This is a genomic window from Marinobacter sp. BW6 (assembly GCF_008107725.1).
Lineage (GTDB): Bacteria > Pseudomonadota > Gammaproteobacteria > Pseudomonadales > Oleiphilaceae > Marinobacter.
Genome location: NZ_VIRN01000068.1, coordinates 1 through 353,199 on the forward strand (window position 1 = coordinate 1; position 353,199 = coordinate 353,199).

Here is a 353,199-nt window from a genome sequence, read left to right on the forward strand (position 1 = left end):
GTTGATCAGTCCGTGCAGACCTATAACACAAGACGGCCACATCTGGCCCTCAAATACAAAACGCCCGATGCGGTGCACCGGGCGTTTCGATAGAAGTAGGTGTAAACCTATTTCAGGACTAGACACTTAAGAGGCTAGTGATCAGTCACCGCTCCAGTTGGCTTTCGGGTCCGGTGTCATCCGCAAATAGGATTTCACGGCCTTGTAGCCTTTGGGGAAGCGCTGCTTGATTTCTTCCTCGTCTTGCAGGGACGGAACGATGACCACGTCGCCACCACGCTCCCAGTTGCCCGGAGTTGCGACCTTGTGTTCATCGGTCAGCTGCAGCGAATCGATCACCCGCAGCACTTCGTTAAAGTTACGACCGGTGCTAGCCGGGTAGGTGATCATCAGCCGTACTTTCTTGTTCGGATCAATCACGAACAAGGAACGCACGGTAAGGCTGCTGTCGGCGTTAGGGTGAATCATGTCGTACAGCTCGGATACCTTCCGGTCGTGATCTGCAATGATCGGGAAGTTTACCGAGCAACCCTGGGTTTCGTTGATGTCCTTGATCCACTCCTTGTGGGAGTCGACCGGGTCGACACTCAGGGCAATGGCTTTTACGCCACGCTTGGCGAACTCATCCTTCAGCTTGGCGGTCAGGCCCAGCTCTGTGGTACAGACCGGGGTGAAATCCGCCGGGTGTGAAAACAATACCCCCCAGCTGTCACCCAGCCAGTCGTAAAACGAAATTTTCCCTTCACTGGACTCCTGCTCAAAATCGGGTGCGGTATCTCCGAGACGTAAAGTCATGTGTACTCTCCTTCGATCATGGTAGTGACAATTTCGTTTGTTATCCCGGCCCGAAAACTGCCGGATTTTGTTCTGAGTGTATATCACAAATCTTGGTGCCAGAGGAGGCAATTACAAGGGGCTCAAACCCCCAATGCCTTCTCTTTCTCAAAGTGCTCCCGGGTAAGCTTGAACACAACCGGGCTGAGCATCAGCAGGGCAATCAGGTTTGGTAGCGCCATCATGGCATTCAGGGTGTCTGCCACCAGCCAGACGAAACCCAGGTTCAGGGTTGCACCCACCGGGATGGCCAGAATCCATGCAACGCGGTACGGCACTATGGCCTTTACGCCGAACAGGAACTCGACGCAGCGTTCCCCATAGAATGACCAGCCGAGGATGGTTGTGAATGCAAATACTGCCAGGGCAATAGCTACAAGATAGTTGCCAACGCCGGGTAGCGCCTCCTGAAACGCCATTGAAGTCAGTGCGGCGCCGGATTCACCAGAGGTCCAGGTTCCGGAGGTGATAATCACCAGGCCGGTGATGGTGCAGATAATAATGGTATCAATGAAGGTGCCGAGCATGGCCACCATGCCCTGATTGATCGGGTTCCGGGTTTGCGCTGCGGCATGGGCAATGGGCGCGGAGCCCAGGCCAGCTTCATTGGAAAAGATGCCCCTAGCCACCCCGAAGCGGATCGCGGCCCAGACTGCCGCACCGGCAAATCCACCCTCGGCGGCGATGGGGCTGAAAGCATGCTGGATCACCAGGGAAAAGGCGGCGGGAATGTCGGCGGCGTTAATGGCCAGTACCACAAGCCCGGCGACCAGGTAGGAAACCGCCATCAACGGCACCAGGGCACTGGCAACATGGCCAATCCTGCGGATGCCACCAATCAGGACCATGCCTACCAGAACCATGAGAACCAGGCCGGTCAGCCAGTGTGGCAACCCGAAGTTGGTCTCCATGACATCGGCCACCGAGTTGGCCTGCACGGTGTTGCCGATGCCAAAACCGGCAATGGCGGCAAAAACGGCAAACAGGACGCCAAGCCAGGCCCATTTGCGGCCAAGCCCGTTGCGGATGTAGTACATAGGGCCGCCAACATGAGCGCCTCGCTCGTCCACTTCCCGGTAACGCACTGCCAGCACTGCCTCGGAATACTTGGTAGCCATCCCCACCAGGGCCGTCAGCCACATCCAGAACAGCGCACCGGGGCCCCCCAGGAACACAGCAGTGGCAACCCCGGCGATGTTGCCGGTGCCAACGGTGGCTGAGAGCGCTGTCATCAATGCCTGGAACGGCGGGATTTCACCCTCGGATTCGGCACCGGCGGCGGTGCGGCCTTTCCACATCAGCCGGAAGCCGGCGCCCAGCTTCAGCACCGGCATCAGCTTCAGGCCCAGGCTAAGGAACAGCCCGACCCCCAGTATCAGAACCAGCATGGGTGGGCCCCAGACCAGTCCGTTTATCTGCCCAACGAATTCAGAAATAGCTTCCATGGGATCTCCCTCTGTATGCCATGGATTGGTTTGGATTTTTGACCCGGGTTGGGTATAACCGGCTGAGTTTAGTCAGATATTTTTCCATGTAAACCGATGGCCCGGGAAAAGTGGTGGATTCGGATGTGATTGCCTATGCTCATATCAATAGCGATCACACACCAGGGGGAGGAATTCTGCCCATGCGTTCACTGAAAGTTTCAGATGTCATGTGGAACCACATCGAGCCGATCCGTTGTGGCACGCAGCTCACCAAAGTGGTGAAGACGCTGCTCCACAACCACGTGACCGGCCTGCCGGTTGTTGATGACCAACGTCATGTAATCGGTTTTATCTCCGAGCAGGACTGCATCCATGCCCTGCTGGTCAGCGGCTATCACCGCGAGGGCGACCCGCTCGTTGACGATGTTATGTTCCGGAAACCGGTGACGATTTCGGCAGAGATGTCTGTCGTGGATCTCGCTCAGAACCTCGGTGCGGGCAAGCCAAAGGTGTACCCTGTTGTGGATCACGGCAAACTGATTGGTATTGTCACGCGTACTGCTATCCTGGCCGAGCTGGCACGCACCGGGTTTGGTCTTGAGCCGCCAAAGCACGCCAGTGCCGAATACTGAAACACACTTTTCCCAAAACTGAGGACACTATGGAACTCCTATCCACGAACGTCTGTTTCGAAGGCGAGCACCGCCGTTACCGGCATACCTCCGCTACCCTCGAATGCGACATGGAGTTTGCGGTGTATCTGCCGCCCGTGGCTGTGGGCTCCAGGCCGGGTAAAGTGCCGGTCCTCTACTGGCTGTCAGGGCTGACCTGCACCGACCAGAATTTCATGCAGAAAGCCGGCGCCCTGAAGCGCGCTTCGCAACTGGGTATGGCGATTGTCTGTCCGGACACCAGCCCCCGTGGGGTGAACCTGCCGGGCGAGGACGACAGCTACGACTTTGGCTCCGGAGCCGGTTTCTACATCAACGCTACCGAGCAACCCTGGGCACCCCATTACCGGATGTATGACTATGTCGTGAAGGAATTGCCGCAGTTGATTGAAAACGAATTGCCGGCCACGGACAAACGTTCAATCAGCGGTCACTCCATGGGTGGCCATGGTGCCTTGATCTGCGCCCTTAAAAACCCTGGCCGCTATGCCTCGGTATCGGCGTTCGCGCCCATCGCGAACCCCACTGAATGTCCCTGGGGCCAGAAAGCTTTCACGGGGTACCTCGGAGACAACCCCCGCAGTTGGGAAGAATGGGATGCCACTCTGCTGATTCCGACCGCTCGGGAGCGCTTGCCTCTATTGGTGGATCAGGGCACGGCCGACGAGTTTCTGGACAGCCAGCTCAACCCGGATGCTCTGGCAGATGCCTGTGAGAAGTTCCACCATCACATCGATCTGCGCATGCATCGGGGCTATGACCACAGCTATTTTTTCATTGCCTCGTTCATTGATGATCACCTGGATCATCACGCCAAGGCGCTGGGTCTATGAGGGTGTGACGACGGTGGTCAGGAGCGGAAGCCCCAGACCAGACTGAAGTCCATGGAGGGCATGATTTCAGGCTCTTCGAGAGACTGAATACCGAAATCTGGCTCGCTGGTGTCCCGCTCGAAAGTGCCGGTGTAGCGATTGCCCCGGGGGCCGAAGATGGCTTTCACGAAGGGCCCCCGGGCCCGGACTGGCCGGCGGGTAACTACTCCCACTTCGTTGTTTTCAAGGCGTACCAGAATGCCGGGTGGGTGCTCGCCCAGCACCTGCAGCAGGGCCTTTGGGATCGCCGGTCGGAACTTGCCATCGGCCAGGTTGGCAATCAGCTTCCGGGCGTCGGTCACATTCATGCGCTGCCGGTAGGCGCGCTTGGTGATCATGGCGATGTAACGCTCTGCCAGCGCCAGAATTTCCGCTTCCGGCCGTATTTCGGTGCCACTCAGGCCCCTTGGATAGCCGCTGCCGTCAGCTTGTTCATGGTGCTGGGCAATGATGGTCAGTAGCAGCTTGTTGTCGATGCCTGCCGCCTTGAGTGCCTGAATGCTGCGTTGGGGGTGTTTGCGAATCACCCCCCGTTGCTCATCGTTCAGCACCGTATTGGACGCATTGAGTTTGTCGGCGATGGGCACGAGAGCAAGGTTCGCCGTAAGGGCGGCTGTAGTGAGTACAGAGACTCTTTGCTCTTCCAGGCCGAACTTCTTGCCGATGAACTGACAAAGGATGGCGTAAAACAGAATCTGCTCGTATATCACTGGCCCGATCGAGTAGAGGTGAACCAGTGCCAGGGTGGCGTCGGGTGATTCTGCACATGTGCGTTCGATCATTCGGGCGAGGCCGAGCAAGCGTTTGTTAGCCGAGGGATCAGAATCGGTAATAGCTTTCAGGGTTGCTTCGAGGGAGTGAAGCAGATCCGGGTAATCGGCAAATGGGTTGCGATCTCGTGTATCCTCGAAAACCTCCTCCTGAGGCCGCTCGATCTTGCGAGGCTTGAATCTTCCGCGCTCGAACAGTTGTTCCAACTGGGAATCCGTCTGAATGACATAGCCCTGGCGCAGAAGCACATTGCCGTCAGCATCATAGACGTTCCAGGGCAGGGGCCGGCCGATTGTCAGGGCGCCGGGTGCGATTCGGACGAGTTCGGTCAAAACAAAGCTTCCTGAATACTGCTTATCGAGGCGACAGTCTACCTCTGAATCCGGATTCAACTCCAGTTGAAGCAGCGGTTTACGTGATCGCTTTCATCAAGTCTGCATGGCCGCGTGATATTGAAACGCCTGCTGAATCTGCTCACGAATCTGCTTGTCGTCCCAGGGCTTGGTCAGGAACTTATAGATTGCCCCTTCGTTGATGGCATCGGTTACAGACTTCAGGTCGGTATAGCCGGAGAGAACAATCCTGACCGTTTCCGGATGGATGGCCTTAACCTGACTGAAAAACTCGGTTCCAGACATCTCGGGCATTCGCTGGTCCGAAATGATGACCTGGACGTCGTTTTCGGCAAGTAGTCTGAAGGCTTCGCTGATACTGGTAGTCGAAAGTATCCGATAGCCATCCCGCCGGAAAACTCTTTTAAGCGCTTTGAGTATGTTTTCCTCATCGTCCAGCAGAAGCAGCGTTTTCTGGTTTGTCAGTTCGGCACTATGGACGTTGGCTGTCCCGGCTCCATGGGTATTCATGTAAGTTTTAAGGTCTGCAAAAGGCATCGGCCTGGCGAATACGAAGCCCTGTAGTAGATCACACTGATGCTTTCTCAGGAAGACGGCATGGCCCTCCGTTTCAACACCTTCTGCAACCACTTCCAGCCCGAGATGATGCGCCATGGAGATAACGCCCTGGGTAATGGCGGCATCACTTCGACTCTGGATAACATCCTTTATAAACGACTGGTCAATCTTGATCTTGTTGGCAGGCATCAGTTTGATATAGCTGAGGCTGGAGAAGCCTGTGCCGAAATCATCAATGGCGATGCGCACGCCCAGCTCTCGTAACTCGTTCAATGTCTGGATTACCCGGTCTGTATCGTACAGTACTGACGACTCGACCACCTCAAGCTCCAGGGCTTCCGGAGACAGGCCTGAGCGGGTGAGGGCTTCCTGGACGGTTTCACGGAATCCCTCTTTACGAATCTGTATTGGGGAAACATTTACCGCTACTTTGCAATCCCTGAAGCCAGCAGACTGGAGTTCAACCATGTCACGGCAGGCTTTGTACAAAACCTGTTTGCCAAGGGCAACGATCTGGCCGGTTTCCTCTGCCAGTGGTATGAAGTCCCCCGGTGATACCAGGCCCCGGGTTGAGTGCTCCCAGCGCACGAGGGCCTCGACCGAGCGGGCATGACCGGTTCGGGAATCGACAATCGGCTGGTAATAAACGCTCAGGTTGTCGTTTTCGATGGCATCCTGGAGTTCATTTCTCAGTTTTACCCGGTAGCTCGCGGACGTGTTCAGTTCTTCAGAAAACCACTGATAAGTGTTTCGCCCGAGCTGTTTGGCGCTGTACATGGCAAGGTCAGCCTGCTGTATCAGCTCCATTGGGTTTGCGATACCGCCGTCCGTGACGGATATGCCGATACTGGCAGTCAGATGCAGGTTTTCATCGCCGAGTTGGTAAGGCTGGGAAAGCTCCATAATGGCATTTTCAACCACCAGAATAATATCGTTGGTGTGGGCCAGGTCAGGCAATACCACAACGAACTCGTCGCCGCTCATCCGAGCGATAGTGTCGCCTGAGCGCACCATAGCCTCAAGCCGGCGGGCTACTTCCACAAGTATCTGATCACCGACACGGTGGCCAAGGGAGTCATTCAAAAGCTTGAAGCCGTCCAGATCAATGAACAGAAGGCCGACTGTCCTTCTGTAACGATGAGCGAACTGGCAGGCTTGAGTCAGACGGTCCTCCAGCAGGGCCCGATTGGGCAAGCGGGTAAGCACGTCGTGGCTGGTATTGTATGCAAGCTCGCTTTCAACGGATTTACGCTCTGAAATATCGTTCTGTATGCCGACAAAATGGGTAATCCGGCCTTCCTGGTTTCTGATCGGGGACAGATACAGGTCATTCCAGAAGGGCGTCCCGTCCTTGCGGTAATTGCGTAAAACCGCCGATACATCCTTGCCCTGTCTGAGTGCGGCCCTGATTTCGGCCAGTGGTTGCGCATTGTCGGGATCGGATTCATCACCCTGCAGGAAACGACAGTTCTGGCCCAACGCTTCTTCTTTGGAGTACCCGGTGACACGCTCAAAGGTCGGATTGACGTATACCAACGGCAAATCCGGAGCATGAGCGTCGCAGATAACAATGCCGTTGGAGCTCGACTCGATGCATCGTTGCATCAGCCGAAGCTTGCGGTTGCCTGCAATCTGGGCGGTCATGTCTGTCAACATCTGGAGAATGAGGTTGTGATGGTTGATCACAATCTCTTCGGACACGACTTCAACAAACAGGTCCTCGCCGTTCCGGTTCCGATGATGCTCGAGTTTTCCGTCCTGCCTGAGGATCAATCCCTCTGTGGAGACATCGGCGTCGTTCTCAGATTCTCTGAGAACGCTCCAGTGACTGCCTTCGAGCTCCTCCGCTGAGTATCCGTACAGGAGTTGAGCTGCTTGGTTAACAGACTGTATGGCACCGCTTTCTGGGTCAATAAGACACATGGGCGCCGGATTGTTCTCGAACAGCAGCCTGTAGTGTGCCTCGCTGCTGGCCAGGTGTTCGTTGGCCATGGCCCGATCGATGGCGTAGCGGATGCTTCGAATCAGTGTATGACTGTCGATGTCGCCCTTGGTGAGGTAGTCCGCCGCCCCAAGTTCTACCGCCCGGGCATCGAGCTCAGCATCGCCCTGGCCGGTCAGTAGAATGAAGGGCGTGGTGATGCCTTCTTCCCGGGCCTGCTTGATCAAGTCCAGACCTGAATCCGGCCCCAGTCTGAGGTCGATCAGCGCGACATCAATTTTAAGTGTGTGAAGCGCTTCCAAACCGGTGCTGAAACTGTCCTGCCAGTTTAATTCTGTGGTTACCGGACTGGCTTCACTGAGCAAGTCGCGGGTAATCAGATAGTCGTCTTCATCATCCTCGATGAGCAGAATTCGCAGGGTCGGGTCGCTGTTACTCATAATCATCCGGTTTTAATGTTTGCCCGCGTTTCTCGAAAAATACGGCTGTAAAGACTCGACAGCGTCCAATAGCTTGGTGTAGCTGGAGGGTTTGACAAGGTAATCGTTGGCCCCGTTCGCAAGACAGAACTGTTTGTCCTCATCGCTTTCCGAGGTGGTCATGACAACCGTCGGGATTTGCTTAAACAACGCGTTATTTCGCAATTCAATGAGCGATTCCCGGCCATCCTTGAGCGGCATGTTCAGGTCAAGCAGGAGCATATCCGGCAGCACCGAAGGCGATAGGTTTTCCGCGTCTGAGAGACTTTTCCCGATAAAAGCCATGAGCTCCTCACCATCCTGGACAAAATGCAGCCTGCAGTTCGGACATCTTTCCTCAAAAGCTTCGCGAATCAACATGCGATCGTCCGGATCGTCTTCGGCGATAAGAACCAGGGGGGTCGCTTGTATGTTATCCATGGTTGGCCCCTTCTACCGTTTCGTGACGCCCGAAACGGATGCGGAAAGTGGTTCCCTCGCCGGGAACACTCTGGACTAGGACACTGGCACCGTGCCGATCAAGAATTTTTTTCACAATGGCCATGCCAATCCCGGTTCCGCTGTAGGCGTCACGCTTGTGCAGGCGCTGGAACGGATGGAAGATTTTCTCCGCGTACTTCTCATCGAAGCCTATGCCGTTATCGGAAACCACCAGTGTCCAGCAATCCTGCCCGATTGCCTCAGGGTAGATCATTATTTCAGGCACTTTGCCGGGTTCATGAAATTTAATGGAGTTACTGATCAGGTTCTGGAATACCTGCCTCAACTGGGTGGCATCCCCGAAAATGGAAGGTAGCGGTGAGACCTGGATACTCGCCTGTTCCGCCGAAATGGCGGTTTCCATGTCCTGCAGCACGCCTCTCAGTATTGCCTCGGTATCGCAGGTTTCGAAAGGCTTGGCGCGGGTTGTTATCCGGGAATAGGACAGCAGATCCATGATCAGCGATTGCATACGCGCTGCTGCAGATTGCATACGTTCAAGGTAGTCCCGCTCGTCCGGACCCAGCTTGTCGGATTTCACCAGAAGCCGGTCAGAAAAGGCCCTTATCTTTCTGAGAGGCTCTTGAAGGTCGTGAGAAGCTACGAATGCGAAATCCTGGAGCTCCCGGTTGCTCCGTTCCAGTTCTTTGAGCGTTTCTTCAAGCTTCCACTGGGCCTCCTTTCGTTCGCGAATGCTTCGATAATATACTGCAAGCCCTTCCTCGGACGGGTAAGCGCTGATTTCAAGCCAGTTATCCAGGGGGGCATAGTAACCTTCGAAAGAGACTGACTCGCCGGTCTCCATGGCACGGGTATACATCTCGTCGAACTCGGTGCCGATAGCCGCCGGGAAAATTTCCCAAAGGCTATGGCCCAGCAATTCCTCGCGTGGTTTGTGGATGAGTTCCTCGGAGCGACGGTTCACATAGGTGAATCGCCAATCCCTGTCGACGGTGAAAAAAGCATCGGTAATGCTCTCGAAGATGGTTGCCTGTCTTTCAGCGTAGCGTCTGATCTGGTCCATGGCCTGGCGTGAGGCTGTAATGTCCTGGAAGCCGCCTTGCAATCGCACGACCTCTCCTTTCTCGTTCTTGACGGCATGGCCAATGACACGCCCCCAGCGGAGCCGCCCACTGGCGGTGAGGAACTGCACCTCCTCGTCAAACGGGATGCCGGTTCTGGAACAAAGGTCGATCGCCGCGGAGAGGGTTTCCCGGGAATCGTCGGTGTAGAAGCTTAAGCCTGTCTCCAGATCCGGTTCCTCACCTGGCGGGACCTCGAATATGTCGAACATGACCGGCGTCCAGGTGATTTTCCCGGGTGGGATCTCAACGGTCCATCCGCCAATCATGGCGGTTTTTTCGGCGATGCTGAGCAGGGCCTCGCTTCTTCTGAGTCGCTCCTGGGTTTCCAGTGATTCGGTGATATCTCGGGCGACGACGTAGATCAGATCGTCGCCACTGAGAATGGCATTGATCTGCAGCCAGTGTTCGCTATGGGCGGTGTCGATAGCCCGGATGAACAGGTTGTGAACATCCTCTCCTTCGGTCAGGGACTGGACGGCTTCATTCACTTTCTGGTGGTCATCTGTGTGAACAATGTCCAGATAGGAGGTGCCAAGCAACTGTTCCCGGGTATAGCCGAGGGTTTGCACGAAGGTGTTATTCATCTCGAAGAAATGGCTGTTCAGGTCGACAATACAGAACATGTCTGGTGACAGTGAAAAGAACTGGTCACGCTCCCGGCTGAGCGTCTCGGCGACCAACTCGTCACTGATATCCCGGCCAACGCAGAACAGTGCGTTATCCTCCTTTGACCATTCGGCAGTCCAGGAAACGGTAACCGTATGGCCGTCCCTGTGACGGAGCCGGGTTCGGAATCCTGAAGCCCTGTTGCTCTGGCCTGAGGCGAGTTTCCTGACTTCCTCAACGGTTGAATCCCTGTCTTCGGGGAGAAGCAGCAGATCGTAGTGTTGGCCTTTAAGGTCTCCCGGAGCGTAGCCGAGCACGGCCTCACTGGCCGGGCTGACCGTCAGGAAGTTGCCTGCAGGGCTGATGGAACAAAGCAAATCCCGGGAAAACTCCATAATTTTTTCATTGGTCTGGCGAAGACTACGTTCCTCCTCCAGGTGGTAGTTGAGCGTGTCGTTAAGTTCAGTCAGCACGACGGATCGACGTTCGGATTCCCGCCAGAACAGGTGTATCAGCATCACGAGAAAACTCATGCCCAAACCGCCGAACAGGATTAGCGGGGGCAGGTAGAGTTCGTCCGTTGGTAATGAACCCCGGCCTATGTAGGCATCAATCCGCCAGACGTTGTCATGATGGGCCTCCACAACAGCTGAGGCGAGGTGTAGTTGCTCAGATTTTGGAATGTTTGGAGAGGTGTCATAAACCAGTTGTTCCTCATAGAACACCGCCAGATTAAGAGTGGTGTTTTGCTGCTGGGTAAGCCCCCGGTAAACGTGATGCAGGTCGACAACCGCAACAACGGGCCAGGGATTACCCGGCATAGGGGCTCCCGAGACGGAGATCACTGCATGTGCCCTGCCTTTTCTGTCGGGCATGGGCCAGCTCAGGTGAGGCGCCTTGGATTCGACCACATGCTCAAACCATTTCCTCGTTCCATTCTGGCCAAGAAAAGTATCCAGCCAGGTGCGATAATCAAGGGTTCGGGACGCCACGCGAATGAAGTTCAGGTCCCGGTCCAGCAGAGCAATCAGCCGAATCTCGGGGAAGTCCCTCAGATAGCTGCTTACTTCCTGCTGCCAGAACTGTTCCGACGGCGCCCCGTCAAGAATTTCCCACCGTTCAGCAAGCCGTCTTACCAGCGCGAGTTTTACATGGAAGGCGGACGCGGTGGCAGCGGCCAGTTGGCTGACCTGAGTTTGCGCCCGTTCCTTGAGATTCTCGCTGTATTGCAACCTCATGGTGTGCCAGGTAACCGTCGTTATCAGAATGCCGAAGATGCCTACCAGGATGAGTCCCCTGGAATAGACCGGGATTTCCCGGTGGTATATCCGGTAAAGGAAAGGCAGGGTCAGGCCAACAAGCACGAGCAGGGGACTGACCACCAGAGTGGACTCGGCAATGGTGCCGACGCCGGCAGCTGCCATTGACGGGTACCAGCGGGACAGGAGTGAAATGAAGCCGATGGCAAGCACAATGGGGGCTGAAACCAGCCCGACTTTCCATCCCCTGGGGACATGGATGGCCCCCAGGGCGCTCAGAAAAACAAGCCCGATCGCGATCAGTAGTAGTGGGCTGATCTTCATGAATCGGAGGCCGGGTCCGAAAGGCAGTGCCGGCAGTACGCTGAAGGTGATAGTGGCCAGCAGGCCCAGAACACCGAAGGCGGTAGCTAGTCTGGGCAACTGGAAAAGCAGCGTTAGCAGCGTGGCACTGATAATGATGGCAAGAACCCCTCCTCCCGGATGCAGAGAGATTCTCCCGGGGGTGTCCGAGCCCCCCACGAAAAAGTCCCAGAGAATCACGCCACCCACCGAAGCCAGCGAGATTGCCAGTGCCAGTGCAAGGCAAAACCAGAAAATTTCCCGACTGCGATTACTAACCATTCAACACCTGTGGCCCCAGGAGTCGTAGCACTTCGTCCGGCGTTGTCAGACCGGCCCGCAGTTTCTCCAGTGCATCATCGAGAAGTACCTTCATGCCCTGCTCCCTGGCGATGGTCTCGATCTGCATGGCGCTCGCGCCTTCGGTAATCGCAATCCTCAGGTCCTCGTTCATGGTCAGGACCTCGTGAATCGCTACCCGTCCTTTATAGCCCTTATGACACTTGTTGCAGCCTTCGCCACGATAGAACACCAGCTCTGCGCTCTGAAACTCGGGACCCAGTTGAGCGAGAACCTCAGACGGTGGCGGGGTTTCTTTCCGGCAGTGAGTGCAAATTTTGCGAACCAGCCGCTGGGCAATAATCGCCTCCAGGGCGGAAGCCAGTACAAAGGGTTTCAGGCCCAGATCAAGCAGGCGGGCCACGGTTGCCGCAGCCGAACTCGTGTGTAGGGTCGAGTAAACCAGATGGCCGGTCATGGCGGCATGGAAAGCCACATCGGCGGTTTCCTCATCCCGGATCTCACCCAGCAGGATGACATCGGGATCCTGTCGGAGAATCGCCCGTAGCACGCTGGCGAAGTTCAGGCCGATCCTCTCTTTTACCGGAACCTGGCCGGCCATATCGACGTGAAATTCCACGGGGTCCTCAATGGTGACGTAGTTACGTTCCGGCGAGGCGTTGTGTTGCAGCAGGGCATACAGCGTTGTGGTCTTGCCGCTGCCGGTGGGTCCCGTAGCGAGGATGATGCCCTGGGGCTTGGCGATCACGTGCATGAGCCGTTTCAGGTTGTGCTCCGAGAGGCCGAGATCCTCCAGAGACTGGGCGGAGGACTGACGCTCCAGTACCCGCATCACGACCTTTTCGCCGTTAATGGTCGGCAGGGTGGAGATCCGCAGATCCACAATACGCATCGGTGTCTTGACCGTGATTCGTCCATCCTGGGGCTTGCGGCGTTCGGTAATATCCAGTTCCGCCATGACCTTGATCCGGGAGACAACGGACATCAGCAGATTGGTGGGGATGTGTATTTTGTCCTGCAGCACCCCATCAATCCGATAGCGCACGACCAGCGATTTGGTGCGGGGGTGTACGTGGATATCGCTGGCGCCAAGCCTCAGAGCCTCCAGAATGATGGCGTTGACCAGCCGGATGGCGGGTGGTTCCTCGGAGCTACCCAGCAGCTGTTCAAGGGATTCCTGGTCTGCATCCTCGTCGAGAACAATCTCGATACCTTCGTACGGATCATCGGTACCAACCCGGGTGGTTATGTCATCCAGCTCGGTCGCTTCTCCAAACACCTCCGCCAGCTTTGCCTGCATCTGTGAGGTTTCGCAGAGCAGAGGGTGGATGGTGTAGCCGGTCATGAAACCGAGCTCGTCAATCAGGTTGATGTCCATGGGATCAACCATGGCAAGTCGAAGACGCTGCCCACTGGTGCGTAACGGCAAGACCAGCTGACGTGTGCAGATCTTCTGGGGCACCAGTGATAGCAAGCTCGGATCGGGCTGGAACTCCCGCAGGTCGATTTCCTCGAATAACATTTCGTCCCGCAAGAGTTCGAAAACTTTCCGGAAGTCCACCCATTCGTGCTTGAGCAACTGCCGGACCACCGGCGTTTTCTGGCTCTGCATTTCCCGATGCAGTTGCTGAATCTGTTGCGGGTTCAGCCAACCCTTCTTGTGCAGCAGGATGGCCAGCTGGCTACGGTTGGTAGCGGTCAGCTTGCTGATGGTCTCCAGGTCCCGGCTCTGTTTTTTGGTTTGCTGTTCCAGTGCGCGAGTGCGCTGAATCAGCTCATACTGTTCCAGTGCCAGGGCGATGGTTAGCCGGATGTCATCGTCATTCCACGGTTTCAGGATGAACCGGTAAACCGCCCCGTCCTTGATGGAGCCCATCACGGCGTCTGTGTTGGCATGGCCGGTCAGCATGATGCGAATGGTTTGGGGCCAGCGTTCCCGGACCTCCCGAAGCAGTTCACTACCATTCATTCCGGGCATCATGAAATCGGTCATGATCAGTTCTGCTGGCTGTTTTTCCATAATACGCAAGGCTTCTTCGCCATTGCGGGCGAAAAGAAGTTCGTAATTCTCACGCTGGAAGACGCGGCGCAGTGAGGCCAGGATGTTGGGCTCGTCATCCACCAGCAGGAGTCTGTATGGGGCCTTTTTGGCCTCCGGGGCGTTATGGTGGAGGTTTTCAGATTCCTCGCTCTGAAAAAGCGATGCGTAACGTTTTGCCATTTAAGGTTCCTGGCCACCGTGCATGGGCAGAGTCAGTGTTACTCGTGTGCCGGTACCGGGGCGGCTTTCGATTTCCAGGTTGCCCTGGTGGGCCCGAACGGTATCGCGAGCCACTGTCAGCCCAAGACCGGTGCCGGAACCCACCGGTCGCGTGGTGAAGAAGGCATCAAAAATGCGGGCTTGATCCGCCTCCGCAATCCCGCAACCGTTATCCTGAATGATGACTTGAATGCGGGCACCGTCAATGCGCGATTGAACCAGAATACGGCCGTTGGCCGGGTCCCGGTCTGAATCCCTGAGGGCCTGGGCGGCGTTGTCCAGCAGGTTGAAAAAGGTCTGGGATAGCCGGGAAGGGTGTCCCGTTACCGGAGGCAGTTCGTCGAGGCGTTCGGTGATTTTCAGGTTGTGATGGTATTCCGTTTGCACCAGGTGAACGGCACTTTGCAGCAACTCATTGATGTTGCATATAGAATAGTCAGCCTGGTCTATGCTTGAAAAGGTTTTCAGATCCGAAACAATGCCGGCCACCCGAGTGGTGCCGTCCATGGATTCGGTGAGCAGATCCTCGAAGTCGTCGAGCAACTCCTGATTGGTTGGCGAGGCCGGAACCATCTCGCGGAGGTCTTCGAGGTAATCCCGCGCCACCCTCAGATTACTGCTGATAAATCCGATCGGGTTGTTGATCTCATGGGCTACGCCCGCCGCCAGCTGACCGACCGATCGCAGCCGCGCGCTTTCGTAAAGCTCCTGCTGGCTTTTTTGTATGACCCTGACCTGCTCGTCCACTTTGTCTTGAAGCTGCTCCGACAGCTCCCGGTATCGGGCTTCCGAGGCTTTCAATGCCTCGTTCTGACGCTGCAGTTCCGCGTAGCTGGCTTCGGTGGTGTCATGATGAAGGTTGGCCGCCAATCGGTACTTGGCGACGAACATCATGATAAATCCGATCAGGTTTGCCGCGGCCTGCCGTTCCTCCCTCGATCCGCCGGTTAGCCAGCCGATGGTCTCCAGGTTGAACTCCACCGGAACGGAGCCTTCCGATCTCTGCGCACTTAGACGGACGGGTTCAGTGCACAGGTCGCTCAGCAGCCGATCGAGACGCTCTTTTTGCTCTGGACTGAGCAAATCTTCAAGGGCCGGATCGTCTTCAAAGGTGCGCATAGCGTTCCCCGTGGCTGGCACTGAGGCCTTCAATAAACGTTTGTCGGTTGATGCCGTGCTGCCGCTCCAGATGGTATTCACCATTAATGATCGTATACAGACGGTCCAGCAGCAGCTTGAACGTATCGATAACACCTTTGCCCTGAAGCGCCGAGGCCATGATCAGCGGTGCCCATGGGGTTGAGGCCCAACGCGTCTGCAGGTCCTGTTCGTCCGCCACTCCGGGTATATCCCGCTTGTTGAACTGAACCACCATGGGCAGGGTGTCAATATCCAGCCCGACCTTTTCCAGGTTTTCCTCCAGGTTTCCGAAAGCGGTTGCGTTGTTATCCTGTTGGGAGAGCTGTGAATCAGCAACGAACACAACGCCATCCGCCCTTGAAAGCACGGCCTTTCGGGTGCTGTCGTGCTGTACCTGTCCCGGCACGGTATAGAGTTTCAGGCGCAGGTCCAGCCCCGAATCGCCACGCAGCCCGATAGGCAACATGTCGAAAAACAAGGTGCGGTCGTCACGGGTTTCGAGCACCATCAGCTCTCCCTTGCGCTGCGGATTCAGCAGGGAATGGAGTTGCATCAGGTTAGTGGTCTTGCCGCTGAGCGCTGGTCCGTAAAACACCACCTTGAGCGTCAGCTTGTTGTCGTCCGCATCGAAATCAGGCATGGGCGATATCGTTATCCGTCATGGTCACCGATCAGAACCGAGCCGTCTGTATCACGGTGTACCCGCGTTATGCCGGGGTTCTCGGTTTCCAGTCTCAATAGTTCCTCCTCCCTTGCACGGAGCATCGCCTTCTGGGTATCCACTTCCTCGCGCAACTGACGGTTCTCCAGTTTCAACCGGTACAGGTCGATTGCCGACTGAATGGATGCCACCACCTCGTAATCATCCCAGGGCTTGGACAGGAAACGGTAAACTTCCGCCTGATTGATGGCCTTTATCATCGAGCTTCGATCGCCGTGGGCACTCAGAACCAGCCGCATGGCATCGGGCTGCCGTTGCTTGGCAAACTGCAGGTAAGTCACGCCGTCTGCGGTGGGCATCTGGTAGTCCGAAACAATCACGGCATAATCGTGTTCGAGCAGACCGCCCAGGGCGGATTCCACCGTGTTGTAGGTGTGCACTTCCCAGCCCTGGGGCTTTAGCAGCCGGCGCAGGGCGCTCAGAATGTTGGGCTCGTCGTCCACGAGCTGGATCTTGGTCATGGGGTGGTCTCCGTATCTTCTTCCGGACGATGCACATACAAAGTGTAGCGGTGGCCGTCCGGTTCGCCTTTCTCAAAGGTCGCAAGCTTGTCGATCAGAATGGATGTCAGCACCTTGCCTTCATTCAACAGCAACATACCTGAGGCTGCGTAAAGGTTTCGCGCCAGCACCATTCCCGGCTTCAATCGCAGTGTGTCCAGCACCAGAACGTTCGGGTCTTCGTGCTCAATGTCCGGGGCAAACTCGATCACCATTTCCAGAAACTGATTGGCCACTTCTGGATCGTAGAGCCGGTCGCGGTAGCGCTTGATCAGTTTGATGGCGTTATCCCTTGGCACCCGGCGCTCAAGGATCAGCCCGTACTGAAGTTCGATGAAATCGACTGCCAGACGGAGAATTCGTGACCCGAGCGGAATATCCTTTCCTTCCAGACGGTCCGGCACGCCATAACCATTCCACTTTTCCTGGTGGTGGCGAATGATTTTGGCGGCGTCCCGCAGAGGTTCCAGGGCCATCAGTAGCTGCTCACCGGCCACCGGATACTTCATGTATTCCAATCGCTGGTCTTTGCTGAGCAGGTCCGATGGCGCCGTGAACAGCTCATCTGGCCAGCTGAGCTTGCCCAGGTTGTAGAGGGCCGCTGCCATGGCGAGGTTCCGGCTCAATTCTTCATCGAGCTTGTGGTGCTCGGCAAAGGCCTTGACCAGGGCAATAACTTTGGCGTTGGGCTGGCGGTTGGCGGGCAGGCGTTTATCGATCAGGGAAGAGAAGACTTCCGTGGTTGTTACATAGCTCTGGCGAAGTTCCTGGTAGGCCAGATCCAACATGTCGGCGGTTTCTTTGAGCTCCGCGGTGCGGTCGCGAACCTTTTCCTCAAGGGTGCCATTAAGCTCCTTAAGCTCACGGTTCTGTTTGCGCGTCAGTTTCTCCAGAGCCAGTCGCCGACGCTCGGACTGCTGGAATGCCAGAGCCTGGCGAAGAATCAACCGAAGCTCGTCGTCATCCCAGGGTTTGCTGATGTAGCGGTATATCTGGCCTTCATTGATAGCTGAAACGGTCGAATTGATGTCAGCGTATCCGGTTAACAGAATCCGTATGCACCAGGGGAACCGCTTTCTGATGTTGGCCAACAGGGTCGGGCCGTCCATCCCCGGCATCCGAGCGTCGGAAATCACCAGATCAAAGCGCTGGTCTTCCATCAGCGTTAATGCTTCGTCACCCGACGCGGCGGTGACAAGCTCGTAGGGCTCCTTGCGCAGCACCCGTTTCAGACTGCGAAGAATATTATCCTCATCGTCAACCAGCAGCAGTTTCGCACTGGTCGTTCGGGATTCGCTGGCCTCATTGGACCGGATGGCCGATTCGTTCATGATCATTCGGCTTCAGGCGTCAGTGGTTGGTTGATCGGGAGAGTGATTCGGAAACAGGTACCCTCACCGGGGCGGCTGTCCACGTCGATGAGGCCGTTGTGCTTTTCAATGATATTGAACGACAGTGAAAGACCCAGGCCAGTGCCCTTGCCAATAGGCTTGGTTGTGAAAAATGGCTCGAAAATACGGTTCAGGTTTTCCTCGGAAATGCCTTGACCCGTGTCCTCGATTTCTATGATGACATTGTCCCCGCTCGCCCGGGTGCGGATATGGATCTGCCCGAAATCTTCGATGGCGTGGGCGGCGTTGACCAGCAGATTCATGATCACCTGATTGATTTGGGAGATGATGCATTCCACGTTCGGAAGATCATCAAAATCACGCACCACCTCCGCCTTGTATTTCAATTCGTTGTTAACCACATTAAGAGTGGTTTCAATGCCCTTGTGAATGTCTGCCGGCTTGAAGTCCTCTTCCTCAATGTAGGAAAAATCTTTCATCGCGGCGATGATGGTTTTTACTCGCTCAATTCCTTCTCTGGACTCCGAAATTAGGTCTTTCAGATCTTCCCGAAGATAGTCGTAATCCAGGTTCTTTTTGATCAGTTGCAGGTCGTCCAGTGATTCGGCTGAATCCACCGCATTCGTCAACCGGAAGAGGTCAGTCAGGTAGCCTTCAAGGGTCTGAAGGTTGGAATAGACGTAGCCCACCGGATTGTTGATTTCATGCGCGACTCCAGCAGCCAATTGTCCAATGGCCGCGAGCTTCTCGGACTGCATCAACTGCCTTTTGGCCTCTTCCAGTCGTTTGTTCAGTAGTGCTGGATCAGCTTGCTGATGGGACAGGCTGGTCATCGTTAAGACTCGCTCTGGAAAATTTGGTTGGTTAGCTGCAAGTGTGCTCCCGGGCATCTGCTGAGTGCATCATCAATCATATAAGATGCATTTGAAACGCTTGCTTTGTAATTCATGGTTTCAAATTCCATGGTTATTGTAATTTGCGTAGACAATCAGCCAGTCCAGTCCCCAAAATTCGGTTTTTATATAAATTGGCTAGCTCTTCAAGCGTGTTTCTTGTGATTTCCATCAGGCTTTTAGAGTCACTTTTTCGAGCAAATCTGTTCAGTGCAACCGGGTTCTATGTCTATTTCAAATACACTACGTGCCGGTTAATGTGATTTTTGTCGAACTGACCACCGGTCTGCTATAGGGATGCGTCCCTATAGGTCGGTTTGGGGCTGATATTTAAGATACTAAGACGGATGGAATTTGAGAGCGAAAATGCCTTAGTCGGTTTTTACCAGGGTGGTCCAATTCACGATAAGCTCAGCAACGGATGCCGTTCCCATTTTGTCCATGACCCGGGAGCGGTGAATGTCGACGGTTTTTTTGCTCAGGCCCAGCTGTTTGGCAATCTCGGCGCTGGATAAGTTTGAAAGAAGCAGGTTAAATACGTCATATTCTCTTCTCGAGAGGCTCGACATCCTCGCTGTGAAGTCATCAGTCAATGCCCTCTTTGCAAAAATACGTCGCGCATTCTGAGTCATCTTGTGCACGGCTTCGAGCAACCTGGCGTTATCGAATGGCTTCTCGATGACGTCAACGACACCGGCCTTGGTCAGGAACACCGCTGACCTTATCGAGGCATGCGCCGTAACAACAAGGACCACAAGATTCATATTCTCTTGAAGAATGTGCGAAACCAGCAGTTCCCCTCCCATGCCTGGCATTTTGAGATCCAGTATCAAGCAGGCAGGGCTTCCATCGTATTCGTGCAGAAATTCAGAGGCTGAATGGTGCAGGTGTGTCTGGTAACCGGCCCTGCCGAGCAGCCGGCGGATACTTCGTAGGATGTTTGGCTCGTCATCAACTATGTGGATGGCAAATTCGTCGTTGAGGCGACGCGCTTCTTCGGTGAGATTGGGCAACATTGGATCCTGTATCATTGCGTTTTGAGCAAATTATGATCGCTTTGTAGGGCAACAACAATGATGCCTATCCCTCGTTTCGTTTCACTTCAAATTATTGTTTTGATGGTTATTGTGCTGAACACTTAGTGTGGGTTTACGGGAACGGTCTTTTCGGAAATGAACGTTCTATGGGAGCCACCCCTGAACCAGCTTTTGGGATAAAATTGTAAAGAAAAGTGTTTTTTAGCGACCGTTCAAAAGTCTTCCGCTATTCTTGAACTCAGAATCACATCTTTGTCGGACCAGAACGATAAATGCTCCATCGCCTTAAGACCGATTTCAGGTTGTCGATCATTACTTTGTTGGGTGCCAGCGCGATATTGGGTATTACGCCTTTCGCTGCGATGCGCTTTATGCAGGGTAATGCGCTTGCGGGTTTTGTCGACACGGCTATTCTTATTGGCATTCTTATCACGCTCATTTACGCGTGGGCCAGTGGGGATACCCGAAGAAGCGGTCTGGTGCTTGCGATTATTGCTTGCAGCGGCGCGGTAACGGTTGGTGCCGTGGTGGGCGAACCCGGGCTTTTCTGGCTCTATCCCTGTCTTGTAACTACTTTCTTCCTCGCCAATCCCCGTATCGCGGTGTTTTTGAACGTCGCTTCCGTCGTAGCCCTGATGGTTCATGGCGGTGCCTTCCGCTCTGACGTCCAGATGTGGTCGTTTGCCTCAACTGCCTTTGTGGTCAGTGCCTGCGCCTATGTATTTGCCCACAGGAATCACGATCAGCGGGAACGTCTGGAACACCTGGCAACGATTGATCCGCTCACCGGCATCAAGAACCGGCGTTCAATGGATCAGGAACTGGATCTGGCCGCAGCCAATGCCGAGCGCACCGGGCTGCCCTATGCCCTGGTTTTGCTGGACATCGATCATTTCAAGAAGATCAACGACGAGCATGGCCATGGTGTCGGCGATGATGTGCTTACAGATCTGGTTGCCCTGCTGAAACAGAACACGCGCAAGTCAGACCAGCTGTTCCGGTATGGCGGTGAAGAATTTGTATTGCTTCTTCCGGGCGTGGATGGCATTGGCCTCAAGGCGGTGATGAATAACCTGCAGCAGGTTATGCGCAAATACATGAAACACCCGGGCGGTTCGGTCACGGCCTCGTTTGGCGTGGCGCTGCTCCGCCATGGCGAGAGTGTTGATGGCTGGCTGGCCCGGGCCGATGCTGCGCTTTACGAAGCCAAGGAAACCGGGCGGGACCGAATCGTCTTCGCGGATCCTCAAGGGGCGCCGCAACCAGCGGTAGGAACCGCCTGACCGCCGTTTGGGGCATAGCGGAACAGTCTCCATCCCAACAGAATGCTGGCAGATGCCAGCCCGCCAGTCAGGCCTACCCAGAAGCCGGCGGCTCCCATGGCCGGCACCAGCCAGTCCGTGAAGGTCAGCAGATACCCCAGGGGCAGACCCACACCCCAGAAGGAAAACAGCATGATGAACATCGGAATGCGGGTGTCTTTATAGCCCCGCAACGCGCTGATGCAGGTTACCTGGATAACATCGGCAATCTGGAATAGAGCCGCGAATATAAGGAGCCTGATGGTGACCGACTGAACCTCGGTATCACTGGTGTAGAGAGCCGCGATCTCCCGGGAGAAGACGAACAGCAATATGGCAAAGACCAGCGCCGTAGCCGCGGCGAGAATCAGCGAGCTGCGGGAAATCAGCCTTGCGGTGGCTGGCGCCCGGGCGCCCATCAGGAAGCTGACCCGCAGCGTCAGCGCCATGCCGATACTCAATGGCAGCATGAACAGTAAAGAAACCACGTTCAGGGCAATCTGGTGGCCGGCGACCACCACCGGGCCAAGCGGCGCCAGAAACAGGGCGATCACCGAGAACAGGCTGGCCTCAACGAAGATGGTAAAGCCGATAGGCACGCCGATGCCCAGGATGTAGCGAATGCCTGCCGGATCCGGCTTCACCCAATCGGAGATCAGGTGGAACTGACGGTAAACACGGCTGCGATTCAGGTACACCAGCAATGCCATCGCCGCAACGCCGTTGGAAATGGACGTTGCCCAGCCACAGCCAACCCCGCCCATCGCCGGCAGACCCAGCTTGCCGTAGATGAAGATGTAGTTCATGGGCAGGTTGATCAGTGTGCTGACAACAGAGAACACCATGATCACGCGGGTGTGCCCGAGGCCATCAGTCAGGCCCCTGAGCGCTGTGAGTAGAAGTAGGGCCGGTACGCCCCAGGCAAAGGCGTCCAGATAGCCTTGGGTAATGCGCGCGGTGTTGGCTTCCAGGTTCAGAAGCGCCAGGACTGGGTGCACATGGGTAAGCAGCAGGATCATGACGACGGCCCCGGCGGCGGCAAGATACAGGCCCTGCCAGGTGGCAGGCATGATTTTCCCAACCTCCCGGGCACCGTTGTAACCGGAAATAATGGGTTGCAGAGCACCCAGCATGCCCATGAAGAACAGGAACAGGGGCATCCACAGGCTGCTGCCAATACCCACTGCCGCCAGATCCTCAGCACTGGCGTGACCGGCCATGATGGTATCGATCACGCCGTTGGCCATCTGGGCGACCTGGGCGATCAGGATCGGCCCGCCCAGAATGGCGAGGGTTCGCCACTCGGTGAGCGTTCTGGCGACCAGCGGCTGTCGGGGTTCCGGAAGTGGCTGGTGGATTTCATCCATAGGGTGCTATCCCGTGTTTCTGCACTGCAAGTTTCTCCCAAAACCGTTAAAGTACGCGCCTTGATCACAACAGATGGCAGTGGCGATGGGACTTCTGGTTTTTGTAACGGTTCTGTGGGCGTTTTCATTCAGTCTGATCGGCGAATTTCTGGCCGGCCAGGTGGACAGCGATTTTGCGGTGCTCAGCCGTGTTCTGCTCGGTGCTCTGGTGTTTCTGCCGTTCACCCGCTGGCGTGGCGTGCCATCCGGACAGAAACTGGGCATCCTGGTAACCGGCATGTTGCAGTTCGGTATTACCTATCTATGTCTTTACCGGTCCTTCAGCTACCTGACCGTCCCGGAAGTACTGCTGTTCACGATTTTCACCCCGCTGTATGTGACCCTGCTGGATGACGCCCTGTTTCGCCGGTTCTCCCCGGTGGCGCTTCTGGCCGCAGCCATCGCAACGGTCGGGGCGGGTATCATACGCTACGACGGGCTCAGTGAGGACTTCATCACCGGCTTTCTGTTGCTGCAGGTCGCGAACTTTACCTTTGCGGCCGGTCAGGTGGGTTACAAGCATGTGATGCAGCATTACTCGACCGGCATGCCGGGCTACCGCACCTTCGGCTATTTCTTCTTGGGTGCCCTGATCATTGCCCTGCCATCCTTCATGATTTTCGGCAACGCCGACAAACTGCCGACCACACCGGTGCAGTGGGGCATTCTGGCGTGGCTGGGGCTTGCTGCCTCTGGCCTGGGTCTGTTCCTGTGGAATCGCGGTGCCTGTGTGGTTGATGCCGGCACCCTTGCCATCATGAACAATGCACTGGTGCCTGCGGGCCTGATTGTGAACCTGCTAATCTGGAACCGTGATGCCGATCTGCTCAGGCTGGCGATCGGGGGCGGCGTGATCGCGTTCTCGCTCTGGGTAAACGCACGCTTCCATCCCCGGGCCCGGCTGGCGGTTTCGACATAAGTATCTGCACGCACTAAGGTTCCGGAAACCCCTGCCGTTACACTCCCATACGCAGAGTAACCTTTGATGAATATCAATGATGTTCATCAGAGGCTACCCTCGTGCGCCTGTTTTTATTCCCGTGGTCAGCTCCGAGTCAGAAGGTCTGTTTATGCGTAAGAATCTCCCGGTCACCCAGCGTGAAATCAAAATGCATAAAGGCGGGCGTTTGATTACCACCACGGATATGAAAGGGGTGATCACTTACTGTAACGAAGAGTTTGTGGAAATCAGCGGCTTTTCCCGGGAAGAACTGGTTGGACAGGCCCACAACATTATCCGCCATCCGGACATGCCCCAGGCCGTGTTCAAGGATATGTGGGATTACCTGAAGGCCGGGAAGGCCTGGATGGGTGTGGTCAAGAACCGCGCGAAGAGCGGCGACCATTACTGGGTAAGCGCCTACGTCACACCGATTCGTGAGAACGGCCAGATGGTGGGCTACGAATCGGTGCGGGTCGAGCCAACCCGCGAGCAGATTGCCCGGGCTGAGCGGCTTTATGGCAAGATTTCTGCCGGCAAAATGACCTCATCTTTCAGTAACCGAGCGTTGTCGATGCTTCGTTCCGGCTGGCCGTTCCTGGTCTCTCTGGTGTTGAGTCTGGGGGCTCTTCAACTCAACCAGCCCTGGCTGGCGACGGGCTTGATTGTGATCGGTCACGCCTTGGGGTTCGGCCTGGTGTTCAGTTCCCTGGCGGCCCGCTTGCGCAGGCTGCTGGATCTGCGACCCGATGCCTTCCGCGATCCCATCGTTGCCCGTACCTACAGTGATGAGCGAGGACTGTTCTCGCAGCTGTCGCTGTTGCTGGTGAGTGAAGAGGCCCGGGTTCGCACCGCTCTGGCGCGGATTGATGACCAGGCGGAACTGCTCTATGAGCAGGCACGAGCTTCCCACGGTTATATCAGTGATGGTGCATCGGCCATTGCCCGACAACGGGCGGAAACGGACCAGACGGCCTCGGCCATCAATGAAATGACCGCCTCGATTCAGGAGGTGGCCGAGTCGGTTACCAGCAATGCCCGGGAAGCCGAGGAAGCCAATCGTCTGGCTGGTGTTGGCAGCGACCGGAGCGCTGAAGCGCTGGTGGCTATTGAGGCGCTGGTAACCCGGGTAAACGGGATTGGCGCAACGATCAGCAAGCTGGGTGAGTCCACCAACAGTATTGGCGAAGCAGCCAACCTGATTTCCGAGATTGCCGAGCAGACCAACTTGCTGGCTCTGAACGCGGCCATTGAGGCGGCGCGCGCGGGTGAACAGGGTCGTGGTTTTGCGGTTGTAGCGGATGAAGTGCGATCTCTTGCCCGTCGGACGCGGGATTCCACCGTGCGGATTCAGAACGTCATCGACGATTTTCGGCAGCAGGTGGACTCGGCGGTTCAGGCAACCCGGGACGGCGAGGCCGTGGCCGGCCAGGGTCTTGAAAAGGTGCGGGGAGCCGAAAATTCCCTGCGGGACATCGTGACATCGATCCAGACCATTTCCGACAGCTTTATCAGCATGTCGGCGGCCTTTGAGGAGCAGGGACAGGTATCCGACGAGATCAATCGTCAGATTACCAACATTGCCGAGCTGGCGGACCACAGCGACGCCCAGGCGGACTCTGCCAAGCAGAGCAGTGACCGGCTCAGCGCCATGTCCCGTGGCCTGAAAGACCTGATCGCCAGGTTTATCAGCAAAAACGGCTAGTTAGCTTTCCCTTACTTTTCCCCCCACCGGATCAACCCGGCTCGGGAGGGCGCCAGCACTGGCATCGACGCGTCAGTGCTGGCAGAATCCCGCCCCAATTGCCCCGGCAACGCCGTGGCTATCCCTTTTTAAGACATTCCTCAGCCAAAAGCACAGGAACACAACATGACTCAGTCCAACTCGGTTTCGGGCAACGGTTCAGGGGCCGCCCGTGGTCTCTGGTCTTCCCGGTTGGCGTTTATTCTGGCGGCAACCGGTTCGGCCGTCGGTCTCGGTAATATCTGGAAGTTCCCCTACGTTACCGGCGAGAACGGTGGTGGCGCCTTCGTGCTGGTTTACCTGCTGTGTATCGCAGTGATCGGTATTCCCATCATGATGGCGGAAGTGTTTATCGGGCGGAATGGTCGCCATAACCCGATTACCAGCATGCGTCTGGTAGCGGAGCGCAATCTCAGCGCCCCGGGCTGGCGGATATCTGCGATCATCGGGATGATCGCGGCGTTCGTGATCCTCTCGTTCTATTCGGTGATTGGTGGCTGGGCGGCGTCCTACGTAGGACATGCCGCCATGGGTGACTTTACCGGCGGCACCGCAGATTCCATCGGCGAGCTGTTTGGCAGCCTGCTGGCCAGCCCCGGTCAGCTGCTGCTCTGGCACACCCTCTTTATGGCGCTTGTGATCCTGGTGGTTTCCCAGGGACTGAAAGGCGGTCTGGAGCGGGCGGTCACCATCCTGATGCCGGCCCTGTTCATCCTGCTGTTGTTGGCGGTTGGCTATGCCACCACGACGGGCCATTTTGGTGAGGCCGTCAGCTTCCTGTTCACGCCGGATTTTGGGGCTTTGACCATCAACGGGGTTCTGATTGCCCTTGGCCACGCCTTCTTCACCCTTAGCCTGGGCATGGCCATCATGATGGCCTACGGTTCCTATCTGGGCCGGGATGTTTCCATTGGCCGCACGGCGGTCAGCGTTGCAATCATGGATACCGTTGTCGCGCTCCTGGCCGGCCTCGCCATCTTCCCGGTGGTCTTTGCCAATGGCCTGGAAGCCGGTGCCGGCCCCGGGCTGATTTTCCAGACCTTGCCGCTGGCCTTTGGCAATATGCCCATGGGCGGACTGTTTGGCACCCTGTTCTTTATCCTGCTGTTGTTCGCCGCCTGGACTTCCGGTATTTCCCTGCTGGAGCCGGTGGTTGAGTGGGTTGAGGAAAAGACCAGCCTGGCCCGCACAGGCAGCGCCATTCTGGTGGGTGTGTTGTGCTGGGGACTGGGTATTGCCTCGATTCTATCGCTCAACGTCTGGGCAGATGTTGCGCCGCTTGCCATGTTCGAGCGGTTTGAAGGCAAGACCATCTTTGACCTGCTGGACTTCTTTACCGCCAACGTGCTGCTGCCACTCTCCGGTCTGCTGACGGCGGTGTTTGTCGGCTGGTTCGTCGCCAGGGAGTCGCTGAAAACCGATCTGGCCCTTCAGGGTGGTGCTTTCACCCTGTGGTACAACCTGATCCGGTTTGTCACACCCATCGCGGTTGCCATCGTGTTTGTTTACAACCTGATGTCGTGATGATTGCCTGAGCGGCCTGATGGCCGTTGTGCAAATAAAAAGCCCGGCGGGTTAGACCGCCGGGCTTTTGTTTTCCCGGTACCCGGAATGTCAGTAGTTTCCCGCTTCCCTCAGGGCTTCAACGTGGGGGCGCACCGCTTCCACATCAGCGGGCGGCGCATTGCTGGCAGTCTCCATCGCCCCCATGGCGCTTTGCATCATCGCCCGCATCTGCGCTTTTTGCTCGGCTGTCATGTGTGGGCTGTTCTCTATTTCTGCCATGGCCGCGTTCATCTCCTGACGGGCGGCGGGATTCTGTTGCTCCATCTCAATGGCCATCCAGGCCTGGATGATGCGGTCGCCAGTCGAAGCCCACTCTTCAAGGTTGCTGAAACCGTGATCCTGAACCAGATCCTCAAGTTGGCCATAGGCCTGATGACCTTCCAGTTCGCTTAGTGAGTCGGAAAGCATGCTGGAAAAGTCAGGCATTGAGCCATCGTTTGGTGAGTCCATTTCATCACCAAGATCCTCAAACTCAGAACCCAGTCGCTCTGCGGCCTTCAGGCTATCGATAAACGACGAGATGGTTTGATCTGACAAGCTCTGGGCCTGGGTGCCCGCGGAGAACAATGCGAGCAGGGTAAGCAGTGTGATAATTAAAGGTGTACGGATGCAAGCAGGTAATTGGCCGGACATAGTCTCTCTCCTTGTGTTGGCGCCCCGGACTCCTTGTGCCGGGGGCTCTAAGAGATTAGCGCTTACCTGCATTGGCTGGCAACTTTGGCTTTGTTACCTGGTTCAGAAGAAAAGATCCGGCAGCCAGGTGGCAATTTCCGGGAAGATCATGATCAGGATGATGCCGATGATCTCCACAATCACGAAGGGAATGATCGACTTGTAGATATCCTTCATGGTGATCGACGGCGGCACGATGCCCTTCAGGTAGAACAGGTTGAAGCCGAAGGGTGGCGTCATGTAGCCGATTTCCATATTGATCACGAACAGGATGCCGAACCAGATCGGATCGAAACCCAGGGATTCCACGATCGGCATGAACACCGGCAGGGTGATCAGCATGATGCCCACCGGGTCGAGCACCATGGCCAGCAGGAACACGATCACCATCATGGCGATGATGATGCCCCAGGGGCCGCCGGGCACCATGTTCATCAGGCCCTCGATCAGCTCCTGGGCACCCATGCTCTGGTACGCAGCGCTGAACGCGTGGGCGGCGAACAGGATCCACATGATCATGCCGGTGAGCTTGAAGGTGCGGATGGCGGCTTCTTTCAGAATGCTCCATTTGAACTGCCTGTAAACAGCCGCCGAGATCAGGGCACCGAGAACGCCCATGGCAGCGGCTTCGGTCGGGGTGGTAATGCCGCCGATAATGGAGCCCAGCACCATCACGACAACACCGATCGGAAGCAGAACCGCCCGCAATGCCCTGAACTTCTCCGGCCAGGTGCCACGCTCTTCTTTCGGCAGCGCGGGTGCCAGTTCCGGTTGCAGGTGGCAGCGCACGATAATGTAGATGGCGGTCAGTACCATCAGCAGGATTCCGGGCATGATGCCGGCGGCGAACATCTTGCCGACGGAAACACCGGTGATCAGCGCGTAGAGGATCATCAGAATGCTAGGCGGAATCAGGATGCCCCAGCCACCGCCGGTGTTGATCACGCCCAGGGCCATGCTCTTGTCATAGCCCCGCTCAAGCATGGACGGCAGGGCGATGGTGCCCATGGCCACCACCGCCGCACCGCTAATACCCACCATGGCGGCAAACACCGCACAGATACCAAGGGTGCCCAGGGCAAGGCCACCTCGCAGGCCGCCGCACCAAAGGTGCATCATCCGGTAGAGGTCCTTGGCCACACCGGTGCGCTCCAGAATCATGGCCATGAACACGAACAGAGGAATGGCGACCAAGGTAAAGCTTTCCATGGTGCCCCAGATCTGAGAGGCCACCATGTAGAAGGAATCAAAGCCCCAGGTGAAATACAGGAACACCACAGAGACACCGCCGAGCACGAACGCCAGTGGCAGGCCCAGCAGCAGGAAAAACAGCAGGGCGCCGAAAAACAGGAGAGTCAGGGCTTCGATGCTCACAGCTGATCTCCTTCAGATTCGGTTTCTTGGGGGGTGTAGTAATCAAGATTGAAGGCCACGGCGATGTCTTCGAGCAGCTTCACCAGGCCTTGCAGTACCAGCAGCCCGGTGCCGATTGGAATGGCCAGCTTCACCGGCCATATTGGGGGATTCCAGGCCGAATAGGAGGTCTCCCAACTCGACATGGACTCCTGGGCCATGTCGATGCCGAACCACAACAGGGCGAGCGTGAAAATGAAGAAAACGAGGGAAGTCACGATATCCAGTGCCGCCCGTTTCCTGGGTTTAAGGTGAGAGTGCAGCAGATCCACGTTGACATGGCCCCTATGGGCCATGATGTAACCGCCCGACATGACTGCATAAATACCAAACAGCATTTGGGTCAGTTCATTGGTCCAGACCGTGGGGGAATTGAACAGATAGCGGAACCCGACCTCAAGCAGCAGGAACGCGAACATCGCGAAAATCAGAAGGGCCACCCACCGGCCGATAAAATCATTGAGACGGGTAACCCCTCTCATGAATGCGGCGATCATCACACTCACGGCAATCTCCCAAGGGATGCTGGTTTGGTTCCGGGACAGAAAGGCCGGGGTCAAGAACCCCGGCCTTGGTCAGATCAATGGCTGATCAGAGGTAGCCGAGGTCGGCCAGGTAGCCTTTCAGCATCTCAAGCGCCTTCTTGGCATTCTCGCTGCGCTTGCCTTCTTCATCCCACATGGACTGGGCGGTGGCTACCAGCTTGTCCTGAACCTCGTCGGGGAGGACATTGAGTTGCACGCCCTGCTCTTCGATAGCCTTGGCCAGAGTGATGCGCTCCTTGTACTGGTACTCGTTAGTCCGGATCCAGAACTGCTCATTGAGGGCGTCCTTGACGATGTCCTGCATGTCTTCCGGCAGCTTATCAAGGGCTTTCTGGCTGACAATGATGACGTCGGTGCCGGCAATGTTCAGGGCAGGCTGCACGTGGTACTTGGCAACTTCATAAAGGCCCATGCTGTAAGCGCCCTGGGCAGCACCCCAGTGGGCACCGTCGACAATGCCGGAATCCAGCGCAGAGTAGAGTTCGCTGCCCGGAATGTAGGAAGCAGCCGCGCCGGCCTCAGTCAGGAAAGTTTGCAGGGCGCCGGAGGAACGGATCTTCAGGCTGGTGAAGTCGTCCCAGCTTTCGATCGGCTCTTTTACGACCATTTCGGTCGGGTAAACCTTGTCTGTGGCCCAGTAGACACCGTGCTCTGCAGCTTCGTCACGGAGCATCTGTTCGAAACCCATGTTCTGGTGGAAGTAGGCGGCTTCCCAGACGTTGCGGAAGGCAAACGGCAGACCTGAGGCGATACCCGCCAGAGAAACCTTGTCCTGGGCATAAGACGGGGAGATCGTGCCCATCTCCAGGATGCCGCGGCTCACGGCGTTGAATGTATCCTTGGCCTTGAACAGGGCGCCGGCCTCGTAAAGTTGCAGCTTAAGACGGCCATCAGTGCGCTCTTCCAGAACGCGTTTGATGCGGCCAAGGCTGTCTGTGTAGGAGCTGCTGGAGCCGGGCCAATGGGACTGGACCTTCCAGGTGAAACTGTCCTGGGCAGCGGCGGGCGCTGCGGAAAGTGCAGCGGTAATACCGAGGGTAAGGGCTGACGCATACACCGTCAGAGTCTTGCGAGCAGTAGCAAAGAGTTTCATGAGTGTGCCTCGTTCATTGTTGTAGTGGCTTTGCTTTTTGTTTCACTGTGCAGAACTCATAACTGCAGGGTGAATTTTATTCTCTGAATCTATCACAACATCGTGGCTTTGCAACAGGTTGTTTGCCGTTCCGGTTTCGAATCAGGCCTACGGCAAGCGTAGACCATTGAACGTGTTTCCGTCGGCCCTTTGAAATAGCCATTCCAGAGCCCGAAAGCGGCTCAGTGGATTCCTCGTTTCGCTTCTACCTGAGAGAAGTTCTGCCTGCTACTCATTGTCCTTTTCATTTTTCTGCATTCTTGATCAATAGAGTTTTACTAGATGAAACCAGCTTTCAAATATATTGACTCAAAACCGTAAGGCGTGACAAATTACGAAGACAACAGGATCACAAATACAACACATGGCCCTCCTGGCCAGCCTGGAATGAGTATTCGATGAGTGAGGAAAACCGCCACATTGCAGATGGGCAGGATCTGCCCGGCTTCCACAGCCTGCTTGGCTACCGGCAGGCGTTCTGGGAAGAAAACGAAGCAGTCATCGAACTTGAGCTCCGGCCAGGTCATCTGAATCTTGGCGGTGTCATCCATGGCGGCGTACTGACTTCTCTGCTGGACATTGCCATGGCTCAAGCGGGCACTTACTGCCCGTATCCGGGCAGGATGCGCAAAGCCATTACCCTGTCGCTTACCACCACGTTTACTGGCCAATGCTCCGAAGGTGTGATCCGGGTAACCGGACGTAAGCGCGCGGGGGGAAGCCGGATCTTCAATAGCACCGGCGAGGTACATGACGATCAGGGCAACCTTCTGGCGATTGGGGAGGCCACGTTCCGGATTCGCTCCGGCAGTGAGAAGCCGGAGGGCGTGCCGGTCTGACGGCCGAAATCTGCACAGGTGATTGCCGGGGGCTGTGGCAGTCACTACCGAAAACAACAAGAGGAAACGGCAATGTTCGAGCTGTCTGACAGGGCGAAACAGCTGCAGTCTGAGTTAAACGACTTCATGGCTGCCCACATTTATCCGAACGAAGAGAAGCATCATCGGCAGATCGAAGACGCGGAAGATCGCTGGGCGCCGGTGCCCATTATTGAGGAACTGAAGCAGAAGGCCAGAGCCGCCGGGCTCTGGAACCTGTTCCTGCCTGACAGCACATTCGGCGCGGGGCTCAGCAACTTCGAATACGCTCATCTTTGCGAAATCATGGGTCGTTCCGCCATGGCGCCGGAAGTGTTCAACTGCTCGGCGCCGGATACCGGTAATATGGAAACCATCGCCCGCTACGGCAATGCGGAACAGCAGGAGCAATGGCTCAAGCCGCTTCTGGATGGTGAGATCCGCTCCTGCTTCTCCATGACCGAGCCGGACGTGGCCTCATCCGACGCCACCAACATCGCCTGCGAGATTCGCCGGGAGGGTGATGAGTACGTGGTTAACGGTCGCAAGTGGTGGTCCTCCGGCGCCATGACCCGGAATTCGAAAATCGCCATTGTCATGGGCAAGACCGATCCAAATGCCGAGAAACACAAGCAGCAGTCCATGATCCTGGTCCCCCTGGATGCGCCTGGTGTGAAGATGATCCGCCCGCTGCATGTGTTCGGCTACGACCATGCCCCCCACGGCCACGCCGAAATCCACTACGACAACGTGCGGGTACCGGCCAGCAATATGCTGCTGGGTGAAGGCCGAGGTTTCGAGATCGCCCAGGGTCGATTGGGGCCAGGCCGAATTCACCATTGCATGCGCACTATCGGTGTGGCCGAACGGGCACTGGAACTCATGTGCAAGCGCGCCAACGCCCGGGAGGCCTTTGGCCGGAAGCTGTCGGAGTTCGACTCTATCCGCAAGGACATCGCCCGTAGCCGTATGGAGATCGAGCAGGCCCGCCTGATGACCCTGAAAGCCGCGTACATGATGGACACCGTCGGCAACAAGGTGGCCCGTCAGGAAATCGCCATGATCAAGGTCATTGCACCGAACATGGCCTTGAAGGTGATTGATCGGGCCATCCAGGTGCACGGCGGTGCGGGTGTTTCCCAGGACACCTTCCTGGCCGAAGCATGGGCCAAGGTGCGGACGCTGCGCCTGGCGGACGGGCCAGATGAGGTGCACATGGATTCGATCGCCAAGATGGAGCTTCGGCAGTATCGCTGAATCCAGAACCACTGAGCCTGCCCACGAGGATCTGACGATGAAGAATTCACTGTTTGATATGACCGGCAAAGTCGCGGTGATTACCGGCTCCACCAAAGGCATCGGCCGCTCGATCGCCGAAGAAATGGCCAGGTGTGGCGCGAAAGTCGTGATCTCCAGCCGCAAGGCCGACGCCTGTGAACTGGTTGCCGGCGAACTGAGGGCGCAGGGTTTCGAGGCTATGGCCATCGCCTGCCATGTGGGCAGAAAAGAAGACCTGCAGAATCTTGTCGACAAGACCAACGAAGCCTGGGGCAGCATCGACGTGCTGGTGTGCAACGCTGCCACCAACCCGGTCTATGGAACCACGGCGGAGATGACCGACGACGCCTGGGACAAGATCATGGACACCAACGTTAAAAGCACCTTCTGGCTCACCAACATGGTGCTACCCCAGATGGCAGAAAAAGGCGAGGGTGCTGTGGTGCTGCTCTCCAGCATTGCCGGCCTTCGAGGCAACACGGTGATCGGCACCTACGGTGTATCCAAAGCCGCCGAAGCCGCCCTGGCCCGAAACCTGGCCGTTGAATGGGGCCCCAAAGGCATCCGGATCAACAGCATCGCGCCAGGCCTGATCAAAACCGACTTCGCCAGAGCACTCTGGGAAGACCCGGTGCGGGCGAAACAGGCGGAAGACAGAACCCCGCTGCGCAGAATTGGTGATCCGGTGGATATCGCCGGTTTGGCCGTGTTTCTGTCCACGAAAGCCAGCGCCTACATAACCGGCCAAGTCATCGTCGCCGACGGCGGCGAAACCATCAGTTAACGAAACACCTGCCGATGCCCCAGAAATGAAGGCTACTGAAATATGACAACAAGCCCCGAACTGGTAGACGTCCTCCCAGCCCACAAGTTCGACGAAAACCGACTCCTGGAATGGCTTCAGAAAGCCCTTCCGGAGTTTGGCAACCGCCTGGAGGTAAAACAGTTTCAGGGTGGACAGTCCAACCCCACGTTCCTGCTGGAAACCGACAGCGGGCGCTACGTGCTGCGCAAGAAGCCCCCCGGAAAGACTCTGCCCTCAGCCCATATGGTAGAGCGTGAATACAAGGTCATGCGGGCCCTGTCTGAACACACGAGTGTACCGGTGCCGAATGTCCGGGCATTGTGGGAGGACGCCACCGTAATCGGTACGCCCTTTTACGTGATGGATTTTCTGGAGGGGCGGATCATCACCCACTCGGCGCTGCGGGACCTTGATCGCGAGAACCGCCTGCCGGCCTACCATTCGGCCATCGATACTCTGGCAGCGCTGCATTCCGTGGACGTGAACGCCGTTGGCCTGGGCGACTATGGACGGCCGGAAGGCTACGTGGCGCGCCAGGTCGCGCGCTGGAGCAAACAGTACCTGGCCTCAAAAACCGATGACCTGCCGGCCATGGACAAACTGATGGCCTGGTTACCGGAGCATCTGCCAGCGAGGGATGAAACCGCGATTGCCCACGGTGACTACCGCTTCGGCAACCTGATGCTGGCGCCGGACCGACCGGAGGTGATCGCCATTCTGGATTGGGAACTGTCCACTCTGGGTCATCCCCTGGCAGACCTGGCCTATTTTTGTCTGCCCTTCTACCTGCCCGCCGATATGGAGGGTATGCGCGGATTACAGGGTGAAAACCTAGAGGCGTTGGGTCTTCCCGACGAACAGGCCATTATCCGCCGCTACTGCGACAGAACGGGTCGGAAAGGCATTGAAGACTGGCATGTGTTCCTGGCGTTCTCGTTGTTCCGCCTCGCGGCCATCCTGCAGGGCGTCTACAAGCGGGCCCTGGATGGCAATGCCGCGAACGCCAATGCCCTGGAAGTCGGCAAGCGGGCTAGCCTGCTGGCGGAGACCGGCTGGAAGATTGCCTGCGAAGGTGCGAATTCCTGAGTTATCAGATTCACCGTGGAGAATAACAAGATGTTTGATCGTCACTACAAGGTCTGGCCGAAAGAGCTGCCGAAGACCATGACCCTGCCGAAAACCAGTGTCTATACCAACCTGGAAATCTCGGCACGGCGCTACCCGGACCACACTGCCATTATCTTCTACGACGCGCCCATTACCTACCGGCGCCTCAATGAAGAGGTGGAAACGATGGCGGGCTACCTGCAGGCACAAGGCGTGAAGAAGGGCGATCGGGTGCTGCTGTATATGCAGAATTCACCCCAGTACGTGATCTCCTATTACGCCATCCTGCGGGCCGATGCGGTGGTGATTCCGGTTAATCCGATGAACCGGTCAGCGGAGCTGGAGCATTTCATTGCCGATACCTGCGCCTCGGTTTGCCTGGCCGGCCAGGAACTGGCGGGCTTTATTGCACCCATGATGGGCGACAGCAATCTTGAACAGGTGGTGGTGGCCTCTTACAGCACCTACATCGATCCCGAGACGGATCTGGATCTTCCCGCTGAAGTGGCGGCACCGGTCTGGTCACAGGAAATGCCGGGGGTGGTCACCTGGGAGGCGGCCATGGCGGCCGGACATAAACCAACACCTCACACGGCCACCCCGGACGACCTGGCGGTAATTCCATACAGTTCAGGCACCACCGGTGCACCGAAGGGCTGCATGCACACCCATCGGTCGGTGATGGCCACGGCCATCCACCGGATATTCTGGAACCTGACCACGCCAGACAGCGTGCAGCTCTCGACACTGCCGTTCTTCCATGTAACCGGCATGACCGGTTCCATGAATGGCCCCATTGCGGCAGGCGCAGCCTCAGTGATCATGACTCGCTGGGATCGGACCACCGCCTCAAGACTGATTGAGCGCTACAAAGTCACTGGCTGGACCAATATCGTCACCATGGCGGTGGATTTCCTCTCCAACCCCGATATTGGCAAGTACGACCTGAGCAGCCTCAACATGATTGGCGGCGGCGGTGCGACCATGCCCTCTGCCGTGGCTGAAAAGCTCAAGCGGATGACCGGGCTGGACTACATCGAGGGCTACGGCCTTTCGGAAACCATGGCGGCCACTCACATCAATCCCAATGGCCATCCCAAATCCCAGTGCCTGGGCATCCCGGTGTTCGATGTGGACAGCCGGATCATTGATGTCGATACGCTGGAGGAGAAAGGTCCGGGCGAGACCGGGGAAATTGTTTCCTGCGGGCCCCAGGTTACCCAGGGGTACTGGAATCGACCGGCGGAAACCGAAGCGGCGTTTGTGGAAATCGACGGCAAACGATTCTTCCGGACCGGGGATCTGGGCTATTACGACGAAGACGGCTATTTCTTCATGGTCGATCGGGTCAAACGGATGATCAACGCCTCGGGCTACAAGGTCTGGCCGTCAGAAGTCGAGGGACTGATGTACCGACACCCGGCGATACACGAGGTCTGTATTATCTCTGCTCCGGACCCCAAGCGGGGTGAGACGGTCAAGGCCTGTATTGTTCTGACACCGGAGGCTGAGGGCCAGACCACGGTCGAAGACATCATCGCCTGGTGCAAGGAAAATATGGCTACCTACAAGGTGCCGACCATTGTTGAGTTCGTGGACCAGCTGCCGAAGTCGCCTACTGGCAAACTGATGTGGCGAGCGCTGCAGGAAGAGGAGTGGAAGAAAGCAAAACCGACGGGCTGAGGGGCCATGAAGCACCGGCCCCGTCTGATCGGGGCCGGTGACTTGATCAGCAGGCTAGCTTGCCTGCAACAGCGATGCGTAATGCTCCAGATGGAAGTCATCATCGCCGAGCTGATGATTGATCATCACGAGACGCTTGGCGTAGTGGGCAAAGTTGTATTCCCAGGTCATCCCGATACCGCCGTGGGACTGGATACCCTGCTCGGAAATGAACTGGCCACTGCGGCCGATGACATTCTTGGCGGCAGCCAGAATTCGCCGGCGCTCGTCGCTCTGGGGCTCGTCGGCAACGCTCGCCGCCAGGATGGCCATGGACCGGGCCTGTTCGAGCTCAGACATCATGTCCACCATCCGGTGCTGTAGCACCTGGAACTTGCCGATGGGCACGCCGAACTGCTTGCGCTGCTTCAGGTATTCCAGAGTCAGGTCACAGGCCACCTCCATGGCGCCCACGGCTTCACCACACAGTGCGGAAATGGCGCGCCCGGTCTGGTACTCGATGACGTCTGCAGCCTTTCCTTCCTCGCCGAGCAGGGCGTCGGGGCCCAGTTTGACGTTGTTCAGAAACAGGTCGCAGCCTTTGGAGCCGTCGATGGTCGGGTAGGTCCGGCGCTCCAGGCCTTCGTCGTCCGAGCTGACCAGGAACAGGCTGATGCCATCGGCATCGCGGCTGTCGCCAGAGGTCCGGGCGGACACCACCAGAACATCGGCGCAATGGCCGCCAATTACGACCGCCTTGCGGCCGTTTAGGGTATAGCCGTCACCGGTTTTCTCGGCCCGGGTCTCTACATCGTTCAGGTTATAGAAGCTCTGGGGCTCCTGAAGCCCAACAGCCGCCCGCACCTCTCCGCTGGCGATACCGCCCAGCCACTGTTCCTGCTGTTCGCTGTTGCCGGCCTGACTGATCAGCCCACCACCCAGAACAACGGATTGCAGGTAGGGCTCAATGCACAGGCCACGACCCAGTTCGGTCATCACGCTCTGCACCTCAACGCCGCTGCCGCCAAAACCACCCAGTTCTTCCGGGAAGGGCACGGCGGTGAGGCCCAGCTCACCCAGCTGTTTCCAGAAATCGGCGCTGAAACCCAGCTCCGATTCGCTGTATTCCAGGCGTTTCTCAAAACTGTATTCACCGCGCACCAGGCGGGCCACGGTGTCCTGCAGCATCTGCTGCTCTTCGTTCAGTCGGAAATCCATGGTCGCCTCCTTAAAGCCCGAGAATCATTTTCGACACGATGTTTTTCTGGATCTCGTTGGATCCGCCGAAAATCGACAGCTTGCGGTTATTGAAGTACTGGGGAGTCACCGGTGCGGCGTTCTCGTCAGAAAGGAAGTCGCCGTCGTAATCCAGGTCCATTTCCTCTTCCACAAAGGGAATGGCATAGGGACCAATGGCCCGGCGAGCCAGGTCGTTGATGGTCTGGCGGATCTCGGTGCCCCGGACTTTCAGCATGGAGCTTTCCGCTCCCGGCATGCCGCCGCCTTCCACGGACGCGATAATGCGCAGGTTGCTGATTGCCGCAGCCATCAGGTCAATTTCAACCTGGGCGATACGCTGGCTGAACGAGGCATCCTCAATCAGCGGGCGACCGTTCTTGATCCGGCGGGTTGCCAGTTCCTTCAGATGCTGCAATGCGGCCTTGGAAATGCCTATGCCGGCCAGACCGGTGCGTTCGTAGGTCAGCAGGTACTTGGCGTAGGTCCAGCCCTTGTCTTCCTCGCCCACGAGGTTCTCAACCGGGACTTTCACATCCTCGAAGAACACTTCGTTGACCTCATGCTCGCCATCCAGGGTGATGATGGGGCGCACGGTAATGCCCGGTGTGTCCATGTCGATCAGCAGGAAGGAAATGCCCTCCTGGGCTTTCACTTCGGTATTGGTGCGCACCAGGCAGAAAATCATGTTGGCGTGCTGGCCCAGGGTGGTCCAGGTTTTCTGGCCATTCACGATGTAATGGTCGCCGTCACGAACCGCCCGGGTCTTTAGAGAGGCCAGGTCGGAACCGGCACCGGGCTCGGAGTAGCCCTGGCACCACCAGTCCTCGCCGCTGACAATGCGTGGCAGGTATCTCTGCTTCTGCTCTTCGGTGCCAAACTTGATGATGACCGGCGCCACCATGTTCACGCCGAACGGAACGGAGCGCGGTGCTCCGTAGCGGGAGGACTCTTCATCCCAGATGTGCTTCTGAACCGGGGTCCAGTTCACACCGCCATATTCTTCCGGCCAGTGAGTGGCGTACCAGCCCTGTTCACTGAGGATTTTCTGCCAGCGCTGGTGGTCCTCTTTGGACAGCCGGCGGAACCCTTTCACCTTGGCGGCGATATCCGCCGGCAACTTCTCATCCAGGAACGCGCGGACTTCGTCACGGAAGGCGAGTTCCTCGGCGGTGTAGTTCAAGTTCATGGGAAAACCTCGTTCGCGTTGATCTGAAAGTCAGCTGAAAGCCGGAATACCGGTCTGGCCCCGCCCCAGAATCAGGGCGTGGACATCGTGCGTACCCTCATAGGTGTTCACGGCTTCCAGGTTCATCACGTGGCGGATTACGTGGTACTCGTCGGAAATGCCGTTACCGCCATGCATGTCCCGGGCAACCCGGGCGATGTCCAGGGCTTTGCCGCAGTTATTGCGCTTGAGCAACGAAATGGCATCCGGCGTCACGGTGCCGGCATCCATCATGCGGCCCAGTTGCAAAGCGGCCTGCAGGCCAATGGTGATCTCGGTCTGCATGTCCACCAGCTTTTTCTGGATCAGCTGGTTGGCAGCCAACGGCTTGCCGAACTGCTTGCGCTCGAGGGTGTAGTTGCGGGCCGCGTGCCAGCAGAATTCAGCGGCGCCCAGTGAGCCCCAGCTAATGCCGAAGCGGGCCTTGTTGAGGCAACTGAAGGGACCTTTCAGGCCTTCCACCTCAAGGTGGTTCTCTTCCGGAACGAAAACCTCATCCATGAAGATGGAGCCGGTTTCCGATGCCCTTAGAGAGAACTTGCCGTCAATCTTCGGGGTGTCCAGGCCTTTGGCCCCTTCACGCTCGATAACGAAGCCGTTCACCTTGCCATCCAGTTTGGCCCAGACCACACAGACGTCGGCAATGGGGGAGTTGGTGATCCAGGTTTTGGAACCGCTCAGCAGATAGCCGCCGTCGACCTTTTTCGCGCGGGTTTCCATGCCGCCGGGATCAGAACCGTGGTTGGGTTCGGTCAGGCCGAAGCAGCCAACGTATTCACCGGAGGCCAGCTTTGGCAGGATGCGCTTTTTCATCGCTTCCTTGCCATAGGAGTAGATTGGGTACATAACCAGGGAAGACTGAACGCTGAGGGCCGAGCGGTAGGCCGAATCCACTCGTTCCACTTCCCGGGCGATAAGCCCGTAGCAGACATGGTTCAGCCCGGGGCCACCGTATTCCTCTGGCAGAGTTGCGCCCAGCATGCCGAGTTCGCCCATCTGGTTGAAGATGGTGCGATCGAACTTTTCGTGCCGGTTGGCCTCAGTGATGCCGGGCATCAATTGCTCATCACAGAAGCTGCGGATGCTGTCACGGACCTGACGCTCGGTTTCGTCCAGTTGGGCATCGAAACCCAGCAGATCATTCCAGGGTGCGGAAGCCATTTTATGTTCTCCTGAAAGCGAATATCGGAAGCCCGGTTATAGGGCTGCCGGACCAATCTGTGCTATCTTTGTGTTACTGATGTTTCATTAAGCGAAACACAGTTTTGTAATTCGTTGTTGAAAGACTAATCCGGGTGTTGTGGAAATGCAAGCAGTGTTCAAACCTGACCAGGTGCCCCTATCGTGAGCGCTATGCTGCAGTGGCTGGTCTCTCTGGCGGTGGTGACAGAGCTGGTGGCTATCTGCCTCGGGCACCGCGAACTGAGTGCCCTGGCGGGCGTGATGTTTGTCTGCGCCTTTCTGGCGGGAGCCGGACGCCTGCAGGTTTATGCCAGGATGCTGTTGGTCATTGCCCTGATTGTTCTGGCGGGCCTCGCCTGGCGTGGGTCTCTGGATGCCGGGCAGCTGCTTAAGGCAGCGTCTGACGCGGCCTTCTATTCCGCGTTTCTGGGTAGCCTGGGCATGATGCAGTGCCTGGTGCGCCGGTTCGAAGTGTTGCGCCGGATTCACGACGTGCTGCTGGGCGGCAAGCCAATCCTGCTCTACCCCAAGTACGCCCTGGTGAGTTGCGGCGTAGCGACGGTTCTGAGTTTCGGGATGATGAATTTGTTGTGCGGAACGCTTTCGGAAACCCTGCGCGAGCGCGGAATCACCGGTGACTCCCGCCTGCAGTGGTTGCGCAGCGTCCTGATAAGCGCCCTGAGAGGGTTTGCCCTGGTGCCTCTGGTTGCGCCAACCAGCGTCGCTGTCGCCATTCTTACCCGCGAACTCCCCCAGTTGAGCTGGTCGCAGCTGCTGCCATTCGGGCTGGTTGCGGCGCTTCTGATGGTGCTGATTGGCTGGGTGCTGGAACAGCGCCGGTTCCGCAGGGTCAGCAGTGAGCGCATCGCCGTCGAAGGCTGGCTCCCGGGCACGGGACGTCTTCTGTTTCTTATTCTCCTGGTATTCACGGTGATGGCGGGGCTGGTAGCGACGACCGGATTCAAGGTGTCGGTGGCGGCCATGCTGTCCGTGCCCACCGTAACGCTGATTTACATGTTCTGGCAGGAGCGGGGGTTGATGCCGGTTCTGCGGGAAGGCGCCGGCCAGATATGGACCATGCAGAATGAAATGGCCATTTTCGCCGCTTCTGCGATCCTCGGTGTGGCCCTGTCCGCGGTTATTCCAGCCGATGCGCTGGCGGGTCTGGTCGCCACCGGCAGTGGTGTTTTCCTTGTCGCGGTCGTGGGCATGCTGATGATGCCCATGTTCTCCATGATCGGGGTCATTCCCATCACGGTACTGAGTGTTCAGGCCGGATTACTGCCCCAACTGGTGGCCGAGGGAATGGACTTGCTGCCCGTTGCCGTGGCTCTGGTGATTGGCTTTTCCCTGGCCATGATGCTGTCGCCCTTCGGCCCCTCTGTCATGCTGTTGTCGCGGTTCGGGCAGATACCCCGTTGGGTCGTGGCGTTTCGATGGAATGGCCTGTTTGCGCTGATAGCACTGCCAGTACTGCTGGTTCTGACGGCGCTGGTGGCCTGGCTTGCACCGGCACTGGGCTGACCGGTGCTGCAGTCTTTTGGCGGTCAGTAGCCCCGGTCGGTATCCACGACCCCGGAAATTGCGCGACCGGCGGCATGATCTCGGATCTTGCCTGTGATCTGCTCAATGGTGGCATCCCGCAGGGTCCGGGCCGAGATGTGTGGGGTGATGGTGATCTCCTTCCGTTCCCAGAAGGGATGCCCCTCGGGCAAGGGCTCCTTGCGGAACACGTCGAGCGAGGCACGCAGCAGTTTGCCCTCGTCCAGCGCCCGGAGCAGGTCATCCTCCACCAGATGCTCACCCCGGCCAACGTTGATTAGCACGGCACCCGGCTGGAGCTGGCTCAGCATCTCATAGTTGATGATATCCCGGGTTTCGCTGGTCAGCGGCAGCGTGTTGACCAGCACCCGGGTGGATTTCAGAAAGTCGCCGAGCTGACCTTGGCCGGCGTAGGTGCTGACACCTTCCACGCTGTGCTCCCCACGGGCCCAGCCACTGACCTGATAATCCAGATCGGCCAGTGTGCGGGCAACCCGTTTGCCAATATGGCCCAGCCCCATGACACCCACCGGCCATTCGCTGCGCTTGATCGGGCGATGGATCTTCCAGATGCCCTGTCTCTGCTGCTCCCGGTAGGTTTCCATCTCGCGGCTGGCTTCCAGCAGCTGGTGCAGCACGTACTCCGCCATTTGCACCGACATTCCGGCATCTTCCAGGCGCACGACTGTTAGCTCTTCCGGCAGGTTGGCAACCCTGAGCAGGCCGTCAATACCGGCCCCCAGGTTGAACACCGCTTGCAGATGCTTTTCCCGCTCGAACAGCGCTTCGGGTGGTTGCCACACGATGGCGTAATCCGCATCAACGGCGGGCCCTTCCGGATCCCAAACGAAAATCTCTGCATCCGGTAGGCGCTCCTGGATAGGCACTGTCCAGCGTTCCGGTTTCGGGTCGCCTGCCACAAAAAGTATCTTCATTTTGCCTCCCGGGGGTCGCCACAGAGTTCGTTGGCTGTTAAGTTGTTTTGCAATGCAGAATAAGATATCGGATAACTTGATTAAAGCCGGCACCAGATACCGCCATGCGATTTCGGATTTGAAACATAAGTAATAAGTGTTTCATATTTGGTACGAATTTTGAAAAGACTTTCTGGTACTTGATTTCTGCAGCGATTAAAATGATGAATCCTTGATTATTCACCATATTAATACACCGGTTACCGGAGCGGGCGACGCGGTTGGAGGGCGTCCCATTATGGCAGGAAAGAAGCAGATTTCACCGGAACTGACAGTGGCATCCAGTGACGGTGAGCCCGTGAAGCCGGAAAAGGACCGCAAGTTTGTCGAGGCCCTGTCCCGCGGCCTGGACGTGCTCCGCGCCTTCAGCCAGGGTCCTGTCATCCTCGGCAACCAGGACATCGCCCGCATTACCGGACTGCCCAAGCCGACAGTATCGCGGATGACCTACACCCTCACCAAGCTGGGATACCTTAGCTACAACACCCAGCTGGAGAAGTACCAGCTCAGTTCCGGCGTGCTGGCACTGGGTTATGCCTACGTATCCAACCTCAAGGTACGCCAGCTGGCCAAACCCTACATGGACGAGTTCGCCCGCCAGACCAACATGTCGGTCGGCCTGACTTGCCGGGACCGGTTGCACATGATCTACGTGGAAAACCGGCTGCCACCGGAAGCGTCCCTGTTGCGCATGGATATCGGCCTGAAACTGCCCATGGCGACCACCTCCGCCGGACGCGCCTACTATTGCGCCATCAGCGACAAGGCCCGCCAGGTCATTGATGACGCCATGTCCGCCAAATACGGTGACGACTGGCCCGAGAAAAAGGCCGGCCTGGACCAGGCCATGAAGGATTACAAGGAACACGGATTCTGCCTGTCCGTTGGCGAGTGGGACAGGAACATTAACTCCGCCGGCGTGCCCATCCACCTGCAGGACGGCACTATTATGGCTCTGACCTGTGCTGCGCCTTCCTATTTGGTGCCCGCCGAAAAACTCCGAGGCTCCATTGCCCACCAGTTGGCGATGCTGGCGGGGGATATCGAATCGTTGGGGGTTTAGGCTTAACTACCAAAGCTGGGAGAACCTTTCTCGCAGCTTCCGATCAGAAAAACCGCAGCCTGACCCCTGCGGTTTTTTTGTGCCTGTAGTTTAATGGGTGGTTGAAACCGTCACGGAACTTGTATTAAATCGTACGCATGTTTCGCTAGTTAAAACCATATTTCAGAAAGAAAGCGAGGAGAAATTATGTCTGAGGTCGTTAGCTATAACCGGGTAGGCAACATCGGCGTTATTACCGTGAACTACCCGCCGGTAAACGCCCTCGGCCAGGCTGTTCGTTCCGGTCTGCTCGCAGCCCTGGAGCAGGGCCAGAAGGATGCCGAGGCCAGGGCGCTCCTGCTCGTTTGTGAAGGGCGCACCTTTATCGCCGGTGCCGACATCCGGGAGTTCGGCAAGCCCATGCAGGAGCCAACCCTGCCGACACTGGTGAACACCTTTGAAAACAGTGATAAGCCACTGGTTGCCGCGATCCATGGCACGGCCCTGGGCGGTGGTCTGGAAACCGCACTGAGCTGCCACTACCGGGTTGCGGTCAGCAGCGCCAAGGTCGGTCTGCCGGAAGTGAAACTGGGCCTTCTGCCCGGTGCCGGGGGCACTCAGCGTCTGCCGCGCCTGACCGGCGCCCAGAAAGCGCTGGAAATGATCACCACCGGTGAGTTCGTCGGTGCCAAAGATGCCCTGGCCCTTGGCATTCTCGATGCCGTGGAAGAAGGCGACGATATCCGCGCGGTGGGCATGGCCTATGCGCAGAAAGTGGTCGACGAAGGCAAGCCGGTGCGCCGTGTTCGCGATATCACCGACAAGATTGAGGCGGACAAGGGCAGCGATGTCTTTAACCAGTTCCGTGAAGAACTGAAGAAACGGGCCCGGGGCCTGTTCTCCCCGTTCAAGTGTGTCGATGCCGTGGAAGCGGCCTTCAACCTGCCTTTCGATGAGGGCATGAAACGTGAGCGCGAACTGTTCATGGAATGCATGGAATCGCCCCAGCGCGCCGGACTGATTCATTCTTTCTTCGGCGAGCGTGAGGTCTCCAAGGTCAAAGGGCTGCCGAAAGATACGCCGGTTCGTGATGTGAGGAGTGTCGGCATCATTGGCGCGGGCACCATGGGCGGTGGTATCGCCATGAACTTCGTTAACGTGGGGATTCCGGTCACCATGGTCGAGGTCAAGCAGGAAGCCCTGGACAAGGGCCTGGCGATCATCCGCCGCAACTACGAGAACTCCGCGAAGAAAGGCAAGCTGACCCAGGAGCAGGTGGAACAGCGGATGTCGCTGATCACTCCGAGCCTGACCTATGACGATTTCCGGGATGCTGATCTGGTGATCGAGGCGGTATTCGAGAATATGGCGATCAAAAAAGAAATCTTCGCCAAGCTTGATGAGGTCTGCAAGCCGGGTGCGATTCTGGCGTCAAATACTTCCACCCTTGATATCGACGAAATTGCGTCTGCCACCAAGCGCCCGGAAGACGTGGTGGGTATGCACTTCTTCAGCCCGGCTAACGTGATGAAGCTGCTGGAGAACGTGCGGGGCAGCAAGACCTCCGACGAAGTGAAAGCCACCGTGATGGCGGTCGCCAAGAAGATCAAGAAAGTCGGTGTCATGGTGGGCAACTGCTATGGCTTTGTCGGTAACCGGATGCTCCACAAGCGCGGCACCGAAGCCATGTCGCTTGTAGACGAGGGCGCCACCCCGCAGCAGGTCGACAAGGTGCTGACCGATCTCGGCTTCCCCATGGGGCAGTTTGCGATGTCCGATCTGGCCGGAATCGATGTGGGGTATCGCATCCGCGAAGAGCGTCGCAAGTCCGGTGAGGATATTCCCGCAAGCTGGATGGACAAGCTCGCCGAACAGGGCCGCCTTGGTCAGAAGACCCAGACGGGTGTATACAAGTATGAGGAAGGCAGCCGCAAACCGATTCCGGATCCGGAAGTGGAGCAGCTGATCGAGCAGTTCCGCAAGGAACAGGGGATTACGCCCCGGGAGATTACTGACCAGGAAATCCTCGAACGTTGCGTGTACGTGATGATCAACGAGGGCGCGAAGATCCTGGAGGAAGGCATTGCCGATCGTCCGCTGGATATCGACATTGTCTGGATCTACGGCTATGGCTTCCCGGCCTATCGCGGCGGCCCCATGTTCTGGGCCGATCAGGAAGGTCTGGACACGATTCTTTCAGCGGTGAAGAAGTATCAGAGCACCGTTGGTGGTGAGCAGTGGGAGCCGTCGGCTTTGCTTGAGAAGCTGGTTGCTGAAGGCCGTAAATTCGCTGACTTGTAACATCTGACATAGGGGCTGGTCTGGGAGCGGGGTATCTTTTCCGCCCCACGACCGAATCAGTAAGTACTTTGGACCTGTAGGTCGGATTAGGCGAAGCCGTAATCCGACAACCAGAGGTAAACGGTCAATTCGATGTCGGGTTACGGCTTTGCCTAACCCGACCTACATGTTTCGAAAAATGAGGACATTGTTATGTCTGATGCAGTCATCGTTTCAACCGCTCGCACCGGCCTTGCGAAGTCTTACCGGGGCTCTTTGAACAATACCCACAGTGTGGATATGGCAGGTCACGTCATCAAGCATGCTGTTGAGCGTGCGGGCATTGATCCGTCTATTGTTGAGGACGTGATCATGGGCGCGGCCTACCAGGAGGGCGCCCAGGGTCGGAATATTGCCCGTCTGGCGGCTATCCGCGCGGGGCTTCCGGTAACCACCGCCGGGTTTTCCATCAACCGGTTCTGCAGCTCGGGTCTGCAGTCCATCGCCTTGGCTGCCCAGCGGGTTGTTTCCGAGAAGGTGCCGGCGATGGTGGCCGGTGGTGTTGAGTCTATTTCTCTGGTGCAGAACGAGAAGATCAACAGCTTTCACGCCACCAACGAGTGGCTGATGAAGCACAAGCCTGAACTGTATCTTTCGATGATCGAGACGGCGGATGTCGTGGCCAAGCGCTACAACGTCAGCCGTGAGGCCCAGGATGAGTATTCCCTGATTTCCCAGCAGCGTACTGCAGCGGCTCAGCAGGCGGGCAAGTTTGACGATGAGATTGTGCCGTTCGACGCCACCATGCTTGTGAAGGACAAGGAAACCGGTGAGGTCAGTGAAAAGCAGGTGACCCTGACCGGTGACGAATGTAACCGCCCGAACACCACCCTCGAGGGTCTGGCTGGTCTGGAGCCGGTGCGTGGGCCGGGCCAGTTCATTACCGCAGGCAATGCCAGCCAGCTGTCGGACGGTGCCTCCGTGTGCACGGTGATGAACAGCACCTATGCCGAGAAGCACAACATCGAACCTATGGGGGTTTTCCGTGGCTTCGCCGTGGCGGGTTGTGAGCCAGATGAGATGGGCATCGGTCCGGTGTTTGCGATTCCTCGCCTGCTTGAGCGCAACGGCCTGACCATGGACGACATTGATCTGTGGGAGCTGAACGAAGCCTTCGCGTCCCAGGTGATTTACTGCCGTGACCGCCTCGGCATTCCCATGGAGAAGCTGAACGTAAACGGTGGCTCCATTTCCATCGGTCACCCCTTTGGTGTGACCGGCGCCCGCCAAACAGGCCACGCCCTGATCGAGGGCAAGCGCCGGGGCGCGAAATACGTGGTGATTACCATGTGTATCGGTGGCGGCCAGGGCGCTGCGGGCCTGTTTGAAGTGTTGTGAAGTCGGCATGAACCCGGGGGCAGACGAATGCGTTTTTCTGCCCCCTACTTAATCGACAGGGGGAAACATGGACAGACAAGCCAAAGCAGTCGTCTGCCGGGAATGGGGTCAGCCCGTTCAGGTGGAAACCATCACGGTGGAAGGCCCCAAGCGGGGTGAAATTACCATCAAGATCGCGGCCTGCGGCGTTTGCCACAGCGATCTCTCCGCCACCACGGGCAAGATTCCCTATCCGCCTCCCCTGGTCCTGGGACACGAAGCCGCCGGGGTTGTGGTGGAAGTCGGTGAAGGTGTAACGGCCTTCAAGGAAGGCGACCATGTGGTGAGCACCTTCATATCCATGTGCGGCAAATGCAGCCAGTGTGTCCGTGGCCGACCGGTTCTCTGCGAGAACGCCCGCAAGGCCATGTTTAACCTGCCGGATGGCACTGTGAGAACCAAGGGTGCCGACGGCGAGCCCCTGAACGTTTTTGGTGCCTGCGGTGTGATGGCCGAGTTTGCCACCATGCATGTGGATAACTGCGTCAAGGTGGATGAAGCCGTGCCGATGCAGAACGCAGCTCTGGTTGGCTGCGCCGTGATGACCGGTGTGGGCGCCGTGTTCAACACCGCCAAGCTGGAGCCCGGCTCTCGCGCCGCCGTGTTTGGTATCGGCGGAGTCGGCCTCAACGCCATTCAGGGCTGTGTCACCGCCGGCGCCGAGATGATCGTAGCGGTGGACAGCAATCTGAAGAAGCTGGAGATGGCGAAAGAATTCGGCGCCACCCACACCGTGAATATCAACGAAGTGGAAGACGCGGCCAAAGCCGTGAAGAAGCTGACCGGCGGTGTCGACTACGCCTTCGAATGCGTAGGCGCCGGGCCAGTTGTCGAACAGGCTTATAAGAGCCTGGGCCGCGGTGGTACCGCAGTCGTGGTGGGTGTGGCGGATCCGAAGGACAAGACCTCGCTGACCACACTGACCTTGCCAGCGGATGAGCGAACGCTTAAAGGCAGCTGGCTGGGTTCCGCCCGGCCGCAGCACGATTTCCCCAGAATCCTGGGTCTTTACAAGGCTGGTAAACTCAAGCTGGATGAACTGGTTACCCGGACCTACCCCATAGAAGAGGCCGCACAGGCTTTCGATGATATGGTGGCAGGCAAGAACGCCCGTGGCGTTATCGTATTTGAATGAAGGGGGAAGCATGAACGAGCTGAACAGGAACTACATCAACGGCCAATGGGTTAGCTGGGCTGGTGACATGATCGACGTTCACGAAGCTGGCACCGGTGACGTTATTGCCCGGGTGCCCGCCTCCGGCGCGGATGAGATGGAACAGGCAATTGCCGCCGCCGCCGCCGCTTTTGAAAGCTGGTCAGAAAGCACTCTGGAAGAGCGGATCAAGGTGCTGGAACAGCTGCATGCGGGGCTGAAAGAGCGGGGCCCGGAAATCGCCGAGACCGTCTGCCGGGAAGTGGGCATGCCCATCAAACTGGCCACGCCGATCCAGGCCGGTATGCCGGCTGCGGTGACCAAGAGCTATCTGAAGCTGTTGCCGGACTTCGAGTTTACCGAGCAGTCCGGAAACTCCGAGGTGCAATACGCCCCAGTGGGTGTGGTTGGCTGTATTACCCCCTGGAACTACCCGCTGCATCAGGTGATCCTGAAAATCGTCCCGGCGATTGCGGCCGGTTGCACCGTGGTACTCAAGCCCTCGGAAATTGCGCCCCAGACAGCGTTTATCCTTGCCGAGATCCTGGATGATACTGATCTGCCCAAGGGCGTGTTCAATATGGTTTGTGGCCTTGGCCAGACTGTCGGCGACACCCTGATCAAGCATCCGGATGTGCGCATGGTGTCGTTCACCGGTTCTACCCGCACCGGCAACCTGATTGCCCATGCGGCCGCGGATGATTTCAAACGCATCGCCCTGGAGATGGGTGGTAAATCTGCCTCCGTCATCCTTCCGGACGCCGACCTGGCTGCGGCCGTCAAAGGCACGATTAACAACTGCCTTCTGAACTCAGGCCAGACCTGCACGGCACTCACGCGCATGCTTGTTCCCGCAGACAAGCACGACGAGGCCTGCGAACTGGCTGCCGCGGCTGTGGCAAAAATGACCCCCGGCAACCCGCTGGAAGAAACCACCCGTCTTGGCCCGCTCTCGTCTGCCCAGCAGCGTGACAAGGTCATCGACTACATCAAACTGGGTATCGAGGAAGGTGCCAAGCTTATTGCTGGTGGCCCGGAAGCACCCGAGGGTTGCGACAAGGGTTACTTCGTCAAGGCCACCGTTTTCGGCAACGTCAAGCCGGACAGCCGTATTGCCCAGGAAGAAATCTTCGGGCCGGTTCTTTGCGTGATCCCATACAACGACGAAGCCGAGGCCGTGAAAATCGCCAATGGCACCCAGTACGGTCTTTCTGGTGCCGTCTGGTCCGGCGACGATGCCAAGGCGAAGAAAATTGCCGGCAAGCTGCGCACCGGTCAGGTATTCGTCAACGGTGGTGCGTTCAACCCGATGGCGCCGTTCGGCGGTTTTGGCCACTCCGGTATCGGCCGTGAGTTCGGCAAATGGGGAATGGAGGAGTTTCTGGAAGTGCGTTCGTTGCAGTTGTAACGGCTGGGGCCTGGTGTCGGGTTACGCCTTTGGCTAACCCGACCTACTGTGATGTTGAGCATGCAATATGTAGGTCGGATTAGGCGAAGCCGTAATCCGACAGATGCCCGAATGTCAGGTCGGTCACGGGGCGGGGCCTAAAACACCCCAATGCGGGACCAGCCCTCAGGCCTTCCCTCCAAGAAGAATCCGAACCGCCGTGCAGGCATCCTCCAATTCTGCCTCCCTTGGCTCCCGCCCGGCAATAATGTCGCTGTACAGGCAGGACTCTGCCAGTCGGATCATGAAGTAAGACAGGCTGAAGATGTTCATTGGTGGCTTGATATGCCCGGCCGCAACCTGGTCTTTCAGCATCCGCGTGTTGGTTTCCACCGTGCGGGTGTGAAGAATCGATTGCGACGAGGTGAGGATTTTCAGGGCGTATTCCGGATCCTGGTTGATGAACCGCCGCAGCGGCTCGAAGTGCAGGATGGCGGAGTTGGTGCGTCGGTACACACCGACGATATAGTCCACGCCCACGCCGGGGGTGTCCGCCATGGCCTGACGCCAAAGGGGTTCATACAGGGCCCAGAGAATCTCCCCGATCAGCAGATCCTTGTTGCCCACCCAGCGAAACAGGGTTGCCCGGCCAATTCCGAGTTCATCAGCCAGGGGCGCCAGGTGAATGCGCTCACCCTTGAGCCACATGCGACGCGCTCGTTTGAAGGCGTCGGCGGGTGTTGCCCTGGTTACGGTTTTGTCTGCCACTTAAACCTCGTGCCGGAATTTGGATTCATTTTAACGGCTAAACCCAGGGGCCGCTATGTGTGCAGGTTTAGTCGGCCTGTGATGGTTTTGTGAACTTTTAGGCATACACTCTTTAACTGTCCGTGACTCTCCCGTAAACGCCACCGTGCAGTCTTGTTGTGAGGCTGGAGCCGATACCAGCTTTTAACAACCTACGGAGAGATCACCATGAAAAACCTGAGCCGAATGTTTGCGATTGCCATGCTGGGAACGCTGGCAACTTTCGCCATAGCTGACGATATGAAGTCATCGAGCGGTGGCATGAAGGACGACGCCATGATGAAAGATGACATGGCCGATAAGGGTATGTCGGATCACGGTATGGAAAAGGATGACATGCCCAAAGACATGGGGCACGGTATGAAAGAAGATGGTATGGCGCAGGATGCCATGAAAAACGATGGCATGGACGACATGAAGAAGGACGGGATGTCGATGAAAGACAGCGCCATGGACGACAAGGACAAGATGTAGCCAGATCTGAACGGAGCCCTGTACGCATGACGCGAACGGTACTGATTATCGAAGACAACCCCGGCATTGGTGAGCTGGTGCGCATGCAGGTGTCGGATCTGGGTATGAAGGCTGTTCTGTTGGACCGGGGTGATACCGGTCTGGAGCGGTTCCGTGAGGGTGGCATCGATCTGGTCATTCTGGATCTGATGCTGCCCGGTCTTGATGGTCTGGCGGTGTGCCGGGAGATACGGTCCTGCCCGGGCTATGTGCCGGTTCTGATGCTGACGGCGAAGAGCACAGAGCTTGATCGGGTTCTGGGCCTGGAAATGGGGGCGGACGACTACCTGACGAAACCGTTCAGCGTGGCGGAGCTCGCGGCCCGCATCAAGGCCCTTTTCCGGCGAGTGGACGCCCTCTCTCAACGTGCGCCCGCGAGCGAGGAAGCTGATGAGATCGAGGTGGACGGGCTGCGAATTGATCCGGTTCGCCGGCGGGTATTCGTCAACGATCGCGAGGTGGATCTCACCGCCCGTGAGTTTGATCTGCTCTGGCACTTTGCCTCCCATCGGGGCCGGGTGTTCAGCCGGGCGCAGTTGCTCGATTCGGTGTGGGGCTACAACCATGAGGGTTATGAGCATACCGTGAACACCCACATCAACCGCCTGCGAAACAAGATTGAAGCGGACCCGGCCGACCCAAGATACGTTCAGACGGTCTGGGGTGTTGGCTATCGGTTCATGGATTAATCATGGCTCTGTCTGTCTTCCGAACCCTCTATGCCCGGCTGGCGATCGGTCTGTTCCTGCTGCTGCTCGTGGTGGGTGGGCTCTTTACCTTTTTAAGTCTGGCTTCGGTGAGGGAATACTCGGCCGCGGTCAACCAGCAACTGAACCGGGATCTTGCCCGCAACCTGGTGTCTGACCGCAACCTGGTAACCGACGGCAAACTCAACCGCGACGCCCTGAAACAGCTCTTTGAGCTGTACATGACGATCAATCCCAGCATTGAAATCTACCTTCTGGATACGGACGGGAACATCCTGTCGTACTCTGCGGACCCGAACAAGATCAAGCGCAACCGGGTGTCCCTGGAGCCGATCAGTACCTTGCTCGAAAACCCCGAAGCCTATCCGCTACCCGGCGATGACCCGCGCAGCCATGACCGGCGGAAAGTTTTCTCGGTAACGCCGGTGCCCTCAGCGGACGAACCAACGGGCTACCTGTACGTGGTTCTGCGTGGCGAGGAATACGATCTGGCAGAGAGCATGGTACACAGTAACCGGCTTTTGCAGATGGGAGCAGGCGCACTGGCGGTGAGCCTGTTTGTCGGTCTGCTGGCGGGGCTGGTGTTTTTCCGATTATTGACGCGGCGGCTGTCACGGCTGACCGAGCGGGTGGAATCCTTCGAGCGCGGAATGTCCCCGGAGACGACAGCGGGGATTGCCGGTAAAGGTGATGATATCGACTACCTGGCTGCCCGGTTTGATCAGATGGCGCAGCGGATTGTTGCCCAGCTGGATCTTCTGAAACACAAGGATGCCCAACGCCGCCAACTGGTAGCCCAGGTCTCCCACGATCTGAGAACACCCCTGGCCTCCATTCAGGGATACATTGAAGCGTTGCGCCTGAAACAGGACACGCTTGGTGCCGAGGAGCGCGCACGGTTTCTGGATGTGGCGCTCGCCGAGAGTCACCGGCTCGGTCGCCTGGTGGAAGAACTGTTTGAGCTGGCGGCACTGGATGCCCGGGAAAAGCAGCCGAAGGCGGAACCGTTTGTCGTCGCAGAACTGCTGCACGATGTGGTACAGAAGCACCAGCCCGAGGCCGAGCGCTCTGGCGTTGCCCTGTCGATTGTCTCTGTGGCTCCGGTCAGGGTGCTGGCGGACATCGCCATGACCGAGCGAGTGCTGGACAACCTGATCAGCAACGCCATTAGCCATTCCCCAACCGCTACGGAGGTAACGCTGAGTGTTGCCCATCGGGAAGGCGGTGCCGAGATTACCGTGGCGGATGCCGGCCCCGGTATTCACGATAAGGACCTGGAACACGTCTTTGAACCCTTCTATCAAGCCGCAGACGCTTCTCGCCCCGGGCATGTAGGGCTTGGCCTGGCCATTGCCCAGAGAATGGTCTCGCTACAACAGGGACAACTCTCTGTCCGCAATGCCAACGGTGCCATTTTCACTGTCTGGCTTCCTCTGGCCGGCGATAGTTCGGCGTCGGGTGGCAAAAAATCCACAGCGTTATGAATTCGTAATACCTGGTGAACGTTTTCGTGAATCCGCGACGCTACGCTGTTGCTATGGAATCACGTGAAGGAGAAGTCTGATGAAACGCAAGATTTTAGGTCTATTTTCCGCATTGGCACTGGTCTCTGCAGCGGGTCTGTTTACGGCTCATGCGGCAGAGAAACAGGAACGCGAAAACAGTCAGTTCGCACCAGACAACCCGGACCTGGCGGTGGCCACCTTCGCCGGTGGCTGTTTCTGGTGTGTCGAGGCCGGGTACGAGAAGCGGGTGCCGGGCGTGGTGGAAGTCGTCTCGGGCTATTCTGGTGGGAAAGAGGCAAGCCCCTCCTATAAGCAGGTTGCCTCGGGGCAGACTGGCCATACCGAAGCGGTACAGGTCTATTACGACCCGAACGAAATGACATACGAGGGCTTGTTGCAGGCGCTCTGGCGGATGATGGATCCGACCGATAATCAGGGTCAGTTTGTGGATCGTGGCCAGCAGTATCGGCCGGCTATTTTCTACCATAACGCTGAGCAGAAGCGCCTGGCCGAAGCGGCCGTGGCAGAGTTGGAGGCTTCCGGAGTCTACGAGAAACCTGTGGTGATCGAAATCGTGCCATTTGAGAAATTCTACCCGGCCGAGGAATATCATCAGGATTACTACGACAAGAACCCGGTGCGCTACAACTTCTACACCTTCAACTCTGGCCGCTATCAGTTTATCGAGAAGGTGTATGGTGAAGATTACGAGCTCGATTACACCCGGTTTCAGGAGAATGCCTCGGTGGATGCCAGTGACGACCTGGTGGGCAATGAGAGCGCCAGCACAGAGCCAGGTCAGATGGGCAGTGGCTTTAATCCCGGAAGCTTTGAAAAGCCGGATCAGGATGTCCTCAAACAGCGCCTGACCAACATGCAGTACGAGGTGACCCAGGAAGATGGTACTGAGCCGGCATACAACAACAAGTACTGGGATAACAAGAAGCCCGGCCTTTACGTCGATATCGTCTCGGGCGAGCCGCTGTTTTCCTCACGAGACAAGTACAAATCCGGCACCGGCTGGCCCAGCTTCACCCGGCCCATCACGTCAGACGCCGTAGTGGAGCATGAGGACAACTCGTTCTTCATGAACCGGACGGAAATCCGCAGTGTCCACGCGGACTCCCATCTTGGCCATGTATTCAACGATGGTCCCGCGCCGACCGGCCTGCGCTACTGCATGAACTCCGCGGCGATGGACTTTATCCCCCTTGAAGACATGGAGGCGGCAGGTTATGGCAAGTGGATCGAGGAGGTGAAACCGTAGCCCGACATCAGAATCACAGCCAGAGATCCGCTACTCGGGTCTCTCGGCTAAAATGATGTAACACCTGCGCCTGAAGAAGTTCGGCAGTGGCAACGGCATCAATCAGAGCGTTATGGGCCGCGTAGTGGGGAAGTCCATAGCGCAGCCGACTGTCGGCCAGGCGAATGGAAACGGGCTTTTTTCCCATCAGTTTTTGCCATCGCGATGGGTTTCGATCCGGATGAAGGTGGGCTTCAATAGCCATGGTGTCGATGACGGGAAACCGGATGCCCTCCCCCAGGCGCCATTGCAGGGCGACGTCGAAGAACGTCCTTTCAATATTGCGGTAGTGGACGACAGGAACCCGGCCGTTCAGGCAGGCAAACAAATCCTTCAGGATATCTTTCATATCCGGCGCGTTGTCGATGTCGCTGTGGGTAATGCCGTGGATAGTAATGGAGGTTTGGTGCAGAGGGAGTTTCGGGCGCACGATCCAGTGTCGGGCTTTGCCCAGCTCGATGCCGTCCAGGGTGAAGGGCACCAGACCAATACTGACAATGGAATGCCGGGTTGCATCAAGCCCGGTGGTCTCGAAATCCAGCGCGACCAGGGGAACCTCAGACAAAGGCGTGTCCGGAGACACGCACCCGCTCTCGTAAAAGGCTCTCAGAATCGGGGACTTGCTTTGCTCAGCCAGAGCTCCAAACTGCTCGGGCCACGGCAGGCTGGTTACAGGGTTCTCGGCCGTCTCTTCATTAGACATTACGGGCCACCCCGGCGTTGTACCGGAATTTCAAAAACTTCTGGGCACCGCTGACCACCTGAAATGCGTCCTTGAGGTGGCTGCGCTCAAACGGCGAGAGATCCTCGGGCCGAACATTGTTGTCCGGCTGCCGATCAGCCTCAATGGCCAGCGCCTGGTGCCGAATACGGACGATGGAGATGAACTCCAGAGCATCCCTGAGATTGCCCAGATCGTCGTCCAGCAGGAGCTTGGTGTTGCCAATGGCTTTCAGCCGTTCAAACGAGTTCTGTGCACGGGAGCCGCAGGCCAGGGCGTGAACCCGAATCAGATCCGACAGGGGCGCCGTTCCCCGACGTTTCAGGTTGAAGGTCTTCTGGTGCTTGCCATCTTCTTCCAACACGAATGTTCGGAAGAAGCCAATCGGGGGAGTGCGGTTCAGGGCATTGCGGGCCAGCATTGCCAGGAACCGCTGGCTGTTGCTGGCCTTGTCGGCCACCAGTGTCTTCAGCTGTTCGGCAAATTCGGTCTCCCCGTAGATGCCGTCCAGGTCAAAGAAAATATTGCTGTTTAACAGGGCTTCAGCTTTCGGATTATCAATCCAGTCGGTGAAGTAATCCTTCCAGACCCGCAATGGCTGCCGCCATTTTTTGTTGGTGGCCATGATGTCGCCGGTGCAATAGGTGTAACCGCAATCAGCGAGCCCATCGCTGACAAATTTTGCCAGCGCCATAAAATACTCATCGTGCTCTTCCGGCACGAAACTGTCGTCCAGGATCATGGCGTTGTCCTGGTCGGTAACCACCAGCTGCTCGTCGCGCGCCATGGAGCCAAGCGCCATAAAGCAGTAGGGAACGGGGGGCGGGCCCAGTTTCTCTTCACCCAATTCCAGCAGGCGCTGGGTAAAGCTGCGCCCGATGCCGGCCATGGCACTGCCGATCATATGGGAGTTGGCATCCTCGTTAACCATACGAACGAAGCTGTCGCGCACATCCTCGCTGATTTTCTTCAGGCCTTTGACATCATGCTGATGGTAAATGTTGCTGACCAGGTACAGGCTGCTCTGGCTCTCGTATTTCACGATGTCGGACAGTGCGATTACGCCCCGAACTTCATCCCGATCCATCACCGGAAGATGATGCACGTTGTTGTGCAGCATTGTGAGCATGGCCTCGAATATGAACATACTCGAGCGGATGGAAATCGGGTTTTTCGACATGATGTCGCTGATGGGGGTTTCCGATGCCAAGGCCTCGCTGAGAGCACGGGTGCGCAGATCCCGATCAGTAATGATGCCCTTGAGCAAGGGCTTATCGCCTTCCTCGTCCATCAACAACAGGGCAGAGACGCCCTGTTCGGTCATTATCCGGGCGGCTTCCTGGAGACGAACGGTACAGGGCGCCGAAACAGGCTCGCGGGAAATCAGCCGGGTGACCTTGGACGTCATCAGCTGGTTGGATTTTTCCCGTCTGGATAACGCGGATCTCAGGCGGCTTCGGTCTTCCACCTCGACGAAATCTGCAAAGCCATCGTCGTTTTCCCAGAGGTACTGAAAAGTTTCGTAAGGGATCTTGTAGAGTAAAGAGTCTTCCAGGGCCTTGGCTGGGAAGCGCACCTTCCTGTTCATCAGCAGGCCGAACTGGCCAAAAACTTCACCTTCGCTGATCCGGTTATACAGTTCTCCCGATCGTCGATAGATCTCGACAGCGCCGCTGCGAACATAAAAAAGCCAGCTACTGGGGTCGCCGAACTCCAGGATTTGGCTTCCGGCCTTGAAATACACAACCTCGATGTCGCCAACCACTCGGTCGAGCATCTCCTCGGCCATCTCGTCAAACGGCGGGTATTGTGCCAGGTGATTGCGGATGTCGATGAGCTCGGCCTGCATAAAACTCCCTGTTCTGGCGAAGAAAAATGATTGTTAGCCATGGAATATAGCAGTGGCAGAGGCCTGCGGCCATGTCGACCTTTGATGGATTTCATTGACCACTTACCCCGGTGTTGCTAGCCTTGCCACACTTTTTTCAGGTGTCCGTCGCAAAGCGCGACGGGTGAAACGGGAAATCGGTGAGCCTGGTTACGCCAGCGCAAGTCCGATGCTGCCCCCGCAACGGTAAGCAGGACAACGGCAATCTGTGCGCCACTGTGTCGCCACGACATGGGAAGGTGATTGCCCGGGAACCTCAGGTTCCGCCTGCCAGCCCGGAGACCGGCCTGGAAAAACACCCGATGTTGCGGTGGGCGACCTGGGTGGGTGATATGCCGGTTCCGCTTTCCTGACACCAGTCTACCGCCTGCCCCCATTCCCTGTTCCGCAACAAAACCCAGATTCCCGTGCGGGTGCGCGCGGAGTGCGGAGCAAGCTTCATGTTCAGAATTCAAAGCCCTGTTGTACTGGCCGGCGTTGCCATGGCCGCCCTGCCTCTGGCCGTTTCGGCCCAGTCTGCCTCAGAGAACGACGCCCTGGATCCGATCGTGGTTACCGCGACACTGGGGCCGAAGACGGTTGGTGAGAGTCTGTCTTCGGTTACGGTAATCGAGAAGGAGGATATCGATCGGCAACAGCCCGCGGAATTCCGCGACCTGCTGCGCGCGCAGCCGGGAATCAACGTGGTGTCGGACGGCAGTTACGGCAAAACCACCAGCGTATTCCTGCGTGGCGCGGGAAGCTCAGGTACAGTGCTTCTTCTCGATGGTATCCGACTGCGCTCTGCCTCTGCGGGCATCCCGCCCTGGCAGTTTTTGCCTCCGGAATTGATGGAGCGGGTTGAACTGGTTCGGGGCGCGAAGAGCTCCCTCTACGGTGCCGATGCGGTCGGTGGTGTCATCCAGGCGTTCACGCTGGAGCCTGAGGCCGGGCGCCAGGGTTGGGGCGAACTAAAGGGTGGCTCCCATGAAACCCGTGAGGTGACTGCCGGATTAGCTGGCCGGGAGGGCCGTTCCTCGTTCCTGGCCAGTGGCGTCTATTCGGACACCGATGGCACCAATCTGAGAGATGGCGGTGAAGACAAGGGTTTTCAAAACACCGGTGGCCTGGCGAAGCTGAGCCACAGTTTTGACCAGGGCGGCGGCGCAGGGCTGACGGTGTTCCAGTCTGAAGGCAACACCGAGTTTGAAGGCGGTGATACCGATTTCCTGATCCGTGCCATGGGTCTGCATCTGGAGGCTGTTGCCAGTGACTACTGGCGCACGCGGATCCAGTTCTCGGAAGCCCGCGACGAACAGGATACCTTTGGAGCCAATCCCAGCACTTTCGACACACTGTCTCGTTCCGCTCGCTGGGAAAACACCCTGACCGCCGGTGTTCATGAGCTGGTTCTGGGTACCGAGGTCATGATTGATGAAGTGGACGGCACCAGCGATTTCACGGAAGACAGCAGGACCAACAGTGCGGTCTTTGGCCAGGGTCGTCTGAACTTTGATGCTACCGATCTGATGTTCAGTCTGCGTCTTGATGACAACGAGGCATACGGCAAAGAGGAGACTGGCGGCGTGGCCTTCGGTCACCAGCTGGATCGCGCCCATCGTTTTCGTCTCAGCTATGCCACGTCATTCCGGGCGCCAACCTTTAATGATCTCTATCTGACAGTACCCTTCTACACTGGCAATCCCGACCTCGATGCGGAAGAGGGGCAGATGGTCGAGGCGGGCTTCTCGGGACGATATGACGTCTGGTTCTGGGACATTGCGCTCTATCATAACGATGTGAAAGACCTGATTACCTACGTCTCTGACCCGGTGACGTTTGAGGGCACCATGGAAAACGTTGAGACGGCCAGAATTCGTGGCGTTGAGGTTTCTTCCGGTATTGAGACTGCTGACTGGAACCTGTCGGCAGCGGTAACCTACGCGGATACCGAGAACCGCGATACCGGCGCACGTTTACCGCGCCGCGCGGAAAAGAATGTGCGTTTGGATGTTGATCGCCTGTTTTCTCAGTGGTCTGTGGGAGCCAGCTTTATCGCCGAGAGTGACCGCTATAACGATGCCGCGAATACCAGTCTGCTGCCAGGCTATGGCACTGTGGACTTGAGGGCTGCCTGGACCTTTCAGCCTGGCTGGTCGGCCTCGTTCAAGGTGGATAACGTATTGGACCGTCGCTATGCCACCAGCATCGGATATGACAGTGCGACCTTCGCGCCTTTCGACTATCTGGCCGCCGGCCGCACCTTCATGGCCTCGGTGCGCTATGATTTCCAGCAGTAAATTCACCGATCTGAGAGGCTCCCGCCGTCCATGAGGCACCTCGGGTTCGCTGTGCTGTGTGTACTGTCTCTGCTTGCGCCCTCGTTGGCGCAGGCACAGGGACCCTGTGCACACGACGCGTTGAACCAGAAGGTATGCGTGGCTGATCCCGCCCAACGTGTTGTCTCCCTGTCACCCGGCGCTACGGAGCTGCTGTTCTCCGCAGGCGCCAGTGCCAAGGTAGTGGCGGTGAGCGCCTGGAGCGACTATCCGGCAGAGGCTGCGGATTTGCCGCAAGTGGGCGACAGCAATCGCCTGGATCTGGAAGCCATTGTTTCGCTGGCACCGGACCTGGTGGTGGCCTGGGTGGATGGCAATTCCCGTAGCCAACTGGAACGGCTGTCAGACCTTGGCATTCCCGTTTTCTGGCTTGCTCCGCGGACGTTTGACGACATTGCCATGGCGGTGTCGGATCTGGCGTTGCTGACGGGGTCACCGGATCTCGGCAATGAACGGGCCGAAGCGTTTCGTGCAGAAATGGCCACGCTGAAAGCTCAGTATGCCGATGCCAGACCGGTTAAGGTGTTCTACCAGATATGGGACCAGCCGTTAATGACCGTGAACCGGGAAGAGCTGATCAGCAAGGCCATAACCCTGTGCGGCGGCGTGAATGTGTTCGGCGAGCTGCCGCGGCTGGTGCCCCGGATCAGTCGGGAGGCGGTTCTGGAAGCCAACCCCGAAGCCATTATTACTGCCGGATCGTCGGATGACAGGCAGTGGCTGGAAGCCTGGCGTGAGTTTCCGAGCCTGGCAGCGATAGCCGCCGGCAACCTCTTCCTCGAACCGCCTGACCTGCTGGCGCGCCCTACGCTTCGCATGGCAGACGGCGCCAGACACCTGTGCCAGACCCTGGAGCAGGCCCGTGCCAATCTCTAGCCCTTACAAACCACTCCTGATGCTGCTGATCGCAGGGTTTCTGGCGGCTCTGCTCTCCGTCAGTATTGGCAGCACGGCCATCGGTTTTGAAGACACTCTGCGGGTGATAACCGGCAGTGGCACTGATCTGCAGCAAACGCTGATTCTGGAGCTCCGGCTGCCCCGCACCCTGAGCGCGTTCGCGACCGGTGGTTTGCTGGCCGTGGCCGGGGCTTTGATGCAGGTTCTGTTGCGAAACCCTCTGGCTGATCCTTATGTGTTGGGGCTCTCTGGTGGCGCGGCAGTGGGCGCGTTACTGGCCATGCTGGCCGGCGCTGCCGGTTTTCTGGTATCCGGCTCCGCCTTTGCCGGCGCCATGCTGGCCACCCTGATGGTGTTTGGTCTGGCCCACGGCAGCGGCAGTTGGACCCCATCGCGGCTGTTACTCACCGGTGTGGTAGTCGCCGCCGGCTGGGGCGCCATCATTACCCTGATCCTTTCGATGACCCCGGCCAGCCGGTTGCCGGGTATGTTGTACTGGCTGATGGGCGATCTTTCCCACGCGGCCACTCCGTGGCCGGGAATGATCATTCTTGTGCTGGTATGCCTGATGGTGTTTCCGCTGGGCCGGGCCCTGAACGTGCTGGCACGGGGCTCCCTGCAGGCGGCGGCCTTGGGCGTGTCGGTGCGGCCGCTGGAATGGTCGATCTACCTGATGGCCAGCCTGCTGACCGCAACCGCCGTCACCATGGCCGGTTCGGTTGGCTTTGTTGGCCTGGTGGTGCCGCACATGTTGAGGTTGGTGCTGGGTAACGACCAGCGGCTGATTCTGCCGGCCTGCGCATTGGCTGGCGGCACGCTGCTGGTGCTGGCGGACACCCTGGCGCGGGTGGTCATCGCACCGGAACAGTTGCCGGTTGGCGTGATCACCGCGCTGATCGGCGTCCCGACCTTCCTGTATCTGCTGTATAGGAGCCGATGATGACACGCCTGACCACCGAAGCGCTGATCATCGACATTCCGGGGCGCGCCTCCGGCGTACCCCTGAATCTGGCCATCGAACCGGGACAGGTCTGGGGTGTACTTGGCCCTAACGGCGTCGGCAAAACCACCTTGTTGCATACCCTGGCGGGATTGCGGGAGCCCAGAAGCGGACAAATGCTGCTCAACGGAACTCCACTGGTGGATATTCGCCGCAAAACCGTCTCGCAACGGATGGGGCTCGTATTTCAGGACCGGCAGGATGGTTTCCCGGCGACCGTGCTGGAAACCGCCCTGATCGGCCGCCATCCCTGGTTGTCACCCTGGCAGATGGAGAGTGGTGAGGATCTCGCCATTGCGGAACGGGCTCTGGAAACGCTGGATGTGATCCACCTGAAAGATCGCCTGGTGAACACACTATCCGGCGGCGAACGCCAGCGGGTAGCCATTGCCACCCTGATGACCCAAAGCCCGGAAATCTGGCTTCTGGACGAGCCGACCAATCACCTAGATTTACAGCACCAGACCGCCGTTATGAAGCTGCTGCGCCAGCAGGCGGCCTGCGACCGGGCTGTCTTCATGTGCCTCCACGACCTGAACCTGGCCGCCCGATGGTGCGACCAGATCCTCCTGCTGTACCCCGACGGCCAGGCCTGCTGGGGCCCGGCCCGCGACATGCTGGTGACCTCAGCACTCGAAAGCCTTTTTGGCCAGCGCCTGCTGTCGGCCGAACTGGATGGTTTTCCGGTGTTTGTGCCGGGCTAACCATGCAGCAGACTCGGCGGCACCCATAGCAACGCCTTTTAGTTTTGTATGCTTCTGTTGTCTCGCAGTTTTTTGGTTCGCCAGCTGGAAGTTATTCACTCTATGGGGCCTTTTGCCCGTGCCCTCATGCCTCTTTTTGCGCCTGAATGGTCAAGACTGGCATGGTGAATTCAACAGCTCCGCTATCGGTCACGAAGCTGCGGAACGCCACTTCAGCCTCGCTGGCCAGTCTTTCAAACTGCGCATCATTTAGTAGGCCCCCGAGGGTAAAAACACAGGCGCGTTCAGTCGAGATCATGTCGCCGATGGTGTCGAATCTCACTGTGCCCAGCTGTTGTTTGATTCGGGCATCGGGGATACCCGCCTGCTGTGAAAGTTCGCACAGTTGGTCCGGGTTACCGGCACTGAACGGGGCTCTGAAATGCTCGGCGATGTCGGTACCAAACAAGCTGTTCAATACCTCGGCAAACACCGCATAGCCCGGCGAACGGTGCACTCCATCGCATACGGCAACCAGGAGTGTTCCTCCCGGCTTGAGCACGCGCCACATTTCTGCCAGCCCTTTTGCGCGGGCGTCAAAAAACATCAGGGCAAACTGGCTCACAACGGTGTCAAAGCTGGCATCGGCAAACGGCAGCTTTTCGGCCGGAGCCTGGCGCCAGGCTATTCTCGGGCGCTGTTGCCGGGCCACTGTTAGCATTTCCGGGTTGATATCCACCCCAGTGACGCATTCATCACCAACGATATCAGCGGCGGCTGAAGCCAACACGCCGGTGCCGCAGCCTACATCAAGCACGGCTGTGCTTCTGCGCAGGTTGGCCTGTACCGCCAGTCTTGGGCCCCATTGGCCAAATAATGCAGGTACAAACTGTTGGTGATAGATTGAAGCAGGGCTTGGAGGGTTGATTTCCACGTTGCTTAGTGAGGACATGACAGTCTCCTTTTTCCATCTTCGGATCTCAATGGTGATCCGCTTCCCTTACATCAGATGCTAGGGAATACCATGAAAAGGAACCATAACCCGTCGTCCGATTCACTTGCCCAAACGTCCGGGACGGCAGAGGTTGTGGATGCGCTCATCTCCAATGTGCTTGAGAACATCCGCCTGCAGGGAGCCGTGTTTTTTGCCTGGCAACCCAGCTGGCCTTTTGCTACCGGGGTCCCCAGCGAGTGCCATTTTCGGGATCTGATTCTGCCGTCGTCTGATCAGGTGATCTCATACCATATCGTGGTGGAAGGGCCCTGCTGGGCGACGGTGGAGGGTGAAAAGCCGGTCAGGCTGGAAGGTGGCGACATTCTTCTGGTGCCGCACGGCGATGCCTACGCCATTTCGGATCAACCCCGGGGGCCTTCTGACCAGGATATAGAACCCGCCCAGCAGTTTTTTGCGATGATGGCGGCCGGTGAGTTGCCCCTGGTGATCCAAGACGGCGGTGGCGGGCCCGGACAAAGCCAACTGGTCTGCGGCTTTCTGGGCTGCGATCGTCATCCCTGGAATCCACTGCTTGAAGGATTGCCCCGCTTCATCGTGCTTTCACGCTCGGCCCTGCATGGCCCGATCAATGATCTGATTGATATTGTGCTCCGGGAATGCGGCCACCCCGGGGCCGGCAGCCGATCCATGATGCGGCGGCTGGGAGAGTTGTTATTCATTGAAGTCATCCGGCAGTTTTTGCAACACCAGGGCCTGGCCAACAACCCCTGGATGCGGGGGCTTGCGGACCCACTGGTAGGAAAAAGCCTGTCGTTGCTCCATGGCCGAATCGCGGAAACCTGGACACTTGAAAAACTGGCCAGCGAAGTGAATTGTTCCCGGTCCGTTCTCGCCGAGCGATTTAGCCGGGTAATTGGGGTGCCGCCCATGAAGTATCTGAGCCAATGGCGATTGCAGGTGGCGGCCCGCCTGTTGCGGGGCCGGCAGGATAAAATATTGTCGATTGCCCTGAGTGTGGGCTACGAGTCAGAGACGTCTTTCAGTCGCGCCTTCAAGCGCTCCCTGGGAACGAGCCCCAGCGCGTTCCGCCGGTCTGTTACCAGTGATGGAGGGCATTTAGCGGAAAATATAAACTTCAACGAATAATTACAGGGATAAAGTAATGAGCTCACCAACAATAATTACATTAGTCGGTTTCATAGCATGGAGTATGTTTTTGCTCGTGCTTATGGAGTCTATTCGATCGAAGATGGTCCTTGCCGGGGAGGTAGCTCCGAACGGGTTTAACCCCGAGAACTCCAATCTATCACCGTTTATGCAAAGGTTGACTCGCGCATATGCCAACTGCATCGAAGGGCTTCCGATATTTGGTGGTCTCATGGCTGCGGCAGTTGTTACTTCAAATGCCCATGTGACCGATCAGCTAGCCTATGTTTTCCTGGGTGCGAGATTAGTTCAGTCGTTAATTCACCTTGCATCATTAAGTCCGGTTGCAGTCACAATGCGGTTCAGTGCCTTTGCTGTGCAAATGGGTATTGGTGTGTATTGGTGCTACAAATTGCTAGCGGTGTTGGTTTCATGACCATGCAGATTAACCCGTCAAAGCTCGGGGAAAAGGTCTGAGGGCTTCGCCCTCTGACCCTACCCCTAGAATTGTTTTGGCTATTATTTAGTAGGCGCCCTCGCTGTATATCAACTCATAGCTGTGGCTGTAGATCTCTAAGATGTTACCAAACGGGTCTTCCATATAAATCATGCGGTAGGGCTTCTCGCCCGGGTAATAGTATCGCGGTTTCTCCATACGCTTTTTACCACCAGCTGCCACAATTCGTTCTGCCAGTTCCTCGACGTTAGGGTCTTGAACGCAGAAGTGAAAAACGCCGGTTTTCCAATACTCGAAATTGTCATCCGGGTTGGTCTGGTTTTTAAATTGAAAAAGCTCCACGCCAATTCGATCGCCCGTGGATAAGTGAGCGATACGAAAGCTTCCCCATCCAGCACCGAATACATCTGTGCACATCTCTCCGATGGCGCTATCGTCCTCTTCGATCTCGGTTGGTTCCATAATCAAATACCAACCCATGACCTCTGTGTAGAACTTCACGGCTTGCTCAAGGTCTGGCACGGATATGCCGATGTGTGAAAAATTTCTTGGATACACGTTGCTCATTGCCTGTCCTCCATTAGTAAAACTGAGAACAGGTTACATGCCGTCATATATTAGGTAAAATTATCATAATTTCTTTAAAAGATTACGTTTTGTAATGATAAATACGTCCTGGTTACGCACCTTCTGCACACTGGTTGAAGTTGGTCATTTCACCCGCACGGCTGAACGCCTCCACATGACACAGTCGGGCGTGAGTCAACATGTGCGCAAGCTTGAGGAGCAGCTTGGTGCGGAGTTACTTGTTAGACAGGGGAAACAATTCTCGCTCTCGGGTGCCGGCGAGAGGCTGTATACCGAGGCTCAGGGCATCCTGTTGGGGTTGTCGAATCTTGAACAGAAAGTTGCAGAGGATCCGCCTTTTGAAGGAAGTGTGCGGATCATGTCTCCGGGAAGTGTCGGGCTGAAGCTTTATCCGCAATTATTGGCGCTACAGAGCAAGCACCCGAAGCTGATTATCGATTACCGGTTTGCGCCAAATCCGGATGTGGAAAACGCGATTGTAGAGTCGACTGTTGATCTCGGATTCATGACGTCAAAGCCTACCCTGGCCGACGTGAGTTGTAGGCCAGTCGCGCAAGAATCGCTGCTGTTGGTAACACCTGCCTCCATCGAAGAACCTGATTGGGGCACTCTGATGGCCCTGGGGTTCATCGACCACCCTGATGGAAGTCATCACGCAAGCTTGCTTCTTGGTGCCAATTACCCCGAGTTTCAGCACAGTAACCTGTTTCCCAGAAAGGGGTTCTCAAACCAGATCGGTTTGATTCTAGAGCCGGTCAGCATGGGTTTGGGTTTTACCGTTTTACCTGCACACGCAGTTGAAGCCTTTGAGAAGCCGGAGCACATCAAAGTTCATCGTCTCGCTAACCCCGTCAGCGAAACGCTATATCTTTGCGCTCCTCGGCATCGGGCACTTCAGAAGAGAATGAAAACGGTAATAGCTGAAGCCAAGCGATGGCTTTAGTCTGACCCGGAATTTAACAAGTCGCGTCATTAGGGCGCTGTTTCATGGGCGGCTTTATCGTCGCCACCGTTACTGGTTAACTAGTTACTCCAATCACCAAGAAGGCCATTACCATGACCATTGAGCGTATTTCCACCAACAGCCGAATGAGCAAGATCGTAAAACACAACGGCACCGTTTACCTTTGCGGTCAGGTTGCCAAGGACCGTAACGGCGACATTCATACCCAGGTAACCGGGATGCTGGAGAAAGTGGACGAGCTGCTCGAGACCGCCGGTTCAAGCCGCGACAGAATACTGTCGGCAACGATCTACCTGGCGGATATGGCTGATTTCAAGGCTCTGAACGAGGTGTGGGACAACTGGGTGCCCGAAGGTGGGGCGCCGGCCAGGGCCTGCGTTCAGGCTCAGATGGCGTCTCCGGAGTTGCTGGTGGAAATCTCGGTGATCGCCGCTACTTCCTGAGGGCCGTCGGGAAGATCTGGCGATTCGGCGGGCTGCGCAGTCGTCCGTTTATTTCTGGTATGGACAGGAGCACACCATGGCGTCACCACTCGTAACCACCGACTGGCTGCAGGAAAACCTCGATAACGAACGGTTGGTTCTGATCGACGCGAGTATGGCCACGGTTATTGGTAAGGAGCCGATCGTTTACGACCAGCCGGTGTGGATACCGGGGAGTTACCAGATCGATCTGGAGGGAACGCTCTGCGATACCGAATCCTCCCAGCTCCATGCGTTTCCCACCGAGGAACAGTTCACGCAGGAAATTCGCAGGCTGGGCATAACGCCTGACAGCCTGGTGGTGCTTTACGACAACCAGGGAATCTACTCAGCCCCCCGGGCCTGGTGGATTCTGCGGTCGATGGGTCTTGAACGGGTTTTCGTGCTGGATGGTGGCCTGCCGCAGTGGTTAGCGGAGGGGCGTGAAACGGTTTCGGCTCCGGTTCAGGGCGCGACTGCCGTCGGCAGCATGGCGGGCCGTCTGGAGGGCGAACGGGTCCGGGATTCCGCCTTCGTTTTACAGCATCTGGACGACGAGCAAGTTAGGGTGATTGATGCGAGGTCCCGGGCGCGGTTCCTGGCTCAGGCCCCGGAGCCTCGTCCGGGTGTGCGTGGTGGCCATATCCCGAACTCTCTCAACCTTCCGTTTACCGAGGTACTGGACGGTTACCGGTTCAAGCCGGCCAGTGATCTGGAGGCAACGTTCAAACGGCTCGCTCCGAACCTTCAAACCGGAAACGGGCAGAAACTGGTGTTTTCCTGCGGTTCCGGCATCACCGCCTGCATCATTCTGCTGGCTGCCGAGCTGGCCGGGTATGACCAGCTGTCTCTCTACGATGGTTCCTGGGCGGACTGGGGCAGCGACGAATCGCTGCCGGTGGCTTGAGCCCGAGGGGTTTGTGTATTCCGGGCTGTCAGGCCATGCGCTTCATGATCCGGTCTCCAAGCAGGTACTGATGCGCCAGGGCAGCCGCCACGTGTACGCCAATCATTACCCACAACACGTTGGCCAGTATTTCGTGGACGTCTTCGCCGCTCTCTTCCAGCCACTCCACTTCCGGGCCGTAGCCAAAGACTGTCCAGCCGAAAAAGGTAACAGGATCGCCCTCGCCGAGAGACGTCGCCAGCCCTGACAGCGGCATCAGAATCATCAGGGCGTAAAGCGCGATGTGTCCCAGTTTCGCCATGGTGGCCCAATGCGCCGGTGGTGACAGACGCGAGCGGTTCAACCCTCGCCAGAGGCCGCGAAAGATCACCAGGCCAAAAATGCTCAGTCCCAGGCTCTGGTGCCAGGCCATAAGGGAGGCATCCGAGAAGGTGTGTTCCAGACCTTCAAACCAGACTTCGCTGGCGAGCATTACCAGCAGCAGAATTGCCATTATCCAGTGCACAGCCCGGGAAACGGCACCATAGCGGTTGTCAGCGTCCATCAATGTCATCGCGATTCTCCTTGATCAAATGGTGGCGGGGGACCTGAACAGACCCCCGCGCTGGCTGCTGGCAATCAGTCCCGGCGGCCGCCGCGAACCGGGGCACCGTACTGGTTGAATTCCTGCTTCCGGATCAGGTTCTGCTCGGCATCCCGCAGCTGTACCCGGTAGGTGCCATCCGGGGTTTCGTCAACGGACACCTTCACGCCCGGGCCAAAGCGCCTGAGTGCCTGGCCATAGGCCATGATGCGCATCTCATCGGTGCTGTACTGCTTGAGGCTGGCGTCCATGTGCTTGCCGTCACGGCGATTCTCATAGCGATCCTCGTAGCGATCGTCGTCCCAGTAATCGTCATCGGCTGATACCAGCAGGGGCGTGGCGCTGAGCAAAGCGGCGACGGAGAGGGCTGCAATGGTGGTGGTTTTTTTCATGGTTGAACTCCTTGGTTGGTAAAACCCATGACGGAATGTCATTGTCGGTCGGGAGTTATTCCACCAAGGAAACGTCGCAGAATTGTCTCGGTGACACGCCAAGTTTGTCGCAACTTGTCGCAAGGCCCGGAATTACGACGGTTTTTGACAAGATCGTGCCCAAGCGGGAAGTCGACTCCCCTATAATCAGGGCAGATGGTAATTCAACGGAGTAACGAGTGAGCGACTCTCCCACAATCCTGGTGGTCGATGACCACCGAGACATCCGCGATCTGGTCGGCCGCTATTTGCAGGAGCATGGCCTGCGCGTGCTGCTGGCGGATGGCGGCGATGCCTTGAAGCGCCAGTTGCGACAGCACTCTGTCGACCTGGTTGTTCTGGACATCATGATGCCTGGCGATGATGGCCTCACGCTCTGCCGTTACCTTCGTGAACACACCGAGTTGCCCGTTATTCTGCTGACAGCCATGAGCGAGGAAACCGATCGCATTGTCGGCCTCGAAATGGGCGCCGACGACTACCTCACCAAACCCTTTAACCCCCGGGAGTTGTTGGCCCGCATAAAAGCAGTTCTGCGCCGGACCACAGCGCTGCCTCCGCAACGCAGCCCCATGGCCGGCCAGTCCCTGACGTTCGAGGGCTGGACGCTGGACGTCGACCGCCATCAACTCATCGATCCGGAAGGTGTCGAGGTGTCGTTGAGTACCGCCGAGTACAAGCTGCTGCTCGCCTTCCTGGAGCACGCCGGCCGGGTGTTGTCCCGTGATCAGCTGATGGACCTGACCCTCGGCAGAGAGGCGGATGCCTTCGATCGAAGCATTGATAATCATGTCAGCCGCCTGCGCCGCAAGATCGATCCTGATGCCCGCAGCCCCAGGCTGATAAAGACGATCTGGGGCGGTGGCTACCAGTGGATTGCTGCGGTCGAAGGGGCTGAACAATGAGACTGTGGCCACGGCGCGCCGGTGGGCAGCTGGCGCTGTTGCTGATTCTGGTGCTGCTGGTGGCCCAGATTATCACCATCGTTATTCTGGCTGGCGAGCGTCAGGGTGCGTTGCGCAGTGCCAGTCTGGAACACGTTCTCCAGCGGGTGGCTGATGGCTACACCCTGGCCGATACCACGGACCCGGAACTGCAGGAGCGTATCCTGCGGGCACTTTCCAGCCCGACCCTGCGGCTTTCCATCGATTCTGCGCCCTATCTGACCGAAGATCGGGCCTCCGGCATGACGCGCCGGCTGGCCGAGGAACTGGGTCTGTCCGTAGAGCAGGTTCGAACGGCCATGGAGGCTGACGAAGACGACTGCCTGCCAGATAGCGATGATCATCGGGACCGTGAGCGACACGACGATGAGGATGATGAGCATCACGAGGATGAAGAGCACCGTGACGATGATGACCATCACGATGACCGGCACGAATGCCCTCCGGTTCTGGGTGTCTCCCTGGCTTTGTCTTCCGGTCAATGGTTCAACGCCCGGGCCCGGCCACCAGCGCCATCCTGGCTGTGGTTGAAGGCGACGCTCACCAGCGTTGGGATTACCGCTGTGCTGCTCACACTGACCTTGTTGCTGGCGGTCCGTCGAATCCTGCAGCCAATGAACGAGTTGAGTCTGGCAGCTCATGCTTTCGGGCGGGGAGAGAAAGTCCGGGTTCCTGAAAAGGGGCCGGAGGATGTTCGTGAGGTTACCCGCGCCTTCAACCAGATGCAGGACCAGGTTGGTCGGGCACAGGAAGACCGGGCAAGGCTGCTGGCGGCCCTGGCTCATGACCTCAGGACACCCATCACCTCCATGCGGCTGCGGGTGGAAATGCTGCCGGAAGGCGAGGACAGGGATCGTCTTCTCGATTCCCTCAGGGAGATGCAGCACCTGGCCGAAGCCACCCTCGATTTCATACGGGGCACCACCACCGAGCAGCACCGTCGTTATGATCTGGCGACCCTGCTGGACAGCCTTTGTGGTGATCTCCAGGAAATGGGGCTGGCGGTACATTGTGATGACAGTCCGAGATGTGTGCTCCAGGGGCAGCCCGAAGCCGTCAAACGTGCCCTGCGTAATCTGATTGAGAACGCGGTTAATTATGGCGAGCAGGCGGAAGTAACACTGGCAACCACAGACACAGAAGCGGTTGTCACGATTGTTGACCAGGGTCCGGGTATTCCCGAGGCGGAACGCGAACGGGTTTTCGAGCCCTTCTACCGGCTCGAACAGTCCCGTAGTCGTGAAACGGGTGGCGCAGGCCTGGGCCTGGCTATCGCCCGCACGCTGATTCGGGGTATGGGTGGCGACGTCCGGCTGGGTGCAGGCCTGGGAGGTCAGGGCCTGCAGGTTTCGGTGACCCTGCCCAAAACCAGGTAGGGCCTGTCAGAACAGCACTTCGGCACGGGCAAATCCCAGGGCGTCGAGTGCCTCGACGGTCGCATCCAGGTTTGCGTAGCTGCAGACATGATCGTCGTCGGAAATCAGGAAAAAGGTTTTTCCTTCAATATCTTTAAAAAGTATGACCCATTCGTGCGCATTAGAGGGGGATCGTACGATTTTCACGGAATCAACGCGGTTTTCTTCCCGACGGGCTCTAATTTCACGCTCTTTCATCGTTTATTCTTCTCTTAATGCCTTGCCAGCTTAATCTTGCCAACTGCCGGGCTCAGGCGTGGTAAACCACCTGCCCTTGTCTGGTGGTGTGCAGCTGGGGTTCATTTGTTCATCAGTCAACAAAAGGTAGTTGTCCCGGTGGGCTGTACCCAAGTGAACAGCACCTTCTTGGGTGAAACAGGATAACTCAATCTGATCGGCGACGAGGAGATAGCTGTTGGCGGTTTCGTTCATCCACAGCCAGGCATTCCGGTTTTCCTGTTCCCGACCCGTGAAGAAGCTGAAATGGGTAAAATCGCGCTTTGAAAACAGCAGGAACTGTTCCCGGAAATCAATCATGCCAAGCTGACCCCCGGGCGGAATATGCTGCTCTGCGGCGGACAGAACGTTGCGAGGGGTTCGAAGCGGCTCAAGAATTCGATAGCCCCAGGTGCCCAGCAGCAGCCAGGTGATCATCATGGCCAGGAACAGACGCCCCAGCGCACGGGAGCGCCAGAACCCGAACAGACTGATCAGCCAGGCCAGCCCTATGACGAAGACAAATGTCCCCGCCTCATGCAGTTTGGCCGGATCGGTGCTGTAGTCGGCCACTTTTTCAACCAGCCTGGGGTGGTCGTTCCAGGCCAGGATGCCAACCACCATCAACGCGATACCGAGCAGGAACTGCAAACCTGTCAGGAGCGGCGGAAACCAGCCGGCCGGCTTCTGGCTGCTGAGCAGCGGGGCGAGAATCAGGGCCAGCATGGGCAATGCTGGCAAAAGGTAAACACCGCGCTTGCCGGGGCTGAGGCTGAAAAACACGATGACCAGGGCAATCCAGCCCAGAAGCACCGGAATAATCGGGCGGTACCGGGCGGTTTCAGACAGGGGCCGGATCAAGGCCAGCAGCAATAGTGGAAGAGGAAACCAGAGCGAGGGGATTACGCTGGTGAGGTAATAGTACCAGGGCTGGATATGGCCCCATGAGTCGGCATAGCGCTCGCCGGTCTGCTTGAACAGGATATTGTTCCGGTAGGCCAGGGCTTCTTCGGTGCCGAGATTGTTCACGTATAGCACCATGGGAATCAGCCAGGCGGCAACCACTGCCAGCATGGCCAGCGGGCCTAGTGCGCAGCGCCATGTGAGCGCGCCACGGAACAGTGCGCGATCGCGAAGCTTCATGAGCACAATCGGAATGAGCATCAGCGCCGGGAGGAAGCCGACCCCTTTGGTGATGATTCCGAGCCCCATAAACGCCCAGCCGACAAAGTACCAGCCCCAGGCGGGCCCGGTGAAAAAGTGCCGGATCAGGCCGTAGCAGGCAACCGCAATCCAGCAGGCGACCATGGCATCGATCTGGGCTTTCTGGGCCTGGATCACGAACTGTGGTGCAAGCAGCAGCAACATGACCGCAATGGCACCGGTACGCTGATTCCACAGTCGGGTGCCCAGATCAAAGACGAGTCCCAGTGTCAGCAAACTGCAAAGCGCATTGGGCAGCAGGAATGCAATCTTCAGGTTGCCAGTCAGCCAGTAGAAGAAGGCAATACTCCACATAAACACCGGTGGCTTGTCCGGGTAGAACTCGCCACCCCGCATAGGGATCAACCACTGACCGGAGGCGACCATTTCGCGGGCCACTTCCGCGAACCGCGGTTCGTCGGCAGGCCAGGGGGAACGCAATCCGATCCCGGTAAAAATCACGACCGCGGCAAAGGTCAGCAGTAACAGCAGGAGTTGATTGCGGGACAGGTTGAACACGGTGTCCGGCAGGTGGTGAACGAAGGGTGATGCAGGCATGGTTCGGTCTCAGAGAGAGTCGGAAACGGAATCGGCCAGCGTCCTGGCCCTCTGGTTGTGATAGAGAAAGGCACCAATCAGCGAGGCGAGAATGAAAAAGCCGATGCTTACGGCAAGCTGATAGGCGTTGGCATTGCCGATACCGGCACCGGCCAGGGCAAACACCAGCATCTGGGGCAGGTAGCCCAGGGTGCTGCCGAACAGGAATGGAGAGAAGCGGATCCCGGAGCAGCCTGCGACAAGGTTGGTCACCAGGTTACTGCCCACTGGCAGCAAGCGGACCATGAGGACTTTCAACAGCGTCTGCTCCCGGAACAGGCGATCAAACTGCTGCATCCGGCGGCTGAACCGCCGGCTCAACGGGGTACGCAGCAGCCAGCGGGCGGTCAGGAAGCAGCCGGTGGCGCCAATGGCGGCCGCCAGGGTCGACAGCAGCGTTCCGTTGAGCCCACCAAGGGCAAAGCCCAGCACGAAGGCGAGCAACTGGCGTGGAGCACCAAGGCCGGTAAACAATGCACCGGCGAGGGTAATCACCACCAATCCGCCGAAACCATGGCTGTGAAGGTAGTTTGCCACCTCGGTCTGGTTGGCAATGAAGTCGAGCCAGCCATTATGGATGGTCAGATAGCCAACCAGAACCAGCGCGGCGAAGGCCAGCCAGCGGGAACCGTTGATCATCTCAGTAGCGCTCCGCCACTGACGCCTTTGGATCGGCCTGACCAGCACTGCTGATAACAGGAACCCGGGTGCGGTGCAGCAACCAGAGCACGCCGAGCAGGTCCAGGATGCCGGCCCAGGTCCGGTTCCAGGCGTTGTATTTGGAAATGCCGGCGATGCGTGGGCGGTGGTTTACCTCCACAATCGCGATGTCACCGCCGATTCCTCGTACCAGCGCCGGGATGAAACGGTGTCCGTGGTCGAACCAGGGCAGTTTGAGAAAGGTTTCCCGGGGAAACAGCTTCAGGCCGCAGCCGGTATCGGGCACGCCATCATGCAGCAGCGCATCCCGCACGCGATTGGCCAGACGTGACTGGAAGCGTTTCCAGGTGGTGTCCTTGCGATTCTTGCGATAGCCGGCAATACAGAAATCCGGGTTCCGCATGGTATTGGTTTTCTGCAGCATGGCGGGAATGTCGGCCGGGTCGTTCTGACCATCGCCATCCATGGTAACGATCAGCCTGCTCCGGGCCTGGCGGATACCCGATGCAAGGGCACCGCTCTGGCCGATGCTGCGTTCGTGGCGAATGGTCAACAACCGGCCGCCGAGGGCCCGTGCTGTACGCACCGCGGTATCCAGCGTCTTGTCGGTGCTGCCATCATCCACCAGCACCACCTCAAAACCGTGGTAGTCCCGCATTACCCCGTAAGCCTCGGTCAGCAGGGTGGCGATGTTGGCTTCTTCATCCTTGGCCGGGATAACCAGCGACAGCGTTCTTTCCTGACCCATGTAACGACATCCTCGAAAACGGAATATCCACAGGGCCGTCTGACGGCCCTGTTCAATTGGGTCGGAGTATCCTCCCGAAACCTTAAAACAACCTTAAACCTGCCTGCGTCCGGAAGTCGCACGGGCCGGCAGCCAGATACTGACGCACAGGCCCGAGTTACCATCCGATCGGTCCCCAAGGGTAAGCTGCCCACCATGGAGTTCCGCGATGCGCCGGGCGATCGCAAGTCCGAGACCGGCGCCGCCGCCGAGGCGCTGATCCAGGCGGACAAAACGGCTCAAAGCCCGCTCGCGCGCCTCGGCGGGTATGCCCGGGCCCTGGTCGCACACGGTGATGAGGTATCCCTCGCCGGAAGGCGTCAGATGCGTCTCGATGATTGTGTGCTCGGGGCTGTACTGGATGGCGTTCGCCAGCAGGGAGCGCATGAGGGTGTTGATCAGGGCGCTGTGGCAGGAGACCAGGGCCTGACCGGCATCGTCCTGCAGCACGGGGTCGATGTCCTTTTTCAGGGCCAGCGGTGCCACATCGGCAATGCTCTGCTCCACGATGGCAGACAGGTTGTGGTATTCCGGGGTGAAATCGGCACCGGAGTCGACGCGGTTGAGCAGCAGCATCTGCTCAACCAGGTGCACCATGCGGTCCACGGACTGGATCAGGTCGCCGTACTGCTCCGGGTCGTTCTCGTAGACTTTTTCCAGGTTCAGCCGCAGGGCCGTCAACGGTGTCCGTAGCTCATGGGCGGCATCGGCAGAGAAACGGCGTTCCCGTTCCAGAGCCTGGTTAAGACGCCTGAGCAGGCCATTCACCGCCTGCACCAGACCGGCGACTTCCTTGGGCGCTTGCCGGTCATCCAGAGGGTGAATGTTTTCCGGGGCCATGTTACGGATTGGGCGCTCCAGCTTCCTCAGTGGCTGGAAGCCCACCTGAATGGACACGAGCACCGCCAGAGCGAGCACGGGAAGAACGAGCAGGAAAGGCAGTACGTTGCCGAGAGCGATTTCCTGGCTGAGTTCGTCCCTGACATCCTCACGCTGGGCTGTGCGGATCCAGAAGCCGGTTGCCGGATCTTCAAGGGTAAAGGTTCGCCATTGATATCCGGCCACTTCCTGCCAGCCGAAGCCACGCTCCAGGCCCTGCGAATCGTTGGCACGCAGGGTATCCAGAATCGGCTCCCGGTTTGGCGACCAGACCTCAAAGGCAAGCTTCCGTTCGTATTTGTGGCCCGCGCCATCGGGCAGGATTTCATTTTCCTCCTCGTCTCCCTGGTAGACGCTGTCTGGCAGTTGGAGGGTCTTTTCCAGGGTGTGGGTGATCTGTTCCATCGATTGTGTGGAAGAGAGATGCTCCACCAGGCCCTGGACGATGCGGGTGCTCTGGGCCAGCTCTGCATCGAAAAGCTCCTCCAGTTGATGGTCGCTGACGTAGAATCCCCACCCGGCGGCAATCAGGGTGATGAAGAACACCGTGCTGGTGATCAGAAGTATCAGTTTCCGGGTCAGGCTCATTCCGGCGAAACCTCCGCAGCGGCCTTGCTGTCCAGCATGTAGCCAACGCCACGGACGGTGCGGATGGTCTGTTTGCCAACGCGCCGGCGCAGATGATGGACATGTACCTCAAGGGCATTGCTTTCTGCGCCCTGCTCCCAGCCATACAGCTGTTCTTCCAGCCGACGGCGTGTCGCAACCTGGTCCGGGTGGCGCATCAGGTAGTGCAGAATCTGGAATTCGCTGCGTGGCAGGGTTGCGGTTTCATTGCTGACCTGAAGCTGACCCGAGTCAGGGTCCAGGGTCAGCTTGCCCACTTGCAGGCCGCCGGTTCGGACACCGGCGCCGCGGCGGGTGACGGCACGTATCCGGGCTTTCAGTTCTGCCATTGCAAACGGTTTGGTGAGATAGTCGTCTGCTCCTGCATTCAGTCCCTGAAGCTTCTCATTCAGATCATCGCGGGCGGTGAGAATGATGACCGGCGTGTCGATACCTTCATTACGGACTTTCTTGACGATATCGAGACCGTCCACCCGCGGCAGGGTCAGGTCCAGAATTGCCAGATCGAAACTGTTATTGAGGAGCGCGTTGAGGGCCTGTTGGCCGTCATCCAGCCAGTCAACGGTATTCTGCTCGTCGCGCAGCATGCCGAGCATGGTGTTGGCCAATAGATGATCGTCTTCAATCAGCAATATTCGCATGTAGCAGGAATCCGGTTGGTTTTCAGCTTAGCGGGTGATCGTTGGATGCATTGTAATCGATACCGCTGGTTTTGCTTTGCCCATGAGAGCTGTTTGCCGTCTCTCCAGAGGAGGGTTCCAGCAGGAAGAGGCGAAAGCGTCGGTTCTCTTTGATAGGTCTGGTGACGCCCTCAAGGCGCTTAAGCATCGCTGCGTTGCCTTTCTCTACTGCCAGCGCCATGGGTTTCGGCAGGTTGCCCGATTCAAGCCGATCGATAACAACGTCCTGCTCAATGGCATGGGCCTCGCCACGACTGTAGAAGCGTGCCGAGAAGGGAGCCTTGCCCAGGTAAAACAGATTGTCTGCGCTCATGCCGGGGAGTTGATCGACTTTGGCCACCAGATTCCGCTCGGTTTTCAGATGCTCCGGATTCACGGTAAGCCAGCCTGCGGCGGCGATCCCCATCAACGGGATCGTCAGAACGGCAGCCAGGCTCGAGGCCGTCATTGGGCGGGTAAGTTCCTTCGGCCAGAGGCTCGAAACCAGCACGGCAAGAAACGGCAAACCCGGAAGTACATAGGTCCAGAGAATGTTGCCGGACAGGGTGAAAAAGATGGCCGGGCTCAGTGCAGACGCCAGCACCAGCCCGCCCAAGCCTTTTTCAAGAGGCTGCCACTGATGTTGTGCCGGTTGGTGGCGCCAGCGGCTTACTCCAAAGACAACAATCGCGATCAGGCCCCAGGGGAAACTGGCGGCCACCAGGTACAGCCAGATGGTGCCCCGGGTAAACTCGTGTGCGTTGCCATACAGGTCACCCTGCCAGCTGCTGACCAGGAATCGTTTGATGTGCTCTCCCACGATGAAGTAATCGAGAAAACCGGGTGTCTTGAGCTCGGCGAGGACATACCAGGGGGCGGCAATTGCCATCATCAAAAGTGAACCGCGGAGCCAGGGCAGGCGCTGCCACAGGTCCTGCCAGCCTCGGGTAGTCGCAACCCAGAGAAAAACCGGCAGACCGGTGATCACCAGAATCAGCGGGCCCTTGGCGAGCAGGCCGGTGGCAAGCCCGATGAAGAACAGCCAGCCCCACACCATCGGGCCGCCCTGAAGACGAACCAAAAGACTGGTCAGCACCAGCGTTGAACCAAGGGCAAGGAACGAATCGGTCATCACCGTGCCGGCCGTCAGAAAACCCAGGGCCGTTGTGGCGTAGATCAGGGCCGCCCAGAGACCGGCCAACGTCGCCGCTTCGCTGTTGCGTTCAGGGTGCAGGTAACGACGCAGGGTGAAGACAAGGTAGACGATAACGGCATTGGCCAGCCAGGAGGGCAGTCTGCCCGCGAATTCAGACACCCCCAGTAATTTGAACGACAGTGCCTGCGCCCAGAAAGACAGTGGTGGCTTGCCCCAGAACGGTACTCCGTAGTCGAACCAGGGGGTTATCCAGTCGCCGGTCTCCGCCATTATCCGGGCAATCTCTGCATAGCGTGGTTCCGTGGTGTCTGCCAGCGGCAGTATCGCCGCCAGTCCAAGCCGGGCGGCCAGCACGGCAAACAATAGCCACAGCAGGGTGTTAATGTTTCTGGTCATTTCCGGCTACTCGCAGTTGGGTTAGAAGCGGCTGGGCAATATCGTCGCTGTCTTCGGCAACAATAAAGACCGGGCGCTGTTTGGTCTCCATATAGATGCGGCCGACATACTCACCCAGCAGGCCAACACACAGCAGCTGGACCCCGGAGAGGAACGTGATCACGGCAATCATGGAGGCGTAACCCGGTGTGGATATGCCGAAAGCCAGTGCCCGGATAACTTCCCAGGTGCCGAAAAGGCCCCCGACGCCAGCCGCAAGCAGACCGAGGATCAGGGCAATACGCAGGGGACGCGTGGAGAAAGAGGTGATTCCCTCCATCGCCAGGTGTATTAGTTTCAAATAATTCCACTTGGTTTTGCCTGCCAGGCGTGGGTCACGATCAAATTCGAGAGTCACCGTTGGCATCCCGACCCAGGCGAACATGCCTTTCAGGTAGCGGTTGCGCTCGGGTAAACGGTTGAGGGCATCAACGGTGCGCCGGCTCATCAGTCGGAAATCTCCGGTGTCGACTGGTATCGAGGCATCACTGATGTGGTTGATCAGGCGATAGAAAATGCTGGCAGTGGTGCGCTTCAGCCAGCTTTCACCGGCCCGGGATCGCCGCTTCATCAGCACGACGTCTGCGCCCTTTTGCCATGCCCTGACCATTCTCGGGATCAACTCCGGCGGATCCTGAAGATCGGCGTCCATCAGTACCACGGCATCGCCGCGTGCATTCTCGAGGCCCGCGGTAACGGCAGCTTCTTTACCAAAGTTCCGGGAGAGCTCAAGGACTCTGATTCCGGAGTAACGGTCCCTGGCCCGAAGCAGCTGGGCAACAGAGTTATCCCGGCTGCCATCATCCACGAACAACAGCTCCACCTGGCCCGGCAGTTGTCGGCACGCCAGATCCAGCCGTTTCAGCAGAGTGGGAATGACATCGGCCTCGTTATGAACCGGGATAATGATGCTCAGCACCGGGTTACTGAACGTTGATTGTCTGTTCTTCATGGAACACAAACCTCTGTGCGAAGAGATAGTTGGCAAAGGCAACCAGACCGGTCGTGATAATTTGGGAGAGGGCAACGTTGCCCCCCGCAACCATAAGCAATGAAAAACCCATCAGATTAAGGGCCCAGCCCAATGCAGCCGCAGTGAAATATCGCGGGAATGCGATTCTGTGGGGCAGGTCGGAGCAAAACGCGTAGCGATGCTGGGCAAAGTAATTTGCCAGCAGGCCAGCAGTGGCGCCTGCACCGGTTGAGAGAACGGCGTTCAGGCCAGCTCTGATCAAGACCAGCATGGTCAACCAATGGAGCAGTGTGGCGATGCCACCGGAAAGCAGGAATCGTGGCAATCTGCCCCAGTCAGCCGACCGCAATAACGGGAATCTCATACAGCCTCACTTCAGAACCCCGGTGTTATCAGAACAATCCGGATAATGGCCGCACCTTACGCGGGCATTCTTAAGCAAGCCTTAACCGTTCCCTCTGAAAAACCTTAAGTCGGCCTTAAGGTTTCTCCTGGCCCTCCTTAAGGCTGGTTTAAGACTTGGCTCCTAATCTGGTAGCCGTGATCAAAGCGCCCACAGGGAGCGAAACTGGAGAGCCCATATGACAGACCCGCTGATGATGTCCACATGTTGTCCTCCGGATTCCGGGGAGGTGGTTCCGGTCATCCGTTGTGCCGGTCGCTGGTTTAACAAGATCCGTCCTGAGACGGCAATGGCCGATACGGTTGCGGATTTTATTCGTCGCCGTTTCCTGCATGCATACGGCGCCGAGCCTTCTCTGCGCATACCGGCGCTCCTGGCCCTGACTACGGCTCAGGGCAGCCTTCTGGCAGCGGTGGGTGTTCGGAACGCCGCGCTGGAGAAGCTGTTTCTGGAGGACTACTTGTCGGTGCCGGTGGAATCGGTGATGCCGGTTGCGGGTGTCGAGCGTCACCGGATTGCGGAAATCGCACACCTGGCCGGCGTTGAAGCCGGCGTTAGCCGCTTTCTGTTTGCCTCCCTGTCGGTGTGGCTGGATGGGGCCGGCTATGACTGGGTTGTCTGTACCGGCACGGATCAGCTCCGCAACAGTTTTCATCGCCTGGGTATTGCCACCGAGGTTCTGGCCATGGCTGACCCTTCCCGGTTGCCCGATGGCGGCGCCGGCTGGGGACGCTACTACGATCATCATCCGGTGGTGATGGCCATTCGTGTCGCCGACGGCATGTCGGCCCTCCGGAGCGCGGGTCTGCTCAGGCTGGTTCAGTCCGTTGAGGCCGAAGCCCCTGAGGGAGAAGCGATGGCAGGAGGCTCCTATGGCCACATTGCCTGAACTCCTGGCGCGCCAGGCGAGCAGCCATCCTTCCCGTACGGCTCTTCAGGGACCAGAGTCTGCTTTCAGCTATGCGCAGATGATGCAGGCGGCAAGCGCCCTGGCCGACCAGCTGACTCGGCTGGGTGTCCGCCGGGTTGGTTTGTGCGGAGACAATTCCGCGGCCTGGATTCTTGCGGATCTGGCCTGTTTGATGGCCGATGTGGTGTGTGTGCCCGTGCCTGTGTTTTTCTCACGGTCCCAGACGGAACACCTGACTGAGCGGGCAGGCCTGGATTGTCTGCTGGCAGCGGCCTCAACCGACGGCGGTGAGCACATTGGCCATGGCCTCTGGTTAAAGCATCTGCCGGTATCTGCTGCAGAAGTGTCGATGCCGGAACAGACCGCGAAAATCACCTTCACTTCTGGCAGCACCGGCAACCCCAAGGGCGTTTGCCTGTCGGTGGCGCAGATGACGGCCACCACGTTGGCATTGAAGGAGCGGCTGGAGGGCGTCGAGCTTGAACGGCACCTCTGCATCCTGCCGCTGGCAACACTGCTGGAGAACATTGCCGGGGTCTATTTGCCCTTGCTTATGGGCAGTACGGTGATGGTTGCCCCCTTACACAATCTGGGCATGACCGGCAGCAGTGGTCTCGATATCGGGCGACTGGTGCAGGGCATCAATGAACACCAGCCGCAATCTCTGATTCTTGTGCCGGAATTGGCCATGGCTCTGGTGGCTGCGGTCGAACAGCAACATTTGAAGAGTGATTCCTTTCGGTTTCTGGCCGTTGGCGGCGGCCGCGTTTCCTCCGACCTTATCGCCCGGGGCCGCGTTGCCGGCCTGCCGTTGTACGAGGGCTATGGCCTTTCCGAGTGCAGTTCGGTGGTTGCACTGAACGTACCCGGCGCCGAACGCGAAGGGTCGGTCGGAAAACCACTTTCCCATGTTCGGGTTCGGGTGGACGAGCGTGGCCACATTCTGGTGGGTGGTAACACCCACCTTGGCTATCTTGGCTATCCCGGCGATGGACCGGCAGGCGATGAGTGGCTGGATACCGGTGACCTGGGTGCCCGGGATTCGGAGGGTTTCCTGTCAGTGAATGGCCGGGCCAAGAACCTCCTGATTACCAGCTTTGGTCGCAACATCAGCCCGGAGTGGCTGGAGAGTGAACTGATTCAGGCGCTCGGTGCGAGCCAGGCGGTGGTGTTTGGCGATAGTGATCCCCGCCCCTCGGCCCTGCTGGTTGTCCAGGATGGCCGCTCACCTGACGCGTTGCGCGCACAGCTTTCGTCATTGAATGAAAGCTTGCCGGACTATGCCCGGCTTTCGGGGGTGTATATCCGCCGCCAGCCATTGAGCCAGGCCGGAGGCTACGTAACCGCAAATGGGCGGCCTGTGCGCCAGCAGATTCAGGCTGACCTGCCGACGTTGCTCGCAGGCGCCTTCCCGATTTTCATGAATCTTTCCGTTTCGAATTCCGATTTTTCAAACCCGCCTGGAGGATCTTTCATGGCATTTTTCGACCGACTGCAGTCCGAGACTGCTCAAGCCCGCGCCCACGTTACCGGCGCGCCTGTGATTGAGGCCATCCGTGAGGGCCGTTTCGATCTGACCGGCTACACCTGGTTCCTGACCCAGGCTTTCCATCACGTGAAACACACAGTTCCCCTGATGATGGCCTGTGGTGGCCGCTTGCCAGAGCGTCTGGAATTCGTTCGTAAGGCGCTGGTTGAGTACATCGAAGAGGAGTACGGACACCACGAATGGATTCTCAACGATCTGGAAGCCTGCGGGGAAGACAAAGAAGCCATTCGCCATGGCGACCCGGATATCTCGATCGAACTGATGGTCGCCTTCCTTTATGACCGGATTAATCGAGGCAACCCGGCGGCGTTTTTCGGCATGGTCCAGGTCCTTGAAGGCACATCCATTGAACTGGCGACTCCCCTTGGAGAGGCGATCCAGACGCGGCTCGGTCTGCCGGATGAGGCCTTCAGTTACCTGTACTCCCATGGCGCTCTGGATCAGGAGCATTTCGAATTCTTCCGCAACCTGATGAACGAGATCACCGACTCAGACGACCAGCAGGCAATCATTGAGGCCGCACGTATGGTCTATCGGCTCTATGGCGACATGTTGCACAGCATTCCCCTGCCGGAAAGCAGCAAGGAGCGGCGCCATGAGGCTGCATGACCGGATGTTCCTGCTGCTGGGCGGCACCGGCGGTATCGGTAAGGCGTTGGTGGAACCCCTCGTAAGGGCGGGTGCCCGTGTGATTGTCGCCTCAAGGCACCCGGAAAAGCTGGAGCATCGGGAGGGCGTGTCGCCCGTGCATCTGGACCTGGCTGCGCCGGATCTTGATCAGCAACTGGTGCGTCTCAACGATGCTTATCCGGACATCGACGGGGTCATTCACTGTGCCGGCCAGAACCGGTTTGCCAGCCTCGGCAATATGGCTGTGAGTGAACTGGATGCCCAAATCGCCGTCAATCTCCGTTCTGCCATGCTGGTGGCCCGGCATTTTGCACCACGGTTTGAGAAAGCCGGCCAGGGTGCCCTGGTTTTCGTGGGCTCCACCTTTGGCAGCATCGGTTTCCCCGGGTACACCGCCTATTGCGCCAGCAAGTTTGGCCTGCGCGGCTTCACCGAGGCGCTGCGCCGGGAACTGGCGGATACCGCCGTTCAGGTGGTCTACGTGGCCCCTCGTGCTACCGCCACGGCCATGAATCCGGAATCGGTAAACGAGCTGAACCGGGCACTCGGCAATACCATGGACGCGCCGGAAGCCGTGGCGTCGCAGATCCTTGCGGCCATGGAAAACGACGATCGCCGGCGTTTCCTGGGCTGGCCAGAGAAGCTGTTTGTGGTGATCAACGGCATCCTGCCGAGAATTGTCGATAAGGCGATGCTGAAGCAATTGCCGGTCATCCGGCGGTTTCTGAAATCGGGAGTATTGTCATGAAACGAGTACTATTGATGATTCTGTGCCTCGTCGCTCAGCCCCTCTGGGCGGCGGCCCTGGAGACCGACCTGGTAGATATCCAGCATCGCTGGGCCGAAATCCAGTATCAGATGCCGGAGGATGAGAAAGAGAAAGCCTTTGAGGGTCTGGCCAGCGAGGCAGAACAGTTCGTCACCCATTATCCGGGCCGGGCAGAGCCGCTGATCTGGCAGGGTATTGTGCTGAGCACCTACGCCGGTGCCAAGGGCGGTCTGGGAGCATTGGGGTTGGTCAAGGATGCCCGGAAATCACTGGAGGCGGCATTGGAGATCGATGCCAATGCTCTGGATGGCTCGGCCTACACGTCGCTGGGCAGCCTCTATTACCAGGTCCCCGGCTGGCCATTGGGCTTCGGCGATGACGACAAGGCCCGGCAATATCTGCAGAAGGCACTGGCCATCAATCCCGATGGCATGGATGCCAACTTTTTCTTCGGCGACTTTTTGCTGGATCAGGGCGAACCGGAAAGGGCACGTACCTACCTCCAGAAAGCGCTGGAAGCGCCCGGCAGGCCAGGACGGACCATCGCAGACACCGGTCGACGGGATGAAGCCAGGAGTCGTCTGGACTCACTCTGATCCACCGTTTCCAGAAGGGGGCTTGTTTCCTGTCGGCGTGAACTACACTCTGTTATGAACAGGTGTGAATCGTCCGTCGGGAGGACGTTGTGTCCAAGGGGTCAAGGTCCGGTAATGGGCAGCAAACTGCTCTGTCTGCCCACTTTTTTCAGAAGCTGGCCTCAGGTGTTTCAGGAGTCCTGTTCATCTATTGGCTGAGCGCGGACGGAGAGTCCCATCGCTGCCCCTTCATAAGCGAGCAAGTGCTGGCGCTCTTTGGCATCAATCCCCCGGATCTGAATGAGAACGCGGATCCGATTTTTTCCATGATCCACCCTGCCGACGCCGAGGCCGTCATGGCGAGTATCCGTGCTTCTGCGGATACTCTGGGTCCGTGGCGCTACAGGGCGCGGCTCAGGCTACAGAATGGTGATTACGAGTGGTTCGAAGTTAACGCGGAGCCGGAACGCCAGTCTGATGGCAGCACCTACTGGTACGGCCAGTTCCACAACATCCAGCATTACAAGAACCTGGAGCAGAGCCTGCGGGAGAGCGAGGCTGAGTTCTCCTTCCAGGCCGGTTTCCAGCGTTTGATTGCCCGCCTTTCCACCGAATTCATCAACCTTGGCTTTGGCACCATTGATCAATGCATCGATGAACTGCTGAGATCCATCGGACTGTTTTTCCAGGTAGACCGTGCTTATCTGTATGGCTTCTCCGAAGGCTACGCCGTGATGACCAATACTCATGAGTGGTGCAGGGGCGGTGTGCCCGCCCTGATCGAGAGCCAACAGCAGGTGTCGATTGAAGATTTTCACTGGTGGCAGGAACAAATCGAGGGCATGGTCAGTGGCAGTCGGGTGGTGTTCATTGAAGATGTTGACCGGCTGCCTCGTGAGGCTGCACCCGAGCGGGCGCTGCTTCAGGAACAGGGGGTGTCTTCCATGTTCTGCGTGCCTATCCGGGTACGCGGACGGGTGACGGGATTTTTTGGCGTCGACTCTTTGCGCCAAAGAACCTGGCGTCTGGATCAGGCCGATCTGTTGATTATTGTCTCCGGACTTCTTTCGGGTGCCCTCGAGCGCAACCGCCTGGAGGAAGAACTGCTGAACCAGTCGATTCGCGATCCACTGACCGGTCTGCACAATCGCCGTTATCTGATGCCAAGGCTGGATGAGATGCTGGGCCGGAGTAATCGTCGTGGGGAACGTTTCGCGCTCGCTATGTTCGACATTGATCACTTCAAGAAGATTAACGATTCCATCGGACACCTCGGGGGCGATTATGTTCTGCAGCGCTTTGCTGACATCCTCGTTCGCCAGACCCGCTCCATGGACGTTGTTGTCCGTTTCGGAGGCGAAGAGTTTATTGTTGTGTTCAGTGCCGTGGAGCACGGCGATGTGCGTCAGCTTGTGCAGCGAATTCTGGAGTCGGTGCATGACGAGGCGTTTGTTTTTGATGACGGGAAGATATCGGTCACGGTCAGCGCCGGTGTCGCCGGCATCGAGGAGTTTGTTGACCGCCCCGCATCCCCGGATGCCCTCATTGCCGGGGCGGATCACCGACTTTATCTGGCCAAGCAGGCAGGGCGGGACTGTCTTGTTGATGTATCAGGAACATTGCGCATATAAAAAAAGATCATTTCACCTCATATTACCAAATAGTATATCCTTAGATTAAAATTGATATTTGGATCATTCAGAGGTGACCGGCATGAGTAACCCGATCGTTCAGCATTTTTTTGATGAACCCACAAACACGTTCAGCTACGTGGTGCGTGACCCGGACAGCCAGGCCTGCGCCATCCTCGATTCGGTCCTGGATTTTGATTACGCTGCGGGAACCACTGATGTCCGCTCTGCCGATGAGATTATCGAGTACATCCGCAGCAACGACCTGAAGGTCGAGTGGATCCTCGAAACCCACGTACACGCGGATCACCTTTCTGCGGCGCCATATCTGCATGAGCAATTGGGAGGAAAGACCGGAATTGGTGCTCACATCCGCGATGTTCAGGAAATTTTTGGCAAGGCGTTCAACGCCGGCACCGAATTCCAGCGCGACGGCAGCCAGTTCGATCAGCTGTTCAGGGAGGGCGACACTTTCGCCATTGGTGGCCTTGAAGGGCGTGTATTGCATACCCCCGGCCATACTCCTGCCTGCCTGACCTATGTGGTTGGCGACGCCGCCTTCGTTGGTGACACGCTGTTTATGCCGGACTTTGGCACCGCTCGCTGTGATTTCCCGGGTGGCGATGCCCGCATCCTGTACCAGTCCATCCAGAAGGTGCTTTCGCTGCCTGCGGAAACCCGGATCTTACTGTGCCACGATTACAAGGCGCCTGGCCGTGATGAATATCAGCATATGACAACGGTGGCAGAGCAGCGGGAAGCGAACATTCATGTCCATGAAGGCGTTTCCGAGGAAGAGTTCGTGAAAATGCGGACCGAACGGGATGCGACCCTGGATATGCCGCGGCTGATTCTGCCGTCGGTCCAGGTCAATATGCGGGCAGGTCATATGCCCCCGGCCGAAGACAACGGTCAGGTGTACCTGAAAGTGCCGGTTAATCTGTTCTGAGATTCCCGATGAATCTTAAACGCTATCTGCCCATCCTTCAGTGGGCGCCACAATACGGCCGGGGTCAGGCCACCAGCGATCTGGTGGCGGCGGTCATCGTTACCGTCATGCTCATTCCCCAGTCACTGGCCTATGCCCTGTTGGCCGGGTTGCCTGCCCAGGTCGGTCTGTACGCCAGTATTTTGCCCCTGGTGATCTACGCGGTGTTCGGTACCAGCCGGACTCTGTCTGTGGGGCCGGTCGCTGTAGCCTCGCTGATGACAGCCGCGGCCCTGGCGCCACTGGCGGAGGCTGGCACCCCTGAGTATGTGGCCGGTGCTGTTCTGTTGGCGGTTATGTCAGGCCTCATGCTCACACTGATGGGTGTGCTCAGGCTGGGTTTCCTGGCCAACTTTCTCAGCCATCCGGTTATTTCGGGCTTCATCACAGCTTCCGGCATTGTCATTGCCGCGAGCCAGCTCAAACATATTTTCGGGATCGAGGCCTCCGGCCATAACCTGCTGGAAATTGGCCAGTCACTGTTGGCGTCGATCGGCGATACCAACCTGGCGACACTGGGCGTTGGTGCCGGGGCCCTGATTTTCCTTCTGCTCGCCCGAAAACGTCTGAAGCCGCTTCTTATGGGTATGGGCCTGGCCCCGAGAATGGCGGATATTCTGACCAAAACCGCGCCGATTCTGGCGGTTCTGTTGACCACCCTGGTGGCCTGGAAGTTCCAGCTTGATGGCCAGGGTGTGCGTCTGGTTGGAGATGTGCCCCGGGGACTGCCTGATTTCACCATGCCGAGCCTGGACATGGGCTTGTGGCAGCAGCTGGCGGTCAGCGCTTTGCTGATCAGTGTTGTGGGTTTCGTGGAGTCGGTGTCCGTAGGCCAGACGTTGGCCGCCAAGCGGCGCCAGCGTATCGATCCGGACCAGGAGCTGATTGGTCTGGGAACCGCCAATCTGGGCGCGGGCTTTTCCGGCGGTATGCCGGTTACCGGTGGCTTTTCCCGTTCTGTCGTCAACTTCGACGCCGGTGCCGAGACCCCGGCCGCCGGCGCCTATGCGGCGGTTGGTATCGCTATGGCAACGCTGTTTCTGACGCCTGCAATAGCGTATCTGCCGCAGGCAACACTCGCAGCAACCATTATTGTGGCAGTAGCCACTCTGATCGATCTCCCGGCCCTGGGCCGCACCTGGCGCTATTCACGTACCGACTTCGGGGCCATGCTCGCGACCATCGTGCTGACCCTGGTACACAGTGTCGAGGCGGGCATTATCGCCGGGGTGGCGCTTTCCATCGGTCTGTTCCTGTATCGCACCAGCCGCCCCCACAGTGCGGTGGTCGGCCGGGTGCCAGGTACCGAGCACTTTCGCAACGTGCTTCGCCACGATGTGGAACTTTGCCCGAAGGTGACCTTCCTGCGTGTGGACGAGAGCCTTTACTTCGCTAATGCCCGGTTCCTCGAGGAAACGGTCATGGACCTGATCATTCGGGAGCCGGAGTTAAAAGACCTTGTGCTGGTGTGTCCGGCGGTGAACCTTGTGGATGCCTCGGCTCTTGAAAGTCTGGAGGCGATCAACGAGCGTATGAAGGATGCAGGGGTCAGGTTGCATCTGGCGGAAGTGAAAGGCCCGGTCATGGATAAGTTGAAGGGGACAGAGCTGCTTTCCCATCTGGGTGGCGAGGTTTTCCTGAGTACCTTTGAGGCCTGGCAGCGCCTGACCGACCTTGGCAAACTCGAGAAACAGGTCGCCTGATTAATCTGGGCTTGCTTGCACCGGGGGTGGGGCGGGCCATTAAGATGTCATTCCCGACCCCGTTGCTGCGGTACGTTCACTATGGGCATGACTGAAAACCTGCTATCCACCAGTCAGTGGATCATTACGCTCCTGCTCTTTCTGGTGATTCTTGTCCGTGCACTGCGCTCAATCGATTGGCAGGCGTTTCGCAAGGACAACGCGCTCCAGCACTCGTTTTTCGGTGCCGCCGTGGTTCTGGGTTTTGTCTGGCAGCTACGGGCGGGCATTTCTCCGGGCCTGGCCATCCACATTTTCGGTATTACGGTAATAACCCTGATGTTGGGGTGGGCGCTGGCGGTGTTGGCAGGCCTGCTGGCGCTGGTGATCACGGTGATCACCGGCCGCGAGCCACTGATGATGTTCGCCGCCAACGGGCTGATCACGGTGATGGTGCCGGCCATTGTCAGCCACGGCATCATGCTCTGGGAGCGCCGACGGGATTTCCGGAACTTCTTCGCCTATATCTTCTTCTGCGGGTTCTTTGGCGCGGGCATTTCCGTGGCGGCCGCCGGTGTTGTCATGTGCCTGATGCTATGGACCAGCGGCGTCTATACGTTCGACGAGCTGGTGCATGAATACATCCGCTACCTGCCGTTATTCATGATTCCGGAGGGATTTGTGAACGGCACCTTCGTAACCGGACTCATGGTGTTTCATCCGGACCGGCTGACGACACTGGATCAGAGAAGGTACCGATAGAGCTGATCCGGCTCAGATGCCCTCGCCACTGGCAACGGCCGGATTGAGCATGTCACCGGACGTTCCGGATCGGGCTTTTGCCTGCCAGTTCTTTGCCCAGCCCAGCACTTCGGTTGCTGGCATCGGACGGGCGATGCCGTAACCCTGCACGAAATTGCAGCCCATCTGCCGCAGTGCCCGGGCATGCTCCATGGTTTCCACACCCTCGGCCAGCACCGGGTGCGAGAACCGCTGGGCCAGGAAGATCACACTCTCCACGATGGCGTGGTCGCTGGCATCCTCGAGCATATTGCGAACAAAACTCTGGTCGATCTTGATGATGTCGACCGGGAGGGTGCGCAGGTAAGTCAGCGATGAAAAGCCGGTGCCGAAATCGTCCAGCGCCACCTGCAGGCCCAGGCTCTGGCAACGCGCCAGAACATTGCTGGCCCGGTGGGTATCCTCAAGGGCTGTTGATTCCAGAACCTCCAGGGTGATCTGCCCCGGCGAAACGTCCGGATGGCTGTGCAGATAGCTTTCCAGATAATCCGCAAAGCTGCGGTCCATCAGGTGCGGGGCGCTGATGTTGATGCTGACCGCCAGATCCTCTCCGGCTTCCTTCCAGGCGTTCATCTGGTAAATCGCTTCTTTCAGTACCCACTGGCCCAGCGGCACCTCCAGGTGGCTGTTCTCGACAATGGGCAGGAACTCGCCGGGCGAGACCAGCCCCTTCTGCGGGTGATTCCACCGGATTAGCGCCTCGAAGCCGATAATCTCGCTATCGGTAACCCGTACCTGGGGCTGGAAAAACAGTTCAAACTCTTCGTTTTCGAGGGCTCGGCTGATTTCCATCAACTGGTTGCGCCGGTTCCGGCGATGCTCGTCCAGGCCGGGATCGAAAAAGTGGCACTGGTTGCGGCCTTTTTCTTTGGCGGAATACATGGCCTGATCGGCATGGCGAATCAGCCCTTCGGCGTCAGCCCCGTCTTCCGGGTAGCGGGTAATACCCAGGCTTGCGGTCAGGGTGACATTTTGGTCACCCACGGATACTGGCTCGCCTACGGTAGCCAGTACACGCTGGTAAACCGCCTCGTGGTCATCATCACCCTGCAGCAGGAGCACGAATTCGTCGCCACCAATCCGGGCCACGGTATCGCCGCTGCGAAGTGCGCGGGTCAGCCGTTCCGCCAGGGTTCGCAGGGTCTGGTCGCCTGATACATGCCCCCACCTGTCGTTAATGGCCTTGAACCCGTCCAGGTCGAGATAGCACACCGACACGCTGCGATGCTGCCGGTCGGCGTGATTCCGGGCGGTGCGCAGTCGCTCTTCCAGCAACTGGCGGTTGGGCAGGCCGGTCAGGTCGTCGTAGTTGGCGGCCCGGTCCAGTTCTTTGGCGTGGTTCTTGAGCGCGGTAATATCGGAGAAGGCTGCCACATGGTAATGCTGCCCGGGTTCCTCCAGGTGCACGCGGCTGATCGAGAGCAGTTCCACGTACTCTTCACCGTTTTTCCGGCGGTTCCAGATCTCGCCCCGCCAGTGGTCGGTTTTCTCGATGGTCCGCCACATGGAACGGTAGTATTCCCCGGAGTGACGGCCCGAGCTGAGGATGGCCGGGTTCAGACCCAGCACTTCCTGGCGGTTGTAGCCGGTAATCCGCGAAAATGCTGGATTTACATCCAGGATCCGGTTGGACTGATCGGTAATCAGAATGGCCTCGTGGCTGCGGTCGAACACGCTGGCCGCTATGCGCAGGCCTCGCTCGCTGTTTTTCCGGTCCGAGATGTTGTTCTGAATGGCGATAAAGCCGGGCGCAGGGCCCTTTTCGGTGCCGATTGGAACGCAATAGGTATGCACCCAGTAGGGCTCACCGGCTTTGGTGTAATGAAGAATATCCTCTTCAATAACTTCAGCCCGGTGCAGCTTCTGGTTAATGCGCTTGATGGTTTCGGGATCAGTGTCCGGCCCGTAGAGCACTTCTTTTGGAAGGCATCCGCGCACCTCCTCAAGCTGATACCCCGTGTGTTCCTCAAAGCTGGGGTTTACCCATTCGATGCGGCCGGCATCGTCCAGCATCACCAGAAAATTGGGCGTAACCGCCGCAATCATGGCCAGGCGATGAGGATCAATGTCTGAGGGGGGTGTAATCGTCGTGGAGGATCTGGGCATGAGAGTCAGTAATTCGAGTTTCCGGTCTGTAAATTAATGAACTCTCCTCCGTGTGAGACTTCTGCGACTATATCAGCGGGACCGGGGTTCATGGCCGTCCGTAATTGTCGCGACGGCCTGGAATCTGTCGGGCTTTCCAGGCATTTGAGATCGGGGCTGATGGCGGAGCATGCTACCGGAATACCCTCGAAAAAACATGGGTAAATGGTAGAACCTGATTGATGGGTGTCAGTTTTTTGCCAGTTCGCCGGCGTCTGTTAGCGCCAGCGCGAGTGTTTCTGGAGCTTCCGTTGCAGGGTACGGCGATGCATGTTCAGGGCCCGGGCGGTGGCAGAGACGTTGCCTTCATTCTCGTTGAGAACCCGCTGGATGTGCTCCCACTCCATCTCCTCGACGGACGGCGGCTCAGCCCGGAGATCCGGCGGGGCATCAATCGGCTCGAACCCGGCCAGTAGCTGACTGACGGTCACCGGTTTGCAGAGGTAGTTCACAGCCCCCCGGCGCATGGCTTCGACCGCTGTGGCGATACTTCCGTAGCCGGTGAGTACCAATACTTCCAGGTCCGGACGCATGTCCAGTAACTCCGGCAGCAATTGCAGGCCGCTCTCGCCGGCCAGATTCAGATCCAGCACGCATCGGTGAACGTGTCCTTCCGACAGGGCCGCTTTCGCCTCCTGTTGCCCGTGGGCAAGCCGGGCTTCAATGCCCTGACGACTGAGTGAACGCTGAAGCACCTGCAGAAAGGCGTCATCGTCATCAATAAGCAGCCAGGCCCGCTGTTCGCTCATGCTTGGTCTCCCATTAGGCTGTTGGTCTCCGCCGTGATCGGCAGATCAATGATGATGGTGGTGCCCTCCGAGCTGCCCCGGGCTTTCAGTGTGCCGCCAAGGCGTTGGATGGTGGCGTTGGACAGGAACAGCCCAACGCCGAGACCATTTTCCGAACTGACCACCTGGTCGCCAAGCGTACCCTCGGGGGTGGATTCCAGACCATCACCATGGTCTTCCACAACCAATTCCATCCGGCCTTCGCCACCCTCTCGGGCAGCAACAGCCACCCAGGAAGGACTGGCGGTGACCGCGTTGGCCAGAACATTCAGCACAGCCTGATCCAGGGTGGCATCCACGGCCAGGGGGCAGTCCGGTACCGGCTTCTGCCATTCAATGGCGGCAGCCGGCCAGAGCAGGGTGGCGGATTCCCTGAGTCGTGCGACCCAGTCCCGGGCGGTCAAGATTTCCAGTTGTGCGGTTTTTGCCTGTATCGCTGCAGTGGAGAGTTGTTGAAGGTGGCCACTGCAAAGGCCCAGTTGCGTTTCCATCAGTGCAAGGTCGTCTGCCATGGGATCGCCGCCGGAGAGCGCAGATTTCATTTCCTCCACCAGCAGGGTCATGGTGTTCAGCGGCGTGCCCAGGCGATGGGCTACAGCGGCTGCGGAAAGCCCCAGGGCGATGATTTGTTCATCCCGCAGCCGGGTCTCCCGTATCTGGGCAAGCTGCGATTGTTGCTGGCGCAGACGACGGGCCAGGGCGCCGACAACCAGGAGGAGGATGGCGGCGGTTGTGGCGAAGGTGACCCACATGCCGACAAGGTGCAGCTGGGCCAGATTGGCGCTGTGATGCTCATGGGTTACCGGGGTATGCCAGATCACCAGGGAGGTATAGACCGCCACTCCGGCAACGGTTACGGCAATGCTCTGGCCCAGCGGTACCAGCACAATGGCCACGGCAATGGGCAGCAGCAACAGGGAAACCAGGGGGTTGGTATAGCCACCGGTCAGATAAAGCCAGGCTCCGATCATGAGCAGGTCGACAATCAGCACCAGGCTGACGACCTGTGTCGAGCGAGGCGGTCGCCGGGTAAACCAGAGCCAGGCCAGGGTCGCCAGAACGCCGTACGCCAGTGGCAGGATGACCGATTCCGCGCGATGGGCCAGGGTCACCATGGTTTCCGCCACGGCGATCGAAATCAGCTGCAGCGCAACAATTGTCAAACGCATGCCCAGCAGATAGCGGGCAGTCTGTTGAAATCCGGTCTGTGAGTGGGTCAACCATTCCATAACGCGCATTCTAGCGGTTTTTTCGTTCTGGATACTCGGTAATACCTCCGAGGGGATGCGGCATTTGGTCTCAGGCGCAGGCGCCCGCCGATCTTTATGATTGGCGCCAGATATCAGAGCTGGTCAGGATAAGGTTGTATGGCGACAGTAGTTGGAGTGCGCTTCATTGGATTTTTCGCTGCGGGATTGGCTTCGCTTCCTGCCGGAGTGCTGGCACAGGAGAGTTCTCAGGAGCTGACTGTGATTCGTGTGACCGAGGGGCAGAGCGTTGAAGAAGCCTCCGCCAAGCTGGCGTCAGAGCCGGTTGAACGATTGGCCGCTGACCCGTCGGTCTCGCTCTCCCGGATGGGCGGTCGGGGACTGGAGCCGGTGATACGGGGACAGAGCCAGGAACGGGTGGATGTCCTTCTGGACGGTATTCGCGTAGAGGGAGCATGCCCGAATCGCATGGACCCGCCCACCAGTCGTCTGAGCTCAGCCCTGGCTCCCTTGCTGGAAGTGCGTACCAGCAACCAGACTCTGCGTTGGGGCCCGATTGCCGGTGGCCAGGTGGTCGCCACCACCGCGGCGCCGGTTTTCAATGATTCAGGCACCACGGGCCACCTCACGGTTGGCGGCGCTGACAACGGCAATGGCAAGCTGATCAATGGCAGTGCCGCCGTCGGCAGCGAGACTGCGTGGCTCCGGCTGGCGGGGGGATATGACGAGGCGGATGACTACGAGGATGGCGACGGTAACGAGGTCCGCAGCGCCTACAAGAACTCCGAGGCTCGCCTGGATGCAGCGTGGAAGGCGGATAACGGATTCTATATCAAGGGGCTGGTAAGCCGGCAGGAAGAGCGGGACGTGAAATACGCCGGCTCCGGCATGGATGCACCGAAAACCGATACCGACATCATGCGCCTGGAACTGGGTTCGCCGGTGGCTAACGGAAACTGGAACCTGCTGGCCTGGCAGGCCGACGTTGATCACATCATGGATAACTTCAGTCTTCGCGAATCCATGATGAAAATGCTGACGGATTCCGAGACCGAAACCCGGGGACTTCGACTGACCCTGGACCAGAGTCCGGATGGCAGAACCGACTGGGCCATTGGTGCCGATGTTGAGACCAATAACTGGCACGCCGAACGGTTTGGCGGAGCGAATCTTGATGTCCTTACTTCCGTACTCTGGCCCGACGTGGATCGCGACCGTTTTGGCCTTTTCGCTGAACGCTTCTACCGGGTAACGCCCGAGTTAAAGCTCGGCGGTGGTGTGCGCTACGACCGCGTAGAAATGTCCGCTGCGGCAGCCGACAAGGTGTTTGGCAGTGGCATGATGGCCATGTCGGCTGCAGATGCCTACCAGACAATCTATGGCACCACCAATACCGATGTTGCCGATGATAATTTCAGTGGCTTTGTCAGCAGCGACTGGCGGTTCTCCCCGATCCAGTCGCTGGTGGTTACAGCCAGCCACAGTGTCCGAAGCCCCAGTGTGACTGAGCGTTACATTGCCAGCTGGAACAACATGGACCCCGCAAGGCGCTGGGTGGGCAATCCTGCTCTGGACCCGGAGACGCACCGCAAGCTGGAACTGGCGATGCCCGGCCAGAACAATGGCTGGCACTGGCGTCCGGCTATATGGGTGGATCAGGTGGATGATTTCGTGCTGCGCACCCGGAACGCGGATCAGGTCAGCGTCTACCGCAATATCGATGCGCGGCTGATGGGCGTTGAAGGGCAGCTTGGATGGAGCAACGGCACCTGGAGCACCAATAGCAGCCTGGCCTCGGTGCGGGGTGAGAACCGGGACGAGAATAAGCCCTTGCCGCAAATTCCCCCGGTGCAGTTTATTCAGACCCTTGGCTGGCAGCATATGGGGCATGCCCTGGAACTGGAGTGGGTGCTGGCCCGCCGCCAGGACCGCGTGGATCTGGAATCCGGCCAGGATCCTGGCACTTCACCGGGCTATGGTGTGCTGAACCTGTCCGGGAGCCACCCGCTCGCAGACTATCTGAGCGTTAGCTGGGCAGTGGATAACCTGTTCGATAATACCTGGGCGCCCCACGTTAGCCGGGCCAATACTGATCCATTCAACCCCGAAGCCGTAAGAGTTAATGAGCCTGGCCGGACGCTGCGTGCCGCACTGACAGCCAGGTGGTAAGACCTTGCATGGCGGTTACCCGCTTCTCATAGCCGGCGGGTGACATTCTTGCCCCGAGTGGAACCAACTCCTCCACCCGGGGCTTTTTTATGGCTGATTAAAAATTGCTCTATCTCAACTTCTGATCCCACTTCATGAACTATGCTCTAGCCATGCAGATCTGAGCCAGTGGTGCGCAACCACTGAGGAAGTGTTCAGCCCCTGAGGTTCCCGGAAAGAACCTGTCTGCACCATGCGATTCAGGAAAGGAGACGCATCGTGACTGAAGACGAAAAACTGCCAGAAAATCCCGAAACCGACCTTGCTTCCCGATTCCCTACTGCCTACACCATTCTCTTTGGCCTGATTATTCTGGTGGCCGCGCTGACCTGGATTATCCCGGCCGGGCAGTATGAGCGCGCCATGAATGAAGAGGTTGGTCGGGAAGTGGCGGTTCCGGGCACATACCAGACCGTCGATCCGAACCCGCAGGGCTTCGTTGATGTGATGTTGGCACCGACAGCCGGGTTCTATGATCCGGACAGTTATGTCGCCAATGCCATCGATGTTGCGCTATTCGTATTGTTTCTGGGTGGTTTTCTGGGCGTGATGAATGCCACGGGCGCCATAGATACCGGTATCCGCAGCGCGATGCGGCATCTGAAAGGCCACGAGATCTGGATGATACCGATACTGATGGTGCTCTTCGCGATCGGCGGCACGACCTACGGTATGGCAGAGGAGACCCTGGCCTTTTACGCCATTCTGATCCCCGTGATACTTGCTGCCGGATACGACGCTGTGACGGGCGTTGCCATCATTTTGATCGGCGCCGGCATTGGCGTGCTGGGTTCCACGATTAACCCCTTTGCCACGGTAATTGCAGCCAATGCGGCGGGTATCCCTTTCACTGACGGTATCGTGCTGCGTTTTGTTCTGTTGATCGGCGGCCTGTTGATCTGTATCGGCTACGTGATGCGCTATGCCCGCCGGGTAAAAACCGATCCGTCGAGATCGGTGGTCGCCAAGCAATGGGCGGCGCACAAGAAGCTGTTTCTGCAGGGCGATGATCAGGAGATTCACAGCGCCACCCTGACGACAACCCAGATTATTGCCCTGATTATCTTTGCCCTGACCTTTGCCGTGATGATCTGGGGTGTGTCATCCCAGGGCTGGTGGATGGCCCGGATGGGCTCCCTGTTCTTTGGTGCAGCCATTGTCATTGGCATCATTGCACGGCTGGGAGAAAAGAAACTCACCGGCAGTTTTGTCGATGGAGCACGGGATCTTCTGGGCGTTGCCCTGGTGGTCGGCCTTGCTCGCGGCATTGTGGTGATCATGGAACAGGGCATGATCGCCGATACCATCCTGCACAGCGCCGAAACCTCGCTGGGTGGCCTGCCGGAACTGGCTTTTATCAACCTGATGTTCTGGATCGAGGTGGGCATGAGTTTCTTCGTGCCGTCGTCCTCCGGCCTGGCCGTCCTGTCCATGCCGATCCTCGCGCCGCTGGCGGATTTTGCCAACGTAGGGCGGGATCTGGTGGTGACTGCCTACCAGTCTGCCAACGGTCTGGTGAACCTGATCAATCCCACCTTTGCGGTCGTGGTTGGCGGGCTTGCCATCGGGCGGGTGTCCTACGATCGGTGGCTCGCATTTATCTGGCCTCTGCTGCTTATTCTGACCGTGTTTATCACAGTGGTCATCAGCGTCGGCACACTCTTGTGAATCCCGCTGTGAATTTGCGACAAAAGGAGTCTTGTCATGTCTGAACAAACACTTGGCGTGCACTCAGAAACCGGGACCCTGCGCCAGGTCATCATCTGCCGGCCGGGGCTGGCTCACCGTCGGTTGACGCCGTCCAACTGCGATGCCCTGTTGTTCGATGATGTCTTCTGGGTGAAGCAGGCCCAGAAAGATCATGACGTGTTTGCCAGCGTGATGCGTGGTCGGGGCGTGGAGGTTCTGGACGTCAACGAGTTGCTGGCGGAAACGCTGGCGATTCCTGAGGGCCGGGCCTGGATTCTCGACCACCGGATCAACTGGAACCACATCGGCGTGGGCATGGTGTCGGATCTGCGGGCCTGGATGGATGAGTTGCCCGAGAAGGCACTCGCCGAATTTCTGATCGGCGGCCTGGAGGTGGCCGATCTGCCATTCGATCCGGTCGGCCTGTTCGGCAACCATCTGGGGCGTTTCGGGTTCGTATTGCCGCCGCTGCCCAACTTCCTGTTCACCCGGGACAACAGCGCCTGGGTGTATGGCGGGGTCACCCTGAACCCCATGTACTGGGCTGCCCGTAAGCCGGAAACCCTGCTGATGGCTGCCATCTACAGATTCCACCCAAAATTTGCCGGCAAGGTGAACGTGCACTGGGGCGATCCTCTGGAAGACCACGGCCTGGCCACCCTGGAGGGTGGGGATATCATGCCGCTGGGGAACAGAACGGTTCTGGTGGGCATGGGCGAGCGATCCTCTCCCCAGGCGATCGGGCAACTATCAAAAGCTCTCTTTGATGGCGGGATGGTGGATCGGGTGATTGCCTGCCAGCTGCCCAAAACCCGGTCGGCCATGCACCTGGATACGGTGTTTACCTTCTGTGGCGGCAACGTGGTCACCGCCTTCAAGGAAGTGGCCGATGCCGTTATCTGCTACGACCTGCGCCCCGGTGAGGGCGCCAAAACACTGGCCTTCAGTCAGGATTCCCGACACCTGTTTGAGGTGGTTGCGGAGATTCTCGGCTATCCGGCCCTGGAGGTCGTGGCAACGGGGGGCGACACGCCGGAAGAGCGTGAGCGGGAACAGTGGAACGACGGCAACAACGTGCTGGCCCTGAGCCCCGGTGTGGTTGTCGGTTACGACCGTAATGACGATACCAATGCGGCGCTGGCCGCTGCGGGCATCGAGGTTCTGGCAATACCCGGTGCCGAGCTGGGCCGTGGCCGGGGCGGCGGTCGGTGCATGAGTTGCCCGACCATCCGGGATGCTATCTGACAGCCAGGGAGATACGTTATGGCATTCAATCTCAAGAACCGGCACTTTCTGACCCTCCGGGATTTTACCCCCAGGGAAATTGCCTTTTTGTTGAAGCTGTCCGCAGACCTGAAGACGGCCAAGTACGCTGGCACCGAAGTGCCCAAGCTCGAAGGCAAGGACATCGCACTGATCTTCGAGAAGAATTCGACGCGAACCCGGGTCGGGTTCGAAGTCGCCGCCTTCGACCAGGGGGCGCGAGTAACCTACCTGGGGCCGACCGGAACCCATATCGGCCACAAGGAATCGGTGAAAGATACGGCGCGGGTCCTCGGCCGGGTCTACGATGCCATCGAGTACCGGGGGTTTGGACAATCCGTTGTGGAAGAACTGGCCCAGTACGCAGGCGTCCCGGTCTACAACGGGCTCACCAACGAGTTTCATCCCACTCAGATACTGGCGGATTTCCTGACCATGCAGGAGCATGTGGAAAAGCCGCTGCGGGATGTGGCCTACGTGTTCATCGGCGATGCCGCCAACAACATGGGCGACAGCCTGCTGATCGGCGGCGCCAAGATGGGTATGGACGTGCGTTTGTGCGCACCGAAAGCCTGCTGGCCCGATCAGACCGTGCAGGACGAGGCCCGGGCGCTGGCGGCTGAAACCGGCGCTCGTATCACCATTACCGATGATGTTGATAGTGCCGTTGCCGGTGTCGATTTCGTCTATACCGATGTCTGGGTGTCGATGGGCGAGCCAAAGGAAAAATGGGCCGAACGCATCAAACTGCTGATGCCTTACCAGGTGAACGCAGCCCTGATGGCAAAAACCGGCAATCCCCGGGCTCGATTTATGCACTGTCTGCCAGCCTTTCACAACACCGAGACCGTGGTGGGGAAGGAGATTCAGGAGACCTATGGCATTGACGCCATGGAGGTGACGGAAGAAGTGTTTGAGAGCCCTGCGTCCATCGTTTTTGATCAGGCCGAGAACCGCATGCACACCATCAAGGCCGTCCTCGTGGCGACGCTGGGAGGCTGACATGCTGGTTGTAGCAGCTTTGGGTGGCAACGCCCTTCTGAAACGCGGGGAGCCGCTTACTGCAGAGGTCCAGCGCAACAACGTGCAAATTGCGGCCCGATCGCTGGCCGCGGTTGTCCGGGCCGGCCACGATCTGGTGGTCACCCATGGGAATGGGCCACAGGTCGGGCTGCTGGCTTTACAGGGCGCCTCCTACAAACCGGATGAGGCCTACCCGCTGGATGTCCTGGGAGCGGAAACGGAGGGCATGATCGGCTACATGATCGAACAGGAGCTGGAGAACGCCCTGGAACATGACCGGCCGGTCGCAACCCTGCTGACTCAGGTCGTGGTGGATCCCAAAGACCCGGCTTTTGAAAAGCCGACCAAGTTTGTAGGGCCGGTCTATGACCGTGAAGAGGCCGAGCGCCGGGCAGCCGGTGCAGGCTGGAGCATTGCGCCGGACGGTGACAAATGGCGCCGGGTGGTGCCGTCGCCGAAACCTCTGGAAATACCGGACATGCGCGTACTGAAGTTACTGCTCGATCGGGGCGTGGTCGTGGTGTGTGCCGGCGGTGGCGGAATACCGGTGCTGCGTCGGGACGATGGCAGCATGGTCGGCATTGAGGCGGTCATCGACAAGGACGCCGCCAGTGCGTTGCTGGCCAGCCAACTCGGAGCGGACGCGTTGCTCCTGTTAACCGATGTGGATGCTGTTTACCGGGATTTCGGAACCGACCAGTCGACGGCGCTCTCGGAACTGACAGTGTCAGAGGCGCGGGCGCTGGATATGCCTGCCGGCTCCATGGGCCCGAAACTGCAGGCCGCCTGCGATTTTGCCCAGGCTGGCGGGATCAGCGGCATTGGCCGGCTGCAGGACGCCGTGGCCATACTGGAAGGATCGGCGGGCACTCGCGTGTCTGCCGGGTAACGGCCCTGCTATGAGCCAGAACGAGCCCCGGGACGCTCCCAAGGATGATGGCACAGGGACTGTCGTAGCCATTCGTGGCGGCGTGGTGAGTGTGCGGTTTCCGGAGCCGGTGCCCCACATTCGCGAGCTGCTGTTCGCCGGCAAGATTGCTCTTGAGGTGGCCGCCCTGGAGGACAGAGGCGTGGTCCGATGTATAGCACTGGCTCCGGTGAAAGGGCTGGGGTTGGGCACGCTGGTCCGGGCAACCGGATCATCAATTACTGTACCGGTGGGTGATACCACTCTGGGCCGAATGCTGAACGTATTTGGGGCGCCCGTGGATAACCAGCCTGCGCCGGCTACCAGTGAGCGCCGCGCTATCCATCAGCTCCCGCCCCTGCTGGAAGATCGTGTGGTTCGTAGCCAGATCCTGGAAACCGGCATCAAGGCCATTGATCTGTTATCGCCCATCGAGCGGGGTGGAAAAACCGGTCTGTTTGGCGGTGCCGGTGTCGGCAAGACGGTGCTGATTACCGAACTGATCAACAACACCGTGCAGCAGCACAAGGGCGTCAGCCTGTTTTGCGGTATTGGCGAGCGCTCCCGGGAAGCGGAAGAGCTCTATCGGGAAATGGGTGAGGCCGGCGTGCTCGAAAACACGGTCATGCTGTTCGGGCAGATGAATGAAGTTCCCGGGGTCCGGTTCCTGATCGGCAAGACGGCGCTGACCATGGCGGAGTATTTCCGCGACGAACAGCGTCGGGATGTGTTGTTGCTGATCGACAATATTTTCCGCTTTGTCCAGGCCGGTTCGGAAGTCTCCGGATTGCTGGGGCGTATGCCCTCCCGGGTGGGCTATCAGCCGACACTGGCCACTGAACTGGCCGAGCTGGAGGAGCGAATCACTTCGACCCGCAGTGCCGCCATTACCTCGGTTCAGGCGGTTTATGTGCCTGCCGACGACTTCACCGATCCCGCCGCTGCCCATATTTTTTCCCACCTTTCCGGTTCGGTGGTGCTGTCACGGAAGCGGGCGAGCGAAGGTCTGTATCCGGCCATTGATCCCCTGGCGTCCTCATCGGTCATGCTCACACCATCGGTGGTCGGGCAGAGGCATTACGACATTGCCCGGGCGGTTCGCAGAACCCTGGCCGAATACGAGGAGCTACGCGACATCATCGCCATGCTCGGCATTGAAGAGCTCTCGGCGGGTGATCGAACCACCGTGGCCCGTGCCCGCAGGCTGGAACGCTTCCTGACCCAGCCGTTTTTTACCACCGCAGCCTTTACCGGTGCCGAGGGCAAGCGTGTGACCATCGCCGAGACGCTCAATGGTTGTGAGGCGATTCTTGAGCAGACTGAATTCGATCAGAATGAGAGTGAGTACTACATGATTGGCGCATTGCCAGAGGCGGTCGCATGACGCTCGCTGAGGAAATGGACGTCTTTCTCCGGCTCCCGACCCGGATGCTCTTCCAGGGCAAGGCCCGCAAGCTGTTCGCCGTTGCCGAAAACGGAGCTTTCGGGATGCTGCCCAATCACATCGATTTTGTCACCTCGCTGGTGCCGTCGGTGCTGATTCTGACTCTGGAAGATGGCCGTGAGCAGATCTTCGGTATCGACGAGGGCATCCTCGTGAAACAAGGGTACAAAGTGGACATTGCGATCCGCCGCGGTGCTCCGGGCAAGGATCTGGATACCCTGCAGGAGAGTGTCCGCAAGAACTTTATTGAGGTGGACGAAGACGAACGAGTGGCACGGTCCGCCTTGTCCAGGCTGGAGGCTGGCATGGTGCGCCGGTTTGCAGACCTGCAGCGGCCCAAACCATGAATCCACAGCGTGGCACGCCGGAAGACGACATTGGGCGTCGGGCCCGGCGCCTGAAAAAGGCCCGGGACAATCCGGGTGTCAGCCCGCTGCGTGGTCTGGGTGCCTTCGGGATGATTGGCTGGTCCATTGCAGTGCCGACCGTTGGTGGTGCCTTTCTCGGGCTCTGGCTGGAGCGCACCGTGCCGCAGGATTTCCCCTGGGTGCTCGCCCTGATTCTGGGGGGCGTGACTCTGGGTGGCTTCATTGCCTGGGCGTGGATTGGTAGGGAAAGCAAGGAAGAGGAGGAGCAGGACCATGATGATCATTGACTGGCCGGACATGCTTTGGGGCTTTGGTGTCGGCGTGGCTGTGAGCATTCTCTATTTCGCGGGTCTGGCAGCGAGTGTACGTTTTGCTCTGGACTCTTCCAGACCATCCGCGGTACTTCTGCCCAGTGCCGTGGTGCGCATCGGATTGCTGCTGGCGGTGGGTTGGCTGGTGACAGGGGGCGCGACCCTGATTTGGGCTTTCGCGGGCTACGGGGCGGCGTTTTTTCTGGTGCGCTACCTGGCGATGTTACTGGCACGAATACCGCACCCGGAGGAAGTCTGATGGAGCTGACGCCCGATGAAACAACGCTATTCACGGTCTGGGGCCTGGATATCAGTGAGACAGTGGGCTTCACCTGGGGCGTCATGATCCTGCTGACCCTCACTTCCATCCTTGTTACCCGAAACTTACGTCCGGATGTGCCACCGAACCGCTGGCGCACCACCCTGGAAGTGATTGTGACGGCGATCCAGAGCCAGATCGAGGAAATCTCGCCGCGAGCCTCTCGCCATGTGCTCTATTTTTCCGGAACGCTGTTCCTGTTTATTGCATTTTCGAACCTCTTGCTGGTTGTGCCAGGATTCACGCCGCCGACGGCCTCGCTTTCCACCACGGCGGCTCTGGCTCTATCGGTCCTGATCGCCGTGCCCCTGTTCGGTATTACCCGACAGGGCATCGGCGGTTATCTGAAAACCTACGTGCAGCCCTCTGTGGTGATGCTGCCGTTCAATATCATCAGCGAATTCTCGCGCGGTATATCCCTGGCCATCCGACTGTATGGCAACGTCATGAGTGGTGCGGTGATCGCAGGCATCCTGTTGGGCGTTGCGCCGTTCTTTTTTCCTGTGGTCATGGATGTCCTCGGATTGCTCACAGGTCTGATTCAGGCCTACATATTCGCCATCCTGGCGACGGTTTACATCTCATCGGCGACAGCCACCGCTGGAAAGCCTTTGCCCAAGGAGAAAGACAAATGAGTGACTTTGCTCTGATTGCTGCGGTCTCTATTCTGACCGCTGGCCTGTCCGTGGCTTTTGGTGCAATCGGCCCGGCGCTCGGGGAGGGCCGGGCTGCCGCCGCGGCGCTTGCTGCCATTGCCCAGCAGCCGGATTCCGCCTCTACCTTGTCGCGGACCCTGTTCGTCAGCCTGGCCATGATCGAGTCCACGGCCATCTACTGTTTTGTCGTGGCGATGATTGTCCTGTTTGCCAATCCGTTCTGGGATCAGGCGCTGCAGGCCGCTCAGTCGGCGGCAGGTTGAATCATGTCCGTTGACTGGATCACGGTGCTTGCCCAGATCGGTAATTTTCTGGTGCTGGTCTGGCTGCTCAAGCGTTTTCTGTACAAGCCCATCCTGAATGGAATCGATGCCCGTGAGTCCGAGATCGCAGCACGAATGGGGGAAGCTGAGATAGCGCAGAAGCAGGCCTCAGTAGCTGAAGCTGCGTTTCTGGAGCAGAAGCGGGCATTGCTGGTCGACAACTCCGAACAGGTGGAGCGTTTTCGTCAGCAGACGGAAAAAGAGAAAGACACTTTGCTCGCCGTCACGCGGGAGAGCCTGGAACGGGAAAAACAGGAATGGCAGGCACATCTGAATTCAGAGCGGGACCGATTTATCAGTGAGTTGCAGCTGGCCAGCGCCGAAACACTTTACCAACTGGTGCGGCGGGCCCTGCGTGATCTGGCGGATGAGGACCTCGAGGAGCGTATTGGGCTGCATGTGATCGGAAAGCTGAAGTCCATGAAGCCGGAGCTGGTCTCCGCCGCTGGCAACGCGGAACAGGCTGTTGCGACCACTCATAAGCCGCTCCCGGACAGAACACAGGAAAAGATTCGAACGGCGTTGGCAGGCCTGGCCCCGGACCTCGAGTTGGGTTTCACGACGGATCCCGGTCAGGCTCCGGGGCTGATCCTGCGTGTTGGCAGCGTTCAGGTGGCCTGGACGGTCGACAGTTATACCGATGAGCTGACCGGAATGTTATCCGAACGCTTGGCGTCGGGTGGGACCGGATGGATGCAAAATCATGGCTGAGAAACCGTCCTTTACTCCGGCCAGGAACTTTTTGGGTGCCTTACTGGACGGCCCGACGCCTGCCCCTGCGCTGACCGAAGTGGGCACGGTTGCCGAGGTTGGTGACGGTATTGCTGTTGTCTCTGGCCTTGCCCGGGCCCTTGCTGACGAGTTGCTGGTGTTCGCTTCGGGCGTCCGGGGTGTGGTGCTGGATCTGGAGCCGGATCGACTGGGCGTGATTTTGCTCGGGCCTTCTGATCGGGTCACCTCGGGAGAGGATGTCTGGCGAACCCATAAAGTATTCAGTGTACCGGTGGGCACGAGCCTTATCGGCCGCATACTTGATGCCACCGGAAGCCCGCGTGACGGCAAGGGAGCTGTAGTGTCGACCGCTGAGCGACCGGTGGAGGCGAGCGCGCCCGGCATACTGAGCCGGGCTCCGGTGAACCGACCGCTGGCCACCGGTATCAAGGTCATTGATGGTGCGGTCCCGATCGGTCTGGGCCAGAGGGAGCTCATCATTGGGGACCGACAGACCGGAAAAACGTCCATTGCTATCGATACGATTCTCAACCAGGCCCGCTCAGACGTACTGAGCATTTACTGTGCAATCGGCCAGCGCGGAGACGCGGTTGCCCGAGTTATTGAAACCCTGCGGAAAGCCGGCCGGCTGGCGAGCGCCATTGTTGTTGCGGCCGGGGATGAGGACGCGCCCGGGCTGGCCTATGTCGCACCCTATGCAGCGATGACGATGGCGGAATACTTTTCCGACCAGGGGCGGGATGTACTGGTGATTTTCGACGATCTTACCCACCATGCCCGCTCCTATAGGGAACTGTCTCTGCTACTGCGCCGCCCGCCCGGCCGGGAAGCTTTCCCCGGGGATATCTTCTATGTGCATGCCAGATTGCTGGAGCGAGCCGGTCAATTCACCGCAGACGCCGGGGGTGGTTCCATTACCGCACTGCCCGTTGTCGAAACGCAGGCTGAGAATCTGTCCGCCTACATTCCGACAAATCTAATCTCCATAACCGATGGGCAGATCTACCTCTCGCCGAGGCTGGTGAGGAAAAACCAGTTTCCTGCGGTGGATATCGGGCTATCGGTATCGCGGGTCGGGGGAAAGGCCCAGCACCGCGCCTTTCGGGAAGTGGCTGGCAATCTGCGTGTCACCCTGTCCCAGTTCGAGGAGCTGGAGGATTTTGCCCGATTCGGAACCCGGCTGGACGACAACACCAAGGCCCGCTTGAACCGCGGGGCTGCAGTGCGCACTGCGCTGCGACAGCCCGAGCGGGATCCAATGCCAGCCGTCGAGCAGCTTCTGGTATTGATGGCGGCCCTGGAAGGGCTGCTTGATGGCCTGCCGGAGAAAGGCGTTGCCGAGGTCATGGTCAGGATGCGGAACAGTATTGGCGACTCTCTGAAAGATGTCGCCGAGAGCATCCGGCAGAATCGTTCGCTGGAGGAAGAGGAAAAGAGAAGCCTTTTGATGGTGGCCCAGGTTGCACTGGGAATGCCGGGAGACGATCGTCATGGCCCAGACACTTGAAACCCTGTCCAGACGGACCGAAACCCTGAGCAGTATTCGCAGCATTGTTCACACCATGAAAACCATGTCTGCGATTAACGCCGTGCCCTACGAGCACGCTGCCCGGTCCATTGAGTCCTATCATCAGACAGTGCTGAGAGGCATTCGGGCGTTCGTTGCCAAAACCGGGCCTATTTCGGTACCGGCAGTTACCCAGGCCGAGCGGCTGTTAGTGGTGTTCGGTTCTGATCATGGTCTGTGTGGCAACTACAACGAGGTGCTTGCTGAAAGCGCACGGTCAGAAGCATTGACGATGGGCGGCCATGCCCGGGTACTGTGTGTGGGTGCCCGCATGAGTGATGCCCTGACCGATCAGGGGGTCAGGCCGGAGTCTACCTTTCTGCCGCCGGCGTCGGCTGATGGTATCGGGCGTCTGGCGAGCGACATCGTGACGCGACTGGACGAAATCGGAGGCGGCGATGTGCATAACAGGATCGCCGTTACCCTTGTGTTCACCCGACGGGCCGAAAAGGGGCAGCGTGAATCGGAAGTGAGCCAAATGCTGCCGCTGGCCTCCACGTTGCTTTCTGATCCCGCGAAGTCTGGATGGCAATCCCGCTCCCTACCTGACTATACGATGCAGCCAACACCCCTGCTCGCAGCGCTGCTGCGCAACCATATTTTCGCCAGTGTTTTTCGCGCTTCGGCGGAAGCGATGGTTACTGAGAACGCGGCAAGGCTGGCATTGATGCAGCAGGCAGAGCAGGCGGTTGATGATCGGCTGGAGGAGGTTGGCGGCCAGTTCCGTCTGGTGCGTCAGGATGAAATAACCAACGAGCTTATGGACATTATTATCGGATTTGAGGCTCTGAAAAAGAAACCTTCCTCCCATTTTGCCAGCGCCTGAACTGTTCCCGGAGCTTATTTTTGATAACCTTGTGTTCTTACCTCATAACCATAATCGGAGATGCCCGATGGAACGGATAGCCGCTGCGTGCATTGTCGTGGTCTTGATGATGCAGGCCTCCATTGCGCTGGGCCAGAGCAGTGGCCCGGAGTTGGTGGCAGCCATTGCCGAGCGCAGCGAGTTGCACGAGACCGTGCACCTCGATGGCGTCATCGAAGCCGTGCAGCAGAGCACCGTCTCTGCGCAGACCAGTGGCACCGTCCAGAACCTGCCCTACGATGTTGACGATTCCGTTGCCGCCGGCGACCTGATTGTCCAGCTGGAGGATAGTGAACAGCGGTCCCGTCTGCGCCAGGCCGAGGCCGGGCTAGAGGAGGCCGAGGCGGCACTGGCGGATGCAAGCCAGCGCTTTGAGCGTATCGAAGCGGTACACGAGCGGGGCCTGGTGTCCCGGCAAGAATTCGACCAGGCCCGCAACAACCTTGCTGCCGCCCGTGCCCGGGTCGAGCGCGCCCGGGCTTCGGTTTCCGAAGCGCAGGAGCAGCTCTCCTACACCCGTGTGCTGGCACCTTATGGTGGCATTCTCACCGAACGTCATGTCGAAGTTGGGGAATCGGTCAATCCCGGCCAGCCGCTACTCAGTGGCTTGTCCCTGGAGCAACTTCGGGTTGTGGTTGATCTTCCCCAGAAATATGCCGATCTGGCCCGCACGGAGCGCCAGGCTCAGGTCACGCTGGCCGATGGCCGGGTGCTGGAAACCGGTGAGATGACCTTCTACCCCTATGCAGATCCGCAAACTCACACCTTCCGCCTGCGGATGCGGCTGAGTGAACCCAATGGTTCCCTGTTTCCCGGCATGCTGGTGAAAGTCAGTGTGCCGGTTGCCAGCCGCAAGGCCCTGTGGGTTCCGGCCAGCAGCCTGATTCAACGCAGCGAGCTCCGGGCGGTATTTGTGCTCGATGATCAGGATCAGCCCAGGCTGAGGCAGGTTCGCACCGGGGTGCGGGACAATGGCCGTCTGGAGATTCTTGCGGGCCTGAGCGAGGGCGAGCGGGTAGTCACAAACCCGTCGTCGCTGGTGGGCAGCGAGCGCCTGAATCCGCTTGAAAGAACGGGCGAGGAGTCGAATCCGTGAGCCGTGATTTGCCGCCTGTTGGCCTTTCTGGCGCTATTGCCCGGGTTTTCCAGGACAACCACCTGACACCGCTGCTGGCCATTTTGGCGATCATTCTTGGCGTACTCGCCGTGGTGGTCACGCCCAAAGAGGAAGAGCCCCAGATCGATGTCACCATGGCCGATATCATGGTGGCGTTTCCCGGCGCCAGCACCCGGGAGGTGGAAAGCGCGATCGCCACGCCTGCTGAACAGGTGATGAGCGAGATCAAGGGCGTGGAGCACGTCTATTCCGTGTCCCGCCAGGGCCAGGCGGTCATCACGGTGCAGTTCGAGGTGGGCATTCCGCGGCAGGAAGCCCTGGTCAGGCTCTACAATCAGGTGTATTCCAACCAGGACTGGTTGCCGCCCAACCTGGGCGCGACCCAGCCGGTGGTCAAGCCCAAGGGTATCGATGATGTCCCGGTGATGACACTCACCCTCTACGATCCCGTCAACGGGCATACGGGGGAGGAACTGACCCGCCTGGCGCACATGCTGGAAGTTGCCCTGAAACGGGTTCCCGGCACCCGGGACGTTTATACCACCGGCGGGATTCCGGATCGCGTGGATATCCGGTTCGATCCGGCGTTGCTGTCCGGCTTCAATCTCACCATCGACGACATCCGGAACGCCCTGGCGGCGGCCAACACGAGCAGCCAGGAGGCACGGATTACCCGGGACAATCTGTCGATACCGGTTCAGGCCGGAACGTTGCTGGAAACCGTGGAGGATGTCCGGCGCCTTGTTGTGGGCATGCACAATGGTGCCGCGGTGTACCTGCAGGACGTGGCAGAGGTCGGCAGGGGTGGCACCGTCGCGGACCAGAGTGTGATGACCGGATTCGGACCGGCCCGGGAAGCCGGCGTGGCTGGTCAGCCTGGCGAGGTTTACCCGGCGGTTACCCTGGCCATTGCCAAGAAGCCGGGCGAGAACGCCATTAATATCACCACGGCCATTGAAGACCGCCTGGACCAGCTGCGAAACCGGGCCCTGCCGGAATCCGTGGAAGTGCTGGTGACCCGGGACTATGGCGTAACCGCCTCCCAGAAAGCCCGCAAACTGATTACCGATCTGATCTCCGCCACTTTGTGCGTTGTGCTGCTGGTGCTGGCGGCCATGGGCTGGCGCCAGGCCCTGATCGTCGGCGTTGCGGTTCTGATTACCCTGCTGCTGACGCTGGTATTTTCATGGGCCTGGGGTTTCACCCTGAACCGGGTGTCCCTGTTCGCGCTGATTTTCTCCATCGGCATCCTGGTGGACGACGGCATCGTCATCACCGAGAACATCAATCGCCGGATCCAGAACTCCCGTCGGGCGGTGAAGGACATCATCCCGGTAGCCGTGGATGAGGTTGGCACGCCCACCATCATGGCCAGTCTCACCATTATGGCGGCGCTGATTCCGATGGCGTTTGTCAGCGGCCTGATGGGACCGTATATGAGTCCGATTCCGATCAATGCCTCAGCCGGTATGGTGTTGTCCCAGGTTGTGGCCTTTGTGGTGGCGCCCTGGCTGGCCTTCAGGCTTCTAAAACACAAAAAGGGGGAACAGGCCGCCGAGGCCGAGGAGGCGTCCAGCTCCGCGGATGGTGTCAGTCCTTTGTCCCTGCGAATTTTCCGGACCGTGCTTGGGCCATTTCTGGGCGATCATCCCTGGCGTCGCCGTTTGCTGGCACTGGGGGTGGTGGGTCTGACACTCGCGGCTTCGTCATTGCCGGTGTTCCAGGCGGTGATCCTGAAGATGCTGCCGTTCGACAACAAGTCGGAATTGCAGGTTGTGGTCGATATGCCCGAGCGCACCCCCATGGAGCAGACCCAGCGGGTGTTGTTGGACATGGGCAGCTACCTGGAAACAGTGGACGAAGTGGCCAGCTGGCAAACCTACGCCGGCACCGCCTCGCCCATCAATTTCAACGGCCTGGTGCGGCAGTATTACCTGCGTGGCGATCCCTACCATGGCGATATCCAGATCAATCTCATGGATGAGGAGAATCGTGACCGGTCGTCCCATGTGATTGCCCAATCTCTCCGGGATCCGCTGACCGACATTGGTGACCGGTACGGAGCCAGCGTGAAGATTGTCGAGGTGCCGCCTGGACCGCCGGTACTCTCACCCGTGGTGGCCGAGATCTACGCGGTGGGTGAAATCCGCCGGGCAGAGCTGGCACGGCAAGTGGCCGAAGGCATGACCAGAGTCGACGGCCTGGTGGATATCGACACCACCCTGGAGGCACCCACACGGCAGTGGGAAGTCGTCGTGGATCGGGACCGTGCGGCACGGCTTGGTGTTTCCCAGGCCCAGGTCGTTGGTGCCCTGCAGACGGCGCTTGGCGGAACCGGAGTCAGCTTCCTGCACGATGATCATGCCAAATACCCGGTTCCGATCCGGGTGATTCTGGGCGAAGGCGACAAGGCCCAGCCATCGGTGCTGTTATCGCTGAAGGTGCGCAGCCGCAGTGGCACGCTGGTTCCCCTGGCAAGCATTGCGGACGTTCGCGAAGCCGACTGGATGGGGGCGATCTACCACAAGGATCTGCTACCAGTGACCTACGTGACGGCAGATATGGCGGGGGATATCGATTCGCCACTGTACGGCATGTTTGCCATGGTGGAACTTCTGGAGCAACAGGAGGGGGCGCCGGAGCAGTATTTCATTGATCAGCCCCCCTTGCCGGAAAAGGGCACCCTGAAATGGGACGGCGAATGGCAGATCACTTACGAAACCTTCCGGGATATGGGCGCCGCATACAGCGTGGGGGTGTTCATGATTTTTGTTCTGCTGGTGGCCCAGTTCCGCTCCTACATCCTGCCGCTGGTGATCATGGCGCCCATCCCGCTGACCCTGATCGGCATCATGCCTGGCCATGCGCTGCTGGGTCGCGAGTTCACGGCCACCAGCATGATCGGCATGATTGCCCTGGCCGGCATCATTGTGCGCAACTCGATCCTGCTCGTGGTATTTATCCAACAGCTGATCGAGGAGGGTGTCGAGCTTGATGAAGCGGTGGTTCTGGCCGGCGCGGTGCGGATCAAGCCGATTGCCCTGACGGCTATTTCGGCGATGGTGGGTGCTTACTTCATCCTGAACGATCCGATCTTTAACGGTCTGGCCATATCGCTGGTGTTTGGCCTGGCCATGTCGACACTCCTGACCGTTCTGGTTGTGCCTTTGCTTTATTACACGCTGGCGCGCTGCAAGTGGGTGTGAAAACAGAGGATTACGCCTGGCAGGGAGCCAGAGCGCTGTCGGATCTGATGATCCGGTTACGCCCCGAATCCTTGGCGTGATAGAGGTACTGGTCGGCCCGGCCGATCAGGCTGCGCAGATCGGCGCCGTCCGGCCCAAACTGGGCGATGCCGCCGCTGATGGTTAGCCGGATGGATTGGTCCTGGTAGGGCACAGGGTTGGCTTCAATGGCATGGCGGATCTTGTCAGCTACCCGGTATGCCTGGTCTGCAGTAGTGTTGGTAAGCAGCACCGAGAATTCCTCGCCACCCAGCCGGGTTGCGAGGTCGGTCGCTCTCAGTGAAGCGCGCAGGGTACTGGCAACGTGCCTGAGAGCAAGGTCGCCGGCCTCATGCCCGTGCTGGTCATTGACCTGTTTGAAGTGGTCGAGGTCCAGCACGACCATAGAAAGCGGGGTTCCGTTGCGGAGGCTACGTTTGCGCTCCTGTTCGAAAACGTCGCTCAGGCGTGCACGGTTGGCAAGGCCGGTGAGGGCATCGGTCTGGGCCATTTTCAAGAGACGGGATTCGGATTGTTCCCGGGTGATCTCATAAATGTGCGAGAAGGCGAGAATGGTCAGTGCCATCAGCCCCATATTGGCAATCGGCAGGGGCTGCATCATTTCCGGCGCATCGTGATATTTGAAAAAGAAAATCACGGCTGCCGTGCCCATGAACACGGCAGATATCAGCAGGCCCAGGCGCCGGCCCGTCAGGAGGTGGGAAAGGATGGGAATCAACAGGACCCAGGCGAAGACGGTTGTGGTTGCCAGGGGTGATATGAGTGCGAACATCATGGTGATGCAGAAAGGCAGGATAAAGGCGAGGATCCAGCGTTCCAGGTGCCGTGTGTTGCCGATCGCCCACAAAATAAAAACCGAATAGCACGCCATGCCAAGCTCGGCAAAGGCCAGGGGGTAGTTCTGTCTCTGGACATTGAGGGTAAAAAACAGCAGGCCGCTGATGGCGGTAAAGATCAGCAACGTCTTCAGTACCGCTTTCCGGTAAGGACGGGCAAGGTGCTTCTGTGATTCCCTATAACTTTCCATGGGGCGGGTCTGGGTATCCGGAGCGCTGGGGCGATATGTACAAAGATAGTGCACATGCCGCAAGATCCGGGTATTAGATCAGAATTCGTGCGAAGTAGCCGTCGATTTTCGACTAAAGTCTAGCGGGTGGGCCAGTAGCGCTGCATTTCCACGAACAGGAAGGAGGCACTCCAGGTGATCAGAACCAGCCCGGACAGTGCTTCTATGCCGGTGAGGAAACGCAGGATTCCAAAGGGTTCGACATCTCCATAGCCGACGGTGGTAAATGTGGTGAAGGAGAAGTAGACGCAGTCCAGGATGCTGCCGCTGAAATTGCCGCCCAGTTCGCCCCAGCCTTCGGCATGGTGCATAACATAAAAAGCACCGGCAAAGATCCAGACTTGCAGGGTGTGGGCTGCGAGGACGCCGAATACGGCGGCAATCAGCCGGAAGCGATGACTCTGCCGCATTTTTGACAGGAGTCCGCTCAAATTAATAAGCACTTCGTGGTGGATCAGTACCACGACGGCAACGATCAACCCGTTAATCAGCGTTGCGTTGAGGAGATTGACATGATGTTCTACTGCCAAGATGGATGCTCTCCGTTGCCATGAATGGACGATGCGCCGCGTAAAATTGACGCAGGGCTCAGGCTTGTCCGATCCGAAAACGAGCCTTGATTGTATAGTAGTCTGAACCTAACAGCCCGAAGGGCTTTTTTTACCTTAGCTGGCCAGCAAGTAATGTCCAAACGACTTATTCCCGTATTGATCCTCGCCGTCGGTATCGCCGGCTTCATGATTCTCAAAATGACCCGCCCGGAGCCGGCAGAAGTCAGTGCCACCGAGCGGAGTTGGCGTGTTCAGGTTCAGCAGATTGAGCCGGGCATCCACACGCCGGTTTTGCCCCTGTACGGAGAGGTTCTTGCGCCTGAGCAGCTGACCGTAACCGCTACCCTGGCCGGTCGTATCGGTGCCAGGCCGGTGATGGAAGGGCAGCGTGTCAGTGAGGGAGAGCTTCTGGTGGCTCTGGATGAGGCTGATATCCAACCCGCCCTGGCTCAGGCCGAGGCTCAGGTAAATGATCTGAAAGCCCAGATTCGATCGGAGCAGGTGCGCTACCGGAATGACCAGGCAGCGCTGGCCAGCGAGCAGGCGATTCTCGAGAACGCCCGCCGACAGCTGGAGCGTACCCGATCGCTGTTGAACCGCAACCTTGCCTCCCGAGAGGCACTCGAAGCGGCTACGGATGCCGCTGCCAGAGCGGAGCTGACAGTGAATACCCGGCAGCGCGCGATTGAAGAACATCCGGCTCGGCTGCAGAGCCTGGAAGCGAAACTGGCTCAGGCGGAGGCAAATCTGATCAGCACGCGACGGGATGCCGACCGGGCCCGTATGGTTGCGCCTTTCGACGGCATGGTGACAGACATCCGGGTTGCCGAGGGAGACCAGGTCAGCCGTAACGAATCGCTGCTGTCGCTGTATCCCCTGGATGGTCTTGAACTCAGAGCCAGGGTTCCGGAGATGTTCCGTGCCGAGCTTCTGGATGCGCTGGCGCGCGGGGAAACCCTGACGGCCACCAGCGAGGGTGATCAGCATCGGTTCCGGCTCACCCGTTTCGCCGGCACCAGCGATGCCTCCGGTACCGAGGCCATTCTTGAGCTCGAAGGCGAGGCCAGGGGAATACGGCCCGGGGGCCTCTTGCCCGTGACCCTGGAGCGGGCGGCTCGCAGCAATACCGTGTCGATTCCGTTCAGCGCCCTCTATGGTGCCGACAGTGTTTACCTGATGTCGTCCGACGGCCGGATGGAGCGCGCCCGAATCGAGCGCATTGGCGAGGCCAGAGGCAGCAATGGTGAGCGTCGTCTTCTGGTATCTGGCGAAGCCCTGGTGTCTGGCGCGCAACTGATCACCACGCACCTGCCCAATGCGGTGACCGGCCTGAAGGTGGACGCCGCTGATTCCGGAGCAGCGGAGCAATGAGGCGGAAGAAGGGCGTCATCGGTTTTTTTGTCCACCACCGGGTAGCTGCCAATCTGGTGATGCTGGTCATGCTGCTGGGTGGCGTGCTGGCCCTGACCCGGATGAACATCCAGTTTTTCCCCACCTTTGCCCTGGATGTGGTCAGTGTCCGGGTGGTCTGGAGCGGTGCTTCCGCCGAAGATGTCGAACAGGGCATCACTAACCCACTGGAACAGCGATTACGCAGCGTGGACGGTCTGAAAAAAATGACCTCCACATCGGCCCAGAGTGTGTCTTCAATAACCCTTGAATTCGAGGAAGGCACCAATCCGATTCAGGCCCTGGACGACGTGCGCCAGCAGGTGGATGAATTCACCAATTTCCCCGCCGAGGCGGAAGAACCCCAGGTAACCCGCATTGAACGCTACGAGCCTGTCGCCCGCTTGTTGATGTTTGGCGATGTTGATCGAAGCGAACTGCGGCAGATGGCCTACCGGTTTGAAGATGAATTGCTCCAGCGCGGCATTGACCGCGTGTCGATCCGCGGCCTGCCGGAGCAGCAGATCAGCATTGATGTGCCGGTGGAACGGCTCGAGACATTGGGACTATCACTGGAACAGATTGCCGAACGGGTGGCAGCCATTTCCCGCGACCTGCCCGCCGGCATGATGGCGCAGCAGGACGCCACCCGGGAACTGAGGGCCGTGGAGCAGCGCCGAAGCCCCCAGGAGTTTGAAAACATTCCGGTGCTCAGTGGTGAACGGATCCAGCTTAACCTGGGCGATGTGGCGATCATCCGGCAGGAGGCCCGCGAGAGTCAGGTAACGCTGGAAAAGGACGGCAAGCCGGCGGTTGAGCTGCAGCTGCAGCGATCGGAAAACGGCAATTCGCTGGAAGCGGCCAAGGTGCTGGAAAACTGGTTGGCGGACACCCGGCCGGTGCTGCCACCGACGGTGGAGCTGGAGGTATATGACGAGACCTGGCAGCTGCTGGATGATCGTATTTCTCTCCTGGTGAAGAACGGCCTGGGTGGTCTGGTACTGGTGGTGTGCCTGCTGTACCTGTTTTTGCCGGGCCGGGTCGCCATGTGGGTGGCAATCGGCATTCCGACAGCGTTTCTGGCGGCCATGGCCGTGCTCTGGCTGATCGGTGGCTCCATCAACATGATTTCCCTGTTTGCGCTGATCATGGCACTGGGGGTGATTGTCGACGATGCCATTGTGGTGGGCGAGGATGCCGATGCCCATGCCCGGATGGGGGAGGAGTCAATTTATGCCTCGGAAGGTGCAGCCAAGCGCATGGTCTGGCCGGTGTTGGCCTCTTCTCTAACCACCGTTGCGGCCTTTATGCCCCTGCTGGTGGTGGGTGGTGTCATCGGCAATATCCTGGGCGATATTCCACTGGTGATGATCTGCGTTCTGGTTGCTTCCCTACTTGAGTGTTTCATTGTACTGCCGGCGCATCTGCGCCATGCCTTTGTGCCACGCCGAAAGAAAAAAGCGGAGGCGCCGGAGCCCAAAAAACCGGGCCCGGTGGAACGTTTCCGGCAGGGCTTCGAGCAACGTTTCGACCGGTTCCGGGAAGGCAGGTTCCGGCGTTTTTCCCGGTACAGTCTGCAGCACCGGGGCGCCACGGTAGCCAGCGCATTGACCCTGGCCATCGTTACCGTTGGTTTGCTGGCCGGTGGCCGTCTCGGTTTCAACTTTTTCCCGACCCCGGAGCCCTCTGTCTTCTATGCCAACGCCAGTTTTGTGGCCGGCACCGATCGGGGCACGGTGGATGGTTTCCTGACGCAGATGCAGCGAACGCTCAATGAGACCGAAGAGGCCCTCGGCGGGGACTTTATCCTCCACGCCGTGACCACCCGGGGTGCAACCCAGGGTGCCGAGGGCAGCTCGCGAAGTGGTGACGAACTGGGCTCAATGATGATCGAGCTGGTTCCGTCCGACCGTCGCTCGGTGCGCAATCCGCAATTCATTACCGAGTGGCGTAGTCGGCTGGAGACGCCGGCCGGGCTCGACAATCTGACGATTTCCGAGCGCCAGGCCGGGCCGCCGGGTCGGGATGTAAATGTGCGGCTGACCGGTGAGGACGCCGAACGACTCAAACAGGCCGCCGATGAACTCGGACAGGCGCTGTCGACGCTGCCCGGTGTGCTCGATGTGGAAGACGACATGCCGTGGGGCCGTGAGCAGCTGATTTACCAGGTCAGTGCGTACGGTGAGGCGCTGGGACTGACCACCTCGGATCTCGGGCGCCAGCTTAGGGCGGCCTTTGACGGCCGGATTGCCCAGATCTATCAGGATGGCCGTGATGAAGTGGAGGTTCGCGTCCAGTTGCCTCAGGATCAGCGGGAGCGACTGTCGACGCTTTCCCGTATCACAGTTCGGATCCCTGACGGACGGTTCGTTCCGCTGACCCAGGTTATGAACCTGGATCACCGCCAGGGCTTTCAGGCCTTGCGGCACGCGGAAGGACGACTGGCCGTGGAGGTTACTTCCGGGCTGAACACCCGGGTTAGCACCACGGACCAGATTCTGACCAGTCTCGAGGCAGAAGCCCTGCCGGAGATTGCCAGTCGCTACAACGTGCGTTACAGCTTCGAGGGCCGTGCCGCCGATCAGCGGGAAACTCTGGGTGACATGCAAACCGGCCTGGTTATCGGTCTGGCGCTCATGTACGTGGTGCTGGCCTGGGTCTTTGCCTCCTGGAGCCTGCCACTGATCGTCATGGCCATTATTCCCTTTGCCCTGGTGGGCGCGCTGTTGGGTCACTGGCTGATGGGGCTGCAGCTGACGATCCTCTCCCTGTTTGGCCTGTTCGGTCTGTCCGGTATTGTGGTCAATAACGCCATTATCCTCGTAGCCTTCTATAACCAGCAGCGGAAAAAAGGGCTGGGCATCACCGACGCGCTCAACGAAGCCGCGGTGCAGCGGGTTCGGGCGGTGATGCTGACATCACTGACAACCATCGGCGGTCTGTTGCCCCTGTTGTTCGAGACCTCCCTGCAGGCCCAGTTCCTGATTCCCATGGCCACCTCCATCGCGTTTGGCCTGGGGCTTTCGACCTTGCTGGTGCTGCTGGTGATTCCGGCCTTGCTGTCATGGCTGGAGCAGTTCCGGGAATGGCGCGCACGGCGGCATGGCGACATGGCAGAGCCGATCGGGGCGCCCGACTGACAGGAAAACCATGGTGGATTCTTTGCTATCGGCCCGAGGCCTGAACAAGCAGTTTCGCAGCGGCGATGAACCGGTGCCGGTGCTTACCGATCTTTCGTTGCAACTGGAGGCGGGTGAATCGCTGGCGCTGACAGGCCGTTCGGGCTCTGGTAAAAGCACCCTGTTGAACATCCTGTGCGGCCTGGAAAAGCCCGACTCAGGCACTGTTCAGGTGCTCGGAGAGACATTTGATACCCGGTCAACGGAGGCCGGAAGCAAGGCTGACGCGCGCTGGGGCGACCTTCGCCGACAGCAGATCGGTGTGGTTTTCCAGGAAGCCAATCTGATGCCTGCTCTGTCGCTGCTGGACAATGTGCGTTTTCGGGCAAAGCTTGCCGGTCAACCCGAGGATGATTGCCGGGACTGGCTGGAGCGCCTGGGCATTGGCGAGCTTGCCGACCGCTTTCCGGATCAGGTGTCCGGCGGGCAGCGCCAGCGTGCGTCTCTCGCCATGGTCTTTGCCATGAAGCCGGCCCTGATTCTTGCCGACGAACCGACCGGCAGTCTGGACCGGCATACCGCCGAGGCAGTGATCGGGCAGTTATTCGAGTTGCAGGCGCGGCACGGTTGCGGCCTCATCCTCGCCACCCACGATCCCGAACTGGCCACCCGCTGCAGCCAGCACCTGGATCTTGGCCATCTGCCGGAAACCTGAGCCCGCGATGACTCTTCCGGGCGCCCTGTTCAGCCATTACCGTCGACACCCGCTTCAGTTGCTGGCCCTGGCTGCCATGATTGTGCTGGCCACCATGCTCTGGACGGGCGTCCACCAGCTCACCAGCCAGGCCCGGGCCAGTCTTGATCAGAGCGAATCGGCCGTGGCCGAGCGCCAGCAGGTAGAGCGCCAAGACGGCAAACGGGTGGCCGTGGAAGACTTTGTCGAACTTCGCCGAGCAGGACTCTGCGTGATGCCATGGCTGGAGGTGTCTTCGTCGGGGGGTGGACGCGTGGTCGGTGTCGACCCGCTGGCGGCAGGATGCTTTCAGGATTCTGCCGGGGAAGAAGCGCCCTGGGGCGGTGAACTCGATGGCAGGCCTTTTGTGGATATCAGTGAAGCGGCAGAATTGGCCCGCGAGCGACGAGGCGAGTTGTCCTTGCTGGTATCGGATGATCACAGCGCCGGGGATCTGCCGCCCCCCTACAAGCTGGTACCGTTCAGGGTAGGCCCGGATACCGGTGAGCTTGGCGACAGTTTCCTGCTGAATCTGGACGCCCTCGGTGTGCTGGTTCTGCTGATTACCGCCCTGCTGGTGCGCAGCGTGTATCTGCTGGGTATGGCCCAGCGCCGGGACAGTTTTGCACTGCTGAATCGGTTTGGTGTCCCTCAAGGTAGAATCAATCGTTTGCTAGTGGTTGAAATCATGCTGCTGGCCCTGGTGTGTGTTGTGCCCGGAATCTGGCTCGGCCGCTGGCTGGCCACCGGTTTGGGCAGTGGCTTTGGGCGTGCGCTTGAAGGGTTGTTTGATCAGCCGTTGTACGCGGGCCGGGGCGGCAGTTGGCTGATGCCGTTTGCCACCATGCTCGCAGTGGTTCTGGCGGCTTGCCTGGCAGATTTCCTCCGGCCAATGGCCCGGGGGCTTGTGGGAGGCAACCGCCGATACGGCGGCCTGGTGTTGTTGGTGCTGATGGCAGGCCTTGCTTTATCGGTTTGGGTCACAGATCTGCTCTGGCTTTTCATTGCCGTGGCCATGGTGTTCGTGGCTGCGGGACTTCTCGCGCCCAGGTTGATTGCCTCGCTTGCAGACTGGCGGTCCGGCCACGACACGGATCTGCAGGCACGTTGGCGCCATCGGGAGCTTGCCGTGCTGGCTCGCCGCCTGGCCTTGCCATTGGTAGCCCTGCAGTTCGCCATGGCGATGGTTCTGGCGGTGCAGGCACTGGTGACGACTTTTGAGAGCACCTTTGACCGGTGGCTGGCGCAGAGACTGGAAGCGGACTATTACGTTGAAGTCCCGGAATCAGCAGATGCGGCCCTGGCACTCGACTGGCTCGCTGAACAGCCGGGGCTCTCTGCTTCCGGGCTGTGGCACCGGGTCATTCGCGGTCGGGCAACTCTGCCGGGCGGCGAGGATGAGGAAGAAACCAGGGTAGACGTCTTTGCCATAGGTCCCGTTGGCCCACTGGTGACAGGTTGGGAGTTGTTTGAATCAGCGCCGCAGCCCTGGCAGCGACTGCAACAGGGCCAGGGCGTGATGGTGAATGAACAGCTGGCGCGCCGGCAGGATATAGCGGTCGGACAGACATTGACGGTACTTTTCGGAAGTCAGTCCTTCGAACTTCCGGTACTGGCCATTTACCCGGACTACGGCCGTCCAGCCGGCGAGATCCTGATTCATCCGTCGGTTCTTCCAGCGGAGTTCGAAACCGGCTTCCAGAGCCTGTCAGTTTCGCCGGGCAATCTCTCCATTGAGGCAGTGACCGATGGATTAAAAGGGGTATGGCAGGTCGAGGCGTTGACGGTCCGGGACAACCGGGCGATTGAAGAGCTCGCCTCTGCCATTTTCGACCAGACCTTTCTGCTGACTCGGGCCATGACCACCCTGACCCTGATACTGGCGGCTATCGCCCTTCTGATGATGGGCTGGGTCTTCTTCTCGACCCGTGCCTGGTATTTCCGGCTGCTTGTGGTGTGGGGGCTGTCACGAAGGCAGGCCTCGGCTCAGCTGGTCCGGTTGTCAGTGTCGTTGACCGGTGCCATTGCCCTGCTGGCCCTGCCATTGGGTGTCTGGCTGACCTGGGTGCTGGTGCATCGGATCAATCCCATCGCGTTTGGCTGGTCCCTGCCCATGGCCGTCTATCCGGGGTTCTGGCTGGAGCTTGGTGTGCTCAGCGTGCTGATCGGTCTCAGCATCGCCTTACTGATGAGCCGCCAGTTGAAATCGCCGACGGTTGCACCCGTAAACGCCAATGCCCTGGCAGGAGGTGAGCGATGAGGCGCTGGATCTTCATCTGGTTCGCCGTGGTTCTGGCCGGCTGTTCGGAGCCACAGCAAGAGTCAGGCTTTGCCGGACTGGCCGGCATCGCGGATAACGAATCCGGTGTGCCCTTTCTGCAGCCCGGGCCGGGAGACCGGCTGACATTTCCCGAGGATTATGGCCCCCACCCGCAGCACCGGATCGAATGGTGGTACCTGACCGCCAATTTGAAGACGGAGGATGGCGAGCCCCTTGGCCTGCAATGGACCCAGTTCCGCCAGGCAATCAAGCCGAGGCCGGCAGACGCTGAGCCCCCGGACGCAAACAACTGGCCCCTGGAAGCGGCCTGGATGGCACATGCCGCAGTAAGCTTTGATACCCGGCACTACTTCGCAGAGAAGCTGGCCCGGGGCGCCGTTGGCCACGCAGGAGCCCGGGCAGAGCCGATCGCCGTGTGGCTGGACGACTGGGAGCTTGAGACTGAACCCGGGCATGGTTCATGGCGGCTGCAGGTCGCGGCGGATGGCTGGTCCTACGATTTGACCCTGAACATCACCGGAAAGCCCGTAGCTCACGGCGATCAGGGTTTCAGCGCCAAATCCGCCGATGGCGAGGGTTCCATGTATTTCAGTCTGGTGGACCTTCAGATCGACGGCACGGTCACCCTGGTTGATCAGACGTTGGAAGTCAGTGGGAAGGGTTGGTTTGACCGGGAGTGGAGCAGCCAGTTTCTGAAATCCGGCCAGCAGGGCTGGGACTGGTTTGCGCTGCATCTGGATTCGGGCGACAAACTGATGGCTTTCCAGCTCAGGGAAGAAGACGGTGGCTTTCGTGCCGGAACCTGGATTCCTGCTGATGGTGAGCCGACCGTCCTTGGCGCCGATCAGGTTAGCCTTACGCCATTGACCGAGAGCGACGGTTATCCCCGTGCCTGGCAACTGTCGGTGCCGGACTTCGGGGTGAATCTGGAGATAGCTGCGCCGGCAGGGGATTACCGGAATACGGGGCTCTACCCGTACTGGGAGAGCCCGGTTTCGGTATCCGGCAGCCATGGCGGCGTGGGCTACATGGAACTGACCGGATATGCTGAGTGAACCTCGGGGTAACCGGGTGTCACTCGACGGCGGTAGCACCAATCCGGTGAATGCTCAGGTCGGCCCCGTTGAACTCTTCTTCTTCGGTCAGGCGCAGGCCCGAGATGGCGTTGATTGCGCCATAGACAATCAGGCCGCCAATAAAGGCCACGACAACGCCGGCAACCGAGCCGACGATCTGCGACATCAGGCTGACGCCGCCCAGGCCGCCGAGCGCTTCCTGGCCGAAGATGCCACAGGCAATCGCACCCCAGACACCACAGACACCATGCAGCGGCCAGACACCCAGCACGTCGTCCAGTCGTTCAATCTTGGCCTGGGCCCATTCGAACAGGTACACAAAGATGGCGCCGGCCACAGCACCGGTCACCAGGGCGCCAACCGGATGCATCAGGTCAGAGCCGGCACAGACAGCCACGAGGCCCGCCAACGGGCCGTTGTGGATAAAGCCGGGGTCTTTGCGGCCAAGCAGCATGGAGACCAGAATGCCGCCGACCATCGCCATCAGGCTGTTCACGGCGACCAGGCCGCTGATGCCATCCAGGGTCTGGGCCGACATGACGTTGAAGCCGAACCAGCCAACGGTCAGAATCCATGCGCCCAGGGCGAGGAAGGGGATGTTGGAGGGGGCAAAGGCCACCACCTTGCCGTTGCGGTAGCGCCCATTGCGTGCACCCAGAACGAGTACCGCCGCCAAAGCGATCCAGCCGCCCACCGCGTGCACTACAACGGAGCCGGCAAAGTCGTGGAAAGATGCACCAAACTGGTTCTCCAGCCAGCTCTGGAAACCATAGTTGCCGTTCCAGATAAGCCCCTCAAAGAAGGGGTAGATAAAGGCGACAATCAGGCCAGAGGCAATCAGCATCGGATAGAACTTTGCCCGTTCGGCGATACCGCCGGACACGATGGCGGGAATGGCCGCGGCGAAAGTCATCAGGAAGAAAAACTTCACCAGATCATAGCCGTTGGCAGCAGTGAGCTCGGCGGCACCGCTCATGAAATGACTACCGTAGGCAATGTAATAGCCGATAAAGAAGTAGGCCACGGCGGAGATGCCGAAGTCGGTCATGATCTTCACCAGGGCATTGACCTGGTTCTTGTGGCGGACCGTGCCCACTTCCAGGAAGGCAAAGCCGGCATGCATGGCCAGCACCATAATGGCGCCGATGAGGATGAACAGCGTGTTGGCGCTTTCAGTCAGGGTGTGTACTGCACTCGTGATGTCCACGGGTTTTCGCTCCTGATGTTGTGTGTACGGCCTCTATTGGGCCGTTTAACATTGGGTTGTGCATTGATGAGGTGCAGCTGAAGCAAGAGCTGTTCCAAAACAATGCATATCGAGCGATGAGAGACAGTTAAGGAATTGCAGGAAGGCGTCAGAGAGCGGTTTTAGCTCTGGCGCGCACTATGGTTGTGCGTTTTAGGGTTGTGTGCACCAAAATTGAGTTCGGTTACCAGCTGATTTCGTTTGATGTCGAACTGTCGGATTCGATACCGAGGATTGATTCTGCATCGTCCGATTCGGACTGAATCAGCTCCCGGAGTCGCACTTCCTGTTCCTGCATAGGGCCGGAAAGATCGATAATGATTTCCACGCGCCGGTTCTTGGCGCGGTTCTCTGCTGAGGTGTTGGCGACTCTGGGCTCGGTATCCGCCAGACCGGTGACGGACAGGCGGGTCGGTTCGACCTGGTCCCTGGCTACCAGGACGTTGGCCACGGCGGCAGACCGGGCAGCCGAGAGATCCCAGTTGCTGTAGAAACGATCGGTTCGGATGGGTACGTTGTCGGTGTGCCCCTCGATGGTCAGATCACCGGGGATGCCTTCAATAACCTCCGCCATGTCCAGCAGCAGGCCTTCAAACTCCCAGGTCAGCTGGGCCGAACCGGAGGGGAAGGAACCTTTTTCTTCCACTCGGATCACTATTCGCCGCTGATCTTCACTTACATTGATGCGCCCATCGGCGATTGCAGGTTCCAGAACCTGGAGGATCTGGTCCATGGTTTCCTGCAGCTGTTCCTCCATCGCGGCTTCAACGGCCATGTCGGTGGGACTTTTCAGGGTCTGGAGTTCCGGGTCTTCTTCCGTCGTGGTCTGTTTGACTTCGTTGACCACGGTGGGCTCCGGCGGGGCGGGCGAAAACTTGTCAAAAATGGGGCTGGTACCCTTGGGGATTTCCAGGGCGGGCACGTCCCGCTGAACGCCGAAGGCCTTGGAGAGTTCACCGGCGATTTGCTTGAACTTCTGGGCGTCGATTTCCGAGAAGGACAGCAACAGTACGAAGAAGCACATCAGCAGGGACATCAGATCGGCGAAGGTAACAACCCACGCCGGAATCCCCGGTTTTTCCTCTTCAGGCAATTCGTCCATTGTCAGGCGCCTTCAGCTGCAGCCGCTTTCTCACGTTCCTTGGGGGGCAGGTAGCTAGACAGCATCTGCTCGATGATGCGTGGGTTGGTGCCCTCCTGGATGGCGACCAGGGCATCAATGTACAGCGACTGCATGCGCGCTTCCTCGGTCATTCGCAGAGAGAGCTTGTCGGCAATCGGGGTGGCAATCATGGTGGCGATCATGGCGCCGTAAAGTGTGGTCAGCAGGGCGACCGCCATAGCAGGGCCGATGGATTTCGGGTCTTCCATGTTCGACAACATCTGAACCAGACCAATCAGCGTGCCGATCATGCCCATCGCCGGCGCGACATCCGCCATGGCCGTGAAGACTTTGGCGCCGGAGCGGTTGTGGTCAAGCGTCATCAACCGCTCCTTGTTAAGAAGCTCTTTGATGGTCTTGCCATCTTGTCCATCCACCAGCATCTGTATGCCCTGCGCCAGAAACGGGCTGCTGATCTCTCTGTCTTCCAGGCCGAGAACACCCTCTTTACGGGCAACGTTGGCAATATCCACCAGTTCTTCGATGCTGGCCTGGGTTTCCGGCAGTTTGAACTTGAAGGCGCGGGCGGCCGCTTTGAAGGCGCCGAGGAACTGGGCAACACTGAATTTGGCCAGCACCACAAACATGGTGCCGCCAACAACGATCAACAGTGAGGCGGGGTTGATAAAGACAGCTGGCGAAACACCAAGAATAACGGCAGACGCAATGAGTAGAATAGCGCCTGCAAGACCGATGAGAGTGGCTAAATCCACGGTAACTCCAGATTTGATTCAGGTGTTGCAACAGCAGGGGCGGGAGAATACCGTCAGTTCAGAAATTAATCAATTGGCACTGGCCCGGTTGTCAGGTTCTTCCTGTTGTTCTTTCCACGCAGCGTAGCGAAGCAAGTCGGATTCTACCAGTTTAAGGCATAGCGCGACGACGCCGGCATCGTCGATAAGACCGAAGCCGAATATCAGGTCCGGTATGACATCCAGCGGGTTTAGAACGTACAAGAGCGCACCGGCCACCGCAGCGATGGTTTTCCAGGGTACGCTGCGATAATTGCCATGCCAATAATCGCGGATCATTGAAAACATCAGCTTGATGTCAGAACTGAAACGCGCCAGTTTGCCGCTGTCTTTCACTTTATCTTCAATACTTCGCTGGCGGTCCAGCAGTGTCTCCAGATCCGCCCGATGAACCTTGCTGGCCTCGGCGTCCAGCTGTTTCCGGGCGTCTTTCTGGTTGAACATTGCCATCGAGAAGGTTCCTCACTTGCTTGATGTCTGAGTGCTCATGATGGCGTAGCTTCGCCGTCAATGCCAATGACGAGGCGTTTATCGGTGCTTGTACTGGGTCGGGCAATAGCCACGGTTTACACCTTCAGGCCGTAGCTGGCGATGTTTAGTATTGCGTCCGGTTACCCGTTTGCGCCAGAGCCGGAAGCTGCCGGGTTTGAGCTCATGACGCATCAGGCGAATGACGTCCTTCTCCGGTAATCCGTAAAGCTCCTCAATGGCCTCGAAAGGCGTACGATCTTCCCAGGCCATTTCAATGATGCGGGAGAGATCTGCGGGGTCAAATTGCGCGGACATAGGCTACCCTCGGTTTCGATCAGCTTTGCGAACACTACGTCCGAACCGACCGCTCGTCTCACCCTGCCCGATTTATCGATAGTGCTTGTGCAGCCGGGTCGGGATCTGGGCCATCTGTTTGTCCACCAGAGTCTCCATTGCTCTCGAAATTGGCTGGGTATCGAGCTCTGGCTCGACCACGCTTAGCAGATAGGCAACGGCCTCTGCAGTGGCCAGCTGATGTTCCCCCGGTGCCTTGCGAATGGCGTAGGCTGACGCGGGAGGGTTGGCGAAATGGAAGCGGGGCAGAGCCGCCAGTGCCGGGTTTTGGTGGAGGATCCGGGCGGCCTTACGCCAGGTGCCGTCCAGAACGATCCAGTGATGGATGTGGCTGAGGTCTGAGGATTCGAGGGTGTCGCTGCCGGGTCCCGGAAACAGCAGCGCGGAATTCCGGGTATCGGTTTGGGGATAGAATCCGGCCTGACGGAGATCCTCCGGCGTCTCGCCGCGGAACAGGTCCAGTCTGGTAAGACACTGGGCCAGTATGCGGACGGTGCCCTTGGCGTGGCCAACCTCAGTTGGATGCTGGAGCACTGACACACCGGTGCGGTTGGGAACCAGGGCGCAGGCCTCGCAGGCACAGATATTCAGGTGCACGCCGCACTTGGAACAAATCGGTCTGCGCAACCCCTGTCACCCCACGAAAATACGTTTCGCCAACCCGGCGCCGCGCCAGCCCTGAATGGCGAGGGTGCTGACCAGTCCACCGATCATGGCACCCACCACACCGCAGGTGAGGATGTCCTGGCCGGTGAGATACAGTCCTGGAATGTCGGTTTTCGGTTTCAGCCAGTCCTGTTCAAATCGCTCGGGATTGTGGTTCAGCCCGTAGAGCTCACCCCGGCCATAGCGGCAGAACCAGGCCGTGGAGAGCGGCGTGGAGGTTTCGACGTAATCCACTTTACCCCGGAGCTGGGGCAGCTTCTCGTACATCACTTCCAGCAACTGATCGGTGATTTTCTGCTTCAGGGCTTCGTAGTCGTCGCCCCGCTTGCCCCAGATGGTGTCCTGCCAGGGCTCGAACATCTCCCAGGTGGTAGGGGCAACAATTTCGATGGTGGAGGTGCCCGGCCAGCGGTTCTGGTAATCCGGATCCTTGGCGGCCGGAAAAGAAATATACACTACCGGAAACTCCGTGTGCTCAGGGTCATCCAGGAACTGTTGTACGTTGCCGTCGTGATCGGCGCTGGGATAGATCCAGAAATTGGTCCGCGGCAGCCCGAGTTCCTCCGGTGTTCCCTTCAGGCCGATGTAAAGACCGATGTGGGGCATGGAGGGAACAATGTGCCGGCGTTTGCTCTTATAGCCGACCTTTTCAGCGGCCTCGGCTGGCAGCAGCTTTTCAAAGGTGTTGATGACGCCGGCGTTGCTGATTACCAGCGGTGCCCGGATTTCCTCGCCATCGGCCATGCGTACCCCGGTTGCCTTGCCTTTCTCAACCAGAATGTCGGTCACGTCGGCGTAGGTGAATACCTCTCCGCCGGGTTTCTGAATGACCGGGATAATGGTTTTCGCGATCTCCGAAGCGCCGCCAACAGGATAGAAGCCGCCATAGAGGTAATGTTTGGCGATCAGCGCATGGACCATAAAACTGGATTGTTTCGGGGTAACCCCGCAATCGCCCCATTGGCCGGTGATGGCACCGATCAGTTCCTGATTGTCGGTCAGCTCGTTGAGTACTTCCCAGGTGGTCTTGTTGAAGCAGTCGGGCAAGGCGACATCAAGCCCCTTGTTGATGACCGGGCTCAGGAGGCCGGGCGTGAGCTTCGAGAGCGTGTACCACTGCATACCATCGGCCACTTTGCCGAGCAGTTTTACATACTGGTCGATGGCGTCCTGCTCATCGGGAAAGGCCTGGAGCAGGGAGTGGCGTAGACCTTCCTTGCCGGCACGCAGGTTCACCACATTGTCGCCCAGGAAGAACCGGTCGTAGTTCTCATCCATGGGGGCCCATTCCAGCTTGCCGTCGGTGATGTAATCGAACAGCCTGCGGCCCAGCGTGTGGGATGAGCCCATATCGCCGATGTAGTGGACACCCACGTCCCACTCGTAACCGTTGCGGGCGTAGCTGTGGGTATAGCCTCCGGCGGTGTAATGCTGTTCAAGCACCAGCACTTTTTTGCCGGCCTTGGCCAGACAGGCCGCGGTGGTCAGGCCGCCAATGCCGGAACCGATTACGATGGCATCGTAGGGGCCTTTCAGACGGTTAGCCCGATATCGGGTACCGATCCGGATTGTGCTCGGTTTGAGCTTTTTAGACGAAGGAGTGTTCACAGCCTCGCTTGTCACCACCATGCTTTGCCCCACATTTCCGGATTGGCCCAGTTCTCTGGATTGTTCCAGGCCCGCTTGTGATTGTAAGTATCCAGATTGTAGGTATACAGCGTGAGTGCGCCGTTATCATTTTCCAATTCGGCATGGCGGCGGAAGCCGAGTCCGATAAAATCAGTAAAGGCCCAGTCCGGGGTTTCGCCAACCAGAACGGCAATCTGGTGGGTGCCGTAGTTTCTCAACTGGCCCAGCAGAAGGGCGCCTTCGTCATGGGGAAGATGCTCCAGGGTTCCGGTAACCAGCGCCAGATCTGCGACACGATCCAGGTGCAGCCTGGCGTTGGGATCGGTTGTGTCCAGAGTACGCAACTCCACACCCTTCTGGTGTTTCTGCCAGATCTGCGACACCTCCGTGGCCAGATTGCCGCAGCTCAGCAGGGTGGCAGGCGAACTGGTGTCGATGATTCGGGCCAGGATTTCCCGGGCTGTGCTGCTGTTTCTGTTGTCCGTTATATCCGTCATGGCTATTTGCCTTTTACTACAGGGGCCAGTCTGCCGCATCCACTGTGTGTAAACCTACGGGCTGTTCCGCGTCTCCGCCCCAGCGGTCGATAAAGGTGCCGGTGGGATCGTACTGTTGCGTCTGCTTCTCGAGGTTGAATTGCCGCAGGCCTCTGGGGTCTGCCCCTACGCCAGCCAGGTATTGCCAGTTGCCGTAGTTGCTTCCTACATCATAGTCGATCAACTGCTCCTCAAACCATGCCGCTCCATACCGCCAGTCCAGGCCCAGTTCATTGATGAAGCAGCTTGCCACCAGTTGCCGGGCCCGGTTGCTCACGTAACCGGTTTCCCTCAGCTGATTCATGGCCGCATTCACGATCGGATATTCAGTGTTGCCTTGGCGCCATGCCATGAAGCGGTGGCCGTAAAACGTGGCGTGTCGACGCTTGCGCTGAACGCCATCCCGGCGGAAAAGGTTGGCGCCATGTCTGAGAGCGTACCAGTAGAAATACTCGCGCCAGAGCAGTTCAAACCAGAGCCAATAGGTAGATTCGTTTTTAGTCTCGCTGTCTTCATATTCGGTGATGGTTTCCGCCACTTCCCGAACGGACAGACAACCGTTGGCCAGCCAGGGCGAGAACTTGGAGGAGGCATCCCAGCTGTCCAGGGCGTTACGGGTCTCTTTATAGCGGTCGATGCTGTGATTGTCGTAGAGGAATTCCTGTAACCGCTCGAGTCCTGCCGATTCTCCGCCCATGAACTGCAAGGGGTGCACAGGCTCTGGTATTGGTGGACAGTCGCCCCGGTTGTCTTCCGGGAAGCCCGGCGGTGGGGGCAGGGCCGTCAGCGTACGAATCCTCAAACGTTCGGAACAGCGTTCTCCGGTTTTCTCCACCTGCTTTCGGAACTGGGAAAAAGTATCCGGCAAATCGTCGAGGACCATGGGCAAGGAGCCTTCGGTAAACAGGCTCAGTGTCTCGAATTGCTGGAACAGAGTCTTGGGCAGTTTGTCCTTGATGGTTCGCCATTGGCTGGCTTCCTGAGTGCCCGGAAGACGGGAGCGAACGATGCGCTCAATGTGATGGGCGTGCGCAAGTTCCGGGATCACCGTTTCCGGCTCGCCATAGGCAATGTGCAGACGCTGTCCCAGTGACCGAAGGCTTCGCTCCAGCGTCATCAGGCTCTGCCAGAGAAAACGCCAGCGATGATCACCCATGGCCTTGCTCTGCAGGGGGCCGGGTGCAAACCAGCGCGGATCCACCACGTAGACGCACAGCAGCATGTCGGACTTCGACGCGGCCAATAACGCGGCGTTGTCGTGCAGGCGAAGGTCCCGGGTAAACCAGTAAAGCGTATGCAACGTAAGAGCTCCTCAACCTATTGATTCTGCTTTTTAGATACGCTCCAGATCCAGAAAAGATTTGGGAGCCTCTGATAAGCAACATGGCCATCGCCAAGTCGGCTAGAATGAGTCAAACAGTCACGGCTGAGAGGTCGTAATCAAATACCAGCGCCATAGCAATCAAGGAGCCGAAAGTGATCAAATCCCGTGCCGCGGTGGCCTTTGAAGCCAACAAACCGCTCGAAATCGTTGAAGTCGACGTTGCACCACCCCAGGAGGGTGAAGTTCTGGTTCGCATCGTCGCCACCGGCGTTTGCCATACCGATGCCTATACACTCTCAGGCGCCGATCCTGAGGGTCTGTTCCCGACCATTCTGGGCCACGAAGGCGGTGGCATTGTGGAAGCGGTTGGTCCCGGCGTGAAAAACCTGGAAGTGGGCGACCATGTCATTCCGTTGTATACCGCTGAGTGCGGTGAGTGCAAGTTTTGCACCTCTGGCAAAACCAACCTCTGTGGTGCGGTGCGTGCTACCCAGGGTAAGGGTGTGATGCCCGATGGTACCTCGCGTTTCTCCTACAACGGCCAGCCGCTTTATCACTACATGGGCTGCTCCACGTTCTCCGAATACACGGTGCTGCCGGAAATCTCCCTGGCCAAGATCCCCAAGGAAGCACCCCTGGACAAGGTTTGCCTGCTTGGATGCGGCGTCACCACCGGTATCGGCGCGGTACTGAACACTGCCAAGGTTGAGGAAGGCGCCACTGTGGCCATCTTCGGTCTGGGTGGCATCGGCCTGGCGGCGATTATCGGAGCCAAGATGGCCAAAGCGGGCCGGATTATCGGCGTCGACATCAATCCGGGCAAATTCGACATCGCCAAACAGCTGGGTGCCACCGATGTGGTGAATCCCAACGACTATGACAAGCCGATTCAGGAAGTGATTGTCGACATGACCGATGGTGGCGCCGACTACACCTTCGAATGCGTGGGTAATGTGAAGCTGATGCGTGCGGCATTGGAGTCCTGTCACAAAGGCTGGGGTGAATCCACGATCATTGGTGTTGCCGGCGCCGGCGAGGAAATCAGCACCCGTCCGTTCCAGTTGGTGACCGGCCGGGTCTGGCGTGGTTCAGCCTTTGGCGGTGTTAAAGGTCGTACCGAGCTGCCGGGCTATGTGGAAAAAGCCGAAAAGGGCGAGATTCCGCTGGATGTCTTCATTACCCATGAAATGCCGTTGGAAGACATCAACAAGGCGTTTGATTTGATGCATGAGGGTAAGAGTATTCGGACAGTGATTCATTTCTGACCGATATACGGATAGGGGTGGCAGGCCACCTGCCACCCCTCCCATCAGCGATCGGTAAGTTTTAATTCAATTCGCCGGTTTCTCTGCAGCGCCTCCGGTGAGGTGCCCTCTGCCACTGGGAAAAACTCGCCAAACCCGGCAGCTGCCATGCGCCGTTCCGGTACACCCTGGGCGGCGAGATAGCGAACGACTGCAACTGCCCGGGCGGTGGACAGCTCCCAGTTGGACGGGAATCTCTCGGTATTGATGGGCAGGACGTCAGTGTGGCCATCAATCCTCAGGATCCAGTCGACGTCTTCGGGAATCTTTGCGGATACATCCAGCAGCAGCTCGGCGAGCTTGTCCAGTTCCTCTTGACCCTCCTTGCCCAGTTCCGCTGAGGCTGACGCAAACAGCAGTTCAGATGGCAGCAAGAAGCGGTCGCCGACAATCCGGACGTTCTCGTTACCTGCAAGAATATCCCGCAGTCGGGCGAAGAATTCAGACTGGTACTGCTGAAGCTGGTTGACCCTTTCGGCCAGCAGGGTGTTCAACCGTCGGCTGACCTGTTCCAGTTCCTGTTCCTTGTCGGCGGTCATCTCCTCCTGGAGTTCCAGCGCCGAGGCAATCTGGCGGAGCTGCTCCCGCAGTGACGCAATCTGGTTGGACAGCCTGAGGATCATCGCCTGCTGGCTGGCCGATATCTCGTCTTTATCATCAATTGACTCCTCCATGCTGGCCAGCCGCTCTGACTGAGCATCGGCCATGGCCGTTTGCTGCATCAGCTGTTCACGGGTGGACTCAAGCTGACCGACCAGGCTGTTGTTCCGGTCCTGAACGCTGGTCAACTGATTTTCCAGAGCCTCGCTTCTATTCTCTTCCAGGCCCAGCAGCTCCGAGATTTCGTTCAACTGGGCATTCAGGCGGGCAAGCTGGGTATCCCGATCGGACAGGGTCTGGGAGAGATAGAGCTGGCTGACGACATACACCAGCAGCATGAATATCACCAGCATCAACAGTGCCGAAAGGGCATCCACATACCCTGGCCAGACGTTGGTGGTGCTTCGGCTTCGGCGCCTGGAACCGATCATGACAGGTCTTTCTCGTCGTCAATTCGGTCTACGAGGTTGGTCACACCGGTCAGCCACTCCTCAAGGCCGTCGTAGAAACGGTTCTGGGCGTGGCCGGCCTGAATGTCCAGGAAACCGAGAATCAGCGAGCCACCAAGGCCAAGTAGCGAGGAACTGAACGCCGTGCCCATGCCTTCCAGGGGCGTAAGCAGACCTTCCTGAAGCTCCGCGAACACTTTGCCGAAGTCTTCCTGACTCATGTCCAGGCCAGTGATGACCTGGCCGACCGAGTTGATGGTGCCCAACAGGCCCCAGAAAGTACCCAGCAGGCCGAGGAAGACCAGCAGGCTGATGAAATACCGGGTGATTTCCCGCTGTTCATCCATCCGGGAGTGAATGCCATCGAGCACGGTTCTCAGGGACAGGGTGGATAGCGTGAACCGGTCCTTTGTGGCGTCCTCGCCGAGCTGTCTTGCCAGCGGCTTCAACAATTTGGGTTCCTGAACCACGGAAAGTCCGGCATGACCGGTTCTGAACTGGGCGATCCACTTCAATTCCGGAAACAGCACGAAAACTTGCCGGTAAGTGAGGGCAATGCCGATGATCAGAACCCCGAGAATCAGCAGATTGAAAACCCAGTTCGCCATAAAGGCCGAGATCAGGGGCTTGTGGATCAGGGCACCGACAATAACGACCACGCCGAGAAACAGCGTCATCCAGAAAAGGGTGTGTTTGGGGTTGCTCATAGCGTTGGCCAGCTTTTTTGAGATATTCCTCAAAACGTTAGCACAGATATGAGAAGCTGTTGGGATCGGTAAAGGAAGTTTAATCGGAGAATTTCATGGCTGATGCGTCGCCGTTTCGTTTCCGTTTTCGCGTTCGCTACGGTGAATGCGATGCTCAGGGGGTGGTCTTCAATGCCCGTTATGCGGATTTCGTTGATATTTCAATGAACGAATACATCCGCACGCTGTTTGGCGATTACCAGCATCTGCTCGATCAGGACCTGGATATCCAGGTGGTCAGTCTCACCGTGAACTGGAAAGCACCGGCAAAGTTCGATGATGTGTTGGAGGCCCGTATCCACGCCGGCCGTATTGGCAACACCTCGTTCACACTGCATCTGGAGTTCTTCCGGTACGGGGATGGGGCGTTTATCGCCGATGCCGACGTTACCTACGTGCTCATTCAGCCTTCAGTGTTGGGGAAGGTGACGATACCGGATCATATTCGTGAATTGCTGGAAAAAGGTGCACCCGGGGAATTGATCAGTCATGCGGGCGAGCCTGCGTAAAAGTGAGGGCAGATGAAAATTCCATCTGCCCACGGGTCTATATCACTCTGTTGCTAACGGATCAGGCTTCTTGCAGTGCCTGCACGACGGCCTTCGCAGCACCCTCGGAAGATGCCGGGTTCTGCCCGGTAATCAGTTTGCCGTCCACCACGATGTGCGGTGCCCAGTCGTCGCCGCGGGTGTAGGTGGCGGTGTTTCCCTTAAGCATATCTTCCAGCAGGAAAGGCACCACACCGGTGAGACCTACCGCTTCTTCCTCGCTGTTGGTGAAGCCTGTGACTTCGCGGCCGCCAACGATGTTCTGGCCCGGTTTCACTTCCACGTTCTTGAACACGGCGGGTGCATGGCAGACTGCACCAATCACCTTGTCCTGCTCGTATGCCGTCTTGATCAGGGCAATGGACTTGTCGTCGTTGACCAGATCCCAAAGCGGACCGTGACCACCCGGATAGAAAATCGCGTCGTACTCATTCATGTCCACATCGCCCAGCTTTTTGGTGCTGGCAAGGGATTCCTTGGCGTGGGCATCCTGCTGGAAGCGACGGGTGGTTTCAGTAAGTGCCTCTTCCGCCTCGCTGTTGGGGTCCACGGGCGGCTGGCCGCCTTTCGGAGAGGCAATTGTGATATCTGCACCGGCATCCCGGAAAACATAGTAGGGCGCGGTGAACTCTTCGAGCCAGAAGCCGGTCTTATGGCCGGTGTCGCCCATCTGGTCATGGGAGGTGAGAACCATCAGAATCTTCATGGTGTCCGTCCTTTTTCGTTGACGAATGAATGGCACTTTTTACCTGGTTTCGTTAATGACTTTTTAACGGGTTTGATTAACGACTTCTTGACTGGTCTGGTAACTGACCTTGTGCCTGGGGTGGCTGAATTCAACCGTCATTACGTATATCCGACCATTCCGGATCTTGAACCGTCTATACTGGAGACAGATGACCAGACTGTATAACAACCTGAAAAGCTCACAGGCAAGGACGACAGGAATGCGAGTGTTTACCGCCGCCCTTCTGATGGCGTTGGTGTTTCCGGTATCGGCTCAGCAGGGCACAGAAACCGTGGAAGCGCTGACCGTCATCGTGGGTGCCAACCATGCGCCACCGTACCGAATCATTCAGGGTAGCGAGCGAACCGGCCTCTACGTGGATATCTTCGAGGAAATTGTTGATCGGCTGGGCTGGAAAGTTCATTACCGTGAGGCGCCTTTCCGGCGGGTCCTCAGGATGATTCAGCAGGGTGAAGTGGATGTGATGCTTGGCCCTCTTGAGACCGAGGAGCGGGCCGAGCTGATGGAGTTTGTGGCGCCTGCATTTCCACCGGAGCGGCGATTGTTCTTTTATTTGAATAAAGAACACAGCATTGAGCGCTACGACGATCTTTATGGCAGGGCCATCGGCGTGCTGGAAGGGGCCTCGTATTTTTCCCGTTTTGATAATGATGAGAAACTGCTCAAAGAGTCTGCGCCCCGTTATGAAAACCTGATGCTAATGATGCAGAAGGGCCGCGTAGACGTTGTCATTGCGCCAGAACTCGTCGGTTTGTACACGGTTGAGAAACTGGGGCTGGATGTTGAGGTTTCACCATTCTTTGTGCCCGGAGAGCGCTCCTACATCGCCGTTGCGAAAAACTCGCCTGTGCTGAAGTACGCGGACGATATCCGGGCGGCACTGAAAGTGATTGAAATGGAAGGAATACACGAGGACCTGGTATTGGAATACATGGGGCGAGCCGCCGAATGATTCCCGAGCCGTCCGATCTCTGGTTTTTACCGCTGGGTGGCACCGGCGAAATTGGCATGAACCTCAATCTCTACGGTCATGACGGCGCCTGGCTGATGGTGGATTGCGGGGTCACGTTTCCGAAGCCTGGCCGCATTGCTGCTGATGGCACCGTGCATCATCGGGGGGAACCGCCGGTTCAAATGGCAGATCCGGCCTTCATTGCAGACCGCCGCGACCGGCTGGCGGGCCTGGTTATTACCCATGCTCATGAAGATCACGTCGGGGCTGTGCCTTATCTCTGGCCACTTCTTCAATGCCCGATATATACCAGCCGGTTCACCGCAGAAATTCTGCGTCGCAAGCTGGCAGAGTTCGACCTGTTGCATCGGGTTCCAATCATCGAAGTGGAGACCGGCCAGAGCAAACAGATAGGACCGTTCAGTGTGCAATGGCTGGCGCTGACTCACTCCATTCCGGATCCGAATGCTCTGATGATCCGCACCGCGGCAGGTAATGTCTTCCACAGCGGTGATTGGAAACTGGATGAGCAGCCGCTGGTGGGCCATGGTTATTCGGCGAAAACCTTTACCGACCTGGCAGACGAAGGCGTGCAAGCCATGGTTTGCGATTCCACCAATGCCACCGTGTCGGGTCATTCAGTGTCTGAGGGTGCACTGCGTGCCGGATTGCTGCAAGCCATCCATTCCGCTGAGGGGCGCGTGGTAGTGACCTGCTTTGGCAGCAATATTGCCCGGTTGCACACACTGGCCTCAATTTCCAGGGAAACCGGCCGTTATATAGGGCTTATGGGTCGCTCTCTGATCAACATGAGCGGCGCAGCCAAGGCTGCCGGGCTCTGGGATTCGGCAGATCAACTGATCAATTCCTCGCACCTGGGCTACCTGCCGCGGGATGAAGTCCTGGCGGTGGCCACCGGCAGCCAGGGAGAACCCAGGACGGCACTGCGCAGGCTGGCGGCAGGGACTCACCCGGACTTCGAGCTGGAAGCCGGCGACACCGTGATCTTCAGCGCCCGTGCCATTCCCGGCAACGAGGAAACCATCGACGCATTGGTGAAAAGGCTGAAAGAAATGGGGGTCAGGGTAATCACCGCCGAGGATGCCGATTTGCCGATTCATGCTTCAGGTCATCCCGCGCAGGAAGAATTGGAGTTGATGTACAAATGGGTCAGGCCTTCCATTGCCATTCCGGTGCATGGTGAGGCTGAACACATGGAAACGCACGCTGACATAGCCAAAGCAACTGGTGTACCCCGAGCCATGGTGGGCCGAAACGGCGATCTTTTCATGATCCGGCCAGTGCCGGGAATACGTCGCCAGGTTGTTGAAACCGGCCGCTTGGGCTGGCACAAAGAAGGTCTTGTCAGAGTTGAATAAATTATGTTCGTCTGTCGCCGGTAAGTTACTTGTCTTTTTGGTGGCCGTTCCGTTTCTGATGCCTGCCTACGCCTTGCAGGATCCTCCGTGCAATACACTCACCGTCAGTGGTAATCCGGAATATCCCCCTCTGCTCTTCCGTGATGAAAAACGCCCGGGGTATCTGATTGGCGCGGTGCCTGCTCTGCTCAAGGAAATTACGGAGCCATTGGGCGTGAATGTGGAGGTGATAGACATCGGCTCCTGGGCTCGGGTCCAGCGCATGGCGCGCCAGGGTGATCTCGACATGGTGGCGGGTGCGTTCATCACTTCGGATCGCATTGGCTATATGGATTATCTACTGCCCCCGATTACGCACCTGCCGACCGCTGTCTGGGTACTCAAGGAGCGGGAGTTTGCCTACCGACACTGGCCGGACCTGGTGGGCAAGCGTGGCAGTACATTGATCAACAACAGCTTTGGCCAGAATTTCGACAGGTATGCGGAACAGAACCTCAGAATCGAGGGCGTAAGGTCGATTGAACAATCCTTCCAGATGGCGCTGGTTGACCGGGTGGATTATGTTCTCTACGAAGTTTTGCAGGGGGAGGTGAAACTTGAGTCTTTGGGCATTGCCGATCAATTCGTCCCCCTCCCGACCCCGGTGAGTCGTGAGGGTCTTTTTTTTACCTTTTCCAAGGCCGCGCCGTGTAACTCCTACGAACTTCGGGAGCGACTTGCCGACCGCCTCTATGAGTTTGTGAATTCGGGCCGGGTAGATGAGTTAATCCGGCGGTACAAAGCCCTTTACACGGGAGCAGGTTAAGCGGAGGTCTTTGTCGTGTGGGCGTGAACTTTAATGACGCGCTCGTCGTACACTGTTCAAGACACTCCGAGCAGGTGAAAAAAATAAACAGGAAATATTGCTGGGAAGGAGTCCGTAGCAATGGTGAAGGCAGTTACCCTGGATCAACGTGAGTTTGTTTACAGGTTGTCCCTTAGCCTGGCCAGATCGAAGATTGACGAGCTGGATGGCAGTATCCACGGCCTTATTGCTGAGCTTGGAGACAGGCTCGGGGCAGATCGGGCCTACCTGATCATGTTCGAAGAAGCCTCTCAGACCATTTCCATAACGCATGAAGCCTGCAGAAAAGGAGCCCCGCCCCAGCAAGAGGCAATCCAGAACGTCCCTATGGCCCGTTTCCCATGGCTCATGGATCAGCTTCAGATCCTCTCGATTCTGGTTATACCCGAAGTCGAGGAGCTTCCTTCTGATGCGGAAGAAGAAAAACTGGAGTTTCGCCGGGAGAGTATCCGAAGTCTGGTTCTTGTCGGTTTGAAGCTGGAAGGTCAAGTCAGCGGAATCCTGGGTTTTGATTTCCTTGACCAATCTTGCGTGTTGGATCGAGAGACAGAAGAATTCCTGCTGCAGGTTGGCGAGGTTCTGGGAGCTTCGGTGCACCGCCAGATCCTGGCCAGTCGTAACGTGCGGTTTGAGAACAGCCTTTACCGCTATTCAGACCAGTTCCCTGGCGTTATTTTCCAGTTCAGGATGTATCCCGACGGGCAGACAACGTTTCCTTTCATCAGCAACAGAGTCGAAGATATGTTCGGACTGGCGGCTGATGTGCTCAGTAAAGACGCCAGGCCTTTACTTGATCTTATTGAGGATACAGACAAGGCATCCTTTTTCAAGAAAGTCGATGAGTCTCGGCGACGCATGACGCCGTTTGAAACCGACTTTCGGGCCCGCAAATGCGATGGAGCCAGAGCGTGGATTGAAGCCAGATCGGTGCCCGCTCGATTGGCCGATGAGAGCATGACATGGCACGGCTATTTTTTCGATGTGACGGATCGCAAACAATCGGAATCTGAGATCGAGAAGCTGGCGTTCTATGACCCCCTGACCGGCTTGCCGAACCGCCGTTTGCTCAGAGACAGGCTGGCGCAAGCGCTTACTGGCAGTACCCGGGACCACGATCATGGTGCCCTGGTGTTTATCGATCTGGATCACTTCAAGAACATCAATGACTCAGCGGGTCACCTGACCGGCGATGAGTTGCTGATTCAAGTAGGGGAAAGGCTTCGACAGACGGTCCGCGCATGGGATACCGTCGCCAGGCTGGGGGGCGACGAGTTTGTTCTCATTCTGAAGGGATTTCCGACCGACACTGCCAATGCGGCTGCCAGAGTGGAAAAGGTCTGCGAAAAAGTCCGCGATGCCCTGAATGAACCTTATGATCTCAATGGCATTGAATACGCGGGTACACCCAGCATTGGCGTCACCCTTTTCTATGACCACACCACCACGCTTGAAGAACTATTGAGCCAGGCTGACATGGCCATGTTTCGAGCGAAGGAAGATGGTCGTAACTGCATCCGTTTTTATGACTCCATGATGCAGAAAAAGGTGTCTGAGCGGCTGGCCATGGAGTCCGACCTTCGGTCGGCGATACGCAAGGATCAGTTGGCGGTCCACTACCAGGTTCTGGTTGACGAGAAGGGTAACCCGGTGGGAGCCGAGGCTTTGCTTCGGTGGCAATGCCCGGGCCGTGGCATGGTGTCACCTGCCGAATTCATTCCGTTGGCGGAGGAGACCGGACTCATTGAGTCGATTGGCTATTGGGTGCTGGAGAAAGTTCTCTCCCGGATCGCCAGCTGGAAAAATCGAGGCGATGCCTTGTCAGAGCTTCAGGTCTCGGTAAACGTCAGTGCAAGACAGTTCCACCTGCCGTCGTTCTGCTCCACGGTGATGGCACTGCTGAGAAAAACCGGGGCATCCCCGAGAAACCTGAAGGTGGAAATTACCGAAAGCGCGCTTGCCTACGACCTTGAGCTGGTTGAAGAAACCTTGCGGACCCTGAGAAGCATGGGTATCCGGATCTCGCTAGACGATTTTGGCACCGGCTATTCATCCCTGGGTTACCTGAAGAGGTTGTCTCTGGATGAACTGAAAATTGATCAGGGGTTTGTGCGGGATATCCTGGATGATCCCAATGACGCTGCCATCGCCGAAACTATCCTGGCCCTTGCCTCCGCCCTCAAATTATCAGCAGTGGCGGAAGGTGTGGAAACGAAGGGTCAGCTGGAACGTCTCGTAAGCATGGGGTGCACCCGTTTCCAAGGCTACTATTTCAGCCGGCCGCTGCCAGCGCTGGAGTTTGAAAAGTTGATTGAAAAAGCCAGCGGTGAACGAAAGAGAAGGGCTTGGTAGTTCGTTTCCTATCTGTATAAACTGGTGGCTTGCTTCTTTTTTCATTTCAAACAACATCGAGAGCAGTTCCCTATGGCAATCTGGACCAGCACCCCGAACCTTGAACACCTTGCCAAAGCCAGCGAAAACACGGCGGTCAGCTATATGGGCATCGAGTACCTTGAGATTGGTGACGACTATGTCAGAGGCCGCATGCCAGTCGATGAGCGCACGGTACAGCCTTTTGGCATTCTGCATGGAGGCGCATCCGTTCTGCTGGCGGAAACCCTGGGTAGCATGGCAGCCAACTGCTGCCTGAAAGACCCCGAAACGGTGGCCGTTGGGCTTGATATCAACGCCAATCATATCCGGCCGATTACCAAGGGTTGGGTGTATGGCACCGCAAAACCCATCCACATTGGTGGTGCGACTCAGGTCTGGGAAATTCGGCTGGAGAACGAAGAAGGTAAGACCACCTGCATTTCCCGGTTGACCATGGCTGTGACAAAACGGCCCGGGTGAGTGAATCCGGTCAGGATTCAGGGCTGTTGGAGGAAGTGTTTGATGCGGTTACGATCAGCCCCTGATCCACAAACTCCTGAAGTACGATGTCGTAGGTTCCGTCCGGGACCTCTCGGGCAATGCGATAGATATTACCCGCGCCGTCTTCAGGGCTGACCTTCAGGTCGATCGTCCGATAAGGAGTCATCAGGCTTTTATCGGCCTCTCTGACCAGTAGAACGCAGGGTTTCAGTTTGTGCTCCGGCCGGCTTTCCACAACAATGCCGACCTGTCCATTGACCATTTCAACGATGGAGCCCGGCGGGTATACCCCGATCATCTGGATAAAAGCGCCCGCCAGTTCCTCATCGAACTGCGTGCCGCGGTGCTTGTGGATGATCTCCAGCGCCTGCATAGACGCTCGTCCTTTGTCGTAGATCCGGTTACTGGTGATGGCGTCGTAGGTATCCACCAGCCCGATGATCTTGGCGAAGTAGGGGATCTGTTGGGCTTGAAGGCCCCGGGGATAGCCTGAGCCATCCATCCGTTCATGGTGGCTGAACGCTACATCCACGGCGGTGTTCAGGGAATTGCTTGTTCCCATGAGGATCGAGCGACCGTGGGTGGTGTGGTGACGCATCACGTCGAATTCTTTTGGTGTCAGCGCGCCCGGCTTGTTGAGAATCTCATCGGGAATCCGGGTCTTGCCGACATCATGGAGCAAGCCACACAGGGCCAGATTGCGGATTTCTCCTTCGAGCAAGCCCAGATGCTTGCCAAAGGCCGCCGCCAGAATGGATACGTTGATACAGTGCTCTGCGGTGTACTCATCCTGGTGCTTGATCTTTGTGAGCAACAACAGCGCGTTTTCATTGCGCAGGACACTTTCTACGCAGTGGTTCACCACTGTGCGGGCATTGTTCAGGTCCAGCGTGCGGCCCACCCTCAGTCCAGACATGATGGACTTGGCGGTCTTCTGCGCTTCCTCGAAGCGTATGATCGCCGTTCCCATCTCCTGGGCGGCGTCGATCTTGTTGATGTACCTGACGCGCTTGCGGGCCGGTACAGGTCGATGGGTATTCTGTACGGGTTCGGTGACCTGTTTTTTGCGGAAAAGCCCCATCAGGCCTGAAGATTTCCGACCGTTGCCGTTCTTCCCGTACTCTGGGATCGGTGCCCCATCGATACGCCCTTCAATGAAGACGAACTCGCACTGTTCCCTTAGCGCATCGATCTCTGCCTGATCTCGAATAACAAACCCCTGAATCAGGAAATCCGTATCTTCCCAGGGGCGGTCCAGGCGGATGACGTGCATGCCGATGGCTAGTTCTGACACGTCGACCTGGCTTTCAACAATTTCCTGATGCGGTGCACTCATACACTGATCCTGAATCCCTGGAACGCTATTTTGAGGCAAAAAACCTCTGACAGGATGGACCGGATTGCAAAATCTGGTCAAATAATGTTCATTCAATAGGTTGGCGGCCGGTTTCGACGGTGTTGTGTTCCCGGGCTCGGCGTCGCTCAGAGGGGCTCTTCCAATGACTGACCATCGTTCCTTTCATCTCTGGTGGCTTGCACTGGCTGCGGCTCTTATCCCGCTGTTAACCATCCATGTCACGTTTACAGTTTCGGTGCTGGAAGGGCATGTCGAGCTATGCAACCCCTACTGGGACAGCTGCACCAGCATCAGCCGGACTGGTCGTCACGGCACCTCCTACTTTATTTTCAAAGGTACCATGCTGCCGGCGGCTCTGCTGGGCATTCTGTTCTGGTGGCTTAACGGTCGGTGGCTGCGCCAGCTCGGGGTTCATTCCAGCGGTGTTGCCTGGGTCCCCTGGCTGGGCCTGGTGGCCAGTGTCTCGCTGGCGGCCTATGCCCTGGCTCTGGGCCATGCCGGTGACGGTTTCAATCTGATTCGCCGTATTGGCGTGGTTCTGTATTTTTCACTCACCTTCATCTGTGAGCTGCTGGTCAGTTCCGGATTGCGCAGCCATCCATTGTGGAAGCACACGGGCATGAGACTGCTGAATCTTTGCCAGCTGATTCTTGCCATCGGGATTCTTTCAGTGGTGCTGAATGGTGTGGCGCCGGAGTTTTACAGCCGCAAGGACGATGCATTCGAGTGGCTTCTGGCGTTCCTGATCAATGCTCACGCGCTCTGGCTGGCTTTGCTGTGGAAGAAAAACCGGTTCCGCGTGCGACTCTGGGCCGATTCCTAGAGTGAGAGCAGCCCGCGAATCAGGGCCGCTGTTCCGGCGATGGCCGCGATACCGAGAATCACCGGGCGAAGCCCTTCGAAGGGCATACGGTGGACCAGCTTGCCTGACAGCCAGAAGCCCAGGAATACTCCCGGGAAAGTAACTGCGAACAGAAAAAGCTCTCGGGTTCCCAGGTAGCCAGAGGCGAGCAGGCCTGACAGGCTCAGCACGCTGGCAGCCAGGAAGAAGGCAGACATGTTGGCCCTGACCAACGGCCCCTTTTCATTCTGGTAAATCAGCGCAATTGGCGGTCCACCCACGGCGGTAATCGTGCCCATATAGGTGGAAGCGGCTCCGGCCAGCACGCTGTTCCGTGCATTGAGTGCCGGTTTGAGACCGCCAACACTGAGCGCTACGCCGGCAAGGATAAGAATGCCGAAGGTCAGTTCGAAGCCTTTGGTCGAGATTACCAGCAACGTCAGTGCTGCCAGGACTGCTCCGGCAACGCCGCCACCGATGGCAAAGCGCACTTCCCTGACCTGCAATGCGCCGCGATTGCGGATTAGCATAAAGACAGTGAGGAGGGTGGCATTCAGAATCAGGGGGCCGGGCACTAACACCGGGCTGATCAGAAACAGCAACGGCGCGGCCAGTGTGCCAATGCCATAGCCGGCCACGCCTTGCAGACAGGCTCCGGCAAGAATGGCAAGGTTGGCCAGAAGAATCTGTAACAGCGATACATCCGTCAAAGGGAATCACCAAAAGTCGGTAGAGAAGGCCGGAGCAACACCGGTTTGATATTGATACACTGCCGGTCAACGAGCATAGTCGAAAAGATTGTCCCGCGATGACTCAACAGCCTGAAAATCGAAGCTGTCCTTGTGGCAGCAATAAATCCTACCCTGAGTGCTGCCAGCCGTTCCATCAGGGTGAACCGGCGCCATCTCCTGAGACGCTGATGCGGTCCCGTTACGCGGCGTTCGTTCTAAATCTTCCGGACTACCTGCGAGCCACCTGGCATCAGAGCACGCGGCCGGAGACGCTCACTCTGGCAGACTCGCCAAACTGGACCTCTCTGCAGATCCTCAACTCTCGTGCGTCAGGCGATAGCGGTACCGTCCATTTTCGGGCGGTCTACCGCCTGGGTAAGGGTTGGGGATTTCTCGAAGAAAACTCCGATTTCGTTCGGGAGGAGGGTTGTTGGTATTACCTTCGGGGCGATACCAGCGAGGGCCAGTGGAAGCCCGGTCGTAACGACCCTTGCCCCTGTGGCAGCGGCAGAAAGTACAAGGCCTGCTGCCTGTAGATTGCCATTACTCGAACGATGGCAGTTCCGGCTTGGCCACCGGTTTGTTCGCTTCCTGCCAGGCATCAAATCCACCGGCGATGGACTGAACATGCATGTAGCCCATTTCCTTCAGGGCTTTGGCACTCAATGCGGCTCTCCCGGATGTCTTGCAGTAACACACGATGTTCATATCGCGGCTCTCAAACGCCGGATCATTGGTAAACTTGAACTCCAGCAGACCACGGGAAATGTTTACGGCCCCCGGTATATGACCGGCCCGGTATTCATCCGCATCACGCACATCCAGCAGCAAATCCGCGTTCTTGATCGCATCGTCCGACTGATCAAGGGGCACTTCCTGAATTTCTTTCTTGGCGGCTTCTACGAGGTCATGGGCAGTTTTCATGGGTGAGCTCCTGAAACTGATGGAATAAGGCACGATCTCAGGATAAGGGATGGGGCTGCCGCTCGTCACCCGTCACCCGCGATATGTGAATCTGTTGTGGGAGATTCCCGAAACCTTGGGCTTTGTTAGGGAGGTAATTATTTGCCTGCTTGGAATGCAAAACTCTGTAAAAACTCCCTCGTTACCACCTCCCGATGTTCTTCCTCCCGTGTAGTATCCCGCACGCAAGTAAAAATTAGTCACCAATACAAGGAAAAACAGGATGTTGAAGGCAGGAAAAGCGTTATTTTTGGTGTTTCTAGGCAGCTCCATCTTTGCCTATGCCGGCACGGCCGCTGCACAGGGAGGTTATGCAGGGATCTCAGCGGGACAGGTTGAGGTGAGCGATTTTTGCGATGACGTGATTATTGAGTGCGATGACTCAGCCCTCACAGGTCGTATTTACGCCGGGGGGTTCTTCGACAAGTATCTTGCGTTCGAAGGTGGTTATCGCTTCGTAGACGATACAACGATTGAGGACAATACCGGTTCGATCAACGTCGGCTACCATATGTTCGACGGATCTCTCCTCGTATTCACACCTGAGCTGGGCCCGGTTCGGTTGTTCGCCAAGTTGGGTGCACAGTTCTGGCGTCAGGATCTCAGTGTTTCGATCAATGGCCTTGGAAGTGCCAGTGAAGAAGAAAGCGGCGTTTCTTTGCGCACTGGAGCAGGCGCTACGATTGATATCACCGACTCTTTCGGGCTTCGTCTGGAGTGGGACTACCTGCAGGATATCGGTGACGACAGTTCAGGCATCCAAAACCTTAAATCTGATGTGCACGTTTTCTCTGCAGGCCCCGAGTTCCGGTTCTAGACTGGGTGGCATGAAACAACCCATCACCGGCTACCACAAGGACGAAGAGAACCACTGGGTTGCCCAGTTAGCGTGTGGGCACAATCAGCATGTGCGCCACACGCCTCCATGGGTCAATCGCCCATGGGTAGTGACGGAAGAGGGGCGGGAATCGATGCTTGGGTTTGAGCTTGATTGCCGGAAATGTGAGGAAGGTGCCCCGCCGGATGACCGACCCTGAGCTATAATGTGGTTAAAATCTGATCACATTTTTGGCAAAGGAGTCTGCCATGGTGAAGCGCCTCGTTGTGTGTGCTGACGGTACATGGAATCGTCCCGAAGAAGACTTGCAGAAAGATGTTCCCACTAATGTTCTGAGGGTCGCCAGGGCCATTCGTCCCATCGCGGCTGATGGCCGGCCCCAGCATGTGTTTTATGACTGGGGTATTGGCTCCTACCATAATGCGGTGGTCGGCGGCGTGACCGGACAAGGAATCCACAAGAACATCATGGATGCCTACCGCTATATTGTTCAGAACTTCACACCTAATACCGACATCTACCTGTTTGGTTTTAGCCGTGGCGCCTACACCGTGCGCTCACTGTGTGGGTTGATCAACAACTGCGGGATTCTCAAACGGCCCGATGCCCGGCTGATCCAGCAGGCATTTGACCACTACAAGAAAACCGGTGCCGCCTGGGCGCCCTCAGGCTCAAAATCGCTGGAGTTCCGTAGGGAGCACAGTCAGGAGTCCCGGCAGATCCGGTTTGTGGGAGCCTGGGATACAGTAGGCTCACTGGGTGTGCCTTTTTCGCTGATGGGGCTGTTTGATCGCAAGGATGAGTTCTACGATACCAAGCTTGGCAGTAATGTTCGTATTGCCCGCCATGCCCTGGCCATAGACGAACGTCGGGAAGATTTCGAGCCTACCTTGTGGGAGCCGAGGGCAGGGCTTGATCTGGAACAGGTGTGGTTTGCCGGTTCCCATAGTGATATTGGCGGTGGTTATCCGGCGGACGATCAGGGGCTGCTCGCGTCGGATATCGCACTTGACTGGATGGTGGGCCAGGCCAGGGACGCCGGGCTTGATCTGGAAGAGCACCTGCCAGCGGGGATCAGTTTGAGTGCGCGGGCCAAGCTGCACAACTCACGCCGACATATTTTCCGGTTCTCGAAACCGCTGGTCCGAACTCTGAAACCGAAAAACATCAAAACAACGATTCACGCCTCTGTGGCAGAGCGCTGGCGTCTTGATGCCGACTACCGCCCACCCAATCTGGAACACATTGGTTTTACCGGCTAGGCCGCCTTGTTATTGCCAATGGCACAGGCGTACTTCCGCTCATACCGGTTGTCTGCCCATTTCCCGTAGATACGCGAGGCGATCTGGAAGATCCCGGGCCACAGCAGGGGTTTGAATAGAAAGCCATAGGGAGTGTGGGACCAGGCGCGAACGTTCGCGGGCAAGCCGATGACCCACTCGCCAGTCCAGGTCATCAGGTGCAGGCGTCGGAGCAGGGCTTCATGGCTTGGCAGGGTGGTGCTGCCGTCACGCTGTTCGTGAATGTCTGCAAAGATCAGATTGCCACGCTGGAGTTTGCGCAAGGTGCGGATCTCCTTGGTGCACAGTGGGCATTGTCCGTCGTAAAACAGGGTGTCATAACGGGGCTCCATTGAGTCCTCCAAGGGTCAAAATCTGTTTCCGGGCGTCCGCTTTGCGCTCTTCCAGGGTTCCCAGGATGCCGTCGAGGGCGGCGGGTAGAACCTCCGGAGCTGCCCTGCGGAACTGGTCAAGCAGCTCGATCTGAACATGAAGATCCTGGAAGCGGCCATACAGCTTCTGGCGTGCTTTCAGCGTTTTCAGCACAGGCTTCCAGGTTTTCGAGTCCAGCTCCATCAGGTAGCGGATTCGTTTGAGTTGCTTGCGAAGCCGATGAATATCCTCATCCGGGGAGGTGTGCATCAGCTCGGCGGTCAGTTTGTTGAACTCCTTGATACGACGTCCCACTGCCTTTCGGATGTCTTTTGCCCTCAGCGTTCCGGCCAACTTGTGGAATTTCCGGGATTCGATGAGATTGAGCCAGTGCTCCATGCTGTCGTGATAACGCTTGCTCTGCAGGCGCTTTACCAGTTTTTTGTGGCGGTTGGCGGCTTCCCGCTCGAACCAGATCTGCAGGGCTGCCCGGATTTCCGAGTTGTCGCCACACAGTCCGGGTAGGTCCTGGAGAAACACGTGCAAATCACGTAACGGTCCTGTCGCCCGGGCATGCCGTTTCAGGGTTTGAACCGCCTTTGCCAGTGCCTTGTCACCGGTGACTTCCTGGACCGATTCAGCAATGGCCCGACTGCGGCGAATGGCAATCCGATACTGGTGAAGGAATTCGTCATCGAGGCCAAGGATCACGCCCCGCTCAAGCTGCCTTAGGCGATCCAGTTGATGGCTAAGGGCCTTGGGAATATCCTTTGCCGGATCGTCACCCCCGGTTCGGGCTTTCTTTTTCAGCTTCCGTTCAAAATGGGCGTAACTGTAATCCTGCGGCGTCAGCAGAGCCACGAGTTTTCCTTTGCTGTGACCTAGCTGGCGCCAGTGTTTCACATCAAACCGGATGTGAATGAAACTGGCGGTGGGTAACTGTACCGGTGGTTGTTTCAGTAGGCGTTGGGCCAGTTCCAGCAAGGCGGGATTGTGTCCTATAACCATGATCCGGGAACCGTCACCCTGTTGTTCCAGCCAGGCAAGCAGGCGTCGATAGTCAAAGGTATATAGCTCACTTCGGGTGTGGCGGCGTTCGGGAGCAAAAGTGTCGGGAAGGATGCCCTCAAGTGTGGTCAGGGCACGTGTCGCGTCGCTGCTGTATATCTCGCCCTCGAAGGCACCGGCCCATGTCAGGGCATGGCCCAAGGGCGCCAGTTGGCTTTCGCCCCGGGCGTTGAGCGGGCGCTCTCGATCACAGAGTGATTCATCAGCCCAGCTGGATTTGGCATGGCGTACCAGAAACAGATGCTTCATTGGCCTACCTTCGTAGTGGTTCTTTAGTCTAAAGCCTGCTCAAGACATTTACGTTACTGCCGTTACTCTACTTGTCTGAAAACGTTGGCGGAAGATCAGTCTGGATATGGAGCGGCAGGCGGACGAAGCGTCTGCTGGCATCTTTATTAACAAACTGGAACAGATCACCTCGCGTGGTCTGTGGATAATTCTCACCAACAAACATTCCGGGGGAGTTCGGTAGGATGAATGTACTGAGTCGATTGAAAATAAGAACGCGCCTACTCGTGGCCGTAATGGTGCCGGTTCTTCTTACGGCGGCGACTCTCGCCTGGATTACTGCCAGTCAGATTCAGGCCAATGGTGAAGCCGAGCTCAAGCGCCTGGAGAGCAGTCTTCTGGAAGCGCGGAAGGCGGGCCTCCAAAACCTGATTGATGCGGCTAAAGCCGTGGTTCTGGAGGCCAAGAATGACCCGTCGATGAGTGAGGAAGAAGCCAAGGAGGCGGCGGCTGCACGTCTGCGTTCAATCCGGTTCGACAAATCCAATTACGTATTCGCTTACACCCGGGACGTGTACAACGTGGCCTATGCCCCGGATCCCTCCAAAGAGGGGCCTACCAATAACCCGACTCTGAAGCGCCTGGTGGGCGATCTTTTTGCTGCTGCTGAAGAAGGTGGCTTTTACGGTTACGACTGGATGAACCCGGCTTCCGGCAACGAAGAGCCCAAGATGTCCTATTCCACCATCATTCCCGACTGGGACTGGATGATCGGTGCCGGTGTCTACATCACTGATATCGACCGGCAAGTGGCGGCTGCCCGTGAGAAGATTGAAGCCGGTATGGCTGAAACCCTGGGCTTCATCCTGTTGGTGACGGTCGTTGTTGTCGTGATTGCCCTGGTGATCGGTATCTTCGTTGGTCGTAGCGTCACCCGACCGTTGAAGAGCGTCAGCAACATGATGCAGGAAATTGCCGACGGCGAAGGCGATCTGCGCCAGCGCCTGCCGGACGAAGGCAATGACGAGCTGGCCGAGCTCGGCCGGCGCTTCAACGCCTTCGTGATCAAGATCCAGGACACTATGCGTGAAGTTGGCGCGACTACGGATCAGGTGGCTTCCGCAGCCGAGGAGCTGAGCCGGGTTGCCAATGAAACCAGAGCCTCGGTCCAGGAGCAGGGTTCCGAGACCGATCAGATTGCCTCTGCAATTAATGAAATGGCCGCGACCATCCAGCAGATTTCCGGCAACGCCAATGAGGTTGAAAGTGCGGCTTCGGACGCTGACCGCATGGCCCGAGAGGGTGGCGAAACCATCAGTAGCGCCCAGGGCGCGGTGAATCAGCTTTCCGAGGAAATCCAGGATACCGCGAAGAGTATTGATGCCCTCGCCGAGAAATCCGACGATATCCAGCAGGTACTGGATGTCATTCATGCGGTGACGGAGCAGACCAATCTGCTGGCCCTGAATGCCGCCATCGAGGCCGCCCGGGCCGGTGAGCATGGCCGTGGCTTCTCCGTGGTTGCCGATGAGGTGCGCCAGTTGGCCAAGCGCAGCGCCGAATCCGCCGACCAGATCCGGGAAATGATCGATGGCTTCGTGACGGAATCGAAGGCGTCGGTTGAGCGGATGAACAAGTCCCGCAAACGTTCAGGCGAAACTGTGGAAAGAATTAATCACGCCACTGATGCCTTGAAAACCATCGAGACTTCGGTGGGTCAGATTCACGATCAGGTTACCCAGATCGCGACCGCCGCCGAGCAGCAGAGCCAGGTCGCGGAAGAGATCAATCAGAACGTGGTTCGGATTGTCGATGCTGCCCAGCGCAGTGATACCGGCGTAACCCAGACCAACGAAGCCAGCCATGAACTGGCGCGGCTGGGTGAAAGCCTTCGGGATCTGGTCGGTCAGTTCAAGGTCTGATACCGGACCATGGTGTTCTGCCGATTGGCGGAACACCATGAGGAAGTTATGATGGTTGCGCGACAGAAATACCTGTTTTCATACCAACAATAATGGAAGCCAACACAATGACAATCCGGAAAACACTGCTTGCGGCCGTTGCCGCTGCAGCCGCTACATTCAGCGCCTCCTCGGTTGCCGAGGAGAACTTCACACTGCGCCTCGCGCAAACTTGGGGCCCTAACTCTCCCGTTCTTGGAGAGACCGTTCAGCATATGGCGGATATGGCAGAGACCATGTCCGATGGCCGTTTGCAGATTCGCATTGATCCGTCCAACAAGCATAAGGCGCCCTTCGGCATCTTTGATCTGGTGCGCAACGGCCAGTACGACATGGGTCACACCGCGTCCTATTACTACAAGGGCACCATCCCCAATGCGATGTACTTCACGACCATCCCGTTTGGCCTGATCGCACCTGAAATGTACGCCTGGTTCTACCACGGCGAAGGCATGGAACTGATGCAGAAGGTGTATGAGCCTTACGGCATGCTGTCCTTCCCGGGTGGAAATACCGGTAACCAGATGGGTGGCTGGTTCCGCAAGGAAATTAACTCCCTTGAGGATCTTCAGGGCCTGAAGATGCGTACGCCCGGGTTTGCCGGCGAGGTCATGTCCGAGCTTGGTGTTGCGGTGACCAACCTGCCGCCGGGCGAGCTGTATACCGCTCTTGAGCGTGGCACCGTGGATGCCGTTGAATGGGTCGGACCTGCCCTGGACTTCCAGATGGGTTTCCACCAGATCGCCAAGTATTACTATTCGGGTTGGCAGGAGCCAGGAGCGGAAGTTCAGTTCCTGATCAACAAGAAGACCTGGGAAGAGTTGCCAAAGGATCTTCAGGAGATTCTGCGGGTCGCCATGCGCACCGCAGCCTATGACATGTACATCCAGAGCACTCACCAGAGTGGTGTGGCCTGGGACCGCATGAAGGAAGACTATCCGGATGTCACCCACAAGGTGTTTCCGCCGGAAGTGATCGATGCCCTGCGCAGCACCACCAACCGGTTGCTGGCCGAGGCCGCAGAAAAGGATCCGCTCGCCAGGGAAATCATCGAGTCCCAGCGTGATTACCTCAAGCAGGTGCGTCAGTGGACCAACATTTCAGACAAGGCCTACCTGAACAGTGTGTCTGAAGACTGAAGCCTGACAATACCTTCCAGTCTCTTGAAGGCTTGAAGGTGACGTCAGACGGAGGGGCGCCGGGGGCTGTATTACCCCGGCGCCCCTTTTTGTTTGCGTCGGTTTCTGGAAAAATAGGCCGCTCATTCTTTGGGCAGCGCCGATGAAACAGACACTGCTATCCCTGAGCAATCTCTCCAAGCAATTCAGTGGCAAAACGGTGCTCGATGGTCTGGATCTTGAAATCTACGACGGCGAGTTCATTACCCTTCTGGGGCCCTCGGGTTGCGGTAAAACCACCCTGCTGCGCCTGATGGCTGGTTTCGAGCACCCGGACGACGGCACCATTACCCTGGCGGGAGAAGATCTCACCCACACCGCCCCGGAAAACCGCCCGTTAAATACCGTGTTCCAGCATTACGCGCTGTTTCCCCATATGTCGGTGTTCGACAACGTGGCCTATGGCCTGAAAATGGAGAAACGTCCGAAAGACGAGATTCGCCAGCGCGTCGATGAAGCGCTGGCCATGGTCCAGTTGCAGGATTTTGCCCGTCGTAAGCCCCATCAGTTGTCCGGCGGCCAGCAGCAGCGGGTTGCCATTGCCCGGGCGGTGGTCAAACGGCCGCGGCTGCTACTGCTGGATGAACCGCTTTCGGCCCTCGACTACAAGCTGCGCCGTACCATGCAGGTGGAGCTGAAGCGCCTGCAACGGGAGCTTGGCATCACCTTTGTCTTCGTGACCCATGATCAGGAAGAGGCGCTATCGATGTCGGATCGGGTGGTGGTGCTCAAGGATGGCCTGGTTCAGCAACTGGGAACGCCTCGGGAAGTCTACGAGCGACCGGCCAATCTCTTCACGGCCCGGTTTGTAGGCGAGACCAACTTTTTTCCGGGCACGGTGGATTCGGTTCAGGACGGTTCCATCACGGTGGATGTCTTCGGCCTCAAGCGAACACTGCGTCGTCCGGATTTTCCGGTGCAGGCTGAGCAATCCCTGCATGTCCTGCTGCGACCGGAAGATATCCGGGTTCTCGAACCTGACGACGAGAACGGCGTTGCAGGCAAGATTGTCGAGCGCAATTACAAGGGCAGCACGCTGGATTCGGTAATCCATCTCGCCGACGGCACTGAAGTTCTGGCCAGCGAATTCTTTGATGAGGATGACCCGGCGTTTGATTACCGGCTTGGAGAGCCGGTAAAGGTCAGCTGGGTTGATGGCTGGGAATGGCTGCTTCCCGAGGAAGCTGGCCAGAGGAACGAAGAGGAAATGCCGGCCGATGCATAGCGTTATGCAGCAGCCGTTCAAAACCGCTGTCCTGATTCTGGTCTGGGGCTGGCTCCTGTTCCTGGTGCTGGCGCCGAATCTGCTGGTGGTAGGCGCCAGTGTCATGACCCGGGACCCGGTCTCGTTCCTGTCTCTGCCCCTGAATCTGGATGCCTATCGCCAGCTGTTTGACCCGCTGTATCTGGAGGTTTTCCTGCACTCCCTGTACATGGCGGCGATGACCACGCTGGTGTGCCTGCTGATTGGCTATCCGTTTGCCTGGGCGCTCTCCAAGGTTGGTAAACAGAGACAGCTGATACTGATCTTCCTGCTGATCGTGCCTTTCTGGACCAACTCACTGGTGCGCACCTACGCCCTGAAGCTGATCCTGGCGACCAACGGTCTGCTGAACAGCGCCCTGATGTCGATAGGACTGATCGATGAGCCGCTGCAGTTGCTCTATACCGAGGGCGCGGTGATCATTGGTCTGGTGTATCTGCTGCTGCCGTTCATGATCCTGCCGCTGTATTCGGTGTTTGAGGATCTGAAGCAGGAATTGCTGCTGGCGTCCCACGACCTGGGTGCGGGTCGGTTTTCCACCTTTGTCCATGTGATTGTCCCGCTCACCCTGCCGGGGGTTCTGGCCGGTGTGATGCTGGTCTTACTGCCAGCCATGGGCCTGTTCTTCGTTCCGGATATCCTGGGTGGTTCGAGAAACCTGCTGGTAGGCAACGTGATCAAGAACCAGTTCCTCGATGCCCGCAACTGGCCTTTCGGGGCCGCCGCCAGCATCGTGCTTACCGTGACCATGGCGTTTCTCATGTTTGCGCACCGGTTGAGTAAACGGCGAATCGGTGAGGAGGGCGCGTGATGACACGGTGGCTGCCCCGAACCTATCTCACGCTGGTCTATCTCCTGCTCTATGTCCCCATCGTGGTGCTGGTGGTGTTCTCGTTCAACGACTCCCGCACCGGCTATGCCTGGGGTGGTCTCAGTTTGCGCTGGTACGAGTCGCTGTTTAACAACCGGGCCATGGTCAATGCCATGTGGAATTCCCTCTGGCTGGCGCTGTCTGCGGCCACCGTGTCCACGGTGATAGGTGCCCTGACCGCCCTGGCCCTGCACCGATACCGGTTCCGGGGCAAGAAGCTGCTGAACGGCATGCTGTTTGTGGTGATGATGTCGCCGGAGATTGTCCTGGCTATCTCTCTGCTGGCCCTGTTCCTGCTGGTAGGGCTGCAGCTGGGTTACGTTTCCCTATTATTGGCCCATGTGACCTTCTGTCTGCCGTTCGTGGTGATCACGGTGATGGCCCGGTTGAGCGGTTTCGATGAGAGCTTGCCGGAAGCTGCACGGGACCTTGGCGCTTCTGATTTCACCATGACCCGGACCGTGCTGATCCCAGTGATCATGCCGGCGCTACTGGCAGGCTGGCTGCTAGGGTTTACACTGTCTCTCGATGATGTCGTGGTCAGCACTTTTGTGAGTGGCCCGAGCTATGAAATTCTGCCTCTGCGCATCTACTCCATGGTGCGTGTGGGCCTGAAACCCGAGGTGAATGCCCTGGGCACACTGTTGCTGGTGTTTTCACTGATTATGCTGATGTTGTCTCAATGGATTCTGATAAGGAGCAAACGATGAAGAAACTGGCGCTGGCCGGCATGCTGGCAGTTGGATTAACGGGGTGTAGTTCCGAGGAGCCCCAGGTTCTCAACCTCTATAACTGGTCCGAATACATGCCTCAGGAAGTGCTTGACCGCTTCACCGAGGAAACCGGCATTCAGGTGGTCTACACCACCTACGACAGTAACGAGGCCATGTATGCCCGTTTGAAACTGCTGGATGACAGTGCGGCTTATGACCTCGCCGTGCCGTCGACGTACTACGTCAGCAAGATGCGCCAGGAAGACCTGCTGCTGCCGATCGATCGCAGCAAGATTGAGGGCTTTGATAACCTGGATCCGGAGCTGGTGAACCTGGATATCGATCCGGAGAACAAATTCTCCGTGCCCTATCTCTGGGGCACCACGGGTCTGGCCGTGGATACCGCAGATATTGAAGGCGAGCCGGTCACCGCCTGGGAAGACCTCTGGGAAGACCGCTTCGATGGTAGGGTGATGCTCACCAACGACATGCGGGAAGTCTTCCACGTTGGCCTGCGGGTACTGGGGTACTCCGGCAACAGCACCAATCCGGATGAAATTGAGGCGGCCTATGAAAAGCTCTCCGAGCTCATGCCTTCGGTTCGCACCTTCAACTCCGATGCGCCCCGCATGCCATACCTGGAAGGTGAGACCGATGTCGGCATGATCTGGAACGGCGAGGCCGTGATGGGCAAGGACACCATGGAGTCGCTCGAGTACGTCTATCCCGAAGAGGGCATCATTGCCTGGCTCGACAGCTTTGTGATTCCGAAGAACGCCAAGAATCCTGAAGCGGCCCACCAGTTCATCAGTTTCGTACTGCAGCCTGAAATCTCCGCGCTGATCAGCGAGGAGATCGGTTATGCCACACCGAACCTGGCGTCGCGGGACCTGCTGCCGGACGAAGTCGCCAATAACCGGGCAAGCTATCCGAACGCCACCGACATGATCAATGCCGAGTTCCAGACCGACATCGGTGACGATGCCCTGCAGGTCTATGCCAAATACTGGGAAATGTTGAAGTCCGGGCGTTAAGCAGGCCGATACGTTATGGAACCACAAAAAAACGGAGGCTTCGGCCTCCGTTTTTTTGTATCGGGTTTCACAAAACTGCAATACATGGTCTATAACTTCCTGATAACAAATGGTTAGCAAACTTCTGAACTTGCCATAAGTAAGGACACGTTATGATCATGCCCTCTCGTTCGACACGGAACCGTGCTTTTTTGCTGTCTGCAGCCCTGACTACCGTAAGTTTCTCCGGCAGTGCCTCGGCCGAAGAGCTGCGCCTGATAACCTGGGGCGGCTACGCTCCGGATGATGTGGTCGCCCAGTTTGAGGAGGAGACTGGCATTGATGTGAAAGTGACCCTCTCCAACAACGAAGACATGATTTCCAAGCTTCGTGCGACGGGTGGGGCGGGGTTTGATTTGGCCCAACCGAGCCAGGACCGCATTGTCGGCGTCCAGCGCCAGTTCAACATTTACAAGCCCATCGATTTCAGCCGGGTGAATACCGATCAGTTGCAGCCGTCGATGGTCAAGGCTACTCAGGATTCCACTGAGCTGGATGGCAAGTTTTATGGGGTGCCTTCGGTTTGGGGTACCAGTGGTTTGATCGTCCACAGCTCTGTGGCGGATACCGTTACCGATTACACCGATCTGTGTGACTCCGGTGTTGAGGGCCAGGTCAGCTACCGGCTCAAACGACCCACACTGATCGGTTTTGCCTTTGCCATGGGGATGGACCCGTTTTCGGCCTATGCCGATCGCGATGAATACGAAGCGATCATGACAAAGGTTGAGGACAAGCTGATTGACTGCAAGAGCAATGTCAAAACCTACTGGACCGGTGGCGATCAGTTGCTGGCTCTGCTGCGTACCGGTGAAGTGAAAGCGGCCATGGCCTGGGATGCCGGCGGCTGGAAGCTCAATGCCGAAAACCCGGAAATCCGGTTTGTTGCCCCCGAATCCGGCGCCCTGGGCTGGATTGATACCTTCGCGATTCCTCGCCGCAGCGAGAACGAAGAAGCCGCCTACAAGTGGATCAATTTCGTGATGCAGCCGAAAATTGCAGCCCGTATCACCAACGCCTCGGGCAACTTTACCGCTTCAAAAGGTGCGGATGAGTTTGTGAAGGCCGACCTTCGGGACGCATATCGCGAAAGCTTCGACGAAACCGCCATCAACAATATCAAGTGGTATCCGCCGGTGCCCCCGGGGCTGGAAACCATGGAAGGTCAGGTGCTGGATCGCGTTCAGGCCGCGAACTGATCCACATGGGCATGGATTCGGACCTGTTCTGTGAGGGACTGGTCCGCCGATTTGGCAGCAATGCCGCGGTGGATCATGTTTCCCTGGACGTGCCTGCGGGCACGTTTTTCTCCATTCTTGGCCCCTCCGGTTGTGGCAAGACCACCCTGTTGCGACTCCTGGCCGGATTCGACAAACCCGATGAAGGTGATATTCACATCCGTGGCCAGCGCATGAACGATGTGCCGCCGAACCGTCGGCCGGTCAACATGGTGTTCCAGCATCTGGCCCTGTTCCCCACCATGTCGGTGGGCGACAACATCGGCTATGGGCTCAAGCGCCGGAAAATGCCACTGGCAGAGCGGCGAAAGCGCATTGCCCGGGTGCTGGAGCAGGTAGGCCTGCCCGATCTTGAGCACCGCAACCCACAGGAGCTGTCTGGTGGCCAGCGACAGCGGGTTGCGCTGGCGCGCTGCCTGGTACTGGAGCCCACGCTCCTGCTGCTGGACGAACCCCTCGGCGCCCTCGACCTGAAACTCCGTGAGCAGATGAAGGTGGAGCTCAAACACCTCCAGAAGCAGTTCGGCACCACCTTCGTGTACATCACACACGACCAGTCGGAGGCCATGGTGATGTCGGACCAGGTGGCCGTTATGCGGGACGGCCGATTTGATCAGGTAGCCCCTCCGGAAGAGCTTTACCGGGAGCCGGCCACACCATTCGTAGCCGGGTTCGTCGGCGATAACAATCGCCTGTCCGGAGAGCTGGTGTCTGTGCGGGATAATCTGGCCGAACTCCGTCTGGATGATGGTGTCCTGGTCCAGGGCAGAGTGGCATCGGATAACCTTCAGGCCGGCCATCGTGCCGAACTGTATATCCGACCCGAATCCCTGGTGCTCTCGGGAGATGCGCTCAGTGCCGGCTACTCGTCGATGCAGGCGAAAGTGCGTACCACCTTGTTCGATGGCGCCAACAGCCGGGTCGAGGCTGAGACGTGTGGGCAGCCGGTGTATGCTCGCTTGCCTCAGGATGGCTCGGCACCAAGGCTGTCTGCCGATAGCTCAATCCGGCTGGCCTGGAATCCGGCCCTGGCCAGGGTCTTTGGAGCAGACAGTCTGTGAAGCCCTCGGTCAGTCGCTTATCCCTCTGGTTACTGCTCACACCGTTCCTGCTTTGGATAATCTTGCTGGTGCTGTTGCCTCATCTTCAGATGCTCCGGGTGTCGTTCCAGGTCCGTGAAAGCTGGGACACCATTGCCTGGGGAGTCGAGCAGTACCAGAATTTCTTTACCGAGTCCTATTACTGGCGGACTTTTGTGCGTACCGGGGTGATGTCACTGTTCACCACCTTTCTGACCCTGATAATCGCCTTCCCCATTGCCTGGTACATTGCCCGTCTTGCCCGGGGGCGCTCCAAGGGTATCCTGTTCCTGGCCTGTCTGATTCCGTTCTGGGCCAGTGAGTTGGTGCGTACGTACGGCTGGATGATTCTGTTGCGGGAAAGTGGCCTGTTCAGTTCCTGGCTGCAAGCACTGGGCTGGGTGGATGGCCCGGTGGAAATGCTCTACAACGATGTCGCAGTGATTATCGGGCTGGTCTATAACGGCCTTCTGTTCATGGTGGTGCCGCTGGTAACAACCCTCGATGGCATGGATGAGAACCTGGTGGAAGCCGGCTACGATCTCGGCGGCGGTCACGGCACCGTGTTGCGCGAAATCGTTGTGCCCTGGGCTATGCCCGGCATTGTTTCCGGTTGCATCGTTGTGTTTATGCTCACCCTTGGCAGCTATCTGACCCCGGTACTCATGGGCGGAAAGGACAGCGCCTGGTTTACCGAGCAGATCTTCACCCAGTTCATCACCCGCTTTAACTGGGAGCAGGGTGCCGCGCTTGGTGTTCTTCTGCTGGTGCTGTCGTCGGTCATCGTCTGGCTCGGGTTGAAGATCTCCGGTCAATCATTGCGCAAGGTGATGGGGTGAGGCCATGATTCGTTCGGTTCCCCGGTCCCGTTTGTTTGATAGCCTCTACCTGGCTTATCTGGTGGCATTTTTCGTGTACCTGGCCTTGCCCCTGCTGGTTACAGCCGTGTTTGCTTTCAACGATGCGCCTTTCCCGTCGCTGCCATGGCAAGGCTTTACTCTGGACTGGTATTTCGCGGATGGCAGTGAAGGCCGCATCGGGCTCTTCCACGATGATGGACTGCTTACGGCCCTTTGGGTCAGCGCCAAGATTGCTTTCTGGGTGACTCTGGTGAGCGTCACGCTTGGATGTGTTAACGCCGTTTTGTTTGAGCGGGTGCAGTTCAGGGGCAAGGAGTTCCTGTACCTGCTTATGCTGCTGCCGTTGGTGATTCCCGGTGTCATTCTGGGGGTGTCCATATTGGTGTTTTACAGCGGTATGGCTAATGATATTTCGGCGGCCTGGGGAATTGAGCTGGATCTGTTCAGGCCCGGTATGACCCTGGTGGTGATGGGGCAGGTGACCTTCATCGCGACTCTGAGCACGCTGGTGATCGCCGCCCGCCTGCGCAAGTTTGATCCCCAGTTGGAGGAAGCCGCCCTGAATCTGGGCGCCACGCCACTGGTGGCCTGGTTTACCGTGACTCTGCCCTGGCTATTGCCGTCTATTTTCGGAGCTGCCGCCATGGCGTTCCTGATGTCATTTGAAAACTTCAATACCACCGTTATGCTGACAGGTAGCGATACGCCGTTGACGGTGGCGCTATTCAACCGTCTTCGCGAAGGGTCGACGCCCGTGCTCAATGCGGTGGCACTGCTGTTGATGGTGGGTTCTGCTCTGTTGGCGTTGCTGGTGATGGGGCGTTCTTCACGCTGACAGGATCCGCCGCACCCACGGGGAGCGAGCGAGGACCCAACAGGCAGCCGTCAGGAGGTCTCATGAAGTTCATTTTCGAAGTGCATATCCGGGAGGGACACACCGCCGAGGAATACGCGGATGCCTGGGTAAGAGCAAGCGAAATCATCCAGCAGGCGCCCGGGGCCCGGGGTACCGAGCTGCACCGAAAGATTGGCGACCCCAATACCTTGATTGCAATCGCCTCCTGGGAGAGCAAGGAGCAGCGGGACGCCATGGAAGGACAGCACAATCCCGAGGTGGCTGAGATCATTCGCAGTGCTGCGCCGTTTGTCGACATCAAACCCATTGGTGAGTTTGCAGACCCTGAATGGGTGGTGGAGCCGCAATGACATCAGCTCTCTGGATTTCGCAGGGACTGGGCTATAATCAGGGCTGATCGTTACAAGACGCAGGTTTGCCCTCCTGATGACACCGATTAGCCTGCTACGCCTGATTACCGCGCTGTTCCTGGCCCTCTTGATGCCCGTTTTGGCCCATGCAGCATCGCAGCCGGTCACTCAGGATTGGGAATACCGCTGGGGTGACTCACCTTTCACTGAAGATGGTATTCCGGAGTGGGTGTTGCAGGATGCGCCCGAAAAATGGAATAGCATTGGTTTCCCTTCCAATCCACCCGGTCGTGAAGGACGTGAAAACGTCTGGTTCCGGGTCACCCTGCCAACCGGCGAGTGGCAGGAGCCCGTCCTCTACATCTTCAGTGTCGATCTGATTGTACAGGTCTGGGTTGAGGGTGAAAAAATCTACCAATATGGCGAGTTTGATGAACAGGGCCGAGGCAGGTTTGAAGGCTGGCCCTGGCATGAAATTGTCCTGCCCGAAAACTATGAAGGCAAGCCGGTGTATTTCCGGATCTTCTCAAACTACACGGATATCGGTCTGTGGGGTGAGGTCTCCATCATGGACCACCCGGACCTGGTGTTGTACATACTCAAGAATTCTCTGGAAGCCCTGGTGATCGCAGGCTTTGCCACGTTGATCGCCTTGCTGGCCATCATTTTCGCGCTGCTGCAGACAGAAAAGAAAACCTTTGCAAGTATCTCCCTGTTCACCCTCGCTTCCGCCCTCATGCTGGTCTCCGAAAGCCAGGCCAGTCTGCTGATCGCCTACCAGCCCCTGATGTGGGATTACCTGGCCGCTGGTTCCTATTACATGCTGCCGGTGGCCATGGCCCTGCTGCTTGAGCAATGGCTGACCAACCATCGCCCCTGGGTGATCAACCTGATCTGGAAGGTTCATCTTTTGTACTTTGTGGGGGCAATGCTCGGTCCTATGGCGGGTATGTTTGACCTCTCGTCGACATTCCCGCCATTCGATGCGCTGTTTCTTGCTTCTCTGGTTATCATATTTGCCGTGGTCCTGCGTCGTATCCGACGGATGCTGCGGGAACAACAGATCCTGCTCCTGGCATTCGGCTTTTTCTGTGCGCTGCTGATTGTGGATATGGCGGTCGCTCACGGGGTTTTGCCCTGGGTGCGGGTTCCGGTCAGTTGGGGCATGCTCCTGTTCTCACTGGCCGTGGTAGTTATCTCACTGTGGCACTATGCGGGAACCCAGGAGGCGCTCAAGCGGCTGAACGTGTCATTGGAAGAAAAGGTTGCCGAACGTACTGCCAAAGCAGAGGCTCTGGCCCGCCGTGAGCAGGCCCGGGTGCGGATGTTAACGTTTGAAAACGAGAAGAACCGGATCCTGGGGGACGTGATTGCCGAACTCCAGGACTGTCTGGGCCTGAAGCAGGCGTTCGGTCTGCTTGTTCGCGCGTTCCCATCCATATGCAGCCCGCTGAAAGGCGCCTTTTATCAACGAGGCTCTGGCGACCGATACGATCGGGTGGCTGTCTGGGGGCTCAGTCGCCCGGTTCCCCTGCCAGTTCTGCTGGACGCCCGCAAAGGTCTCCCGAAACCTTCAAAGCTGCCGGAACTGAGGCAGTGGGAGGGTCCTGAAGCCGTGGATACTGCAATCGAAAGCGCCACCCTGTGCTTCTGGTTGAACGTGGAGTCGGCCAGTGCGGGCAACGTCACCGAGGGTGTTCTCCTGCTGGAAGGGGATGGCGTTTTCGGAAAAGCAGAGAGTGAGTATGGTTCGGCCCGACTGTTTGCGGCGCTGGACCAGGCGATTCAGAGAATCAGTATCACGCTTTCCAGTATTGCCCTGCGGGAAGAGTTACAGAAATTTTCCTACGAGGATGCACTCACTGGCCTGAAAAACCGTCGCTACTTTGATGAGCTTTTCGAACATGAAAGCGCGGTCGCGCAGCGCAACGAACTACCGCTATCCCTGCTGATCGTCGATATCGATCATTTCAAGCAGTTCAACGATACCCACGGGCATGAAGCCGGGGACGATGCCCTGAAGGTAGTCGCGGGTATTCTGCAAAAGCAGTTTCGGGAGAGTGACGTCGTATGCCGGTATGGCGGTGAGGAATTTGTTGTGGTCATGCCGGGGGCGACATCCGAAGCTGCCAGAGACAAAGCGAACCAGATTTGTGAGGCAGTCCGGGAGGTGTCAATCGTCCATCGGGAGAGGGATATTGGGGGACTGACGGTCTCGGTGGGTGTTGCCAACTGGCCAGCCAGTGGCGAGAAGCCGCTACAGATTCTGACCCTGGCCGACAAGGCGCTTTATAGCGCCAAGGAAGCCGGCCGCAATCGGGTCGAAATCTCTGGTTAAGCGGTCACACGACCAACACCGGACATTCTGCGTGAGACGCTACCCGGTGTGAAACACTGCCCAGAAACAGGCCGTCCTTGTCACTGTGTGTGCCCTTCGTGCCGATCACAATCAGATCTGCGCTCTTTTCTTTGGCAAACTCCACGATGACCTTTGACGGTTTGCCTGCTTTCACGAAACCCCGGACGTTTTTGCCACCACGGTCCGCCGCAAGTTGTTTTGCGTGATTCACCACATCCTTGGCATATTCCGAAAGCACTTTATCGGGGATGTCCATTTCTGCAGGCCGTCCGATCGACAGAGATGCCTCAAACAGGCTGTGATGCTTGTAGACGCAAAGCAGGTAGATTTCGGCATCCGTCAGTTCTTGGAGCTCAATGGCCTTGCTCAAGGCATCGAAAGAGGTCATTGAACCGTCTACTGCCACCAGAATCCGTTTGAACATGTCGCTCTCCTTTGTGTTCACCCTTCAGGGTGGTCAGATCACCTGAAGGCCAGGTCGCGCAGGAACAAGGCAATTTGCGGGAACGCAATCAGTAGTCCGGCAGCGGCTATCAGCATGAACACGAACGGTGGCGTGCCGCGAATAACCTCCAGATAAGGGCGCTTGAATATCGCGATGGCGGTGAAAATGTCACAGCCAAACGGTGGCGTTGCAGAGCCGATGGCTACCTGCAAGGTGATCAGAACACCGACCAGTACCGGGTCGATGCCTGAGGCCGCGATGGCTGGTGCGAAGATAGGCGTCAGCACCAGAATCACCACGATCGGGTCAACGAACATGCAGGCAATGAAGAAGGCGATACAGATGGTAATCATCACGCCAACCGGGCCCATGTCACTGATTCCGACCGAATCCAGGATGGCCTGGGGAATCTGGGCAAAGGAAATGATCCAGGAGAAGCCTGTGCCCACCGCCACCAGGATGAACACGACCGCGGTGATCAGACCGGTAGACTTGGCGATCCGATAGATGTCCGGAAGCTTGAGTGACCGGAATACCACAAATTCCAACAGGAAGGCGTAGAGAACACAGACAGCCGCGGCTTCGGTGGGGCTGAAGATGCCGCCATAGATACCACCGACGATAATGACCGGGAAAAACAGGGGCCACAATGCCTCGCGCATGGCTATGCCGCGTTGGCGCCAGGTGGATTTTTCTTCGGTGGGCAGCTTGTTGATGTGCGCGTAGATCAGGCAATAGATAGAGAACATCAACAGAATCATCAAGCCTGGTCCAATGCCGGCAATGAACAGCTCAGCAATGGATGTCTCGGAGATAACCCCGTAAATAATGAAACCGATACTGGGCGGGATCAAAAAGGCAATGTCACTGGAGTTAATAATCAGCGCGAGTGAAAAAGAATCCGAATAACCGGCTTTGAGCAGTTTTGGCCGAAGGGGCGAGCCAACGGCAACCACTGTTGCCTGGGTAGAGCCGGAAACCGCACCGAACAGGGTGCAGGAGGTGGCGGTACTGATTGCCAGGCCGCCTTTTACGTGGCCAATGAACGCCATGACCATGTTAATCAGCCGGTCCGCGGATTGACCGCGCGTCATGATATCCGCCGCCAGGATAAACATTGGGACTGCAATCAGTGAGGCAGGCCGGATACCGCCCATCATCTGCTGGACGAAAGTACCCATCTGGCTGAAGCCATCAAACATCATTACAAAGCCGACCACCGCACCTGTGATCAGTGGAACCATCATCGGGAAGCCCAGCAGCAGCAACCCGATCATGATCAACATCATTATAGTTGCCATGATTTCCTATCCTTTCTTAACGTCAGCTGCAGGGTTCATACTTCCGATTCTGTGTCTGCATAGCCGTCGACTACCCCAGTGGATAGGTATACATCCTTGCTGGTGAAGTTTTTGATGGCTGTAAGAAGATACTGAATACCCGTGATGGCAAAACCGACAGGGACCCAGATGTAAATCCACCAGATCTCAAAGCCCAGGGCGGGCAGAATACGCCCACGGCTGTACAGGGTTTCGATGTAGCCAAAAGAGTGATAGCAGAGGAAGAACATCACCAGAGAGGTGAACAGTGCGATGACGATCATCAAAACCTTGCGGCCCTTGACTGGCAATGCATCGTAGATTGCGGACATCCGAATGTGCCTGCCGTGGCGGGCTGCGTAGCCGATGCCGGCAAAGGTAATCAGAATAATCAGTATCCGGTTGATCTCACCTGAGAAAAAAAGGCCTTCGCCGAACACATACCGCGCAATCACGTTCACGCAGGTGTTGATTGCCATGAGGATTACGCCAACCGCCAGCATGAAGGCCTCGGTCTTGGCAATGACTTCATCGATGGTTCCCAGAAATCCGGGCAGGCCGGACTCGTAGGTGCCGGTGTCGTCTTCAAGATCCGGGGAATTCTCGGACATGGGGTCTGCTCCAGAGCATGTCGCTCCCGGCCGGTAGGAAGTCCCCGGCGGGGCGGGGTTAGCATAGCCTCCCGCCGGCAGGAGCCGGCGGGAGTAGTTCCTTCAGTTTCAGTTGTTCTGAACTTCTTCCAGGTCTGCTTTGAACTGGTTCAGCAGTTCCTTGCCGCTCTCGCCGGTCATCTCGATGAACTTCTCTTCCACCTGAGGCGCGCGGGCCTTGAAGGCTTCGATCTGTTCGTCGTTCAGGCGGGTAACGGTAACTTCGTCGCTGGCCTTCTGGATCTTGGCAAGCGCTTCGTCGGCCAGACCGTCGATGTGCACGATGATCTCTTCAAAGGCAAAGTCAGCGGCGTCCTGAACCAGCTTCTTGTCGGCGTCAGACAGGCCTTCGTAGAAATCCTGGTTCGCCATCATGGCAGTGGTGAACCAGCCGTGCTTGGTGAAGACCAGGTTCGGGGACACTTCATACAGACCACCGGACTCGATCCAGAAGATCGGGTTTTCCTGACCCTGAATCATGTTAGTCTGAAGGGCACCGTACACTTCACCCCAGGGCAGCGGGGTCGGGGTTGCACCAAAGGCTGAGTAGGTCTCAGACAGAAGCGGGTTGGTCATGACCCGGATCTTCTTGTTGTTGAAGTCCTCTGGCTTGGTGACCTTCTCGTCGACGGTCACGACCATTTCTCCCTCCGGGTACATTTTGAGCAGTTCGAGGCCTTTTTCCGCGTAGAGCTCCGGGAAGTCCTCGTTAATGGCATCACTGGTCCGGAAGAATTCGATGACCGTGTCCATGTCGGTGGGCATCAGATAAGGAATAAAGAAGATCTGGGCTTCGGGAATCAGGGAGCCGGTAAAGCCGGGAGACTGGTTAACGAAATTCAGGATACCAGCCTGGGTTTGCTCCATGATGTCGTCGGACTCACCCAGCTCGCCAAAGCGATAAACCTGCAGGGTGTGGTCGGAATTATCCTCGATGTATTCCTTGAACTTGTATGCAAATACATCCTGGACGTCGCCTTCGTATTCTTCGTGTGCATAGCGCCAGTTCGCGGCGTTTACAGAGTTCGCCATTGTCATTGCAGCGAACGCGAACGCTGAAATTCCGGCCAGTTTCTTGAACTTGCTCATGCTGCTCATCGGGTTTTCTCCGTTCGTTTTTTTACCGTAATGTATTGTTACATTAATAAAGACTGGCAAAACAAAGTGGTTTTCGCAAGAAAATGGCCAAAACAATCCTTTTGGTGGAGATGGTTTTCCCCGTTCTGCAAGTTCATGAAATCACGGTCGATTCATATCTGAAAGGCAGGTTTGGATAAAATCGCTGAACTCACTGACAACGCGCTCAACACTTTTTTCCAACCGGTGACCGTCAGGAAGCACCAATATCGGAAGCCCCTGTTTACGTGCCAGATCCAGCACCGGTGCAACCGGAACAACGTCGTCATCCCAGCCGTGAATAATCTGTTTGTGGCGTGCCTGGATGGTTGGACTGGATTGGGGATACCTCTCCATGGCCAGCGCTGGCGCCAGAAGAAAACAGCCGAGAACGGGCGTTTCCGAGCTGGTCTGGGCACACACCCAGCCGCCCATGCTGGAACCGGCCAGAATGGTATGTTCCGGGTTGGCGCCGCATTGCGCCATCGCCTCGCGCATCTGCTCCAGGCGGGTGGCGGGGTCCTTGCTGCTTCGGTGGTCGACGGCATGGGCCTTAATATTGGGGAAGGTTTCGGCCTCAGCTTTCATGGCCTGGATTTTGGTGCTGCCAGGACCGCTTTCCAGGCCGTGGGAAAGAAAGACGTGGATGGGAGTGTCGGTCATGATAAAGCTGGCTCCGGTTCTGAACGCGTTTGTGCAGGAATGATGGGCAGCCGGACCGGTTCTGTCTACCCCGATGGCTGAGCCAACTGTCCGGTCGGGGCGTATGACATGGGGTGAGCCGAAGAGGGAAATCGTATCCATGAAAAACTTGAAACAGATTCTGGTGATTCCGGCATTGGTTGCCGGCCTGGTGGGTGGACAGGCGGCGTCTGCGGACAGCTGTCCGGCGTTTCTGGATCATGAGCAGCGCAAACTGCACTCTACCGATACCGTGAATCTTTGTGACCTGGCTGCTGGCAAGCCGATGCTCGTTGTCAATACCGCGAGCCGCTGTGGTTACACGGGCCAGTTCGAGGGGCTGGAAGCCCTGCACAAGCAATACTCGAAGAGTGGGTTGGTTGTGGTCGGCTTTGCCAGCGACGATTTCCGTCAGGAGGCAGATTCGGAAGCCGAAGCAGCTACGGTCTGTTTCAAGAACTTCGGCGTGACTTTCACCATGATCGCCCCGGGTGCGGTGACCGGGGCTGAGGCAAATCCGGTATTCCAGGCCATCAACGGGCAGAGCCAGCCACCGCGCTGGAATTTCACCAAGTACGTGATCGATCGTTCCGGCACGGTTGTGAAGTCATTCCCAAGTAGGGTTCGCCCTCAGGATCCCGAGCTGATCGATGCGGTGGAATCGGTGCTCTAAGGTAGCGCCTGCCCCGCCTTTCGGGTTAGTGCAAGGATGTCGAGGGCATGCCTTCGTTTCTCGGGATCATAGATATCCACGGTGAACATCAGTTCGTCAACCTCTATGCCCGAAAGAATCTGCTCAAGCTGCCGTCGGATGGCTTCGGCATCGCCCAGTAGCTGCAGCCCGAGAAAATCCTTCACGCTGGCTTTTTCGCCGGCGTTCCACAGCCCGTCCATCGTCTCCACGGGAGGCTTCATCCAGAGCGGTTGGCCCCGGAACAACGCCAGAATACGTTGATAACTGGTGGTGGCCAGGTGCTCTGCTTCCCGAGCCGAGTCGGCAGGAACGGCTGGCAGGGCGAGCATCGAATAGGGTTTTTCCAGCTGCTCCGAAGGCTGGAAATTGTCACGGTAGACTCTCAGGGCTTCCCGATACAGTCTTGGTGCGAAATGCCCGGCAAAGGCGTAGGGCAGGCCTCGCATGGCTGCTAGCTGGGCGCTATAGAGACTTGAGCCAAGCAGCCAGAGCGGCACGTTGGTGCCGGCGCCTGGTATTGCCTTTACGGGCTGGCCGGGCTGGAGTGGGCCCAGCAGGGACTGCAAGCGGGCGACGTCCTCCGGAAACTGTTCCGCGCCCAGACCGTCCCGTCTCAGCGCCCTGGCGGTTATCGGGTCAGTGCCGGGTGCCCGGCCCAGCCCGAGATCAATCCGTCCGGGGTAAAGGCTTTCCAGGGTTCCGAACTGCTCGGCAATGACTAATGGAGGGTGGTTCGGCAGCATGACACCGCCGGAACCGACCCGGATGGCTTCTGTCTTGCCCGCGATATGCCCGATCAGGACCGAGGTGGCGGAGCTGCTGATGCCTTCCATGTTGTGATGCTCGGCGAGCCAGAATCGCTTGAAGCCAAGCTTTTCCGCCCGTTGGGCATAAGCCACGCTGTTCGCAAGCGTGGTGCCCACAGAGTCGCCTTCGCGGACGGAGGCCAGTTCGAGCAGCGAGTATTCAGGACAGTCAGGCATGGAGCTCCCGGGACAGAAATGAAACAAAGAGATAGCAAACATGGCGTCGGCTGGCGCCTGTTTCAAGATTAGCCGGAAATACCGCTAAAGATCGATGATGATCGGTGGATTACGAGGCTGGAAGCGACCGTTGCAGGTGCTCGCATTCACATACCGGCAATCGCCAATCTGTTCCTGGCCATGATCCTCGTGGATGTGGCCGAAAATGTGCAGTTTCGGTGCCAGCCTGCCCACCCGCTCGGCCAGGGCCTCGCAACCGGGGCGGATTGTGCCCTCTGGTGGGTCGACGCGGTCCAGAATCCCCGCCGGAGGCCCGTGGGTGATTAAGACATCGACGTCGTCTGGGATACTGGCCCAGCGCTCGGCGATGGCATCGCCCCGCTCAAGATTGAATGCCCAGTTGAAGAATACCGGCGTCCACGGGCTGCCCCAGAACTTCAGCCCGCCCAGCTCCAGCGGACTGTCCTGCAGGTAATGGGCGTGGCGGACCAGCTCCCGGGCTTCTGCCGGTTCGTCCTGAAAGCACCAGTCGTGGTTGCCGGCAATCAGTATCTTGTTGGCATGTGGCAGCTCCGCGAACCACTGGTCCAGATCCTCAAGTTCGTCGAGGGTGCCAACACCCAGCGAGTCACCGGCGTGAATCAGTAGGTCACCGTCAGGAACGTGGATCTGGCGATGCATGCTGTGGGTGTCGGAGATGCAGACAATTCTCATGGTGTTGGCGTTTCCGGTCAGTGACATTCGCGCATTTTTGTTTTGTCTACGATAGCATTTACCGCCCGTTCAGCCTTCATGCTTTTCGAGTAATGCCATGCGATTGATCCTCAGCCGAAAAGGATTCGATTCTTCTGCCGGCGGTTGCCCCAGCCCGGTCCTGCCGGATGGCTCCCTGTGCGTTTTGCCTATTCCTGATACTCGGTCCCGAATCCGCTATGACGATGTGGTTTTCGACAAACGCAGGCTCGGCAAGATTGCCCGGGATCTCACCGGTGGCCGAATCCGGGGTAGTCACGGTGCCCACCTGGATCCGGATCTGATAGCGGGTGCCTACCCCCGTGGAGAAGGCTGGCGACCTGTGCTGGGTCAGACTGGATCAGCCCAGGGACACCTTCGCAATCAGGGTGTTGAGGCGGGAGATCTTTTTCTGTTCTTCGGCGTTTTCCGCCACGCCGAAATACATCACCGGCGCTGGCGCTTTGTGCCCGGAACCCGGCCGTTCCATGCCCTCTGGGGGTGGCTCCATATTGACCAGGTTCATACTGTTGACGAACTGGGTCCGGATGCCCTGCCATGGGCCCGGTATCATCCGCATCTCCACGGAGAGCCGGATCCCGGCAATACGCTCTACACGTCCTCACTGTCGTTTCGATTGGCAGACGGCGCAGAGGTTTGGTCCGGCAGTGGCGTGTTTCCGAAGCTTCGCGAGGAGCTGGTCCTGACCGACCCCCAGAGCCGTCTGCCCACGCGGTGGCGCCTGCCCGCCGGGTTTTATCCCGGCGATAAACGGCCTCCCCTGAGCTATCACACCAGGCCGGACCGGTGGTGCCTGGAGCCGCCCTGGTGCTATCTGTCGTGTGCTGCCAGGGGGCAGGAATTCGTGCTCGATCTCGACGCTTATCCCGAGCTGACGGACTGGCTCACGGGATTGCTCAGAACTGGCCGTGCCGGCCAGCACCCTCTTTGAATTTTCTGGCCCCGGCAATGGCCTCCTCAAAGACCACCGGATAGCCTCCGGCGCCTTCGGCTTCGAGGGCTTCCGGAGTCTCCAGGTCCCATTGATGTATAGCAGAGGCACGGTCTGCCCTAAGGCAGTGTTGGGGGAATCCGGCCAGGGTCATCGCAAGTTCCTGCGCGGCTTGCAGTGCAGAGCCGTCCGCCACTACCCGGTTTGCCAGGCCCATCTCCAACGCTTCCTCTGCCGCGACGGGGCGCCCGGTGAGAATCATATCCATGGCCCGGCCGTGGCCCACGATTCGGGGCAACCGCACGGTTCCGCCATCAATCAGCGGAACGCCCCATCGCCGGCAGAAAACGCCGAAAACCGCGGACACTTCCACTACCCGCAAGTCGCACATGAGCGCCAGCTCCAGGCCACCCGCCACCGCGTAGCCGGAAACCGCAGCAATCACCGGCTTTGAGAAGTGCATTCGGGTGGGCCCCATTGGGCCATGCCCCGTGCCGTGAGGATCAATCCGGTTTCGCTTCTGTTCATCCCCGATCGCTTCCAGATCGGCGCCGGCGCAGAAATTGCCTCCGGCGCCGCAGAGTATCGCCACCTTCAGGGCATCGTTCTCCTCAAATTCGGTGAACGCCCTGCGCAGAGCGTCGGCGGTCGGTCCGTCCACGGCATTGCGCCTGGCTGGCCGGTTTAGGGTGATGGTGAAAACGCCATCGTTGGCGCTGGTCAGAACTGCGTCATTGCTCATTGCTTTATCCTGCTCATTGATCTGTCCGGGTGATATTCACCTAAGATAGTAGAAGAGCGAATTTCAGGGAGAAGGGAATGTATCGGTACAGTCTGGGAAACCGGCGCTGGCAGTTTGCAACGCTGGCCGAGTTAATGGCGAAGGCAACGCCCGCGCGCTCCGGTGACCGGCTGGCCGGCGTCATCGCCCATACCGCCGAGGAAAGGGTGGTGGCCCAGATGGCTCTGGCCGAGTTGCCCCTGAAGACCTTTCTTACTGAAGCCCTCGTCCCCTACGAGCAGGATGAGGTTACCCGGTTGATTCTCGACGACCACGATGTCGGGGCCTTTGAGCCGGTTTCCCACCTTACCGTGGGCGACTTCCGGAACTGGTTGCTGAGCGATCTGGCCACGCCCGAGATGCTGGTGCGCATCCGCGCTGGGATAACTCCGGAGATGGCGGCAGCTGTGTGCAAGATCATGCGCAACCAGGACCTGATCCTGGTCGCGCAGAAATGCCGGGTGCAAACCGCTTTCCGAAGCACCGTCGGCCTGCCGGGGCGGATGTCGACGCGGCTCCAGCCCAATCATCCCACGGATGACATAACAGGCATTGCCGCCAGCATCCTGGACGGATTGCTTTATGGCAGCGGCGATGCGGTGATCGGAATCAATCCTGCCACGGACAACGTGGCCCAGAGTGTCCGGCTGCTACAGTTGATGGATGAGGTGATCCGCAAGTACGAGATTCCCACCCAGTCCTGCGTACTGACCCATGTAACCAATACCCTGGAAGCCATCGAGAACAGGGCTCCGGTGGATCTGGTGTTCCAGTCCATTGGCGGCACCGAAGCCACGAACAGGAGTTTCGGGTTTGATCTGGCCACCCTGGCCGAGGCCCGGGACGCAGCGCTGTCTCTTAACCGCGGCACGGTGGGTAACAACGTGATGTATTTCGAAACCGGTCAGGGCAGCTCGCTGTCGGCCGATGCCCATCACGGTGTCGATCAGCAAACCTGCGAGGCCAGGGCGTACGCCGTGGCCCGCAAATTCGAGCCGCTTCTGGTGAATACCGTGGTCGGGTTTATCGGGCCGGAATACCTCTATGACGGCAAGGAGATCACGCGGGCCGGGCTGGAGGACCATTTTTGTGGCAAGTTGCTGGGCCTGCCCATGGGGTGTGATATCTGCTACACCAATCATGCCGAGGCCGATCAGAACGACATGGACAACCTGCTGACTTTATTGGGCGTGGCCGGCTGTAACTTCATCATGGGCATACCCGGCTCCGACGACATCATGCTGAACTATCAGACCACCTCGTTTCACGATGCCCTTTATGTTCGCCGGGTGCTCGACAAACGGCCGGCGCCGGAATTCGAACAGTGGCTCACCCGCATGCAGATTTTCCAGGATGGCGAGGGCAAGGTGCCCTCAGACGGATTGCCGGAAGCCTTCCGGAAAAGCCTGGCCAGTTTGCCCGGAGGGGTCGGATCATGACTGGCCAAAAGCCATCAGTAATCGCCAACCCCTGGCGCCGGCTCTCGGCCTGGACCGATGCCCGGATTGGTCTTGGCCGGGCCGGCATCAGCCTGCCCACGCATGAGATGCTGGCGTTTCAGCTCGCCCATGCCCAGGCAAGGGATGCGGTCCATCTGCCACTGAATACCTCGGCGTTGATGAAGGACCTGGCCGAACTGACCGAGCGGAGAAAAGCGTTATTGCCCCATGAGCCGGTTCATTTGCAAAGCCAGGCCAGCGACCGGATAACCTACCTGCAACGCCCGGATCTCGGGCGCAGGCTCAGCCAGAAATCCTGTGAGGCGCTGGACCGCCAGGGCCACACCGGTGATTCACCCATCGACCTGGCTCTCGTGGTCGCAGACGGCTTGTCCTCTTATGGCGTACAGGAAAACGCTGTGGGGTTTCTCGAGGCGCTGCTGGCGAATCTTGAGACCGATGATCAGACCTGGGAACTGGCGCCCCTGATCGTTGTCTCTCAGGGACGGGTTGCGATTGGTGATGATGTCGGTCACCGGCTTAACGCCCGTTGTGTTGTGGTGCTGATTGGTGAGCGCCCCGGCCTGAGTTCTCCGGACAGCCTCGGGCTTTACCTGACCTGGGCACCGGAGCCCGGACTGACTGACGCCAGCCGAAACTGCATATCCAACATCCGCCCGGCGGGGTTGTCGTTCAAAGAGGCGAGCTGGCGGCTCGGGTATTTGCTCAGGGAGGCTCGCCGTCAGGAGGTTTCCGGCGTACCTCTTAAGGATCGCTCGGAAGAGACGGTTATTGATCAGGGTATTGGCAACTTCCTGTTACGCTAGATGAAGCCGTTGAACCATTCAGGGTAGGAGAATTCTCTTGCAGCAAGCCGAGTACTATGAAAACGACACCACACTCGCCCAATACCTGGAATTTCACTTTGGCGAGCGGTGGCACGGAGAGGCCAACTTCCCCAAGGCGCTGGCGGATGCCGCCATGCATGCGATGGATGGCAGGCCCCTGGATCGTGTGCTGGATATTGGTTGTGCCGTGGGCCGCACCAGCCTTGAGTTGGCCCGCCATTTCCGGCACGTGGACGGCATTGATTTTTCCAGGGCGTTCGTCAACAAATGCCAGGAAGTCGCTCGTGACAGAAGGGTGCGTTATGCGCGCCCGGAGGAGGGGGAACTGGTGACCTTTCAGGACCAGTCCCTTGCGTCGCTCGGGCTGGAGGAGGCCGCTGAGCGCGTGTCTTTTCATCAGGGCGACGCCTGCGATCTGCCATCGCAGTTCACCGGGTATGATCTGGTACTCGCAGGCAACCTGATCGACCGGTTGTACCAGCCATCGCTGTTTCTGGAGACCATCCATGAGCGGATTAACGAACTCGGGCTTCTGGTAATTGCCTCACCCTATACTTGGTTGGAGGAGTACACGCCGAAGGAACACTGGGTTGGCGGGTTCAAGAAGAATGGAGAAGATTTCTCGACATTCGACGGCCTCAAGGAGATGTTGGCGCCCCATTTCCGGCTGTTGTTTGAGCCCTGGAGCCTGCCGTTTGTCATCAGGGAAACGAGAAACAAGTTCCAGCACAGCTTCTCCGAGCTGACCGTCTGGGAGAAAGTAAGCCAGTAAGGATGCGGGAATTTTGAGGATGGCCTGAAGGCTGTCATCAAACTGTCACCGGGAAAGCATAGCCTGAAAACTCATCAGGACGACATGCATTGTGTTGTGCATCGTGTGAATGCTTTAACCGGGGACTTCCCCGGTTTTTTTATGCCTGGATTAAGGGATCTGACAGGATGAGGACCATTGCGTTTTACAGTCTGAAGGGCGGTGTTGGCAAAACCGCCGCCGCCGTGAATATCGCCTATCTGGCCAGCCAGGCCGGCTATCCCACACTGCTCTGGGATCTTGACCCCCAGGGCGCCTCCAGCTGGTATCTGGCAGGGGCCGATGAGGTTAAAGGGCACAAGCTCTCGCACTTGCTCAAAGGCAAGACGCCCATCGCCGACTTTATCCATCAGAGTGAATACGAAAACCTCGATTTCATCCCTTCCCACACCAGTTTCCGCAACCTGGATGTAAAGCTGGATCAGGAGGATGGCAGCAACCTGATCAAACAGTGGCTGGCGCCGCTGTCTGAAGAAACCAGTCTCGTGGTACTGGATTGCCCGCCGTCGTTGTCCCGGCTTTCTGAACAGGTGCTGAAAGCGGCAGACGAGGTGTTCGTGCCGGTGATTCCCACCTGGCTGTCCCTGAACAGCTGGAAGCAGTTGCTGGAATTTGCCAAGGACAAGAAGCTGAAGCCCGGCAAGCTGCACCCGTTCTATTCCATGGCGGACCGCCGGAAAGGGCTGCACCGGGAACTGATCGATGCCCAGGATGAGATTCTGCCCAAAGGACTGAAGACGATCATCCCGAACGCCAGCGTGGTGGAAAAGATGGGCGAAGAGGGCACGCCGGTAGAGCTGCTTGCACCCGGCTCGGTGGCAGCCGATGCCTATCGCAGGCTGTGGAAAGAGATCAATCGTCTGCTCTGAGCGCCCAGTGGGCTGTCTCAGCTCCGGGCGAGTTTGTCCCTGCGCAGGGAGCGCTCGAGTCGTCGATGGTTTTCGCTGCGTTCTGAAAGCACCTTCTGCACATAGAGGATGTGCTTGCCGGCCAGTTCCCGGGCCTCGTCGGCCCGCCCTTCCGTGATGGCTTCGTACAACATGCGATGCTGCTCCACCAGCCCCTGGCGGGTTTCCGCTTCCCTCTTGTACATGCCACCAATATTGGTCACCACGTTGCTCTTCAGCATGTTGAAGAGATTCCGGATGGTGTGCAGGAGAATCACGTTGTGGCTGGCCTCGGCGATCGCCAGGTGAAAGCGGGCATCGGCGGCGCCTTCCGCTTCCAGGTCCCGGTCTTTGTCTTTGCTGTAGCAGGCTTGTAGGGCCTCGTAGGCGGTCTTCAGGTGGGCGCGGTCCACTTCGGTGGCCCGCAGCGCTGCGTAATAGGCGCAATCCGCTTCCAGGGTCCGGCGGAACTCAAGAAGGTCCCGCTGCGCTTCTGGCCGGTTTTCCAGCAGAGGAATCAGTGGATCGCTGAAACTGCCACCGAGGGATTCAGTGACATAGTTGCCGCCACCCTGACGGCTGATCAATAAACCTTTGGCGGTCAGCCGCTGGATCGCTTCCCGCAGGGAAGGGCGGGACACGCCGAATTGCTCTGACAGTACCCTTTCTGGCGGCAATCGTTCACCTGGCTGCAGGGTGCCCTCCAGAATCATGGTTTCCAGTTGTTCCACGATGGTGTCCGCAAGTCTGCGAGGCGCGATATGTCCGACGTCCATTAGATGTTCCTGTCTCAAGATCAAATATTGGTATTACCAATAACACAGGGCGGCTGCGAGGCCAAGTGTCGATAAATGGGGGAGGTATAGACCGATGTGTATCTTGGAATTCTTTGACATAGGTTGCGGCTCTCGAATACCTTAGTAAATAGTATCTGTCAATTGGTAATACCAATTAACAGATGAATCTAATCAAGACTGTGTTGAGACGTAACCGATGAGCCAGCTGTTTTACGATGCCGCACCCAACGCCACCCGGGTCGCACCCGAGCGTGAGCCTGAACGGGTTTACCCTGACAAGCCCGAGGCCGTGACGCTTTTCGGCACCTGTGTGGTTGACCTTTTCTTCCCGGAGGCCGGGCTGGACGCCATCCATCTGCTGGAGCGGGAAGGTGTCCGCGTGCATTTCCCTCAGGAGCAGAGTTGTTGCGGGCAGCCTGCGTGGACGTCCGGGTACCGGGACGAAGCCAAAGCCGTGGCACGCGCACAGCTGGATATTCTGGACCGGGCGGGCCTGCCCGTCGTCGTGCCTTCCGGGTCCTGTGCGGGTATGTTCCGGCATCATTATCGGGCGCTGTTTGCTGATGAGCCAGACACGCTCAGGCGGGTGGAAGCGCTGGCCGAGCGCACCTTTGAACTGACCGAGTTTTTACTGAAAGTCTGCAAGGTACAGCTGGCTGACCGGGGCGCGCCCAGCAAGATCGCCCTGCATACCTCTTGCTCCGCGCGTCGCGAAATGAACACCCATCTGCACGCTCGTGAACTGCTTCAGCAACTCGAGAGAGTCGAGCGTATCGATCATGACCATGAGAGTGAGTGCTGCGGGTTCGGCGGGACCTTCTCAGTGCGAATGCCGGAGGTCTCAGGGGCCATGGTCAAAGACAAGACCCGTTCGCTGATGGACTCCGGCGCGGTTGAAATGGTGACCGCCGACGGTGGCTGCCTGATGAACATCAACGGTTCCCTGGAGAAACAGAAAGAGAGCTTCCGGGGCCGGCACCTGGCCAGTTTCCTCTGGGAGCGAATCAATGGCACCAGCGAAGGGGAGGCTGCATGAGCCAGCGTATTCCGGTCACCGAACTGCCCTCCGACTTCCGGGGCCGTGCCGAAGGGGCGCTCGCAGACGGACAGCTGCGCAACAATTTCCGCGTGGCAATGGACTCGCTGATGTCCAAGCGGGCCAATGCCTTTCCAGATGCCGATGAGCGCGAAGGCCTGAGGGAGCTGGGAAACCGAATCAAGGCTGGGGCGTTGTCCCGTCTGCCGGACCTGTTGGAACAGCTCGAGCAAAAACTGACCGAGAATGGCGTCAAGGTGCACTGGGCGGAGACAATTGAGGAAGCCAATACCCTGGTGCACGACATCATTGAGGCCCGTAAAGGCAATCAGGTGGTGAAGGGCAAGTCCATGGTCAGCGAAGAGATGGAGATGAACGACTACCTGGCGGAGCGGGGCATTGAATGCCTGGAATCCGACATGGGTGAGTACATTGTCCAACTCGATAACGAGAAGCCCTCCCACATCATCATGCCGGCGATTCACAAGAACGCCAGGCAAGTATCAAAGCTGTTCCATGACAAGCTGGGCGAGCCGGAAACAGAAGACGTCAATCAGCTGATCCAGATTGGCCGTCGGACCCTGCGTCAGAAATTCATGGAAGCCGATGTGGGTGTCTCTGGTGTGAACTTTGCCATCGCCGAAACCGGCACCTTATTGCTGGTTGAGAATGAGGGCAACGGTCGCATGAGCACCACGGTTCCGCCAGTACACATTGCGGTGACGGGCATCGAAAAGGTGGTGCCCAACCTGAGAGACGTGGTGCCGCTGGTATCCTTGCTCACCCGTTCGGCCCTTGGTCAGCCGATCACCACCTATGTGAACCTGATTTCCGGCCCGCGCAAGCCAGACGAGCTGGATGGTCCGGAGGAAGTGCACCTGGTGCTGCTGGATAATGGACGCAGTGGGGCCTTTGCCGATGCCCAGATGCGCCAGACACTCAACTGTATCCGCTGTGGCGCCTGTATGAACCACTGTCCTGTATACACGCGGGTGGGTGGCCACACGTATGGCGAGGTTTATCCCGGACCTATAGGCAAGATCATCACGCCGCACATGGCGGGTTTGGATAATGTGCCCGATCATCCCAGCGCCTCATCTCTCTGTGGCGCCTGTGGTGAGGTGTGCCCGGTCAAAATCCCGATCCCCGAATTGCTGCAGCGTTTGCGCCAGGAAAATGTGAAGGCTCCCGAGCAGCCGCAACAGGTAAAAGGTGGCGGCGCCAAGTTCTCCCGAAGAGAGCGGTGGATCTGGCGCGGCTGGCAAATGCTCAATACCCGTCCGGTGCTGTATCGCAGTTTCCTGTGGGCGGCTACCCGCTTCCGGGCGTTGTCTCCGAAGAAGGCCGGCCCCTGGACCGAGAATCACAGTGCGCCGGTGCCCGCCCGCCGGTCCCTTCACGATCTGGCGGCCCAGCATCTCGATCAGAACGGAGGCCGGCCATCATGAGCGCCCGCGCGAACATCCTTGGCAAATTGAGAAACAGCCTCGCCGGCACGACGCCCCGCCCCGACGAGTTTGATGAGCGGCTGGTTACGGCCCCCTGGCGGTACGCGCCGGAAGACCGGATCGACCGGTTGCGTAGCCTGATGGAAGCGGTCCACACTGAAGTGCATCCGTGCCGGTCTGACAACTGGCCGGAATTGGTGGCCGAACTTCTGAACAAACGCAACCTCACCAACCTGTTGTGCGCCCCGTCGAAAGAACATGGCCGAGCGCTGCAGGCTTACTTCGAGGCCACGGAGCAGAAGGTCGAGTTATTGGCCTACGATCAGCCGGTGGAAGCCTGGAAAGAAGAACTGTTCTGGAACGTGGAGGCCAGCCTGACCGGCACCCTTGGCGGTATTGCCGCCACCGGCACGCTCGTGCTCTGGCCGGACCGCAATGAACCGCGGCTGATGAGCCTGGTGCCGCCGGTACATATTGCCCTGCTCAAGGCCAGCGAGATTCACGACAATCTGTATGACATGATGGTGGCTCAGGACTGGGCGGCCGGGCTGCCCACAAATGTTCTGCTGGTGTCTGGCCCGTCCAAGACCGCGGACATCGAACAGGTGCTGGCCTATGGCGCCCACGGCCCCCGTGAGCTCATTGTGCTGGTTCTGGAGGACGCATGACTTTTACCCCGGAAGTGTTGGCCGATATCCGGCAACGGATTCCCGAAAACCGGGTCTTTAACGATCCGGTGTCCACCCTTGCGTTCGGAACCGACGCCAGTTTCTACCGCCTGATCCCAAAGGTAGTGGTGCGGGTTCAGGATGAAGCAGAGGTTGTCGATCTGCTGGCCATCGCCCGCCGCCACAAGGTGCCGGTGACCTTCCGGGCCGCCGGTACCAGCCTTTCCGGACAGGCGATCAGTGATTCGATCCTGATTGTTCTGGGCGATCAGTGGAACGGCCACGACATCCGGGAAGAAGGCCGCCAGATTCGTCTGCAACCGGGTGTGATCGGCGCTCAGGCGAATGCCTGGTTAGCACCCAAGGGCTTCAAGATCGGACCGGATCCGGCGTCCATCAACGCCTGCAAGATTGGCGGCATTGTTGCGAACAATGCCAGCGGCATGTGCTGCGGTACTGCCCAGAACAGCTACCACACCCTGGCCGGCATGCGTCTGGTGCTGGCGGACGGCGCGGTGTTGGACACCGAGGACCCGGCGAGCGTCTCGGCGTTTCGTAACAGCCACGGTGATTTGTTGGCGGCCCTGAAAAAGCTGGCCATCAATACCCGGGAGAATCCGGAGCTGGCGGAGCGGATTCGCCACAAATACCGCCTGAAAAACACCACCGGCCTGTCCCTGAACGCTCTGGTGGATTTTACTTGTCCTATCGAGATTCTCACGCACCTGATGGTGGGCTCCGAAGGCACCCTGGGTTTCGTCAGCGCGGTAACCTATAACACCGTGCCCGAGTATCCGGACAAAGCCACTGCCCTGCTGGTGTTCCGGGATGCGGAGAGCTGCTGCCGTGCAGCGTCGGTGCTGCGCTCTCAGCCTGTGGCGGCGGTGGAACTGCTGGACCGCCGCAGCCTTCGCTCGGTTCAGGACAAGCCGGGCTTGCCGGCCTGGATTCATGATTTATCGGAAAACGCCTGTGCGCTGCTGGTGGAGACCCGGGCCTCGTCATCGGAGATTCTGGATGAACAGCTGGTCCGAATTCGGCAGGCCCTAGCCGGGTTCCCATTGGAACAGCAAGTGGGCTTCACCCGCGATGCGAAAGTTTCCGACCAGCTCTGGGCCATTCGTAAGGGCACTTTTCCGGCCGTGGGGGCTGTTCGTCCGAATGGCACCACCGTGATTATTGAGGATGTGACCTTCCCCATTGACCAGCTGTCTGAGGGGGTCACCCGCCTTCAGGCGCTGTTCGTGAAGCATGGCTATGACGATGCAATCATCTTCGGACATGCCCTGGAAGGCAATCTGCATTTCGTGTTTCCCCAGGGATTTGACGATCCTTCGGAAGTCGCCCGTTATGAAGCCTTCATGCAGGATGTGGCGCAGCTGGTGGCGGTGGAGTTCGGAGGTTCGCTGAAAGCCGAACATGGCACTGGTCGCAATATGGCCCCGTTCGTGGAGCTGGAATGGGGGCATGATGCCTGGCAGCTGATGTGGCAGATCAAGCGGCTGTTGGACCCGGAGAACCTGCTCAATCCGGACGTGGTGCTCTCGGAAGATCCACAGATCCATCTCAAGAACCTGAAGCCAATGCCCGAGGCCGATCCACTCGTGGACAAGTGCATCGAATGTGGCTTCTGCGAGCCGGTGTGCCCCTCGGAAGGGCTTACTCTGTCGCCGCGTCAGCGCATCGTAATCTGGCGGGACATCCAGGCCCGCCGCCGTGCCGGTGAAGACACTGCCGAACTGGAAAAGGCGTATCAGTACCATGGCCTGGATACCTGTGCCGCGACCGGTCTCTGTGCCCAACGATGTCCGGTGGGTATCAATACCGGCGATCTGGTACGCAAGCTGCGCAGCGAAAAGGCCACCGGCCAGTCCGTGGCCAATCAGCTGGCGAAGCATTTTGCCGGCGCTTTGAAAGCGACCCGTTTTGTGCTGGCCAGCGCCTCCGCGGCTGAGAGACTGCTGGGCGCGCCACTGCTGACCCGTCTCAGTGGCGGCGTTCGCAAGGTGTCTGGTGGTCGGGTCGCCCAGTGGGATCCGAGCCTGCCCCAGCCGGTGCGTTTTGTTTCACCCGCTGCGCAGGATCCGTCCGATGGCCGGCCACGGGTGGTTTATCTGGCGGCCTGTGTGTCCCGGACCATGGGCCCGGCCCGCGGGGACAAGCAACAGGAGCCGTTGATTGAGGTAACTCGACGACTGCTGGAGAAGGGCGGTTACCAGGTGGTCTACCCGGAGGGACTGGACAGCCTGTGTTGTGGTCAGCCGTTTGCCTCCAAGGGCTACCCGGACCAGGCGGCGACCAAAAAAGATGAGCTGATTTCGGCGCTGTTGCGGGCCAGTCGCAATGGTTTGGATCCGGTCTATTGCGACACCAGTCCCTGCACGCTGCAGATTCGGGAGGCCGCCGAAGAAGCCGGGCTAACACTATTTGATCCGGTCCGGTTCATTCGTGATCATCTTTACGAGCGCCTGGATTTCGAGCCGGAGCGGACCCCGCTGGCGGTGCACGTTACCTGCAGCACCCAGCATCTGGGGGAGTCGCAGGGATTGATCGATATCGCCAGGCGGTGCAGCACCCAGGTGGTGGTGCCAGAGGGTATTCACTGCTGCGGCTTTGCCGGCGACAAAGGCTTCAATGTGCCGGAGCTGAACGCCCATTCTCTGAAAACGCTGGCAGAGCAGACGGCCGGCTGTGAGGAAGGTATATCCACCAGCCGTACCTGCGAGATCGGACTCAGCCGGCATAGCGGTATCGACTACCACGGCCTGGTGAATCTGGTGGATCGGGTCACCAGGCCGAAGGCTATCGCCTAGTGCCCCGGCCGGCGGTCACTTCATCTCGAAGCCGCATTTGCGCAGGAAGTCGCGCATGTGCGGTCGCAGCTTTGAGGTGAACAACGGTTTTAGCTGATCGGACCAGGTGGTGTCCTTGGTGCCTCCAGTCCGTTCCCGGTAGTACTCGTTCATGGTGCGGTCGAAGCCGGCAACCAGCTCCTCGTCGCGGGCATCGGAGTAGTAGTCCTCCCTGAGAATGGCCTCCACCGGCAGCCGGGGCTTCACTTCCGGATTCTGGTCCGGGTAGCCCAGGCACATACCGAATACCGGGTAGACATGCTCCGGCAGCCTGAGAATCTCGCTGATTTCCGCCGGGTTGTTGCGTATGCCACCGATATAACATAGCCCAAGCCCCTCGGATTCTGCCGCAATGGCCACGTTCTGGGCCATCAGGCTGGTGTCGATGGTGGCTACCAGTAACTGTTCCGTCATTCCTCGCACGACTTGGGCCCCGGCTCGCCCCGCGGCATCGGTTGAGCGCCGCATGTCGGCACAGAACACCAGGAAGTCCGAGCAGTCGGCAATGTAGCTCTGGCCACCGGCCAGCTCCGCGATTTTCTGTCGGTTGTCCGGATCGACCACATGAATGATCGAGTAAGCTTGCACGTGGTTCGAGGTGGCAGCGCACTGGCCGGCCCGAATCAGCTCCCTGAGCAAGTCGTGAGGAATTTGTTCACCGGTGAACTTGCGGATGGAGCGGTGGGATTTCAGAACTTCTATGGTTGGATTCATGGGGTCTCGCAGTGAGTTCATGGATGTCGCACCAAAGCGTGACAATTATCATACCAAACGATACACAGCTAGGGCGCAGTCGCAGAAGTTAAGCTGGTACGCTGAAAAATACACTTGTGAATCATGGAAAGCCCTGCCTTTATGGACCTGAACATGCACCTGCCAACGCTGCTGGTCACTTCGGTTATGGTTAACATCCTGATCGGGGGCATGCTCTGGGCGATTTACCATCTTCGACAGCGCGAACAGTGTTTCCTGCTTTGGGCACTAGCATGCCTGACATTTGTGATGGGGACAGGTCTGGCAGTAGCCCGTGAGCTGGCAGAGGTCCCGGGGGCCATGGTATTTACCGCCCATCTGGTGCTCGGCCTTTCCCCTTTGTTGCTGCTCGCCGGGATACACGCACTGGCGGGATTGCCAGTGGCAGGTACCAGGCGATCGGCCAGGATTCTGTATGGAGCCTCTCTGCTTTATTTGCTTGGCCTGGCTGTTGGTACCGGGTGGGATCCGATCATCGCACGATTCCTGACTGCGTTATTTTCGGCACTGGTCTTCAGCCTGGCGATTTATCGTTTGGGCTCGCTTGAACGCAAACCCCGACTGCCATCAAGAATTCTGCAAACCCTCTTTGCTGTTCACGGAATCCTGATGATGACCCAGGTGCTGATAATCGCCTTATCCGTGAGCGGCGGTTCCGATCTCGATCTTCCCGGGTTGTTGAAACTGATCCTGATTAACCACTTGCTACTGGTGAATGCCACCGCCATGGCGTTGCCATTACTGGTGTTTACCCGAACCGAGCAGAATCTGCTTGCCCTTGCGGAGCGCGATGACCTCACTCAGTTGTTTAACCGTCGCACGTTTTACCGGGAGGGTGAGCGGGCTCTTGAGAAGGCCAGGGAAGAGGGAAGCCTTCTTACTGTCCTGATGATCGACCTGGATCATTTCAAACAGATTAACGACCGCCACGGCCATGCCGTCGGTGATGAGGTTCTCGGGATCGTAGCGAGTCTGATGACGGCTGAGCTAAGGGATGAAGACATCATCGGGCGTGTTGGCGGTGAGGAATTTGCCGCCGTACTGCGTAACAACAACCGTGAAGCTGTTGAAGCGGTAACTGGTCGTTTGCTGAATTCCATCGTTGAGGGTGGTCGCAATATCAATGACCTGCCTTTGCATCTTTCTGCCAGTATCGGGGGTGTGACCCTCGCCCCGGACCTCGGCAGCTTCAAGGACATCATGGTGGCGGCGGATAAGGCACTCTACCAGGCCAAACGTAATGGCCGGAACCGAGCCGAGTTCGTTCCCGCTTCAGCGTCCTCGGAACTCTGACGGACGTTTAGCCAAAAACGCTGATACCCCTTCCGCAAAGTCCTCTGTGCGAGTCATTTCAAGAAACGCCGCGCGCTCTGCTTCCAGATGGTCGGCCAGTTGGTTTCCGTTGGCCCGATCAATCAGTTGGCGATAGGCGCCATAGGCGCGGGTTGGGCCCTTGGCGATTTTTTCGATGATGCGGTTTAGCAGGCTCTCGTAATCGCTGTCCGTGGCGACAACGTTGACGATGCCCCAGTCCCTGGCTTCCGCGGCACTGAGAGTGCGCCCCAACAGCATCAATTCTGCTGCCCGGCCAGCGCCGAGTTTGTGCGCCAGGGCCCAACTGCCGCCACAATCCGGAACCGCGCCAATACCGTTGTAGGCGACCAGGAATTTGCTGTCGTCATGGGCGACCACCAGGTCGGCCATCAGTGTGAGGCTCAGTCCTGCGCCGGCGGCTACGCCCCTGACCGCGGCGATCACCGGGGCATTTATGCTGCGCAGGAGCAGTATGGCGGGATTGACGGCGTCCAGTATCGCGCTGATGGCTGCCCCTGCCTGCTCGGACGTGCCGGCCATGCTGGATACGTCACCACCTGCCATGAAGGCTCGCCCCGCGCCTGTCAGGACGATACAACGAACGCCGGAAAGATCATTGATTTCCTGAACTGCCGCGAGGAATGCTTCTGCCAGGGGTACATTGATGGCGTTCAGGGCCTCAGGGCGATTGAAGGTTACTCTGGCTACCCCTGTTTCGGTATCAAATGCGGTGGTTACCAGTGTGTCTGTCATGGTGAATTGCCCTCCCGATACGGCAGGTCTGAAGATCAGAAACCTGCGTACAGATTGTTGTTGTCTGTTCGGGTAACAGGATAGAGCGGTTTGCCTAATGTTGCCTGAATGGACTACTTTAAATCTGGATCGGGGCTAACCCCGACCACAAGAAAAAACAAAAATTACAATCATCTTCGGGCGTGAGATGGGTATCTGCAGGGCGTGTTCACGTGCTTGTTTACCCGGCGCCAGGGGTGCCGGGAGGTAGTGTGAGCATCCTTGAAATCAGCAACCTTTCTCTGTCGTTTGGTGGTGTGAAAGCGCTGCAGGACGTCAGTTTCCGGGTGCCTGAGAACACCGTAACCACGATTATCGGACCGAACGGCGCCGGCAAGACCTCGCTCTTCAACTGCATCTCCGGTTTTTACAAGCCTCAGCAGGGCACCATCCGGTATCAGGGGGAGGCCCTTGCGGGCAATATCAAGCCGCCGAAGCGTGCCGCACTTGGCCTGGCCCGAACCTTCCAGAATATTGCCCTGTTCCGGGGTATGACCGTCCTCGATAACATCAAGCTGGGCGCTCATGTGCACATGAAGAGCGGTCTGCTCAGTGCCCTGGCCTATTTCGGCCCGGCCCGGCGTGAGGAAATGGCCGTCCGCAAAGAGGTGGAAGAGCGGATTATCGATTTCCTGGAAATAGACCACATCCGCCGGCAGCCGGTGGCGAGCCTGTCCTACGGACTGCAAAAACGGGTTGAACTGGCCCGCGCGCTCGCCATGCAGCCAAAAGTGTTGATGCTGGATGAGCCGGTGGCGGGTATGAATCGGGAAGAAAAGGAGGATATGGCCCGGTTTATTCTCGACATTCGGGAAGAGTGGGGCGTCACCGTGCTGATGGTGGAACACGATATGGGCATGGTGATGGATATTTCAGACCACATTGCCGTTCTGAACTTTGGCCAGGTGATCACCGAGGGATTGCCATCGGACGTTCAGAATAACCCCGAGGTCATCAAGGCGTACCTTGGCAACAGCGATATCGAGAGCCTGCGCAAGAAACTCAATGCCGAGGGGGAGGCCGCCTGATGGATTGGTTGTTCTTCGGCGAAATCAGCCTGGCAGGGCTGGCCATGGGTGGCTTGTATGCGCTGATTGCCCTGGGCTTTGTGATCATCTACAAGGCGACCAGAGTGATCAATTTCGCCATTGGCGAGATCATGATGTTCGCGGCCTACCTGTTTCTGGCGTTTGCCGGTGGCATGGAAATGTCGCCCTGGATTGCCCTCCCGCTGGCCGTTATCGGCGGCAGCATTCTCGGTGGTGTGATTGAGAAGACCATGATCCGGCCGATGTTGGGTGAGTCGCCCATTTCCGTGGTTATGGTGACCATCGGGATCGCCAGCATCCTGGTGGGCCTGGTGGAGTTTATCTGGACGGCGGATCCGCAGTTGTTGCCCAACTTCCTGCCCCGGGAGCCGGTGTTCATTGGTGAACTGTATCTGGCGCCCAAAATCGCCTATGGCTTTCTCATTGGTTCCGTCCTGCTGGTCATCTACCTGCTTTATTTCCGGTTCTCCCGGGGCGGCGTTGCCCTCAGGGCAACCGCCTCGGATCAGGCGGCGGCTTACTCCATGGGTATCAATGTGCGCCGGGTCTTCAACATGGCGTGGGTGTTTGGTTCCCTTGCCGCATCATTGGCCGGTGTTCTGGTTGCAGCTACCGGCGGGCTGAGCCCGCAATTCGGAATCATCGGCCTCAGTGTGCTGGTGGTCGTGATCGTAGGCGGTCTGGATAGCATTCTCGGAGCGCTGGTGGCCGGGGTGTTTATCGGCTGGCTGGAAACCGTGGCGGGCGCCTATCTGGGCGGCGAATACCGGATGCCGGCAACCTTCCTGGTGCTGGCAGTAATCCTGGTGATCCGCCCCTACGGCCTGTTCGGCACCCACGAAATAGAGCGAGTTTAAGATGCGCATCGGTGACGCAAAACAGAGTTACGAGGCCGATGAGGCAATCTGGACCAGCCAGACCCAGAAACTGTGGCTGGGGCTGTTCCTGCTGATTTTGCTGGTCTTCCCTTTTGTTGTGGACTCCTATCTGCTGTACCTGGGGTGCCTGGTCGGCATTGCGGTCATCAGTACCACCGGCCTGAACATCCTGACCGGCTTTACCGGCCTGATTTCCCTGGGGCAGGCCGGATTTATGGGGGTCGGTGCCTACACCGTTGCCTGGCTGTCGATAAATACGGCACTGCCATTCCCGGTGACTCTGGTGCTGGCCGGCCTTATGGCCGCCGCCGTCGGGATCCTGGTAGGCCTGCCCTCGCTTCGCGTCAAAGGCCTGTATCTGGCCATTGCTACCCTGGCGGCGAGCGTGTTCCTGCACTTTATCTTCGCCGAGTGGGAATCGGTTACGGGTGGTATGGGCGGCCTGAGTCTGGAACCGGCGCACCTGTTCGGGCTGGCCTTTCAAAGCGACTTCATGATGTATTTCATCATTGTGCCGCTGGCGGTTCTGATGGTGATGGCGGCCAGGAATGTGTTCCGGACGAGAATTGGCCGGGCTTTTATCGCCATCCGTGACCGGGATATTTCCGCGGAGATTCTGGGCATTAACCTGCTGCGCTACAAACTCATGTCGTTTGCGCTCAGTTCTTTCTATGCCGGGGTTGCAGGCGGCCTGTTTGCCTATTTCTATCGGGTGGTGACGCCAGAGAGTTTTCCGCTTTCCATGTCCATTTTCTATCTGGCGGCCGTGATTGTCGGCGGCATGGGGAACCTGCTGGGTGGCATTCTCGGTGCTGCCTTCATGACCCTGGTACCGGAAGCCCTGAAGCTGCTGACCGCTGCGCTGACCCCGTTCTATCCAAATGCCCCGGTGTTCATGTCACCGATGCTGGAAATCATTTTTGGCGCCCTGATCGTGGGCTTTCTGATTTTTGAGCCTCATGGACTGGCGGAGATCTGGCACCGCATCCGCCGTTTTTTCCGCCTTTGGCCGTTCCGAAATTAATCGTGTTTCAACGGGCCTGGTATGAAGAGCCCATGCAGCACCAACAACAAGAAGCAGCAAGGAGAAGAAACATGTTCAGAAACATCCTCAAGAAAGGTCGCCGGCTTGCCGGACTGGGTAGCCTGGTCGCTGCACTGACCGTTGCAGCGCCGACCATGGCTCAGGATAAAGAACCTATCGTCTTTGGCGGCTCCATTCCGCTTTCCGGTGTCTTTGCTTTCGCCGGTATTCACATCCATGCGGGGCTGACCGACTACACAAGCTGGATCAACAGCCAGGGCGGCATTAATGGCCACCCGGTGGAATATGTCATGGAAGACACCGCCTATGAGGTAGACCGTTCTGTCGCGGCCTTCAAGAAGATTTCCGGTAGCAGTTCCCCAGCCACCTATTACGGCGACAGCACGGGATTCATGAAGGCCATAGCCTCGGAGCTCAACAGCCAGGGCAACACACTGATGAGCGGTGCCTCTTTCGCCACCGCGCTGACGGACAATGAAGCTTATCCGTATCAGTTCATTCCGGGGCCCAACTACAGCCAGATGTTCGGGATCATCCTGGAGTACATCGCCTCCCAGGGGAAGGACGGAGACATGCCGAACGTGGCATTCGTCTATAGCGATACCGAGTTTGGCAAGGACCCGATCGAAAATGGCAAAGCCCGTGCCGCCGAGCTGGGTATCGAAGTGGTGGAAGAGATTGTTACCAAGCCCGGTAGCGTGGACGTTTCTGCCGAGGTGCTGAAGCTGCGTCGGGTGCGCCCGGATTACGTGGTGTTCCACGGCTACGTGCTGTCACCGATCAACGAGTTCATGGTGCAAATGCGCCAGATGGGTCTGGATACTCAGTTCATGGGAACCTTCTGGTCCTCCGACAAGCTCATCATCGACAAGATGGGGGCGGATGCCGACGGCTACATGGGTGTGATGCCCTACAACTACTACGACAGCGAGGAAGGCGGACCGATGCTGGATGCCCTCCGGGCCCAGGCCGAGAAGAGCGACCCGGAAGCGGGCTACCGTCCCACTGGCTACATGCAGGCCTGGTTCAATGCGATGGTCTGGACCGAAGTGGTCGAGCGCACCCTGGATGCCGGTAAAGAGCTGAACGGGGATAACATGGCGGAAGCCCTGGCTTCCATTGAGGACTGGGACACCGGCGGGATTATCGGTATTCCGGTTACCGTGCGGGATATGTCTTTCCCGGTAGGCCGTATCTGGCGGGTAAATGCGGAAGAAGGCCGCTATGAGCCGGTATCGGACTGGATTCACCTCGACTGAGGGGCGGTATGGAAGCCTTACTGGAAATCGATAATATCGAGGTGGTCTATAACAAGTCAGTGCAGGTCCTTCGGGGCCTGTCACTGCGGGTGCCGGAGGGCGCCATCGTGGCCCTCCTGGGTTCCAACGGCGCCGGAAAATCCACCACCCTGAAAAGTGTCTCCGGACTGCTGACCCTGGAAGACGGCGAGGTTACCGCCGGCGAAGTTCGTTTCCGGGGCCAGGATGTAAAGGGTACACCCCCTGAAAAACTGGTGCGCAACGGGCTCTTCCATGTCATGGAGGGTCGGCGGGTGTTCGAAGACCTGACGGTGGAAGAAAACCTGATTGCGGCTACCTATGCCCTCAGCGGCAACAAGCCGTCCCTGAGTGACAGCTACGAGCTGGTCTATAACTACTTTCCTCGCCTGAAGGAACGACGTAAACAGCTGGCTGGCTACCTGTCCGGCGGCGAGCAGCAGATGCTCGCATTGGGGCGGGCGCTGATAGCCCAGCCGGACCTGATTATGCTGGATGAGCCGTCCCTGGGCCTGGCCCCGCTGTTGGTGGAGGAGATCTTTACCATTGTGGCCAGGATCAACAGGGAGCAGGGCACCGCTATTCTCCTGGTGGAACAGAATGCGGCGGTGTCTCTGGCGATCGCGTCCTACGGCTACATCATGGAGAACGGCAAGATTGTGATCGACGGTCCGGCGGACAAGCTTACCTCCAATGAAGATGTGCAGGAATTCTATCTGGGTGTGGGCGGCAAGGAAGGTGAAGCTCGCAGTTACCGCGACATTAAGCACTACAAACGCCGTAAACGGTGGCTGTCATGACAACCCCTTCCATACCTGAGCTGACTCTCACCCAAATGTTGCGTGCCCACGCCCGAGAGCGGCCGGACGCCCTTGCCCTTCGCCAGAAAGACTTCGGTATCTGGCAGGCCTATTCCTGGCAGGATTACTACCAGCGGGCCCGGCATTTCGGGCTGGGACTTCGGGCCATGGGGCTTGAGCCAGGCGGCCATATGGCCATCATCTCGGAAAACCGGGTGGAATGGGTGATTGGCCAGATGGGCATCGGCCTGGTGCGGGGCATCTGTGTCGGCGTCTATCCCACCAGTCCCTGGAACGAAGTGGCCTACGTGCTGGAGCACAGCGATGCTGAGTTTGTAATCTGCGAAGATCAGGAACAGACCGACAAGGTGCTGGAAGCCTGGCCCGACCTGCCAAAACTGAAGCACTGCATCGCCATCGATATGAAGGGCCTGCGTTATTACCCGGAGCCGCCATCGGCGTTCGAGGACATCGAGGCCCGCGGCAGAGAATTTGAAAAGCAGCACCCCGATCTGGTGGATGAATTGCTGGATGCCCAGCAGATGGATGACACCGCCCTGATGATCTATACCTCCGGCTCTACCGGTCGACCCAAGGGCGCCATGATCAGCTGGCAGAACCTGCATGCGGCGGCGCCGGGACTGATTGAACTTTTGCAGGCAGACGAACACGGATCCAGCTTGTCTTACCTGCCGCTTTGCCATGTAGCAGAACAGGCTTTTACCAATATTGCGCCGGTATATGTGGGTAGCACGGTCAGCTTTGGTGAGAGTCTGCGGACGATCCAGGAGGATTTGCGGGAAATTGCGCCGACCTTTTTCCTGGGTGTGCCGAGGATCTGGGAGAAGCTGCACTCTTCGATTTATATCAAGATTCAGGAGACGGGGCGGTTGCGGCAGGGCCTGTTCAACTGGGCGATCCGCGTGTGTTCGCCAATGGCCACAAAGCCACGTTCAGACTGGAATCTGAAGGAAAAATGCCTCTACAGCCTCAGCTACTGGCTGGTGTTGCGTGCATTGCAGAACTTTATCGGCCTGCGCCGATGCACCATTGCACTCACCGGTGCGGCCCCGATATCCACCGGCATTCTCGAGTTCTTCCGGACCATCGGTATTCCGCTGGTGGAAGTCTATGGCCAGACGGAAAGCACTGGCGTTGCCACGGCGCAACCGGTTGATGACGTGCGGCTGGGGACGGTGGGTGTGGCTGTGTCCGGGGTTGAGGTAACGCTTGGGGGGCACAACGAGATCATCATGCGTGGTGGCAGCATGTTCAAGGGGTATTACAAGAACGACGAGGCCACGACGTCAACCCTGAAAGACGGTTGGCTGCATACTGGCGACGTGGGCGAATGGCGGGATGGTCAGCTCAAGATTGTCGATCGGCTGAAAGACATCATGATCACTGCCGGCGGCAAGAACCTGTCACCGACGGAAATCGAGAACACCATCAAGGCCAGTCCCTATATCAAGGAGTGCATTGTAATTGGTGAGGCCAGAAAGTACGTGTCTGCGCTGATCCAGATCGACTTCGACACGGTGGCCAAATGGGCTGAGCAGGAGCGGATTGCTTACACCACCTTCCGTAGCCTGACCGAGCAGGGGCGGGTGAACGAACTGATCCAGGCAGAGGTGAACAAGGGCAATGAGCAGTTACCGCAGGTGGCCCAGATCAAACGCTTCCATCTGCTTACCAAGGAGCTGGACCACGACGACGACGAAGTAACGGCGACCATGAAAGTGCGCCGGAGCAACATTTATGAGAAATACACCGACGTGATTGAATCGCTTTACGCCTGACAGTGAGGCGCCTAGAAACGGGCGCCTTCTTCCACCCGGATTCGTTCCATGTACTGGGTCAGGGCGGCGTTAATGAGTGCCAGAATCAGGAACAGCAGGATACCCTTGGGCACCAGAGCGTGGATTTCCGGGTTGGGCGCGGTGCTGGCGGTTACCAGGATCAGGCCCAGAATGTTGCGGGCCAGGCGCATGGTGAGCATGGCGCACAGATACCCGGACTGGAAAGCCGATTCTGCACCCTTGAGCAGGCGGCCGAAGGCCGGCATCAGGTGCACGGTGTTAAACAACAGGACAGAAAAAATAATTAATTGAAGAACACTGTAAATGGTCATGACCAGAGACTACCCAACGACAACAGTACTGGTTGAAAAACGGTCGAAATTATCCCTGATTGGACAGATTTAATCCAGTTCAGGCCGGTATTTGGCTAATAACTGCTGTTCAGAAGGTCGTGGTAGTCACTCCGAAACCTCTGGAAACTCAGGTAGTTATTCCGGTGGTCTACCAGACTTGCCGAATTGAATGCTTCCACAAAGGCCCGGGATTCTCCGGTGCTGATCTCGCCATAGAACCCGCCGTCCCAGTCCAGCAGTTGCGCCATTTCCAGCAATACCGTCATCGCAAGGGCGCCATTGGCCTTTTCCAGGTAGCGGTAGGCCAGCCCGTAGTGCTCGAATCGGTACGGAGTGCGTGCAGCGTCATCGGTAGTGACGTCCCGGAGAGGGTCGTAGTCAAAGTGCTGATAGGCCGGGGCAATTGGCTCGCCCGCCACAACAACGGCCTGACCCTCGGCGAACCAGTAGGGCAGCAAGGTGTAACTGCTGTCATACCGGGACAGGTTTTCCTGGACGAAATGGGCCAGTTCGTGGCTAACGATCTGACTGGTCTCATACGGCCACTGCCCGTAATACGGGTTGAACGCCACAGCCGTCATTGAGGCTGATACAAACTCACTGCTCGGCACGTTTGGGCTGAGACAACCGATTACCTGCCGTGGATAGGGCGCTGCCGCGCTGCGGTCCTCGACAAAATCGGGCCAGCGCAGTTGAAACCGACTCAGGACTCCGTCGATTCGACGTTCAAGCTCCGAGGCTGCAGCCCGGAATGAAGTCTCGCTGTAGGCTGGTGAACCATAGACCCTCACCCGGCTGCTGTCAGTTTCGAAATACAGAGACTCGTTCCGGCATGCTTCGGTAGCACTGGTTAACGACCAGGAACTCGTGGGGAAGTGTCGACCGGTATCCCGGGCGTCGAAAAACAGGCCGGAAATGAAATCATCGGAGTCCGGGTGATGGTAACTGTCTGTGGCGGTGACCTTGCAACCTGTCAGTGCCATCGCGAAAACACTGAGTATCAGCATGGCTTTACTGTTTGCCATAAACGACTCCTGAATCGGATTCTGTTGCCCGCAATGATCGCAGGGTTTTCGGGCGGGCTCCGTCAACGGGGTGTAAAAATCAGGTAAAGCGAGCTAGCGTAATGAGTGATATGGATGAAGGAGAATGGACAGATGGATTACATCGCTCCTGTCAGCAGCGCCATCATGGCAATTGTCTGGATTGTTTATTTCCAGCTGTTTTTCCTGCAGTACAAACGGAATAACCGGCCCTACCTTGTGATTCACCACGCCCAGAATGAAAACCCGGACGCGCTGTGTCTGCTGGTGAACATGGGCAAGGAAACGGTGCACGTGCAGTGTGTGCAGGTGGTTCTGTACACCCGTGCGGGCGAAGAGAAAATCATGACGGTGACAGAGTACCGCCGGGTCGGGGCGGACGACGCCAACGTGCACCAGGTGTTGCGGCAGGGGCCGTTGCAGCCGGGTGGGTATCTGGTACTGGGCTCGTTCAGGAGCATTATCCTCGGTCGCCGCAGTGAAGATAGTGAAAGCGATTACCTGTTCGAGGACATCACCGGCGTTGAAATCCGGGCCGCGGTGATTCACGGGCCCACAAAGTATCCGGTGGGTGTACGGCGGAGCTTTTCTCTGAGTCATGAAGGAAGGCCCGAGATCTTTCCCCGGAACATTCACAGCGAGCAGTTGGTTCGCCGGAAGGATCGACACCAGGTGCGACGCTGGGTTGAAGAGGAGTTGCAGCCCGAGTGCAAGGGCAGCTCTGAGTCCGACAGCTCGGATCAATCGTCACAATCGGACTGAGGCAGCTATTCAGTCGGGCCCGGGTTGCGTTTCCATTTTTATTTCTTGAGGATGGGGCAATCACTCGCTAATCGAGCAACGGAGGCATTTATGTCACTGAAAGACGAACTGATCAAAAAGGCCGAAACCCAACTGGAAGAATGGGAAAAGCAAGCCGATTCCCTGAAAGCCAAGGCCGAAGCCAAAGAAGCCGAAGCCGAGAACGAGAAGGCGAGCGCAGATATTCAGCAGAGCACGTCCGATGCATTGCGTTCGGTTGAGAATAAAATTTCTGATGGCCGAAGAAAACTGGACGAACTCAAGCAGAGCGGTGAAGACAACATCGACAGCCTGCGCGAGCGGCTTTCCGACCTGATTGGCCCTGACAACAAGCGGTAGGCCGCTTAGCTCAGGAACGGCAGGCTACGTCTACTGAAACTGGGTGTAGCAGCGCTGTCGTTTGGTTTGCCAGCCCCGCCATTGGGGCTCGCGGTGATGGAGCCGGTAACGCTCCATCACCGCCATGAACCTGCCCATGTAATCGCATTGACCCGAAGTCGGCAACCACTCATCGGGGCCACTTCCATCACGCAGTATCCTGTCGGTCTGACTCATTCTGATCTGGTTCTCCGGGTCTTCCAGAAACCGCTCCTTCATCGAGATTGGCCGAGGCGATTCTGACCTTGGTTCAGCGCACCTATCGGTTAAAGGGCATCACCAATCCGTCCGACCGTGCAGAGCGGCTCAAACGGGAGGGGTGGACGTTCGGGCAGCGCCGGCACATGGTGTTTAACCGCGATGGCGAACGCTGTCACGATTGCGCGTCGCCTCTTGTTAAAACCATGATGGCCAGCCATTGGCTTTCCCGGGGCCGAAGCTCAATCACGATCCGATCGACGTTCGCCTTGTCCATCGAGTGCATTGCGGTGTAAAGCATGCGAGCGTACTCGTTCGGATCGGCGCTGAGCATAATGGACTCGGATGCCAGCTCGCCCAGGTTGCCGCCGTCAATCCGTCGCTTCAGTTCCGTTTCCGCTGCCCTCCAGTCTCATTCCGGCCGAGTCCCCTGATCCTCGGGCGTTTGGGTGGTGCTGCCCGGGAATGACGCCGTCGCGGTGCGGATGTGAATGTCCCGTTGCGGGAAGGGAATCTCGATCCCGGCTTCACGCAGCGACCGGGTAATGGTGGCGTGCAATTCGTGGGACAGGGGCATGATGTCACCGATTTCGCGCACGAACACCCGGATCTCGAAGTTCACGCTGCTGTCGTCCAGGCCAACACAGAACACCGCCGGTGCCGGATCGTTCACGACTCGCTCGTTGTCGGTGGCAATCTGGAACAGCAGTTCCTGGACCTTGTCCACATCGGAACCGTAGGCCACGCCCACCCGGACGATGACCCGGGTAATGGCGTCGGTAAGGGTCCAGTTGGTCAGATCCTGTGTAACAAAGGTCTTGTTAGGTATGATCTGTTCCTTGCGGTCCCAGTCCACCAGGGTGGTAGCGCGGATACGGATCCGGGAAACGGTGCCGGTGATGCCGCCAATGGAGACGGTGTCGCCGACCCGGATTGGTCGCTCGAACAGCAGTATCAGACCGGAGACGAAGTTGGCCACAATCTCCTGCAGGCCGAAGCCCAGCCCCACACCGAGGGCCGCCACCAGCCATTGAAGTTTCGACCACTGCAGTCCCAGCACCCCGAGCAGGGCGATGATGCCGATAAAGACAATGATGTAGGTGGCCATGGTGGTGATGGCGTAACCGACTCCCGGTTCCAGGCGTAGCCTGCTCAGGAACATCACCTCCAGAGCCCCCGGAAGGTTGCGCGCCGCCAGTACGGTGCCTGCTCCGACTGCGAGCGCCAGCATCAGGTCACCCAGGTTGATGGGCATCGGAGCTTCCCCTTCCACGCCGGTATCGATACTCCAGAGCGTGATGGCATCAAAGATGCCCAGGGCCGGGAATACGTCGTCCCACAGCATCCAGAGGCCGATGCCGGCCACGACCAGGGACAGGGTGCGAAGCAGGGTTTCGCTCTGCTGGCTGATGTCACTCATATCCTGCCGGGGCGATTCGTAGCTTGCCGGCATGGCCTCACCCGTGGACTCCACAGCTTCACGGGCTTCAGCCAGCTTGCGCTCGGCCTCGCGCTCTTCGAGCCGCCGTATCAGGGCCATGCGCCGTTCCCGGACGGTCAGCCCCCGCAACCCGAGATAATGCAACAGGATGACAAAGGCAAGCCAGCAGATGCTCATGAACAGCAGGCCTTCAAGGCGAACGGCACTGTAGTGGTAGCCCCAGGCCGACAGGACCGCCAGCATGGGAGGTACCGCAACGGCGACGACATGCAGTACCTTTAGTGCCCTTCGACTTGGCTGATCCTGGCGCACCGCAGACATGAACTTGTGAGCAAACCAGGCCAGTGCCAGCGACGCGATGGCGAAAAGGGTGCGGCCCAGGCTGTCGCTGTAGGCCGATCCCTCGGGCAATGCCATGGCTGGCATGATGATGACGATGGGCGTCAGGACCCAGAGCAGCAGCGGAATCTGTTTGCGAAGAGCCTGCAGGGTGTTGGGATTCCAATGGAAATGCTGCTCTCCCAAACCACCCGGGTAGGCAATGGTATAGACGCTCCTTAACAGCAACATGGTAAACGCGGCATTGGAGAAGCCTCGGGACAAGGCATGCAGGAATTCGTTGCCTTCATCGAGCAGTAATGAAGCAATACCCAGAGCGATTACCGCGGGAAGGGCTCGCAACAGGCTGAGAAGGCTGGCGTAAAGTGTCAGGTTCCAGTGGTCTTTGCCTACGTTACCCACGTCTTCCCCGGACTCGGCCAATGCCCGGCGGATTGGCCTTCGTCGGGCAGAGAGGAAGATCAGCAGGGCTGCAAGCAGGGTGATTTCAGGCCAGTGTTCATCCAGAGAGGTTTGGACGCCCCCCTGTAACGGGGTCCATTCCAGGCTCGATGCCAGCCAGCTGACGCCCTTGAAAAGCTTCCCGAAGGTAGCCAGATCGATGGCCTCGGTGCTGGGTAACCAGAACAGGCGTTGTTGTAAGAGTTCCTTGTAGGCTTCCAGGCGGTCCTGCAGCTCCGCGACGGTGTTGTAATAGTCGTTCAGCACCTCAATGTGCTCGGTGACTACCCCGTGCAATTCTCGCAGCAGCTGCGAGCGTCTGACTTCCAGCTGGCCCCGGATGTCGTCGCCTGGATTGATCACCGCTTCAAACTCTTCCAGGCGCAGCTGTTCTTCGCGAGCCGCAGAGAGCTGTGCGGTGATGCCCTGGGTAAGTCCGGCGGCAATGGTCTGGCTGCGCAAACGTTCCAGCCGTTGACGCAGCAGATTGGCGTAATCGTCGGTGAGATTCAGTCCGGCCCGCTCCAGCCGGAGCTGGAAACTCTCGTATTCGTTGTCCAGTCGCTTTAGCAGGGATTCTGCAAAGGCCAGTCGCTCCTGGCTGGTACCCAGTGCCTTGCGGCGAGCAGCGAGGGCTTCATCGAGTTTCTCGATATGCTGGCGAATGTCCTCGTGCTCGGGTGTTGGCAGCTGGCTTTCCAGAGGTTCTTCCAGTGCCTCAATCTCCGGCTTTACCGGGGTCGGAGAGGGTTCGGGTTCCTTCTCTTCTTCCGATGCATCCTTGTTGTCGGCTTCTTTCTCGTCTTTTGCTTCGTCCGCAGCCACGGGCGGCTGCTGTTCGGTCTGGGTCTGCACCGGAGGAAGCAGGTCATCCAGTGCAGCAGTAACCTGCTTGGCGGCAACGCCACTGGTCCACATGGGCAGAAAGCAGAGTAATAGGAAAAAACAGCGTATGTTCATGGATGGAAAGAGACCCCGTACGGCTTTCCGATAGTGTAGCCAGAATAAGGTGCGGGGAGGGAGAATAACGGTGTTACGGTCGTGTAAATGGCGGTGCCAGCATACTCGCAGCCTTTCCCGCGGGCTCTCATCCGGGATTTCAGGAAAGCGCTGGAAGCCGCTGAAGCGAGCGATGCAGATGTGCTGGTGCTGGTTCTTTACGGCGATGACCTGGTTCGTGCCCTTCAGGTGGCCTATGAAATGGGCCTGAAAGACAAAGTCCAGATCATTTTGCCAAACATTGCTCTGGGTATCGCGCAGGCGGTCGGTGCCACAATTCTCGAAGGCGTGATATCCACCACGCCCTGGGAGTGGACGATTCCGTATCAGCTCGATTTCTCCTGCGGCCAGGAATTTGTCGAGGCGTTTACGCAAGAGAACGGGGTAAGGCCTGCCTCACCTGCAGACGGTCAATGTGGTGCGTAGTAAGCCACGCAATGAAGTATTGAGCGATGAACTGCGCAGTGACTTCTACACCTATGCCAAACGGATACGATAACGGAGAACGCCTGCCTCTTCTTCCCGAATCCATTCGATCCGGTGCCCCGTTACCTCGCAAAGCGCCTGCATATCCTTACGGCCGCTGGGGTCATCGGCCAGGAATTCGACCTGTGTCCCGCTCGGCAATCCCCGGGTCCGTTTTTTGAAACGCAAAATGGGAAGAGGGCACACCAAACCGACGGCGTCGATTTGATGCACCCCGGATTGATCAGTCAAGGCGCACACTCGTTGCGCTGCTTCCCTGTTCGGCAGCAGACCAACCGAACTGATTCAGCACCATCGGTGCAGCCGCAGCAATCAGTAGAGCTGCGACAAAAGCGGAAATCATGACCTTCACGACGAACCTCCTTTGTCTTGTTTGGCTTCTACCTCAGCGACCCACAGATCGTGGTGCTGACGAGCCCATTCGAGGTCGACCTGGCCGTTACCCATAGCGTCGAACGCGCCTTCCATACCAACCGAACCGATGTAGATATGGGCAATGATCGCCAGCATCATCACAAACGCCACTATCGAGTGCCAGATGTTGGCGTACTGCATCTCTTCGTGGGGAGTAAGATTGGTCGGGAAGCTGGTTCCCAGAACACTGTTCATTACGCCGAAGGTATCGGCAAACATCGGCATCTCGAATGGAAACAACAGCGACAGCCCGGAAAGAGAGACCGAGGCGCCCAACACCATCACGGTCCAGAAAATGATCTTCTGACCAGCGTTGAATTTCTTCGCCGACGGATGCCCCTTGGTAAAGATGCCTCCGCCCGCTTTAAGCCACTGCCAGTCCAGCTTGTTGGGGATGTTGTGCGCAACCCACATTACGAAGGTCATCACCAGTCCCAACATGAAAGACCATGCTATGTTGTTATGGACCCATTTGGAGCCGGCAGCAAGGGTTGCAAAGGCGTCGTGGCCGATCACTGGAATCAGGAAGCTTCGCCCCATGAGCGTCAACAGCCCTGTGATGCCAAGCGCGATAAATGAGCCTGCCAGCAACCAGTGTCCGAATCGCTCGATGGCTTTGAATCGTTGAATAGTTGTGCCCGCAGGGCCGCCATCAATCATGATCTTGCCGCGAACGAAATAGAACACGACCAGCAAGGCAAGGAAGCCGAGGATTGCGCCCCCACCGTAAGTGATGATCGGACCTTCGCGCAGCTGGTACCAGGGCATGCCCTCGTCCTGGATCATAACCTGGTTGGCAGGGCCCGGGGACTGAATTCGTGGATCGATCTCGTTATACCGGATAGAGCGCCAGACGTCGGCATCTGAGCGGCCGCCATTGGTGCCGAGAGGTGCAGTGGTGGGCGCAGCGTTCGCAGGGTTTCCGAGGTTTTCAGACCGAAACGACTCATCCATCTCCAGCTGTTTCTGGCGGCGCATGATGTCGTCGAGGGTTTGAGCTCCCCCGGTTGCTGTGCGATCAACCGTCGGGGCCTCTTGTGCCCAGGCAGGGTTGAACAGCAGTGTCGCCAACGCAAGAATGGCGGCACTAAAAAGTTTTGTTTTCATTAGAGCACTCCAACGGAATGAACAAGAAGAAATTGTTGCCTTGACCGACGTCGGGGCCCCGAAGGGCCCCGCATGAGTCAGGCCAGTTTATGCACCCTTCTTCTCGTAGGCTGTGCCCCATCCCCAGGCGCCGGAACCGAAACCACGGTTCACAACACGCTGGCGATAGATGTCCGCCACCTCGTTGCCGTCACCGGCCAACAGGGCTTTGGTTGAGCACATTTCCGCACAGATCGGCAGTTTGCCCTCAGCGATACGGTTGCGACCGTACTTGGAGAACTCGGCTGTTGAGTTATCTTCTTCCGGACCACCTGCACAGAAGGTGCATTTGTCCATCTTGCCCCGGCTGCCAAAGTTGCCCGCTTGCGGGAACTGGGGCGCACCGAACGGGCAGGCGTAGAAGCAATAGCCACAACCGATACACAGATCCTTGGAGTGCAGCACGACACCGTCTTCCGTCTGGTAGAAGCAGTCCACCGGGCAGACGGCCATACAGGGCGCGTCTGAACAGTGCATGCAAGCTACCGAAATCGAACGCTCTCCTGGCTTGCCATCTTCGATGGTTACCACTCGGCGACGATTGATGCCCCAGGGGACTTCGTGCTCGTTTTTACAGGCCGTTACGCACGCATTGCATTCGATGCAGCGCTCGGCGTCGCAAAGGAATTTTGCTCTTGCTTGTCCTTCAAGTGCCATGGTCTACACCTCTTGTTATGCCGGCATGATCGAACACAGGGTGGCTTTGGTCTCTTGCATCTGCGTGACCGAGTCGTACCCGTATGTTTGAACAGTATTGGTGGATTCACCGAGAACGATGGGGTCAGCGCCCTTCGGATACTTGTCCCGAAGGTCCTTGCCCTGGTAATGACCGCCGAAGTGGAACGGCATGAACGCCACGCCTTCTCCGACACGCTCGGTGACCATGGCCTTGACCTTGATCTTTGCGCCTTCCGGACCGGACACCCAGACGTCATTACCGTCGCGGACATTCAGGTTGTTGGCGTCACGAGGGTTGATCTCGATGAACATATCCTGCTGCAGTTCTGCCAGCCAGGGGTTTGAGCGAGTTTCGTCACCACCACCCTCGTATTCGACCAGGCGGCCGGAGGTGAGAATGATCGGGAACTCCTTGCTGAAGTCATTCTTCTGGATTGACTCGTACAGGGTCGGTACCCGCCAGAAGGTCTTGTCTTCATAAGTCGGGTAGTCTGCCACGAGATCACGACGGTTCGTGTACAACGGTTCACGATGCAGCGGTACCGGATCCGGGAAGTTCCAGACAATGGCTCGGGCCTTGGCGTTACCAAATGGCGCACACTCGTGCTTGATAGCCACGCGCTGGATACCACCGGAGAGGTCTGTCTTCCAGTTGGTTGACGGGCCGGCCACTGCTTCAATGCTGGCTCGCTCTTCCGCCGTCAGGTCACCGTCCCAGCCCAGGTCCATCAGCATCTGCATGGTGAACTCGGGATAGCCATCCTTGATTTCCGAGTTCTTGGAGTAAACACCGTCTGCCAGAATGTTCTGGCCGTTGTGTTCAACACCAAAACGGGCGCGGAACGTCAGGCCGCCTTCAGAAACCGGCAGCGACATGTCATACAGATTGGCGGTGCCCGGGTGATTCATCTCCGGCGTGCCCCAGCTCGGCCATGGCAGGCCGTAGAAGTCACCATCGCAAGGTCCACCAACCGCACGCAGGGTGGTCTTGTCGAAGTGGTGCTGATATTTCATGTGCTTCTTGAGGCGCTCCGGCGACTGGCCGGTATAGCCGATGGTCCACATACCGCGGTTGAATTCGCGGGTAATGTCCTCAATCGACGGCTCATCGCCATCAATGGCGATGTTGCGGAACATCTGATCGGTGAATCCGAACTTGTCCGCAAACAGCTTCATGATTTCGTGATCGACCTTGGAGTCGAACAGCGGCTCTACCACTTTTTCACGCCACTGCAGAGAGCGGTTCGAGGCTGTTACCGAACCGTAGGTCTCGAACTGGGTGGTCGTGGGCAGCAGGTAGGCACCTTCCTTCCGATCGTGGAGAACGGCAGAAACGGTCGGGAAGGGATCCACTACGACCAGCAGGTCGAGCTTTTCCATGGCTTCCTTCATTTCCGTCATCCGGGTCTGGGAGTTGGGCGCGTGCCCCCAAAGAACCATGGCCCGGGTGTTGTCCGGCTGCTCAAGGTTTTCCTTGGCCTCCAGAACACCGTCAATCCAGCGGGAAACCGGAATGCCCTTCTCGTTCATCATGGCCCGGGATTTGCCATCTTTATCCCAGACGGCGAAGCGGCCTTTGAGGTAGTCCAGATCCTCTTCCCAGACTCTAGCCCAGTGAGCCCAGGAGCCTGCTGAGAGGCCGTAGTAGCCGGGCAGGGTGTCAGCGAGTACGCCCAGGTCTGTTGCGCCCTGAACATTGTCGTGGCCACGGAAGATGTTGGTGCCACCACCTGCGACGCCCATGTTGCCGAGGGCCAACTGGAGCACGCAGTAGGCGCGGGTGTTGTTGTTACCGTTGGTGTGCTGGGTACCGCCCATACACCAGATAACCGTGCCGGGCCGGTTGTTGGCCAGAGTGCGGGCCACACGCTCAAGCTGTGCTCCGGGTGCGCCGGTTACACGCTCAACTTCCTCGGGATTCCAGCGCTTCACTTCCTCGCGAATGTCTTCCATGCCGTACACACGGGTACGGATGAATTCTTTGTCTTCCCAGCCGTTTTCGAAGATGTGCCAGAGAATACCCCACACCAGGGCAACGTCGGAGCCCGGGCGGAAACGCACAAACTCGTCGGCATGGGCGGCTGTCCGGGTGAAACGCGGGTCGCAGACGATCAGCGGGGCGTTATTCTCTTCCTTCGCCTTTAACACATGCAGCAACGAAACCGGGTGCGCTTCTGCGGGGTTGCCCCCGATAATGAAAATCGCCTTGGACTTGTGGATGTCGTTGTAGGAGTTGGTCATTGCGCCGTAGCCCCAGGTATTGGCTACGCCGGCTACGGTCGTGGAGTGGCAGATACGCGCCTGGTGGTCCACGTTGTTGGTGCCCCAGTAGGCTGCAAACTTACGGAACAGGTAAGCCTGCTCGTTGTTGAACTTTGCGCTGCCCAGCCAGTAGACCGAATCGGGACCGCTTTGCTCACGGATTTCGAGCATCTTGTCGCCGATTTCGTTGATGGCGGTATCCCAGGAAATCTTCTGCCACTGGCCGTTGACCATTTTCATGGGCGACTTGAGACGACGCTCGCCATGGGCATGCTCCCGTACGGAAGCGCCTTTGGCGCAGTGAGCACCCAGATTGAAGGGGCTGTCCCAGCCTGGTTCCTGGCCGGTCCACACGCCGTTCTGAACTTCGGCTTCGACGGTGCAGCCTACCGAACAGTGCGTACAGACCGATTTCTTGACGACCACTTCTCCGCCACCGGTTGCCGGAGCCGCAGCTTCAACCCGTCCCGATGTCAGCGACAGTGCCGCCAGACCACCCACTGCCACGCCAGACGTTGTCAGGAACTGACGACGGTCCAGAGTCTTGGCAGCGAGAGAAGAAAGCAAAGAGCCTGCACGGGAGCCTTTCGCTACCCCGTTGGTCTTCTTCCTTAACATGTCGTTTACCTCTCTCTTTATTATTCTCGTTTTTTCGGAAAGCTGAGTCTCTCAAGGGCCTTTCGCAACCTCGATCAACTCAAATCCCCGTTAAAAGCGAGCCGATTCGAAATACTTACGTGTGTGTTCGGTATCACGTAAACCGCGGCTTTTCGGAACGTCTGTTTTGACGACCTCGGCTGCGGCGTTCGGTGCAACCGTCATTGCAACGGCAGCTGGAGCTGCGGCTGCAGCCATTTGCAAGAAACGGCGACGGCTGTTTTCACGCTTCGGGTTGTCCATTGGACACCTCCCCCTGGGTTTATGGGACCTTGAGATCCCGGTTACTGAATTGCAAAAGCATCGGCTTCCACGGTCATGAAGGCTCGACCGAGCGAACCTACTGGCGCGTAGAAGATGGCGCTTTGCGCTTCTTCCAAATCAGTAAAAAACAAGGCGGCCCACTTTGCCAGATGGGCATCAAAAAACGCTTTTTGCGACGGTAATCCGCTGTCGCAGGGAAATTCGCCGGTAATGATGCCGGCCATGATTTCGCAAAGGGTGCCGATGTGATCTTCCGGCTCCTTTACATCGCTGCGGGATTTGATACCGCGGGACATGAGATCGGTTCGCAGCTCCGCGAGGGGCTTCTCGTTCAGAAAGCCGGTGAGGTAATAACTGGCGTAGGGAAGCAGTTCTCCACGACCGAGGCCAACAAACAGGTTGTTGAACTCTCGCTCGGCGTCATACGGGTTGGTACGTTCGGCGAGGGCTGCAAGGTTTTTGCAGGCTGAACCCAGGGGTGTCTCGTCACCCTGTAGTGACGCCAGCCCCTTCAATAAGTCGCTGGAGGGCGGGTCGACAAGCAGGACGCCCAGCAGCTGATAGATCTGGGCCCTGGCACGATCTTCTTCGGATATCGAACGGGGGCACTGGATTTCCGCAGTATTGCTCAATTCATGTTCCTTCTAATTATTATTTGCGGTCTGTCACACTATTTTAGTACACATCTGGAATAGTGGCCTGACCGACCTTCAATTTGCTAATAGCTGAAACGTATTCTGCTAATAGTCAAAACGCATGCGTGGGCGGAACCTCGGTTCCGGCTCCTCGTCCGGTTGGCTGGCCTGTGTTTGGGCAAGCTGTTGGTCGGGAAGTTCCGTCGGGGTGGCCATGTCCTCCAGCTCGGGACTGTCATCAGGTTCCGGTTCCCCGGCAGTTGTGGAATCAGGCTCTGCCATTGATGAGACTGCCTGCTTTTCCGACTGATCGTCCACGACGTCCGCGGCTTTTTTGGCTTTGTCGACCAGCCCCTCTCCAACCTTGTATAAAGTTGCCACTGTCTGCCCGGCCGTCGAGGCCAGTGTGTAGTCCTCATCGTAATCATTGAGACCGTCCAGAACGGCCAGTACCGGGTTGGATTTCCATAGTCCCCTCAGAGCCTTCCGGCGTAGGAACTCCGGAATTTCCTTGCGCATGAAACCGGTGATGTCCGTACCCAGTTCGATGTTTTCGGGGTCGGGCAGGCCATACTTCTCTAGCAGCTCGTGTTCCGGCAATGCTTCATTGATTGCAAGTTCCTGCTCTTCCGGGGCTGGTTCAGTCTCGATAACTGGAGGAGGGGATGGTTCCGGGCGCTTGGCGGCTTCGGCTTTCTTGCGCGCCCAACGCTGGAGTCGTGATTCGGCCATTACTGAATTCTCGGCTTTTTGATGTTCGCAGGGGCCCGGTAAACGTCGCTTTCCTGGCGAATGCGCGGGTCGCCCTTGGCATCCTCGGCGCCATCAACGCGGACTTCATCGCGGCGACGTTTCTTGAACGGCTCCTCGATGTAGTGCATGTCGATAAATTCCTTGATCCAGGCCGCCATTGATTCTGGAATGGGAACCGCCTCAACAATGCTTTCGCCACTATCAAGAGCGTCCAGTGCTTCATGGGCGCTGGCGGTGATAGTGCTCACGACCCATCCGGAGGGCGACTGGCTCGTTACATCTCTGTCCATGATGATCCATACGGATGGAACGGCCATGTTCAGAGAGACCAGATAGCCTTCGACGTCTGCCCGAAAAAGCTCCATCGTAACGGTGCCCGCGTGGTAATCGACCACATCTTCCTCGCGAACCAGTTCTTTCCAGAATGCATCAGGTGCGCCTGGTATAACGGCAACTGGCTTCCAGATTTCTTTTACCCAGCGAGTGACGCCCGGAGATCGACGAACGACAGCGCCGACCCTCAACTCGCGTTTCCACTGTTCTGTACGACTGCTCATGGTGCTTCTCATTTTTTGTTATAGCGTAAAACTAGCAGGGCACAAATGATTATCCAATTGTCCAAAAGATAATGCCTGTGGCATGCTCGAAAAGCGATACAGATACGTATACGTATAAAAACAACGAAAGAGTCAAACTCCTGATGACGGCATATAAGACCCTACTATTATGCAGCTGCGATAAATCACAGACCTTTGATTCAGAGGCCTTGCGCAAAGCCGCGGCTGCTGAGCAGGTGATTGCAGTTGATCAACTGTGCGGCAAGGAAATGAGTATTGCCGCCGAGCATCTGGGCGCCAGCAATGACGTCCTGATTGCCTGTGGCCAGCAGGCGGCTTTGTTCGAGCGCCTCTCCGAGGACGTTCACGCAGAGACCCAGCACTCCGCGCCGCTCCAATCCATTGATATCCGCGATCGTGCCGGCTGGAGCGCCCCCGATGCCACGCCCGAGCGTCTGCATGCGAAGCAGGCAGCCCTGATTGCCGCAGCCCAATTGCCGCCACCAATGGCCCCGGCAAAAACCATCCAGTCCAGCGGAGTGTGCTGCATTGTCGGTCCCACCGAACAGGCAATCAGGATGGCTGAGCTGGTGCAGGACGAACTGGGCGTCACCTGCATTGTTAATGATGCCGGCCCCATCCAGCTGCCATCCGCCGCTTACGACGTGGCTAAAGGTCAGCTGACGGGAGCCTACGGTGCACTTGGCAATTTCAAGCTGGAATTTGCCCACCTGCAACCCTTGCACCCGGCCGGTCGCGGTGAGCTGGGTTACGAGGCGGCCAAGCCCACCGCCCGCAGCGAATGCGATGTGTTTATCGATCTGCGGGGCGGCGCCCCGGCATTTCCGAGCCACGAGAAGCGCAACGGCTACTTCTGGGCCGATCCGGAAAAGTCCGGCGAGCTGGAGCGCATTGCCCTTACGGCAAGGGAAATGGTGGGTGAATTCGAAAAAACCGTCTATTTCAGGCTCGAAGAGTCTCTGTGCGCGCACTCCCGGGCCAACAAGCCTGGTTGTACACGGTGCCTGGATGTCTGCCCGACAGAGGCTATTTTTTCCTTCGGGGATCACATCCAGATTGATTCGGATATCTGTGCCGGTTGCGGCTCCTGCGCTGCCGTCTGTCCCACCTCTGCAGTGACCATGAATGAGACGCCGTTCGAGGCGATCACCAAGGCTGTGGAAGTGATGGCCAAAGTCTACCGCGAGCATACCCACGAATCGCCCCGCCTGGTCTTCCATACCCTGGAAGCTGGCACAGAGGCCATTGCCAACCTGGCCCGCTACGATAATGGTCTCGCGGATGATCTGATCCCGATGGGGCTGGAGCATGTCGACCGGATCGGCCACGCTGAAATAATGGCGGCGTTTGGTGCCGGCTACGCCGAGGTTCTCATCCTTGCGGACAACGAGCTGGATCGCCGTGCAGTGACCGCAGAAGTGGAGCTGGCCCAGGCCATGCTCAAGGGTACCCACAACTCGCCGAGCCGGATTAGAGTTATTTCCGCCATTGAGCTTTGCGACGCCGGCGATAATGCCGGGCGCGTAAGCGACCCTGTACTGCTGGTGGGCGGTCGCCGGGATATCACTCGCGTGACAGTGGCTGCCATGTCGGAAAAGATCGAAGAGCCGATTCCGTTGCCCAAAGGTGCGCCTTACGGTGCCATCGAAATTGATTCCGATAAATGCACGCTCTGCCTTGCCTGTGTATCACTATGCCCGACGGGCGCGCTTGGTGACCATCCGGATCGACCCGAGGTGCAGTTCACGGAAAACGCCTGTGTCCAGTGTGGTATCTGCGAGAGTACTTGCCCGGAGACCGCCATCACCCTGAAGCCCCAGCTCGATGTGTCCAAGGCGGCGCTCAGTGCCCGGGCGTTGCACGGTGAAGAGCCATTCGAATGCATCAAGTGTGGCACCCCGTTTGGCGTTGCCAGCACGATTAACCGCATCGTCGAGAAACTGGAAAACCAGCACTGGATGTACAAGAACTCTGATAACGTGCAGCTCATCAAGATGTGCGATGACTGTCGGGTCAAGGCCCAGTTCCATGGGAGCACAGCGCCAATGGCCGGTGGCGAGCGCCCGCGGGTCCGCACCAGTGATGATTATCTGGACAGTTAAAAACAACAGGACACACCATGGTTGAGTACACCGAAGTAGGAAAAAAACCGAATCTGATCGGAACTGACGCTCCGAGGCCTCAGGACAAGAACCCGAGGGGCGTGGATCGCATTATTGCCATTGCCTCGGGCAAGGGCGGCGTTGGTAAATCGACCGTGTCGTCCAACCTGGCTGTGGCCCTGGCCTCTAAAGGGCTGAAGGTCGGCTTGCTGGACGCTGACGTCTATGGCCCGAGCCAGCCCCGTATGCTGGGGGTTTCCGGTCGTCCGTCCAGCCCGGATGGAAGCACCATCCTGCCGCTGAGGAATCACGGCGTAACGCTGATGTCCCTGGGCCTGATGGCACCGGAAGACGAAGCTATCGTCTGGCGCGGGCCGATGTTGATGGGCGCCTTGCAGCAGATGATGAACCAGGTTGAATGGGGCCGGCTTGACGTGCTGCTCGTGGATCTTCCGCCGGGCACCGGTGATGTCCAGATGACCCTGAGCCAGAAGTTCTTCGTGGCGGGTGCGGTCATTGTCTCGACACCGCAGGATATCGCCTTGATGGATGCTCGAAAGGGCATTGATATGTTCAAGCGAATGGAAGTTCCGCTGTTCGGGCTGATCGAAAATATGGCTTCGTTTGTCTGCGATGGCTGTGGCAAGGAACACCACCCGTTTGGGCACGGCGGCGCACGAGCCGAGGCGGAGAAGCTGGGCTCGCCCTTCCTCGGAGAGATTCCCCTGGATCTCGATATCCGGTTGGGATCTGACGGCGGTGTCCCGATTGTAGTCTCGAAGCCTGACAGCCCCCAGGCCCAGGCTTTCCAGCGCATCGCCGATGAAATTGTCGCCTCTGACGTCTACGCCCGGGCCATCCAATGATCGAATCACCCCAGTTCCCGCCGCTACTTACGGGAGAAGTGGTACCCAGACACATGGACCCGTTCGATAAAGCCGTCAGCCGCGCCATCGCGGGGGTCGATTCCGGCACGGTGTTCTACTCCGAGCAAAGCGACAGCCTGCGCGCGGCCCTGGTTCTGGCACCGGAAACACCGCTTGAAGAGGCTATTCAGGCAGTCTATGTGGCCCAGATTGGCCTTGCCGAGAGTCTGGGTGCGTTGGCTCCGCCCGAAGTGCCGGTGCATTTTCAGTGGCCCGATCGCATCAAGGTAAACGGTGCGCTCTGTGGCAGTGTCCGTTTCGCATCGGATGTGTCCGATCCCAAGGCCTACCCCAACTGGCTGGTGATTGGAATTGAGGTACCGTTCATTCCGATGACAGACCAGCCGGGAGAAAATCCGGATGAGACCTGCCTGTATGAAGAAGGCTGCATCGAAATTACGCCCATGGCCCTGCTGGAAAGCTGGTCCAAGCACACCCTGCTGTGGCTGACCTACTTTTTGGACAGCGGCTTTGAGCGGGTACACAACGAGTGGCGGCCAAGATGCGATACTCTGGGCAAAATGATTGAACTGCCCAGACCCGGCACCTTCGTTGGCCTGGATGAAAAAGGCCGGATGCTGTTGCGTCAGGATGTCATGACCGAGACATTGAGTTTGATCGAATTCGCGGAGCACGTATGAAACTGGCCCGAACCCTTCAGCTGGATATTTCCGACGAAAACGTATTTGAAAAGCCTGCACCCAGTGGTGAGTGGGCGATCTCCGGTGGCTTCGAGTTTTCCAACTGGACCGAGGCAGACCTGAAAGGCAAAGCCCGTCAGGCGTTCAGTAACGGCTGGTACAGCATTGAATCAGGCGGGCGCGCCAGTTTCGTGGGTGTCTGCAACATTACCGAACCGGAACTGGAGCATGTTCGCCGGACCCTCGCGCAGACCTTTGTTGACCATTTCGGCGCGCCGGATATCGACGCGGCCTATCCGGTTGCCTGTGAGGAAATCGACCAGATGCGCAGCATGTGCGAGGATTTCGAGGACAACACATTGTTGATGGTCAGCCGCACCCTGACCGAACTGGGTGTCGAGGAAACCTACCGTTCCCGGGGGCCTCAGGATGCTTCACTGGAAGCCTTTGCGGTTCACGGCAGCGTCGACTGATTACAGACCGAAGCTGCCGTAAGGAATAAAACGCACGGGAGTGCCCGGCTCGATCTGCTGGGCGCTTTCATCCAGTTCCACCAGCCCCTCGGACCAGGCCAGGCCGGTCACCCGGCCGGAGCCTTCCGAACCGAACACCTCTACCTGCCCATCGCGGACCCGTGCCCGCAACATCTCGCTGCGCCCGGGCTTTTTGTTTTTCGCAAAATTTGCCGGCATCACATAGGCCTGAGGTTCGAACCATTCTCCGCCCGCAAGTAATGCCATTGCCGGGGCGCCAAACCGCAGGGCACAGACCCAGGCGGCGACCGGATTGCCCGGCAGGCCCACTACGGGCGTGCCCTGGAACATGGCGAGGGCCAGCGGGCGGCCTGGTTTGATGGCAATGCGCCAATTGCTGATGTCGCCGTGGGCTTTCAGGGTTTTCGACACGTGATCTTCGTCGCCGGCCGATACGCCGCCGCTGGTGAGGATCAGATCACACTGTTGCGCTCCTGTTTCCAGAGCCGATTTGACCTCTTCAGCCCGATCGAGTGCATGGCCAAGGTCCACCAGCTCGTAGCCCAGTTGCGAGACCAGGGCGCTGAGCATCGGCCGGTTGGCGTCGTAGATCTGCCAATCAGTGACCGGGGCGCCCACCGGCTTTACCTCATCTCCGGTGGACAGAACGCCAACCCGCAGCTTCTGGTAGACGTCGACCGACTCCACCCCAACGCTTGCGAGAACGGAAATCTGCGTGGGCGTCAGACGAGTTCCTGCGACCAGGATCTGATCCTGAGCCTGGATGTCTTCACCGGCTTTGCGGGCATTGGCGCCCGCTTTCAGCGTGCCGTTCAGGTACAGCTGGCCATCCCGGACTTCGCAGTCTTCTTCGAGGACCACTGTGTCTGTCCCGGACGGAATGACTGCGCCGGTGAGAATCCGGATCGCGTGTCCCGCGGGAACCTGGCCTTTGAAAGGCTCGCCGGCGGCACTGCGACCATCGACCAGAGGCAAGGAGCAGGGAACATCCGTTACAGGGCCCGCCAGTGCATAGCCGTCGACTGCCGAGTTGTTGCTTGGTGGATGTGCACGGGGCGCGTAGACGTCGCTTGCCAGGATACGGCCGTTTACCCGGGACAGCGGAACGGCGTGTTCAGTCTCCACCACAGGGTGCAACCGTGAACGCAAACGCTCAAGGGCCTCTTCAACCGGAGTCCAGTTGACGCCAGGGGGCAGGGCAAAGCAGTCGTTGCGAAGCGGTTTCATGGATCTTCGGCTCCCGGTTATGTCGTTCAGGCTTGCTGACGGTTTAGAATAAAATCAGCGATGGCGGAGATGTCGTTTATGTCGAAAACGGGGCCCGAGAATTCGGCTGCGTAGTCCGACGCCACAGCAACAATGCTCGGGTCCTCGGTGAACAGCGGTGACCTCGACCCCTCTCGTCTATGCACCTCGATCTTGGCGTGGGTGTGGGTCTTGAATCCCTCCACCACGACCCAGTCGCAGGGGCTCAGCCGTGCCAACAAGTCATCCAGCGTCGGCTCCGCCGCCCCCCGGAGTTCGTGCATGATGGCGAATCGCTGACCGCCGGCGAGGATGACCTCCCGGGCGCCGGCGTCACGATGTTTGTAGCTGTCTGTTCCGGGTTGGTCCACATCCACCATGTGGTGGGCGTGCTTGATCGAATTGACCGTTAACCCCCGGCTGGACAGCTCACGAATCAGGGCCGAGGCCAGTGTGGTTTTTCCGGAGTTTTTCCAACCTACGATGCCGATAACGTTCACTTCAGATTCTGCTCCGCCCAGGCCAGATCTTCCGGCGTATTGATGTTAAAAAAGTCGCCCTCGTTGAACACCACCAGGGTTTCGCCCTGGGCCTGAGTCCACTGGCGGATCTTGCGAACCCCATCGTTCAAGGCGGCGCGAAGGTCGTGCCGCAGGGATACCTGCCAGCGACCAAACGTTGGTTGCGGAAGCCGGCCGCGCTCAGGATCCGGCGTGGCTGCCAGTACCACCGGGGTATCATGTTCGGCAAGCCTTACGGCCAGATCCCGGGGAAAGGACGGGGTATCGGCTGCGACGCTGATCAGCCAGTCATGGCCCTGCTCGGCGGCCCAGTCCATGCCGGCGAGAACACCAGCCAGTGGGCCGGGAAAACCCTCGATCGAGTCCGCGACCACTGGCAAACCCAGATCGTCAAACCGGTGTATATCGCCGTTGGCATTCAGCACCACCGCATCGACCTGCGGTGTGATCAGCTCAATTACCCGCTGGATCAATGACTGGTCGCCGAGCATAAGCCGGCCCTTGTCGCCGCCGCCCATCCGGTTTGCCTGGCCGCCGGCCAGGATGACTGCGCAATCGGTCACGCCGTGCCTCCGTCAATCATGCTTAGCCCCTTTTCGACGCAGCTTTTTGTCTTCATCGGGTACCTGCGAGAGGTCCTGATCAAACACCAGGCGGTGTTGGCCGCTCAGGCAGGTGAATTTCTTGCCTCGCATCCGTCCGATCAGTGTTAACCCGACTTGCCGGGCAATGTCGACGCCCCAGGCGGTAAAGCCGGAGCGGCTGATGAGTGTGGGAATGCCCATGAGCGATGTCTTGATCACCATTTCCGAGGTGAGTCGCCCCGTGGTGTACAGCACTTTATCGGCTGCAGAAATGTTGTTCAGGTGCATCCAGCCGGCAATCTTGTCGACCGCATTGTGACGCCCGACATCCTCCATGTAGGCCAGGATCTTCCGGCCCTGGCACAGTGCGGTGCCGTGGATGGCGCCGGTCTCCATGTACAGACTGGGTGTGTGGTTGATCTGGTACGAAAGGTCGTAAAAGGTGCTGGTGTGTACCGGCGTGTCTGGCAGAGTCAGCCCGTCCAGACCGGCCATCATGTCGCCGAAGACGGTGCCCACGGCACATCCGGACGTGCGGGTTTTCTTTTCCAGCTTGTCCTCGACATCGGTTACGCCCGCCGTACGCACGACAGCGACTTCCAGCTCTTCGTCAAAGTCGATCCCGGTGACCTGATCGTTCTCTTTAAGCATGCCCTGGTTCAGCAAAAAACCGAGTGCCAGATACTCTGGGTGATCGCCTATGGTCATGGCCGTGACGATTTCCTGGCTGTTCAGATAAATGGTCAGGGGGCGTTCCTCGATCACGCTGATCGATTTGGCCTCGCCATTTTCGTCAACACCCTCCACTGGCCGGGACAGTCGGGGATCTTTGGGATCGGGAAGTATGGGATCAATCGTCATTTTTGTTATAGCCGTTTCAAGGACGCCGAAGAATGGAAGTTGTACGGAGATTGCCAGAGATTAGCCTATTTGGCATTCGGGAAAAACCGCTGTTTTCCGCCCATAAAAAACCCCGGCATGCCGGGGTTTCATCTCATCGGGGTAAAACAGGGCCGGGTCAGTAACCCTCAGCCTGTTCGCCTACTGTGCGTTGGGGAAGAACAGTTGTTGTCCATCCACCTTGAAGTCGGCAATCGCCTGCTGGCCATCTTCGGAGAGTAGCCAGCTGTGCCATTTAGCCGCCATCTCGTGCTTCAGGTGTGGGTGCTTCGCTTCGGACAGCCGCAGGCTGCCGTACTGGTTGAACAGCACTTTGTCGCCTTCGAACAGCAGTTCCAGATTCTGGCGGTTGCCAAAGGCCACCCAAGTGGCGCGATCAGACATCACATAGGCATCCATGGCGGCAGCGGTGTTGAGCGTTGGTCCCATGCCGCTACCGAGTTCACGGTACCAATCGCCATCGGGGTCAACGCCCGCGTTTTTCCAGAGCCGAAGTTCGGCGCGATTGGTGCCGCTGTCATCGCCCCGTGAGGCGAATGTCGCCTCAGCATTGGCAATCGCTGCGAAGGCTTCAGCGGCAGTCTGCGCTTCACTGATATTGGCTGGATCGCTGGCAGGGCCAATGACCACAAAGTCGTTGTACATAACATCGGCTCGCTCACTGGCGAAGCCGTTTTCAACAAACCGTTTTTCGCCGGTAGTATCGTGCACCAGCAGGCTGTCGGCGTCTCCGCGGCGGGCAATCTCAAACGCCTGGCCAGTACCCACGGCCACCACTCGAACTTCGATGCCGGTGGCGTCTTCGAATTTAGGTAGAATTGAGGCGAATAAGCCTGAATTCTCGGTCGATGTGGTTGAGGCCAGGGTGATGTAGTCCTCGGCATAGGCGCCGAACGAGAGGCCCATGCTGGTTACACTCGCGAGTAACAAATTTAGCGTCTTCTTCATCTTGTTTTCTTCCTTATTAGTCAACAGCCGAACTACTCGACCAGTTCTCCTGCGATAAACGCCTGCGCCTCTCGCGAGACGGGCTTGTCAAAAAAGACGTCAGCGGGCGTGTGTTCACGCACTTTCCCTCCCGACAGGAAAAGCACATCCCCGGCGAGTCGCCTTGCCTGGTGCAGATCGTGGGTGGTCATCACGATACGGGTGCCTCGCTGATGAAACTCGCGCACTGCGGCCTCCACGGCTTTAATCGCCGCCGGGTCGAGCGCGGAGGTGGGTTCATCCAGAAAGAGTACCTGGGGCGAAAGTACCCAGGCCCGGGCCAGTGCAAGGCGCTGCTGTTCGCCGCCGGAAAGTACCCGGGCCGGCGTATTACTGCAGGCGTTGAGTCCGAAACGCTCAAGGGCATCGTGAGCCAGCTTCGTGCGTGCTCTGCGCGGCACATTATTCACCGCCAGGGCGTGAATGAGGTTGGCGACGGCCGAGCGTCGCAAAAGCACCGGTTGCTGGAATACCATCGCCTGGCGGGGGCAAAGTTCACCCGACCATGTAACCTGCCCCTGTGTGGGAGGAAGCAGGCCGTGAGCCAGTCGCAGCAGAAGACTCTTGCCGGCTCCATTAGGGCCCATCACCAGAGTGGGGCCGATGCCCTCAAGGGTGAACGTGCAAGGCCCCAGCAGTACCTTGTCTTCATGATTGAAGGTGACACCATCGAAGCAAAGCGCCGGTGGCGGCGACAGGATGGAGGAGGTGAGGTGCGGAACGTGGAACGACGTCATCCTACCCGCCTCCTGGTCAGCTCACCCACCAGATACACGCCGGCGTTAATCAGCATCACGAGCGTGAGCAGTACAATCCCCAGACCCAGTGCCAGGGGCAGGTTGCCCTTGCCGGTTTCCAGCACGATGGATGTGGTCATTACCCGTGTTACACCCTCGATGTTGCCGCCCACCATCATCACTGCACCCACCTCGGCACTGGCGCGGCCAAAGCCGGCAAGCAGAATCGTTAACAAGGCGAAGCGGGCATCCCACAACAGGGTGGGCATCATGCGAGAACGAGACATGCCGAGCGAAACAAACTGCTCCCGGTATTCCCCCAGAAGCTCCTCCACTTTCTGGCGCGAGAGCGCGGCCAGAATCGGCAAAACCAGCACCACCTGGGCAAGTACCATGGCGCCCGGCGTAAACAGCAGCCCCCAATCTCCGAGCGGACCTGCCCGCGAGAGCAGTAAATACACCATCAGCCCGGCCACCACGGGAGGCAGCCCCATCAGGGCGTTGAGCACTACAATCATTCCGCCGCGCCCGGGGAAGCGCCAGAGTGCCACCGCAGCACCGAGGGGAAACCCCAGCACCGCTGCAATCAGTACCGCGAGAAGCGAAACCTGCAGTGAGAGCGCCACGATCTGAAAAAGCGCGGTATCGAAATTTAACAGTAGCGAGAGCGCCACATAAAACGCATTATTTTCCACAGCTGCGTCTCCTTGATATTGAGCATCGTGGCGTTTATGGCTACGCTTTGCACAGCCTTCTGAAAAATATGCAACTAAAAACAGTCATACGCTTTCCCCGCTTTGCAGGAGAGATTGATGCCCCTTCCCGCCTACCTCACCACGGCTGAAGCTGCCGAGTATCTGCGCCTGAAAGAGCGCAAAGTCTACGATCTGGTCAGCCAGGGCGTTATTCCCTGCGTGCGGGTAACGGGAAAACTGTTGTTCCCACGCCAACGTATAGATCTTTGGCTGATGAACCATCTGGAGGGTGACGATGCCGTCAGCTCCCCGATTCCACAGATTCTGGCGGGCAGTCAGGATCCGTTGTTGGAGTGGGCGGTGAAGGAGAGCGGGGCCGAATTGGCTCTGCTGTGTCAGGGCAGCGGTGATGGCGTACAAAGACTGGTTGACGGGCGCGCGATGCTCGCCGGCATGCATATCTGGCATGCCGCGAATCAGTGCTATAACGACCCGGCAACGTTGGGGTTGAGCGGTATGCGCGACCTGGTGCTGATTCGGTGGGCAAAGCGCCAGCAGGGGCTGCTTCTGGCCGCAGATAATCCTCATAACCTTTTGCGGCTTGAGGATGTCGCGCGCCCTGGCATACGTGTCGCGCACCGCCAGCCGGATGCTGGCGTCAGCCATTTGCTGCAGAGTCTGCTGGAAAGCCACCGTATTGATAGCAAGCAGCTGGCTTGGGCTGCTCACCCGTCACTCAGTGAGGACGATCTGGCTTTGGCTATTCGCCAGGGCGAGGCTGATGTCGGTGTGGGTATCGAGGCTGCGGCGCGGCGACAGGGATTGGCATTTATCCCTTTGCAGCTAGAGCACTTTGACCTGGCCATGCGCAGGCGCCATTACTTTGAGCCGGCCATCCAGCGTCTGCTGGCATTTGCCGACAGCGAGCGCTTTGTCCAGCGCGCGGAGGCGCTCGGCGGTTACGATATCAGTGATCTGGGCAAAGTCATCTACAATGCTTGAACAGCGCCAATAAAAACAAACAGGCGAATGAATCATGCCTTCGGCACAAAAACATCTGGTTGGGGACGCCGGTGGAGCGTTAGGTGACCTTGGCACCCTGATTCCCCTGGGGCTGGGGGCCGTCGGACTGGCGGGCCTGGCGCCGATACCGGTTCTGCTGGGCTTCGCCGTGTTCTACATTGCAACGGGGCTGTATTACCGTCTGCCGGTCCCGGTCCAGCCCATGAAAGCGGTTGCTGCCTTATTGCTGACGACTCAGGTGACTTCCCAGAGCCTGGTCGCCAGTGGCGTGCTGATCGGGGCGATCCTGTTGTTACTGGGCCTTACCGGGTGGATTAGCCACGCTGCTCGCCTGATACCTCGTTCAGTATTAAGCGGCCTTCAGTTGGGGTTGGGGTTGATGCTGGCCCACATGAGCCTCGGTTTGATAGCCACGTCCTTGCCCCTGGGCCTGGTTACTCTGGCGATACTGGGCATCACCCTGAAGCTGTTGCCGAAGTGGCCCGCGGCGCTGTTCGGGCTTGCTGGTGCTGTTGCAGTTGGTAAATTGCTTGGGGCTCCGGGGCTCATGCTTCCCCTGGCCGATTCAGTTGTCTTGTCATTCCCGGAGTTTCCGGGCATCGATGATTGGCAGCAAGCAGTGTCCACACTAGTGTTACCCCAGCTTGCCCTTACGTTAACCAACGCCATCGTTCTGACGGCACTGGTGGTTGGAGATTACTTCGGCGAGCAATCGCATCGTGTCACGCCTGCCCGGTTGTCGGTGTCCACGGGTCTGGCCAATCTTTTTCTCGTCCCCCTCGGCGCTTTGCCCATGTGTCACGGGGCGGGTGGTGTCGCCGCCCACCACCGCTTCGGTGCCCGGACGGGGATGGCACCTGTTCTGCTAGGAACAGGCTTGCTCCTGGTCGCTTTCGTTCCCGGCGGCCTTTCAATCATTGCGGCCATTCCGATGGCCGGTCTGGGGGGGCTGCTGTTTGTGGCGGCTGCCGAGCTTGCCTTGTCCAGGCGCCTTTGGACAGCCAAGCCATCCTGCTGGCCTGTGATCGCGATAACCGCTCTGGTGACCGTGTGGGTCGACCCGTTTTTCGGGCTGCTGGCCGGGGTGGCTTCAGAGACTTTTCGGTCTGCCTGGGTGCGTGGCCAGGAATTGCCTAGAGAGAACTGACACCCGTAATGCCAATGTCCTTATCTTTCGGGTCAATGAGAACCCCCGGATTGAGAATACCGTTGGGATCCAGAAATTGTTTGCCCGCAGCCAAAGTCTGGCGAAACAGCGGAGATGTCTGCTGTTCATAGCCAAAACGATGATCCCGACCAACCGCATGGTGGTGCGTAACGGTAGCACCCTGCTCAGCCAGCACTTCCATCGAGATGCGCTTGAGCTGTTTCCACTTTTCCAGGGCTTTGCCGAGATCGCCGGTAGTGTCGCCCACGCAGTAAAACGTGAAATAGGGCGCTGGCCCGTCCGGGTAAACGTGAGTAAAGCGGCAGGAAAATGAAAACGGTCGTTGCGTGATCTCCCGAAGCGCGGTCTCCATGGTTGATTTCACCGCCTTGTAGAGGCTCGGGAACTTGTCCCAGGTGATCGCGGTTTCGAAGGTGTCGGCAATCATGCCCATGGCGGTTAGTCGATTGCGCCAGTAAGGCATGCGGATGAAGGCATTTCTCCAGGATTCGGCTTCGCTGGACCCTTTTTCTGAATGATCCGAGTTATAGGTAATGCCATCTTTTTGCAGAACACCGCCATGTTCTTCGGCAATGGCGACGGCCCGCTCGATTTTATGGTCTTGCGGGTGATCTGCGGATTCGAAACCAAGAACCAGAATGGCGCAGGGCTTGTCAGCGATCCTGTTGATCACAACTTCGGCTTCATCCAGCAGACGGCAATTCGACGGGAATAAACCCGATTGCGCAATCTGTCTGACGGCATCGACCCCCTTCATAAAGCGATCAAAACAGACCGACGCAGTGGCCCGCCACTTGGGTCGATGCTGTAACCGCATGGTGGCTTCGGTAATGATCCCCAGAGTGCCCTCTGAGCCACAGATCATGCGGTCTGCCGATGGACCCGCGCCTGATCCGGGTAACGCGCGGGTCTCGATGATGCCTTTTGGCGTGACCAGCCTGGTTGCTTCCACCATGTCTTCGATGTGCGTGTACACGGTCGCAAAATGGCCGCCAGCGCGGGTTGCCAGCATGCCGCCGAGGCTGACGAATGGAAAGCTCTGCGGGTAATGGCGCAGCGTTAAACCATGTTGCTTCAGTTGCCGCTCGAGATCCGGGCCTTTAATACCTGCCTGGATCCGCGCGCGGCGACTGACAGGATCAATCTCCAGAATCTGGTTCAGGTTCTCCGTATCGACACTGATCGTCGCCTGGTAGGTGTCGCCAACATCGGGCTCTACGCCGCCACAGACGCTGGTGCCGCCACCAAAGGGGATGAGTGCAATGTTGTTTTCGGCCGCATAGCTGAACAGTTGCTGGATGTCGTCTTCGGTTTTGGGAAAGGCAACGGCGTCGGGCGGATTATGCACTTGCCGCATCAGCATCCGGGCCATATCGGCGTAGGACTTTCCGTAGCTGTGTACCAGACGGTCGTAGGGCGTCGTGGAAATAATGTCTGACAGGTGCTCGGGAATCGATGGTAATCGGGATGCGGGAAGCTCGAAGTCTTCAACCGCTGGTGGCTCAATCTCCACCAGACCTTCCGGTACAAACATTTTTGTGACCGTTTCGATCATGGCATGTTCGTCCGGGTGCAGATTCTCGTCTGCATAGCCCCAGCCCCAGAATCGCAAGGGTTTACGGAGTGACTTGGTGCCGGATTCAGACATCTGGTTCTCCATCAGTGAAGGGACTGCCCCGTTACTCTGAACACTTCATCCTTTGAAATGATATCCTCGTACACCACTATCAGGCACGCAAATAAATCCTGAATGCCGCTATCCTTCAGGCCACCTTTAATGAGGAGTTCGAGCCTTACCCATGAAAGTTATTATTCGTTATTTTTTCCGCACCCTGCGTCTGGTACTGACGCCCTTTATGCTACTCAGCGAAAAGCTCAGCACGCCAGAAAGCGTGAACCGAAGCGCTGAAGAGCAGGCCCGTGTCGATGAGGCCAGCAAGGATCTCGCCCTTTACCAGTTCAAGGCTTGCCCGTTCTGTATCAAGGTAAGAAAGGAAATTGCCAGGCTGGGTCTCAACATCGAAACCCGCGACGCCCAGCATGACCCGGAGCATTGTGCGGCGTTGGAAGCCGGTGGTGGTCGTGTCAAAGTGCCCTGCCTGAAGATTCGGCATGAGGATGGCAGTGAACGTTGGTTGTACGAGTCTGGTGAGATCAAGGCATGGTTGCAGGAGCGGTTTGAGCCGGCCTGATTGCCGTTGTTGATCTCTTGGTTGATGGGCAAGTGCATCGGGTCTTGCTCTCCTGGCTGGCGGCATCTGATTGCTAGCGTCAACCATTGCTATGTCTATGGTTTATTTCAGATTTGCGAATTCCAGAATCAGGGAGCGGAATTTACCTGCCGCCGGTGATAGCGGTCTCCCAGAGCGCTGCATCACACCGTAACGTGTCCGCAAAGCTTCAATGCCTTTGACAGGAATGGTCGTCACCTGCCCAATGGCTAGCAAGCCGGCCACTATAGGTCTGGGCGCAATACTGATGGCCTTGCTGCCAGTAACAATGGCCGCGAGCATGGCAATATTGTCGCACTCGATTCTCCGTTTCAGCCCGCCTTGTTGCGCGCTCATGGCCTGGATATTCCGCTCCATATCTTCAGGAACACGGGTCATGGCCAGGGGATAATCGAGCAAATCTCCCCAAACTACCCCCTTTTCCTGGGCCAACGGGTGATCATGACGACAAAACACAACAACCTCGGGCTGCGGCAAATGGGTAATGTCCAGATCCGGATCGCCAGACAACTCGCCGGTATCGGCCACAAAAAGCTCTATCTCATGATCCAGCAGCGCAAGGCGTAAGTCCTGCCAGTTATCTGTTCGTATGTTGAGGCGGATTCCCGGGTATTGATCCACAAACCGGGCACAGACCTTGTCCATCAGGGCCAGCGCCGGGTAGGGGCCAGTTCCGATATTCAATTCGCCTGTCTCAAGCTCGTCGATGGCCTCGACTTCCTGCCTTAAAGACTCTGCCGCGGCCAGAAGGCCCCGGACATGAGGCAGAGCGGCCCGCCCATGCGCGGTTAAAACCACCCCGAAGCGCCCCCGATCGAACAGTCTTGCCCCCAGTTGGCGCTCCAGTTCCTGGATGCTACGACTTAACGCCGGTTGAGACAGGTGCACGACCTCAGAGGCGCGAGCAAAACTGCCGCACTCAACCAACGCCATGAAGTGCCGGATGTGTCGTGTGTCCATGGCACTATATCTATGCGTTTTGCGCATGCTAAGTCAAGAAACATTGCATTGGATGAACGGAACACCTCGCTTCAAACTGCAGTTACGTGGCGCACGATTCAAAACCAACAAAACCCAGGTGCCGCCAAAAAGAGGAGATTCCGCATGCTACCCCTATTCAAGAAGGCCATGCTGGCAGCCTTAAGTGCCGGTTTACTGTTCCCAGCGATCGTTCAGGCTGAAACCTCCAAGCCGGCAGCTGCGGTGACAGCACAGGTTAACCAGGCAGTACTGAACGAGCTGCCGTTTGCTGACACGCGATCATTTGAGGATGCGCGTCGTGGTTTCGTGGGTGCGCTGCCGAATGGCCGGGTACTGGACGAAGAGGGTCATGTGGCCTGGGACATGGAGCCCTACGCCTTCCTCAATGGCGATTCAGCTCCGGATTCCGTCAACCCCAGCCTGTGGCGCATGGCGCAGTTGAATGCGATCCATGGGCTGTTCGAGGTGGTGGATGGCATGTACCAGGTCCGCAACATGGATCTGTCCAATATGACCATCATCGAGGGTGACAGCGGCCTGATCATCATCGATCCCCTGCTGACGCCTGCAACGGCGCGCGCCGGTCTGGAGCTTTATTACCAGCACCGAGGCAAGAAGCCCGTTGTGGCCGTGCTTTATACACACAATCATGCGGATCATTTCGGGGGTGTGAAAGGTGTGGTGAATGAGGAGGATGTCCGGGCTGGGAAGGTGCGGATCTATGCTCCGGAGGGGTTCATGGAGCATGCAATTGCAGAGAACGTGATTGCCGGCAACGCGATGACCCGTCGCGCCACCTACCAGTTTGGCGCCGGCTTGCCTCCAGGCGTTAGAGGCCATGTCGACACCGGGCTTGGCAAGGCATTGGGTAGTGGCGGGCTCAGCCTCATTGCACCCACGGATACGGTACCTGACAACGCCAATCTGACCATTGATGGTATCGAGATTGAGTTCCAGATGGCGCACGGCACCGAAGCCGAATCTGAGATGATGATGTATTTCCCTCAGTTCAGTGTGCTCAACACCGCCGAGATCACCAGCCAGCAACTGCATAACATCTACACCATCCGCGGAGCCGCGATTCGGGACGCCAATTCCTGGTCCAAATTTATCGATAAGGTACTGGTTCGCTTCGCCGATCGCGCGGACATTCTGGTGGCCCAGCATCACTGGCCGATCTGGAACCCGGAAGACATCACGCATTTTCTGGAAGTTCAAAGGGACCTTTACAAGCATATCCATGATCAGACGGTTCGTATGATGAACCGCGGCATGTTGCCCGGGGATATTGCTGAAAACCTGCAGTTGCCTGAAAGCCTGAACCAGGAATGGTCAGCGCGCGGTTATTACGGAACCGTCAGCCACAATGCCCGCGGTGTATATCAGCGCTACATGGGTTGGTATGACGCCAATCCCGCCAACCTAAACCCTTTGCCACCTAGTGAAGAATCCAGACGCACCATTGATTACATGGGCGGTGAGGCGGAAGTGCTCCGAAAGGCCCGCAAAGACTTTGCCGACGGAGACTATCGCTGGGTGGCATCAGTGATGCGACATCTCGTTTATGCCAACCCTGAAAACCGTGAAGCGCGCGAACTGGGGGCGGACGCTCTCGAGCAGCTTGGCTACCAGGCTGAGGCGGGCACCTGGCGTAGTGCCTACCTTGTTGGCGCGCATGAATTGCGCCACGGCGTGATTACGCCGAAACATGTGGGGCTGCAGCCAGACCTGATGCAGGCGCTGGAAACCAGCATGTTTTTTGATGCCATGGGGGTAAGGGTTGACCCGGAAAAAGCGGCTGGAAAGCACCTGGTGATTAACTGGTCCATTACCGACAAGGGCGAGGATTACCGGCTGAACTTACAGAATGCCACGCTGACCCATCGGTCAGGGGAACTGGACGAGCATGCCCACGCCAGCGTGAGTATGTCCCGAGCGGTTCTGGACAATATCCTCCTGCAAAAAACCAGTTTCCCGGAGGCGGTGGAGGCAGGCGATATCAAGGTTGAAGAATCAGTGGACGCCTTCTTTGGCCTGCTGCAAATGCTCGAACAGCCGCCATCAAACTTTGCCATCATTGAACCGGTGGCGATGCAATGATCAACGAGAGCTTTGATTACATCGTCGTCGGTGCCGGCTCTGCCGGCTGTGTACTGGCAGACCGCCTGTCAGCGGACGGCCGATATTCTGTCTGCGTAATAGAGGCCGGGCCCGGCAAAGGCTCGTTCACAATCCGGACACCGGGCGCTTTTGCTGCCCATATGTTCATCAAGACATACAACTGGGCGTTCAACGCCAGGCCCGACCAGCGACTGCGTGGTGGCCAGCCTTTGTTTACCCCTCGTGGCAAAGGGCTGGGGGGGAGTTCGTTAATCAACGGTATGTTGTATGTGCGGGGCCAGAAAGAGGACTACGACGAGTGGGAGGCTCTGGGTAATGAAGGCTGGGGCTATGCCGAGATGTTGCCTTACTTCCTGAAATCGGAACACCACGAGACGCTGGCCGGAACCCCCTATCATGGCAAAGGCGGCAACCTCTATATCAGTGCTCCGGAAACGGCCGAATATCCGATGTCTGGAGTCTTCGTCGATGCGGCCCGACAGGCCGGTTTTCGCTACAGCAGTGATTTTAACGGCGCCGAACAGGAAGGTGTGGGGTATTTCCACCTGAACATCAAAAACGGCCGTCGGTTTGGTGCCGCCGATGCGTACCTCAAGCCCGCGATGAATCGCCAAAACCTGACCGTGCTTACCGAAGCGCGGGTGAAAAAAGTGGTGCTCGAGGGCAAGCGGGCCGTTGCGGTAGCGCTTCGTCACAAGGACAAAGACCTGGTGTTGCAGGCAAATCGGGAAATCATTCTCAGTGGTGGGGCAGTTAATTCACCACAGTTGCTTCAGCTTTCAGGCGTCGGAGACTGCGACGCGCTGGAAAGCCTGGGTATTCGGTGCCTGCACGAATTGCCGGGAGTGGGCAAGAACCTCCAGGAGCACGTGGATGCCTGTGTGCTTGTCTCAAGCCGGAAAAACAACGGCTTCACGGCCTCGCTCGGCGGCCTGCTGAAAATGGTCCCGGATACCATCCGATACCTCCTCAGTAAACGGGGCAAGCTCGCTAAATCCATCACCGAGGCTGGCGGTTTTATCAAATCCAGTGACAGCGTTAATCGTCCGGATGTTCAGCTCCACATGCTGCCGCTCCTGTTTGATGATAGCGGTCGGGACCTGAAACTCATGTCCAACCCCGGTTATTCAGTGCATGTCTGTGTGCTGCGGCCGAAGAGCTCCGGCACCGTAACCATAACGTCGGCCGATCCGTTTGCGGCGCCGGAAATCGACTACAACTTCTTTGCCGATCCCGATGACTGCAAAGTCATGGTGGATGGTATCCGCCAGGCCCGCCGGATTCTCGCGGCGAAGGCCTTTGACGATTATCGGGGTGAGGAACTCCACCCGGGCGCAGATCGCCAGTCTGACGAGCAGATCATCGAAAAGGTGAAGGAAAAGGTGGGCCTGGTATACCACCCGGTGGGTACCTGCAAAATGGGAACTGACAGGATGGCGGTAGTGGACCCACAACTCAGGGTGCACGGGCTCGAGGGCCTCCGTGTCGTGGACGCGTCCATCATGCCACGGCTGATTAGCGGCAATACCAACGCGCCTACGATTGCCATTGCCGAAAAGGCTGCTGACATGATCCTCAAGTAGGAGGTGGGTTCCGACATTCGGTCCCTCATTGGTCTCGGCGGGGAGATTCGAGAGAAACGTCAATAAGTCCGTGCTGAAGCTTTTTCAAAAGATGGAGCAAGCTGACGCCGTCATCAAAACTCATCTCCTGCATGGCTTGTCGGTAAAACTCGGCAATGGTGTCCTGCAGTCGATTCCAGAAAGTCCGACCAGATTCGGTCAGCACCACCAGCCGAGCCCGGCGGTCTTGGGGATCCGGTATCCGAACGACGTGCCCATCTCTTTCCATTCGTTTGAGGACGCCATCGAGGTTTTGGCGACTGACGTAAAGGTACTCTTTCAACTGGTTGAATGAGGTGCCGTCTTCGAATCCTTCTCGGGACAAAGCACCCAGTACTGCCCACTGCACAGCACTGATGCCCATCTCATTCTGAACCTGGCGCTGCAGAATGTTTCCAGTCTGGAACAGGCGAAAAAATAGCCGGTTGGGAATGCCTCCGGATTCGTTAACGATCATTTCGTATCCCATTGGTAAAGAATGGTTCGCAAGACGTTTGAGTCTATTCATCAGCGATATCTTCACATAGATCCGGGGTGATCTTCCGCATTTTCTTGCGTCACGCCGAAGGAGTAGGGCACCTGGAATCCGGAGTTCCCTGAGGTCTCGCAGGAAACTCCGTAGTCGCAGTCTTCACTCAGTTATTGATCAGTTTGCACTTGCTCTCGGATAGCGGGCGGAACGCTTCGTCGCCGGGAATAGTTCGAACGATCTTGTACAGATCCCACTCGCCGGTAGATTCTTCCGGTGTTTTCACCTGGGCCAGATACATGTCATGAACCATGCGGCCGTCTTCACGGATACGACCGTTTTTGGCAAACATGTCGTTGATCGGAGTCTCTATCAGATGCTGGCGGACAGTTTGGGAGTCATCCGAGCCAGTAGCTTCCACCGCCTTCAGGTATTGCATCGTGCTGGAGTAGATGCCCGCATGCACCATGGTTGGACGGGTGCCGGTTTCTTCCATGAAACGATCAGACCACTCACGAGTCTCGTCGTTCATGTCCCAGTACCAACCGGTAGTAAGCTGCAGCCCCTGAGCCGCCTGAGGACCGAGAGCGTGTATGTCACTGATAAATACGACAAGCCCGGCAATGGTTTGGCCTGACTGGGTAATACCGAACTCTGCCGCAGTGGTGATCGCATTGGTGGTATCTGCACCGGCGTTTGCCAGAGCAATGACATCGGCGCCAGAAGCCTGGGCCTGCAAAATAAATGAAGAGAAGTCAGGAGTCGGGAATGGGTGGCGGATGCTTCCCAGAATCTCACCACCATTGGCTTCTACAACCCGTGTGACGTCCGCTTCCATGGCATGACCGAAGGCATAGTCTGCGGTCAGTATGTACCAGGATTTGCCGCCTTCCTGAACGATCGCGGTTGGGGTGCCAATGGACAGTGCGTAGGTGTCATAGACGTACTGAATATGATTTGGGGTGCAGTGTTCGTTGGTGATGCTTGAGGCTGCGGACCCGGAGATCATCGCCAGTTTGTTGTTCTCTTCAAGGATCTTGGTGGTGGCGATTGTCACAGAAGAGGCCACCAAACCGCCAACCATGTCGACTCCGTCGTTTTCTACCCAGCGACGCACGGTGCTGGAGGCAACGTCCGGGCTGTTGCGGTCGTCAGCACTGACTACCTCAATGGTGGCATTGTTGACCTTGCCGCCAAAATCAGCAACCGCCATTTCCATCGCCGTCAAACCATTCGGGCCGGCAAGATCACGGTACGTGCCAGACATGTCAGCGAGATATCCCAGCTTAACCGTATCTCCAGATATGGCAGCCTGGGCACTGCCTGCCATAAGAGCTGAGGCAACGACTGAGGGCAGAAGCTTTTTTGTATTTTTCATTGTTCTATCGATCTCCGCTACGAAACTTGTTTTGGTTTGGGTTCTTGTTGCTTTTGTCAGGTTGATTCGTTTGCTTACTTGGGTAGGTATTCCTTCGCAATGATGTTTTTCATGATCTGGGCTGTGCCATCGCCAATCTGAAGACCAAGAACATCTCTCAGGCGCTGGGCAAACGGCAGGTCCTCACCCCAGCCGGTATGGCCGTGGGCCAGCAGGCACTGTTTCACCACATCAAAGGCCAATTTCGGTCCCCACCATTTATTCATGGCGGCTTCGGCGTTATGGGGCAGGTTGTTGTCCTTGAGCCATAGTGCGTGGTAGCACTGCATGCGCGCAGCATGAACATAGGTCTGGTATTCAGCCAGCGGATGAGTCAGACCCTGGAACGCGGACAGGTTCTGGCCGAAGGCGGTTCGCTCGGTCAGCCATTGCCAGGTTTCATCCAGGGATTGTTGCGCGACGGCCAGGCACTGCAGGCCGATCAGGGCGCGGCTGTAATCAAAGCCCTGCATGACCTGTTTGAAGCCTTTTCCCTCGTCGCCCATCATGTTGACGGCGGGCACTTCCACGTTATCGAAGAAGATCGAGCCGCGACCGATAGCACGCTGGCCGTTGTCCTCAAAACGGGTAGTGGTGATGCCTGGACTGTCCATGGGCACCAGGAACGCGCTGATGCCGGAGGCCCGTTGTTCCACCGTGCCGGTACGGGCAAAGACCACTGCCACGTCGGCCTGGTCGGCCATGGAGATTGACGTTTTCTCACCGTTGAGCACGTAAACGTCGCCCTTCTTCTCTGCTTTGAGGCGCAGGTTGGCGGCGTCGGAGCCGCCGTGGGGTTCGGTCAGTGCGATGCAGGCCACTTTTTGGCCGGTGGTCATGCCGTGCAGCCACTCCTTCGCCAGGTCTGGGGCCGCGTGGCTGGCAATGATCTGGCCGTTCAGGGAAGTCAGCAGGGGGATGTAGCCAACGTTGAAATCCCCTGTGGAGATTTCCTCGATGATCAGGCCACTGGTAACACAGTCCATGCCGCTGCCGCCGAACTCTTCGGGCAGTTCGCCACCAAGCAGTCCCATCTCGCCGAGCTGGCGGATGACATCCTTTTCGATGACGCCTTCCTGATCCCGTTTGCGGTAGCCCGGAGCCAGCACCTCGGCGCTGAAGCGGGCCACAACGTCGCGGATCGCGTTCTGTTCTTCATTAAATGCGAAATTCATGGTGTTCTCCGGGAGTGTCTGTGACCCGGTGACGGGTGGCCACCGGGTCGGTCCGCTTACTTGTAGAATTTCCGGAAGTCCGGCTTGCGCTTTTCCTTGAAGGCTTTCACGCCTTCTTTGGACTCGTCGGTGTCGTAATAGAGGCTCAGAGCCTGCATCCCGAGGGCTCCAATACCGGCAATGTTGTCACTATCGGCGTTGAACGAGCGTTTTGCGATGGTGAGAGCGGTGGGGCTCTTCTCCAGGATTTCCTCACACCACTTCTGTACTTCCTCATCCAGCTGTTCCGGTGGCACCACGGCGTTGACCAGGCCCCAATCCAGTGCCTGCTGTGCACTGTACTTGCGGCACAGGTACCAGATTTCCCGGGCGCGCTTCTCACCGACAACCCGCGCCAGGTAAGCGGTGCCGAAGCCGGGATCCACCGAGCCGACTTTCGGGCCGACCTGGCCAAAGACGGCAGTTTCCGAGGCAATGCTCAGATCACAGATCACGTGCAGCACGTGGCCGCCGCCGATAGCGAAGCCGTTGACCCGGGCAATCACCGGCTTGGGCACTTCGCGGATGGTGCGCTGAAGCTCTTCCACGGGCAGGCCAATCAGACCGCGGCCGTCGTACTGGCCTTCGTGGGCGCCCTGGTCGCCGCCGGTGCAGAAGGCTTTTTCACCAGCGCCGGTGAACACGATGACGCCGATGTCCTTGTTCCAGCCGGCGCGGTTGAAGGCGTCCAGCAGCTCCATGCAGGTCTGGCCGCGGAAAGCGTTGTAACGATCCGGCCGATTGATGGTGATGGTGGCGACGCCGTTGTTTTCGTCGTACAGGATGTCTTCGTAATTCATGGTGCGTTCTCCTTGATCGTTTAACTGGTCGCTTACCCGGCCATGGTCAGGCCGCCGGACACGCTGATCACCTGGCCGGTGATGAAGTTGGCATCGTCACTGGCGAGCAGGGCGATGACGCCGGGGTAGTCTTCGGGTTGGGCCAGGCGCTTCATGGGCACCGCGTTGCGGAAGGCTTCCAGTAGCTTCTCCGGATTTGGGGCGGTTTCCGCCACGCCCTTGAGTAGTGCAGTGTCAGTGGGGCCGGGACAGACCACGTTCAGGCACACGTTCTTGGTGGCCAGTTCCCGGGCCACGGTTTTGCTGAAGCCCACCAGGCCGGCCTTGCAGGCGGCGTAGACGGATTCGCCGGAGGAGCCGACCCGGGCCGCGTCGGAGGCAATGTTGATGACCTTGCCGCCACCGGCGGCAATCATCTTTGGCAGTACCACATGATGCATGTTCAGTGCACCGGTGAGGTTCACTGCAATCAGCTGGTCCCAAAGTTTCGGCTCGGTTTTCAGGAACGGCATGAAACGGTCGAAACCGGCGTTGTTCACCAGCACCGTGGGCACGCCCAGATCGTTTTCGATGGCGGCCACGGTGTCAGTAATCGCGGCGTAATCGGTAATGTCGGCGGCGTAAGCTTTTGCCTTGCCTCCGGCTTCGGTAATCAGGTCTGCCGTGGCCTGGGCCGCGCTTTCATCACGGTCCAGTACGGCCACAGCGCTGCCTTCCTCGGCAAAGCGCTGACACACGGCGCGGCCAATGCCGCCCCCGCCACCGGTCACGATGACTGTTTTTCCGTTAAGGCCTCTCATGATGACTTGCTCCTGTAGCTGTTAGATCAATGGGATTAACCGCGCTTGGCCGGCTCCAGGCGAACTTCTTTGGCCTGCTCTCGCAGTTTGAATTTCTGGATCTTGCCGGATGCAGTGCGAGGCATGGCCTCGATCACTTCCAGGTATTCGGGAAGGTAGTTTTTGGACAGTTGCTGTTCGGTCAGATAGGCCTTGACCTGATCCAGGTTCAGATCGGTGGCGTTCTCGTCGAGGGTGACATAGGCGCACAGGCGCTCACCCAGGCGTTCGTCCGGGCAGCCCACCAGGGCGACATCGACAATGCCGGGGAACTTGTAGAGCAGGTTCTCCACCTCCACGACCGGAATGTTCTCACCGCCCCGGATGACCACATCCTTGGTACGGCCGGTGATGCGGATGTAGCGGTCTTTATCTATGCGTGCAAGGTCCCCGGTATTGAACCAACCGCCTTCATCCACGCCATAGAGTTCGGGTCGCTTGAGGTAGCCAACAAACAGGCTGGAGCCCCGAACCAGCAAGCTGCCTTCCTCACCGGCAGGCAGTTCGTTGCCCTGGAAGTCGGTGACTTTTACTTCCATGAAGGGCAGGGCCTTGCCGTCGGATTGGCTGGCCCGCTCGGCGGGATCTTCCGGGCAGGTCATGGTGACAGCGCCGTTTTCGGTCATGCCCCAGGCTGAGACAATCTTTGCCTTCAGCACCTTGCCAGCTTGTTCGACCACGGCACTGGGGATCGGCGCGCCGGCGGAGACGAAGATCCGCAGGGAATCCAGTTCGCCTTCGTGCCTTGGTGCGGTCTTCACCAGGTCGGCCAGGAAGGGTGTTGCCGCCATGGTGAAGGCCGGTTTCTCTGCCGCAATCACCTTGCAGACGTACTCGGCGTCCCAGATGTCCTGAAGGATGGCGGTGGTCCCCAGGTAAACCGGCATCATGATGCCGTACATAAAGCCGGTCTGATGCGCGACCGGAGAGGCCATCAATACCTTGTCATCGGAAGTCAGATGCAGTCGATCAGAATAGGGCCGTACGTTGGAGAGCAGCGTATTCGAGGTGTGCATGACCCCCTTGGGCTCGCCGGTGGTGCCGGAAGTGTAGAGGATCTGGATGGCGTCGTCGGCGGTGAGTTGGCGCTCGGCAAACAGGGCCCTGGTGTCTTGCTTTTCTTCCCAAGGGGTCTCCGTGAGACGTTGTTCAAAGCTGCGCTCGCCCTCTCCCTCGATGACCAGCAGGGTTTCGAGATCCGGCAGCTCCCCCCGAATACCGTCAATCATGGCCTCGTAGTCAAAGCCACGAAAGACCTTTGGAATGACCAGCAGTTTGGCCTCGCCATGCTTGAGCATGAAGCGCAGTTCCCGCTCCCGGAAAATAGGCATGAGCGGATTCAGAATCGCGCCGATGCGCATGCAGGCCAGATGCAGGGCGGTGGTCTGCCACCAGTTCGGTAGCTGGCAGGCCACCACCTCACCTTTGCCGATGCCCAGGGCCACCAGGCCGGCCGCCATGCGGGTGACTTTGTTATTGAGTTGCCGATAAGTGAGGGCGGTGCGGGTGTCGCTGGTGACCTGGTAGCCGACGATGGCTTCCCGGTCTGGAGTGCTGGCGACTGCCTGATCCAGGTAGTCGGTAATGAGTTTGTCGTTCCAGGCGCCGCTTTCCAGCATGGCGTCACGGCGTTCCGGATTGAGAGTGATGCCTGTATCCATCTGATTCACCTGTTGTGTCCGGTTTGTTTTTGTTGGGTGGCCAGCCCGCATAAGCAGGTCGTTGCCTTGTCAGATTCAACATACGCCTTTTCAAAATAATATGTCAACATGTTGCCTTAAAAAATATTCGGGTGTAGCCTCTAGAAATTGGACAAATAAGCTTCCATGGCTTTTATGAAGAAGTAATAAGAAAAAATCTGTTAGCGGAGATGGTTATGGAGTACAGCAACATATTGCTTGAAAAGCACGAGGCTGTGGCCCTGGTCAGACTCAACCGACCAAAGGTCTACAACGCGTTGAACAACGCGCTGATGAACGAACTGACTTCCGCTCTGGAAGTCCTGGAAGCGGATGAGGCCATCCGCGCCGTTGTCATTACCGGCAACGAGAAAACCTTTGCCGCCGGCGCGGATATTGCCGAAGTCCATGCTCTGGACTTTTCCCGGGCCTACCGTGAGCGCTTCATCTCCGCCAATTGGGAAACCGTGACCCGGTGTCGCAAACCGGTGATTGCCGCGGTGGCCGGCCTGGCACTCGGCGGTGGCTGTGAACTGGCGATGATGTGTGACCTCTTGATAGCCGCCGATAACGCCCGCTTCGGCCAGCCGGAAGTGAAGATTGGCACCCTGCCCGGAGCCGGTGGTACCCAGCGGCTGGCCAGGGCTATTGGCAAGGCCAAGACCATGGACCTGTGCCTGACCGGTCGGATGATGGATGCGCAGGAAGCTGAGCGCAGTGGTCTGGTCAGCCGGGTCGTGCCAGCTGAAGATCTGCTTGATACGGCCATGGCGGTAGCAGGGGAAATCGCCGGCTATTCGCAGATGGCCACCATGATCAACAAGGATGCGGTCAATCAGGCGTTCGAGACCCCTTTGAGAGCGGGCGTTGAATACGAACGCCGGCTGCTGTGGTCCAGTTTCTCCAGCGAGGATCGCAACGAGGGTATGACTGCTTTTCTCGAGAAACGTCAGCCCCAGTGGAAGCACCGGTAACCTTTAAAAGCTCAGGAGCGATTATGGATATTCATTTCACCCCCGAAGAGCTGGCTTTCCGCAGTGAGGTGCGAGCGTTTCTGGAACAGAATCTGCCGGCCGGCCTTGCAGAGAAGGTCCGTCTGGGCCGTCGACTTGCCAAAGAGGATCATCAGCGCTGGCAGAAGATTCTTAACCAGAAGGGTTGGTATGCGGTGAACTGGCCGGAAGAGTATGGCGGTACCGGCTGGTCTGTGGTGCAGAAGCACATTTTTGACGAAGAGTGCGCCGCCGCTGGAGCGCCCAGATTGGTGGCGTTCGGCGTCAACATGGTGGCACCGGTAATCATCAAGTTCGGCACCCAGACCCAGAAGGATTACTACCTGCCGCGGATTCTGCGCAGCGAGGACTGGTGGTGCCAGGGCTATTCCGAGCCCGGCGCCGGCTCCGACCTGGCCAGCCTGAAAACCCGCGCCGAGCGGGATGGCGATCATTACCTAGTCAACGGTCAAAAGACCTGGACCACCCTGGGCCAACATGCCAACCGGATCTTCTGCCTGGTTCGCACCGATCCTTCCGCCAAGAAGCAGGAGGGCATCTCCTTCCTGCTGATCGACATGGATACGCCCGGCATTACTGTGCGCCCGATCATAACCCTCGATGGTGAACACGAGGTCAACGAGGTGTTCTTCGACAACGTTCGGGTGCCGGTGGAAAACCTGGTTGGTGAGGAGAACAAGGGCTGGACCTGTGCCAAGTATCTGCTCACCCACGAGCGCACTGGCCAGGCCGGTATCGGCCAGTCAAAAGCGGCGCTGGCACACCTCAAACAGATTGCCAGTGCCGAGACGGTGGCCGGCCAACCAAGGATTGACGATCCCCTGTTTCGCGCCCGGATCGCCGAGTTGGAAATGCGCCTGATGGCGGTGGAGATGAGCACCCTTCGCATTCTGGCCGCCACCCGCGATGGTGGGGTGCCAGGGGCGGAGAGCTCGTTGCTGAAGATCCAGGGTTCGGAGATCCGCCAGGCGATTACAGACCTGATGCGCAAGGCGCTGGGGCCGAACGCGCTGCCGTTCCTGGAACCGGAGCTGGAACCGGACTTCCATGGCGAGCCGTTGTATCAGGATTACAGCGCGTCGCCGGCCAGCCAGTACTTTAATCTGCGCAAGCTGTCTATCTACGGCGGGTCCAACGAAATTCAGAAGAACATCATCGCCAAGCTGGTTCTGGAACTGTAGGAGGGGACTATGAATTTTGAACTGAACGAAGAGCAACAGATGCTGGCGGATACGGTCGAGCGTCTGGTCCGCAATACCTACAGTTTTGAGCAGCGGGAAGTATTTTACCAAAGCCCCCGGGGTTACAGCCCGGAGTTCTGGCGCCAGTTGTCAGAGCTGGGCATTACCTCGGTGCCCATCGCTGCCGAGTACGAAGGCTTTGGCGGCACCGGCGTGGAAAACATGCTGGTGATGAAGGAGCTCGGCCGGGGCCTGTGTCTTGAGCCGTACCTGCATTCCCAGATTTATGCTGCCGGCCTGGTTGAGCAACTGGGTTCCGCCGAACAGCGGCAGTCGATTCTGCCGGCAGTGGCGGCAGGCGAGCGTCTGTTGACGGTGGCCGACGAGGAAGCAGGTAGCCACTACCATCCAGAGGCGATTGAATGCCAGGCGGTGCCCTGTGAACGGGGCTGGCGTCTGAGCGGCCACAAGCGGGTAGTGATCGGCGGCGAGCTTGCCCACATCATTCTGGTCACTGCCCGGATGAGTGATGGTGAAGGCGTAAGCCTGTTTCTGCTGGACCCGGCGGCTGAGGGTGTTTCGCGCACCGGCTACCCCTGCATAGACGGCCCAAGGGCCTGTGATCTTGCACTGGCGGATGTCTATGTTGAGGCGGACAGCCTGCTAGGGCCGGCGGGTAAGGCCGCGCCTGCGCTGGCCTATCAGCGTGGCCGTGCGGTTGCCGCGCAGTGCGCCGAGGCGGTGGGCAGTATGGAGGAGGCCTTCCGGCTGACTCTGGACTATCTGAAAACGCGCCAGCAGTTCGGCTCACCGATTGGCCGCTTTCAGGCGCTCCAGCACCGGATGGCGGAAATGCGCGGCGAACTCGAGCTGGCGCGCTCCATGACCATTCTTGCAGCCTGTGTGGCAGACGACCCGGATTCGGAAAGTCGCAGCCGACGGCTTGCTGCTGCCAAGTTCACCGTGGCCCGGGCGTCGCAGCTGATTGCCGAGCAGTCTGTCCAGTTGCACGGCGGTATTGGTATGACCTGGGAATATTCACTGGCCCACCACGCCAAGCGCCTGGTGATGCTGACTCATCAGTTCGGGGATGACGACTTCCACCTCGGACAGTATTCGGCCCTGCTGGAAGTGCCCCGGCAGGCTTCACAGCAGGTGGCCTGACCACCCGCCCCAAGACAAGATCAACAAACGGAGACAACCAACATGGCCAACCAAGCAAGTTTTAACTGGGAAGACCCGCTGTTGCTGGACCAGCAACTGACCGAAGACGAGCGCATGGTGCGCGAGAGTGCTCGTCAGTTTGCCGAGAGCAAGCTCAGGCCCCGGGTGCTCGAAGCCTTCCGCAACGAACAGACCGACCCGGAGATATTTCGGGAAATGGGCGAGACCGGCCTGCTGGGATGTACCATTCCCGAACAATACGGCGGTAGCGGCCTGAACTACGTGTGCTATGGCCTGATCGCTCGGGAGGTGGAGCGGGTGGACTCCGGTTACCGGTCCATGATGAGTGTGCAGTCATCCCTGGTGATGGTGCCCATCTACGAATTCGGTAATGAGGAAACCCGTCAGAAGTATCTGCCCAAACTCGCTTCCGGAGAATGGATTGGGTGTTTCGGGTTGACCGAACCAGACCATGGCTCTGATCCCGGCAACATGGCGACCCGCGCCCGCAAGGTGGACGGCGGTTACCGCCTGACCGGCAGCAAGATGTGGATCACTAACAGCCCGATCGCTGACGTGTTCGTGGTCTGGGCCAAGGACGACGACGGCGCAATTCGCGGCTTTGTTCTGGAGAAGGGCTGGGAGGGCCTGAGTGCCCCGGCCATTCACGGCAAGGTAGGGTTGCGGGCCTCGATCACTGGTGAAATCGTGATGGACGGCGTCTTTGTGCCGGAAGAAAATGCCTTCCCGGACGTGCGAGGGCTGAAGGGGCCGTTCACCTGCCTGAACTCCGCTCGCTACGGTATTTCCTGGGGTGCTCTGGGTGCCGCTGAAGATTGCTGGCACACGGCTCGCCAGTATGTGCTGGACCGCAAGCAGTTCGGTCGGCCGCTGGCCGCCAACCAGCTGATCCAGAAAAAGCTGGCAGACATGCAGACCGACATCACCCTGGCCCTGCAAGGCTGCCTGCGTCTTGGTCGGATGAAGGATGAGGGCACGGCTGCCGTCGAGATCACTTCCATCATGAAGCGCAATTCCTGCGGCAAGGCTCTGGATGTTGCCCGCCTGGCCAGGGATATGCTCGGGGGTAACGGCATAAGTGATGAATTCGGGGTGGCGCGACACCTGGTGAATCTGGAAGTGGTGAACACCTATGAAGGCACCCACGATGTTCACGCCCTGATTCTGGGTCGAGCCCAGACCGGGATTCAGGCGTTCTTTTGATTATTTGTGCAGGGGCCAATAGAGGTATTGGCCCCTTTCAGTCAGCCCAGATGTTTGAGCAACAGATCGGCAAATAGCGCCGGACACTCGACCGATGGCACGTGGCCAATGCCTTCCAGAATTAGCGGATCCGGGGAATGACTGAATTGCGCCAGGGCTTTCAGTGACTCCGGTGGTGTTGCTGCATCCTCTGAGCCACCAACCAGGAGAGCCGGAACATGGCGGTCCTTCAGCTTTTCCCTGAAATCGGCTTTACCCAGCATTTCACACAGAAGGGCATAACTGTGGTCGTCTCCACGCCCCATGATGACCTTCCATCCATCAAGCAGAGCCGTTTGTTCCTTGCAGGCTGCTGGACCGAACCAGCGTGGCACAATCTCTCCGGCCATGGCGGCAAGGCCCTTATCTCGGACGTTGGAGGCACGCAGATTCCAGGCTTCCACGGTGCCAATGATGGCGCCCGTGTTGGTCAGCGTGGCCGAAATCAGATTGTCGCTGTACTCGGAAACCAGCTGCTGGCCGATCACACCGCCGATGGAGGTCCCGGTGAAGTGGAAGGCCTTGGCACCGGCGATCTGGGCGAGGGTGAGTGCTTCCCGGGCCAGGTCATTGGGGGTGATTTTCCCGGCGTCCTCCGGCCAGGCGCTGCTGGCACCGTGGCCGGGCAGGTCCCAGGTCAGGACCCGGAATTTGCCCAGCAGGGCCGGCAGCATGTCGTCCCAGACGCCCTGGGTCATGCCCAGCGGGTGGGCCAGCACTAGCAGGGGCTTCTCGCTGTCGCCGAGCAGGCGGTAGCAGATGGTGCGACCGTTATGGTTCAGAAATGACATGAAAACTCCTTGGGTCAGACCCGCTCGATAAGTGTAGCAATACCTTGGCCCACACCCACACACATGGTGCACAGGGCGTAACGGCCACCGGTGCGCTGCAGTTGGTGGGCGGCGGTCATCAGCAGGCGGGCGCCAGACATGCCCAGCGGGTGGCCAAGGGCAATGGCGCCGCCGTTCGGGTTCACCCGGGGATCGTCATCAGCAATGCCGAGCTCACGAAGGACCGCCAGGCCCTGGGCGGCAAAGGCTTCGTTAAGTTCGATCACGTCGATGTCGGCGATGCTGATGTTCTGCTTTTCCAACAGTTTTCGGACTGCGGGCACCGGGCCGATGCCCATGATGCGCGGCTCCACGCCGGCTGTGGCCATGCCGAGGATTTTTGCCATGGGCTTGAGGCCCTGCTGCGTCACTGCGGCTTCACTGGCTACCAGCATGGCGGCGGCGCCGTCGTTCACGCCGGAAGCATTGCCTGCAGTCACACTACCGTTGTTATGGAAGGGCGTGGGCAGGGCAGCAAGTTTCTCCAGCGTGCTCTCGCGGGGATGTTCGTCGGTGTCGAATACGAGCGGGTCCTGCTTGCGGCGCGGAATCGACACCGGCACGATCTCTTCGGCAAAGACGCCTTCCTGTTGCGCCCGGGCAGTTTTCTGCTGGGAGCGGAATGCGAACAGATCCTGATCTTCCCGGGAAATGCTGAATTTTTCCGCGACGTTCTCGGCCGTTTCCGGCATGGAGTCGATGCCGTACTGTTGCTTCATCAGCGGGTTCACAAAACGCCAACCGATGGTGGTGTCTTCAATTTTCTGGCTTCTTGAGAAGGCGCTGTCGGCCTTGCCCATCACGTACGGGGCACGGGACATGGACTCCACGCCGCCGGCCAGAACCAGATCCATTTCACCGGCGCGGATGGCGCGAAAGGCCGTGCCTACGGCGTCCATGCCGGAACCACACAGCCGGTTGAGGGTGGTGCCCGGTACGGAGGTGGGTAGACCGGCCAGCAATGCGGACATGCGGGCCACGTTGCGGTTGTCTTCGCCGGCCTGGTTGGCGTTGCCCATGATCACTTCGTCGATGGCGGCCGGGTCCAGTTCTGAAGCCTGCTCAAGCACGGCCTTGAAGATGTGGGCGGCCAGGTCGTCCGGGCGAACGCTGGCCAGGGTGCCGCCGAAGCGGCCGATGGCCGAGCGGCGGGGATGGCAAATAAATACGTCTGTCATATCTTGCCTCACTGTTGGCCGGATTGAGTTGAAGAGTGATGGGCGCTTGTACGTGCTTTCAAATCCCGAAGCACTTCCAGTTCTCTGGTAGTGGGTTCTGGGGTGGTTTCCAGCTGGTCCGCGAAGCGGATCTCCCAGCCGGTGGCCTCGATCACGGCCTCCCGGGTCACGTTCGGGTGCAGGGAGGTGACCACGAGTTCCTTGGTCTCCGGATCCGGCTTGAGGATGCACAGATCGGTAATGACCACAGTGGGGCCGCGGCCGATGTTGGGGACATTGTCCCGGGCTTTGCCGTCACGGCCGAAGCCGACGGTAGTCACGAAGTCCACGTCTTTCACGAAGGTGCGCTTGGAGTGTTTCACGGTAATGAACACTTCTTTCGCGTTGGTGGCAATTTCGGGTGCGCCACCGCCGCCGGGCAGGCGGACTTTCGGTTCGCGGTAGTCACCGATCAGGGTGGTATTCAGGTTGGCGTAACGGTCGATCTGGGCGGTGCCCAGAAAGCCAACACTGATGTGGCCACCCTGTAGCCAGTACCGGAACATCTCGGGTACGGAAACCGTCGTCAGGGCAGACTCGCACAGCTCGCCGTCACCGATGGACAGTGGCAGCACGTCCGGCTTGGTCTGCAGGGTGCCGGATTCATAGATCAGGGTCACATCCGGAGCGTGGGTCAGACGTGCGAGGTTGGCCGCCTCACTGGGCAGGCCGATGCCGACGAAACAGGTCATGTCATTAGTCAGCGCGCGGGCAGCCGTGACGCTCATCATTTCGGAAGAGGTAAATTCAAAGCTCATCACGCAGCTCCTTTTTCGAATACGTTGTCTTGCAGCCAGGCCTGGAAGGTGTCGCGGTCACGGGCAATGCCATCCCAGTCCTTGTAGAAAGCGTTATCCCGGTCGTAATAGCCCAGAGCGTAGGAGGGCGCGGCGCCCTTGGGAGCCTCGGCGATGGCGGTGACGGCCCAGGATGGCAGCACGCACGCGTTCACCGATGCGCCGAGGTCATCGACAATCTCTTCCACGGTCACAATGCTGCGTTTGGCGGCCAGTACCACTTCCTTCTGAATGCCGACTATGCCTTCGATCAGGACATTGCCTTTGCGGTCGGCCCGCTGGGCATGGATCACGGCGACATCCGGGCGAACAGAGGGCACGGCAGCGAGGCGCTCACCGGTGAACGGGCACTCGATGAATTTGATCTGGTCATTAACCTTGGGCAGGTCGCTGCCCACGTAACCGCGCAGCACGGCTAACGGCAGACCGGCAGCACCGGCTTCGTAGGCATTGGCCATGGCGGCGTGGCTGTGTTCAAGGATCTCGATCTGGTGAGGCCAGCCTTTCTCAACGGCATCCCGCAGACGGTGCAGGGAGCCCACGCCCGGATTCCCACCCCATGAGAAAATCAGTTTCTTCGCGCAGCCTGCACCAATCATCTGGTCGTAGATCAGATCCGGGGTCATGCGGATCAGGGTCAGGTCACGTTTCTCCTGCCGGATGATTTCGTGGCCAGCGGCAAACGGAATCAGGTGGGTAAAGCCTTCCATCGCAACGGTGTCGCCGTTGTTGATGTGTTTGCTTACCGCTTCCTGGAGAGAGAGAAATTCAGCCATCGCAGGGTCTCCATCGTGTTTCGGTTGATAAGTTCGATATACGAACATAAGTTTAATATGCGAACATAATGGCGCGATTGGTTTTCGGTCGTCAAGTACAAATTTTCACCAGTTGATAAAAATGCACGGATGTTCGGACTGCGAACTAGCTGATACCATGCGCTGACATCGACTTGCCGAGGCGCTGAAGGAGCCGGAATGGACGAACAGATTCTCAAGCCGGGAGACCGGGATTACGTGGGGGCGCTGGCCTCCGGGCTGGACGTGTTGCAGGCGTTTGATGGTGAGCATCCGCGCATGACGCTCAGTGAAGTGGCCGCCAGGACCGACATGGATCGGGCGAAGGCTCGTCGATTTCTGCTGACCCTGCACGCTCTGGGTTTCGTGAAGCGTACCGGCCGCCAGTTCGAGCTGACGCCTCGGGTGCTGCAGCTGGGCTACGCCTATCAGGCGTCGAACCAGTATCGGGCGGTGATTCAACAATACCTGGAAGACATCACTGCCGAGCTTGGTGAATCCTCTTCCCTGGCGGTGTTGGATGGCGACGACGTGGTTTACGTGGTGCGCTCGGCGGCGCGGCATCGGCTGATGGCGATTACCCTCTCGGTGGGTACCCGCTTGCCTGCGGCCTACACGTCCATGGGGCGGGTGTTGCTGGCACAGCTACCGGAATCGGAGCTGGCTGCGTTTCTGGACCGCATCCGGCTGGAGCGTTTCACCGAGTCATCGGTTATCGACAAAGCTGCGCTGCGCTGCGCCATCGACCAGGCTCGTGAGCAGGGCTACTCCATTGTCGACCAGGAGCTGGATTCGGGGTTGCGCTCTGCAGCGGTGCCGGTGTTTGCCGGCAGTGGTGAACTGCTTGGCGCGATCAATATCAGCACCAATGCCGCGCGGGTGGATATGGAGACTTTGATGAAGGTTTACCTGCCGCGGTTGCAGGAAGCGGCTGAAGCGGTGCGGCAAACAACCCGATGACCTTGTCGGATTACGGCTGCGCCTAATCCGACCTACTGAACTGAATGTGTCCGCGTAGGTCGGATTAGAGCCGTCAGGCTCGTAATCCGACGAGACCGTTACGGATAACGCCCCGTCAGCCGGTTTTCCACCAGCTCTCCCAGAATAGTATTGGCCAGCCGCATAACGGCATTCGGATTCTCTCCGCGCCGGCGTGAGGCGATCACCGGGGTGGTGATGTTGTTGTCCTCCAGTGGCATGTATTCCACGCCCTCACGGTTTAGCTTTCGGACCTGTTCAGGAACCAGCGTAAACCCCATATCCGATGCCACCAGAGACAGCGCTGTCTGAAGGTCGTTGACCTGCTGGCTGACATGAATTTTCAGGCCGCGACGGTGAAACAGACCCTGGGTGATGTCAGCGAAGTTTGGACCGGGACCGGATGGGAAAGTCACCATCGGCCATTCCGAGAGCTCTTTCATGGAGGGCGGGTGACGGGTTAGTTGATGGCCGGCCGGAATGGCCGCGATGATCGGCTCATCAAATAGGTTCTCCTGCTCCACACCAGGGTCTTCGATTCTTAGTCGGCCGAAGCCGATATCGATCTTGCCGGACTTCAGCGCCTCCACCTGCTCGCGGGTTTTCAGCTCATGCAGGACAATCTCCAGGTTTTTGTTCTGGCGCAGCCGGCGCACCATCAGCGGTAATTGCCCGTAGAACACGGATGGGACGAAGCCGATCGAAAAGATGGTTTTCCGGTGCTGGGCAATACGGCGGGTGTCCTCAACGGTGGCGCCCACTTTGTCCAGAATCTGCTGGGCCTGCTCCAGAAAATATTCCCCGCCCGTGGTTAGCTCCAGCCCTCGGGGTTTGCGGATAAACAATTCCACCCCTATCTCTTCTTCCAGCTGTTTGATGGCCCGGGTCAGCGGTGGTTGCGCAATAAACAGTTTTTCTGCCGCCCGGGTCAGGTTGCCTGCCTCTGCCACGGCAACGAAGTACCGCAAGTGTCGCAGCTCCATCCATACCTCCAGGGTATCGGTTATTACTTAATCAATATTGGTTCACATAACTGAAACTTCGTACTGTTCGAATCACAGGTTTTTTTACTTGCGATTCGGAGAGCACATGTCCGCCACCATTCAGTCCATTGAAGCGATCCTGGTCGATATTCCGACCATCCGCCCCCACAAGCTATCCATGACAACCATGGGGGTTCAGAGCATGGTGATCGTTCGGATGAAAGACTCGAACGGTCTTGAGGGACTGGGTGAGGCGACCACAATTGGCGGTCTGGCCTACGGCCCGGAAAGCCCTGAAAGTGTAAAGCTTACCATTGATACCTATTTCAAACCGCAACTGATTGGCCAGCCCGCGGGCAACATCAATACCCTGAGGGTAATGCTAAACCGCTCAACTCGCGGTAACAACCTGGCCAAGTCGGCCATCGAGACCGCACTGCTGGATCTGCAGGGCAAGCGGCTCAAACGTCCGGTATCTGATTTGCTCGGCGGTGCCATTCACCAGCACCTCCCGGTGCTGTGGACCCTGGCCAGTGGGGATACCGACAAGGATATCGAGGAGGCGCTCGGCCTGATCGAAACCCGCCGCCACTGCGATTTCAAACTCAAGATCGGTTCCCGTCCGGTGATGGAAGACGTTCGTCACGTCGCGGCTATCAAGGAAGCCTTAGGTGAGAGCACCAGCGTGCGTGTGGATGTGAACCAGGCCTGGGACGAAGCCACCGCTGCCAAAGGTATGGCGGAGCTGCAGGCGGCTGGTATCGACCTGGTAGAACAGCCGACCCCGATGAAGGATTACGCGGCGCTGGTGCGTCTGTCCGGGAAGTTCCATCTGCCCATCCTGGCCGATGAAGCGGTGGCCGACGCCAAGGATATGTACAACCTCGCAGCCAGCGGATTCGCTGGTGCCGTCGCCATGAAAATTGCCAAGGCCGGTGGGCCTGCACGTGCTCTGGAGCAAGCCGCTGTGGCTCAGGCCGCAGGTATCGGGCTCTACGGCGGCACGTTACTGGAAGGCTCCATTGGCACAGCTGCTGCGCTACACGCCTGGTCCACCCTGGAAACCCTGCAATGGGGCACCGAGATGTTCGGTCCCCTTCTGATGAAAGACGACATTGTCGTCAAGCCACTCAATTTCCACAGCAACGGTGTCGACTTGCCGCAGGGCCCGGGCCTGGGTGTCGAGATTGATGAAGACAAACTCAACCAGTATCGCCGGAAAGCCTGAGGCGCCGGGACATTCCGCAAAACGGAGGAAAGCACATGCTGTTCAAAGTCGAGATGAAGGTGAACATCCCCCACGACATGCCAGCGGAGGTGGCTGCAGACATCAAGGCCCGGGAGAAAGCCTATGCCCAGGGCCTGCAGGAGCAGGGCAAGTGGCGTCACCTTTGGCGGGTGGCCGGCAGCTACGCCAACGTCAGCATTTTCGATGTGAAAGACAACGCCGAGCTGCAGGAGCTGATCAGCAACCTGCCCCTGTTTCCCTACATGGATATCACCGTCGCGCCCCTGTGCCGGCACCCGTCGTCCATTCTCGAAGACGACCGCTAAATCCGAGAACCCTGTTGCCAACTGATGAGATGAATTGAGCAACAAAAACAAGAGCACCGAGGAGATCAACCATGACCGTCAAGACCATGAATACTGCGGAAGTAAAGGACCTGCTGGAGAAAGTTGCCGGCTTCAACCAGGACGTTGGAAATGAGCGGGTGAAGAAGATTGTTCACCGCCTCATGCACGATATTTTCCAGCTCGTTGAAGACTTCGACGTGACACCCGAAGAGTTCTGGCAAGCCGTCTACTATGTGGGTGATCTGGGCGCGAATGGTGAGGCCGCGCTGCTGGCACCGGGCCTGGGTATGGACAAGTACCTCGACATCCGGATGGACGCGGAAGATGAGCAGGCCGGCTTGGATGGCGGAACTCCCAGAACCATTGAGGGCCCGCTTTATGTCGCCGGCGCGCCGCTGAGCGAAGGCTTTGCCCGCATGGACGATGGCTCCGATGAGTCTGCCGAGACCATGATCCTGACCGGCCAGGTCACGGACGAAAAAGGCCAGCCATTGGCCAATGCGGTTGTCGACGTATGGCACGCAGACACCAAGGGTGCCTACTCCTACTTCGACCAGTCACAGAGCGAATACAACCTGCGTCGTCGCATCAAGACTGACGAAAACGGTCGCTACACCGCCCGTTCCATCATCCCGTCCGGTTATGGCTGTCCGCCCGAGGGTTCTACCCAGGCGCTGCTGAACCTGCTGGGTCGCCATGGAAACCGTCCGGCGCATATCCATTTCTTTATTGCCAAGCCGGGTTACAAGCACCTGACCACCCAGATCAACCTGGCCGGTGACGAGTACACCTATGACGACTTTGCCTTCGCGACCCGTGAAGAACTGGTGGTTGAGGCCAATCGCATTGAAGACCCCGCCAAAGCCGAGCAGTTCGGCCTGAACAAGCCGTTCACCGAGGTGGAGTTCAACATCCAGCTGGTGTCTACCGACAAGTCTGAGCTGCAAACCCGCCATGAGCGCAAGCGTGCTCTCGAAGGCGAAGCCGCGTAAGGAGGATTCATCATGACTCGTCAACTCGACAGGCTTGAAAAGCAGATTCGCGGGGCGGTGGAAGCCGACCCGAAAACCGGCCACTACCGCTGTGACCGCGGCATCTTCACCGACGAAGAACTGTTTGAGCTGGAGATGAAACACATCTTCGAAGGCAACTGGATTTTCCTGGCCCACGAGAGCCAGATCGAGAATCCGGGCGACTATTACACCACCACGGTGGGTCGTCAGCCGGTGATCATCACCCGGACCAAGGACGGTGAGCTCAAGGCGATTCTGAACACCTGCACCCACCGGGGTGCCACCCTGTGCCGCAAGAAGCGCGGCAACAAGACGTCCTTTACCTGCCCGTTCCACGGCTGGACCTTCAAGAACGATGGCAAGCTGCTGAAGGCCAAGGACCAGAAGAAGGGCGGTTACCCGGACAGCTTCAATGTCGACGGTTCCCACGACCTGAAACAACTGCCGAAGTTTGAAAACTATCGCGGTTTCCTGTTTGGCAGCCTCAATTCAGATGTTCTGCCGCTGGAGGAGTACCTGGGCGAAACCACCAAGGTGCTCGACGCCATTGTCGACCAGGCGGAAGACGGCTTGGAGATCCTGCGGGGTGCGTCCACCTATACCTACGAGGGTAACTGGAAGCTGACTGCCGAGAACGGCGCCGATGGTTACCACGTCAGCACCGTTCACTGGAACTACCTGTCCACCATGGGCCAGCGCAACTACGAGAAGGGTGGCACCGAAGCGGTTGATGCCAAGAGCTGGTCCAACGAGGGCGGTTTCTACTCCTTCGAGAACGGCCACATGATGCTGTGGACCCGTCTGACCAATCCGGAAGTGCGCCCGGTGTACGCCCAGTTGCCACGCCTGGAGAAGGAGCTGGGTGAAGAGCGCGCTGACTTTATCGTGCGGACCACCAAGAACCTGTGCCTGTACCCGAATGTGTACGTGATGGACCAGTTCTCTACCCAGATACGGGTGTTGCGACCGATCGACGTCAACAAGACCGAGATCACCATTTACTGCTGGGCTCCGAAAGGTGAGCCGGTGGCCGATCGCACCAAACGGATCCGCCAGTACGAAGACTTCTTCAACGTCTCCGGTATGGGTACCCCGGACGATCTGGAAGAGTTCCGTGGCTGCCAGGAAGGCTACTACGCCAAGGGCGTCAAGTGGAACGACATGAGTCGTGGCGCCCAGCACTGGATTGAAGGTGCGGATGACTGGGCCAAGCGCATCAACCTGAAACCGATTCTCAGCGGTGCCAAGCCGGAGGATGAGGGCCTGTACGTGACGCACCACCAGCATTGGGTGGAGGAGATGACCAAGGCTGTCGAAACCGAGCGTGCGCGTTTCATTTCTCTTTCTACCGTTTCGTCAGAGGAGGCCTCCCAATGAGCATGACCTTCGAACAGATTCAGGCCTTTGTCTACCGGGAAGCCCGCCTGCTGGATGACCGGGAATGGGACGAATGGCTCAAGTGCTACCACGAGGACGTCACCTACTGGATGCCGGCCTGGGACGACAACGACGAGTTGACCGAAGATCCGCAGACCGAGATCTCGCTGATCTACTACCCGAACCGCAACGGCCTGGAAGATCGCGTATACCGGCTCAAGACCGAGCGTTCCGGCGCCAGCTCCATTCCGGAGCCGCGCACGGTACACCTGGCCAGTAACCTCGAAATTCTGGAGCGCGACGGCGACACCGTGAAGCTGCGTTTCAACTGGCAGACCAACAGCCACCGCTACCACAAAACCCAGTCGTTCTTCGGTGTGTCTTTCTACACCCTGGATTGCAGTGGCGAGCAACCGCTGATCACCGAGAAGAAGGTGGTTCTGAAAAACGATTACATCAATCAGGTGATTGATATCTACCACCTGTAATTGATGGGGAGAGCATCATCATGAGTTACAACATTGCACTCAATTTTGAAGACGGCGTTACCCGATTCGTGTCCTGCAACGAAGGCGAAACGGTTCTCGATGCCGCTTACCGTGCGCAGATCAATCTGCCCATGGACTGCTCCGATGGCGTATGCGGCACCTGCAAGGGCGCTTGCCGCCAGGGTGAATTCGACATGGGTGACGAGTACATCGACGAGGCACTGTCCGACGAGGAAGCCGAGCAGGGCATGGTTCTGACCTGTCAGATGGTGCCCTCCAGCGACTGTGTGGTGGAGGTGCCGGTTGCGTCCACCATGTGCAAGACCGGAAACGCAGAAGTGACCGGCACTGTCGCCGAGGTAAACCTGATTTCGCCCACCTCGATCGAGCTCAAGATCACGGCGGACGATGACATCGCCTTCCTGCCCGGGCAGTACGTGAACATTCAGGTGCCGGGCACCGACCAGACGCGGGCCTATTCATTCAGCTCAAAACCCGGCAGTCGGGACCTGAGTTTCCTGATCCGCAATGTGCCGGGCGGACTGATGAGTTCCTGGCTGGTGGGTAAGGCCCGCACCGGTGACAAGGTCACCCTGACCGGTCCCATGGGCAGTTTCTACCTCCGCCCGATCGAACGCCCGGTACTCATGTTGGCGGGCGGCACTGGACTCGCGCCTTTTCTGGCCAAGCTCGAGCATATGAAGGCCAACGGTTGTGATCTGCCGACGCACCTCATCTATGGCGTGACCAATGATGAAGATCTGGTGTGCCTCGATATCCTGGATCGTTTTGCCGAGGAGCTGGATAACTTCACCTACATCACCGTGGTGGCTGGCGAGGAAAGCACTCATCCGCGTAAGGGTTATGTGACCCAGCATATGGATGACGCGCCAGTGAACGACGGCGATGTGGATGTCTACCTCTGTGGGCCGCCTCCGATGGTGGACGCCGTGCTGGGCTACTTCCGTGAGCAGGGTATTGAACCGAACTCGTTCCACTACGAGAAGTTCACCCCGAGTGTCCCGGCCGCCGAGGATAAGGTGGCATGAGCCCGCGTTTCGCCAACAAGGTGATGGTGGTCACCGGTGCGGCACAAGGCATTGGCCGGCGGGTGGCTGAACTGGCCGCCGCCGAAGGTGCCCGCCTGGTTCTGGTGGACATTGCTGACTACGTGCAGGGCGTTGCCGCTGAACTGCGCGACCAGGGCATGGAAGCCCTGGCCGTGCAGGCAAACCTGGAAACCTGGGAAGGCGCGGAAACGGTGATGGCCAAGGCCCATAAGCAGTATGGCCGCATCGACATCCTGATCAACAACGTCGGGGGCACCATCTGGGCCCAGCCGTTCGAGCAGTACCAGCCCGAACAGATCCAGAAGGAAATCCAGCGCTCCCTGTTCCCGACTCTGTGGTGTTGCCGCGCAGTGCTGCCTTACATGGTGGAACAGAAGAGCGGCGCCATTGTGAACGTGTCTTCGGTGGCTACTCGGGGCCTGATGCGGGTGCCCTATGGCGCCGCCAAGGGCGGGGTCAACGCCATGACCGTGAACATGGCCTTCGAGTATGCCGAGCTTGGTATTCGGGTGAACGCGACCGCGCCAGGCGGCACCGAAGCGCCGCCCCGGCTGACCCCACGCAACACGGATGAACAGGGCGAGCAGGAGAAGGCCTGGTACCAGACCCTGATCGACCAGACCAATACCAGCAGTTTCATGCACCGTTACGGAACCCTGGATGAGCAGGCGGAGCCGATCCTGTTTCTGGCCTCGGATGCGGCCAGCTACATGACCGGAACCATCCTGCCCGTGGCCGGCGGCGACTGCGGTTAACGCAAAAAAGATTGATCGGAACTCCCGACAACAACAACAGTATTCGGAGAAACAGACCAATGAGAAACATAGACGTCAACGACGTTATCGATAACGCAGCATTCAACAAGTTCCACTGGAAGGTGCTCTTCTGGTGCACCCTGATCATAATTTTCGACGGTTATGACCTGGTGATTTATGGCGTGGTTCTGCCGCTGTTAATGGACCAGTGGAACCTCAATCCGTACGTGGCTGGTTTGCTGGGCAGCAGTGCCCTGTTCGGCATGATGTTTGGTGCCATGGGCTTTGGGATGCTGTCCGACAAGTGGGGCCGCAAGAAAGTTATCCTGATGTGCGTGGTCCTGTTCAGTCTGACCACGGTCATCAACGGCTTTGCCACCAACGCCTGGCAGTTCGGCATCCTCCGGTTTATTGCCGGCCTGGGAATAGGCGGTGTTATGCCCAACGTGGTGTCGCTGATGAGCGAGTATTCGCCTGCCCGCAAACGCAGCACGCTCGTGGCGCTCATGTTCAGCGGCTACGCCGTGGGCGGAATGATGTCGGCAGGCCTGGGTATCTGGATCGTGCCCAATTTCGGATGGGAGATCATGTTCTATCTTGCCATTGTGCCGATGTTGCTTCTGCCCCTGATGATCAAATACCTGCCTGAGTCGGTGGCATTCCTGATGGCCCAGAAGCGGGAGGGCGAGGCGCGGAACATTCTTTGCCAGGTGGCGCCTTTCAAAGCTATTAACGAGCAGGACGTCCTCGTTGTTCCGCCGACCACAGAAAGCAAGGCGCCGGTGCTGGAACTGTTCCGGGGTGGCCGTGCCATGAGCACGCTGATGTTCTGGGTGGCCTTCTTTAACTGCTTGTTGATGGTGTACGCACTTGGCTCCTGGTTGCCGAAACTGATGTCCGCGGCCGGTTACCCGCTCGATTCCAGCCTGATGTTCCTGATGGTGCTGAACATCGGGGCCATTGTCGGCGCGGTTGGCGGTGGCTGGTTGGCCGACCGTTTTTCACTGCGATCTGTTCTGGTGAGCTTTTTCATCCTGGGCTCAGGGTCGCTGATCACCCTGGGCTATGAAAACCCAATGTGGGTTCTCTACACCCTGATGGGAATCGCCGGCGCCACGACCATTGGATCGCAGATCCTGCTGTACGCCTACGTGGCCCAGTACTACCCAACCAGCATAAGGTCTACCGGGTTGGGCTGGGCTTCGGGAATCGGTCGCAACGGCGCCATTGTCGGCCCCATGCTCGGTGGAACCTTGCTGGCTCTGGCCCTGCCGCACCATGTGAACTTCCTGGCGCTGGCCATACCGGGCGCTATTGCCACCGTCGCCATTGCGCTGGTGGGCCGGCGGTTCAGTGAGAAGCCTGTTCAGTCGGAGGCGGAAACGGCACTGGCCCCGACTAATTGATTGTGGAGCGTTGATGCACCCCTGAGGGAGACTGTCAGTCGAACCCCTCGTTTGCCCCGGCGCGTGAGTGTCCGGGGCTTTTTTCCGTTCCCGAAGATCAGATGAGAAGGAATTGAGCATGCCGCAGCTTTTCCGAGACATGTCGTTATCCGCCGTTGCGGCTGGTTTCCTGGCGGTGCTGGTTTCGTACGCCGGGCCGCTGGCCATCTTTTTCCAGGCCGGCGCGGCGGCGGAGATATCAACCCAGATGATGACCTCCTGGGTCTGGGCTATTTCAATGGGCGCGGCGGTTTCGGGAATCCTGCTGTCGCTGTGGCTCAAGGCACCGATTGTGACTGCCTGGTCGGCTCCGGGAACGGCGCTTCTGGTAACCCTGTTCCCGGAGTTGTCATTAAACGAGGCAGTAGGTGCCTATATCACCGCCGCCGTGATTATCTTTGTCATCGGTGTTTCGGGCACGTTCGATGCGTTTGTCAGGGCCATTCCAAAAGGTGTGGCCGCCGGGATGATGGCCGGGATCCTTTTCCAGTTCGGGGTCGGTGCCTTTGCGGCTATCGAATCCACGCCGACGCTGGCGATAGGCATGCTGCTGGCTTACGTGGTGTTCCGCCGGCTGGTGCCGAAATACACGCTGGTCCTGCTTCTGATTGTCGGGATAGTACTGGCGGTGGTGCTTGAGGATGCATCTCTGGCCGGTGTTCGGTTGAGCATGGCTGTCCCCCAGTTCATCACCCCGGAATGGAACCTTGGTTCCACCCTGAGCCTGGCTATACCTTTGGTGCTGGTCAGCCTGACGGGGCAGTTTCTGCCAGGCATGGCGATTCTGCGGGGAGCCGGGTACAGGGTGAAGGCCAAACCGGTGATTGCCGTGTCGAGCCTGGTATCGCTGCCGATGGCATTGTTCGGTGGGATCACGACGGTGGTTGCCGCCATTACCGCTGCGATCTGCACCGGCAAGGATGCTCATGAAGATCCCATGAAACGTTACGTCGCCGGCGTGTTCAATGGCGTGTTCTATCTGGTCGGTGGGCTGTTTGCCGGCACGATCGTGGCGCTCTTCACCTCTTTGCCTGCAGCCTTTGTTGCGGTACTGGCCGGCCTGGCTCTGCTGGGGGCGATTGCAAATAACCTGTTTGCGGCGCTGGAAGACGCAGGCCAACGGGAGGCGTCATTGATTACGTTTATCGTGACCGCTTCCGGGCTGTCGCTGTTCGGATTGTCCTCTGCCTTCTGGGGAGTGGTGATTGGTTTCGGATGCCATGCAATCACACGGGCCGGCCCAGCCAAACCCAGGTAAGCGGGATCCGAACGAAGAATCTGATAAGCATGAATACATGCAAGGAGATGTTATGAATCAAAGTCTGAATGCCATCGTTAATGCGCGATTGCAGGGACAAGAAGGCTTGTTCCGGCTGGTAATTGCCGAAGGCCGATTCAGTGAAATCACGGCTCAGAAGGCGCCGGAAGGAGGTTCAGGCAACCAGCTGGATGCCGGCGGTAACCTGGTTGTTCCGCCGTTCGTTGAGCCACACATCCATCTTGATGCGGCCATGACCGCAGGTCAGCCCCGATGGAACCAAAGCGGTACCCTGTTTGAGGGTATTGAATGCTGGTCCGAGCGCAAAGCCAGCCTGACTCATGATGATGTGATCAGCCGGGCGGAGCAGACGCTGAAGCTGTTCGCTGATAACGGGATTCAGCATGTTCGCACCCATGTGGACGTCACAGACCCCAAGCTGACGGGCCTGAAGGCCATGCTTGAGGTGCGTAAGCGCATGGCTGAAACCGTGGATCTCCAAATCGTGGCATTTCCCCAGGAAGGTCTCTGGTCATTTCCGAAGGGTAAGGAGCTGATGGAGGAAGCCGTGCGCCTCGGCGCCGACGTGGTCGGTGGCATTCCACATTTCGAATTCACCCGGGATTACGGCGTTGAGTCGGTCCAATGGCTGGTGGCGTTGGCCCACAAAAATGACCTTTTGGTGGACGTGCATTGCGACGAGATCGATGACCCCGAGTCCCGCTTCCTGGAAGTGCTCGCTGCCGAGGCGCTCAAGCTTGATTATGGCTCCCGGGTTACTGCCAGCCATACCTGTGCCATGGGCTCCTACAACGATCATTACTGTAGTCGGCTGTTCCGGTTGTTGAAGAAATCCGGTCTGCGTTTTCTTTCGATGCCCACCGAAAGCCTGCACCTGCAGGGACGGTTCGATGGTTATCCGAAACGTCGTGGCCTGACCCGTGTTCCGGAGCTGTTGGATGCGGGACTTAAGGTAGCCTTCGGCCAGGATTCCATTCGTGATCCCTGGTACCCATTGGGGAACGGCAACATGCTTCGGACCCTTGATGTCGGCCTGCACGCCTGCCACATGCTGGGTATGGGCTGGATTGACCGGTCTCTGGAGCTGATCACCGACAACGGTGCCGCGGCGCTGGATCTGAAAGAGTATGGTATTGAGGAGGGTCTTCCGGCTCGTTGTGTTGTGTTGAATGGCCAATCGCCGTACGAGGTTCTGTCGGGGCAGCTGCCTGTGCTGGCGTCGGTACGTGATGGGCGGGTTTTGGTGAAGCGGCTTTAACCCTTCGAGTTCTGGTATCGGCCGCCAGGATAGACTCGAGCTGTGGAGACCGGACTATACTGTAAGCACGTTTCGTAACCCGGTGATGACTCCATGCGCAAGATAGATTCCTTAGCGTATTGGCAGAAGCAAGGCCCAGAGTTTTTTCGGGAGCTTTCCAGCTTTGGTGCCATGCCCGACGCGGTTATAAAAAAGCTCCTGGAAGAGGGGCGCGTGCTTAGCCTTAGTCCCGGCGACTCGCTTTACTCTGTTGGCGACCGAAGCGAGGCATTCTACATTGTGCTCAGCGGCAGAGTTGGTACCTGGATGCCAAGGAAAGATGGCGGCATGACCCTTGCCCGCTCTCACGAGCCGGGTGACGACGTGGGCTTTGTCCCCATGATTGCGTTGGCAGATCGGCCTGCCAGTACCAGAGCCGATGAAGTATCGGTTGTTCTGGAAATCAGCTGTGTCCAGTTCCTTGATTTCCACCAACAAGAACCGGATGCCTTTGGTCTGATGCTCCTGAACCTTGTTCGTGGTATGGCCAGATCCATCATTACCATGGCGAGCGTGTTGGCGGAACAGGATGAGCAATTGCATCGGATGTATTCGGCGCCGTTCTCGTATCGCTCCAGATAAGCTGGCCCGCAATATGAGTAATTTCATGGGATTTTTGAGGACGCGGATATCAGACATTTTGATCGTTTCTTTTCTTCGTAAACTGAGCTAATTTAGCTTCCTAACATTATTTTTGGGGCCACTGAACTTTTAAATGAAAACCGGTGTTCATGTCATTCACTCTCTCTACTCAACGGTAGCACTTCTAGCTGCCGGGCTGCGCCGTATTCGCCATTCCTTTCGCTGAATTCGTCGAAGAATCGTCGAATTCGGCGAGACCCTCTGAACACATCCTTTAACTTATTCTTGGCTTTCAAGCCTCAAGGAATCGGTATGTCTGAACGTCCAGCTATTTATGTGTTGGAACAGGATTTTGATCGTTTATCCGCCATGTTGGAGAAACAGTCACATGGCAATGAAGCTGCCCAGGCGCTTGCGCTCGAGCTTGATAGAGCAACTCTGGTTGATGCCGCGAATCTGCCTACCGGCACCGTCACCATGAACTCCTTGGTCCATTTTAAAAATGAAAGTAACGACGCGGAGTACACGATGAGGCTCGTTTACCCGAGTCAGCGAGAGGCAGACGAGGAATGTGTGTCCGTTCTGGCTCCAGCGGGTGCCGCCCTCCTGGGTCTTAGGGTAGGGGACCGTATTGATTGGCCATTCGCCGGCAAGAAGCAGCTTCGTCTGAAAATCATTGAAGTAACTCAAGCAAACTGAACAAGGAAAACGCATGAATCAAACAGGCACCCTTGGCGAGCTGTACGAGCAGATCGTCCTTAGAAATCCAGCGGAACCTGAGTTTCACCAAGCAGTGTTGGAGGTCCTGGAATCACTATCGCCAGTCATCGAGAAACATCCCGAGTACAAGGAAGCGAAGCTGCTTGAGCGCATTTGTGAACCCGAGCGGCAAATCATTTTCCGGGTGCCGTGGGTGGATGACTCCGGGGCAGTGCAGATCAACCGTGGATTCAGGGTTGAATTTAACTCGGCTCTTGGACCCTACAAAGGGGGCTTGCGATTTCACCCTTCCGTGAATCTGGGCGTGGTGAAGTTTCTCGGTTTCGAGCAGATATTCAAGAATTCCCTGACCGGCATGCCGATTGGCGGAGGCAAAGGTGGTTCGGACTTTGACCCCAAAGGGCGATCTGACAACGAGATCATGCGGTTTTGCCAATCCTTTATGACCGAACTTTATCGGCACATTGGTGAGTATACCGACGTGCCAGCAGGCGATATCGGCGTTGGAGCCAGGGAGCTTGGTTTCCTGTTCGGCCAATACAAACGCCTTACCAATCGGTATGAATCCGGAGTGCTGACCGGGAAGGGGCTTGGATGGGGCGGCGCCCGCGTCCGCAAGGAAGCGACGGGGTACGGGACGGTGTATTTTGTCCGTGAGATGCTGGCGGCTCAGGGTGTAGACCTTGAGGACAAAGACGTGGTGGTCTCCGGTTCCGGAAACGTTGCAATCTACGCGATGGAAAAGGTCCAGCAGTTCGGAGGCAAGGTGGTCGCCTGTTCCGATTCGAGTGGTTACGTTTATGACCCGGCCGGCATCGACGTTGCGCTGGTTCGGCAGATCAAGGAAACCGAACGTGGTCGAATCAGTGATTATGCGGCTCGTCGTCAGAATGGCAGTGATTTTGTTTCCGGAGCATCTATTTGGGAGGTGCCCTGCAAAGTGGCCCTTCCATGCGCAACACAGAACGAACTGACAAACTCAGACGCGAAAGCGTTGATTCGTAATGGCGTCCTGGCCGTCGCCGAGGGTGCCAATATGCCGTGCATGCCCGATGCAGTGAAGTTATTCCGCGAGGCTGGCATCCTGTTTGGTCCTGCAAAAGCCGCCAATGCCGGTGGCGTCGCAACCAGTGCTCTGGAAATGCAACAGAACGCCTCCCGGGATTCCTGGAGTTTTGATTACAGCGAGCAGCGCCTGAAGGACATCATGACCGAAATTCACCGCTCCTGTTTTGAAACCGCGGAAGAATACGGCCGGCCAGGAGACTATGTGTTTGGCGCAAACACAACAGGGTTCTGCCGTGTGGCTGATGCGATGTTGGCGTTTGGGGTGATTTAACACCTGCGCGCCAGCTTCTTAAGTTTTTATACTCATGTGTTCTCGCAGGAGAGAGGGCCCCTGGCCCCGCCGAAGGCGCAAACTCCCATAAACGCTCAGGCAAAGGTACTGCGAGGCACCGTTCAAAGCCGTCTGGAGAGCGACTGCCAACGCAGTCCACCGAAGGGGCAAGCAGAGCCGGGCTCTGTAAACTCTCAGGTATCAGGGACAGGGGGAGAGGCCGCAGAAACTCAGGAGTCCTCTGTGCTCATCTCTATATATATGATTGCCATTACCGCCGAGGCCATGTCGGGCGCACTCGCCGCCGGGCGGAGAAATATGGATCTCTTTGGTGTCGCCGTTATTGCGTTTTTCACTGCCTTGGGTGGCGGAACTGTCCGGGACATTCTCCTGGGTAATTTTCCTGTTACCTGGACCCAGCACCCACGCTATATCTACATGACCATCACGGGCGGACTGGTAACGATCGTGATCGCCCGCTTTATGCGCCACCTTCATCAGCTGTTTCTGGTGCTGGATGCCTTAGGCCTCGCGGCCTTCACGGTTATTGGTTGCAATGTTGCCCTTGAGCTGGGCTATGACACGGTCGTTGTTGTGATGGCCGGCATCACCACCGGCATTTTTGGCGGTATCATCCGCGACATCATGTGCAACCGGACCCCACAGGTATTGCGTCATGAACTATACGCCAGTGTTTCACTGGTGGTCGCTTTTCTGTACCTGACCCTGCTTCGTCAGGGAGTGAATGAGAGCGTGACCCTACTTGCCGCATTCAGCTTGGGTCTCCTGCTCCGTATGGCCGCCATTCGCTGGCGTTTGTCGCTGCCAGTGTTCAGCTATTCCCAGGCCCGCTGGGAGTGATGGGACCTCGGCTTCTTGTGTGCAAAAAATGGAGTAATTAGGTATGGGCGGGCTTGTAATTATCTCTCGCGAAACCCTTGTGTAATGTGCTCGGCCAGAACGTCGCTGGCGTTGTCCCGGCCCGGACGCTTTACCAGCATCACTTGATAATCTGCCAATGGTGGCAGTGATTCATGAGTAAGACGTGTGAAAGGTGGTCGAATCAATCGCTTCGGAAACGCTGTAATGGCGAGGTCCGCCATCATGGCTGCCTCCTGGCTTGCGCAGTGATCGCAGGCGTAGGCGATTCGATAGTCGATTCCAGCATTATTCAGAGCATCCAGAGCGATCTTTCGCCATGTACACCCATGTTTCGCCAGAGTGACTGGTAGTGGTGACCGTAGGACTGCATCGCCATCCTCGCGACCCACCCATACCAGAGGTTCGGTGAGAATCGCCTCACCTCGTGTTGCGGAACCGGGTTCTCCGCCCATCACGAGGGCGAGATCAAGCTCTCCCTTATCAAGTTTTGGGATTAAATCCATGCTATGGCCTACCGCAACGTCGACCTGAACAGCAGGGTATGACCTGGCAAACTGAGCCAAAACATTGGGTAGGATATGTTCTGCTACCGCGTCAGTGATTCCCACGCCTACGCGTCCTTCCAGGGTGGGGGCCAAAAATTTTGAAACGGCTTCGGCGTTGAGCTTGAGGAGGCGTCGACTGTAGCCCAAGAGCATTTCACCCTCCGCATTGAGTCGCACGGATCGCGCCTCGCGAACAAACAGCGCTTGTTCAAGCATGGCCTCCAGGCGTTTGATTTGCATGCTCAATGCCGAGGGCGTGCGGAATAGTTTTTCGGCAGCCCGGGTAAAACTGCCGCATTCAGCGATGGTTACAAAGGTTCGCAACACCTCGCTGTCGAGAAGCGGCAATGCGGCGCGATTCAAGTTCCTGCTCGACTGCCTTTCCATTGGCTCACCTTTCAATAAAAATGAACGGTCAGTCTAAAACTTTTTGTTTGATTGATCCAACTGGAAGTAGCAAGCTAACAAAAGAGGTCGCGACCCTCGCACTGAATGATCACTTGGCACGATTGCTTACTAGTTGCATGGGTAATTTTGCCAAACAGCAAAATGAAAGCGGAGGCATGCGATGAACGAAATAAACCCAATCGAAAAAGCCCTCCAGGCTTGGGAGAAAGCGAGTCAATTGGAACTACCTCCAGAGCCACCGGAGCTGATGTTTTATATGCCGGCGACACCGCCCAATAAGTTATTGAGGGCGTTAGACAGAGGGTGGTGGTTATGCAAGCGTCGATGGTTTTTCCGTCGCCACATACTGCCACTGTTGGCCCACGGCAACAAAGTAGAACGGGTTATCGGCCATAAATGTGAGGATATTCTTTGGGCCAGCCAGCTCCCGCTGACGGTCGATGCCATCGAGGCATTAAAAGCCCGAAAAGAAGCGGTTACGAGCTCATAAGGAAAGGAAAAAAGGGCTTCGAACTGACAAGCTCGAAGCCCTTCACAAGAGAGGTAGTATGAATTCAGTATCGGGGTCTGGTGTCTTTATAGCGTCCGCAGCGTTCTCGGCCATTTTTATGGGAACGATCGGTGCCATTTCGGTCTATGCGGGTGTGGGGGCCGAGGCGGTTACCTTCTATCGGCTCTTCATTGGGGCCGTTTTGGTGGCGGTTTATCTGCTGGCAACCAGGCAACACAGCAAAATCTTTATGTGGCCCGGTACGAAGGTATTGGTAACAGGTGCTTTCCTGGCCGGTTTCGTGATGTTTTACATCCTGGCGATGGATTACACCAATATGGCGAACGCCGTTATGGTGCTTTATCTGGCACCGGTGACGGCGTCCGTGGCGGCTCATTTCTTTCTCGGGGAGCGCCTCACCTCGGCCAGTGTTGGATTGGTGGGATTCGCGCTGCTGGGCTTCGCCATGATGATGGAGTTCAACTTCAACCTGAGTGGGCGGGCAGAGGAAGCTATCGGTTTGGCCTATGCGTTCTGCGCCATGGTCTGTTACTCGGCGTTTATGTTAGCCAATCGCTCCATTGATGACCGTGTTCATGTTTTCAGTCGCAGTGGTTACCAGATGCTCGCGGGTGCTTTGTGCATGTTGCCTCTGATGCTGCTGGAAGGCGAAGCCATTTCAGGGACGCAGTGGGGGTGGTTGATTGCTGCCGGTGTTCTGCCGGGTTTCCTGGCCATCCTGCTGGCCGTGGTTGCCCTGAGGTCCCTGCCCGCGGCCACGTTCGGCACCCTGGCTTATCTGGAACCCATTACCGTTGTTGCGCTTGCCTGGGTACTGTTTGACCAGAGCCTGAATAGCCTCCAGCTGGCCGGTTGCGCCCTCATCATTCTGGCGGGCATTGCGCAGGCGTTGCTGCTGAACCGGCGTCCGGCAGCTGAGACAACATCCGGAAACTGGCTTCCGGAACAGTAAATGATGCCCGCTTGCATTAATGTGGGTTACAGCGATGATGATGCTTCGATGAGCTCAGGAGGACATAGACGATGAGAACTCTGCTTCAGGTGGATTTTCCTTACGACGGCCCGTTTGGCGATGAGATGGCAAGTGCGATGGCTGAGCTTGCCGAGTCTATTGCTAGGGAGCCGGGGTTCCTCTGGAAAATATGGACAGAAAACCGCGACACCCGCGAGGCAGGCGGCGTCTATCTCTTCGAAGATGAAAGCAGTGCAAGGGCGTATCTGGAAAAGCACACGGCCCGGCTGAAGGAATTCGGTGTGCCGAAAGTGAATGGTAAAGTGTTTCAGGTGAACGAGCGGTTGTCTGCGATTGATCACGGTCCGGTTTGAATCAGGCTGGCCGGGGTACGTGGCAAGCTGCTGTGAGATCCGCCAAGGTCTCGCTACGCCTGTTTAGCAAGGCAAATCCTGCATCTGCTATTTGTAGGCAAGCGTTCCATAAAAAAGCCCACACTAGGTGGGCTTTTTAAATAATATGGCGCGCCCGATAGGATTCGAACCTATGACCTTTGCCTCCGGAGGGCAACGCTCTATCCAGCTGAGCTACGGGCGCTTCGAGCTCGACGATGACTCGCCGATTTCGAGTGCGCAATCTTACGTGCGAAGCTCCCTTCTGTCCAGCCCTTCCCGCCGATCTGTCGTTTCCGCTAGTTACGGTTCGTCGACAGCAAAATCTGCAGCCTGAATCAAAGAGGTTTCTTGTTTATGACGATTTGGAAACTGCTAAAAGTGTGTAGTGGATGGTTCCGCATTCTAATATCGATTATGCATAGTTTTCTGCCTTTCTAATTCCTTTCAAAATAACCTCCCCCCTCGAAAGTCAAAAATCTGCCGCAAACACGGCCACTGTTTCTGGCCCATTTTCAAAGTTCATTCCCCTCAAAACATAAGTTTGCGCACCAGTCTGTCTTTTTCAGCTCCAGAGCTACAGCGAAGACATGTCAATGTCGGTTGCTCAAAAAAATTATCCTTTTGTAACAGGAAGTTAAGTTTTTGTTTCTGTACGTTTTTGGGCTGTAGCGCTGCGGTTACACCCGAGTTTAAGCGTGGTTCGGGTGATCTCGGAGCGGGTTCGGATTTCCGGGAATTCCCTGAGATAACCGATTCCAGCGATGTGCTTTTCCAGGCAACACGTTGGAAATGGCGAGCCAAAACAGGCTATCCAGCCTGAAAGCGACGGAAACCAGACGGTGGTCCGGTAAACACGTCAAATACATGAATCGTTGGTGTAACGGAAAGAGGAAAACTGGGATGAGAGTAAGCATATTTGGATTGGGTTACGTTGGCGCTGTCTGTACAGCCAGTCTGGCGCGTCGCGGCCATGAGGTGATCGGGGTGGATGTTTCGCCGGTGAAGATTGACCTGATTAACAGCGGTCGCTCTCCGATCGTTGAGCCGGGCCTGGAGGAACTTCTGGGTGAAGGCGTTCGCGGTCGCCGCATTCGTGGCGTCACGGACGGTTTTGACGCCGTTCAGAACTCCGAACTCTCCATGATTTGTGTCGGTACACCCAGTAAGCCCAATGGCGACCTCGACCTGACCTTCGTTGAGAAGGTAGCTAGCGATATCGGGCTGGCGCTGAAGGATAAGGCCGACTGGCACCTGGTGGTGGTTCGCAGCACCGTTCTGCCAGGCACCGTTCGCGACCTGGTTGTCCCGATTCTGGAAGAAGTGTCCGGGAAGAAAGCAGGAGAGGGATTCGGTGTCTGTGTGAACCCGGAATTTCTGCGCGAAAGTACGGCGATCAAGGACTATGACCAGCCGCCCATGACGGTCATCGGCGAGCTGGACGAGCGTTCCGGTGAATTGCTGGCGGAGCTTTATTCAGACCTGGATGCCCCCTTGATCCGCAAGCCCATCGAAGTGGCGGAAATGATCAAGTACACCTGCAATGTCTGGCACGCCACCAAGGTCAGCTTTGCCAATGAGATCGGCAACATCGCCAAATCCATGGGCGTCGATGGTCGGGACGTCATGGACGTGATGTGCGTGGACAACAAGTTGAACATCTCTCGCTACTACATGCGCCCGGGCTTTGCCTTCGGTGGCTCGTGCCTGCCCAAAGACGTTCGGGCCCTGACTTACCGCGCCAGCCAGATGGATGTTCGCAATCCGTTGCTGAGTTCCATCATGAGCAGCAATGATGAGCAGGTAACCCATGCGTTCAATATCGTGACCGGTTACGGTCGTCGGAAGATCAGCATGCTGGGCCTGAGCTTCAAATCCAACACCGATGACCTGCGCGAAAGTCCGCTGGTGGAGTTGGCCGAGATGCTGATTGGCAAAGGCTACGACCTCAAGATCTTTGATCGCAACGTGGATTACGCCCGCACCCATGGCGCGAACCGCGAATACATCAACCAGAAAATCCCCCATCTTTCCAACCTCATGGACAGTGACCTCCGCGGCGTGGTGGAGCACGGCGATGTTGTCGTCGTTGGCAACAACGATGAGCTGTTCGAAACCGTCATCGCGGACGTGCCCGAGGGCAAGCGCGTGGTGGACCTGGTGGGCTTCATGAAGACCACCACCAATGACGTGCTCGAAGGCATCTGCTGGTAAAGGCACGCTCCGGCCCCGCAGTGGCGGGGTCGGGGAACCGGTTCTAATGAGATGTATGCAGGTATCTGGAGAGCATGAGCATGTCGTGGATGACAGATAACGCCCTGTCGAGGGCAGCAGGCTGGCTGTTTTACTTGGCCATTCTTGGTGCCCTTGCGGTCTCGCTACCGCGGGAGTTTATCGTGCCGGGCGGGGCGCACTTTATTCTGTTGGTAGGTGGCATCGGCCTCTGGCGCTATTCGGTGGGCATCATCCATTTTGTCCGGGGCATGTACTTTCTGCACGTTGCCTACCCCCGAATCCGGGCCCAGGCCCGAAAGCTGGGCGATGAGGCCGCTCCTTCCCACGTCTATCTCATGGTGACCAGTTTCCGGATTGACGCGGAGACGACGGCCAAGGTGTACACCTCCATCATTCAGGAGGCGATCGATTGCGGCTGGCCGACCACGATTGTGGCGTCCATCGTCGAACTTTCAGACGAGATGCTGATGCGGGCGCTTTGGCGTCGCCTGGACCCTCCAGAGCGGGTGAAGCTGCGGCTGGTCCGGATTCCCGGCACCGGTAAACGCGACGGCCTGGCCTACGGGTTTCGGGCGATTTCCCGAGAGGTGCCTGATGACAACGCGGTAGCGGCAGTGGTCGATGGTGATACGGTTCTGAACCCGGGCGTTGTGCGGGCCACTGCTCCCTACTTCCGCCTGATGCCGAATGTCGGCGCGCTTACCACCAATGAGTTCTGCGAGGTTCACGGCAGTTACCTGATGTCGGAGTGGCACAAACTCCGCTTTGCCCAGCGCCACATCAACATGTGTTCGATGGGGCTGGCCCGCCGGGTGCTGACGCTGACCGGCCGGATGTCTGTGTTTCGCGCCAGTGTGATTACCCGGCCGGAGTTCATTGGCGATGTCGAATACGACTCGCTGAAACACTGGCGCCTGGGGCGTTTCCGGTTTCTGACCGGCGATGACAAGTCCAGTTGGTTCAGCATGATGCGTCTGGGCTACGACACCTTCTATGTGCCCGATGCGTCCATCCACACCGTGGAGCATCCGCCCGATCCGAGCTTTATCCGGTCGGCCCGGCAGCTGATGTTCCGGTGGTACGGCAACTCCCTCCGCCAGAACAGCCGGGCCACCAAGCTGGGGCCACGGCGCCTCGGGTGGTTCACCTGGTACGTGCTCTGGGACCAGCGCATCTCCATGTGGACAAGCATCCTGGGCTTGACCGCAGCCATCGTCGCCTCGCTGAAGTATTCGGGCGTGATTCTGGTGGCCTACATCCTGTGGATTGGTCTGACTCGTCTGGTGCTGAGTGCATTGCTGATGGCGACCGGCCATCCGGTGGGGCCGGCCTACCCGGTCATCCTCTATTTCAACCAGATCTTCGGATCCCTGATGAAGATCTACGTGTTTTTCCGGCTCGACCGGCAATCGTGGACGCGCCAGAAAACCAGTTTCAGCACCGATTCGGCGTCGTTCCAGCAACGCCTGAACCGCTGGTCGTCGCGGGTGATGACCTTCTCAGCCGCCAGTGTCTTTCTGGCGACCGTGATGTTCATCGTCTGAGTCGTCATTTATCAGGGCAGAACATTTTACAGAGAACTCACACAAGTAAGGGTTAAGCAATGAATACGGCAGCGATAGCACCGCAGTTTGTCCATGAATCCGAAGCCCAGCGACAGTATGCCCGGGTCCGAATGCCGGCCAAGCTGTTCGTCAAGCTCGATGGCACGATGATGAAGTTTCCGGTAGCAGATGTGTCTGCCGGCGGCGTCAGCATCCATCTCGGCAATGAATCGCTGCGACAGGGCCATGTCTACAACGGGCGACTGGCTTTCAAGATTGATGGATTCGACTTCGCTGTCGATGTCAATTTCGTGCCCAGGAACATGGGTGGGCAGGGCGACCGTTGCGGGTGCGAATTCCAGGACCTGGGTGCCAACGAGGTGTCTGTTCTGCGCTACCTGATCACCTCTTTTCTCAGCGGTGAGCTGGTGTCTGCCGGGGATGTGCTCAATACCCTTTCCCGGGAAAACTTCACCAAATCCCGCAAGGGCAAAGCCAATCAGGCGCTGGGCTTCTTTGCCAGTGCCAGGGCCATGATTGTCAGCCTGGTGGCGATGGGAATCGGCCTCATCGCGGTGGCCTTCGTGGGCTACCAGCTGTGGCAGATCTATTTCGTAACCACCGCAGAATCCGCCATGGTGGCGTCCGAAAACATCCCGGTTCGGGTGCCTAAAGATGCGAAGGTCACCACGCTGGTGGAAGCCGGGGAGCAGGTGGAGGCCGGGCAGGCCATCGCCACGTTTGACGCCCCCATGCTGTCCTATGTCAACGAGCTGGTGGGCAATGGCAACTACACGGTTGAGCAGATTGAGGAACTCCTGGGCCAGAGTGTCCGGGGCACCCTGACCAGTCCCTGTGACTGTAAGGTGCTGAACCTGCTGCCGGCGGAAGACCAGTACATGAGCAAAGGCGAGAAACTGGCCGTGGTCGCCCCGACCGATGCGTCCGCCCACGTGATTGCCCGCTTCAACTTCGCCGACGGCGAGGAGCTCGAGGAAGGGCAGTCGGTCACCCTGCGACTGCCCGGCGGTGACACCCAGCCCGGCCGAATCGAGTCGCTCTTTGTGGATTCCGAGACACCCAACCAGCCGGGCAACTCAATCAACGCCCTGATTCAGGCTGAAAAGCCGCTGCCGATGGAATCGGTCGGTCGGCCCATCGGCGTCACCGTCGATGTCTTCCAACTGGCCGCTGTTAAAGGCCTCGTCGACCGCGTGTCAGGAAATTGAGCGGAGCTGGCGTGATGTCTCGGAAAGCAGGCGTAATCAGCATTCTTATGATCGGTCTTGCCGGCTGCAGTGGCGTGCCAGACATCAAGCGCGCTGAACGGGAAGCCGCGGCTGGCAACATTGAAGCCGCGCGGGCCCAACTGGAAGAGCTGGCGCGCTTCGGTATCGCCGATGCCCAAGTGGAATTGGGCGATCTATACGCAGAGAAAGATTCCGATGTGGCCCGGAAAAAAGCCTTGCATTGGTACGGCGAAGCGTCTGAGCAAGGCAGTGATCGCGCCTGGGTAAGGTTGGGGAAGTTGCTCGCACGGGAAGGTGTAACCCCGGCAGAGCGGGCGCGGGGTGAACTGTACCTGAAGAAGGCGTTTGCTGAGGGCGACGACAGTGCCCTGATGCCGCTGGTGGAACTGTACCTCGAATATCCCAAGGAGTTTCCCGGCGCACAGCCGCGCAAATGGATCGAGCGGGCCCGCGCGGCGGGTGACCCGGCAGGTGACTTGGCGCTGGCCCGGTATTACCTGATGGCGGGGCAGGCGGATGCTCGAGGCGGCGAGATCGCCTCTCTCTGCGAGCCGATTGTGGAAGCCCAGCCCGAGTGTCTGATGATTCTGGGCCAGGTTTACCTCAGCCAGAACCGGACTGATGCCTTCGAGGCGCTGGTTGACCGTGCCAGGTCAGCCTGGGAAGCGGGCCGGATCACCGATCGTGATCTCTATCTTTTTGCCCGCTGGATGTCCGACGACGAGTCGCCGGCCAAACAGGTCACCCTCACCAGCGAGCTCTACCAGATGCTGATCCCGGGTTACGTACCGGCGATGACCGGGCGAGCCCGGCTGATCATGGATAACACCTACCTGGCGGATTCCGAGGAGGTGATCAAGTTGCTGGAAGCCTCGAGGGCGGAAGGAGATCTCAAGGCTTCACTGGTGCTCGCCCGGGTCTATGAGAGGGGGCGGATTGTGCCTCTGGATCCGGAAAAAGCGGTGAAGTATGCCGAGGAAGCCCGGGAAAAGTATGCATCGGCGGATTACCTGCTGGGGCGCATCTACAAGCGGGGTTATCTCGGTGAGTCGGATCCTCACAAGGCCCGGGATTACCTGCTCAGGGCCGCCCGGCGCGGGTTCCCGAAAGCCGACTACGTGCTGGCCGAGATGTTTTGGGAAGGCAAAGGCATAAAGGTCGACAAAACCTACGCCTGGGCTTTCGCGCTGCTTGCGCTGGAAGGTGGCGTCCAGCGGGGCAAGGACCTGCTGCTCGAGATGGTACCCAATATGCCGAAGGTTCTGGAGAACGAAGCCGAGGCCATCGCCAATCGAGAATTGTCCGCACGACGTCAGTTGATGAAGCGGGAAACCGCCAACGCCCGAACGAACACCATCCAAGGGGGGTAAGAACAGAATGGTTTTTTACGAAACAACAGGTTTGCGGCCGCTGCTGATGGCCGTTGGTTGCCTGGCGGCACTGCCGGCGGTGGCCCAGGACGAGTCCGAGGACGTTTCCTACCCGCAACTGCTGGACTTTTCGACCAGCACCAAGGCTAGTGCTATCAGCGAAGGCGACCGTCGTCTGGGGCTGACGGACCGCAGTACCGAGTCCAATGAAGTTGGCCTCGACATCAAACCGGAGTGGGTGTGGCAACTGTCGCCGCACTGGCGTTCGAAACTCAGGCTCCAGGCCTTTGCTGCCACCGGTCAGGTGGATGTCAGTGATGAGATCGGCGGCACCGAGACCGACGGCTTCTTCGCGCTTCGGGAGGCCTGGCTGGACTACAACGGCTTGACCGCCTATCCGGGCGAATCGATCCGCTTCGGGCGGGAGCGCCTGAAAGAGGGCACCGGCACCTGGTGGGACGACGACATCACCCTGGTGCGCTGGATCTTCGATACCACTCTGCTCGATACCACGGTGGGATTTGCCGACAAGATGTCCGAGGCCCGCACCGATGTTAACGAGTTGCCCAAGGAGGAGCAGGATATTGCCCGGTTCTTTGCCTCCACCCGATGGCAGTGGCGGAAAGATCATTACCTCACCTTCCTGACCACCCATGCCGAACGCTATGGCAATCGCGATGATCTGGCACCGGATTCGGAGAGCGGAACGCCAGAGCGGGTTCCCGAGTCACTGACCTGGGTGGGCATTCGGGCTGATCAGGGGTATTTCGATTGGCATTCGCGCAGCCCGGTACAGTACCTGGCGTCGTTTGGCGCGGTCGCCGGCACGGATGCTCTGCTCACTGAGGATCCGGGCGCAACGAACGGTTTTACCCGGGAAGAACGGGACGTTTCCGGCTGGGCGGCCGATCTCGGGTTGCGGGCTCAATTGATGGAGAGCCCCCGCTGGGTCGTCGGCATGCACGGGGCCATAGCCTCGGGTGGTGATCAGCCAGGGGAGTCGGATGCTTTCCGCCAGACCCAGATGGAAAGCAACCGGTCGCGCTTCACCGGTACCCGGTCCCAGGTGGCGCGCTTTGGCGAGGCCGTCCAGCCGGAGTGGAGCAACCTCAAGGTCGCCACCGTCTACACCGCGCTGACCGACCGTGACTGGTGGGCCGCCAACCTGCTGTACCACAAATACTGGTTGAGCGATGTCTCGGGAACGGTGAACTCCGACCTGGTAGAACCCGGATTTACCGGGACCAGTGACGATCTCGGGGAATCCATCGACATGGTACTTGGCTACTACGGCTCCCGTGATACCGGAACCTGGTCCGACATTGATGCCCGGATTCGGGCCGGCGTGTTCTTTCCCGGTGACGCTTACGGCGACGATGCCGATTCGGCCCGGCACCGCGTTGTCCTCGACGTGACCAAGCGTTTCTAGGAGCAGCCATGAAGCACCATTGGGTCCTGACAGTAATAACTGCTGCCGTGAGTGCGGCGTTGCCGTTGGCCGCAGACGCCCGGGCGGCGGAGGAACTCAAGCCTTCGGAGCCGGCGCCCATGTTTGAGGTCGAGGATTACGGAATCGAGTTGACTTCCGGTGAAGCGATCGACCGACCGGAGCCGGAGCTGCCGGATGTTTCGCAATACAATCGCGAAGCGGTCGAAAAGCGTCTGTCCGAACGAGCGAATGAGCGGCCGGATGTGAGCGTTGAACGGATTGCCGATGTCAGCGCCCTCGGGGATTTCGTGGATGAGGGGCGGGCTCGCGAGTGGGTCATTCGCCAGTACTCCCACCCTCAGGCGATTCTGGTCAATAGCGGCAAAGCCACCCTGGACGATGTCTATCGCCAGGTGAACGATGCGCGCTACATGGAACGCAACGAGGATGGCTCCTACATCATCCGCCTGCCCCTGGTGGTTCGCCCCGGTGCGACCCTGGAAATCCGGGAGCAGACACTGCGGCTCTCGGAAGAGCGTGGTGCGTTTATTGCCAACGACAGCTGGCTGTTCGTGATCGACAGCACCATCATTGGCTGGCGGGAAAAGGCGGAGGGTCCGGCGACCTACCAGAAAAAGTCCAATTTCCGGCCCTTCTTTGTCGGTTGGGGTGGCAGCGAGACGTTTGTGCTTGGCTCCGAGTTTGCACACCTGGGCTACAACCAGAGTAAGTCCTACGGCTTCTCCATTGCCCAGTATTCCAAGTACGACAACGCCAAACTCAAACGTTCGGCGCCGCACGCCTGGCTGATCGAGTCGACGTTTCGGGACATCTACTACGGCTTCTACTGCTACGAGGCCGAGGACGTCGCCATCGTCAACAACACCTATCGGGATAACATTGTCTATGGCATCGATCCTCACGATTACTCCAGCAACCTTCTGATTGCTGGCAACCATGTCTTCGACACGATTGAGAAGCACGGGATCATCATTTCGCGTGAGGTGAACGACAGCTGGATAATCAACAACCGTAGCCATGACAACGGCCTGTCCGGCATCGTTCTGGATCGCCAGAGCAGCAATAACGTGGTGGCCAACAATGTAGTGCACGACAACCATGGCGATGGCATCGGGTTGTACGAATCCCCGGACAATCTGCTGTGGGGCAATCGCCTTATCAACAATCTTCGCAACGGCATACGGGTGCGCAACAGCACCAATGTCGGAGTATTCCACAACATCGCGGCACTGAACGGAACCTTCGGGGTTCTGGGTCAGATCAAGGATCTGTCCGCCACCGACCGTAACTTTGTCGAAGACTTTTACCACCAGGCAGTCTCCCTGACGGTGGTTGGCGGCAAGCTGGCCTCCAACGCCAGTGGTCCCATGTCCACGGACAACCCCCAGTACATCGAGCTCTATAACGTCGACATGCGCTTCCCACGCTCGGACGTCGGAATTCACTTCGATGGCGTTCTCGGTGCCTATCAGACCGAAATCTTCGATGCCTTGCTGAACAACCATCGTGCGGTGCGACTGACGCCGGTCGGAGACTGACCATGGTTTTTTCATCCAACATCTTCCTGTTCCTGTTTCTGCCGGCGTTTCTGGGGCTTTACTACCTGACGCCGTTCCGCCACCGCTCACTGGTCATCCTGCTGGGCAGCTATGCCTTTTACGCCTGGTGGCGGGTGGATTTCCTGCTGCTGTTCGTGGCGATTACCTTCTGGAACTACCTGATTGGACTGGGCATCCACCGGGCCGGTATTGGAACGTCGCGGGCCCGAAAGTGGGTCGGCGTTGGTGTCGCGGGCGACCTTGCCACGCTGGGCTACTTCAAGTACGCCAATTTCGGCGTGGACAGCCTCAATGAAATCTTCCTGTCACTGGGGTACCAGCCACTGGAGCTGGCACACATCATCCTGCCGATCGGCATTTCCTTTTACATCTTCCAGGCCATTTCGTACGTGGTGGATGTGTATCGGGGCGATACCGAACCGACCCGGCGATTCGTGGATTTCGCAGCATTCATTGCGCTCTTCCCCCAACTGATCGCCGGGCCGGTGCTCCGTTACAAGGATCTGGCGGACCAGTTCACCTACCGGTCCCACACCCTCGAGAAATTCGGTGAGGGGGCGACTCGTTTCATGCAGGGGTTCGTCAAGAAGGTGTTCATCGCGGATTCCATCGCGCCCCTGGCCGATGGTGCCTTTGCGCTCTCCGATCCTTCCACGGCGGACGCCTGGCTGGGGATCCTGGCGTACACCGCGCAGCTCTACTTTGACTTCTCGGGGTATTCGGACATGGCCATCGGCCTCGGGCTGATGATGGGATTCCGGTTCCCCGAGAACTTCAACCAGCCCTACATCAGCCAGAGCATTACCGAATTCTGGCGACGTTGGCACATCAGCCTGTCGAGTTGGCTGCGCGATTACCTTTACATCCCACTGGGCGGCAATCGCAAGGGCGTGTTCGGAACCTACCGGAACCTGGTGCTGACCATGTTGCTCGGCGGCCTCTGGCACGGGGCCAACTGGACGTTCCTGCTCTGGGGCGCCTGGCATGGTGGAGTTCTGGCCATCGAGCGTGCGCTTGGCGTTGACGCCAGTCCCCAAACGTTCCGGGTCAGCCGCTGGGCGATGACGTTCCTGTTCGTCATGTTGGGCTGGGTTACGTTCCGGGCCGCGAGCATCGGAGATGCCTTCAGCTTCTACGGGGCAATGTTCAGTTTCGACGGCTTCAGTCTGAGTGCGGTCTACCTGCAGGACATCCGCGGCCTGAACCTGGCGATCCTGGCACTGGCGTATCTGGTGGTGCTGGTGATGGGGCTCAGGGAACGGCTGCCCTGGACGCTTGCCCCGGCCTTTGTCGGTCGGATGAGGGCGGCCTTGCCGACCTTGCTCGTGCCGATCTTCCTGCTGGCGGTGCTCAAGCTGTCGGCGGAAAGCTTCTCACCGTTTCTCTACTTCCAGTTCTGAGGAGGCCTTATGACCGCGACATCGAGAAAAATGACGGCCTGTCTGTTCATCGTGATCGTCCTTGGCCTGGGCGTCCTCTCGCTCCGTTCCTTTGGCGACTACGGGGTGCAGGAAGGGCTGGACCCAGTGACCGGCGAACTGGCCCGCGACGTTGAAAGTCACTATGACGACGGATTCCCGGTGCGGGATCTGGGCACCAACCTGTGGGCAGCCATCAACTACACCTTGTTCAAGGAAGGTCGTCCCGGTGTGACCGTCGGGGAGCAGGGCTGGCTGTTCACCGACGAGGAAATCTACCCGGGATCGGAGAGTTCCGTCGTGGTGGAGACCAACCTCTCTCGGGTCGTGGCCGTGGCTGATTATCTGCGAGCCGAAGGCATCCCAGTTGCCGTACTGGTCGTGCCCGCCAAGGCGCGCGTCTACGCCGGGCAATTGGGGGATCACGAGCCGGTTCCGCTCATGCAATCGCTGTACGACCGGTTCCTCGATCGTATGGCGGCAGAACAGATCCTGGCGCCGGAGCTGATGCCGGACATGGCAGACGCCCGTGACCAGGGCAACCAGGTATTCCTGCGCACGGATACGCACTGGACGCCCGAGGGCGCAGATGTGTTTGCCCGCAATGCCGCAGGTGAGATCAAGGCGTCTTTCGACGGGCAATCCTGGGGCGACACCCAGTTTGTCACGGCGCCCGGTGAAACCCTTACCCACGAAGGCGATCTGCTCACGTACCTGCCCCTGGAGCCGCTGTTTCCATCCCTGGGGCCGGACCCGGACAGGCTCACCGAACGGTCAACGGCCGTGGCAGGTGCTGAAGGCGCTTCTGCGCAGAGCCTGTTCGCCGAGACCTCGGCCGACATTGTTCTTGTTGGCACCAGTTACAGCGCCAACCCACTCTGGGATTTCCCGGGTGCTCTCAAACGCCACCTTGGCCGGGACCTGATCAACGTCGCGGACGAGGGGCAGGGGCCCTTCCAACCCATGACTGACTATCTCAAATCCGACGAGTTCCAGGATAACCCTCCAGAACTCGTGGTCTGGGAATTTCCCGAGCGGTACCTCGCCCAGCCTGTGACAACGAAGGACACGCTGACCTGGTTCGATCGCCGGGAAAACCTGCTGGCCCAGGCGAATGATTCGGGCCATCAAACCATCCAATGAGGAGATCTACCATGCAATTAACCATCAAAGCTGTATTTGCTGTTTTGCTCAGCCTGCTGGTCACCCTGTCCGCTCAGGCCGGGGAAGACGCACTTTATGCCGCCGAAGCACCGGATGGCGCCACGTTTATCCGGGTGGTGAATGCCGATGTCAGCGGGACCATTCCCCAGGCCGAGATTGGTGGCAAGGCCATCAAGGACATCGCTCCAATGGCCGCAAGCCCCTACATCTACCTGCCGGCCGGCACCTACAAGCTCAGTGTCGGCGATCAGGCGGAGCCGGTCACCATGGAAAAGAACCGGTTCTACACAGCCGTCGTGCTGGATTCCGGCGAGCTGAAAATCCTGGCGGACAAGACCTTCAAGAATCCCAGGAAGGCCCTGGTTTCCTTCTACAACCTGACGGGCGATGGTGGCGTCAGCCTGAAAACGGCCGACGGCAAGGTATCTGTGATCGACCCGCTTGACCCGATCAGTGTAGGCAATCGGGAAATCAACGCGGTCAAGATCTCGCTGGGTGCATTCTCGGGCGGTGAGCCGGTGGCAAAGACTCCCGCGGTCAACCTGCAGCGAGGCAAGGTTTTCAGCTTTTTCGTGATTGATGCTGGCGGAAGCCCGCAATTGCTGGTTGCTGAAAACCGCGTGGACACCTCGGTCTGATGGAGACGGTTTCAATGGCAGGGTTCAGTGCGGTAATGCACCGCTTCGTCCGACACGCCGGCGGCATGATGGCGCTGCTTGGTATCAGCGCCGCCTCAGTCACGGCGGCAGAACTGCCGGAGTACGAGGTGGATTCACAGATCAGGCTGTGCCCGATGGCGTCGCAATCCTTCGCCTACGACACCGGCTATCTGAAGAACTTCAACGTGCTGGTGCAGGGGCAGGACGACTGGCTCTTCCGCTCGGAGGCGGAACTGCCGGAGCAGTTCGGTCCCAGTCAGGAGGGGTTGCGCCATCTGGAACGTTTTGCCCGCTACCTGAAACAGGCCACGGGAACCGAACTGGTTTTGGTGTTCCAGCCCACCAAGGGGCTGGTGCACCCGAACAAACTGCCGGAGCACTCGTCAGTGAAGTTCTCCTGGCCCTATGCCCGCAGCAATTACCTGGATGCGCTCGCGAAGTTTCGTCAGGCGGGACTGGTGGCTCCGGACCTCGGGCCGTTGCTGGACGAGCCCAGCAAGGACAAAGCTTATTACTTCAAACGTGACCACCACTGGACACCCTACGGTGCCCGTCGCACGGCCCGCATCGTTGCTGACCGGATTCGTCAGATGCCGGCCTATCAGTCATTGCCACAGAAGACCTTTGAGACCCGGCGCATCGGCCTGATCCGCAAGGACGGTTCGCTGCAGGATGCCGCGCGCCGTATCTGTGGCCAGGCCTGGCCATCCCAGTATGTGGATGAGTACCGCACCGAGGTGTCCGGCAATGCTTCCGGGGGCGGCGAAAATGCCCTGTTCGGTGACGAGAGCCTGCCCCCGATCACGCTGGTCGGTACCAGTAACAGTAAGGGTGCGCAGGACTATAACTTCGCCGGTTCGTTGCAGGAATTCCTGGGCGTGGAAGTCCTGAACGTGGCGGTGGCCGGCGGCAGTTACGACGGCTCGATGTTCGAGTACCTGATGTCGGACAGCTTTCGCGAGTCACCACCGGCAATCATGATCTGGGAGATTCCCGCCTACCACAACCTCGACAGTGGCGAGTTCTATCGCCAGGTCGTGCCAATGGTGAGCGATGGTTGTCAGGGGCGCCAGCCGGTGTTGCAGAACACCACGGCGGTGAAGGCCGGCAACAATGAAGTGCTCTACAACGGCGGCGGCCAATTCCTGGAACTGCCCAGCGACGAGTACCTGGTCGAACTCCAGTTCAGTGATCCCGCCGTCAAGGACGTCGATGCCTTCATCTGGTACGTCTTCGGCCGCAAGGACCGGGTGGACCTGGAGTATGGCGCCCGCGTCGAAACCACCGGGCGGTTCATGTTCGAACTGCCCGCCGGTGAAAGCTGGAATGACGAGTTGTTCATGTCGCTGGATCTTGAGCTCGAAGCGGAGCAGGTCAGCGACGGTTTAACGGTGACGGCCAAGGTGTGCCGTCGCCAAGACATATAAAGCAAACCCACCCGTAATTGGGAGTTGGTATGAGGATCGGACAAACAGACATGGTAGGCAATGCGGGACGAATCCTGATGTCCACGGCACTGGTCTCGACCCTTGGCGTAGCCTCGGTCCAGGCCGCGCAATGCTATGAGGAAGGGCTGCGTGCCCCCGTTGGCTATTACCAGATACCGGAAGCCCGTGACGGTGGCTCCTACAACTGTGAAGTGATCGAGCCGTACCGGGGCGACATGAACTTCACCAGCAAATACAAGGGCAGCGACAGCGCCCGCAATGAACTCAACGAGGACGCCTACCAGGCCTATCTGGATGCCACAGGGGCTATCCGAGGCTTCGAGAAAACGGTGATTGCCGGTGCCGACGACTATCAGGTGGATGGCGACGGGCCGGCTGCCCGGGATTGCGTGCTCGACAATCTCGACAACTGGGCCCAGGCGGATGCGCTTCTGCCTGATGAGATCAACCACGTGGGGCAGGCCGTTCGCAAGTGGGCACTGGCCGCCGCTGCCAACGCCTACTTGCGGGTCAAGCTGTCTTCCGCCGATTCCGCGCTGGATCCGGCTCGCCTGAATCGCATTGAAGCGTGGTTCGACCGGGTCGCCAACGGAGTTCGCGGCTACTACACCGACCGTGAACCACGGAAGGTCAATAACCACGATTACTGGGCAGCCTGGGCGGTAATGGCCACCTCGGTGGCCACGGAAGATTGCGGCCACTGGAACTGGTCCATGAGCAAGTTCGAGGAGGCCATGGGTCAGATCAGCAGCGACGGCTACCTGCCCAAGGAACTCAGCCGTCAGGATCGGGCCCTTGAATACCTCAACTACGCTATGCAACCGCTCACCGCAATTGCCGTGTTTGCCGAGGTTAATGGTGTCTCGGTGCACGAGCGGTATGGCGATGCCTTCAAGACGCTGGCCCAGAACGTAGTGACCGGGCTGGACGATGCCTCGGCCATCGAAGCCATCACCGGATACCCGCAGATCTCGGATGGCCTCCACACGGCCTGGGGTCTTGCCTGGATGCGGCCCTGGACCGAAACCTGGGGCGATCTGCCGGGTATGAACGCGTTCATGACGTCGTACGGCCCGGTCAAGAATACCCGGTTGGGCGGCGACATCGAGTTTCTGTATCGGGTGGATCCGCTCTGGCCAACCGGCCGGGAACCCTTTCCGCCCGGCGAAATCCGCATCGATTTTAACTGATCCAGAAAAGGATGGTCGTGCAGGGGCACGTCGGTCCAGCCCCCGGGGAGTTTGTTTCCGGGGAATCAACCAAGCAAGTGAAGGAGCAGGATTATGATACCAGTCATACTGTCAGGCGGTTCCGGTTCGCGGCTCTGGCCGCTTTCCCGTCAGGCCTATCCCAAACAGTTTCTGCCGTTGCTCAATGAGGACAGCATGTTTCAGCAGACCCTCGCCAGACTTCCACAGGAGGACGTGGAAGCGCCGGTGGTGGTCGCCAATGATGAACACCGTTTTCTGGTGAAGGAACAACTGGATGCCATTGGCCAGAAACCGCAGTCCATTTTGCTCGAACCCTTTGGCCGGAACACCGCGCCGGCTGTGGCCCTGGCTGCGATCCAGGTTGCCCGAAAGGACCCCGCCAGCATCATGCTCGTGTTGCCCGCAGACCATGCGATCAGCCAGACCAAACCGTTCCACGAAGCCATAGCGAAGGGATTGAAGGTCGCCAAAGATGGCGCCCTGGTCCTGTTCGGCACCACGCCGGATCGGCCGGAAACCGGCTATGGCTATATTTCCGCCGCCGGTAGCGAGGATGATCCCAGCGGTCCAAGGCCGGTACGGAAGTTTATCGAGAAGCCCGATGAGGCGACGGCGCGTCGATTGCTGGACGAAGGTGGCTATTTCTGGAACAGCGGTATGTTCATGTTCCGGGCCGATGCCTACCTGCGGGAGCTGAAACGGCACAGCCGGGATATCTACGACACGGCCTTGCTGGCTTCCCGGAGTCTGTCGAAAGACATGGGCTTCAGCCGGATTCCGCCGGAGATTTTCGAACACTGTCCGGATGATTCCATCGACTACGCTGTGATGGAAAAGACCACCCGTGCCACGTTGGTTCCGCTGGATGCCGGCTGGAGCGATGTGGGTGCTTGGTCATCCATCTGGGACATCAGCGAAAAGGATGAACAGCAGAACGCCGTGTATGGCGATGCCTGCCTGGCTGACAGCTCCGGCTGCCTGATCCATGCCCCGGAAAAACTGGTGGCCATGGTGGGCGTGGACGATCTGGTTGTTGTTGATACCAAGGATGCCCTGATGATCGCGCCCCGCGAGCGTGTCCAGGAGGTCAAGGGGGTGGTGCAGAAGCTGAAAGCGGAGGGGCGCCCGGAAACCCGCATCCACCGGGAGGTGTTCCGGCCGTGGGGCAGTTACGACAGCATTGACAACGGAAACCGCTTCCAGGTCAAACGCATCACGGTGAAGCCAGGGGAACGGTTGTCGCTGCAGAAGCATCATCACCGGGCCGAGCACTGGATCATTGTGCGTGGAACCGCCGAAGTCTCCCGGGACGACGAAACCTTCCTGCTGTCGGAAAACGAATCCACCTACATCCCGATTGGTTCGGTGCATCGGTTGTTTAATCCCGGAAAGATTCCGCTGGAATTGATCGAGGTCCAGTCCGGTGCCTACCTGGGCGAAGACGACATTGAGCGTCTGGATGACCGGTATGGCCGAACGGAACCGGCACAGGATATTCAGCAGTCGACTCAGGATGCCGAGGAAGAAGAGGAAATCCCGGTGATGGAGGCTCGGGTTGGATAAGTGACGGGCCAATGGACCGGGTGCTGGTCCATTGGCGTGCCCATGTTTTGATTACCGAGAGGAGACATCTCGTGGATTTTAACTGTTTCAAAGCCTACGACATCCGAGGCCGGGTGCCGGATCAACTGAATACCGAATTGGCTGAACGTATTGGCAAGGCCTATGTAGCTGTAACCGGCGCTCGTAAGGTGGCCGTGGGCTACGACATCCGGCTGTCCAGTCCACAGATTGCCGATGCCCTGAACCAGGGGCTGATGGCTGCGGGCGCCGACGTCTACAGCATTGGCCTGTGCGGCACCGAACAGATCTATTTCGCGACCAGCCATTTCGAGCTGGACGGTGGCATCATGGTGACGGCCAGCCACAACCCCAAGGACTACAACGGCATGAAGCTGGTGGGGCCGGGCGCCCGGCCAATCAGCTCCGATAACGGCCTCACGGATATCCGTGACGGTGCCCAGAATGACTTGCCGGACGCGGCAGACCCGGGGACCCTGAATAGTCTGGATGTCACAGGGGCCTACGTGGAACACCTGCTCGGCTATGTTGACCGGAGCAATCTCAAGCCGCTGCGGATCGTAGTGAATGCCGGTAACGGTGGCGCCGGCGAAGTTATCGATGCGCTCGAACCCCACCTGCCGTTCGAATTCTACAAGGTTCATCACAAGCCGGACGGGACCTTCCCGAATGGGGTGCCCAACCCGCTGCTGCAGGAGAACCGTTCGGCCACTGCCATGGCCGTCCTCGCCAGTGACGCCGCCATGGGTATCGCCTGGGACGGTGATTACGACCGATGCTTTTTCTTTGATGAGAAAGGCCGGTTCATAGAGGGCTATTACATTGTCGGTCTGCTGGCGGACCAGTTCCTGCGCAAGACCGACGGCGGCAAGGTGATCCACGATCCCCGACTGGTCTGGAATACGCGAGAACTGGTGTCTGCTGCCAAGGGCGTCGCGGTGGAAAGCAAAACCGGACACGCGTTCATCAAGCAGCGGATGCGGGAGGAGGACGCCGTCTATGGCGGTGAAATGAGCGCCCATCATTATTTTCGGGACTTCGCCTACTGCGACAGCGGCATGATTCCCTGGTTGTTGGTCGCCGAGCGGCTGTGCCAGTCCGGCCAGTCCCTATCGTCGCTGATAGATGCCCGGATCGAGGCATTCCCGGCCAGTGGTGAAATCAATCGGACCGTGAACGATCCTTCGGTCGTTCTTGAGGCTATCGAGGGGATTTACCTGCGCGAGGCGCTAGCGGTGAATCACATTGACGGCCTGAGCATGGAGTTTGCTGATTGGCGTTTCAACCTGCGGATGTCCAACACGGAACCGGTCATCCGTCTGAATGTGGAAAGCCGCGGCGACCCGGTGTTGATGGAGGAGCGAACTGAAGCGTTGCTCAGCCAGATCGAACAACTTTCGAAGCCCATTCCCAGTCACCGGGAAGCGGTGACGCTCTAGTTCTGGCGCGCTTGGAATGGCGTTAGGATAACGGCGCCGGCTCGATCTGGACGTGTTGGGTGTCGTCGGCCACGCCGACGACACCGTCCTGCACCGTGATCTGCAGGGACATGCCGCGCTGGGCCAGGCTGGCCAGTGCCGCGGTTGCCTCCTGGGGCAGGTCGATGACGGTCAGGTTGCCAAAGCGCTCCAGCTTGTGGTGATGCTTTTCCCACCATAGCGGAACGGCACGCCCGCCGTAGGTGTACAGAATGACTTGCCTCGCCCGGTTGCAGGCTTTTCTTAACCGGCCTTCCTCCGGCAGCCCCAGCTCAATCCAGAGTTCAATCTCGTCGCTCAAACTTTTTCGCCATAGCTCGGGTTCGTCGTCAGTGCTAAGGCCCTTGGTAAACTCCAGGTGTTCATCGGCATTCAGGGCAAAGGCCAGCAGGCGGATCATCATGCGCTCGTCCGTTTCCGACGGATGCTGGGCGATGGTGAGATAGTGGTCCGCGTAGTAATGCCGGTCCATGTCGGCAATGCTGAGCGTGGCCTTGAAGATTGTTGCTTTGAGTGCCATGAGCTTTCCGGAATAGTATGGGGCGATAAGTATGCGCTAGTGTAGTGCAATTCTCTCCTGGATGAGCACGATGACATGCCGATGTTGCGCGGTTTTTTGATTCTGGTTCTGTTTTTCCTGTTCGGTGAAGCCCTGCGTCTGGTGTTCCTGCTGCCGGTCAGTGGTGGCGTGCTTGGTATGATCGGGATGACCCTGACCCTGATGGTAAAAGGCAGTGTCAGCGACTCGCTGGCAGCGGCCAGCCAGGGACTGATTTCGGTGTTGGTACTGCTGATTATGCCCGGGGTCGTCGGGGTATTTTTCACTGCAGATCAGTTCAGCGGCCAGTGGTTGGCGGTTGCGGTTGCGTTGCTGGTGGGCACCTTTCTGAGTGTCCTGACGACGCTGCTGCTGATGAAATGCCTGGTTCAGGGCCGCAACCGGAGTCAGACCAATGACTGAGCGACTCGGGTCACTGGTGGAGGTGCTGTCGGCGAGCCCAACTCTGGCAATAGGCCTCACCTTGGGTGCCTTTTTCGCCGGTAACTGGGTTTTCGCCCGTATGGGACGCCCGCTGTGGTTGCCTCCCGTTGTGCTGGCGGCCGTCATGCTGTCGGCAACCATTGCCATACTGTCTCTGGATTACGCTCGATACCAGGACGGTGCCCGGTGGCTGACGGTTTTGCTGGGGCCCGCGACCGTTGCTCTGGGAATTCCGCTGTACCAGCAGATGCACCACATTCGGGCTTTGTGGCGTCCAATCCTGTGCACCCTGCCGGTGGCGGCGACGCTCGCGGCGGTCTATGCCGTCGTAATTGCATGGGCGCTGGGCGCGACGCCTGAGGTCCTGGCCTCGCTGGCGCCCAAGTCGGTAACGGCACCGATTGCCATTGGTATTACCGAGCAGCTGGGTGGCTCGGTGCCCTTGATGATGGGCGGGCTCCTGATCACCGGTGTGGTGGCAACCCTCTTCGTTGACCTGCTCGCGCGGCTCTTGCCTGTAAAAGACGAACGAATTCTTGGCTTCGCCCTGGGCGTGAATGGCCATGCGATTGGAACAGTGAGGGCCTTTGAAATCAGCCACACCGCTGGCGCCTTTGCGTCACTGGGAATGGGGCTGACGGGTGTGTTTACGGCCCTGATACTGCCTCTGGTTTTCCGGCTGTAAAACTGCGCCAAATCAGGTCATTCACCTGGCGTATAGCCCCTTGTCGTAATTTCGATTGCCCTAGGTGTTTTCCGAGACTAGGTTGGTGCCAGGCATTCGGCGCCGTTCTGCGCCGATGTTCCGTGAAAATTCCTAAAACAGCGACGGAAAACGCGATGAAAAAACTGATTGCAGCATTTGTCGGTTCCATGGCCCTGGCATCGGCGCCGGTAGCCCTGTCTGCCGAGGCGACCAAGGAACTCAAGATGGCGTACGACGCCGACCCTGTGACCCTCGACATTCATGAGCAGCTGTCTGGTGGCATCCTCCAGCTGTCTCATATGACGTTTGATCCGCTGTTGCGCTGGACCAAGGATCTTGGTTTCGAGCCGCGCCTGGCAGAGAGCTGGACCCGGATTGACGAAAACACCATGCGCTTCAAGCTCCGTGAAGGCGTGACGTTCCATTCCGGCAACGAGCTGACGACCGCGGATGTGAAGTTTACCTTCGACCGTCTGAAGCAGAGCCAGGACTTCAAGGCCATCTTCAAGCCTTTCAGCGGCATCAACATCATCGATGACTATACCTTTGAGTTGGTGACCAGCGAGCCTTATCCGCTGCTGTTAAATACTGCTACTTATATCTTCCCGTTCGACAGCGAGTTCTACAGCGGTCAGACCGAAGACGGCAAGGACAAGAGTGCCATCCTCAAGCATGGCAACTCCTTCGCATCCGAGAACCTGTCGGGCACCGGTCCTTACACTGTGACCGAACGAAAGCAGGGCGTTCGCGTAGAGTTTGAGCGTTTCGACAACTACTGGGATTCCGAGTCTCCGGGCAACGTCGGCAAGATCGTGCTGACACCGATCAAAGAGAACAACACCCGGGTTTCTGCCCTGCTGTCCGGTGGTGTCGACTTTATCGCCCCGGTTCCGCCCAATGATCTGGAGCGTATTCGCAACGACAAGAACGCCAACCTGGTGACCATGAGCGGCACCCGCATCATCCTGTTCCACATGAACCAGGAGCGTGTGGAAGCCTTCAAGAATCCGAAGGTTCGCCAGGCGATTGCCTACGCCATCAACCAGGAAGGTATCGCTGCCAAGATCATGAAAGGCTTCGCCACCCCAGCGGCCCAGATGTCACCTGAAGGCTATCAGGGCTACAACGAGTCCCTGACACCGCGCTTTGATGTGGCCAAGGCTCAGGAACTGATGAAAGAAGCCGGTTATGAGGATGGTTTCACCATCACCATGATGGCGCCGAACAACCGCTACGTGAACGATGACAAGATCGCTCAGGCGGTGGCTGCCATGCTGGCACGGATCAACATCAAGGTGGATCTGAAAACCCTGCCGAAGGCCCAGTACTGGCCGGAGTATGACAACCGCGCCGCCGACATGATGATGATCGGCTGGCACGCGGATACCGAGGACTCCGCCAACTTCTATGAGTTCCTGACCTTCTGCCCGGACGCCGACAGTGGCGCTGGCCAATACAACGCCGGTAACTACTGCAACCCGGAAATCGACGCCCTGGTACAGAAGGCCAACGTCGAGACCGACCTGGACAAGCGGGCGGCCATGCTGCAGGAAGTGGAGCAGCGTCTGTACGACGATGCCGCCTTTGTTCCGCTGCACTGGCAGGACCTGGCCTGGGCTTCCAAGAAGAACGTGAAGATTGAGCCGGTGCTCAACGTCATGAACTTCCCGTACCTGGGTGACCTGGTTGTTGAGTAATCGCCTCTGATGGCCGGCCGGCGCTGGAGTGATCCGGTGCCGGCCTTTTGTTTGCAAGCCTTATCCGGAAGCTTTCCATGTTAGCGTTTTTGGTTCAGCGGATTTCCCAGGCGTTTCTGGTCATGTTTGTGATCAGCATGATTGCCTTCGCCATTCAGGATGGCCTCGGGGACCCGCTTCAGGAAATGGTGGGCATGTCCGTCTCTGAAGAGGAGCGGGAAGCCATTCGTGAGGAGCTTGGTCTGAACGACCCGATGGTGGTGCAGTACCTGCGTTTTGCGGGCAATGCGCTCCAGGGCGACCTGGGCAACTCTTATTTCTACAGCAAGCCGACCCTGGAAGTGATCGCCGAACATCTGCCGGCGACGCTGGAGCTGGTCATCGGTGCCAGTCTGATTATTGTGTTTCTCTCCGTGCCAATCGGTGTCTATGCCGCTATCCGGCCCCAGGCATGGCTATCCAAATTCTTTATGGGTGTCAGTACCGTGGGTATCTCCATCCCGGTGTTCCTGACGGCCATTGTGTTGATTCAACTGTTCTCCATTGGTGTGACGGTGAACTGGTTTCCATCGGACACCGGCTGGGGCCAGTGGCTGAACGATTTCTTTTCCACCGAGGGCGGGTTGCCTTCCTATGGGCGTGGCGATGAGCTCACGCACCTGTTCGGCACCTGGGAGTCCGGTTTCTTCACCGGTACCGGGCTGATGCATCTGGTACTGCCCTCGGTGTCGCTGGCCTCGATCATGCTGCCGCTGTTTATCCGGCTGATTCGCGCCGAGATGATGGAAGTGCTGCAGAGCGACTACGTTCGTTACGCCCGCGCCAAGGGCCTCAGTGCCGGCCGCATCAACTTCCTGCACGCACTCAAGAACACCATGCTGCCGGTGATTACCGTTGGCGGCGTGCAGATCGGCATTATGGTGGCTTACACCATTCTCACGGAAACCGTGTTCCAGTGGCCGGGCGTGGGTCTGATGTTCCTGGAAGCCATTACCCGTAGCGACATTCCGTTGATCGTGGCGTACCTGATGGTGGTGGGCCTGATTTTCGTGATTACCAACACCCTGGTGGATCTGATCTACGGTCTGGTGAATCCCACCGTCAAACTGACAGGAAAGAAAGCATGACAACGGCAACGGTTTCCCGCTGGGACCGCTTCCGCGAGTCCTTCTTCTGGTACAGCTTCAAGCGCGACAAGGTGGCCATTGTCAGCTTTGCCGTGCTGCTGCTGATGGTGCTGGCGGCGGTGTTTGCGCCCCTGCTGGCGCCCGCTGATCCCTACGATCTTGCGCAGATCAATATCATGAACTCCGAGCTGCCCCCGGTGGGCATGAGCGGTGCTGATCCGGCATTTCCCCTGGGCACCGACGCCCAGGGCCGGGATCTGCTGTCCACCATTCTGTACGGCACCCGGGTGTCCCTGATGATCGGTTTTGGGGCGGTGGTCCTGCAGGCGTTTCTGGGCATTCTGTTCGGTCTGCTGGCCGGCTACCTGGGTGGCAAGGTGGATGCGGTGCTGATGCGCATTGCCGATGTGCAGCTGTCGTTCTCCACCCTGATGGTTGCCATCATTGTGGGTGCGGTGTTCAAGGCCAGCTTCGGTAACCTGATGTTCGGCGAGATCGCGATCTACATGCTGATCTTCATCATCGGTGTTGCCGAGTGGCCCCAGATTGCCCGGACCGTCCGCGCTTCGGTGCTGGCGGAGAAAAAGAAGGAGTACGTCGACGCCGCCAAAGTGATGGGCTTCGGGACCCGACGGATCATGTTCCGGCATATCCTGCCCAACACCCTGTCGCCGATTTTCGTGATTGCCACGGTCCAGATTGCCAACGCCATTATTTCTGAGGCGGCGCTGTCGTTCCTGGGGCTTGGCATGCCGGAAACCCAGCCGTCGCTGGGCTCGCTGATCAAATCCGGCTTTGACTACATCCAGAGCGGTTCCTGGTGGATCACGCTGATCCCGGGCCTGGTGCTGGTGGTGCTCGTACTGGTCATCAATCTGTTGGGTGACTGGTTGCGGGATGTGATGAACCCACGGCTGTACAAGGGGTAACACCATGGCACTGTTGGAAGTAAAAGATCTTGATGTGCGCTTCGCCGTGCGCGGCGGCGACCTGACAGCGCTACGCGGCATTAGTTTCAGCCTGGACAAGGGGGAGCGGCTGGGTCTGGTGGGGGAGTCCGGTGCTGGCAAATCGGTGGCTGCCTTTTCCATCCTCAACCTGATTGCCCAACCCGGTTACATCGCCGGCGGGCAGATCCTGTTCGAGGGCAAGGATCTGGCCGCCATGAGCGAGCGGGAGCTGCGCCGAATCCGTGGTAACCGTATTGCCATGATCTTCCAGGATCCGATGATGACCCTGAACCCGGTGCTCACCATTGGAACCCAGATGGTCGAGGCTATCCTGGCCCACCGGAAAATCAGTAAAAAAGAAGCTCGTGCCATTGCTCTGGACCGGCTGCAGAAGGTGCAGATTCCTTCGCCGGAGAAACGCCTGGACCAATACCCCCATGAGCTGTCCGGAGGCATGCGCCAGCGGGTGATCATTGCCATCGCCCTGCTGCTGGACCCGGAAATCATCATCGCGGATGAGCCCACGACGGCTTTGGATGTCACCATCCAGGCGGAAATCATGGATCTGCTGTTGAACCTGTGCGAACAGGAGAATGTGGCGTTGATGTTGATCACCCACGATCTGGGCGTGGTCTCCCAGGTGACCCAGCGAATGCTGGTCATGTACTCCGGCCGGATCATCGAGCAGGGACCGACCCGGGAAATCATCAACGATGCCCAGCATCCCTACACCCAGGGCCTGATCAACGCGCTGCCCCAGATGGGCGAACCCGGTGAGCGTCTGTTTCAGATTCCCGGCTCCATGCCATCCTTGAAGAACGTGCCCTCGGGCTGTCCGTTCCATCCCCGCTGCAACTTCGCCACCGAGCAGTGCAAGCAGGCAATGCCGGAGTACGTGCGCTCGGGCAATGTGAATGTGGCCTGTTACGAAGTCGCCAACCTGATTGAACAGGAGAAACGCATGCAGGAGGCCGAATCATGACCTCCCCCCTGGTAAGTATCCGCGGTCTCGAGAAACGCTTCGACCTGTCCGGCAGCCTGCTGGAGCAGATCACCTTCGAAGGGGGGCGTTTCCGCCGGAAACAGGAGGCAGTCCATGCCATCAACGGCGTGGACCTGGAAGTGCAGAAGGGCGAGGCCCTGTGCGTGGTGGGCGAATCCGGCTGTGGCAAGTCGACCGTGGCCCGAACCGTCATGGGCTTGCTCTCGCCCAGCGCCGGCGAGATCCACTACGACGGTCAGCGTATCGATAATCTCGAGCGCAAGGATTCTCTGCCTTACCGTCGAAAGATGCAGATGATCTTTCAGAACCCCTATGCCTCCCTGAACCCGCGCATGACCATCCAGCAGACCCTGGAGGAGCCGATCCGGTTCCATCATCCGGATTGGTCCCCGGTCCAGGTTCGGGACAAGATCCATGAGGTGATGCATTCGGTGGGCATCGATCAGGACTGGGGCAACCGCTTCGGCCACGAATTCTCCGGTGGCCAGCGCCAGCGGATCGCCATTGCCCGGGCCCTGGCAGTCGATCCGGAGTTCATCGTGGCGGACGAGCCGATCTCGGCCCTGGACGTGTCGATCCAGGCCCAGGTGCTGAACCTGTTGATGGACGCCCAGGAAAGCCGGGGACTGACCTATCTGTTTATTACCCACGACCTGGCGGTGGTGGAGCATTTCGGCACCCGGGTGGCGGTGATGTACCTGGGGCGGGTCTGCGAGCTGGCGGATACCAAAACGCTGTTTTCAGCGCCCCGTCATCCCTACACCCAGGCGCTGCTCTCTGCGATTCCGAAACTGGAGGACGATCGCCCCAACCACATCCGCCTGAAAGGAGAAGTGCCGACGCCGGTGAACCTGCCGTCGGGGTGCGTATTCCATGGGCGGTGCCCCTATGCCAACGAGCGATGCCGGCAGGAGGTGCCCCAGCTGATCACGACCGATGGCGGAACCCAGGTTGCCTGTCACGCGGTGGAAGAGGGCAGGTTGTAACGGCGCCGCTGCGATAGGCTATGATGCCATCAGCAGAACTCGTATCGATACAACGACATACCCTCAGGGGACTCCATGGAAGTACGCTGGTTGGAAGATTTTCTGGCGCTGGCCCGAACGCGCCATTTCTCACGTGCTGCCGAGTTGCAGCACGTGAGCCAGCCTACGTTCAGTCGCCGGATCAAGCTGCTGGAAGAGGCCATGGGCAGCACCCTGATCAATCGTCAGACGTTGCCACTCTCGCTGACGCCGGCAGGGGAGATGTTCCGGGAGCTGTGCGAGCGGATCACCCGGGATGTGCGGGATACCCGTGATCGCATTGCCGCCCTTGAGGCTGAAGTCTCTGCCAGGATCAGTGTCGGCTCCACCCAGGGGCTGTTTTCGCACTTTTACCAGGGCTGGGCGAGAGATGAGGGTATTGCCGAGCGTCTTCAGCTGAACCTGAACGCCACCAGCTGGGTGGGGGAGCAGTTCCTGGAAGCGCTGGACAGCGGTGAGTGTGATCTGGTGCTGTGTTACTGGCATCCGGATCTGCCCTGGGGCGGCAGGCTGACTGCCGACAGTTACGATTGGCTGGTGCTGGCTCGCGAATCTCTGGTGCCGGTCAGTGTTGCTGATGATCAGGGGCATCCCCGGTTTGCCTTGCCGGGCAGCCCCGAACAACCGGTGCCGCTGATCGCCTATCACAGTCGTGGCTTTCTGCAATCGGCAATCGAGGGCCATCTTGCCCGCAGCAGATTGACGGCCAATCTTTTACCCCTGAACGAGAACACCCAGTCCGCCAGCATCAAGGCGCTGGTGAAGCAAGGTTTCGGCATGGGTTGGTTGCCCCGGCGCATGACGGAAAAAAGCGAACAGTTCGGCAGTCTGGTGCGAGCCGGTGACGAAGGCTGGGATGTCCCCCTGGAAATTCGCCTGATCCGTCTCCGTGACACCCGCTCGGACGATCTTTTAACGCTCTGGAAAACACTGGAAGATGGCTATGCCTGATGATGCGCTGTTGTCGCTGCAGACCGATCACCTGGAAGAACTGCAGGCCCGATATGAATCGGCCCTGGCAGAGCATGGCTACGACAGCCTGCTCATTGCTTCCGGCGCCGCGCCTTACCGTTATGGTGATGATCAGGCCTGGCACTTCCAGGGTTATGGCCCTTTTTTGCACTGGACCGGGCTCGCCGGCCGCGAACACTGCTGGCTCTGGATCCGGGCCGGGCACAGGCCCGTGCTCTGGCTGTTCGAACCGGTCGATTTCTGGCACGCCAATCCGCCCCTGACGGAAGAGCCCTGGCAACAATTTATCGAGGTTCGAAGCAGCGCCTCACCCGAGCCGCCGCTGCTGGATGATCCCGATAGCCTTGCGGTGATCGGGGACCCTGCCCTGGTCGTGAATACCCCGGGTGAGAAAAACCCGGAGGCTCTGCTGAGGGAACTGGACGAGACTCGCGTGCGCAAAACCCAATATGAAATCGAGTGCCTCGCTCAGGCCAACAGACTGGCTCTGGCAGGCCATGCCGCTGCCCGGGAGGCGTTCCTGGCCGGTGAGAGCGAGTTTGGCATCAACCTGGCGTACCAGCAGGCGACTGGTCAGCGGGAAGTCGAGGCGCCTTATCACAGCATTATCGGCCTGAACGAGCACGCCGGCACGTTGCACTACCAGTATTACGATACCCAGCCTCCGGGGCAGCCCCGCAGTTTGCTCATCGATGCCGGGGTCCGCTTTCGTGGCTACTGCTCTGACATCACCCGTACCACGGCAGGCCCGGACGAGTCGCACTTTGCGGCGCTGATTCACGGGCTTGAGCGACTCCAGCTAAGACTCTGTGACATGGTGGCACCCGGTGTGGATTACATCGACATACATCGTAAGGCTCATGGGGGGATTGCGGCTTTGCTGTCAGCGACCGGGCTGGTGTCGGGCCTGGATGACGAGGATATTGTCGAGAAAGGCATCACCCGGGTTTTCTTTCCCCATGGCATCGGTCATTTCCTGGGCGTACAGGTTCATGATGTCGCGGGAAAGCCAACGCCGCCCCCTGAAGACGCGCCCTTCCTTCGCCTGACCCGCAGGCTGGAGCCGGGCATAGTGGTGACCATTGAACCGGGTTTCTATTTTATTCCCTCGTTGCTGGATCCCTTGCTGGAAGGGGAGTTTGGGCAATACCTGAACCGGGAGCTGATCGGCAAGCTGATAGGCTGCGGTGGCATCCGTATTGAGGACAACGTCGTGGTGACAGAGGCCGGCTGCCGAAATCTGACCCGTGAGTCGTGAGCCCGACACATAAAACATTGCACAAAATTAAGCCAAAAGGGTTGCATTCTTGGATGCCAATGACAATAATTATCACTAACTTTTATTGTCATGGGTGAGTCACTGCTATGTACGTTTGCCTTTGCCACGGCGTAACCGATCGGGAAATTCGCGAAGCTGCCGATAACGGCATTTCCTCTATGCGCCAGCTAGGTAAAGAGCTGGGTGTAGGCACCCAATGTGGCCGCTGTGCCTGCACCGCCCGCGAAATTCTGCGTGAGAGCCGTAGGCCCGATTACCTGGCCATGGCCAATATGCTCGCCCAGCCCGCCTGACCGAATCGATTGCCCGGTTCTATTTTTCTCCGGCCTGATAAGCGGCTATCCTAGGAGTCTGATTTATTCGGCCATCAGGGAGCCCGACTATGAAAGGCGATAAAAAGGTCATCCAGCATCTGAACAAGGTCCTCGGCAACGAGCTGACCGCGATCAACCAGTACTTTCTCCATTCCCGCATGTACAAGGATTGGGGCATTACCAAGCTGGCCGCCAAGGAATACGAAGAATCCATCGACGAGATGAAGCATGCAGACCAGCTTATCGAGCGGATCCTGTTTCTCGAAGGCCTGCCTAATCTCCAGGATCTGAACAAATTGCTGATTGGCGAGAACGTCGAGGAAATGATTTCCTGCGATCTCAAACTCGAAGAAATCGCCCACACCGACCTGAAAGAGGCGATCCTCTACTGCGAGGAAGTGCAGGACTTCACCAGTCGTGAACTTTTCCGCAGCATTCTCGATAGCGAAGAAGAGCACATTGACTGGCTGGAAACCCAGCTGGAAATGATTTCCCAGATGGGTATTCAGAACTACATCCAGCTTCAGTCATCCGCCGCGGAGTAACATCAGACAATGGACTTGTCCTGTTTTAAAGCCTACGACTTGCGCGGCCGGGTGCCGGATCAACTGAATCCGGTCCTGGCGGAAAAAATCGGGCGCGCCTATGTGGAAATCACCGGTGCGAAGAAAGTGATCGTTGGCTATGACATCCGTCTGTCCAGCCCCGACATTGCCGAAGCGCTCAGCTCTGGCCTGATGGCTGCTGGTGCGGATGTGTTCGATATCGGCCTGTGCGGCACCGAGCAGGTGTATTTTGCCACCAGCCATTACAAGATGGACGGCGGCATCATGGTGACTGCCAGCCACAACCCCAAAGATCACAACGGCATGAAAATGGTCGGCCCCGAATCTCGGCCGATCAGCTCCGACAACGGTCTGAACGAGATCCGCGACCGGGTGCTGGAGCCTTTTGGTGATGCGCCCGAGCAGGGCCGCTATGAACCGCTAGAGGTGATGAGCGCCTACGTGGACCATCTCTTGGGGTACATCGATGCCGGCTCCCTCAGTCCGCTGACCATTGTCTGCAACGCCGGCAACGGTGGCGCCGGCCTGGTGATCGACGAACTCGAGCAGCACCTGCCCTTTGAATTTGTGAAAGTGCACCACCAGCCGGACGGCCATTTCCCCAACGGCGTACCCAATCCGATCCTCCCGGAAAACCGGGCGGCGACAGCCGACGACGTTATCGCAGAAGGCGCCGCCATGGGCATCGCCTGGGACGGCGACTACGACCGCTGCTTCTTCTTCGACGAGAATGGCCGTTTCATAGAGGGCTATTACATCGTTGGTTTGCTTGCCGACCAGTTCCTGCGCAAAACCGGTGGCGGCAAAGTCATTCACGACCCCCGCCTGACCTGGAACACCCTGGACTTGGTAAAAGCAGCAGGCGGCGAAGCCATCGAAAGTAAAACCGGCCACGCCTTCATCAAACAGAGGATGCGTGACGAAGACGCCGTGTACGGTGGCGAAATGAGCGCCCACCACTACTTCCGGGATTTCGCCTACTGCGACAGCGGCATGATCCCGTGGCTGCTGATCGCCGAGCGCCTCTGCCAGTCAGGCCAGACCCTGTCATCCCTCATCGATGCCCGAATCGAAGCCTACCCGGCCAGCGGCGAAATCAACCGCACCATCGATGATCCCCCCAAGGTCATCGCGGCGATTGAAGCCAAATACAGCGTTGGCGCAAAAAACGTCAGCCACGTGGACGGCGTAAGCATCGAATTCGACGACTGGCGCTTCAACCTGCGGATGTCCAACACCGAGCCGGTTGTGCGTTTGAACGTCGAATCGAGGGCGGATATTCCGTTGATGGAAGAGAAAACTGAAGAATTGCTGGCAGAAATGCAGAGGTTGAACGAGGAGAGGTAACTCCTTTTTTTGGGGCCGAGTGGGACGCTTGTCCTCATGAAACTGTGCGGAGCCAGGGATGGCGGAGCCCAAGCGTCACAGGGATGTGCCGTTAGGAGCGTGTTTCAGGAGGACAAGCGTCCCAGTCGGTCTTGCACCTGAAGTCAGAGCCAGTCGTTCAGCATAATCCCGATACCGAACCGCTGAATCCGGTGGTTGTAGTCGATAAGGCTCTCCCCATACCCGTTGTAGTACTGGAAAAAGCCCTTGACCGTATCTCCCATCGGAAAGCTGTACCCGAACTCCACCGACGTCTTGTTGTCATCCGACCGCAGATTATTCATCAGTCGTAGCGAAAACGTCCGATCTTCGGTCAGCTTGTAAACCGCATAATAGTTGGCATGCCCCAGATAGCGTTCGATATCCGCATTGTCATCGTCGCTGTTTTCCGGAATCCGGTACCAGGGCTGAACGATGAAAAGCCAGCGATCATAGCTGTAGGTTGCGGACCCCATAATGCGGTTCCAGCTCCGTGAACGAGGCTCAGACTGTCCGTTGGACTGGTGGTTGAAGCCCACGGTCACGGCATTAAGCCGGCCGGGGCCGATGTTCCAGTCGGTCTGGTATCGTGCAAATAGCTCAGGTTCGTAATTGGTTTCCCGGAAAGGCGCGGAATCATCCTGGTTATAAACCTGCCAGAAAGAAGTCTGGGTGTAACCAAACCAGAGGGTTGTCCGGTCATCCAGAATCCCCGTCAGCAAAGGCACCTTGAAGCTGATCTGGTATTTGGCCTCTTCCCGTTCCAGTTCGTAGTCATAGCCGACGGAGCCCAGTCTCGGGCTGGATGGTACATAGTTCGGGTCCTTCACCCAGCTGACGGGCAGGATATAGGTGGGGCGATGCCCCACGAAACTGCCGGAGAATGAGAATACGGCTTTTTCAGCCGCCACATAACGGTCTACCAGCGCGGACATGACCCCCGCATCAGAATCGCCTTCCAGGGCATTGCCAGCAACGGCGTCGAGGTCTTCCCCATTCGGGGCCAGTTGCTCCGCACTCTTCTCCGCTTGCTCTTTGGCACTTTCAGAGGCCTGGGACTGACGCTCCGCGGGCTTGTAGAGACTATCAAAGCAGGCCAGTCGCTTAATCCCGTCGTCAATCAGCGCGCATTGTTCGGGTGAGTCGATCGATGATGTCTCACCGGTCTGCGCTATCACCGTGGAGGGCGCCGACAGCAGCAAAGAAATTGTGATGAGGACCGTCGGTGGCACCAACACATGTGTGGATGTCATCAGGTAGTCTCCTAGCTGGCAGTCAGACTGAACCAGGTGTTGGCAATGCCGTAGACCCAGACGCCGATCAGAGTGACGGCCAGTAGTGAGAAAATGACTTTGTGGCGAAACCGGTTACCCCTCTCTGCAGAGGCAACCCAGCGCAGGTACATTAGCCCGATGAAACTGAGAAAGACGCCGAGGCTGGCGAAGGCAGGGATTAGCAACCAGGCGGCACTGATCGTCTGGCCATCAGCGGTCTGGCTGGAAAACCACCCCATGGACGCGAGCAAAACAGCCAGCGCCGTGAATTCGGCAATTAGCAGCGGTTTGCGCAACGAGTGAGGCGAAGTCGGTTCCGTATTGGTCATTGAAACAGGTCCTGAATGGTAAAACGTCGGCGAACACCATGGTAACCGGATTGTTCGCGAAACACCCTCTGACTTACGAAATCGCAATTAAAATGGTTGAAATCAATTTATGATTTTGCTGTTTGGTTTTTTTGCCGGGTTTCAGTCGCTATAATGCGGCAACCGAAGATTATAACGCTCAAATGCGAGGTGCATTGTGAAGATGAAGAGAGTCCTGGCTGCTGTATTGGTCGTTGCAGGCCTGACAGCTAGCGCCGTAATGGCAAGCGTCGAAGATGAAATCCGTGCACGTATCCAGCCGGTTGGCGAAGTGTGCCTGCAGGGTGACGAATGTGGCAGTGCCGCTGCTCCGACCGAGACCGCCAGCTCCGGCCCTCGTTCAGGCAGCGAAGTATACGACGCTGTGTGCATGGCCTGTCATACCACTGGCGCTGCTGGCGCACCTGTAATTGGTGATGCCGATGCCTGGGCTCCTCGCATCGATAAGGGGCTGGACACCCTGGTGAGTCACGCGATCAATGGCTTTAATGCCATGCCGGCCAAGGGCGGTTGTGCAAGCTGTCCGGATGAAGAAATCCAGGCGGCTGTCGAGCACCTGGTGGCAGAAAGCGAGTAAGGCAGTTTTGAGCAAAAGAAAAGCCCCCGACGTTCGGGGGCTTTTTTTCTTATGGCCTCTCGGCCTTCCGGTTTTAGGGGTCAGGGGAGCGGTTTACGCCTCAGCTCGCCGTCAATCGTTGCGGTCTCGCCCGATGCGGTTTGAAGGGTGATCGACCAGCCCTGAAGCTCTTTTCCCTGATGGTGCATGCTTTCCGTTGCTTCCAGGCGTGGGTCCAGCCAGCCAAAACTGGCACTTTGTGACAGTATTGCCCATCTGTCACTCTCCTCGCCGGGCGTTCCCGAGAGCGCAGGGGCGTTTGGCAGGGAACGCCAGCTCGGGCTGTCGGTATTGACCATAACGGTCTTGCCAGTAAACCTCAGAAAAGCCTCGTCTTGGGTTCCCAGCACTGTAATCGGGGTTTCGCCCCGATAGCTCAACAGGATGCCCGGGCGTGGGGCATCCAGGATCATGGCGTTCAAGCCCTGAATATTCGGCTGCACGGTAATGCGGGCCTGTACGATTTCAGAGGGAGCGCCCTCTGCGTCAGGTGCCCCGTGTGCCCCTGCTGGCGCAGAGGCCATCAGGGGCAGCAGGCCGAACAAAGCCAGTGGCAACCGGCCAGTGCTGATTCGTCCGCTTTTCATAACGTGACTCCCGTAGTCTGGTTAAAGAATCTCAAGTGTTGATTCGATAATTCCGTCGGCAGTCGTGGTGTCACCCGCCACCTGTGTTGGCGCCATGCATTCGAGACTCTCATTGATCACGGTGATGGGAGCCGATACAGATGGCACCCTTCCTTCAGCAGTTTCTTTGCTCACGAACAGCATGTATTCGCCGGCGGGGATCACGTTGTGGTTGTCTGGCATCTTCAGGGTCAGCTTGTTGCCATTGCCTCTTTCCATGATCAGTTCAATGGCGCGTTGGTCGCCATCAATCACATGGGTCATGACCGTCCGGCGAATCAGGAGCGCCTTGTCGATCTGGTCTGCCTGGTCAACCTTTATATTGAAGCGATCCCCAATGGTCAGGTTGCGCGGCGCGCTCAGGATTTCCGGGCGGTCGTCACGCATGGCATAGGGTGGTGTGTAGATTTCAAAGCTGGGATCCCGTCCGTCATACGGCGCCAGACCGAAGTCCTGAAGATCGACGAAGGTCAGGTAGGCGGTGTTGATCGGCGAATGCCCGGCAATCATCACACGACCGTCTTCCATCAGTACGGCAGTGTTGTGATAAGTCCGTGCCCGGTGACCCGTTGCCATTTCAGTCCAGGTGCCAGTTTCCGGATCAAAACGCTCAGCCGTGCGAATAGGCCCTTCAAGGCCGGGCGCGACAACGCCATCGCGGTTGCCGCCGCTGAACACCATGACGCTGCCGTCTGGCATCAGAACATTGGTGCCATACCAGCGTGGCTGGTTAAGCGGACCAGTAAGGCGGGATTCGTAGCCGATGTCATCGCCATTCGTGGTTATTCGGTCTATGCGGCTCTGGTCCGTGGGCAGGTAGCCGCCGGGATTGGTCAGCAGGGCGTAACTGGGCACGCCACCGGCAGTCAAAAGCTCGACGTCGGTGTATTCGCCGTTGGCATTCGGTTTCAGAGGCAGCATGGTTGAAGAGGTGGAGCCGCGCATGCCGCCGGCAATGGCCATTCGGAGGTCTTCTTCTGAAATGCCCAGCTCTGCGCCGCTTTCCAGCAGATCAGACGGAGCTTCGAGGACATCGCCCAGAAGCGAGCCGACCTGGTCCAGGGAAAGATTGGTGATATTCAGTGTGCTGCTGAGTTGACCCAGCCCGACTTCATCCAGTCTCAAGGGCAGTCCGGCATAGCCTATGTCGTTCCAGCGCTGGGTTGCGGGATTGTAGCTGGCGACAATGTTCCATAAGGCCTGGTCATAACCCTGGCCAAATGGATTGAATGCCTGGCCTCCGGCGTTATAGAGCACGTGACCGTTGGGCAGGAGATGCATGCGCGGGTAAAGCGGCAGCGACCTGTCTGCGGTAGAGGGGTTCTCTGTCCACGACCCCGCGCACGGGTTGTAGGTTTCCGTTTGAACCACGTTGCGACCGCTATTCAGCGGTTCATCCGGGTAGACCGGTTTCAGGAGCTTGGTGACGCCACTGGCAACAAAAACGTCGCCATTGCCCAGGGTGACCAGCGACGGGTACCAGCGGCCGTAAGTCATGTCACCGCTCTGGCGCCAGGTGTTGGTCGCCTCATCGAATATCCGGGAATTCTTGATGCCCTCCAATTCCGCGACACCCAGAGGCAGGCCGTCAATGCCGGGCTCCGAGTAATAGTCCGTACCGCCGACGGCCATGACATCGCCGTTTGCGAGGCCGATAACATCCGAGCAGAACAGGGCACCGTCGTTTTTACTGGTGTTATCAGCAGTATCAATCAAGCCGTCGAGTTCGGTGCCGTTGAGCAGGGTCTCGCTGTCATTGCCGTCCGGATTGGCGCCGGCATCCAATGGGGAGGGTTTGAGCCAGGATGGGTTGTCGCTTTCATCCAGCGACAATACCCGGGTCTGATCGTTGACCGAGACTTCGCCGAATTCGGCGACGATTGACAGCTCGACGTTTTCGGTACCCTCGAGCGCATTCAGGTAGAGTAGGCGACCGTCTTTCAGCAGGGCCATAGTACCTGCGGCCGGTTTGCACTCATCCATGCCATCGGCCCGGGTGATGCATTTTTCGTCGGTTTCAACAGCCTGACCGTCAACAATGATGGTCGGCTCCGCAAAAGGTTCGCTGAAGTAGCCTTTTGCCGGGTCTCTGTTCTGGTTCGTCTGCACTGTTGAATCATCGGTAGATGATCCGAGTAGTCCGCCAAGGAGCCCCGCGCTGGCCGAGGTGGCCCCTGCAGTGATGAGAAAGAGTGAACCGGTAAGCTGACACAAGCGATTGGAATTTCTGGACATGAAGTCCTCCTGATCTTGTTGTTGTCGAAGCGGGATGTGGTATCCCGCTTGCAGAAACGGATCAGGGGCTTCAAAAGTTGCAGTGATTGTAAAAAAAATTGAAATTTACAGGCCGAGGTCGCCCAGAAGGGCACTGAGAGTCGCTTTTCCCTTTTTCTGATTGGCTTCCACATCCAGGTCGCCGGTACCTTCCCACTTGAGATCTTCTTCGGGCAGCTCATCAAGAAACCGGCTCGGGATGGTTTCCAGTTTTTCCCCATACTGTTTCCGGGTAGCCGCATAGGTCAGCGTCAGCGTTTCCCGGGCGCGGGTAATGCCCACGTACATCAGTCGCCGCTCTTCCTCGATGTTGCCTTCCTCGATGCTGCTTCGGTGGGGCAGGATTTCTTCCTCAAGCCCCATGATGAATACATGGGGGAATTCCAGGCCCTTGGAAGCGTGCAGGGTGAGCAGCTGAACCTTGTCGCTGTCGTCGTCCTCTTCCCGCTGTTCCATCATGTCCCGAAGGATCAGTTTGGTGATGGCATCCTCGATGCCGAGCTCATCGGCCGTGCCCTTGCCGTCATCAAGCATGCGCTGGATGGATTCCACCAGATACCAGATGTTCTCCATCCTTCGCTCGGCCTGCTTTGGGGTGCCGGAGTGCTGGTGCAGCCACTCCTCGTATTCGATGTCCGTGAACAGTTGCTTGATCACCGGTATCGGATTCTCGCTGTGCAATCGCTCGCAGGTGGCATCTACCCAGTGAGCGAAACGCCGGAGACGGTCCAGGCCCTTCTCGGTCACGTGGGTCTCTGCCCCCATGTCACCCAGGGCCTTGAACAGGCTGATATTTCGAGAGCGAGAATAGTGGCTGAGCTGTTCAAGGGTGCGCGGGCCGATTTCCCGGCGCGGCACGTTCACCACTCGAAGGAAGGCAGCGTTGTCGTCGGGATTGATCAGCAGGCGCAGGTAGGACATGGCGTCCTTGATCTCGTTCTTCGAGAAAAACGACTGGCCGCCGGAGATGCGGTAGGGGATCTGGTAGGCCTGCAGCTTCATTTCCAGCAGTCGTGCCTGGTGGTTACCCCGATAAAGCACGGCAAAGTCCCGGAAATCGAGGCCTTTCTTCAGCTTCTGGTCGAGGATCTCGGTGGCCACCCGGTCGGTTTCCGCGTCTTCGTTGCGGCAACGGACAATCCGGATTTCCTCGCCGATGGTGTGATCACTCCACAGGGCCTTCTCGAACACATGGGGGTTGTTGGCGATCACGGTGTTGGCGCTTCGCAGGATCCTGGCCGTAGAACGGTAATTCTGCTCAAGCTTGACGATTTTCAGGCTAGGGAAGTCTTCCTTCAACTGGGCCAGGTTTTCCGGTCGAGCGCCACGCCAGGCATAGATGGACTGATCATCATCGCCGACCACCGTGAACGCGGCCCGCTCTGCCACCAGCAGTTTAACCAGTTCGTACTGGCACACGTTGGTGTCCTGGTATTCATCCACCAGCATGTAGCGGATCTTGCGGCGCCACTTGGCCAACACGTCCGGGTGCGAGCGGAACAGCATCACCGGCAGCAGGATGAGGTCGTCGAAATCGACCGCGTTGTAGGCCTTCAGGTATTCGTTGTATTTCTTGTAGATGATGGCGATGCGCTGTTCCCGGTCATCCGCCGCCTTGCTCAAGGCCTCGGCCGGCCCCCGCATGGCGTTTTTCCAGGAGGAGATGGTCATCTGGATGTCGTTGAGCTCGTCCCCGGCCTCGGCGCTGGCTTCCCGGAGCATCAGATCTTGTAACAGGGCCTTGGCATCCTCGGCATCGAAGATGGAAAAACCGGGGTGGTAACCGAGATGCGTGTGCTCTTCCCGGATCATATTGAGGCCAAGATTATGAAAAGTGGATACAATCAGGCCCCGGGTCAGCTTTCTGTCGACGATTCGGCCAACCCGCTCCTTCATTTCCCGGGCGGCCTTGTTGGTGAAGGTGACTGCAGCAATATGACGCCCCGGGATTCCGAGCTGCTCGATCAGGTAGGCAATCTTGCGGGTAATCACGCTGGTCTTGCCGCTGCCTGCGCCGGCGAGTACCAGCATTGGGCCATCGGCATAGCGGACTGCTTCGCTTTGTCTCGGGTTGAGCTTGTTCACAAATAAATGGCCAGAATGGAACGAAATGGGGATAACCGACGTGGGATTATTCTACACCAGACAGAGTTACTGTACCTTGAGGATCTATAGACTATGATTATGGGAACGGACTAGGTTGTTCACGCATAAATGGATCCTGCTTGATGACACTGCCACTGGAAACCATGAGGCCCGGACAATTGCGCCTGTTGGTCCTGACACCAGATTACGCTGATTTTCTCTGGCTGAATGCTCTTCTGGCGGGTGACGTCGAAATCAGTGCGGACGCGACCTGGTGCCCGGATCTGATCGATTGTGATGACCTGATCCGAAACGCCAGTTTTGATGTCATCGTCTGGGATTGCGTGTTCCATGGTGGCTCCGAAGCTTCCTTCCTGCAGTACCTGGCTGTCGCCAGCAATGAAAAGCCCGTATTGGCCCTGAGTGCCGAGCTGCCGATGGAGCGCGCACCAGAGCTGCTGGCTGCCGGCGCGGCCGATTACCTTTGTCGTCAAACCCTGGACCACTGGAATTTCCGTCGGGCCGTCAAGTGCCTGTGGTATCGGGATCAGTTGTCCGAGTCCGCCCACGGCCAACTGGGCCGCGAAGTGGCCACCGGATTTATCAACCGGGACCTGTTCTTCGATCGTCTTCAGCAAGCGCTTCTGCGGGCCGAGCGCGCGAGCCATCGGCTGGCCTTGTTGCACCTCAATATCGATGACTTCCGCAGCATTAACGAGTCGTTTGGCTATCAGAAAAGTGACCAGTTGATGATGAAACTGGCAGAGCGGCTTCGTCATTCTCTCAGGCGCGTCGATTCGCTGATGCGTATCGGGGGTGACGAGCTGGCCATTATTGTCGAAAAGGTCGAGGACTCCCTCGATATCACCCAGATTATCCGCAAGGTGGTTAACGCTCTTGATGAGCCGGTTACCATTGATGGCCAGACAGTAGTGGTCAGTGCCAGCCTTGGCGTCGCAACCTACCCGGAAGCCGGCGATAGCGCCGAAAATCTGTTGCGCCGGGCCAACCGTGCCATGTTCGAAGCCAAGCGTGACCCGGGCACCAGCTACCGTTTCTATGACCGCCAGTTGCACATTTCCGCCGGGTACCAGCTTCGCCTGGAGGCGGATCTCCGCAATGCCTTACGTGGTAAGGAGTTGGAGCTTTACTACCAGCCCAGGATTGATCTGGCCACAGAGGAAGTTCGGGGCGTGGAATGCCTACTGCGCTGGAATCATCCAGAGCGGGGGTTGGTAGGGCCCGACGAATTCATCCCGGTAGCTGAACGCAGTGGGCTGATCGTACCTATTGGTTACTGGGTGATTGAGCAGGCCTGCAAACGCCTGCAGGAGTCGGCCGAACTTGGCTTCCCCGGACTGGTGTTTGCCGTCAATCTCTCGTTCCGTCAGTTTCACGATCGAAAGATGACCGAGACCATTTTCCGCATCATCTTCAATGCCAATGTAGACACCAGCCTGCTGGAGCTGGAGCTGACCGAGAGTGCCATGATGCACGACCCCGAGTATGCCCAGCGCTGCCTGCGGGAGTTAAACCAGCTGGGTATCAGCTTCGCGCTGGACGACTTTGGAACCGGCTTTTCCTCACTGAGTAATCTTCAGCATCTGCCGATCTCGCTGGTGAAAATCGACAAGTCGTTCGTTCAGGAGCTGGGCAATTCGGCAGACGCCGAACATATTATCCGGGCCATTATCAGTCTGGCCCACAGCCTTCAGATCAGCGTGGTGGCCGAAGGCGTGGAGACCGAAGGCCAACTGGAGTTTTTGCGCCAGCAGCATTGCGATGAAATTCAGGGCTATTACTATGCCCGTCCCATGCCCTGGGCTGATCTTGTGCAATTCCTGAACAAGCGGGGCCAGGCCGCTTGCCTGCAGCAGTAAGCCGCTGTACCTTTGCTGGTTTATTGGCAAAGCATCAAACAGAGGTTGCATGAACAGTATCTCCAGGCGTATCGCCGAGGAACTCGGTGTCCGCGAGCAACAGGTTAATGCCACCGTTGCCCTGCTCGACGAGGGCGCGACCGTTCCGTTTATTGCCCGTTACCGTAAAGAGATCACAGGCTCACTGGACGACAGCCAGCTGAGGAACCTGGAAGAGCGTCTGCGCTATTTGCGGGAACTGGAAGACCGTCGTGCCACCATCCTCAAGAGTATCGAGGAGCAGGGCAAGCTGACTGACGAACTCAAGTCCACCATCCAGGATGCCGACACCAAGAACCGTCTGGAAGACCTTTACCTGCCCTATAAACCCAAGCGTCGGACCAAGGCCCAGATTGCCCGGGAAGCCGGCCTGGAACCGCTGGCTGATGCGCTTTACGACGATCCGACCCTGGACCCTGAAGCGACTGCCCAGGGTTACCTGAACAAAGAAGCAGGCGTTGAAGATACCAAAGCTGCCCTGGATGGCGCCCGCTACATACTGATGGAGCGCTTTGCCGAGGATGCCGAACTGCTGGGCAGCTTGCGGGACTTCATTTGGCAGGAAGGCCAGTTGAAAGTCACCGTGGTGGAAGGCAAGGAAAACGAAGGCGCCAAGTTCCGGGATTATTTCGACCACGTCGAGCCTCTGAAAAAGGTCCCGTCCCATCGAGCTCTGGCTATCCTTCGGGGCCGGAACGAGGGTGTTCTCGGCTATACCATCGTGGTCGGGGATGCCGATGACGACCGACGTGCGCCCCATCCGGCTGAACAGCGCATCGCTGCCCGCTGGAATATCCGGGACAACGGCCGTGCCGCCGACAAATGGCTCTCGGACGTGGTGCGCTGGACCTGGCGAGTGAAACTTTCCACCCAGATTGAAACCGATCTCATGGCACAGGTCCGCGAAGCGGCGGAAACCGAAGCCATCAACGTGTTCGCCGCCAACCTCAAGGATCTTCTGCTGCTTGCGCCGGCCGGTCCACGTCCGACCCTGGGCCTGGATCCAGGGCTACGCACCGGTGTGAAAGTGGCTGTTATCGATGGCACTGGTCAGGTGGCCGGCCATGGCGCCATCTTTCCCCACGCGCCGCAGAACCAGTGGGACCGTTCCATTGAGCAACTGGCGGCCTGGTGTCGGGAATACAGGATCGAACTGGTGGCCATTGGTAATGGCACCGCTTCCCGGGAGACGGAGAAGCTGGTCGGCGACCTTAGCAAGCGTTACCCCGAGCTGAAGCTGGCCCGGATCGTGGTCAGTGAGTCCGGCGCCTCGATCTATTCAGCATCCGAGTTTGCCTCCAAAGAACTGCCCGATCTGGATGTCACCATCCGTGGCGCGGTATCCATCGCCCGCCGGCTGCAGGATCCGCTGGCGGAGCTGGTAAAGATCGAGCCGAAATCCATCGGGGTAGGGCAGTACCAGCACGATGTCTCGCAGGTGCAGCTGTCCCGAAGCCTGGATGCCGTGGTAGAAGACTGTGTGAACGGCGTGGGCGTGGATCTGAACACGGCCTCAGCGCCATTGCTGGCCAGGGTTTCCGGCCTGAACCACACCATTGCCCAGAACATCATTGAGTTCCGCAACCAGAACGGCATGTTCCGCAACCGGAAACAGCTGCTCAAGGTCACCCGGCTCGGTGACCGCACGTTCGAACAGGCGGCGGGCTTTCTGCGCATCGCCGGCGGCGAGAATCCCCTGGACCGGTCATCTGTGCACCCGGAAGCCTATGGCGTGGTCGAGGCCATCGCCAGGAAAAATAATCGCGAAGTGGGCGATATCGTCGGCGATTCTTCTTTCCTGCGTGGTCTGAATCCCCAGGATTACGTAACAGAACAGTTCGGTTTGCCGACTATCAAAGACATCATTTCGGAACTGGAGAAACCGGGCCGGGATCCGCGCCCGGAGTTCAAGTTTGCCAGCTTCGAGGAGGGCGTTGAGACCCTCAATGATCTCAAGCCCGGGATGGTGCTGGAAGGCTCGGTGACCAACGTCACCAATTTCGGCGCGTTCGTAGATATTGGCGTGCATCAGGACGGCCTCGTGCATATTTCTGCGCTGTCCCACACGTTTGTCAAAGATCCCCGTGAGGTGGTCAAGGCCGGGGATATCGTCAAGGTCAAGGTGATGGATGTGGATATCCCGCGCAAGCGAATTGCCCTGACCATGCGTATGGATGATCAGCCCGGCGAGAAAAATGAGAGCAAGCCGATGGCTGCTAATCGCACCGGGGCCAGCCGCAAGGGCGGTAACCGGAACGCCAGCAGTGGCGGTTCCGGCCAGAAATCCCCCCAGGGCGCGATGGCTGGTGCGCTGGCCCAGGCACTTGCCTCGGCGCGCAAAGACAGCTGACGGGCATACAATCTTTTCATCGGCCGGTTGTGCAAAAGAGCAAACCGGCCGCAGCAGGAGTCGACCATGGCTGAATCCCGCCATTCCGTATTTCGTCAGTTCGCTGCCAGCGACTGGGATGGTTTTCTCAAGGGTGTCGAAAAAGAAGGGCTGCGGGTGGATCGCAACGGCTTTATCGCCCAGACCCCGCATCCCGAAGCCCTGGGTTCGGCACTGACCCACCCGAGAATTACCACGGACTATTCTGAGGCCTTGCTGGAGCTGATCACGCCGGTGTTCAATAGCACCGGGGGCATGCTGAAATCCCTTCGGGATATCCACACCTACGTGCAGCAGAACCTCGGCGACGAAGTCTTCTGGGCGGCGAGCATGCCCTGTGAACTGGATGGCGATCCGAGCATCCCCATCGCCGAATACGGCAGTTCCAACATCGGCCAGCTCAAGCACGTTTACCGGCAGGGTCTGGCGGTACGTTACGGGCGTATGATGCAGAGTATCGCTGGCGCCCACTACAATCTGTCGCTACCTGATAGCTTCTGGCAGAAGTGGCAGGAACTGCTCGGCAATGAGCAAAGCCTGAAAGACTTCAAATCGGACCAGTATTTCTGGCTGATTCGCAATTTCCGCCGCCGTAGCTGGCTGCTGATGTTGCTGTTCGGTGCCTCGCCGGCACTGGATGCCAGTTTTGTTGCCGGTGTCAGCCATGACCTGACCCGATTTGACGAACGCACCTGGCATGGTGAGTACGCCACCTCCCTGCGCATGGGCGATCTGGGCTACCACAACAATGCTCAGGCATCGCTGAACATCTGTTTCAACGAGCTCAGCACCTACACCCAGACGCTGGACCGTGCCATCCACACCACCTGGCCGGCCTATGAAGCCATCGGCACCCGCCGGGGCGACCAGTTCATCCAGATCAATACCAGCGTCCTGCAGATCGAGAACGAGTATTACAGTGCCGTGCGTCCAAAACGCACGACGCAGCGGGAAGAGAAACCTATCCAGGCTCTTGAAGCCCGGGGTGTGGAATATATCGAGGTGCGATGCTTGGATCTTGATCCCTTCTCCCCGGTTGGTGTGAATGAAGCCCAGATCGATTTCCTTGATCTGTTCCTGCTCGATTGCCTGCTGTCGGACTCCCCCCGTATTGGCGATGAAGAATGTGAGCGCCTGGACGACAACTACAAGGATGTGGTGGCCAGCGGGCGTTACCGCGAATTGAAGCTTTGCCGTGGTGGGGAGCGAACTCCGGTGTCAGAAGCCGCATCTGGTATTCTGTCGCAGCTGGAACCGCTGGCCGAGCTGCTCGATAGTTGGCAGGGGGGGGAGACCTACCGTCGAGCCCTGGCCGCTCAACGCGAGGTATTGACCGGTGAATGGACGGTGCCATCTTCCCAGGTTCTAGAAGCCATGCGCGCTTCGGGACAGGGCCACCGGGAATGGGGCATGGACATGGCGCGGCAGCATCAGCAAACCCTGAGGCAGGAGGGCCTCAATGCCGATGTGCGCCAGGCGTTTGATGCCATGACGGCAGAATCCCTGGCCGAGCAGGCGCAGATGGAGCGTGCCGATACCCTGCCGTTCAGCGAGTTTCTGGAACAGTATCTGCGCTCCTGAGCGGTAAGTTGGGCCACTGTCGCAGAAGTCTGCGGACCTGACGCACAGAAACCGAACAAAGAGTTGTCTCCCTCCGGTCCGGCTGTTAATTTTCGTAACATCAGGATCGGGAGAGACGGCTATGGCAAGGGACATCAAACTCGGCTGGGATGTGGAAGCGCTCAACAAGGCTTACCGTCAGGGCTACATGGCTGCCAACATGGGCATGGATAAAGCCCGCTGCCCCTATCGGGGTGAAGTTGTCATTGCCGCCTGGGAAGCCGGTTGGGACGATGCCGATCAGGTAGCCCGGGATGACCGGGGCCAGGCAGACGATCTGTTTTCACGGATCGCCTGATTCCTTGGCCGGGTTCAGCCTTATTTCTGTACCACGAATTCTGTAAACAACACACCGGCGATGCTCTCGCCGGTCTGCTGCTCCTCAAGAACCGCATTTATTCTCTGTTTGGCTTCCTCACGCAACGTCTCCTGCCCTTCCATTGAGGTGAGGCGTCCTGTGTCAGTCTGCTCACCAAAGAGCATCACCAGTTCGTGTCTCAGGCGAGGCATGTGGGCTTCCAGCGCCGGCCGGGTGCTTGTATTCCGGGCCCGCAGTGTCACAGCGGCCTTCAGGTAGGTCGGCTTGTTGCCAGACGTGCCCACGTGAGTCACGAAAGGCGGATCCATACTGATGTAATCGGTAACGCCGCTTTCTTCCTCAGCCACTTCCTCTTCGGTATTTTCCTCATCCTGGGAAACGGCAGGTAAGGGCATCATTGCAAACAACAGAAACAGAAGCGTCAGAACGGATTTTGGCTGGCGTGTCATAGGCTTGAAGTTGATCGTGGTTTAGGGTTAAGTGACGAGAATAGCAGGCCCAGTGGCCGCTTGCAGTTTCAATTCACGATTCGAGGTGTTCTTTTGACCAGCAGATGGGTTTTCGGGCTTATTTTCCTTGTATGTGCCGCGCTTCTGGGTGTGGCGTTTTATATGGAGCATGTGATGGGGCTGGAGCCCTGCCCGCTTTGCTGGTTACAGCGTTTTGGCTTCATGGGAGCCGGTCTGGTGAGCTTCCTGGCCTTCCTCCAGGGGCCCACCGGCTTCGGTGTTCGTGTTTATGGCTTCCTGCTGGTGGTGACCGCAGGAGCAGGGCTGGGCGTTGCCGGACGGCAATTGTGGTTGCAGAGCCTGCCGGCAGATCAGGTGCCTGCGTGCGGGCCCTCGGTTGACTACATGCTGGATGTCTTGCCGTGGTTTGAAGTTCTGTCTACCGCACTCAAGGGAACTGGAGACTGCGCAGAAGTGGTGTGGCGTTTCCTGGGGTTGAGTATCCCCGGCTGGACTGCTGTGTTTTTCTTGTTGCTGGTTGTCACCGGTCTGGTTTTGATGTTTCGCCGGCCAAAAACCCGGGAATGGATTCGGAGCTGAAACGGTTGCGGGCGACCGCAGCCATGGGGTAACTTGATCCAAACCTAATAAAAATCAAAACCGAAACAGAAGTACCGAAGACAAGCGGAGAACAGGCGTCATGTTGGAAAATTGCCGAAATGCCAGGGAGCGCTGGGGCGGCGTCAGCGAATTGATTGATCGCTGGCTCAAGGAGCGTCAGGAGCTACTGGTACATTACTGCGACCTGTCCGGGGAGAACGATTTCTCGCAGACGGAGGCGCTGAGAGAAAAGTTCGTACGCCTGTGTGAAGTGCTGGTGGATTACGTCTCGACTGGCCATTTCGAGATATACGAGCAGTTAGTCCGTGAAGCCAGGGAGTTTAACGATGGCGGGCTGGAACTGGCTGCCAAGGTTTACCCCCGGATTGAGCAGACCACCGAGATTGCCCTTAACTTCAATGACCGTCTGGATGGCCGGGAATTGTCGGAAGAGGATGTCAAAGAGCTGTTCGGCGAATTGTCGAAGCTGGGTGAAACCCTTGAGACCCGGTTCGAGATGGAGGATTTCCTGATCGAGCACCTTCACAATGCCCACGCCGGCAAGGTGGCCTCTGCCTGAGGAGCGCCTGAATCAAAAAAGCCCCAGCCGGTAACGCCGGGCTGGGGCTTTTTTGTGGCCGCGCCAAAACTGGCCGCGGCCTGCCTGATGGCTCAGTCTCCAGAGCCGGGGTTGATCTCGAGCAACTCGACATCAAACACCAGAGTCTCGTTTGGCCCGATCGACCGGTTTCCACCCGGGCCGTAAGCCAGGTCGGACGGAATGTAGAGCTTGTAGCGGGCACCTTCGCTCATCAGCTGAAGGCCCTCGGTCCAGCCGGGAATGACCTGGTTCAGGGCAAATGTCACCGGCTCGCCACGCTCGCGGGAGCTGTCAAACACCTCGCCGGACAGCAACTCACCGGTGTAGTGCACCTGAACGGTGTCGGTTGCTGCCGGTTTTTCGCCGTCACCCTGCTCGAGCACTTCGTACTGGAGGCCGGATTCGGTGGTTTCAACGCCTTCACGCTCGGCATTCTCTGCCAGGAAGGCCTGGCCGGCGTCGAGATTTTTCTGGGCCAGTTCTTCCATCTGCTTGCCCTGTTCTTCCTGCAGCTGCTGCTGGTAGGTCATCAGGGCCTGCTGGATTTCCTCGCGGCTCATACGCTTGGCTTCGTCATCGCCGGCGTGGCCGTGCTGAATGCCCTGGAGGAACTGGTCCATCTGCAGGTTTGGCAGATCGTTACCCATGCGCTCACCCAGAACCAGGCCCATGCCATAGCTGACCTTCTGGTCGGTTGATTCCAGTTTCGGTTGTTCCGGAGCTTCGGGTGGTGTGGAACAGCCAGCAACAAGGCCGGTCACTGCCAGTGCAAGGAGCGTTTTCTTCATTGCATTATCCTTTAACGTCGGTGCTCGGGGCGGGGCCCCGCGTTGTGTTTGTCAGAACGCAGAAGGTAACGGGTTCCGGCGTCAGATGCCACTGAACATGTGTTAAGAAAACGGACGTGTCAGCTCAGCTGCCGTTGGTGCCGGCAGAGGATGGACCCAGAGAGAAGGGTGCGCTGTATGGCGATTGCCAGTCTGTCTCCGGTTCCTGTGACTGAATACGGGGGAAGGCCTTGTCACGACGTTCGATAGCAAGGGTATTCCAGCGTCCCTGTTCCGGGGGCTGGTCAGCATAGTGCCAGTTGCCGTCGGTATCCTGCCATTTGAAGACGATCTCGGGGCCCTCAGTGGGAATCGGTGAGGGCACCAGTCCTTCAAAAGCGGGAATGTCCGGTTGTTCTTCTTCTGCCACTGGTTCGGATACCTGCTCCGGATCGTTCAGGCCGAAGAAAATCAGCAATAACAGCAATCCGAGAGCGGGAAACGAGAGCCGTATTAGCCATTTCATCATCATGGCTGGTGGTCTCCCTTGGGAAAATGGGCCAGGGTATCGGCTAGTGTATTCAGCAGGGGTCTGACACAGTCATCAACAGATGATGTCGGTGCAGCCGCAACCAGATTGGTGATGATCAGCGCTTCGCGTCCCTGCATGTCGGCGTATTCCGGGTTGTTGGTCATTAGCGTTCGCCAGCTCAGCGCCAGTTCGATTTGTTCGGCTTCAAGCTCCAGGCCGGCGATGCCGGTACGAAGCTTTTGACAGTTGTCGGCGTTGCCGGGCAGCGATTTTCTCGCACTGCGCAGCGCAACGGTTACACGGTTGCGCCACTCTGTTACCGTAGCGTCCTCGACCCCGGCGAAGACCCTGCCAGAGAGTGCAAGCCAGGCCGCGCTGAGAATCCGCGTCACGCTCCAGCCCTGATCCTGAAGCGCCAGGCAACTGTTCTGAACGTCCGGACGTTTCCAGATCGCCAATGCAAAACGCCAGAGCGGGTTCTCCGGTTCCAAATCTGCCGGCAATTCCAGCGGCGGTGTCGAAAAATCCGGGATGGTAGCCGAGCCGACCGACATAGGCGCTGTGCCTTCCCTGAACACTTTACGTTGATAAAATGAAAACATGTTAACGATAACCGATCTCAGTTTACAACGGGGCGGCGTCTGGTTGCTAGAAACTGTCAGCCTCACTGTGCAGCCCGGTCAGCGTGTCGCTATCGTCGGTGCCAATGGTGCCGGCAAATCCAGCCTTTTCCAACTCTTGCTGGGCCAGTTGGCACCGGAGCAGGGGGCAGTGTCTCTGCCCGGTGGTTGCCGCATTGCTCATATGGCGCAGGAAGTCGAAGCGACCGACCGTAGTGCCCGGGATTTTGTCCTTGATGGCGATCTCGATCTGCGCCGCCTGGAAGCTGAGCTTGCCAGAGCGGAAACAGCCGGTGATGATCATGCAATTGCCCGCATACATGGCGAGCTCGATGTGCACGAGGCCTGGTCTGCAGCCCGCAGGGCCGAAGCTTTGCTGCGTGGGCTGGGGTTCTCTGACGAAGACGCCGACCGGCCGGTGTCGGCGTTTTCCGGTGGCTGGCGGATCCGGCTGAACCTGGCTCAGGCCCTGATGCGACCGTCCGATCTGCTGCTTCTGGATGAGCCTACCAACCACCTGGATCTGGATGCCTGTCTATGGCTCGAGAACTGGCTGCGTCGCTACCCCGGCACCTTGCTGTTTATCTCTCACGACCGTGATTTCATGGACCGGGTCGCTACTCATGTGGTGCATTTTGACCGGCGAAATCTGGAGCTGTATACGGGTAATTACTCAGCCTTTGAAGGGCAGCGGAGTGAACGTCTGGCACAACAGCAGGCCGGTTTTGAACGCCAACAGGCCAGGATTGCTGAAATCCAGCGCTTCATTGACCGGTTCAAGGCAAAGGCCACCAAGGCCCGGCAGGCCCAAAGCCGGGTCAAGGCGCTGGAGCGTATGGAGCGGATTGCCCCAGCCCATATCGATTCGCCCTTCAGTTTTGAATTTCCCGTGGCTGAAAAGGTCTCCAATCCCCTGTTGTCGATCCGCAATGGCAAGGCCGGCCACGGTAATACCCCGATTCTCGATGGTATTAACCTGACCTTGTTGCCCGGTAGCCGGATTGGTCTGCTGGGTCCCAATGGCGCAGGTAAGTCCACCCTGATGGATGCGCTTCGGGGCGAGGGCACCTTGTTGTCAGGCGATCGTACTTGTGGCGAGCATCTGGCCATCGGTTATTTTGCCCAGCATCAGTTGGAGTCGCTGGATCTGGATGCCAGTCCGTTTCTGCACCTGCAGCGGCTGTCGCCCAAGGCGTCAGAACAGAGTATCCGGAACTTCCTCGGTGGTTTTGATTTTCACGGTGATGAGGCCCTGAGTGCCATCCGCTCATTCTCCGGTGGTGAAAAGGCCCGGGTGGCGCTTGCCGTTATTGCCTGGCAGAAACCGAATCTGCTCTTGCTGGACGAACCGACTAACCATCTGGACCTGGAAATGCGCCAGGCCCTGACCATGGCGCTACAGAACTTTGAAGGCGCCATTGTGGTGGTCTCCCACGACCGGCACTTGTTGAGAAACACGGTGGACGAGTTCTGGCTGGTCAATGACGGCCGGGTGATGGAGTACCAGGGTGATCTGGAGGACTACGAGCGCTGGCTGGCGGACCGCCGGAAAGACGATACGGAAGCACCGAAACGAACGCCTGCCGGTCAGCAGGCGGCCCAAGAGGCTGCTGAGGCGGTGGGCGAGAGCGCCGAGGACCGGAAGGTCCGCAAGCGCGCGGAGGCGGCCCTTCGTCAGAAACTCAGCCCCTATCGCAAGAAGCAGACCGCCCTGGAAAAGGAGATGGATCAGCTTCAGCAGAGGCTGTCGGCTCTGGAAGAACAACTATCCGATCCAGGTCTTTATGACGACAGTGGCAAAGCGCGTTTGAAAGAACTGCTGGGCGAGCAGGCGACTGCGACCGCCCGCCTCGAAGAGGTGGAGGCCCAGTGGCTCGAAGTCAGCGAAGAGGTGGAATCCCTGGAGGCAGAGCTGGCCGGCTGAGCGCGGTCAGCCGGCGTTCAGTTCCAGAACAAAATCCTGTTTGGCGAGATAGTCCCGCTCGTTTTCCAGATCGGCCAGGGTCAGTGGCCTGTCATCCAGCCAGCCTGACGGAAACTCCAGCACCAACTTGTCTTTGTGTGCAGTCAGGGTGAAGGCCGGAGGCGATTCCATGTTGCGTGGGTGTTGAATCAGAACCGCCAGGCGCACCAGCACGCAGAGGTAACGCAGCCTGGCAATGTCTTCCGGGTCCAGGCCCTCGAAGATTGCCGAAGCAAATTTTCGCCGGTGGCCGCGCACCAGGGTGGCCAGGTCACGCTGGAACTGTTGGGTGAAGCCGGGCAGGTCCGAATAGCGCAACAGGTAGGCGCCGTGTTTATGGTACTGGCTGTGGGAAATGGTCAGGCCGATCTCATGCAGCCGGCAGGCCCAGCGCAGCACTTCTTCATCTGCCGGGGTGTTCAGGGCCCAGGCGTCGGCCACCTGCCGCCAGGCGGCCACGGCGGTCTCCTCAACGGCGGCGCCATGTTCCTGGTCAACATGGTAACGCTCCTGAAGCGCGGAAATGGTTCGCTCACGGACATCCTCGTGCTGGATGCGCCCGACAATGTCGTAAAGCAAGCCTTCCCGGAGCGCGCCATCGGCGAACGTCATGTCCTCGATGCCAAGGGACTGGAATGCCCCCATCAGGATGGCAAATCCCGCCGGGAAAATGCTCTGGCGATCCGAGCGTACACCCAGATCTCCCAGTTTTTCGGTTTTACCCATGTCCACCAGGCGCCTGCGAAGCTCCTGCATGCCGGCGAGGGTAATGGTGCCATCGGTGATTTTCAGGGTCGCCAGTACGCTGGCGATGGCCTTGATCGAGCCGGATGAGCCGACCGCGCTCTGCCAGCCCACAGAACGGTAGTGCTGGCGGATGTTGAGCAGTTCCTGTTGGGCATGGGTCACTGCCTTGTCCATCTGCCGCTTGGTTATCTTGCCGTCCGGAAAGTACCGGTTCCGGAACGACACGCAGCCCATGTGCAGGCTCTCAAGCTCCTGGGGCTCAAACCGCTGGCCGATGATGAATTCGGTGCTGCCACCGCCAATATCAATGACCAGTCGACGCCCGATGTCGTCGGACAGGGTATGGGAAACGCCCAAATAGATCAGGCGTGCTTCCTCGCGGCCGGCAATAATCTCTACCGGGTAGCCCAGGACCTCCTCGGCCCGCGCCATGAACTGATGGGCATTGCGGGCCACCCGAAGCGCGTTGGTGCCGACAATCTGCACGGCTTCCGCGGGCATGCCCTTCAGCCGCTGCGCGAACCGGCCCAGGCAGGCCAAAGCGCGCTCCTGGGCATCTTCGGTCAGTCGATTGTGCTGGTCCAACCCGGCACCGAGCTGAACCTTTTCTCCCATCTTCTCGAGAGTCCGGATTTCCCCATGCACTAGTCTGGCAACCACCATGTGGAAGCTGTTCGAGCCCATGTCGATGGCTGCCAGCACCTCGGATGAAGGGGCAGCGTTTTCGGCGGTGGATGCGGCCGTCACGTGGTCGGAATCCTTTTGATATGAACGTGCGGGTTACTATAAGCGAAATCCCTCAGGCCTGTCAGTAACCGGCAATACCCCTATTTGACCGGGGTCAGGCGCGGATAGATCCATGGTAGTGGATCTACCGCTTCACATCCGGCGGATCAATCGCGTAAAGTATGTCTTACCGTGATTTGGGTGAAAGGTTGTCTGCAAACCCGGGCAGCCTTCAGCAACAGTCAACAGCACCTGTGCCCGGTATGTTAATTCCCCAGGGAAATGCCGTTGGGCAGCAGTAGTGCATGAATCAGGAAAAGGTAATGAGCGGAAATATCGTAAATGTAACCGACGCTTCTTTTGAGCAGGATGTACTGCAGTCCGACGTCCCCGTGCTGGTGGACTACTGGGCCGAGTGGTGCGGTCCCTGCAAGATGATTGCGCCGGTGCTTGAAGAGATTGCCGACGAATACGACGGCAAACTGAAAGTCTGCAAGCTCAACATTGACGAAAACGAGCAGACCCCGCCGAAGTTCAACATCCGTGGTATTCCCACCCTGATGCTGTTCAAGAACGGCAATGTGGACGCCACCAAAGTCGGCGCTCTCTCCAAATCTCAACTGGCGGCCTTCCTGGACAGCAATCTCTGATTGCAGTCGGGTCACCAGAAACCGCCCCTGAGTCGAGGCTCACGGGCGGTTTTTTATGGCCAGTTACTTCCAGTCGTCGGAGCGCGCCAGATCAGACTCTTTCTGTTCCACCCAGTGTTCTCCGTCTGAGGTGATTTCCTTCTTCCAGAACGGCGCCGATGTCTTCAGGGCGTCCATGATGAACTCGCAAGCCGCGAACGCGTCCCCACGGTGAGCGCTGCACACCCCCACGAACACAATCTGGTCGCACAACGCCAGCCGCCCCACCCGATGAATCACCCGGGCCTTGCGCACATCCCAGCGTTTCGAGGCGTCATCAATGAGCCCCTGAATCACCTGTTCGGTCATTCCGGGGTAGTGTTCAAGGTAAAGCCCCGTAACACCCTGCAAGTCGCCGCGGTCCCGCACCAGACCGGTAAAGGTTGCTATGGCGCCGGTGCCGGCGCCACTGTCACGCAGGGCCGCGTATTCAGCGGCAACATCAAAGTCTTCAGACTGGACCGAAATCATCTCAACCTCCGGTGACCGGCGGGAAGAAGGCGAGCTCATCGCCGGCTTTCACCTCAGAGCCCGGTTTCGCCATGGCCTGGTTGATCGCAATCATAACCGGCTGGTCGCCCTGCAACTGAACCCAGGGGCCGCCCTGGCTGGCCAGCTCTGCCAGCACATCGCCTGCTGTCAGGCCAGGCCTGGCGTCGATAGCCAGCTGGTCGGTTTTCAGGTCTTCGCGCAGACGGGCGAAGAAGCGCACCGTAATCGTGTTATCACTCATGTTCAGCTCAACAGTTCCGCAAACGAGTAGTAGGTTAGCAGGTCGCCGGGGCTGACCGTGCTGTTTTCAGGCACCACAGCCAGACCGTCGGCCCAACAGGTAGAGCTCAGGATGCCGGAGCTCTGGTTGGGGTATGCGGCCACCACCGGCCCCGATCCCCGGAGTTCCTTTCGGGCCCGGACAAACTCACGGCGTACCGACGGCGAGGCAATGGTAAAGTCTGCCGGTATCCGCTCGCCCGAGAGAGGCTTCAGGTTACGTCCCTGGCGTTTCCGGATATAGGGCATACCCACCATCAGGAAAGTGACCAGCACAGACCCCGGATTTCCGGGCAGTCCCAGCACCGGCGTCCCTCCGATGGCACCAAAAGCCACGGGTTTGCCGGGTTTGATGGCCATTTTCCAGAGCGACAGGCTGCCGGACTCCTCCAGCACCGCGCGCACGTGGTCTTCTTCGCCCACGGACACACCACCGCTGGTGATGATCAGATCGGCGGACTCCGCAGCACGCAGCAGCGTTTCGCGCGTGGCCTCACGTCTGTCTCTCAGGGTCTCGCAAAGCACCACCTCGCAGCCGGCCTCGGTGAGCAGACCCATCAGGGTGAAACGATTGCTGTTATAGATCTGTCCCGGCCCGAGGGGTGTGCCAGGGTCCACCAATTCATCCCCCGTGGATAGAATGGCAACCTTAAGCCGCGCCAGAACGGCAACCCGGGCCACACCCATGGACGCCAGTAATCCCATCTCGTTAGGGCGCACCTGCGTGCCTTTTGACAGTGCAAGGTCGCCCTGGGCCAGATCCTGGCCTCGCCGACGGATATTCTGCCCCTGAGTCACCTTGGCCTGGACCAGGATGCCGGCGTCGGTCACCTCGACCCGTTCCTGCATGACCACTGAGTCTGCACCTTCGGGAATCTCCGAGCCGGTGAAAATCCGGGCGGCGGTACCGGATTTCAGGGCATTCGGCGCTTCACCGGCTGGAATCCGGGCCGAGACTGGTATTGGTTTTTCACCCTGCAGATCCTGCTCACGCACGGCGTATCCGTCCACCGCACTGTTGTCCGCGGGCGGCACGTCCGCCGGAACATAGAGGTTTTCGGCAAGCACCCGGCCCAGCGAGTCGGCCAGGGCGATGGTTTCAATCCGTGTAACCACTGGCGCTTCTGACAACAGATGATCCAGGGCATCTTCCAGGGACGTGAGGTTTGGGTTGGCCATCAAATCTGAACTCCGGTCGGAATGTCTTCTCGCCTCAGCGCTTGGCGCGCTGTCCAATGACTTCGTTGAGTCGCTGCATGGGCTTCTCGGGCTTTCGTAAGACCAGTGCCGAGAAATTGCACGGTGTATGGCGGCTGTCCAACTGGCTCTTGAGAATGCCATTCCAGCCGGTACGACAGGCTCCGGTTGAGCCGGGCAGGCAGAAAATCACCGTATGGTTTGCCATTCCCGCCATCGCCCGTGACTGCACTGTCGAGGATCCTATTTCAGCGGCGGACAGGCGCCGGAATTCTTCCCCAAAACCTTCTATGGTTTTGTCCAGTAGAGGCCTGATTGCCTCCGGTGTGCTGTCCCGTTCAAGCAAGCCGGTGCCACCGGTAATGATGACGACATGGATCTCCGGGTCGGCGATCCAGCTGGACATCAACGCACGCACCAGATAAACGTCGTCCGGCAGGATCCGGCGCGCGACCATGTTATGGCCCGCCTCAATCACGCTGTCTTCAAGAAACTGCCCGGAAGTGTCTTCTTCTGGTCCACGTGAATCGGACACGGTCAGCAGGGCAACGTTCAGGGCTTTCAGTTCGGTACTGGGTACACTGCTCATGGATGGGCTCCAGAATCGTTGAAAAGTTGTTATACGCCAGTATCGCCATCACGGGCTTCCAATGGAAGGGAGTAACCCATCAGGGGGAGGCGCCACAGGCCTGTTGTGGACGGTTTGGCATGAAATTGCTGTTAATTTGTGCAGTGCACTTGACATTCGCCAGTCAGGTGGCCGATGATCGCTCTTGCCCGGCGAACGGTTGTTCCCACTCTCTGGCTTCAGTACCTTAATTCCGGACTCCATCTACACCGGTTGCTCCAACTGGCCAGCATCAAGTTCAGCTTTTTTTACGATCAATACGTTCAGGGGCACCCCTGTCATTCCAACACTCGTTTACTTCCATTCCTGAAAATCCAACAAACTATGAATCTTACTGAACTCAAGCAGAAATCCGTGCCCGAATTGCTCGATATTGCGCAAGAGATGGGCCTCGATAACCTGGCTCGTTCGCGCAAGCAGGATGTGATCTTTACCATTCTGAAGAAGCACGCAAAAAGCGGCGAAGACATCTACGGTGACGGCGTACTGGAAATTCTGCAGGACGGCTTCGGCTTCCTCCGTTCCGCCGATGCCTCCTACCTGGCAGGACCGGACGACATTTACGTCTCTCCCAGTCAGATCCGCCGCTTTAACCTGCGCACGGGCGATACGGTTGCCGGCAAGATCCGCCCGCCCAAAGACGGCGAGCGCTACTTTGCCTTGTTGAAGGTCAGCGAGATCAATTTCGACAAGCCGGATAACGCCAGAAACAAGATTCTCTTCGAGAACCTCACCCCGCTGTTCCCGGATGAGCGTCTCATGCTCGAAGCCGGTAACGGCAGCACCGAGGATCTCTCGTCCCGGGTTCTGGACCTGGTGGCGCCCATCGGGAAAGGCCAGCGCGGTCTTATCGTTTCCCCGCCCAAGGCCGGTAAGACACTGCTGATGCAGAGCATTGCCCAGTCCATCACCCGCAACAATCCAGAGTGCCATGTCATGGTATTGCTGATTGACGAGCGGCCTGAGGAAGTGACCGAGATGCAGCGCACCGTGCGCGGCGAAGTCATCGCCTCCACCTTCGACGAGCCTCCGGCCCGTCACGTTCAGGTGGCCGAGATGGTGATTGAAAAGGCCAAGCGCCTGGTCGAGCACAAGAAGGACGTGGTTATCCTGCTGGATTCCATCACCCGTCTGGCTCGCGCCTATAACACGGTGATTCCGTCTTCAGGCAAGGTCCTGACCGGTGGTGTTGACGCCCACGCCTTGGAAAAGCCCAAGCGTTTCTTCGGTGCTGCCCGTAACGTGGAAGAAGGTGGAAGCCTGACCATCCTTGCCACCGCGCTGGTCAACACCGGCTCCAAGATGGACGAGGTTATCTACGAGGAATTCAAGGGCACCGGCAACATGGAGATCCACCTGGATCGCAAGATTGCCGAGAAGCGGACCTATCCGGCGATCAACATCCGTAGTTCCGGCACGCGCCGCGAGGATCTGCTGATGAGTGAAGCCGATATCCAGCGGGTTTGGATCCTCCGCAAGCTCCTGCACTCCATGGACGACGACACCGCCGCCATCGAGTTCCTGCTGGACAAGCTCAGGGATACCAAGACCAACGACGAGTTCTTCCAGTCCATGAAGCGTCGTTGATCTCTTCCTAGCTAGGACTAGCGCCTCTGGTTTTGGGGGCGGGCAGAGCCGGGGAGAACCTCCCCGGACACGCCGTGAACCCATCCCTGGGGGCTCGGCATTGCCATCCCTGGCAATGCACGGTCCGGGGAGGTTCTCCCCGGCTCCGCCGTTCATGCCAAGTGCGCGCAGCTTTTTCCAACTGCTTTAAAGCAGTCCAGCGACCACCGATCTCCGTAGTACTGGCATATCTGAACGGAGTAACCGATGAAATACAACGACCTGCGAGACTTCATTGACCAGCTGGAGAAGCTGGGTGAGCTGAAACGGATCAGCGTTGAAGTCGACCCTCATCTGGAAATGACCGAAATCTGCGACCGTACATTGCGGGCAGGTGGTCCTGCGTTGTTGTTTGAAAATCCCAAGGGCTATGACATGCCGGTGCTGGCCAACCTGTTCGGGACACCGAAACGGGTGGCGCTGGGTATGGGGCAGGATAACGTCACGGCGCTTCGGGACATTGGTAAGCTACTGGCGTTTCTCAAGGAACCAGATCCCCCCAAGGGCTTCCGGGATGCCATCGAGAAGCTTCCGCTGTTCCGGCAGGTGATGCGCATGAGTCCCAAGGTGCTGCGTTCTGCGCCGTGCCAGGACGTGGTGATCGAGAAGGATCAGGTGGACCTGTACCAGATACCGGTTCAGCACTGCTGGCCCGGCGACGCCGGGCCGCTGGTAACCTGGCCGCTGGTGATTACCCGGGGGCCTCATAAAGAGCGACAGAACCTGGGTATCTACCGGCAGCAGGTTATCGGGCGTAACCGTCTGATCATGCGCTGGCTGAGTCATCGCGGCGGTGCCCTGGATTTCCAGGAGTTCCAGAAGGCCAATCCCGGGCAACCTTACCCGGTGGCCGTGGCCCTCGGCGCCGATCCGGCAACCATTCTCGGGGCGGTAACGCCTGTGCCGGATACGCTGTCGGAATACGCCTTTGCGGGGCTGCTTCGCGGCAGCCGGACCGAGCTGGTCAAGGCGGGCCTGAGTGACCTGCAGGTGCCGGCGAGCGCAGAGATTGTGCTCGAAGGTTTCATCTATCCGGATGACATGGCGCCGGAAGGACCGTTCGGTGATCACACCGGCTATTACAATGAAGTGGACCAATTTCCGGTGTTCACCGTAGAACGGATCACTCATCGCAAGCACCCGATCTATCACAGCACCTACACCGGTCGTCCTCCCGATGAGCCAGCAATTCTCGGAGTGGCTCTGAATGAGGTCTTTATCCCGATTCTGCAAAAGCAGTTTCCGGAGATCGTGGATTTCTACCTGCCGCCGGAGGGCTGTTCCTATCGCCTTGCAGTGGTGACCATGAAGAAACAGTACCCTGGCCATGCCAAACGGGTGATGATGGGGGTATGGTCTTTCCTGCGGCAATTCATGTACACCAAGTTCGTGATTGTCACAGATGACGACGTGAATGCCCGTAACTGGGAAGACGTGATCTGGGCGATCACCACCCGGATGGATCCTGTCCGGGATACCACGCTGGTGGAGAACACGCCCATCGATTATCTGGACTTTGCCTCGCCGGTTTCCGGCCTGGGTTCCAAAATGGGGATGGATGCCACTAACAAGTGGCCGGGTGAGACCACCCGTGAATGGGGTGAGCCGATCGCCATGACCGAAGACGTAAAAAAGCGTGTCGACGAGATGTGGGATACCCTGGGCATTGAAAGTCCGGCATCCCGCCCCGACTGATATGGGCAGTGAACACAGGGCGGTGCGGCTTTGGCCCTCTGGTATCGCCTTCACTGCGGCTTCGCAGTCAGACTTGCTCGGCGCAGCCGCACGGGCTGGCATTGCTGTGCCGGCAGCCTGCCGCAATGGGGTATGTGAAATCTGCGAGGCCCGATTACTGAAGGGCGCCGCGCTTAATACCCGAAACCAACAGACTATAGAGGTCGGTGAGTGCTTGATGATGTGCCGAAGCATCGCGCTCACGGATCTGGAACTGGAGATATCCGCCGTTATGGCAGCTGGAAAACATCAGCCTGGCAAGTTTCAGGCAAAGGTCGTGGACGTACGTTCCATCAGTCACGATGTGTATCGCGTTGAGCTGCAGCTCCCGCGGCGTCGGGAACTGTCATTTCACGCCGGGCAGTATCTGTCGGTCAATCTGCCTGACGCAGACCCCTGTTACTTTTCCATCGCCAGCAGCCCATCGGCCCAGAATATCGAGTTGCATATCCAGGCGACCCCCGAGTGGGTGTCGGCGCAGAAGGTTATTGATGCCCTGACGTCCGGTGGCGAAGTGACCGTGGAGCTGCCCCACGGCAAGGCCTGCCTGGCATCAATGCCGACAAAACCGCTGTTGCTGGTGGCCGCCGGCACCGGCTTTGCCCAGATGAAGAGCCTGGTGGATTACCTCCGCGAAACGTCCTACGACCAACCGGTCAAGCTGTACTGGGGAGTGCGTCGGCACGAGGACATGTATCTTCGTGCCCTGGCACAGCAGTGGCAGGACGAGTGGCCCCATTTCACGTTCCTGCCGGTGGTGGGGGATGATGAGGATAACGACTGGGCCGGCCATCACGACCAGCTGGTTCGCGCGGTTCTTGCTTCGGGTATGGACTGGAACAACGTTGAAGTCCATGCCAGCGGTTCGCCCACCATGGTGTACACCCTGATGGATGCCCTGGTAGATGCGGGCCTGCCCGAAGAGGCGTTCTTTTCTGATGTGCTGGAGTACGCACCGAGGACCTGAATCAGGCCCTCGGCATCGGCAGTTCCGGCAGCCCGTTATCCCTGGCCAGCCCCTGCATTAGTAGTTTGACGCTGGCTTCTTCCTCGCCCATGTGGGCATTCAGGCGGCTCAGCTCTGCCAGGGCCTCCCGGCTACGCTTCAGCCGCAGACTGGTTTCGAAATATTCCCGGGCCTTGCCCCAGAGTTCGTTGCGCAGGCTTAGCCGACCCAGCGCCAGCAGGAGTTCGGGGTTGTTGGGCCGGTCTTTCAGCCATTGTTCGGCCAGTAACAACTGTTCATCCGGTTTCTGGCCCTTCACCCGCCCGTAGAGGTTGATCAGCTCATCGCTCCAGTGGTTGCGCAGCACCTTGCGCAACAGGGTTTCGGTCTGAACCTCGTCGCCAAGGTTGGCAAGCAGGCGGGCGTAGTCCCGGATCGTGTATTCGTCGCGGCGCAGGAAGCCCGGGAGTTCGTCCCAGAGCCTGGTCAGCGGTTCCAGCGACGCCTCAGGGTCCTCTTTCTGCTGACGCCGGCAATCCTCGGCGGCACGCTCCAACAGGTTGTGCCAGACCTGCCGTTCGAGATCGTTGAGTTCCGCTTCCGAAAGCACACTGCGTTTTCGCAGCTCAGGCAATAATCTGGACAATTCGCGCCAGTCTTCCAGGCGCAGGTAGGTGTTTTTCAGCAGTTTCAGAACAAAGGGATGATGGGGCGACTGTTTGCGCAGGCGAATCAGGGTTGCCAAGGCCTGCTCGAGCCGGTTGCCCGCCAGTTGCAGTTGGGCCTGGGTGATACCGACGGCCATGTCGGAACCCGGAGTGCTATCGAAAGCCTTGCGCAGCAGTTCATCCACGGCTTCGTGATCACCAGACTCGAACGACGCCTGGGCAGCGGCAAGATAATTGATCAAGGGCGTGTCCGCATGGCTGGCGGAGGATGTCAGCAGTTTTCGGGCTCTGGGCCAGTTGCCCTCGGCCAGTGCCAGAAGACCCTGGGTGGTCCGCCGCCGGGCGCGGCGTTCATTGCCCCGAGCAATCCAGCCTGCCACCAGACCGGTGCTGGCCCTGAGTCTGCGGATAAAGTTGATGGCCAGCACTGTCAGGATGATCAGGGCAACGATCACACCCAGTCCCACCCAGAAGTTGGTTTCGATCAGGTAATGACCAAGGCTGATTCGAATGTAGCCCAGATCATATTGCAACCCGAGGGACAGGCCGGTGCCAATCAGCAGCGCCAGCAGAACGATCAGTAACAGGCGAATCATGAATCATCGCCTCCATTACCACCGCCGGCGTTATCCTCGCCATTACCGTTATTGGTATTGAGGCGTCCGGCCAGCCGCTCCTTGAGAAGGGCGAGGGACTGACTGATATCCGGCAGTTCCGGGTCGACGTTCTTGCCAGCCAGCTCAGCCAGGGTTTCACTCAGGGCGGTGACCCGGGGATTGCTTGCGTTGTACCAGTCGTCGATGGTGGTTCGGGCCTTGGTAAGGGCGCGCTCATACAGCGGCTGGTTGCCCCGCAATACCGCCATCTCCGCCTCTTCCAGCATCAGCTGGAGGTTGAGTCGGGCATAGGCGCTCTGGTCGGGAGAGAGCAGCGGCTTGACCGGCTCGTCCATGCGGCGCACAACCACCACCTGCATCAGGGTTGCTTTCACCTTGTTCCAGGCCTGTGCCACGGCGCCGGGTTCTTCGCCGGTTCCAGCGCTTTCTCCTTGTGCAGCGTTGACGACAAAGCCGGGCGCGTTCTCGCTGATCAGGGCCTGGTCGGTGAGCTGATGAATGCTGTCGATGGCCGCTTCCAGTTTCAGATAGAGACCGGTCCGGTCGACGCCTGCGAGGCCTTTGAGTGCGAGGATTTCGCGGGCCAATTGCTGGCGAACCGGGTAAACACCGATGTCGTCGGATTCAGTGAGTACTTCGTCTGCCGCTTCCAGGGCCGACATGGCTCCGCGAATGTCTTTTTCGATCATCAACCGCTGATTGGCAATGCGCAGCAGATATTCCGCCTCTGCCAGCAGCCAGTCCGTGCGTGTGCGGTTTCCGGCTTCCAGCAGTTCACGGGCATTGTGGTCGATCTGGCGCTGCTGGGTGGCAATCAGTTCCCGCTGGCTTGCCAGTTTCTCTTCCAGAGACTGCAGGCGCTGGCTCTGTTGGCTGCCACGGTCGCCATAACGATCTTCAAGCTGTGCGGTGTCTTGTTGCAGGGCCTGGAGCGTCTGCATGACGGACTGATGGTTGTTCCACTGTTGCCAGCTCCACAGAGCCAGGGCGAGCGCGATGATCAGGGCGAGAATGGCGACCAGCCATACCGGCCAAAGCTTCTGGCGGGCCGGCGGTTCCTTGGAAACGGTTGCGGGCAGTTGATTCGTTGTCTCTGTCACGGGCGTCCTTACTTGGCTTTTCCGGAGCCACCGTCCCGGCCGGCAAGTTGCGCTGCAACCGTGGCCACGATGTCGTTATCGGCAAGGCTTCCTGGTATACACGGATTTCGGAATCCCGCTGCCCGGGCCTGTTCGGCAACCCGATCTGCGGGAACAATCAATAACCTATCGTATAGATTATGGCCGCTATTCGCACATAGTGCGATGAGATTGTTCAAGGTTTCTCCGGACAGGGCGATGATGGCCTGCGGAGCAAAGGTGTCGAGGGTGGCCCGGATCTGCTCCGGGGAGTGGTCCGGGCGAAAACGTCGATACAGGGCAAGCGGGGTGACTCGGGCGCCCCGGGATTCGAGGGTTTCCCGGATAAGTTCGCGCCCGGATTCGCCGCGGGCGAGCAGAACCCGTTCACCTTGCAGTTTTTGCAGCGACGGTAGTGCCAGGAGCGCTTCACTGGTCCAGCCCTCGGGCGGTCTGCGTGGGCTGAGGTCGTGTTCCGCAAGCACTGCGGCTGTGCCAGCGCCAACACCATACCAGCGGATGCCCATGGGAACCTGGGGCCACCAGGTGTCCACCTCTTTCAGCAAAAGGCGGGCGGCGAACGGGCTGACCGCGATCACGTGGGAAAATTCATCCAGGCTGAGGATGAGTGTGCGGCGCTCGGGCGTTTCCGGCAGAGGTTCCCGGTTAATCAGCGGCAGGATATGTACATCGGCACCGGCTGAACGAAACCGGCTGGCCAGCCGGGAGGCCTCGGGTTCGGGTCGGCAGATCAGGATCCGCCGACCAACCAGATCAGGCTCAGGTTGGTGTATGGCCATAGATTTCAGCCAGCACCTTGTCGGCCCCGAGAGCGAGCAGGTCCTCGGCCAGTTCGCGGCCCAGACGTTCGCCTTCCGCCCTTGGCGCGCGGCCTTCGACCCGGAAAATCTGGGTGCCATCAACCGCGCCTACCAGGCCCCGCAGCCAGATTGTATCGTCGTCCTCAAGAAGCGCGTACGCCGCGATTGGCACCTGACAACCGCCCTCCAGCCGACGGTTCAGAGCTCTTTCGGCGGTGACGCGATCCCAGGTGTCTTTATGTTTCAGGGGTTCAAGCATGGCTAGCAGATCCTGGTCATCGACCCGGCATTCAATGCCCAGGGCGCCCTGGCCGACCGCCGGCAGCGACACCGTGTCGGGCAGGCAGTAGCGGATGCGCTCGTGAAAGCCCAGGCGCTTAAGCCCGGAGCTGGCCAGTACAATGGCTTCGTATTCGCCGGCATCAAGCTTGGCCAGCCGGGTGTTGACGTTGCCGCGCAGCACGCGAATCTCCAGGTCCGGCCGGTAGGCCCGAAGCTGAGCCTCCCGGCGCAGGCTCGCGGTGCCCACTACGGCACCATGGGGCAGGGCGTCAACGTTGTCGTAACGATTGCTGACGAAGGCGTCGGTCGGGTCTTCCCGCTCGCAGATAGCGACCAGCCCAAGCCCTTCCGGAAATTCCATGGGCACGTCCTTCATGGAGTGGACCGCCAGATCGGCCCGACCGTCCAGCATGGCTTCTTCCAGTTCCTTGACGAACAGGCCCTTGCCGCCAATTTTGGCCAGTGGCACGTCCAGGATCTTGTCACCCTGGGTCTTGATCTTGACCAGTTCCACGGTGATGTTGTCGTGCAGCCTTTCCAGCTCGGCCTTGATGAATTCCGCCTGCCACAGCGCCAGTGCGCTGCTGCGGGTTGCAATGCGAAGGGTACGTTTGGACATGACACTCACTGTCGGTTCGAAAAATGTCCGCCAAGGTTACCTTGTGGCGGCATAAAAGTCCCGTGGCTACCACCTTTGGGAGTGCTGCGGAGTCAGCCTGGCTGGTGCTCCTGTAGCCGCTGGCGAACGCTGCTGGCGTGACGGCGGCTGACCGGAAGCTCACCCTCACCATCCTTTAGCACGACCAGGTTTTGGCCATCCGGCGTCCGTTTCAGCCCCTGGATAAAGCGCGCGCCCACCAGAGTGTTCCGATGGATTCTTAGCAGAGTGCTCGGGTAACTGTTTTCCAGCTCCTTCAGGGTATAGTCACACACGGTCTCACCCCGAGCATGATGAATGGTGACGTATTTCTGATCTGCCTCGCAGTAGAGGATTTCCGACAGATCAATCAGCTCGGTGCCCCGGTGGGTGCGCACCGCCAGCTGCTCCTGGCTCTGGCCCGTCTGTCCGCTCAGAGCCTGCAGCTGCACCCGGTTGACCCTGCCGGCCCTCGCAAGGGCATCCGCCAAGGCCTCCTTGCGAACCGGTTTGAGCAGGTAGGCGATGGCCTGAACGTCGAACGCCTGGATGGCGTAATGGTCGTACGCGGTGCAGAAAATCAGGGCGGGTGGATTTGCGAGCTGACTCAGGCGGCTGGCGGCCTCCATGCCATCCATGCCCGGCATGCGGATGTCCAGCAGCAAAATGTCCGGCTCAAGTTCCGCGACCTGTTTCAGAGAGCTGTCGCCGTCTGCAGCGTCGCCACAGACCCTATATCCCGGGAGCGCTTCCACCAGCCGGCGGATGCGCTCCCGGGCCAGGGGTTCGTCGTCGGCGATCAGGACACTGCGGGTATCAGTCATGACTGGCCTCAATTCGCTTGCTCATGGATTCATGCCTTGCGGGCTTTGTGTTCGCTGGCCTTTTGCCGGGGCAGCCTGAGGGTAACGGTATACACATCGTTCTGGTGGCTGTGTTTCAAGACCGCCGGTTCGCCGAAGAGCGCCTGGAGCCGCGCCTGTATGTTGGCCAGCGCCATACGGTTGCCGTCGTGTTGCTGATTATTCTGGTCCGGCTTCGGGTTCTGCACCAGCAGGTAGACAAAGTTGCCTTTGGCCTGGGCCTCAATTCGCACGGTGCCCCCGTCCGGGCGGGGCTGAATGCCGTGGTAGATGGCGTTTTCTACCAGTGGCTGCAGAGTGAGCGGGGGAATTGCCTGTTGCTCGAGGCCGTCCTCAATCTGCCATTCCAGCTTCAGGCGGTCGCCGAGACGCAGTGCTTCGATGGCCAGGTAGCGCTGGCACAATTCCAGTTCCCTGGACAGCGGGATCAACTGATCGCCGGTGCGAAGGCTGGCGCGAAACAGTTCCGACAGGTCCAGCACCGCCTCTTCCGCCCGTTCCGGGTTGACCGCAATCAGGCTGGCAATGGTGTTCATGCTGTTGAACAGGAAGTGGGGCTGTATGCGAGCCTGAAGCGATGCCAGATGCGCCTGCATTTCCGCCTCCCGCTGCTGTTGCCACTGATGTTGCAGGTAAAAATAGCGCAGCACCATGAGCACGATCAGCAAGGCCAGCAGCATTTTCTTGGCCACGCCCTGCCAGACTGCCACGCCAGCCTGGGGGTGCAGTACGCTGTCGGCAAACAGGCTGAACGCCAGCACATCCAGCAGCACAATGGCCACAATGGCGGTTGTGGCGCCGGCGACTGACATCCGGCTGAGCCTGGACCGGAGGAGACAGATTAGGGCAGCACTGGTGAGGGTGGTCCACTGCACGAACAGCGACAGCAGTCCGAAGTAATTCCAGTCGATCCAGCCTCGATCCGCCTGCACAATAGCCAGCACCAGAACCAGCAGTTCACTGGTTACCAGCAACAGGAACACGGCTCTTACCCGGCACAGGTCCGGAACGAAGAACTCGCTCGCTGTCACACCTTTGTCCCCGTTACGGGGTGTCTCCTTTACCCGGGTCAGAATGGTATACTCCCGCCACGTTCAATGTACCCAGTTCCCGCCAGATGATGCCGGGCTGTCAGCAGGAAAGATAGACCATGACGGATCAGAAAAAGTCTGACCAGACCACAAGCTCTGAAAAACCCTGGGGCGGACGCTTCAGTGAACCTACCGATGCTTTTGTTGAGAAATTTACCGCATCTGTGGGATTTGACCAGCGCCTGTACCATCACGACATCACCGGTTCCATCGCCCATGCCACCATGCTGGCCGAAGTTGGTGTGCTCACCACTGAGGAGCGGGATCAGATCATCGAAGGCCTGAAAGGGGTCAAGGCGGACATTGAGGCCGGCAAGTTCCAGTGGTCCGTCAGTCTTGAAGATGTGCACATGAACATCGAGGCGCGTCTGACCGACCGTATCGGCATCACCGGCAAGAAACTGCACACAGGCCGTAGCCGCAACGACCAGGTGGCCACCGATATCCGTTTGTACCTGCGGGACGAGATCGACGTCATTGCCGAGGAACTGAAGCGCCTGCAAGCCGGCCTGTTGGACCTGGCCGAGCGTGAAGCGGATACCATTATGCCTGGCTTCACCCACCTGCAAACCGCCCAGCCGGTAACCTTCGGGCACCACCTGCTGGCCTGGTATGAGATGCTGGTGCGGGACGCCGAGCGTCTGCAGGATTGCCGCAAGCGGGTCAACGTGATGCCCCTGGGTGCGGCGGCACTGGCCGGTACCACCTATCCGATCGATCGGGCAATGACCGCTAGGCTGCTGGGTTTTGACCGGCCCAGCGAGAACAGTCTGGATTCCGTCAGCGACCGGGACTTTGCCATCGAGTTCTGCAGCTTTGGTGCGCTGCTGATGACGCATCTGTCACGGTTCAGCGAGGAGCTGGTGCTCTGGACGTCCGCCCAGTTCGATTTCATTGATCTGCCCGACCGCTTTTGCACCGGCTCGTCCATCATGCCCCAGAAAAAGAATCCGGATGTGCCGGAGCTGGTTCGGGGCAAGACCGGGCGTGTTAACGGCCACCTGATCAGCCTGCTGACCCTGATGAAGAGCCAGCCGCTGGCCTACAACAAGGACAATCAGGAAGACAAGGAGCCCCTGTTTGATACCGTGGATACCCTCAAGGGCTGCCTGAAAGCCTACGCCGACATGATTCCGGCCATTCGCTCCAAGGCCGACAACATGCGGGTTGCGGCCAAGCGCGGTTTCTCAACCGCCACCGATCTGGCGGATTACCTGGTAAAGAAAGGTGTGCCCTTCCGGGATGCCCACGAAATCGTCGGAAAATCAGTGGCTTTTGGTGTGGCCGAGGGACGTGACCTGTCTGATATGACCCTGGAAGAGTTGCAGCAGTTCTCCGATCATATCGGTGCCGACGTCTTTGATGTCCTGACCCTGGAAGGTTCGGTTCAGGCCCGTGACCACCTCGGTGGTACAGCACCCAACCAGGTGCGCGCGGCGGTTGGCCGGGCCCGCACTCAACTGGGCTAAACCAGGTTCCTGCTGGGGGCGGATCGGCTAGCCGCCAATTCGCCCCGTAGTCAGATCCACCGCTGCAGGGGTCAGTTTGTCCAGCGGTTGCGGGCGGAATAGCCGGTAACCCTGGCCGTAATGAATGCCCAGAGTCCGAACCTTTCGCAGAGCGTCGTCGCTTTCGATAAATGTTGCCACCGTAACCTTGCCGGCGGCCTCGGCAATCCGGTGCAGGGCCTCCAGCATCACCTGCTGCACCGGATCCTCTTCCAGATGTTGAACCATTCTCCGATCCAGCTTGATGATGTCCACCGGCAACTTGGCGGCCAGGCTATAGCTTTCCACCGAAGCACCTGCGCCATCCAGGGCAACGCGGAAGCCCGCCCGATGAAGTGCGTCGCAGAGCACGGCCACGTCGTCGGGGTACTGGGTGGCATGGGCTTCGCGAATTTCCAGGCAGAAACAGCTAGGGTCAAACGGTGACTCGCTCAGGACGTCGGCCATAAAGTCGGCGAAGGTGTCGTCCAGCACGCTGGCCAGAGACAGGTTGAATCCGCAGTATTTCAATCGCGGTTCCAGCAACGGTTGGTTGCCGAGCCAGTCCAGGGTTTGCCGGATCACCTGGCGATCCAGACGTTTGGCAAGGTCGAATCGCTCCGCGATGGGCAGGAAGTCCTCGGGCTTCAGCGCCGCCTCGTTATTCGAGGTCGTCGGAATCCGGCAGAGTATTTCAATGTGGTCGCCCCAGGTGGGGCTGGCCACGGGTCTCATTGCCTGGTATTCGAGAAGCAGAGTGTGATTATCCAGCGCTTCGCGGATCTGCTCGACTCGTTTGCTGGCGGTTGAGTCGTCGGCCTGGTGGGCAAGGGCCCTGGCCGCGTGGACCCGATTGCGTCCGGACGTCTTGGCGGTATGGCACAGGTCGGCCGCCTGGCTCAGAAGCTGTTCCGGATCTCCGGGGACCTCTCTGTCCAGGATCAGAAGGCCGCCGGAAGCGGTAGTCTGGAGCTTGTGGCCCTGCCAGTCGAAGACAAAGTCTCCAATCAGATCGAGGGTTTCCTGGGCAATCTTGCGGGCCCGTGCTTCCGGACAGTTCTCAATCAGCAGGGCGAAGGTGTCTCCGGCCAGGCGGGCCAGGGCGTCCCGCTGGCGAACACGCACGCCCAGGTTGCCGGCCAGTTCCCGGAGATAGCGGTCGCAGGTGCCGCTGCCGGCAAGCTCGTTAAAGCGTTCGAATTCATCAAGATCCAGGTAGAGCAGGCTGTCACAGGATTCCCTATGGGTTTTCTGCTCCAGGGTTCTGAGAACCCGGGCGATGAATGCCTTGCGATTCATCAGGCCGGTAACCGGATCGTGACGTATCCGGTATTCCTCGCTTGAGGCGTGGTTCAGCCTCGGTTCGATACGCCTCGCCACGTGCACAGCGCCGGTGATCTCGCCCTGGTCATTGGTCAGGCGCTGGTAGTGGAATTCATGCACTGGTAATTCGCGCGCCTGCTGGGCCATGGGCATCTCAACCACGAAACTGTCTCGTTCGAAGGCCCGGTGCCAAAGCCGCTCCATCAGCCTGCGTTCGTTCGGAAATTCCAGCAGAAGATCGCTCAGGCTATCGCCGGCTTTGGGTTGCCGACCAAAGGTTTCGGAAAACTGCCTGGCCCAGGCGTCATTGAAGTGGAGCAGGTTGAACGAGGCATCGACGGCGACAACCAGATCGGAGGTGGCGCTAGTGGTGGCTGCGAGGATTGCGTTCGCATGCCGGCGAGCCCTGTCGAGTTGCATGTCGGCGGTGCGGTCCACCAGAGTGCCGCCGAGCTTGGGAATCCTGCCGCCCTGCTTCAAGGCCCGACAACTGAGAGTCACCCGCCGCTGGTTCTGTCGTGAGGTGACGATATCGAGCTCGAGAGAAAACGGTTCGCCCGTGCGGAGGCCGCGCCGGAACATCGCCCGGACCCTGGCCTGCCCGGTCTGGCAGTAGAAAAGCGCCTGCTCGGGGGTGATTTCGGCCCCGGGTCTCAGCTCTAGAAGCTGGAACATCCCCTCGGTCCAGGTCATTTCATTGGTTCGGGTGTCCAGTTCCCAGATACCAAAACCGGCACTGCTCTCGGCCCCCCGCAACAGACGCGAATCTCTGGTGGAACTGTCGCACAAGGTTATCGTAGCACTGGCCGCCTTGTCGGAATCCCGCATGTCGAGCCGCAGGCTCAGGCAGGCGGTGTAGAAAAAACCTTCCTTGTGCCGGAAGGTCACCAGAACGTTCTGGCCCTGTTCAATCCGATGGCGATTCGCCGGTGCGAACGGATCATCCTGGCGTGATGCCAGGATCCGGTGTACCGGCTGCCCCTCCAGTTCACTGCTGTCATAACCGAGCACCGTCTCGGCCTGGTGGTCGGCGAACAGTACTTTGCCTTCATCGTCGATGCGTAAAACGGTCTGGCGCTCAGATGCCGGGGACGGTTCCGAGCGATAGCGGCGGATGATGAATTCTTTCACAGCGGGTGAGCCTCGCGTGTTCTCCAGCTTTTATTTTTCTAAAGGTTTTGCCACGATGCCGACATCATACTCATACTGATCCTGAAAAGAACCTCTCTGCGGAGCCGCCTTGACCGCCCACGTTGCCCCGATTTCCCTCGACTTTGAGGAGGGAATAGATCGAAAGACCCTTCGTCGTCTGAGGGACCGGTTTCTATTGGTCAATCAGCAGCGCTGGAACCGTGCCCATTCGGCCTTGTCCTATCGCCAGCAGATGGTGCTGGAAATTCTGCCTCTGGTTTTTCATCTCAACCATCCGGCATTGCCTGGTTACCTGGACAGCGATTGCCCCTATGGCCTGAGTAATTACATTCCGTCACCGGAGACGATCAACGCGGCACGTCGGCTGGCCCGAACTTTCTCACTCAAAGATGAGGGCAAGCGCAAGCCGGATCTGGATGCTATGTTCCTGATGGGCAGTCCCGGAACCCTGGGCCACTCGGTGGCCAGTGATCTTGATGTCTGGCTCTGCCACCGCAGCGATTTGTCAGAGCGGGGAATCCGTTGTCTGGAACGCAAGGCCGGTAAGCTGGCCCGCTGGGCGGAATCCTTTGGTGTGGAGCTTCACGTCTTCGTCTTCTGTGCCTCGGACTGGCGGGCGGGCCGGCAGCGGGCCGAGGTAACCGGCGAGAACTGTGGCAGTGCCCAGCACTTCCTGTTGCTGGATGAGTTCTACCGGACCAGTATCCATCTGGCCGGCGCCTGGCCCATGTGGTGGCTGGTTCCTCCAGAGCACGAGGCCAACTATGACGACTGCATGCGCAAGTTGGTGGATTTCCGGTTTGTGCGTGCGGAGGATTACATCGATTTTGGTCCGGTTCCGGCGATTCCCGAGGCAGAATTCCTCGGTGCCGGTGTCTGGCAGCTCTACAAAGGGATTGATGCGCCCTGGAAGTCCATTCTTAAGCTGCTTCTGATTGAATGTTATGCACGGACCACCGACGAGGCCTTGTTGTCCAGTGAGTTCAAACAGGCTGTGTTCGGGGGGGAGACCGATGCCGACAGTCTCGACCCTTATGTCATGCTTTATGATCGCCTCGAAGGCTGGCTTGTTGGTCCGGAAGTGGCCTCGAGGCTGGATCTGATTCGCCGGAGCCTGTATCTGAAAGCCGGTTTGCCACTGACCCGGTCCGAGGTTTCCGGAGAGCAGTGGCGCGCCCGCCTGCTGCGTCAACTGGTGACACGCTGGGGCTGGTCCGAGAGTACGCTGGCAGAGCTGGACGAGCGCCAGAGCTGGCGTGCAGAGGATGTCACCACCTTGCGTCGAACCATTGTCAACGAACTGACCCATGGTTACCGTTTACTGTCGAAAATGGCCAGGGAGCATGGCCAGCGGGCCGCCATCAGTGCCAACGATATCAACCTGCTGGGCCGCAAGCTCTATGCGGCGTTTCAACGCAAAGCCGGCAAGATTGAACAGATCAACCCGGGACTGGCCCCCTCGCTGGCCGAGGAAAATCTGGCGTTCCATCATCAGTCGGAGCAGGGGGGAGACGCCGACGGCTGGCTGCTCTACCGGGATCTGGAGGATCCGGCCGATGCCTTCTGGCAGCCTGTTATTCGTCGCTCCGGCAATCTCGCGGAACTGATGGTCTGGTGCTACTGCAATGGCCTGCTGACCCGTTCAACACGGCTGAACGTACGTTCCGGAACCAGTATTGCCTCGGTCAGCGAGTTGCGGGAAATGCTGGATGCCCTGTCCGCGTTCCTGCCATTTCCGATTGCGCCGGCCGAGCGGGAGGCATTGTCCCGGGGTGTCCGGCCCCTGAGAAATCTGCTGCTGGTGAATGTGGGTGTCGATCCCCAGGCGCATCTCACGGAAAAGGGGCTTCACAAGCTCAGTTCCCGACATGATTCGCTGGGCTTCAGTGGTGGTCGAGAGAATCTGGTCATCAGTATTGACCAGATTACCTTCAACAGTTGGCACGAGGTGAGCCTTCAGCACTACGCCGCTGGCGATACCCTTATCCAGTGCCTGAAGAATGTCCTCGCCTCGGTGGCAGCAAACCCTGACGAATTGCCCGGCGTTCAGGTGCACTGCCACAACCGGGGCCATGGCTCGGCCATTGCCCGCCGGGTTCAGGAGCTGTTTGCCGATGTGCTTCGACCCTTCTTTGCCGGCGCTACTGGCCCGCATCCGCTGCGCTATGTAATCGAGATGGATCGTCGCTACTTCCTGCTCCAGTTCAACGGTCTGGAGCCGGGGTTTGTTGCCCTGGAGAGCTTCGAGGCGCTGATGGAGCATCTGGCATTGCCGCAGGAACGGTACCTTCCGGTGGTATTCGATCGCTACGCGCTGCAGGAAGAGCCGGCCTTGCGGGCGGTTTGCCTGGCCAGCGAACCGGACAACATCCAGGTGTTCTACCGTATTCTTGGCGACCGGGCCCGACTCTGGGTGGTTGACGAGCTGGGCTCGGTGTTCAGTTGGGAGCAGGCGGTGACCAGCCGCAGGCACTTGCTGGTGCCGGTACTGCGGTTTCTCGATAACCTGATTGAGCGGCGGTTGCTGCGCCATACCGATTCGGCTGGCGTTGTGGCGGACGTTCAGTGTTATGAGATTGTCCGGCGTGACGGGACCTGGCGCGCCGAGTACCGGCCGGAATCGGATTCGGGCGTACCCCTGCCCGGGTTTGAGGTGCAGGCTGTGGGCATTCACGAGGGCGACAGTCGTCTGCGCTTCGACATCTTCTGCGGTGACCAGGAATTCAGCGTCCAGGAGTATGGTGACCAATTGATTCCGGCGGTGGCCCACTACATCCGATCCCTGCGCCAGAGTGACGAGGTGTATCCGGTGTATCTGACCGACGTTCATCTGCCCCACGACCTCGACCCCCGGGTGTATCAGCAGGATATCCAGACCAGCCAGTACCTCTATTACCGGTCTTTGCTGCAGGATTCCCTTAACCGACACCTTGCAAAGACGCGCTGACCTCGCGGCCCGGGGCGGGTGTCAGGTATACTGCGCCCATAGTGAACTCAGGGGTAGGTAGCCGATATGCGAGCGTGGACTCTCCCGATCATGGTGCTGATGCTGGCTCTGTTTGTGAGCGGTTGCGGCCAGAAAGGTCCGTTGTACCGTGACAGTCAGGCCGCTTCGACGACGTCCGGGGCGGATTCGGCCCAGGACCAGTCGGACCGAAAAGACATCCGCGACTAGCGCGCTGGCCTTCAGGCCCCGTTAAACGAATCAGGAAACTCATGGATCATTTCAACTACCGCGACGGCGAACTTTACGCCGAGGAAGTCCCTGTCTCTGCCATCGCCGATCGTTTTGGTACACCCGCCTATGTCTACTCGCGCGCGACGCTTGAGCGGCATTATCGGGCCTATGACGATGCCCTGCGGGATCACCCGCACCTGGTGTGTTATGCCGTGAAAGCCAACAGTAATCTGGCGGTGCTGAACGTGCTGGCCCGCCTCGGTGCCGGCTTCGATATTGTTTCGGCCGGTGAACTGGAGCGGGTATTGCGGGCCGGTGGCGACCCGTCCCGGGTCGTCTTCTCCGGCGTTGGCAAGCAGGAGTGGGAAATGAAGCGGGCGCTTGAGGTGGGCGTGCGCTGCTTCAATGTGGAATCCGATACCGAGCTGGACCGGCTCAATGCGGTGGCGGGCGAGCTCGGCGTGAAGGCGCCCATCTCTCTGCGGGTGAATCCAGATGTTGACGCCGGCACCCATCCCTACATTTCCACGGGGCTGAAAGAGAACAAGTTCGGGATCGATATTGCCGAAGCCCCGGAGGTTTATGCTCGCGCTGCTGGCATGTCGAACCTTGAGGTGAAGGGCGTGGATTGCCACATCGGCTCCCAGCTGACCAGTGTGTCCCCGTTCCTGGACGCCCTGGATCGGGTGCTGGCCTTGATTGACACCCTGGCAGGCGAGGGGATTCACATTCACCACCTGGATATGGGAGGTGGTCTGGGTGTTACCTACAACCAGGAACAGCCGCCGCAGCCGTCGGATTATGTGAAGGCACTGGCCGAACGGCTGGGTGACCGGAAGCTGGAGCTGATCCTTGAACCAGGCCGTTCCATTGCCGCCAATGCCGGGATCCTGGTGACCAGGGTCGAGTTCCTGAAGTGCACCGAGCACCGGAACTTTGCCATCATTGATGCTGCCATGAACGATCTGATCCGTCCGGCCCTGTATAGCGCCTGGCAGGCGATTATTCCGGTCACGCCACACCAGGAAGGCGAGGAAAAATCCTGGGATCTGGTCGGTCCGGTGTGTGAAACCGGCGACTTCCTGGGTAAGGACCGTCATCTTCGCCTGCAGGCTGGCGATTTGCTGGCAGTTCGCTCTGCCGGCGCCTACGGCTTTGTCATGAGTTCTAATTACAACACTCGGAATCGGCCGCCGGAACTGATGGTCGATGGTGACCAGGTGCATGTGGTTCGTCGCCGTGAAACTCTCGAAGACCAGCTCGCACCCGAGAGCTGCCTTCCGGAATGAGCGGGGGCGAGGAGATGACACAGCAACGCCGGAGTCAGGGTCCCATGCTTCGATTTACCAAGATGCACGGGCTGGGTAACGATTTCATGGTGGTGGATGCCATCAGCCAGCCGTTCCGTCTGCGCCCGGACATGATCCGGGACCTGGCCAACCGGAACTTCGGGATTGGCTTCGACCAGCTTCTGGTGGTAGAGCCGCCCGGGCTGCCGGATGTCGATTTCCGCTACCGCATCTTCAATGCGGATGGCTCCGAGGTGGAGCAGTGCGGCAATGGTGCTCGCTGTTTCGCCCGGTTTGTCCGTGACCAGCGTCTGACCAATAAAAAGGTGATCCGGGTTCAAACTGCGAAGGGTGTCATCGAGCTTCGTGTTGGTCGAGAAGGTATGGTCATGGTCAACATGGGCGTGCCCGAGTTCAACCCGCCGGCCATTCCCTTTGCCGCCGACCGCCGCAAGGATGTTTACACAGTGGATGTCGATGGCCAGACAGCGGAGCTGAGCGCTTTGTCCATGGGCAATCCCCATGGTGTGTTACTGGTAGAGGACGTGGACCAGGCGCCTGTGCAAACGCTGGGGCCCAAGCTGGAGCGGCATCCCCGATTCCCGGCCCGGGCCAATATCGGGTTTTTGCAGATCCTGGATCGCACCCATGTTCGTCTCCGGGTGTTTGAGCGGGGCTCCGGCGAGACCCTGGCTTGCGGCAGTGGCGCCTGTGCCGCAGTTGTAGCCGGCTGTTTGCGAGGCCTCTTGGATGCCCGCGTGGAAGTGGAGTTGAGGGGGGGCAAGCTCGTCATCGAATGGCAGGGTGAAGGCACCCCTGTTATGATGGAAGGGCCTGCAACCAGCGTATTTGAGGGGCAGTTAAGGCTGCCGGGTGATTCTGGTGGTCGCCGCCGCAGGAGCGGACGCCCCCATAAACAACGAGCCTGACAGCCAGGAGTAATCCATGACAGAACAAACGGCCCGCCAGAAGGCCGGTGATCTCACCCGGGAAGAGGTGGCGGACTACCTGCGAGCCAACCCCGATTTCTTTGTCGACCAGGACGAACTGCTGCGCAGTCTCACCCTGCCTCACGACAGTGGCCGGGCTATTTCCCTGGTGGAACGCCAGGTACACCTTTTTCGGGAGCAGCGGGACACCCTGCGCAGAGAGCTGGTGGAGCTGGTGTCCATTGCCCGTCACAACGACCGGTTGTTCGAGAAGAGCAAGCGTCTGTTGATGCAGGTGATTGAAGCCCGGACGCTCAACGATATGGCTGCGGCCATTGATGACAGCATCCGTGGTGATTTCGGCCTCGACGCGGCTTCCGTACTCTTGTTTACCGATGTCGAGCTGCCCGAGGCCTCCCAGGGCGCGTTGCATGTGGTGAGTCCATCTATGGCTCGTGAGCGGCTCGGTAGCCTGCTGGAAGGTGAGAGGGCCGTGTGCGGCCAGTTCCGGGAGAGCGAACGTGAGTTTCTATTCCCGGACCGTGAAGAGCCGATTGCCTCTGTGGCTCTGGTGCCGCTAAGGCATGATGAGCTGGTGGGCGTGTTTGCGGTCGGCAGTTGCCAGGCAGGCTATTTTGATCAGAGCATGGGTTCGCTGTTCCTGAGCTACATCAGCGATACCCTCAGCCGCCTGCTGCCGCCCATGGTGCAGCGCCATACTGCAGCTGCTCCGGTCACCGATATGGCAACGGAGTCCCGCTAAGGTGTCAGAGGCTCCGGAGAGTCCGGCGGTGCCCCATGAGCTTTCCGGGCCGCTGACGGATTTTATCCGGCACCTGGCCTCCGAAAAGCGCCATTCTCCAAGAACCTGCGACAGCTACCAGCGCGACTTGCTGCGTCTGGCGGGCTGGTTGAGCCAGGGTGGCTTTACCAGCTGGCAGCGGGCGACCAATCATGACCTTCGCCGCTACGTGGCGACGCTCAGCCGGGAGGGCCTTTCAGGGCGAAGCATTGCCCGGCATCTCTCCGCGACCCGTCGTTTTTATCAGTTCCTGCTCAGGGAAAAGCTGGCCTCCGATAATCCGGCGCTGGATATCCGTGCCCCCAAGAGTGGGCGTCGTCTGCCCCGAGTGGCGGACGTGGATCAGCTGAATCATCTGCTGGATGGCCAGCCGGATGAGCCACTGGAAGTCCGCGATCTGTGCATGTTCGAGCTGATGTACTCCTCCGGACTGCGGTTGGCGGAGTTGGCGAGTCTGGATCTGGATACCGTCGATCTGCGTGGCGGTGAAGTCCGCGTGTTGGGGAAGGGCGGCAAGGAACGGTTGCTGCCGGTAGGCCGAAAAGCGATCGCGGCCATTCAGGCGTGGCTGCCATGCAGGGCGGCGCTGGCCAATGACGGTGAAACGGCGCTGTTTGTCAGCCAGAGGGGCGAGCGACTCAGCCACCGCAGTATCCAGGCCCGCCTCAGCCGCTGGGGAATCAGCCGCGGTGCCGACCAGAAACTCCATCCACACCTGCTGCGTCACTCTTTTGCCAGTCACATGCTTGAATCCAGTGGTGACCTGAGAGCCGTACAAGAGCTACTGGGGCACGCCGACATCGCCACAACCCAGGTCTATACTCATCTTGATTTTCAACATTTGGCACGGGTTTATGATCAGAGTCACCCCAGAGCACGTCGTGATAAGTATCATGGTAAGACCAGTGGCGAGCGTTCCTGAGACCGGCAGCGGGCGGGACGAGCTTTTTCAAACATCAACAGAACAGTAAGGATAGGCGGGAGCGCTTCATGGCATCGGATCAGTCCTGGAAGGAAAAGTACCTTCAGGAACTCGAGTCTGCAGATAACCGGGAAAAGCAGTGGAAGGCGGAACGGAACACCCTCGAGCGTATGCTGGTGCGTACCAGTCTTGCATCCGAAGGCCAGACACCGGAACTGGACCGTCTGCTGGAGCGAATTCGCAAGGACCTGCGGAAAAACCGGGTGGACGTGGACGCCTGGAAGGAATTGCAGGACCAGATTGATCGCCAGGTTGCCCTTCTTGATGAACGCGAGTCCGCCAACGACAAGAAACCTTCCTTTTTCTCTCGAAAATCGCGGGAACCAGAACCCCAGCAACAGCAGCAACAGGCGAGTCCAGAAACTCCGCCCGAGAGCACCGCCCCCCCAGAGTCCGCACCGGGTAATGAGCAGGACATCGAAGACAATGCTCAGCGATTGCGTATTGCTCGCCGGGTTGGGCAGCTGTTAGGCCAGATGCTTGCCCAGGTCTCTCTAGAGCCCGCGGCGGAGGCACGGGCGCGGGCACTGCAGCAATCCCTGCTTGCCAGTAACGACTGGGACGAATTGCGGGAAGGGCTGAACCATGTCGCCGAACTGGTAATAGCCGCGGTAACCCGGAGCAAGCGGGAATTCGAGGCCTTCCTCAAGCGTCTGGATGAACGTCTGGAGCTACTGAGGGAACACTTCTCGGCTCAGTCTTCGGCTCAGTCCGGTCGGCTGGATGCCTCCGAACATCTTGACCGGGAAATCCGTGAGGAGATTGAGCGGGTGGGGCAGCGATTGCAGGAGAGCGATAACCTTCAGGATCTCAAGCAGTCGGTCAGTCGTCACCTTGCGTCCATCGGTCAGGCCGTTGGCCGCTTCCGGAGCCAGGAATCGGAGCGGGAGCGGGCGCTTTCGGAGCAGCTTGAGGCGATGCAGGAGAAAGTGGCGGCCATGGAGACTCATTCCGAGCAGATGCAGGAACAGGTCCGCAAGGAACGGCTTCGGGCCATGACCGATCTGCTCACCGAGTTGCCCAATCGCGAAGCCTGGCAGGAGCGGCTGTCATTCGAGTACAACCGCTGGCAACGTTATAGCCACCCGCTGACCGTTGGTGTGTTGGATATCGATCTGTTCAAACGGATTAACGATAGTTACGGCCACAAGGCGGGGGACAGGGTGCTTCAGCTGGTCGCGAGGGAGTTCCGGGTACGTTTGCGCACCACCGACTTTGTGGCCCGGTTCGGCGGTGAGGAATTTGTGGTGCTGTTTCCGGAGACCCAGCCGGCAGATGCCCGGCAGGTGGTAGATAAATTGCGCGAGCATGTCGGCAAGCTGCCGTTCCACTTCCGCGGGGAGCCGGTCACCGTTACCTTCTCCGCTGGTCTGGCGGGCTTTGTTGCCGGCGACACCGAGGAATCGGTGTTTGACCGCGCCGACCGCGCCCTTTATCAGGCCAAGGACGCGGGCCGCGATCAGGTCATCATCAGCGAAAGCGCCACCGCTCAGTGACGCATCATTGCGTCCAGCTCGTCGATCACCTCTGCCCAGTCGCTGTCCTCCTCCAGGCCTTCTTCCAGGAAGTGGGACTGGCTTTCGGACCAGATGGGAGCATCCTGGATCGCAACCTCGCTTGGCAGGGGCGAGTACCTGGCGACAAAATCCTCAATGCTTTTGGCGTCAGACGCCAGGCCAAGTTGCTCGAACAAAGTATTGAGGGTGTGTTTGCTGGTGTCCATGGGCATTCGTCTCCCGTTGGCCGTTTGCCTGAATGAAATCAAAGGCGTTTGCAGGTATTGTTCCCTGAAATGTAGCGGAACCCTTGAGGATATCCAGTGAAGGTTACCCTTGCCTTTCTACTATGCTGCCTGTTGGCGTTGTTTCAATCCCCTCTGCGGGCAGAACCGCCCCAAGCGTCGCCGGCACCCGTGCTTGGCAAGCAAGAGCTGACCTGGCTGGAAGGTCAGGATCGCTTTCGCATCGGTCTTCGCAGTGATCAGGTCCCGCTGATTTTTGATACCGGTAATGGCGTTCTTGCCGGGACCTACATTGACTACCTCGCCAGGCTCTCAGATAAGCTGGGCGTCACCATGGAGCCCGTTATTCTGGAAACAGGGCAGGAGCGTGGCCCGGTTCAGAACGAGTTGGCAACCGATGCGGTTCTGACCACGCGGACGCCCGGGATGCCAGTGGTTCCCGGCAAACGCTTTACCGACCCCCTGATGTCCCTTACCTATGGCGTTTTCGTCAGCGCCGGGGACGCTGCCATTCGGACCCTTGCCGATCTTGAGGGCAGCCGTATTGCGGTGATTGATGGTGACCCCAACCAATACCCCATGCTGGACCCGGTTGAAAAGTTCACACCGGTTCCGGTGAGCAATGTCAGCGAAGCTGTCGGGCGGATTCTCTCAGGGCAGGCCGATGCCTTTCTGGCGCCGGTTCCGGTGGTTTCCGATTACCTGCAGTCGGCCATGGTGAATGGCATTGGTCTGTCGGTACTGCTCGATAGTAGCCCGGTGGATGTGGTGTTGCGGGTGGATACTGATCATGACCGTCTTTATCAGGTGCTGAACAAGGCCATTGCCGCAATCAGCCACAACGAGCACCGTACCATCCGCCAGTCGTGGCTGCAGGCCGACCAGCCGGCGATGGAGCGAAGTGGGCTGGAGCTGTCTGGATCGGACATCGATTGGCTCAAGCGGCACCCGAATCTGAAGGTTGCCTTTCGCTCCGACTGGCCGCCGTTTGAATACACCCAGGATGGCCGGCCCACCGGCCTTGTTCCGGACCTGCTGACACGGCTTGAAACCGAGCTCAACGTCCGGTTTACCCGCTCCGTGGCCGGGAGCCGAATGGATGCCGAAGAGCAGCTCCGATCGGGCGAGGTGGATATACTCCCGGGGCTGTCCAGGACGCCGCGCACTGAAGAGGCATTTCTGTTCACCCGGGCCTATCTGACCGTGCCCATCGCTCTCGCCATCCGGGATGACGGCCGTTTTATCGGCGATCTCAGAGAACTTCGCAATGAACGGGTGGGTGTGGTGAATCGGCATGCGGCCCATGATTACCTGCTGATCAATCATCCGAACCTGAACCTGTATCCCATGGATACCGTGGAGGAGGGGCTGCTGGCGCTGTCCAACGGCGACCTGGATGTCATGGTTACACACATTCCGGCGGTCAGTTACACCGTGGCCAGGCTGGGACTTTCAAACCTCAGAATTACCAGTATCACCCCGTACCAATACGATCTGAGGCTGGCGGTACGCAAGGACAATCCGGAATTACATCGGGTGCTGAATAAGGCGCTGGGCAGCCTCGAGGCCAGCGAGACAGAGTCCATCTATAATCGCTGGATCCATCTGGATATCGAGCAGGAAACCGATTACACCGTGGTGCGCCGGGTAGTGCTGATCGCCATTCTGGTGGTACTGATCTTCCTGTACTGGAACCGGAAACTGTCCAGGGAAGTGGATGAGCGCATACGTTCCGAGAATGCCCTGCGCCGAAGCGAGGACGAATTGCGTGCCGCCAAGCTGGAAGCCGAACGTCTTGCCCGCGAAGCGGAGGCCGCCAGTCTGGCCAAGAGTGAGTTCCTGGCCAATATGTCGCACGAAATCCGGACGCCTATGAATGCGGTGATCGGCTACAGCGATCTGCTCAGCAAAAGCGTCACCGATCCGCAGCAGCGGAACTATCTGGACGCCATCCGGGCCGGAAGCCGGAGCCTGCTGATGCTGATCAATGACATCTTGGACCTGTCCCGTATCGAGGCAGGAAAGATGAGGTTGGACTATTCCGCGGTATCGGTGCGTCGTCTTCTCGACGATGTTCGCCACATCTTTGATCTTCGGGCCCGGGAGCAGGGAATCACTCTGGAAGTGAGTGTCGACTCACGGATGCCCGGTGCCATGATGCTGGACGAGACCCGCCTCCGGCAGGTCCTGTTTAATCTGGTCGGCAATGCCATCAAATTTACCCATGAAGGTGGTGTGACGGTCAGGGCCACCGCGAAGCCGCTCAAGAACCAGTCTCCGGAAGATGTGCCGAGCCCGGAAGCGCCGGAGCGCCAGTATTACAAGCTGGTCGTGACGGTCAAAGATAGTGGTATCGGGATTCCTCAGGACCAGGTTGAGCGGATCTTTGATGCCTTTGAGCAGCAGGAGGGGCAGAATACCCGGCGCTACGGCGGTACTGGCCTCGGGTTGGCAATCAGCCGGAAGCTGGCCCGGATGATGGGCGGCGAGCTGGAAGTGGAGAGTGAGCCCGGCACCGGTTCGGTCTTTACTGTAACGTTGCCACGGGTCGAAGCCACCGTCGAACAGGCGGAAGACGAGGGGGCGCCGAAGGAATCAGACAGGCTGCTGGCCCAGACTCTCAGTATGCAGGAGCGGGGTTGGCTGAGGGAGCAGTTGGCGACGGACTTCGGTGATGAATGGGAATCGGTGAGAGAGAGTGGCGACCCGGAGCAGATGAAAGACTTTGCCCGCCGGGTGCTGGCCTGGGGCCAGCGGTTCCGCTCCCGGTCCGTGACCCGCTACGGGGAAAAACTGCTGGCGGATGTCGAGGCGTTCAACCTGGATGCAGTCAACACGGCCCTTGAGGCATTTCCGAAACTGCTGGGTCGTGAGGACTGAGTTCTAAAGGCAATCGAACTGCGAGCGGCGGTCGAAAGCGACTGAGACCATGTCGTAACCGGAATCCGACAGCTGGCGGATCAGGTCGTGATCTTTCAGCAGGGTCATGCAGACCTTGTGGACGCTGGCCTGAAGCTGTGCTGATTCCATCTGATTCGAGGCCAGGCGAAAATCCACAATCAGGTACTTGCGGTCGACCGCGGCGCTGGCAGGAATATCCTGTCGTTCAACGCTCTCGTACCCGATATAGGTTGCCTGGGCTTCCGGGAACACCTGACTCATGAGTACGTCGAGGTTTTCTCCACGGGCAAGCTGGGCTGAGAGCAATAGGGCTGCGACAGCGAGGCGAAGCGAATGCTTGATGGTCATTGGAGGCCACTCCCTGGTGACAATCCGGTTGGTCTGTAACCAAGTGTAAAGTTTGGTTACCGTTGATTATTGCAAAGTCTGTCGCATTTTGCGCGATATGTGGCAGTAATTTTTCAATTGTTTGCAGTCTCGATACAGTAACGGGCTGGCTTTCGGGCTCCCGGTGCGCGATACGATCAACTATGATGTGATAAAGACGGACGTTAAGAGGAAGACGCATGTTTCAGCTTGTCTTTAAAGGGGAATGCGTTCCCGGAACGGATACGGAAACGGCGCGCAACAATGCTCGCACGCTGTTCAAGGCGTCTCTTGAGCAGGTTGACCGCATGTTCAGTGGCCAGCCGGTGGTTATTCGCAATAAGCTGGAAGAGGTTCAGGCTGAAAAGTACCGGGCGGTGCTGAAAAAGCACGGTATGGTGGCGTATGTTCAGTCCATGTCCGAGGCCCGGCCCGCTGCGGGTGCAACACCACCACAACCCAGTCCCTCGGCCCCGGCAAGCCAGCCGCGTCAGAAGCCGGCGCCTGCTGCCCCGCCGGCGGAAGGTAAGCGTAGTGGGGTTCCCGAAACCGAGCCGGGTGATCGTCTGGCGGTGGCGGGCGAGAAGGTGGACGCGATTCTCTCCGGCTCCGGTCTGAGCCTGGACCCGGTCGGCGTCACTCTGGCGGAGCAGACCGAAGTGGAACCACCGATGTTCCAGCATCTGGACGAATGGAGTTTGGCTCCGGCCGGCAGTGACCTTGGTGTGGAGCGAGACCTTCCGCCGCCGGTGGTACCCGACGTATCCCACCTGTCCCTTGCGGACGACGATTCCCAGGAACGGAAATGATCCCATTGTGAATTCGGGGAATCGTCAGGCACGATCGGCCATGTGCCTGTTGTTCAGCATAATACTTGTGGTGCCAATGGCCATGGCCGAAGAGCGACCCCGGATTGGTCTGGTCCTCAGTGGCGGGGGCGCAAAGGGTATGGCCCATGTCGGCGTCCTGAGGGTGCTGGAAGAGATGCGGATTCCGGTTGATCTGGTGGTGGGTACCAGTGCGGGCTCTGCAGTTGGTGCACTTTATGCCAGTGGCATGCCGGTCAAGGATATTGAGCAGCGCTTTATTCGCATGGACTGGTTGTCCAGCTTTCGTGACGATCCCGGTCGGGTCTACAAACCTGTGCGCCGAAAACAGGATGACTGGCGTTTTCCTGTGGTTCCCGGGATCGGGGTGCGAGGCGACGGGCTGCATGTTGGCGGCGGGCTCATCGCTGGCCAGAATCTGGGATTCATCCTGAATGAGCTGACCCATAACGCTGCCCTGGTAGAAGACTTTGACCGTCTTCCGATTCCATTCCGGGCCGTTGCCACGGATCTGGAGACCGGTGAGCAGGTGGTGATCGGTGACGGCAACCTGTCCGAGGCTATTCGGGCCAGCATGAGCATTCCCGGCGTGTACGCGCCGGTGGAACGCGATGGCCAGTTACTGGTGGATGGTGGCGTCGCCAATAACCTGCCAATCAGCGTTGCCCGGGAATTGGGCGCCGACGTTATCATCGCCATAGATATTACCGACAGCCTGATGCAGACCGACGAACTGCGAGGTGCGTTTTCGGTGGTCGGTCAGCTCACAACCATCATGACCCGAAGAAACACCGATCAACAACTGGGTCTGCTCGCAGAGAGCGATGTCCTGATACGCCCGGATCTGGAAGGCTACACCTCCGCCGATTTCTATGATGCTCCGGTACTGTTCGAGCTGGGCGCCAGCACGGCCAGGGAGCATGGCGTCGAACTGCGTCCACTCTCGGTGTCCCGGGAGGCGTGGGCGGCCTGGCGGGACCGTGTGGCGGCCCGGGATGCGGGCGCAAACATCATTTCACGTATCGAGGTAGACGACAGTCGTCGGCTGGCCCGCGACTTCCTCAAAGAGCGAATCCGACAGAGAACCGGCGAACCTCTGAATACCGAGCAGCTGGAGGCCGATCTTAAACGAATTTATGGCCTCGGCTACTACGAAATTGTGTCGTATTCGACGGCGTCGTCGCCCGAAGGTACGGTCCTGACCATCCGCGTCCAGGAGAAAAGCTGGGGGCCTAACTACCTGTCTTTCGGGCTCAATTATGAGGACAACTTCGACGGGGAGACCCGTTTCAATCTGGCGTCAGCTCTTCGCATGACCGAGTTAAACGAGCTTGGTGGGGAATGGCAGACCGGTGTTCAGCTTGGCACCGAACCCTGGCTGCGCAGCCAGTGGTATCAGCCTCTGGATTACGGTTATGAGCGATTCCTGGTGCTGGGTGGCGAATATTCTCGGGATACCTTCAGCCAGTTTGATGCCTCGGGCACGCGTATTGCGGAGGTGGACGTGACCTTCCGGAAAGCGGATCTGGCAGTGGGTATGGAAATTGGCGGCAATGCCGAGATCCGCCTGATCTATGCCAGGGGCTATGCCACAGTGGATGAGCAGATTGGCCAGCCGGTGGCCTCTGAGGATTCTGTTCATCAGGGCGGCATAGCCCTCCAACTGGTTCATGACTCGCTGGATGATACCTTTTTCCCCCGCGCGGGTGGTTTTGCCGGCATCCGGGGACGCTTCGAGCGTGAGGGGTTGGGGTCAGACCGGGAGTTTGATTCGGTAACCGGCCTGGCGCTGGGTACTGAGAGCTGGAAAGGTCTGACGTTGACCGGGCTAGTGTATGCCCATGCCGTAACGAAGGGCGCGCCAGGTATTGAAAATGCGGTCCGCCTGGGCGGTTTTCGTCGGTTGTCGGCTTACGCCCCGGGTGAAATTACCGGAGACAACGCCTTGATGGTCTCAGCCTACGCCAGCCAAAGCTTTGGTGGACCACTGCTGCCCTGGTTTGTGGGCGCCGGGTTCGAAGCAGGCAATGCCTGGCCCTCTCTGGATGCGGCGAGCTGGGACAGCTCGGTGAAATCCTCCAGTGTGTTCGCCGGTGTGGATACCTTCCTGGGGCCGGTACAGCTGGCGATGGCCTACAATAACGAGGACAACTGGACCGCCTATCTGAATATTGGTTTCTCGTTTACGCAGCTCTTCTACTGACAGAGATCACGCGCTTTTGCTGCCAGTCTTTTCTATGGCATTCAGAACCTGCTGACACTGTTGCAGGGCATAGCGATGGAGAATGCCGGTCAGCCTATCCTCATCCCGGTCCTTGATCGCACTGATAGACTCCTGCATGTGGGCCAGGTTGTCCTCGATCACCTGATTTCCTCCCTGTTGGAAGGCGACAAAGGCACAGCGCTTGGCTGAAGGCCAGAGGTCCTCGATGGCCGAGACAATGAAATAGTTATCAGCGTAGGCCAGTGACGCCTTGGTGTACTCAATGCCCAGTTCCAGGAAAGCCAGCAGGTCATTTTTCTCGTAGCAGGCCTGCATCTGTTCGTACAGGGTTTCCAGTCGCGTCATATCGTCCGGCTGCCAGTTGCGCACCAGCTTGCGCCCGGTGTGGGTCAGGTACAGTTCGAGGGTTTCGTAGAGGCTGCGCACGAAATACTCGTCCAGCGGCGTTACAAACGCGCCCTTGCGGGGCACGTTGCGGACCAGATGCCGCTTCTCCAGCAGCAACAGCCCTTCGCGGATGGAGCCGTGGCTGACGTCCATCTGCTTCGCCATGGCTCCCTCGTAAATCCGTTCTCCGGAGCGAAGCTGGCCAAAGGCAATCAGGTTCTCGATGTGGCGGGCGACCTGTTCGGTCAGTGTTTCTCTGGGTTTGAAGGCATTCATGTTGATCTGTCGCTAATGCATACTGGCTGAATCGTGTAGGCATAGTCGCACATCGGCTATAACGGAGCCAGTCGCCGGGACGTTCAAAGCAGGGGAGCCAACAGGCGTACCGCACGACAACCCAGGCGGAACAGGATGGAGCGGTCCTGGTAATCGCTTTCGGTCATCAAACGGGAACTGTCCAGATCCTGTTCCAGCATGGATTCGACGCTGCGGATAAAGTGCGGCGCCGTGGTGATGGCGGTGATCTCGAAATTCAGTCGCATGGAGCGGTTGTCCATGTTGGCGGTCCCTACCGCCGCGTACCGGTTATCCACCAGGATCACTTTCTGGTGCATGAAACCCGGTTGGTAACGGTAGATGCCGATTCCGGTCTTGCAGGCCTGCACCAGGTAGGAATAGGCGGCCAATCCGATCAGACGGCTGTCTGACTTTTCCGGAATCAGGATTCTCACGTCCACGCCTCGCAGCGCCGCCAGCTGCAGCGCATTCATGATCTGGAAGTCTGGCACAAAGTAGGGCGAGGCGAGCCAGAGCCGGTTCCGGGCGTTATTGATGCAGTTCAGGAAAAACAGGGTGCAGGTTTCCCAGGTGTCGGCTGGCCCCGTCGGCAGCATCAGTACCTCGTCTTTCCCCGGCTGATTGTTTTGCGGCTCCCAGTCGAGGCTGGGAAAATCATTGCTGGCCCAGTTCCAGTCCTCCAGCCAGGCCAGCTGCAGACCGGTCACTGCTGGCCCTTCAATCCGGCAGTGGGTGTCGCGCCAGGGTTCCTGGTCCATGGCGGTACCCAGATATTCGTCCCCCAGATTGATGCCGCCCACAAAGCCGACTTTACCGTCGCAGACCAACAGCTTCCGGTGGTTTCGGAAATTGATCTGGAACCGCCGCCTGCGGATGTTGCCGTCTCCGAACGAAGCAACCCGGGCGCCAGCTGCGGCAAGCTGCTTCAGGTAGTTCCGTGGCAACCAGACGCTGCCGATGTCGTCATAGAGGAACCAGACTTCCACGCCCTGGGCCAGTTTGCGCTCAAGAATCGACTTGATCCGGCGGCCAACCCGGTCTGAACGCACAATGTAGAATTCCAGCAGGATATAGTGCTCCGCGTCTTCCATGGCTTCAAACAGGGCCTCGAAAGTGGCCTCGCCGTCCCGCAACAGCGTGCATCGGTTGCGGTCGGTAAACGGTTGGCGCCCCAGTCGGCACAGCACCTGGAGCTCGTCCGTGAAGCGGTCGCTGGTGGGGATCGGTATGGAGGTGGTCTGCTGTTCGAACCTATTCAGCAAATTGGTCAGGGACTCGTCTCCCAGGCGCCGGGCTTTTACATAACCACCGAAACGATAACGCCCGAACAGGACGAACATGGGGACCGCGATATAGGGCAGCGCGATCAGGCCTATAACCCAGGCGATGGCGCCCTGGGTGGTACGGTAAGTCAGCAGAATGCGGTAGACACAGGCGAATGCGCCCAGGTAAATGGCCCCCACCGCAATCGCAACCAGAGACAGGTCGTCCATCATCGCTCTCCGTCGCCGCTGGCCGACTTCTGGTTGCCTGACCCCGGCGTCGCCGGATGCCGCGCGCGATACTCGGCCGGCGAGGTTCCAGTCCAGCGTTTGAACGCGCGGCTGAAGGCACTGAGCTCAGAAAAACCCAGCAGGAAGGCAATCTCGCCAAGAGCGTACTGATCCCCGGCTACATATCTCAATGCCTTGTCCTGACGGACCTGCTCCACCAACCCGTGAAAGCTCAGGCCCTCCTTTTTGAGCTTCCGATACAGGGTCTGGCGGCTCATATGGCACTGACGGGCCAGGCTGTCAGCGTCAATCCTTTCGGTTGCCATTTGCTTTGAAATCAGCCGGCGAATCTTACGGCCGAAGGAACGACGGGTCTGCAGTCTTGCCAGTAGTGAGTTGACCTGTTTCAGCACCGCTGAGTAAACATAAGGGTTGCGCCGGGGAATCGGGTGCCCGAGATGCCGGCTATTGAACGCCAGCCTGGTAATACCGCAGTCAAACCGGACTGGGCCACCGAAGAGCTTTTCATACTCGTGCGCGTAGACCGGAGCGGGGTGGGCAATCTCCACCCATTCGGCCCGAATGTCGGGATGGATGAAGTGCCGGGTACGTGTGATAGCCGCAGTCAGGGTCCGGTCCATATCCTGCCGGCAGTAGTGTTCGGCCGTATCCGGCTGCCAGCAAAGGATGGCCTGGTCGGCGGTCTGCTCGAAGCTCAGGAATACCGACTCATTAATCAGCCGGTGCAGGCGCACATACTGGGTGACGGCCTCACCGAGCGTGTCGCAGTTGAAAAACACATGCCCGACCAGCCCCATTCGTTCCGGGTCCACGACCTGTCCGGCATGTAGCCCGACTCCCGGATCGCCAGTGACCAGCTCGGCGTGCTCCCAGAGCCGGTAATGGACATCAGCCGGAACGCGCCTGTCCGGGTCGGTGAGTTCCGATATCGTCAGCCCGGTCAGTTGTTCAACGCGCGGTGCATTGAGCACGCCCTGGCGCTCAAGGTAATGAACCAGTGCCAGCGTGCTGGAGGCAGCGACCAGGGGAGCGCTGATTGGGTCTGGTTGGGCTGATGTCACGTTATACGGCCTGATAGTTAACGACCTGTCATGATGACTGATACAAAATGTCAAGTGTATGCAACCGCCTGTCAACGGTTACCCATGGCTTTAACGATAGCATCAGGGTATCAGGTTGAAGCAATGGAAAGGCAATCAGGAGGTGTTTTATGGAACAGGAAATTTTCGTACCCCATACCGAGCTTGAGCGCAAAAACGTGATTGAGCTCGCCGAGTACCTGAACAGCATCTTCTATTGCTGATTTCTCAGGCGTAACGTCTATGACCTTCATGCCGGGCTCTGCCCGGCTTTTTTTCGTCTCTGGAAAATGACTGCCAATACCGGCGCTTGCTCGCCAGACTGGCAGTGGTAATGTATCCGCTTTGAGAACACAGACCAATCCGGAGACTGATTGCCCATGACTGTTGCGCTGAATCACCGCATTACCGGCGATGGCCCGCCTCTGATCCTGTTACACGGACTGTTCGGATCCCTGGACAATCTGGGTGGCATCGCTCGCCGTCTTGAAGATCAGTGGCAGATCCATGCGCTGGACGAGCGTAACCACGGTAGCTCCCCCCATACCGACACCATGGATTATCCGGCCATGGCGCGGGATGTGGTTGCCTATATGGATACACAGGGCCTGGACAAGGTCAGTCTGCTGGGCCACTCCATGGGCGGCAAGGTGGCAATGCAGGTCGCTCTGCTGGCGCCGGAACGTGTGGAAAAACTGATCGTGGCCGACATTGCGCCGGTCAACTATAAGCCCCGGCACGATGCCATTCTGGATGGGTTGACCGGCATGGATCTGACCGGTGTGCGCTCCCGCCAGGATGCAGACAGGCTGATGGCGGATTTTGTTGAAGAATCGGGTGTGCGGCAGTTTCTTTTGAAGAACCTGGAGCGGATTCCCCGGGAAGAGCAGCAGGAGGGTGGGCCACTGTTTCGCTGGCGTCTGAATCTGCCGGTTATCGAGGCCTGTTATGGGAGTCTGGCAAAGGCACCGGAAGGCGAGGACCCGTTTGATGGCCCAGTGCTGTTTCTCAAGGGTGCGGATTCGGCCTACATCCAGGAGAAACACCGGGAGGACATCCAGCGACTGTTCCCCCAGGCGCAGTTGCGGATCATTCAGGGCACTGGCCACTGGTTGCATGCGGAAAAGGCCGATTCCTTTGCAGCCCTTTGTCGTCGTTTCCTCGGTAACGACTGATTGGTCAGGTTCAGACCCCGGGCATTTTCCTGCCGATGGGCCCGTCTGATATGGTAAGCCAATCGCAAGATATCGAACGGACAAACGTACGGGCGGGCTGAGTGTATGAAATGGATGGTGGGGTTGCTGGCTGTTTTCCTGCTACTTGGCAGCTTCCTGCTGACTCCTTCGCCTGTTGACAGCAAAGCCTGGAACCCACCCTCTCCACCGCCGCTGACAGGGCAGGTGGCCCCGAACGAGCGGCTTAGACTTGCAGATCTGATCGCCAGGGGCCAGGTGTATGGCCCCGAGGACACCGCAATAAGTCAGGAGGGTGTGCTCTACACCGGAACCCAGGACGGTTACATCGTGCGGGTGTTTCCGGATGGCCGGGTCGAAAACTGGCTGTCCACCGATGGCCGGCCCCTGGGCATGGTATTTGACAGTCAGGGCAACCTGATTGTGGCGGACTCCTGGAAAGGCCTGCTCTCCATAAGCCCCGATGGCGAGATTACTGTGCTGGCTCGGGAGGCCGAAGGTACCCTGTTCCGGTTCACCGATGATGTCGACATTGCCGATGACGGGCGGATTTATTTCACCGACGCCAGTTCCAAGTTCCACCAGCCGGAATACATGCTGGATCTTCTGGAAATGCGTCCCCACGGCCGTTTGCTTCGCTACTCCCCGAAAACCGGTAAGGCCGAAGTCCTGTTGGGCAACCTGCACTTTGCCAATGGTGTGGCGGTATCTCCGGAAGGTGACTACGTCCTGGTTAACGAAACCTGGAAATACCGCATCCTCAGATACTGGATTCACGGACCCAGAGCCGGGCAGGCCGAGGTATTCGCCGACAATCTTCCCGGTTTTCCCGATAACCTCGCTGTCGATGACCAGGGGCGCTACTGGGTGGCGTTTCCTACCCTTAGAGATTCGAGGATGGACGCCATGCACCCCTGGCCCTGGCTCAAGGATCTGGTGGCCAAACTCCCGAACAGCCTGAAACCTGCGCCACAAGAATATGGCCTTGTGATCGCCTTTGACCGGGATGGCGAGGTTATTACCAGCCTCCACGACACCCGGGGTACCCATTTGCAAGAAATCACCTCGGTGAATCCTCACGATGGCAACCTGTACTTTGGTTCACTTCACAATGATCGTATTGGTCGGCTACCGTTGCAGGCCATTCCGGGTCTGGGAGAAAGCAACTGATGCAGCATCAAGACATTGCCTGGGATCTGCAGGCGCCCTTTACCATTGATATTACGGTGCGGGACGAAGATACCGACCGGCTGGGGCACGCCAACAACGTTGTCTACGTTCGCTGGCTGGAAGACGTGAGCTGGGCCCACATAGAGAATCTGGGTATGACCTGGTCGCTGCATGAGAAAACCGGGAAGGCAATGGCCATTACCCGCACGGAGATTGATTACCTGGCCTCGGCGAACACCGGCGATCACCTGGTGCTGGGAACCTGGCTGACCGACTACGACGGGCGTTTCCGGTCTGCCCGACAGTTCCAGCTGGTGCGCCCGTCGGATGGCAAAACCCTGGTCAGGGCAGTCTCCACCCACGCCTGTGTTGATATGAAAAGCCAGCGGCCCGCCCGTGCGCCGAAAGAGTTTGCCGAAATTCTCGGTTCCGCCGTTGTGGCTGGAGGCAAGGGGCTCTAGGTCCCCCGAGTTCTTTTGTGCTTTACTTCAGCTAGTCTTGTTCAAAGCCAATCCCGTTTAACCTGTTGTCCGGAGATCTTCATGGAAACGACTGCCGATCAGAACACCGAATCCAAGATGCACCATGTGATCTACGATCGCTTTGGTGAGCGTGATGTCCTGCAGGTGGTCCAGGCAGACGTGCCAGAGCCCGGAGACGATCAGGTGCTGGTCCGGGTGCACGGGGCCGGTCTCAACCCCATTGATTGGAAAACCCGGAAGGGCCTCGGCTTCGCGGCCCGCCAGATCGAGAATTCGTTGCCCTGGACGCCAGGTTACGATGTTGCCGGTGAGGTTGTTGAGGTTGGTGCCAACGTGACCACGTTAGCGCCGGGCGACCGGGTCATGGGCATGGTCGGATTTCCGGCTGGCGGTGGTGGTTATGCGCAATACGCCCTGGCGATGGCTGATGAGCTGGCGATCGTGCCTGAAGAGCTGGACCTGGTATCTGCTGGGGCCTTGCCCCTGGCGGCGCTGACCGCCTGGCAGGCTCTGTTTGAAATGGCGAAACTGGAGTCCGGACAGAAGATCCTGATTCATGCCGGCGCTGGTGGTGTCGGGCACTTTGCGGTTCAGTTTGCACTGGAGCGCGGTGCCCATGTTATTGCCACGGCCTCGGCTGGTAACCGGGATTTTCTGGCGGAACTCGGGGTTCACGAAGTGATTGACTACCGCACCACCGATATCGGCGAAGAATGCTATGGCCTGGACGTGGTGCTGGACCTGGTCGGTGGCGATACTGGCAAGCGCTCGCTGCACACCCTTGGCGAGCAGGGTGTCCTTGTCACCATCCCCACGGTTACCGCCGATGAAATCATCAGCGCGGCCGAGGAGATGGGGTTACGGGCCCACGGCATGACCGTGCGTCCCGACGTGTTTCACCTGGATGAGATCGCCGAGCTGATTGAGGACGGCGACGTCAAGGTGCACATCGAAAAGGCCTTTCCGCTGGCGGATGTCGCGCAGGCCCACGAACAGCTTGAGGGCGGACATGTGCGCGGCAAGCTGGTACTAGATTGTCGATGAAGGGTTTTCGTCGGCTGGCGTATCCTGGCTGGCCGCTGGTTCTCCCTCCTCTTTCTCCTTGCGTTCCTTCCTGGCCTGGGGTGGCACCAGGCTGATCAGGATCCAGTCGTCTTCCGGTTTCAGGTCTTTCAGGCTGCAAACCGGAGCGACATGCTCCTTGCTGTCGAACGTGAACAGCACCAGGGCTTGATTCTGGTATTTGTTCAGGAACTCCTCGTAACCGAATTCCTCGCTCAGCTGAGTGGTCTTCACCGTGTAGCCCTGGCTGACCAGGCTGGCCAGTTTGGCGTAGCTGACGCCGTCGAACAGGCCCCGGGTCATCTGTATTTTTTCGGCAGTCTGGTGTCGGGCCTTCTGGTCCTGATCACCCTCGGCCAGGCTGAACACGCACTTGTCTCCGAACCAGTCCAGGAAGTGGTACGTGGCCAGGGAGTTCATGTGCTTGTATGGGGAAATGACCAGCAACTTGCCGATGCCTGTCAGGTCGAGATGCGTGGACGCATGCTCTGACACCGGGTTGCCGAAATAGACCTGCAGGTTATCCATGCGTGCCTGGCGGACGTTTTCCCAGTTGGTATCGGTTAGGGTCACCGGCACCTCATACTTCTTCAGGGCTTTGCCGATCATCCGTGCCACCGGGTTGGCGCCCAGAATCAGGAAGCCGTATTCCGCCGGTTCCGCGACTTTCAGCAGGCGGGCGACCGGCCGGGCGGTCAGACTTTGTAGGGTAACCGTGGCGATAATCAGCATAAACACCAGGGGTACCAGGGCTCCGGCACTTTCATAACCCAGTTTCTGAAGCTGGAAGGCAAAGAGCGCTGATACCGCCGCGGCGACAATGCCCCTGGGGGCAATCCAGCTCAGAAAGAGCTTTTCGCGCCAGTTCAGGTTGGTGCCGATGGCGGACAAGAAAATGCTTAGCGGACGGGCAACCAGCATCAACAACGCCAGCACCGCCACCAGGCCCCAACCCAATTCGGCGATTGCAGCGAACTCAACCCTTGCCGCCAGGATGATGAACAGGGCGGAAATCAATAGAACACTCAGGGATTCCTTGAACTCCAGTATGCTCTCGATGGGCACCTGCTTCATGTTGGCCATCCAGATCCCCATGACGGTCACGGTCAGCAGGCCAGACTCATGAGCCAGCTCATTGGAGATGGCGTACACGCCGAGCATGAAGGTGAGGGTGCCGGCGTTATGCAGGTATTGGGGAATCCAGTGCTTGCGCAACACGATGCCATTGAGATACCCGGCTACGGCGCCGATCACAAAACCCACGGCAAGAGTCTTGCCGAAGATATACAGGGAATGACCAAACACGTTGCCCTGGCCCCAGGAGACGATCCCCTCGAACACCAGAACCGCCAGCAGTGCCCCGACCGGGTCAATGATGATGCCTTCCCAGCGCAGGATGTTCGCCAGTTTCGAGTCCGGTCGCACGGAGCGCAGCAGCGGCGCGATCACCGTCGGGCCGGTGACTATGGATATAGCGCCGAACAGAAGAGCGACGGCCCAGGAAACGTCCAGAAGCCAGCGGGCTGCGAGGGTACCGATGATGCAGGTGACAATGGAGCCCACAGGAATGAGGTTGCGGACCATCTTGCCGTGGCCGCGGATTTCCTTGTAGCGCAGCGTCAGGCTGCCCTCGAAGAGGATAATGGCAACGGCCAGGGAAATGACTGGAAACAGCAGGTCACCGAACACCACTTCCGGGACGAGGAAGCCCAGGACTGGCCCGGCCGCAATACCGCCGGCGAGCAGGAACAGGATCGCGGGCATGCGCACACGCCAGGCCAGCCACTGACAGAACAGGGATAGAACGCCGATGCTGGCAAGAAGCAGGACAGTACTGACAGGCATAATGTTTCAGGTCCGTTGATCTATTGGTTGGCGCGCCGGGCAATCCGGTTTAGAAGTCGGGAGGCTGCAAAAAGACCAAAACTGGCTGTAACCGGACTGGCGGCGCCAAAGCCGGAGGCGCAATCCAGTCGCACCGGGCCATCGGTGGCCGGTTTTTGCCGGCAGACTTCCCCGTCTCCGGCAGGATACGTCAGCTGCTCGAGGGAGTATACGGCCTCAATACCAAAGCGACGCTTCGGGTTCCGGGAAAATCCATATTCCCGGCGCAACAGGTTGCGTACCTTGGCCAACAGGGGGTCCTGGGTCGTTTTGGAAAGGTCGGCCACCTGAATCTGGGTGGGGTCGATCTGTCCACCAGCGCCGCCGGCGCAGACCAGCGGAGTTTTCCGGCGCTGGCAATGGGCAATCAGGGCCGCTTTTGACTTGACGCTGTCGATGGCGTCGATCACTCCGGTCATGTCTTCGGTAATCAGCTCACTGACGTTCTTGGTGGTCAGGAAGCCGAAGTGAATCCGAATGTCAGCTTCCGGGTTGATTGCCCTTAGTCGGTCCGCCATGGCGTCGGTTTTTGTGCGCCCGTACTGGCCTTCAAGGGCGTGGAGCTGGCGGTTGGTGTTGGACACACAGACATCGTCCATGTCGATCAGGGTAATAGTGCCAACGCCACTTCTGGCGAGGGCTTCAGCAGCCCAGGATCCGACGCCGCCAAGCCCGACCACGGCGATGTTGGCGTGACGAAAGGCTTCCAGGGCCCGACGTCCGTAGAGTCGTTCGATGCCGCCAAAGCGGAAAGCGTAATCGTCGGCGTTCATGGGGTCCCCGTGCTGGTCACTTCAGAAGTCAGGCAGAATCAAAGAGCGCAATTGTAACCCAGTGACTGCATAGACAAAAAAATGGCCATAAAAAAAGCCACGCAGAGCGTGGCTTTCAAAGTGCCCAGTCCGACGGGGAGCTGGGCTGGACTAGTTCAGAGACACTAATCAACGTGATCATTATCAATTTCCAGACCGTCACCCTGAAGGTCACAAGCTGTCATTGTTCGGTCATTTCCGGCCAGAACCGCCAGGCGCTGGCCGGATTCCGGATCACGCGGCCCAGTGGTCGTCTGAGAACGCCATCAGGCTGTCCTTGCCGCTCTGAATGTCGCCCAGCAGCCAGTCGACTTCCGGCAGCAGCTTTTCAAAGAAGAAGCGTGCAGAGACAACTTTGCTCTCCAGCAAGGGCTTGTTGCCTTCGCCGGCGGCAAGCTGCTCGTTGGCAACATTGGCCATGCGGGACCAGAGGTAGCCGATCACCGTCAGTGCCATCAGGCGCAGATACGGCGTAGCGGCAGCGCCCGCCTGCTCAGGATCTTTCGGTGCATTGGTGGCCAGCCACATGGTGGCGGTTTCCAGCGCCTTCATGGCGTTCTTGAGTTCCTCCCGGTGCGGCGCCTCCGGATTGTCTTTGAGGTATCCGCTCAGGGTTCCGAACAGGGTGCGCACCAGCTGGCCGCCTTTAAGGCTCAGTTTGCGGCCCACCAGGTCCATGGCCTGAATGCCGTTGGTACCCTCGTAGATCCGGGCAATCCGGCCGTCCCGAACCAGCTGCTCCAGCGGCCAGTCGGTGGTGAAGCCAGAGCCACCCAGTACCTGCAGCCCGGTGTTGGCGTTGTTGAAGCCTTCGTCCGTCAGGAACGACTTCACCACCGGGGTAAGCAGTTGAACCAGATCGTCCGCGGATTCCCGAACGGTCTCGTCCGGGTGGGCGACAGAGAGATCCAATTGGTGGCCGGCAAACAGCGCCATGGCCCGCATGCCCTCGTTCAGGACCTTCTGGCGCATCAGCATCCGGCGCACATCCGGGTGTACGATGATGGGGTCAGCGGGACCATCGGGGTTTTTCGGGCCGCTCAGTGAACGGCTCTGCAAGCGCTCACGGGCAAAGCCGAGACTTTCCTGGTAGGCCATTTCCGCCAGGCCGAGACCCTGCATGCCAACCATCAGGCGGGCCTCATTCATCATGGTGAACATTGCCCGCATGCCATCATTTGGCTCGCCGACAAGCCAGCCTTTGGCGCCCTCGAAGTTCATGACGCAGGTGGCAGAGCCCTTGATACCCATCTTGTGCTCAAGACCGCCACAGAAGGCAGGGTTGCGCTCACCGGACTCCGGCAGGAACTTGGGAACCACGAACAACGAAATGCCTTTGGTGGTATCCGGCGCGCCAGGCAGCTTGGCCAGGACGAGGTGCACGATGTTGTCCACCAGGTCGTGTTCGCCACCGGTAATCCAGATCTTGGTGCCCTCGATCGCGTAGCTGCCGTCATCGTTCGGAGTGGCGCGGGTGCGAATCAGGCCCAGGTCAGTGCCGCACTGGGGTTCGGTCAGGCACATGGTGCCGGTCCACTCGCCGGAGATCAGCTTTTCCAGATAGATCTTTTTCAGTTCGTCGGAGCCGTGGGCATGCAGGGCGCTGATGGCCCCGTGGGTCAGACCGGGGTACATGCCCAGCGACAGGTTGGTGGAGCAGACCATTTCATCCACCACGAATTTCAGGGTGTGGGGCAGGCCCTGGCCGCCGTATTCCAGTGGTGCGTCCAGCGCGGTCCAGCCGCCCTCAATAAACTTCTTGTAGGCATCCTTGAAGCAGTCAGGTGTTTTTACCGAACGGGTTTCAGGGTCGTAGGTGCAGCCTTCACGGTCGCCCGCCTGGTTGGTGGGCTGGATGACTTCGGCTGCCAGCTTGCCGGCTTCGTCAATAACCGCAGAAATAAGATCCGGGGTGGCATCGGCGTATTTTTCCAACTCATGCAGCCGGTCTGCGCCCAATACATCAAACAACAGAAAGCGAAGGTCATTCGCCGGAGCCTGGTATTGCATGGATACTCTCCTACGTGCGCTGATTAAACTGAGCACTGCCTCGGATAGCAGAAGCCCAAGAAGAAATGTGAACACTGGTTTCATACGCCTGTTTAAATGCGTTGGTTCACCGTTCCTGGCAGTCCGTACGATAGATTTTTCGTATGTCCTCCAGAACCAAGGAGGTCTTCATGAAACGAGTGGTGATAGCCGGGGTTTCCGGCGCAATCGGTGGCGCCCTGGCGACCCGGTTGATTGAACGGGACTCCCAGACCAGTGTGATCGGGTTGTGTCGCGATCCGGAGAAAGCCCCGGAGGGATTGAGGTCCCATGAGCGAAGTGCTGTGCTGCCATGGGATGCGGAGGACAGCGGCTCACCAGCAACAGTTGCGGAGGCACTGGGATCGCTGCTGGCCAGAGAGGAGGGCATCGATGGCTTCATCTATGCCGCCGGCTTGCTCCATGGTCCGGACTTGTTCCCCGAGAAGCGCGTCGAGGATCTGAACGCGGGGAGTATGGCGCGGGCGTTTGCAGTGAATGCAACCGGGTTCGGAGTGCTGACGCAGGCCTTGTTGCCGTGGCTTCGGCATCGGGAATTCAAACGGGTGGTGGCCATTTCCGCAAAAGTCGGCTCGATTACCGATAACGGGTTTGGCGGTTGGTACGCCTACCGAAGTTCCAAGGCGGCGCTGAATATGTTGGTGCGCAACCTCTCCATCGAGTTGCCCCGCCGATGCAAACCGATCGCTTGCGTGTCCCTGCATCCAGGTACCACCGAATCGGCGTTGAGTGAGCCATTCAGTCAATCCCTGGCGAAACTGAAAGTGCATACTGCTGAGGAAACGGCAGCGAACCTGTTGGAAGTGTTCGAAGGTCTTGTGGAGGAGGACAACGGCCGGTTTCTGAGCTGGGATGGCTCGGAGTTGCCCTGGTAAAGGCCATATCGTCGTAGGTGTATGTCTAGTCCTGAAATAGGTTTACACCTACTTCTATCGAAACGCCCGGTGCACCGCATCGGGCGTTTTGTATTTGAGGGCCAGATGTGGCCGTCTTGTGTTATAGGTCTGCACGGACTGATCAACCA

At 58.3% G+C, this 353,199-nt stretch carries 327 protein-coding genes, 1 tRNA gene and 3 riboswitches; of the genes, 190 read left to right on the forward strand and 138 right to left on the reverse strand.

Annotated elements, in window-relative coordinates:
* The coding region (locus FMN52_RS16845) for an integrase core domain-containing protein (RefSeq protein ID WP_148606714.1) at positions 1-93 on the forward strand (93 nt) is incomplete at its 5' end.
* A gap of 48 nt (positions 94-141) precedes the next feature.
* On the opposite strand, the gene FMN52_RS16850 is transcribed toward FMN52_RS16845, so the two are convergent.
* Both FMN52_RS16850 and FMN52_RS16855 read right to left on the reverse strand, forming a co-directional pair.
* The gene (locus FMN52_RS16850) at positions 142-795 is read right to left on the reverse strand and encodes a peroxiredoxin (protein WP_148609784.1); all 654 of its coding nucleotides are present in this window, start codon (positions 793-795) and stop codon (positions 142-144) included.
* A gap of 122 nt (positions 796-917) precedes the next feature.
* The gene (locus FMN52_RS16855) at positions 918-2,279 is read right to left on the reverse strand and encodes a sodium:alanine symporter family protein (RefSeq protein ID WP_148609785.1); all 1,362 of its coding nucleotides are present in this window, start codon (positions 2,277-2,279) and stop codon (positions 918-920) included.
* Between the two features lie 182 nt (positions 2,280-2,461).
* Here FMN52_RS16855 and FMN52_RS16860 point away from each other — a divergent pair, with 182 nt between their 5' ends.
* A complete protein-coding gene (locus tag FMN52_RS16860) occupies positions 2,462-2,893 on the forward strand; it encodes a CBS domain-containing protein (protein WP_148609786.1) in 432 nt (143 codons plus the stop codon).
* A 29-nt stretch (positions 2,894-2,922) separates the two neighbouring features.
* Entirely contained in the window at positions 2,923-3,765 is an 843-nt protein-coding gene (fghA, locus tag FMN52_RS16865; protein WP_148609787.1) for an S-formylglutathione hydrolase, read from the forward strand.
* Positions 3,766-3,782: 17 nt separating this feature from the next.
* Here fghA and FMN52_RS16870 read toward each other — a convergent pair whose 3' ends face one another.
* From FMN52_RS16870 to FMN52_RS16920, 11 genes are all read right to left on the reverse strand, one after another.
* Positions 3,783-4,907: an HD domain-containing phosphohydrolase gene (locus tag FMN52_RS16870; RefSeq protein WP_148609788.1), complete on the reverse strand. Its 1,125-nt coding sequence runs from the start codon at positions 4,905-4,907 to the stop codon at positions 3,783-3,785.
* A gap of 96 nt (positions 4,908-5,003) precedes the next feature.
* Complete coding sequence (locus FMN52_RS16875; protein ID WP_148609789.1) at positions 5,004-7,868, reverse strand: EAL domain-containing protein; 2,865 nt, start codon at positions 7,866-7,868, stop codon at positions 5,004-5,006.
* A 12-nt stretch (positions 7,869-7,880) separates the two neighbouring features.
* Positions 7,881-8,327, reverse strand: a complete 447-nt coding sequence (locus tag FMN52_RS16880; protein WP_148609790.1) for a response regulator — start codon at positions 8,325-8,327, stop codon at positions 7,881-7,883.
* On the reverse strand, positions 8,320-11,961 hold the full coding sequence (locus FMN52_RS16885) for a PAS domain S-box protein (protein WP_148609791.1): 3,642 nt from the start codon (positions 11,959-11,961) through the stop codon (positions 8,320-8,322). Before FMN52_RS16885 ends, FMN52_RS16880 begins: the two co-directional genes overlap by 8 nt.
* A complete protein-coding gene (locus FMN52_RS16890; protein WP_148609792.1) occupies positions 11,954-14,200 on the reverse strand; it encodes an ATPase, T2SS/T4P/T4SS family in 2,247 nt (748 codons plus the stop codon). The genes FMN52_RS16885 and FMN52_RS16890 overlap by 8 nt, the downstream gene beginning before the upstream one ends.
* Positions 14,201-15,358, reverse strand: a complete 1,158-nt coding sequence (locus FMN52_RS16895; protein ID WP_148609793.1) for an ATP-binding protein — start codon at positions 15,356-15,358, stop codon at positions 14,201-14,203.
* Positions 15,345-16,019 (reverse strand): GTPase domain-containing protein, encoded by a 675-nt coding sequence (locus tag FMN52_RS16900; RefSeq protein ID WP_148609794.1) that lies wholly within the window; start codon positions 16,017-16,019, stop codon positions 15,345-15,347. The genes FMN52_RS16895 and FMN52_RS16900 overlap by 14 nt, the downstream gene beginning before the upstream one ends.
* 11 nt (positions 16,020-16,030) lie before the next feature.
* Positions 16,031-16,561, reverse strand: coding sequence for a response regulator (locus FMN52_RS16905; RefSeq protein ID WP_148609795.1), 531 nt, complete (start codon positions 16,559-16,561; stop codon positions 16,031-16,033).
* Complete coding sequence (locus tag FMN52_RS16910) at positions 16,558-17,931, reverse strand: HD domain-containing phosphohydrolase (protein WP_148610082.1); 1,374 nt, start codon at positions 17,929-17,931, stop codon at positions 16,558-16,560. The genes FMN52_RS16905 and FMN52_RS16910 overlap by 4 nt, the downstream gene beginning before the upstream one ends.
* A gap of 2 nt (positions 17,932-17,933) precedes the next feature.
* Positions 17,934-18,785 carry an ATP-binding protein gene (locus FMN52_RS16915; RefSeq protein ID WP_205424962.1) on the reverse strand — a complete coding sequence of 284 codons (852 nt, stop codon included), beginning with the start codon at positions 18,783-18,785 and terminating at the stop codon, positions 17,934-17,936.
* A 431-nt stretch (positions 18,786-19,216) separates the two neighbouring features.
* Positions 19,217-19,858, reverse strand: coding sequence for a response regulator (locus tag FMN52_RS16920; protein WP_162525038.1), 642 nt, complete (start codon positions 19,856-19,858; stop codon positions 19,217-19,219).
* A gap of 296 nt (positions 19,859-20,154) precedes the next feature.
* On the opposite strand from FMN52_RS16920, the gene FMN52_RS16925 reads away from it, so the two are divergent.
* Entirely contained in the window at positions 20,155-21,165 is a 1,011-nt protein-coding gene (locus tag FMN52_RS16925) for a GGDEF domain-containing protein (protein ID WP_148609798.1), read from the forward strand.
* Here the strand turns inward: FMN52_RS16925 and FMN52_RS16930 are convergent.
* Positions 21,129-22,550: an MATE family efflux transporter gene (locus FMN52_RS16930; RefSeq protein WP_148609799.1), complete on the reverse strand. Its 1,422-nt coding sequence runs from the start codon at positions 22,548-22,550 to the stop codon at positions 21,129-21,131. The two genes, FMN52_RS16925 and FMN52_RS16930, sit on opposite strands and share 37 nt — an antisense overlap.
* A gap of 85 nt (positions 22,551-22,635) precedes the next feature.
* Here FMN52_RS16930 and FMN52_RS16935 point away from each other — a divergent pair, with 85 nt between their 5' ends.
* From FMN52_RS16935 to FMN52_RS16945, 3 genes are all read left to right on the forward strand, one after another.
* Complete coding sequence (locus FMN52_RS16935) at positions 22,636-23,508, forward strand: carboxylate/amino acid/amine transporter (protein ID WP_148609800.1); 873 nt, start codon at positions 22,636-22,638, stop codon at positions 23,506-23,508.
* A 151-nt stretch (positions 23,509-23,659) separates the two neighbouring features.
* Positions 23,660-25,234, forward strand: coding sequence for a PAS domain-containing methyl-accepting chemotaxis protein (locus tag FMN52_RS16940; protein ID WP_148609801.1), 1,575 nt, complete (start codon positions 23,660-23,662; stop codon positions 25,232-25,234).
* Positions 25,235-25,399: 165 nt separating this feature from the next.
* Entirely contained in the window at positions 25,400-26,797 is a 1,398-nt protein-coding gene (locus tag FMN52_RS16945) for a sodium-dependent transporter (RefSeq protein WP_148609802.1), read from the forward strand.
* Between the two features lie 90 nt (positions 26,798-26,887).
* On the opposite strand, the gene FMN52_RS16950 is transcribed toward FMN52_RS16945, so the two are convergent.
* The 4 genes from FMN52_RS16950 to dctP (FMN52_RS16965) form a co-directional block, all read right to left on the reverse strand.
* Positions 26,888-27,472 (reverse strand): hypothetical protein, encoded by a 585-nt coding sequence (locus tag FMN52_RS16950; RefSeq protein ID WP_148609803.1) that lies wholly within the window; start codon positions 27,470-27,472, stop codon positions 26,888-26,890.
* A 102-nt stretch (positions 27,473-27,574) separates the two neighbouring features.
* Positions 27,575-28,885, reverse strand: coding sequence for a TRAP transporter large permease subunit (locus tag FMN52_RS16955; RefSeq protein WP_148609804.1), 1,311 nt, complete (start codon positions 28,883-28,885; stop codon positions 27,575-27,577).
* Positions 28,882-29,421 carry a TRAP transporter small permease subunit gene (locus FMN52_RS16960; RefSeq protein ID WP_148610083.1) on the reverse strand — a complete coding sequence of 180 codons (540 nt, stop codon included), beginning with the start codon at positions 29,419-29,421 and terminating at the stop codon, positions 28,882-28,884. Before FMN52_RS16960 ends, FMN52_RS16955 begins: the two co-directional genes overlap by 4 nt.
* 94 nt (positions 29,422-29,515) lie before the next feature.
* Positions 29,516-30,562 (reverse strand): TRAP transporter substrate-binding protein DctP, encoded by a 1,047-nt coding sequence (gene dctP, locus FMN52_RS16965; RefSeq protein ID WP_148609805.1) that lies wholly within the window; start codon positions 30,560-30,562, stop codon positions 29,516-29,518.
* Between the two features lie 437 nt (positions 30,563-30,999).
* On the opposite strand from dctP (FMN52_RS16965), the gene FMN52_RS16970 reads away from it, so the two are divergent.
* The 5 genes from FMN52_RS16970 (at position 31,000) to FMN52_RS16990 (ending at position 36,331) form a co-directional block, all read left to right on the forward strand.
* Positions 31,000-31,440 (forward strand): PaaI family thioesterase, encoded by a 441-nt coding sequence (locus FMN52_RS16970; protein WP_148609806.1) that lies wholly within the window; start codon positions 31,000-31,002, stop codon positions 31,438-31,440.
* A 72-nt stretch (positions 31,441-31,512) separates the two neighbouring features.
* Positions 31,513-32,715, forward strand: a complete 1,203-nt coding sequence (locus FMN52_RS16975; RefSeq protein WP_148609807.1) for an acyl-CoA dehydrogenase family protein — start codon at positions 31,513-31,515, stop codon at positions 32,713-32,715.
* 37 nt (positions 32,716-32,752) lie between these two features.
* Positions 32,753-33,520 (forward strand): SDR family oxidoreductase, encoded by a 768-nt coding sequence (locus tag FMN52_RS16980; protein WP_148609808.1) that lies wholly within the window; start codon positions 32,753-32,755, stop codon positions 33,518-33,520.
* 42 nt (positions 33,521-33,562) lie between these two features.
* Positions 33,563-34,627 (forward strand): phosphotransferase, encoded by a 1,065-nt coding sequence (locus FMN52_RS16985; protein ID WP_148609809.1) that lies wholly within the window; start codon positions 33,563-33,565, stop codon positions 34,625-34,627.
* 30 nt (positions 34,628-34,657) lie between these two features.
* Complete coding sequence (locus FMN52_RS16990; protein ID WP_148609810.1) at positions 34,658-36,331, forward strand: long-chain fatty acid--CoA ligase; 1,674 nt, start codon at positions 34,658-34,660, stop codon at positions 36,329-36,331.
* A 54-nt stretch (positions 36,332-36,385) separates the two neighbouring features.
* Here FMN52_RS16990 and FMN52_RS16995 read toward each other — a convergent pair whose 3' ends face one another.
* From FMN52_RS16995 to FMN52_RS17005, 3 genes are read right to left on the reverse strand one after another with little or no spacing between them, the layout of a single operon-like run.
* Positions 36,386-37,528, reverse strand: coding sequence for an acyl-CoA dehydrogenase (locus FMN52_RS16995; protein WP_148609811.1), 1,143 nt, complete (start codon positions 37,526-37,528; stop codon positions 36,386-36,388).
* A gap of 10 nt (positions 37,529-37,538) precedes the next feature.
* Positions 37,539-38,735, reverse strand: coding sequence for an acyl-CoA dehydrogenase family protein (locus FMN52_RS17000; RefSeq protein WP_148609812.1), 1,197 nt, complete (start codon positions 38,733-38,735; stop codon positions 37,539-37,541).
* 30 nt (positions 38,736-38,765) lie between these two features.
* The gene (locus FMN52_RS17005) at positions 38,766-39,935 is read right to left on the reverse strand and encodes an acyl-CoA dehydrogenase (protein ID WP_148609813.1); all 1,170 of its coding nucleotides are present in this window, start codon (positions 39,933-39,935) and stop codon (positions 38,766-38,768) included.
* A gap of 192 nt (positions 39,936-40,127) precedes the next feature.
* On the opposite strand from FMN52_RS17005, the gene FMN52_RS17010 reads away from it, so the two are divergent.
* Positions 40,128-41,480 (forward strand): hypothetical protein, encoded by a 1,353-nt coding sequence (locus FMN52_RS17010; protein WP_205424969.1) that lies wholly within the window; start codon positions 40,128-40,130, stop codon positions 41,478-41,480.
* Positions 41,481-41,503: 23 nt separating this feature from the next.
* On the opposite strand, the gene FMN52_RS17015 is transcribed toward FMN52_RS17010, so the two are convergent.
* On the reverse strand, positions 41,504-42,433 hold the full coding sequence (locus FMN52_RS17015) for a glyoxylate/hydroxypyruvate reductase A (protein ID WP_148609815.1): 930 nt from the start codon (positions 42,431-42,433) through the stop codon (positions 41,504-41,506).
* Between the two features lie 277 nt (positions 42,434-42,710).
* On the opposite strand from FMN52_RS17015, the gene FMN52_RS17020 reads away from it, so the two are divergent.
* The 5 genes from FMN52_RS17020 to FMN52_RS17040 all read left to right on the forward strand — a co-directional run bounded on the left by FMN52_RS17020 (position 42,711) and on the right by FMN52_RS17040 (position 49,792).
* Positions 42,711-43,535 (forward strand): IclR family transcriptional regulator, encoded by an 825-nt coding sequence (locus tag FMN52_RS17020; protein ID WP_148609816.1) that lies wholly within the window; start codon positions 42,711-42,713, stop codon positions 43,533-43,535.
* 186 nt (positions 43,536-43,721) lie between these two features.
* Complete coding sequence (locus FMN52_RS17025) at positions 43,722-45,815, forward strand: 3-hydroxyacyl-CoA dehydrogenase NAD-binding domain-containing protein (RefSeq protein WP_148609817.1); 2,094 nt, start codon at positions 43,722-43,724, stop codon at positions 45,813-45,815.
* A 192-nt stretch (positions 45,816-46,007) separates the two neighbouring features.
* Positions 46,008-47,192, forward strand: a complete 1,185-nt coding sequence (locus FMN52_RS17030; protein WP_148609818.1) for an acetyl-CoA C-acyltransferase — start codon at positions 46,008-46,010, stop codon at positions 47,190-47,192.
* A 67-nt stretch (positions 47,193-47,259) separates the two neighbouring features.
* Positions 47,260-48,366, forward strand: a complete 1,107-nt coding sequence (locus FMN52_RS17035; protein ID WP_148609819.1) for a Zn-dependent alcohol dehydrogenase — start codon at positions 47,260-47,262, stop codon at positions 48,364-48,366.
* Between the two features lie 10 nt (positions 48,367-48,376).
* On the forward strand, positions 48,377-49,792 hold the full coding sequence (locus FMN52_RS17040; RefSeq protein ID WP_148609820.1) for an aldehyde dehydrogenase family protein: 1,416 nt from the start codon (positions 48,377-48,379) through the stop codon (positions 49,790-49,792).
* Positions 49,793-49,957: 165 nt separating this feature from the next.
* On the opposite strand, the gene FMN52_RS17045 is transcribed toward FMN52_RS17040, so the two are convergent.
* Positions 49,958-50,539 carry a QsdR family transcriptional regulator gene (locus FMN52_RS17045; protein WP_148609821.1) on the reverse strand — a complete coding sequence of 194 codons (582 nt, stop codon included), beginning with the start codon at positions 50,537-50,539 and terminating at the stop codon, positions 49,958-49,960.
* Between the two features lie 207 nt (positions 50,540-50,746).
* On the opposite strand from FMN52_RS17045, the gene FMN52_RS17055 reads away from it, so the two are divergent.
* From FMN52_RS17055 to msrB, 4 genes are all read left to right on the forward strand, one after another.
* Positions 50,747-51,052: a hypothetical protein gene (locus tag FMN52_RS17055; RefSeq protein ID WP_205424963.1), complete on the forward strand. Its 306-nt coding sequence runs from the start codon at positions 50,747-50,749 to the stop codon at positions 51,050-51,052.
* 26 nt (positions 51,053-51,078) lie between these two features.
* Positions 51,079-51,780 (forward strand): response regulator transcription factor, encoded by a 702-nt coding sequence (locus FMN52_RS17060; RefSeq protein WP_148609822.1) that lies wholly within the window; start codon positions 51,079-51,081, stop codon positions 51,778-51,780.
* Positions 51,781-51,782: 2 nt separating this feature from the next.
* Positions 51,783-53,282, forward strand: coding sequence for an ATP-binding protein (locus tag FMN52_RS17065; protein ID WP_148609823.1), 1,500 nt, complete (start codon positions 51,783-51,785; stop codon positions 53,280-53,282).
* 79 nt (positions 53,283-53,361) lie between these two features.
* Positions 53,362-54,570 carry a peptide-methionine (R)-S-oxide reductase MsrB gene (gene msrB / locus FMN52_RS17070; protein WP_148609824.1) on the forward strand — a complete coding sequence of 403 codons (1,209 nt, stop codon included), beginning with the start codon at positions 53,362-53,364 and terminating at the stop codon, positions 54,568-54,570.
* Between the two features lie 13 nt (positions 54,571-54,583).
* On the opposite strand, the gene FMN52_RS17075 is transcribed toward msrB, so the two are convergent.
* Together FMN52_RS17075 and FMN52_RS17080 are read right to left on the reverse strand one after the other, a co-directional pair.
* On the reverse strand, positions 54,584-55,312 hold the full coding sequence (locus FMN52_RS17075) for a 3'-5' exonuclease (RefSeq protein WP_148609825.1): 729 nt from the start codon (positions 55,310-55,312) through the stop codon (positions 54,584-54,586).
* The gene (locus FMN52_RS17080) at positions 55,305-57,179 is read right to left on the reverse strand and encodes a putative nucleotidyltransferase substrate binding domain-containing protein (RefSeq protein WP_148609826.1); all 1,875 of its coding nucleotides are present in this window, start codon (positions 57,177-57,179) and stop codon (positions 55,305-55,307) included. Before FMN52_RS17080 ends, FMN52_RS17075 begins: the two co-directional genes overlap by 8 nt.
* Positions 57,180-57,300: 121 nt before the next feature.
* Positions 57,301-57,524: riboswitch (cobalamin riboswitch) on the forward strand.
* Between the two features lie 134 nt (positions 57,525-57,658).
* Between FMN52_RS17080 and FMN52_RS17085 the strand changes: the two genes are divergently transcribed.
* The 4 genes from FMN52_RS17085 to FMN52_RS17100 all read left to right on the forward strand — a co-directional run bounded on the left by FMN52_RS17085 (position 57,659) and on the right by FMN52_RS17100 (position 62,137).
* Positions 57,659-59,497 (forward strand): TonB-dependent receptor, encoded by a 1,839-nt coding sequence (locus FMN52_RS17085; RefSeq protein ID WP_148609827.1) that lies wholly within the window; start codon positions 57,659-57,661, stop codon positions 59,495-59,497.
* A gap of 138 nt (positions 59,498-59,635) precedes the next feature.
* On the forward strand, positions 59,636-60,412 hold the full coding sequence (locus FMN52_RS17090; protein WP_240339523.1) for a cobalamin-binding protein: 777 nt from the start codon (positions 59,636-59,638) through the stop codon (positions 60,410-60,412).
* Between the two features lie 19 nt (positions 60,413-60,431).
* A complete protein-coding gene (locus tag FMN52_RS17095) occupies positions 60,432-61,373 on the forward strand; it encodes an iron ABC transporter permease (protein WP_205424970.1) in 942 nt (313 codons plus the stop codon).
* On the forward strand, positions 61,373-62,137 hold the full coding sequence (locus FMN52_RS17100) for an ABC transporter ATP-binding protein (RefSeq protein WP_148609830.1): 765 nt from the start codon (positions 61,373-61,375) through the stop codon (positions 62,135-62,137). Before FMN52_RS17095 ends, FMN52_RS17100 begins: the two co-directional genes overlap by 1 nt.
* Positions 62,138-62,261: 124 nt before the next feature.
* Here the strand turns inward: FMN52_RS17100 and FMN52_RS17105 are convergent, their stop codons facing one another.
* The gene (locus tag FMN52_RS17105) at positions 62,262-63,068 is read right to left on the reverse strand and encodes a class I SAM-dependent methyltransferase (RefSeq protein WP_148609831.1); all 807 of its coding nucleotides are present in this window, start codon (positions 63,066-63,068) and stop codon (positions 62,262-62,264) included.
* A gap of 72 nt (positions 63,069-63,140) precedes the next feature.
* On the opposite strand from FMN52_RS17105, the gene FMN52_RS17110 reads away from it, so the two are divergent.
* Together FMN52_RS17110 and FMN52_RS17115 are read left to right on the forward strand one after the other, a co-directional pair.
* Complete coding sequence (locus FMN52_RS17110) at positions 63,141-64,217, forward strand: AraC family transcriptional regulator (protein ID WP_162525040.1); 1,077 nt, start codon at positions 63,141-63,143, stop codon at positions 64,215-64,217.
* Positions 64,218-64,233: 16 nt separating this feature from the next.
* Positions 64,234-64,653: an MAPEG family protein gene (locus FMN52_RS17115; protein WP_148609833.1), complete on the forward strand. Its 420-nt coding sequence runs from the start codon at positions 64,234-64,236 to the stop codon at positions 64,651-64,653.
* Positions 64,654-64,740: 87 nt separating this feature from the next.
* Here the strand turns inward: FMN52_RS17115 and FMN52_RS17120 are convergent, their stop codons facing one another.
* Positions 64,741-65,241 carry a lactoylglutathione lyase family protein gene (locus FMN52_RS17120; protein ID WP_148609834.1) on the reverse strand — a complete coding sequence of 167 codons (501 nt, stop codon included), beginning with the start codon at positions 65,239-65,241 and terminating at the stop codon, positions 64,741-64,743.
* 94 nt (positions 65,242-65,335) lie between these two features.
* Between FMN52_RS17120 and FMN52_RS17125 the strand changes: the two genes are divergently transcribed.
* From FMN52_RS17125 to FMN52_RS17135, 3 genes are all read left to right on the forward strand, one after another.
* Positions 65,336-66,205: a LysR family transcriptional regulator gene (locus FMN52_RS17125; RefSeq protein ID WP_148609835.1), complete on the forward strand. Its 870-nt coding sequence runs from the start codon at positions 65,336-65,338 to the stop codon at positions 66,203-66,205.
* A 113-nt stretch (positions 66,206-66,318) separates the two neighbouring features.
* Complete coding sequence (locus tag FMN52_RS17130) at positions 66,319-66,669, forward strand: RidA family protein (RefSeq protein WP_148609836.1); 351 nt, start codon at positions 66,319-66,321, stop codon at positions 66,667-66,669.
* A 76-nt stretch (positions 66,670-66,745) separates the two neighbouring features.
* Positions 66,746-67,594 (forward strand): sulfurtransferase, encoded by an 849-nt coding sequence (locus tag FMN52_RS17135; RefSeq protein ID WP_148609837.1) that lies wholly within the window; start codon positions 66,746-66,748, stop codon positions 67,592-67,594.
* A 28-nt stretch (positions 67,595-67,622) separates the two neighbouring features.
* Here FMN52_RS17135 and FMN52_RS17140 read toward each other — a convergent pair whose 3' ends face one another.
* Together FMN52_RS17140 and FMN52_RS17145 are read right to left on the reverse strand one after the other, a co-directional pair.
* On the reverse strand, positions 67,623-68,147 hold the full coding sequence (locus FMN52_RS17140) for a cytochrome b (RefSeq protein ID WP_148609838.1): 525 nt from the start codon (positions 68,145-68,147) through the stop codon (positions 67,623-67,625).
* A 65-nt stretch (positions 68,148-68,212) separates the two neighbouring features.
* On the reverse strand, positions 68,213-68,569 hold the full coding sequence (locus tag FMN52_RS17145; RefSeq protein ID WP_148609839.1) for a hypothetical protein: 357 nt from the start codon (positions 68,567-68,569) through the stop codon (positions 68,213-68,215).
* Positions 68,570-68,787: 218 nt separating this feature from the next.
* On the opposite strand from FMN52_RS17145, the gene FMN52_RS17150 reads away from it, so the two are divergent.
* Both FMN52_RS17150 and FMN52_RS17155 read left to right on the forward strand, forming a co-directional pair.
* A complete protein-coding gene (locus FMN52_RS17150) occupies positions 68,788-69,513 on the forward strand; it encodes a response regulator (RefSeq protein ID WP_148609840.1) in 726 nt (241 codons plus the stop codon).
* Positions 69,510-70,928 (forward strand): ATP-binding protein, encoded by a 1,419-nt coding sequence (locus FMN52_RS17155; RefSeq protein ID WP_148609841.1) that lies wholly within the window; start codon positions 69,510-69,512, stop codon positions 70,926-70,928. The genes FMN52_RS17150 and FMN52_RS17155 overlap by 4 nt, the downstream gene beginning before the upstream one ends.
* Before the next feature lie 6 nt (positions 70,929-70,934).
* Here the strand turns inward: FMN52_RS17155 and FMN52_RS17160 are convergent, their stop codons facing one another.
* From FMN52_RS17160 to FMN52_RS17200, 9 genes are all read right to left on the reverse strand, one after another.
* Positions 70,935-71,165, reverse strand: coding sequence for a hypothetical protein (locus FMN52_RS17160; RefSeq protein ID WP_148609842.1), 231 nt, complete (start codon positions 71,163-71,165; stop codon positions 70,935-70,937).
* A gap of 30 nt (positions 71,166-71,195) precedes the next feature.
* Positions 71,196-72,944 carry a glycosyltransferase family 39 protein gene (locus FMN52_RS17165; protein ID WP_148609843.1) on the reverse strand — a complete coding sequence of 583 codons (1,749 nt, stop codon included), beginning with the start codon at positions 72,942-72,944 and terminating at the stop codon, positions 71,196-71,198.
* A 9-nt stretch (positions 72,945-72,953) separates the two neighbouring features.
* Positions 72,954-73,622, reverse strand: coding sequence for a VTT domain-containing protein (locus FMN52_RS17170; protein WP_148609844.1), 669 nt, complete (start codon positions 73,620-73,622; stop codon positions 72,954-72,956).
* A gap of 1 nt (position 73,623) precedes the next feature.
* The gene (locus tag FMN52_RS17175; protein WP_148609845.1) at positions 73,624-74,391 is read right to left on the reverse strand and encodes a glycosyltransferase family 2 protein; all 768 of its coding nucleotides are present in this window, start codon (positions 74,389-74,391) and stop codon (positions 73,624-73,626) included.
* Between the two features lie 93 nt (positions 74,392-74,484).
* A complete protein-coding gene (locus tag FMN52_RS17180) occupies positions 74,485-75,897 on the reverse strand; it encodes an ATP-binding protein (RefSeq protein WP_148609846.1) in 1,413 nt (470 codons plus the stop codon).
* On the reverse strand, positions 75,894-76,577 hold the full coding sequence (locus FMN52_RS17185) for a response regulator transcription factor (protein ID WP_148609847.1): 684 nt from the start codon (positions 76,575-76,577) through the stop codon (positions 75,894-75,896). The genes FMN52_RS17180 and FMN52_RS17185 overlap by 4 nt, the downstream gene beginning before the upstream one ends.
* Positions 76,578-76,599: 22 nt before the next feature.
* Complete coding sequence (locus tag FMN52_RS17190) at positions 76,600-78,147, reverse strand: glycosyltransferase family 39 protein (RefSeq protein ID WP_148609848.1); 1,548 nt, start codon at positions 78,145-78,147, stop codon at positions 76,600-76,602.
* Positions 78,131-79,138: a glycosyltransferase family 2 protein gene (locus FMN52_RS17195; protein ID WP_148609849.1), complete on the reverse strand. Its 1,008-nt coding sequence runs from the start codon at positions 79,136-79,138 to the stop codon at positions 78,131-78,133. Before FMN52_RS17195 ends, FMN52_RS17190 begins: the two co-directional genes overlap by 17 nt.
* Entirely contained in the window at positions 79,110-79,523 is a 414-nt protein-coding gene (locus tag FMN52_RS17200) for a GtrA family protein (protein ID WP_148609850.1), read from the reverse strand. Before FMN52_RS17200 ends, FMN52_RS17195 begins: the two co-directional genes overlap by 29 nt.
* Before the next feature lie 217 nt (positions 79,524-79,740).
* Here FMN52_RS17200 and FMN52_RS17205 point away from each other — a divergent pair, with 217 nt between their 5' ends.
* The 8 genes from FMN52_RS17205 to FMN52_RS17240 all read left to right on the forward strand — a co-directional run bounded on the left by FMN52_RS17205 (position 79,741) and on the right by FMN52_RS17240 (position 89,058).
* Positions 79,741-80,451 carry a thermostable hemolysin gene (locus FMN52_RS17205; RefSeq protein ID WP_205424964.1) on the forward strand — a complete coding sequence of 237 codons (711 nt, stop codon included), beginning with the start codon at positions 79,741-79,743 and terminating at the stop codon, positions 80,449-80,451.
* Positions 80,435-82,630, forward strand: coding sequence for an AMP-binding protein (locus tag FMN52_RS17210; RefSeq protein ID WP_148609851.1), 2,196 nt, complete (start codon positions 80,435-80,437; stop codon positions 82,628-82,630). The genes FMN52_RS17205 and FMN52_RS17210 overlap by 17 nt, the downstream gene beginning before the upstream one ends.
* Positions 82,617-83,399, forward strand: a complete 783-nt coding sequence (locus tag FMN52_RS17215; RefSeq protein ID WP_148609852.1) for an SDR family oxidoreductase — start codon at positions 82,617-82,619, stop codon at positions 83,397-83,399. Before FMN52_RS17210 ends, FMN52_RS17215 begins: the two co-directional genes overlap by 14 nt.
* Positions 83,396-84,016 (forward strand): tetratricopeptide repeat protein, encoded by a 621-nt coding sequence (locus FMN52_RS17220; protein ID WP_148609853.1) that lies wholly within the window; start codon positions 83,396-83,398, stop codon positions 84,014-84,016. Before FMN52_RS17215 ends, FMN52_RS17220 begins: the two co-directional genes overlap by 4 nt.
* A gap of 89 nt (positions 84,017-84,105) precedes the next feature.
* Positions 84,106-85,626 (forward strand): diguanylate cyclase, encoded by a 1,521-nt coding sequence (locus FMN52_RS17225; RefSeq protein WP_148609854.1) that lies wholly within the window; start codon positions 84,106-84,108, stop codon positions 85,624-85,626.
* An 82-nt stretch (positions 85,627-85,708) separates the two neighbouring features.
* Entirely contained in the window at positions 85,709-86,575 is an 867-nt protein-coding gene (locus FMN52_RS17230) for an MBL fold metallo-hydrolase (protein ID WP_148609855.1), read from the forward strand.
* A gap of 8 nt (positions 86,576-86,583) precedes the next feature.
* Positions 86,584-88,317 carry a sulfate permease gene (gene sulP / locus FMN52_RS17235; protein WP_148609856.1) on the forward strand — a complete coding sequence of 578 codons (1,734 nt, stop codon included), beginning with the start codon at positions 86,584-86,586 and terminating at the stop codon, positions 88,315-88,317.
* A gap of 81 nt (positions 88,318-88,398) precedes the next feature.
* Positions 88,399-89,058 carry an energy-coupling factor ABC transporter permease gene (locus FMN52_RS17240; RefSeq protein WP_148609857.1) on the forward strand — a complete coding sequence of 220 codons (660 nt, stop codon included), beginning with the start codon at positions 88,399-88,401 and terminating at the stop codon, positions 89,056-89,058.
* A 12-nt stretch (positions 89,059-89,070) separates the two neighbouring features.
* On the opposite strand, the gene FMN52_RS17245 is transcribed toward FMN52_RS17240, so the two are convergent.
* From FMN52_RS17245 to FMN52_RS17255, 3 genes are all read right to left on the reverse strand, one after another.
* Complete coding sequence (locus FMN52_RS17245; protein WP_148609858.1) at positions 89,071-91,203, reverse strand: EAL domain-containing protein; 2,133 nt, start codon at positions 91,201-91,203, stop codon at positions 89,071-89,073.
* 257 nt (positions 91,204-91,460) lie between these two features.
* On the reverse strand, positions 91,461-91,991 hold the full coding sequence (locus FMN52_RS17250) for a response regulator (protein ID WP_148609859.1): 531 nt from the start codon (positions 91,989-91,991) through the stop codon (positions 91,461-91,463).
* A complete protein-coding gene (locus tag FMN52_RS17255; RefSeq protein WP_148609860.1) occupies positions 91,988-93,259 on the reverse strand; it encodes a HAMP domain-containing sensor histidine kinase in 1,272 nt (423 codons plus the stop codon). Before FMN52_RS17255 ends, FMN52_RS17250 begins: the two co-directional genes overlap by 4 nt.
* 138 nt (positions 93,260-93,397) lie before the next feature.
* Between FMN52_RS17255 and FMN52_RS17260 the strand changes: the two genes are divergently transcribed.
* The 16 genes from FMN52_RS17260 (at position 93,398) to FMN52_RS17335 (ending at position 111,236) form a co-directional block, all read left to right on the forward strand.
* A complete protein-coding gene (locus tag FMN52_RS17260) occupies positions 93,398-95,407 on the forward strand; it encodes a TonB-dependent receptor (protein WP_148609861.1) in 2,010 nt (669 codons plus the stop codon).
* 258 nt (positions 95,408-95,665) lie between these two features.
* A complete protein-coding gene (locus FMN52_RS17265) occupies positions 95,666-97,114 on the forward strand; it encodes a YfcC family protein (protein WP_148609862.1) in 1,449 nt (482 codons plus the stop codon).
* Positions 97,115-97,150: 36 nt separating this feature from the next.
* A complete protein-coding gene (locus FMN52_RS17270) occupies positions 97,151-98,380 on the forward strand; it encodes an arginine deiminase (protein ID WP_148609863.1) in 1,230 nt (409 codons plus the stop codon).
* Positions 98,381-98,398: 18 nt separating this feature from the next.
* The gene (locus FMN52_RS17275; RefSeq protein ID WP_148609864.1) at positions 98,399-99,400 is read left to right on the forward strand and encodes an ornithine carbamoyltransferase; all 1,002 of its coding nucleotides are present in this window, start codon (positions 98,399-98,401) and stop codon (positions 99,398-99,400) included.
* A 1-nt stretch (position 99,401) separates the two neighbouring features.
* A complete protein-coding gene (arcC, locus tag FMN52_RS17280) occupies positions 99,402-100,310 on the forward strand; it encodes a carbamate kinase (RefSeq protein ID WP_148609865.1) in 909 nt (302 codons plus the stop codon).
* Positions 100,311-100,320: 10 nt separating this feature from the next.
* The gene (atpD, locus tag FMN52_RS17285; protein WP_148609866.1) at positions 100,321-101,712 is read left to right on the forward strand and encodes a F0F1 ATP synthase subunit beta; all 1,392 of its coding nucleotides are present in this window, start codon (positions 100,321-100,323) and stop codon (positions 101,710-101,712) included.
* On the forward strand, positions 101,709-102,119 hold the full coding sequence (locus FMN52_RS17290; protein WP_148609867.1) for an ATPase: 411 nt from the start codon (positions 101,709-101,711) through the stop codon (positions 102,117-102,119). The genes atpD and FMN52_RS17290 overlap by 4 nt, the downstream gene beginning before the upstream one ends.
* Entirely contained in the window at positions 102,116-102,427 is a 312-nt protein-coding gene (locus tag FMN52_RS17295; protein ID WP_148609868.1) for an AtpZ/AtpI family protein, read from the forward strand. Before FMN52_RS17290 ends, FMN52_RS17295 begins: the two co-directional genes overlap by 4 nt.
* Entirely contained in the window at positions 102,414-102,710 is a 297-nt protein-coding gene (locus FMN52_RS17300; RefSeq protein ID WP_240339524.1) for an ATP synthase subunit I, read from the forward strand. Before FMN52_RS17295 ends, FMN52_RS17300 begins: the two co-directional genes overlap by 14 nt.
* Positions 102,710-103,405 (forward strand): F0F1 ATP synthase subunit A, encoded by a 696-nt coding sequence (locus FMN52_RS17305; RefSeq protein WP_148609869.1) that lies wholly within the window; start codon positions 102,710-102,712, stop codon positions 103,403-103,405. Before FMN52_RS17300 ends, FMN52_RS17305 begins: the two co-directional genes overlap by 1 nt.
* Positions 103,402-103,689: a F0F1 ATP synthase subunit C gene (locus FMN52_RS17310; protein WP_148609870.1), complete on the forward strand. Its 288-nt coding sequence runs from the start codon at positions 103,402-103,404 to the stop codon at positions 103,687-103,689. Before FMN52_RS17305 ends, FMN52_RS17310 begins: the two co-directional genes overlap by 4 nt.
* A 3-nt stretch (positions 103,690-103,692) precedes the next feature.
* Positions 103,693-104,460, forward strand: coding sequence for a F0F1 ATP synthase subunit B (locus tag FMN52_RS17315; protein ID WP_148609871.1), 768 nt, complete (start codon positions 103,693-103,695; stop codon positions 104,458-104,460).
* Complete coding sequence (locus FMN52_RS17320) at positions 104,453-105,988, forward strand: F0F1 ATP synthase subunit alpha (RefSeq protein WP_148609872.1); 1,536 nt, start codon at positions 104,453-104,455, stop codon at positions 105,986-105,988. Before FMN52_RS17315 ends, FMN52_RS17320 begins: the two co-directional genes overlap by 8 nt.
* Positions 105,972-106,874: a FoF1 ATP synthase subunit gamma gene (locus tag FMN52_RS17325; RefSeq protein WP_148609873.1), complete on the forward strand. Its 903-nt coding sequence runs from the start codon at positions 105,972-105,974 to the stop codon at positions 106,872-106,874. Before FMN52_RS17320 ends, FMN52_RS17325 begins: the two co-directional genes overlap by 17 nt.
* 67 nt (positions 106,875-106,941) lie before the next feature.
* Entirely contained in the window at positions 106,942-108,009 is a 1,068-nt protein-coding gene (locus FMN52_RS17330; protein ID WP_148609874.1) for an efflux RND transporter periplasmic adaptor subunit, read from the forward strand.
* Positions 108,006-111,236 (forward strand): efflux RND transporter permease subunit, encoded by a 3,231-nt coding sequence (locus tag FMN52_RS17335; protein WP_148609875.1) that lies wholly within the window; start codon positions 108,006-108,008, stop codon positions 111,234-111,236. Before FMN52_RS17330 ends, FMN52_RS17335 begins: the two co-directional genes overlap by 4 nt.
* A 10-nt stretch (positions 111,237-111,246) precedes the next feature.
* Here FMN52_RS17335 and FMN52_RS17340 read toward each other — a convergent pair whose 3' ends face one another.
* Both FMN52_RS17340 and FMN52_RS17345 read right to left on the reverse strand, forming a co-directional pair.
* Complete coding sequence (locus FMN52_RS17340; RefSeq protein ID WP_148609876.1) at positions 111,247-112,302, reverse strand: GGDEF domain-containing protein; 1,056 nt, start codon at positions 112,300-112,302, stop codon at positions 111,247-111,249.
* 119 nt (positions 112,303-112,421) lie between these two features.
* Positions 112,422-112,871 (reverse strand): potassium channel family protein, encoded by a 450-nt coding sequence (locus FMN52_RS17345; protein ID WP_148609877.1) that lies wholly within the window; start codon positions 112,869-112,871, stop codon positions 112,422-112,424.
* Positions 112,872-113,024: 153 nt separating this feature from the next.
* Between FMN52_RS17345 and FMN52_RS17350 the strand changes: the two genes are divergently transcribed.
* From FMN52_RS17350 to FMN52_RS17370, 5 genes are read left to right on the forward strand one after another with little or no spacing between them, the layout of a single operon-like run.
* Positions 113,025-114,263, forward strand: a complete 1,239-nt coding sequence (locus tag FMN52_RS17350; RefSeq protein WP_148609878.1) for a biotin/lipoyl-binding protein — start codon at positions 113,025-113,027, stop codon at positions 114,261-114,263.
* Positions 114,260-117,421: an efflux RND transporter permease subunit gene (locus tag FMN52_RS17355; protein WP_148609879.1), complete on the forward strand. Its 3,162-nt coding sequence runs from the start codon at positions 114,260-114,262 to the stop codon at positions 117,419-117,421. The genes FMN52_RS17350 and FMN52_RS17355 overlap by 4 nt, the downstream gene beginning before the upstream one ends.
* A gap of 10 nt (positions 117,422-117,431) precedes the next feature.
* Positions 117,432-118,115, forward strand: a complete 684-nt coding sequence (locus FMN52_RS17360) for an ABC transporter ATP-binding protein (RefSeq protein ID WP_148609880.1) — start codon at positions 117,432-117,434, stop codon at positions 118,113-118,115.
* Between the two features lie 7 nt (positions 118,116-118,122).
* A complete protein-coding gene (locus FMN52_RS17365; RefSeq protein WP_148609881.1) occupies positions 118,123-120,393 on the forward strand; it encodes an FtsX-like permease family protein in 2,271 nt (756 codons plus the stop codon).
* A complete protein-coding gene (locus FMN52_RS17370; RefSeq protein ID WP_148609882.1) occupies positions 120,390-121,469 on the forward strand; it encodes a lipocalin-like domain-containing protein in 1,080 nt (359 codons plus the stop codon). Before FMN52_RS17365 ends, FMN52_RS17370 begins: the two co-directional genes overlap by 4 nt.
* Before the next feature lie 19 nt (positions 121,470-121,488).
* Here FMN52_RS17370 and FMN52_RS17375 read toward each other — a convergent pair whose 3' ends face one another.
* From FMN52_RS17375 to FMN52_RS17415, 9 genes are all read right to left on the reverse strand, one after another.
* A complete protein-coding gene (locus tag FMN52_RS17375; protein ID WP_148609883.1) occupies positions 121,489-122,697 on the reverse strand; it encodes an ammonium transporter in 1,209 nt (402 codons plus the stop codon).
* A 223-nt stretch (positions 122,698-122,920) separates the two neighbouring features.
* The gene (locus FMN52_RS17380) at positions 122,921-123,838 is read right to left on the reverse strand and encodes a flagellar motor protein MotB (protein ID WP_148609884.1); all 918 of its coding nucleotides are present in this window, start codon (positions 123,836-123,838) and stop codon (positions 122,921-122,923) included.
* Between the two features lie 2 nt (positions 123,839-123,840).
* A complete protein-coding gene (pomA, locus tag FMN52_RS17385; protein WP_148609885.1) occupies positions 123,841-124,611 on the reverse strand; it encodes a flagellar motor protein PomA in 771 nt (256 codons plus the stop codon).
* Positions 124,612-124,680: 69 nt separating this feature from the next.
* Positions 124,681-125,100 (reverse strand): YkvA family protein, encoded by a 420-nt coding sequence (locus FMN52_RS17390; RefSeq protein WP_148609886.1) that lies wholly within the window; start codon positions 125,098-125,100, stop codon positions 124,681-124,683.
* A gap of 78 nt (positions 125,101-125,178) precedes the next feature.
* Complete coding sequence (locus FMN52_RS17395; protein ID WP_148609887.1) at positions 125,179-125,436, reverse strand: TIGR03643 family protein; 258 nt, start codon at positions 125,434-125,436, stop codon at positions 125,179-125,181.
* A 72-nt stretch (positions 125,437-125,508) separates the two neighbouring features.
* Positions 125,509-126,102, reverse strand: coding sequence for a tRNA-uridine aminocarboxypropyltransferase (locus FMN52_RS17400; RefSeq protein ID WP_240339525.1), 594 nt, complete (start codon positions 126,100-126,102; stop codon positions 125,509-125,511).
* A gap of 6 nt (positions 126,103-126,108) precedes the next feature.
* Positions 126,109-127,770: an NAD(P)/FAD-dependent oxidoreductase gene (locus tag FMN52_RS17405; RefSeq protein WP_148609888.1), complete on the reverse strand. Its 1,662-nt coding sequence runs from the start codon at positions 127,768-127,770 to the stop codon at positions 126,109-126,111.
* Positions 127,761-128,267, reverse strand: coding sequence for a DUF6231 family protein (locus FMN52_RS17410; RefSeq protein ID WP_148609889.1), 507 nt, complete (start codon positions 128,265-128,267; stop codon positions 127,761-127,763). The genes FMN52_RS17405 and FMN52_RS17410 overlap by 10 nt, the downstream gene beginning before the upstream one ends.
* Positions 128,268-128,283: 16 nt before the next feature.
* Positions 128,284-129,606: a DASH family cryptochrome gene (locus FMN52_RS17415; RefSeq protein ID WP_148609890.1), complete on the reverse strand. Its 1,323-nt coding sequence runs from the start codon at positions 129,604-129,606 to the stop codon at positions 128,284-128,286.
* Positions 129,607-129,782: 176 nt separating this feature from the next.
* Between FMN52_RS17415 and FMN52_RS17420 the strand changes: the two genes are divergently transcribed.
* Positions 129,783-130,895 (forward strand): S-(hydroxymethyl)glutathione dehydrogenase/class III alcohol dehydrogenase, encoded by a 1,113-nt coding sequence (locus FMN52_RS17420; protein ID WP_148609891.1) that lies wholly within the window; start codon positions 129,783-129,785, stop codon positions 130,893-130,895.
* Positions 130,896-130,939: 44 nt separating this feature from the next.
* Here the strand turns inward: FMN52_RS17420 and FMN52_RS17425 are convergent, their stop codons facing one another.
* Both FMN52_RS17425 and FMN52_RS17430 read right to left on the reverse strand, forming a co-directional pair.
* A complete protein-coding gene (locus FMN52_RS17425; protein WP_148609892.1) occupies positions 130,940-131,965 on the reverse strand; it encodes a peptidoglycan -binding protein in 1,026 nt (341 codons plus the stop codon).
* Complete coding sequence (locus FMN52_RS17430) at positions 131,962-132,690, reverse strand: MotA/TolQ/ExbB proton channel family protein (RefSeq protein WP_014579156.1); 729 nt, start codon at positions 132,688-132,690, stop codon at positions 131,962-131,964. The genes FMN52_RS17425 and FMN52_RS17430 overlap by 4 nt, the downstream gene beginning before the upstream one ends.
* A gap of 95 nt (positions 132,691-132,785) precedes the next feature.
* Here FMN52_RS17430 and FMN52_RS17435 point away from each other — a divergent pair, with 95 nt between their 5' ends.
* The gene (locus tag FMN52_RS17435; RefSeq protein WP_148609893.1) at positions 132,786-133,238 is read left to right on the forward strand and encodes a thioesterase family protein; all 453 of its coding nucleotides are present in this window, start codon (positions 132,786-132,788) and stop codon (positions 133,236-133,238) included.
* Between the two features lie 61 nt (positions 133,239-133,299).
* Here FMN52_RS17435 and FMN52_RS17440 read toward each other — a convergent pair whose 3' ends face one another.
* Complete coding sequence (locus FMN52_RS17440) at positions 133,300-133,983, reverse strand: type 1 glutamine amidotransferase domain-containing protein (protein ID WP_148609894.1); 684 nt, start codon at positions 133,981-133,983, stop codon at positions 133,300-133,302.
* Between the two features lie 241 nt (positions 133,984-134,224).
* Between FMN52_RS17440 and FMN52_RS17445 the strand changes: the two genes are divergently transcribed.
* From FMN52_RS17445 to FMN52_RS17465, 5 genes are all read left to right on the forward strand, one after another.
* Positions 134,225-134,977, forward strand: a complete 753-nt coding sequence (locus FMN52_RS17445) for a transporter substrate-binding domain-containing protein (RefSeq protein ID WP_148610089.1) — start codon at positions 134,225-134,227, stop codon at positions 134,975-134,977.
* Positions 134,974-136,356 carry a ribonuclease J gene (locus FMN52_RS17450; RefSeq protein WP_148609895.1) on the forward strand — a complete coding sequence of 461 codons (1,383 nt, stop codon included), beginning with the start codon at positions 134,974-134,976 and terminating at the stop codon, positions 136,354-136,356. The genes FMN52_RS17445 and FMN52_RS17450 overlap by 4 nt, the downstream gene beginning before the upstream one ends.
* Positions 136,357-136,414: 58 nt before the next feature.
* Positions 136,415-137,161, forward strand: coding sequence for a transporter substrate-binding domain-containing protein (locus FMN52_RS17455; RefSeq protein WP_162851886.1), 747 nt, complete (start codon positions 136,415-136,417; stop codon positions 137,159-137,161).
* Between the two features lie 120 nt (positions 137,162-137,281).
* Positions 137,282-139,549, forward strand: coding sequence for an EAL domain-containing protein (locus FMN52_RS17460; RefSeq protein ID WP_148609897.1), 2,268 nt, complete (start codon positions 137,282-137,284; stop codon positions 139,547-139,549).
* Positions 139,550-139,621: 72 nt separating this feature from the next.
* Complete coding sequence (locus tag FMN52_RS17465; protein ID WP_148609898.1) at positions 139,622-140,050, forward strand: hotdog fold thioesterase; 429 nt, start codon at positions 139,622-139,624, stop codon at positions 140,048-140,050.
* Between the two features lie 10 nt (positions 140,051-140,060).
* On the opposite strand, the gene FMN52_RS17470 is transcribed toward FMN52_RS17465, so the two are convergent.
* Positions 140,061-141,407 carry an HD-GYP domain-containing protein gene (locus tag FMN52_RS17470; protein ID WP_148609899.1) on the reverse strand — a complete coding sequence of 449 codons (1,347 nt, stop codon included), beginning with the start codon at positions 141,405-141,407 and terminating at the stop codon, positions 140,061-140,063.
* Between the two features lie 163 nt (positions 141,408-141,570).
* Here FMN52_RS17470 and FMN52_RS17475 point away from each other — a divergent pair, with 163 nt between their 5' ends.
* Positions 141,571-142,251 carry a hypothetical protein gene (locus tag FMN52_RS17475; protein WP_148609900.1) on the forward strand — a complete coding sequence of 227 codons (681 nt, stop codon included), beginning with the start codon at positions 141,571-141,573 and terminating at the stop codon, positions 142,249-142,251.
* Here FMN52_RS17475 and FMN52_RS17480 read toward each other — a convergent pair.
* Positions 142,248-142,979, reverse strand: a complete 732-nt coding sequence (locus FMN52_RS17480; protein WP_148609901.1) for a sulfite exporter TauE/SafE family protein — start codon at positions 142,977-142,979, stop codon at positions 142,248-142,250. The genes FMN52_RS17475 and FMN52_RS17480 overlap by 4 nt on opposite strands.
* 98 nt (positions 142,980-143,077) lie before the next feature.
* On the opposite strand from FMN52_RS17480, the gene FMN52_RS17485 reads away from it, so the two are divergent.
* Positions 143,078-143,536, forward strand: coding sequence for a YchJ family protein (locus FMN52_RS17485; protein WP_275898196.1), 459 nt, complete (start codon positions 143,078-143,080; stop codon positions 143,534-143,536).
* Between the two features lie 7 nt (positions 143,537-143,543).
* Here the strand turns inward: FMN52_RS17485 and FMN52_RS17490 are convergent, their stop codons facing one another.
* Positions 143,544-143,924, reverse strand: a complete 381-nt coding sequence (locus FMN52_RS17490) for a rhodanese-like domain-containing protein (protein ID WP_148609903.1) — start codon at positions 143,922-143,924, stop codon at positions 143,544-143,546.
* A 262-nt stretch (positions 143,925-144,186) separates the two neighbouring features.
* On the opposite strand from FMN52_RS17490, the gene FMN52_RS17495 reads away from it, so the two are divergent.
* From FMN52_RS17495 to FMN52_RS17505, 3 genes are read left to right on the forward strand one after another with little or no spacing between them, the layout of a single operon-like run.
* A complete protein-coding gene (locus tag FMN52_RS17495) occupies positions 144,187-144,780 on the forward strand; it encodes an outer membrane beta-barrel protein (RefSeq protein WP_148609904.1) in 594 nt (197 codons plus the stop codon).
* A gap of 10 nt (positions 144,781-144,790) precedes the next feature.
* The gene (locus FMN52_RS17500; protein ID WP_148609905.1) at positions 144,791-145,000 is read left to right on the forward strand and encodes a DUF3565 domain-containing protein; all 210 of its coding nucleotides are present in this window, start codon (positions 144,791-144,793) and stop codon (positions 144,998-145,000) included.
* A 49-nt stretch (positions 145,001-145,049) separates the two neighbouring features.
* Positions 145,050-146,063, forward strand: a complete 1,014-nt coding sequence (locus tag FMN52_RS17505) for a DUF2235 domain-containing protein (RefSeq protein ID WP_148609906.1) — start codon at positions 145,050-145,052, stop codon at positions 146,061-146,063.
* On the opposite strand, the gene FMN52_RS17510 is transcribed toward FMN52_RS17505, so the two are convergent.
* Both FMN52_RS17510 and FMN52_RS17515 read right to left on the reverse strand, forming a co-directional pair.
* The gene (locus FMN52_RS17510; RefSeq protein WP_148609907.1) at positions 146,060-146,434 is read right to left on the reverse strand and encodes a DUF393 domain-containing protein; all 375 of its coding nucleotides are present in this window, start codon (positions 146,432-146,434) and stop codon (positions 146,060-146,062) included. The two genes, FMN52_RS17505 and FMN52_RS17510, sit on opposite strands and share 4 nt — an antisense overlap.
* Positions 146,418-147,770: a CHAD domain-containing protein gene (locus tag FMN52_RS17515; protein WP_148609908.1), complete on the reverse strand. Its 1,353-nt coding sequence runs from the start codon at positions 147,768-147,770 to the stop codon at positions 146,418-146,420. The genes FMN52_RS17510 and FMN52_RS17515 overlap by 17 nt, the downstream gene beginning before the upstream one ends.
* A 224-nt stretch (positions 147,771-147,994) precedes the next feature.
* Here FMN52_RS17515 and FMN52_RS17520 point away from each other — a divergent pair, with 224 nt between their 5' ends.
* The 12 genes from FMN52_RS17520 to FMN52_RS17575 all read left to right on the forward strand — a co-directional run bounded on the left by FMN52_RS17520 (position 147,995) and on the right by FMN52_RS17575 (position 161,530).
* Positions 147,995-149,671, forward strand: coding sequence for a methyl-accepting chemotaxis protein (locus tag FMN52_RS17520; protein ID WP_148609909.1), 1,677 nt, complete (start codon positions 147,995-147,997; stop codon positions 149,669-149,671).
* Positions 149,672-149,778: 107 nt separating this feature from the next.
* Positions 149,779-150,849, forward strand: a complete 1,071-nt coding sequence (locus FMN52_RS17525; protein ID WP_205424965.1) for a TRAP transporter substrate-binding protein — start codon at positions 149,779-149,781, stop codon at positions 150,847-150,849.
* Between the two features lie 142 nt (positions 150,850-150,991).
* Positions 150,992-152,113 (forward strand): spermidine/putrescine ABC transporter ATP-binding protein PotA, encoded by a 1,122-nt coding sequence (gene potA, locus FMN52_RS17530; protein WP_148609910.1) that lies wholly within the window; start codon positions 150,992-150,994, stop codon positions 152,111-152,113.
* A complete protein-coding gene (gene potB / locus FMN52_RS17535; RefSeq protein WP_148609911.1) occupies positions 152,106-152,963 on the forward strand; it encodes a spermidine/putrescine ABC transporter permease PotB in 858 nt (285 codons plus the stop codon). Before potA ends, potB begins: the two co-directional genes overlap by 8 nt.
* A complete protein-coding gene (gene potC / locus FMN52_RS17540; RefSeq protein WP_148609912.1) occupies positions 152,963-153,733 on the forward strand; it encodes a spermidine/putrescine ABC transporter permease PotC in 771 nt (256 codons plus the stop codon). The genes potB and potC overlap by 1 nt, the downstream gene beginning before the upstream one ends.
* Positions 153,730-154,770 (forward strand): extracellular solute-binding protein, encoded by a 1,041-nt coding sequence (locus tag FMN52_RS17545; RefSeq protein ID WP_148609913.1) that lies wholly within the window; start codon positions 153,730-153,732, stop codon positions 154,768-154,770. Before potC ends, FMN52_RS17545 begins: the two co-directional genes overlap by 4 nt.
* 158 nt (positions 154,771-154,928) lie before the next feature.
* Positions 154,929-156,008 (forward strand): extracellular solute-binding protein, encoded by a 1,080-nt coding sequence (locus tag FMN52_RS17550; RefSeq protein WP_148610091.1) that lies wholly within the window; start codon positions 154,929-154,931, stop codon positions 156,006-156,008.
* A gap of 5 nt (positions 156,009-156,013) precedes the next feature.
* Positions 156,014-157,108 carry an ABC transporter ATP-binding protein gene (locus tag FMN52_RS17555; RefSeq protein WP_148609914.1) on the forward strand — a complete coding sequence of 365 codons (1,095 nt, stop codon included), beginning with the start codon at positions 156,014-156,016 and terminating at the stop codon, positions 157,106-157,108.
* Complete coding sequence (locus FMN52_RS17560; protein ID WP_148609915.1) at positions 157,105-157,965, forward strand: ABC transporter permease; 861 nt, start codon at positions 157,105-157,107, stop codon at positions 157,963-157,965. The genes FMN52_RS17555 and FMN52_RS17560 overlap by 4 nt, the downstream gene beginning before the upstream one ends.
* Positions 157,966-157,969: 4 nt before the next feature.
* Positions 157,970-158,821: an ABC transporter permease gene (locus FMN52_RS17565; protein WP_148609916.1), complete on the forward strand. Its 852-nt coding sequence runs from the start codon at positions 157,970-157,972 to the stop codon at positions 158,819-158,821.
* Positions 158,822-158,883: 62 nt separating this feature from the next.
* The gene (locus tag FMN52_RS17570; protein WP_148609917.1) at positions 158,884-159,192 is read left to right on the forward strand and encodes an antibiotic biosynthesis monooxygenase; all 309 of its coding nucleotides are present in this window, start codon (positions 158,884-158,886) and stop codon (positions 159,190-159,192) included.
* A 76-nt stretch (positions 159,193-159,268) separates the two neighbouring features.
* On the forward strand, positions 159,269-161,530 hold the full coding sequence (locus FMN52_RS17575) for a GGDEF domain-containing protein (RefSeq protein WP_148609918.1): 2,262 nt from the start codon (positions 159,269-159,271) through the stop codon (positions 161,528-161,530).
* 4 nt (positions 161,531-161,534) lie between these two features.
* Here the strand turns inward: FMN52_RS17575 and FMN52_RS17580 are convergent, their stop codons facing one another.
* The 5 genes from FMN52_RS17580 to FMN52_RS17600 form a co-directional block, all read right to left on the reverse strand.
* Entirely contained in the window at positions 161,535-161,975 is a 441-nt protein-coding gene (locus FMN52_RS17580) for a universal stress protein (RefSeq protein WP_148609919.1), read from the reverse strand.
* A gap of 38 nt (positions 161,976-162,013) precedes the next feature.
* The gene (locus FMN52_RS17585) at positions 162,014-163,297 is read right to left on the reverse strand and encodes a TRAP transporter large permease (RefSeq protein ID WP_148609920.1); all 1,284 of its coding nucleotides are present in this window, start codon (positions 163,295-163,297) and stop codon (positions 162,014-162,016) included.
* 35 nt (positions 163,298-163,332) lie between these two features.
* Complete coding sequence (locus FMN52_RS17590; protein WP_148609921.1) at positions 163,333-163,926, reverse strand: TRAP transporter small permease; 594 nt, start codon at positions 163,924-163,926, stop codon at positions 163,333-163,335.
* A 108-nt stretch (positions 163,927-164,034) separates the two neighbouring features.
* Entirely contained in the window at positions 164,035-165,063 is a 1,029-nt protein-coding gene (dctP, locus tag FMN52_RS17595; RefSeq protein WP_148609922.1) for a TRAP transporter substrate-binding protein DctP, read from the reverse strand.
* A gap of 141 nt (positions 165,064-165,204) precedes the next feature.
* The gene (locus FMN52_RS17600) at positions 165,205-165,744 is read right to left on the reverse strand and encodes a YqiA/YcfP family alpha/beta fold hydrolase (protein WP_148609923.1); all 540 of its coding nucleotides are present in this window, start codon (positions 165,742-165,744) and stop codon (positions 165,205-165,207) included.
* A 139-nt stretch (positions 165,745-165,883) separates the two neighbouring features.
* Here FMN52_RS17600 and FMN52_RS17605 point away from each other — a divergent pair, with 139 nt between their 5' ends.
* Positions 165,884-166,435 (forward strand): glutathione peroxidase, encoded by a 552-nt coding sequence (locus tag FMN52_RS17605; protein WP_148609924.1) that lies wholly within the window; start codon positions 165,884-165,886, stop codon positions 166,433-166,435.
* Here FMN52_RS17605 and FMN52_RS17610 read toward each other — a convergent pair.
* Positions 166,432-167,439: an LLM class flavin-dependent oxidoreductase gene (locus tag FMN52_RS17610; protein ID WP_148609925.1), complete on the reverse strand. Its 1,008-nt coding sequence runs from the start codon at positions 167,437-167,439 to the stop codon at positions 166,432-166,434. The genes FMN52_RS17605 and FMN52_RS17610 overlap by 4 nt on opposite strands.
* An 84-nt stretch (positions 167,440-167,523) precedes the next feature.
* Positions 167,524-168,180: a metallophosphatase domain-containing protein gene (locus FMN52_RS17615; RefSeq protein ID WP_148609926.1), complete on the reverse strand. Its 657-nt coding sequence runs from the start codon at positions 168,178-168,180 to the stop codon at positions 167,524-167,526.
* Positions 168,181-168,250: 70 nt separating this feature from the next.
* On the opposite strand from FMN52_RS17615, the gene FMN52_RS19755 reads away from it, so the two are divergent.
* Positions 168,251-169,123: a hypothetical protein gene (locus FMN52_RS19755; RefSeq protein ID WP_153245342.1), complete on the forward strand. Its 873-nt coding sequence runs from the start codon at positions 168,251-168,253 to the stop codon at positions 169,121-169,123.
* Here FMN52_RS19755 and FMN52_RS17630 read toward each other — a convergent pair.
* A complete protein-coding gene (locus FMN52_RS17630; RefSeq protein WP_148609929.1) occupies positions 169,089-169,865 on the reverse strand; it encodes a crotonase/enoyl-CoA hydratase family protein in 777 nt (258 codons plus the stop codon). The genes FMN52_RS19755 and FMN52_RS17630 overlap by 35 nt on opposite strands.
* A gap of 77 nt (positions 169,866-169,942) precedes the next feature.
* On the opposite strand from FMN52_RS17630, the gene FMN52_RS17635 reads away from it, so the two are divergent.
* From FMN52_RS17635 to FMN52_RS17650, 4 genes are all read left to right on the forward strand, one after another.
* Positions 169,943-171,343 carry an ethanolamine ammonia-lyase subunit EutB gene (locus tag FMN52_RS17635; RefSeq protein ID WP_148609930.1) on the forward strand — a complete coding sequence of 467 codons (1,401 nt, stop codon included), beginning with the start codon at positions 169,943-169,945 and terminating at the stop codon, positions 171,341-171,343.
* A complete protein-coding gene (gene eutC / locus FMN52_RS17640; protein ID WP_148609931.1) occupies positions 171,340-172,170 on the forward strand; it encodes an ethanolamine ammonia-lyase subunit EutC in 831 nt (276 codons plus the stop codon). Before FMN52_RS17635 ends, eutC begins: the two co-directional genes overlap by 4 nt.
* A gap of 37 nt (positions 172,171-172,207) precedes the next feature.
* Positions 172,208-172,963, forward strand: a complete 756-nt coding sequence (locus FMN52_RS17645; RefSeq protein WP_148609932.1) for a putative 4-mercaptohistidine N1-methyltransferase — start codon at positions 172,208-172,210, stop codon at positions 172,961-172,963.
* Between the two features lie 167 nt (positions 172,964-173,130).
* Positions 173,131-173,871, forward strand: coding sequence for an AAA family ATPase (locus FMN52_RS17650; RefSeq protein WP_148609933.1), 741 nt, complete (start codon positions 173,131-173,133; stop codon positions 173,869-173,871).
* A 17-nt stretch (positions 173,872-173,888) separates the two neighbouring features.
* Here the strand turns inward: FMN52_RS17650 and FMN52_RS17655 are convergent, their stop codons facing one another.
* The gene (locus FMN52_RS17655) at positions 173,889-174,665 is read right to left on the reverse strand and encodes an FCD domain-containing protein (protein ID WP_148609934.1); all 777 of its coding nucleotides are present in this window, start codon (positions 174,663-174,665) and stop codon (positions 173,889-173,891) included.
* Between the two features lie 217 nt (positions 174,666-174,882).
* Here FMN52_RS17655 and FMN52_RS17660 point away from each other — a divergent pair, with 217 nt between their 5' ends.
* Genes FMN52_RS17660 through FMN52_RS17675 form a run of 4 tightly spaced genes read left to right on the forward strand, consistent with a single transcriptional unit; the run spans position 174,883 to position 180,651 of the window.
* Positions 174,883-175,722 carry a (Fe-S)-binding protein gene (locus tag FMN52_RS17660; protein WP_148609935.1) on the forward strand — a complete coding sequence of 280 codons (840 nt, stop codon included), beginning with the start codon at positions 174,883-174,885 and terminating at the stop codon, positions 175,720-175,722.
* The gene (locus tag FMN52_RS17665; protein WP_148609936.1) at positions 175,719-177,170 is read left to right on the forward strand and encodes a LutB/LldF family L-lactate oxidation iron-sulfur protein; all 1,452 of its coding nucleotides are present in this window, start codon (positions 175,719-175,721) and stop codon (positions 177,168-177,170) included. Before FMN52_RS17660 ends, FMN52_RS17665 begins: the two co-directional genes overlap by 4 nt.
* A complete protein-coding gene (locus FMN52_RS17670) occupies positions 177,167-177,838 on the forward strand; it encodes a lactate utilization protein C (RefSeq protein WP_148609937.1) in 672 nt (223 codons plus the stop codon). The genes FMN52_RS17665 and FMN52_RS17670 overlap by 4 nt, the downstream gene beginning before the upstream one ends.
* A complete protein-coding gene (locus FMN52_RS17675; RefSeq protein WP_148609938.1) occupies positions 177,835-180,651 on the forward strand; it encodes an FAD-binding and (Fe-S)-binding domain-containing protein in 2,817 nt (938 codons plus the stop codon). Before FMN52_RS17670 ends, FMN52_RS17675 begins: the two co-directional genes overlap by 4 nt.
* 15 nt (positions 180,652-180,666) lie before the next feature.
* Here FMN52_RS17675 and nfsA read toward each other — a convergent pair whose 3' ends face one another.
* Entirely contained in the window at positions 180,667-181,404 is a 738-nt protein-coding gene (gene nfsA / locus FMN52_RS17680; protein ID WP_148610092.1) for an oxygen-insensitive NADPH nitroreductase, read from the reverse strand.
* A gap of 141 nt (positions 181,405-181,545) precedes the next feature.
* Here nfsA and FMN52_RS17685 point away from each other — a divergent pair, with 141 nt between their 5' ends.
* Entirely contained in the window at positions 181,546-182,736 is a 1,191-nt protein-coding gene (locus tag FMN52_RS17685) for a GGDEF domain-containing protein (protein WP_148609939.1), read from the forward strand.
* On the opposite strand, the gene FMN52_RS17690 is transcribed toward FMN52_RS17685, so the two are convergent.
* A complete protein-coding gene (locus FMN52_RS17690) occupies positions 182,716-183,510 on the reverse strand; it encodes an enoyl-CoA hydratase-related protein (protein WP_148609940.1) in 795 nt (264 codons plus the stop codon). The two genes, FMN52_RS17685 and FMN52_RS17690, sit on opposite strands and share 21 nt — an antisense overlap.
* Positions 183,511-183,761: 251 nt before the next feature.
* Here FMN52_RS17690 and FMN52_RS17695 point away from each other — a divergent pair, with 251 nt between their 5' ends.
* The 6 genes from FMN52_RS17695 to FMN52_RS17720 all read left to right on the forward strand — a co-directional run bounded on the left by FMN52_RS17695 (position 183,762) and on the right by FMN52_RS17720 (position 190,397).
* Positions 183,762-184,577: an ABC transporter ATP-binding protein gene (locus FMN52_RS17695; RefSeq protein WP_148609941.1), complete on the forward strand. Its 816-nt coding sequence runs from the start codon at positions 183,762-183,764 to the stop codon at positions 184,575-184,577.
* The gene (locus FMN52_RS17700; protein ID WP_148609942.1) at positions 184,577-185,455 is read left to right on the forward strand and encodes a branched-chain amino acid ABC transporter permease; all 879 of its coding nucleotides are present in this window, start codon (positions 184,577-184,579) and stop codon (positions 185,453-185,455) included. Before FMN52_RS17695 ends, FMN52_RS17700 begins: the two co-directional genes overlap by 1 nt.
* A 1-nt stretch (position 185,456) precedes the next feature.
* Complete coding sequence (locus FMN52_RS17705; protein WP_148609943.1) at positions 185,457-186,500, forward strand: branched-chain amino acid ABC transporter permease; 1,044 nt, start codon at positions 185,457-185,459, stop codon at positions 186,498-186,500.
* A 71-nt stretch (positions 186,501-186,571) separates the two neighbouring features.
* Positions 186,572-187,780, forward strand: a complete 1,209-nt coding sequence (locus FMN52_RS17710; RefSeq protein ID WP_148609944.1) for an ABC transporter substrate-binding protein — start codon at positions 186,572-186,574, stop codon at positions 187,778-187,780.
* An 8-nt stretch (positions 187,781-187,788) separates the two neighbouring features.
* Positions 187,789-188,598, forward strand: coding sequence for an ABC transporter ATP-binding protein (locus tag FMN52_RS17715; protein ID WP_148609945.1), 810 nt, complete (start codon positions 187,789-187,791; stop codon positions 188,596-188,598).
* Positions 188,595-190,397: an AMP-binding protein gene (locus FMN52_RS17720; RefSeq protein ID WP_148609946.1), complete on the forward strand. Its 1,803-nt coding sequence runs from the start codon at positions 188,595-188,597 to the stop codon at positions 190,395-190,397. The genes FMN52_RS17715 and FMN52_RS17720 overlap by 4 nt, the downstream gene beginning before the upstream one ends.
* An 11-nt stretch (positions 190,398-190,408) precedes the next feature.
* On the opposite strand, the gene FMN52_RS17725 is transcribed toward FMN52_RS17720, so the two are convergent.
* Positions 190,409-190,729, reverse strand: coding sequence for a hypothetical protein (locus FMN52_RS17725; protein WP_148609947.1), 321 nt, complete (start codon positions 190,727-190,729; stop codon positions 190,409-190,411).
* A gap of 95 nt (positions 190,730-190,824) precedes the next feature.
* Positions 190,825-191,775: a hypothetical protein gene (locus FMN52_RS17730; protein ID WP_148609948.1), complete on the reverse strand. Its 951-nt coding sequence runs from the start codon at positions 191,773-191,775 to the stop codon at positions 190,825-190,827.
* A 132-nt stretch (positions 191,776-191,907) separates the two neighbouring features.
* On the opposite strand from FMN52_RS17730, the gene FMN52_RS17735 reads away from it, so the two are divergent.
* Positions 191,908-192,555 (forward strand): hypothetical protein, encoded by a 648-nt coding sequence (locus tag FMN52_RS17735; RefSeq protein ID WP_148609949.1) that lies wholly within the window; start codon positions 191,908-191,910, stop codon positions 192,553-192,555.
* Positions 192,556-192,645: 90 nt separating this feature from the next.
* Positions 192,646-192,933 carry a hypothetical protein gene (locus FMN52_RS17740; protein WP_148609950.1) on the forward strand — a complete coding sequence of 96 codons (288 nt, stop codon included), beginning with the start codon at positions 192,646-192,648 and terminating at the stop codon, positions 192,931-192,933.
* Between the two features lie 30 nt (positions 192,934-192,963).
* On the opposite strand, the gene FMN52_RS17745 is transcribed toward FMN52_RS17740, so the two are convergent.
* From FMN52_RS17745 to FMN52_RS17760, 3 genes are all read right to left on the reverse strand, one after another.
* Positions 192,964-193,191 carry a hypothetical protein gene (locus FMN52_RS17745; RefSeq protein ID WP_240339527.1) on the reverse strand — a complete coding sequence of 76 codons (228 nt, stop codon included), beginning with the start codon at positions 193,189-193,191 and terminating at the stop codon, positions 192,964-192,966.
* A gap of 154 nt (positions 193,192-193,345) precedes the next feature.
* The gene (locus FMN52_RS20025; RefSeq protein ID WP_346341314.1) at positions 193,346-193,504 is read right to left on the reverse strand and encodes a Sua5 family C-terminal domain-containing protein; all 159 of its coding nucleotides are present in this window, start codon (positions 193,502-193,504) and stop codon (positions 193,346-193,348) included.
* Between the two features lie 78 nt (positions 193,505-193,582).
* Positions 193,583-196,351: a mechanosensitive ion channel domain-containing protein gene (locus FMN52_RS17760; RefSeq protein WP_148609951.1), complete on the reverse strand. Its 2,769-nt coding sequence runs from the start codon at positions 196,349-196,351 to the stop codon at positions 193,583-193,585.
* An 87-nt stretch (positions 196,352-196,438) separates the two neighbouring features.
* On the opposite strand from FMN52_RS17760, the gene FMN52_RS17765 reads away from it, so the two are divergent.
* Positions 196,439-196,816 carry an ABC transporter substrate-binding protein gene (locus tag FMN52_RS17765; protein ID WP_240339528.1) on the forward strand — a complete coding sequence of 126 codons (378 nt, stop codon included), beginning with the start codon at positions 196,439-196,441 and terminating at the stop codon, positions 196,814-196,816.
* Positions 196,817-196,867: 51 nt separating this feature from the next.
* Here the strand turns inward: FMN52_RS17765 and FMN52_RS17770 are convergent, their stop codons facing one another.
* From FMN52_RS17770 to FMN52_RS17805, 9 genes are all read right to left on the reverse strand, one after another.
* On the reverse strand, positions 196,868-197,116 hold the full coding sequence (locus FMN52_RS17770) for a sulfurtransferase TusA family protein (RefSeq protein ID WP_346341315.1): 249 nt from the start codon (positions 197,114-197,116) through the stop codon (positions 196,868-196,870).
* Positions 197,100-197,228 carry a hypothetical protein gene (locus tag FMN52_RS20120; protein ID WP_275898198.1) on the reverse strand — a complete coding sequence of 43 codons (129 nt, stop codon included), beginning with the start codon at positions 197,226-197,228 and terminating at the stop codon, positions 197,100-197,102. The genes FMN52_RS17770 and FMN52_RS20120 overlap by 17 nt, the downstream gene beginning before the upstream one ends.
* Positions 197,225-198,397 carry a formate dehydrogenase subunit gamma gene (locus tag FMN52_RS17775; protein ID WP_148609953.1) on the reverse strand — a complete coding sequence of 391 codons (1,173 nt, stop codon included), beginning with the start codon at positions 198,395-198,397 and terminating at the stop codon, positions 197,225-197,227. The genes FMN52_RS20120 and FMN52_RS17775 overlap by 4 nt, the downstream gene beginning before the upstream one ends.
* Positions 198,398-198,484: 87 nt before the next feature.
* Complete coding sequence (fdh3B, locus tag FMN52_RS17780) at positions 198,485-199,093, reverse strand: formate dehydrogenase FDH3 subunit beta (RefSeq protein WP_091997654.1); 609 nt, start codon at positions 199,091-199,093, stop codon at positions 198,485-198,487.
* Positions 199,094-199,108: 15 nt separating this feature from the next.
* On the reverse strand, positions 199,109-201,994 hold the full coding sequence (locus FMN52_RS17785) for a formate dehydrogenase subunit alpha (RefSeq protein WP_148609954.1): 2,886 nt from the start codon (positions 201,992-201,994) through the stop codon (positions 199,109-199,111).
* Between the two features lie 90 nt (positions 201,995-202,084).
* Positions 202,085-202,276 (reverse strand): twin-arginine translocation signal domain-containing protein, encoded by a 192-nt coding sequence (locus FMN52_RS17790; RefSeq protein ID WP_148609955.1) that lies wholly within the window; start codon positions 202,274-202,276, stop codon positions 202,085-202,087.
* Positions 202,277-202,317: 41 nt separating this feature from the next.
* Positions 202,318-202,929 (reverse strand): molecular chaperone TorD family protein, encoded by a 612-nt coding sequence (locus FMN52_RS17795; protein WP_148609956.1) that lies wholly within the window; start codon positions 202,927-202,929, stop codon positions 202,318-202,320.
* Positions 202,930-203,037: 108 nt separating this feature from the next.
* Complete coding sequence (locus FMN52_RS17800) at positions 203,038-203,664, reverse strand: DUF3306 domain-containing protein (RefSeq protein WP_148609957.1); 627 nt, start codon at positions 203,662-203,664, stop codon at positions 203,038-203,040.
* A complete protein-coding gene (locus FMN52_RS17805) occupies positions 203,664-204,242 on the reverse strand; it encodes a DUF3305 domain-containing protein (RefSeq protein WP_162851887.1) in 579 nt (192 codons plus the stop codon). Before FMN52_RS17805 ends, FMN52_RS17800 begins: the two co-directional genes overlap by 1 nt.
* A gap of 143 nt (positions 204,243-204,385) precedes the next feature.
* Here FMN52_RS17805 and FMN52_RS17810 point away from each other — a divergent pair, with 143 nt between their 5' ends.
* Genes FMN52_RS17810 through FMN52_RS17825 form a run of 4 tightly spaced genes read left to right on the forward strand, consistent with a single transcriptional unit; the run spans position 204,386 to position 208,405 of the window.
* The gene (locus tag FMN52_RS17810) at positions 204,386-206,365 is read left to right on the forward strand and encodes a 4Fe-4S binding protein (protein WP_148609959.1); all 1,980 of its coding nucleotides are present in this window, start codon (positions 204,386-204,388) and stop codon (positions 206,363-206,365) included.
* Positions 206,366-206,382: 17 nt separating this feature from the next.
* The gene (locus FMN52_RS17815) at positions 206,383-207,231 is read left to right on the forward strand and encodes an Mrp/NBP35 family ATP-binding protein (RefSeq protein WP_148609960.1); all 849 of its coding nucleotides are present in this window, start codon (positions 206,383-206,385) and stop codon (positions 207,229-207,231) included.
* On the forward strand, positions 207,228-207,932 hold the full coding sequence (locus FMN52_RS17820) for a biotin/lipoate--protein ligase family protein (RefSeq protein WP_148609961.1): 705 nt from the start codon (positions 207,228-207,230) through the stop codon (positions 207,930-207,932). Before FMN52_RS17815 ends, FMN52_RS17820 begins: the two co-directional genes overlap by 4 nt.
* Positions 207,929-208,405 carry a DUF6505 family protein gene (locus tag FMN52_RS17825; RefSeq protein WP_148609962.1) on the forward strand — a complete coding sequence of 159 codons (477 nt, stop codon included), beginning with the start codon at positions 207,929-207,931 and terminating at the stop codon, positions 208,403-208,405. Before FMN52_RS17820 ends, FMN52_RS17825 begins: the two co-directional genes overlap by 4 nt.
* Here the strand turns inward: FMN52_RS17825 and FMN52_RS17830 are convergent, their stop codons facing one another.
* The 7 genes from FMN52_RS17830 to FMN52_RS17860 all read right to left on the reverse strand — a co-directional run bounded on the left by FMN52_RS17830 (position 208,406) and on the right by FMN52_RS17860 (position 214,095).
* Positions 208,406-209,653, reverse strand: a complete 1,248-nt coding sequence (locus FMN52_RS17830; RefSeq protein WP_148609963.1) for a molybdopterin-binding protein — start codon at positions 209,651-209,653, stop codon at positions 208,406-208,408. It abuts the gene before it with no gap.
* A 26-nt stretch (positions 209,654-209,679) separates the two neighbouring features.
* Entirely contained in the window at positions 209,680-210,171 is a 492-nt protein-coding gene (gene mobB / locus FMN52_RS17835) for a molybdopterin-guanine dinucleotide biosynthesis protein B (protein ID WP_148609964.1), read from the reverse strand.
* The gene (mobA, locus tag FMN52_RS17840) at positions 210,168-210,755 is read right to left on the reverse strand and encodes a molybdenum cofactor guanylyltransferase MobA (RefSeq protein ID WP_148609965.1); all 588 of its coding nucleotides are present in this window, start codon (positions 210,753-210,755) and stop codon (positions 210,168-210,170) included. The genes mobB and mobA overlap by 4 nt, the downstream gene beginning before the upstream one ends.
* Positions 210,756-210,767: 12 nt before the next feature.
* A complete protein-coding gene (locus tag FMN52_RS17845) occupies positions 210,768-211,637 on the reverse strand; it encodes a formate dehydrogenase accessory sulfurtransferase FdhD (protein WP_148609966.1) in 870 nt (289 codons plus the stop codon).
* 180 nt (positions 211,638-211,817) lie between these two features.
* Positions 211,818-212,624, reverse strand: a complete 807-nt coding sequence (locus FMN52_RS17850) for a substrate-binding domain-containing protein (protein ID WP_148609967.1) — start codon at positions 212,622-212,624, stop codon at positions 211,818-211,820.
* A gap of 32 nt (positions 212,625-212,656) precedes the next feature.
* Positions 212,657-213,400: an ATP-binding cassette domain-containing protein gene (locus FMN52_RS17855; RefSeq protein ID WP_148609968.1), complete on the reverse strand. Its 744-nt coding sequence runs from the start codon at positions 213,398-213,400 to the stop codon at positions 212,657-212,659.
* Positions 213,397-214,095, reverse strand: coding sequence for an ABC transporter permease (locus FMN52_RS17860; RefSeq protein WP_148609969.1), 699 nt, complete (start codon positions 214,093-214,095; stop codon positions 213,397-213,399). The genes FMN52_RS17855 and FMN52_RS17860 overlap by 4 nt, the downstream gene beginning before the upstream one ends.
* Before the next feature lie 117 nt (positions 214,096-214,212).
* On the opposite strand from FMN52_RS17860, the gene FMN52_RS17865 reads away from it, so the two are divergent.
* Both FMN52_RS17865 and FMN52_RS17870 read left to right on the forward strand, forming a co-directional pair.
* Positions 214,213-215,097: a helix-turn-helix transcriptional regulator gene (locus tag FMN52_RS17865; protein ID WP_148609970.1), complete on the forward strand. Its 885-nt coding sequence runs from the start codon at positions 214,213-214,215 to the stop codon at positions 215,095-215,097.
* Positions 215,098-215,131: 34 nt separating this feature from the next.
* Entirely contained in the window at positions 215,132-216,265 is a 1,134-nt protein-coding gene (locus FMN52_RS17870) for a putative sulfate/molybdate transporter (RefSeq protein ID WP_148609971.1), read from the forward strand.
* Here the strand turns inward: FMN52_RS17870 and FMN52_RS17875 are convergent.
* On the reverse strand, positions 216,252-217,934 hold the full coding sequence (locus tag FMN52_RS17875; RefSeq protein ID WP_240339529.1) for an FAD-binding oxidoreductase: 1,683 nt from the start codon (positions 217,932-217,934) through the stop codon (positions 216,252-216,254). The genes FMN52_RS17870 and FMN52_RS17875 overlap by 14 nt on opposite strands.
* Positions 217,935-218,085: 151 nt before the next feature.
* On the opposite strand from FMN52_RS17875, the gene FMN52_RS17880 reads away from it, so the two are divergent.
* Complete coding sequence (locus FMN52_RS17880) at positions 218,086-218,478, forward strand: glutaredoxin (RefSeq protein WP_148609973.1); 393 nt, start codon at positions 218,086-218,088, stop codon at positions 218,476-218,478.
* Between the two features lie 102 nt (positions 218,479-218,580).
* Here FMN52_RS17880 and FMN52_RS17885 read toward each other — a convergent pair whose 3' ends face one another.
* A complete protein-coding gene (locus FMN52_RS17885) occupies positions 218,581-219,477 on the reverse strand; it encodes a LysR family transcriptional regulator (RefSeq protein WP_148609974.1) in 897 nt (298 codons plus the stop codon).
* Between the two features lie 144 nt (positions 219,478-219,621).
* Between FMN52_RS17885 and FMN52_RS17890 the strand changes: the two genes are divergently transcribed.
* Positions 219,622-221,598 carry an alkyl sulfatase dimerization domain-containing protein gene (locus FMN52_RS17890; protein WP_162851888.1) on the forward strand — a complete coding sequence of 659 codons (1,977 nt, stop codon included), beginning with the start codon at positions 219,622-219,624 and terminating at the stop codon, positions 221,596-221,598.
* The gene (locus FMN52_RS17895) at positions 221,595-223,202 is read left to right on the forward strand and encodes a choline dehydrogenase (protein ID WP_148609975.1); all 1,608 of its coding nucleotides are present in this window, start codon (positions 221,595-221,597) and stop codon (positions 223,200-223,202) included. Before FMN52_RS17890 ends, FMN52_RS17895 begins: the two co-directional genes overlap by 4 nt.
* 25 nt (positions 223,203-223,227) lie before the next feature.
* Here the strand turns inward: FMN52_RS17895 and FMN52_RS17900 are convergent, their stop codons facing one another.
* The 6 genes from FMN52_RS17900 to FMN52_RS17925 form a co-directional block, all read right to left on the reverse strand.
* Entirely contained in the window at positions 223,228-223,698 is a 471-nt protein-coding gene (locus tag FMN52_RS17900) for a MarR family transcriptional regulator (protein ID WP_148609976.1), read from the reverse strand.
* A 178-nt stretch (positions 223,699-223,876) separates the two neighbouring features.
* Positions 223,877-225,088 (reverse strand): ABC transporter substrate-binding protein, encoded by a 1,212-nt coding sequence (locus FMN52_RS17905; protein WP_148609977.1) that lies wholly within the window; start codon positions 225,086-225,088, stop codon positions 223,877-223,879.
* A 74-nt stretch (positions 225,089-225,162) separates the two neighbouring features.
* Entirely contained in the window at positions 225,163-226,302 is a 1,140-nt protein-coding gene (aliB, locus tag FMN52_RS17910) for a cyclohexanecarboxyl-CoA dehydrogenase (protein ID WP_148609978.1), read from the reverse strand.
* A gap of 56 nt (positions 226,303-226,358) precedes the next feature.
* Entirely contained in the window at positions 226,359-227,141 is a 783-nt protein-coding gene (locus tag FMN52_RS17915) for an enoyl-CoA hydratase-related protein (protein WP_148609979.1), read from the reverse strand.
* Positions 227,142-227,173: 32 nt separating this feature from the next.
* Positions 227,174-227,941 carry an SDR family oxidoreductase gene (locus FMN52_RS17920; protein ID WP_148609980.1) on the reverse strand — a complete coding sequence of 256 codons (768 nt, stop codon included), beginning with the start codon at positions 227,939-227,941 and terminating at the stop codon, positions 227,174-227,176.
* A gap of 35 nt (positions 227,942-227,976) precedes the next feature.
* Entirely contained in the window at positions 227,977-229,641 is a 1,665-nt protein-coding gene (locus FMN52_RS17925; protein ID WP_148609981.1) for an AMP-binding protein, read from the reverse strand.
* Positions 229,642-229,856: 215 nt separating this feature from the next.
* Here FMN52_RS17925 and FMN52_RS17930 point away from each other — a divergent pair, with 215 nt between their 5' ends.
* Genes FMN52_RS17930 through FMN52_RS17945 form a run of 4 tightly spaced genes read left to right on the forward strand, consistent with a single transcriptional unit; the run spans position 229,857 to position 234,241 of the window.
* Positions 229,857-230,633 (forward strand): enoyl-CoA hydratase, encoded by a 777-nt coding sequence (locus tag FMN52_RS17930; RefSeq protein ID WP_148609982.1) that lies wholly within the window; start codon positions 229,857-229,859, stop codon positions 230,631-230,633.
* Positions 230,634-230,656: 23 nt separating this feature from the next.
* Positions 230,657-231,853 (forward strand): acyl-CoA dehydrogenase family protein, encoded by a 1,197-nt coding sequence (locus tag FMN52_RS17935; protein ID WP_148609983.1) that lies wholly within the window; start codon positions 230,657-230,659, stop codon positions 231,851-231,853.
* A gap of 9 nt (positions 231,854-231,862) precedes the next feature.
* The gene (locus FMN52_RS17940; RefSeq protein ID WP_148609984.1) at positions 231,863-233,017 is read left to right on the forward strand and encodes an acyl-CoA dehydrogenase; all 1,155 of its coding nucleotides are present in this window, start codon (positions 231,863-231,865) and stop codon (positions 233,015-233,017) included.
* 42 nt (positions 233,018-233,059) lie between these two features.
* Positions 233,060-234,241 carry an acyl-CoA dehydrogenase gene (locus FMN52_RS17945; RefSeq protein WP_053113905.1) on the forward strand — a complete coding sequence of 394 codons (1,182 nt, stop codon included), beginning with the start codon at positions 233,060-233,062 and terminating at the stop codon, positions 234,239-234,241.
* A gap of 41 nt (positions 234,242-234,282) precedes the next feature.
* Here FMN52_RS17945 and FMN52_RS17950 read toward each other — a convergent pair whose 3' ends face one another.
* Genes FMN52_RS17950 through FMN52_RS17965 form a run of 4 tightly spaced genes read right to left on the reverse strand, consistent with a single transcriptional unit; the run spans position 234,283 to position 237,900 of the window.
* A complete protein-coding gene (locus FMN52_RS17950) occupies positions 234,283-235,071 on the reverse strand; it encodes an alpha/beta fold hydrolase (RefSeq protein ID WP_148609985.1) in 789 nt (262 codons plus the stop codon).
* A gap of 14 nt (positions 235,072-235,085) precedes the next feature.
* A complete protein-coding gene (gene pcaF / locus FMN52_RS17955; RefSeq protein ID WP_148609986.1) occupies positions 235,086-236,288 on the reverse strand; it encodes a 3-oxoadipyl-CoA thiolase in 1,203 nt (400 codons plus the stop codon).
* 8 nt (positions 236,289-236,296) lie between these two features.
* Positions 236,297-237,085, reverse strand: a complete 789-nt coding sequence (locus FMN52_RS17960; protein ID WP_148609987.1) for a CoA-transferase subunit beta — start codon at positions 237,083-237,085, stop codon at positions 236,297-236,299.
* Positions 237,085-237,900 (reverse strand): CoA transferase subunit A, encoded by an 816-nt coding sequence (locus tag FMN52_RS17965; protein WP_148609988.1) that lies wholly within the window; start codon positions 237,898-237,900, stop codon positions 237,085-237,087. Before FMN52_RS17965 ends, FMN52_RS17960 begins: the two co-directional genes overlap by 1 nt.
* A 198-nt stretch (positions 237,901-238,098) precedes the next feature.
* Between FMN52_RS17965 and FMN52_RS17970 the strand changes: the two genes are divergently transcribed.
* Positions 238,099-238,878 (forward strand): IclR family transcriptional regulator C-terminal domain-containing protein, encoded by a 780-nt coding sequence (locus FMN52_RS17970; RefSeq protein WP_148609989.1) that lies wholly within the window; start codon positions 238,099-238,101, stop codon positions 238,876-238,878.
* A 98-nt stretch (positions 238,879-238,976) separates the two neighbouring features.
* On the opposite strand, the gene FMN52_RS17975 is transcribed toward FMN52_RS17970, so the two are convergent.
* Positions 238,977-239,879, reverse strand: coding sequence for a LysR family transcriptional regulator (locus FMN52_RS17975; protein ID WP_148609990.1), 903 nt, complete (start codon positions 239,877-239,879; stop codon positions 238,977-238,979).
* A gap of 106 nt (positions 239,880-239,985) precedes the next feature.
* Here FMN52_RS17975 and FMN52_RS17980 point away from each other — a divergent pair, with 106 nt between their 5' ends.
* The 14 genes from FMN52_RS17980 to FMN52_RS18045 all read left to right on the forward strand — a co-directional run bounded on the left by FMN52_RS17980 (position 239,986) and on the right by FMN52_RS18045 (position 253,680).
* Positions 239,986-241,107 (forward strand): muconate/chloromuconate family cycloisomerase, encoded by a 1,122-nt coding sequence (locus tag FMN52_RS17980; protein ID WP_148609991.1) that lies wholly within the window; start codon positions 239,986-239,988, stop codon positions 241,105-241,107.
* A gap of 35 nt (positions 241,108-241,142) precedes the next feature.
* On the forward strand, positions 241,143-241,433 hold the full coding sequence (gene catC, locus FMN52_RS17985; protein WP_148609992.1) for a muconolactone Delta-isomerase: 291 nt from the start codon (positions 241,143-241,145) through the stop codon (positions 241,431-241,433).
* Between the two features lie 71 nt (positions 241,434-241,504).
* On the forward strand, positions 241,505-242,446 hold the full coding sequence (catA, locus tag FMN52_RS17990) for a catechol 1,2-dioxygenase (protein WP_148609993.1): 942 nt from the start codon (positions 241,505-241,507) through the stop codon (positions 242,444-242,446).
* A gap of 12 nt (positions 242,447-242,458) precedes the next feature.
* Positions 242,459-243,844 (forward strand): Rieske 2Fe-2S domain-containing protein, encoded by a 1,386-nt coding sequence (locus FMN52_RS17995; protein WP_148609994.1) that lies wholly within the window; start codon positions 242,459-242,461, stop codon positions 243,842-243,844.
* Positions 243,841-244,332 carry a benzoate 1,2-dioxygenase small subunit gene (gene benB, locus FMN52_RS18000; protein ID WP_148609995.1) on the forward strand — a complete coding sequence of 164 codons (492 nt, stop codon included), beginning with the start codon at positions 243,841-243,843 and terminating at the stop codon, positions 244,330-244,332. The genes FMN52_RS17995 and benB overlap by 4 nt, the downstream gene beginning before the upstream one ends.
* Positions 244,333-244,352: 20 nt before the next feature.
* A complete protein-coding gene (gene benC / locus FMN52_RS18005; protein WP_148609996.1) occupies positions 244,353-245,381 on the forward strand; it encodes a benzoate 1,2-dioxygenase electron transfer component BenC in 1,029 nt (342 codons plus the stop codon).
* Complete coding sequence (gene benD, locus FMN52_RS18010) at positions 245,378-246,157, forward strand: benzoate diol dehydrogenase BenD (protein ID WP_148609997.1); 780 nt, start codon at positions 245,378-245,380, stop codon at positions 246,155-246,157. Before benC ends, benD begins: the two co-directional genes overlap by 4 nt.
* A 59-nt stretch (positions 246,158-246,216) precedes the next feature.
* Positions 246,217-247,563, forward strand: a complete 1,347-nt coding sequence (locus FMN52_RS18015) for an MFS transporter (RefSeq protein WP_148609998.1) — start codon at positions 246,217-246,219, stop codon at positions 247,561-247,563.
* Between the two features lie 118 nt (positions 247,564-247,681).
* Positions 247,682-248,860: a benzoate/H(+) symporter BenE family transporter gene (locus tag FMN52_RS18020; protein ID WP_148609999.1), complete on the forward strand. Its 1,179-nt coding sequence runs from the start codon at positions 247,682-247,684 to the stop codon at positions 248,858-248,860.
* 52 nt (positions 248,861-248,912) lie between these two features.
* Positions 248,913-250,139 carry a cytosine deaminase gene (codA, locus tag FMN52_RS18025; RefSeq protein WP_148610000.1) on the forward strand — a complete coding sequence of 409 codons (1,227 nt, stop codon included), beginning with the start codon at positions 248,913-248,915 and terminating at the stop codon, positions 250,137-250,139.
* A gap of 93 nt (positions 250,140-250,232) precedes the next feature.
* Positions 250,233-250,760 carry a cyclic nucleotide-binding domain-containing protein gene (locus tag FMN52_RS18030; protein ID WP_148610001.1) on the forward strand — a complete coding sequence of 176 codons (528 nt, stop codon included), beginning with the start codon at positions 250,233-250,235 and terminating at the stop codon, positions 250,758-250,760.
* 312 nt (positions 250,761-251,072) lie between these two features.
* The gene (gene rnk, locus FMN52_RS18035) at positions 251,073-251,459 is read left to right on the forward strand and encodes a nucleoside diphosphate kinase regulator (RefSeq protein WP_148610002.1); all 387 of its coding nucleotides are present in this window, start codon (positions 251,073-251,075) and stop codon (positions 251,457-251,459) included.
* A gap of 13 nt (positions 251,460-251,472) precedes the next feature.
* Positions 251,473-252,819 (forward strand): NADP-specific glutamate dehydrogenase, encoded by a 1,347-nt coding sequence (gdhA, locus tag FMN52_RS18040; RefSeq protein ID WP_148610003.1) that lies wholly within the window; start codon positions 251,473-251,475, stop codon positions 252,817-252,819.
* Positions 252,820-252,854: 35 nt separating this feature from the next.
* Positions 252,855-252,940: riboswitch (glycine riboswitch) on the forward strand.
* A gap of 1 nt (position 252,941) precedes the next feature.
* A riboswitch (glycine riboswitch) is annotated at positions 252,942-253,040 on the forward strand.
* A gap of 40 nt (positions 253,041-253,080) precedes the next feature.
* Positions 253,081-253,680, forward strand: coding sequence for a trimeric intracellular cation channel family protein (locus FMN52_RS18045; protein WP_240339537.1), 600 nt, complete (start codon positions 253,081-253,083; stop codon positions 253,678-253,680).
* Positions 253,681-253,739: 59 nt separating this feature from the next.
* On the opposite strand, the gene FMN52_RS18050 is transcribed toward FMN52_RS18045, so the two are convergent.
* Positions 253,740-254,633, reverse strand: coding sequence for a LysR substrate-binding domain-containing protein (locus FMN52_RS18050; protein WP_148610005.1), 894 nt, complete (start codon positions 254,631-254,633; stop codon positions 253,740-253,742).
* A 181-nt stretch (positions 254,634-254,814) separates the two neighbouring features.
* Here FMN52_RS18050 and FMN52_RS18055 point away from each other — a divergent pair, with 181 nt between their 5' ends.
* From FMN52_RS18055 to FMN52_RS18065, 3 genes are all read left to right on the forward strand, one after another.
* Positions 254,815-255,144, forward strand: a complete 330-nt coding sequence (locus tag FMN52_RS18055) for a hypothetical protein (protein WP_148610006.1) — start codon at positions 254,815-254,817, stop codon at positions 255,142-255,144.
* A gap of 58 nt (positions 255,145-255,202) precedes the next feature.
* Positions 255,203-256,117 carry a DMT family transporter gene (locus FMN52_RS18060; RefSeq protein WP_148610007.1) on the forward strand — a complete coding sequence of 305 codons (915 nt, stop codon included), beginning with the start codon at positions 255,203-255,205 and terminating at the stop codon, positions 256,115-256,117.
* A 71-nt stretch (positions 256,118-256,188) separates the two neighbouring features.
* Positions 256,189-256,491, forward strand: coding sequence for a monooxygenase (locus FMN52_RS18065; RefSeq protein ID WP_148610008.1), 303 nt, complete (start codon positions 256,189-256,191; stop codon positions 256,489-256,491).
* 146 nt (positions 256,492-256,637) lie between these two features.
* On the opposite strand, the gene FMN52_RS18070 is transcribed toward FMN52_RS18065, so the two are convergent.
* Positions 256,638-256,714, reverse strand: a tRNA-Arg gene (locus tag FMN52_RS18070).
* A gap of 698 nt (positions 256,715-257,412) precedes the next feature.
* On the opposite strand from FMN52_RS18070, the gene FMN52_RS18075 reads away from it, so the two are divergent.
* From FMN52_RS18075 to FMN52_RS18135, 13 genes are all read left to right on the forward strand, one after another.
* Positions 257,413-258,723 (forward strand): UDP-glucose/GDP-mannose dehydrogenase family protein, encoded by a 1,311-nt coding sequence (locus FMN52_RS18075; RefSeq protein ID WP_148610009.1) that lies wholly within the window; start codon positions 257,413-257,415, stop codon positions 258,721-258,723.
* 80 nt (positions 258,724-258,803) lie between these two features.
* Complete coding sequence (locus FMN52_RS18080) at positions 258,804-260,288, forward strand: glycosyltransferase family 2 protein (protein WP_148610010.1); 1,485 nt, start codon at positions 258,804-258,806, stop codon at positions 260,286-260,288.
* Between the two features lie 59 nt (positions 260,289-260,347).
* Positions 260,348-261,517, forward strand: coding sequence for an alginate biosynthesis protein Alg44 (locus FMN52_RS18085; protein ID WP_148610011.1), 1,170 nt, complete (start codon positions 260,348-260,350; stop codon positions 261,515-261,517).
* Between the two features lie 14 nt (positions 261,518-261,531).
* A complete protein-coding gene (locus FMN52_RS18090; RefSeq protein ID WP_148610012.1) occupies positions 261,532-262,908 on the forward strand; it encodes an SEL1-like repeat protein in 1,377 nt (458 codons plus the stop codon).
* Between the two features lie 7 nt (positions 262,909-262,915).
* Positions 262,916-264,337, forward strand: a complete 1,422-nt coding sequence (locus FMN52_RS18095) for an alginate export family protein (protein WP_148610013.1) — start codon at positions 262,916-262,918, stop codon at positions 264,335-264,337.
* A gap of 8 nt (positions 264,338-264,345) precedes the next feature.
* Positions 264,346-265,896: a right-handed parallel beta-helix repeat-containing protein gene (locus tag FMN52_RS18100; RefSeq protein ID WP_148610014.1), complete on the forward strand. Its 1,551-nt coding sequence runs from the start codon at positions 264,346-264,348 to the stop codon at positions 265,894-265,896.
* A gap of 2 nt (positions 265,897-265,898) precedes the next feature.
* The gene (locus tag FMN52_RS18105; protein WP_148610015.1) at positions 265,899-267,317 is read left to right on the forward strand and encodes an MBOAT family protein; all 1,419 of its coding nucleotides are present in this window, start codon (positions 265,899-265,901) and stop codon (positions 267,315-267,317) included.
* Between the two features lie 9 nt (positions 267,318-267,326).
* Positions 267,327-268,478: an alginate O-acetyltransferase gene (locus tag FMN52_RS18110; protein ID WP_148610016.1), complete on the forward strand. Its 1,152-nt coding sequence runs from the start codon at positions 267,327-267,329 to the stop codon at positions 268,476-268,478.
* Between the two features lie 11 nt (positions 268,479-268,489).
* Positions 268,490-269,137, forward strand: coding sequence for an alginate O-acetyltransferase AlgF (locus tag FMN52_RS18115; protein WP_162525041.1), 648 nt, complete (start codon positions 268,490-268,492; stop codon positions 269,135-269,137).
* Between the two features lie 14 nt (positions 269,138-269,151).
* Positions 269,152-270,585 (forward strand): alginate biosynthesis protein AlgX, encoded by a 1,434-nt coding sequence (locus FMN52_RS18120; protein ID WP_240339530.1) that lies wholly within the window; start codon positions 269,152-269,154, stop codon positions 270,583-270,585.
* Between the two features lie 29 nt (positions 270,586-270,614).
* Positions 270,615-271,796: an alginate lyase family protein gene (locus FMN52_RS18125; RefSeq protein ID WP_148610018.1), complete on the forward strand. Its 1,182-nt coding sequence runs from the start codon at positions 270,615-270,617 to the stop codon at positions 271,794-271,796.
* Positions 271,797-271,889: 93 nt separating this feature from the next.
* On the forward strand, positions 271,890-273,380 hold the full coding sequence (locus FMN52_RS18130; RefSeq protein WP_148610019.1) for a mannose-1-phosphate guanylyltransferase/mannose-6-phosphate isomerase: 1,491 nt from the start codon (positions 271,890-271,892) through the stop codon (positions 273,378-273,380).
* A gap of 71 nt (positions 273,381-273,451) precedes the next feature.
* Positions 273,452-274,837, forward strand: coding sequence for a phosphomannomutase (locus FMN52_RS18135; protein WP_148610020.1), 1,386 nt, complete (start codon positions 273,452-273,454; stop codon positions 274,835-274,837).
* A 22-nt stretch (positions 274,838-274,859) separates the two neighbouring features.
* Here FMN52_RS18135 and FMN52_RS18140 read toward each other — a convergent pair whose 3' ends face one another.
* Positions 274,860-275,396 carry a YaeQ family protein gene (locus FMN52_RS18140; protein WP_148610021.1) on the reverse strand — a complete coding sequence of 179 codons (537 nt, stop codon included), beginning with the start codon at positions 275,394-275,396 and terminating at the stop codon, positions 274,860-274,862.
* A gap of 75 nt (positions 275,397-275,471) precedes the next feature.
* Here FMN52_RS18140 and FMN52_RS18145 point away from each other — a divergent pair, with 75 nt between their 5' ends.
* The 12 genes from FMN52_RS18145 (at position 275,472) to FMN52_RS18200 (ending at position 286,844) form a co-directional block, all read left to right on the forward strand.
* Positions 275,472-275,837, forward strand: a complete 366-nt coding sequence (locus FMN52_RS18145; protein WP_148610022.1) for a CidA/LrgA family protein — start codon at positions 275,472-275,474, stop codon at positions 275,835-275,837.
* Positions 275,830-276,543, forward strand: a complete 714-nt coding sequence (locus FMN52_RS18150) for an LrgB family protein (protein ID WP_148610023.1) — start codon at positions 275,830-275,832, stop codon at positions 276,541-276,543. The genes FMN52_RS18145 and FMN52_RS18150 overlap by 8 nt, the downstream gene beginning before the upstream one ends.
* Before the next feature lie 155 nt (positions 276,544-276,698).
* A complete protein-coding gene (locus FMN52_RS18155) occupies positions 276,699-278,261 on the forward strand; it encodes an ABC transporter substrate-binding protein (RefSeq protein ID WP_148610024.1) in 1,563 nt (520 codons plus the stop codon).
* A gap of 77 nt (positions 278,262-278,338) precedes the next feature.
* Positions 278,339-279,388 (forward strand): ABC transporter permease, encoded by a 1,050-nt coding sequence (locus FMN52_RS18160; RefSeq protein ID WP_148610025.1) that lies wholly within the window; start codon positions 278,339-278,341, stop codon positions 279,386-279,388.
* Positions 279,385-280,317, forward strand: coding sequence for an ABC transporter permease (locus tag FMN52_RS18165; RefSeq protein WP_014575818.1), 933 nt, complete (start codon positions 279,385-279,387; stop codon positions 280,315-280,317). Before FMN52_RS18160 ends, FMN52_RS18165 begins: the two co-directional genes overlap by 4 nt.
* Before the next feature lie 4 nt (positions 280,318-280,321).
* Positions 280,322-281,320, forward strand: a complete 999-nt coding sequence (locus FMN52_RS18170) for an ABC transporter ATP-binding protein (protein WP_148610026.1) — start codon at positions 280,322-280,324, stop codon at positions 281,318-281,320.
* Positions 281,317-282,327: an oligopeptide/dipeptide ABC transporter ATP-binding protein gene (locus FMN52_RS18175; RefSeq protein ID WP_062782921.1), complete on the forward strand. Its 1,011-nt coding sequence runs from the start codon at positions 281,317-281,319 to the stop codon at positions 282,325-282,327. Before FMN52_RS18170 ends, FMN52_RS18175 begins: the two co-directional genes overlap by 4 nt.
* A gap of 75 nt (positions 282,328-282,402) precedes the next feature.
* Positions 282,403-283,317, forward strand: a complete 915-nt coding sequence (locus FMN52_RS18180; protein WP_148610027.1) for a LysR family transcriptional regulator — start codon at positions 282,403-282,405, stop codon at positions 283,315-283,317.
* A complete protein-coding gene (gene pepQ, locus FMN52_RS18185) occupies positions 283,310-284,596 on the forward strand; it encodes a Xaa-Pro dipeptidase (protein WP_148610095.1) in 1,287 nt (428 codons plus the stop codon). Before FMN52_RS18180 ends, pepQ begins: the two co-directional genes overlap by 8 nt.
* 107 nt (positions 284,597-284,703) lie before the next feature.
* Positions 284,704-284,910 (forward strand): bacterioferritin-associated ferredoxin, encoded by a 207-nt coding sequence (locus FMN52_RS18190; RefSeq protein ID WP_148610028.1) that lies wholly within the window; start codon positions 284,704-284,706, stop codon positions 284,908-284,910.
* Between the two features lie 89 nt (positions 284,911-284,999).
* Positions 285,000-285,476, forward strand: a complete 477-nt coding sequence (bfr, locus tag FMN52_RS18195) for a bacterioferritin (protein WP_014575823.1) — start codon at positions 285,000-285,002, stop codon at positions 285,474-285,476.
* A gap of 9 nt (positions 285,477-285,485) precedes the next feature.
* Complete coding sequence (locus tag FMN52_RS18200; RefSeq protein WP_148610029.1) at positions 285,486-286,844, forward strand: phosphomannomutase; 1,359 nt, start codon at positions 285,486-285,488, stop codon at positions 286,842-286,844.
* 143 nt (positions 286,845-286,987) lie between these two features.
* On the opposite strand, the gene FMN52_RS18205 is transcribed toward FMN52_RS18200, so the two are convergent.
* Complete coding sequence (locus FMN52_RS18205) at positions 286,988-288,115, reverse strand: phospholipase A (RefSeq protein WP_148610030.1); 1,128 nt, start codon at positions 288,113-288,115, stop codon at positions 286,988-286,990.
* Between the two features lie 11 nt (positions 288,116-288,126).
* Entirely contained in the window at positions 288,127-288,465 is a 339-nt protein-coding gene (locus FMN52_RS18210; RefSeq protein ID WP_148610031.1) for a hypothetical protein, read from the reverse strand.
* Positions 288,466-288,667: 202 nt separating this feature from the next.
* On the opposite strand from FMN52_RS18210, the gene FMN52_RS18215 reads away from it, so the two are divergent.
* The gene (locus FMN52_RS18215; protein ID WP_148610032.1) at positions 288,668-289,081 is read left to right on the forward strand and encodes a c-type cytochrome; all 414 of its coding nucleotides are present in this window, start codon (positions 288,668-288,670) and stop codon (positions 289,079-289,081) included.
* A gap of 80 nt (positions 289,082-289,161) precedes the next feature.
* Here FMN52_RS18215 and FMN52_RS18220 read toward each other — a convergent pair whose 3' ends face one another.
* From FMN52_RS18220 to rep, 3 genes are all read right to left on the reverse strand, one after another.
* The gene (locus tag FMN52_RS18220) at positions 289,162-289,707 is read right to left on the reverse strand and encodes a hypothetical protein (protein ID WP_148610033.1); all 546 of its coding nucleotides are present in this window, start codon (positions 289,705-289,707) and stop codon (positions 289,162-289,164) included.
* 21 nt (positions 289,708-289,728) lie between these two features.
* Positions 289,729-291,981: a galactose oxidase-like domain-containing protein gene (locus tag FMN52_RS18225; protein WP_148610034.1), complete on the reverse strand. Its 2,253-nt coding sequence runs from the start codon at positions 291,979-291,981 to the stop codon at positions 289,729-289,731.
* 105 nt (positions 291,982-292,086) lie between these two features.
* Positions 292,087-294,105 carry a DNA helicase Rep gene (gene rep / locus FMN52_RS18230; protein ID WP_148610035.1) on the reverse strand — a complete coding sequence of 673 codons (2,019 nt, stop codon included), beginning with the start codon at positions 294,103-294,105 and terminating at the stop codon, positions 292,087-292,089.
* Between the two features lie 143 nt (positions 294,106-294,248).
* Between rep and FMN52_RS18235 the strand changes: the two genes are divergently transcribed.
* From FMN52_RS18235 to FMN52_RS18250, 4 genes are all read left to right on the forward strand, one after another.
* Positions 294,249-295,985, forward strand: a complete 1,737-nt coding sequence (locus FMN52_RS18235) for a bifunctional diguanylate cyclase/phosphodiesterase (protein WP_148610036.1) — start codon at positions 294,249-294,251, stop codon at positions 295,983-295,985.
* 49 nt (positions 295,986-296,034) lie between these two features.
* Positions 296,035-298,374, forward strand: coding sequence for a Tex family protein (locus FMN52_RS18240; protein ID WP_148610037.1), 2,340 nt, complete (start codon positions 296,035-296,037; stop codon positions 298,372-298,374).
* A 66-nt stretch (positions 298,375-298,440) separates the two neighbouring features.
* Positions 298,441-299,994, forward strand: a complete 1,554-nt coding sequence (gene gshA, locus FMN52_RS18245; RefSeq protein WP_148610038.1) for a glutamate--cysteine ligase — start codon at positions 298,441-298,443, stop codon at positions 299,992-299,994.
* A gap of 121 nt (positions 299,995-300,115) precedes the next feature.
* Complete coding sequence (locus FMN52_RS18250) at positions 300,116-300,331, forward strand: hypothetical protein (RefSeq protein WP_148610039.1); 216 nt, start codon at positions 300,116-300,118, stop codon at positions 300,329-300,331.
* 20 nt (positions 300,332-300,351) lie between these two features.
* On the opposite strand, the gene FMN52_RS18255 is transcribed toward FMN52_RS18250, so the two are convergent.
* Positions 300,352-300,801, reverse strand: a complete 450-nt coding sequence (locus FMN52_RS18255) for a flagellar basal body-associated FliL family protein (RefSeq protein ID WP_148610040.1) — start codon at positions 300,799-300,801, stop codon at positions 300,352-300,354.
* A gap of 93 nt (positions 300,802-300,894) precedes the next feature.
* Here FMN52_RS18255 and FMN52_RS18260 point away from each other — a divergent pair, with 93 nt between their 5' ends.
* Both FMN52_RS18260 and rsd read left to right on the forward strand, forming a co-directional pair.
* The gene (locus FMN52_RS18260) at positions 300,895-301,401 is read left to right on the forward strand and encodes a disulfide bond formation protein B (RefSeq protein WP_205424967.1); all 507 of its coding nucleotides are present in this window, start codon (positions 300,895-300,897) and stop codon (positions 301,399-301,401) included.
* 100 nt (positions 301,402-301,501) lie between these two features.
* Positions 301,502-301,981, forward strand: a complete 480-nt coding sequence (rsd, locus tag FMN52_RS18265; protein WP_148610042.1) for a sigma D regulator — start codon at positions 301,502-301,504, stop codon at positions 301,979-301,981.
* Positions 301,982-302,073: 92 nt separating this feature from the next.
* Here the strand turns inward: rsd and FMN52_RS18270 are convergent, their stop codons facing one another.
* The 3 genes from FMN52_RS18270 to FMN52_RS18280 all read right to left on the reverse strand — a co-directional run bounded on the left by FMN52_RS18270 (position 302,074) and on the right by FMN52_RS18280 (position 303,855).
* Complete coding sequence (locus tag FMN52_RS18270) at positions 302,074-302,790, reverse strand: FKBP-type peptidyl-prolyl cis-trans isomerase (protein WP_148610043.1); 717 nt, start codon at positions 302,788-302,790, stop codon at positions 302,074-302,076.
* Positions 302,791-302,914: 124 nt separating this feature from the next.
* On the reverse strand, positions 302,915-303,301 hold the full coding sequence (locus FMN52_RS18275; RefSeq protein WP_148610044.1) for a DUF4124 domain-containing protein: 387 nt from the start codon (positions 303,299-303,301) through the stop codon (positions 302,915-302,917).
* Complete coding sequence (locus FMN52_RS18280; protein ID WP_148610096.1) at positions 303,298-303,855, reverse strand: TIGR02444 family protein; 558 nt, start codon at positions 303,853-303,855, stop codon at positions 303,298-303,300. The genes FMN52_RS18275 and FMN52_RS18280 overlap by 4 nt, the downstream gene beginning before the upstream one ends.
* A 46-nt stretch (positions 303,856-303,901) precedes the next feature.
* On the opposite strand from FMN52_RS18280, the gene FMN52_RS18285 reads away from it, so the two are divergent.
* Complete coding sequence (locus FMN52_RS18285; RefSeq protein WP_148610045.1) at positions 303,902-305,845, forward strand: ATP-binding cassette domain-containing protein; 1,944 nt, start codon at positions 303,902-303,904, stop codon at positions 305,843-305,845.
* Between the two features lie 6 nt (positions 305,846-305,851).
* Here FMN52_RS18285 and ppx read toward each other — a convergent pair whose 3' ends face one another.
* Entirely contained in the window at positions 305,852-307,378 is a 1,527-nt protein-coding gene (gene ppx / locus FMN52_RS18290) for an exopolyphosphatase (RefSeq protein WP_148610046.1), read from the reverse strand.
* Positions 307,379-307,680: 302 nt separating this feature from the next.
* Between ppx and trxA the strand changes: the two genes are divergently transcribed.
* Positions 307,681-308,007 carry a thioredoxin TrxA gene (gene trxA, locus FMN52_RS18295; RefSeq protein WP_008169901.1) on the forward strand — a complete coding sequence of 109 codons (327 nt, stop codon included), beginning with the start codon at positions 307,681-307,683 and terminating at the stop codon, positions 308,005-308,007.
* A 63-nt stretch (positions 308,008-308,070) separates the two neighbouring features.
* Here trxA and FMN52_RS18300 read toward each other — a convergent pair whose 3' ends face one another.
* Genes FMN52_RS18300 through moaB form a run of 4 tightly spaced genes read right to left on the reverse strand, consistent with a single transcriptional unit; the run spans position 308,071 to position 310,603 of the window.
* Positions 308,071-308,517 carry a molybdenum cofactor biosynthesis protein MoaE gene (locus FMN52_RS18300; protein ID WP_148610047.1) on the reverse strand — a complete coding sequence of 149 codons (447 nt, stop codon included), beginning with the start codon at positions 308,515-308,517 and terminating at the stop codon, positions 308,071-308,073.
* Between the two features lies 1 nt (position 308,518).
* Positions 308,519-308,779, reverse strand: coding sequence for a MoaD/ThiS family protein (locus FMN52_RS18305; protein ID WP_148610048.1), 261 nt, complete (start codon positions 308,777-308,779; stop codon positions 308,519-308,521).
* A 2-nt stretch (positions 308,780-308,781) separates the two neighbouring features.
* Positions 308,782-309,996: a gephyrin-like molybdotransferase Glp gene (gene glp, locus FMN52_RS18310; RefSeq protein ID WP_148610049.1), complete on the reverse strand. Its 1,215-nt coding sequence runs from the start codon at positions 309,994-309,996 to the stop codon at positions 308,782-308,784.
* A gap of 34 nt (positions 309,997-310,030) precedes the next feature.
* Positions 310,031-310,603 carry a molybdenum cofactor biosynthesis protein B gene (gene moaB / locus FMN52_RS18315; RefSeq protein WP_148610050.1) on the reverse strand — a complete coding sequence of 191 codons (573 nt, stop codon included), beginning with the start codon at positions 310,601-310,603 and terminating at the stop codon, positions 310,031-310,033.
* Between the two features lie 363 nt (positions 310,604-310,966).
* Here moaB and rho point away from each other — a divergent pair, with 363 nt between their 5' ends.
* From rho to FMN52_RS18330, 3 genes are all read left to right on the forward strand, one after another.
* On the forward strand, positions 310,967-312,229 hold the full coding sequence (gene rho / locus FMN52_RS18320) for a transcription termination factor Rho (protein WP_148610051.1): 1,263 nt from the start codon (positions 310,967-310,969) through the stop codon (positions 312,227-312,229).
* A gap of 246 nt (positions 312,230-312,475) precedes the next feature.
* Positions 312,476-313,963: a 4-hydroxy-3-polyprenylbenzoate decarboxylase gene (ubiD, locus tag FMN52_RS18325; RefSeq protein ID WP_148610052.1), complete on the forward strand. Its 1,488-nt coding sequence runs from the start codon at positions 312,476-312,478 to the stop codon at positions 313,961-313,963.
* Position 313,964: 1 nt separating this feature from the next.
* A complete protein-coding gene (locus FMN52_RS18330) occupies positions 313,965-314,969 on the forward strand; it encodes a 2Fe-2S iron-sulfur cluster-binding protein (protein ID WP_148610053.1) in 1,005 nt (334 codons plus the stop codon).
* A gap of 1 nt (position 314,970) precedes the next feature.
* Here FMN52_RS18330 and FMN52_RS18335 read toward each other — a convergent pair whose 3' ends face one another.
* The 6 genes from FMN52_RS18335 to FMN52_RS18360 form a co-directional block, all read right to left on the reverse strand.
* The gene (locus FMN52_RS18335) at positions 314,971-316,212 is read right to left on the reverse strand and encodes a heme biosynthesis HemY N-terminal domain-containing protein (protein WP_148610054.1); all 1,242 of its coding nucleotides are present in this window, start codon (positions 316,210-316,212) and stop codon (positions 314,971-314,973) included.
* Entirely contained in the window at positions 316,209-317,333 is a 1,125-nt protein-coding gene (locus tag FMN52_RS18340) for a uroporphyrinogen-III C-methyltransferase (RefSeq protein ID WP_148610055.1), read from the reverse strand. Before FMN52_RS18340 ends, FMN52_RS18335 begins: the two co-directional genes overlap by 4 nt.
* 8 nt (positions 317,334-317,341) lie before the next feature.
* Positions 317,342-318,151 (reverse strand): uroporphyrinogen-III synthase, encoded by an 810-nt coding sequence (locus FMN52_RS18345; protein ID WP_148610056.1) that lies wholly within the window; start codon positions 318,149-318,151, stop codon positions 317,342-317,344.
* Positions 318,132-319,073 carry a hydroxymethylbilane synthase gene (gene hemC, locus FMN52_RS18350; RefSeq protein ID WP_148610057.1) on the reverse strand — a complete coding sequence of 314 codons (942 nt, stop codon included), beginning with the start codon at positions 319,071-319,073 and terminating at the stop codon, positions 318,132-318,134. The genes FMN52_RS18345 and hemC overlap by 20 nt, the downstream gene beginning before the upstream one ends.
* 92 nt (positions 319,074-319,165) lie before the next feature.
* Positions 319,166-319,915 carry a LytTR family DNA-binding domain-containing protein gene (locus tag FMN52_RS18355; RefSeq protein WP_148610058.1) on the reverse strand — a complete coding sequence of 250 codons (750 nt, stop codon included), beginning with the start codon at positions 319,913-319,915 and terminating at the stop codon, positions 319,166-319,168.
* Positions 319,916-319,944: 29 nt separating this feature from the next.
* Complete coding sequence (locus tag FMN52_RS18360) at positions 319,945-320,985, reverse strand: sensor histidine kinase (protein ID WP_148610059.1); 1,041 nt, start codon at positions 320,983-320,985, stop codon at positions 319,945-319,947.
* Positions 320,986-321,104: 119 nt separating this feature from the next.
* On the opposite strand from FMN52_RS18360, the gene argH reads away from it, so the two are divergent.
* Positions 321,105-322,514, forward strand: coding sequence for an argininosuccinate lyase (gene argH / locus FMN52_RS18365; protein ID WP_148610060.1), 1,410 nt, complete (start codon positions 321,105-321,107; stop codon positions 322,512-322,514).
* Positions 322,515-322,541: 27 nt separating this feature from the next.
* Here the strand turns inward: argH and FMN52_RS18370 are convergent, their stop codons facing one another.
* Positions 322,542-324,986 carry an EAL domain-containing protein gene (locus tag FMN52_RS18370; RefSeq protein ID WP_148610061.1) on the reverse strand — a complete coding sequence of 815 codons (2,445 nt, stop codon included), beginning with the start codon at positions 324,984-324,986 and terminating at the stop codon, positions 322,542-322,544.
* A 109-nt stretch (positions 324,987-325,095) separates the two neighbouring features.
* Between FMN52_RS18370 and FMN52_RS18375 the strand changes: the two genes are divergently transcribed.
* The 7 genes from FMN52_RS18375 (at position 325,096) to FMN52_RS18405 (ending at position 333,683) form a co-directional block, all read left to right on the forward strand.
* Positions 325,096-327,954 carry a class I adenylate cyclase gene (locus FMN52_RS18375; RefSeq protein ID WP_148610062.1) on the forward strand — a complete coding sequence of 953 codons (2,859 nt, stop codon included), beginning with the start codon at positions 325,096-325,098 and terminating at the stop codon, positions 327,952-327,954.
* Between the two features lie 66 nt (positions 327,955-328,020).
* Positions 328,021-328,182, forward strand: a complete 162-nt coding sequence (locus FMN52_RS18380; RefSeq protein ID WP_240339531.1) for a lipoprotein — start codon at positions 328,021-328,023, stop codon at positions 328,180-328,182.
* Between the two features lie 41 nt (positions 328,183-328,223).
* Positions 328,224-329,474, forward strand: coding sequence for a diaminopimelate decarboxylase (lysA, locus tag FMN52_RS18385; protein ID WP_148610063.1), 1,251 nt, complete (start codon positions 328,224-328,226; stop codon positions 329,472-329,474).
* A gap of 14 nt (positions 329,475-329,488) precedes the next feature.
* Positions 329,489-330,403: a diaminopimelate epimerase gene (gene dapF, locus FMN52_RS18390; RefSeq protein WP_148610064.1), complete on the forward strand. Its 915-nt coding sequence runs from the start codon at positions 329,489-329,491 to the stop codon at positions 330,401-330,403.
* Positions 330,404-330,419: 16 nt separating this feature from the next.
* A complete protein-coding gene (locus FMN52_RS18395) occupies positions 330,420-331,166 on the forward strand; it encodes a DUF484 family protein (protein ID WP_148610065.1) in 747 nt (248 codons plus the stop codon).
* 28 nt (positions 331,167-331,194) lie between these two features.
* Positions 331,195-332,127 carry a tyrosine recombinase XerC gene (xerC, locus tag FMN52_RS18400; protein ID WP_148610098.1) on the forward strand — a complete coding sequence of 311 codons (933 nt, stop codon included), beginning with the start codon at positions 331,195-331,197 and terminating at the stop codon, positions 332,125-332,127.
* Between the two features lie 68 nt (positions 332,128-332,195).
* Positions 332,196-333,683, forward strand: a complete 1,488-nt coding sequence (locus tag FMN52_RS18405; RefSeq protein WP_148610066.1) for a GGDEF domain-containing protein — start codon at positions 332,196-332,198, stop codon at positions 333,681-333,683.
* On the opposite strand, the gene FMN52_RS18410 is transcribed toward FMN52_RS18405, so the two are convergent.
* Positions 333,677-333,910, reverse strand: coding sequence for a DUF2789 domain-containing protein (locus tag FMN52_RS18410; RefSeq protein ID WP_148610067.1), 234 nt, complete (start codon positions 333,908-333,910; stop codon positions 333,677-333,679). The genes FMN52_RS18405 and FMN52_RS18410 overlap by 7 nt on opposite strands.
* A gap of 96 nt (positions 333,911-334,006) precedes the next feature.
* Here FMN52_RS18410 and FMN52_RS18415 point away from each other — a divergent pair, with 96 nt between their 5' ends.
* The gene (locus FMN52_RS18415) at positions 334,007-336,808 is read left to right on the forward strand and encodes a transporter substrate-binding domain-containing protein (RefSeq protein ID WP_148610068.1); all 2,802 of its coding nucleotides are present in this window, start codon (positions 334,007-334,009) and stop codon (positions 336,806-336,808) included.
* A gap of 3 nt (positions 336,809-336,811) precedes the next feature.
* Here the strand turns inward: FMN52_RS18415 and FMN52_RS18420 are convergent, their stop codons facing one another.
* Positions 336,812-337,177, reverse strand: a complete 366-nt coding sequence (locus FMN52_RS18420) for a hypothetical protein (protein WP_148610069.1) — start codon at positions 337,175-337,177, stop codon at positions 336,812-336,814.
* Between the two features lie 218 nt (positions 337,178-337,395).
* Here FMN52_RS18420 and FMN52_RS18425 point away from each other — a divergent pair, with 218 nt between their 5' ends.
* Positions 337,396-338,004, forward strand: a complete 609-nt coding sequence (locus FMN52_RS18425) for a hypothetical protein (protein WP_148610070.1) — start codon at positions 337,396-337,398, stop codon at positions 338,002-338,004.
* Between the two features lie 82 nt (positions 338,005-338,086).
* Entirely contained in the window at positions 338,087-340,225 is a 2,139-nt protein-coding gene (locus FMN52_RS18430; protein ID WP_240339532.1) for a patatin-like phospholipase family protein, read from the forward strand.
* Positions 340,226-340,231: 6 nt separating this feature from the next.
* Here the strand turns inward: FMN52_RS18430 and FMN52_RS18435 are convergent, their stop codons facing one another.
* The 3 genes from FMN52_RS18435 to FMN52_RS18445 all read right to left on the reverse strand — a co-directional run bounded on the left by FMN52_RS18435 (position 340,232) and on the right by FMN52_RS18445 (position 343,505).
* Complete coding sequence (locus FMN52_RS18435; protein ID WP_148610071.1) at positions 340,232-340,909, reverse strand: GntR family transcriptional regulator; 678 nt, start codon at positions 340,907-340,909, stop codon at positions 340,232-340,234.
* Positions 340,910-340,992: 83 nt separating this feature from the next.
* The gene (gene cls / locus FMN52_RS18440) at positions 340,993-342,423 is read right to left on the reverse strand and encodes a cardiolipin synthase (protein WP_148610072.1); all 1,431 of its coding nucleotides are present in this window, start codon (positions 342,421-342,423) and stop codon (positions 340,993-340,995) included.
* Positions 342,423-343,505 carry an AraC family transcriptional regulator gene (locus FMN52_RS18445; protein WP_148610073.1) on the reverse strand — a complete coding sequence of 361 codons (1,083 nt, stop codon included), beginning with the start codon at positions 343,503-343,505 and terminating at the stop codon, positions 342,423-342,425. The genes cls and FMN52_RS18445 overlap by 1 nt, the downstream gene beginning before the upstream one ends.
* A 398-nt stretch (positions 343,506-343,903) precedes the next feature.
* Here FMN52_RS18445 and FMN52_RS18450 point away from each other — a divergent pair, with 398 nt between their 5' ends.
* From FMN52_RS18450 to FMN52_RS18465, 4 genes are all read left to right on the forward strand, one after another.
* Positions 343,904-344,698 carry an alpha/beta fold hydrolase gene (locus FMN52_RS18450; RefSeq protein WP_148610074.1) on the forward strand — a complete coding sequence of 265 codons (795 nt, stop codon included), beginning with the start codon at positions 343,904-343,906 and terminating at the stop codon, positions 344,696-344,698.
* A gap of 105 nt (positions 344,699-344,803) precedes the next feature.
* Entirely contained in the window at positions 344,804-345,886 is a 1,083-nt protein-coding gene (locus tag FMN52_RS18455) for an SMP-30/gluconolactonase/LRE family protein (protein WP_148610075.1), read from the forward strand.
* Positions 345,886-346,347 (forward strand): thioesterase family protein, encoded by a 462-nt coding sequence (locus FMN52_RS18460; RefSeq protein WP_148610076.1) that lies wholly within the window; start codon positions 345,886-345,888, stop codon positions 346,345-346,347. Before FMN52_RS18455 ends, FMN52_RS18460 begins: the two co-directional genes overlap by 1 nt.
* A gap of 81 nt (positions 346,348-346,428) precedes the next feature.
* A complete protein-coding gene (locus tag FMN52_RS18465) occupies positions 346,429-347,412 on the forward strand; it encodes an NADP-dependent oxidoreductase (RefSeq protein ID WP_148610077.1) in 984 nt (327 codons plus the stop codon).
* Here FMN52_RS18465 and FMN52_RS18470 read toward each other — a convergent pair.
* The 3 genes from FMN52_RS18470 to FMN52_RS18480 form a co-directional block, all read right to left on the reverse strand.
* Positions 347,398-349,275 carry a sodium:proton antiporter gene (locus FMN52_RS18470; RefSeq protein WP_148610078.1) on the reverse strand — a complete coding sequence of 626 codons (1,878 nt, stop codon included), beginning with the start codon at positions 349,273-349,275 and terminating at the stop codon, positions 347,398-347,400. The two genes, FMN52_RS18465 and FMN52_RS18470, sit on opposite strands and share 15 nt — an antisense overlap.
* Positions 349,276-349,295: 20 nt before the next feature.
* Positions 349,296-350,087: a tRNA cyclic N6-threonylcarbamoyladenosine(37) synthase TcdA gene (gene tcdA, locus FMN52_RS18475; protein WP_148610079.1), complete on the reverse strand. Its 792-nt coding sequence runs from the start codon at positions 350,085-350,087 to the stop codon at positions 349,296-349,298.
* 273 nt (positions 350,088-350,360) lie between these two features.
* Positions 350,361-352,136: an acyl-CoA dehydrogenase C-terminal domain-containing protein gene (locus FMN52_RS18480; RefSeq protein ID WP_148610080.1), complete on the reverse strand. Its 1,776-nt coding sequence runs from the start codon at positions 352,134-352,136 to the stop codon at positions 350,361-350,363.
* A gap of 170 nt (positions 352,137-352,306) precedes the next feature.
* Here FMN52_RS18480 and FMN52_RS18485 point away from each other — a divergent pair, with 170 nt between their 5' ends.
* Positions 352,307-353,050, forward strand: a complete 744-nt coding sequence (locus tag FMN52_RS18485) for an SDR family oxidoreductase (protein ID WP_148610081.1) — start codon at positions 352,307-352,309, stop codon at positions 353,048-353,050.
* Between the two features lie 54 nt (positions 353,051-353,104).
* On the opposite strand, the gene FMN52_RS18490 is transcribed toward FMN52_RS18485, so the two are convergent.
* The coding region (locus FMN52_RS18490) for an integrase core domain-containing protein (protein WP_148606714.1) at positions 353,105-353,199 on the reverse strand (95 nt) is incomplete at its 5' end.

Bases quoted from the DNA above. Each gene is read 5' to 3' on its own strand.
- FMN52_RS17675 (WP_148609938.1), top strand. From the start codon at position 177,835: ATGACTTTTACCCCGGAAGTGTTGGCCGATATCCGGCAACGGATTCCC.
- FMN52_RS17995 (WP_148609994.1), top strand. From the start codon at position 242,459: ATGACTCGTCAACTCGACAGGCTTGAAAAGCAGATTCGCGGGGCGGTG.
- FMN52_RS17360 (WP_148609880.1), top strand. From the start codon at position 117,432: ATGGTGGATTCTTTGCTATCGGCCCGAGGCCTGAACAAGCAGTTTCGC.
- ubiD (WP_148610052.1), top strand. From the start codon at position 312,476: ATGAAATACAACGACCTGCGAGACTTCATTGACCAGCTGGAGAAGCTG.
- FMN52_RS17930 (WP_148609982.1), top strand. From the start codon at position 229,857: ATGGAGTACAGCAACATATTGCTTGAAAAGCACGAGGCTGTGGCCCTG.
- FMN52_RS16940 (WP_148609801.1), top strand. From the start codon at position 23,660: ATGCGTAAGAATCTCCCGGTCACCCAGCGTGAAATCAAAATGCATAAA.
- FMN52_RS18225 (WP_148610034.1), bottom strand. From the start codon at position 291,981: ATGTCCAGAAATTCCAATCGCTTGTGTCAGCTTACCGGTTCACTCTTT.
- benC (WP_148609996.1), top strand. From the start codon at position 244,353: ATGAGTTACAACATTGCACTCAATTTTGAAGACGGCGTTACCCGATTC.
- FMN52_RS17055 (WP_205424963.1), top strand. From the start codon at position 50,747: ATGAAAAACCTGAGCCGAATGTTTGCGATTGCCATGCTGGGAACGCTG.
- trxA (WP_008169901.1), top strand. From the start codon at position 307,681: ATGAGCGGAAATATCGTAAATGTAACCGACGCTTCTTTTGAGCAGGAT.
- FMN52_RS17215 (WP_148609852.1), top strand. From the start codon at position 82,617: ATGAGGCTGCATGACCGGATGTTCCTGCTGCTGGGCGGCACCGGCGGT.
- FMN52_RS17810 (WP_148609959.1), top strand. From the start codon at position 204,386: ATGACGGCATATAAGACCCTACTATTATGCAGCTGCGATAAATCACAG.
- FMN52_RS17275 (WP_148609864.1), top strand. From the start codon at position 98,399: ATGGCATTCAATCTCAAGAACCGGCACTTTCTGACCCTCCGGGATTTT.
- FMN52_RS17940 (WP_148609984.1), top strand. From the start codon at position 231,863: ATGAATTTTGAACTGAACGAAGAGCAACAGATGCTGGCGGATACGGTC.
- FMN52_RS18270 (WP_148610043.1), bottom strand. From the start codon at position 302,790: ATGAAGAAAACGCTCCTTGCACTGGCAGTGACCGGCCTTGTTGCTGGC.
- FMN52_RS18450 (WP_148610074.1), top strand. From the start codon at position 343,904: ATGACTGTTGCGCTGAATCACCGCATTACCGGCGATGGCCCGCCTCTG.
- FMN52_RS18030 (WP_148610001.1), top strand. From the start codon at position 250,233: ATGCGCAAGATAGATTCCTTAGCGTATTGGCAGAAGCAAGGCCCAGAG.
- FMN52_RS17320 (WP_148609872.1), top strand. From the start codon at position 104,453: ATGGCTGAGAAACCGTCCTTTACTCCGGCCAGGAACTTTTTGGGTGCC.
- FMN52_RS16860 (WP_148609786.1), top strand. From the start codon at position 2,462: ATGCGTTCACTGAAAGTTTCAGATGTCATGTGGAACCACATCGAGCCG.
- rnk (WP_148610002.1), top strand. From the start codon at position 251,073: ATGTCTGAACGTCCAGCTATTTATGTGTTGGAACAGGATTTTGATCGT.
- FMN52_RS17900 (WP_148609976.1), bottom strand. From the start codon at position 223,698: ATGATCGTTAACGAATCCGGAGGCATTCCCAACCGGCTATTTTTTCGC.
- dctP (WP_148609805.1), bottom strand. From the start codon at position 30,562: ATGAAACTCTTTGCTACTGCTCGCAAGACTCTGACGGTGTATGCGTCA.
- FMN52_RS17905 (WP_148609977.1), bottom strand. From the start codon at position 225,088: ATGAAAAATACAAAAAAGCTTCTGCCCTCAGTCGTTGCCTCAGCTCTT.
- FMN52_RS17775 (WP_148609953.1), bottom strand. From the start codon at position 198,397: ATGAAAACAAAACTTTTTAGTGCCGCCATTCTTGCGTTGGCGACACTG.
- FMN52_RS17145 (WP_148609839.1), bottom strand. From the start codon at position 68,569: ATGAAAAAAACCACCACCATTGCAGCCCTCTCCGTCGCCGCTTTGCTC.
- FMN52_RS17450 (WP_148609895.1), top strand. From the start codon at position 134,974: ATGATTCCCGAGCCGTCCGATCTCTGGTTTTTACCGCTGGGTGGCACC.
- FMN52_RS18480 (WP_148610080.1), bottom strand. From the start codon at position 352,136: ATGCAATACCAGGCTCCGGCGAATGACCTTCGCTTTCTGTTGTTTGAT.
- msrB (WP_148609824.1), top strand. From the start codon at position 53,362: ATGAAACGCAAGATTTTAGGTCTATTTTCCGCATTGGCACTGGTCTCT.
- FMN52_RS16910 (WP_148610082.1), bottom strand. From the start codon at position 17,931: ATGAACGAATCGGCCATCCGGTCCAATGAGGCCAGCGAATCCCGAACG.
- FMN52_RS18465 (WP_148610077.1), top strand. From the start codon at position 346,429: ATGGAAACGACTGCCGATCAGAACACCGAATCCAAGATGCACCATGTG.
- FMN52_RS17430 (WP_014579156.1), bottom strand. From the start codon at position 132,690: ATGAGCAACCCCAAACACACCCTTTTCTGGATGACGCTGTTTCTCGGC.
- FMN52_RS17085 (WP_148609827.1), top strand. From the start codon at position 57,659: ATGTTCAGAATTCAAAGCCCTGTTGTACTGGCCGGCGTTGCCATGGCC.
- FMN52_RS16885 (WP_148609791.1), bottom strand. From the start codon at position 11,961: ATGGTTAGTAATCGCAGTCGGGAAATTTTCTGGTTTTGCCTTGCACTG.
- FMN52_RS17120 (WP_148609834.1), bottom strand. From the start codon at position 65,241: ATGAGCAACGTGTATCCAAGAAATTTTTCACACATCGGCATATCCGTG.
- FMN52_RS18145 (WP_148610022.1), top strand. From the start codon at position 275,472: ATGCCGATGTTGCGCGGTTTTTTGATTCTGGTTCTGTTTTTCCTGTTC.
- FMN52_RS17395 (WP_148609887.1), bottom strand. From the start codon at position 125,436: ATGTCCGCGCAATTTGACCCCGCAGATCTCTCCCGCATCATTGAAATG.
- fdh3B (WP_091997654.1), bottom strand. From the start codon at position 199,093: ATGGCACTTGAAGGACAAGCAAGAGCAAAATTCCTTTGCGACGCCGAG.
- FMN52_RS17315 (WP_148609871.1), top strand. From the start codon at position 103,693: ATGTCCGTTGACTGGATCACGGTGCTTGCCCAGATCGGTAATTTTCTG.
- FMN52_RS18300 (WP_148610047.1), bottom strand. From the start codon at position 308,517: ATGATTTCGGTCCAGTCTGAAGACTTTGATGTTGCCGCTGAATACGCG.
- FMN52_RS17160 (WP_148609842.1), bottom strand. From the start codon at position 71,165: ATGAAAGAGCGTGAAATTAGAGCCCGTCGGGAAGAAAACCGCGTTGAT.
- FMN52_RS17040 (WP_148609820.1), top strand. From the start codon at position 48,377: ATGAACGAGCTGAACAGGAACTACATCAACGGCCAATGGGTTAGCTGG.
- FMN52_RS17570 (WP_148609917.1), top strand. From the start codon at position 158,884: ATGAAGTTCATTTTCGAAGTGCATATCCGGGAGGGACACACCGCCGAG.
- FMN52_RS17710 (WP_148609944.1), top strand. From the start codon at position 186,572: ATGTTCAGAAACATCCTCAAGAAAGGTCGCCGGCTTGCCGGACTGGGT.
- FMN52_RS17115 (WP_148609833.1), top strand. From the start codon at position 64,234: ATGAGCTCACCAACAATAATTACATTAGTCGGTTTCATAGCATGGAGT.
- FMN52_RS18280 (WP_148610096.1), bottom strand. From the start codon at position 303,855: ATGTCGGTCGGCTCGGCTACCATCCCGGATTTTTCGACACCGCCGCTG.
- FMN52_RS17505 (WP_148609906.1), top strand. From the start codon at position 145,050: ATGGTGAAGCGCCTCGTTGTGTGTGCTGACGGTACATGGAATCGTCCC.
- FMN52_RS16905 (WP_148609795.1), bottom strand. From the start codon at position 16,561: ATGACCAAGATCCAGCTCGTGGACGACGAGCCCAACATTCTGAGCGCC.
- FMN52_RS18190 (WP_148610028.1), top strand. From the start codon at position 284,704: ATGTACGTTTGCCTTTGCCACGGCGTAACCGATCGGGAAATTCGCGAA.
- FMN52_RS17125 (WP_148609835.1), top strand. From the start codon at position 65,336: ATGATAAATACGTCCTGGTTACGCACCTTCTGCACACTGGTTGAAGTT.
- FMN52_RS17435 (WP_148609893.1), top strand. From the start codon at position 132,786: ATGGCTGATGCGTCGCCGTTTCGTTTCCGTTTTCGCGTTCGCTACGGT.
- sulP (WP_148609856.1), top strand. From the start codon at position 86,584: ATGAATCTTAAACGCTATCTGCCCATCCTTCAGTGGGCGCCACAATAC.
- FMN52_RS17005 (WP_148609813.1), bottom strand. From the start codon at position 39,935: ATGGCTTCCGCACCCTGGAATGATCTGCTGGGTTTCGATGCCCAACTG.
- FMN52_RS18045 (WP_240339537.1), top strand. From the start codon at position 253,081: ATGATTGCCATTACCGCCGAGGCCATGTCGGGCGCACTCGCCGCCGGG.
- FMN52_RS17975 (WP_148609990.1), bottom strand. From the start codon at position 239,879: ATGGAGCTGCGACACTTGCGGTACTTCGTTGCCGTGGCAGAGGCAGGC.
- hemC (WP_148610057.1), bottom strand. From the start codon at position 319,073: ATGTCCAAACGTACCCTTCGCATTGCAACCCGCAGCAGCGCACTGGCG.
- FMN52_RS18330 (WP_148610053.1), top strand. From the start codon at position 313,965: ATGGGCAGTGAACACAGGGCGGTGCGGCTTTGGCCCTCTGGTATCGCC.
- FMN52_RS17830 (WP_148609963.1), bottom strand. From the start codon at position 209,653: ATGAAACCGCTTCGCAACGACTGCTTTGCCCTGCCCCCTGGCGTCAAC.
- FMN52_RS17405 (WP_148609888.1), bottom strand. From the start codon at position 127,770: ATGGTGGTGACAAGCGAGGCTGTGAACACTCCTTCGTCTAAAAAGCTC.
- FMN52_RS17550 (WP_148610091.1), top strand. From the start codon at position 154,929: ATGCCCTCTCGTTCGACACGGAACCGTGCTTTTTTGCTGTCTGCAGCC.
- FMN52_RS17915 (WP_148609979.1), bottom strand. From the start codon at position 227,141: ATGAATTACGAAGACATCCTGTACGACGAAAACAACGGCGTCGCCACC.
- FMN52_RS17355 (WP_148609879.1), top strand. From the start codon at position 114,260: ATGAGGCGGAAGAAGGGCGTCATCGGTTTTTTTGTCCACCACCGGGTA.
- FMN52_RS18405 (WP_148610066.1), top strand. From the start codon at position 332,196: ATGGCATCGGATCAGTCCTGGAAGGAAAAGTACCTTCAGGAACTCGAG.
- FMN52_RS17030 (WP_148609818.1), top strand. From the start codon at position 46,008: ATGTCTGATGCAGTCATCGTTTCAACCGCTCGCACCGGCCTTGCGAAG.
- FMN52_RS17515 (WP_148609908.1), bottom strand. From the start codon at position 147,770: ATGAAGCATCTGTTTCTGGTACGCCATGCCAAATCCAGCTGGGCTGAT.
- FMN52_RS18125 (WP_148610018.1), top strand. From the start codon at position 270,615: ATGAGGATCGGACAAACAGACATGGTAGGCAATGCGGGACGAATCCTG.
- FMN52_RS17495 (WP_148609904.1), top strand. From the start codon at position 144,187: ATGTTGAAGGCAGGAAAAGCGTTATTTTTGGTGTTTCTAGGCAGCTCC.
- FMN52_RS17075 (WP_148609825.1), bottom strand. From the start codon at position 55,312: ATGTCTAATGAAGAGACGGCCGAGAACCCTGTAACCAGCCTGCCGTGG.
- FMN52_RS17100 (WP_148609830.1), top strand. From the start codon at position 61,373: ATGACACGCCTGACCACCGAAGCGCTGATCATCGACATTCCGGGGCGC.
- FMN52_RS17370 (WP_148609882.1), top strand. From the start codon at position 120,390: ATGAGGCGCTGGATCTTCATCTGGTTCGCCGTGGTTCTGGCCGGCTGT.
- FMN52_RS17865 (WP_148609970.1), top strand. From the start codon at position 214,213: ATGCCCCTTCCCGCCTACCTCACCACGGCTGAAGCTGCCGAGTATCTG.
- FMN52_RS18285 (WP_148610045.1), top strand. From the start codon at position 303,902: ATGTTAACGATAACCGATCTCAGTTTACAACGGGGCGGCGTCTGGTTG.
- FMN52_RS16930 (WP_148609799.1), bottom strand. From the start codon at position 22,550: ATGGATGAAATCCACCAGCCACTTCCGGAACCCCGACAGCCGCTGGTC.
- FMN52_RS17195 (WP_148609849.1), bottom strand. From the start codon at position 79,138: ATGAAGAACAGACAATCAACGTTCAGTAACCCGGTGCTGAGCATCATT.
- FMN52_RS18255 (WP_148610040.1), bottom strand. From the start codon at position 300,801: ATGACACGCCAGCCAAAATCCGTTCTGACGCTTCTGTTTCTGTTGTTT.
- aliB (WP_148609978.1), bottom strand. From the start codon at position 226,302: ATGAATTTCGCATTTAATGAAGAACAGAACGCGATCCGCGACGTTGTG.
- FMN52_RS18305 (WP_148610048.1), bottom strand. From the start codon at position 308,779: ATGAGTGATAACACGATTACGGTGCGCTTCTTCGCCCGTCTGCGCGAA.
- FMN52_RS20025 (WP_346341314.1), bottom strand. From the start codon at position 193,504: ATGCTCAGCGCCGATCCGAACGAGTACGCTCGCATGCTTTACACCGCA.
- rsd (WP_148610042.1), top strand. From the start codon at position 301,502: ATGTTGGAAAATTGCCGAAATGCCAGGGAGCGCTGGGGCGGCGTCAGC.
- FMN52_RS16945 (WP_148609802.1), top strand. From the start codon at position 25,400: ATGACTCAGTCCAACTCGGTTTCGGGCAACGGTTCAGGGGCCGCCCGT.
- FMN52_RS17605 (WP_148609924.1), top strand. From the start codon at position 165,884: ATGAAAAACTTGAAACAGATTCTGGTGATTCCGGCATTGGTTGCCGGC.
- FMN52_RS16995 (WP_148609811.1), bottom strand. From the start codon at position 37,528: ATGGATTTCCGACTGAACGAAGAGCAGCAGATGCTGCAGGACACCGTG.
- FMN52_RS17890 (WP_162851888.1), top strand. From the start codon at position 219,622: ATGCTACCCCTATTCAAGAAGGCCATGCTGGCAGCCTTAAGTGCCGGT.
- FMN52_RS18210 (WP_148610031.1), bottom strand. From the start codon at position 288,465: ATGACCAATACGGAACCGACTTCGCCTCACTCGTTGCGCAAACCGCTG.
- FMN52_RS17950 (WP_148609985.1), bottom strand. From the start codon at position 235,071: ATGTCATTTCTGAACCATAACGGTCGCACCATCTGCTACCGCCTGCTC.
- FMN52_RS17295 (WP_148609868.1), top strand. From the start codon at position 102,116: ATGAATCCACAGCGTGGCACGCCGGAAGACGACATTGGGCGTCGGGCC.
- FMN52_RS17425 (WP_148609892.1), bottom strand. From the start codon at position 131,965: ATGATCGGTTCCAGGCGCCGAAGCCGAAGCACCACCAACGTCTGGCCA.
- FMN52_RS17590 (WP_148609921.1), bottom strand. From the start codon at position 163,926: ATGTCCGAGAATTCCCCGGATCTTGAAGACGACACCGGCACCTACGAG.
- FMN52_RS16925 (WP_148609798.1), top strand. From the start codon at position 20,155: ATGCTCCATCGCCTTAAGACCGATTTCAGGTTGTCGATCATTACTTTG.
- FMN52_RS17365 (WP_148609881.1), top strand. From the start codon at position 118,123: ATGACTCTTCCGGGCGCCCTGTTCAGCCATTACCGTCGACACCCGCTT.
- FMN52_RS18095 (WP_148610013.1), top strand. From the start codon at position 262,916: ATGGTTTTTTACGAAACAACAGGTTTGCGGCCGCTGCTGATGGCCGTT.
- FMN52_RS17615 (WP_148609926.1), bottom strand. From the start codon at position 168,180: ATGTCACTGACCGGAAACGCCAACACCATGAGAATTGTCTGCATCTCC.
- FMN52_RS17245 (WP_148609858.1), bottom strand. From the start codon at position 91,203: ATGCCCAGATCCTCCACGACGATTACACCCCCCTCAGACATTGATCCT.
- FMN52_RS17855 (WP_148609968.1), bottom strand. From the start codon at position 213,400: ATGACGTCGTTCCACGTTCCGCACCTCACCTCCTCCATCCTGTCGCCG.
- FMN52_RS16990 (WP_148609810.1), top strand. From the start codon at position 34,658: ATGTTTGATCGTCACTACAAGGTCTGGCCGAAAGAGCTGCCGAAGACC.
- FMN52_RS17580 (WP_148609919.1), bottom strand. From the start codon at position 161,975: ATGTTCAAACGGATTCTGGTGGCAGTAGACGGTTCAATGACCTCTTTC.
- FMN52_RS17650 (WP_148609933.1), top strand. From the start codon at position 173,131: ATGAGGACCATTGCGTTTTACAGTCTGAAGGGCGGTGTTGGCAAAACC.
- FMN52_RS17180 (WP_148609846.1), bottom strand. From the start codon at position 75,897: ATGAGCCTGACCCGGAAACTGATACTTCTGATCACCAGCACGGTGTTC.
- FMN52_RS18160 (WP_148610025.1), top strand. From the start codon at position 278,339: ATGTTAGCGTTTTTGGTTCAGCGGATTTCCCAGGCGTTTCTGGTCATG.
- FMN52_RS17555 (WP_148609914.1), top strand. From the start codon at position 156,014: ATGGGCATGGATTCGGACCTGTTCTGTGAGGGACTGGTCCGCCGATTT.
- potB (WP_148609911.1), top strand. From the start codon at position 152,106: ATGCATAGCGTTATGCAGCAGCCGTTCAAAACCGCTGTCCTGATTCTG.
- FMN52_RS17290 (WP_148609867.1), top strand. From the start codon at position 101,709: ATGACGCTCGCTGAGGAAATGGACGTCTTTCTCCGGCTCCCGACCCGG.
- potA (WP_148609910.1), top strand. From the start codon at position 150,992: ATGAAACAGACACTGCTATCCCTGAGCAATCTCTCCAAGCAATTCAGT.
- FMN52_RS17445 (WP_148610089.1), top strand. From the start codon at position 134,225: ATGCGAGTGTTTACCGCCGCCCTTCTGATGGCGTTGGTGTTTCCGGTA.
- FMN52_RS17170 (WP_148609844.1), bottom strand. From the start codon at position 73,622: ATGATCAACGGTTCCCGCTGGCTGGCCTTCGCCGCGCTGGTTCTGGTT.
- FMN52_RS17945 (WP_053113905.1), top strand. From the start codon at position 233,060: ATGGCCAACCAAGCAAGTTTTAACTGGGAAGACCCGCTGTTGCTGGAC.
- FMN52_RS17250 (WP_148609859.1), bottom strand. From the start codon at position 91,991: ATGAGCGAACAGCGGGCCTGGCTGCTTATTGATGACGATGACGCCTTT.
- arcC (WP_148609865.1), top strand. From the start codon at position 99,402: ATGCTGGTTGTAGCAGCTTTGGGTGGCAACGCCCTTCTGAAACGCGGG.
- FMN52_RS18180 (WP_148610027.1), top strand. From the start codon at position 282,403: ATGGAAGTACGCTGGTTGGAAGATTTTCTGGCGCTGGCCCGAACGCGC.
- FMN52_RS17340 (WP_148609876.1), bottom strand. From the start codon at position 112,302: ATGGAAAGTTATAGGGAATCACAGAAGCACCTTGCCCGTCCTTACCGG.
- fghA (WP_148609787.1), top strand. From the start codon at position 2,923: ATGGAACTCCTATCCACGAACGTCTGTTTCGAAGGCGAGCACCGCCGT.
- FMN52_RS17310 (WP_148609870.1), top strand. From the start codon at position 103,402: ATGAGTGACTTTGCTCTGATTGCTGCGGTCTCTATTCTGACCGCTGGC.
- FMN52_RS17725 (WP_148609947.1), bottom strand. From the start codon at position 190,729: ATGACCATTTACAGTGTTCTTCAATTAATTATTTTTTCTGTCCTGTTG.
- FMN52_RS18065 (WP_148610008.1), top strand. From the start codon at position 256,189: ATGAGAACTCTGCTTCAGGTGGATTTTCCTTACGACGGCCCGTTTGGC.
- FMN52_RS18455 (WP_148610075.1), top strand. From the start codon at position 344,804: ATGAAATGGATGGTGGGGTTGCTGGCTGTTTTCCTGCTACTTGGCAGC.
- FMN52_RS17035 (WP_148609819.1), top strand. From the start codon at position 47,260: ATGGACAGACAAGCCAAAGCAGTCGTCTGCCGGGAATGGGGTCAGCCC.
- FMN52_RS18100 (WP_148610014.1), top strand. From the start codon at position 264,346: ATGAAGCACCATTGGGTCCTGACAGTAATAACTGCTGCCGTGAGTGCG.
- FMN52_RS16970 (WP_148609806.1), top strand. From the start codon at position 31,000: ATGAGTGAGGAAAACCGCCACATTGCAGATGGGCAGGATCTGCCCGGC.
- FMN52_RS17740 (WP_148609950.1), top strand. From the start codon at position 192,646: ATGTCACTGAAAGACGAACTGATCAAAAAGGCCGAAACCCAACTGGAA.
- FMN52_RS17410 (WP_148609889.1), bottom strand. From the start codon at position 128,267: ATGACGGATATAACGGACAACAGAAACAGCAGCACAGCCCGGGAAATC.
- FMN52_RS17065 (WP_148609823.1), top strand. From the start codon at position 51,783: ATGGCTCTGTCTGTCTTCCGAACCCTCTATGCCCGGCTGGCGATCGGT.
- FMN52_RS17715 (WP_148609945.1), top strand. From the start codon at position 187,789: ATGGAAGCCTTACTGGAAATCGATAATATCGAGGTGGTCTATAACAAG.
- FMN52_RS17465 (WP_148609898.1), top strand. From the start codon at position 139,622: ATGGCAATCTGGACCAGCACCCCGAACCTTGAACACCTTGCCAAAGCC.
- FMN52_RS16850 (WP_148609784.1), bottom strand. From the start codon at position 795: ATGACTTTACGTCTCGGAGATACCGCACCCGATTTTGAGCAGGAGTCC.
- FMN52_RS16960 (WP_148610083.1), bottom strand. From the start codon at position 29,421: ATGATCGCCGCATTCATGAGAGGGGTTACCCGTCTCAATGATTTTATC.
- FMN52_RS16985 (WP_148609809.1), top strand. From the start codon at position 33,563: ATGACAACAAGCCCCGAACTGGTAGACGTCCTCCCAGCCCACAAGTTC.
- FMN52_RS17630 (WP_148609929.1), bottom strand. From the start codon at position 169,865: ATGAGCAATGACGCAGTTCTGACCAGCGCCAACGATGGCGTTTTCACC.
- atpD (WP_148609866.1), top strand. From the start codon at position 100,321: ATGAGCCAGAACGAGCCCCGGGACGCTCCCAAGGATGATGGCACAGGG.
- FMN52_RS16855 (WP_148609785.1), bottom strand. From the start codon at position 2,279: ATGGAAGCTATTTCTGAATTCGTTGGGCAGATAAACGGACTGGTCTGG.
- FMN52_RS17800 (WP_148609957.1), bottom strand. From the start codon at position 203,664: ATGGCCGAATCACGACTCCAGCGTTGGGCGCGCAAGAAAGCCGAAGCC.
- FMN52_RS17380 (WP_148609884.1), bottom strand. From the start codon at position 123,838: ATGGACGAATTGCCTGAAGAGGAAAAACCGGGGATTCCGGCGTGGGTT.
- rho (WP_148610051.1), top strand. From the start codon at position 310,967: ATGAATCTTACTGAACTCAAGCAGAAATCCGTGCCCGAATTGCTCGAT.
- eutC (WP_148609931.1), top strand. From the start codon at position 171,340: ATGACTGGCCAAAAGCCATCAGTAATCGCCAACCCCTGGCGCCGGCTC.
- FMN52_RS17520 (WP_148609909.1), top strand. From the start codon at position 147,995: ATGAATGTACTGAGTCGATTGAAAATAAGAACGCGCCTACTCGTGGCC.
- FMN52_RS18105 (WP_148610015.1), top strand. From the start codon at position 265,899: ATGGTTTTTTCATCCAACATCTTCCTGTTCCTGTTTCTGCCGGCGTTT.
- pcaF (WP_148609986.1), bottom strand. From the start codon at position 236,288: ATGACAGACGTATTTATTTGCCATCCCCGCCGCTCGGCCATCGGCCGC.
- FMN52_RS18150 (WP_148610023.1), top strand. From the start codon at position 275,830: ATGACTGAGCGACTCGGGTCACTGGTGGAGGTGCTGTCGGCGAGCCCA.
- FMN52_RS18355 (WP_148610058.1), bottom strand. From the start codon at position 319,915: ATGACTGATACCCGCAGTGTCCTGATCGCCGACGACGAACCCCTGGCC.
- benD (WP_148609997.1), top strand. From the start codon at position 245,378: ATGAGCCCGCGTTTCGCCAACAAGGTGATGGTGGTCACCGGTGCGGCA.
- FMN52_RS17690 (WP_148609940.1), bottom strand. From the start codon at position 183,510: ATGACAGACACACTGGTAACCACCGCATTTGATACCGAAACAGGGGTA.
- FMN52_RS17785 (WP_148609954.1), bottom strand. From the start codon at position 201,994: ATGTTAAGGAAGAAGACCAACGGGGTAGCGAAAGGCTCCCGTGCAGGC.
- FMN52_RS17200 (WP_148609850.1), bottom strand. From the start codon at position 79,523: ATGAGATTCCCGTTATTGCGGTCGGCTGACTGGGGCAGATTGCCACGA.
- FMN52_RS17665 (WP_148609936.1), top strand. From the start codon at position 175,719: ATGAGCCAGCGTATTCCGGTCACCGAACTGCCCTCCGACTTCCGGGGC.
- FMN52_RS17140 (WP_148609838.1), bottom strand. From the start codon at position 68,147: ATGACATTGATGGACGCTGACAACCGCTATGGTGCCGTTTCCCGGGCT.
- bfr (WP_014575823.1), top strand. From the start codon at position 285,000: ATGAAAGGCGATAAAAAGGTCATCCAGCATCTGAACAAGGTCCTCGGC.
- FMN52_RS18275 (WP_148610044.1), bottom strand. From the start codon at position 303,301: ATGATGATGAAATGGCTAATACGGCTCTCGTTTCCCGCTCTCGGATTG.
- FMN52_RS17655 (WP_148609934.1), bottom strand. From the start codon at position 174,665: ATGGACGTCGGACATATCGCGCCTCGCAGACTTGCGGACACCATCGTG.
- catA (WP_148609993.1), top strand. From the start codon at position 241,505: ATGACCGTCAAGACCATGAATACTGCGGAAGTAAAGGACCTGCTGGAG.
- FMN52_RS18085 (WP_148610011.1), top strand. From the start codon at position 260,348: ATGAATACGGCAGCGATAGCACCGCAGTTTGTCCATGAATCCGAAGCC.
- FMN52_RS18335 (WP_148610054.1), bottom strand. From the start codon at position 316,212: ATGATTCGCCTGTTACTGATCGTTCTGCTGGCGCTGCTGATTGGCACC.
- FMN52_RS18080 (WP_148610010.1), top strand. From the start codon at position 258,804: ATGTCGTGGATGACAGATAACGCCCTGTCGAGGGCAGCAGGCTGGCTG.
- FMN52_RS18215 (WP_148610032.1), top strand. From the start codon at position 288,668: ATGAAGAGAGTCCTGGCTGCTGTATTGGTCGTTGCAGGCCTGACAGCT.
- FMN52_RS17080 (WP_148609826.1), bottom strand. From the start codon at position 57,179: ATGCAGGCCGAGCTCATCGACATCCGCAATCACCTGGCACAATACCCG.
- FMN52_RS18410 (WP_148610067.1), bottom strand. From the start codon at position 333,910: ATGGACACCAGCAAACACACCCTCAATACTTTGTTCGAGCAACTTGGC.
- FMN52_RS17130 (WP_148609836.1), top strand. From the start codon at position 66,319: ATGACCATTGAGCGTATTTCCACCAACAGCCGAATGAGCAAGATCGTA.
- FMN52_RS17660 (WP_148609935.1), top strand. From the start codon at position 174,883: ATGAGCCAGCTGTTTTACGATGCCGCACCCAACGCCACCCGGGTCGCA.
- FMN52_RS17490 (WP_148609903.1), bottom strand. From the start codon at position 143,924: ATGAAAACTGCCCATGACCTCGTAGAAGCCGCCAAGAAAGAAATTCAG.
- glp (WP_148610049.1), bottom strand. From the start codon at position 309,996: ATGGCCAACCCAAACCTCACGTCCCTGGAAGATGCCCTGGATCATCTG.
- FMN52_RS18380 (WP_240339531.1), top strand. From the start codon at position 328,021: ATGCGAGCGTGGACTCTCCCGATCATGGTGCTGATGCTGGCTCTGTTT.
- dctP (WP_148609922.1), bottom strand. From the start codon at position 165,063: ATGAGCAGCATGAGCAAGTTCAAGAAACTGGCCGGAATTTCAGCGTTC.
- FMN52_RS18175 (WP_062782921.1), top strand. From the start codon at position 281,317: ATGACCTCCCCCCTGGTAAGTATCCGCGGTCTCGAGAAACGCTTCGAC.
- FMN52_RS17440 (WP_148609894.1), bottom strand. From the start codon at position 133,983: ATGAAGATTCTGATGGTTCTCACCTCCCATGACCAGATGGGCGACACC.
- FMN52_RS18060 (WP_148610007.1), top strand. From the start codon at position 255,203: ATGAATTCAGTATCGGGGTCTGGTGTCTTTATAGCGTCCGCAGCGTTC.
- potC (WP_148609912.1), top strand. From the start codon at position 152,963: ATGACACGGTGGCTGCCCCGAACCTATCTCACGCTGGTCTATCTCCTG.
- FMN52_RS17845 (WP_148609966.1), bottom strand. From the start codon at position 211,637: ATGACGATTGATCCCATACTTCCCGATCCCAAAGATCCCCGACTGTCC.
- FMN52_RS18485 (WP_148610081.1), top strand. From the start codon at position 352,307: ATGAAACGAGTGGTGATAGCCGGGGTTTCCGGCGCAATCGGTGGCGCC.
- FMN52_RS17820 (WP_148609961.1), top strand. From the start codon at position 207,228: ATGATCGAATCACCCCAGTTCCCGCCGCTACTTACGGGAGAAGTGGTA.
- FMN52_RS17510 (WP_148609907.1), bottom strand. From the start codon at position 146,434: ATGGAGCCCCGTTATGACACCCTGTTTTACGACGGACAATGCCCACTG.
- nfsA (WP_148610092.1), bottom strand. From the start codon at position 181,404: ATGAATCCAACCATAGAAGTTCTGAAATCCCACCGCTCCATCCGCAAG.
- FMN52_RS17965 (WP_148609988.1), bottom strand. From the start codon at position 237,900: ATGGCTGAATTTCTCTCTCTCCAGGAAGCGGTAAGCAAACACATCAAC.
- FMN52_RS16950 (WP_148609803.1), bottom strand. From the start codon at position 27,472: ATGTCCGGCCAATTACCTGCTTGCATCCGTACACCTTTAATTATCACA.
- FMN52_RS17460 (WP_148609897.1), top strand. From the start codon at position 137,282: ATGGTGAAGGCAGTTACCCTGGATCAACGTGAGTTTGTTTACAGGTTG.
- FMN52_RS17470 (WP_148609899.1), bottom strand. From the start codon at position 141,407: ATGAGTGCACCGCATCAGGAAATTGTTGAAAGCCAGGTCGACGTGTCA.
- FMN52_RS17720 (WP_148609946.1), top strand. From the start codon at position 188,595: ATGACAACCCCTTCCATACCTGAGCTGACTCTCACCCAAATGTTGCGT.
- FMN52_RS17240 (WP_148609857.1), top strand. From the start codon at position 88,399: ATGGGCATGACTGAAAACCTGCTATCCACCAGTCAGTGGATCATTACG.
- FMN52_RS17635 (WP_148609930.1), top strand. From the start codon at position 169,943: ATGTATCGGTACAGTCTGGGAAACCGGCGCTGGCAGTTTGCAACGCTG.
- FMN52_RS18020 (WP_148609999.1), top strand. From the start codon at position 247,682: ATGCCGCAGCTTTTCCGAGACATGTCGTTATCCGCCGTTGCGGCTGGT.
- FMN52_RS17960 (WP_148609987.1), bottom strand. From the start codon at position 237,085: ATGAGCTTTGAATTTACCTCTTCCGAAATGATGAGCGTCACGGCTGCC.
- FMN52_RS17670 (WP_148609937.1), top strand. From the start codon at position 177,167: ATGAGCGCCCGCGCGAACATCCTTGGCAAATTGAGAAACAGCCTCGCC.
- FMN52_RS18420 (WP_148610069.1), bottom strand. From the start codon at position 337,177: ATGACCATCAAGCATTCGCTTCGCCTCGCTGTCGCAGCCCTATTGCTC.
- FMN52_RS17735 (WP_148609949.1), top strand. From the start codon at position 191,908: ATGGATTACATCGCTCCTGTCAGCAGCGCCATCATGGCAATTGTCTGG.
- FMN52_RS18055 (WP_148610006.1), top strand. From the start codon at position 254,815: ATGAACGAAATAAACCCAATCGAAAAAGCCCTCCAGGCTTGGGAGAAA.
- FMN52_RS17135 (WP_148609837.1), top strand. From the start codon at position 66,746: ATGGCGTCACCACTCGTAACCACCGACTGGCTGCAGGAAAACCTCGAT.
- FMN52_RS17260 (WP_148609861.1), top strand. From the start codon at position 93,398: ATGGCGACAGTAGTTGGAGTGCGCTTCATTGGATTTTTCGCTGCGGGA.
- FMN52_RS17805 (WP_162851887.1), bottom strand. From the start codon at position 204,242: ATGAGCAGTCGTACAGAACAGTGGAAACGCGAGTTGAGGGTCGGCGCT.
- pepQ (WP_148610095.1), top strand. From the start codon at position 283,310: ATGCCTGATGATGCGCTGTTGTCGCTGCAGACCGATCACCTGGAAGAA.
- FMN52_RS18395 (WP_148610065.1), top strand. From the start codon at position 330,420: ATGACAGAACAAACGGCCCGCCAGAAGGCCGGTGATCTCACCCGGGAA.
- FMN52_RS17485 (WP_275898196.1), top strand. From the start codon at position 143,078: ATGACTCAACAGCCTGAAAATCGAAGCTGTCCTTGTGGCAGCAATAAA.
- dapF (WP_148610064.1), top strand. From the start codon at position 329,489: ATGACACAGCAACGCCGGAGTCAGGGTCCCATGCTTCGATTTACCAAG.
- FMN52_RS17600 (WP_148609923.1), bottom strand. From the start codon at position 165,744: ATGACCGACACTCCCATCCACGTCTTTCTTTCCCACGGCCTGGAAAGC.
- FMN52_RS16875 (WP_148609789.1), bottom strand. From the start codon at position 7,868: ATGAGTAACAGCGACCCGACCCTGCGAATTCTGCTCATCGAGGATGAT.
- FMN52_RS17790 (WP_148609955.1), bottom strand. From the start codon at position 202,276: ATGGACAACCCGAAGCGTGAAAACAGCCGTCGCCGTTTCTTGCAAATG.
- catC (WP_148609992.1), top strand. From the start codon at position 241,143: ATGCTGTTCAAAGTCGAGATGAAGGTGAACATCCCCCACGACATGCCA.
- FMN52_RS17190 (WP_148609848.1), bottom strand. From the start codon at position 78,147: ATGACCAGAAACATTAACACCCTGCTGTGGCTATTGTTTGCCGTGCTG.
- FMN52_RS17330 (WP_148609874.1), top strand. From the start codon at position 106,942: ATGGAACGGATAGCCGCTGCGTGCATTGTCGTGGTCTTGATGATGCAG.
- FMN52_RS16890 (WP_148609792.1), bottom strand. From the start codon at position 14,200: ATGGCAAAACGTTACGCATCGCTTTTTCAGAGCGAGGAATCTGAAAAC.
- FMN52_RS18110 (WP_148610016.1), top strand. From the start codon at position 267,327: ATGACCGCGACATCGAGAAAAATGACGGCCTGTCTGTTCATCGTGATC.
- FMN52_RS17815 (WP_148609960.1), top strand. From the start codon at position 206,383: ATGGTTGAGTACACCGAAGTAGGAAAAAAACCGAATCTGATCGGAACT.
- FMN52_RS17060 (WP_148609822.1), top strand. From the start codon at position 51,079: ATGACGCGAACGGTACTGATTATCGAAGACAACCCCGGCATTGGTGAG.
- FMN52_RS18220 (WP_148610033.1), bottom strand. From the start codon at position 289,707: ATGAAAAGCGGACGAATCAGCACTGGCCGGTTGCCACTGGCTTTGTTC.
- tcdA (WP_148610079.1), bottom strand. From the start codon at position 350,087: ATGAACGCCGACGATTACGCTTTCCGCTTTGGCGGCATCGAACGACTC.
- FMN52_RS17745 (WP_240339527.1), bottom strand. From the start codon at position 193,191: ATGAAGGAGCGGTTTCTGGAAGACCCGGAGAACCAGATCAGAATGAGT.
- FMN52_RS17920 (WP_148609980.1), bottom strand. From the start codon at position 227,941: ATGAGAGGCCTTAACGGAAAAACAGTCATCGTGACCGGTGGCGGGGGC.
- FMN52_RS18205 (WP_148610030.1), bottom strand. From the start codon at position 288,115: ATGACATCCACACATGTGTTGGTGCCACCGACGGTCCTCATCACAATT.
- FMN52_RS18120 (WP_240339530.1), top strand. From the start codon at position 269,152: ATGGCAGGGTTCAGTGCGGTAATGCACCGCTTCGTCCGACACGCCGGC.
- FMN52_RS18470 (WP_148610078.1), bottom strand. From the start codon at position 349,275: ATGCCTGTCAGTACTGTCCTGCTTCTTGCCAGCATCGGCGTTCTATCC.
- FMN52_RS18140 (WP_148610021.1), bottom strand. From the start codon at position 275,396: ATGGCACTCAAAGCAACAATCTTCAAGGCCACGCTCAGCATTGCCGAC.
- FMN52_RS17705 (WP_148609943.1), top strand. From the start codon at position 185,457: ATGCGCATCGGTGACGCAAAACAGAGTTACGAGGCCGATGAGGCAATC.
- FMN52_RS17850 (WP_148609967.1), bottom strand. From the start codon at position 212,624: ATGAAGAAGACGCTAAATTTGTTACTCGCGAGTGTAACCAGCATGGGC.
- FMN52_RS17390 (WP_148609886.1), bottom strand. From the start codon at position 125,100: ATGGCAATGTTCAACCAGAAAGACGCCCGGAAACAGCTGGACGCCGAG.
- FMN52_RS17610 (WP_148609925.1), bottom strand. From the start codon at position 167,439: ATGCCTGACTGTCCTGAATACTCGCTGCTCGAACTGGCCTCCGTCCGC.
- FMN52_RS17875 (WP_240339529.1), bottom strand. From the start codon at position 217,934: ATGTCTGAATCCGGCACCAAGTCACTCCGTAAACCCTTGCGATTCTGG.
- FMN52_RS17220 (WP_148609853.1), top strand. From the start codon at position 83,396: ATGAAACGAGTACTATTGATGATTCTGTGCCTCGTCGCTCAGCCCCTC.
- FMN52_RS16980 (WP_148609808.1), top strand. From the start codon at position 32,753: ATGAAGAATTCACTGTTTGATATGACCGGCAAAGTCGCGGTGATTACC.
- FMN52_RS17730 (WP_148609948.1), bottom strand. From the start codon at position 191,775: ATGGCAAACAGTAAAGCCATGCTGATACTCAGTGTTTTCGCGATGGCA.
- FMN52_RS18435 (WP_148610071.1), bottom strand. From the start codon at position 340,909: ATGAATGCCTTCAAACCCAGAGAAACACTGACCGAACAGGTCGCCCGC.
- FMN52_RS17765 (WP_240339528.1), top strand. From the start codon at position 196,439: ATGGCGGTGCCAGCATACTCGCAGCCTTTCCCGCGGGCTCTCATCCGG.
- FMN52_RS18250 (WP_148610039.1), top strand. From the start codon at position 300,116: ATGGCAAGGGACATCAAACTCGGCTGGGATGTGGAAGCGCTCAACAAG.
- FMN52_RS17155 (WP_148609841.1), top strand. From the start codon at position 69,510: ATGAGACTGTGGCCACGGCGCGCCGGTGGGCAGCTGGCGCTGTTGCTG.
- FMN52_RS18050 (WP_148610005.1), bottom strand. From the start codon at position 254,633: ATGGAAAGGCAGTCGAGCAGGAACTTGAATCGCGCCGCATTGCCGCTT.
- FMN52_RS17895 (WP_148609975.1), top strand. From the start codon at position 221,595: ATGATCAACGAGAGCTTTGATTACATCGTCGTCGGTGCCGGCTCTGCC.
- lysA (WP_148610063.1), top strand. From the start codon at position 328,224: ATGGATCATTTCAACTACCGCGACGGCGAACTTTACGCCGAGGAAGTC.
- FMN52_RS16880 (WP_148609790.1), bottom strand. From the start codon at position 8,327: ATGGATAACATACAAGCGACCCCCCTGGTTCTTATCGCCGAAGACGAT.
- cls (WP_148610072.1), bottom strand. From the start codon at position 342,423: ATGGACGACCTGTCTCTGGTTGCGATTGCGGTGGGGGCCATTTACCTG.
- FMN52_RS17970 (WP_148609989.1), top strand. From the start codon at position 238,099: ATGGACGAACAGATTCTCAAGCCGGGAGACCGGGATTACGTGGGGGCG.
- FMN52_RS18430 (WP_240339532.1), top strand. From the start codon at position 338,087: ATGGCCGAAGAGCGACCCCGGATTGGTCTGGTCCTCAGTGGCGGGGGC.
- FMN52_RS17165 (WP_148609843.1), bottom strand. From the start codon at position 72,944: ATGCCTGCATCACCCTTCGTTCACCACCTGCCGGACACCGTGTTCAAC.
- FMN52_RS18345 (WP_148610056.1), bottom strand. From the start codon at position 318,151: ATGGCCATACACCAACCTGAGCCTGATCTGGTTGGTCGGCGGATCCTG.
- FMN52_RS18200 (WP_148610029.1), top strand. From the start codon at position 285,486: ATGGACTTGTCCTGTTTTAAAGCCTACGACTTGCGCGGCCGGGTGCCG.
- FMN52_RS17205 (WP_205424964.1), top strand. From the start codon at position 79,741: ATGACAGACCCGCTGATGATGTCCACATGTTGTCCTCCGGATTCCGGG.
- FMN52_RS18240 (WP_148610037.1), top strand. From the start codon at position 296,035: ATGAACAGTATCTCCAGGCGTATCGCCGAGGAACTCGGTGTCCGCGAG.
- FMN52_RS16900 (WP_148609794.1), bottom strand. From the start codon at position 16,019: ATGCCTGATTTCGATGCGGACGACAACAAGCTGACGCTCAAGGTGGTG.
- FMN52_RS17885 (WP_148609974.1), bottom strand. From the start codon at position 219,477: ATGGACACACGACACATCCGGCACTTCATGGCGTTGGTTGAGTGCGGC.
- FMN52_RS17575 (WP_148609918.1), top strand. From the start codon at position 159,269: ATGACACCGATTAGCCTGCTACGCCTGATTACCGCGCTGTTCCTGGCC.
- FMN52_RS17025 (WP_148609817.1), top strand. From the start codon at position 43,722: ATGTCTGAGGTCGTTAGCTATAACCGGGTAGGCAACATCGGCGTTATT.
- FMN52_RS17110 (WP_162525040.1), top strand. From the start codon at position 63,141: ATGAAAAGGAACCATAACCCGTCGTCCGATTCACTTGCCCAAACGTCC.
- FMN52_RS17020 (WP_148609816.1), top strand. From the start codon at position 42,711: ATGGCAGGAAAGAAGCAGATTTCACCGGAACTGACAGTGGCATCCAGT.
- FMN52_RS17545 (WP_148609913.1), top strand. From the start codon at position 153,730: ATGAAGAAACTGGCGCTGGCCGGCATGCTGGCAGTTGGATTAACGGGG.
- FMN52_RS16895 (WP_148609793.1), bottom strand. From the start codon at position 15,358: ATGCGCACCTTTGAAGACGATCCGGCCCTTGAAGATTTGCTCAGTCCA.
- FMN52_RS18155 (WP_148610024.1), top strand. From the start codon at position 276,699: ATGAAAAAACTGATTGCAGCATTTGTCGGTTCCATGGCCCTGGCATCG.
- FMN52_RS17305 (WP_148609869.1), top strand. From the start codon at position 102,710: ATGGAGCTGACGCCCGATGAAACAACGCTATTCACGGTCTGGGGCCTG.
- FMN52_RS17475 (WP_148609900.1), top strand. From the start codon at position 141,571: ATGACTGACCATCGTTCCTTTCATCTCTGGTGGCTTGCACTGGCTGCG.
- FMN52_RS16935 (WP_148609800.1), top strand. From the start codon at position 22,636: ATGGGACTTCTGGTTTTTGTAACGGTTCTGTGGGCGTTTTCATTCAGT.
- FMN52_RS17500 (WP_148609905.1), top strand. From the start codon at position 144,791: ATGAAACAACCCATCACCGGCTACCACAAGGACGAAGAGAACCACTGG.
- FMN52_RS18425 (WP_148610070.1), top strand. From the start codon at position 337,396: ATGTTTCAGCTTGTCTTTAAAGGGGAATGCGTTCCCGGAACGGATACG.
- codA (WP_148610000.1), top strand. From the start codon at position 248,913: ATGAATCAAAGTCTGAATGCCATCGTTAATGCGCGATTGCAGGGACAA.
- FMN52_RS18075 (WP_148610009.1), top strand. From the start codon at position 257,413: ATGAGAGTAAGCATATTTGGATTGGGTTACGTTGGCGCTGTCTGTACA.
- FMN52_RS17010 (WP_205424969.1), top strand. From the start codon at position 40,128: ATGCTGCAGTGGCTGGTCTCTCTGGCGGTGGTGACAGAGCTGGTGGCT.
- FMN52_RS17685 (WP_148609939.1), top strand. From the start codon at position 181,546: ATGGACCTGAACATGCACCTGCCAACGCTGCTGGTCACTTCGGTTATG.
- FMN52_RS18460 (WP_148610076.1), top strand. From the start codon at position 345,886: ATGCAGCATCAAGACATTGCCTGGGATCTGCAGGCGCCCTTTACCATT.
- benB (WP_148609995.1), top strand. From the start codon at position 243,841: ATGAGCATGACCTTCGAACAGATTCAGGCCTTTGTCTACCGGGAAGCC.
- FMN52_RS17565 (WP_148609916.1), top strand. From the start codon at position 157,970: ATGATTCGTTCGGTTCCCCGGTCCCGTTTGTTTGATAGCCTCTACCTG.
- FMN52_RS19755 (WP_153245342.1), top strand. From the start codon at position 168,251: ATGCGATTGATCCTCAGCCGAAAAGGATTCGATTCTTCTGCCGGCGGT.
- FMN52_RS17700 (WP_148609942.1), top strand. From the start codon at position 184,577: ATGGATTGGTTGTTCTTCGGCGAAATCAGCCTGGCAGGGCTGGCCATG.
- FMN52_RS17105 (WP_148609831.1), bottom strand. From the start codon at position 63,068: ATGTCCTCACTAAGCAACGTGGAAATCAACCCTCCAAGCCCTGCTTCA.
- gshA (WP_148610038.1), top strand. From the start codon at position 298,441: ATGGCTGAATCCCGCCATTCCGTATTTCGTCAGTTCGCTGCCAGCGAC.
- FMN52_RS18165 (WP_014575818.1), top strand. From the start codon at position 279,385: ATGACAACGGCAACGGTTTCCCGCTGGGACCGCTTCCGCGAGTCCTTC.
- FMN52_RS17870 (WP_148609971.1), top strand. From the start codon at position 215,132: ATGCCTTCGGCACAAAAACATCTGGTTGGGGACGCCGGTGGAGCGTTA.
- FMN52_RS17000 (WP_148609812.1), bottom strand. From the start codon at position 38,735: ATGAACTTGAACTACACCGCCGAGGAACTCGCCTTCCGTGACGAAGTC.
- FMN52_RS16915 (WP_205424962.1), bottom strand. From the start codon at position 18,785: ATGACCAGCCTGTCCCATCAGCAAGCTGATCCAGCACTACTGAACAAA.
- FMN52_RS18170 (WP_148610026.1), top strand. From the start codon at position 280,322: ATGGCACTGTTGGAAGTAAAAGATCTTGATGTGCGCTTCGCCGTGCGC.
- FMN52_RS16975 (WP_148609807.1), top strand. From the start codon at position 31,513: ATGTTCGAGCTGTCTGACAGGGCGAAACAGCTGCAGTCTGAGTTAAAC.
- FMN52_RS17455 (WP_162851886.1), top strand. From the start codon at position 136,415: ATGCCTGCCTACGCCTTGCAGGATCCTCCGTGCAATACACTCACCGTC.
- FMN52_RS17925 (WP_148609981.1), bottom strand. From the start codon at position 229,641: ATGGATACAGGCATCACTCTCAATCCGGAACGCCGTGACGCCATGCTG.
- FMN52_RS17095 (WP_205424970.1), top strand. From the start codon at position 60,432: ATGCTGCTGATCGCAGGGTTTCTGGCGGCTCTGCTCTCCGTCAGTATT.
- FMN52_RS18130 (WP_148610019.1), top strand. From the start codon at position 271,890: ATGATACCAGTCATACTGTCAGGCGGTTCCGGTTCGCGGCTCTGGCCG.
- FMN52_RS17525 (WP_205424965.1), top strand. From the start codon at position 149,779: ATGACAATCCGGAAAACACTGCTTGCGGCCGTTGCCGCTGCAGCCGCT.
- FMN52_RS17185 (WP_148609847.1), bottom strand. From the start codon at position 76,577: ATGCGAATATTGCTGATTGAAGACGATCATCTATTGGCCAACACCATG.
- FMN52_RS18235 (WP_148610036.1), top strand. From the start codon at position 294,249: ATGACACTGCCACTGGAAACCATGAGGCCCGGACAATTGCGCCTGTTG.
- FMN52_RS17015 (WP_148609815.1), bottom strand. From the start codon at position 42,433: ATGAAGATACTTTTTGTGGCAGGCGACCCGAAACCGGAACGCTGGACA.
- FMN52_RS17230 (WP_148609855.1), top strand. From the start codon at position 85,709: ATGAGTAACCCGATCGTTCAGCATTTTTTTGATGAACCCACAAACACG.
- FMN52_RS17270 (WP_148609863.1), top strand. From the start codon at position 97,151: ATGTCTGAACAAACACTTGGCGTGCACTCAGAAACCGGGACCCTGCGC.
- FMN52_RS17980 (WP_148609991.1), top strand. From the start codon at position 239,986: ATGTCCGCCACCATTCAGTCCATTGAAGCGATCCTGGTCGATATTCCG.
- FMN52_RS18015 (WP_148609998.1), top strand. From the start codon at position 246,217: ATGAGAAACATAGACGTCAACGACGTTATCGATAACGCAGCATTCAAC.
- FMN52_RS17325 (WP_148609873.1), top strand. From the start codon at position 105,972: ATGGCCCAGACACTTGAAACCCTGTCCAGACGGACCGAAACCCTGAGC.
- FMN52_RS17210 (WP_148609851.1), top strand. From the start codon at position 80,435: ATGGCCACATTGCCTGAACTCCTGGCGCGCCAGGCGAGCAGCCATCCT.
- moaB (WP_148610050.1), bottom strand. From the start codon at position 310,603: ATGAGCAGTGTACCCAGTACCGAACTGAAAGCCCTGAACGTTGCCCTG.
- FMN52_RS18090 (WP_148610012.1), top strand. From the start codon at position 261,532: ATGTCTCGGAAAGCAGGCGTAATCAGCATTCTTATGATCGGTCTTGCC.
- gdhA (WP_148610003.1), top strand. From the start codon at position 251,473: ATGAATCAAACAGGCACCCTTGGCGAGCTGTACGAGCAGATCGTCCTT.
- FMN52_RS17175 (WP_148609845.1), bottom strand. From the start codon at position 74,391: ATGGGTCAGGAAAGAACGCTGTCGCTGGTTATCCCGGCCAAGGATGAA.
- FMN52_RS17825 (WP_148609962.1), top strand. From the start codon at position 207,929: ATGAAACTGGCCCGAACCCTTCAGCTGGATATTTCCGACGAAAACGTA.
- FMN52_RS17935 (WP_148609983.1), top strand. From the start codon at position 230,657: ATGGATATTCATTTCACCCCCGAAGAGCTGGCTTTCCGCAGTGAGGTG.
- FMN52_RS17350 (WP_148609878.1), top strand. From the start codon at position 113,025: ATGTCCAAACGACTTATTCCCGTATTGATCCTCGCCGTCGGTATCGCC.
- FMN52_RS17585 (WP_148609920.1), bottom strand. From the start codon at position 163,297: ATGGCAACTATAATGATGTTGATCATGATCGGGTTGCTGCTGCTGGGC.
- FMN52_RS17300 (WP_240339524.1), top strand. From the start codon at position 102,414: ATGATGATCATTGACTGGCCGGACATGCTTTGGGGCTTTGGTGTCGGC.
- FMN52_RS17255 (WP_148609860.1), bottom strand. From the start codon at position 93,259: ATGGAATGGTTGACCCACTCACAGACCGGATTTCAACAGACTGCCCGC.
- FMN52_RS18115 (WP_162525041.1), top strand. From the start codon at position 268,490: ATGCAATTAACCATCAAAGCTGTATTTGCTGTTTTGCTCAGCCTGCTG.
- FMN52_RS17880 (WP_148609973.1), top strand. From the start codon at position 218,086: ATGAAAGTTATTATTCGTTATTTTTTCCGCACCCTGCGTCTGGTACTG.
- argH (WP_148610060.1), top strand. From the start codon at position 321,105: ATGACGGATCAGAAAAAGTCTGACCAGACCACAAGCTCTGAAAAACCC.
- FMN52_RS17760 (WP_148609951.1), bottom strand. From the start codon at position 196,351: ATGAACATACGCTGTTTTTTCCTATTACTCTGCTTTCTGCCCATGTGG.